This window comes from Pediococcus acidilactici DSM 20284 (genome assembly GCF_000146325.1).
GTDB classification, from domain to species: Bacteria; Bacillota; Bacilli; order Lactobacillales; family Lactobacillaceae; genus Pediococcus; species Pediococcus acidilactici.
The window spans coordinates 1,039,331-1,406,753 of sequence record NZ_GL397067.1; the positions used below are offsets into that span (position 1 = coordinate 1,039,331).

Annotated in this window: 322 protein-coding genes, 1 tRNA gene, 5 pseudogenes and 2 riboswitches (1 of these 330 only partly in view); of the genes and pseudogenes, 120 read left to right on the plus strand and 208 right to left on the minus strand. The window is 42.6% G+C overall.

The genetic code is table 11. From position 1 onward, the window contains the following. From HMPREF0623_RS05200 to HMPREF0623_RS05245, 10 genes are all read right to left on the minus strand, one after another. Positions 1-310, minus strand: the 5' end (the start) of a protein-coding gene (locus HMPREF0623_RS05200; protein WP_004166186.1) for a CDP-glycerol glycerophosphotransferase family protein. It extends 896 nt beyond the left edge of the window; the window shows 310 of its 1,206 coding nt (coding positions 1-310); its start codon is at positions 308-310; its stop codon lies off the left edge, out of view. A 68-nt stretch (positions 311-378) separates the two neighbouring features. Then, positions 379-1,518 carry a serine hydrolase domain-containing protein gene (locus tag HMPREF0623_RS05205; protein WP_004166187.1) on the minus strand — a complete coding sequence of 380 codons (1,140 nt, stop codon included), beginning with the start codon at positions 1,516-1,518 and terminating at the stop codon, positions 379-381. A gap of 424 nt (positions 1,519-1,942) precedes the next feature. Then, positions 1,943-3,337, minus strand: coding sequence for a glycosyltransferase family protein (locus tag HMPREF0623_RS05210; RefSeq protein WP_323051953.1), 1,395 nt, complete (start codon positions 3,335-3,337; stop codon positions 1,943-1,945). 109 nt (positions 3,338-3,446) lie between these two features. After that, positions 3,447-4,418, minus strand: coding sequence for a glycosyltransferase family 2 protein (locus HMPREF0623_RS05215; protein WP_004166190.1), 972 nt, complete (start codon positions 4,416-4,418; stop codon positions 3,447-3,449). A 23-nt stretch (positions 4,419-4,441) separates the two neighbouring features. Next, positions 4,442-6,118 (minus strand): hypothetical protein, encoded by a 1,677-nt coding sequence (locus tag HMPREF0623_RS05220; RefSeq protein ID WP_004166191.1) that lies wholly within the window; start codon positions 6,116-6,118, stop codon positions 4,442-4,444. 24 nt (positions 6,119-6,142) lie between these two features. Further along, on the minus strand, positions 6,143-7,516 hold the full coding sequence (locus HMPREF0623_RS05225; RefSeq protein WP_143121387.1) for a hypothetical protein: 1,374 nt from the start codon (positions 7,514-7,516) through the stop codon (positions 6,143-6,145). Positions 7,517-7,983: 467 nt separating this feature from the next. Beyond that, positions 7,984-12,966: a bifunctional glycosyltransferase/CDP-glycerol:glycerophosphate glycerophosphotransferase gene (locus tag HMPREF0623_RS09260; protein WP_162257381.1), complete on the minus strand. Its 4,983-nt coding sequence runs from the start codon at positions 12,964-12,966 to the stop codon at positions 7,984-7,986. Between the two features lie 19 nt (positions 12,967-12,985). Then, positions 12,986-14,050 carry an ABC transporter ATP-binding protein gene (locus HMPREF0623_RS05235; protein WP_004166194.1) on the minus strand — a complete coding sequence of 355 codons (1,065 nt, stop codon included), beginning with the start codon at positions 14,048-14,050 and terminating at the stop codon, positions 12,986-12,988. 12 nt (positions 14,051-14,062) lie between these two features. After that, positions 14,063-14,872, minus strand: a complete 810-nt coding sequence (locus tag HMPREF0623_RS05240; RefSeq protein ID WP_004166195.1) for an ABC transporter permease — start codon at positions 14,870-14,872, stop codon at positions 14,063-14,065. Between the two features lie 191 nt (positions 14,873-15,063). Next, positions 15,064-15,990: a glycosyltransferase family 2 protein gene (locus HMPREF0623_RS05245; RefSeq protein WP_002829680.1), complete on the minus strand. Its 927-nt coding sequence runs from the start codon at positions 15,988-15,990 to the stop codon at positions 15,064-15,066. A gap of 98 nt (positions 15,991-16,088) precedes the next feature. Here HMPREF0623_RS05245 and HMPREF0623_RS05250 point away from each other — a divergent pair, with 98 nt between their 5' ends. After that, positions 16,089-16,508, plus strand: coding sequence for a GtrA family protein (locus HMPREF0623_RS05250; protein ID WP_004166196.1), 420 nt, complete (start codon positions 16,089-16,091; stop codon positions 16,506-16,508). 10 nt (positions 16,509-16,518) lie between these two features. On the opposite strand, the gene ligA is transcribed toward HMPREF0623_RS05250, so the two are convergent. Both ligA and HMPREF0623_RS05260 read right to left on the minus strand, forming a co-directional pair. Then, positions 16,519-18,546, minus strand: coding sequence for an NAD-dependent DNA ligase LigA (gene ligA / locus HMPREF0623_RS05255; protein WP_004166197.1), 2,028 nt, complete (start codon positions 18,544-18,546; stop codon positions 16,519-16,521). 23 nt (positions 18,547-18,569) lie between these two features. Next, entirely contained in the window at positions 18,570-19,325 is a 756-nt protein-coding gene (locus HMPREF0623_RS05260; protein ID WP_004166198.1) for an exodeoxyribonuclease III, read from the minus strand. 139 nt (positions 19,326-19,464) lie between these two features. Here HMPREF0623_RS05260 and HMPREF0623_RS05265 point away from each other — a divergent pair, with 139 nt between their 5' ends. After that, positions 19,465-19,965, plus strand: coding sequence for a YbhB/YbcL family Raf kinase inhibitor-like protein (locus HMPREF0623_RS05265; RefSeq protein ID WP_004166200.1), 501 nt, complete (start codon positions 19,465-19,467; stop codon positions 19,963-19,965). A gap of 209 nt (positions 19,966-20,174) precedes the next feature. Here the strand turns inward: HMPREF0623_RS05265 and HMPREF0623_RS05270 are convergent, their stop codons facing one another. Next, complete coding sequence (locus tag HMPREF0623_RS05270; protein ID WP_004166201.1) at positions 20,175-22,085, minus strand: endonuclease MutS2; 1,911 nt, start codon at positions 22,083-22,085, stop codon at positions 20,175-20,177. 470 nt (positions 22,086-22,555) lie between these two features. Between HMPREF0623_RS05270 and HMPREF0623_RS05275 the strand changes: the two are divergent. Continuing rightward, a pseudogene (locus tag HMPREF0623_RS05275) lies at positions 22,556-22,914 on the plus strand (type II toxin-antitoxin system RelE/ParE family toxin). Positions 22,915-22,929: 15 nt separating this feature from the next. Continuing rightward, entirely contained in the window at positions 22,930-23,205 is a 276-nt protein-coding gene (locus HMPREF0623_RS05280) for a helix-turn-helix domain-containing protein (RefSeq protein WP_002829673.1), read from the plus strand. Between the two features lie 392 nt (positions 23,206-23,597). On the opposite strand, the gene HMPREF0623_RS05285 is transcribed toward HMPREF0623_RS05280, so the two are convergent. The 3 genes from HMPREF0623_RS05285 to HMPREF0623_RS05295 form a co-directional block, all read right to left on the minus strand. Next, positions 23,598-24,569, minus strand: a complete 972-nt coding sequence (locus HMPREF0623_RS05285) for an AEC family transporter (RefSeq protein ID WP_002829672.1) — start codon at positions 24,567-24,569, stop codon at positions 23,598-23,600. A 225-nt stretch (positions 24,570-24,794) separates the two neighbouring features. Next, positions 24,795-26,177 (minus strand): class II fumarate hydratase, encoded by a 1,383-nt coding sequence (locus tag HMPREF0623_RS05290; protein ID WP_004166206.1) that lies wholly within the window; start codon positions 26,175-26,177, stop codon positions 24,795-24,797. A gap of 18 nt (positions 26,178-26,195) precedes the next feature. Continuing rightward, complete coding sequence (locus HMPREF0623_RS05295) at positions 26,196-27,839, minus strand: malolactic enzyme (protein WP_080542505.1); 1,644 nt, start codon at positions 27,837-27,839, stop codon at positions 26,196-26,198. Between the two features lie 121 nt (positions 27,840-27,960). Between HMPREF0623_RS05295 and HMPREF0623_RS05300 the strand changes: the two genes are divergently transcribed. Then, entirely contained in the window at positions 27,961-28,833 is an 873-nt protein-coding gene (locus tag HMPREF0623_RS05300) for a LysR family transcriptional regulator (protein ID WP_002829669.1), read from the plus strand. Positions 28,834-29,105: 272 nt separating this feature from the next. Here HMPREF0623_RS05300 and HMPREF0623_RS05305 read toward each other — a convergent pair whose 3' ends face one another. Both HMPREF0623_RS05305 and HMPREF0623_RS05310 read right to left on the minus strand, forming a co-directional pair. Further along, complete coding sequence (locus tag HMPREF0623_RS05305) at positions 29,106-30,020, minus strand: aldo/keto reductase (RefSeq protein WP_002832459.1); 915 nt, start codon at positions 30,018-30,020, stop codon at positions 29,106-29,108. 264 nt (positions 30,021-30,284) lie between these two features. After that, complete coding sequence (locus tag HMPREF0623_RS05310; protein ID WP_036671300.1) at positions 30,285-31,799, minus strand: ClC family H(+)/Cl(-) exchange transporter; 1,515 nt, start codon at positions 31,797-31,799, stop codon at positions 30,285-30,287. Between the two features lie 134 nt (positions 31,800-31,933). On the opposite strand from HMPREF0623_RS05310, the gene HMPREF0623_RS05315 reads away from it, so the two are divergent. The 4 genes from HMPREF0623_RS05315 (at position 31,934) to HMPREF0623_RS05330 (ending at position 36,921) form a co-directional block, all read left to right on the plus strand. After that, positions 31,934-32,563, plus strand: a complete 630-nt coding sequence (locus HMPREF0623_RS05315) for an HAD-IA family hydrolase (RefSeq protein ID WP_004166209.1) — start codon at positions 31,934-31,936, stop codon at positions 32,561-32,563. 266 nt (positions 32,564-32,829) lie between these two features. Beyond that, positions 32,830-34,344, plus strand: a complete 1,515-nt coding sequence (gene glpK, locus HMPREF0623_RS05320; protein ID WP_002832463.1) for a glycerol kinase GlpK — start codon at positions 32,830-32,832, stop codon at positions 34,342-34,344. Positions 34,345-34,363: 19 nt separating this feature from the next. Further along, the gene (gene glpO, locus HMPREF0623_RS05325) at positions 34,364-36,187 is read left to right on the plus strand and encodes a type 1 glycerol-3-phosphate oxidase (RefSeq protein ID WP_004166210.1); all 1,824 of its coding nucleotides are present in this window, start codon (positions 34,364-34,366) and stop codon (positions 36,185-36,187) included. A gap of 14 nt (positions 36,188-36,201) precedes the next feature. Beyond that, positions 36,202-36,921 (plus strand): MIP/aquaporin family protein, encoded by a 720-nt coding sequence (locus HMPREF0623_RS05330; RefSeq protein WP_002829656.1) that lies wholly within the window; start codon positions 36,202-36,204, stop codon positions 36,919-36,921. Between the two features lie 232 nt (positions 36,922-37,153). Here the strand turns inward: HMPREF0623_RS05330 and HMPREF0623_RS05335 are convergent, their stop codons facing one another. Continuing rightward, positions 37,154-39,298, minus strand: coding sequence for a BspA family leucine-rich repeat surface protein (locus HMPREF0623_RS05335; protein WP_004166211.1), 2,145 nt, complete (start codon positions 39,296-39,298; stop codon positions 37,154-37,156). A 287-nt stretch (positions 39,299-39,585) separates the two neighbouring features. On the opposite strand from HMPREF0623_RS05335, the gene HMPREF0623_RS05340 reads away from it, so the two are divergent. The 8 genes from HMPREF0623_RS05340 (at position 39,586) to HMPREF0623_RS05375 (ending at position 47,030) form a co-directional block, all read left to right on the plus strand. Further along, complete coding sequence (locus HMPREF0623_RS05340; protein WP_002829653.1) at positions 39,586-40,329, plus strand: hypothetical protein; 744 nt, start codon at positions 39,586-39,588, stop codon at positions 40,327-40,329. A 16-nt stretch (positions 40,330-40,345) separates the two neighbouring features. Continuing rightward, the gene (locus HMPREF0623_RS05345) at positions 40,346-41,200 is read left to right on the plus strand and encodes a hypothetical protein (RefSeq protein ID WP_004166212.1); all 855 of its coding nucleotides are present in this window, start codon (positions 40,346-40,348) and stop codon (positions 41,198-41,200) included. Positions 41,201-41,231: 31 nt separating this feature from the next. Then, positions 41,232-42,083 (plus strand): hypothetical protein, encoded by an 852-nt coding sequence (locus HMPREF0623_RS05350; protein ID WP_002829651.1) that lies wholly within the window; start codon positions 41,232-41,234, stop codon positions 42,081-42,083. A gap of 51 nt (positions 42,084-42,134) precedes the next feature. Next, positions 42,135-42,869: a hypothetical protein gene (locus HMPREF0623_RS05355; protein WP_002829650.1), complete on the plus strand. Its 735-nt coding sequence runs from the start codon at positions 42,135-42,137 to the stop codon at positions 42,867-42,869. A 12-nt stretch (positions 42,870-42,881) separates the two neighbouring features. After that, on the plus strand, positions 42,882-43,739 hold the full coding sequence (locus HMPREF0623_RS05360) for a hypothetical protein (protein ID WP_002829649.1): 858 nt from the start codon (positions 42,882-42,884) through the stop codon (positions 43,737-43,739). Between the two features lie 819 nt (positions 43,740-44,558). After that, entirely contained in the window at positions 44,559-45,320 is a 762-nt protein-coding gene (locus HMPREF0623_RS05365) for a hypothetical protein (RefSeq protein ID WP_229785776.1), read from the plus strand. 143 nt (positions 45,321-45,463) lie between these two features. Continuing rightward, positions 45,464-46,195, plus strand: coding sequence for a hypothetical protein (locus HMPREF0623_RS05370; RefSeq protein ID WP_002832470.1), 732 nt, complete (start codon positions 45,464-45,466; stop codon positions 46,193-46,195). A gap of 13 nt (positions 46,196-46,208) precedes the next feature. Then, a complete protein-coding gene (locus tag HMPREF0623_RS05375) occupies positions 46,209-47,030 on the plus strand; it encodes a hypothetical protein (RefSeq protein ID WP_036671304.1) in 822 nt (273 codons plus the stop codon). Positions 47,031-47,344: 314 nt separating this feature from the next. On the opposite strand, the gene HMPREF0623_RS05380 is transcribed toward HMPREF0623_RS05375, so the two are convergent. Then, on the minus strand, positions 47,345-49,345 hold the full coding sequence (locus tag HMPREF0623_RS05380) for a BspA family leucine-rich repeat surface protein (RefSeq protein WP_004166216.1): 2,001 nt from the start codon (positions 49,343-49,345) through the stop codon (positions 47,345-47,347). A 268-nt stretch (positions 49,346-49,613) separates the two neighbouring features. Here HMPREF0623_RS05380 and HMPREF0623_RS05385 point away from each other — a divergent pair, with 268 nt between their 5' ends. The 3 genes from HMPREF0623_RS05385 (at position 49,614) to HMPREF0623_RS05395 (ending at position 52,200) form a co-directional block, all read left to right on the plus strand. Beyond that, positions 49,614-50,348, plus strand: a complete 735-nt coding sequence (locus HMPREF0623_RS05385; protein WP_004166217.1) for a hypothetical protein — start codon at positions 49,614-49,616, stop codon at positions 50,346-50,348. 14 nt (positions 50,349-50,362) lie between these two features. After that, entirely contained in the window at positions 50,363-51,229 is an 867-nt protein-coding gene (locus HMPREF0623_RS05390) for a hypothetical protein (RefSeq protein WP_002829643.1), read from the plus strand. 119 nt (positions 51,230-51,348) lie between these two features. Continuing rightward, complete coding sequence (locus HMPREF0623_RS05395) at positions 51,349-52,200, plus strand: hypothetical protein (protein ID WP_002829642.1); 852 nt, start codon at positions 51,349-51,351, stop codon at positions 52,198-52,200. 200 nt (positions 52,201-52,400) lie between these two features. Here the strand turns inward: HMPREF0623_RS05395 and HMPREF0623_RS05400 are convergent, their stop codons facing one another. From HMPREF0623_RS05400 to HMPREF0623_RS05415, 4 genes are all read right to left on the minus strand, one after another. Next, positions 52,401-54,626, minus strand: coding sequence for a BspA family leucine-rich repeat surface protein (locus HMPREF0623_RS05400; protein WP_004166218.1), 2,226 nt, complete (start codon positions 54,624-54,626; stop codon positions 52,401-52,403). 237 nt (positions 54,627-54,863) lie between these two features. Continuing rightward, positions 54,864-56,666 carry an oligoendopeptidase F gene (gene pepF, locus HMPREF0623_RS05405; RefSeq protein WP_004166219.1) on the minus strand — a complete coding sequence of 601 codons (1,803 nt, stop codon included), beginning with the start codon at positions 56,664-56,666 and terminating at the stop codon, positions 54,864-54,866. Between the two features lie 335 nt (positions 56,667-57,001). Continuing rightward, complete coding sequence (locus HMPREF0623_RS05410; protein WP_004166220.1) at positions 57,002-57,556, minus strand: hypothetical protein; 555 nt, start codon at positions 57,554-57,556, stop codon at positions 57,002-57,004. A gap of 143 nt (positions 57,557-57,699) precedes the next feature. Further along, positions 57,700-60,195: a glycoside hydrolase family 31 protein gene (locus HMPREF0623_RS05415; RefSeq protein WP_004166221.1), complete on the minus strand. Its 2,496-nt coding sequence runs from the start codon at positions 60,193-60,195 to the stop codon at positions 57,700-57,702. Between the two features lie 284 nt (positions 60,196-60,479). Between HMPREF0623_RS05415 and HMPREF0623_RS05420 the strand changes: the two genes are divergently transcribed. Further along, a complete protein-coding gene (locus tag HMPREF0623_RS05420; protein ID WP_004166222.1) occupies positions 60,480-61,907 on the plus strand; it encodes an MFS transporter in 1,428 nt (475 codons plus the stop codon). Positions 61,908-62,322: 415 nt separating this feature from the next. On the opposite strand, the gene HMPREF0623_RS05425 is transcribed toward HMPREF0623_RS05420, so the two are convergent. The 5 genes from HMPREF0623_RS05425 to HMPREF0623_RS05445 form a co-directional block, all read right to left on the minus strand. After that, complete coding sequence (locus HMPREF0623_RS05425; RefSeq protein WP_004166223.1) at positions 62,323-63,519, minus strand: MFS transporter; 1,197 nt, start codon at positions 63,517-63,519, stop codon at positions 62,323-62,325. 172 nt (positions 63,520-63,691) lie between these two features. After that, entirely contained in the window at positions 63,692-64,165 is a 474-nt protein-coding gene (locus HMPREF0623_RS05430; protein WP_002829634.1) for an S-ribosylhomocysteine lyase, read from the minus strand. A 71-nt stretch (positions 64,166-64,236) separates the two neighbouring features. Further along, the gene (locus HMPREF0623_RS05435; RefSeq protein WP_004166226.1) at positions 64,237-65,802 is read right to left on the minus strand and encodes a BCCT family transporter; all 1,566 of its coding nucleotides are present in this window, start codon (positions 65,800-65,802) and stop codon (positions 64,237-64,239) included. A 204-nt stretch (positions 65,803-66,006) separates the two neighbouring features. After that, complete coding sequence (locus HMPREF0623_RS05440; RefSeq protein WP_004166227.1) at positions 66,007-66,561, minus strand: sugar O-acetyltransferase; 555 nt, start codon at positions 66,559-66,561, stop codon at positions 66,007-66,009. A gap of 29 nt (positions 66,562-66,590) precedes the next feature. Next, on the minus strand, positions 66,591-67,937 hold the full coding sequence (locus HMPREF0623_RS05445; protein ID WP_004166228.1) for an FAD-dependent oxidoreductase: 1,347 nt from the start codon (positions 67,935-67,937) through the stop codon (positions 66,591-66,593). A gap of 175 nt (positions 67,938-68,112) precedes the next feature. On the opposite strand from HMPREF0623_RS05445, the gene HMPREF0623_RS05450 reads away from it, so the two are divergent. Then, on the plus strand, positions 68,113-68,793 hold the full coding sequence (locus HMPREF0623_RS05450; RefSeq protein ID WP_002829630.1) for an EAL domain-containing protein: 681 nt from the start codon (positions 68,113-68,115) through the stop codon (positions 68,791-68,793). A 317-nt stretch (positions 68,794-69,110) separates the two neighbouring features. Here HMPREF0623_RS05450 and HMPREF0623_RS05455 read toward each other — a convergent pair whose 3' ends face one another. The 13 genes from HMPREF0623_RS05455 to HMPREF0623_RS05515 form a co-directional block, all read right to left on the minus strand. After that, positions 69,111-69,533: an Hsp20/alpha crystallin family protein gene (locus tag HMPREF0623_RS05455; RefSeq protein ID WP_002829629.1), complete on the minus strand. Its 423-nt coding sequence runs from the start codon at positions 69,531-69,533 to the stop codon at positions 69,111-69,113. Positions 69,534-70,056: 523 nt separating this feature from the next. Next, positions 70,057-70,482 (minus strand): nucleoside-diphosphate kinase, encoded by a 426-nt coding sequence (gene ndk, locus HMPREF0623_RS05460; RefSeq protein ID WP_002829628.1) that lies wholly within the window; start codon positions 70,480-70,482, stop codon positions 70,057-70,059. Between the two features lie 388 nt (positions 70,483-70,870). After that, entirely contained in the window at positions 70,871-71,782 is a 912-nt protein-coding gene (locus HMPREF0623_RS05465; RefSeq protein ID WP_002832484.1) for a DMT family transporter, read from the minus strand. 135 nt (positions 71,783-71,917) lie between these two features. After that, on the minus strand, positions 71,918-72,364 hold the full coding sequence (locus tag HMPREF0623_RS05470) for a MarR family winged helix-turn-helix transcriptional regulator (protein WP_002829626.1): 447 nt from the start codon (positions 72,362-72,364) through the stop codon (positions 71,918-71,920). A gap of 153 nt (positions 72,365-72,517) precedes the next feature. Beyond that, complete coding sequence (locus tag HMPREF0623_RS05475; protein WP_002832485.1) at positions 72,518-74,149, minus strand: ABC-F family ATP-binding cassette domain-containing protein; 1,632 nt, start codon at positions 74,147-74,149, stop codon at positions 72,518-72,520. 289 nt (positions 74,150-74,438) lie between these two features. After that, positions 74,439-75,764, minus strand: a complete 1,326-nt coding sequence (locus tag HMPREF0623_RS05480) for a uracil-xanthine permease family protein (RefSeq protein WP_004166234.1) — start codon at positions 75,762-75,764, stop codon at positions 74,439-74,441. A 22-nt stretch (positions 75,765-75,786) separates the two neighbouring features. Continuing rightward, on the minus strand, positions 75,787-77,130 hold the full coding sequence (locus HMPREF0623_RS05485; protein WP_004166236.1) for an amidohydrolase family protein: 1,344 nt from the start codon (positions 77,128-77,130) through the stop codon (positions 75,787-75,789). A gap of 157 nt (positions 77,131-77,287) precedes the next feature. Further along, entirely contained in the window at positions 77,288-79,225 is a 1,938-nt protein-coding gene (locus HMPREF0623_RS05490; RefSeq protein WP_004166237.1) for an ABC transporter ATP-binding protein/permease, read from the minus strand. A gap of 32 nt (positions 79,226-79,257) precedes the next feature. Then, the gene (locus HMPREF0623_RS05495; protein WP_004166238.1) at positions 79,258-81,963 is read right to left on the minus strand and encodes an HAD-IC family P-type ATPase; all 2,706 of its coding nucleotides are present in this window, start codon (positions 81,961-81,963) and stop codon (positions 79,258-79,260) included. A 275-nt stretch (positions 81,964-82,238) separates the two neighbouring features. Then, positions 82,239-82,892 (minus strand): ABC transporter permease, encoded by a 654-nt coding sequence (locus HMPREF0623_RS05500; RefSeq protein WP_002829614.1) that lies wholly within the window; start codon positions 82,890-82,892, stop codon positions 82,239-82,241. Then, on the minus strand, positions 82,892-83,818 hold the full coding sequence (locus tag HMPREF0623_RS05505; protein ID WP_002832492.1) for an osmoprotectant ABC transporter substrate-binding protein: 927 nt from the start codon (positions 83,816-83,818) through the stop codon (positions 82,892-82,894). The genes HMPREF0623_RS05500 and HMPREF0623_RS05505 overlap by 1 nt, the downstream gene beginning before the upstream one ends. Further along, positions 83,819-84,454, minus strand: a complete 636-nt coding sequence (locus HMPREF0623_RS05510; protein WP_002829611.1) for an ABC transporter permease — start codon at positions 84,452-84,454, stop codon at positions 83,819-83,821. After that, positions 84,454-85,644, minus strand: a complete 1,191-nt coding sequence (locus HMPREF0623_RS05515; protein ID WP_002829609.1) for a betaine/proline/choline family ABC transporter ATP-binding protein — start codon at positions 85,642-85,644, stop codon at positions 84,454-84,456. The genes HMPREF0623_RS05510 and HMPREF0623_RS05515 overlap by 1 nt, the downstream gene beginning before the upstream one ends. Before the next feature lie 230 nt (positions 85,645-85,874). Between HMPREF0623_RS05515 and pepT the strand changes: the two genes are divergently transcribed. Together pepT and HMPREF0623_RS05525 are read left to right on the plus strand one after the other, a co-directional pair. Then, positions 85,875-87,119, plus strand: a complete 1,245-nt coding sequence (pepT, locus tag HMPREF0623_RS05520; RefSeq protein ID WP_002829607.1) for a peptidase T — start codon at positions 85,875-85,877, stop codon at positions 87,117-87,119. A 120-nt stretch (positions 87,120-87,239) separates the two neighbouring features. Next, entirely contained in the window at positions 87,240-88,280 is a 1,041-nt protein-coding gene (locus tag HMPREF0623_RS05525; protein ID WP_004166240.1) for an oxidoreductase, read from the plus strand. 341 nt (positions 88,281-88,621) lie between these two features. Here HMPREF0623_RS05525 and HMPREF0623_RS05530 read toward each other — a convergent pair whose 3' ends face one another. The 5 genes from HMPREF0623_RS05530 to dhaK form a co-directional block, all read right to left on the minus strand. After that, a complete protein-coding gene (locus HMPREF0623_RS05530) occupies positions 88,622-90,400 on the minus strand; it encodes an ABC transporter ATP-binding protein (RefSeq protein WP_036671497.1) in 1,779 nt (592 codons plus the stop codon). Between the two features lie 2 nt (positions 90,401-90,402). Then, on the minus strand, positions 90,403-91,002 hold the full coding sequence (locus HMPREF0623_RS05535; RefSeq protein WP_004166243.1) for a MarR family winged helix-turn-helix transcriptional regulator: 600 nt from the start codon (positions 91,000-91,002) through the stop codon (positions 90,403-90,405). Positions 91,003-91,197: 195 nt separating this feature from the next. After that, the gene (gene dhaM / locus HMPREF0623_RS05540) at positions 91,198-91,566 is read right to left on the minus strand and encodes a dihydroxyacetone kinase phosphoryl donor subunit DhaM (RefSeq protein WP_004166244.1); all 369 of its coding nucleotides are present in this window, start codon (positions 91,564-91,566) and stop codon (positions 91,198-91,200) included. After that, entirely contained in the window at positions 91,566-92,132 is a 567-nt protein-coding gene (dhaL, locus tag HMPREF0623_RS05545; protein ID WP_004166245.1) for a dihydroxyacetone kinase subunit DhaL, read from the minus strand. The genes dhaM and dhaL overlap by 1 nt, the downstream gene beginning before the upstream one ends. A gap of 19 nt (positions 92,133-92,151) precedes the next feature. Continuing rightward, positions 92,152-93,144 carry a dihydroxyacetone kinase subunit DhaK gene (dhaK, locus tag HMPREF0623_RS05550; protein ID WP_002832498.1) on the minus strand — a complete coding sequence of 331 codons (993 nt, stop codon included), beginning with the start codon at positions 93,142-93,144 and terminating at the stop codon, positions 92,152-92,154. 152 nt (positions 93,145-93,296) lie between these two features. On the opposite strand from dhaK, the gene HMPREF0623_RS05555 reads away from it, so the two are divergent. From HMPREF0623_RS05555 to HMPREF0623_RS09650, 4 genes are read left to right on the plus strand one after another with little or no spacing between them, the layout of a single operon-like run. Beyond that, positions 93,297-94,007 carry a GTP pyrophosphokinase gene (locus HMPREF0623_RS05555; protein WP_004166246.1) on the plus strand — a complete coding sequence of 237 codons (711 nt, stop codon included), beginning with the start codon at positions 93,297-93,299 and terminating at the stop codon, positions 94,005-94,007. Beyond that, positions 93,997-94,305, plus strand: a complete 309-nt coding sequence (locus HMPREF0623_RS05560) for a DUF7671 family protein (RefSeq protein WP_002829592.1) — start codon at positions 93,997-93,999, stop codon at positions 94,303-94,305. Before HMPREF0623_RS05555 ends, HMPREF0623_RS05560 begins: the two co-directional genes overlap by 11 nt. A gap of 2 nt (positions 94,306-94,307) precedes the next feature. Next, positions 94,308-94,991 (plus strand): NAD(P)H-dependent oxidoreductase, encoded by a 684-nt coding sequence (locus HMPREF0623_RS05565; protein WP_004166247.1) that lies wholly within the window; start codon positions 94,308-94,310, stop codon positions 94,989-94,991. Further along, complete coding sequence (locus HMPREF0623_RS09650) at positions 94,991-95,164, plus strand: hypothetical protein (protein ID WP_002832503.1); 174 nt, start codon at positions 94,991-94,993, stop codon at positions 95,162-95,164. Before HMPREF0623_RS05565 ends, HMPREF0623_RS09650 begins: the two co-directional genes overlap by 1 nt. A 62-nt stretch (positions 95,165-95,226) precedes the next feature. On the opposite strand, the gene HMPREF0623_RS05570 is transcribed toward HMPREF0623_RS09650, so the two are convergent. The 9 genes from HMPREF0623_RS05570 to HMPREF0623_RS09785 all read right to left on the minus strand — a co-directional run bounded on the left by HMPREF0623_RS05570 (position 95,227) and on the right by HMPREF0623_RS09785 (position 99,071). Then, positions 95,227-95,661 carry an Asp23/Gls24 family envelope stress response protein gene (locus HMPREF0623_RS05570; RefSeq protein ID WP_002829589.1) on the minus strand — a complete coding sequence of 145 codons (435 nt, stop codon included), beginning with the start codon at positions 95,659-95,661 and terminating at the stop codon, positions 95,227-95,229. 27 nt (positions 95,662-95,688) lie between these two features. Then, positions 95,689-96,105: an Asp23/Gls24 family envelope stress response protein gene (locus tag HMPREF0623_RS05575; protein WP_002832504.1), complete on the minus strand. Its 417-nt coding sequence runs from the start codon at positions 96,103-96,105 to the stop codon at positions 95,689-95,691. Beyond that, entirely contained in the window at positions 96,098-96,220 is a 123-nt protein-coding gene (locus tag HMPREF0623_RS09780; RefSeq protein ID WP_002832505.1) for a hypothetical protein, read from the minus strand. The genes HMPREF0623_RS05575 and HMPREF0623_RS09780 overlap by 8 nt, the downstream gene beginning before the upstream one ends. A gap of 13 nt (positions 96,221-96,233) precedes the next feature. Then, positions 96,234-96,431, minus strand: a complete 198-nt coding sequence (locus HMPREF0623_RS05580; protein WP_002829587.1) for a DUF2273 domain-containing protein — start codon at positions 96,429-96,431, stop codon at positions 96,234-96,236. 16 nt (positions 96,432-96,447) lie between these two features. Continuing rightward, a complete protein-coding gene (amaP, locus tag HMPREF0623_RS05585; RefSeq protein WP_002829585.1) occupies positions 96,448-96,993 on the minus strand; it encodes an alkaline shock response membrane anchor protein AmaP in 546 nt (181 codons plus the stop codon). Positions 96,994-97,003: 10 nt separating this feature from the next. Further along, a complete protein-coding gene (locus tag HMPREF0623_RS05590) occupies positions 97,004-97,258 on the minus strand; it encodes a GlsB/YeaQ/YmgE family stress response membrane protein (protein WP_002829584.1) in 255 nt (84 codons plus the stop codon). Positions 97,259-97,755: 497 nt separating this feature from the next. After that, entirely contained in the window at positions 97,756-98,451 is a 696-nt protein-coding gene (locus HMPREF0623_RS05595; RefSeq protein WP_004166250.1) for an aldo/keto reductase, read from the minus strand. Further along, positions 98,435-98,713, minus strand: coding sequence for a hypothetical protein (locus HMPREF0623_RS09715; RefSeq protein ID WP_004166251.1), 279 nt, complete (start codon positions 98,711-98,713; stop codon positions 98,435-98,437). The genes HMPREF0623_RS05595 and HMPREF0623_RS09715 overlap by 17 nt, the downstream gene beginning before the upstream one ends. 232 nt (positions 98,714-98,945) lie before the next feature. Beyond that, positions 98,946-99,071 carry a hypothetical protein gene (locus HMPREF0623_RS09785; protein ID WP_004166252.1) on the minus strand — a complete coding sequence of 42 codons (126 nt, stop codon included), beginning with the start codon at positions 99,069-99,071 and terminating at the stop codon, positions 98,946-98,948. Between the two features lie 119 nt (positions 99,072-99,190). Between HMPREF0623_RS09785 and HMPREF0623_RS05600 the strand changes: the two genes are divergently transcribed. After that, positions 99,191-100,000, plus strand: a complete 810-nt coding sequence (locus tag HMPREF0623_RS05600) for an HAD-IIB family hydrolase (protein WP_004166253.1) — start codon at positions 99,191-99,193, stop codon at positions 99,998-100,000. Positions 100,001-100,299: 299 nt separating this feature from the next. On the opposite strand, the gene pyrF is transcribed toward HMPREF0623_RS05600, so the two are convergent. Next, the gene (pyrF, locus tag HMPREF0623_RS05605; RefSeq protein ID WP_004166254.1) at positions 100,300-101,013 is read right to left on the minus strand and encodes an orotidine-5'-phosphate decarboxylase; all 714 of its coding nucleotides are present in this window, start codon (positions 101,011-101,013) and stop codon (positions 100,300-100,302) included. 213 nt (positions 101,014-101,226) lie between these two features. Between pyrF and HMPREF0623_RS05610 the strand changes: the two genes are divergently transcribed. Further along, positions 101,227-101,637 carry a peptide deformylase gene (locus HMPREF0623_RS05610; RefSeq protein ID WP_004166255.1) on the plus strand — a complete coding sequence of 137 codons (411 nt, stop codon included), beginning with the start codon at positions 101,227-101,229 and terminating at the stop codon, positions 101,635-101,637. Here the strand turns inward: HMPREF0623_RS05610 and HMPREF0623_RS05615 are convergent. The 3 genes from HMPREF0623_RS05615 to HMPREF0623_RS09790 are packed head-to-tail and all read right to left on the minus strand — an operon-like array spanning position 101,634 to position 102,777. Beyond that, complete coding sequence (locus HMPREF0623_RS05615) at positions 101,634-102,167, minus strand: GNAT family N-acetyltransferase (RefSeq protein ID WP_004166256.1); 534 nt, start codon at positions 102,165-102,167, stop codon at positions 101,634-101,636. The genes HMPREF0623_RS05610 and HMPREF0623_RS05615 overlap by 4 nt on opposite strands. Before the next feature lie 11 nt (positions 102,168-102,178). Then, positions 102,179-102,631 carry a MarR family winged helix-turn-helix transcriptional regulator gene (locus HMPREF0623_RS05620; RefSeq protein ID WP_002829576.1) on the minus strand — a complete coding sequence of 151 codons (453 nt, stop codon included), beginning with the start codon at positions 102,629-102,631 and terminating at the stop codon, positions 102,179-102,181. Between the two features lie 23 nt (positions 102,632-102,654). Then, positions 102,655-102,777: a hypothetical protein gene (locus tag HMPREF0623_RS09790; RefSeq protein WP_004166258.1), complete on the minus strand. Its 123-nt coding sequence runs from the start codon at positions 102,775-102,777 to the stop codon at positions 102,655-102,657. 539 nt (positions 102,778-103,316) lie between these two features. Here HMPREF0623_RS09790 and HMPREF0623_RS05625 point away from each other — a divergent pair. Beyond that, entirely contained in the window at positions 103,317-104,021 is a 705-nt protein-coding gene (locus tag HMPREF0623_RS05625; RefSeq protein WP_004166260.1) for a MerR family transcriptional regulator, read from the plus strand. A 244-nt stretch (positions 104,022-104,265) separates the two neighbouring features. Here the strand turns inward: HMPREF0623_RS05625 and HMPREF0623_RS05630 are convergent, their stop codons facing one another. From HMPREF0623_RS05630 to HMPREF0623_RS09725, 15 genes and pseudogenes are all read right to left on the minus strand, one after another. Then, positions 104,266-104,583 carry a carboxymuconolactone decarboxylase family protein gene (locus HMPREF0623_RS05630; RefSeq protein WP_002829574.1) on the minus strand — a complete coding sequence of 106 codons (318 nt, stop codon included), beginning with the start codon at positions 104,581-104,583 and terminating at the stop codon, positions 104,266-104,268. A 1-nt stretch (position 104,584) separates the two neighbouring features. After that, entirely contained in the window at positions 104,585-105,001 is a 417-nt protein-coding gene (locus HMPREF0623_RS05635; RefSeq protein ID WP_002829573.1) for a cupin domain-containing protein, read from the minus strand. Between the two features lie 13 nt (positions 105,002-105,014). Next, positions 105,015-105,524, minus strand: a complete 510-nt coding sequence (locus HMPREF0623_RS05640) for a flavodoxin (protein ID WP_004166262.1) — start codon at positions 105,522-105,524, stop codon at positions 105,015-105,017. Positions 105,525-105,613: 89 nt separating this feature from the next. Continuing rightward, the gene (locus HMPREF0623_RS05645; RefSeq protein WP_004166263.1) at positions 105,614-106,498 is read right to left on the minus strand and encodes a LysR family transcriptional regulator; all 885 of its coding nucleotides are present in this window, start codon (positions 106,496-106,498) and stop codon (positions 105,614-105,616) included. 290 nt (positions 106,499-106,788) lie between these two features. Next, positions 106,789-107,952 (minus strand): NADH-dependent flavin oxidoreductase, encoded by a 1,164-nt coding sequence (locus tag HMPREF0623_RS05650; protein ID WP_004166264.1) that lies wholly within the window; start codon positions 107,950-107,952, stop codon positions 106,789-106,791. Between the two features lie 208 nt (positions 107,953-108,160). Continuing rightward, positions 108,161-109,045, minus strand: a complete 885-nt coding sequence (gene rbsU / locus HMPREF0623_RS05655) for a ribose/proton symporter RbsU (RefSeq protein ID WP_004166265.1) — start codon at positions 109,043-109,045, stop codon at positions 108,161-108,163. Between the two features lie 166 nt (positions 109,046-109,211). Further along, on the minus strand, positions 109,212-109,607 hold the full coding sequence (rbsD, locus tag HMPREF0623_RS05660) for a D-ribose pyranase (RefSeq protein ID WP_002829567.1): 396 nt from the start codon (positions 109,605-109,607) through the stop codon (positions 109,212-109,214). A gap of 17 nt (positions 109,608-109,624) precedes the next feature. Then, positions 109,625-110,530, minus strand: coding sequence for a ribokinase (gene rbsK / locus HMPREF0623_RS05665; RefSeq protein ID WP_002829566.1), 906 nt, complete (start codon positions 110,528-110,530; stop codon positions 109,625-109,627). Between the two features lie 131 nt (positions 110,531-110,661). Next, positions 110,662-111,660, minus strand: coding sequence for a ribose utilization transcriptional repressor RbsR (rbsR, locus tag HMPREF0623_RS05670; RefSeq protein ID WP_004166271.1), 999 nt, complete (start codon positions 111,658-111,660; stop codon positions 110,662-110,664). A gap of 281 nt (positions 111,661-111,941) precedes the next feature. Continuing rightward, on the minus strand, positions 111,942-113,285 hold the full coding sequence (locus HMPREF0623_RS05675) for an Nramp family divalent metal transporter (protein ID WP_002829564.1): 1,344 nt from the start codon (positions 113,283-113,285) through the stop codon (positions 111,942-111,944). A gap of 229 nt (positions 113,286-113,514) precedes the next feature. After that, entirely contained in the window at positions 113,515-113,682 is a 168-nt protein-coding gene (locus HMPREF0623_RS09655) for a hypothetical protein (RefSeq protein ID WP_002832515.1), read from the minus strand. Between the two features lie 82 nt (positions 113,683-113,764). Further along, positions 113,765-115,620, minus strand: a pseudogene (locus tag HMPREF0623_RS05685) (ABC transporter permease). A gap of 30 nt (positions 115,621-115,650) precedes the next feature. Next, the gene (locus HMPREF0623_RS05690; protein ID WP_004166276.1) at positions 115,651-117,615 is read right to left on the minus strand and encodes a glycosyltransferase family 2 protein; all 1,965 of its coding nucleotides are present in this window, start codon (positions 117,613-117,615) and stop codon (positions 115,651-115,653) included. Then, positions 117,615-118,694 carry a bifunctional glycosyltransferase family 2/GtrA family protein gene (locus HMPREF0623_RS05695; RefSeq protein ID WP_004166277.1) on the minus strand — a complete coding sequence of 360 codons (1,080 nt, stop codon included), beginning with the start codon at positions 118,692-118,694 and terminating at the stop codon, positions 117,615-117,617. The genes HMPREF0623_RS05690 and HMPREF0623_RS05695 overlap by 1 nt, the downstream gene beginning before the upstream one ends. A gap of 338 nt (positions 118,695-119,032) precedes the next feature. Further along, on the minus strand, positions 119,033-119,284 hold the full coding sequence (locus HMPREF0623_RS09725) for a hypothetical protein (RefSeq protein ID WP_232362407.1): 252 nt from the start codon (positions 119,282-119,284) through the stop codon (positions 119,033-119,035). Between the two features lie 15 nt (positions 119,285-119,299). Here HMPREF0623_RS09725 and HMPREF0623_RS05700 point away from each other — a divergent pair, with 15 nt between their 5' ends. Together HMPREF0623_RS05700 and HMPREF0623_RS05705 are read left to right on the plus strand one after the other, a co-directional pair. Then, positions 119,300-120,889 (plus strand): ABC transporter permease, encoded by a 1,590-nt coding sequence (locus HMPREF0623_RS05700; protein ID WP_229785779.1) that lies wholly within the window; start codon positions 119,300-119,302, stop codon positions 120,887-120,889. Positions 120,890-120,969: 80 nt separating this feature from the next. After that, positions 120,970-121,572 (plus strand): histidine phosphatase family protein, encoded by a 603-nt coding sequence (locus HMPREF0623_RS05705; RefSeq protein WP_002829559.1) that lies wholly within the window; start codon positions 120,970-120,972, stop codon positions 121,570-121,572. Positions 121,573-121,682: 110 nt separating this feature from the next. On the opposite strand, the gene HMPREF0623_RS05710 is transcribed toward HMPREF0623_RS05705, so the two are convergent. Beyond that, on the minus strand, positions 121,683-122,537 hold the full coding sequence (locus HMPREF0623_RS05710; RefSeq protein ID WP_002832520.1) for an SDR family oxidoreductase: 855 nt from the start codon (positions 122,535-122,537) through the stop codon (positions 121,683-121,685). A 118-nt stretch (positions 122,538-122,655) separates the two neighbouring features. Between HMPREF0623_RS05710 and HMPREF0623_RS05715 the strand changes: the two genes are divergently transcribed. Further along, on the plus strand, positions 122,656-123,132 hold the full coding sequence (locus HMPREF0623_RS05715; RefSeq protein ID WP_002832521.1) for an Rrf2 family transcriptional regulator: 477 nt from the start codon (positions 122,656-122,658) through the stop codon (positions 123,130-123,132). Positions 123,133-123,288: 156 nt separating this feature from the next. Here the strand turns inward: HMPREF0623_RS05715 and HMPREF0623_RS05720 are convergent, their stop codons facing one another. From HMPREF0623_RS05720 to HMPREF0623_RS05745, 6 genes are all read right to left on the minus strand, one after another. Continuing rightward, positions 123,289-124,458 carry a MalY/PatB family protein gene (locus HMPREF0623_RS05720; protein WP_002832522.1) on the minus strand — a complete coding sequence of 390 codons (1,170 nt, stop codon included), beginning with the start codon at positions 124,456-124,458 and terminating at the stop codon, positions 123,289-123,291. 2 nt (positions 124,459-124,460) lie between these two features. Next, positions 124,461-125,324 carry a DUF3737 family protein gene (locus HMPREF0623_RS05725; protein ID WP_002829554.1) on the minus strand — a complete coding sequence of 288 codons (864 nt, stop codon included), beginning with the start codon at positions 125,322-125,324 and terminating at the stop codon, positions 124,461-124,463. Positions 125,325-125,601: 277 nt separating this feature from the next. Beyond that, the gene (locus HMPREF0623_RS05730; RefSeq protein WP_002832524.1) at positions 125,602-126,291 is read right to left on the minus strand and encodes a B3/B4 domain-containing protein; all 690 of its coding nucleotides are present in this window, start codon (positions 126,289-126,291) and stop codon (positions 125,602-125,604) included. Positions 126,292-126,429: 138 nt separating this feature from the next. Beyond that, entirely contained in the window at positions 126,430-127,119 is a 690-nt protein-coding gene (locus HMPREF0623_RS05735) for a 2,3-diphosphoglycerate-dependent phosphoglycerate mutase (RefSeq protein ID WP_002829547.1), read from the minus strand. 94 nt (positions 127,120-127,213) lie between these two features. Next, complete coding sequence (gene eno, locus HMPREF0623_RS05740) at positions 127,214-128,500, minus strand: phosphopyruvate hydratase (RefSeq protein WP_004166282.1); 1,287 nt, start codon at positions 128,498-128,500, stop codon at positions 127,214-127,216. Between the two features lie 56 nt (positions 128,501-128,556). Continuing rightward, positions 128,557-128,623, minus strand: a riboswitch (Fluoride riboswitch). Between the two features lie 87 nt (positions 128,624-128,710). Next, positions 128,711-129,601 carry a hypothetical protein gene (locus tag HMPREF0623_RS05745; protein WP_036671309.1) on the minus strand — a complete coding sequence of 297 codons (891 nt, stop codon included), beginning with the start codon at positions 129,599-129,601 and terminating at the stop codon, positions 128,711-128,713. Between the two features lie 154 nt (positions 129,602-129,755). Here HMPREF0623_RS05745 and HMPREF0623_RS05750 point away from each other — a divergent pair, with 154 nt between their 5' ends. Both HMPREF0623_RS05750 and HMPREF0623_RS05755 read left to right on the plus strand, forming a co-directional pair. Beyond that, entirely contained in the window at positions 129,756-130,931 is a 1,176-nt protein-coding gene (locus tag HMPREF0623_RS05750; protein WP_004166286.1) for an SAM-dependent methyltransferase, read from the plus strand. A 420-nt stretch (positions 130,932-131,351) separates the two neighbouring features. Further along, on the plus strand, positions 131,352-131,795 hold the full coding sequence (locus HMPREF0623_RS05755) for a GNAT family N-acetyltransferase (RefSeq protein WP_002832527.1): 444 nt from the start codon (positions 131,352-131,354) through the stop codon (positions 131,793-131,795). A 127-nt stretch (positions 131,796-131,922) separates the two neighbouring features. Here HMPREF0623_RS05755 and HMPREF0623_RS05760 read toward each other — a convergent pair whose 3' ends face one another. The 9 genes from HMPREF0623_RS05760 to ychF form a co-directional block, all read right to left on the minus strand. Then, the gene (locus tag HMPREF0623_RS05760; RefSeq protein WP_002829535.1) at positions 131,923-132,255 is read right to left on the minus strand and encodes an AzlD domain-containing protein; all 333 of its coding nucleotides are present in this window, start codon (positions 132,253-132,255) and stop codon (positions 131,923-131,925) included. Between the two features lie 21 nt (positions 132,256-132,276). After that, a complete protein-coding gene (locus tag HMPREF0623_RS05765) occupies positions 132,277-133,065 on the minus strand; it encodes an AzlC family ABC transporter permease (protein WP_002829534.1) in 789 nt (262 codons plus the stop codon). Between the two features lie 217 nt (positions 133,066-133,282). Next, positions 133,283-134,530, minus strand: a complete 1,248-nt coding sequence (locus tag HMPREF0623_RS05770) for a serine hydrolase (RefSeq protein ID WP_004166288.1) — start codon at positions 134,528-134,530, stop codon at positions 133,283-133,285. 312 nt (positions 134,531-134,842) lie between these two features. Continuing rightward, positions 134,843-135,991 (minus strand): sensor histidine kinase, encoded by a 1,149-nt coding sequence (locus HMPREF0623_RS05775; protein ID WP_002829532.1) that lies wholly within the window; start codon positions 135,989-135,991, stop codon positions 134,843-134,845. A 19-nt stretch (positions 135,992-136,010) separates the two neighbouring features. Further along, positions 136,011-136,700 carry a response regulator transcription factor CroR gene (gene croR, locus HMPREF0623_RS05780; RefSeq protein ID WP_004166290.1) on the minus strand — a complete coding sequence of 230 codons (690 nt, stop codon included), beginning with the start codon at positions 136,698-136,700 and terminating at the stop codon, positions 136,011-136,013. A gap of 116 nt (positions 136,701-136,816) precedes the next feature. Further along, on the minus strand, positions 136,817-137,311 hold the full coding sequence (locus HMPREF0623_RS05785) for a methylated-DNA--[protein]-cysteine S-methyltransferase (RefSeq protein WP_004166293.1): 495 nt from the start codon (positions 137,309-137,311) through the stop codon (positions 136,817-136,819). A 243-nt stretch (positions 137,312-137,554) separates the two neighbouring features. Next, entirely contained in the window at positions 137,555-138,697 is a 1,143-nt protein-coding gene (guaB, locus tag HMPREF0623_RS05790; RefSeq protein WP_002832530.1) for an IMP dehydrogenase, read from the minus strand. A 26-nt stretch (positions 138,698-138,723) separates the two neighbouring features. Further along, positions 138,724-139,422 carry a DUF1129 domain-containing protein gene (locus HMPREF0623_RS05795; protein ID WP_002832531.1) on the minus strand — a complete coding sequence of 233 codons (699 nt, stop codon included), beginning with the start codon at positions 139,420-139,422 and terminating at the stop codon, positions 138,724-138,726. Between the two features lie 26 nt (positions 139,423-139,448). Then, entirely contained in the window at positions 139,449-140,555 is a 1,107-nt protein-coding gene (gene ychF / locus HMPREF0623_RS05800) for a redox-regulated ATPase YchF (RefSeq protein ID WP_004166295.1), read from the minus strand. Between the two features lie 463 nt (positions 140,556-141,018). Between ychF and HMPREF0623_RS05805 the strand changes: the two genes are divergently transcribed. After that, complete coding sequence (locus HMPREF0623_RS05805; protein WP_002832533.1) at positions 141,019-141,711, plus strand: CPBP family intramembrane glutamic endopeptidase; 693 nt, start codon at positions 141,019-141,021, stop codon at positions 141,709-141,711. Positions 141,712-141,938: 227 nt separating this feature from the next. On the opposite strand, the gene HMPREF0623_RS05815 is transcribed toward HMPREF0623_RS05805, so the two are convergent. Genes HMPREF0623_RS05815 through rsmG form a run of 3 tightly spaced genes read right to left on the minus strand, consistent with a single transcriptional unit; the run spans position 141,939 to position 143,735 of the window. Beyond that, positions 141,939-142,133: a DUF951 domain-containing protein gene (locus HMPREF0623_RS05815; protein WP_002832534.1), complete on the minus strand. Its 195-nt coding sequence runs from the start codon at positions 142,131-142,133 to the stop codon at positions 141,939-141,941. 12 nt (positions 142,134-142,145) lie between these two features. Then, entirely contained in the window at positions 142,146-142,994 is an 849-nt protein-coding gene (locus HMPREF0623_RS05820) for a ParB/RepB/Spo0J family partition protein (protein WP_002832535.1), read from the minus strand. Between the two features lie 9 nt (positions 142,995-143,003). After that, positions 143,004-143,735 (minus strand): 16S rRNA (guanine(527)-N(7))-methyltransferase RsmG, encoded by a 732-nt coding sequence (rsmG, locus tag HMPREF0623_RS05825; RefSeq protein WP_004166297.1) that lies wholly within the window; start codon positions 143,733-143,735, stop codon positions 143,004-143,006. Positions 143,736-143,842: 107 nt separating this feature from the next. Here rsmG and HMPREF0623_RS05830 point away from each other — a divergent pair, with 107 nt between their 5' ends. Further along, a complete protein-coding gene (locus HMPREF0623_RS05830; protein WP_004166298.1) occupies positions 143,843-144,316 on the plus strand; it encodes a GNAT family N-acetyltransferase in 474 nt (157 codons plus the stop codon). Positions 144,317-144,423: 107 nt separating this feature from the next. Here the strand turns inward: HMPREF0623_RS05830 and rihC are convergent, their stop codons facing one another. From rihC to HMPREF0623_RS05845, 3 genes are all read right to left on the minus strand, one after another. Continuing rightward, positions 144,424-145,338 (minus strand): ribonucleoside hydrolase RihC, encoded by a 915-nt coding sequence (rihC, locus tag HMPREF0623_RS05835; protein WP_002832538.1) that lies wholly within the window; start codon positions 145,336-145,338, stop codon positions 144,424-144,426. Between the two features lie 98 nt (positions 145,339-145,436). After that, the gene (locus HMPREF0623_RS05840) at positions 145,437-146,708 is read right to left on the minus strand and encodes a NupC/NupG family nucleoside CNT transporter (protein WP_002829516.1); all 1,272 of its coding nucleotides are present in this window, start codon (positions 146,706-146,708) and stop codon (positions 145,437-145,439) included. A gap of 164 nt (positions 146,709-146,872) precedes the next feature. After that, the gene (locus HMPREF0623_RS05845; RefSeq protein WP_004166301.1) at positions 146,873-149,224 is read right to left on the minus strand and encodes an ATP-dependent DNA helicase; all 2,352 of its coding nucleotides are present in this window, start codon (positions 149,222-149,224) and stop codon (positions 146,873-146,875) included. Positions 149,225-149,309: 85 nt separating this feature from the next. Here HMPREF0623_RS05845 and HMPREF0623_RS05850 point away from each other — a divergent pair, with 85 nt between their 5' ends. Beyond that, positions 149,310-149,870, plus strand: a complete 561-nt coding sequence (locus HMPREF0623_RS05850; RefSeq protein ID WP_004166304.1) for a C40 family peptidase — start codon at positions 149,310-149,312, stop codon at positions 149,868-149,870. Positions 149,871-150,076: 206 nt separating this feature from the next. Here HMPREF0623_RS05850 and HMPREF0623_RS05855 read toward each other — a convergent pair whose 3' ends face one another. After that, the gene (locus HMPREF0623_RS05855) at positions 150,077-150,613 is read right to left on the minus strand and encodes a MerR family transcriptional regulator (RefSeq protein ID WP_002829510.1); all 537 of its coding nucleotides are present in this window, start codon (positions 150,611-150,613) and stop codon (positions 150,077-150,079) included. A gap of 206 nt (positions 150,614-150,819) precedes the next feature. Here HMPREF0623_RS05855 and rlmD point away from each other — a divergent pair, with 206 nt between their 5' ends. Then, positions 150,820-152,292, plus strand: a complete 1,473-nt coding sequence (rlmD, locus tag HMPREF0623_RS05860) for a 23S rRNA (uracil(1939)-C(5))-methyltransferase RlmD (RefSeq protein WP_004166305.1) — start codon at positions 150,820-150,822, stop codon at positions 152,290-152,292. A 196-nt stretch (positions 152,293-152,488) separates the two neighbouring features. On the opposite strand, the gene HMPREF0623_RS05865 is transcribed toward rlmD, so the two are convergent. Genes HMPREF0623_RS05865 through HMPREF0623_RS05880 form a run of 4 tightly spaced genes read right to left on the minus strand, consistent with a single transcriptional unit; the run spans position 152,489 to position 155,823 of the window. Beyond that, complete coding sequence (locus HMPREF0623_RS05865) at positions 152,489-153,094, minus strand: response regulator transcription factor (protein ID WP_004166307.1); 606 nt, start codon at positions 153,092-153,094, stop codon at positions 152,489-152,491. A 3-nt stretch (positions 153,095-153,097) separates the two neighbouring features. Beyond that, positions 153,098-154,198 carry a sensor histidine kinase gene (locus HMPREF0623_RS05870; protein ID WP_004166308.1) on the minus strand — a complete coding sequence of 367 codons (1,101 nt, stop codon included), beginning with the start codon at positions 154,196-154,198 and terminating at the stop codon, positions 153,098-153,100. Continuing rightward, complete coding sequence (locus HMPREF0623_RS05875; RefSeq protein WP_004166311.1) at positions 154,191-154,949, minus strand: ABC transporter permease; 759 nt, start codon at positions 154,947-154,949, stop codon at positions 154,191-154,193. The genes HMPREF0623_RS05870 and HMPREF0623_RS05875 overlap by 8 nt, the downstream gene beginning before the upstream one ends. Beyond that, positions 154,942-155,823 (minus strand): ATP-binding cassette domain-containing protein, encoded by an 882-nt coding sequence (locus HMPREF0623_RS05880; protein WP_229785780.1) that lies wholly within the window; start codon positions 155,821-155,823, stop codon positions 154,942-154,944. Before HMPREF0623_RS05880 ends, HMPREF0623_RS05875 begins: the two co-directional genes overlap by 8 nt. A gap of 193 nt (positions 155,824-156,016) precedes the next feature. Here HMPREF0623_RS05880 and HMPREF0623_RS05885 point away from each other — a divergent pair, with 193 nt between their 5' ends. From HMPREF0623_RS05885 to HMPREF0623_RS05895, 3 genes are all read left to right on the plus strand, one after another. Then, positions 156,017-156,634: a DedA family protein gene (locus tag HMPREF0623_RS05885; protein ID WP_002829504.1), complete on the plus strand. Its 618-nt coding sequence runs from the start codon at positions 156,017-156,019 to the stop codon at positions 156,632-156,634. 64 nt (positions 156,635-156,698) lie between these two features. After that, positions 156,699-156,908: a PLDc N-terminal domain-containing protein gene (locus HMPREF0623_RS05890; RefSeq protein ID WP_002829503.1), complete on the plus strand. Its 210-nt coding sequence runs from the start codon at positions 156,699-156,701 to the stop codon at positions 156,906-156,908. Positions 156,909-156,930: 22 nt separating this feature from the next. Then, positions 156,931-157,653 (plus strand): hypothetical protein, encoded by a 723-nt coding sequence (locus HMPREF0623_RS05895; protein ID WP_004166313.1) that lies wholly within the window; start codon positions 156,931-156,933, stop codon positions 157,651-157,653. A gap of 316 nt (positions 157,654-157,969) precedes the next feature. Here HMPREF0623_RS05895 and HMPREF0623_RS05900 read toward each other — a convergent pair whose 3' ends face one another. Further along, positions 157,970-159,895 carry an acyltransferase family protein gene (locus HMPREF0623_RS05900; protein WP_002832549.1) on the minus strand — a complete coding sequence of 642 codons (1,926 nt, stop codon included), beginning with the start codon at positions 159,893-159,895 and terminating at the stop codon, positions 157,970-157,972. A 304-nt stretch (positions 159,896-160,199) separates the two neighbouring features. Between HMPREF0623_RS05900 and HMPREF0623_RS05905 the strand changes: the two genes are divergently transcribed. Further along, complete coding sequence (locus tag HMPREF0623_RS05905) at positions 160,200-160,763, plus strand: LOG family protein (protein ID WP_036671312.1); 564 nt, start codon at positions 160,200-160,202, stop codon at positions 160,761-160,763. Here the strand turns inward: HMPREF0623_RS05905 and HMPREF0623_RS05910 are convergent. Then, positions 160,760-161,050 carry a hypothetical protein gene (locus HMPREF0623_RS05910; protein ID WP_002829498.1) on the minus strand — a complete coding sequence of 97 codons (291 nt, stop codon included), beginning with the start codon at positions 161,048-161,050 and terminating at the stop codon, positions 160,760-160,762. The genes HMPREF0623_RS05905 and HMPREF0623_RS05910 overlap by 4 nt on opposite strands. Positions 161,051-161,216: 166 nt before the next feature. Here HMPREF0623_RS05910 and HMPREF0623_RS05915 point away from each other — a divergent pair, with 166 nt between their 5' ends. Both HMPREF0623_RS05915 and HMPREF0623_RS05920 read left to right on the plus strand, forming a co-directional pair. Beyond that, complete coding sequence (locus HMPREF0623_RS05915) at positions 161,217-161,975, plus strand: ABC transporter ATP-binding protein (protein WP_002832552.1); 759 nt, start codon at positions 161,217-161,219, stop codon at positions 161,973-161,975. Between the two features lie 12 nt (positions 161,976-161,987). Continuing rightward, complete coding sequence (locus HMPREF0623_RS05920; RefSeq protein ID WP_002832553.1) at positions 161,988-163,793, plus strand: FtsX-like permease family protein; 1,806 nt, start codon at positions 161,988-161,990, stop codon at positions 163,791-163,793. Between the two features lie 89 nt (positions 163,794-163,882). Here HMPREF0623_RS05920 and HMPREF0623_RS05925 read toward each other — a convergent pair whose 3' ends face one another. Beyond that, a complete protein-coding gene (locus HMPREF0623_RS05925) occupies positions 163,883-164,512 on the minus strand; it encodes an endonuclease III domain-containing protein (protein WP_004166321.1) in 630 nt (209 codons plus the stop codon). Between the two features lie 95 nt (positions 164,513-164,607). Between HMPREF0623_RS05925 and HMPREF0623_RS05930 the strand changes: the two genes are divergently transcribed. Continuing rightward, positions 164,608-166,026, plus strand: coding sequence for a C69 family dipeptidase (locus HMPREF0623_RS05930; RefSeq protein ID WP_004166322.1), 1,419 nt, complete (start codon positions 164,608-164,610; stop codon positions 166,024-166,026). Positions 166,027-166,219: 193 nt separating this feature from the next. Here the strand turns inward: HMPREF0623_RS05930 and HMPREF0623_RS05935 are convergent, their stop codons facing one another. From HMPREF0623_RS05935 to xylA, 8 genes are all read right to left on the minus strand, one after another. Beyond that, on the minus strand, positions 166,220-166,948 hold the full coding sequence (locus tag HMPREF0623_RS05935; RefSeq protein ID WP_002832556.1) for an EAL domain-containing protein: 729 nt from the start codon (positions 166,946-166,948) through the stop codon (positions 166,220-166,222). A gap of 11 nt (positions 166,949-166,959) precedes the next feature. Further along, entirely contained in the window at positions 166,960-168,162 is a 1,203-nt protein-coding gene (locus HMPREF0623_RS05940) for a GGDEF domain-containing protein (protein ID WP_002832557.1), read from the minus strand. A 445-nt stretch (positions 168,163-168,607) separates the two neighbouring features. Further along, positions 168,608-168,820, minus strand: a complete 213-nt coding sequence (locus HMPREF0623_RS05945) for a P8 family protein (protein WP_002829482.1) — start codon at positions 168,818-168,820, stop codon at positions 168,608-168,610. A gap of 230 nt (positions 168,821-169,050) precedes the next feature. Beyond that, positions 169,051-170,667 carry a glycoside hydrolase family 43 protein gene (locus HMPREF0623_RS05950; RefSeq protein ID WP_004166323.1) on the minus strand — a complete coding sequence of 539 codons (1,617 nt, stop codon included), beginning with the start codon at positions 170,665-170,667 and terminating at the stop codon, positions 169,051-169,053. A 28-nt stretch (positions 170,668-170,695) separates the two neighbouring features. Next, positions 170,696-172,156, minus strand: coding sequence for an MFS transporter (locus tag HMPREF0623_RS05955; protein ID WP_004166324.1), 1,461 nt, complete (start codon positions 172,154-172,156; stop codon positions 170,696-170,698). A 102-nt stretch (positions 172,157-172,258) separates the two neighbouring features. Beyond that, entirely contained in the window at positions 172,259-173,170 is a 912-nt protein-coding gene (locus HMPREF0623_RS05960) for an AraC family transcriptional regulator (RefSeq protein ID WP_004166325.1), read from the minus strand. A 99-nt stretch (positions 173,171-173,269) separates the two neighbouring features. After that, positions 173,270-174,775 carry a xylulokinase gene (xylB, locus tag HMPREF0623_RS05965; RefSeq protein WP_036671315.1) on the minus strand — a complete coding sequence of 502 codons (1,506 nt, stop codon included), beginning with the start codon at positions 174,773-174,775 and terminating at the stop codon, positions 173,270-173,272. A gap of 64 nt (positions 174,776-174,839) precedes the next feature. Further along, positions 174,840-176,180, minus strand: a complete 1,341-nt coding sequence (gene xylA, locus HMPREF0623_RS05970) for a xylose isomerase (protein WP_004166327.1) — start codon at positions 176,178-176,180, stop codon at positions 174,840-174,842. A gap of 260 nt (positions 176,181-176,440) precedes the next feature. On the opposite strand from xylA, the gene HMPREF0623_RS05975 reads away from it, so the two are divergent. From HMPREF0623_RS05975 to HMPREF0623_RS05985, 3 genes are all read left to right on the plus strand, one after another. Further along, positions 176,441-177,601 carry an ROK family protein gene (locus HMPREF0623_RS05975; protein WP_002829471.1) on the plus strand — a complete coding sequence of 387 codons (1,161 nt, stop codon included), beginning with the start codon at positions 176,441-176,443 and terminating at the stop codon, positions 177,599-177,601. A gap of 130 nt (positions 177,602-177,731) precedes the next feature. Next, positions 177,732-179,087, plus strand: a complete 1,356-nt coding sequence (locus tag HMPREF0623_RS05980; protein ID WP_004166330.1) for a sugar porter family MFS transporter — start codon at positions 177,732-177,734, stop codon at positions 179,085-179,087. Between the two features lie 10 nt (positions 179,088-179,097). Next, entirely contained in the window at positions 179,098-180,138 is a 1,041-nt protein-coding gene (locus HMPREF0623_RS05985) for an aldose epimerase family protein (protein WP_002832562.1), read from the plus strand. A 134-nt stretch (positions 180,139-180,272) separates the two neighbouring features. Here the strand turns inward: HMPREF0623_RS05985 and HMPREF0623_RS05990 are convergent, their stop codons facing one another. From HMPREF0623_RS05990 to HMPREF0623_RS06035, 10 genes are all read right to left on the minus strand, one after another. Beyond that, complete coding sequence (locus tag HMPREF0623_RS05990; RefSeq protein WP_002829466.1) at positions 180,273-180,500, minus strand: DUF2922 domain-containing protein; 228 nt, start codon at positions 180,498-180,500, stop codon at positions 180,273-180,275. Positions 180,501-180,555: 55 nt separating this feature from the next. Continuing rightward, on the minus strand, positions 180,556-180,762 hold the full coding sequence (locus tag HMPREF0623_RS05995) for a DUF1659 domain-containing protein (RefSeq protein ID WP_002832563.1): 207 nt from the start codon (positions 180,760-180,762) through the stop codon (positions 180,556-180,558). Positions 180,763-181,357: 595 nt separating this feature from the next. Further along, the gene (gene nagA, locus HMPREF0623_RS06000) at positions 181,358-182,503 is read right to left on the minus strand and encodes an N-acetylglucosamine-6-phosphate deacetylase (RefSeq protein WP_004166331.1); all 1,146 of its coding nucleotides are present in this window, start codon (positions 182,501-182,503) and stop codon (positions 181,358-181,360) included. A gap of 10 nt (positions 182,504-182,513) precedes the next feature. Beyond that, positions 182,514-183,689, minus strand: coding sequence for an SIS domain-containing protein (locus tag HMPREF0623_RS06005; protein WP_002832565.1), 1,176 nt, complete (start codon positions 183,687-183,689; stop codon positions 182,514-182,516). A gap of 23 nt (positions 183,690-183,712) precedes the next feature. Further along, positions 183,713-184,447 carry a GntR family transcriptional regulator gene (locus tag HMPREF0623_RS06010; protein ID WP_002829461.1) on the minus strand — a complete coding sequence of 245 codons (735 nt, stop codon included), beginning with the start codon at positions 184,445-184,447 and terminating at the stop codon, positions 183,713-183,715. A gap of 83 nt (positions 184,448-184,530) precedes the next feature. Then, positions 184,531-185,361, minus strand: coding sequence for a PTS system mannose/fructose/sorbose family transporter subunit IID (locus tag HMPREF0623_RS06015; protein WP_002832566.1), 831 nt, complete (start codon positions 185,359-185,361; stop codon positions 184,531-184,533). After that, positions 185,345-186,262 carry a PTS mannose/fructose/sorbose/N-acetylgalactosamine transporter subunit IIC gene (locus tag HMPREF0623_RS06020; protein ID WP_002829457.1) on the minus strand — a complete coding sequence of 306 codons (918 nt, stop codon included), beginning with the start codon at positions 186,260-186,262 and terminating at the stop codon, positions 185,345-185,347. Before HMPREF0623_RS06020 ends, HMPREF0623_RS06015 begins: the two co-directional genes overlap by 17 nt. Positions 186,263-186,282: 20 nt before the next feature. Further along, positions 186,283-186,777 carry a PTS system mannose/fructose/N-acetylgalactosamine-transporter subunit IIB gene (locus HMPREF0623_RS06025; RefSeq protein ID WP_002832567.1) on the minus strand — a complete coding sequence of 165 codons (495 nt, stop codon included), beginning with the start codon at positions 186,775-186,777 and terminating at the stop codon, positions 186,283-186,285. A 20-nt stretch (positions 186,778-186,797) separates the two neighbouring features. Beyond that, a complete protein-coding gene (locus HMPREF0623_RS06030; protein ID WP_004166334.1) occupies positions 186,798-188,825 on the minus strand; it encodes a hypothetical protein in 2,028 nt (675 codons plus the stop codon). Between the two features lie 5 nt (positions 188,826-188,830). Continuing rightward, positions 188,831-189,226, minus strand: coding sequence for a PTS sugar transporter subunit IIA (locus HMPREF0623_RS06035; RefSeq protein ID WP_002829452.1), 396 nt, complete (start codon positions 189,224-189,226; stop codon positions 188,831-188,833). Between the two features lie 514 nt (positions 189,227-189,740). On the opposite strand from HMPREF0623_RS06035, the gene HMPREF0623_RS06040 reads away from it, so the two are divergent. Then, positions 189,741-190,031, plus strand: coding sequence for a HesB/YadR/YfhF family protein (locus HMPREF0623_RS06040; RefSeq protein ID WP_004166336.1), 291 nt, complete (start codon positions 189,741-189,743; stop codon positions 190,029-190,031). Between the two features lie 271 nt (positions 190,032-190,302). On the opposite strand, the gene HMPREF0623_RS06045 is transcribed toward HMPREF0623_RS06040, so the two are convergent. Both HMPREF0623_RS06045 and HMPREF0623_RS06050 read right to left on the minus strand, forming a co-directional pair. After that, positions 190,303-191,811: a sialate O-acetylesterase gene (locus tag HMPREF0623_RS06045; RefSeq protein ID WP_002829449.1), complete on the minus strand. Its 1,509-nt coding sequence runs from the start codon at positions 191,809-191,811 to the stop codon at positions 190,303-190,305. A gap of 75 nt (positions 191,812-191,886) precedes the next feature. Continuing rightward, a complete protein-coding gene (locus HMPREF0623_RS06050) occupies positions 191,887-192,765 on the minus strand; it encodes an aldose 1-epimerase family protein (protein WP_004166337.1) in 879 nt (292 codons plus the stop codon). A 253-nt stretch (positions 192,766-193,018) separates the two neighbouring features. Between HMPREF0623_RS06050 and HMPREF0623_RS06055 the strand changes: the two genes are divergently transcribed. Next, complete coding sequence (locus HMPREF0623_RS06055) at positions 193,019-193,522, plus strand: QueT transporter family protein (protein ID WP_002832571.1); 504 nt, start codon at positions 193,019-193,021, stop codon at positions 193,520-193,522. Between the two features lie 322 nt (positions 193,523-193,844). Here the strand turns inward: HMPREF0623_RS06055 and HMPREF0623_RS06065 are convergent, their stop codons facing one another. The 8 genes from HMPREF0623_RS06065 to HMPREF0623_RS06100 all read right to left on the minus strand — a co-directional run bounded on the left by HMPREF0623_RS06065 (position 193,845) and on the right by HMPREF0623_RS06100 (position 204,133). Continuing rightward, on the minus strand, positions 193,845-194,870 hold the full coding sequence (locus tag HMPREF0623_RS06065) for a zinc-binding alcohol dehydrogenase family protein (protein WP_004166340.1): 1,026 nt from the start codon (positions 194,868-194,870) through the stop codon (positions 193,845-193,847). A 172-nt stretch (positions 194,871-195,042) separates the two neighbouring features. Continuing rightward, a complete protein-coding gene (lpdA, locus tag HMPREF0623_RS06070; RefSeq protein WP_002829442.1) occupies positions 195,043-196,449 on the minus strand; it encodes a dihydrolipoyl dehydrogenase in 1,407 nt (468 codons plus the stop codon). A 2-nt stretch (positions 196,450-196,451) separates the two neighbouring features. After that, entirely contained in the window at positions 196,452-198,074 is a 1,623-nt protein-coding gene (locus tag HMPREF0623_RS06075) for a 2-oxo acid dehydrogenase subunit E2 (RefSeq protein WP_004166341.1), read from the minus strand. Continuing rightward, a complete protein-coding gene (locus HMPREF0623_RS06080) occupies positions 198,067-199,047 on the minus strand; it encodes an alpha-ketoacid dehydrogenase subunit beta (RefSeq protein ID WP_002829439.1) in 981 nt (326 codons plus the stop codon). The genes HMPREF0623_RS06075 and HMPREF0623_RS06080 overlap by 8 nt, the downstream gene beginning before the upstream one ends. Positions 199,048-199,049: 2 nt before the next feature. Continuing rightward, positions 199,050-200,168 (minus strand): thiamine pyrophosphate-dependent dehydrogenase E1 component subunit alpha, encoded by a 1,119-nt coding sequence (locus HMPREF0623_RS06085; protein WP_002829438.1) that lies wholly within the window; start codon positions 200,166-200,168, stop codon positions 199,050-199,052. Positions 200,169-200,179: 11 nt separating this feature from the next. Continuing rightward, positions 200,180-201,166, minus strand: coding sequence for a lipoate--protein ligase (locus HMPREF0623_RS06090; protein ID WP_002829437.1), 987 nt, complete (start codon positions 201,164-201,166; stop codon positions 200,180-200,182). Positions 201,167-201,388: 222 nt separating this feature from the next. Next, complete coding sequence (locus HMPREF0623_RS06095) at positions 201,389-202,735, minus strand: PTS sugar transporter subunit IIC (protein WP_002832577.1); 1,347 nt, start codon at positions 202,733-202,735, stop codon at positions 201,389-201,391. Between the two features lie 24 nt (positions 202,736-202,759). Further along, entirely contained in the window at positions 202,760-204,133 is a 1,374-nt protein-coding gene (locus tag HMPREF0623_RS06100; RefSeq protein WP_036671319.1) for a glycoside hydrolase family 1 protein, read from the minus strand. 154 nt (positions 204,134-204,287) lie between these two features. Between HMPREF0623_RS06100 and HMPREF0623_RS06105 the strand changes: the two genes are divergently transcribed. Further along, positions 204,288-205,001, plus strand: coding sequence for a GntR family transcriptional regulator (locus HMPREF0623_RS06105; RefSeq protein WP_002832579.1), 714 nt, complete (start codon positions 204,288-204,290; stop codon positions 204,999-205,001). 104 nt (positions 205,002-205,105) lie between these two features. On the opposite strand, the gene HMPREF0623_RS06110 is transcribed toward HMPREF0623_RS06105, so the two are convergent. The 3 genes from HMPREF0623_RS06110 to HMPREF0623_RS06120 form a co-directional block, all read right to left on the minus strand. Further along, positions 205,106-205,750, minus strand: coding sequence for a DUF4767 domain-containing protein (locus HMPREF0623_RS06110; protein WP_004166343.1), 645 nt, complete (start codon positions 205,748-205,750; stop codon positions 205,106-205,108). 132 nt (positions 205,751-205,882) lie between these two features. Then, positions 205,883-209,080, minus strand: a complete 3,198-nt coding sequence (locus HMPREF0623_RS06115; protein ID WP_004166347.1) for a YhgE/Pip domain-containing protein — start codon at positions 209,078-209,080, stop codon at positions 205,883-205,885. 69 nt (positions 209,081-209,149) lie between these two features. After that, positions 209,150-209,470 (minus strand): ArsR/SmtB family transcription factor, encoded by a 321-nt coding sequence (locus tag HMPREF0623_RS06120; protein WP_002829430.1) that lies wholly within the window; start codon positions 209,468-209,470, stop codon positions 209,150-209,152. A 186-nt stretch (positions 209,471-209,656) separates the two neighbouring features. Between HMPREF0623_RS06120 and HMPREF0623_RS06125 the strand changes: the two genes are divergently transcribed. Further along, positions 209,657-210,499: a methyltransferase domain-containing protein gene (locus HMPREF0623_RS06125; protein ID WP_004166349.1), complete on the plus strand. Its 843-nt coding sequence runs from the start codon at positions 209,657-209,659 to the stop codon at positions 210,497-210,499. A 54-nt stretch (positions 210,500-210,553) separates the two neighbouring features. On the opposite strand, the gene HMPREF0623_RS06130 is transcribed toward HMPREF0623_RS06125, so the two are convergent. From HMPREF0623_RS06130 to gnd, 3 genes are all read right to left on the minus strand, one after another. Then, positions 210,554-210,739 carry a hypothetical protein gene (locus tag HMPREF0623_RS06130; protein ID WP_004166350.1) on the minus strand — a complete coding sequence of 62 codons (186 nt, stop codon included), beginning with the start codon at positions 210,737-210,739 and terminating at the stop codon, positions 210,554-210,556. 231 nt (positions 210,740-210,970) lie between these two features. After that, positions 210,971-212,767 (minus strand): toxin Cry1Ac domain D-VI-related protein, encoded by a 1,797-nt coding sequence (locus HMPREF0623_RS06135; RefSeq protein WP_210726746.1) that lies wholly within the window; start codon positions 212,765-212,767, stop codon positions 210,971-210,973. A gap of 350 nt (positions 212,768-213,117) precedes the next feature. Further along, positions 213,118-214,017 (minus strand): phosphogluconate dehydrogenase (NAD(+)-dependent, decarboxylating), encoded by a 900-nt coding sequence (gnd, locus tag HMPREF0623_RS06140; protein ID WP_004166352.1) that lies wholly within the window; start codon positions 214,015-214,017, stop codon positions 213,118-213,120. Between the two features lie 173 nt (positions 214,018-214,190). Between gnd and HMPREF0623_RS06145 the strand changes: the two genes are divergently transcribed. Continuing rightward, complete coding sequence (locus HMPREF0623_RS06145) at positions 214,191-215,207, plus strand: LacI family DNA-binding transcriptional regulator (RefSeq protein ID WP_004166353.1); 1,017 nt, start codon at positions 214,191-214,193, stop codon at positions 215,205-215,207. Between the two features lie 246 nt (positions 215,208-215,453). Here HMPREF0623_RS06145 and HMPREF0623_RS06150 read toward each other — a convergent pair whose 3' ends face one another. The 27 genes from HMPREF0623_RS06150 to yycF all read right to left on the minus strand — a co-directional run bounded on the left by HMPREF0623_RS06150 (position 215,454) and on the right by yycF (position 246,342). After that, entirely contained in the window at positions 215,454-216,998 is a 1,545-nt protein-coding gene (locus HMPREF0623_RS06150; protein ID WP_004166354.1) for a gluconokinase, read from the minus strand. A gap of 19 nt (positions 216,999-217,017) precedes the next feature. Next, positions 217,018-218,007 carry a D-isomer specific 2-hydroxyacid dehydrogenase family protein gene (locus HMPREF0623_RS06155; RefSeq protein ID WP_004166355.1) on the minus strand — a complete coding sequence of 330 codons (990 nt, stop codon included), beginning with the start codon at positions 218,005-218,007 and terminating at the stop codon, positions 217,018-217,020. A gap of 17 nt (positions 218,008-218,024) precedes the next feature. Then, positions 218,025-219,644: a mannitol dehydrogenase family protein gene (locus HMPREF0623_RS06160; protein WP_002829408.1), complete on the minus strand. Its 1,620-nt coding sequence runs from the start codon at positions 219,642-219,644 to the stop codon at positions 218,025-218,027. 24 nt (positions 219,645-219,668) lie between these two features. Next, positions 219,669-221,087 (minus strand): glucuronate isomerase, encoded by a 1,419-nt coding sequence (gene uxaC, locus HMPREF0623_RS06165; protein ID WP_002832595.1) that lies wholly within the window; start codon positions 221,085-221,087, stop codon positions 219,669-219,671. A 23-nt stretch (positions 221,088-221,110) separates the two neighbouring features. Then, positions 221,111-222,664: a tagaturonate epimerase family protein gene (locus HMPREF0623_RS06170; RefSeq protein ID WP_004166356.1), complete on the minus strand. Its 1,554-nt coding sequence runs from the start codon at positions 222,662-222,664 to the stop codon at positions 221,111-221,113. Positions 222,665-222,685: 21 nt separating this feature from the next. After that, complete coding sequence (locus HMPREF0623_RS06175; RefSeq protein ID WP_036671322.1) at positions 222,686-224,107, minus strand: glycoside-pentoside-hexuronide (GPH):cation symporter; 1,422 nt, start codon at positions 224,105-224,107, stop codon at positions 222,686-222,688. Positions 224,108-224,473: 366 nt separating this feature from the next. After that, positions 224,474-225,955 carry an Ig-like domain-containing protein gene (locus HMPREF0623_RS06180; RefSeq protein WP_004166358.1) on the minus strand — a complete coding sequence of 494 codons (1,482 nt, stop codon included), beginning with the start codon at positions 225,953-225,955 and terminating at the stop codon, positions 224,474-224,476. Between the two features lie 303 nt (positions 225,956-226,258). After that, complete coding sequence (locus tag HMPREF0623_RS06185; protein WP_004166359.1) at positions 226,259-227,215, minus strand: lipopolysaccharide biosynthesis protein; 957 nt, start codon at positions 227,213-227,215, stop codon at positions 226,259-226,261. Positions 227,216-227,217: 2 nt separating this feature from the next. Beyond that, positions 227,218-227,751 carry a lipopolysaccharide biosynthesis protein gene (locus tag HMPREF0623_RS06190; RefSeq protein ID WP_036671326.1) on the minus strand — a complete coding sequence of 178 codons (534 nt, stop codon included), beginning with the start codon at positions 227,749-227,751 and terminating at the stop codon, positions 227,218-227,220. 12 nt (positions 227,752-227,763) lie between these two features. Continuing rightward, a complete protein-coding gene (locus HMPREF0623_RS06195) occupies positions 227,764-228,219 on the minus strand; it encodes an acyltransferase (RefSeq protein WP_226887976.1) in 456 nt (151 codons plus the stop codon). A gap of 71 nt (positions 228,220-228,290) precedes the next feature. Further along, a complete protein-coding gene (locus tag HMPREF0623_RS06200; protein ID WP_004166366.1) occupies positions 228,291-229,355 on the minus strand; it encodes a glycosyltransferase family 4 protein in 1,065 nt (354 codons plus the stop codon). Between the two features lie 29 nt (positions 229,356-229,384). Further along, positions 229,385-230,371 (minus strand): acyltransferase family protein, encoded by a 987-nt coding sequence (locus HMPREF0623_RS06205; protein WP_004166367.1) that lies wholly within the window; start codon positions 230,369-230,371, stop codon positions 229,385-229,387. 24 nt (positions 230,372-230,395) lie between these two features. Continuing rightward, positions 230,396-231,343 carry an acyltransferase family protein gene (locus tag HMPREF0623_RS06210; protein WP_126130536.1) on the minus strand — a complete coding sequence of 316 codons (948 nt, stop codon included), beginning with the start codon at positions 231,341-231,343 and terminating at the stop codon, positions 230,396-230,398. Next, on the minus strand, positions 231,336-232,643 hold the full coding sequence (locus HMPREF0623_RS06215; RefSeq protein WP_004166369.1) for an O-antigen ligase family protein: 1,308 nt from the start codon (positions 232,641-232,643) through the stop codon (positions 231,336-231,338). Before HMPREF0623_RS06215 ends, HMPREF0623_RS06210 begins: the two co-directional genes overlap by 8 nt. Then, positions 232,643-233,308, minus strand: coding sequence for a YveK family protein (locus tag HMPREF0623_RS06220; protein ID WP_002832606.1), 666 nt, complete (start codon positions 233,306-233,308; stop codon positions 232,643-232,645). Before HMPREF0623_RS06220 ends, HMPREF0623_RS06215 begins: the two co-directional genes overlap by 1 nt. Then, positions 233,305-233,844, minus strand: a complete 540-nt coding sequence (locus HMPREF0623_RS06225) for a hypothetical protein (RefSeq protein ID WP_004166370.1) — start codon at positions 233,842-233,844, stop codon at positions 233,305-233,307. The genes HMPREF0623_RS06220 and HMPREF0623_RS06225 overlap by 4 nt, the downstream gene beginning before the upstream one ends. Further along, positions 233,826-234,572: a WecB/TagA/CpsF family glycosyltransferase gene (locus HMPREF0623_RS06230; RefSeq protein ID WP_002832608.1), complete on the minus strand. Its 747-nt coding sequence runs from the start codon at positions 234,570-234,572 to the stop codon at positions 233,826-233,828. Before HMPREF0623_RS06230 ends, HMPREF0623_RS06225 begins: the two co-directional genes overlap by 19 nt. A 2-nt stretch (positions 234,573-234,574) precedes the next feature. Then, entirely contained in the window at positions 234,575-235,210 is a 636-nt protein-coding gene (locus tag HMPREF0623_RS06235; RefSeq protein ID WP_002832609.1) for a sugar transferase, read from the minus strand. Positions 235,211-235,225: 15 nt separating this feature from the next. After that, positions 235,226-236,140, minus strand: a complete 915-nt coding sequence (locus HMPREF0623_RS06240; RefSeq protein ID WP_126130524.1) for a hypothetical protein — start codon at positions 236,138-236,140, stop codon at positions 235,226-235,228. Positions 236,141-236,397: 257 nt separating this feature from the next. Further along, the gene (locus tag HMPREF0623_RS06245; protein WP_002832611.1) at positions 236,398-237,009 is read right to left on the minus strand and encodes a recombinase family protein; all 612 of its coding nucleotides are present in this window, start codon (positions 237,007-237,009) and stop codon (positions 236,398-236,400) included. A 103-nt stretch (positions 237,010-237,112) separates the two neighbouring features. After that, positions 237,113-238,222, minus strand: coding sequence for a non-hydrolyzing UDP-N-acetylglucosamine 2-epimerase (gene wecB, locus HMPREF0623_RS06250; protein WP_036671346.1), 1,110 nt, complete (start codon positions 238,220-238,222; stop codon positions 237,113-237,115). 696 nt (positions 238,223-238,918) lie between these two features. Next, positions 238,919-240,142, minus strand: coding sequence for a S1C family serine protease (locus tag HMPREF0623_RS06255; protein ID WP_002829400.1), 1,224 nt, complete (start codon positions 240,140-240,142; stop codon positions 238,919-238,921). A gap of 117 nt (positions 240,143-240,259) precedes the next feature. Beyond that, entirely contained in the window at positions 240,260-241,063 is an 804-nt protein-coding gene (locus tag HMPREF0623_RS06260) for an MBL fold metallo-hydrolase (RefSeq protein ID WP_002829398.1), read from the minus strand. A 42-nt stretch (positions 241,064-241,105) separates the two neighbouring features. Next, positions 241,106-242,020: a two-component system regulatory protein YycI gene (locus HMPREF0623_RS06265; RefSeq protein WP_004166373.1), complete on the minus strand. Its 915-nt coding sequence runs from the start codon at positions 242,018-242,020 to the stop codon at positions 241,106-241,108. A gap of 11 nt (positions 242,021-242,031) precedes the next feature. Then, positions 242,032-243,327 (minus strand): YycH family regulatory protein, encoded by a 1,296-nt coding sequence (locus HMPREF0623_RS06270; RefSeq protein ID WP_002832615.1) that lies wholly within the window; start codon positions 243,325-243,327, stop codon positions 242,032-242,034. Further along, the gene (gene walK, locus HMPREF0623_RS06275; protein ID WP_002829395.1) at positions 243,327-245,174 is read right to left on the minus strand and encodes a cell wall metabolism sensor histidine kinase WalK; all 1,848 of its coding nucleotides are present in this window, start codon (positions 245,172-245,174) and stop codon (positions 243,327-243,329) included. Before walK ends, HMPREF0623_RS06270 begins: the two co-directional genes overlap by 1 nt. A 466-nt stretch (positions 245,175-245,640) precedes the next feature. Continuing rightward, on the minus strand, positions 245,641-246,342 hold the full coding sequence (gene yycF, locus HMPREF0623_RS06280; RefSeq protein ID WP_002829394.1) for a response regulator YycF: 702 nt from the start codon (positions 246,340-246,342) through the stop codon (positions 245,641-245,643). A gap of 395 nt (positions 246,343-246,737) precedes the next feature. Here yycF and HMPREF0623_RS06285 point away from each other — a divergent pair. Further along, a tRNA-Lys gene (locus HMPREF0623_RS06285) sits at positions 246,738-246,810 on the plus strand. A gap of 111 nt (positions 246,811-246,921) precedes the next feature. Continuing rightward, complete coding sequence (locus HMPREF0623_RS06290) at positions 246,922-247,941, plus strand: hypothetical protein (protein ID WP_036671348.1); 1,020 nt, start codon at positions 246,922-246,924, stop codon at positions 247,939-247,941. A 33-nt stretch (positions 247,942-247,974) separates the two neighbouring features. On the opposite strand, the gene HMPREF0623_RS09435 is transcribed toward HMPREF0623_RS06290, so the two are convergent. From HMPREF0623_RS09435 to HMPREF0623_RS06310, 5 genes and pseudogenes are all read right to left on the minus strand, one after another. Further along, complete coding sequence (locus HMPREF0623_RS09435; RefSeq protein ID WP_004166376.1) at positions 247,975-248,115, minus strand: helix-turn-helix transcriptional regulator; 141 nt, start codon at positions 248,113-248,115, stop codon at positions 247,975-247,977. Positions 248,116-248,203: 88 nt separating this feature from the next. Next, entirely contained in the window at positions 248,204-248,437 is a 234-nt protein-coding gene (locus HMPREF0623_RS09440) for a zinc-binding dehydrogenase (RefSeq protein ID WP_081219226.1), read from the minus strand. Between the two features lie 5 nt (positions 248,438-248,442). Continuing rightward, a pseudogene (locus tag HMPREF0623_RS06300) lies at positions 248,443-248,688 on the minus strand (YbaK/EbsC family protein); the annotation flags it as partial. A 39-nt stretch (positions 248,689-248,727) separates the two neighbouring features. Next, positions 248,728-249,276, minus strand: coding sequence for a GrpB family protein (locus HMPREF0623_RS06305; RefSeq protein ID WP_036671350.1), 549 nt, complete (start codon positions 249,274-249,276; stop codon positions 248,728-248,730). Continuing rightward, a complete protein-coding gene (locus HMPREF0623_RS06310; protein ID WP_004166380.1) occupies positions 249,269-249,979 on the minus strand; it encodes a hypothetical protein in 711 nt (236 codons plus the stop codon). The genes HMPREF0623_RS06305 and HMPREF0623_RS06310 overlap by 8 nt, the downstream gene beginning before the upstream one ends. A 413-nt stretch (positions 249,980-250,392) precedes the next feature. Between HMPREF0623_RS06310 and HMPREF0623_RS06315 the strand changes: the two genes are divergently transcribed. Together HMPREF0623_RS06315 and HMPREF0623_RS06320 are read left to right on the plus strand one after the other, a co-directional pair. After that, positions 250,393-250,698 carry a hypothetical protein gene (locus HMPREF0623_RS06315; protein ID WP_002829385.1) on the plus strand — a complete coding sequence of 102 codons (306 nt, stop codon included), beginning with the start codon at positions 250,393-250,395 and terminating at the stop codon, positions 250,696-250,698. 74 nt (positions 250,699-250,772) lie between these two features. Further along, entirely contained in the window at positions 250,773-251,150 is a 378-nt protein-coding gene (locus HMPREF0623_RS06320; RefSeq protein ID WP_004166382.1) for a DUF805 domain-containing protein, read from the plus strand. Positions 251,151-251,230: 80 nt separating this feature from the next. Here HMPREF0623_RS06320 and HMPREF0623_RS06325 read toward each other — a convergent pair whose 3' ends face one another. The 6 genes from HMPREF0623_RS06325 to HMPREF0623_RS06350 form a co-directional block, all read right to left on the minus strand. Continuing rightward, positions 251,231-252,463, minus strand: coding sequence for an alpha-L-fucosidase (locus HMPREF0623_RS06325; protein WP_004166383.1), 1,233 nt, complete (start codon positions 252,461-252,463; stop codon positions 251,231-251,233). 212 nt (positions 252,464-252,675) lie between these two features. Then, a complete protein-coding gene (locus tag HMPREF0623_RS06330; protein ID WP_004166384.1) occupies positions 252,676-253,011 on the minus strand; it encodes a PTS lactose/cellobiose transporter subunit IIA in 336 nt (111 codons plus the stop codon). Positions 253,012-253,031: 20 nt separating this feature from the next. Beyond that, positions 253,032-254,126 (minus strand): DUF871 domain-containing protein, encoded by a 1,095-nt coding sequence (locus HMPREF0623_RS06335; protein ID WP_036671351.1) that lies wholly within the window; start codon positions 254,124-254,126, stop codon positions 253,032-253,034. Between the two features lie 3 nt (positions 254,127-254,129). Continuing rightward, positions 254,130-255,389 (minus strand): PTS sugar transporter subunit IIC, encoded by a 1,260-nt coding sequence (locus HMPREF0623_RS06340; protein WP_004166386.1) that lies wholly within the window; start codon positions 255,387-255,389, stop codon positions 254,130-254,132. Beyond that, positions 255,379-255,696 (minus strand): PTS sugar transporter subunit IIB, encoded by a 318-nt coding sequence (locus tag HMPREF0623_RS06345; RefSeq protein ID WP_002829377.1) that lies wholly within the window; start codon positions 255,694-255,696, stop codon positions 255,379-255,381. The genes HMPREF0623_RS06340 and HMPREF0623_RS06345 overlap by 11 nt, the downstream gene beginning before the upstream one ends. A 207-nt stretch (positions 255,697-255,903) precedes the next feature. Beyond that, the gene (locus HMPREF0623_RS06350; protein ID WP_004166388.1) at positions 255,904-256,875 is read right to left on the minus strand and encodes a LacI family DNA-binding transcriptional regulator; all 972 of its coding nucleotides are present in this window, start codon (positions 256,873-256,875) and stop codon (positions 255,904-255,906) included. Positions 256,876-257,118: 243 nt separating this feature from the next. Between HMPREF0623_RS06350 and HMPREF0623_RS06355 the strand changes: the two genes are divergently transcribed. The 5 genes from HMPREF0623_RS06355 to HMPREF0623_RS06380 all read left to right on the plus strand — a co-directional run bounded on the left by HMPREF0623_RS06355 (position 257,119) and on the right by HMPREF0623_RS06380 (position 262,602). Next, complete coding sequence (locus tag HMPREF0623_RS06355) at positions 257,119-257,439, plus strand: DMT family transporter (RefSeq protein WP_002829375.1); 321 nt, start codon at positions 257,119-257,121, stop codon at positions 257,437-257,439. A 431-nt stretch (positions 257,440-257,870) separates the two neighbouring features. After that, a complete protein-coding gene (gene mscL / locus HMPREF0623_RS06360) occupies positions 257,871-258,293 on the plus strand; it encodes a large-conductance mechanosensitive channel protein MscL (protein ID WP_004166389.1) in 423 nt (140 codons plus the stop codon). Positions 258,294-258,598: 305 nt separating this feature from the next. Then, a complete protein-coding gene (locus tag HMPREF0623_RS06365) occupies positions 258,599-259,969 on the plus strand; it encodes an NAD-dependent succinate-semialdehyde dehydrogenase (protein ID WP_004166390.1) in 1,371 nt (456 codons plus the stop codon). An 82-nt stretch (positions 259,970-260,051) separates the two neighbouring features. After that, positions 260,052-261,239 (plus strand): acetate/propionate family kinase, encoded by a 1,188-nt coding sequence (locus HMPREF0623_RS06370; RefSeq protein ID WP_004166392.1) that lies wholly within the window; start codon positions 260,052-260,054, stop codon positions 261,237-261,239. Positions 261,240-261,885: 646 nt separating this feature from the next. Beyond that, positions 261,886-262,602: an ABC transporter permease family protein gene (locus HMPREF0623_RS06380; protein ID WP_002832636.1), complete on the plus strand. Its 717-nt coding sequence runs from the start codon at positions 261,886-261,888 to the stop codon at positions 262,600-262,602. Positions 262,603-262,807: 205 nt separating this feature from the next. On the opposite strand, the gene HMPREF0623_RS06385 is transcribed toward HMPREF0623_RS06380, so the two are convergent. Beyond that, on the minus strand, positions 262,808-263,197 hold the full coding sequence (locus HMPREF0623_RS06385; protein ID WP_229056247.1) for a GNAT family N-acetyltransferase: 390 nt from the start codon (positions 263,195-263,197) through the stop codon (positions 262,808-262,810). A gap of 169 nt (positions 263,198-263,366) precedes the next feature. Here HMPREF0623_RS06385 and HMPREF0623_RS06390 point away from each other — a divergent pair, with 169 nt between their 5' ends. Both HMPREF0623_RS06390 and HMPREF0623_RS06395 read left to right on the plus strand, forming a co-directional pair. Beyond that, positions 263,367-263,594, plus strand: coding sequence for a DUF454 family protein (locus HMPREF0623_RS06390; protein ID WP_002829364.1), 228 nt, complete (start codon positions 263,367-263,369; stop codon positions 263,592-263,594). Positions 263,595-263,758: 164 nt separating this feature from the next. Beyond that, the gene (locus HMPREF0623_RS06395; RefSeq protein ID WP_004166395.1) at positions 263,759-264,016 is read left to right on the plus strand and encodes a hypothetical protein; all 258 of its coding nucleotides are present in this window, start codon (positions 263,759-263,761) and stop codon (positions 264,014-264,016) included. A gap of 187 nt (positions 264,017-264,203) precedes the next feature. On the opposite strand, the gene rlmH is transcribed toward HMPREF0623_RS06395, so the two are convergent. The 4 genes from rlmH to HMPREF0623_RS06415 all read right to left on the minus strand — a co-directional run bounded on the left by rlmH (position 264,204) and on the right by HMPREF0623_RS06415 (position 273,029). Then, the gene (rlmH, locus tag HMPREF0623_RS06400) at positions 264,204-264,683 is read right to left on the minus strand and encodes a 23S rRNA (pseudouridine(1915)-N(3))-methyltransferase RlmH (RefSeq protein WP_004166396.1); all 480 of its coding nucleotides are present in this window, start codon (positions 264,681-264,683) and stop codon (positions 264,204-264,206) included. Positions 264,684-265,219: 536 nt separating this feature from the next. Beyond that, positions 265,220-268,936 (minus strand): helicase-exonuclease AddAB subunit AddA, encoded by a 3,717-nt coding sequence (addA, locus tag HMPREF0623_RS06405; RefSeq protein ID WP_004166398.1) that lies wholly within the window; start codon positions 268,934-268,936, stop codon positions 265,220-265,222. Next, positions 268,926-272,489, minus strand: a complete 3,564-nt coding sequence (locus HMPREF0623_RS06410) for a PD-(D/E)XK nuclease family protein (protein WP_004166399.1) — start codon at positions 272,487-272,489, stop codon at positions 268,926-268,928. The genes addA and HMPREF0623_RS06410 overlap by 11 nt, the downstream gene beginning before the upstream one ends. A 9-nt stretch (positions 272,490-272,498) precedes the next feature. Further along, a complete protein-coding gene (locus HMPREF0623_RS06415) occupies positions 272,499-273,029 on the minus strand; it encodes an NAD(P)H-binding protein (protein WP_004166400.1) in 531 nt (176 codons plus the stop codon). Positions 273,030-273,169: 140 nt separating this feature from the next. Next, positions 273,170-273,267: riboswitch (purine riboswitch) on the plus strand. A 224-nt stretch (positions 273,268-273,491) separates the two neighbouring features. Here HMPREF0623_RS06415 and HMPREF0623_RS06420 point away from each other — a divergent pair. From HMPREF0623_RS06420 to HMPREF0623_RS06430, 3 genes are all read left to right on the plus strand, one after another. Further along, positions 273,492-274,814 (plus strand): nucleobase:cation symporter-2 family protein, encoded by a 1,323-nt coding sequence (locus HMPREF0623_RS06420; RefSeq protein WP_004166402.1) that lies wholly within the window; start codon positions 273,492-273,494, stop codon positions 274,812-274,814. 152 nt (positions 274,815-274,966) lie between these two features. Beyond that, positions 274,967-275,533 carry a DNA-3-methyladenine glycosylase I gene (locus HMPREF0623_RS06425; protein WP_002832643.1) on the plus strand — a complete coding sequence of 189 codons (567 nt, stop codon included), beginning with the start codon at positions 274,967-274,969 and terminating at the stop codon, positions 275,531-275,533. 14 nt (positions 275,534-275,547) lie between these two features. Then, the gene (locus tag HMPREF0623_RS06430; protein WP_004166403.1) at positions 275,548-276,513 is read left to right on the plus strand and encodes an SGNH/GDSL hydrolase family protein; all 966 of its coding nucleotides are present in this window, start codon (positions 275,548-275,550) and stop codon (positions 276,511-276,513) included. On the opposite strand, the gene nhaC is transcribed toward HMPREF0623_RS06430, so the two are convergent. From nhaC to rpmH, 15 genes are all read right to left on the minus strand, one after another. Then, complete coding sequence (nhaC, locus tag HMPREF0623_RS06435; protein ID WP_002829349.1) at positions 276,510-277,889, minus strand: Na+/H+ antiporter NhaC; 1,380 nt, start codon at positions 277,887-277,889, stop codon at positions 276,510-276,512. The genes HMPREF0623_RS06430 and nhaC overlap by 4 nt on opposite strands. 316 nt (positions 277,890-278,205) lie before the next feature. Further along, entirely contained in the window at positions 278,206-279,672 is a 1,467-nt protein-coding gene (gene cls, locus HMPREF0623_RS06440) for a cardiolipin synthase (RefSeq protein ID WP_004166404.1), read from the minus strand. 361 nt (positions 279,673-280,033) lie between these two features. Then, positions 280,034-280,432 (minus strand): HIT family protein, encoded by a 399-nt coding sequence (locus tag HMPREF0623_RS06445; RefSeq protein WP_002832647.1) that lies wholly within the window; start codon positions 280,430-280,432, stop codon positions 280,034-280,036. A 71-nt stretch (positions 280,433-280,503) separates the two neighbouring features. Beyond that, the gene (gene lepB, locus HMPREF0623_RS06450; protein ID WP_002829343.1) at positions 280,504-281,082 is read right to left on the minus strand and encodes a signal peptidase I; all 579 of its coding nucleotides are present in this window, start codon (positions 281,080-281,082) and stop codon (positions 280,504-280,506) included. A 198-nt stretch (positions 281,083-281,280) separates the two neighbouring features. Beyond that, the gene (locus HMPREF0623_RS06455) at positions 281,281-282,594 is read right to left on the minus strand and encodes a PTS sugar transporter subunit IIC (protein ID WP_004166405.1); all 1,314 of its coding nucleotides are present in this window, start codon (positions 282,592-282,594) and stop codon (positions 281,281-281,283) included. A 28-nt stretch (positions 282,595-282,622) separates the two neighbouring features. Next, positions 282,623-283,147, minus strand: coding sequence for a GrdB-related putative oxidoreductase (locus HMPREF0623_RS06460; RefSeq protein ID WP_002829340.1), 525 nt, complete (start codon positions 283,145-283,147; stop codon positions 282,623-282,625). 18 nt (positions 283,148-283,165) lie between these two features. Continuing rightward, positions 283,166-284,122, minus strand: a complete 957-nt coding sequence (locus HMPREF0623_RS06465; protein WP_002829338.1) for a N(4)-(beta-N-acetylglucosaminyl)-L-asparaginase — start codon at positions 284,120-284,122, stop codon at positions 283,166-283,168. Then, the gene (locus HMPREF0623_RS06470) at positions 284,119-285,444 is read right to left on the minus strand and encodes a Sapep family Mn(2+)-dependent dipeptidase (protein ID WP_004166406.1); all 1,326 of its coding nucleotides are present in this window, start codon (positions 285,442-285,444) and stop codon (positions 284,119-284,121) included. The genes HMPREF0623_RS06465 and HMPREF0623_RS06470 overlap by 4 nt, the downstream gene beginning before the upstream one ends. Further along, a complete protein-coding gene (locus HMPREF0623_RS06475) occupies positions 285,444-286,184 on the minus strand; it encodes a GntR family transcriptional regulator, LSA1692 subfamily (protein ID WP_002829336.1) in 741 nt (246 codons plus the stop codon). Before HMPREF0623_RS06475 ends, HMPREF0623_RS06470 begins: the two co-directional genes overlap by 1 nt. A gap of 184 nt (positions 286,185-286,368) precedes the next feature. Beyond that, positions 286,369-287,115, minus strand: a complete 747-nt coding sequence (gene yaaA / locus HMPREF0623_RS06480) for a peroxide stress protein YaaA (protein WP_036671353.1) — start codon at positions 287,113-287,115, stop codon at positions 286,369-286,371. Positions 287,116-287,513: 398 nt separating this feature from the next. Then, positions 287,514-289,421 carry a tRNA uridine-5-carboxymethylaminomethyl(34) synthesis enzyme MnmG gene (gene mnmG / locus HMPREF0623_RS06485; RefSeq protein WP_002829334.1) on the minus strand — a complete coding sequence of 636 codons (1,908 nt, stop codon included), beginning with the start codon at positions 289,419-289,421 and terminating at the stop codon, positions 287,514-287,516. Between the two features lie 15 nt (positions 289,422-289,436). Next, positions 289,437-290,831 (minus strand): tRNA uridine-5-carboxymethylaminomethyl(34) synthesis GTPase MnmE, encoded by a 1,395-nt coding sequence (gene mnmE / locus HMPREF0623_RS06490; protein ID WP_002829332.1) that lies wholly within the window; start codon positions 290,829-290,831, stop codon positions 289,437-289,439. Between the two features lie 256 nt (positions 290,832-291,087). Further along, positions 291,088-291,927, minus strand: coding sequence for a membrane protein insertase YidC (gene yidC, locus HMPREF0623_RS06495; RefSeq protein ID WP_004166410.1), 840 nt, complete (start codon positions 291,925-291,927; stop codon positions 291,088-291,090). After that, entirely contained in the window at positions 291,927-292,286 is a 360-nt protein-coding gene (rnpA, locus tag HMPREF0623_RS06500; protein WP_002829328.1) for a ribonuclease P protein component, read from the minus strand. Before rnpA ends, yidC begins: the two co-directional genes overlap by 1 nt. Before the next feature lie 103 nt (positions 292,287-292,389). Next, positions 292,390-292,524 carry a 50S ribosomal protein L34 gene (gene rpmH / locus HMPREF0623_RS06505; protein WP_002829327.1) on the minus strand — a complete coding sequence of 45 codons (135 nt, stop codon included), beginning with the start codon at positions 292,522-292,524 and terminating at the stop codon, positions 292,390-292,392. Between the two features lie 518 nt (positions 292,525-293,042). Between rpmH and dnaA the strand changes: the two genes are divergently transcribed. The 13 genes from dnaA (at position 293,043) to HMPREF0623_RS06570 (ending at position 308,886) form a co-directional block, all read left to right on the plus strand. After that, positions 293,043-294,383, plus strand: coding sequence for a chromosomal replication initiator protein DnaA (gene dnaA, locus HMPREF0623_RS06510; protein WP_002829324.1), 1,341 nt, complete (start codon positions 293,043-293,045; stop codon positions 294,381-294,383). A 175-nt stretch (positions 294,384-294,558) separates the two neighbouring features. Next, complete coding sequence (gene dnaN / locus HMPREF0623_RS06515) at positions 294,559-295,698, plus strand: DNA polymerase III subunit beta (RefSeq protein WP_002829323.1); 1,140 nt, start codon at positions 294,559-294,561, stop codon at positions 295,696-295,698. Between the two features lie 606 nt (positions 295,699-296,304). Beyond that, positions 296,305-296,532 (plus strand): S4 domain-containing protein YaaA, encoded by a 228-nt coding sequence (yaaA, locus tag HMPREF0623_RS06520; RefSeq protein ID WP_002829322.1) that lies wholly within the window; start codon positions 296,305-296,307, stop codon positions 296,530-296,532. Beyond that, a complete protein-coding gene (gene recF, locus HMPREF0623_RS06525) occupies positions 296,533-297,657 on the plus strand; it encodes a DNA replication/repair protein RecF (protein WP_002830764.1) in 1,125 nt (374 codons plus the stop codon). A 3-nt stretch (positions 297,658-297,660) separates the two neighbouring features. Then, positions 297,661-299,607 carry a DNA topoisomerase (ATP-hydrolyzing) subunit B gene (gene gyrB, locus HMPREF0623_RS06530; RefSeq protein ID WP_002830765.1) on the plus strand — a complete coding sequence of 649 codons (1,947 nt, stop codon included), beginning with the start codon at positions 297,661-297,663 and terminating at the stop codon, positions 299,605-299,607. Positions 299,608-299,665: 58 nt separating this feature from the next. Then, positions 299,666-302,185 carry a DNA gyrase subunit A gene (gene gyrA, locus HMPREF0623_RS06535; RefSeq protein ID WP_126130526.1) on the plus strand — a complete coding sequence of 840 codons (2,520 nt, stop codon included), beginning with the start codon at positions 299,666-299,668 and terminating at the stop codon, positions 302,183-302,185. 185 nt (positions 302,186-302,370) lie between these two features. Beyond that, a complete protein-coding gene (gene rpsF, locus HMPREF0623_RS06540; RefSeq protein WP_002829317.1) occupies positions 302,371-302,658 on the plus strand; it encodes a 30S ribosomal protein S6 in 288 nt (95 codons plus the stop codon). Between the two features lie 36 nt (positions 302,659-302,694). Next, entirely contained in the window at positions 302,695-303,216 is a 522-nt protein-coding gene (gene ssb / locus HMPREF0623_RS06545; protein ID WP_002829316.1) for a single-stranded DNA-binding protein, read from the plus strand. A 29-nt stretch (positions 303,217-303,245) separates the two neighbouring features. After that, positions 303,246-303,482, plus strand: coding sequence for a 30S ribosomal protein S18 (rpsR, locus tag HMPREF0623_RS06550; RefSeq protein WP_002829315.1), 237 nt, complete (start codon positions 303,246-303,248; stop codon positions 303,480-303,482). Between the two features lie 212 nt (positions 303,483-303,694). Continuing rightward, complete coding sequence (locus HMPREF0623_RS06555; RefSeq protein ID WP_002830767.1) at positions 303,695-305,692, plus strand: DHH family phosphoesterase; 1,998 nt, start codon at positions 303,695-303,697, stop codon at positions 305,690-305,692. 5 nt (positions 305,693-305,697) lie between these two features. Then, on the plus strand, positions 305,698-306,150 hold the full coding sequence (gene rplI / locus HMPREF0623_RS06560) for a 50S ribosomal protein L9 (RefSeq protein ID WP_002830768.1): 453 nt from the start codon (positions 305,698-305,700) through the stop codon (positions 306,148-306,150). 49 nt (positions 306,151-306,199) lie between these two features. After that, positions 306,200-307,597, plus strand: a complete 1,398-nt coding sequence (gene dnaB, locus HMPREF0623_RS06565) for a replicative DNA helicase (RefSeq protein WP_002829312.1) — start codon at positions 306,200-306,202, stop codon at positions 307,595-307,597. Between the two features lie 92 nt (positions 307,598-307,689). Next, positions 307,690-308,886 (plus strand): MDR family MFS transporter, encoded by a 1,197-nt coding sequence (locus tag HMPREF0623_RS06570; protein ID WP_002829311.1) that lies wholly within the window; start codon positions 307,690-307,692, stop codon positions 308,884-308,886. Positions 308,887-309,159: 273 nt separating this feature from the next. Here the strand turns inward: HMPREF0623_RS06570 and HMPREF0623_RS06575 are convergent, their stop codons facing one another. Next, positions 309,160-309,528, minus strand: coding sequence for a DUF1304 domain-containing protein (locus HMPREF0623_RS06575; protein ID WP_004166413.1), 369 nt, complete (start codon positions 309,526-309,528; stop codon positions 309,160-309,162). 257 nt (positions 309,529-309,785) lie between these two features. On the opposite strand from HMPREF0623_RS06575, the gene HMPREF0623_RS06580 reads away from it, so the two are divergent. The 11 genes and pseudogenes from HMPREF0623_RS06580 (at position 309,786) to HMPREF0623_RS06620 (ending at position 319,452) form a co-directional block, all read left to right on the plus strand. After that, positions 309,786-310,517 (plus strand): sulfite exporter TauE/SafE family protein, encoded by a 732-nt coding sequence (locus tag HMPREF0623_RS06580; protein WP_004166416.1) that lies wholly within the window; start codon positions 309,786-309,788, stop codon positions 310,515-310,517. Positions 310,518-310,870: 353 nt separating this feature from the next. After that, positions 310,871-312,361, plus strand: a pseudogene (gene abc-f, locus HMPREF0623_RS06585) (ribosomal protection-like ABC-F family protein). Positions 312,362-312,454: 93 nt separating this feature from the next. Then, positions 312,455-312,940 (plus strand): TetR/AcrR family transcriptional regulator, encoded by a 486-nt coding sequence (locus HMPREF0623_RS06590; protein WP_232362408.1) that lies wholly within the window; start codon positions 312,455-312,457, stop codon positions 312,938-312,940. 2 nt (positions 312,941-312,942) lie between these two features. Further along, complete coding sequence (locus HMPREF0623_RS06595) at positions 312,943-314,001, plus strand: ABC transporter permease (protein ID WP_002829306.1); 1,059 nt, start codon at positions 312,943-312,945, stop codon at positions 313,999-314,001. 4 nt (positions 314,002-314,005) lie between these two features. Next, a complete protein-coding gene (locus HMPREF0623_RS06600; RefSeq protein WP_002829305.1) occupies positions 314,006-314,683 on the plus strand; it encodes an ABC transporter ATP-binding protein in 678 nt (225 codons plus the stop codon). Positions 314,684-315,044: 361 nt separating this feature from the next. Next, positions 315,045-315,635: a helix-turn-helix domain-containing protein gene (locus HMPREF0623_RS06605; RefSeq protein WP_004166423.1), complete on the plus strand. Its 591-nt coding sequence runs from the start codon at positions 315,045-315,047 to the stop codon at positions 315,633-315,635. 294 nt (positions 315,636-315,929) lie between these two features. After that, positions 315,930-316,973: a PTS sugar transporter subunit IIC gene (locus HMPREF0623_RS06610; RefSeq protein ID WP_004166425.1), complete on the plus strand. Its 1,044-nt coding sequence runs from the start codon at positions 315,930-315,932 to the stop codon at positions 316,971-316,973. After that, positions 316,958-317,161, plus strand: coding sequence for a PTS sugar transporter subunit IIC (locus HMPREF0623_RS09730; protein WP_004166427.1), 204 nt, complete (start codon positions 316,958-316,960; stop codon positions 317,159-317,161). The genes HMPREF0623_RS06610 and HMPREF0623_RS09730 overlap by 16 nt, the downstream gene beginning before the upstream one ends. 2 nt (positions 317,162-317,163) lie before the next feature. Then, complete coding sequence (locus HMPREF0623_RS09660) at positions 317,164-317,334, plus strand: hypothetical protein (protein ID WP_004166428.1); 171 nt, start codon at positions 317,164-317,166, stop codon at positions 317,332-317,334. Positions 317,335-317,355: 21 nt separating this feature from the next. After that, complete coding sequence (locus HMPREF0623_RS06615; protein WP_004166429.1) at positions 317,356-318,540, plus strand: GNAT family N-acetyltransferase; 1,185 nt, start codon at positions 317,356-317,358, stop codon at positions 318,538-318,540. Between the two features lie 363 nt (positions 318,541-318,903). After that, the gene (locus tag HMPREF0623_RS06620; RefSeq protein ID WP_004166430.1) at positions 318,904-319,452 is read left to right on the plus strand and encodes an NADPH-dependent FMN reductase; all 549 of its coding nucleotides are present in this window, start codon (positions 318,904-318,906) and stop codon (positions 319,450-319,452) included. 240 nt (positions 319,453-319,692) lie between these two features. Here the strand turns inward: HMPREF0623_RS06620 and HMPREF0623_RS06625 are convergent, their stop codons facing one another. Beyond that, entirely contained in the window at positions 319,693-320,541 is an 849-nt protein-coding gene (locus tag HMPREF0623_RS06625; protein WP_004166432.1) for a DNA-binding domain-containing protein, read from the minus strand. A gap of 312 nt (positions 320,542-320,853) precedes the next feature. Here HMPREF0623_RS06625 and argF point away from each other — a divergent pair, with 312 nt between their 5' ends. The 11 genes from argF (at position 320,854) to HMPREF0623_RS06680 (ending at position 333,102) form a co-directional block, all read left to right on the plus strand. Further along, the gene (gene argF / locus HMPREF0623_RS06630) at positions 320,854-321,855 is read left to right on the plus strand and encodes an ornithine carbamoyltransferase (protein WP_002829299.1); all 1,002 of its coding nucleotides are present in this window, start codon (positions 320,854-320,856) and stop codon (positions 321,853-321,855) included. A gap of 12 nt (positions 321,856-321,867) precedes the next feature. Further along, positions 321,868-322,797, plus strand: a complete 930-nt coding sequence (arcC, locus tag HMPREF0623_RS06635) for a carbamate kinase (protein WP_002829297.1) — start codon at positions 321,868-321,870, stop codon at positions 322,795-322,797. Positions 322,798-322,849: 52 nt separating this feature from the next. Further along, complete coding sequence (gene arcA / locus HMPREF0623_RS06640; protein WP_002829296.1) at positions 322,850-324,076, plus strand: arginine deiminase; 1,227 nt, start codon at positions 322,850-322,852, stop codon at positions 324,074-324,076. A 99-nt stretch (positions 324,077-324,175) separates the two neighbouring features. Then, a complete protein-coding gene (locus HMPREF0623_RS06645) occupies positions 324,176-325,594 on the plus strand; it encodes a basic amino acid/polyamine antiporter (RefSeq protein WP_002829295.1) in 1,419 nt (472 codons plus the stop codon). Between the two features lie 183 nt (positions 325,595-325,777). After that, on the plus strand, positions 325,778-327,022 hold the full coding sequence (locus HMPREF0623_RS06650; RefSeq protein WP_002830779.1) for a LysM peptidoglycan-binding domain-containing protein: 1,245 nt from the start codon (positions 325,778-325,780) through the stop codon (positions 327,020-327,022). A 24-nt stretch (positions 327,023-327,046) separates the two neighbouring features. Further along, positions 327,047-327,517 (plus strand): hypothetical protein, encoded by a 471-nt coding sequence (locus HMPREF0623_RS06655; protein ID WP_002830780.1) that lies wholly within the window; start codon positions 327,047-327,049, stop codon positions 327,515-327,517. Positions 327,518-327,755: 238 nt separating this feature from the next. Next, complete coding sequence (locus HMPREF0623_RS06660) at positions 327,756-328,817, plus strand: Ig-like domain-containing protein (protein WP_002830781.1); 1,062 nt, start codon at positions 327,756-327,758, stop codon at positions 328,815-328,817. A 58-nt stretch (positions 328,818-328,875) separates the two neighbouring features. Beyond that, a complete protein-coding gene (locus HMPREF0623_RS06665; protein WP_002830782.1) occupies positions 328,876-329,886 on the plus strand; it encodes an Ig-like domain-containing protein in 1,011 nt (336 codons plus the stop codon). A gap of 279 nt (positions 329,887-330,165) precedes the next feature. After that, positions 330,166-331,812 carry an aryl-sulfate sulfotransferase gene (locus tag HMPREF0623_RS06670; protein ID WP_004166434.1) on the plus strand — a complete coding sequence of 549 codons (1,647 nt, stop codon included), beginning with the start codon at positions 330,166-330,168 and terminating at the stop codon, positions 331,810-331,812. Positions 331,813-331,877: 65 nt separating this feature from the next. Continuing rightward, positions 331,878-332,633 (plus strand): MerR family transcriptional regulator, encoded by a 756-nt coding sequence (locus tag HMPREF0623_RS06675; protein ID WP_004166435.1) that lies wholly within the window; start codon positions 331,878-331,880, stop codon positions 332,631-332,633. Between the two features lie 148 nt (positions 332,634-332,781). Beyond that, positions 332,782-333,102 carry a DMT family transporter gene (locus tag HMPREF0623_RS06680; protein WP_004166436.1) on the plus strand — a complete coding sequence of 107 codons (321 nt, stop codon included), beginning with the start codon at positions 332,782-332,784 and terminating at the stop codon, positions 333,100-333,102. Positions 333,103-333,283: 181 nt separating this feature from the next. On the opposite strand, the gene HMPREF0623_RS06685 is transcribed toward HMPREF0623_RS06680, so the two are convergent. Beyond that, positions 333,284-333,736 (minus strand): DUF1836 domain-containing protein, encoded by a 453-nt coding sequence (locus HMPREF0623_RS06685; protein ID WP_004166438.1) that lies wholly within the window; start codon positions 333,734-333,736, stop codon positions 333,284-333,286. 123 nt (positions 333,737-333,859) lie between these two features. On the opposite strand from HMPREF0623_RS06685, the gene trhA reads away from it, so the two are divergent. The 7 genes and pseudogenes from trhA (at position 333,860) to HMPREF0623_RS06720 (ending at position 351,995) form a co-directional block, all read left to right on the plus strand. Beyond that, on the plus strand, positions 333,860-334,498 hold the full coding sequence (gene trhA, locus HMPREF0623_RS06690; RefSeq protein ID WP_004166439.1) for a PAQR family membrane homeostasis protein TrhA: 639 nt from the start codon (positions 333,860-333,862) through the stop codon (positions 334,496-334,498). 421 nt (positions 334,499-334,919) lie between these two features. After that, positions 334,920-339,251 (plus strand): Ig-like domain-containing protein, encoded by a 4,332-nt coding sequence (locus HMPREF0623_RS06695; RefSeq protein WP_036671363.1) that lies wholly within the window; start codon positions 334,920-334,922, stop codon positions 339,249-339,251. A 321-nt stretch (positions 339,252-339,572) separates the two neighbouring features. Then, positions 339,573-340,415 carry a lipid-binding SYLF domain-containing protein gene (locus HMPREF0623_RS06700; protein WP_004166440.1) on the plus strand — a complete coding sequence of 281 codons (843 nt, stop codon included), beginning with the start codon at positions 339,573-339,575 and terminating at the stop codon, positions 340,413-340,415. 13 nt (positions 340,416-340,428) lie between these two features. Further along, a complete protein-coding gene (locus HMPREF0623_RS06705; RefSeq protein WP_004166441.1) occupies positions 340,429-341,220 on the plus strand; it encodes an Ig-like domain-containing protein in 792 nt (263 codons plus the stop codon). 838 nt (positions 341,221-342,058) lie between these two features. Beyond that, positions 342,059-351,151 (plus strand): KxYKxGKxW signal peptide domain-containing protein, encoded by a 9,093-nt coding sequence (locus HMPREF0623_RS06710; protein WP_004166443.1) that lies wholly within the window; start codon positions 342,059-342,061, stop codon positions 351,149-351,151. A gap of 317 nt (positions 351,152-351,468) precedes the next feature. After that, positions 351,469-351,710 (plus strand): annotated as a pseudogene (locus tag HMPREF0623_RS06715) (type II toxin-antitoxin system RelE/ParE family toxin); the annotation flags it as partial. Continuing rightward, entirely contained in the window at positions 351,711-351,995 is a 285-nt protein-coding gene (locus HMPREF0623_RS06720; RefSeq protein WP_004166445.1) for a helix-turn-helix domain-containing protein, read from the plus strand. It abuts the pseudogene before it with no gap. A 195-nt stretch (positions 351,996-352,190) separates the two neighbouring features. Here the strand turns inward: HMPREF0623_RS06720 and HMPREF0623_RS06725 are convergent, their stop codons facing one another. Next, positions 352,191-352,724: a GNAT family N-acetyltransferase gene (locus HMPREF0623_RS06725; protein WP_002829277.1), complete on the minus strand. Its 534-nt coding sequence runs from the start codon at positions 352,722-352,724 to the stop codon at positions 352,191-352,193. 187 nt (positions 352,725-352,911) lie between these two features. On the opposite strand from HMPREF0623_RS06725, the gene HMPREF0623_RS06730 reads away from it, so the two are divergent. After that, positions 352,912-354,183 carry a cation:dicarboxylate symporter family transporter gene (locus HMPREF0623_RS06730; protein WP_036671370.1) on the plus strand — a complete coding sequence of 424 codons (1,272 nt, stop codon included), beginning with the start codon at positions 352,912-352,914 and terminating at the stop codon, positions 354,181-354,183. Positions 354,184-354,551: 368 nt separating this feature from the next. Here HMPREF0623_RS06730 and HMPREF0623_RS06735 read toward each other — a convergent pair whose 3' ends face one another. The 3 genes from HMPREF0623_RS06735 to HMPREF0623_RS06745 form a co-directional block, all read right to left on the minus strand. Beyond that, the gene (locus tag HMPREF0623_RS06735) at positions 354,552-356,342 is read right to left on the minus strand and encodes a glycerophosphoryl diester phosphodiesterase membrane domain-containing protein (protein WP_002830797.1); all 1,791 of its coding nucleotides are present in this window, start codon (positions 356,340-356,342) and stop codon (positions 354,552-354,554) included. Positions 356,343-356,688: 346 nt separating this feature from the next. Beyond that, positions 356,689-356,922, minus strand: coding sequence for a hypothetical protein (locus HMPREF0623_RS06740; protein WP_002829274.1), 234 nt, complete (start codon positions 356,920-356,922; stop codon positions 356,689-356,691). 17 nt (positions 356,923-356,939) lie between these two features. Further along, positions 356,940-357,467, minus strand: a complete 528-nt coding sequence (locus tag HMPREF0623_RS06745; RefSeq protein ID WP_002829273.1) for a CvpA family protein — start codon at positions 357,465-357,467, stop codon at positions 356,940-356,942. A gap of 396 nt (positions 357,468-357,863) precedes the next feature. Here HMPREF0623_RS06745 and HMPREF0623_RS06750 point away from each other — a divergent pair, with 396 nt between their 5' ends. From HMPREF0623_RS06750 to HMPREF0623_RS06770, 5 genes are all read left to right on the plus strand, one after another. Then, positions 357,864-358,553: a VIT1/CCC1 transporter family protein gene (locus HMPREF0623_RS06750; protein ID WP_002829272.1), complete on the plus strand. Its 690-nt coding sequence runs from the start codon at positions 357,864-357,866 to the stop codon at positions 358,551-358,553. Positions 358,554-358,567: 14 nt separating this feature from the next. Then, positions 358,568-359,248, plus strand: a complete 681-nt coding sequence (locus tag HMPREF0623_RS06755) for a VIT1/CCC1 transporter family protein (RefSeq protein WP_036671375.1) — start codon at positions 358,568-358,570, stop codon at positions 359,246-359,248. 147 nt (positions 359,249-359,395) lie between these two features. Next, complete coding sequence (locus HMPREF0623_RS06760) at positions 359,396-360,988, plus strand: Nramp family divalent metal transporter (RefSeq protein WP_002829270.1); 1,593 nt, start codon at positions 359,396-359,398, stop codon at positions 360,986-360,988. Next, positions 360,988-361,419, plus strand: a complete 432-nt coding sequence (locus tag HMPREF0623_RS06765) for a universal stress protein (protein ID WP_002829269.1) — start codon at positions 360,988-360,990, stop codon at positions 361,417-361,419. Before HMPREF0623_RS06760 ends, HMPREF0623_RS06765 begins: the two co-directional genes overlap by 1 nt. Before the next feature lie 74 nt (positions 361,420-361,493). Beyond that, a complete protein-coding gene (locus HMPREF0623_RS06770) occupies positions 361,494-362,063 on the plus strand; it encodes a cadmium resistance transporter (protein WP_002829267.1) in 570 nt (189 codons plus the stop codon). 317 nt (positions 362,064-362,380) lie between these two features. On the opposite strand, the gene HMPREF0623_RS06775 is transcribed toward HMPREF0623_RS06770, so the two are convergent. Then, complete coding sequence (locus HMPREF0623_RS06775) at positions 362,381-362,611, minus strand: hypothetical protein (RefSeq protein WP_002830799.1); 231 nt, start codon at positions 362,609-362,611, stop codon at positions 362,381-362,383. A 54-nt stretch (positions 362,612-362,665) separates the two neighbouring features. After that, a complete protein-coding gene (locus HMPREF0623_RS06780) occupies positions 362,666-363,553 on the minus strand; it encodes a LysR family transcriptional regulator (protein WP_002829266.1) in 888 nt (295 codons plus the stop codon). A gap of 124 nt (positions 363,554-363,677) precedes the next feature. On the opposite strand from HMPREF0623_RS06780, the gene HMPREF0623_RS06785 reads away from it, so the two are divergent. From HMPREF0623_RS06785 to HMPREF0623_RS06795, 3 genes are read left to right on the plus strand one after another with little or no spacing between them, the layout of a single operon-like run. Then, a complete protein-coding gene (locus HMPREF0623_RS06785) occupies positions 363,678-364,214 on the plus strand; it encodes a DapH/DapD/GlmU-related protein (RefSeq protein ID WP_002829265.1) in 537 nt (178 codons plus the stop codon). 13 nt (positions 364,215-364,227) lie between these two features. Beyond that, positions 364,228-364,977: an SDR family oxidoreductase gene (locus tag HMPREF0623_RS06790; RefSeq protein WP_004166453.1), complete on the plus strand. Its 750-nt coding sequence runs from the start codon at positions 364,228-364,230 to the stop codon at positions 364,975-364,977. A 13-nt stretch (positions 364,978-364,990) separates the two neighbouring features. Continuing rightward, complete coding sequence (locus HMPREF0623_RS06795) at positions 364,991-365,863, plus strand: aldo/keto reductase (RefSeq protein ID WP_004166454.1); 873 nt, start codon at positions 364,991-364,993, stop codon at positions 365,861-365,863. A 96-nt stretch (positions 365,864-365,959) separates the two neighbouring features. Here the strand turns inward: HMPREF0623_RS06795 and HMPREF0623_RS06800 are convergent, their stop codons facing one another. Both HMPREF0623_RS06800 and HMPREF0623_RS06805 read right to left on the minus strand, forming a co-directional pair. Further along, positions 365,960-366,718 (minus strand): hypothetical protein, encoded by a 759-nt coding sequence (locus tag HMPREF0623_RS06800; protein ID WP_004166455.1) that lies wholly within the window; start codon positions 366,716-366,718, stop codon positions 365,960-365,962. Next, positions 366,711-367,423 (minus strand): ATP-binding cassette domain-containing protein (locus tag HMPREF0623_RS06805; RefSeq protein WP_004166456.1); only part of this gene is annotated, 713 nt, incomplete at its 5' end. The genes HMPREF0623_RS06800 and HMPREF0623_RS06805, both read right to left, overlap by 8 nt.

The following is a 367,423-nucleotide window of genomic DNA, read 5'->3' on the forward strand; positions in this document are numbered from 1 at the left end:
CATTTTCAACCCAGACGTGCGCTTTTTCAATCGTACGCACCCATTTAAAAGATCCCCGAATCACGTAATCGTAACGTTCTCCATTCGGAAAACCTTCTTCAACTAGTTGCTTATTTACCACCCAGATTAACCGATAATCGGGATGTTCTTTTTTCATTTCTTTATAAATTGCTAACGGCGAGTCACTAATTTGTCGCCCGCCAAAGCTTTCAAAAATAACGGTGGGCCGCTTTGCAGGCCGGTAGTTAATTTTGAAGGCGTAGGTTAGGAGGCGGCGTTTGACTTTTTCAATGAACGTATCAAGTTTCATGCGTTTCCCCTCCTTTTAAACATTTTTATTTATTACTAGGATATATTTTATGCACCTAAAATAGTACACTATTTTCCAACATTAAAGTACTGATTAGTTAATTTATCCACCACTTGCCTCAATGAAGGCTGTTTTGAGCGATTACCTTGAAGATTGCTAAATACTACGAAAGCTTTTTTGCCATCCGGACTAATCCGTACATGGTCCTCAAAACCATATCCGTAACCGTTAGCTCCGTAAAAAGATTGCTTCTCTGTATAAAGGCCACCATGATACCTAACTTGAGCAAAGTTAATTGGTCGATATAACGATTGCGTAGTTTGCTTGCCCAACAAATCCCCATTTAGTAATTTAGACAATACTTTATAATAATCCGGTGCAGACATATACACTTGTCCAGTGCCTAACTCTGATTCAACCGTGGCCATATTAGGCTGTTGCAAGACTTGTTTAACCATATTGCCCTGTTTTTTTAGGCGGTATCCTCTAGCAACGTCAATTCCAGTAGTATCAGTTGCAAATACGGTTTGTTGTAACTTCAATTTGCCCGTGTAGCGTTCCGCGAATAATTGTTGGTAATTATCTCCCGTCACCTTTTCCAAAATCATCGATAATAATACATAGTTAACGGGTTGGTAATTCCACTTACCGTATTTTTGTGGTTGAAATTTAACGTTCCTTCTAAGAATTTTTAAGTACTGGGTTCTAGGCAGACTGTCGCCCTTATAACTGAGCTTAGGCAATGATAATCCCGAAGTCATGTCCAGCAGTTGACGAATGGTAACCTCTGCAGAGCCCGGAATTCCCGTTATGTACTGATTAAGGTGATCCGTAAGCGCGATTTCATGCCTATTAACCAAAGTCATTACTAGTCCAGCCGTGAGTGATTTTTGCAAAGAATCAATTTCATAAGCAGTAGTTAGCCGATTATTTTTACCACTCTCATTATCCTCCACTCCCGCTGTGTAACTATCAACAATTTGGTTGTTCTCTACTAAAATTGCTGAGCCGCTAAACCCGGTCGGTGAGAGTGCCCGTCGAAGCCGCCCTTTCTCCGCGGAGTGAGCTGCCTGCGTAATTGCAGGATAACTATGCTTTTCTGTATTTGCTGGCCTTCTTAAATATACACTTGCTTGGCCCCAGATTAGTACTAGTGCAAGGATAATTAGTCCTCCAACAATTAATTTATTGATCAATTTTCTTGACATTTTCTATTTCTCCCCCAAATAAATTTACCAGATATAGTTTTACACTAATTGACGAGAAAGAACTAGCTTAAGCAGAAAAATTAAGTATAAGTTTAAGCATTACCAACCAATACTTTAATAAAATGACTTTTAAAATAGTTAAATAAGTCAATTTGGTTTGCTAATTGGTATCGTTTGCATTTGTCCAATAAATAGGGTATTTTCCTTATCTTAGGACCAAATTGTGTCCTCTACACCCAAAAATGATTTAGCCATTATTAAATTCAATAAAATAAAACTCCTAACTAGATAGACAGAAATTTCACTTATTTCTGTGCCTACTAAATTAGGAGTATAGTTTAAAAAATGTTTTACCTTTTTTGCACTCTATTTCTATTAAGGTTAATTATCATCCGGGCTTCCAAATTAAACCCTTCAGAAAATTTCATTCGTCTAAATTTGTTGCCAATTGGTTGTTTTTCCGCACGTACTTGCTTATAAAATTATCAAAGCCAAAACTAGCTAACAAAATTATAAAAGGTAAAAATTGAATAACATACCTACTCCTTCCTCCTTCAAAAAGAAGCAGGAAGAAAAAGAATCCTATCACCGTATATTTTAGCAGTTGAACCATCCATTCCTCATTAAAACAAGTGAACACCATAAATAGCAAAGTCAATAGCCAAATCACTTGCATTACAACAGAGAAACTATTGGTCCGGCTAGCTCGATTTTTAACCGTAAATAACCTTCTAGGTAACGTTTTGCTTAAACTCTTATCTACCATCGTCGTGTCAGCTTCATTTCCCCACGTAAACGTTCCGTCTTCCGTATTGTAGATCTGCTTATTCATCAAAAAACGCTCGTAAGCCGTTGGCCCCATTTTGTTGAAACGTTTTTTTAAGACCCTTAAGTCCCGATTCTTACGATTTTCATAATTTTTAATCGACTTATCTTTAAAAGTATCTTGAGGATTATAACCTCCACGTCCAGAAATTCCCATTGCCGCAAAGTGAAATAGCGAAAACGACTTGTTTTCATCAACAGAAACCAAGTTAGTATTTTTCTTGTAAAAACTAAATGCCGCAAAAAACGCAACTATTAATATTACAAATAAAGATACCACCCTAATGCTCATTCTACGTTCGCCCTTTACAAACTGCAAAAGAGAAATTATCAACAGAGCGATATAAAAAATAACTAAAGTGGGCTTTAAAAAATAACTAACTACTAGCAACAAGCTTAAAAATCCAGTTAAAATGCTTGTTTTAAGTTTAGTGTTTTCCTGATGAGTTAACAGTAGAACAATGCTCATGTTCAAAGAGCTTACGCAAAATGCCCATATATCACTATAGGGGATTGTTATCCATGGCGAACAGCCGATCAATAACAAACTGGCTAAAATATAGAAATTAGATAAACGTTTGCCATAGTTATTTCGCAAAATCCTTCCCAAAAACAAAATCGAGGAATCCAATAAAAAGATGTTCAAAAAACCAAGTTCTTTTGTGAAAAGTACTAACTCCGGTTTACCAAAAATAAGCCATAAAAAATGCTCTGCACTTAAAAGGAAAAGATTGTTAGGATAAATAGAAAAATAGTTGCGATCCCAAATAGGATGTCCAATTGCCTTATATAAAATGAGCGTCGGATCCCACTTAGTTATCGAAGTCATTGTCATCACTATCCAGCATTGCCAAATAAATAATGCCGTTAACGCCAGTAGGTAGGTAACTTTATTATCCAAACGTTTAAAGTCTTTCCTTAGCGGAATTATTAAGACTATGCCGATGATCGCAATATCAATAGCTAGTACCATCTTACCCGATAATTCAGACAAATCATTTCGTAATAAGCTAGCGGCACCCAAAATGCTCAGTATACCTAGAAACACAAAAAATATATTAATAAATTTATTGCTTAGGCCTTGTATATTGAATTTCAAAATCCTACATTCCTTTGTCTACAAATTTTTTTGTGTATTCATCCTTCTCAATCGTAAAACGTGGACGGTGCTTAACTTCCGAGAAAATTTTCCCAATATATTCACCAATTACGCTAAGGGAAACTAACTGTACGCCCCCTAGTAACCAGATGGAAATCATTAATGAAGTCCATCCAGAAACTACGTGCCCAACTATTTTTTCAATTAGCGCATAGATCATTAATACAATACTGATCAAAACGATTACCGTTCCCATCCCGAAGATTAAATGAATTGGGGCGTCGGAAAATGAGGTAATTCCATCCATCGCAAAGCGCACCATCTTTTTTAATGGATACTTCGATGTACCGGCAAACCGTTCTTTACGCGCGTAATAAACTTTATCCGATGGATACCCCACTAGTGGCACGATTCCCCTTAAGAAAAGGTTTCGCTCTTTAAATTGAAGCAGATCCCGTACAGCTCGTTTACTCATCAACCGGTAATCAGCCGAATTAGGGATGAGTTTAACCCCGATTTTTTCCATTACTCGATAAAACAACATTGCTGTATCACGTTTAAAAGCTGTATCAGTATCACGATTATTACGAACACCGTAAACTACGTCATTGCCTGCATGATACTTTTTAACCATTTCAGGGATTGCATTTACGTCATCTTGTAAATCAGCATCAATCGTGATAATCATATCTGAAAATTCAACAGCCGTGGACATCCCCGCAATTAGCGCATTTTGGTGACCATAATTTCGGCTAAATTTGATCCCAGTTATATCGTCAAATTTTTTAGTGTACTCTTCAATTAGCGACCATGTTTGATCTTTGCTGCCATCATCAACGAACAAAACTTTACTCTCGGAGTGAATTAATTTTTGCTTTTTTAAATTTATTAAAATATTTTCTAACTCTTTGTGCGTTTCCGGTAGCACTTCTTCTTCATTAAAACACGGAACAACTATTGTTAATAAATCCTTCATCTGATAAACAACCTTCCTAGGGATTATCTATTTATTTGAAACACATACTTAACTTTTAGTTCGTTATGCCCCTTTTTACAGTAAACCTTGGTACTTCCCATCTTACCCAACTTTACTTTATTGGTGCTTAAACTATGTCCATTAAGTACGTAGCGCGTACCTTGGTAGCGCACTACTGGTACCGTAACGTAGGCGCTTTTTCTTTGATTCCACTTAATGTTAATCCAACCGTCCTTTACAGAACGAGAAAAATTATTTTCATTTAAATAGAGGCCTTCAATCCCTTTAAACATTTGATATAAATTATTATTTCTGCATTTTAAAGAACCTGGTTTATTTAACTTCTCCATTTGCCGGGTAGCAGGCAAGTAATCGGGAATTGGTTTAGCTAAAATTTTCCACGGAGCATTTAAGTTTCGACTGCTAAATGCTTCTTGAACCGCGTAATTCTTCTGCCCTCGATATGTTATGTAACCAACCGCTCCAAAAGGTTTAGCAGAAACATTCCATCTGTTCAGTGCATCTGAAAAACGACTGACGGTGTCCATCGCGCTTACACAAGTCAAACCCATTAAAATAATAGCCAGCACTTTAAAATTATGATTTAGCTGTTGACCATTTTGTAAAACAGATAGCATTCCATAAATAACCAATAGAATACCAATCGGAGCTATCCGGAAAGGAAATTGTAAAATATACATTGCAGGAAGTATTTTAAAAAGATCATTCCACGGAAAAATCCCACTTGCCAGCAGTAAATAACCAATACCTACCCATTCTAGAAATTGTTGATCCCTATTCATGGCATCCCTATGTAAAATAGCAATTCCAACCGCAAATGCCAATGTCAACGCAATTGCTGGAGGCAAAACCGCATTTCCAATAGTATCCCCCCACTTTAATACACTTGCTTGCGGGTTTGCATACGGGTAAGGAGTCATTAATTTATCTTGCGAATTTAAGATCAGGTAAACGCCCCAAACGTTCACCGTGCCAATCAATGTAATTGCTGCCGAAATCACACTATCTCGTACTATTAATAACCGCTTTCCTTTCTGAACGGTCATGGCATAAATAAAGGTTACGCAGATTAATGACAAACCGATTATTGAGGATAAAATATGTAACTGCATCAACACAATCATCGTTAATGCCATTTCAGCTATATTAACGTTTTTGCTCCGTTTTCCATCAACCATCCGGATGGCGACAGCAACTGCTAATGGTAATACGCTTGCTCCCACTCCTAAAAACTCGTTATCAATAACCCAAGAAGTAATTGCAAAACTTGTAGCGTAAATGGTAGGACCAATAAGCAAAAGCTTTTTATCCTTTATCCCGCCAACTTTTAGCATATAGTACGTTGTCGAAACTGACGTAAACACAACTATAAAATTAAGCACTAGCTGTAAACGGTAATATGATTTAAGAATCCATAATAAGAACCCACATACATAAGCAAAGATTGGTCCATAAAGTACATTGATGTATCGACCAACTCCTCCAAACCCATACATCATGATGAAAGGCTGAAAATTATGTTCCCTTATTTGCATATACGTATCATAAAACCTATTCAGATGAAAGATTGTATCTGCAGAAATGATGATGCTGTTATGAAAAAATATTTGGGGAGAAACAATGAATAAAGAAATCAAAAAAAGTTTTCCTACCACCACGAGCTGTTTTTTATTAGGCATTAACCTGCTCTCCTTATGATCAACTTAAATTACTAAAACAAAAATAATGCATAATACCCAAACCACCGCAACTAACCATAAACTATATTTTGAAATTAAGGATGATTTATAAGCCAGCCGTAACTCATTTTTTCCCTTACGACTGCTAATAACTGGGGTACCAATTTTCGTTAATTTAATGGTGTCATTACTTAACCTTGTTCCATTCAAAGAAACCTGTGAATTTTTGTATACTGTAACTGGCACCATTGTTTTTTCAGCATTTTTATTACTGTGCCAACGCACGGTCAAAGTATTACCCTTAACGCTCTTATGAAATCCTTTTTGATTAAAAATGATTTCTTCTGCGTAAATACCGTAAGGATTGTTGTTAGCAAATAAGTTTTTACTCGAGGTTGGTAAATAATCTGGATAACCCTTTGTAACCAGCTTTAGCCCTCTTTTGAGATCTGCACTCTTCATCTCGTTACGAAATTCTGCTGCAGTAAACTGTTTAGTTTTAATAATGGGAGTCTTCGTTGAGATTGGCCAATTAGAATACCACACTAAGGCTGCATTTTGAATCCCATTAAACGTTCCCATTGTAATAAAAATAGCTCCAATAATTGCTGCAAGTTCGACTGGAACAAAGCTAGACTTGGAAGAACGTTTCATTTCACTTAAACTCATTGCGAAACCAGCAATCAATAATACTGATGCGATGGTTAGGAAACGGTATGGAAATTGAAGTAAACTTTCAATTTTACCAAAATAAGTACCGATTGTTCTCCAAGGGACCACGTTAGATGCTAGAAGTAAAAACATTCCGCCAATTAACGTGACCACTTTATTCGTAAAGTCAACAACCTTCCACTTGTACAATACATACCCAATTTGGACTAAATAAATAATACTTACTACTAACCCCAATTCGTAAATAGATGTATTTCCTACGGATAAATTAACGGTTTCCTTAGACATGTTTGCAACGGGAAATGGTGTAACTATGCTATTAGTACTAAAGACTTCTAACATTGCGCCCCAAACATTAAAAGTTAATACTAAACATAAAATTCCGGCTTCCGCCGTTTTCCAAAATAATTTAATCCGCTCCTTAGCCTTAACTAAGCCAATTACAAAGAAAATTAAAAATGCCACGACCGTAAAGAGTGCACTAAGCACGTGAACTTGAATTACTAAAGCCACAACCAGTGCTAATTTAACTGCCGAAAATTTACGCGGATCAAATTTTATCATGTCAATACCCACCATTATTTCAAGTGGCATTAACATCGTTCCCCAAGCCATAAAGGATTCCACCGTTACCCATGATTGGATCCAGTAACTAGACATGAAAATTACCGCCCCAATGGTGGCAAACTTTTTCTCGGCTCCTAATTTAGTTGCCAATTTATACATTAAATAACCGCTAATCACAAATATAGCGAAAGACGTTACAACCTGAAATTTCAACCAGCTTCTTACAAAGAATAATATTAATCCTAAAAAATAGGCAAATCCGGGCCCGTATAATGCATTTATAATTCTTCCACTTTGATTAAAGCCGTAATCCATTTGAAAGAAGTTAAAGTTATGGGTCTTTAATTGCATGTAAACATCATAAACACGGTTGAAATGAAAGGGCACATCGGCTCCAAAGATGATGCTTTTATTAAGAATCTGTGGGGAAACAAACAGTAATCCCACAAGTAGTATTACCAATCCTGGATAATATTTTTTTATTTTTGGCATAATCTTAACTGACATTTATCTACTCTCCTAAATAATAAAAATACTGTGAATAACTTAACAGCTAAAACAACTATTCTAAGTCAATCACAGTATTTATATAATAATTGTTTACGCCACACTAAAGTATAGCATAGCTATTCTGCTGAATGCTCAGATACCCAAACAAACTTATCGGCTATTTTTATTTTAAAGAACTTTGCGCCAACTAACGTTTTGTTGATAGGATCTTCTAATACTCGTGTTTCTAAAACTGTAAAAGTTACGGCATCAGCTTGAGCTATATCAAAATTACCGAGGAACTGGGTATCCTTTTGCCCATATACACCGCTCCATAGTAAGGTTGCATCCTTTAATTTAATGCTTTCAACTGGATTACTAATCTTTTCTACACTATAACAGCTGCGATTAAACACGTAATTCATTGCTTTTTGGGCACTTCTACCATCGTTCCATGAGTTATATTCTTGATTAAATTTTTCGACCTTTCGTTGATAATCTCGCCATTTCGGATCTGCGCTTATCCATGAATTGATAGCTTCTAACAATTCGGCAGTTGATCTTACAACCGGCCCTGGAACAAACTCTTCATAATCCTCTACGTAAAGTCCCCGAACATAATCTTGGTACTCTTCTAGGTCTGGAGCCATAAAGATCATTGGCTTATTAGTAACGGCAAAATCAAATAATACTGATGAATAGTCAGTTACCAACAAATCTGCTACTGCAAGAAGTTCAACGTTAGATTGCCAATCAGAAACATCGATAATATTATCCAATTTCTTAAATTTAGGTCTACCACTCGTAATTAGAGGGTGGAACTTAACAAGTACTACCACATCTTTAGGTAGTGAGCGGCTTAATTTTTCAAAATCAACTTTACTTTCCATTCCATACTGGTCTACATAAACAATCTCATCGTCTCTCCAAGTTGGTTCATACAAGATCACCCGTTTAGTAGCAGTAATTCCCAATTCTTGACGAATTTTTTCTCGTTTAGTAGAGTCCATATCTAATAACTGGTCAATTCTTGGCAGCCCACTCATAACGATTTGGTTATCACCAAGTCTGAACGCATTCTTCTGCAAATCAGCAGCAGTTGCGTTCCCAGCTAAAAGATAATCCCACTTGCGGCCTTCAATCACTTGATTTTTTTGGTATTGGTAGATTGACTGTCCCGGAATAAAGTCCGAACTTAAATCCGTCCCGACTTTTTTCAACGGGCTCCCGTTCCCAGTTTGAATTACCTTCATCCCCCGAGGCTTTTTCCAATTTACCGCCACCTCAGAATTAGTTATATAAAAACTGGCTCTTGCACGGGCAACAATCCCCTTTAACGATTTTTTGATCACATAAGGCAAGGCTGCAGAACGGAAACGTTCGGTTTGATCAGCACTCGCCAACCACAATAATTTATAACCATTAGGATGGGCTTTAAGATATTCATACAAGGCACGAGGATCACTATCAGTAGCGCGCCCGCCATTATTTTCAAAAACTATTAACTTGCTTCGCTTTAAAAATTGGCCAAATAAGTTAAGTGCACCCATTTCGAGACTTGTTACTCCTAATGCACGAGCTAGTTTACTAGTGAAGAAGCCCTTTTCTCCGTTATCCCTAGTAATATTATTATTAATAACTTGTTCCACAGTATTCTTTGAAGCATCACCATCTCTACCATAGGTACAAAATTCATTATAGAACCATTCCAATTTACTACCGTACTCGGCTTCTAATTTATCCGGTTTTTGTAAATAGTGGATGATTTGTTCAGTACTTCGGGCAATTGGCCCTGGTACGGTTTTAACGTAGTCCAAGTAAACACCACGGTTAGAATCATCAAGGTACCAATCCAAGTCATAAGCAAAGAAAATCATTGGACGTTTTAAATATCCGTAGTCAAACATTACGGAGCTGTAATCAGTAATTAAGACATCAGCAATTAGATACAGATCCGCAATGTTAGGATACGCTGATAAATCATAGGCAAATCCTTCAAATTCATGAATATCAATCGCGTTTGCTACTAAATGATGGAGCCGCACTAAAACCACGTAGTCATCTGCTAGTTTATCCTGCATTACCTTAAGATCCATCTCAAAATCAAGTTTCCCGGCTTGACGATATGTTGGGGCATACAAAACCACTTTCTTATCAAGAGGGATTCCAATATTCAACTTTAAGTTTTTGATGAACTCAGGGTTATTATTGTTAATTAATTCATCATTTCTTGGAAAGCCCACGCTAAGTACTTCATTTTTGAAATCAAATGCGTTCGCACCCACTCGGTCCATGTAAGCTGATGGCGAAATCAAATAATCCCACCGTCGATTTCGTTTCATGAAATTGCGTTGCCCTTTGGCTGTGCTATTTCTCATGGAAGGCTCTTCTAGACCCATCTTTTTCATGAATGTACCATGAAGCGTTTCTACTTCCACTTGTCCTCGTCTCTTGACGTAGGAGTTAGGAAAGTTGGTATTTTGTATAAAGTATTTTGCTGTAGCTAAATAATACCAGTACTTAAAGCTTCCTCGGCGAATAACTTTTCCCTGTCCACTGACTTTAGTTGATAAATCAGTTACCGGCCAAATAAATTTGTATTCAGGATGGGCCTTTTGCCAATATTCGTAGATTGCCCGAGGATTGTCATCAAATGACCTACCCCAAAAACTTTCTAGCACTACCGTCTTAGAGCTTAACGGTAGCAGTCTCATCAGTGGGTAAGCGATGTAGTAAGCCACTTTTCTTTTACGTACTGAATTGTCAATCCAGTCCCACTGCTGCAATAGTCCAATTTGGAACCTTCCTACGTCATTAACTTGTAGTTTTAATTTTAGATTCTTAAAACGGCTAATTTGTAAAATATTCCGTGACTGGTAATCTGCCATTAAAATAGGAATTCTGACATTGTTCTCATCACCAGCAATATCCACAAAAAAGTTATAGTATCCACTCTTAAAAAGTGGTTTTTTACCATCGCTGAACTTAATATTAACTTCAAAGCGATCATTAGTAAGCGGGTTAACCTCAAAAGCATCATAAGATTCTTTTGCATCAGTACTGATCATCAAGAACTGCACTTTACTAGTTAAATCATTTATTAATTTTGAGCTTACTGAAAAGGTTAGCTGAAGTACCCCATTAACAAGTGTATAGTTTTCAACCTTCGCACTATTTTTTTCAAATATAAGGTGTACTCCCCTTAACGATGAGGAAACATCTACGCGGGCTTTACAGCTACCATTCGTTAAGGTGAATACTTGTTCATTTAAAGAGAACCTAAACTGATATCTTCCCATGTTAGTGGCGTTATATAAGTAAAGCCGACCACTAGTGATCCCATTTTCTAGGTCATTACAGTCAAACGAAATGCGATACTTGAAGCAATCTCGTTCTTCTTGAATTAACTCAACTCGTGAAGCGTAACGCTCATCCTTCCCATAACTGAACATAAATAATGGATCTATCAGGTTTTTATCCGTCAAAAAATCAAATGTCAAAATATTTTTATCGGTAAGCTTAAAATCCTTCACCAACGGAAGGTTGCCGGCTAGAATATGATTCTGCATTTTAGGTTGAACGTCAAAAAACAAATTCCAGGCACGATTAAAATCATTATTGATAACGTATTCTTCAGTGCCACTGGCAATTCTTTCGGGTGTCAAAAGAGCGTTTCGTCGCCTAACCGGACTACCGACCGGGGTTGTAATCGTTAAATCGAGATCCGTTGCAATTAAATCAATCACCCAACGTCCAGCTCCAATTTGGGCCAGAACATCTTTTACATTGATTGCTAATTTAAAGGCGTAGTATGTAGTTCCCCAAAAAATACGCCGTCGCTTGGTTTTCTTTTTATCAATTACTTCGATATTAGTACTTTGGTGACTGTGGGTGTTTCGGATATGAGCGTCAAACGCGAAATTAGACTTTTCAAACTTTGCAATTTGACTAATGAAACAACGCCCCTCAACGATTGCTTGATCGTTTTCCCAATAAACACGGTCAACCTTCGACTTACCTTCAACCGCGCCCTTTGTCAATTCAATTTTTTCGGCTAGTTCCGGACGTAAAGCCTTATTAATGTAACGATACCGACCGTGATCACCAACAATTTCACCAATTTTTTTATATTGGTATCCGTAACGTTTAAAGTCTGGAAAATCACCATTCAATAGCGCGTAGTATTGAATTTGTTTTCTAATGGAAAGTTCTTTAATTACACTTAAATCATAGTTCCTTAAAAATTTAACTAAGTCCCGTTGAAACTTAAAGAGGGTTTCTTCGCTAGCGTTTTGGAATCCGTTTAAGTAAAGTGGAATATCCATGTCTAAAACCTTGAAGTTAAAGGCTTCCTTTAATTCTGGACTTCCTCCCAACTCTAAAATAGATTTTCTTGCCATTTCTAAAGTCTGCATCCGATCCCAAAACAACTGGAAATTAGCCCTTTGCTGAGTAATGGATTGGTTAGCTCCCTCTCGAACACGCCAATGATAAGTATCTTCAGCGATAACATCAACAGATTTAGCTAAAAGATGGTACCGCATTGACACCGGGATATCTTCATAGGTCAATCCTTCTGGATATCTTAAGCCGTTTCCTATAAAAATTTCAGCTTTATAGACTTTATTCCAAGCCGTAGTATCGTAAACTAAATTAGTGTTTACGTTAATATTAGTTTGAAGTAAAGTTTCTGGAATTGCTTTTTCATGCAAAACCGAAGGGTATACTTTTTTAGAATTAAACCTATTTACAAATCCCGAAGCGAGATCCGAACCCGTTTGTAATAGGGAACCTACTAATTTTTCATACGCATTTTTGGGAACTACATCATCCGAGTCAACAAATGCAAGAAATTCCCCAGTAACATAATCCAATCCTGCATTTCGCGCCGCACTCAACCCACCGTTAGGAGTGTGAACGGCAGTAAATGTCGGATATTTACTATCGTATTCATCAAGAATTGCTCCTGTATTATCTGGGGATCCATCATCTACCATGATGACTTCGATATCTTTATATGTTTGGTTTGCTAACGAATCCAAACATTCTTTGATATAATCCTCGACTTTATAACAAGGCACGATAATGCTTAGTTTTCCTCTTACAAACTCTCTCTTCACCGCTATTCTCCTCACAAAATTATAATAATGCTATGAAGCCCGCCGCTAATTTATGAAAAATTCGAGCCGGATTTTCTAACAAACTAAAAAATGAATACCCCATAATATGTGAAAAACCAATTCCCAGCATTAACAATACAAGAATCACAACTGCTAATCTTGTCATCAAGGTCATTTTTTCTGGTAGCACTTGCTTGTAAAGTACATTATGCACTGACTTTTTAGCTTCAGCAGGTTTACTACCCTGAGCTATCTTTTCTTCTACTAATTCTTTTTGGTACGCCTCAACATCAAAATCAAGTTGTTCCGCCTTTTTTGTTGCTTGATACTCTTTTTTCTCCTTAGCGGACATTGCCTTAAAATCCGCATAAAAAGCGCGGTATTCGGCAATTACCTTTTCAGCTGGACCGACGTCTTTTAACTCACCGTAATGCATCCAAGCAACTGTATCACAAATCTTTTCTACCTGTCCTAAAGCATGACTCACAAATACAATTGTTTTTCCTTGCTTTTTAAATTCCATAATTTTGTCAACGCACTTTTGGTAAAAAGTTGCGTCTCCAACAGACAATGCTTCGTCAATAATAATGATATCTGGGTTAATGTGCACCGCGATGGCAAAGCCCAGACGGGAGCGCATCCCAGTTGAGTAATCTTTTACAGGCTGGTTAATAAAACTTCCGATGTCAGCAAAATCAATGATATCCTGACGAATATCATTAATTTCTTTGATTGATAGGCCTTGCATCAACCCTTTTAGTCGAATATTTTCAAGTCCCGTCAAGTTCCATTTAAGTCCTGCACCGATAGAAATAATCGAGGTATCCCCTTTAACATCTACCATTCCAGTGGTTTGGGGGATAATTCCCGAAATGATGTTTGAGATGGTTGATTTTCCCGAACCATTCACTCCAATAATCCCGAGAGTTTCACCTTGCTTAACGTCCAACGAGACTCCCTTAAGTGACCAAAAATGCGGTACGTCTGTTTTTTTAATATTAAAAAAGTTTTTTAACCGATCGCTTTTACTTTTGTATAAATCATACTCTTTAGTTACATTTTTAACTTGAATTTTATAATCCATATATCAATTCTCCTAAATCAAATCCACAAAATCTGATCTGAATTTATTGTGTAAATAAGACCCAAAAATACCTATCAAGATAATAAAACACCAGAAAAATAAAGTAAGTGCAGGATCTTGTAACATGGTCCCGGTAGAAAACATCGAGAGGCGCATCCCGTTTATTACGTAATAGAAGGGATTTAACTCTAGCAATCGGATCAATGGTCGTGGAAAGTTAGAGGTTACGAAATTAAATAACACCCCACTCATGTAAAACAAAACCCTTAAAACAGACTGCAACGTAATGTGCCAATCTCGGATTAAGACACTAACGGTTGAATTAAAAATACCCAACGCAAACATTAAAACAATCATGCAAAAGAAGTAGTAAATGAATTGAAAGCTTAATAGCGTTAAACCAATATGACTAGCAAAGGTTAAAAACAGACCAAAAGCAATCATAGTCCAAAAACTATATAGATTTCCGTATATCTTGATCGAAGGTAAAACATTAATCGGAAATTTCATCTTTGAAACCAAGCCAACTTGTTGATACACACTTTTTGAAGCATCTAAAGTAGTTTTGTTCATGTATAACCACGGAGCAATACCGGCAACCATCCAAGGTAGATAAGGAACACCCGGCTCTGGATCTCCATGTTTCAAAGCTACTCCGAATACTAAATAGTAAATTCCAATTTGAATTAGCGGATTTAGAAATTCCCACGTTAAACCTAGATAATGACTTTGATATGTAGCACGATCATCGTATTTTGCCATACGACGAATTATTTTAAAATTCAAAAATTGATCGCGAACTATTTGAAACAATGTGTTCATAAAAATATTCCTTCCATAGTTGAATATATTTTTTATTAAAAAAGTTGATTACATCAGATTAATGCAAACCAACATTACCGCAAATTATTAAGTATAATTTAAGGCACTTTTATATTTTACTCCGAATCTATTTTTAAAACCGCCACATTATTAAATTCTTTATAAATAGCAAGCGGAAGCTACTTTGTAGCCTACTTCTCCTCCCGAACAATATAAACCGGCCGGTCCTTGACTTCCAAGTAAACCTCGGCAATGTAACGACCGATAATGCCCAAGCTTAGTAGTTGCACTCCGCTAAAGAAGAGGATGATCACTACTAAAGAAGGCCAGCCAAACGCAGAGGTGTGCGGAAAAATAATCGCCCGAACAATTACCGCCAAAGCTCCTAGCACGGCTAACACACAGGTAGCGATCCCAGCGGACGTCACAAACGATAACGGTGCCGTTGAGAAGGATACGAACCCTTCAATCGCGTACTTCATTAATCCCCAGAAGGACCATGAAGTTTTACCAGCGGCCCGTTCGCGGTTCTCATAAGAAATATAGTAAGTGTTAAAGCCGACCCAGTTAAAGAGTCCCTTACTGAACCGTTCCCGTTCCCGCATAGAAAGCACGCTATCCACCATTTGGCGGGTCATTACGCGGAAATCGCGGGCTCCGTCCACGAGTTCCAAGGAGCTTACCTTATTGATCCACTTGTAAAATTGTCGCGCAAAGAAAGAACGCACGCGGCTTTCTCCATCACGGTCTTTGCGCCGCGTAGCCACTGAATCATACTCGCCCTCTTCGATCATTTTGACCATTTGGGGTAATAATTCCGGTGGATCTTGTAAATCAATATCCATCACCGCTACTAGTTCTCCGCTCGCTTTTTGTAAGCCGGCGTACAACGCTGCCTCCTTACCAAAGTTCCGTGAGAAACTAATGTAGTGGATTTCCTCATGTAATTTTTGAAGTTTTTTAATTTCGACTAAGGTCTTGTCTTTTGATCCGTCGTCGACAAAAATCAATTCGGGCTCGACGTCCATTTGGGTTTCCACCTTCGCAAAGGCGTCGTAAAACAGCTCGACGGTTTCCTCTTCATTATAAGCTGGTACAATCACTGATAACTTTTTCAAATTAGTTCACCTGTCTAAAATTTATGTCTAAACTTTTCTTTTCTTAAGTTTCATGTTTTACTTAAAAGGTTAACTCTAAAGAACTTGGAGATGAAACCTTGATTAAGCAACTTTTTAAAAAATATAAATCCCTTATATCATACCTCTTCTGGGGCGTGATCACCACGTTGGTTAATATCGTGGTCTTTGCTGTGTTAGTAGACCAATTACATATATTCTACCAATTCAGTAACTTAATTGCTTGGTTCGTGTCGGTTTTGGTCGCTTACGTCAGTAACAAACTGTGGGTATTCAATTCCCACACTTCAACCGCCAGCGATTTATTTGCCGAAGCGCTCCGCTTTTTCTTAATGCGGGCCGCCACGTTAGTGTTAGATATCGTCATCCTCTACGTAGGAATTTCCCTGCTCCACGGAAACGACATCTTCGTTAAAATCATTGATAACGTCGTCGTCATCATTTCTAACTATGCTTTTAGTAAATTAGTCGTTTTTCGGACGAAGAAAAAATGGGAGTAATCCCATTTTTTTATTGCTCTAATTTTTCTAAAGCCGTGGCTTCGTCAATCACTTCTACACCCAGGTCTTGCGCCTTAGTTAACTTGCTCCCGGCATCGGCGCCCGCAATCAACACGTCCGTTTTTTTCGAAACCGAACCGGCCACGTCTGCACCTAAGTTCAACAGCTTTTCTTTCAACTCGTTACGGGTAAAATGCTCTAATTTACCAGTTAAAACCACCTTTTTACCGTTAAAGTAGTTTTCTGGTGCTTCGCTTGGTTGTGCGCCGAGGTATTCCATATTCACGTCCACAGCCTTCAACTCGTCGATCATGTTACGCGCCGCTTCACTTTGGAAGAAGGTCGCCAAATTATTGGCCAGCGTTTCACCGACCGTATCTACCGCGTCAAATTCTTCCACGGACGCTTCCATTAACCGATCCATTGAACCAAACGCTTCGGCAAGGGTCCGAGCCATCTTGGTTCCTACGCCCTGAATCCCAAGCCCATTAACCAAGCGTTCCAAAGAATTTTGCCGGCTACTGTCAATGGCTTCTAGCAAGTTATTGACCCGTTTTTCCTTAAACCCGTCTAATTGGCTTAGTTGGTCGGCAGTTAATTTGTATAGGTCGTCAAAATGGTGAATAAATCCCTTTGCATAAAGTTGCTGAATCTGTTTAGGCCCCAACCCCATAATGTTCATTGCATTGCGGGATCCAAAGTGTTCCAAACGTGCCACAATTTGTGCGGGGCAATCTGGGTTAATGCATCGTAAGGCTACTTCACCATTTAAATGTACTAATTCTTTACCGCAAGAAGGGCATTGATTGGGAATGGTCAAGTCCGCCACGTCTGCCGGACGCTTGTCCAAGACGACCCGGGTGATTTCTGGAATAATATCTCCTGCCTTATGCAATAGCACCGTGTCGCCAATCCGAACGTCCTTAGCAGTAAGCTGATCCACGTTATTCAAGGTTGCCCGACTCACCGTGGTTCCAGCTAGTTGCACCGGATCCATGACCGCCGTCGGAGTAACTACCCCCGTCCGGCCCACTGACCATTCAATGTCACGCACCACGGTTGCTTCTTCTTCTGGAGGAAACTTGTACGCAATTTCCCAACGCGGCACCTTAACCGTGTGCCCCAATTCCGCTTGTAGCCCTAAGTCATTAACTTTTAAAACAATTCCGTCAATTCCATAAGGCAAATCGTCGCGTTGACCTTCATAACGTTCAATATAATCCCAAACTTCCTCTAAACTGTGGCAAACCGTCTGGGTGGGATTAGTGTTGAATCCTAACTCTGCCATTGCCTGAATGGCCTCGTGCTGGGTTTGTACCCCCAAAACTTCGGGTTCCACTAGCGTATAGATAAACGTGTCGAGCTCGCGTGCTTTGGTAATTTGCGTATTTAGTTGCCGCAAACTACCGGCCGCCGCGTTCCGTGGGTTAGCAAAAACGGATTTCCCCGCTGCCGATTGCTGTTCGTTTAACTTCGCAAATGCCGCCTTCGGCATGTAGCATTCTCCCCGGACTTCCAAAGAAAGTGGCCGACTAAGGGTCTGGGGAACCGATTTAATGGTCTTTAAATTCTTGGTAATGTCTTCACCAATGTTACCGTCTCCCCGGGTGGAACCCTGCACTAGCTTACCGTCTTCATACACTAATGAAATCGCTAATCCGTCAATTTTAAGCTCCACGTTGTAATCAACTGGATGGCCCACATTTTTCTGAATGCGCTGGTCAAACTCCGCCAACTCTTCCTTAGAGAAAACGTCGCCCATCGACAGCATCGGTTCGGTGTGGGTAACCTTGGTAAATCCGGCAAGCACTTCGCCCCCCACGCGTTGAGTGATTGAATCTGGCGAAGCAATTTCTGGAAATGCTTGTTCTAAAGCTTGCAAGTCCGCATAATTTTCATCATAAACGTAATCTTCGACTTCGGGAGCATCCTTGGTGTAGTACAACTCACTCCAGCGGTCGAGCTTTTCACGGAGTTGTTCCGCAAGTTCGTTAGCTTCCGTTAGGTTCATTTTTTCAATTGGCTTCGGTAAACTCATCTTTTCTCTCCTATATCATGTTTCTATAAATTCAGGTCAAGTTCGATTGGACAGTGGTCTGAACCAAAAATCTCCGTATGAATTTTAGCATCCGCGAGTTGCTTGTCCAATGCTTGGGAGGTCACAAAATAATCGATTCGCCAACCCGCATTGTTGGCTCGCGCGTTAAACCGGTAGCTCCACCACGAGTAAACGCCCTCTTTATCAGGATAGAAGTAGCGGTAAGTATCCGTAAACCCACTTTGCAGCAACTCGGTAAACTTTTGCCGTTCTTCGTCAGTAAACCCGGCATTATGGTGGTTAGTGCGGTCGTTTTTCAAATCGATTTCCTCGTGAGCTACGTTTAGATCCCCACAAAAAATTACCGGCTTAGTGTCGGCAAGTTGTTTTACGTAAGCTCGGAAGGCGTCGTCCCAGTTCATTCGGTAATCCAAACGACGTAATTCCGGCTGTGAATTAGGAGTGTAGCAGGTAACCAAGAAAAACTTCTCGTACTCTAGGGTAATTACCCGTCCCTCTTGATCGAATTCAGGAATTCCTAAACCGTAAGAGACCGCCACCGGTTCCCGTTTAGTGAAGACGGCCGTTCCCGAATACCCCTTCTTTTCTGCATAATTCCAGTACTGGTGGTACCCCGGCAAATCCAGGTCAATTTGTCCTTCCTGTAGCTTGGTTTCTTGGACACAAAATATATCCGCATCCAACTCGTTGAAAACGTCCAAAAAGCCGTGCTTTACTGCCGCACGCAAACCATTCACATTCCACGAAATTAATTTCAAAACCGTGCCCCCATTTCTAATTATCTCTTTTAATTATCGCACAACTTGACGGAAAATTATTAAAGTTTGTCTAGCAAACTAGGTTGTTTACCACTTACGAAACTTTACGGTTATAATCAAACTAGGAAGGTGATGAATTATGAAAATTAACGTTGCATTATCTAACGGGTACTTACCCGATCGTTTTGGCAAATATGCTCCCGCAGCCGACAAGCTTCACGATTTGCCAATTCGGTCTTTTCCCATTGAAATTAGTGAGTTGCCTACTGACACAGCAGCCTTAGCACTAACTTTAATTGATTACGACGCCGTTCCCGTTGCTGGCTTTCCGTGGATTCATTGGATCGCGACCGACATTGCCGTGACCAATCTGATTCCTGAAAACGCTAGTGCTTTGGAAAACGGGATGACCCAGGGAAAGAATAGTTACGTTTCTAAGTTTTTAGACGTGGATGATCCCGCAATTTTCGAACACTATTCGGGACCTAAGCCGCCTACCGACCACGAATATACGTTGACCGTTTACGCGCTCAAGGAACCTACTAACCTGCCTAGGGGATTTTATCTAAACGACTTAATGCGTAAAACCGAAGCATTAGCCTTAGATTCAGCGCAGATCAAGATTCTATCCCGCGGTTAAGTTTAGATCCTGATTGCTTACTATAGGGTAGAGTTACTGAAAAACGCTTTTTAAGAATTGAATTCTCAAAAAGCGTTTTTTGGTTGATTTTCTAATGTAATGCGACGGGTGCCAGCTCCCTAACTAAAAATCGGTAACGATGCCTAAACTAGACATAATTACCGATTCCTAGCTAATATTTACAGCCTGCGCAATTTTTAGTTCATTTCTTAATTTTTGTTTCGCCTTGCCCGGGCCATTTTATCCAACTGCTTCTGAGCTTTTTTAGAGCCCCGTTCTAAATCTTTACGCATTTTTCGTTGGTGAAAATCAGTAAAGAGGCTCTCCAAGTCATAATCCACGGGATACAATTTGTCGGCGGCCATTTTTAATCGCGTTCGTTTTCGTAAAACATTCTGAAAACCGTGTTCTACAAAGACTGCTACCGTGTCATCGCCGTGATCTTCGTAAACTAGTCCCACCTTTTTGAGTTCCGTTAAATAAACCTGATCGCCTTTTTGGTATCTCAATTCGTTTTCGGCTTTATCGGGCAGCTGATCAGTCTTCGCCAACTTCGGAAACTGTATTTTTTTGGTTGCATATTTCGCCTGATTGGTAATATATTTACCTGCCCGCTGAATCAATGCTTTGGGCAACCTCATTTTTTGGGCAATCCAAAGCGCCTGACTGTCGCCAACTTCACCAACTTGCAGTACGTACTTAGGAGTTAGTGTTTCACGATCAAATTTCATTGCGGCCGGCGTAAAATCCGCATGCTTTTTAGTGAAATTCTTAATCTCTCCATAATGGGTCGTAGCAACGATCAATGCTCCCTTTCGATACAAATCTTCCAGAATCGCAATCGCCAATCCGGCCCCTTCGTTAGGATCAGTTCCGCTGCCCAACTCATCTAATAAAACCAGTGTATTACGACCGGCCTTTTGAACAATCTTTGCAATATTTTTCATGTGGGCAGAAAAGGTACTGAGTTGATTTTCAATATTCTGCTCATCGCCGATATCCACAAATAGTTGGTCAAAAACTGCTAATTCAGTCCCTGCTTGGGCAGGAACTTGTAATCCAGCCATCGCCATCAAGGTTAACAATCCCACTGTTTTCATGACGATTGTCTTACCACCGGCGTTAGCACCTGTAATAATCAACCCTCGGTAGTCCTTTCCTAATTGAAAGTCTAACGGCACGGGGGTACCAACCAAGAACGGGTGCCGCCCTTGAATTATATTAATGCGCTCCGCTTGGTTGATTTGCGGAGTAATTCCATCGTATTCCCGGCTATACTTCGCCCTTGCAAAGATAATGTCAAACATTGTCACAGCGTCAATAGCATTTAAAATACTTGTTCTTTGTTCGCTTAATTCGCCCGTTAATTCAGCTAAAATCTGATAGCTTTCAGATTCGATAACTGCCTTTTGAAACGCGAGTTTTTCGTTAAGCTTAGCGACTAAATCTAGCTCAATATAAACGGTTTGACCGTTACTTGATTGATCCACAATCGTACCAGGAACCTTAAATTTATAGGATGCTTTAATTGGGACGGTTATCGAGCCTTGCTTTTCAACTATCAAAACGTCCTGGATCATCGGCTTGTTTTTAGGACTTCGCAAAAACTTCATTAGTTTATCTTGAATTTCGTCCTTGATGGTTTTAAATTGTCTCCGCGCCTTCCGAAGATCTCGAGAAGCATCATCTAGTACTTCATAATCATCAACCTTTTGGTAAATGTGCTCTTCGGTAGTCGTGAATTTAGATAACGCCTGGCTGTACTTATACAGGGTTGGCGTCTGGTACCGGTTCTTTTCAAAGAATTTTTTTAACATCCGGTTACTACGCAAGAAATCTGCAAATTCAATTAGCTCCGCGGGTGTCAGAATCACGCCTTTATCAATTTTATTCATTAACCGGTTAATCTGTTTCAAGCCTAGTAATGGAATATATTGACCACTTTCAATAATTATTCGTGCTTCTTTAGTTTCTTGTTGTTTAACCCTGATACTTGCTAAATTACTTTCAATTGGCATATTTTCAAGTTTTTCTTTACTAAAATCACCAACTGCTTTAGCAATAACTCCCCTTTTTACTCGGTCAAATTGTAACTTTTTAAATAATGATTGATCAAACATCTCTTTTTCCTCTCATAAAAGAGACACCTATCCGATAAAACCTAATTAAAACAAAAAAGACCACAGTGATCCTCTGTCGTCTTCAAACTAAACTTAAAATTTATTTTGACAGGTATCGCTTGTAAAAGCATGCCAAAAAAAACCGTCTTCCCCGGTTCAATTAGCGCCAATATTTACATTTAGATACTTGCCACACTCATCAAAATTTCCCCATTCGCGTTTAGATAGGTTTTATCAACAAGTAAATTAACAAATTTTAACGAACTCGTCAAATCTTTGCTTTTTAAGTCCTCATTACCAATCAGAATTCTTTAAATCATTATTTTAAAGTTGCGTATTTAAATTTAGGGAGGTTACCCGCCATTCCAGCTTTGTACGTTGGTAAATATACAATTATGCCTCCACAATTAAATTCAATTGAAATTATATAACAAATTTATTATATTTCTAAGTATTAAAGAGGTTGATTTATGTACGAAATTGATTTTTATTTTGACAGCAATGGAAAAAGCCCAGTATCTGATTATATTGTGGCTCTTTCTAAAAGCCACCAAAAAAATGATCGAGCTATTCTAAAAAAATTATTCACCAGCTTGATTTGTTACAAGATTTAGGACCGCTCTTAAAAGAACCTCAGGTCAAATTTATAAAGGGCTATAAACATCCCCTGATGGAGCTAAGACCACAACCCGAAAGAATTTTTTACGCCTCTTGGAATAAGAATCGTTATATTCTGCTCCATCATTACTCTAAGAAAAAAAATCGAACCGATCCACGGGAAGTTCACATCGCGATTAACAGATTAGACGACTGGTTACAACGACATTAGAAAGGATTAGTTGACATGGCTACTTGGAACGAACTCAGAAAAAAAGTCACTAAGAATATTCCAACTGAAGAGTTAAACCTTATTGAAACTCTTACTTATCTACAAGAGCGTCGAATCAAGCTAAACATTACGCAAAAAGAGTTGGGTAAAAGAATTGGCATGGCACAATCTCGCATCGCTAAAATTGAAAGTCTTGACTCCACCCCTTCTCTAGAAACTCTAAATCGTTATGCACACGGTTTAGGATTGGAAATTAAACTAACTTTAAAACCATTCCTTCATAATCAGTAGTCATTCTTTTCAATATAGACACTGCTCTAACTATAGTTCGTAGATTCTATGTATAAAACTCGTATTTAAAATAAAACAGAGGGCGAAATTCACAACTGAATTCCGTCCTCTGTTAATTTTTAACCATTTTCTTGAACCGTCCTTCTCCCCATGAAGAATGCTTCAAGTCTTTTCTCTCTTTAATTTTTGCTAGCTTTTTAACCAGTCATATATTCTTGGCTGCGATCGCTAAACCACTTCTCCGTAAAACCACATTTTCCATATTCTAATACCGCTATGCCGAAACGGGCTCCGAAACCCACTTCCCTCCGATTAATCAAATTAGGACATCAATCGCTCAAACCGCGATTAATGCCCTAATTAAGTTAGTCCTCGAGACCTAATCGGGTCCTCTAGATAAATTGAATCAACGTCATCACAATTGGTACGACTACGATGAATAGGATCGTACTTGTCGTTACCAAGTTGGTTGCGTATTTTACGTCACCATGTGATTCGTTTGCTAGGATTGGCATAACCGCTAATCCTGGTGCTGCTGCTTGCACAATCAATGTTTGCATTTCCATCGTTGGCAATACGTGTCCGGTGTGTGCACCAAGCAAAATCAAACCGGTAATTACCAATGGTGACAATACGAAACGTCCAAGTAATGCAAAGACCGTATCACGGTCGAAGTGGATACTCTTCAATCCGGCGTCGTAAAGCACAATCCCAATGTAAATTAATGACAATGGGGTTACCAAATTACCCACGTAACTCAAGGTGTTGCCTGCCCAACTTGGCACTGGCAACCCGAGTACCAACCAGATGATGGCAACGATAAAACCAAGAAGTGGTGGTGGAAGAAGCTTCTTCCAGTTCACTTTACGTTCTGTACCTTGGTCACCCTTTTGCTTAGTTGGGTCGTCGTTAGCAATCAAGAATACCCCGAACGCCCACGTCGAAACCGTGTTAGTTACGTAGTAAACTAAGAAGTATGCCAAACTTTGCGAACCAAACAGCGCAATGTTCAGTGGCAATCCAATGAAAATGGTGTTTGCGTTAACTACGGTATTCATAAAGAGTCCGCGGCGTCCTGGTCGAACCTTTAATAACTTAACCGTAATCCATGCGATGATATATCCAATAATTACTCCACCAAACGAATAAATCAATCCGCTTGATAAACTAACTAGTTTTGGTAACGTTAAATACTTCATTACCGATACAAAAATTGAAGCTGGTAGAGCTACGTTCATAATTAATTTTGAAATACTACCACTAAAATGGTCGTCAAACCATCCCATTCCTCGTAGACCAAAGCCAAGGGCCATCATCAACAGAATGGTAATAATACTTTCAACGGACGTAATAAATGCCGCCATCTTACCCACTCTCTCTTTCTCTTTATAACGAGCTTTTGGAAAATCTTCTTAATTCCTGTACTTCTCTGCTGCACAGTCAAAGATTACCCGAATTCACTCACTCTCTCTTTTTTGAAATGAGTTCCCGAATTCAATCTCCTCCGGTTAACCAAATTATGCCATCAATCGCCAAACCCGCGATTAATGTCCTAATTTTCTTAATCCTCAAAGATTACCCGAATTCACTCACTCTCTTTTGTTATTCGTCATTTTCAACGGATCGACCCACCGGTCAAAGTCCGCTTCGTTCACCAAACCGCTCTTTAATGCAGCTTGCTTGAGGCTCAATCCTTTTCGACTTGCTAGTTGGGCAATCTCTGCCGCTTGATGATAACCAATATGTGGCGAAAGCGCCGTCACGGTCATTAGTGATTGTTCCACCAAGTCCAGCATCCGGTCGGCGTTAATTTCAATTCCCGCGACCATCTTTTCGGTAAACTGAGCCACTACCCCGCTTAACAAATTGACGGAATCTAAAAAGTTGAAGATAATTACCGGTTTATAAACGTTCATCTCAAAGTTTCCTTGGCTAGCAGCAACGTTAATCGTTACGTCATTACCCATTACCTGAGTTGCTGCCATGGTCAATGCTTCCGCTTGGGTTGGATTAACCTTACCAGGCATGATTGAAGACCCGGGTTCGTTAGCCGGAATCGTCAATTCCCCATAACCAGCCCGCGGACCGCTTGCTAGGAAACGGATGTCATTAGCGATTTTTAACAAATCGGCTGCCAAAGTTTTCACCGCGCCGTGCACAGCTCCAATTCCAGAATGTGCACTAAGCCCGAAGAACTTATTTTGGGTCATAAATCGTAAGTCGTACACCTTACTCAATTCGTTGACCATTTCTAAGTCATAACCGGCAGGAGCGTTCAATCCCGTTCCCACTGCGGTTCCCCCAATCGGTAGCTCTAATAACGTATCTTTGAGCTTTGCCAAGTAATCTAAATCATGTTCTAACGTACTTACCCAACCGCTAATTTCTTGGCCGAAAGTCAAGGGCGTTGCATCTTGTAGATGGGTTCGCCCGATTTTAACCACGTCCCAATACTGTCTTTGTTTTTCCGCTAATGTGGTAATCAAGTTTTTAATCACAGGTAGAAGGTGGTTAATTGCTTGACTCGCCGCAATGTTCATTGCCGTAGGAAAGTCGTCGTTAGAACTTTGCGATTTGTTGACGTCGTCGTTAGGTAAAAGCGCCAAATCAGAATCAATTTGTTGGGCAACGTGCACAATCACTTCGTTGACGTTCATGTTCGTCTGGGTTCCCGAACCAGTTTGGAAAACGCGCAGGGGGAAATCCTGCATTAAAGTTGCATCATCTAAGGCCAATAATTGGTCACTCGCCTTTTGAATTAACCGCGTTTTTTCGGTAGGTAATAATCCAAACCGATTGTTTACCCCCGCAGCCGCCTTTTTGACGTTAATTAATGCTCGAATTACTTCAACTGGCATCAACGGTCCCGTCGCAAAATTATGCCGACTGCGTTCAGTTTGTGCGCCCCATAAAGCCTGTTGAGGCACCTTTACCTTTCCTAATGTATCTTCTTCAATTCGATAGTCCGCCATCGTTATCGCTCCTAATTTTTAGTATTCAGGAGTCCACCGGGTATCTGCCACCGCTTTTTTCACATCGGTGATGGTTTCTTTTGTCAATCCTTGATCAACTGCACTCTGGGCAATGCCTTCCGCAACCGTTTGTGAGAATTCAATCAACTTGGAAACTGGTGGCAATACCGCTGCTCCTGGTTTGCTTACGTCTACGATACCGCCCAATGAATGAGCAGCCTTAGAAATCATTGTATCATTTAATACTTTAGCAGTTGAGGCAATGACCCCTAAACCTAAACCAGGGTAAACCAACGCGTTGTTAGCTTGACCAATTTGGTAAGTAACGCCGTTGTATTCAATATCGTCAACCGGGATTCCGGTAGCAATCAAGGCGCGACCATCCGTCCATTTCAACAAGTCTTCCGCCTTTGCTTCAGCTAACTTAGTTGGGTTAGACAATGGGAAGATAATTGGGCGTTCCGTATGAGCAGCCATTTCACGAACCACTTCTTCGGTGAAGGCACCAGGTTTTGTAGAAGTACCCACCATGATAGTTGGGTGAACTGCCTTCACTACGGATAGCAAGTCGGTCAATTCTTCTGGGTTTTCAAATTCGCTGCGCTTACGTGCAAATGGCTTTTGTTCCGGCGTCAACGTTTCGTCATCATCAAACAAAAGACCTTGCTTGTCGACCATGTAGAAGTGTTTTTTAGCTTCTTCTTCGGACAAGCCGTTTTCAACCATTTCTGCGTAAATCCGGCTCAAGATTCCGGCACCTGCAGTTCCAGCACCGAAGCTTAGGTAAACTTGATCCGTAATCTTTTGCTTAGAAATGTTTAGGGCACCTAAAATACCAGCCAAAGTAATAATTCCGGTACCTTGAATGTCATCGTTGAAAATTACGTAACGATCCTTGTACTTGTTCAAAATCTTTGCCGCGTGGTCACGTCCAAAGTCTTCAAAGTGCAGGTACATATTTGGGAATAAGTTTTCTGCAGTTTGAACAAATTGGTCCACAAATTCAAAGTAACGGTCGCCCTTGATCCGTTCGTGACGGTTACCAAGGTACATTGGGTCCTTCAATAATTTTTCGTTGTTGGTTCCTACATCCAATACAACTGGAAGAACTTGGCTTGGGTCAATTCCAGCAGCAGCGGTATAAACCATCAACTTACCAACCGAAATGTCGACACCGTTAGTTCCCCAGTCACCGATTCCTAAAATACCTTCTGCATCAGTAACTACGATTAAACGAATGTCTCGTCCATCAGCCGCGTTCTTCAACGCCGTTTCCATGTTATCTGGATCATCAATGGAAAGGAAAGTTGCGTTTTGTGATTGAACATAAAGCTCACTGTAGTTTTCGATCGTATCCGCAATGGTAGGATCGTAAACAATTGGCATAAATTCAACAACGTGTTCACTGAACAACTTGTAGAATAGTACCCGGTTTTCGTTGAAAATTTGCATCAAGAATAACCGTTTTTCTAAATCATTAGCCTTAGTTTGAAATTGAGCGTAAGTTTGTGCTACCTGTTCATCCAAAGTCTGGATGTATGGTGGAATCAAACCGTTAAGCCCTAACTGATCGCGTTCTGCTTTTGTAAATGCAGTTCCCTTATTTAAATAAGGATTGTTCAAAATACTCATTGCTTTTTCAGTCATTTTGCTTTCCTCCAATTTTTTATTACGCGGTAAGTTTAAGACTCCTTGGTTGCTATAGTCAAATTATTAGCATATTATAAATTATTTTTATATTTAAACGAAAAAGCTTGATATAATAGGATTATGGAGGAACGTTATGAACACTAAAGATTTAAAATATTTTCATTCGCTAGTAAAAAATAAAAATTTTTCTACGGTTGCTGAAGAATTTAACGTTAGCCAACCCACTATCAGCATGGCTATCCGACGCTTAGAAGATACTTTTCAAACCACGCTGTTCACCCGGGATCAAGGCCGACACCATTTGTCCGTCACCCTAAGCGGTCAACAACTCGACGAACACGTGCAGGCCATCTTGGACCACTTAACCGTCGCCCAAAATAGCATTAAAAATATCAATACGAAAAAATTAATCTTGGGTCTGCCACCCATTATGACCAAGTACTTTTTCCCGCGGATTGCCAAACGCCTTACCGAACAAAATTTGTTAAAGGCCATCGTGCCCGTGGAAAAAGGGTCGGCTGAGCTAGAGGAAATGCTACTTGCTGGGACCCTCGACATGTCCCTAATGGGGGCCATCGAAAAGCAATTCAACGAAAATCTAGCTTACCAACATTTGGGCAACGACCATTTTGTCGCAATTGTCGGTAGCCAATCGCCCTTCTTTTCTCGCGACAAAATCTGGTTTTCCGAATTAAAAAACGAGTCGTTTATCACCTTTGATAGCAATTTTGTTCACGCGGAAGCTCTGCGTAATTTCAGCAACATTACCAATTTTCGACCTAACGTGGTTTACCAAAGCAATGATTCCCAAGTAATTCAAGAAATGGTGGCCCAAAACGTAGGGGTGGGTTTTATCGTCAATTCTGCGGTAATTAAACGCCCGGACGTTCGGGTTCTGCCCTTTTTCGATGAAGAGCAACCCTTGTTTTACATGAACCTGGTCCAACGTAAAGACCGGATCTTAAGTCCTTACCAACAAAGAATTGCCGATTTGATTCGAGAGTAGTCAATAAAAGTCGAATAGTTAGTGCGTGCTAATATAAAAAGCGGTTATTATGCCAATTCCAGACATAATAACCGCTTTTGGGATTAAGCAATCTTCCTCGAATTTTGTTAACCACTCACGCTGAAAATTCTCGTGCTTCTTTGTGGAATAGCCAAAATGGACTCCAGTGTCCAATCTCTTCCGGTTAACCAAAATGCGGAACCAATCGCCTAAACCGCGATTAATTCCGCATTTCCGTTAATCCTCAAGAGCTACCCGGGTTACTCCGCCCTCTAGTTTTTAAACCATTCGTCAATTTCCTTATATTCTTGTTCGCTAAGTTCAATTTCCGTTGCCTTTGCGTTGCTTTCCACTTGTTCCGGTTTGCGTGCCCCTGGAATTACCACGCTGATGGCCGGGTTCTTCAAGTACCACGCCAAGATCACTTGCGCCACGGTCGCTTGTTTTGCTTCCGCAATTTGGCGCACCTTTTCAGTCGCTTCAATTATCTGATTAAATTGAGCTTCTGAGTACTGGTCAAAGCGTTCATGATCCTTCTTCGTATATTTCCCCGTAAGAATTCCGGACGCCAATGGGAAGTATGGTACAAAAGAAATTTGGTGTTCTGCGAGATATGGGAACAATTCCTTTTCCGCATCCCGGTGCACTAAACTATAATCATCTTCGACAACGTCGATCACGTCTTCTACGTTAGCTTCCTTAATTTGTGCTAAGGAGAAATTAGAAACCCCAATGGCTTTAATTTTTCCTTCTTTACGTGCCTTAACTAACGCGTTGATTGCCTCGTATTTGTTAGTAGTTTCGTCTGGAAAATGAATGTAAAAAATATCAATATAGTCCGTTTTCAACCGTCGCAAAGCTGCGTCGATTTGCAACGTTAAAAATTCTGGATCGTTGTTGGGTTGGTAATCGTGCAGCGGATCTTGGGCCGCCTTAGTTGCCAAAACCACTTTAGAGCGGTCGTAATCTTGCAAAACGTCGCCAATAATCTCTTCTGAACGGCCCTTCCCATAAATAAAGGCGGTATCTAGCAATTGAATTCCTTCATCCAACGCCTTCCGCACAACCGCATAACCATCTTCATCCTTTAAATTTGGGAACAAATTATGCCCGCCAACTTTATTAGTTCCTAATCCTAACGCCGTAGTTTCTACGTCACTTTTACCAATTCGAACTAAATTTGCCATACGATTACCTCCAGTTATATTTTCGTGATTAGCATAACAGATAATCGAAAAAAAGGGACCCCTTTAGTTTTAATAGTTCTGTCAGTAAACATTTGACGTAGCAAGTTTTTGCCATCGGATCATCAGGAAAAGGACCGTGTTTTCCTGCCGCATAGCCGAAATAGGGCTCCGTAACCCAGCTCTCTCCGGTTAACCAAAATGCGGAACCAATCGCCTAACCGCGATTAATTCCGCATTTTCATTAATCCTCAAGAGCTACCCGGGTTACTCCGCCCTCTGTTTTATGTATTCCTCTACGTATTTTCGATTTCCGTGCTGTAACGTTACTACCAGCGTATCGCCCGCCTTAATTACCGTATCTCCAGACGGAACAATTGCGCGCGGGCCCCTCTGAATACTAATCAATAAACTATGTGCGGGCCATTGCGCGTTGCGGACTGCCGCCCCATCAAATTGGGAGCCTTCCTTTACAAATACTTCCACCCGTTCTTGTCGGCCTTGCGGTTCCGCTAAAATATCCGGTACCAACTGGTGGAGCAACGATTCGTAAATTGGTTCGCCGCCCAATAAATCCAACACAATGTAGGCCACTAGCGCCACCACCGCTAACGGCATTAAATGCTGCAACGACCCCACCATTTCGGTAATCAATAGAATGGCCGTAAACGGCGCCTTCCCAATTGAGGCAAAGTATCCCGCCATGGCGTAAATCACAAAGTTAGGTAAGTAACGGGCGTCGATCAACCCCCAGTGTGCCATTATGCTTACGTAAAGGGCGCCACTTACCGCTCCAAGCGTTAGTATAGGAAGAAAAATCCCACCTGGTAGCCCTGAACCATACGAAACCATGGAGAAAACAAACCGAATCACTAGCAAAATCAAGAGCGTCACAAACACGGGGTTTTGCGCCGCAATCGTGGTAATCAGCGTGTTTCCCCCGCCAAGGTAGGACGGCCATCCCCAGCCTACCGGAATAATTAAGATAAAGGGCACTAAACTATCCAACCATCGTGGCAAAAATTTGATTTTGCCATACCAAGTCTTTAATTTCAGCGTGCAGATTTGATACAACCGGCCAAAAAGCCCCAGTAAAATTCCTAATACCAACAAGTGCCAGTATAAATTAAGCGGCAGCGCGTGGGGGTAAACAATTGCTAACACGGGGGTTAGCCCAAAAAAGGTCAGCGAAATGAAGTTTGCCACCACCGCACTCGTCAGCGCACTAATCCACACTAACGTGGAAAAGTTGTGGTAAATTTCTTCTAGCACGAACAGGGTGCTCGCAATCGGAGCATTAAACGCGGCGGATAGACCGGCAGCTGCTCCTCCGGCAATTAACACCCGGCGTTGCGAACCGCGATACCGTAAAGTTTCGCTCCATCCTTGTCCTACGGCTGCTCCTAGCTGAATCGAAGGGCCTTCTCGTCCTAACATTAGTCCCGAACCAATTGCTAAAATACCCCCGACAAACTTTTTCCACAATACCGGCCACCATTGTTCCTCGTATTCTCCCGATAGCTGTCCTTCAATTTGGGGAATCCCAGATCCCGAAATATCTGGCGTCGTTTTAACTAACCAGCCTACTCCGACTGCTAAAATAAGATTTAACAGGACAATCCACTGCCAATCGGTGGAAAAATTTTGGTATAGCTGTTGGAAAAAGATTAGCAGCTTTTCAATCGCCAGTCGAAAAATACTAACAATTAATCCGATTAAACCGCCCACCACCACTGAATTCAACAGGGTTGATAGACGGGTGTCTTCAATTTTTAAATGCATCAGCATTCCACCTCGTTCAAAAGATTAACCTTACTTATGTTAGCATAACTAAAACTCTCGCCAAGTTTTGAATTTAGGATTTGCTAGAAACCTGTATAATGGATTGGTAAGAATAATTGAGGATGGTGTTATAAATGAAAAAAGTAGTTAGCTTTGCAGGGTTCGATACCTTGTTTAACGTGCAACCCTTTTACGAAGCGGTTGGACGGATTGGCAACCGCTACGATATTGACGAAAAGAAGGTTCGGGATACTTACCGCCAAAAAGAACGGGCTTTAATGCAACAAGGTGAATTTATGAAGTACTCTAAACTAATGGAAGTGGCTCTAAACGAAACTGCGGAAGAACTAAATTTCACCATTGACCCAAGTGATTTTAGTGACGTTTTAATTGCCCACACGGTAATGGAGCCGTTTCCCGACGCACCAACTGCACTATATAACATTAAGGAAAAGGGCTACGAGACCGTCTTACTGACCAACCACTCTAAAGACTTAATTCAAGCTAACGTAGTTAAACTAGAACACAATTTTGATCAAATCATCACCGCCGAAGACGTCCAGGCTTACAAACCTAGCGCACGATTCTTCGCATACGTTGCCCAACAGTTAGGTGACGTTGACGAACACGTTCACATCGCGGTCGACCCTACTAAGGATATCCAACCGGCTCAAGCAGCAGGCTGGCAAGTAATCCAAATTGACCGCCAGGACGACAACGCTAAGGTAGCTTCCTTAATGGACGCCGTAGATCAATTGGGCTAAAACGATTAGCTTAGTCATTAAATTGAAAGCTTTCAGATTTTTTCTGAAAGCTTTTTTTATTGCAACCAATTTCCATGCTGAGTTCTCTTCTAAGCTACCAGCATTTAAACATCCTGCAACTCCCGCAGTTATATCAAATTCTTGTGGTCGTTCTCGACAAAACTTTCTATTTCTAAATTACTTACAAATAGTTTATAATTATTTTGAAGTTACGAAAGCGCTTTCTTAAACTTCAATCATTCTTAAATATTTATGGAGGTACAGACATGGCAGATAAATACATTCTGGCCATCGACGAAGGGACCACGAGCACGCGTGCGATCATATTCGATCATGCTGGGCGTAAAGTTGCCGATGCACAACGCGAATTTACGCAATATTTCCCTAAGCCGGGGTGGGTAGAACACAATGCCAACGAAATTTGGAATGCCGTTTCGTCTACGATTGCTAATGCTTTTATTGACTCAGGCATCAAACCCAGCCAAATTAGCGGAATTGGGATTACCAACCAACGGGAAACGACCGTCATTTGGGATAAGAAAACTGGTTTGCCAATTTATAACGCAATCGTATGGCAATCGCGGCAAACTGCTGATATTGCCGATCAACTAATTAAAGACGGCTATGGCGACCTGATTCACCAAAAAACCGGCTTGGTAACCGACGCCTACTTCTCCGCGACTAAAATTCGCTGGATTCTCGACCATATTAACGGTGCTCAAGAACGTGCCGAACGCGGTGAACTCCTTTTTGGCACCATCGACACGTGGCTAGTTTGGAAACTAACCGATGGTGCTGTTCATGTGACTGACTACTCCAACGCTAGCCGGACCATGCTTTACAACATTCACGAGTTGAAATGGGACTCCGAGATTTTGCAATTATTAAACATTCCTGAAGCTATCCTGCCAGAAGTTAAGCCAAATTCGATGGTTTACGGTAAGACCAAGGATTACCACTTCTATGGTAGCGAAGTTCCGATTGCTGGAATGGCCGGTGACCAACAGGCGGCCCTCTTCGGCCAACTCGCGTTTGAACCCGGCATGGTCAAGAATACTTACGGGACCGGCGCCTTTACCGTAATGAACATTGGTGAGCAACCGCAATTATCCGATAATAATTTATTAACCACCATTGGTTACGGGGTTAATGGCAAGGTTTACTATGCTTTAGAAGGAAGCATTTTTGTGGCTGGTTCGGCAATCCAGTGGCTGCGGGACGGAATGCAGCTCTTCAAAAAGGCTTCCGATTCAGAAGCCGCCGCGTTGGCTTCACAAAATGAAAACGAAGTCTACGTGGTTCCCGCCTTCACTGGTCTAGGTGCGCCTTACTGGGATTCCGACGCCCGGGGGGCCGTATTCGGGATTACCCGCGGAACTACCAAAGAAGACTTTATCAAGGCAACCCTGCAATCCCTTGCATACCAATCCCGGGACGTTCTTGACACGATGAAACGTGATTCGGGAATTGATATCCCGGCAATGCGGGTGGACGGCGGCGCCTCCAATAACAATTACCTAATGCAATTCCAAGCTGATATTTTGGGAATTGAAATACACCGGGCCCATGATTTAGAAACTACCGCGCTGGGAGCAGCCTTCCTAGCCGGCCTGGCCGTTGGTTATTGGCAAGATCTCGACGAGTTGAAAGCCGAATACCAACCTGGAAAAATCTTCAAACCACAGATGGGTGAAGAAGAACGCCGTGATCTTTACCAAGGTTGGCAAGAAGCCGTCGCCGCAACCCGAAATTTTAAGCACCAACCGCGTAAAGCAAATTAACTCTTAGGAGGATTATCACATGTCATTTTCATTATTAAGTAGAAGACAAGATATTGAACGTCTAAAAAATGAAACACTCGACTTACTGACCATCGGCGGTGGAATTACCGGTGCAGGAGTAGCCATTCAGGCTAGCGCCATGGGGATGAATAACGGCTTAATTGAAATGCAAGATTTTGCGGAAGGAACCTCTTCGCGATCGACTAAATTAGTCCACGGAGGAATTCGCTACCTCAAAAACTTCGACGTTGAAGTAGTTTCTGACACCGTTAAGGAACGGGCGGTCGTCCAAGGGATTGCGCCCCACATCCCCCGGCCTGATCCAATGCTGTTGCCAATTTACGACGAGCCGGGATCCACTTTTAACATGTTCTCCGTCAAGGTTGCGATGAACCTATACGACCAACTAGCCGGGGTTACGGATCCTAAATACACTAATTACACGATTTCTAAGGAAGAGGTTCTCCAACGCGAACCCCAACTTAACCCCGACAAATTGATGGGTGGCGGTGTTTACCTGGATTACCGGAATAACGACGCCCGCCTCGTAATTGAAAACATCAAAAAAGCTCACGAAAACGGGGGCTTGATGGTTAGTCACGTAAAGGCCCAACACATTTTGCACGACGAAAACGGCAACGTCAACGGGGTCAACGTAAAGGACCTCTTAACTGGCGAAGAATTTGACATCCACGCTCGTCTCGTAATCAACACCACTGGGCCGTGGTCCGACTTTATCCGCGAAATGGACGACCAGCTCGAAGTAACTCCGCAAATGCGGCCTACCAAGGGGGTTCATTTAGTAGTCGATCGTTCCCGGCTCAACGTACCTCAACCAACCTACTTCGACTCTGGACAACAAGACGGTCGGATGGTCTTTGCGATTCCGCGGGAAGGTAAAACCTACTTTGGAACCACCGATACCGACTACCAGGGCGACTTCCTTCACCCGCGGGTTGAACAAGCTGACGTGGATTACCTTTTGAAGACGATCAACGACCGCTATCCAGAAGCAGAAATCACCATTGACGACGTGGAAGCTAGCTGGGCAGGTTTACGGCCACTAATTGCTTCTAACGGCAGCTCCGATTACAACGGTGGCAATTCCGGTAAAATTACCGCGCAAAGTTTCGACGAAGTAATTGCGATTGTGGATAAATACGAAAAACAATTAGTTAGTCGCGAAGACGTAGAAGACGTGCTTAATCACTTAGAAAGCACCCTTTCCGAAAATAAACCAAACCCTTCTGCGGTTTCCCGGGGTAGTTCATTAGATGTGGCTCAGGACGGCCTAATCACCCTTGCTGGCGGTAAAATCACCGATTACCGGAAGATGGCCGCGGGGGCGATTGCCTTAATCGCTAAATTGCTTAAGCAACGCTTCAACCGGAACTTCAATTCGATCGACTCCAAGCATCTCCAAGTTTCCGGTGGGGATATCGACCCGCAGAACGTGGACGCCACCTTGTCATTCTTTGCTAAGCAAGGTATCGAAAGCGGCCTTTCCAAACCCGAAGCGGAAAAGATCGCCAACCTCTTCGGATCCAACGCGGCCCGGGTCTTTAGTCAAATCGGTCGTTTGCCGGCTGCACCTGGCTTAAGCCTCGCGGAAACCATCAGTCTGCACTACTCAATGGAAGAAGAAATGACCTTGACCCCCGTAGATTACTTGCTCCGGCGGACTAACCACCTCCTCTTCCACCACGACGCCATCGCCGACCTTCAACAAGGAGTGGTTGACGAAATGGCCCGCTACTTCAATTGGAGTGCGGAACAAAAACAACAACATAGTCAAGAACTTCAAGACGTAATCGCTGAAGCCCACCTAGATTATCTGAGATAGGAGTAAGTTTAGATATGGAAACTAGTTTATGGATGCAGTTAGTCGGCGAATTTGTCGGCACATTCATCTTAATTTTACTTGGGGACGGTGTCGTTGCTGGCGTAACTCTGAAGAAATCAAAAGCAGAGGGCGCGGGGTGGATCGCAATCTCGCTTGGTTGGGGATTGGCAGTTACCTTAGGGGTGTACACCTCCGCCTTTCTAAGCCCAGCCCACTTGAACCCAGCCGTAACCCTAGGAATGGCAATGGCCGGCAAATTCGCCTGGGCCAACGTGATTCCTTACTGCGTTGCCCAAACTTTGGGTGGCATCCTTGGCGGAGTATGCGTTTGGATCCATTACTATCCCCACTGGCAAGTTACTAAGAACGCTGACGACATTCGAGGAATCTTTGCTACCGGACCGGCAATCCGTAATTACGCGATGAACTTTATCAGTGAAGTAATTGGAACTTTCGTTTTAGTGTTCGCTCTGTTAGCTTTCACCCGGGGCAACTTCACCGATGGTTTGAATCCGATCGTGGTCGGCATTTTAATCACCGCCATTGGATTATCCCTTGGAGGAACGACCGGTTATGCAATTAACCCGGCGCGGGATTTAGGTCCACGGATCGCCCATGCCATCCTTCCAATCGCCAATAAAGGCAATTCCGACTGGGCGTATAGTTGGGTTCCCGTATTTGGTCCGATGATCGGCGGCGCGCTAGGAGCTTTATTATTTAACGTGTTACCGTAGTTTATAACTGCGTACTCATTAAGACGTATGCGAACAAACTAAGAAATCTTTTTCAAGGCTGAAAATTTTTTTGAAATCATTTTGGCGCGTTGACTTTAATAGCGTCCAAAACCATTTTATTTCGTCTAACCCGAAATCGATCACTGTGCCCAATCCAGGCTCAATGATCGATTTTTAGTTAATACTCATAAATTACCAAACTTTTGTTCTATACTTTTCTTTTATTTATATTTCATTTTTCTATTGCTCGATCAACCTTTTTAGTAAAGTTAGTAATCTTCGTTTCGGGTTGTGGGTTTTCAAAATTATGATTTGCTAAAATTAATTTAATTGCATTGACATCATTTTTAGTAATTACTTTTTGAGTGTAAGGATAATAATCATTGCTGGATCCGTACACCAAAAGGGCGTTCATCACGTCGTCATCAATTGCAAAACGGTATCCATCAGGCATACCATAGTACTGCCCATTAGAAGAGTGTTCTAATCCCAAACTATGTCCTAATTCATGCCTCATAGTAATAAATAACAAATTAATTTCATAATTTTTAGAATTAGGGTCTAAAGCATGCTCAACTAATTTTGAGTCAATTCCCGTGTTACCACTCAGTGTTTGACTACCTGCCCCTGCAGCGTTTGCTCCCACCCTAAGACTAACCCTTTCATTTGTTGTAGACGACTTAACTAAAATTGTGGCTCCTATCGCATCATTCCAACTCTTAGCTGCTCTATCTAAATTATCATTAAAGGCCTTTAATGCTTTATTTTGATCATCCTCGGTAGTAAAATCACTTTCTTTCGCAAAACTTTTATAAATAATCTTACCCTCAGAATTGAATGCGTTATCAATCATTTGTGAATTTACTCTGTCACTAGAGCCCCCAAAACCAAAAGTGGCCGTTGAACCTAAAAAAATATCGTCAAGTAAGGCAGCTCCCTCGCCATTTACTTTAGGATACTGGGACTTCAAATCTAAATTCAAAGCATGTTGGTCTACCCAATACCATTTTTCACCGTCAAAGCTAACTTTTACGTATTTAGTTTTTTCACCGTCTCGGTCCCCTTCAGTATATTGTACGGGCATTTCTGCCTGATTATATACAGTAGCCCCAGTTCGATCACCTAAGTCGGCTTGATTTTCGTTTTCGGATTGCCCATCTTCCACCTTAGTATAAAAATGATAACTATTATTTAAAACTACGTTATACCGATAAGGCCTTAACGGTTTTGAAGCGGTAGAAACATATTTAGTCAGCATTTCATCAGTAGCGTAATCACTAACTGTTCCGGTATTAATTTTGGAAGATGCCCTTTTTTGCCAAATAAAGGTGTCATTTCCCATCGTTACGGCATCAAAGTTTTTTAATAGTTCTGCCGAAGTCCAGATATGGTCCCCCATTGGCTCATCGACTGTCCCTACACCCACATTTTGCCAATGACCAGTATACATTCCTGTAGAAGGGACCTCCGGTAGTTGCATATCGGAACTCAACTGAGATTTCTTCCCCAGTTTAAGTTGTTTTAGATTCCTTGCATTACTAAACATTTTGGTAGTTTCAATTTGTTCAATTTTGAAAGAAGACAAGTCTAATTTAGTCAATGCCGCCCCAGAAAACATTTCATACATTGAAGTCACTTTAGTGGTATCAAAGGAGGTTACATTAACTGAATCTAAGTTCCGACAATTATAAAACATTTGAATCATACTGGTGACATTACTAGTATTCCATCCCGATAAATCTAATTCTACAATTCCTGAACCATAGAATAGATAGTCCATGCTGTTAACTTTGCCTGTATCAAAATTACTAACATTCAAAGTCCGTAAATTTGAAGTACCGTTAAACATCCCATAAAGGCTAGTCACATTACTAGTATTAAAGCTCTGGAGATCTAAGTTTTCAAACCCTGCTCCCCAGAACATATAAGTCATATTGGTGATTTTACTAGTGTTAAATTTGTTAAAATCGACTGACCTAATTGCTGAATCTCCTCGGAACATCTGCGCTGCATTACCTGAATAAGCTAATTTATCTAGCCCTTCGATACTCTGTAAATTAGGTAAATGGCCAAACATCCCTACAATTGAATTGGCACTAGTCGGTTTTGTAAACTCAATGCTCTTCACCGTTTTAGGATCAATTCCATTATCTTCTAAAACCTTGTTTAATGCCGGAGCATGTCCAATTTCACCGTTAGCTAAAATAAGTTCTCCACTATTGGCTAGCGTCCAATAAGAATCCCCCCAAGTTATAGCATTTCCTCGCACATTAGAATCAGCGGCCGCCCTTGCTGAGGTAGTAAAGAATAAAATAAATATAATTGCAAAAAATATTAATACAAAACTTTCAACTATCACACTGCTTTTCTGCTTCATTTAAATCATCCCCTTCATCAAAAATGTGAATCACTTCTCATATATGATTATATAGAAAGGGCTATCATTTCAGCAAAATTAATGCTTCACTTCATCGTTACATAGTGAATTTTAAACATCTTTCTTACTTAGCTAGTATGAAGCTTTCAGATTTCTAAATTATTTAATAGTTTTTAATAAAACACTAAAAAATTGACACACACACATTTCGATAACGTTTATAATTTATAGGGAGTCCTAATTAACAAATTATTAATTATCCGCAAAAATATACGGAGGAATTTTAAATGCAAGTTGAACCAAACGTGGTGATTAGCGAGTTTTTTACCCAAATGGATGATTTGCTTCATCATGAAGATACTAGTGACATCGACATTTCTAGCAAGGTAGCCAAACAAACTGAATCACTAGCTCGTTTCCAAGTTCCATACTATGTCTTAACCAATGAACCTAGCCAAGAAAAAAAGGGCAACTTAAATATTATCCACGTTGATTTAGATAATATTTATCGAAGCTACCCCGATATGACCTTGTACTTTTATCGAATTTTTATGGCCTTTTATTTCTTGCAAGCTCACCCAGAAATCGAAAAAGCCGTTCTAACTGATGCAGGGGACGTAACCATGTTGAATTACCCCTTTGACAATATTAAAGACAACACTCTATATATGGGGGACGAAACAACCTTCTTATTTTATTCCTGGCTAGTCATTAATGACGAAAATCCTCAATATATTAAAGATTTTATTTTTGAAAACGCTAATTCTTTGCCAACTCTGAACCTTGGTGTGATGGCAGGAACGCGAGCAACATTAATTGAATATTTAGGGATTATGGTCAAATTAATTACCGAAGCTAAATTAAAGTTTAAAAAAGGAAATAAAGACTATCAGATTGGACATTATGAAATGGCTATTTCAAACTACGTTGCTTACAAATATTTTAGTGATCGCTTAGTCCATGGCAGGGAAGTTAGTTCCCTTTTCTTTGGCTACCAAAAACATAGTAGCGCATGGTTTAAGCACAAGTAAAAATGGAGAAAACAGAATGTTAGATAAAGCTCAAGTATATCAATTAGTTCGAAATCGTATTTGGATCTTACAATATCGAAAATCTAAATTTAATCAGCCAGTCCTTTTAACCCTAATTGGAAATAAAGAATTATCAGATGAAATTTTCTTCTGCATTATCTTTCACGAAAACGGACGACTAGAAGTTCCTACTACTGTTGGTTTCGTACCGGCAGAATATGGTAGCTGGGATTTTGACGAAAAAACACAGGAAATTCTTTTTATTAGTAAGGATGGACAATTTCAAACGGTAGCTAGCTTACCTGAATCACTACCTTATGGAGATAAGCTCGTTGCCATGCAGATCAAAACTCCGTTGCCAAACGATGCTCGTATAAGAATGTTCGTTAATGATCCCCATCTAGACCACTTTGCAATCACTAAAAGGTCAGTCGAAAATCATCAAACATACTTTATTCCGCGAGAAAATTTTGAATACTCACTTTTTGGTAAGTTACGTTGGCTCGGATTTAATGTCAAAATTATTGATCATGGTGAAAAGTTACTAAACTTTTTTAACGAGATTTATGAATATTTAATTCGTCATCCTCAAATTGAGGATATCGTGATATCCAGTAATAATGTCTCTGAAACTATTTTCACTGCTGAACGAACGCTAGCATTTCGAAAGGAACACAATCAGGCTGCTTTCGACTATCTTTCTGGAAAACGTACGGCCATCATAGAATTTTTAGTTATGGTTTTATCCGAGAATAACTTACGCCTATTTAACGATAATGTTCAACATGACGACGTAACAATGTTGCAAAACCTTCTCACCACCAAATTTGAAGATCGCTATAAATTAATTGATATTCCAAATTTTAATTAAGAAGAATAATTGAAGGTGAGGATAGAACATCGTGGTAAACAAAATACAAGCATACCAATTAATTCGAAACCGACTTTGGATTCTGCAGCATCGTGCACATAAATCTGCTGCTCCAGAAGTTATTACATTTGCTAAGGAAGAAGACGACTCTTTCGTGGGTTTCTTTTCCGTCATTTTCCACGAAAATGGTGAATTAGAGGTTCCCACTAACGTTGGATTTGTCCCTAAAGAATATGGAAAATGGGATTTTGATGAAACTTCTCAAAAAATAATTTTTGTTGGTACAGATGGCAAACCAAAAATCCGAGCAAGTTTACCCGAAAAATTGCCTTACGGATCAGATACTAGTGCCCTTAAATTACAACTTTCATCTTCAGATAATGATAGTGAAAATATGTTTATTAACGATCCACATCTAGATCATTTCGCCATCACTAAAAGAACAAATAAAACATATCGGACATTCTTTATTCCACGAACAGCTTTTGATTACCCTCTTTTTGGTTTATTACGTTGGAATGGTTTTAATGTCAAAATCATTGATCACGCTAAAAAAACACTAGATTTTTTTAATGGGGTTTACGAATATCTAGTTCTTCATCCCCAAATTGAAGACGTCGTGATCTCCCGCCAAAACATACCTAAAACGGCTTTTAGCACCGAACATAAGTTAGCGTTCCAAAGTAAACAAAACCAAGTTTCATTTGACTATCTTTCTGGAAAACGTGCTGCCATCATAGAATTTCTAGTTATGGTTTTATCCGAAGACAACTTACGTCAATTTGGTGTTGGGGATCAACGCGATGACGAGACGATGCTATACAACGTTATAAACACTTACTTCTCAGGCCGTTACGACTTAATAGAATTATCTAATCTATAATTTCTTGATCATTTCTCAATAAAAAAATTTAATGTAAATGGAGGTACCAATATGCAAGTTGAACCTAACGTAGTGATAACTGAATTTATTATTAACATGGATAACGTTTATCATGATTATGATAATACCAATCTCGATGTTTCCGAAAGAGTAAAAGAACAGGCCCAATCATTAGCCGAGCATGACGTCCCTTTTTATGTTCTAACAAACAGTCCAGACCAAGCAGTAGATAAAGATAAATTCCATATAGTCAATATAGAACTTTTTCAACATTATTCTGGAATATCAATATTTTTCTACCGCCTCCTTATGGCATACGACTTTTTACAGGCCCATCCTGAAATTGAAAAAGCTGCCTTAACGGATGCTAGCGATGTAACTATGTTGAATTATCCGTTCGACAACATCCAAGACGACACCTTATATATGGGTGACGAATGGGGGCTTTTAGGCGATACTTGGATAATAAATACTAACAATTCGCCATACTTTATAAAAAAATTCATTGCTGAACATCAAATGCTGCCTACCGTTAACATGGGCCTTATCATCGGTACTCGCGCAATTTTGCTAGAATTTCTGGGAATCATTCTCAAGCTTATTACTGAAAGTTCATTAAAAATCCAACAGGGTGACGAATCTGCAGCATTAGGTAAATATGATATGGAAATTGGTAATTACGTTGCCTACCGTTATTTCGCAGATCGGTTGGTTCACGGACGGGAAGTTAGCACCATCTTGCAAGGATTTCAATCCACAAGCAGTGCCTGGTTTAAACATAAATAAGGAGTAATTATTATGATTTTAGACAAAAATGAAGTGAAGGATTTGATTTGTAATCGCCTATGGTTTTTCCAATTCGTACTCAAAGAAAAACTCTATGACATTCATGCAGGCATTTTATCTTTAAAAATAGATCCTGATGATGAATTTAGTTATCTCACCCTTAAGTTTGGCGAAAATGGAAAAATCGATTTCCCTACCAGATTGGGTTTTATTCCTAGTGATTACTATAAATGGGACTTCGACGTCGACACACAAGAAGTTGTTATTCTAAGTAAAGACGGACAAGCCGAAAAAAGATTACAACTACCTCAAAAAGAATTTTATTATAACGTTGACACCATGGTTTTCAATAAGGATGATAAGGGCAACTCTAAAAATGTTGAATTCCTTTTAAATTTCCCACACTATGATGCTTTTGAAATTCGTAACCCTACGATAGCTGGTCAAACTATGATCTTTATTCCTCGCGATCATTTCAAACAGGGTGTAACTCAGCATTTTGCAAGGCGAGGCTATCCAGTTTATCCAGTTGACCATCAAAATGATTTAACAGAATTTCTGCAAGAAATTATGGAGTGCCTCATGGATCAACCCCGTTTAACTAATGTTATAATTTCTCGCAACGCTACCTCAGAACTCGACATCAATTTACCAAAAGAGCTTAATCACGTGTTATTAGCCTCTTCTGAAATAACAACTGCTTTTGACTATTGTGCAGGAAGTCGTGCAGTAGTAATGGAATTACTTACCACGGTAATTACTGAGAATAATAAACGTCAATTATCTCCTGATGATAATCGTACGGTTAATGAATTACTAGGTGAGGTTTTACATAATAAATTCATTAATCGTTGCGAATACCTTCAATAATAGGAGCTAACCAATTTCTAATTCGTTTATGCTAAATAAATTAATCTAACAGAATGTAGATTAAAGCTATTGAGGAGATTATTTCGTTTAACGACGGATTAGTTTCCTTTTTGTTTTAAAGACAGATTGAATTAAAGATGTGATTTCTCAAGTATTGCCACCTTTTTGACCATAATTTAGTACATTTAAACCTTTAACTATATAAATGATTATTCCGGTTAGCTTAGCATGCTTTCTCAGGCTACTTTGAAAAATAATCGAGCGAGATCTACTTTTCTTAAAAGAATTTCTTATCTATGTAAAAAATGTTTGACTTCCCGTTAGCTGGCATCAATGCCATTAAACATATAATAGCTACAATAAATTTTTTCTATAGAAAAGCAATCAAACAATCTTTATATCCAACACAGCGGCTCACAAAATTATTAAGTACGATATTGTATTCTATGCCAAACCAAAGGTCGTTATCGAAACTAAATCAAACTACATTACCACGTAGCTTTGTTTCATTTGACTACACAATAACTTTAAAAGATTTCTTCATTTCGTAGACACGACGAAGGATAACCACTATACTAAACATGGTATAACTTTTACTATGATTATATTTTCTTGTGGTAGCGATTAAGGGGATTGAAGGCACCCTTACACCACTGGTTTTGCGGGTGGTTACTCTTAATTTATATTTAAAACTATCCGACAACTACAAGAATTCCTCGTATCATTACACAATAACTGATTAATCATTACCGTCATAAGGAGTGCACCGCATTGTTAACTAAAAGAGAATTAAAAAAAATAATTTGTAATCGCTTTTGGATGTATAACATCGTAACCGATAATAATGATTTCGTTCTAGTTTTTATTGGAAGAGGTCCTACGGACGGCTTTTTAGCCATCCAGTTTGAGCCAGACGGAAGAATTACTTTTCCTAACAATTTAGCATTTGTTCCACAGGAGTACGCACACTGGGATTTTGATGAAGAAAAGCAAGAAATTTTATTAATTGGAACTAATGGGCAAATTAGCGCACGTGGGAAACTCCCCGTTAATTGGTTAAATGATAGTCTTAAAATCCAATTATTTGACGGAAAAGACGGTATTTTTATTAGTGATACGCGAATTGATGCGCAACAAACAACTAGCCGAGTACTTGGTGGGAAAAATATGTATTTTACCCCTCGCCAATCATTTAATATGGAATTGTTCCACGATATCAGTCGTGAAAATTTTAACCTTAAAGTACTTGATTATCAGGGATCAATTTTAAATTTTTTCGATAAAATTTATGAATACCTTGCCCAACATCCCCAGTTAGAAAAAGTGGTAATTGCTAAGGATGGACAACCGGTAGTTAAACTTCCAGAAGAAAACCAGCTCGTATTCCTTGAAGATGACCAACGCCCTTCGTTTACCTACTTTGCCGGCAATCGGGCTCGCATCATGGAATTATTAATCTTAATATTGTCAGAAAATAATAAGCGTTTGCTTAACCTTGACGATCACCGCACTGAAGATGAACTATTATTAGACACTTTGAATAAGCAATACCAAGATCGCTTTACACTAGCGCATATTTGATAGCCTCTTGCGTAAATCATTATGTGGGTTAAGTTGTCATTGCATGGTCACCCTTATGACGCTACGCCTTTAAGTGCTATGGCAGATGCGGGCACCATAATGAACACCTGGGTCCATTACCCACAGTAATAAAGGAGTTTTATATGAAAGTAGAAAAAAATATCGTGATCAGTGAATTCATTGTTAATATGTACGATCCTCATTACGGGCAGGATAATAGTCATGTAGATATTCCCGCTAAAACTAAAACCCAAGCAGAATCCTTATCACAATTTCACGTGCCATATTACGTGCTGACTAACTCAGAAAGCCAAGAGTCCGATACAGGAGCTCATATTGTTCATATGGATCTGTTTTCTCACTACCCTAATCTAACTTTGTACTTTCACCGAATTTTAATGGCCTTTGAATTTTTACAAAAACATCCCGAAATTGAAAAAGCTGCGTTAACAGATGCGGGAGACGTCACAATGCTTAATTATCCGTTTGATAAAGTTGAAGAGGGAATTTTATATATGGGAGACGAAAGTTTTTATATCTTTGCCACTCCTGTAATCACTTGGCATAAAGACCTTCAGTGTATTGAAGACTTTATCAGAGAAAACGGACTGCTCCCGACTTTAAACCTGGGCGTTATGGTTGGTACCCGTGCAGTATTAATCGAATATTTAGGAATCATGGTCAAAATAATTACCGATGCCCAATTAAAAATTAGCCAGGGGAACGATGCTTATCAATTAAGTGACGTTGAAATGGCAATTTCTAATTACGTTGCTTACAAGTATTTTGGCGAACGTTTAATCCATGGCCGAGAGGTTACTACGATAATGGATGGTTATCAAGAGCCAAGTAGCGCATGGTTTAAGCACAAATAAGGAGTTTTTAACAATGTTAAATAAAGAAGAAGTAAAAGATCTAATTTGTGATCGTTTTTGGAAATATCGTGAAATTACCCCTAAAAAAACTTTTACTACCCTATTCATTGGCACTAAGGCTGGCTCGGGCATGTTAGCACTTTGCTTTCGGCGGAATGGGAGAATCACCTTTCCTACTAACGTAGCTTTTGAACCCGACGAATACCGATACTGGGATTTTGATGAAGATACTCAAGAAATCGTATTCCTAAACAACCAGAACCAAATTAGCAGACGTGCAAAGCTTCCTGTCCGTTGGTTTGGTGGTGGGTTTAAAATGCAACTAATTTCAGATAAAAATGAAGTTTTCTCTCATGAACCTCACGTTGATAAATATGCAATAAAAAAACGCATCATTGGGGGAACCCACATGTTTTTTTGTCCACGTAGCGTTTATGAATTTGAACTATTCCAAGACTTAGCTTTTCTAAATTTTGATATTAAACTAATTAATGCTAAAAATTCTATAATTGATTTCTTTAACGAAGTATATCGGTACCTAATTGTTCACCCTCAATTAGAAGAAGTAGTAATTTCTCAGGTAGGTCAACCCATAGTTGAATTGTCGGAAGAAGAGAAGATACTTTTCGCTAATAAAGATAATCAACCATCGTACAAATATTTTTCGGGTGAACGTGCATTGGTTCTTGAATTATTAACGGTCGTTTTATCCGAGAATAATAAACGGCTATTAAATCGAGACGACTATCGAAATGAAGAGGAAATGCTTCAAGATATTATTCTTAACAAATTTGCTAATCGATATGAAATCGCAGAAGTATTTGCACCCAAATAAAAATCACAAACATCATTAAATTTTCTTCTAAGCGGCGATTATTATCCTTGGATGATCTCTTTGATCACTTTTTTAGGCAGTCGTCGGTTACGTATGGAATCATTACTTTCAATTCCTTCTGAAAAAATATGTTACTCAACATCAAGAGTCATCAAAGTGCAGAGAAAATGCTTCAAGTAGTACTACTTAAAAGCTTTAATACCCGCTACGAAACGGTGGACCTGCCAGAACTCTAAATAATCATACACAAACGGAGACCAAAATCTATGCACCTTGGTCTCCGTTCTTTTTAATATCAATGTTGTTTTTTGTTCTTAGGGTTTGGAAACCGCTCGATCAATCTGCTTGGTAGTTACTACCTTCTTAGTTTGCGGTTGTGGGTTTTCAAAATTGTGGTTGGATAAGATTAATTTAATCGCACTCACGTCTTCTTTGGTGATCGTTTTTTGAGTATTTGGATGACCATTCTCGTAATGGTGCAAAATAGCATTCATTACGTCATCATCAATGCTGAATTGATATCCATCTGGCATACCGTAGTATTGTCCGTTAGAAGTATGATCTAGCCCCAAGCTATGTCCTAGTTCGTGACGCATTGTAATAAATAACAAGTTAATTTCATAATATTGATCATTAGGATCTAACGCCCATTTTACCAAGCCAGCGTCAATCCCCGTGTTCCCGCTTAACGTTGCACTACCTGCATCTTTTGGATTAGCAATCACCTTCAAAGTAACCTTTTTGTTGGTATCCGTGGCCTTAATAAGTACTGACTGCCCCAAAGCATCATTCCAACTCTTCGCTGCCCGATCTAAATTGTCGTTAAATGCTTTTAAAGCCTGAGTAGGATCTTTTTCTGCCGTAAAATCACTTTCTTTGGCGAAGCTTTGGTAAATGATTTGGCCATCAGGATTATACGCATTATCAATCATTTGCGAATTAACATCCATATCATAGTTGCCATACGTATTAGTAGATCCTAAAAATTGATCGCCGATTAGACCTACTCCTTGTTTATTTACCGCTGGATAACGTGATTTCAGATCCAAGTTAAGCGCGTGCTGGTCAACCCAGTACCATTGGTTGCCATCAAAGCTTACCTTAATAAATTTAGTCGCTTGTCCAGCTCGTTTACCAGTTGCGTAGGTATAAGTAGCAGGCATTTCAGCTTGACTATAAACCGTGGTTCCCGACTTATCTCCTAGATTGGCGACATTGTCCTTTTTCGTCTGACCATCTTCTACTTTGGTGTAAAAAGGATAATCGTTGTTTAGAACTACGTTGTAACGATATGGGTGCAACGGATCCACTGCCGTGGGGACATACTTGCTCAGGACTGGATCGTTTTTATAATCGGTAGTTTCACCAATATTAATTGTTGCCGGCTTTCGTTGCCATACGAAGGTGTCGTCGCCCATCGTTGGAGCATCAAAATTAGACATTAATTCTGTTGAAGTCCAAACGTGACTGCCGGCAGGGTCATCAACGGTGCCGTTACCCACGTTTTGCCAGTGACCTGTGTAACCGTCACTGGTAGGAACATCAGGGATATTCATATTTTCCCTTAACTGACTCTTTTTTCCTAAGGTCAGTTGCCTCAGCATTCTAGCATTTGTAAACATATCGGAAGTATCTGTATTATTAATGTCAAATGAAGATAAATCTAATTCCTTAACTCCTGCGCCAAAAAACATGTACTTCATGGAAGTATTCTTTGAAGTATCAAACCCTGTTAGATCCAATGTAGTAAGGCTCTGAGTGTTGTCAAACATTCCTTCCGTGCTTTTAACATTACTAGTGTCAAAAGAAGATAAATCCAATTCTTTAAGTCCTGAATTCAAAAACATATAACCCATATCGAAAATTTCACTTGTATCAAAGTTGTTAAAATTTATGCTTTCAAGAGATGTATCATCACGAAACATGCCCCCTGCCGTCCCCGAATACTTGAGTTTATCTAACCCTATAATTTTCTGTAAGTTAGGTAAATATCCAAACATATTAAAAGTACCAATTGCACTAGTAGGTTGTGTAAATTCAATACTTTTTATCGTTTTCGGATCAATCCCATTACTATTTAGCACGTCATGTAAAGCTGGAGAGCTATCAATGTCTCCACTAGCAACTATTAGTTCCCCGTCGTTTGCTAAAACTACTTCGGCTTTTCCCCAAACAAACGAATTTGCTTTCACATTCTTCGTAGCTAAGTTGGTTTCCGCAGCTTTTGATAAATGCGTCAAAAATAACAGTCCGCTAAAGAATGAAACAATAATTACAAAACAAACTTTCCAAATAAATATTCTTTTACAAGTCATTAAAAACTCCTCCCGAAATTATTTAATTCAATATATTTTTACCCTATAAAATATATTATACACAAAAAAGTAAACGCTAACAAAAATTTGGAAATATTCCCAATTTATAATCCCCCACTTAAACTAATTTTTTAACATTTATTAAAAATAATGATACGCATATAATTCGTTAACGTATACAATTGAACATGGAGATAAAGTATCCGCGCAAATATCAATACAGCTTAATAAATAATTTTCTATATATCCCTATACTGGAGGAACCAAAATGCAAGTTGAACCTAACGTAGTAATTACAGAATTCATTATAAATATGGATAATGTCTATCACAATTTCGATAATACTAATTTGGATGTTGCAAAACAGGTTAGTGAGCAAACAGAATCGTTAGCTAAATTCAACGTACCTTTTTACGTATTAACCAATAGTCCTGATCAAGTAAAAGACGATGGTAACTTTCACATTGTAAACGTAGATTTATTTCAACATTACCCTGGTTTAACCATTTTTTTCCATCGACTTTTAATGGCATTTGATTTTCTTCAAGCCCATCCCGAAATCGAAAAAGCTGTTATAACTGATGCTAGTGACGTAACTATGCTTAACTATCCCTTTGATAATATGAAGGATGGCACACTTTACATGTGCGACCAATGGGACATCATGGGAGATTCTGACGTTTTAAGTTATAACGACTCTCCAAGATTTATCAAAAAATTTATTGCTGAAAATCAGCTTTTACCTACTGTTAATATGGGAATTATCGCCGGAAGTCGTTCAATATTAATTGAATACTTAGGAATTATTTTTAAAATCATTGCTGAAAGTTCACTCAAAGTTCAACAAGGGGACGCTACTGCCGGATTAGGAAAATACGACATGGAGATTGGTAACTATGTTGCTTACCGTTACTTTTCCGATCGTTTGATCCATGGAAGGGAAATCAACACTTTCTTCCAAGGTTTTCAAACCGTTAGCAGTTCATGGATGAAACATAAATAAGGGGGCAGAATACTATGTTAAATCAAGAAACAATTAAAGCATTACTTTGCCATCGATATTGGTTTTTTCGTTTTACGGAAGCGGATGCGCCTTACGAAAGCCGCCCAGGCGTAATGTTTTTAGGCGGTAACATCGATGACCAGTGTAGCTATTTCATTATTGAATTTAGAGAAAATGGTCGAATTAAATTCCCAACTAATCTTGGGTACCATCCTACAGATTATCATAGTTGGATCTTTGACGAAGAGAAACAAGAGATTATCATTATTAGTGAAGATGGCCGCTTGGAAAAACACCTCCAACCTCCTAAAAAGGGGTATTACGGTGGAAACGTAATTACTATTAACCCTGAAGACGCAGGAAATAGTGATAACATCGAATTTTTTATCAACTTGGATCATTACAATGCCTGGAACGTTACACAAAGAACTTTGGGAGGCGAATCTGTAGTTTTTGTTGCGGAAAGCCAATTCAATCGCACTTTAACCCAACATTTCGCTCGGAGAGCTTATTCTGTTCATCTAGTTGAAAACTATACTAATTTAATGGGCTTTCTCAAAGAAGTCTGCGAGTATATCATGGAACATCCTCACGTAAAAAACGTTATTATTGCACCTAATGGTGATGGTAATATACCGATTGAATTTCCAAAAGAAATTGATCATGTCCTATTTGCCAACAATACAAAAAAAAGCACTTCTTTCTCCTTTGATTATTGTGCTGGTAAACGTTCTATCATGGTAGAATTATTACTTACAATTATTGGTGAAGATAGCAAGCGACTACTAAATCCTGACGATCATCGTTCTGAAGAAGATGCTTTACGTAACACCATAACAAACATTTTTGCGAGTCGTTATGAAGTTGGATCAGGTATGTAAATAAAATCTGATTCCATAGACTAATTATCTAATTTTACGTGAAGGGGCACATTTTAAAAAGAATTTTCTAAATATAGGAATATGGCTCATTTGAGGTATGTTTAAGGAGATGTATTGCTATGCTAGACAAAGTACATGTATACAAGCTGATTGAACATCGGATTTGGATGCTAATAACTAGAACAAGTTCCGTTTCCTATCCAATGGCGATAACTTTAGACGGAGGAGATAAGGATTCTATAGAGGCTTTCTTTGCTGTTGTTTTCCACGAAAACGGTCGATTAGAAATTCCTACCAAAGTAGGTTTCATTCCAAATGAGTACGGTAGCTGGGACTTTGATGAAAATACTCAAGAAATTATTTTCGTTAATAGTAAGGATCAGTCAGAAATTCGCGCCTCTTTGCCTGAACCACTACCTTACGGGGATAACGTAATTGCAATTAAATTGAAAAATGGATCTCCTGATTCCACTGCTGAAACACTGTTTGTTAATGCTCCACATTTGAATCATCCCAAAATCACGCATCAGCAAATCAGTAGCCGACAAGTACTCCTTGTCCCCCGGAAAGAATTCTCCTTCTCGTTATATAAAAAATTGCGTTGGTCAGGAATCAGCGTTAAATTAGTAGATTGTGAACAAGGTTTATTATCTTTTCTCCACGAGGCTTACGAATATCTAGCTAACCATCCTAGAATTGAAAACGTCGTAATTTCACGGAAAAATAGACTTTTTATTAAGTTTGCTCAGGGCTATCAACTTGCGTTCTTAAATAATCAAGGATTAGTGTCCTTTGACTATCTTTCTGGCAGTCGCCAAGTAGTCATGGAGTTTTTGATAGTCGTTTTAACTGAAAACAACTTGCGCTTATTTGACGAAGCTAATTCTCGTGATGAAGAAACCATGCTACAGGATATTTTAAACAAACAATTCTACCAACGTTACAAATTGATTGATTTACCTAATCCATAATCCTGTCCAGCTTATAAGGACCCATTTCATTATTTTTAAGGGGTCGGTCCTTTTTCCGCTAAAAATAGGTAGAATTCCACCATTTCAACTATGAATTGGTGAATCTGCTAAAATTATAAATACTTAGACAAAAACGGAGGCCAAAAACTATGCACTTTGGTCTCCGTTCTTTTTAATATCAATTTTGCTGTTTTTTATCCTTAGGTTTTGGAAACTGCCCGGTCAATCTGCTTGGTAGTTACTACCTTCTTAGTTTGCGGTTGTGGGTTTTCAAAATTGTGGTTGGCTATAATTAATTTAACCGCGTCAATGTCTTCAGGGGTAACGGTTTTTTGACTATATGGATAAAAACTATATTTGTCGTAAACTAAAATAGCATTCATTGCATCATCGTCAATATTCATTCTGTAACCATCAGGCATTCCATAATATTGGCCATTAGACGTATGGTTAAGCCCTAAACTGTGCCCTAATTCATGACGCATCGTAATAAATAGTACGTTGATGTCATAATTCTCACCATCAGGATCCAAAGCTCCTTTTTCTACCAGACTAGCATCAATTCCAGTATTTCCGCTTAACGTCGCACTTCCTGCTCCTTGGGGATTAGCAATCACCTTCAAAGTAACCTTTTTGTTGGTATCCGTGGCCTTAATAAGTACTGACTGCCCCAAAGCATCATTCCAACTCTTCGCCGCTCGATCTAAATTGTCGTTAAAAGCTTTTAAAGCCTGGGCAGGATCTTTTTCGTTCGCAAAATCACTTTCTTTGGCGAAGCTTTGGTAAATGATTTGACCGTCCGGGTTATAGGCATTATCAATCATTTGTGAGTTGAAATCGCCGCTAATAATCCCATACGTATTAGTACTACCTAAAAATTGATCGTCGATTAGACTTACTCCTTGTTCGTTCACCGCTGGATAACGTGATTTCAGATCTAGGTTAAGCGCGTGTTGGTCAACCCAATACCATTGGTTGCCATCAAAGCTTACCTTAATAAATTTAGTCGCTTGTCCAGCTCGTTTACCAGTTGCGTAGGTATAAGTAGCAGGCATTTCAGCTTGACTATAAACCGTGGTTCCCGACTTATCTCCTAGGTTGGCGACATTGTCCTTTTTCGTCTGGCCATCTTCGACTTTGGTGTAAAAAGGGTAATCGTTGTTTAGCACCACGTTGTAACGATATGGGTGTAGCGGATCCACTGCCGTGGGGACATACTTGCTCAGGACTGGATCGTTTTTATAATCGGTAGTTTCACCAGTATTGATTGTTGCCGGCTTTCGTTGCCATACAAAGGTGTCGTCGCCCATCGTTGGAGCATCAAAATTAGACATTAACTCTGTTGAAGTCCAAACGTGATTGCCGGCGGGGTCATCAACGGTGCCGTTACCCACGTTTTGCCAGTGGCCAGTATAACCGTCGGTGGTGGGGACGTCGGGAATATTCATGTTTGACTTTAATTGGCTCTTTTTACCTAAGGTCAGTTGCTTTAAGTTACGGCATACTATGAACATATCAGCAGTATCCATGTCATTAGTGATAGTAAAGGATGATAAGTCTAATTTCTCAACACCGGAGTTTGAAAACATGTGGTTCATGTTGGTTACTTTCGAAGTATCCCAATTAGACATATTTACCGTTTTTAAATTCGTTGTGCTAACAAACATTTCATTCATCGAATTAACATTTGATGTGTCAAAATTAGACAAATCCAAATTGGTCAGATTTTTAGTCTCCAAAAACATTTGCATCATATCAGTTACGTTACTAGTGTCAAAAGATGATAAATTCACTTCGGAAACATTTGAATTATAAAACATATATTTCATATTTTTAACATTACTGGTGTCAAAACTACGCAAATCTAATTTTTTTAAGTTGCCCGTACCGTCAAACATTCCTGTCATATTAGTAACTTGACTAGTATCGAAATTACCTAAATCTAACTCGTCGAATGCAGTATTCCAGAACATATAGGTCATATTGTTAATTTTGCTAGTATTAAAGTCTTTAATATCCATTATCTTTAACATTGAATCATCGCGGAACATTTGTTCAGCACTTCCTGAGTAATCCAAATTACCAAGCTTAGTAATTTTCTGTAAATTAGGCAAATTTCCTAACATATCAGTAATATCATGCGCGCTAGTAGCCTTAGTAAATTCAATACTCTTTACCCGCTCCAAATCAATCCCATTGTTGCTTAGAACATCATGCAGTGGTGGCGCTTGTCCAATATCACCGCCGGCCGATTGTAGTTCACCATCATCAGCTAAAAGCCACGTAGAATCTCCCCATTCAATGGCTGTCCCACGCACATTTTTCTGCGCCGCCATCGCTAGTTGGGTAGTGATCAGCAACGTAGCAATAATTGCTCCCGTGATCACCAAACTTTTCTTAATTATGTAACGTAGATTATCAGTCATTACAAACCTCCTTTAACCAAACTGATTGTTCAAAAATTTACAATCTAATTGTATAATCAACGTTATGAAATAAGCAAGCGAAACCCCTCACAAAATTATTCAACTGCAATCATCGTAGATTACCTGCTTCCTGGCACAACGTTCATAGTGCTTTTTTCCACAAAAAAATCTGCCGTTAATAACCGATCTCTTAGTTATCAACAACAGATATTAATTTTTATATGGGATTTTCCACAATTACTTTAATAATTCTTTTAATTCCTTAACCTTGTCCCCAAAATCCACAAACGCTTGGTCAAGATAGTCACGTTTCGTAACGTCAATTCCTGCTCGTTTAACAATTTCCACTGGATAATCACTTGCACCTGCTGACAGGAATTCCTTATAACGTTCGACCGCGCCCGGTTTTTGGTTGATGATGTCGTCTGCCAACGCCGTCGCAATCGCCTTGGAAGTCGCGTATTGGTATACGTAATAGTCATAATAGAAGTGCGGAATTTGTGCCCAAGTATCGTCCTTCCACGGTAAGTCACTAACCGCTGCCCCATTATAGGTTTTGAAGAGCCCGTTAAATTTCTGAGCCATCAAATCGGGGGTGAGGGTCGTTCCTTTAGCATCTTCGGTGTAAATAAAGTGTTCAAACTCTGCAAAGAGGGTTTGCCGGTAAACTGTCCCAATAAAGTTATCCACATCCTGAGTTAAAATAAAGGCTTTGATTTGGGGATCATCGGCATGCTTTTCCAGCATGTAATGATTGAGTAAGCTTTCATTTAACGTAGAGGCAATTTCTGCAATAAAAATCGGGTATTGTGAATACCAGAAAGGTTGCGCTTGATCGGTGTAAACACTTTGTAAAGCATGACCTGATTCATGAGCTAAAGTAGAAGTACTATCATAAATATCGTTCCAGTTTAGCAAAATATACGGATGCACTCCGTAAACATCGTCTTCATAGCCGCCGCTTCGTTTCCCCTTATTTTCCGCAACGTCAATCCAGCGTTGGTCAAATTCAGTTTGCAAATGTGCTTGATAATCCTTGCCTAACGGTGCCAACGCGGCCATCGTTGCTTTTTTGCCTTCTTCAAACGACAAACTCAACTTGGCGTCCGCAACTAACGGAACGTGCCGATCAAATTGATACATATCTTTCAAGCCTAAGAACGACTTCCGGAAAGCATAGTACTCGTGCATCAAATCTAAGTGTTCATGCGTAGTTTCAATTAACGTGTCATAAACCGTTTCAGGAATTTTTTGATCACTTAAATTCATTTCGCGCGCACTCTTAAAGTGGCGAATTTCAGCCATAATGTTCTGTGCGTGCACGTGACTGCGAAGCGTAGCCGCGAAGGTATTCCGCATGGACCGATACGCCTTGGCAACTTGGCGGCTAGCTTTCATCCGCATTTCTTGACTTGGTGAAAGTGCAAATTCACTTGCAGTGGCGTTGGTTAATTGAACCTCTTCCCCATTTTCGTCTTTAATCATCCCGAAATCTAAGTCGGCATCGTCCAACTTAGCAGAAATTTCTGCCGCATCGTCGATCGCTGGTTGTAATTGGGCTAATAACTTTTCTTCGCTTGGCGTTAATGTGTGTGCCGCTTGAGCTTGCACCCGCCGGAGATTAAATTCGTATTGCTTTAGTGCTGGTTCAGTTTTTAGGAACTGGTCGAGTTGTTCAGCAGAAAGGCTTGTAATTGCCGGATCGTAGAATGCAACGGCGGCCTCCCATTTATTTAAAACCAACAGTGCTTGGTTTAAAAGATCGTTGCCATGCGGGTCTGCCGTATCCCCGTCATTGACGCGCGCAGCGTAGCCATAAATTTTTAGGACTGCCTCTTCACTCTCGTAGAGTAATTTAGTAGCCGCAAGTAAATCATGGGCATTTTGTATTCCTTTTTGAGCAAGTTTTTGAATGTCTTCAATTTGAGACTTAATGGCGGTAATTGCGTCGTGAAAGTCTGTTTCCGTAGCAAAAATGTCCGCAACGTTCCAAGTTAGGTCAACGGGAACTTCTGCACGGGTAGGTTGTTTTTTAGCCATGGTGTCCTCCTATATTAATGTAGATTGGGGTTGATGAGGAATATTATACTACATAGAAAGCGGAAGCCCCTGGGCAGCTTCTGAGGACTAACAAAATTCAAGGTTTAATCGCGGGCTCGGCGATTGAAGCTTGAATTGGGTTAGCCGCAGGAAGCTTGGGGGCTGGAGCTTATTTCGACTATCTTGCATAAGAGCGTCGGAATTTGGTTAACCGGAGAAAACTAGGTTTCAGGGCGCGTTTCGACTCCGTAGCAAAGCACCGTCCGTCTAACCCCTACGATTCCCCACACAAAAAGGATCGGGAAGTTTCCCAATCCTAATTTTGCTTGTTTCATTTAAACTCTACTACGTTTTAGACGTACACCAGGAATCCCGGGAATGCCTTGACTGTTTAGATACCCGTTAATTTTTGCTACGTCAAAGCCGTCTATGGTGGCTAAGTCCTCCGTAGCAGGATTGCTAGCTAGATAAATTCCTAAGTTAGTATCGATCGGATGAGTCTGGTAGGGATCTATTTCATCAGACGTTACCAACGTAGAGTCTACTTTATAATCAGCCGCGTCCGGATAATACGACATCACCGTTTCTAGACACGCCTCTAACATCGGCTTATCACCCTGTTGAATTTCCCATTTATCAGCGACTTCCCTTGCCAACTTAGGAACCACCTTATTCATATGCATAGATGGGTAAAACCAAAAGTGTAACGCGCGGGTTCTTAGATACTCGTCGATTTCTTCTGGGTTAACATTTTCTGGAATAAACGTGTCATCGATTCCCCGGGCGATGATTTGCGCTAATCGTAGCTCCACGTTTGGAACCGCATCCATTTCAATTAAAGTGAGCGCCACCTGTTTTAAATCTGCGTAACGGCTAAATTTATTTAACATGAATACTCCTCCAATCTTTTACAGTTCTATTGTATATCTTTTGGCCTTAAAAAGATATTCAGTGGCATAATTTACCCCCTGTTCTACCGTCTACACTCTTATTTGAAAAGGGGCTGGCCAATTCACTTTAAAATTTCGGTACATTAAATTGAAATCAGGTCCTTAACGCTAAAGTTAATCGCTACGCTAAATTTTACAGCGTCAGGATTGGCAAACCGAATCGTCGTCTGTTTAGTTTCCCCACTGTAGTACCAACCCTCCACAGCCGTGGCAAACCGTGCGGCGTTGAGGTATCTCGGTACTTCGTTTCCAGCTATCATCACTGCCACTGGTGCCACCATAGGGCATCCAACTACTAACTCTAGCTCCTTAACTTTGGTTGCATAGCTGCCTTCCCGCTGAAAGTCTAAGGTAACTCCTTGGCTACCCGGCGTCACCTGAATGTGGGTTCTTAGCAAATCCCCCGTCCGGTAATCGTTAGAAATCCCGTCGTCTTCGTACAAAGTAAATTTTCCAGCTTCACTAGGTTCTACCAAAATCCGCAACTTTTCAACCGGTTCGTTATGGATATTATTGAGTCCCGGACTGGTGGGTAAAATACCTCCGCTTCGTAAAAACATCGGAATGCTGTTTAAGTCAACCGGAACCGTGATGGTTTGCCCGCCGTCATAATATTGGTGAGTGTGTAAATCAAACCACCGCGCGCCCTTTGGTAAATAGATTGTCTTGGTTGTTTGTTGCGGTTCGACTACGTTAGCCACTAGAAGTGCTGGCCCCAACATAAACTCAAAGCTTTCTTCAGCTACTTGCGGATCTTCCTGAAATTCATAAACGAGGGGGCGCATGATTGGGGAACCTACCGTAGCCGCTTCGTCGAGTAACGCATAGAAGTACGGGATTAAGGAGTACCGCAATTTAATGGCGTCGCGTACGTAATGGGTATACGCTGGATACGTCCAAGGCTCCGTAACGGTGTTATCCGTATTACAAGAATGAATCGAAAACCGGGGTTGAAAAATTCCGTTTTGGACCCACCGTACGAAAAGCTCGGGTTCTGGAAGCGGGCCGTCAAAGCCACCGATATCACATCCCTGATTAGCTACTCCGGACAATCCCATTCCCAAAATCGTCGGAATATTATATTTCAAATTCGTCCAACTTGTATAGTTGTCGCCAGCCCAAGTTTGCGCGTAACGCTGAATTCCCGCAAAACCAGCCCGGTTAATCAAGTACGGCCGTTGGTCAGGAGCCGCTTCGTTAATCGCTTCTTGTGCCGCCTTAGCCATCATGGTTGACATAACTGGTTTAACTTCGCCAATCGTCCGGTGCAGGCCTTCCGCATCAACCTGCGCTTGGTTATCATTGATTTCATATTCGTTATTATCATTCCAAATTGATGTAATTCCTAAGGAGATTAGTGCTTTTTTCATCTCGGTTTTCCAAGCTGCTCGCCCGTCAGCACTCGTAAAGTCCACAAAATAGGCTGAACCGCCCCAGAATTGGTCGGTTTGGCTTGCTTGACCATCCGCCGTTTTCACGTAGGCCGCCTTCTGTTGAAAATTCTTTGCTAGCGGATGGGTAGTTAACATCCCCGGTTTGATATTAGGTGCTAGTAAAACACCGCGGGCCTTCAATTCGGCAACGAACTTTTGTGGATCAGGAAATCGTTTTTTATTCCAATTGAAAACGTAACGCTTCCCGTCCTTTCCGGAGGTGTAACCCGAAGACAGGAAGAAGCCGTCGCACGGAATGTCATTTTGTTTACAAGTTCCCACAAAGTCAATAATCGCGTCGTCCGCGTGCTCGGCTAGTTCCGTATAAAACATGGTCGAACCCATGTAACCAAAAGAAGCCATCGGCACCATTGCCGATTTCCCGGTCAAATCCGTATAGTGTTCCACCACCTTTTTAATCGTTGGCCCACCAATAAAGAAGACGTCTAAATCACCTCCGTCACATTGAAAATAACTATACCGCAACCAATAATTGCTGTGCTCACAATCCATATCAAAAACCGAATCCCGCGCAGTGTTGTAAAACAAGCCACTCGCGACCTGTTTAGCAGGATCAAAATCAATGTAGAACGGAATCATTTTATAAAGCGGATCCGATTTTTGCGCGTTCCAACCCAGTGAATCGGTATTGTGCATCCGCATCCGTCGTTTAAATTTATTTAATTTACCGGATTTTTCCCCAAACCCATAAAATTTGTTCGTATCACCCATCCGACTATAGTGATATTCACGACCAAAGTCGTCTTCCACAAACGCCCGGTTAGGCAAATCTTGGTGAACTACCCGGCCGTTTTCGTCCACAATTTCAAAGTAAAACGGCTCTTTGAAAATATTTAAAACATACTTTCCGTTAGTTACGCAATAATGATCCGCTAGTTCCGTTACGGTAATGGAAATCGGGGACACCCGCTGCCGCTCATCGCCAAGCAGCTCGTCGGTCGCATCCGCCCACGCTGTCTTTACCAGCGCGTAAGATTGTTCGGGCGCAAAATCATCCGCAAAAGTCCCCTTGATGCGAATAATGTTTTCATCCAATAAATAAATTCGAAAACGTGCTCCATTCGTAATTACGTCCAAAAAATCATTTTGATTATTTATTTCCAATACTTTAGTGCTAGTTTTCATTGCGTGTCACCCCGTCCTCGAAAAATCCATCCGTTATGTAATGTCTCAGTTATGCACTTACTTTATAACCCACTGAAAGCGCTGTCAATATCAAATATTCTACGTGAATAAATTTTACTTTCTCCTTGTTTTGCCCCAAAAATCAATCCTTATCCAAGGCAATCGCATTTTTTGCCAAGTTACATCATTTTATTGAAAACGCTTTCTTTAGGTGCTATTCTTACAGTGTACTTGTGAAGTAGTTTAGCAATTATTCCAACTTAATTTTAAGGATGTGAAGTACATTGGACAAAACCCAAAAAACGGTCACCATCGACGCGGCCCCTTTTAACATTAAGGATAAAGTCGGCTACATGTTTGGTGACATTGGTAATAACTTCTCGTTTAACGTTGTCAATTCCTTCTTAATGATTTTCTACACCAACGTGCTTGGTTTAACTGGTGCCCAAGTGGGAATTCTTTTCTTAATCGCGCGGTTCGTGGACGCGTTCGCCGACATTACCGTGGGCCGGTTGGTCGATAATAGTAAATTACATAAAAGCGGCCGTTTCAAACCTTGGATGTCTCGGATGCAGTACCCGCTCCTCATCTTTTTGGTTCTTCTATTTGTGCCGGTAGTTAAGGACTGGGCGTTACCGATTCGGCTCGTTTTTGTGTTCATTACGTACCTTGGCTGGGGAATCTTTTACTCCTGCGTGAACATCCCCTATGGTTCAATGGCGGCCGCAATTAGTAGCGACCCTAACGACAAGACCTCCCTTTCAACCTTCCGGGCGCTGGGATCTGCGTTAGGAAGTGCGATTACCAGTTACATTATCCCGCTATTTATCTACATTGGCGCTACCCAAAAGATTTCAGGAACCCGGTTCTTCTGGGTGGTCGTGGTATGTGCTTTTCTAGGCTGGGGATGTTATGAATTGACCATTCACCTCACTACCGAACGGATTCGGACCGAAAAAAGTGCAAAAGTTCCGCTTTCTCGGCTGGTTCAGGGAATGTTCGAAAATAAAGCCTTAATTGTTTTAGTTCTAATTGATATCATGATCGTAATTAACCAAAACCTGTCTGGAACCATGATTTCCTACCTTTTTAACGACTACTTTAAGGATAAGGCCGCGATGTCGATTGCGTTGATTTTCAACTTTGCGACCGTAATTTTGCTGGCGCCGTTTAGCAATTTCCTTACCAAACGGTTTGGACGGAAAGAAACTTCCATCGTAGCGCTGCTCTTTGGAGCCTTAATGTACGGCATCCTGCTAGTTGTCCACACCCAAAGCACGAGCTTCTACCTAATTATGCTGTTCTTTGGCTCGTTAGGTGCGGGAATGTTTAACCTGATGGTTTGGGCATTCATTACCGACGTAATTGATAATCATGAAGTACTAACTGGCGTCCGGGAAGATGGGATTGTGTACGGAGTCAACTCCTTCGCCCGGAAAGTTGCCCAAGCAATCGCAGGTGGTTTTGGAGGATTTATGCTGACCTTCATCGGCTATCAATCGTCAACCGGCGGTGGTGCGGAACAAAGTGTCACGGTAATTCACCGGATCTACAACTTGGCGACGGGAATTCCAACGGTATGCTTGTCAGTAGCGGCATTATTGTTACTATTCTTCTACCCGCTAAATAAGAAGCGGGTCACGGAAAATGCAAGGAAGCTGGAAGAATTGCATGAAGAAAATAGAGTGCGGAAGCCTTCGGGTAAGGCTTAAGGATCAACTGGATTAGCCGGCTAATTTGGTTGACCGCAGATCCTTGGAGGCTGGAGCACATTTTGGCTATTAACATAGTAATAAAACCATTAAAAGCTAAGGCACCAATTGCGTAAAATGCGATTGGTGCCTTATTTTGGTTAATCGGAAAAAGTTGGGGTGTGGAGTATGTATCACAATCTCGCATCCCCTCCAAAAAATCTCCAAACAAAAAAGCGTGGGGAAAACTAAAGTAATACTTTTCAAAGATGGAAAGATTCTTAAAAATAGTTTTGGTGTTTCGACTTCCATAGAGCGAAAAGCCAATTTGTTCCGCTTAACCAAAAATTGACCACTAATGCCAAATTTAGGCATAATGGTCAATTTTCAGTTGATGCTTGTAAACTACCAGATCTTTGTCCCACACTCTTTTATTTTAATATTGTGCTTCGTGTTTCATCACGCGTTTAACCGCGAAGGTGATCCCGTAAGAGATGAACAGAATCAACGCTACCAATAGGTATGGAATGTGGGTATTGTAATCCATCAACATTCCGGCTAAAATCGGGCCGATTACGTTTCCAACGCTAGTTAACGACATGTTCAACCCGTTAATTAAGCCCTGGTTATTTTTGCCTTCCTTAGTTAACAAGGTGGTGATTGCCGGCCGCAAAATGTCAAAGGCCGAGAAGACTACCAATGTGGCAATAATTACTTCAATTTGAGTGTGCGCTTGGGTAATCCAAAAGACGAAAATCGCGCCAATGAGGAAGCACGCGCCGATTAAGTTAACTTCGCCCATTTTCCGAACCAGCCAATCAAAAATAAACACCTGTAAAATCAAAGAAAAAATTCCATTAAAGGTTAACACCAACGCAATGGTTCCTAACCCAAAGTTAAACACCTGGTTCACGTAAATACTATAAATACTTTCAAAGCCCTGAAGGCCAAACGCCGCCACGAAAATCATCGTAAACAAGATGATTAGCGGTGCGGTTAAGACGTCGCGGAGCGCGCCCGTCTTTTTAACCGCTTGGGGCTCATCGTCATGTTCTTCATGGGCAATTTCACGAATAACTTCCATTTTCGGCATTACCGCGTAAGTGAAAATTGTCGAAATTAGTCCTAGCGCTGCAGCGGCCCAGAAAGGCGTTTTATAGCTAATGTTTGCCAAAACACCGCCAATTCCGGGTCCAAGGATTAGCCCACCACTAAAGGCCGCCGAGATCCAGCCAATCACTCGGGCACGTTGTGCGGGCGTGGTTACGTCAGCAGCCAACGCCATCGAAGTTGGCACGAATAACGCCGCCGACAATCCCCCAATTACCCGGGATACGTTAAACCAGATCAGCGAATTAGATAACGCAAAAATCACTTCGGACACGGCGTACAAAAATAATCCCGCTACAATCAACGGTTTCCGTCCAATCCGGTCCGAAAGTCGGCCAACTAAAGGAGACGCAATGAATTGCGAAAAGGCAAATAACGACGTCATAATCCCCATTTGAGTTGTGGAATAGTGGTAATAGTTTTTGATGAAGGGGGTTACCGGAATTACCAGCCCGATTCCCAAACAAATCAATAGGTTTCCAGCGATCAGAATCCATAAAGTCTTTTTGTTTTTAGCATCCATTGGCGCTCATCTCCTTTGCTTGTTTTCATATTCTTACATACTACCACGAAATAATTTTCCTGTCTTATCATGCAGAATGGTAATTTTTGGGAAAACCGGCTTTCCCGTTCAAAAAGAGCCGTGACTAAAGTTTGGTCACCGCTCTTTCTTTAAATTGCTATTTAATTAATGATTAAACCACATTTCGTTCAAACGGTTGGTCACTAATGCCATCCGCAAGAATCTTCTTGGCCCATTCCTTTGCGGAAAATAACGAGTGGTCCCGATAATTTCCGCAACTGTAAATGTCAGTTCCCGGAACATCTTCCCACTTAATATCATCTGCGATTGCTTCTAAAGAACCCTTCAACGCTTTAGCCACTTCCGTAGTCGTTGGTGTACCCCAAACGATTAAATGGAAACCTGTCCGGCAACCAAATGGTGAACAATCAATAATTCCGTCCATGCGATCCCGCATTAATCCAGCTAACAGATGTTCAATGGTGTGCAAACCCGCCGTTGGAATTGCGTTTTCGTTTGGTTGAACAAGTCGTAAGTCAAAATTGGAAATTTGGTCACCCTTGCTGCCCTCTTCGACAGCGATCAACCGTACGTAAGGTGCTTTAACCTTGGTATGGTCTAATTCAAAGCTTTCTACTTTTGCCATAGAAACTCATCCCTTCATCAAATATTGGTTACATACCTATTGTAAGCCGAATTTTCCTAAAAGTCTTCCTTTTAGAAATCATCTTGGCCAAGGTTGTGCAAGTAGTGATTGAAGACTAAGCGTTGCATCGGCCGTAAGTGAACAACTGGCAAGTAGCTGGGAACCTTCGCTTGCATTGGCGCGTAGCTGGTAACGTCTTTGTAGATGGAATACAACAGCAACGCACACACGAAAATCAGTGGGAAGCCGGCTACCGTACAAATTGCTTGAACGACTTCGAACCCACCGACGATCACAATTCCCAGTGAGAAGAAGATAAATACAATGACCCACGTCATCCGGTTCCAACGACTAGGCTGCCGTCCGTTAGATAAGTCCAGACTGGTAAAGGACGACACGATAAACGCGGAAGACGAAATCGTAGTTGCCAAAAAGATAAAGCACGAGACGCAGAACAAAATCAGCATCAATTTACTCATTGGCAAGGTGGTAATCAAGGCCGCTTGCACCGCTGCTTGCCCCTGCGTATTTAAAATGTGCACGATGTTCAACGTACCGGATTGTTGTAACCACAATGCGTAGCCCCCGAGGACTGCGTAAAAGGAAAGGCACCCGCCAACTCCGTAAGTCATCATTCCAATGATGATTTGCCGAATCGTTTTTCCGTGCGAAATCCGGGCAATGAACAAGCCCATTACCGGCATGTAAGCTAACCACCAGCCCCAGTAAAAGAGGGTTTGATGTTGGGCAAATCCGTTCGTACCAGCGTTGGCCTTGTTAAAGGATAGTGCCGTGAAGTGTTGCCCCATTAATTTTAGCGTCTGTCCTTCTGAACCTACCAAGAATTTAGTAGGGCCAACCAAAAGGACAATCGCTAAGAAAATGATTGCCAGGTAAATGTGCCAAGCGGATAACTTTTTAATCCCCTTGTTTAACCCAGCGTAAACCGTTAGTGAGAATAAAATCAATAGAATAAAGAACAAAAACAACTTCAGATACAAAGTATCCTTGATACCCACAATGATACTCAAAACGCGGGCAATGACCGGGATTTCCATCCCAATCGACGAACCAATGCCACCCATGATGCCAAACACCACGAGAAAGTCGATTAGTTGCCGCAATACCTTTTTGTACAGCTGGTCGCCGCGCAAAACGGGAATTACGGTACTCAACCGCCGCACCGGAATTTTTTTCACGTACATCGTATAGCCAATCGCGATCGTCGCGGTCCCAAACATCATCCAGGCCATCGGACCCCAATTAAATTCTCCAACTACGTTCGCGTAAGCAAACGCTGCTTTGGATAAGGGCTTGGCACCAAACGCAGGGTGTTGCAGATATTGCAACGGATCCGAGGCACTCAGCATCAAAATGCTGGCATCAATTGCCGTCGCAAACACCATGCTTCCCCATTGAAAACCGCTAAAATCGTGGTCAGGATCAGCTTTGCCAAATCGAATCTTGCCGTATTTACTAAAAATCAAAAACAAGAAGAAAACAAAGTTGATCACATAAATGGAGATATACATCCATTCATATTTGCTGGTAACGAATGACAACAACGCGTTCATTAATTGCTGAACGGCTGGGCCGCCTATGATCAGGATTATGGAAACAATCCCGAATAATACCATCGTTGGTAAAAAGACAGCTCGATCGACATTCTTACTGTGTAAGATAAAAAATTCCTCCCAATAGTTCTAAGACTGCGGTACAAAAAAAGCAACGCGGCTGGCGTATTTAATTTACACCTGCATAGCGTTGCTCGATCGGTTTTACCCGAAGTTCGTCATACCTGTCGTTTATTATGTTACTACTAAATTACAAAAAGTCCAAATTTAGTCGATAGTCTTGATGATCCGGGCCGGATTTCCCGCAATTACCACGTTATCACCAAAGCTTTTGGTGACCACTGAACCAGCACCGACCACGACGTTGTTGCCTAACGTCACCCCGGGCAAGACGGTCACCCGGCCACCAAACCAGCAGCTATCCCCAATCGTAATGGGCGCGCCCATTTCAACGTCGGCGTTCCGCTGGACGGGATCCAAGGGATGGATCGGCGTGTAAAGCCCGACATTGGGACCAAAGTAACAGTGCTCGCCAATTGTGATGGGGCACGTATCTAAGAAGGTCATGTCGTAGTTGCCGTAAAAGTGGTTACCGACGTGAATATTCCATCCGTAATCAAATTTAAAGTCACTTTCAACAAAAAAATCATTGCCCACGTCACCGAGCAGTTTTTTAAATCCTTGATTACGCCGTTCGTTATCAACTTCTTGGTTCAGTTGCTGAATCCGTTGGCGAATGAATTTCCGCCGTTCAATTAATTCCGGATCAAACTGCTGATAGGGTTCTCCCGCCGTCATTTTTGCTCGTTCAGTTTTACTCATCTAACATTCCGCTTCCTCACTCAATTTGTTTAAAGCAGTCCAATTTTACGTAACCCAGCTTGGGCAGCCAAGTTAATAAAGTTAAACGGTCGGTCGTAATACGGCTGGAATAGCATATCCACAAACGCTAAGTCCTTAAGCGTATTCTGGTTTTGAATTGCTAGAGAAATTAGGTTGGCCGACTGTGAAACATCGTGTTTGCTATAGAATTGGGCCCCTAAAATTTGCAAACCCCTTTTTTCATAAACCATTATACTCGTTATTTTGGTGGTCGACGGCATAAATTCTGGACGATAGTTATCTTCAAATAGGACATAATCAGCATCAATACCCGCATTTAACGCCCGTTGATAGGTCAAACCCGTCATCGATAAGGTGTGTCCAAAGAGAGCAATTGCCGAGGTCCCCTGAGCGCCCATTTCCGGCCACTGATTGCCAAAGATGTTGATCCCAGCTAAAGTACCCTGACGGACGGCATTCGTGGCTAAGGGGATGTATTCGGGAGTGTTGGTAGGGTTGTAATGAATAGTTCGTAAGTCACCCGCCACGTAAATGTCGGGATCCGAACTTTGTCCATATTCATTAGTGATGATTGCCCCGCGCCGGTCCATTTTCACTTCCCCACGCAATAAGTCGGTAACCGGAACGAACCCGGTCGACACAACCGCCACGTCGGTAGCAAATTCGCGGCCATCTGCGGTCGTAATCAATAACTCACTGACTTTATCGGTAAATGAGACCACCTTGCTGTTGGTTTCCACCTTCACGTGGTGATCATTCAATAGTTTAATAACTTTAGCACTCAACGGGGTGTCCACGTAATTATTTAAAATATCTTCGTGGCTTTGAAAAAGGGTTACTTCGTGGTTAGTGTCCACCAAACTTTCAGCCAATTCAACGTTAACGTAACCACCACCTACTAAGGCAACTCGCCGCGCATCCTTCACTTTTTCATGTAAAAGTTGTGCTTGTTCATAATTCTTACATAACATTACCCGCGCGTGATTAACTCCCTTGATTGGCGGTAAGGACACCATTGAACCGGTACACATAATGATTTTGTCATACTTTTCCCGCTTAACGGTGAAATCATCCATGTCTTGCACCATTAACTCTTTTTTTTGCCGGTTAATTCGGATCACGTCATGACGCAGATTTACGTGAATGTTTTCAGTACGGATGTCTTCGGCACTATCGTAAAACATATCTTCAAGTTGCTTAACCCGGCCATTTAAATACAAGGCAATCCCGCAGGAAAGAAACGAAATGTTATCATTTCTTTCATAAATATTTACCTCGGTAGTGGGGTCTTGTCTAATAATTTCACGAACCGCAGCGGTTCCGGCATGGGTACATCCGATAATTGCTACTTTCATTTTTCCTCCTAATTAGTCTATACTATAGACAGTTTTAATATTTCCAAAAAATCTATTCCCAAAAGTTATCATTCCATAACAAAACAATTATAATAGTTAATTTACGATACATCAAAAAAGGTGTATCGCGATAATTTTTTGCATCACAATTCAAATTCGAGGAGTATTGTCTTTAATGTTTAGATTCTTCATCCAACCACAATTGAATACCGTTGCTCAATCCGTATTAGGTTACGAACTATTAATTAAGCAGTACCGGGACGGCGCTTGGCGAATGCCCAAATCATTTTCGGCGATTCCCGCCAAAACGATGGCCGATACCCTAATTGCCACGGTAAAAGAACTATCGTTAAAGGTCGGCTCAGTTTCCGTCAATGTTGACCGCCATCAGATTCAAGATCAGCACCTCATCCATGCACTCATTATGGCCCAGGCTGTTTTACGACCAGTTAAGCTAGTTATTGAGTTAATTGAAGATGCAGTAAATCCCGCGGTAACTAACCAAGAACTGATTCCTACGGTACAAAACTTGAATGATTTGGGAATTCAATTCTGCCTTGACGACGTGGGTAGCGGAATTAACACTTGGCCAGAGATAAAATCGCTGTTGCCCTATACTAGTGAACTCAAGTACGCTTTACAAAATTATAAAGAGCACTTGAGTGAAACCAACGCTGAGCACCACGTTGCGTTTTGGCAAAAAATCGCCGCTGAGCATAAGATGCGTTTTATTCTTGAAGGCATCGAGGATGACCAAGACGATGCTTGGGCAGACCGAATGAAGATTGACCTACGCCAAGGCTATTATTATGGCAAACCAGCCTTGATGAAAATTTACGATAGCGACCCTGACTAAAAATATTATCAATTTCGCATAGTTTACTATAATTAGCGAGTTTTTTAACCCATTATGCCTATTAACCTGGGACAGAAGCCGAGCAGCTGGTAAGCATTAACTGAAAAAATAACTATTACGCCTAAATTTGGCATAATGGTCGTTTTTGGGTTACGCGAAACCAACTGACTTTTGGCGTTGTTAAAATTAACATCTTCAAAATAATTTCCCCTTTTTTGTTTAAAAGAACTGATTAAAAAAGGCGCCCACAGTTTTCCAGCTGTAGACGCCTTTTGCTTTAAACTAGTGCGTTTCCCGCACCTTTAACAAACTAACCACTATTCAATTTCAATTCCTGAACTAGAATCGTCATTGGTCTTTGGTAGTGTGATACTCAACACACCGTTATTAACCTTAGCCTTGATATCGCTTGCCTTAACCCCTGGCAAGGAGTAGCTTCTGTGCATGATTCCGTAGTTCCGTTCAGTCATGGTAACGTTGTGTTCCTTGTCTTCATGATCTGCGAAGCTATCTTTCTTAACTTCGACATTCAAAACACCATCTTGGTAGTTTAGCTTAATGTCCTTCTTGTCAATGCCCGGAACATCAATCTTAACATTGTAGTCCTTATCCGATTCACTAACGTCAGTCTTTAAGCTAGTTGGAGTTGCGTTCCAGCTGTCGTTGAAAAATCCACGTGCCAACCGGTCAAAGAATGGATCCCACATATCATTCCTACGATTCATCATTTCATTAGCCATAAAACAAAACCCCTTTCCAAATAACCAAAATGATCGATGAGGTTTTTGTTTACCTCATCTCTTCACTTTCTTATTGTAGTGCATTGGTCAAAGAAAGTCAAACTTTTTATTTGACTTTCTTTGACCAAATTTATTTGGCAAAAAATGCCTTGATTTTGCAAATAAAAAGCACCTGAGAGTCAATTTTTTCCGATTCTACTGCTGCATAGTCGAAACGCGTGAAAGTCATCAATTTTCTTCCGCTCCACTGCTGCATAGTCGAAACGTGTTTTGAAATCCAGCTCTCTCCGGCTAACTAAATTAGGGACCAATTGCTTAACCCGCAATTAGTCCCTAACTTTCTATTGCTATGTAGTCGAAACGCGTGAAAGTCACCAATTTTCTTCCGCTCCACTGCTGTATAGTCGAAACGTGTTTTGAAATCCAGCTCTCTCCGGCTAACTAAATTAGGGACCAATTGCTTAACCCGCAATTAGTCCCTAATTCTGTTAGTCCTCAAGAGCTACCCGGATTTCAAAACACTCTAATTTCTTTCCGGAAACCAAATCTTAATTTCTTTTTCTGCGCTTTCCCTACTATCCGAGCTGTGGACCACATTCTTAATTGGGCCTGGTCCCCACGCCCTTGCAAAGTCGCCCCTGATTGTTCCTGGCATTGCTTCACTTGGATTCGTTGGTCCCGCCATCTTCCGGAAAGTTTCGATGATTTCATCACCCTCCGCAATGATTGCTACCAATGGGCCACTCGTCATAAATTCTTCAATTCCTGGATAATATGGTTTATCCACCAGTTGGGAATAGTGTTGCCGAAGTTGTTCCTTAGTCGCGTTAATCATCTTTAACGCCTTAAGTTCATAACGCCGATTTTCAATTCGGGAAAGCACGTGGCCTACGTGTCCACATTGCACTCCGTCTGGTTTAATTAAAATCAAAGTTCTCTCTTCACTCATATGCGCATCCCCCTTGGATTTTCATACCCTAATTATATACTAGGAAACGTACTCGTTATAAATTTTTCGCTCACCAAACATAATTTTTATGGGTTTATTAAGAAACACTAATTTTAGCACTTTGTGAACTTAGATTGAAGTTGATTTGAACTTCATTTTAAAGCTGTTTTAACTAAAAAATACTTTTCAAGGATGAAAAGGTCCTTAAAAAGTTGTTTTAATGTTTTGGCTTCAATAGAGCCAAAACGTGTGCCAAAAGTTAGTTTTTTCCGCTTAACCAAAAATTGGCCATGATGCCAAATTCAGGCATCATGGCCAATTTCTAGTTAATGCTCGCAAACTATCCGAATTTTGTCCCACGCTTTTCTTAATTTACATTATGCTATCTTCAGGGCTCCGACCGGAACTTTTGAATAATCGTAATCGCTACAATCACTAAGATTGAGCCAATCAATTCGGTGATGTTGAACTTCAAGTTTAAGAACAACAAGCTTAATACAAAGGTCACTACCGGTTGCACAGCGTCCAAAATGCTAACCACTGCCGATGGAGCAAAGTTCAAGCTATGTAACAATGCCCAGAATGGCAAGATGGTTCCGACTAAAATTACGGTAGCCATTGACAATACCAATCGCGTCGTAATTTCAGGAGTGTTAACCCACACTGGTTGGTGAATATTGAACAAAATTCCGCCAATGATTAACGCCCAACCCAAGACGATCATTGGAGAATGGTCTTTGGTGATCGGCTTAGGCAAAACAACGTAAAACGCGGCCGTTACCCCAGAGAGAATCCCCCAGATTAAAGCACTATTTGAAATTGCTAAACTATGAATATTGCCGTGGGTAATCGCCAAGAATACCCCTAACATGGCAATCACGAACGCGATTAAATCACTACGCATCGGCCGTTCGTGTTTGAAAATCAGACTGCCCAAAACAATGAACAGCGGACTTAAGTATTGTAAAATCGTGGCCGCAGACGCGTTTCCTTCCTGCACACTCATGTAGAAGGTTAATAAATTAGCCATTAAACCAAAAATTGCGTAAGCAAATAACCATAACACGGTTCGTAATGATTTAAAAACATCAAAAATGCGCATCCGATACTTGATAAAGCTGATAATGAGTAAGAGAACTCCTGCTCCACTCGTCCGTGCGGACAAAAACCATGAAGCCGGAATACTTTCTCCCTGAGAGATTACCTGCAATACCGTACCAGAAATTCCCCACATACAGGAAGCAATGAGGGCCCAAAAAATTCCTTTTCCCACCTGCTTGTTTGTCAAATTATTCTCCATCTCAGTAACCTCACCAATTTATTAATTTACAATATCACTAAAAATTATATCTAAAAAACCTTCCTTCCGTAAAGAATTAAGGCTTGATAAATAAAAAGACAGGACCTCTGCCCTGCTTCTTACGGTAGCTTTTAATTAGTTATCCATCGTGTCTTTAATAACTTCAACGATCTTATTGATGTGTTCAAGTGTCTTCAAGAAATCGTCTTTACCATAGCGTTTAGCCACGTCGTCTAACATTTCCTTAAAGATCTTATCATTTTTCCAATACATTTCGCGACCACGGTTAGTCAACGTTAAATACTTCTTCCGCCGATCTACCCGATCGCTCTTTTGTTCGATTAAACCTAGGTCAAGTAAAGTCCCTACTTTACGTGAGATTGCACTTTTAGTTACTTCTTGTGTCTCTGCAATTTCACTCAAAGTAATTGGTTCACTACCAGATTGTTCGATTATATGCATGATCATAAACATATCAAAGGATACTTGTGGATCAGAAATTTTACTTTCGAGCAATGTTCCAATCAACTTGATACTCTTATTATATGCTTGAGCAATAAATGAAATATCTGCTTGTTCCATTATTTTTCCTCTTTTCTTTCTAACTCTCCAAAAACCTTAAACACTATTAAATTTTAACACACTAATAATTATAGTCAAGGCAACGCTTAAAATGGTAACACATTAACCCGATGTTTTACAATATATTATGTTAAAAAGGTTTTATAAAACAAACTATTTATCCATATATAGTTGTTGAACTTGTTGTTGGACTACATCATGTTTTAAAAATTCATCGTAAGTGGTATCTGCCCGTTCTACCACTCCACGATCTGAAACTTCAATAATGTGATCGGCCGTCGTTTGAATAAATTCATGATCGTGAGAAGTCATAATAATGGAACTCTTAAACTCGGTTAACCCTTCATTTAGTGCGGTAATTGATTCCAGGTCAAGGTGATTAGTTGGGTCATCTAAAAGCAAAACGTTGGCCTTGCTTAACATCATTTTTGAAATCATGCAGCGAACCTTTTCGCCCCCGGAAAGTTTCGTTACGTTTTTCAACACGTCTTCCCCAGAAAAGAGCATCTTGCCTAAGAAACCACGTAAGAAGGTGTTGTCACTTTCTTCTTTGTCAGCGTACTGCCGCAGCCACTCGAGTATGTCCAAATTTTCGTCAGTAAAATATGGATTAATATCGCGAGGAATGTAACTACGCTCAGTAGTTTGTCCCCATGTAACCGAACCCTCATCCGGTTCAAGTTCTCCTGCTAAGATTTGCATCATCACCGTGGTCGCTAAATCGTTGCGACTTAAGATTGCGGCCTTTTCTCCGGGACGAATTGTAAAGGTAATGTTATCCAAAATCTTTACGCCGTCAATTGATTTACTAACCTTATCAACCCGCACTAAATCATTACCTAACTCACGAGCTGGGTTAAACCGGATAAACGGATATTTACGCGAAGATGGTTTGATGTCGTCCAGCGTAATTTTTTCCAACTGCTTCTTCCGGGCGGTCGCCTGTTTTGATTTCGAGGCGTTTGCGCTGAACCGCGCCACAAATTCTTGTAATTGCTTGATCTGTTCTTCTTTTTTAGCGTTGGCATTTTCTGCTAAACGCTTAGCAAGCGCACTAGATTCCATCCAGAAATCATAGTTTCCCACAAACAATTCAATTTTGCCGTAATCGACGTCGCACATCATCGTGCAGACCGAGTTTAAGAAATGGCGGTCATGGGAAACCACGATCACGATGTTCGGAAAATCTGCCAAAAAGTTTTCTAACCAGCTGATTGATTGCGGATCCAACCCGTTTGTCGGCTCATCTAGGATCAAAATATCCGGCTTGCCAAATAACGCCTGACCGAGTAACACCTTGATGCGTTGACCTTCAGTCAGTTCACTCATCTTGCTGTAATGTAATTCTTCGCCGATTCCGAGCTGTTGCAATAATTGAGAAGCTTCTGCTTCGGCATTCCAGCCGTCCATTTCCGCAAATTCTGCTTCCAATTCCGCAGCCTTCATCCCGTCTTCGTCCGAGAAATCAGGCTTAGCATAGAGTGCGTCCTTTTCCTGCATCACTTGATACAACTTTTGGTGACCTTGAATAACGGTATCCATTACCGTAAACTCTTCGAACGCGTAGTGGTCCTGATTCAAACTCGACATCCGTTCGTTAGGCGAAATGCTAACGTTTCCCGACGTCGGTTGTAATTTTCCTTCTAAAATTTTCAAAAAGGTTGACTTGCCGGCCCCGTTTGCGCCGATAATCCCGTAGCAATTGCCCGGGGTAAATTTTAAATTAACGTCGCTGTACAATTTTCGATCTGAAAATTGCATGCTCATATCCGTTACAGTTATCATTGATTTCCTCCATATACTAACAAAAGGCAAAAATAAAAGAGAGTGGGACAAAAGTCGGTATTTACGAGCATTAACTGAATCCCCCATTAATCGCAATCTAGGCGGTTGATGGGGGATTTGGTTAAGCAGAACAAACTGACTTTTGGCACACGTTCTGGCACTGTTAAAGTTAACAGTCCAAAATGGTTTCCCAGCCTCAATATCCTTCAATCTTTTTAATCTAACATACCTACTATATCCGAGCAACTTTCTTTTACTGAAGCTCTCGCATCGGCTTGGTTAAGCAGGTTTACTTATTTTTTCCGGTGGACACCACCAAATTCAAAATGATTGCCACCATAGCCGCAACCGCGATTGGCGAGCCTAGTAAATATTGTACCATCTGAGGGGCTTCCTTCACCACCGTTGTGGGAATTAATACTAGCGCGAAGGTCAAAACAATCGGAATCCCAATTACGTATATGTCGCCATCTTTTTCTTGGAGGTTACGGATAACTCGCAAGCCGTTTAGCATAATGGTTACGCAGATAATCGCAAACACGCCGCCAATCACTGGGGCCGGAATGGCGGACAGAAACGCCGAAATCTTAGTAAAGAAGCCGAGCACGATGAACCAGATTCCAGCCGAAATGAACACCCGTTTACTGGCCACTCCGGTAATTGAAATAATTCCGGCATTTGTGGAATAGCCCGTTACAGGCGTAGACCCTAATAGAGCAGCAATTAGACAACTAATTCCTTCCCCAATTAAGCCACGGTTCCATTGTTTGTTGGTAATTTGGTGGTTAGTGACCGCCCCCATCGCAAACCAAGTTCCCGTTGTTTCGGTCGTTAGAATCGCGTAAATAATGATAAAAGTTAAAATTGCGGTTGGTGAAAAGGTGATTCCGTAATGAAAGACGGTGCCTTGCGGTAAGCTAAACCACGCCGCTTGTTTAACGGTGCTCCAGTCGAAGCGGCCCATCATGGTTGCCGCAACCGTACCGGCTAATAACGCAATGATGATTGCTCCAGTTCTAAAAATCCTTTGTAAACTAGGAAAGTGAATGCTAATTGAAATCGAAATCAAGAGCGTAACTGCCGTAATTCCAGCCAAAATTATATTTTGGTTGATGTTGCCGCTAGCTTGAAAAATATTACTGTTTAACGCAGTGGGGATCAGCGACAGTCCCACGCAAGTTATGATGGTGCCGCCCACCAGCGCCGGCACCAAAGTTTGAATAATCTTGTAAAAAACACCGGATATTCCCAATAATATAAGCAAAATTGCTCCCACGATGAGCGCTCCCAGCAAGGTAGCCATCCCTTTTTGGAGCCCACCGCTAGCGAGGACAATCCCCGACGCTGCCGTCAGCGGAACAAAAGAAGGTCCCTGAGAAATTGGCATTTTCATGAAAACAGCGGTTTGAATGATGGTCCCGATTCCGGCCGCTAAGAAAGCCACCTGTAAAAGTCCCATTTTTTCGCTAAAGGACATCGACAACATCATTGCTAAAATGACCGGCGGAACGTAGACGTCCATTGCCAAAACGTGCTGTAATCCTAATAAGCTTGCCTCACCATTGCCAATTTTATCGTCGGGCCCGATAAATAAGTTACTATGTTTTTCTTCCATTATTGAAATACTTCTCCTATGCTTACTTTTGACTAACTAAATTTCCGGCAATCAATACTTTTGAAATATCGTCTAGGTTAGTTTGATACATTAACCTTGAAAAAATATCTGTCGGAGCGGTTGAAGAAATCTCCGCCAAGCCGTCCCTTACAATTTGCAAATCAGCGTAACATCCCCGCTTGATCTGACCGGCCGGGATGTGAAGCGCGCGGGCTCCGTTGACCGTTGCCATATAAAATGCTTGCATTGCTGAAATCCGCGAATTAGCTACGCCTCGCTGCTTAGCGGCCACCCGGTTATCTACCCCGTCTTCAAGCATTCTGGCGGAAATAATTGCCTGTTGAATGTTTCGGTAAATGCTAGCAGAAAAGCCACCTGAAATATCCGAACCTAACCCAACCGTTATTTTCTCCAAAATTTTTCTGACCGGGAGTACCGCATTTCCAAAGTAGGCGTTAGAAATCGGACAATGAGCAATTGCGGCGTGAGTCTGTTGGAAAATTGCTAAGTCATCTTCTCCTAATAACGTCCCGTGCGCCATAATCGAGCGGTCGGTGAGCAGATCCATTTCCTGAAGAACTTTTGCATCTGATTTACCAAACCGGTCCATTACATAGCCGTGTTCCCAATCGCTTTCACTACAGTGGGATTGAATCAGCAAATTGCGTTCCCGCGCTAACTTGCCTAACTCCAGTAACGTTTCATCTAAACAACTTGGAATAAATCGTGGGGTGACCACCGGAAAAATTGGTGCTTTTGAAAACTCTTCCTGGATTTTTTCAATAAAATTGACCGTACTATTTATTGCTGTTTTGGTAGAAGCATTGCGGTAGTAGGCTGGGGTTTGCTCAGGGTTATCCATTACTACCTGACCAATAAACGCCCGTTGCCCGAGCTGGTTGCATTCCTCCGCTAAAACTAAGTTTGCTGCTTCATGAATTGTGCCGAAATACAGCGCGGTAGTGGTGCCGTTATTAACTAAATTACGCACTAAGTGGTGATAACTTTTTCTAGCAAAATCTGTATCTTGGTACTTGGCTTCCAACGGAAAAGTATATTCGTCTAGCCATTCGTTCAACGGTTTATCTAACGCCATCCCTGCTTGCGGCCATTGGGGAGCGTGAATATGTAAATCAATAAAGCCTGGCAAGAGGTATTCATCGTCGGCTAATTCGATTAACTTTTTAGCGGTCCGAGCTTTTACTAAAAGATCGCGATATTTGTCCTCTTTGGGCAAGACGATATTATCAATCATTCCCTTTTCGTCAATCACCACTAACGCGTCCTTAACAAAATTAACTTTTTGGGTTGATTCAGCCGAAAAGAAGGAACCCTTAATAATTTTTTTATAGTTAATTATCCCCACTCCCTTTCATTCTTTTTATATTATCACGAAATATATTTAATTAAAAACGGTTTTTATGACCGATTTTAACGAACATTGTTTTCAAAAGCGCACCAAAAAAGGCCAGGAAACAAATTTCCTAGCCTTAAGTCAGCGCCGATTACTTAGACTTTTAATTTTATTCCGTTGCCAAAGCTTCCACCGGATCCAGTTTAGAAGCCTTACGGGACGGCGTAAAGGCCGCCAAGAGGCTAATTACCACGCTGATAATCACTCCAAAAGTAATGTATCCCGGAGTAATTCCGATGATCGCAAAGTCAATGTGTTTCTGTGACAACTGGTTGGCACCCCATTGAGCTAACAAGGCGAGCACCGAACCAAACACACTAGAGAACAAACCGAGGAAAAAGGCTTCGGAAACAAACAAGTTACGGATGTCTTTTCGCCGTGCACCAATTGCCCGAAGAATCCCAATTTCTTTGGTCCGTTCGGCAACGCTAATGTAAAGTACCACGATGATCATGATTGCCGAAACTAGTAGTGAAATTCCCGCAATTCCCGCTAGAACGTAGAAGGCCAGCATAATGTAGGTGTTTAACGAGTCTAGGATTGCTCCTACGCCGGTAATTGCGTAGGTTGCCCGTTGCTTGCCCTTCACCTGATGCTTATAACCCTTAATCTTGTTTTGAACGTCCTTAACGTTCGTAACTTGATCAACGTTAACCGTGAGGAAGTTAGGGCTAAAGGAAAGCTTTTGGTCCGTAAACATTCCCTTTAAAGTGTTGTAGTTAATGGCGCTGGTCCCGGACGTAATTACCCCCGAAACCGTGACTTCTTTTTGCAATTGCACCGGCCGTTTTTGGTCATCAACGGTGGTTACAAAAATGGTCACTTTTTTGCCGACCACGTTTTTGTAATGCTTGTCCAACTTCTTCGCTGACGCCTTATCTAACAAGATTTCATTTGCGTGTGGTAAGTGTCCATACTTAATGTCGTTGACCCGCTCAGTCTTATTCCAAGTCTGTAAAACTTGTAAGGTCGTTGACTTCTTTTCCTTAACCACCTTAGCCGATTGCAGGTAATAACCGCGTTCGACCGACTTGACATGGTCCATCTTCTGGAAGCGGCGGTAATCCGCATCCGCCATCGTGATTCCCTGGCCATCTTGCATTTGTTCAGGAGTAGCATTTTTGCTAACTTGCACCGCGGTCGGGTTAATTTGCGACGAAATCTGGTCGTTCATATACCCAGTCACCCCGTTACCTAATCCCAGCATTAAGATTACCGAAAAGATCCCGATCGAAGCACCGAAAATAATCAACAGGTTGCGTTTTAAATTGTACCCCATGTGTTTGAGTGCCATTTGTAACGCGTCCCCAAAGGTCAAATGCTTGGGCTGGAAGCCTTTTTCTGCCGCAGGAACCGGATAAGGATCCCGCAAGTTAGCTTCACCATGAATCACTCCGTCGTCCAAATGAACCACTCGGGTACCAAAGTCAGCTACTTCTTGAGAATGGGTAACCGCAATTACCAGCTTGCCATCCTTAGCAATCGATGCCAAAATTTCGAGAACCTCTTGGGTATTTTGACTATCTAACGCACCGGTGGGCTCGTCGGCGATAATCACATCCGGATCTCCTGCTAAAGCCCGGGCAATGGCGACCCGTTGCTTTTGGCCCCCTGATAATTGGTTAGGATGTTTCCGCATGTGCTCTTTCAACCCCACCCGGGTCAACAGTTCCTTAGCCCGGGCCACTCGTTGAGCATGGGATAACGAGGTCATTTCCAAGGAAACGAGCACGTTATCTAAAATATTCAGGTGACTAATCAAGTTGAAACTTTGGAAAATAAAGCCAATGTTTTCCCGCCGGTAAGCGTCTAACACCTTCGGCTTTGCGGAATGAAGCGATTGGCCGTTGTAGACCACGTCGCCTTCGTACTGGTGGTCCAAGCCCCCGATAATGTTCATCAAGGTCGATTTTCCGCCACCCGATTCACCTAAAATCGAGACAAATTCTCCACGATCGAATTTCAAGTTAATCCCCTTGAGGACCTTGAATTCTTCATCGCCTAAATAATAAGATTTATGCACGTTTTGGACTTCAAGTAAACTCATATTTTCTCCTCTTATGATCTATATTCTGCAAGTTAGTCTGCATGGACTTGCTTAAAGTGTCCTGGGTGGAAGTACTTATCGACTTCGGTCACCACGAGAACTACAATTCCAGCCACGACCGGAATCAACCATTGCATGCCGCTCATTGCCGCAGTGCTGAAAATCGCTTGCATGAACGGTAAATAAGTTAATCCCAATTGTAACACTAATAGAACCCCGATTATCCAAAAAATATGCCAATTACGGAAAACATCCGTAGAAAGTGCTGGCTTTGGTGTTCGAATATTGAAGAGGTAAAAAATTTTACCAAAGACGATGATGTTTACCGTCACCGTGCTAGCCACTAATTCGCTGATTCCCTGACCACGAAGCCAGTCGAAGCCGACCATTCCTAGTCCGGCAATTAAAATCGAAACGTAAATAATTTGGATTACGTCCGCCCGGTTTAAGAACGCCCTTCCCGCCGGACGCGGTCGCCGTTGCATAATGCCCTCTTCTGCGGGTTCAAACAAGAAAGCAAATTGAATCGTGATCGCCGATACCATGTTGATCCAGAGTAATTGGGTCGGTACCAACGGCAATTCTTGTTGGCTAATAATCGATAGGAGCACGATTAACCCTTCCGCAAAACTAGTCGGCAATAGGAAGCGGATCGTCTTCTTAATGTTGTCGTAAACCCGGCGACCTTCGCGGATCGCTTTGGAAAGGGTCGCAAAGTTATCGTCGGTGAGAATCATATCCGCCGATTCCTTTGCCACGTCAGTCCCCTTAATCCCCATCGCAATTCCGATATCGGCGCGTTTCAAGGCGGGCGCATCATTTACTCCGTCCCCCGTCATCGCGGTAACCAATCCGTTAGCTTGGTAAGCTTCTACAATGCGTAACTTATTATTCGGCGTGGTCCGCGCAAAAACATTGTAATTTTGGATAACTTTCCGCAAGGTTTCATCATCCAAGCGGTCAATTTCTGCACCAGTAATTGCCCTAATTTGGTCGTCCAACCCTAATTTTTGCGCAATTGCCGTGGCTGTTTCCGGATGGTCACCAGTAATCATCTTGACCTTTACTCCGGCATCCCGCATGTCGTGCAACGCCGCAATCGTTTCTTCTCGAGGAGGGTCAATTATCCCCGCCACCCCTAAAAATTGCATTCCATTTTGCAAATCTGCATGGGTTAAAGTGGTTTGCTCTGCCGGAGCTTTCTTATAAGCAACCGCCACCACGCGTTGCCCTTTTTGTGCAATTTGGGAGACCCGGTCGTACCACTCCGTCAAGTTAAAATCGGGATCGTCCTTAACCATTTCAAAAAGTTTATCGGGAGAACCCTTTACGTAAATCAATTTTTCACCAGTTGCACTCTGACTCAACTCCGCGATGTAACGATAGTCTGAATCAAACGGAATCATGTCCACTTCGGTCCACTCAGGAACCCGTTGCTGAAAGGCTTTGTTCGCCAGGGTTAAAAATGCCCCGTCGGTAGGTTCCCCGTTAATTTGCCACTGACCATCAGTTTGCGTTAATTCAGTGTCGTTAGCGTAATAACCAGCCAAGATCAATTTTTGTAAATCCGGGTGTTCGGTCAGTTGCACCGGCTGACCATTCAAACACACCGTGCCTTCCGGTTGGTATCCCGTTCCCGTAACTTCAAATTCGTGTTGTTTAGTAACAACGGATTCCACCGTCATTTCATTTTTAGTCAACGTCCCGGTCTTGTCGGTTGCGATTACGTTCACCGAGCCTAACGTTTCTACCGCCGGCAAAGATTTCACAATTGCGTTTTGCTTGGTCATTTTGTTAATTCCCATAGCCAAAACTACCGAAGTACTTGCGGGCAGTCCTTCTGGCAGGGATCCCACGATCATCGTGATCAACGCAATGACTAAAACAGGTAACGAGTAGATTTTAGTCAGGTAGCCGTAAATTCCCACTAACATGGCTACAATGACAATCCCGTACGAAATGTACTTTCCTAATCCATTAATTTCCCGCATTAACGGGGTAGTTTTACTCTTAACGGTCTTGACGCTGGAACTAATTTGACCAATTTCAGTTTGTTCCGCGGTAGCCACCACGATTCCAAGTCCGCTCCCGTTAGTAACCGCAGTCGAAGCGAACGCCGAGTTAGCCCGATCCCCTAAGGGAGTTTCTTCCTTGAGCGCCGTAGGAGTTTTTAAAACAGAATCTGCTTCACCAGTGAGCGCAGCTTCTTGAATTTTCAAGTTATCCGCGTCCACGATCCGGAGATCTGCCGGCACGTGGTCCCCCGCCTCTAAAAAGACTAGGTCGCCCGCCACTAGATCTTCGGCAGGAACGTCAAGTCGTTGCCCATCGCGGACCACCGTAGCTTCCACTTGCAACAGCTGTTTAATTTTGTCCACCGCACTAGAAGCCTTCACTTCTTGGAAATAACCAATTAGCGCGTTAATAATTACCACCATTCCGATAACGATCGAATCTGAATACTCTCGCAACATAAAGGTGGCAATTGCAGCAACAATCAAAATGTAGATAATGCTGTTGTTGAATTGCTTTAAAAAACGCGTTAAATTGCTGGTCTTCTTTTCGGTCAAAGCGTTGGGCCCGTCCACGGCTAAGCGTCGTTGGGCTTCCGTGGCGGTGAGCCCCGCCTCGGGATCAGTGCGGAGAATTTGAGCGACCTCCGCAGTAGTTAAACGATAAAAATGAGGCGAGGGAGAGTGACCCGCGCCATAGTCATCGGATGTGGATTTAGTGTGCATAAGCGCCTCCTTAGATTTATAGATAGTTTTTGGTAATTAAAGCATAGCAAAGGTGGGTGGGGGAAGGAAAGAAAAAGGCTCAGAGTGTTTTGCACCCCGGGTAGCTCTTGAGGACTAACTGAATCTCGTCATTAATCGCGGGTTTGGCGATTGATGTCGGGATTGGGTTAGCCGAAGAGGGCTGGGGCGCAAAACACGTTTCGGCTACCTCGCAATAGAACACAAAAAAACGAGCCAAGATTTCTCTTAGCTCGTTGATTAAATCCATGTATATTTTAAAGTGTCCGGCGCCGAAGTCGATTTTCTAGTGCACCAAGCACCAAATCAACAATGATCGCCATTAAAGCAGTTGGCAACGCTCCGGCAAGGATAATCGCGCCCCCGTTTGTGGCGTTGGTTCCGCGGATAATAATATCTCCCAGACCACCAGCACCCACGAAGGTTCCGATCGCAGTTATTCCGATCGCCAATACCATGGCGTTTCGAATCCCGGCTAAAATTACCGATAGTGATAGTGGAATTTCAATCATCCAAAGCACTTGGAGTTTGGTCATCCCCATCCCCTTACCGGCGTCGAGGTATGCATCGTTTACGTTCAACATCCCCGTATAAGTGTTTTTAATGATTGGCAGTAAAGCATATAGGAAGACCGTCACGATTACGGTAGATACTCCCAAGCCTAACCCAAGCATTAAAATCGAAAGCATCGCTAGGGATGGGATGGTTTGAATTACGTTTGCCAAACCAATCACCCAATCACTAATCTTTCGGTTTTTCGCGATGAAAATCCCAATAGGAATCCCCACGATTGCCGCTAAAATGACCCCGTAAATGGAAATCAAAAAGTGGCGACTGAATTCCGAAAGCACGTACATTCCATTATGCGAGAAGTAATAGAACAGTTGTTGCCAAATATTCATACTTTGCATTAGTGCTTCCCTCCTTCAAAGTAGTGGTGCGCCTTAAGAAATTCACTAGCTACCACCGATGGTTCTTTCAAATTATTATCAACTTGGTAATTCAATTCTTGCATTGTTTCCAACGAAATTTTCCCGTCTAACTTGTGTAAAACGGGTGCTAATTGCGGATACTTCTTCAACGCCTTGTTATTAACAACGACACTCGCGCTGTACGGCGGGAAGAATTGCCGGTCGTCCTTAAGCAATTTCAAATGGTAGCTGCGTACCCGACCGTCCGTAGAATAACCGAGGACCGCGTCCATCTTGTTGCTTGCTAAAGCATTGTAAAGCAATCCCATTTGCATTGGGTATACGTGTCCAAACTGGAAGCCATAACGTTTCTTGAAGTCTTCGTAACCGTCACCCTTTCGGCTTAACCAAGTTTGGTCGATTCCGACCTTCATTTTAGGAGCAATTTTCTTCAAATCACTGACCGTTTCAATATGGTGTTTCTTCGCAAAGTCCTGCGTTACCATAAATTGGTAAGTGTCCGCGAACCCGTAAGTTGGAAAGTACGTCATATCGTAACGCCGGTTGAATTCCTTGTTTACGTAATCGTTAACTGCTTGCGGCGACTTACCTTGGGGACCGTGCAGAATGGTCTGGTAGTCGGTTCCGCTAAAGCGAATCGAAGTTAAATCAGCTTCGTCACGTTTTTGAGCTTGAAAACTAACCGTTCCCGAGCCCAAGTTGTTGATTACTTCCGCATTTAAATTCGTATCATGTTCAATTAACTGTTGAATCATTGCGCCCATAATTTGCTGTTCAGTAGTATTTTGGGCTGCAATCCGCACCGTATCTCCCGAGGTGCCGTTCAAACCAGGCCAGCCGCAGCTCGAAAGCATTACGGTTAACACGCCTAGCGGTAGGATCAGCTTCAGTAACTTTTTCAACATCTAGCCCACCTCCTGCGTTGTTTTGGGGGTTAGTTTGGCTTCTAGTTTACCTAAAAGGAAATCGGCAACTAATGCCAAGATAATTACCGGAATCGATCCGCCTAAAATCAAGTCGGAACGGTATAAGTTCAAACCGTTGAAAATCAAGTCACCTAAACCGCCCGCCCCAATATAGGAAGCTAACGCCGTCCAGGCAATTACGTAGGTTGCTGATAAACGAACCCCCGCCATAATTACCGGAAGCGCTAATTGGAGTTCAACTTTCCACATCCGTTGGAAACTATTCATGCCCATCCCCTTTGCCGCATCAATTAGCGCAGGGTCTACACTGGTTAATCCCAGATAAGTGTTCCGTAAAATAGGTAATAATGAGTAAATGAATAGCGCCACGATTGCGGGAGTTGATCCAATTCCGAAGATTGGAATCATGATGGCCAACAAAGCAAGCGCTGGGATGGTTTGCATCACGCTGGCAAGTCCAATTACCGCCCCTGAAATTTTAGGAGCCCGCGTAAGCAGCATCCCGAGGGGCACCGCCACGATGATCCCAAGCGCAAGGGCAACCGCTGAAATATAAATGTGTTGTCCAGTCTTGCTAAGAATGTCCGCACCGTACTGATTTAAGAAGTTGATCATTATTGATCACCATCTTTCTTAGTAGACTCCTTTGTGGTTTGACTTGAATTGTTTCCGTCCGCAACGATTGAATCATCGGTAAAGAGTGCGTCATAAACCACGTCTACGAGGGTCGCCCGGGTAACAATTCCGGTTAACCGACCCTTCTTGTCAACTACCGGCACGTTCCGGAAACCACGTTTTAAAATACGATCTACGGTGTCCCGAATAATGGAATCTTCGTTAACGTAAAATACCCGCGGATCCATGATTTCCCCAACGGTTTTGCCAGAATGGTAATATTCGTCAACCTTTTCGATGCTGACAATTCCCTTTAGGCGTTCTTCGGCGTCAGTAACTAATAGCGTATCAACTCGCCGACTGTGCATAATGTCAAGTGCCCGAACTACCGGCTGATCAATCGCAATCGATGCTGGCTTATTCGCCACTTGCCCAACGGTCGTGATACTTGGCTTAGCTTGGATCAAACGATCTTGTCCAATTAAGTTAGCCACGAAATCATTGGCTGGATGACGTAGAATGTTTTCGGGAGTATCTACTTGGACTTGCTTTCCGCCGGTCATGACTACGATCCGGCTGGAAAGGCGTAATGCTTCATCCATATCGTGGGTAACGAAGATGAAAGTCTTACCTAACCGTTCTTGCAAGTCCTTAACGAGGTCTTGTAAATCTTCCCGAGTAATCGGGTCAAGTGCGCCAAACGGTTCGTCCATTAAAATAATGTCTTGATCCGCTGCTAGCGCCCGCACTACCCCGATTCGCTGTTGTTGCCCACCAGAAAGTTGGGATGGATAACGATCCAAATATTCTTCTGGCAAATCAACCAGTTTAATCATTTCTTTAGCCCGCTCATTGCGCTTTTCTTCGGGCCACTTCAATAATTTTGGTACAAGGGTAATATTTTCCCGAATGGTCATGTGGGGCATTAACCCAATATTTTGGATTACATAACCAATCTTACGACGAAGTTTAACCGGATCCATCTTGGCGATATCTTGCCCATTGATTTTAATCGTCCCCGATGTCTGCTTAAGCATCCGGTTAATCATTCTCATTGTGGTGGTTTTTCCCGAACCGGAAGTTCCGATAAAGCAGATAAACTCACCTTTTTCGACGTTTAGATTAAAGTCATCAACGGCCACTTTGTTCCCAGGATAAACCTTTGACAGATGGCTCATTTCAAGTAACATTTGTATTTAAACATCTCCTTATTTGTTCTCTAAAACAACTTGGTTTCCATACATTCGGTCTCAGAGGCATTGGGTGCTACTATAACATATATAACACTTTCTTGTACAATATCGCCAGCGTAAGCCCTCCAGCTGTAACCGAATTCTTTATTGTTTTAATGAGGATTAAAACTTGTTAAAAGAAATAGATGTTGTAAGATAGTACTATAAATTAAAAGGAGCTGAGAAAAATGGCAAAATATGAAACATTGCTTCCCCGTTTTCTAAGATATGTAAAAGTAAATACTCGATCAAACCCTAATTCAAGTACAGTTCCCACTGATCCTAAAGAAGTTGAATTCTTAAAAACTTTAGCAAAAGAATTAGAAGAAGTTGGCGTAGTGGACGTTCACACCCAACCATCTTCCGGTTACGTAGTTGGAACGTTGCCAGCTAACGACGATGGTAACACTCCCGTAATTGGATACATTTCACACGTTGATACAGCTGATTTCAACGCCGAAAATATCCAACCTCAAGTCCACAAAAACTACGACGGTGAATCTGACATTGACTTGAGCGGCGACGGCAAGTGGGTTTTGAAACCTTCCGTCTTTCCAAGTTTGAAGAAGTATGCCGGCCACGACTTAGTTACTACCGACGGACTCACTCTGTTAGGTGCTGACGACAAGTCTGGAGTTGCCGACATCATGACCATGTTGGACTACTATAAGGAACACCCCGAAGTAAAACACGGTGAAATCCGGATTGGATTTGCCCCTGACGAAGAAACCGGTACTGGTGCAGATCATTTCGACGCTAAGGACTTCAACACTAAGTACGCTTACACCGTTGATGGCGGCCCCCTTGGCGAACTTGAATACGAAACTTTCAACGCTGCGCAAGCAACGATTGAAATTCAAGGTAACGAAGTTCACACGGCGGTTGCTAAGGGACTCATGGTCAACGCTTTGCAAGTTGGAATTGACTACCACAACCAATTGCCAGAACATGATCGTCCAGAAGAAACTGAAGACCGCGAAGGCTTCTACCACCTCTTTAAGATGACTGGGACACCTGACCACGCTCAGTTAGTTTATATTATTCGTGATCACGACCGGCAAAAGTTCGAAGAACGTAAGCAAACCATGAAGGATATTGCTGAAAAGATGAACGCCGAATTTGGTGAAGACCGGGTCAACGTGGAAGTTCACGACCAATACTACAACATGCGTGAAATTCTCGAAAAAGACATGACGCCAGTTAACATCGCTAAGAAGGCCATGGAAAACTTGGACATTAAGCCGGATATTTACCCCGTTCGTGGTGGTACAGACGGTTCTAAGATTTCCTTCATGGGAATCCCAACCCCTAACCTCTTTGCGGGTGGCGAAAACATGCACAGCCGTTACGAATACGTTTCGGTTCAAACCATGGAACGTGCGGTTGACTTGCTGTTAGAAATTAACCGTATTAATACAGAAGAAAACAATTAATTTTTAAAGAGTGGGCAAATTCCGTTAGCCAAAAGGACTAGGAATTGGAACCCGATTTGACATTAAGGACTGTGACAACCTCGTTGTCCAGTCCTTTTTTAATAGAAAAGGAGCTTAATTATGTCACTGACAATGGCGATTATTGGATTTGGTAAAAGTGCCAACCGTTACCACATCCCCTACATTAAAGAACGCGACATCAAAATTAAATACATTTACAACCACCAGCGTCACCCGGAAAAAGAGCAAGGATTTTATGATCCTAACACCATCTTTACCGACGACCTTGAGCAGGTTTTAAACGACCCGGAGGTTCAGTTAGTTACGGTTTGTACGCCGCCGGCCACCCACTTTGAATACGGAAAATCTGCGTTAGAACACGGCAAAAATGTTTTAATCGAAAAACCTTTCGTAGCCAACCAAGCCGAGGCTAAAGAACTTTTTGCACTAGCTGATGCCAAAAAATTACTGGCGATGCCTTACCAAAACCGACGTTTCGATAGCGACTACTTGACCCTCAAAAAGGTAATTGAACGCGGCTACGTGGGCCGGCCCTTGTTGCTTGAATCCCATTTTGATAAGTACCGTCCCGATGACAGCCTTCATGAAGGTTCCCAAGTCGATGGCCAATTTTACGGCTTGGGCGTCCACATGCTTGACCAAATTTTGGGGCTTTTTGGCAAACCTCAGACAGTTAACTACGATATCCGGGCAATCCAAAACCCCGCTAGTTCCGTCGATGATTTTTACGAAACGCAGCTATTCTACGATAATTTTAAGGCGACCGTGGTCAGCAATCCGTTAGCCGCGCGTCCCTACCCTCGTTTCTTACTTCACGGAACTAACGGAACCTACGTTAAGTACGACATTGACCAGCAGGAAAACGACTTAAAGCTTGGCATCATGCCAGGCGACGATCATTTTGGAATTGACGCTCCTAGTCAATTTGGGGTGGTCAAGTATAAAAACCAGAATGGCGATTGGATTGAAAAACAAATTCCTACCATTAATGGAGATTATGGTCGGGTTTACGACTCTATCGCCGCTACCCTTACCAACGGCGACCCCAAATTAGTTTCCAACGAGCAAGCCTTATGGAACATGGAAATTTTAGAGGCGGGGATCGCTGAAAAAGGTCCTCATCTTTATCAAATGAAGTAAATTAAAACCGTTAATGGTTAGGGTAAGCTGGAAACTTGCCCGCAACTTAACTGACTTTTCATCTTACTAACCAAAAAGAGCGGGGCCAAAGTCGGATAGTTTATGAACGTTAACTAAAAATCGATCGTGATGAATTTACATCACGATCGATTTTTTAGTTAGGTAGGTTAAACTGTCTTTTGGTACACGTTTTTGACGCCGTTGAAGGCAAACCGCCCCAACAGCTCTTTCTTTAAGAATCTTTTCATCCTTGAAAAGCATTTCTTTAGTTTTTCCGTCTTTTTAATTTTTTCCTCATTAGGCTACTAAAAAGCGCAAAAGTTTTTTACGACCTAATTATTTTACGCAGTAGCTACCTTAAACTGTTCGTTCACATACTTAGCGTACATTGGATGAGAAGCAACTAACTCTTGATGCGTTCCCGAACCCGTAATTTGCCCATTTTCCACAAAGTAAATTTGGTCGCTGTCCACGATTGTCGACAAACGGTGGGCAATTACTAGCGTAGTGCGCCCCTTCATTAAGTTGGCTAAGGCATCTTGCACCTTCATTTCCGATTCTGAATCCAAACTAGCCGTCGCTTCATCAAGCATTAAAATTTTCGGATTCCGGAGAAACGCCCTGGCAATCGCGATCCGTTGTCGCTGTCCGCCAGAAATTTTTACGCCCCGTTCGCCAACTTCGGTATCCAGTTGGCTAGGCATTTCTTCAACAAATTTCCTTGCATACGCTAAATCTAATACATCCCACAGTTGCTCATCCGTAAAGTCGTCGTCCAAACCGTACGTAAGGTTATCACGGATTGTCCCCGCCATCATGGCCGAATCTTGGGATACAAATCCAATCTGTTTACGATAATTAGTTAACCGAATGTCTTGAATATTAGTGTTGTTAAACTTAATTTCCCCGTGCGTTGGTTCATAGAAACGTTCTAACAAGCTAAAGATGGTTGATTTTCCGCCGCCAGAAGGGCCCGCAAACGCAATCACTTGGTTAGGCTTAGCCTCAAATGAAATGTCTTTTATGACTTTTTCTTCAGGAGCATCCGCGTAAGCGAAGTCAACGTGCTCCACCTTTAAATCTTTATCAGCCAAATCTAGCATTTCACCATGATTGAAGTCTTCCGGTACTTCTTCCAACAATTCTTCAACCCTTCTTGTGGAACCAGAAGCCTTGGCCATTTCTGAAAATAGCGTTGCAATAATTGGCAATGCCCCAATCAAATTAAACAGGTACATCAAAAAACTCATTAAGGTACCAATTGACATCACCCCAATTGCAATTCGGTGAATTCCATACGCCAAAAGACCAAAGATCATGCTCATGAAAACCATCATCATAATGGGCTGCATCGCCGCATCAAAAACGGCTTCTTTTTTCCCAATTTTAAACAAGCGGTTAATTTCCTTATCAGCGTGTTCTTGAGCTTGGTTTTCCGCGTTAGAAGTTTTTACCAGCTTAATTTCACTGAGCGTTTCGCTAACGATCCCGTTAAATAGTGCTAGCGCGTCTTGCCGTACGTGGCCGACCTTCGTGCCAAATGCCATTACCGGAATCATTAAAATGACCACCACGGGAACGGCAATTACCATTGCTAAGGTCATGTGCCAATCCATCCGAATCATCATGTAGACGGTCCCTACCACGGTAATAATGCTGGCTAGGGTTTGGGGGAAGGTAACCGCCAAAAGTTGTTTAACCTGGTTGGTGTCGTTAACTAACCGACTCGAAATTTCGCCGGCCTTTACGGTATCAAAATAACTAACTTTTAGGAGGGTCAATCTTTCCCACAACGTTTTCCGTAAATTCTGGATGACGTTTTCCCCAAAGATTCCGAGAATCGTCCCGCCAATCGCCGAAAAAATTGCCGAAGCCACAAAAAGTAAAACCACTTTGGCTAATAACGAGTAATCCACGCCTTTAGTAAAGTTATTAACTAACGTGGAGGCTAGCTTGGGCACGTAGACTTGGACCCCTGAACTAATTGCTAATAAAATTACCCCCAACACTAAAAGCAGGTACTTAGGGCTAGTTTTCTTAATCAACCCGAAAAACTGTCTAAAATTAAATTTAGTACGATCTTTACGGATCGAATCGTTAAAACGTGCGTTTGCTGCCAATTTTAGCGCCGTCCTTTCTTCCAATCTTCAAAACCACCAAAGCCCCTGAAATCGCCGGGACGCATTCTTCCGAAATGGTTATGCCGAAGCATTTGTTCGCGGGCTCTTTCAAAATGCGGGCTCATTTTGCCAAATTGTTCCCAACGGCAATCGTTGCTGAACACTTCACTAAATTTTTCTTTGAATTCATCCCCGTCCATGTTTTCAACCATCCGTTTTAAATAGTCGGCCAAATTGGTTAACTCGTCGTCCGAAAAATCCTCAAACAAGACGTCTTTTAAAGTCCCCCCGATGGATTCGTGAGTTTTTAAGCTTTCGGTTCCTTTATCCGTAATTTTAATGATGGTTACGCGAGAATCACTAGGCGATTTTTCGCGAACCACGGTACCGGCTTGTTCTAATTTTTTAATAATCTGGGTTACGCTGGACGGTTTGATGTCTAAGAATTCTGAGATCCGGCCCGCAGTTACGTTTTCTTCCTTAGCTAGTAGCTTCAAAGTTTCGAACGTGTTATCCGTTTTTTCTTCTATCCGGTTCGCAAAAACCAAAAAAGGTTGGTGAGTGATTTTCATCAAGTTGTCTAAAATTTCATCTTTATGCATTATTAAAGTTCCTCCGTTCAATTTATTTAGTTTACTTTTTATTTAACGAACTAAATAATAAAATCATTTAGTTCGTTTGTCAACATCAAAACTAAATAAATTACGATAAAAAAATCAAAACTCAGCCTTACCGGCAGTTAGCCGATAAAACTCAAGTTTTGATTTCGTTAATAATAGTTCCTAACTGCGGAGCGCCTATTTAATTTTCAAATCTTGGAGTTGTTCCTCCACGTCGTCAATCTTAGTGTTAACTTGTAATAAAGCCGCTGCGGAATACGCACTTTCGACCAAAGCCGTGTCGTACAGTTTAACTTCTTTAGCGGTCATTTCCATGGCCATCTCTAAATTCATCTTCGCACTGCCTAAATCGTAGAACGCGAGCAGCTTGTCTGCCTCATTGTCGTCAAACGCCTGCATGATGCGTTGCATCTCGGTACCCACCTCACCATTAGCGAGTCCGCCAGCGGTTGTTACCGGAACGTCCTGGGCAACTTGTTTGATTAAGCGCTGTACGCCTTGCGCAATTTCGGCGACGTGCGAAACAATCACAATTCCGTATTCCATTATTTCGCCTCCACTGCTAGTAAAGTCTTCAGTAAGTAACCGGTGGAAACGGCTCCCGGATCTAAATGACCTACCGAGCGTTCACCAAGGTAAGACGCCCGGCCCTTCTTGGCAATCATTGGCTTAGTGCTTTCAACCGCCCGGTCAACATCCTCGGCAGTGAACGTAGCCTTTTCTGAAATTGGCTCCCAGACGTCCACCATTGTTTTTTCGCCCAAAATTGCCTTGCCCCGCTTTTGTACTCCAGCGGTGGCGGCCACCAGGAGCTCGTGTACGTCACCGGTATTAGCCTTCGCCATTTCGATGAATGCGGTTCCAAACAAAGGACCAGAGGCTCCGCCAACCTTGCTAATCAAACTCATCGCAATCGTTTTAAAAATTGCTGGCAGATCTGGAAAATCCTTCCCATCCAGGGCTTCCATTACAGCATTCATTCCGCGGGCCATGTTATTTCCATGGTCACCATCCCCGATTGGGGTGTCCAATTCACTTAAATAAGCGTGCTGGGTCTGAATCTCCTGATTAAATTTTTCCATCCACTTTTTTACGTCTTCCACTGTTAACAAATCAATCCGCTCCCTTCAACTACCATGCAATCGTGTGAGTCGCATAATTTAATTTATCGACCCAATCGTCCTTAATTTTAAGAATGGTCAATGAAACTCCGGCCATGTCTAGCGAAGTCATGAGGTTCCCGACTTTACTGAACCGGACGCGCAAACCTTCTTCGGCTAACTGGTCTAGTACATCATTCATAAAAACGTACTGTTCCATAAGCGGGGTTGCCCCCATGCCATTTACCAATACCGCTACGGCGTCGCCCTTCCGAAACCGGAATTCCGACCTTAACTTTTCAATTAGCTCATTTGCCAATTTCTTAGACGGCTGTAATTTTTCCCGCCGGTAACCTGGCTCACCGTGGATCCCCACTCCGTATTCAATTTCGTCGTCTGCCAAGACAAATCCGGGTTTCCCTACTTCGGGAACCGTCGCACCACTTAAAGCAACCGCCACGGTCTTCAAATTAGGCAATACCGCCGTAGCTAAATCCGCAATTTCATCCAAACTAGCCCCTTGGTCGGCTGCCGCGCCCAAAATTTTATGCATTAAAATAGTGCCGGCAACTCCCCGACGACCTTGCGTATAAGTACTATTTTCTACCGCAACGTCGTCATCGACCACGATCGATTTAACGGGGATCTCTTCCATTTCTGCCATATCTTGCGCCATTTCAAAATTCATCACGTCGCCAGAATAGTTTTTAATCACTAAAAATACGCCAGCACCAGAATTTACTTGCTTAATTGCTTCAAAAATTTGGTCGGGAGTCGGAGAAGTAAAGACCTCGCCACAAACCGCTGCACTCAGCATCCCCGCACCGACAAAACCAGCGTGCGCGGGTTCGTGCCCACTTCCGCCACCGCTAACGATGCCGACTTTGCCAGCAATTTTAGCCAAATCCGTGCGGTAAACCACCCCGGTTTCTGGAATGCGTTTTAAATAATCTGGATAACTTTTCACCATCCCCTGAAGCATTTCTTCGACAACTTGCTTCGGGTCGTTAATAATTTTTTTCATCATGCCTCTCCTTTTCGTTTTCTTTCCTCACAATTAGATTCTAGTTGAAAGCGGATACAATCACAAGTAATCTCCCTCTTTGATTTACCTGAATCGATCTTTTCCTTTATAATGTGGGAGATGATGCTAATTTTTAAAAGGAGTTCGCAAAAATGATTTTAGAACGGAACAACATGTTTAACATTCGTCAAATCAACGACGATTTAGAGCGGGTCATCGGGCCCGAGCACGTTACGGAGCTAAGGAACTTAATGCGTTACTACCGGTTATGCCAATCCGCAGTTAACGAAGTGGGAACCAAGCTGGAAAACCTCGACGGCGAATACGAGAATGAGTACAACCATAATCCCATTCATCACATGGAACAACGGATGAAATCGGTCGACTCCCTCTTTAATAAAATGAAAAAGAAGCATCTACCAAAGACGATTGCCGCGGTAGAAAACAATATTTTTGACATCGGGGGCATTCGAGTAATCACCAACTACATCAGCGACGTCTACACCATCAAGGAAAACCTGATTTCCCAAGACGACGTCGCTTTACTCAAAGTGAAAGATTACATTCGGGATCCCAAGCCAAGCGGCTACCGTAGTCTACACCTGGTCGTAAAGGTTCCGGTCTTTTTATCGACCGGTCCCGTGGAAACCCCGGTGGAAATTCAAATCCGCACCGTCGGAATGGATATGTGGGCCAGTTTGGAACACAAGCTGCGTTACAAAACCAACGTTCCTTCCGCAAAGGTGGCGGATTTTGCCGATCGGTTAGTTGACGACGCCAATACGATTTACAAAGTAGAACAAAACTTACAAACTATTTACCGAGAATTATCAGAACCCGGGGTTTTCAAAAATGAAGAATAAGTACCCCGTCACCCGTTATTATGGCGTTCCGTTGGAGCTAGACTCTTCCGGCAATTATCGTTTTAAATCGACCATTAAAATTCACGCTTGGCGAAACGGTAAACATACTCGCGGTCATTTTCAAAAACCTGGCCAATTATTTTTGACCGAAAACAACCAATTAGTGATGATTGTGGCAACGGAAAAGATGAACTTCAGTCAGCGTCATTCGTTAGCACCCATTCAGCGGTTCACCAAGGAGTCGATTGCACCCGACATGCTGGCAACCGCGCAACAAGTTTTCCATGAGGAGGATTAATTATGAAAACCTTAGTGGTGGTCGCCCATCCTAAACTAGCAAGTTCTACCACCCAGCCTTTTTTTAAGGCGGCCGTTGAAGACTTCACCACGGTTACTTGGCATCCGCTCCATGCTGAATTTGACGTAACTCAAGAACAGCAGCTTTTAACCGAACACGATCGGATTATCTTCCAATTTCCGCTCTACTGGTACGGCGCACCGGGCCTTTTAAAAAATTGGCTTGATCAAGTTCTGACCGTGCGTTTTGCCACCGGAAATCGTTATGCGTTAGCTGATAAAGAACTGGGTTTAGTGGTTACCGCAGGCGAAGCAGCTGCTGATTTCCAAGCCGGGGGAGCCGAACAGTATACGATGTCTGAACTAATGCGCCCGTTTGAAGCGCTCGCCCATAAGTTACGGATGCGTTATCTGCCGGTGTTGGCCGTTCATCAATTTCTCTACTTGACTCCAGAAGCCCAACAACGGCTCCTCGTTCGTTACCAACAGTACGTAAACAATCCTAATTTTGAACATTTTGCCGGTCAGGTGGCTTGGTTTAGCGACCAGCTGCGGCACCAAATCGCTAAAGCAGACTCTGCCTCCGCCGCCCTAAACCAAGTCTTAGAGAGCTTAGAAAATCGGCAAAGCGAGCTCGATGACCTGGCGTGGAACCTGTCCATGTTAAAAAAGGAGGAGGATTCCTAATGGACCAAACCGAAACCGCATGGCTATTGGAACAAGCTCGCCAGCTTGCCCAACAAGCAACCACTTACCAACAAAAAGCCTTCTACGTAGCATTGGGCGACCTCATCCGGGAACAACAAAAACGGGCCGACCAACTCGAAAACGAGCTCGACGGCCGGATGTGGGAACACTAATCCACTAAAAAAGACCTAACCGAAATCCCCCCATAGGTTTCAGTTAGGTCTTTTTTAAAATTTTAGTGCTTGTCGTCACGTTGCTGACGATCCTTGTTGTTCTTTTCAGCCCATTCTTCACGGGTTAGCACGTCTTTAACGTTAAGTTTGATTTCTGATACTTCCATGTTGGTGATTTCCTTAACTGCAGAAGTAATCTTATCAATCATCTTGTCAAAGATTGCTTGGGCGTTCTTCCCGTATTCAAGGATGGCATCCATCTTTAAGGAAACGGAATGGTTTTCGTCGTCAACGTCAACGTTAACTCCCGTAGTTGGATCGTCGCCCTTAGAAATTCGATCAGTTACTTTTTCAAAAATATTACCTTCAAGACTTAAAACACCGTCTACTCCGTTAGCAGTTTTGCCAGCAATTTTTGCTAAAACTTCGTCGTCAAACGTTAATTTAGTTTCTGGTTTTGCCATCTTGTTTTCTGATTTTGCGATTTTATTTTCCATGTGTGATTGCTCCCTTCGCGTGAATAGTTACTTAGCTTCTGGACGAGGTGCTAAGTCTGAATTAGGTTTACGATTGTTTTGTTCTTTCCACTCTTTCTTACTTAGTACATCACTTACGTGGAAATTCAATTCAATGACCTTCAAACCGGTCAAACGTTCAACTTCCTCGCTAATTACGTCGCATACTTGAGTGAAAATTTCTCGAATATCGTAACCGTATTCCACCTTAGCATTCATCTCTAGCGATACCTGTTTTTCGCCAACTTCAGCTTTGATTCCTTGAGTTGGATCCACCTTGTTACGAATCTTGTCGGTGATGTTGTCAAAAAATCCACCGTCAAATGAGAGAATCCCATCGACTTTACGAGAAGCTAGTCCCGCAATTTTTTCGATTACCCCTTCGTCAAATGACAAACTAGTTTGCGCGATTCTTGGTTTATCCATGGTTCAACGCCTCCTTAAATTTGCGACGATTCTTCCAAACAAACCATAAGCTTGATACCACCATTAGACCCATTAATGATCTTAATGGTTTATTCTTATCTGTTTTCTTGGCCATTGACAAAACCTCCTTAGCTTTGCTTGCGATCCATGTTCAAGGCTGACATTACTTCTGAAATCAATTGTGATAGCAGGCTTCTGCCGTACTTACCGAGTAAGAACCCGATTAAGGCAAGTAAACCAACTAATACCGCGCTACCAAAGCCAATCGTGACCCAGATAATGCCGAAAATCATTGCGATGATTGCTCCTAAAACTTCACTTTTCATTTGCCGTCCCGCCTTTCTAAACGACCTTCAGTGACTTCTTCGAGTGTTGCCGCGGAATGATTTGGACTTTAACATCGCTCTTCATTCCTAGGTGGCGTTGCACACTCTCTTGTACTGAACGTTGAATATCTCGTGCATTGACCCGGTAGTTGTCATTGGACAAATCTTCCACGCTGACTTTTGCTTGCAAGTGATCCTTGCTGCGAACCCGCACCTTGGTATCAATGTTACCTACGTGATGGTCTTCAGCAACTGCCTTATTAATAATTTGTTCCATGGATTTCTTTGGAACGGTCAAGTTACCATGTCCATCCTGCAACTTCAAATCTTTCTCACTTGTCCGACTCATTAATGCAATTCCGAGCATTACTAACGCAAACAAGGCAACCAGTATGCTAAAGACAATTGCGATAACTTCCATTACCTGTGCGTTAGACGTCCTCAACGTTTCAAAGAAATCGGTTAGATACGGAATGTAAACTTCCGTTGCGATAAACCATAAAGTTAGAAGCAACGTGATTACTGCCATCAAACTCAATAAAGATTTACTGGTTCGATTCATGAAATCACCCCTAACCCTTCTTGCGCATGCCGAAGATTATCGAGACAATCACTACTAAAATTACCGCACCGAGGATTGACGGAATCAATGCCATTCCGGCTAAGGAAGGTCCCCATGAACCTAGTAAGCTTTGTCCTAACCAAGCTCCGACTAAACCAGCAACAATGTTACCAAGCCAGCCTGCTGGTAAATCACGACTTGTAAGTGCCCCGGCGATTGCACCGATGATACCACCAATAATTAATGACCAAATCCATCCCAACATAACAAACACTCCTCTCGTAATCTAAAGATTGACCAACGAACCCGTTGTTCATTGGTTCACCATTAAGATAGCATAGGTGGATACGCTTCAACAAAGAATATGCTTATGGAATTAATTACTTATTCGTAAGGGTGGATAGTAATATAGGAAGACTTCCAGAGGGTGCCTTCATCCAGGAAAGTCTCGCAGATTAGCGAAAATACAGCATTAAGCGCGCGGTTAGGCGGTTGATGCCGGATTTTGGTTAACCGGAAGGCGCTAGATTACTTCACACATTTCGGTAGTCCGTTTAGCAAAACCTGCTACCTAAACGTGGGATAGCGATTGAGGCGCAAAATTGGCTAACTACAAGAAACTGGAACCAAAAAACAAAAAAGCCCCTCAAGAATTTTTAGTTCACTCTTGAGAAGCTTTTAAATTGTTATTCATTCTTAGTCGCACCTAAATGTGTGACGCGGATCGGTTTGCTTCACTTACTTAAGGGTACGCCAACCATCTTAAAATACAAATGGTGAGAAGCCTGAGTAGTGTTCTTCGCCGCTGCGCTCCATCCGGTCGTGGTCGATTGCTCGTGATTGGAAAATTTTGAAAATTCCATAATCTTTAAGCGGTAGCCAATCTTCATTAGACGCATTGTCCAGCCGCTCTAAACGATGCAGATCATTAATCGTAATTTTGTAGTTTTGTTCCAGCGGGTTGTGGGCATGGAGCACCCAAAACTTTTTAATTATTGGCATAATATGTCGTTGGTGCGCATACTGACACATTAACTCGTCGTTTTCCACCCGGTACTTAGAAGCAATTTTGCCCATCGTGGGTAAGTCGACAAAGCTATAATCTAGAAAAGGAAAATCCGCCATTATTTGCAAATGATTTTGTTGACAATAGTCGTAAATGTCGTCATTTAACGACATTGGAAAATACCCTGTCTTAAAAATCATCGGGGCAACCGACGCTTTTTTCCTAAGTTTTTCAACCTGTTCAATACTAAAGTTAGCCACGCCTAGTGCGCCTATACATCCTTTTTCATACAACTTTTCTAAAGAATGCCACAGCTCGGTCATTAACTCATCATCGTTACCAAATACCGCTTGATCAAGCAATAAAGCGTCAAAATAATCAAACTTCATTGTTTGGAAAGCATCTTCAATGGCTTCCTCAAACGAGGGCTTGTCATTAACTTTTTTTCGCAAAATTAACCGTAATATAAAGATTTTTACGTTTTAGTTTAGGTTGTCGGTACATTTTTAAAGTTACCGCAATATCGCCATGCGGTTCCTTAGTCATCGGAAAATGGGCATAAGGGTCCTCATTGTCATCGTCAGTGTCCTTAATCTCTTCATAAAAATGACGGTAACCTGACCAAAGCGCATCATGAAGCCGACTAACCCCTAACGCCGTACTAATTATTTGTTTTGGTAGTTTAGTTCCGTTCACTAGCTCAGTTAATGCCATAAGTGACACCTTCCTCTAATTTGGATGTGATTATTTTATAAACGCGTAAGCGGTTTCTCATTAGAAAACCAGTCAATCTAAAAAGGCGCTATCGAGCACCACCGCCAAATTTAACCACTTTTATATCCACTTTAGCGTTCTTTGACATCATACTAACACTTAATACACTGAATAGCAACATTTAGAATGAACCCCGTTAAATATTTTGTATATTTATATTGGTGCACCGCAATCATTTTCGAGGTTTAGCTAACCCAACTATCCCAGCAGCTAAAATCAAGGCTCCACCAACTAAGTTAAGGGATCCGCCCACGATTTCCAAAACACTGCTAGTTTTAAAAAATTTATTTTTTTTCATATCTTAAACCCCTTTCTGTTACCCAAGCATAACAGTTATAAATCAGCTTTACTATTGCCAAAGAGTTGTTTTAAACTAAGTATATAACTTTTAGAAATTAGGTGACAATCGTGATAAAAATGATTGCGACAGATATGGATCAAACCTTTCTCAATAACCAAAATACTTATAATAAAGACCGGTTTAAAGAACTATTTAATGAAATGCAACGGCAAAAAATTCATTTTGTAGCGGCTAGCGGTTCTCAGCATGAACGTTTGCGGGCCTTATTTACCCCGTACGCCAACCAAATGGATTTTATCTCCCAAAACGGTTCAATTATTTACTCTGGCGACCAACTCTTAGACGTGGAGCAACTTCCCGTCCCGCTAGTTCAACAAACCATTGACACTATTTTTGAAAACTTTAACGATGATGAAGTAATGATCAATGTTTGCGGGTTAACTAGTTCATATATTGATCAAACCACCCCGCAAGAGATCGTCGACTTTTTGCATCAATTTTATAAAGAAATTCGCCTAGTAAAGAATTTACGTAATTTTGCGCAAACCGGCATTACAGACCCCGTTGTGAAAATTGCGGTTAGTTTTGCGGATAGTGCGGATTTGCCAAGTAAAATTCAAAATCTGCGTCAAAAACTAGATCCTCAACTGACTAGCTTAAGTTCGGGGTTCAATACCGAGTTAATCGGATTTAGCCACGTTGATAAAGCGAGCGCTCTAAAGCATCTAATGGCTAATTATCGGGTGACTCCCGCAGAATTAGTTACGTTTGGCGATAACGAAAACGACCTTAAAATGCTTCAAATGACCCCAAATGGTTACGCAATGAAAAGCGGATATCCCATTGTGAAAGAAGTTACCCAACACCAGACTCGTTTTGATAATGACCATGATGGTGTTTTAGACGTGATTGAAAGCTTACTATAAGTTTTCAAGTAGCGTGAAAGCATTGGCTTAAGCGGAGTAAAACACCTTTGAGTGCACCTTACTCTTCTGTATAAAAGCCATAAACCAAATTCTTAAGGTTGCGAACCAACTTGCAAAAGTCAGTTGGTTCCGTTTAACCCAAAATCGACTATTATGCCCAATTTAGACATAATAGTCGATTTTTTAGTTACTGTTTATAAACTACCTGGCTTGTGCTCCCACTCTCATATTTTTATCTACTATTCTTCAATAAATAAGCTGTCCGTAGCCATGCCAGCAGCTTAACCTGCATTTAACGCTTAATCTTGCATGCTTTCCACTATTCTTTGGTAGGCCACCACGGGGTCAGCCGCTTTAGTAATTGGCCTGCCGACTACCAAAGCAGAGCTTCCTGCCTTTTGGGCTTCCGCGGGCGTCATCACCCGCTGCTGGTCATCCTTCTTTGCGTCGGGCATCCTAATTCCTGGAGTGACGTACAAAAAATCTGCCGGGAGGGCCGGTTTTAGTTGGGCAACTTCGTGCGGTGAACAAATCACCCCGTCTGCACCTGCATTTTCAGCAAGTTGGGCTAATTTTTGAACCTGTTCATTCATTTTCAAGGGCACGTTTTGCTCTTCTTGCAACTGGCGCTCCGAAATTGACGTGAGTTCCGTTACCGCTAATAGCTTAGGGACGGGAACCTGTGCTGCCCGAGCGCCTGCCATTAATCCACGCTTAGCCGCCTGAATCATTGGTTTTCCACCTAACGCATGGACCGTAGTGTATTGAATTCCTAACTTTCCTAATTGAAACATGGCTTTTTCCACCGTGTTAGGAATATCATGCAATTTTAAATCTAAAAAAACAGCGTGTCCCTTTTGACGCAGGTTCCGTACAATTTGAGGTCCCTGTCCATAAAACAACTCCATTCCAATTTTCACAGTTAACTTAAGATGTGACGGAAATTGTTTTAAAAAGCTTTGTAATTCTTCTACACTTTCAAAATCCAACGCAATCATTACCGGTGTTTTCATTATGATGGCTCCTTACTGAACCGCTCCACCAAAGGCCAAAGTAGTTAAGGCACCGCTGTACCTTAAATGCACATCTTTATTTTGATGTAAACTTGCTTATCAACCTCACAGAATTGATTTAAAGCGATTCGTTAATTTTTTCTTAATCCTACGAGCTTCCCTCCCTAAAGTCAAGGGTGGTAAAATGGTTAAAACGCTATTTAAGGAGAACTTATGCAGAAAAATATTGTCCGTGATCAAAATTTCTTATCCCAAAAGTCAGTTCCTGCAACTCGGGCTGATTTACCCACGGCTTTGGATCTTGTGGATACTTTAGCAGCCAATGCCGATCGGGCAGTTGGTTTAGCCGCCAACATGATTGGGGTTAAAAAACAAATTATTGCCGTATCCATCGGCGTGATGAATATTGCCATGCTGAATCCTAAATTAACCAAAAAAAGCCATCCTTATCAAGCTAAGGAAGGCTGTCTTTCATTAACTGGCGAACGTTCAACCACTCGTTACAAAGAAATTGAGGTTCAATACCAAGATTTGAACTTCAAAAAACAGACCCAGCATTTTAGTGGCTGGATCGCTGAAATCATCCAACACGAAATCGACCACTGTGCTGGAATTTTAATTTAACCTTCGGAAATATTATTAACCGGCTTCATTAAAATTAAATCGCGTTGTTCCGATTTTCCTAACTGAAAACGGTGGTCCCCAACTTGTTTAAAGCCCTGCATCTGGTAAAAATGCTGGGCTTTTTTATTATTCTCCCAAACTCCTAGCCAAATTTGAGTTTTATGAGCTGCGTAAGCAAGTTGTTCAGCTTGCTTAATTAAGCAAGTGCCTACGCCTCTGCGTTGAAAAGACGGTCGTACATAAATCCGTTCCACTTCCAAAACTTGCGCTCCCATCGGTTCAGATTGTGCATCCCCAACGTTGGTTTTCAAGTATCCGGCAATTTCATCATCAATTTTTGCAAAAAAGAATTGCGATTCTGGATTCAATAATTCCTGACGAAGTTGATCAACATTATACGCTCGTTGATAATGCTGCTGTAAATCTGCTTCCGCATTGTAGGGTCCAAAAGTCGCGCCAAAGGTTTCAATGCTTATCCTGCGTAAGTTGGCTAGATCTCGTTCTCGAATCGGTTGAACTTCAATTGTCATTCAATTTCACCTCAATAATCGCGATGGTTTCCGTTCTTAACGTAATGCCAGTCAGCATTAACGTTTTTTTCCACCCGAAGTAATAAATTACGAACCTGTTTAACTTCTTCTTCAGAGAGACCTTGCAAGGCGGTTGCGTTAGAATACTCGTTTTCCCGCTTGATAATGGGGTAAACAGACCGCCCCTTTTCGGTTGGATAAAGGCGTTTAATTTTTTGGTTATCTGCCGTAAATTGGCGACTAATCAATCCTTGATCTTCTAATTTACGCAACGCTCGCGCTGCCGTAGTCCGGTCAACTCGCAGAAGTTCAGCTAATTCTCCTTGAATAATTCCTGGATTTTCACAAACCCGGGCAAGGTACAAAAATTGCCCCTTGGTAAGGTTGATTTCTTTGAATTCCACGTTAGCAATTGAGTCTAATTCGCGTGCAATTGAACCAATAACTCGCAAAATGTCTTCCATTCCGTATTCCTCTCCACGATGTATTATTTACGTAGTGCCCGCACGATTTGACCTTCAATCAATTTCAAATCATCCGTTTCATTCCCGTTATGAGCAAAGCGTTGTTGTAAAAAGTAAACCGCCAGCTGCCCAATAATCGTCCACACAGTTGAAGCACTCTAATTGTGCCATCCCTTGCAAATAAATCCAGTGCAATCAATCGGGAACTTCGCTTCTCTTTTGCCAGAGCTTGTTGTTAAAGCCATTTTTATAATTTTCAAATACTCTTCCGTACATTTTTATGCCTTCCAATAACGGCGTAGCTCGATAATAATTAACAAAGTCAATACTACTAGAAATTCTAGTAATATACCAAGGTTCTCCACCTAATTTTGGCAAATTGGGCCTGACATCATCCTGGAATCTTAGTAATACTTAAACCCAAGATTACTCGAATATTAATTTCTAAATTACTGTCGTTCAATAATTGTAATTTGCTAAAGCTTTTCACCATTATCGTTTAAGCAACCACTTTTTATAGCATATTATGTAACCAAATATGCATTTTACTGCCAATTTAATACCTTTAACTGTAAAACGCAATCGTATTTAACTTCAATTGAAGTTAAAATATACTTAATAACTAAATACTGCTTGCTAATCCCCTTACGTAATTAGATATAAATAAGCATGGAGGTGAGTTTTAATGGCTAATTATTCCACTGGTGAACTAGCCAAAAAAGTAGGGGTAAGTATCCGCACGATTCAGTATTGCGACCGGCGACAACTGCTTTCCCCTGCTAAACTTTCAGAAGCGGGTCGACGTGTTTACACCGACCATGAATTAGAACAATTAGAATTAATTACTTTCTTGAAATCGCTCGGACTTTCTTTGAATAATATTAAGGAGCTTTTAAACAGCCCGAATTTTGACGAAGTGCTCCAAACTTTGCTTAACCAAGAAGAACTACAATTAAAGCAAAAGATTAAACAACAAGAGGATACTTTAAAAACGATTGGTGAAATTAAACACTGGTTAACTGATCAAATTCCCATCACGCCTAATTCCTTTATTGGCATTGAGGAAAGCATTCGTCGGCGACGTAGTTTAACCAGGAAACGAAGCGCGTTGTTTGTTTTCGGGGGCCTAATTGATATTTTAGAAATATTGGCAATTTGGTATGGCATTTCCAGTAGTAACTGGTGGGGGGTGGCCGCTTTTTGCCCCATTATAGTTGCTGTGGCAATTGCCGTATACGCATACTACCGCTCGGTTGAGTACGTCTGCCCGCAATGCGAAGCATACTTCAAGCCAGCGTTTGGCGAATTTTTCTGGGCAAAACATTCACCAAAGACTCGTTGGCTAGGGTGCCCCAACTGTGACTATGAGGGTTATTGCGTGGAAATATAGCACATTCCGAATCCCGGGTAACTCTCGAGGATCAATTAAAAAAGAACGTTAATCGCGGATTATGCGATTAGCGTTCTTTTTTGGTTAACCAATGGAAACTAGGGGCTGGAGTTTATTTTAGCTGTACCAATCTAGTTTTTGCCTACCAGTAAAAAGCACGTCTCAAGATGGATTAGCATTCTTGAAACGTGATTTTAAATTGATTGTCCTTAATTAGGTTTAAAAATTAATCTACACTACTTTATTAATCAAAAATCTTCTTAACTAGCCCAAATGCTGACCAAGCCTTTGGCCAACCCGCGTAAAATGCGAGGTGGGTAACTAATTCCACCATTTCATCTTTAGTTACGCCATTGGTCTTAGCCATTTTCATATGTGCTTCCAATTGAGGGAATGCTCCTTGAGTTAGTAAACTCGCGCAAGTGATCATACTCCGGTCCCGCGCCGAAAGCTGACTTTCACGCGACCATACTTCCCCAAATAATACGTCATCATTAAGTTCTGCAAATTTTGGTGCTAAGTCGCCTAACTGTTCACGTCCAGCCGTTTGTTTTTTTGCCATTCTATTCATCCTCCTCAACTGCTGCGTACTGTTCATCACTTACGGGTTCCAACCATTCTGGGGTCCCCGCAGTAATTGCAATATGTTCAAACCAACTGTCCTTGGTTGCACCATGCCAATGTTTGATACCATCATGGGTGACCACTACATCGCCTGGTTCAAGATGTTGGGCAGGCGCACCTTCTTCTTGGTACCACCCTTCTCCGCCAGTTACCAATAAGATTTGAAAGCCATTGTGATGGATATGCCAATTATTCCGGCATCCCGGTTCGAAAGTTACGTTACCTACTCCCACGTTAACTGCCGAATCAGCCACCAAATTTTGTAGGTAACTTTGTCCGGTAAAAAATTGAGCATATGCCTCGTTTTTTGCCCCTATGGGAAAAATCACTCCATTTTTGACTTCTTCATTTTTCATTCTTAAATTCCTCCTAAATTAAGTTTAATTGTTTTAACCAATGTGATATCGCCGTCGTTGCCTGTTGCACACGCGACCCACGAATTGCTAATCCAGGTTCTAATTTTGTTAACGGTAAGATTTGACGCAGTTCATTTTCGCTATTGCCCATTCCGCTACCTTCGTTGGTACAAAATGGGTACGTTACTTGGGGCGGATTCTTCAATTGTTGTAAAAAGTTTTTTACTACGTTGGGGATGGTTCCAAACCATATTGGGTATCCAATCAATAACCGATCGTTAACTTCTATTTCATGAGGTTTAGCGATTGCTGGTAACCGCCGCGTCTGCCGTTCCTCCCGTATTTTTTCAACTAATTCTTCATATTCCTGCGGATAAAACTCTTCTGGAACTATCCGAACTGGGCTTTCTCCTAAAACTTGTGCAATTTGTTCTGCTAAAAATTGGGTATTTCCCACATCTTGTTGAACTGGGCGCCCGTTAATCCAGTGCTCACCAACGTGCGAAAAATAGATAACTGTCATCGTCTCCTCCTAAAAAAGCTGTAACTTTATCAACAACGATAATGCTACAGCTATTTTTAATATACGTAAAACGCTTATAATTTATACCACTATGCCTTGAAGGCATCTCTAAAGTAATCAATGAACTGATTGACCACTGGTGAATGCCTTCGTTCTTTTCGCCAAACCAGTACGCAATTGGTTTTTATTTCCGGATCTAATGGCAAAAATTTAATTCCATCAGGATTGGTCTGTGAGATTGCTCCTTCAATTCCAAAAGCATGTCCGACTTGTCGCTTAACTAGTGCTAGAATATTGAAACTTAAATTAAAGTTACCTACAATTCGCAATTGGTTATAAGCAATGCCACTCCATTCAGCAAGCAACTGCTGGACTTCTGGCCGCCTCGCAATGAATAATGGCATCCCCCATAAATCTGTTGGATGAATAGCTTTTTTTCGCGCCAAAAACGAGTCTTTTGCTACGAGAAGCCCCCACCTTTCAGTATGTGGAAGGGTGATTTCGCCATATTTTTCAGTTTCAATTGGTTTCAATAGTATTGCTACGTCTAATAGCCCTTTATCTAATCGTGTAGTGATGTCATCACTAGTACCACTGTAGATGGTGAACGTCACTTGGGGATAATCCTGAACAAAATCTTCTAAAATTAAAGCTAAGGTATCCGAATTATCCGCCTCCACGCACCCAATGGCTACGTGACCACTAAATAACTGTTTCCGTCGATTTTCAAACTCGCGACTAGTTTGTTGGGTTAGTTGCAAAATTTCTTCCGCCCGAGTCTTTAAAAATAGTCCTGCTTCAGTTAATTGTAATTTACGGCGTCCGCGAATAAATAAAGCAGTACCCAGTTCATTTTCTAACTCCCTTAGTTGGCGGCTAAGAGTTGGTTGTGTGATGTGCAGGATTTCTGCAGCCCCAGAAATGGTACCTTCCTCAGCAATTGTCCAAAAATATTTAAGCGTACGAATTTCCATATTCTTCCCCAATCATTTATAAAATTGAAGTTCAACACGTTTATTTTAACTTAATTTAACTTCAATAAGTACTGCCATTTCAACCATAACCAACTAATAAGCCAAGGATAGGTTCAAGCAGAACCTAAAGGTATTGGATACATCGCAGGTGCTTTGCCTGGACTCCAAACGTACATGTTCCGCTTAACCTAAAAGCGACCATCACGCCTAAATTTGGCATAATGGTCGCCTTTCAGTGAGTGTTTATAAACCACCCAACTTTTGACATAATTTCCCCTAGTTCGTGAAATTTAACGGTCAAAAACGACGCTGTCACCTGACTTTTTTTCGCGATCGGCACCAATAAAACGCAAATCTGTCCCAATTTGACCCAAGAAATCCATTAACGCCGGATTTAGACCTAATTCGTCTAGTGCGTCCGGATCCACCTGGTAACGAATGGCGTCTTCATGACCCCGCGCAACTTTTTCAACCCATTGCGGTTCGCGCAGCGATTCACGGCCCAAAGCGACGAAGTCAATCCCCTCGTCCATCACCTTTTCCGCGTCAGCTGGCGTTTCTACCGAACCAACTCCGATGATTGGTAAGCGATTATGCACTTGTTTTTTAATACGCAAAATGGTGGGCCGTTTTTCACTGTCGTCGTTTAATGACTTTCGCCATACGTTTCCCATCGAAACGTGAAGATAATCCAGCGGCTGGTCAGCCAATTCGTCGATAAATTGCAGGGTGTCCGCTAGGCGAATCCCAGGCTCTTCTATCTCTTCTGGTGAAATACGATAGCCTAGCATAAAGTGGTCTCCAGCATATTTGGCAACCGCACGGTGTGCAGCCTGAACGACTGCCAACCCAAAGTTCATCCGTTTTTCTACCGAGCCACCCCAGTGATCCGTGCGCCGGTTGGAATGCGGTGAGAAAAATTGTTGAATCAAATACGTATTGGCACCGTGAATTTCGACCCCGTCGAACCCCGCTTGAATTGCTCGTCGGGTAGCTTCGCCAAAGGCTTTGATAATTTGCTCAATTTCAATTTCTGACAATTCTCGAGGAGTTTCCATTCCTTCTCGCGGAGCAGCTACTGCACTTGCGCTAACCGGTTGAGTGCCCCGTAAAACTTTGCTGTTTGACATCCGTCCGGCATGAAAAATCTGCAGAATTGCCTTAGTGCCGCCCTTTTTCATGGTTGCGGCTAGTTTAGCCAATCCTGGAATGAAGCGGTCGTCCGCAACCGAAAGTTCGCCTTCAAACCCTTTTCCATCACCCGTGACGTTAGCAACTGGACTAATAAACATGCCCACTCCTCCAGCACGCAATCCTGCGTAGAATAGGTCGTCTCGCGAAACCGACCCGTCTTCTAAACTAGATTGGATGGTCATTGGCGGAATCACCACTCGATTTTTGACTTGTGCCCCATTTTTAAACGTGTATGGCTGTAAAAACTTGTAGCTCACCATTTTTTCGCTTCCTTTCTAAAAATCCCTTACACTTACGAGTATACTAGGAAAACGATTCCAATCAACCGAAAAAACTTATCCTACTAAAACTAATTGCTTATACATAAAAAATTACAATCCACCTGACACTACAAAAAAGCTCCTCAAGCATTTTCATCCTTGAGGAGCTTTATCTAAATTAGTTGCACTTTAGCTTAATTTAATTGAATTAAATCATTACCGTAATGGTTGCTGCTACTAGAATTAGTACTAAACCAGCAATCGTAACGGCCATTTCTTTTGGCGTCTTTTTTTGACCTAAGAACCATATTCCGGTTAAGGTTGCCAAAACTACTGATGTTTGTGACAAGATGAAACCAGTTGCCAAACCATTCATGTTTGGTTGTGCCGAAATCAAGTAAGTCAACGCTGCAAAGGCAAAGAAAAAGCCCGAAATGATTTGTTTATAAGAAACTGCTTCAGTTAAGGCCGATTTTTCGCCCTTCATCGAAAGGAAGACGGCGTAGACAACGCCCACAATTACCATCCCAATCGCTTGTGGCAAGAAAGCGTGCATTCCGTCAACTGGAGTTGCTTGAGGCGCTGCCGAATATACCCAGTATCCGATTTCCCCGACTGCTAACCAACCCACTGCTTGGGTAATTAACTTGGAATTTTCCTTTGTTTTGTGTTCCGACCAAACCGTCAAGGAAGCACCAAAAATAATCATGATTAAGGCGATTCCACCAACGATTTTAGCCGTGATTCCTGGCCAGTTTCCTAAGGCGATCACGCCCCATAACGAAGCTCCCAAGAGTTGAAACGCCGTAGTAATTGGCATTGCACGTGATGAACCAATCATTGCAAAACTCTTAAATGTAATAATTTCAGCACTTGCCCAACCAATTCCAGAAGCGATGGTTAAAACTAAGTTCCAACCGGTAGGTAAGCTTAGGCCGTTCACCATTGCGACTATCAACGCAAAAATGAAAGTACCAAAAGCGGTCCCGACAATCTGGTCAACCGGACGACCGCCGATTTTAGATGCTAGGGTAGGAAACAGTCCCCACCCAATCAACGGTCCAAGACCGATTAAAATTGCTGTTGCATTCATACTTTTTCCCCCTTAAATAAAGAGGCTGGGAACATTGCTTCCGCAGCCTCGGTTAATTCCTATGGCGTTGACCAAACATATTAATGATACGCCTTCAATAGGCCAATGGAAATCTTTTATCGTAGTTAATATTGACCATCTAACTGCTCAATCCCCTTAAGGGTAATTAAAATACTACGCCACTTTCCAAAATGATATTTGAATAAGGCGTCATTTCTCCCGTCCGAATGAACGCGCGACAGTTGTTTAAGTCTTGCTTCATTTCTGAGTGTGGAATGAAAGTAACCGGCACGTTAGGCATTATTTCTTGAATGCTTTCCAACATCTTAGGATTTTCGGTCTTGATTTCTTCCGCTAAGTAAATTCGTTGTACTTCTAATTCTTCTAAAACATTCAAAAGTACTTGAGTAAAGCTTGGAATTCCATTATCAACTGCTAAGTCGATTTTTTCGGTTCCTGCTGGTACTGGCATACCCGCGTCACCAATGCTTAACTTATCGAAGTGACCCATTTGGGCAATTACCCGTGAAATATCTGAATTGATTACTTTTGTTTTTTTCATTTTTCCGCACTCCTTCGTTAATTTAATTCTTTCTTATATGGAATCGATGGTTGCGCACCAAAGCGTTGCACCGTCAATGATGACGCCTTATTACCGTAAAGGATTGCGTCTTTAAGATTGCTAAAGTCTGGATTCAAAACCGTGCTCATGGCACCGATGAAAGTATCTCCAGCTGAAGTAGTGTCGACCGCCTTCACCTTAAATGCGGGAACGATCCCGGTTTCACCATTAACACTGTAGAAAGTTCCCTTACTACCAATGGTGATTAACACGGCCTTAATTCCTTGGTCATGCAAAGCTTTAGCAGCCTTCACCATGCTAGCTTCGTCAGTGACTTCAATTCCAGTGAGGATTTCAGTTTCCGTTTCGTTAGGAATAATCATATCCGTTACGGCTAGCAAATCATCCGGAACCTTTTCAATTGCGGGAGCCGGATTCAAAATTGTTTTTACACCCGCTTCGTGAGCGATTTCAAAAGCCTTAGTAGTTGCTTCTAACCCAGTTTCAAATTGAGCAATAACGAAATCACTATTTTTAATCACGTCTGCTTTAGATGCTACGTAATCCGGAGTAAAGGCCATGTTTGCACCGGCATGAAGCATAATTTCATTTTCACCAGCGTCGTCAACCACAATGTATGCTTGACCAGTTGCCTGATTGTCCAAAGTAGTAACTCCACTAAGGTCAATGTCTTCATGTTCTAGTAAATCTAACATTGCCCGGCCAGCATCATCGTTTCCTACTGCACCAATAAAATTGGTTTTTGCTTCGGAACGCTTAGCTGCCACCGCTTGGTTTGCGCCCTTGCCGCCACCAGCGGAGAAGATTTCTTTTGTATGCATCGTTTCTCCAGGTTTGGGCATTTGCTTAACCCGAATTGTGCGATCTAAATTAATACTTCCAATAATCGTTACCGTACTCAACTTGTTTTCCTCCTGAGTTTAAAAAATTGCCGTTTATTTTAGGTAAAACGTTTTACTAAACAAAAAAATAAAAATGTCTTCCGCATGAAAACGTTTTAAAGACATAATAGAAATATAGCACAACACTTAAATTAATTCAAACGGGCAGTGGAAAATCGTTTTACTAATTGAACCGGCAACAACTCTTCTTCCCATTGTTTGTTAGGCTTTTCGATTCGGTCAATTAACATTTTTGCTGTAGTTTGCCCTAATTCAAAAATTGGCTGCGCAATCGTAGTTAACTGGGGGGCCACGTATTCGCACATATCAATGTTATCGTACCCAATTACGCTGTAATCTTCAGGAATCCGGCACCCCTGATCAGCCAGCCCGAGGTATAACCCTAAGGCAATTTGATCGTTTACCGCAAAAATCGCCGTCGCGGGCGAATTAATTACCGCTTGGGCCGCTTTACGTCCGCTCTTTTTGGATAGCTCGGCGTCTACGCGAACAATCTCGTCTTCCCCAAATACCGTTTGGAAGCCGCGAAGTCGGTTTTGAATATTTTCCGTGGCGTTTTCAGGCATTACAACGGCGACTTGCCGGTGACCTAAATCCCATAAATGCTGGGCCGCTTGTTGTCCACCAGAAAAATCGTCGGTGAGGACCGCGTCGCTGATTCCCTCCGACTTTTTTTGGTCTAAAACGATAAAAGGAAATTTTTCGCCGCGCAGAATTTTTTGAATTGCCTCGTTAGAAATTGACGAGCTAGCAATGATAAACCCATCGACTCCCCGGTGGGTAAGTTCCGTCAAATAACGGTCTTCCTTGCCCTGGTCCATATCCGCGTTGCAAAGCATCGTCATGAAATCATATTGGTATAATACGTTTTCAATCCCACGAACTAAGCTGTTGAAAAAGGGATTAGTAATGTCCGGAACCAACACCCCGATCATCTTACTTTTCTTCATAATCATCCGCTGCGCAAAGTAATCTGGTTCGTAACCCAGTTTTTCTTTAGCGCGTTGAATACGTTTGATCGTTCTTGGAGAGAAACGAGAGCCGTTCCCATTTAAAGATTGGGAAACCGTAGTAACAGAAACCCCGGCAGCTTTGGCAACGTCTTTGATCGTAACTTTCTTTTTATTCATTATGTCAACCACACCTAATTGATAAATTATTTTAAGGAATAGTGTACACTAAAAAAAGCAAGCGTGTGCAAATCTCTTTGGAAGATTTTACGGTCTCATAGAATTAATAATTAATTATTCACCCGAAAAATCAGCTGTTCCGTTGGCTTTATCAAGCTGACAAAAGCATTTTTACTGCAAGATTCCTTAGTTACGGAAACTAAAAAAACAGGCTGTCAGAAATTCCTGACAGCCCGCTTATAAAACTAATTTTTAACTTCAATTGAAGTTCAGTTTTAACTTCATTTAACGATTCCTAAAGTTTGTAAGATTAGATAAATGTTCAATAAAATCAATATTATTGTAGCAATCCAAGCACACCACTTCACCCACTGACGGTTAGCAAACTCACCCATCAGTTTTTTACTACTGGTATACATTACCAACGGAATTACCGCAAATGGTAACGCAACACTGAGGAACACTTGGGAGAAAGTCAATAGATTTTCAATCTTGGCTTCGTCACCATGATAGTAAATCGCAAAAATCAAAACCGGTGCCACCGAGAGCAAACGGGTTACCAACCGTTGTACCCACAACGGAACCCTCAGGCGAATGAAACCTTCCATGATAATTTGTCCGGAAAGGGTTCCGGTAATCGTTGAACTTTGTCCAGACGCGAGCAACGCTACCGCAAATAGCATACTCAACATTGGACTAGCAATTGCTCCAACAATTTGATTGTCACTAAGCGCATTGAACAAGTCCACAAATCGACCTAACGAGCTATCGGTTCCGTAAAATAAAGCCGCCCCTAAAATCAAGAGCAAACTGTTGACGATAAACGCCAAAAATAGTTGCATATTAGAGTCAATCGTGGAAAAACGAATTGCTTGAGCCACGTTTTTACGATCCCGGCGGTCAATTTCACGCGTTTGCGAAATCGAAGATCCTAGGTAAAGGTCGTGAGGCATTACGGTTGCCCCCACGATTCCCAATGATAAATATAGCATTGAATTGTTCTGCAAAATTACTGGTGCAGGCACGTAACCTTTAATGATTCCCGAAATACTAGGATCCGAAAGGAAAACTTCGTAAGCAAAAACAATTAAGATCACCATTACCAATGTCGCTACAATCGCCTCAATTTTCCGGAAGCCTAAGCGCATTAGCAACAGCAAAATCAATACGTCCGCTGCGGTAATTAAGATCCCGATAATTAGTGGAATGTGGAATAATAGCTCAAGCGCAATCCCCGAACCAATAATTTCCGCAATGTCGGTCGCCATAATTGCTAATTCAGCAACTACCCACAGCATGAATCCAACTCGTTTACTAGTACGCTCCCGAGTTAACTGCGCTAAATCCTTTCCGGTTACAATTCCTAACCGTGCCGACATCGCTTGTAAAAGCATGGCAATTAAGCTAGAAATCAAAATGACCGACAGCAACGTATATTTAAATTGAGCACCACCCGCGATTGACGTAATCCAGTTCCCTGGGTCCATGTAACCAACCGCGATTAAGATTCCCGGCCCAGTGTAGGCCATTAACGTTTTGAAAAAACCGGCATTCTTTGGCACCTTAATACTACCGTTAATCTCATCTAAGCTCTTATTATCTACTTCATCGAGTTTTTCTGACATTGTAGTCCCTCTTTTCTATTGGTTTAGAAATTCGGTAACTTGAAACAAACTCTCCACGCTAAAAATTGACCCATTTTAATATCAGCGAAATAAAAATGGATCAATTTTTGATATCTTCTTTTTTAAAACGGAGTGCTCTTTTCAAAAACCATAACTACTATACCATAAACCGTTATTTAAATGACCACAATTGCGCTTAATTTTTTTCACAACGTTCCGTGGCCTTTAATTATCGCTTACGGGTTAACACAGCGATTGCAAACATAAGGTTCACTACGACAATAATTCCCCAGTTAAATTGAAACTGATGAGGGAAAAAGTCCGCCACCCACCAGCTCATCCCCGTGGTAATCAGCACAAACAAAAGTATTTCGCGGATTTTACGACGCCAATCCATCAAATTCACCCAACTTATTTTTAATCAATTTAGTCATTTAAGGACCCATTGTCACATTTAAGCATTAAGCCAATTATAGCGCCTATGGTTTAACTTGCCTAACTTTAACTAGTCCCTCGGGCGTCACCCGAAATAATCCGGTACGATAATCTTGGTGATAGGTCTTTTGCAACATTACCGTAAACGTACGGTGCCATTCTGGAAGCGCGATGTATTGGTAACTTTGAACTAATTTTTTAAAGTCGGTTGGCGACATCATGAAATCTTCACGAGCGACCAGGTTGTCCGAAAAGAAATAATATTTTCCAACGTATCCCGCGTAGTAACTTGCTACGTCGTCTTGATGCGGGTCGACTAACAGAACTTTTTGGTGGTTGTACTTGGTGGTCTGCTTGGCGATTTGGGGTAGCTGGACCGGCAGCGCTTCTTGACTATGCGCGTTATTATACTCCACACCATCAATTTCTGAAATCATCAAAATTGTTGAAAAGATCATCAGTGCAAGCGTCGTGAATTGGTAAATGTTTTTAGTAATCAGCGAGCTAAACGAACGAACGCCTCGTTTTTGAATTTCTTGTACAAACATTGCCCGATCCATCGCTATCGCAATTGCTAAAGCAGCTAGGAAGAGGTTTAAAACCACCATGCTAGATAAGTAACTTCTAGTCCATCAAGGTGAATGGCCTCCTTGTACGGCATGGAAACGAGGTACATAGCCAATACACTCACGTAATAAACCACAAAACTAAGGTCAATGGCTAATAGTACTTTTAAAAGCGGAGTGCGCTTATGTAAAACAAGTCCAATCACCACCCAGGCCACGATTAAACCAATGTTAATTAATAAAACGCCCCTCGTAGACAGGGAATTTAACGTTAAAATTTGATGGATGAATTGGTGGCTAATCCGACCCATTACGGCAGAGCTTTCGTGGTTTAGCTGACTTTGATACGCTTGGGCGCTGATCTGATGTTTAGTAACTGCGTGAAACGTGTTGTGCACGTGTTGGTTCCACCAAAAAAAGGGTAAATAACTGAGCCCCATAGTAAGTGCAGTTCGCCATGACGCAAACCGGATCCGTAGCCAATGCTTACCAACGCTATAGTTAGTGGTTAACGAGTACATCAGGTAGCATCCAATCATCACCACGTACATCGTCCCCGAATTTTTAATTAGTAACAGTTCTGCGCTAAAAATCCCAGCAGTTACGCATTGTAACCACGGATGGCGTCGATACGAATAAATTCCCGCGAAAGCTGCGGCCGCCAACACTGGCAAAACAAAGTCAACCAGAAGGTTATTCATCCGAATTGCGATGTTAAAAACGTTACTGATGGCAATGATGAAACACAAAAAGAACGCTGTCATAGTACGACTACGATCCCGTAATGCAGCAAAAAGGGCGTATAGTCCCGCCCAAATCAACAGGAATTGTCCCACTAACATGGCGCCTTCACTAAAACCAACCCAGCTAACAAATTCCGTGATCCATAAAGCCGCGGCCGGTGGATAGGATGTGAAAGAAATTAAGGTTTCGCCTCCGGCTGGTAAGTGCCCTTGAAACAATAAGAACTTAACCATTACGGCCCAGTGAGAATAATTATCGTAGTGAATTAAGGGACTGAAATATAAAGTGCGACCCATCATAATTCCCAAAAACAGCATCCAAAAGTCAAAATAATGGATTCCTTCAAAGGGGAGCTTTCCCCGATTAAAACTGATCAGGCCGACCCGCACAACCAGTCCAATACAGCCCACAATCACAACGGCTTTAAGCCCAAATTCCAAGAAATTTACCATTGCCAGAAAATATAGTGCTAAGGTTTGGACAACCATTGCCGTAATCCACGACATGTATTTATTTACGCCGGTCATCCGAATCAGGCCCGTATATCCCAATTGAGCCATCATAAAAACAACTAAACCAAAGAAAGACATTTTTCCTTACCTACATTTCTAAATTAACTTTTATGAACGGCGCATAAAGCGCGTCGCGGAACGTTCTAACTCCTTCAATCGTAAAATCACGTTTAAATGAAGTTGGTCAAACGGCGTTAGCCAATTATCTTGTTCTTTAGAGAGGAATTTGTTTTCCCCGTCATACGTTAGTTCTAAGTAGTAATCTTGGTCCTTACGATCTTTAATGTTAACGGTCACTCCGTACCATTTTGGTTCGGTATCGACTACCCGGACGACTTTGCTCTTAAAATGAATTGGATAATTTTTGTAATAGATGATTCCCGTCGTTTCCGTGCCCATTTCTAGTTGGTTTTGGTCGTCATCCAATTCAAACGAAAAACCGCCATCCGAAACGTCTCGGGTTTTAAAATCCGCCCATTTTCCATTTGCTAACTGCATACGGCCCTTTGCGTGGCGAATAAATCGTTCGCTACGACGATGAATGTCTCGTTTCATCGAGATAAATAGGCAGAAACTAAGGTTAATGAAGTGCATTACCAGCCAAAATGTAATTACACTTCCCACAATAATTTCTGACCCCCACTTTCCCCAGTTAAATTTAATAATCGCAATTAACGTTAGCGACCATAAAATCAAGTACGGGATGATGTACAATTTGTCTCGCCAAGAAAATTGTACTTTTTTATCCGTTACTTTAAATTTTTTGGCGTGAATACCAATTGATTCCAGTAACACGGGTAAAAATAAGTATGGGGCAAAAAAGGTTTCTTGGATTTCTCCCCACCGTTCATTACGAATATTACTGGAGGCATCTCCCAGTACAAAGTGCAGCAAGAAATATCCCGGTGCCCAGACAATCATTAGCACCCAGAAATTAGCATTAACGACCTGCACTTTAAAAAGGGCATACAAAATCGGGGCTGCAATATAAATTAATCGGCGCAAAAAGGACCACCAGTAAAGCCACGTATTAATCAAAATAATTCGATTAATCAAGTTAATTTTGGGATTCAAAAAGATGTGGAGGTTACGGCAACTTTGAATTACTCCCCGAGCCCAACGCGTCCGTTGCTTGATAACACTCTTCATATCAACCGGAGTAATTCCGCTTGAAACGGGTTCTACCGTTGCCAAACTCTTATAGCCCTCACTGTTAATTTTGGTTCCTAATTCGAAGTCCTCCGTGATCGTATCCGTAGGAAAACCACCCACTTTATCGACCGCTTCCCGTAAGAACACCGCGTTAGACCCGGTAAATAAAGCATGCCCATTGGCGCCGTTTAAAACGTTGACATCCCGCGAGAAAAAGTCTTGTTCGTTAACCACCGCATCTTGTAAAAAGAGGTTGAACTGGAAAATATCTGCGTTATAAAAGCTTTGTGGTGTTTGTACAAACCCTAATGGCACGGTATGGTCGGGATCTTCTTGTAATTCAGCAAAATTTTCCGTAAAAAACGGGACGCTCTCCATTAAAAAGTTGGAGAAAGGTACCATATCCGCGTCAAAAATGGCAAACAACGGCGCATGAAGCTGTTCCAATGCATTGTTAATATTTCCCGCCTTAGCGTGCTTATTTTCTTCCATCGTAACGTAATTAGCATGGTACTCCTTGGCTAACTGGCGGACTTCCGGACGATTCCCATCGTCTGCAAGCACCACGTTAACCAACTTAGGGTCGGGATATTTCATGAATTTGGCCGCATTCACGGTTTTACGCAATAAAGCCACCTCTTCGTTATGGGTGACGATAATCACGTCAATCGCCGGGAGGGGTTGGCGATCATCAAAATCCGGAATTTTAAAATCGACAGGCTTCTTTTGCCGGATTAACCGGAAAACAATCAATACGTAAGCCGTAAAGTTAGAGACAATCTCACTACCAACCAGCATCAACGCAAAAATTAGTGTAAAGAGGTGGGCATGCCACGGGATTGTAAAAAACACCCTCCATAACAGGTACAAAACGGACAAAACAATTGCTAAAATATAACTAATTTTTTTAATTTTTGGCATTAGTCAGCCCCTCGCTTTTCCTTAAAGATCAAATCACGTTGGATTTGATAGCTGATAATAAATAACGTAAAGTCCACCACAATTTTGGCGATTAGCGGTGCAATGCTACCCTGGCTGTGTGGCAACCAGCCCGTAACTAAATCAGTTAGGTATCCGGAAGCAAACATCTGGATGATAAACACCCCCCCGTATTTAATAACGGTTTGACGGCCCTGCTTACCAAATACCACCCGATGGTTCAGCGTGTAATTAACCATCGCAGATAGCAGGCGCGAAACAATTGTAGCCACGATAATTCGTTCCCCAAGTAATTCTTTTCCCATCAAAACAATCATTAATTCAAACAATCCTACATCAACTAGAAAAGAAATCAACCCGCTCATCGCGAATTTCAAAAAACGTGCGTATATTGCGACCGAATCACGAACCACCCGAAAGTGTGAGGACTTATTGCCATCTAAATAAATTGTGGGGATTGGTTGTTCGGTAATCTTAACCTGGAACTTCCGTGCTCGAAGCAACATGTCAAACTCAAATTCAAAACGTTCTCCCGGAAAACTAAGTAATTGCCTCACGTAGCTTCGAGGAATCACCCGTAGACCAGTTTGCGTATCTGAAATATTTTGCCGAGTGAGCATGCGCACTAATTTACGCGTTAATACGTTACCAAACTGGCTCCGCCATGGGATTTGATTTGTAAATTGGCGTGCACCGATAATTAAGTCTTGCGGGTGCTTTTCAAACTGATGAATACAAGCCGCTAATGCATCCACCGGATGTTGTCCATCCGCATCCATGGTAGCAATCCCCTGAATTTGTGGAAAATTTTCTAAAATGTACTTGAAACCAGTTTTCAACGCGGCTCCCTTTCCTCGATTAACCTCGTGATGCAGTATATGAATACGTTCATCTTCCATATCTGCAAGACGTTGGAAAATTGGCTGTGCCTGCTGGTCGCTACCATCGTCAACGACCACGAGTGCCTGTACGGGAACCGAACTTTCTAACAGCTCCTGAATTAAATCGAGTAATTTTTCATCAGGATTTAATGCCGGAATCAAGATGCCGTAAGCTTTCATTGGTTTCCTCCGATATCTATTTTTAATTATGAAAAAACTATGTGTTTTTTGTGGCTTAATGTATTAAAAAACGTATAGTTATGATTATTTTTTTAAGGCTTAAAAATAACATAGTTTTTCAGTTACACCAGCGTCTATCATACTTCAAAACGGGCACCAATTCAATTTAAACTATAAAACATTAAATGAGCTCAATTTTACATTTAGCCTAAAACGAGTAGAATTAAAATGTGAGATTAACTCCCAAAAATACATACTATTTAAACCATTTTACTAAAGAAAACTATTAAACTGATTTGTAATTATTTACTTAAAGAAAGCGGGTAAACGTAATGAACCTATGGGGAGCGCTCTTTTTTGTCCTGAGCCAAATTGGTTTTGCAGGCATCCTGCGCATGGCAGGGATCGATAAATATTTGTCCTGGATCACTTCCATAGTTGTCCAAACCCTCCTTCTCTATATTTTGGCCATGGTTGGCCTGCTTTCCTTCGGGATCCGCTCCGTCGTCTTCGTTGGATGCCTTTTTTTCTTGCTTCGTCTCATCTTTATCGTCCTTCAAATTGGTAAATTGCCTTTCGAAGGAATTCATTATTTTGACGTCTGGATGGTGGTAATCGGGCTCACCATGCTCCACACGCTAAGTCAAAGTATCCTTATTCATTATGACAACTACTCCCACTGGGCCATCATTGTTAAATATCTGCTTACCCAAGGGCATCTTCCAATTGCGGGCGATTCAATCATTTCTTTTACGTCTTATCCGCCTGCGACCGCCCTTTGGATTACCGAATTTATTAGCTGGGTTGGTTTTAACGACGGGACCATGCTGGTTGCCCAATTTTTATTAATCTGGGCTAGTTTGTACGCCCTTTTTGCCGTCCTGCGCGACCGGACCCGTTCAATGAATGGCTTCTTTCTTTGTTTCATTATTGCGATAATAAATGTTTTTAACATCGCAATTCGGATGAATAATTTACTGGTTGATTTTGTCCTTCCCGTAGTTACCGCAGCTGGATTTGCCGGAATTTATGCCGAACGAAAACATCCCCTTTGGCAATGCAGCATCACCGCGCTTTTTAGTGCCGAATTACTATTAGTTAAAAATTCTGGAACCATGTACGTGGTAATGCTGGTTGCTTATTTGCTGTATTCACTTGCAACCAATCGCGAAGGCACGCGCTGGCAACGATGGTTTCGCAGCTTGGCTTTGAGTGCGTTTACCGCAGTAATTGGCTTTCTACCCTTTTTTTGGTGGAATCAACACGTTCACAACACCTTCACGACAATTTCTAAGCACCAAATTAGTGCCCAAGCGTACCAGCAACAGTTGCATCACGAAGGCAATGCCGTTGTTATCAAGATTGGCCATCGCTTTCTCGACCAAATATTAAATTGGCATGCCCTATCGACCCGGGGGGTTTTGCTAATTAACGCTGGTTTATTAATTGGTTGGATTGTAATTACTTTCCTCATGCACCATAAAAATCCATTGCTAAAAACACTATTTGCTATCGACGTTAGTTTTCTAATTTACTACGGTAGCGTATTTGTCATGTACCTCGTTTCCATGCCCTATGCAGAAGCGATTCAACTTGATGGGTTAGAACGTTACCTATCAAGCATGGTGATTTTAAATCTTCTGCTAGGCGCTATGGTATTAGCCGTGGTTATGGACCAAGCGATGTTCGAACAAAGAATTGGTCGGCGGGGGGTTCGTTCCTTTAAAAACGTGTTTACCAAAAATCTTTATCAGCTTACGGCGTTGGTACTAATGATTTTCTCGATCATTTTAATGTTTTCAGAAATAAACGGAATCGAATATAACAACACCTTGGGTAAAGAACAACTCCCAGTTCAACTAAAACAAATTGCCCAACCTTCGATGACTTACAATCACCGCAAAATTTTACTGGTAGACCCGCACACTAACGACGTTAATAACTACTATGCCGGTTACGTTGGCCGTTACTACTTCTTTTCCGATAAAGTCGTTGGTCAAGAGAGCTTCATGATGGATCCGGCTACTTTTAAAAAGACCGTTGCCGCTTACCAATACGTAGCTTTACCAGAATGGCACCGCACATTTACGGTAATGTTGCAAAAGACCTATCATCAAAGTTATAAAACCGGGCTTTACCGCGTTACTTCCCGTGGATTGCGTCGGGTGCAGAAAATAACTCCGGTTAAAAATTAACCAAACGATTTCATTTTCCCTAAATTACTTGTATCATATAAATGTAAGCGCATTACCAGACCATTGAGGAGGATTCACCCATGCTTTTAACCATTGTTCGTCACAGTACTAGTCAAGATAACGGTCGCGGATTAGTTTCCGGAGCCCGGTCCGACGTCGGTTTGTCCCCGGCCGGAATCGAATATGCTAAGGAAGTTAGTCAAAACTACGACTGGCACCAGTTTGACCACGTTTTTTGCAGTCCCATGCTGCGTGCTAAACAAACCGCGAAGATTCTTTTAGGTGATGATGCTGCGCTCACCTATGATCCCCGGATTACTGAGATGGACTTTGGCGATTGGGACGGGGTCTCCGAAAAATTAATTTACGACAAGCATCCCGAAGTTTTTGACCGTCTTGGTATGTTCAACGCCAAGTACGCTGACTATGCGCCCCACTCCGAAAGTTATGCCGCACTGGTTGCGCGGGTAAGCGGGTTTGTCGAAGACCTTAAACAGCAGTTTGCTGATCAATCCGTACTATTAATTTGTCATGGGATGACAACTCGGGCAATTTTTGCAGCCATCTTCAACGTTGACGTAGCTGAATTTGGCATTGTTCAAAACGTAACCCTAAATCAAATTCACCTTGATGAAAAGGACCACTTTAAGCCCCGGTTAAATTGCTATAATAATCGGGTTTAGTTCGGCTAACCCGTAACTTCGACCATTCAACTTTCTGTAAACAAAAAGATGACGGTGCAGAATTTTCTAATTCGATCCGTCATCTTTTTTATTACTCGTGATAAAAACTACTATCCCAAGACTTCTTTAATCGCGTCAACCATTGGGGTTAAAGGCTTTCCGAGGTATTTTTCAAAATCGTCAGGTTGCACTGCTAAAGCACCGCTTTTGACAATTTGTTGAAAGGAAACCAACAGTTCAGCCACGTTTTGTGGTACTCCCGCATTTTCGACGAGGTTTTTTGCAGCGGTAGCTTCATCCGCGCTGATCACTTCCAGGTCTTTACCAGTTGCTCCCCGTAAGGCTGCACCCAAATCTTCGTAAGTGCGAAGTTGACCACCTAATTCTAGGATTTCAGGGAAATCAAATTTTCCGGAAACCGCTCGTGCCGCAACTTCGGCGTATTCGCGACGAAGTGCCCAGCCAGCTTGGCCGTTGCCGCCCGCATAGATGAACTTGCCACCTTTAGCGCCCGCTGCTAAAAAGGCCGCTTCGTTTTCCAAATACCAATTATTCCGTAAGAAAGTATGGGCAATTCCGCTTTCTTCAATAAGCTGCTCGGTAAACCGATGGTCAGCGGCGAGCGGACTAGTTGATTCCGTTGCCTTGCCAAAACTGGTGTACGCAATGTAACTCACTCCCGCTGCCTTGGCCGCCTCGACGACATCCCGATGTTGCGCTTGGCGGTCACCATCCGTTGTACTCGAGACAAAGAGTAGCCGATCGATTCCTTCAAAAGCTTTTTGCAAACTTGCCGAATCAGTATAATCACCAATCCGTACTTTAATCCCCGCTTCCTTTAGCTTAGCACCCTTCTCTTCAGTCCGAGCAAGGCCATATAGATTGTCTTCTGGAACTAAATCCTGTAAAACTTTTAAAGCATATCCCCCAAAGTTACCTGTAGCGCCCGTTACTAAAATATTCATAATCAAATCCTCACTTTCGTTATTAACTGATTAGCTGTACATTTATAAATCACACGTTTATACTAAGGGTAGTAATTCTGATTGTCAAGTGATAAATTCTAGAAGGGAGTTGATGATAATGAAATATTCCATGCGTTTTAGCGATACCATCCACGTGTTGGCTTACATTGCCATTCTGCACGATACGGCCCCGTTGACTAGTCAGGCCATCGCAGCCAGTGTGGAAACCAACCCGTCTAACATCCGCCGAATTATGGCGTCACTTAAAAAAGCTGGGTTGATTAAAACCACCGTGGGCAAGCCCCAACCAGCGCTAACCCGGGCACCAGAACAAATTTCTTTATTAGACATTTTCAACAGTCTTGATGAGGCCGACACGAATTTAATTCAAGTAGACCCCAAAACGAACCCGGACTGCGTGGTAGGCGGCAACATTCAAGATGCTTTAAACGCTCAATACGCTCATTTTCAAAAAGTTGTCCAAGACGAAATGGCTAAAACCACTTTGGCCGACGTCATTCAGGATATTGCAACTAACGAAGTCAAAAAACGGCCCGAAAGTCAGGGATTGTTGGCTAATTATCTAAAATCTTAAGTCTGCACTTTTACTGAAAATTAACTGTCTAGCTAAGAAAAAATAAAGGGACTCTTCGAGAAAATTTCTTTCTCGAAGAGCCCTTTTCTTTTGCAAAATGATTAATTTTAAAACATGATTAACGCTTATTCCACGTTTTTACATACGAAGTTTAGCTTACGCTTGCCAAGCAGTTAGTCCCTTTTTCAACCGTTGCAGTCCGTCTTGCAGGCGTTCTTTTGGACAAGCCACATTCATCCTCAAAAAGTGATTTCCATTGCCACCATAAAAACTTCCGGCCGATAAAATTAACCCAGTTTCTTTTCGAATAAACTTCGCTAGTTTTGCTGAATCATTTGTAACCTGGCTGACGTCTATCCAGATTAGATAAGTAGCTTGTCCCTCAACTAAGGCGATCCGTGGACCCACTTCTTGCGAGATAAAATTGCGAACTAGTTCGCGATTTTCGACCAAGTACTCTTTAAGCTCTTGTAACCAAGGAAGTCCTTTTTCGTAAGCCGCAATCGTGCCCGGAATTGCGACCAAGTTAGGTTCTGCCAATTCTTCGCTATTCAATCCACGGTTAATTTGGGCGCGCAAATTTTTGTTTGGTACCAACACAGTTGCTGCGTGCATTGCTGCCACGTTAAACGTTTTGCTTGGAGAAACCGCCGCCACCAAGTTTTGAATCAATTCTGCTGGTAAGCTAAACATTGGTGTATAACCTGTTTGATTAAAAGTGAGGTCTCCGTGAATCTCATCACTAAAAATTTTCACGTGGTATTGTTGGCAGAGTTGGGCAAGTCGAGTCAACGTCTCCCGTGACCAAATCAATCCAATCGGGTTGTGTGGGTTGCATAAAATCATCATATTCGTTAGTGGATCACTTAATTTTGCTTCCAAATCATCCCAATCCACATGGTAGACGTGTTTGTTTTCGTCATAAAGTAAGTCACTTGAAACCACGTGGCGCCCGTTATTCACGATTGAATTATAAAAAATATTGTAAACAGGTGCTTGCACTAAAACATTATCTCCTACAGCAGTTAGCCGACGAACCGCTGAAGAAAGCGCGGGAACTACTCCGGTTGCAAACGTCATCCATGCGGGATCTGGACGAAAACCATGCACCCGTTCATACCAATTTGCCACTGCATTAAAGTATGCCGGCGGAATTTCTTCATACCCAAAAATTCCATCTCGAACCTTTTCTTGTAATGCTTGAACAATTGCAGGACTCGTTTTAAAGTCCATATCTGCTATCCACATAGGCAGCTCATTTTTAGCAACGTGCCACTTAATGGAATTAGTTTTGGTTCGGTTGATTATCTGATCAAAATCACTCATCGTTACGCTCCTTTCGGCAACCGTGTTGTTGTCTGGGTAATTACGGTATTTTGTGGATCAATTGTTGGATCATCCATAATTATTTCACCAACGGATGCAACTCGAATATTTCCACTGATTGGGTTCTTAATGCTCATTACATCAGTAGTAATTTCTGCGTCAATGTTCCGACAATATTCAAAGGCAAGGTTAGTCCGCAAAACCCGACAATTAATCATTTTTAAATCATCTACATAACAAAGCCCTTGTTCGCTTTCAATTGTACAATTAATTAAAGTTAAATTCTTAGTATTCCACGCTAAATATTCACCACTGATTATGGAATCGTAAATGGTGACATTCTCACAATTCCAAAAGGCATCTTTAGAAACCAGTCGCGAATTGTGCACCTCCACATTTTTAGCCCCGTCGAAACAATAATTACCCACTAAATCCAAATGGTCGATATATAAATTGGTGCTATTCATCCCGAAGTAATCACCATTAGCTTGCACATTTTTCATCGTTACCTGATTGCATTTCCAAAGAGTTTCTTGCGCATCTGAAAAATGAATATTATTTAGCTTAACTTGATTGCACACTCGAAAAAGCTTTGGTGCTTGAAGAGTTGAATCATTAAGTTCAATATCGTTCGTATACCAAATTCCCGAGCGAGCCATCGTCTCTAGAATTATTCTTTCTCCTTTAACGTGCTTTGCATACCAAAGGGGGTACTTCCACTTAAATACGGTATCTATTAATTCAATATTTTGACTCTCTTTTAAAGGCGACTCTCCTTCGCCAAAAGTAGCTTGTTCAATTATTAAATCACGAGCATTAAACAGTGATCGTTCTCCTTCAAAGTAGTTTTCATTTATTTTTTGCATTCTTACATCTCTTTTCATTAAGCTTACTTAACTTCCAATATTCATAGTATATGGCGCCCACCTAACTATGTTAAATATTTATTGGTTATCGTCATTTATAATATTTACTTATCAATTGAACTAATATTGGGAGCCGTACCAAAAAAGGTTTCTCAGAACTTTTACATTCTTGAGAAACCCTTTTAATTTGTTAACTTTCAATTCGAACTCAAAGCACGTGTCAAAAGTCTTTTCACTATAATACTTAACCCGACTTTCTTAGCAAACTTAGCCAAGGTTACTTCTTCAAAACCATACGTTCCGCATCCACGCCTAACTCGGTTTTGATCCGTTGCTGTAATTCTTCAGCAGCTTGTTGTGCACGTTGCGCTTGGTCAGCGTTAACCGCTTCGATAACCAATACCGCATCGGTAGTTTCATCAGTTAGCATGGTGCGTTGAGCCTCACGCCAATTAAAGCAGCGGCAAATAGCCCCAGTTTGGTCGTAATAAATGACTTCCCCTGGCAACGCTGGCTCATCTTCTTCTACTCCAAGGGGCCGGAAACTTTCGCCGCCCTTAGCAACTCCGAGATGCATCGTACCATCCATTTTTTGTAAATCTTCGCTGCCACACGGCACGCCAAATTCGAGCGAAATACTATTATAAATATCGACTAACGGGTTAATTGGACTAAGCGATTTTCCTTGAGAAACTCGTTTGAGCAACGCTTCAATTGACGAACGGGCGCCTTTTTTCTTCTTAAATTTGGTAAACGCATCCCGCCATTCACTAATCACCGGGTTATTCCGAAAAACATCATCAGTAATAAATTTCTGGGCTTCTTTAACGGCATTGTCTAACATTGCTTGATAGTGTTCCGTTTGCATAGCCGCTAGATGGTTATCAATGCCATGTGCTACCAATACTTGAAACTGCGCTTCGGGAAATAATTCCCAGATTTGATCATCAACGATTAATGGTTGCATATTAAACTTCCTCCTCTTAATACTTACAGATTAATTCACAGCCATTATCTAACAAAATAGGTGCAAATGCAACAAAACTACTAAAAAAAGACTGAGGAAAAATTCCCTCAGTCTTTTCGTCAACTCAACTAAATAAAATTAGTTAAGCTTAGTTTTACTTTGAACTTCAAGCTTGTCGTTGAAGTCGTAAACAACTGGTTCTCCAGTTGCCATTTCAAGATTCATGATGTCTTCATCAGAAATGTTTTCGATGTACTTGCTCAAAGCACGGAGTGAGTTACCGTGTGCAGCAATGATAACGTTCTTGTTGTCAAGCAACTTAGGAGCAATTTCATCTTCCCAGAAAGGAATAACCCGTTCAAGAGTTACCTTAAGGTTTTCACCACCAGGGATGATGCGTGGGTCTAAGTTTGCGTAACGACGGTCGTTAGCAGCTGAACCTTCATCGCTAGCATCTAACAATGGAGGAAGTACGTCGTATGAACGGCGCCAAATGTGAACTTGTTCGTCGCCCCATTTTTCAGCAGCCTTAGCCTTGTTTTGGCCTTGCAATGCACCGTAGTGACGTTCGTTCAAACGCCATGTCTTGGTTTCTGGAATCCAAAGTTGGTCAGATTCTTCCAAAGCATAGTGCAAAGTCTTGATGGCACGAGTTAATACTGAAGTGTAAGCTTGGTCAAATTCAAGACCAGCTTCCTTAATTAACTTACCAGCATTTTTTGCTTGTTTAACACCTTCATCACTAAGATCAACGTCAACCCAACCAGTAAATTGGTTTGATAAGTTCCATTCACTTTGACCATGACGAATCAAAACTAATTTTGCCATATCGTTTGAATACCTCTTTCTTCAAATAAATTTCTAACGTTCTAATTTTACAATTTTTAACCGCTAAGCACAAACCTAAAATAAAGAAGTTTTCTTAATCGAGATCAATTTGGTTAGGAAAGTGTGCTAGCCGGGTGCCGGCTTTGCCTAACTCTTCTTCGATCCGCAAAAGCTGGTTATATTTTTCCACCCGTTCTGAACGTGCCGGCGCTCCCGCCTTTAATTGCGCAGCGTTTGTGGCCACGGTAAAGTCCGCAACAAAGGTATCCGCCGTTTCACCAGAACGGTGCGACATCATCGTGGTATAGCCATTTTTGCGGGCTACCCGGATGGCTTCGAGCGTTTCCGTAACCGTCCCAATTTGGTTTAACTTGATTAAAATTGAATTTGCCATCCCTTTTTTGATAGCTTCCCGAATCAAGCGCGGATTCGTGCAGACCGGGTCGTCAGCTACAATTTGGACTCTTTGCCCATATTCACTAGTAAATTTACTAAAGTTGTCCCAATCTTCTTCCCCGTAAGGATCCTCGATGGAAATGATTTCTGGAAACTCGTTTAGCAGCTTGCCGTAATATTCTCCTAGCTCTTGCGGCGTGTACGTCCGACCTTCAAAATCGTAATTCTTGGTCTCTCGATTATAGAAATAAGAGGCTGCCGCATCAAAAGCAATCGCCACTTCTTTCCCAGGAACGTAGCCTGCTTTAACAATCGCTTCGTGTAACATTTTTAAAGCGTCTTCTGAGGAAGGTAAATCCGGCGCAAAGCCGCCTTCGTCCCCCAGTCCAGTGGAATAACCCGCATCGGCAATAATTTTTTTCAATACGTGATAGGTATTGACAATTTTTTCAAACCCCTCTCGGAAACTAGTCCGTTCCACCGGGGTAATCATGAATTCTTGAATATCAATTTGATTATTAGCGTGTTCGCCCCCGTTAATTACGTTATGAAAAGTTTGCGGAAGTTCTAAATCAGTTCCTCCTAAGTACCGGTAGAGGGGGATGTGGAGCGCATTGGCCGCCGCTCTTGCCGTAGCCATGGAAACGCCTAAAATCGCGTTGGCGCCTAATTTACGCTTATTGTTAGTTCCGTCTAAATCAATCATTATTTGGTCAACGTTAGCCTGGTTGAAGGGATCAACCCCCTTTAAAGCCACCGCAATATTGTTATTTACGTTGTCAATCGCCTTTAGCACTCCCTTGCCAGATAACCGTTTACCGCCGTCTCGTAACTCAACAGCTTCCTTTTCTCCAGTAGAAGCTCCCGAAGGTACCGCAGCCCGACCCATGATCCCGTTAGACAGCGTTACGTCAACTTCTACCGTCGGATTTCCCCGTGAATCGAAGATCTCGCGTGCCTTAACATTTTCAATAACTAGTGTCATTACTAAATTCCCCCTCTTAAACAAAAAAGACGCCTATTATCCCCAGGAATTTCCTAGAAATAATAGACGTCATCAAATTAATGTTTAATTATTTTTACGGCGAACGTCATCGCCTATTTAGTTACAGCCATATTGTAGTTCCACTTAGTAATTTTTACAACCCGCTTTTTAAAAATTTGCGCAATTTTATAAATACAACTGCGCAAAAAATTATTTTTGTGAGGACGCGGAAGGACCTTCGACCATGGCGTTTTCAGCTTCTTTTTCAGTCTGAGAAGGTTTACTGCTGCCAGAGCTGCTCGTTTCCGATGAAGAATTAGTTGAATCACCAGAATCTGGCTTATCGCTTGATTCCTTGTTCGAGGGCTTATCCTCAGAAGCGGCTTTAGAAGAACTGTCCTTAGGTTTCTTTTTAGGCGCCGCCGGTTTGGTGGTAGTCGGCCCTTCGTAGCGCGGTTTTACCTTGGGTTTAATAGATTTATTTGCCGCCCCTTGATTATTATCCGGAGTCGTATCACTATTGAAAGCTCCTTGGTCAGCAACGATCCCAGCATTATTAAACCGTTGCAGCGTTAGTGCCTGATCATGGAGGGTTTCATAATATCCCTTATTAAATTCTTCGTTGCTAAGCAGCAAGTCTAACTGCGCATTTGAAGCATAAAAGTCCCACGCCGCGTTCAATTTTTTAGCTTTCTTTAGTTGTTTACTGAATTTTTTAAAATTATCCCTAATTTTTTTGATTAATTTGATCCGCGCCTGACTACGTTCTTTCAACGTCCTAGAGCCGTCTGAAATTTTCAGCACGTTTTGGTAATCTAACCGCGCACTGGTAAATTCATTACTTTTAAATTCAGATTCTGCGCGGGTAAATTGCCGAGTTTGGTCGAGGAGGTTGGTCGCCTCCCGATCGTTTTTCTTCTTTGTGAGGGCCCGTGAAAAATAATTCTTGGCAGCCGCATAATTTTTTTGGGCAATCGCCGTTTGTCCATTGGTGATGTTGCGTTGATATTGCAGTTCATTTTCGTGATAATGAGCAACTGAGTACCCACCAACCACTCCGGCGACCAAAAAAATCAGAACCGCCCAAATCCACTTTTTCATCGGTATTCCTCCCCATTCAGGTGTCTGCTTAATTATACCACGTAAGGCTTCATTACCCATATTAGGGAATTCGTTTTCATTAGCTTCTCATTTGAAATATTTACCCAAACACGTTATAACAGTTGTATAACTATTTTTGGAAAGGACCTGAATCATGCTTGAGAAACAATTTTATAAAACGTTTTTAAAACGTTCATTCAATATCCCAATTAAAGTTAATTATTGGGATGGAAGTTCCGCAGTTTACGGGACGGGAGAACCCCAAGCAACCATTACTTTTAAAAAGGCCATTCCGATTAAAAGCATTACTAAGAATGCTTCAATCGCCCTTGGGGAGGCGTACATGGATGGTACGATTACCGTCGATGGTAATTTACAAAAGTTAATTACTTCTGCTTACGAAAATGCGGACAGCTTTTTCCACAACAAGAAGTTCATCCACTTTCTTCCTAAACAAGGCCACGGCGAAAAGGAAAGTAAAGAAGATGTGCAAAACCACTACGATATTGGAAACGACTTCTATAAATTATGGTTAGATCCAACAATGACTTATTCTTGTGCTTACTTTGAAAGCGACCAAGATAGCTTGGAAACGGCACAAATGAATAAGGTTCGCCACATTATTCAGAAACTAAACCCACAACCTGGAAAAACTCTTTTAGACATCGGTTGTGGTTGGGGAACCCTAATGCTTACTGCCGCTAAAGAATTTAACTTAAAGGTAGTCGGTGTAACCCTTAGCCAAGAACAATACGACTTGGTCAACCAACGTATCCAAGAAGAAGGACTTAGCGGGGTTGCAGAAGTTCGGCTGCAAGATTATCGGGAACTTGGCGACGAGAAGTTTGACTACATTACCAGTGTAGGAATGTTTGAACACGTTGGAAAGGAAAACTTGGGGATCTACTTTGATAACGTAGCTAAGTACTTAAAGGACGATGGGGTCGCATTGATCCACGGAATCACCCGGCAACAAGGCGGGGCTAACAACGGTTGGCTAAATAAATGGATTTTCCCAGGTGGATACGTACCTGGTTTGGTAGAAAATATCGAACACATTGTTAACAGCGGTCTCCAAATTGACGATATGGAACCATTGCGTCGGCATTACCAACGGACTACTGAAATTTGGGACGCTAACTTTAACAAGCATCGTGACGAAGTACGCGAAATGTTCGACGAAAAATTCGTTCGGATGTGGGATTTGTACTTACAAGCATGCGCGGCTTCGTTTGAATCTGGCAACATTGACGTAATCCAATACTTGCTAACTAAGGGAGCAAGTGGCCGGGTCCTTCCAATGACGCGAGATTATATGTATGAAAAATAGAGCATCCTAAAACCTGGGTAGCTCTTGAGGATAACTGAATTAGGGGGCCGACCGCGAATTTAGCGGTTGGTCCCCTAATTTGGTTAACCGGAGAGAGCTGGGTTTTAGAACGCGTTTCAGCTACGCGGTAAAAAACGGAAATTCATGAAATCAATCGCGGTTTTGGCGATTAGTTTTATGATTTTGCTAACCGGAGAAGATTGGTGGCTGGAGTTCGTTTCGACCCTGCTGCAATAGAAGCAAAAAAATTAAGGGATTAAGCGCGTTTTATGCGATTAATCCCTTAATTTGGTTAACCGGAAGAAGTTGGGGGTTAAAGTCTGTTTCAGCTATGCAGCAGTCTTAAAAGCAACATCGACTTTTCGGCAAAAATCCAATAAAATTATCATCAAGTTAATCATTTGAAAGTAGGACGTTAACATGAAAATAGTAGAAGTAAATGCCCCTTCTCCCAAATTAATTCAAGATCTCTTAGTTGTGTGGGAAAGTTCCGTTAAAGCAACGCATTTATTTTTGTCAAACGATGAAATTCAAAAAATAAAGGGTTTCATTCCAGAGGCTTTGACTAGTGTTGCGCGCCTAATCGTTGTTGAAAATGACGATGCACATCCCGTTGGTTTTATGGGCATTAACGATCATTTTTTGGAAATGTTATTTATCTCCGACGACTATCGTGGTAAGGGACTAGGTAAGCAATTATTAGAATATGGAATAACCAATTATGCAGTGAATAAACTTGACGTAAACGAGCAGAATCCCCTTGCAAAGGGATTTTATGAACATATGGGATTTAGGGTTTACCAAAGAAGCGAATTAGATGGCCAAGGCAATCATTACCCCATCTTGCATATGCAAAAAGATTAAACCAAAGGCGCATTATTCAAGTTAACCGCTAATTCATAACCAACAATGTCTGCATGAATAACGACTACCCTAACATCATTGAAATTAAAAAGCCGGGAAAAATTCCCGGCTTTTTGTTTAGTCTTATTTAAATAATCAACGTCAAAATCATTACCGTAACCAATCCAACAATTACGGAAACGGCCATCGAACGCGTCCAGTAGGCAATGATAATTACTACTAGTGCGCCTAAGATTAACGCTAAGTTTCCTGACGTAATCAAAGTATAGTCACTTGAAATAAAGATTCCCTTTACGACGAGCGCCGTAAACAATGAAATTGGCACGTATTTCATCCAATCGTTGAACCAATCGGGAATCTGGCGTTTTGAAAAAAACAGTAGTGGCAAATATCGTGGAGCAAAAGCCACAAAAAAGCCGAGAATTATAATCAATAAATGATCAAACGAACTGTACTCCATAGGTAATTTCTCCTACCAAACTTAAAGAATATCTGATTCTTTCTTATCAATTTTTTCGATAATTGGTCCACCTTTACGTGAGCCAATTGCTTGCAGCCACATACTGGTTGGTCGCTTTTTAACCAATAACTCTTCCGTCAAAAAACCGGTGAAGGAAGCTAGCAGCGTTGAGATTACTAATCCTAAAGTACTCTTAGTAACAATCATGCAAACCGCTGCGAGAACTCCAGAAAAGATGCAGATTACTAATGATAGTCGAGACTTCACTTGCATTACAATCATGTAAATGAAAAGTGCAGTTAACGCAAAATCCACGACGGTCAAATTAATTTTCAAGACGCTCCCGATTAACGAACCAATCACGTTAGCCACGGTCCAAAATAATAACGACCAGTGTTCAACTTGACGGGCGTCGTTGGGGGTCCAATTCTTATCTGTAGCAAATTTCAAATAATTTACCGCGTAATTTTCATCATTTAATGAAAGCGCAAATGTAAATATTGAAGTATGACTTTCTCCCTGTAGATACTTCGACAAACTCGATCCTAGTAAAGCATAACGCAATTCAAGGAAAAAAAGCATTAAAACAATCGTTAGAATCGGTGCATTCACCGTTAACATCTGTGCAATTAAAAATTGGGCTCCTCCGGAAAAGATAACCAAAGAAACTAAACCGGTAAGCAACGTATTGAAACCAGCTGCGTGCAATAAAATACCACATGCTAAGCCAATTGGTGTGTAACTTAAGCAAAGCGGCCACGCAACTTTGAAGGTTTCCTTCCAACGTGCCTTTGTTTCAACTTGTTCCAAAGTTTGTCCTCCCAAAAAAATTAGATCTTTTAAGAATATATTAATTTTTTGCAAAGCATACGAACTAATTTTAACATGCAAGGTTGGTTTTTAATAGTAGCAGCTTGGAAAACCTGCGAACCCCGTTAGAACGACTAAATCACACGCTTGGTGAGCACGATTCACTTGATTTCTCGCCTTAATATTTCAAAAATGAGTCACTATCTTTTCAAATTTCCTAGTGAAACCATCCGGAAATTGTGCGACCTAACCGGACCCACCAACTTGCCTTTTGCACGTCGTGTACCGGTTTTAATTGTACCTTACGCGTAGACTTATTTGGTAGAAAACTTAACGAAGCGCCAGCAAGCCGGCCCGTTGCAATCACCTGATTCTTATCTACGGGGGCTTTAGTTTTTGCGGACTTTAGCTTTACCTGGTCGAGTTTCGGCATTTGGCCGCCCTTTTTAGCTTTCCAATACGCCAACGGTTGTGCCAATTGTAACTTAACCTGTCGCTGCTTAGCCGAATCCATCACTACGGAAGCTTGATTTTTCAGGTTCGTTTTTACCACCGTCAAATTAGTCATCAAAGCTTGCCAAATTGCCTTCGTATCAGTAAAACGCTGGTCCGTTTTCGCTCCTAAAACCACACTAATTATCCGGCGCTGGTTAACTTTTCCGGTTGCTGCGAAGTCTTCCCCCGCCGCTAACGAGGTTCCCGTTTTCAACCCGTCAAGTTGATATTGGTGGTCATACTGCGCTCCACCAGGCAGTAATTCATTATGGTTAATCATCGTGACCTTACCACTGCCGGTGTCAAAGTCTAACTTTTGAATTTTGGTAATCTGCAGAATTTCTGGAAATTCTTTTAAGACGTGTTGGATTACCACTGCCATATCGTTTGCCGACATTTGATTTTCAGCATTTTTAGGTGAATTAGGGTATTTTTCAGCACCAACCTGATTTTCTAGTAAACCAGCTGCATTATATAATTTAGCATCCTTAATTCCCCAGCTTCGAACGGTGGCACGCATTTTGTCGACAAACTTACGCGAACTGCCCGCTTGCGCCTTTCCCAACGCGATGATTGCTGCGTTAGCGGAATAAATTAACGACGCATCCAGCAGATTTTTGACGGTGTACGACTTTCCCGCCGTCAAAGGAACGTTGGTCAACTCACTATTTTCACTAATTTTAGCGATATCAGCGTTGATTTTTACCGGTTGGTCCCACCGCATTTTACCACTTTGTACGCTTTTCATAATTAAGTAGGCCGACAATACTTTCGACATTGAAGCAATCGGTAAGACTTGATCAGCGTGCTTCTCGTACAAAACTTGGCCCGTTTCCGAATCAATTGCTAGCGCAGACTTTGCCGTTATCTCTGGATTCACCAACGACGACGTTTGCGTAGCTGCCGCGGCCGGAGTGACTCCAGTGGCAAATAATAGCAGCGTAGCGATCACTAATAATACTTTTTTCATTTCTACTCCCTTTAATACCTATGTAATTAAAAACGCTAGCTGGCCCATTTTTCACTAACTTAACCACCAATCGAATGGCTGAAAAATTGGAGATCGTTGTCTTTAACAGAGCCAAAACGTGCCCCAAAAGTCAGTTTGTTGCACTTAACCAAATCCCCCACCAATCGCCTAGCCCGCGATTAATTGGGGACTCAATTAATGCCCACAAACTCCCCAGCTTTGGTTTCACACTCCATTAATCGAACGGCCTCCACCATTCCACTTACGTTAATTAGCCCGATTGACCACTAGCGTCTTCGCTATTTTTATTTTTTAATATTTACTAGTTGGCTGTGCCCCCCGCACCGGTTGCTTTAACGGCAACTGGATGATAAAACTAGTGCGTTTATCATTTGAATGGGCCTCGATGGTTCCATTATGCATCTCGACAATGCTTTGCGCAATTGCCAACCCCAGTCCAGTCCCGCCGGTTGCTTTGGATCGCGATTCTTCCACCCGGTAGAAACGGTCAAAGAGCTTACCTAACGCTTGGGCAGGAACCTTCTGTCCGTCATTTGCTACCTCAAAAATAACCGTATCGTTAATTTGGTGCGCGTTTAGGTAAATGTGCTTGCCGCCAGCGCCATATTTCAACGCGTTAGTAATCAAATTATTGAACACTCGGCCAATCTTTTCAGCATCCCCCATCATTTCCAAATCCTCGGGAACGCACGTCGAAGTAATTACAAACCCCTTTTGCTTAGCTTCCAGCTCAAAACTGGCCGCCAGCTGTTGCAACATGGAGTCAACGTGAATCTTATTGTAATTTAACTTCGGATTTGATTGACTAACCTTCGTATATTCAAACAGATCCTCCACAAGCGATTTCATCTGGACCGACTTTAAATACGCCGTGTGCGTGTACTTAAGGATATCATCGGTACTTTGATACTGATGATCCTCAATTAAACGCAGATAGCCGATAATTGACGTCAGCGGCGTCCGTAAATCGTGGGACACGTTGGTAATCAGGTCATCCTTAGACTGCTTGAGAGCCCGTTCTTCTTCCATCGAACTGATTACACTGTCAACTAGCGAATTCACACTGTCCACAACCCGTTGGTGATCCCCGCTCAATTCAAACGGAATCCGGTGGTCAAAGTGTCCGTTAGCAATGTAATGCAATTCTGCAATAATATGCCGCAACTGCATTTGTTTGTAACGTCGTTCTAGTCGCCAATACAGCACGCCTAGATCAGCTAAAAACATTATGGCAATAAAAATATTTTGGTAACTCCAAATTTGGATTCCACCAATGCGGATGGAATTTTTAACTAGGAAAATCGCATTTGACAATGCAGGGTTTGTTTTTAACGCGCCATCAATCAAAATAAAAACTGATAAATTTAGTAACAGCAAAAGGATAATGGTAATGATCCCTTCGCCAAATAATTCGTATTTTTCACGACCCGTTAACTTCATTCACTTGCTCCCCAAAAATCTAGTGTGCCCCCACTTTATAACCAACGCCCCAGACGGTTTCGATTACTTTTTCGCCGCCCGTTGCTTCTTCAATCTTATCTCGTAAGTGACTTACGTGAACCATGACCGTCTTCGCGGAAATGACGCTTTCTTGTTGCCAAACTCGTTCAAAAATTTCGTCCGCAGAGAAAACGCGGTTCGGGTGGCTAGCTAGCAAGTATAAAATTCCAAATTCAAGCGCCGTCAACTGGACCGCTTTGCCCGCCAAAGTCTTAACTTCGTGAGAATCACTATTAATCGTCAACGGACCAATGTCCAAAATTTCGGGAGCGTCATCGGTAACGTCCTTTTCGCTCCGTCGTAATAGTGATTTGACCCGAGCCATAATTTCCAACGGATTGAACGGTTTGGTAACGTAATCGTCCGCTCCGGTCAGCAAGCCCTTAATTTTATCCATATCGTCAGTTTTAGCTGACAACATCAAAATTGGCAATTCCGAATCTTTGCGAACTTCCCGCACAACCTGCATCCCATCCATCTCTGGCATCATGATGTCTAAAATCATTAGCTTGATGTCCGGATCAGTATGCAACTTGGTTAACGCTTCTTTACCATTGTAAGCTGATACGGGTTCGTAACCTTCGTTTTTAATGTAAATATCTAATAATTCAACAATTTCCTTATCATCATCGACTACTAAAATTTTCATGGTTTATCCCCTTTAAAATTTACGCTCATTTACTATAGTCTAGCAAATTTAAAGATAAATGCCCGAATTTAAGCACGTTTTTTTAGTAATCCTTAAAAAACGGCAAAATACTGGCCTTATAAGCAAGCGCCTTCTAATTTAAGCAACCGGTGCTTCATTGGGGAGCCTCCCCGATACTGACCAAGCTGACCGCTTTTTAAAGTCACCCGGTGGCACGGAACCACGATTAAAAGCGGGTTGCGCGCTACCGCCGTTGCCACGGCACGAACGGCCCCGGGGCGGTCAATTTGTTGGGCTAGTTCAGAATAACTAAGCGTGGTTCCCCGCGGAATCTTTAACAATGCTTGCCAGACTGAACGTTGCAAATCCGTTCCATTTTCCATATCCAAAGACAAGTCAAACTGGCGCCGCGTCCCTTGTAAATATTCCGCAAGCGGCTGCTTGGCCGGCAAGTTAGCTGACTCATCCTGGATTAACGTAGCGGTTGAATAAAATTGGTAAATTTCAGTCAACTCAGCATTCGGCGTTCCCACAAAAGCCAATCCCGCTGCCGTAGAGCCAAGATAGTAACGAGCGGTCCCGCTGGTTAGCGATGTGTAGTAAATTTCCATATTTTCCTCCTAGAAATTAAGGTTTGAGTGGATAAAAAGAGCGTGTGCTAGAAGTCGGGTAATTATGCGTATTAACTAAAAATCGACCATTATGCCTAAATTTGAATTTGGCATAATGATCGATTTTAGGTCAAGCGGAGCAAACTGACTTTTGGCTTTCTTAAAACCAACACACCAAAATGATTTTCCAAAAAATTTTATTCCTGAAAAGGAGTTTTCCCCGGCTTCTGAAGAATGTTCAGTTTATTTATGGTAATTAGGAGCTAACTTAGTCATTTGTACGTCGTGCGGGTGCGATTCGACCAACCCAGCATTAGTAATTTGGATGAATTGCGCTTTCTCAGCTAAATCGGGGATAGTGGCAGCCCCTACGTATCCCATTCCGGAACGTAACCCGCCTAACATTTGGAAAATGATTGCGGCAACTGAGCCCTTATATTCTACGCGAGCTTCAATTCCTTCTGGAACCAGTTTGTTAGCTTCGTTAACGCCACCTTGGAAATAACGGTCGGCAGAACCTTTTTCCATTGCGCCAACCGAGCCCATTCCCCGGTATGCTTTGTATTTCTTCCCACCGTCTTCGATGATGGAACCGGGCGTTTCGTCAGTTCCGGAAAGCATGCTACCTAACATTACGGCATTTCCACCAGCAACCAAGGCCTTCACAATGTCCCCAGAAAACTTAATTCCACCATCCGCGATGATTTGCTTGCCGTATTCACGAGCAACGCCTGCCGCGTCGTAAATCGCCGTGATTTGGGGGACCCCGACGCCAGCTACCACGCGGGTGGTACAAATTGAACCAGGTCCGATTCCTACTTTGACTACGTCGACGCCCGCTTCAAAAAGTGCCCGGGTACCTTCTGCAGTAGCCACGTTCCCCGCGATTAAAGTTTGGTCGGGGAAGTGTTCACGAATTTCCGCAATTTTACGTAAAACTCCAGCTGAATGACCATGGGCCGTATCAATTACGATGGCGTCAACGCCCGCTTCAATCAACGCTTCCGCACGTTCAAACGTGTCGCTAGTAACGCCGACAGCGGCAGCAATTAACAACCGGTCCTGGTCGTCGACTGCTGCTTTAGGATTATCGTCAAAATCAACGTCCGCCGCCTTAACTTTTCGTACTTCAGCGGCTTGCTGATCCGCACTCATATTTTTATGGATGACCCCTAAGCCACCTTGACGAGCCATGGCAATGCCCATCGCCGATTCGGTGACCGTATCCATCCCCGCACTAATAATTGGAATATTAAGCTTTAAATTATCTGCTAACTGCGTCGTAATGTCCGCCTCGTTGGGCAACACATGGCTTTCGCCAGGAATTAATAAAACATCGTCAAACGTTAATCCTTGTTTCGTAAACTTATTATTCCAATTACTCATCAATACTCTCCTTTATTTATCCGAAATTATAGTAAACCACCGACAATGTGAAACTTTCGTCTAAGATACCACCGACCGGCGAAGGCTGCAACCGCTAGCACGATGTAACCAGCTAGCGGCAACATCGGGTTGATGACTGGTGGCAGTGCTCCAAAGGCCGTGTAGAAAATAATCCATAAAATTACTGCTAATACGGTAATTCCGGCTTGTTTCCATAAAGATGGCCGCTTTTTACGATTACCAATCAACCGATAAATGTAGGCAATTCCAAACCCACCGACTGCCGAAGTTAAGATGATTGCTAAAATCCCAGCTGGTCCGGGAGCTGCTTGAACTGACTTCGGTTGAATTAACATCATTAACGCATACATTGCCGCAAAAAGGGCCATAAAGATGAGGCCATTATCCGCGGCACGAAGCCAGATGTTATTACTTTGAGCTTCCATTTTAGCCTTCTTAGGGCCTTCCACAATTGCTTTAAACCGGTCAGTTGGGGTCCCAAATAATTGTTTTGCGGTCGTTCCCGTTTTTTGTCCTTCTAACAATTGGGTTTCCGTGTCGATTAACGCAGCTTGGCGTTGTTCGTCACTTAATTTGCTTGCCTGTAATTCCTTACGCAAACGGTGCATAAAATCGGCGTTACGCTTAGTTAGTTCCGTCGATTGTTGATGTTCAGAATGCGGATGCCGCTGTTGTGCACCCGCGTTACGTGGTTCTTCACTCATGTTTAATTGCTCCTCATCCAGTAATTTTATACGTTGAAGCGGAATTCGATAATGTCACCATCTTGAACATGGTAATCCTTACCTTCTAGGCGCAAGCGTCCCGCTTCCCGAACTGCTTGCATGCTGCCATACTTATCCAAGTCGTCAAACGAAACGGTTTCCGCACGGATAAAGCCGCGTTCAAAGTCCGAGTGGATAATTCCCGCAGTTTGCGGTGCCGTCATGCCCTTCTTGAACGTCCAAGCACGGGTTTCCTTACCACCCGCCGTGAAGAAGGTTTGCAAGCCTAATAGGTTGTAAGAAGCTTGAATCAAGCGGTTCAAACCAGGTTCTTCAATTCCCTCTGCTTCAAGGAATTCAGCCTTTTCGTCGTCTTCAAGTTCTGCAATTTCTTGTTCCGTTTCAGCAGAAATCCCTAGAACTTGGGCATCCGGATCCACTTCGGCAACGTAATCCTTAATTTCTTTAAAGTACTTGGAACTTTCTGGATCGGCCATGTCATCTTCGGCAATGTTAGCCACGTAAAGGACTGGTTTAGTGGTCAACAAGAATAAGCCCTTCACAATTTGCATTTCAGCTTCATCGAATTCCACTGCTCGAGCTGGTTTGCCGGCTTCAAGAACTGGATGCAATTTTTCAAGCACTGCCAATTCTGCTAAAGCATCCTTATCACGACCCTTAGCCGCCCGTTGCACCTTAGCTAACCGCTTTTCAACACTTTCTAAGTCTGCCAAACTCAATTCCATATTGATAGTTTCAATATCTTCGATGGGATCGACTTTCCCAGATACCGTTGTGATGTTGTCGTCATCAAAAGCACGAACAACGTGAACAATCGCATCCACTTGCCGAATGTTTTCTAGGAACTTGTTTCCAAGACCTTCTCCCTTACTTGCTCCCTTAACAATTCCCGCAATGTCGGTAAATTCAAAGGTGGTGTGCACAATTTTCTTTGCCGGAATGATTTCTTGAATCCGTGCTAACCGCGCATCGGGAACCTCTACCATCCCCACGTTAGGGTCAATCGTCGCAAACGGATAGTTCGCCATTTCGGCGCCCGCCTTCGTAATTGCGTTAAATAAGGTCGACTTGCCGACGTTGGGCAAGCCCACAATACCAGCTGTTAATGACATGTTAATTACACTTTCCTTTCAAAATTGCGTGTTCTTGTTTCTATGGTATCAAAAAAGTGGTCTAGATAATAGGTGGTGACTAGATTAAAACTTAGAACAGGCATCAAATTTGGTTCACCTAGTTAATCAAGTTATAATGGTAGTAAAATTTTAACGATCAAAGTTGATAATTAAATTAAAAAGGGCGGAGTATGAAACGTTCCCCTAGCTTGTTACTTTGTCTACTAATGCCGATTGTAATCTTGATCCTTAGTAATACGTTGATTAATATTGATTTTTCAACTAGTTTTACCAATTAGCATTCAGTATACTAAGCAATCCTTCTGAAACCAGCATTGTTACCGGATTGATCTATTGCGACATCTTTTTTGCAATTGGCTTAATGGTCTGGTACAAACGGTTGCGTAATTTTTATAAAAAAATATTCCAACGTTCTGTATAACAAACCAAGGAGACCAGTCTTATGAACCGACAACCACTAGTAATCAACAAAAATAAATTAATTATCGCAATTTCAATACCACTTTTAGAATTGATTATTGGTGGCACAGTTGTTAATTTAATCCCTTCCATGTTTGGAAAAATACTGTTCACCGATTTGATTTTCTTCATTGGTTTTCTCGTAGCTATCCTACTTTACAAAGATGTTCTAAAACGGGATTGGCCCCGTTTTAAGCAACACTTATGGCGTAATCTAATCTTTGCTGTTTTGGGAGTAGTTGCGGCACATCTGCTAATCAGTATCACTCGTTCAGGTTTAAATCTCTTTTTATCAGCAAGTCTTAGCCCAGAAACTTTGCTAAGTTTTGCCGTTTCTGCTCCAGCCCTTGGCTTTCTTGGAAGCTTAACTGCTCTAATGGCTCCTTTCACCGAGGAAATTATCTTCCGACACGCTTTGTTTTATCAGTGGAGAAACCGTGGGCTAACTACTTGGCTAATGTTTATTTTATCTTCAGTTTTATTTGGTCTAGTTCACTGGAATAACTTTAATGGCGATTTACTCCAAATGATTCCTTACATGTTTGTCGGAGCAGGATTCGCCTTAATTTACTATAAATCACAAAATATTTGGCAAAACATAATGACCCACTTTTTCTTTGATTTTATCCAAGTACTGGGAGCAGGAGTAGTGCTGATCGTCTCGTTGTTACGGTAGCAATTAAATTAATTAAAACAACCCAAAATGAGAGTAGGCCAAAGTCAGATAGTTTGCGAGCATTAACTGAAAAACGACCATTATACCTGATTTAGGCATAAAGGTCGTTTTTTTAAGCGAAACAAACTGAGTTTTGGCTCTATTGAAGACAAAACACCAAAATAACTTTTTAAGAATCTTTTCATCCTTGAAAAACATTTCTTTAGTTTTTTCCAACTTCTTTTAAATTATTTTGATTCAGTAGCGCTAGCAAGAATTTTCTTTAATTTTCGTTCAAATTCGCGGCGTTTAAGCATCACTATATGGCCACATTTACAACACTTAATTTTAATATCCATTCCTAAGCGAATAATTTCAAACTGATTGGTGCCACACGGATGATTCTTCTTCATTTCCACAATATCATGTAATTTATACTCCATTTTCGGACTCCTTTAATCAATTGAGATATTTAAAATTTCTAAAATACGATCTAAATCTTGCATCGATTCATAATCAATTTCGATTTTACCTTTTTGTTTTGATTTTTCCAAAACGACCGCTTTAGTTCCTAATCTTTCAGCAAGCTGATTCTCAATTTCACGAACAAATGGTGAACGTCGCCTTTGTGGAAGTTTCTTTGCTTTTTTGGTTTTCGCTGCGTTAATTTGATTAACCATCGCCTCGAGTTGGCGTACGGTCAAATTTTCTTTAACAGTACGTTGCGCCATCTGTTCCAATTGACGTTCTTGCTTAAGTCCTAGCAATGTCCGTGCCTGTCCCATCGAAAGTTTTCCGTCTTGCAAAAGCTGTTTAACCATTGTCGGTAAACCCAATAAACGCAAGTAGTTAGCGATATAAGGACGACTTTTCCCCAATCGTTGTGAAACTTGTGCTTGCGTTAATCCTAACTCTTGAATCATCGCTTGATAAGCTTCCGCTTCTTCTAAGGGACTTAAGTCTTCGCGTTGCAAATTTTCCACAATTGCAGCTTCGCGGGTGGTCTCATCCGAAAAATCGCGAATAATTGCCGGAACTTTTGTTAATCCCGCAATGATACTCGCTCGGTAGCGCCGTTCACCCGCGATAATTTCGTAACGCTCAATCGCTGCAATTGGTTGACGTAAAACTAACGGTTGGAAAATTCCCGACTCCCTGATGGAATCTGCCAACTCCGCTAATTTTTTCTTATCAAAAATCCGCCGTGGCTGGAAGGGATTGGGGCGAATCTTATCCACTTCCACCATCTGGTAACTAGCATTTTCTGGAACGTTCAATTGTATTTCTAATTGTTTCTCATTCATGATAACCTTCTATTTCTCGCCAATTGGATCTTTACTTGGAGTTCCCGGTTTCCGCGGATACTTGTTGGGCGTCTCCTTTTTCTTTTCAATTACCACTAAATGCCGTTCGTCGCCGGTCACTGGCAAAGCAAATTGTCGATCTTCTAATAATTTCCCGCCTAAAACCGCGATTGCTTGCCGCCCGGTTGCCAGCTCCTGTTCAGTGTGGGCCGCCTTGAGCGCGATAAAGTGGCCGCCTTGCTTAACTAACGGCAAACATAATTCGCTTAAGACACTCAACCGCGCCACTGCCCGGGCGGTAACTAGTGCAAAACTAGCCCGGTACGCCGATTTTTTAGCGCCAAACGTTTCAGCTCGGTCATGAACCAATTCCACATCAGTTAAACCTAGTTCATCTACCAACGCCTGTAAAAATTTAATTCGTTTATTTAATGAATCGACGATGGTAACTTTCAATTCGGGCAACAAAATTTTCATGGGCAATGATGGAAAACCTGCCCCTGCGCCCACGTCGCATAACGCGATTCCCGGAGTGAAAAATTGTGGCGCCTCTAATAGCGGAGTTACCGAGTCGTAAAAATGCTTGAGGTAAACCTCCTTTTCATCCGTAATTGCGGTTAAATTAACGTGTTCGTTTGTTTCCACTAATCGTTTATAATAGGTATCAAATTGCCACATTTGGTGGTCACTCACTGTCCACCCTCGTTCGGCAAGTGCTTGACGAAATTCTTCTGGATTCATCTTTTCTCTCCTTGTGAAACATTAATTGTTTCATATTCCTAACTCCACTTTACCCAATTCCCCCAGTTTTGGCAATAAGTCAATTTATACTTGAAAGGAAGGATTATATGCAACCAACCATCCGCCCGGTAAGCGCGTTTACCCCGCAACACTACGATCTGTTACTTTTGGCCGATCCCTCCCTGAAAAGCATCGCCAGCTACCTATCTCGTAGTACCACTTTTGAAATGGTCGCAGACCAACGTTTAATTGGTCTCGTGGTGGTACGCCCGCTCGCTAACCAAACTGCTGAAATTATGAATCTGGCCATCACGCCTAAATTTCAGCGACAGCATTTTGCTAGCCAGTTACTGGAATTCGTGATTGAGCACACATCTACGACGGGGGTCCAAAAGCTGCGAATCATGACTGGTTCAACTAGTTTTACTCAGCTATACCTTTACCAAAAATTCGGTTTCCGTTGTGTCAAAGTGCTGACCGATCATTTTGTTAACTCAGGTTACTATTCTGAGCCAATTCACGAAAATAACCTCCGCCTTCGCGACGCAATCGTCTTTGAGCGAGGCTTGCTTTCCGATTAAGGACCCTTTTAACGCAAAAAGCCCGCAACTACATTGTACACGTAGCTGGGGCTTGCTTAATTAATTAGTTAGTAACGTATGGCTTTCCTCACGCCTTGGTAAAAAATTTAGGCACGCATCTTTTTAACTTCCGCAATAAACCACTTATTGAAAGCAGCTGCATCAATATCTACACATACCTCTGCGTTAGTTTTGCCGTCGTGGTAAGCACCGCGGATGTCGGCGACCGTTTCACCAATCGCCGGTCCTTCGGTAACCACGTCAACCCAGTACGCTTCCGTTCGATACATCTCGGGGTTCAAAATATACGCTAACGTATTTACATCGTGCATCGGAAGACCACTTTCGTCACCGTCACAATAGTGGGTGAAAATTGCTCCTAACATTTCCCCTGGCTTGCCTAGATCTTTAATGGTGGCGATGGTTTCTGGCGTAAGCAACGCCTTCATGGTAACGTCTAGGCCGACCATCACTATTGGAATTTCACTTTGGTAGACAATTTCAGCCGCGTGCGGATCCGTAAAGACGTTAAACTCGGCCGCACTGGTCATGTTTCCCATCCCAATTGAGCCGCCCATTGCAACGATTTTCTTGATTTTCCCCTTAACGTCGGGATGTTCCTTCAATAATAAGGCAATGTTAGTGTATGAACCAGTCGGCACTAAAGTGATTGGGTCATCGTTAGCCATAATGGTTTGGTAAAGAACTTCTACCGCGTTGTTAGCCGGTACCTCTGCGGGTTCTTCACCAAAGTCGTAGCCCGGCATCCCAGATTCACCGTGCACCCGAGCCGCATCTTCAAACGGCTTTAAAAGCGGTTGTTCAGCACCACTAGCCACCGGTACGTCCGCATTAAAGAACTTAACTAGTTTTAAAGCATTTTTTGTAGTTTTATCAACCGTTACGTTTCCCGCAACCGTCGTGATTAATTCTAATTCAATTTCAGGATTGTTGATGGCAACCGAAATTGCGGCTGCGTCATCAATTCCTGGATCAGTATCCATAATAATTTTTGTTGTCATTTAATTACCTCCCAAGGTTTTATGAAAGCGTCCTCATTACCATTCTAAAAAAAGATGAACTCCGAGTCCATCTTTTTTCTTTTTATTTTTGAACTAGTTTACCAAACGAATACACCGATGAATCCAGCAGATAGTAAGGAAACTAAAATTCCAGAAAGCAACATGTAACCAACGTTTTTAGAAATTACATCGTTCTTTTCCCGGTCAACTAAGCCCTTGAACGCTCCGATAATCATTCCGGTAGTTGAGAAGTTTGCAAACGAAGTTAAGAAAACGGTGAGGGTTGCCAAGAAATGTGGTGTGAAGTGTTTCAAAATTGGTGAAACCTTACCCATAACCACGAATTCGTTAGTAACTAACTTAGTACCCATGTATTGAGCCATTTGGAAAGCGTGACTCGGATCGAAACCAAGTAGCCAAGCAAATGGGAACATAATTACCCCGAGAATGTTTTCTAGTGAAAGTGCTGGGTTAATCTTGCCTAATAAAGCATCAATCAACGCTGCCAAAGCAACGAAGGCAATTACGTTAGCCGTAATGATTAAGATTAAACGGCCCGCGCCTAAGATTGAATCACCTAAGAACGAGAAGAATGGTTCCCGAGCAGGCTTCTTAGCAACGGTTTCTTCCGCAACTTCTTCTGAACCTGATTCGATGGTTTCCGTAGTTGCTCCAGTATCGGCACTGCTACCGATCTTAGCAATTGTATCTTCTTCTTCCGTTACTGAAACTGGATTGAGCACCGTGGTGACGATAATTGCGTTGATAATGTTAATTGGCACCGCGGCAATTATGTATTGACCAGGCATCATTAATAGGTACGAACCTAAAATTGAAGCCGTAACACAGCTCATCGACATCATTGCGATCGTAACTAACCGCGCCGACTTCATTTGCCGTAATTGTAAACCAGAAACCGCCAAAGCTTCCGTATTACCTAAGAACATCATTTCTACGGCAAAGAATGATTCAAACTTTGGTTGGCGAGTAATGAAGGATAATCCCTTACCAACCCACTTAATAATCCAAGGGAGAACGCCGATGTAGGTCAAAATATCAAATAATGGCACAATCATCAAGATTGGTAGCAACGCACTCGTTACAAAGTTCATTTGCTTTACGTCGACCCAATCAGCAAGTGCAAAGGAAATTCCTTTATACGAAATATCAACTAAACCTTTAAATCCATCCGCGGCAGCCTTAACTGCGTTAATCCCAACGGTAGAGTTAACTAAGAACCAAGCTAACACAATGTTAATTACCACCATGATACCGACTGATTTCCAATCAATATGCTTGCGGTCTTTAGAAAATAGGACGGCAACGCCCAAAAATACGATTATTCCAATCACATTTACTGCTAAATACATACCGAATATCTCCCTCTTACAATCCAATTTATTAACAGATGTTGTAATAATCATAACGGCAAATATTTAGTATGTAAATAAAAAATCTAAAGATTTTGAAAAGATTTTCAAAATCCAATCAATTGCTATTGTGGTCCGTTCCAATTTGTGGTAAATCGTTTTACCTAACGCTGCCAAAAGCCATTAACCGCTTTCTTTAGGTCAAAAATCGAACTGATTTGGCGATAATTGCTCCAATGTTTCGGAAATAGCTTTAAGTACCGATAACCCGCAAAACGTTGATCCATGAGTACCACGTTTCCCCGATCACGTTTTGTCCGGATTAACCGCCCCGCCGCCTGCAAAACATGATTCATTCCCGGCAACTGATAGGCGTATTCGAATCCGTGGCCGTTTTTTTCGTCGAAATAATCTCGCAATAAATTCCGTTCCACGTTTAGTCCAGGCAACCCTACGCTAACAATTCCAACCCCAATCAATTGTTCGTCAGTTAAATCAATTCCTTCCGAAAAGATTCCGCCTAATACAGCAAAGCCTACCAAGGTTGTTGCCGACGGGGTCCGAAATTTATCCAGAAATGCCGTTCGGTCTTCTGGGGACATTTGGTTATTTTGCTGTTCAACCTGCACTTCTGGGCGAAGTACACGAAAGGCACTGGCAATCTGGTCTAAATACGCGTACGACGGGCAAAAAATCAGGTAATTTCCCGCTTTAGCGCTTACTAACATATCAATTGAAGCGACAATTTGCGGCAGACTTTCCTCGCGGTTGGCAAACCGGGTGTCAATGTAATCGGTAATCAAGATATTTTGCTGTCGTTGCTCAAACGGCGAGTCCATCCGCAAGGATAAAGCATCGCTACTACCCAAGGTTTCCTGGTAGTAATCAACCGGACTTAAGGTAGCCGAAAAAAAGACCGCCCCACGTCCCTTCTTGAGTGAAGCATCAAGGTACGGACTGGGATCCAGGATTTGTTCCTGTACGTTAATTCCGACTTCCGTTTTTTTAATGATGATTCGGTAACTTTCGTCATAATATTCAGCAATCTTCAAATAGACGCTGCACGCGAAGAATACCGACAAAATCTGGTCCGTTAAGTCCCCATCCGGCTGCTTAGGCAACCATTCCCGCACCGCTTCGTTGAACTTCAGCATTACGTTTTCCAACGGTCCTAACGGTTGGTAGTCGACTAAGGCTTCTTTATTTTCCTTTTCAAATGTATTTTGAATGATTGTTAGTTCGTTGCCGAGCCGGTTTAACCAGCGCTTAACCGTCGAAGAGTCAACGTCGTGACCACTAGTTTCAAAAAGCTCTTGGGCTTTCACCACTTGGTCAGTGTTAATTTCTGCCGAATACATCTCGCGCGAACGGGATACCAAGTTGTGCGCTTCGTCGATTAAAAAGAAATTCCCCTTATCCACGTTAGAGAAGTAACGTTGCAAATATACCCGAGGATCAAACAGGTAGTTGTAATCTCCAATAATCAGATCACAAAAAAGCGACAAATCTAGCGAGAATTCAAACGGGTCCAACGTATGCTTCTTTGCATACTTTTGGATAACTTCCTTGGTTAATTGATTTTCGTGCTCTAGTACGTCTTGAATCCCATCCTTTACGCGATCATAGTACCCCAGCATGTAGGGATTATTTTCCGGATTAACCCCCACCTCTTCTGGAAAAATAATCTTATCTTTAGCCGTTAACGTAATACTTTTTAACTTCAAGCCACCTTCAGCCATCAGTTCAAGGGCCTCTTCAGCAACGTGCTGGGTGCTTTGTTTAGCAGTTAGGTAAAAGATTCGTTCCATCTTTGCTTCTCCAATTGCCTTGATGCTGGGGAAAAGCGTCGAAATGGTTTTACCAGTTCCGGTCGGTGCCTCCACGAATAGCCGTTGTTCCGTGAGGATGGTTTTATAGACTGCTACCGCCAGCTCCCGTTGTCCAGCCCGATATTCGGAAAACGGGAAAGCTAGTTTTTGGGCAGACTGGTTTCGCACACTTCGCCAATCTCGCTGCCACCGGACCCATTCTTGGTATTCGTTGATCAATTCGTCAAAGAATTCACTCAGTTCCTGACGACTAAACGTTTGTTGTTGTTCCAACACGTCGTCGGTAGGTCGCTGATAATAGGTCAACTGAATCGTCACTTGCTCATAATCTAAGTCCTGACTAAGGATGGCACCATAAACTTTCGCCTGGCTCCAATATAGCGTCTTCGTGTTTTCACTAAGTTCATCGTACGTTGGGTCGGAAGTTTTAATTTCTTCGATAAAAAGTTCATCACCAATCACCACTCCATCAGCCCGTCCTTCGACGGTAAGTTCCGTCCCAGCAACCTCAACGACCCGTTTGACCGCGTATTCTTTTTCGTAGTCTGCGCCCCGCTTTTTTTGCAGCCGTCGGTGAATCTGCGCACCTTTTAACGCCGTATTTTGGCTATTTGCCGTGGGATTTAGGTCCCCGCTTCGCAAAATAAATTCTACTAACTGACGAATCCCGATTTTTGTTGGTACCATTACATTCTCCCGCTAATTTTCTCAAAAAAAATTTTTCGTTCCTCACTAACGTATTTACCTACGAAACCAATTTAGGAGGAATTTTATGAATTACAGATCAATCCTTTTTACTACCGCAATTGCGACGATGGGTGCATTTTCTTTGGGTCACTCCCCAGTTTCTGCACATAGCTTACCAGCTAATTCACCGCTATTAACGGCCTCTATTTCAGAAACTCCGCAGCCCAAAGTCTCCCAGTCATTTTCCGCTGCGTCGGCTGCCCCAGCGGCTTTCAATCAACTCGAAACAGTTTTGAATCAGCACCTCGGACAACCCTTTGCGTGGAGCGCAACCGGTCCGACCGCCTTTGACTGTTCTGGGCTAACTCAATTTGCTTTTCGCCAAGCGCTGGGGCTGAACTTAAACCGGACTGCGGAACAGCAATTCCAACAAGCGCAACGTATTGACGCCACAGCGGTACGTCCCGGCGACTTAGTTTTCTTTTCCTACAACCATGGTCAAACCATTGATCACGTAGGCATCGTGGTTAATGGCAACCATTTGATGATTGACGCCCAAAATCGTGGGGTGATCCGAGAAAGCTATGCCACACCTTGGTGGCAACCGTTTATCGCCGGATACGGGCGCGTTTTAACCAACCAATAAACATTTACAGCACCCTTCGCGGTAATTTAAAGGGACTGGGGAAATAGACATCTTGATCGCCAAGATGCCTAAAAAGTTCCCCAGTCCCTTTGTGCAGTATCGTTAAGTACATCAATTGAAATTCAGAATTCGATCAAAGCGCGTTTGCATGACCCGCTTCTGAGTTAACTTCAACATGTTTTAATATAATGAACCCACCTTAAATTTTAACCAAAGTGGCGTTTCCACCAACCTTTTTTAGGTTGTTCTAAGGCCTTTTGGTTCTTTTCTACTAAGTCATCAATTTTCTTAGCTAACTTAGCGTTTTCTTCGTGATAGCTTTGGTTTTGCTCAACAACTTTGGTTAGCAGTTTTTTAAGGTCTGCCATGTCCTGGCTTTGAGCCGTGATGAAGCGTTTCATCGACTCGTCCATCACCATTGGAACACTATCGCCTTCAACTTGATCCTGTTCATCTTCAACTTCTTCATCGTCCTCGTCGCTAGAAGATGAAACTCCCAAAGTTGCTTGAACAGCTTGTTTAAGGGTGTTTTTTTCACCCAAAAGTTCGTTCATCTTTTCTAAAATCTGAATGTCTTCTTCAGAGTAAATGCGTCGTCCACGACCATCATGTTGGAATTTATGGCCGCTACGTTCCATTTCCTTTGCCCAGTTACCTAACGTGGCAAGGCTTCCGATCCGTTCGATTTTTTCAACGACGTCCGAACCAGTTGCATATTCATCTGCTTCAATATCTTTTGCCATTATTTCACCCACTTTAATGATTAATTTTACTACAAACTGAAGTACAATTCTAGTTCAAATAAGGCGATTTAATCGGGTTTGTTACTTCAGTGAACTTCAAAATTATTGCTTACTTCATTCGACAAACCTATTTTACTCCCGTACTGGTTTCCCAACAATCTATGTTAGAATGACTAATTGAGTGAACACAATAATCGAGGTAATTTATGAATAACAAGAAAAATTTTAAAACATCTAAATCACGTTCGCAATCCCGAACGAATAGCAAACAAAATAATCGTCACTACTACCATAATCCCAAGAGTGCACAACAAATTGCTGAAGGTCAGGTAATTCCGTTGAAGATTAAACGACTTGGTATCAATGGTGAAGGAATCGGTTACTACCAGCGGACAATTTGCTTCATTAAGGGCGCGCTTCCTGGTGAAAAGGTGCTTGCCACCATCACTGAAGTGCATCCACGCTACCTTACCGGTGTCTTACATCAAATTAAAAAGGCGAGTCCCGACCGGGTAACGCCGATCGACGCCTATGCCGATGAAGTCGGCGGCTTCGAACTGGAACACCTTGCTTACCCTGCCCAGCTAGAATTTAAGCGCGACGTCATTCGCCAAGCGCTAACTAAGTTCCGGCCCGCGGGTTATCAAGATTACGAGCTGCGGCCCACCATCGGGATGGACGACCCGGTGGCCTACCGCAACAAAGCGCAGTTCCAAATCCGGCGGCTGGCTGACGGCCGAATTGGTGCAGGACTTTATAAGGAAGGTACCCATGAACTCGTTGACCTCGCAACTTGCAGCGTCCAGCATCCGTTAACCATGAAAATTATTCGGGCGGCGGTCGCCCTATTCACCAAGTACGACGTTGATATTTATGACGAACATCATAACGAGGGTGAATTAAAAACATTGGTGGTGCGGGTTGCCCAAGCTACCCAGGAAACTCAAGTTGTTTTCATCACTAATACAACCCAACTATCACACGCAACGGAAATCATTGACGAGTTAAGTACCCAATTTCCAGAGATTGTTTCCTTCATGCAAAACATCAATCCTGGACGGCAATCTTTAATTTGGGGTGACCAGACCGTAAAGCTTCGCGGACAAGATACGATTCGCGAAGAACTTGACGGATTGTCCTTCAATTTATCTGCACGGGCATTCTTCCAGTTGAATCCCCAACAGACCGTTACTTTATACGATGAAGCTCGAAAAGCGTTATCGATCACTCCAAACTCACGAATTGTGGACGCCTATTCTGGAGTGGGAACAATCGGTTTATCCCTAGCTAGTGAGGCAAAAGAAATTCGGGGGATGGACACGATTGCTGACGCGATTACTGATGCAAACGAAAATGCCCGGCTTAACAGCATTACTAACACTCGTTATGAAGTCGGTTCTGCCGAAAAATTGTTACCTAAATGGTTGAAGGAGGGCTTTCAACCTGATGGAATTGTTGTTGACCCACCCCGCGTTGGTTTAGACCGGCGGTTAATCGACGCCATTTTAAAATCAGCACCCAAACACTTTGCGTACGTTTCCTGCAACCCATCCACTCTGGCACGCGACCTAGTTCCACTAGTGAAGAAGTACCGGGTGGAATATATTCAATCAATCGATATGTTCCCCCAAACTGCTCGAGTAGAGGCAGTTGTAAAGCTAACGTTGCGTAACGCATAATCAAATGAAGCTGGGGAAAACCAAAGAACTGCTTTTCCAGGATGAAAAGATCCTTAAAAAGTTATTTTGGTGTTTGGCCTTCAACAGAACCAAAACGTGCGCCAAAAGACAGTTTGCCCCACTCCCTAAATAAATACGTTAAAAACCCAAGGAATTTTCTAGAGCTTCAACTACTGGCTCAATTCCTTGGGTCTTTTTATATCCATCGATTATTCTGGGCAAGTTCGACTGCTTCAAGCCGATTTCGAACCCCTAGCTTACTAAAAATTGCCGATAAGTAATTACGAATCGTCCCTTCACTCAAAAAAAGCTGTTGAGCAATTTCCTTGGTCGGCATCCCGCTGGCGGCCACCTTTAAAACTTCGGTCTCACGCTTCGTTAGCGGACTTTGTTCCGTAGATAAAACACTTTGCACGAGTGCCGGATCGTAAATGATTTTTCCCGTCATCACTTGATTAATCGCCCCAATTAATTCTTCACTCGGGCTATCCTTTAATAGGTACGCAGCCACTTGGGCTTGAACCGCCTGTTCAAAATACGTTTGCCGAGCAAAGGTGGTTAAAATCACCACGCGCGTGGGCAACTTTTCTTCGTGAATTCGTTGCGCAACTGCTAGTCCAGTTAGCCGCGGCATTTCAATATCTAAAATAGCCACGTCAGGAGATTGTTTTTGAATCATCTCCCAGGCCATCTGCCCGTCACTGGCTGTCCCAACGACTTTTAAATTATCTTCTAAATCTAATAACTGGCTTAGCGCCGAGTTCAGCATGCTTTGATCCTCAGCTAAAAATAGCGTAATCATAATTTACTCCTTTGACAAATGAACTTGGACTAACGTTCCAATGGAATTGCTAAAAATCTGAAATTCACCATTTTGTTCTCGTACCCTTTGCAGCATCCCCGTAATTCCATTAGCATTCTCACGGGTCAACCGCTTGGCATGCCCATTATCCTGAACTTCAAGGTGATAATTTTCGCCAATCTGATTAAATTTAATCCAGACTTGAGAAGCTCGCGAATGCCGAATCACGTTGGTTACGGCTTCTACAATTACCGCCGCTATGCAATTCTGAACTTCAGTCGGCCATTTACTAGCCGCTTCTTCGTGCTCCGTAAACATAAAAATACGTGCTTGAGCCAAGTTTTTACCCTGTTCCAACAAAACTTCGCTCAGGGTTTGCTGGTGCAAGTCGGCAACGATTTGACGAACCAGTTGAAGATTGGCGCGACTAGTTTTAGCAATGTCGCGAAGCTCATCGGGAACTCGTTCCGGGGCCTTCTCCAATAGTTTTTGAGCGAGCTCCGTTTTTACCGTAATCATGGAAAAACTCTGTCCCAAGGTGTCGTGTAAATCTCGGGCGATCCGGTCCCGTTCCCCTCGTCGAATTAAATTTTCCAGCCGGCGATTATTTTGGGACATTTGTTTTCGGATTTGGACTGAACGGGCAAACCCGTACGACATTATTGGAGAAAGCACCGGAAAAATTAATCCTAGCGCATTTATAGTATATTCAACACCAGCTATCGGATTAGTTTGTACACTACGGATAATTCCGAGCCCCAAAAAAACGTAGTACGAAATTAAAAACCAACCAAAATAGCGCCGTGGCATCGTTGAAAGGATGAACGCAACTTGCCAAGCGGTGAAAATAATCATGTAAAAGTTAAATGAAAGTACGGCAAACGAGCCGGTAATTAGCAATTCCAGCGGAATCGTTACCCTCCGCCATTTAGGTACCTCGGTAACCAATATGTAAACAATGAGAAACGCTCCCATCATCATCAGCCAAAAATAGTCCGTCCACGACCGGGCTGGTAAATAGAATGCCGCGCTAAACGGCAAGTACATTAGCCAAATGTAGGTCTCCCACTTAATCTTTTTCAAAGTTTCCTTAAAACTACGCATTAATTGCTGAACTCCTCTTCGTAAATAATTGCGCCACCCCCGCGGTTACCAACGCCATAATTAAAATCCACTCGCTAATTCCCACTACGCTACTCCAGTTAATTTTAGCATGGTTGATCACTTGTCCAATCGTACGATTTAAAAAATACGTGGGCAAATGTCGCCCGATGTTTTGGACCCATTCTGGCATTGTTTCTAGAGGCCACCACAATCCGCTCACAATTGCCAAGGGAAAGGTTACTAAGTTCATTAACATTCCCAACGTTTCTTGGCGCTTAACGTTAGCTAGCAACCCGGCTAACAACATAATTGGAATTTGCCCCACTAAAATTAATCCCAATAAAGTCAGCCATTGTACCGGATCTAAAGTAATTGCATTCAGATACGCCGCGACCGTTCCCAAAATCCCCATTGCCATGAAGTTTTTAAGCGTGTTCCACAATAAAAACGAAGCGTAATAATTGTCTAAGCGGTGGTGATTTAATTTCAAAAATACCGTCAATCCTTCATTACGATCCCGGATTAAAGCAGTAGACATCCCCATAAGCAAGGTAATCAACAAGCTGTACACCATCATACTTCCCAAATAACTACCGGCAAACTCACGGTTATTAGTTGCTGGATTCGTAAATAATTTAGTGAATAGCCAGTAAAAAAAGGCTGGCATTCCCAGCGACATTATTAAAAACGAGGGATTGCGGAATACTAGCCGCTTTCCATCAAATTTCAACTGCTCCCATAATTTATTCATGGCGGTCATCCTCCTTGGTCATCGCGGTAAAAATGTTTTCTAACGAAGCGGCGGTGATTTTTACATTATTTAATTGGTTTAGCCACGGCGCCAAAGCCCGCAGTGTTTGATCACTATCCGTGGTGTCCAGCGTAACTTGCTGGCCCTTTACAAGCACCTGCTTTACGTTCGACAGCCCTTGGAAACGAGCTTTAGGAAGATTGGTTACAAAACTAATTTGACTAGTTAAGTAGCCTCGCTGAAGTTCAGCTAAAGTACCATTGAACTTAATTTTACCTGCTTTTAAAATCAAAATTCGGTCGGCAACTTCCTGAATTTCTGCCAAGTAATGGCTGGTAATTAAAACCGTCTTTCCCTGAACGCGCATTTGTTCAATTTTACGCCCGAATATTTGTCGTGCGTTGACATCCATTCCCACGGTAGGTTCATCTAAAAATAGCAACTGTGCATTGCTAACCAACGTTAATCCAAAGGCTACTTTCCGCAACTGTCCACCCGACAACCGGCTTAAGGGGCGTTTTGCAAACGAGCTTAAGGCCAATTCTTCCATTACGTCAGCTACCGGGCGCGAATTACGATATTGCGCAGCAGTAAGTTGTAATAAATCCCGTACGGTCACCCCCACAAGCTTCAGATTATTTTGAAACATCGTGTTCACTTCTGGTTTAGCCACCTTATTCCACTGAATTGCACCGCTTTGGGAATGCAAGATTCCCAATAACAATTTTAAAAGAGTGGTTTTTCCCGCACCGTTTTCGCCAATCAAGCCAATGATTTCTCCTGTGGGTATGGTTAAATTCACCCCGCGCAAAACCATTTTTGAACTATAATTGAACTTCAATTCGTGGACTTCCACGAGTGTCGTATTTTTCATTAGCAGATCCTCCATACTCCATATTCTAGGGAATTGCTGCCTCCTTATTCAGTACTAGATGTCACTACTTTGCCATGACATTTGTCACGTTTTATAAAAACTGTTTAAGTTTCCCGTTTGCCGGAGGTTTTTCGTCGACTTCTCGCAACCGACCCGGAATAATAGGAGAAAACATCCCAATATGGAGGATTTTATGGAACAACAAATTACGCAGTTCATCAACGACTTTGGTTACCTCGCAATTGTGCTCTTGATTGCCTTGGAAAACCTTTTGCCGCCGATTCCGTCAGAGATTATTTTGACCTTTACGGGATTTATGACCCTCACGTCTAAACTGACCTTGTGGGGAAGCGTAATCGCCGCCACGGTAGGTGCCGTTATTGGTGCTTTGCTTTTATACGTAATTGGTCGCTACTTGAATCCGGAACGCCTACATTGGCTAGTAGCTAGCCGCTTAGGTCGGGGATTGCGCCTAAAAGATAGTGACATTACCAAAGCACAAAGTTTCTTCCAGCGCCACGGCTTCAAAACGATCTTTTTTGGGCGGTTTGTCCCCGTAATTCGGAGTTTAATTTCAATTCCGGCGGGGATGGCTAAAATGCCGGGGCTCCTCTTCGTCTTGTTAACCACGGTTGCCACCTTAATTTGGAACTTAGTCCTCATTCTTTTAGGACGAGCAGCGGGCAGCGCATGGGCAGAGGTTTCCGCAATGGTTGATACGTACGCTTCCGTTGTGGCAATTTTACTAGCTGGAATTCTCCTCATCGGCGGGTTAGTTTATTATTTCAAACGAATTCGCACAAAAGCTTAAACCAAGAAATCGTTTTCATGATAAAATAGGGATAATTATAATTTAGTTGGGGAGGACACTCACAATGACCAAAGAACATTATCTTAATAAGCGCCGCCAACAGGAACTTTTGCCGCTAGTAGCGTTTGAAATCACCGCAACTTTCCTCGCGTATAAAGATATTCTTACCGCAAGTAGTTTCCGACATGGTAACCGCACCCTTTGGTTATTGGTCGCCCTCATCCAGCCAATCGGACCGTGGCTTTACTTTACTTTCGGCCAGAAATCCGAGTAACGTAGAAGGAAGATGACCCTGTTTGAAAATTCAAGATGCCAGAAGAAGGTTCTTTTGGCTGACAATCTCAATTATTATTAATTCCGCAGCAAATGCTCTGACCATTGCCACTGGAATGGGGAGTGCAGTTTGGACGGCTTCCGCGGTTAATATTGCACACTGGGTAACCCATTCCACGGATCCAGCCGTGGCCAATCACGTCATGGGGACCGTGTTAGTGATCTATGGGGTTGCGGTAGCCTTTCTTGCAATGCTACTTACCCAACGAATGGATTGGACTCGTTTTGTTCGCAACATCCTGTTCGTAGTACCTTTTAGCTACCTAGTACAATGGTTTGTGCCGCTTTTTCGGGATTTTTTACGGATTGGTGAACTTCAAGCCAACTTCAGCCACCCCTACCAGCTTGCACTAGATATCATTATTGATATTTTTGGGTTATTTTGGGTCGCCACCGCGGTTTCCTTATACCAGCGGGCCAACCTAATCATGCACCCTAACGACGACCTCTCTTACATTCTTCGTTTTAAGTACCTGCACGGGCGTTCCTCGGCTTCCCAATGGGCAAGTTACGTACCGCCATTAGTAATGACGGTATTGAGCTTGATTGCCAATCATCAAGTCTGGTCGTTTGGTTTTGGCACGGTTTGGGCTTTCGTCACTCAAGGATATGTCCAGGGCTGGGCCGATGAACACGTGGCGCCTTCTTTTAAACACCACTTTGTGTTGCAGAAGCCACGGGGATGAAAGTTTAATAATTAGGCTATCTAAAAAAGAGAGTGGGGCAAAAGTCGGGTAGTTTGCGAGCATTAACTGAAAATTGCCCATTATGCCTGATTTTGGCATGATGGGCAATTTTTGGTTAAGCGGAACAAACTGACTTTTGGCACCCGTTTTGGCTCTATTGAAGTCAAAACGCCAAAATAAAAACGATTCATGAGGAAGTTTCAACTCATGAACCGTTTTTTGTTTAAAGACTTTTGTCACAACCTCTTTTTAAAATTTGGATGACATATTTACTCACGTTAACAAATAATTTTTTCAATCCCTAACTTCAAGCCCTTCATTGCACTGCCTTAATAATTGCCTTTGCTACTAGCGACGCGTATTCTTTCGAGCCCTCTGGATTAGGGTGAACGTGGTCGCCGTAGAACCAACCGGGTTGGTTCTTAGCGGGGCCGTTCCAATCGATAATTTGCAAATTATCATACTTCTTCGTAGCTTTATTCAAGGTTTGGTTAACCGAACCTTCCCAAGTTTGGGTAGGTACGTGGACGTTAACCCAGAAGAGCTTCCGGTGCTTACCGACCACCTTTTCAATAGCGTCGATTTGTTTAGCATTTACCGGGCCATTTGCGCCTAAATTAATTAGCACGTTGTCGCTCAGTTGTCCTTGTTTCTTCATGGAAGTTAGTAATCCCGGTGCTTCATCCACCTGTCGACCAACCTTAGCGGACATAAACGCGGTTGGGAAGATTTCTTGCAAATCGGCTCCCGTATCTTCTAGAACGGAATCGCCTACTCCAGTTAATGGAATTGACTTAGCTGCGCCCATTTCTTGGTCCGTTAGATGATACTTTTGAGCAATTGCCTTTTCTTTCTTAGTTAACTTAACGTGTTTATCCTTAGATTTGGCATGGTCTTTTTGCGCTTCCTTTTGTTTTTTCAGCGCAACAGCATTTTTACGGTCCGTAGCCTTGCTATTTTTGGCCAGCTTAGCCTGTAAATCATCAGTTTTTTGCGAGACTTTTTCTGGAGCAGTGACTGCGCCAAAAATTGCCACGAAGGTAACAAACAAGACGGCTGCCACACCTACGTGACGCCATTTAAATCCTGATTCGATATCGAACATCTCCTTCAAGAAACGGCCTAGATGACGATAATCAAACTGTGCTAACGGAATCTCAACAAACCGGTAGGACAGTTCACTCAACACTAAAATAATTACTAGCGGAGCGATCGTATTTAAAACTGGATGCGCCGCAATGTTGGTAACCTTTTGTTCATAAAACACCATCACCGGTAATTGGTACATGTAAATACCGTACGACCGGCTTCCTAACCATTTGAAAACTGGATTAGTCAACGCTCGATTCCAAATAAAAGCCGGATGGGCAATGATGGCAATCATCAATACTGACAATACCGAAAAAATAAAGATTCCGCCATAGTAAGGCCACGCAGAAGTCCCTGGCATGGTGAAGAATGACGTGATCATTAACGCCATGATGATCAATCCGATAATGTTTGCAACGGCATTTTTATGCAAATCAAGGTTTTTCTTCAACCTAGTAGAAGGCCAAATAAAAGCCAACGCCGCACCAATCAAGAAGGGCGCTACCCGGGTATCCGTACCGTAATAAACACGGTTAACCGTGTCCGGATGGTACAGAATTGCCATGATCATTGCTGAAATCACGCTAAGCGAGAACAGGATCCCCGCTACCTGCACCCGACGATGGGTGTAAATTTTTAACAACACAATTAGTAAAAGCGGCCAAATAAAATAGTATTGTCCGAGTACCGACAAATACCATAAATGGGTAAAGGGTGACTCCCCATTATACCGGTCAAAGTATGACTGCCCGTGACCCACCAGCCACCAGTTGTATACGAAGGTCAGGTTGGTCAAGATTATGCTTCGGATATGCGACAATAAATTATGCGCGAAGATGGTCATATAAGCGGTGCTCGCCACCAACACAACGACTAGGGTCGGATATAACCTCCGCAGCCGGCGTAAATAAAAAGCCCCTAATTTTATTTTCCCCGTACGATCCCATTCCTGAATAAAAATATCCGTGATTAAGTACCCAGATACCGCAAAAAAGATTGGCACCCCGAGATACCCTCCCGGAACCTTATAAGGCATTAGATGGTAGAAAATAACTCCTAAAAGTGCCAACACGCGCAAACCATCAAATCCAGTAATGTAGCGGCGCGCCCCCGTATTTTTGTATTCTAAAGAAACTTCATCAAACTCTTTCATTCACGCTTACCTCTAACATCCAAAATAAACAACTTTTTCTCCCCCATAAACGTTGATTAACTATGTACGCTCAATGATTAATATCATATAATAACCATTCCAAATATCCAACTATATGTGTAAAACATTTTTAATTTTTATCTAATTCCTACATTAATGTAAACAAAAAAGGGAGGTTTGCATACCAAACATCCGCCCATGAAGTACCAGAGATGATTTTACCACCCCATCATCACTTATTAAAATCGTGAATTGGCGTGGTAAGATAGCTATAACTTTGAAATTAAGAAAGGAATTCTCATTCATGAAAAAAATCGCAGTATTTTGTGGCGCTGCCGAAGGTGAATCTCCCCGCTATACCGCAGCTGCTCAACAATTAGGTAAGTACTTAGCAAACCATCAAATGGGGCTAGTATACGGTGGTGGCAAATACGGATTAATGGGGCAAATTGCCACAGCTGTCTTAGAATCCGGCGGCTACGTCGAAGGAATCATCCCTCAGAACCTTGCCGATCGCGGTGCTAGTTACTCAGCAATTTCTAAACTAGAAGTCGTTGAAAACATGCCGGTCCGCAAGCAACGGATGATGGAGCTTGCGGATGGCTTCGTGGCACTCCCCGGAGGACCCGGCACCCTTGAAGAAATTGCAGAAGTGTACTCTTGGTCATTAATTGGTGAAAATGCCAAGCCGTGCGCCCTTTACAACGTTGCCCATTACTACGATGCCTTGCAAGAATTCTATGATCGCATGGTTAAAAATGGATTCTTAGCCAAACCCGCGCGTGAAAAATTACTATTTTCGGATTCATTAGACGAGATTTTTCAATTCATCAATAGTTACACCCCGCCTGCAATCCGGCAATACTAAGCCAGAAGCGACACCACTAATAGGATTGTCACAATCACCCGGACTACAAAATGAGGCCAGTTAATATTGAAAAAAATTAACTGCCCGTTAACTAACGAAACCGGCAACACCAGTATTAATCCGGCTATCCCTAGCCACGGCTGGATAAAATTTAGCAACATTAACGCTCCCACAATGATGTTAGCCGCCATAATCCAGGTTTCTACCTGTGCTTCAATTCGAAGTGCACTATAAATCAAGAAACCTCCGTATAACATAGTTAATATGATTCCAACGGTATGTGTCATTGTGGCCACTCCCCATAATTTATATTGAAGAAATCGTTATCTTTTACTAATTCCATTGTAACAATATTGTGGCAAAAATTAAGAATAAAGTTTACGGTTGACATCTTACTCATTTATTTATATAGTTAGTCACATGAGTAATTAAGTAATTCGGGAGGGACTTTTTATGAACAACCAAAATATTGTTAGTGTTTCGGACTTGCGGAAAACTTATGGGGGAAAAAACGAACGGCAATACGAAGCACTAAAGGGAATTAATTTTGATGTTCAAACAGGGGAATTTGTGGGAATCATGGGAGCATCTGGTTCCGGTAAAACCACCCTATTGAACATGTTGGCAACTTTAGATAAGCCAACTAGTGGACAGGTACTAATTAACCAACAGGACGTTACTCGCCTAAAGGGAAATCAAATCGCTGATTTCCGTTCTAAAGAAATTGGTTTTATTTTCCAAGATTTTAACCTTTTGGAAACTTTGACGGCGGAAGAAAACATCGCTTTACCACTTTCTTTGCAAGGCGTTCGTCGCAGCGCTATTAAACAAGCGGTTCACGCCGTTGCAGAAACTTTGTCGATCCAAGACCTATTGCGAAAGTACCCAACTGAACTTTCTGGTGGGCAAAAGCAACGGGTTGCCGCTGCCCGGGCCATCGTTCATCAACCAGCATTACTATTGGGTGACGAACCAACTGGAGCTTTGGATTCTAATAGTGCACGAGAAATGTTGGAATTATTGACGGATATTAACCAAAAACAAGGCGTTTCCGTCCTCTTAGTTACCCACGATCCGTTCTCAGCAAGCTTCTGTCAACGAATCCTCTTCATTAAAGACGGGGTCATTGGCCAAGAATTGCGGCGCAACGGTACCTCACGTTCTGAGTTCTATCAAGAAATTCTTGAAAAACTCGGTACGTTTGAACAGTAGGAGGTTTGCATAATGTTACTCAGACTAGCTCTATCTAATATTAAAAACCACCTGCGTGACTACGTAGTTTTACTAACCGGTTTAGTGATGTCTTCGGCAATTTTCTACATGTTTGCCAACTTGGCAACTAACGAAGGATTTATCAAGGCAAATGCTACTTTTAAGTATGCTAGCCCCGTCTTTATATTTGGGGAAGTTTTATTGGTAATTATCACGTTTGTTTACGTAATGTACGCTAATTCGTTCCTATTAAATATGCGCCTTCATGATTATGGATTATTCATGATGCTAGGCGCAAAAAAACGGCGCGTTGGTAGTTTGATGGTTTTCGAAACCATGACCGTCGGAATTATTGCTACCGTCTTAGGTTTACTGCTAGGTGTGGGATTAACTGGTGGGATTTCACAATTGCTATTCCACCGCTTCGGGTTAGAAATTCACAACTTCAACCCCATTTACTTCAAGGCAATTCTGGTAACAGTCTTGTTGTACTTGATTTTGTTCTTCATTGCTGCGCTGTTTAACTTACAATCTTTAGTCCGGAAACCAGTCTTAAAGCTTCTTAAGCAAACTGACACCGTCGACCGGATTAAAATTAATCCAATTGGTCTACTCTTTTCTGGCGTTGCCGGGATTGTTCTTGTAGGGATTGGTTATTACGCACTCGCTAAAATTGTAGACCTTCAGCTTTCTGCAATTCCGATTGCTTTAGTTACCATCGTAGTTGGTAGTTTCTTGATTTTCCGCTCTAGCATGACGCTGATTATTCATTGGCTAAAGAATTCAGGATTTGCTCAACGCAAACTAAATACCTTTACCTTATCGCAAATCATGTTTCGAATTCGAGATTATAACAAGATTCTAACGATCACTTCGTTACTATTTGCTTTGGCATTAGGGGCTATCACCGTTGGGGCTGCTTTCAATCGTGAAATTGATTCCACGGCTCAATTACAAAGCTCCTTTACGCTTGCTTTAAATAACCCCACTGCCAAAGAAAAACGGTTAGTTAAGCAACTGAAGAATGCTGAAGTCGTTAGTTATGATCAAAAATTTGCTAACTCACACGTTTACTATAATGAAGACCAATTTGAACAACATCCATTTTATACCATAAAATACAACCCCAGCACGGATCACCCTGCTGATGCCAAACGGGTTAAAATTTCATTGAGTGATTTAAAAAATGATGCTAGCCGGAGTATCGACTTTATTGGCTTAGGTGGCTCAAAAATTGATACTACGCCACAATTTTACTCTACTAGTGAATTTAACCAGCTTAACGGCGAAAAGGGTACCGTCAGCGTTATCACCGTCAAAGACATCGGTATAAACCGCGATGTTCTACAAAAACTTAATGATTTGCAAACTAAGGCTCATCCACAACCTGAAGAATTCACCATGGGTGTAGGTGCTTTTAAAGCTTACTTGCTAGCTAGCGGCATATACGGTGGGCTTGAATTCATTGGTTACTTCTTGGGAATTGCGTTCTTAGCAATGTTAGCAAGCTGCTTAATGTTCAAGATTCTTTCTGGAACGCGTCAAGATACTGTTCGCTACAACCTTCTAAACAAAATTGGAACTCGGCGCTCCTTGATGAAGAAAAGCATTAACCGCGAAATCTTTATCTTGTTTGCTCTTCCAGGAATTTTAGGAATCATTGACGTTTGGTTTGGACTTCAAATGTTCAAGCCACTCTTACACGACCCGTACTACAACATTCAATATCTAACCATCTTTTTTGTAGTAGTATACTTGGCTTACTATCTTTTAACCACTTGGATTTACAAGCTAATCGTGTTACCGAAGAAGAAATAAAAACACAATAGTAGCAAACGTGGCTGAAAAAAGCCGTGGTAAAAGTCAGTTTGTTCTGTACTAACTAAAAAATGGTCATTATGTCTGTCCTAGACATAATGACCATTTTCTTCTGCTCTCTTTTTCCCATCATTCACAATCATCGCATGAAAATTCTTCCATTGCTCCGAAGTTAAGTCCAATTCTTTCTCCACCATTTTTTTCGCCGCTTCATACCCCTTAGGTAACGGGCAGCCCATTCTTTCAAAAAGTCTTCTACTGTATTTATCGGCGATGAATCCTGCGTGCTCAAACGCGTACATCATTACGTAATCCGCCGTTTCTGGGCCAACCCCGTGTAATGCAAGCAACTCCGCTCGAAGTTGGCTTGAAGTCAAATTCTGAATCCGTAAAACCGAAAAATCGTAGCCCTTCGCCCATTGTAAAATATTTTTAATGGCGGCCGCCTTTCGCGTATAAAACCCACTCGGACGGACGTTTTGCTGCAATTCTTCGTCACTTAGTTCTAAAATTAACTTCGGATTGAAGTTAAAATTTAGTTTCAAGCTGTTTAAACTAGGGACCACGTTTCGCCAACTAGTATTTTGTACTAAAATTCCTCCGTACACGACTTCCCAGGGTGTTTCCTGCCATTCTTCCAGCCAAGGTTGCTTCCCCATTCGAGCGTACATCGTTTGATAAATTGTTTTAACCTGCACCGTTGCCACCTCCGTCCCCATTATATCGGCGAATTTTAAAAAAATTATTATAAAAGGCCTAAAATTATTAGATTTGCGTTAGAATAGAAGATAATTAATATAAAGGAGTCCTGAATTTGACTGAAAAAGCCTGCACAACCGTTTTAGTTGGTAAGAAAGCCTCAATCGATGGTTCGACCATGGTCGCTCGTAACGACGACACTTTCTTGCCGCTCGCACCGCACCGTTTCTACATGCATCCCGCTGAAAGTGGCGTAGACGAAACCATCGTCTCCTCACAAAACGGGTTTACAGCAAAATTACCTGCTAATGGCTACCGTCATAGCGCCGTTCCTAACATCGATCCTGATCGTGATGGAATCTATGACGAAAGTGGTTTTAACGAAAAGAACGTTGCTATGAGTGCCACCGAGAGTGTCTACGGAAACCCTAAGACCCTGGCGTACGACCCGCTCGTTCCTAATGGGCTTGCTGAAGACACTATGCCAACCATGGTACTTCCTTACATTGATTCCGCGCGAATGGGCGTAGAATACTTAGGTAAGTTAATTGCTAAGTACGGTTCTCCTGAAGGTAACGGCGTCATCTTTAGTGACAAGGATGACGTATGGTACATGGAAATCGTCACGGGGCACCACTGGGTTGCTCAGCGCATCCCTGATGATTCCTATGCCGTAGCTGCTAACCAAGTGGCAATTCAACAAGTTGACTTCAACGATCCTGACAACTTTATGTGGTCAGACGGTATTCAAGAATTCGTTGAAAAATACCATTTGAATCCTGACCATGAAGGCTGGAACTTCCGTCACATCTTCGGTACCGACACCGAAAAGGACCGGCATTACAATACTCCGCGGGTTTGGTATGGACAACTTTACCTTAACCCAGAAATCGAACAGGACCCGCAATCTTCAGAATTACCGTTCATTCGTCAAGCAAGCCGTAAAATTACGGTTGAAGACGTGGGCAACATTTTGAGTTCGCACTACAATGAAACTAAATACGATCCATTTGGCCATGGTGATGACAAGGATCGCTTGAAGTTCCGGCCAATTTCAATGAACCGGACCCAAAATTCGCACGTTTTGCAAATTCGTAACGACGTGCCTGAAGATCGTTCCGCAATTTTCTGGCTTAACTTCGGGGTCCCAGCATTTAGTCCGTACGTGCCGTTCTTTAACAACGCTACGGATACTGATCCTAGCTACAGTGCTACTAAGCAAACCATGAATTTGGACGATGCTTACTGGATGTACCGCGCGGTTGGTTCCGTTGTGGAAGGCCACTATAGCCAATTCATCCAAAAGAACGTGGACTACGTAACTGCTTCTAAAGAATTCTTGCGTGGCCGGGTTGCTGAAATTGATCGTCAAGCCGCTGAATTGTCTGGTGAAGAATTAACCAAGTTCTTAACCGAAGCCAACCATCAAACCGTGGCTGCGATGAAGGAGCGCACAATGAAGCACTTTAACGATCTGCTCGCTACTGGATTAACGCTTTCGAAATTGACGTTTAATATGGATAAAAATCTTTAATATGGAAAAGAGACTGATAAAAATATTCTCAGTCTCTTTTTTTAGGAAAATCTGCTTCTCAGCTGCCTAGTCAAAACATGTTCCAGCCACCATTTTTTTCCGGTTAACAACATTACGGCCCCTAATCGCCTAAAACGCGACTAGGGGCCGTAACATCGTTAAATCCTCGAGTCTTACCCGGGTGCTCCGTGCTCTAATTCTTTTCAATCGCCCGCGGTCTTCCCCAATAGTATCCCTGTTGTAGCTTAATACTATTGTCTACTAACCAGTCACTTACCGAGAGATTATCGATTCCTTCAATAATCAAGTCAATCTGGTTATCAATTGCCATTGAGCGCCACAACATCACCGTTTCTTGCACTAGGTCTTTACTTACGTTGCGTAATTGCAACAATGACAACTTGATCCGGTCGATATATTTACCATACTCACGAACAATATTAAAACTGTTCATTCCGCTAGAAACATCATCGATTGCAATTCGGAATCCTAAATCATGCACCTGCTTAATCGGCTCAATCATCGAATTATTGTAATACTGGTCGAAATACCGTTTACTTGGGATTGCTTCCGTGATTTCCACCATCAAGGTCTTTTGGTATGGAATTAAAGCCTTCAAAGCCTCGATAGTGCTTGGATACAATAATTGTTGCGGGTCAATGTTAAAACTAAAATATTGGTTTGGCTTATTTTTTACCAACTCTTTTAATTCATTGGCCATCCAATTACAGAAAATTCGATTACTCTCGTTATTCCGAATATATTCTTTAAAGAGGGCTGCTGGAAACTTATTGTCCTCTCCAGCTTCACGTAATAATAATTCATACTCTTGGAGCTTTCCTTCGGTGTCTTCGTTATCCACCGCAAAGATTGGTTGTTCATAAAAACACAACTTAACCACCGCAGCTTCTAATTCAGCCAACCTATCCTTCTCTAACTTAATGACGAAACATCCCCCTCTACAGACATACTATTCCTAAAATTATTTTTAGCTTGATATAAATATTTGTCAACTCGTTTATAAAAATCCTTGGCACTTTGATCACTTTTCTTAAGGTCAGTGACCCCAATCGATACTGTAACACGGACGTTGAGGTCGTCTTTAACTTCAAAAGTCTTTTCAACTAGAATATCACGGATCGTCTTCACAATTGGAGCAGCTTCGGCGGACGTCCGGTTCCGGAAAATAATCGTGAACTCTTCTCCACCAACCCGAAAAAGTTGCGCGTTAGTTTTACGTTCAAATAATTCATCCGAAAATAGCTGAGCAACGTATTTCAAAACATTGTCACCCACTTGATGTCCGTACTGATCATTAAATAGCTTGAAATGATCGATATCAAACATCACCATGGCAACTGGTAAATCATTATTAGAGTAAACTTCAAAAACTTCATTGACCACTTCGTTAAAGGTTCGCCGATTGCGGACCCCGGTTAAGAAATCATAACCGTTATCCTTTTCTAACTTCATGTATCGCTTGACCATAGCCCGAATTTCAATATTACCAAAATGAACAATTGTCATCATCATCATAAATTCAAAAGTTAGCAAAAGTACTTGGCTAACTGTCATAGTACGGATGCCTTTCAAAATCGACCACCAAGCAACCCCAAATAAAAACTGGGTTCCATAATACCAGGCACTATCAATCAACCAATCACTGTTGCGATAAATGACCCAAATCACCCCGATTAAAAGCAGCATCGCCAACAAATTTAAAATATTAAACTGCGTTTGATGCCGAATAATTGCCAATCCATAAATATAAATCGGCAACCCCATGTTGAACCAGAGTACCGTTTTGCGATGCACAATGTATAAACAATAAAACAAGATAATAAACTGGGCATTTGAGTATTGCCAGCCCAATTGACTACTATCAATGTCCGCATGGAGGGCCACAAAAGTTGCCTGTAAAAAGAGCATCGCAATCGCCAAGCTGACAAACCAACTAATCTCTTCATAAACTACTGTGTTAGTTTCATATCGACTAAAAAAGCGGTCAATCCCGTACGAAACCAACGTTAAAATGCATAAAACACCAATCGTAATTGCAGCAATAATCAACGTATTAAAACTAAAAAAACGCGCAAACCATTGTCCAATTGGACTTACAACCATACTAAAAGGCATTTTAATTTCTCCTATTCTTTTGCTATTTTAATTAAGGCGTCCACGTAGTCGTTAACAACAAAATAACCGGTATCCTTCGTTTAGCGCAAGAAAATTATACATAATCTCCCCTACCCACACTAAATGCAAAGGTTTATTTCTAACATTCCACATTGCCGAAATCAAAACTTAATCTTCCAATAAAAACTAATCTTTGCAATAATCTATTTTGCCGTCAATTTCATGGCGCTAAAAGTGCATAATTCCACGATACCGACGACTAAATCACTGTCCTTAAGTATACGATTTTTATTAGATATTTTGCAAGTTAATATTATTAAAAATTAACTTGTCAAAGTATTATTTTCAGTGTGCAACTTTTGCGCATAAAAAATACCCTTGAAGCTACGAGATATCGCTGCTTCAAGGGTATTTTTATCTGTCCGAGACAGTGGTGCTTAGGTGCTTACTTTAACATATCTTCGGCGGTCTTCTTTAGGTCAGCATCGCTCATGCTTTCCCACTTCTTGGCTTCCGCGATTGTCTTAACCGTGTTGTGACCGTTCGAATCCATAACGTGGTTCCACATTGCATCACGTACTGGAGTTGAATCGTCACTCCAATCAAATACTTCCTTCATTTGTTTATCCAAAAGTTGTGTCTTCAATGTTTCTGCCATAATAAAAGCCTCCAATAAACTGGGTGACCATGGTTAAAATCTAACCATGCCGTTCATTTTATTATTGCACCCCACGACTCTGTTATAACACTGGTTGGGCAATTTGTTAATATAGAAAATCGGTTTGTTTTGGTTGTGTATTTGTCGGGTATGATAACGGTTTATCGGCTCCTAAAACCCAAAGAAGTGGAAACCACCGTTAAATCGTTCCCACTTCTTGAACTTAACCGTTATTTTTCCTGATAATCAAAATACCCAAATTGTGCTGGTACTTCATAACCGGAATAATCCACGGCAGCTAGTCCAACGAAGGCCCCGGTAAAGAATCCGCCGTAAGTTTGTAAAACATAGTCATCTGATAACACGGCCGCATCTAACTCAACCGGAATCCGGTGCCATTCCTGACCATCAAAAGAGTACTCATAATAGTAAGTTTGTTTTTCCACTTGCGTTCTCAGCCAAACTTCATCAATATCGTCAGGAAGCTTAACGGCGTGGTCCTTCAAATAGGAAGTGTAGTTCCCATGATTATTCTCAGCCACTTCGATAACTTTTCCACGATTTTCATCGTGCGTAAGGAAGACCCATGACCAATGTTTATCATTATAGAAGTTAGTTAGCCCGGCCATCTGCTGGTAACTAAACGGATCAAATTTAACCTTAGTTTCCGCAGTAAAATTGAACGCCTGCCAGCGTTGGGCAATCATCGAAACGTCAAAATTACTTGCTAATGATCCGCGACCAACCAGCTCTAGATAACCCTTCCCGGTATGGCCCATTTTAGCCGTGAACGGTACTCGAAGCGTATTCCAATCTAAATCCAATGCTGGTTGGTCAAACTCGTCGTGGCGGGAATGGTCAGCCGAACCCGCGGACAAAATCGCATCCTTAGGGGCTTCTACTTCAACCTGGCCGCCATGGCCGCCCACAACTCTTGGCCATCCTTGGTCATCCCATTCTACTTTTTGAATGGCGGTCTCCCGGCCTAAAGTACTCCACCCCCGGGGATCGTGACGGGATTCGTTCGCGTGATTCCATGGCCGCGCACATAGTGATGCGTAATACCATTCTCCACTAGGTGTGTTAACTAGTGCTCCATGACCCTGCTTTTGTATTTCCATATCGGGCGTGTCAAAATTAGTGATGAAAGGTCCGTCTGGTTCAGTTTCAAAAGAGTTTTCGTCTAAGGTTTTAGAACGGGCAACCACCTCTTGGTGAGTAAATACCGTACCCCCTTCAGCTGCAAATAGATAATAGTAGCCGTCTTTTTGGTATAAATGTGGACCTTCAACCAGCTTAACTTCCGTACCGCGATAAATGGTTCGCGCGGTCTCTGGCTTTAATTTCATGGTTGTTACGTCAAGTTCCGTCAACGTGATCCCATCAAACGGGTGATGATATTCTCGATGATCCCAAGTTTGTTGAACCAAATATTTACGTCCATCTTGATCATGGAACAGTGAAGCATCAAAGCCCACCCCGTTTAATTTAATAGGATCGCTCCATGGTCCTCGAATATCCGTTGCCGTCGTTAGGTAATTGGTCATGTCTTTAAATGCACCTTCGGTTACCTTCACGTCGGTGTAAACCAGCCAGAATTTACCATCTGCATACGACAAATCAGGCGCCCAGATCCCCCCAGAAGCAGGGTTTCCTTTCATATCTAAAAGAGTCGTTGTGGATAATGGTGATGGCAAGAGTTGCCAATGCACCATATCTTTTGACTCGTGAAGTCGCACGCCAGGAAACCATTCGAACGTGGAGTTTGCAATGTAATAAGTGTCACCAACTCTGATCATGCTAGGGTCAGCATTAAAACCTGGTAATACTGGATTAACTATTTTCATTTTTACTTATCCTTTCTATATAAACGATTTATAATTCGCCTTGCGTCTTACGTTGGTCAATTTCTAAATTGATTTGCTTTACGTCAAGATCACTCAACGGATACCTACTCATAATCCACATTGCTACTACTGCCAATCCAACCGGAATCCAGATCATTGACCATTGGATCCCCATTAGTGAAGAGGAATTTTGGACTGCCTTAGTACCATCAAAATGGAAGAACGCGTTAATGTAGCCCGGAATAATTCCACCCAAGGCTAATCCAATCTTGAAGAAAAGACCCATAATTGCATTAATAATTCCCGCAACCCGTTTTTTAGATTGGTATTCACCATATGAAACTACTTCAGGAACCAACGACCACATGTAACCAGTTGCTGAGGTAATCCCCCATTGTTGTAGGAAGCGTCCAAGGTAACCTAACGCAGTAGCGTTCCTAAATTGCGGCATTTGCCAAACCCATAAAATAATTTGACCGACAATAAACAACGTTAAGAAAATGTAGAAAAACTGTTTTTTACCGATTTTACGCCGGACGATTGGCCACAAGAATACAAGGAAAATGCCAGGAATTGAACCAATCAAGTTAATTGAAGCCATCCATTCTGGGTGTCCAACGTTATATTGCATATAAAAAGGCCAAACCGTGTTTCCAAAAAACATAAACGTAAAACCAATTAAAAAGAACATTCCCAATACTTGAAGCGGCTTGTTACGTTTAATTTCAGCAAACAAGTCGGAATATTTAACGGCGTCGGTTTCTTCCTGGGTTGGCAAAACCCGTTCTTTAACCCCAAAATAAGTGCATAATAGTAACGCAAACCCAATAATCATGTAAATTGCCATTACGGAAAAGTATGCGCCGCCCGCATGTGGTGAAGTGTAATCCCCCAAATTCAATTTAATTCCAAATAATCCGATATCTTTAAGTTGCTTGTCTGGCGAAGCCAGTTGGATAAATAACGGCAAGAACGTGTAAACCATTAAATTACCAATGTTGGCTTCGGTCATCCGAACCGTAGTCACGGCAGAAACCTCATCGTTGTCCCGAGTTAACGATGCATTTAATGCGCCGTACGGGATGTTAACAAACGAATAGATTAAAGCCGTTGCCAAGTACGATCCAAACGCATAGATTACGTTTCCCCGCACTGCTTCAATTGGGAAAAATAGTAACGCTGCACAAATCGTCAGTGGAATCCCAAAATATAGGATGAACGGCCGGTACTTGCCTTTTTTAAAATGACTACGGTCAACCACTGCTCCCACCCAGGGATCCCAAAAAACATTTACCCACCGGACAATCAGGAAGATGGTTGCTCCCACCGTCGCTGAAATTCCAAATACCGTTGTCAGGTAAAATAACAGCATCGAGCCAACCGTCCCAAAAATCAGGTTTTGGGCTAGGTCGCCGGCACCGTAACTCACCCGCTCCTTCCAAGATAATTTAGCGAACTCATCTTTCGCCACGTCGTTGTTACTCGCCATCTTATCAGCCTCCTAAAAGCTAAATTGTTTTACAGCATCATTGTATTCGCTTACAAATTGCCATAATAGAAGGCTTTGTACCCATTTTTTGTCAAAATCTGACTATTCAAAATAACCCGAATCTTTAAGAGAACGCACTACCCGCTTCTTTCCTAATTGCTTGCGATAATCTCGTGGAGTTTGTCCACTCCATTTTTTAAAGCTCTTACTAAACATTGATGAATTGGTCACTCCCACCATTTCAGCAACATCTTCAACCGAATAATCTAGGTAACTGAGCAAAAGTTTAGCCTTCCGATAACGCTGCTTTTCTACATAATGAAGCGGCGTCATCCCGTAAACCTTCTTGAACGTTCGGTAACCATAACCATCACTAATTTTGATTTCATTACAAATATCTTGGAAGGTATTAAATTTCTCCGGATTGCCGATGTTATTTTCAATTAAAATTGCAATCTGACGGGCAACCTCTGCTTCCCGTTCGGAGAACCGGTTACTGCAATGCACCGGGTGATTTTCGATGAATTTGCTTAGATCATAGAGGTAATTCAGCATGAACAGCTGAATCTTGATGTTAACTTCATCTTTGCCTAATTCTCCCTGTTTTCCTAGTTCGCTATATCGAACAATTTCTTTAGCCGTTTTGAGCGACTCCTGTGCCAATTTTGACTTAGCATAAATCACCGTGTTGGCTAAATTACGAATAATTTCTGACTCTAACCGAATATTTTCAAAACTAAAATGAAAGGTAATGTAAGTTAAATCGTTAAATTGATTAGCATTCCAATTCTTATGCAACGTTCCCGGTGCAATGATAATGACGTCTCCTGGACCGTAGCTATACGAAACAGATTGATTAATTTCGGTGGTTTGATACCCATCGATCACACACATCAACTCAAACGCCTGATGTTTTTGTTCAAAAAATGACCATCCTCCGGGAACCGTCCGCATGTGCCCGCCAAAAACGTATAAACTTGCGTCAACAACTGGAATTGGGATAAATTTCTCCATTATTTTCACTCCCGTCTGGTAAAAATTATTTTAAAAAAGAGCGGAAATCTGGGTAAAACGCCCCTTTCTCCGCTCCTTATTCGTGGTTATTTACTTTGCTTACAACATTTCACGCCGGTAATTCATTAATCCGTGACTAATTTCCGCCGTTTGTCCGTAAACTTTTTTATACAGGTTATACAGCTCATCGTACTTTTTAACGTTTTGGGCGTTAGGTATGTACGTCTGGTCGTACGCAACAAATCTTTCGGCACATTCATTTAAAGAACCAAACCATCCCACACCTACAGCTGCAATCATTGCTGCACCGAGCCCGGGGCCTTGTTCATTTTTCAAGGTAACCACCTTTTTATTAAAGATATCTGCCTGAATTTGTAGCCATAGAGCACTTTTAGCACCCCCGCCGATGGAAACAACCGTATCGAAATTACTGCCCTTCTCCGCAAAGATCCGCATGATGTCCCTGAAGGAGAAAACAATCCCTTCTAATACTGCTCTTGTGAAGTCCTCTTTGCGATGGGTGCCGTCGATTCCGATAAAACTCCCCCGGATGTCGCCGTCCGGGTATGGAGTCCGTTCTCCAACGATGTACGGCGTAAATAGTAAGCCGTTCGCGCCCACGGTGGATTTTTTAGCCGCATTAACAAAATCAGTAAAACTATTGTCGTTGCTAAACCGTTTCTTAAACCAACTCAGACTATATCCAGCTGCCAAGGTAACCCCCATGGTGTAATACTTATTAGGAATTGCGTGATTAAAGAAATGCAACGCTCCTTGGTAATCAACTTTCGCATTATCTTCGTACTTTAAAACTACCCCAGAGGTTCCGATTGAGGATAGCACTTGGCTAGTATTAAGGATTCCCGCACCAATCGCGCCAGCCGCATTATCAGCTGCTCCACCAAAAACCTGAGTGTCCGTACTTAATCCTGAAAACGATGCGTAGGTTTCGCTAATTTTTCCTGCAAACCCGATCGATTCGATTAATGGAGGGAAAATTTCCATCGGTAGTTGGAATGCTTCCGCAATTTGGGAGCTCCATTTTCGATTTTCTTCGTCCAACATTACCGTGCCGGCTGCGTCAGAATATTCCATCGCAATCTTGCCGGTCATGCGATAACGAACGTAATCTTTGGGTAAAAGGAACGTAGCTGCTTCCTCAAAAATCTGAGGTTCGTGTTCTTTGACCCACAGTAATTTCGGCAAAGTAAATCCTTCGAGTGGCACGTTACGAGTGATCTTAATAAAGTCTTTTCCCATTACATCCAAAATTTCTTTGCATTGTTGAGTAGTCCGCGTATCGTTCCATAAAATTGCCGGACGTAAAACCTGGTGATGATCATCCAGGAGGACCAATCCGTGCATCTGTCCTGAATAACTGATCCCCTTGATATCCGTTGGCTTAATTTTGTCTACCTCAATCAACCGTTTAATTGCAACGGTCGTCCCCATTACCCAGTCTTCCGGATTTTGTTCACTATATCCCGGCTCGGGCTGGCTCAAGGGATATTCCTTACTTTGTTGGGCGACAATTTTGCCCGCTTGGTCAACTGCCGAAACCTTAACCGCACTGGTTCCTAAATCAACCCCTAAAACTACTTGCATGATATCCACCTCTCCTGATAATAAAAGGGCGGCCCACGCCACCCTCTTAGTGTTTAATTAATGTTTATTTTCCTAACACAGTGAACATGTAGTTATTGATGGTTGCTTTCAACTGTTCTAGATGGCCAGACTTGGTTGCGGCAATTAATTCTGATTGTGGTTTGTCGATGATATAGTTTTCAAAATCAGTAAAGTCGACTTTGCCATTTTCAAAGTCTGCACCAATCCCGGACTTGAAGGAGCTATAACGATCTTCAATTACGGAATCCAAAACGTGATCTTCAAGTAACTTAGCAGCTACCCGCAAACCTGCGGCATAGGTATCCATCCCTGCAGTGTGTGCTAAGAATAAATCCTCCATAGTAAATGATTGCCGTCTTGGTTTAGCATCAAAGTTCAACCCACCAGTTGGTAAACCACCATTCTTAAGCATTTCATACATAACTAAGGTAGCTTCCATTACATCGTTAGGAAATTCATCAATATCCCAGCCAATCAATTTATCACCCATATTGGCATCTAAGGAACCTAACAATCCTGCGTCACGAGCTACTCGAACTTCATGTTCATAGGTATGGCCTGCTAGATAAGCGTGGTTACCTTCAAGGTTTAGCTTAAAGTCTTTATCTAAACCGTACGTCTTCAAGAAGGCAATCGTGGTTGCGGCGTCCGTATCGTATTGATGTGAAGTTGGTTCCTTTGGTTTAGGTTCCAATAAAAATTGACCAGTGTAGCCAATTTCATTAGCGTAATCTTTAGCCATCCGGAAGAATTTCGCAATGTGATCTTGTTCCAACTTCATATCAGTATTTAATAATGATTCGTAACCTTCACGACCGCCCCAGAAGACGTAGTTGCGTGAGTTTACCCGTTTAGCAATTTCCAACGAGTGTTTAATCTGGGCCGCGGAATATGCCAAAATGTCAGCAAATGGTGCGGTTGCGCCACCAGCCACGAAACGCGGGTTGGTAAATAAGCTGGACGTATTCCAAAGAACTTTCTTACCCGTTTCTTTCATTTTTTCAACAATCTTATCCACTACCTTGTCCAAATTGGCGTTAGTTTCCCGAAGGGTTTCACCTTCCGGAGCCAAATCCCGATCATGAAACGCAAAGTATTCGATGTTCATCTTATCTAAGAAGTCAAACATGTAATCAACCTTAGCCAAGGCCTGTTCCATTGGATCTTTAATGTTGTCCCATGGGCGTTGAGCCGTTCCGTCTCCAAATGGGTCAACTAAACGTTGATCCATTGTGTGCCAATATGCTACGGAGAACTTCAACCACTCGCTCATTTTCTTTCCGTGAATTACTTCGTCAGGATTATAGTAGTGAAATCCATTTCCTGCTTTTAAACCTGCTTGGTTACCCACATATTCCATTTTTTTGCGATCAAATAATGACATTTGTACATCCTTCTTTCATAAAATCCAGTTGGTTTTCTCAAACAACTAACCTGCACGATTAATGTAAACCCTTTCTTTTTAAATTGCAAGTCCTTTTTAATCAATTGCCTTTTTTACTTTTCTGATAAGATACTAGTTGTATCATCGCTTATTTCGGCTTATTCAGCCTTCTAAGGGTTTTTGAGCGCCTCTTGAGGTGTTTTTTGGGTAGGAAACCGAACCCGGTGCTACAATTTTTAAAAACAGGAGATATACAACATATGGCTAAATCAATTAACCAAGATGCGATGCGTGATTTAAATCTTAAATTAATGCTTCAATTTCTTTTTAATCACCCGAAAACTTCGCGCATTGAAATTGCAAATAATTTAAAGCTAAATAAATCAACCATTTCGTCCCTATACGCGACTCTGAACCGGATGGGTTATGTGCGAGAAATTGGACACGGCGATAGTTCTAGAAGCGGGGGACGGCGCCCTATTCTAATTAAATTTAATCGTCATTATGGTTACACCGTGAGTTTCGAACTCGGACACCATCATTTACGGATGATGACCAACTGGTTGACCGGGGAGAAGATTTCTTTTTATTCCATCCCGGTAATCGATAAAGATATTTATGAAATTGTCGAAATCATGAAGGAGCGGATTCGTTCAATTTCAATTCCAACTGCTGAACACCAATTAATGGGAATTTCAGTTGCCATTAATGGCATTGTTGACCATAACCAAATCATTGATTCGCCCTTTATCGACATGCAAAATGTGGACTTAGCACAGAGCCTTACAGAATTCCACGTTCCAGTTTTTATCGAAAATGAAGCTAATCTAGCGGCCATCGCTACCCGGGACTACATGACTGATCACAAGTTTAAAAACCTAATTGCACTAGATGTCCACAATGGGATCGGCGCTGGAATTATTATTAACGACCGCCTTTACCACGGCCAATTAGGGCGAGCAGGTGAAATTGGTCGTTCCCTATTTTTCCCTGGCTTTGCTTCTAGTCCAACGATGAAAATCGAAAAATTATATAGTGAAGACGCAATCATTAAAAAATTTGGGCAGCTAAAACGAACCCCTTACGTTGATCGCCAGCAATTCCTTGAATACTATCGGGCCGATGATCAGGTAGCCATTAAAATCATGAACGAGTTCACCGAAGCCGTGGTTTACCTGCTTTTCAACGTCAGTCAAATCTTCAGCCCCGAACTAGTTAGTTTACAGTCGCGAATTATCGGTGAAATTCCGCAGTTGATGACTAAAATAATTAGGAAATATGAGGAGCTCGCTGGGGCTAATTCGCCAACTAAAATACAGCTTTCACAGATGATTGAAGACGCTCCATTATATGGAGGTGCATCGTTGCTAACTCACCATCTACTGGGGCTTGAGCACTACCACCTGCAGATGAAAATTTAAATTATTCGAAAATTATTTTTTGGAACCGCTTGCATTTTTAGAAATATATGTTTTAATTAATGTGTTTACAATTTACATTAGTTTTCTCAGACAACTAACTGCCAATATATTTAGGAATGAGGAATAACTAATGAAAAAAGTATCCGCAAGTTTCATATATTTCTTCGGTGCTTTAGGTGGTTTACTGTTTGGTTATGATACCGGGGTAATCTCCGGCGCCATACTATTCATTGAAAAACAAATGCACTTGGACGCCTGGCAACAAGGCTGGGTCGTTAGTGCCGTCCTCCTAGGCGCCATGTTAGGTTCGGTAATTATTGGGCCCTCTTCAGACCGCTTTGGTCGTAAGAAGTTACTACTATTGTCTGCAATTATTTTCTTCTTAGGTTCAATCGGCTCAGCTTTTGCTGCTGGGTTCTGGACGTTAATTTTATCGCGAATCATTTTAGGGATGGCCGTTGGGGCAGCTTCCGCATTAATTCCAACCTACTTAGCGGAATTAGCGCCAGCAGAAAAACGGGGAACTGTCTCCAGCCTCTTCCAATTAATGGTAATGACCGGAATTTTGATCGCCTACATTACCAACTACACATTCTCTGGGATGTACACTGGTTGGCGCTGGATGCTTGGTTTTGCCGCCATCCCTTCCGCATTGCTCTTCCTTGGAGGATTAGTTTTACCAGAAAGTCCCCGTTTCTTAGTTAAAACGGGTGATACCAAAGAAGCTAAGCATGTTTTAGGACAGATGAATAACCATAATCAAGCGGTCGTTGATAAAGAACTCGTCCAAATTCAAGAACAGGCTACACTTGAAAAGGGTGGGTTAAAAGAATTATTTAGTCAGTTCGTTCGACCAGCGTTAATCATTGCGATTGGCTTAACCATTTTCCAACAGGTAATGGGATGCAATACCGTACTTTACTACGCACCAACCATTTTCACTGACGCTGGATTTGGGGTTAATGCTGCGTTGATTGCACATATTGGAATTGGAATCTTTAACGTAATCGTTACCGCCGTGGCAGTAGCAATTATGGATAAAATTGATCGCCGAAAGATGCTTTTCTGGGGTGGTTTCTTTATGGGGATTTCGTTGCTAGTAATGAGTTACGGACTTAAATACTCCCACAGCTCGTTTACTGCAGCGGTAATTGCCGTAGTCGCCATGACCGTTTATATTGCGGTCTTCTCTGCAACTTGGGGACCTGTAATGTGGGTAATGATCGGTGAAATCTTCCCGCTAAATATTCGGGGATTAGGAAATTCATTTGGTAGTTTTGTTAACTGGACTGCGAATGCGGTCGTTTCGTTAACCTTCCCATCATTGCTAAACATGTTTGGAAAAGGCAGCCTCTTTATTGGTTATGCCGCCCTCTGTTTCTTAGCAATGTGGTTTGTTTACGCTAAAGTCTTTGAAACCCGTAACCGCTCGCTAGAAGATATTGAAGCAGAATTGCGGAAGAACGACAAACGGGTTGAGGATTAGGAGCAAAATCATGAAAGTAAATATTGATGATTTTGACGAATACCAAGGCAAGTCGGTAAAAAAGATTACGCTAGCTAACGACCGTCAAGTCCAAATCTCGCTATTATCGCAAGGTGCATTGTGGCACGAATTCTTAGTTCCTAGTTCAGCTACTTGCAGTAATGACAATTTAATCTTAAATTTTGCCCATACTGCTGACTATTATCAAAACCCATTTTACTTAGGAATGAGTATTGGTCGGACAGGCGGACGGATTAGTAAAGGGAGCTTTACGCAAGGTGAACAGCTAATTCAACTGCCGCAAAACGAGGGAGCAAACAATTTACATGGTGGACCTCGTGGTTTTCATAGTTATAACTGGAGCTTCGATACCCAGACCAAAACTGATTCCGCAAGCGTAACGTTTGAAAATTCTATTAAAGCTGAAAGTGACGGTTATCCTGGTGACTTAAAGGTGGCAATCACCTACACGTTGAATAATCTCAATCAGGTAATTATCCAGTATCACGGTCAGGCATTCGACCAACCCGTGTTATTCAACCCTACTAACCACGTTTATTTTAATTTGACGGGAAATGCTGATATTTTAGATCATGAGCTCCAGTTAAATAGCCACGAACGGTTAGCGGTTAATCAGCAAAAATTACCTACGGGAGAATTCAAGGCAACGGTTGGTACTCCGTTTGACTTCAGCCATTTTAAACCCTTAGCTAGCTGTATCAACGGCTTACAAGATACTACTGAAAAGGGGTTGGACGATGTCTACGTAGTCGATAATGAGGTGCCTGCTCCCGCAGCGGTACTCCGAGCACCAACGGCTAATCGTCAAGTTAAAATTTATTCTGCACGAAAGGGTCTGGTAGTTTTCACTGCTAATTCGTTCACCGCGGATATGCCCCTAACAAACGGAGCCGGCCATCCTTATCAAGGGATTGCCTTAGAAACCCAAACGCTCCCAGACAGCGTTCACCATACTAACTTTGGTAATATAGTGCTTCCAGCACATCAAGTGGTGGATTATCAGACGGTTTATCAGTACTCAGAAATTTAAATATTCCCTTTATTTCTAATAAAATAACTTGGTACATTTTGTTAATGTGCCAAGCCAGAAGCGTTTTATACGCATTCTACAAAAAAGCGGTTAGAAAGGACCATCTGGTTCTTCCTAACCGCTTTGCTTATTTTCTATAGTTTATTGTCATCGAAAATTGGTTCATGCAAGGTTTCCACGTATTGGGCTGCTTTGGGGGTCACATAAAGCAATTGGCCTTCTTTTTGGAAAAGCTTAGTGTCAATCATCTTTTCCATTGCTAAACGTACCGTACCCTCGTCGAGGTCTTGTTTTGCATACTTTAACTTCAAGTGTTGCGTCTTTCCCGCAGCGTTCAAAAATTCTAAATCTAGTTGTTTCATCAAATGAACCTCCCATTTATTTTTATGCGATATATAAATCAACGTTCTGATTATTTTAATTTAAAGTTACTTGCTCCGTGGTGACGACTTGTGCTTCCGTCACTTCATCATCCAAAAGCATTTCGAGCGCCCGTGCTAATTCTTCCACTTGTACGGCGCTGACGTCTTTATCCACGTTGGCAAAGGAACGGCGCACCTTCTTATCGTGTCCTGCTCCTTCCATTGTGAAGTTGATTCCCGTCTTTAACCAAGTTTTTTGCATTTCACTGTCCTCTTTTCTTAAATATTGAATTAGTAAGTGTCGCGACGCCTTACATTTACTAATAACAATCGAGCAGCAAAAAAGTAAACCTGTTTTCTAAAATTTATCACTGTTTTTTTGGGGGTTATTTATACAGCTAAACTCGCCAGTTCGATTACCGCATAAAAATAAAACCCCGTCAATCAAACAAAATCCCGTTATTTAAAGAAAAACTTATCGTATCATAATAAGAAAATAATTAATAAAAACATAAATAAAATCTATTGACAACGTTTTTACAACACGCTATATTATTAGTTGTACAGAGAGCCCGTTCCCTGTACTGAGTGTTTAAGTTATATCATTTTTTCCTGTAGCTGATTCTTCTACCCAAGGAGTTGGCTACTTCATCTCCTTTTTTTACTTTCTTTCAATAAGACTTCTTCAAACTGAAGTCCTGTCTCGTACTGGGACAACGCTAAAGAGGTTGGTACTATAACATACCAACCTCTTTTTATTGATCAAAAGGTCCTCATTAATGCAGCACCAAAAAGGCTAGGAGCCCCTTACAGGAGTTTCCTAGCCTTCGTTTCATGTGATTAAGGTAGTTAGTTTGTTAACCAAATACTTTAACCCCGTCTAAATACGTCTTGTTCAAGTTCAATTCGTGGTCAAGTACGATGAAGTCGGCATCCCGACCTGGTAAAATATGGCCACATTGATCGCCAACGCCTGCACTATCGGCAGCATTAGCTGAAGCCATGGTAATTACCTGTTCAGGTGTGGCTACGTTCCAATCCACCACGTTCTTAACCGCGTCCTTCAACAATAGAATGCTACCAGCCAAACTATCGCTGCCATCCGTTAGCCGGGCCGTCCCGTTGGCTACTTTAACTGGGAATTCTCCCAAAATATAGTCGCCGTCTGGCATTAAACCTGCCTTCATACAGTCGGTTACCAAAGCAACGTTTTGGTAAGTCTTGGTTTGCATCAAGATTTTAACGACGTATGGGTTAACGTGGTGCCCGTCACAAATTAATTCATCGGTCACCCCATCTAAACTCATTGCCGCGCCGGCCATCCCTGGCTCGCGGTGATTAAGTCCACTCATTCCATTAAAGGTATGGGTAAACATCGTCGCGCCCGCCTCTACACAGGCTTTGGCTTGGTCAAAGGTCGCATCGCTGTGCCCTAAGGCAACCACCACGCCTTCGGAACTAATCTTAGCGGTAAATTCTACCGCCCCGTCTCGTTCAGGAGCAATCGAAATTTTCCGGATCATCCCTTGGGCGGCGCTTTGCCAAGCATGAAATTCGTCAACACTCGGATTTTCAAAATACTTTGGATTTTGGGCACCCTTGTGTTTTTCGGTGTAGTAAGGTCCTTCAAAATGGATCCCTTGAACCTTGGCACCTTCAAAGTCGTCCACGTGGTCACTAATCGTTTGGACCACCTGCTTCAATTGGTCTGAACTAGCAGTTAAAGTAGTCGGTAGCCACGAAGTTACCCCGCATTCCAACAATCCCTTAGACATGGCGTCGATCCCTTCAGCATCGGCATCCATCACATCATGGTTCAACAACCCATGGATGTGCGTATCAACCAATCCGGGAGCTATCCATTGATCACCGTAGTCCACAATTTTGCCGGTAGGCTTTTCCTTTTGGTAACGCCCAAACTTACCGTCAATTACTGGCAAGTAGCCGCCCATTTCGACGTTGCTGCCTAAGAAAAATTTTGCTGCGTGAATATAGTATTCCAAAATATCGCTCCTAACCTTTAAAATCGTGGATGGTTACGCCCTTAACTACTCGGTTAACTGTTCCAGTTGCCGAAGGAGTGTCTGGGGTGTTATTAACTTTAATCGATGACAATAGCGCAACCGTTTGTCCAAACATTACGTCAGGGAAGGCCATGTAGCCATCTGGAATTTGATCGTTTCCGTTAGCAAAGGTGAAGTTTGCACCGGCAAAATTATTGTCAGATTTCACTCCAACTCCCATCACTACTGGCGCAATTTCGTCTCCGGCCACTTCGTCTAAAATGTCAACGTCGTATTGACGAGTGTAAGCTTCGTTGCTAACAAAATCAAAGAGGAGGGTCTTTTCATTAACAAATGATTTGGGACCGTGACGGAAGCCCATCGAAGTATCGAAGACGGTAGCCTTTTGACCAGCCGTGAGTTCCAAAACTTTTAGTTGGGTTTCTCGAGTCAATCCGCCAAGGGCTCCCGAACCTAGGTAAACAATTCTTTCAAAATCAGTATCGACAATCTTTTGAATTTCGTCCACCCGGTCAATTACTTCATGCCCCATCTTACTAATGGCCTTCACGTAGCTTTCCTTTTGGTCGTCCGTATGTTTTACATCAAAGACTAATAAAGCAGTCAGCAACATGCAGCTAAAACTCCCGGTCATGGCAAAACCCTTGTCGTTTGAGCGCGCAGGCTGCATTAAAACTAAGTTATTTTCGTCACTTTGTGCGTGTTGAGCCAATTTACCTTCTGGTGCGCAAGTAATCGTTAATTGGTAAAGGTGACGAACGTACTTTTCAGCAATATCCACCGTTGCAACACTTTCAGGACTGTTTCCACTCCGGGCAAAGGAAACTAACAAAGTCGGAGTATCTTTTTCAAGGTATTGTTTAGGCGTCGACACAATTTTGGTTGTGTCAATCGCTTCAAAACGGAAACGTTTCCGGTCACCATTTTCGGTTAGGTATGGTGCCGCCGTATCCCCAACGTAGGCCGAGGAACCCGCACCGGTAAAGATCACCCGGACCGGTTCGTTGAATTCGTTTTCAATCTTTTCTAAAAATTCCGTAATGGTCGCTTTTGTAGCTTGATAGTTTTGCCAAGCTTCTTCCCACAATTCCGGTTCTTGTTGAATCTCCCGAGTGGTAATTACCGCTCCCATCTTGGTTAGATCATCATCTGTTTTGTTAAACATAAAGTAATTCTCCTCTCAATCCTTCAGTGTCGATACTTGATATTGTAGACAAACTGGTCGCCCCGCGCACTGCTAATGGTGTACTCGATGATTTCGTTCTTATGATTGTACGTCGTTCGCCGCGCCAAAAATCCGGCAGTGTTAGAAGCAACGTTCAGTAGTTTAGCATCCTCATCACTGATAATTCCCACTGACAAACGTTCATCAGCAACTTTTACTTTTTCACCGTAATCCTCCAAAAAGATTGCGTACAGTGAACGTTGCTTAAGTTCTAAATCATCCCGACTTAAATTAGGAAACTTAGCCTGCGGAAGGTAGGTTCGGTCAATCATAATCGGCTGTCCGTCTGCCAAACGCAAACGTTTCAGCTTAATCAAACAAGTCCCCACCGGAACCTTTAGTTTTTGACTAAAGTACTCGTCCGCATCCCGCTGATACATTTCCAAAATTCGAGTCTCGGGCTTGCGTCCCATTGACTTCATTTGCTCGGTAAAGCTATATTCGTCGCCAATTTTCTGCGTGTAATCAATCATGTTGGCTACGAAGGTTCCCTTGCCGCGCTGTCGATAAATGTAGCCGATGTTTTCTAATTCAGACAACGCTCCCCGGACCGTGTTGCGACTAACCGCATACTTACGCATGATTTCGCGCTCAGACAACAGCTTATCGTTTGGTTGATAATTATTTTTGATTTCTTTTCGCAAAACGTCCACGAGTTGACTGTACACGGGACGTTTTTCGTTATATTTAAATTCCATAACCATTCCGCTCTTTCTAAACCGGTTTCATAATGACAATATGATACACCAGATTCAGGAAAGTCGGATACTAAAATTGCAAATTAAGCTGCTTTTCCGATTACACCTAGTGCAGATAGTACAACTGCCACGATAATTACGATAAAGATTGCCTTGGTAGAAGTCATCCGTTTCTTACCGAGCATCCAGTAGATTGCACCAACAATTAATGCAGGAACTAACTTCGGCATGATCATGTCGATCTTATCTTGGAAGTTAACCGTCATCTTTCCTAAGTGCGCCACGAGGGTAACTTGGGTGTTAACCATGGTAGCTGCTAAGGCACCCACAACGTAAACCCCTAGAAGGGTTGCTGCGTCAGTCAATGCGTTTAATTGGCCTTGCATTTCGTTAACTAAGCTAACCCCTTGTTTATAAGCAAACTTCAATTGGATCCACCGGAACCACATGATGACGAAGTTAACCAGCATCCATAAGATTGCTCCAAAGGCATTTCCTTGAACCGCCATATTCGCGGCGATCGCACCCATAATTGCGGGAACGAGGGCTGCGAAAATCGAGTCCCCAATTGCGGCGAACGGCCCCATTAAACCAGCCTTGATACCAGCAACGGTTTCGAGCGAGTCGACCCCTTCTTTTTCTTCCAAAGCCATATCGATCCCTTCGATAATGGTGTTGAAGAAGTTACTGGTGTTGAAGAATTGGTTTTGCATCTTCATCATTTTTTTCAATTCGGGAGTATGGTCACCATACATCTTCCGCAATTGCGGCAAGATTAGGTACAGGTATGATGAACCTTGCATCCGTTCGTAGTTCCAGCCAACTTGGTTGAAAAGAATGTTCCGGATGTTCATTTGTTTGAAGTCTTTATCGTTTAGTTTATAAGTTACTTTATTTTTAGAGTTCGTCGCCATGAATCTCACCATCCTGTTCATCTAAATCTGTCGCGTTATCAGCTGACTTCGGTGCTGCAGCAACCATATTTTGTTCCTTTACCGAACGGTTGTATTGCATTGCTGCAAGTGCAAATCCAATCAAGGCAATTCCCAACATTGGCAAGTTTGCAAATACGGTAGTGAACTTAGCATTCATGCCCGCAATGGTCGTTCCCAAAGTAGAAATGTTGGCGTAAAGCGTTGAAAGCATTGCAGTAATTACGAAACCTAAAATGAGGTATGGCCAATGTTTCTTAACTGGTAGGTAACGAAGCAAGATTGCGAAACCAACTGCTGGAAGTAATGCTCCGGCGGTTGCCAAACCGTTACTTAACCATGAAAGGTTGGTGTTCATGTAATCTACGGCTGTCCGTACGAACGGGCCACCAAATGCGAGTGCTAAGAATACTGGAATACCACGTGATAACGTCCATGGAAGGTAACCATAGAGGAAGTTACGTTCAATCCCCTTATAGTTTTCTTCGTCGATCATCTTATCAATTCTGTGCTGGAAGAAGGTGTTCGCAAACCGTGCGAGAATATCGGTTTGAATCATCAAACTAGCTACCGGAACCCCTAAAGCTGCTACGGCAACTTCCGCTTTCATCCCAGTACCAATCGCAAACGCGGTTGCTAAAACAGTTCCGGAGTTGGCGTCAATCTTGGAAGCGCCACCAAAAGTTCCGACACCTAAAACGGTTAATTGTAAACTACCACCGATTAACAAACCAGTTTTTAAATCGCCCATTACTAAACCAGCGACGATCCCAGCCCAAATTGGTTGGCTCAAACTGGTTTGAACGGTCAATTCATCCATGATTTGCCACATTGAATAAATTGTTAATATAATAACTTGCCAAATTGCAATACCTGAACCCATGAGAATCCCTCCTTATTTAATTAGTTTTTTGGTTTAAATTTCTTGAGAATTTCCATAAAGTCGTTTGCTTGGTCACCAGGAACCATTTGTTGAGTAAGCTTAATCCCCTTTTCGTGCAACGCGTTAAATGCGTCTACGTCTTCTTGCACAACGTTAATGGAGTTAGTCAATTGGGTCGTTTCGTCAGTTTGGGACATATTACCCACGTTAATGGCTTCAAGCTTTACCCCATCGTTAACTAAATCTAACAAGATTTGTGGGCGCTTAACCACGATAAATACCTTTTGGGAATCGTAGCCGCCCCGGTTAATATGGTCAGCCGCCACCTTTTCAGGAAGCACACTTAAATCTACTCCTGCAGGACGGGCTAATTTTAATCCCGCCTTTTCAATGTCACTAGCTGCAACTTGATCGTCAATTACCATAATCCGTGTAACGCCTAATTTGGTAGTCCACAAGTTTGCAACTTGGCCGTGAATTAAACGTCCGTCAATTCGTACTGCTGTAATTGCCATCCTACTCACTCCTTCGTTTTTTAAAACTCCGCTAATAAAATTACTGTTTCTAAGCCCTTGAGGCGGTACGGAATGGTCAACATCCCGTTTGAATCCGGTGAGGCAGTAACCTCCATACTCTGTAACTGCGCACCTTCGTGGAAATAGAGCTTCCAGTGTTGGTTCGCCTTTGCTTTAGTAAGGTGTAACTGAATTTGCGCTTGGTCATCGATCGTAAAGTTTGATAAAACCATTTGGTCGGCAACGGCCGTTAGTTTCGTCCCTGGCATCTCAATGACGTAATCCAAGTTCGTGATCTGATTTAAAATCCGTTTGAATAATTTCTCTTTAATTGAATAATATTGCGATTCCCAACCATATTTTGGATCAGTGTTCATTGGTAAAATTAGGGTCCGTTGGTTCACTAACGCCATCACCGGCCCTAATTTCTTGGCGTTTTCGTTGTACGCGTTTGAAATTATTTGCACCGACGCAGCTGGTTCATAACCAACTTGATAGTAGTCCCCAGTGTGCTGGAGCATCGTTACCCGCGGATTTTGAATTCCGTCGATGGTCATCCCATCAATTTGCTCGTACGATTGATAACCGGTTCGTGCTTTTTTCAGTTCCACTTGGTTGGCGCAAACTAATTTACCTAGCCCCCGATCAATTAAGATCTGGACGCTTGGACCATCAATTAGCACCACGTTGTTTTCGAGTAATTCGGTAATTTGCCGGTCAGTTAAATTGTTGAAGAACTGTCCGCTAACGGCCAGCACCTCATCCGTAAAATGACTTTGTAACGTCCACTTTTCGGGTTTGCAAGCAATCCCTAACGTTCCCAAAAGTTCCAACCAAGAATATTCTTGGGGTAGTAATTCTTCAGGGTCCTTCCCGACCGTGGTTTTAAGGTTAAAGACCGCGTCCGGAGAAAAGAGGACCTTTACTCCTGCTAAATGGTTTTGCTTCAAGCGATGTTGCATACCTAAATTCATTAAGGGTTTGGATTCCGCTAAAAGACGCGCGTAATCATACGTTTCATCGATCCCGTTACCCATCATGTCAAACAAGTTCAGTAAAATTCCGGAAGCCCCCACCATTTGAGTACTTTCGAGTTGCAGTTTTGTAAACGCTTTAGATTTCACGAACGGGGAATACATGTAACTTTCCAATTCGGGGTAAATATCGGAATTTTCGCCAACCAATTCGGTGGTAACTCGGGTAAATCGTTCAAATGCTCGCGAATATTTCAAGGGAGAGATTTCATTATACGCTGGCAAATGCGGACGACTTACTCGTGGATGTCCATCGGCAAGGTTGTCTAATAAGCCGTCCCAATCTCGTCCTTCCACGGCGTGCCATTCCGGAAACGAGCTCATTAAACCAAGACGAGTAGCTGGAGAAACTTGGTGAACTGCCGCCGCGATTTTGGCAGCCACCCGTTTCATTTCAGCACGCGCTACGCTAAGATAAACAATTCGTTCAGGAGTGGGTTCGCCAGGTTGCAACATTTTTGCGACAAAAGCTTCTCGACTAATGGGCTTTTCCAACATCTCGCTGTAAAGCGCCATGTGTCGGTCACAAAAACACGCTAACTTAATTGGCGTGTGGTTGTAATGACGAAAATCATCTTCTAGCCACAACTCTTTAGGCTTTAGCTTCGCATACTCCGCATAGATCGCGGTGATATAATTCACCCAACGGTCATCTTGCGGACACGCAATCGAAGCTGAGGCGTGCCCCAAGTAGTCGACCATCGTATCAAAGCCGAGCTCTGGAGGGACGCGGTGGCCCCGATCACTGTGCATCAAAGTCGTCCAAGGATTTAGACTGGTCGTGATGCCCATTTTCGCCAAACGTTCCGCAACTGACTTAATCGTTGGCAACCAATGTTCCCGCACTTGGGCGAGCGTTGGATGTCCTTGGTTAAGTTCTTCAGGGTTAATGAAAAACACCACGTTATCAATTTGCCCCTGTTTACAAAAATCAATTAATTTCGCTTCTTTTACGGTGTCCCAATTGTAGGGATCAATCGCAAATCTTAATGAATATTGGTATGTTTTTGCCATTAGCTTTATCCATTCAATTTAGCATTTACGTCAACAACGCCGTTCTGTGCCTCACTAATCAATGATTGTTTGTCAACATCCATTCCCATCATTACTTGGTTTGCAAAACCAATCACCATTGGTAGATTCAATCCGCTAACCACTTCTAAATCTGGGTACTTAGCCATCAAACGTACCACGACGTTTGATGGAGTTCCGCCGAGCAAATCAACCGCAACCATGGTCTTGTCTTGATTAGGGTTGTCATTGATAAACTCTTCGGCAGCCTTTTGTAAATCTTCCGGACCTTGGTTAGGTTGTAAACCAATCGCCTTCATGTTATCAATATGGCCTAAAATCATTTCTGCGCTTTTCAGCGTTTCGATTGCCATATTTCCGTGACTCATCAACAGTAATCTCATAAAACGTTCCTCCACATCCTCGAAATTTGTAACCGTTTGCTGTATCCGCTTACAAAATTCGGTAAAATAAATGGCTGAATTCCTCAGCTCCAATTCATATTATGACTGGTTGGTACCAGTATGTCAAACATTATCCGACCCGGGCAAACCTTGATATCAAGGCATTTTATACGGGTGAGAGCTTTGGTATAGTCCACGATTTAGCGAAATTAGCCCGATATTACGGCTTCTGTTCTCTAAATCAAAAAAAGCGGTTTTAAAACGTTTTACCATCAATTTTTTCTTTAAAAGACAACAAAATTTATCCTAAAAGTAAATTAAATTAGGTGCATTTAACATATATTCGCTCAGTCGCGCGATGATTTTTAAATTTAGGAGTTTATTTTGACCCAAGAAAATTCGCAATTACTTTTTGTAAACGATTTCTTTATGATAGGATTAGTGTTGGAAGGGTTTTATATGTTTTGAAACTAAGACGTGCATAATCAACAATTAAGAAGGAGAGCAAATCAACATGAAATTTTCCGTAACTAGTGAGGCAGCCCAGTGGTTTATCAAGGAATTGGATTTAAAACCAGGTGGCGCAGTCAAGATATTCACCAAAATTTACGGGGGCATCCCGACGGTTTATCCAAGCTTTTTCTTAGGGATTGCACCCGGAAATAAAGACGATGAATCAACCGCCAAGACCGTCGTAGATGACATCACCTTTTATATTGAATCGGGAAACGAATGGATTGTCGACAATCACGACTTGACCGTGGAATATAACGGCCAGGATGTCGACTACCGTTTTTCAGATTAAGTATGCGCGAGCCCATTTTTCGGACCGCTACTCGAACTAACGAAAGTGGAACAAAACTAAAGAAATGCTTTTCAAGGATGAAGGTCCTTAAAAAGTTGTTTTAGTATTTTGGCTTTAATAGAGCCAAAACGTGTGCCAAAAGCCAGCTTGCTCCGCTTAACCAAAAATTGACCATCATGCCAAATTCAGGCATAATGGTCAATTTTCAGTTAATGCTCGCAAACTACCCGACTTTTGTCCCACTCTCTTTTAATCAATTTGTTTTGAAATATTAAATCAGCTCTTGCGTAGTTAAATCTACGACAAACGGGCTGACTGGGTCACCTATTTCATTAAACAGCGTCAAAGTCGGCGCGTTACTATACCCGTAGCGAGCTTGGGTAGTTCCTAGTGGAAAATGAACTCTTAGGTCAGTTCCTTTAATTTCTGCTGGGACCGCCTGCCATTTTTGCTGAACATACCCTTCGATTAAAGGTGGCTGGGTGGCATGTAACTCCTTAACATACCAAAAGTGAAAACAGGTTTGTTCCGCTTCTAAGCTCAGCCAGCCTAGTTGCGGAGTTGCTTGATAGTCCCTTCCCGCTAAGATACGACCTATTCGTTGGCCCGCCGCCATTTTAGCCGTGGGATGGGGATTATAATACTCCCCCGTATCCGCAATTGAAATCAAGTAAGTATCGGCAAGCCTTTGTGCCACTTTAAGTTGCTGCTGGCGGATTTTTGCCCACGCGTGACGTTTTACGTCCGCATATTTTGGCAGTTGCACTACGTATACCGGTAAAGAAACGTCCGCCAAAGTTGCCCGCCAATCGTTAATTAAGGTCTGCAAGAGTCGATCGTAAATTTCAGGTTGATCTGCATCAGTTTCGCCTTGGTACCAGACCAGCTGGCTGAACCGGAAATGCCGAATCTTTCTTACCATTGCGTTAAACAGCGCCCCGGGTCGCAAATAGCTGTCCGGCGTCTTTGGCGGCGGCCAGGGCGTCTGCCCCACAATGTTCAGCGCTTCGCCAATCGGAACCTCCGGATTGCTTTTCATAAAGTTATACATTAATCGATTATGCCGTTTAACGGTTTGGTGATAACGTTCGATGTCTGCCTTAAAGTCCGCATCCGTAATCTTTTCAATGTGGCTTAAGAAAGGCTCCACCACCCGCTTTGCCAATAGCTTGTCTTTGCGTAAAGATGTTTCCGACACCCAGGTTCCTGCTGAAGCACCGTCCCTGGTACAACAAACGATCCCTACCGGCATTTTCGGGTCTTGTCGGGCCATTTCTTGGGCAGCGTAATAACCCACCGCCGAAACGTGTCCCAGGTTAGATTTCTTTACTTGGTGCCAATGGGTGGCACGGGATTGATACTCCTTAACCTCCCCATCTTCGTAAACAAAAGCCGGTTGAGGGACGTTGTAATAGGTGATGGGGGTTGCGGGAATTGACGTTTGGGCTTCCGTAAAATTTTGGTCTTGCGACATGCGAAAGCCCACGTTAGATTGTCCGGCAATCAGCAAAACTTGACCAAACCGAACGTTTTCTAACTTCAATTGATGATTTTGAACTTCAATTTTAACTTCAAATGAAGTTCGATAATTGGTAAAAGGTCTAAATTGACAATCCCACGTGCCATCTTTTCTAACAATCGCCCGCGCAACTTGAGTACCGATGGTGGTTTTAACCGTCGCTCCTGCAGTAGCTAATCCACTAATTTGAAATGGTTTGCCAAAGGGCAGAATCATATTATCAGAAAATATTTGATCTACTTGTAACTGATAATCCTGCATGTAAAATCCTCACTTAACTATTTTTTAGCAAGGTAAAGGGCGCTGGCGTTGTTACCATTGCCGCGCCCCTCCTCGCTATTTAAACTCAATTGAATACGTGAATGTCTGGGTTTCCTGCGGTTCTAGGAGATTGTTACCCTTTTTATTCTTCCAGTCGGTAGGCTCTTCAGCAGCTTGATCCGGCAAGCCCGCAAACGGTTCAATGCATAAAAATGGCTCCGCACGGTTCTCCATTGTCCATAAGGTAAGGTATGGGAAGTCTTTGAAGTTCAATTTAACTTCATGCGCAGTTTGCGTTGAACCTAAAGTGACGCTATCAATTTTCTTCCCATCTAAAATAATTAAACCGTCGTTAAATATTTCATGATTTAAAGCTAATTCGCTGTTTTTGATAGCTTCCCAAGGGGCTTTCTTTCCGTCGCGGAATGGTACTGGGTTAACCCCTAAACGCTGAATTCGTTTTTGGTGCGGACTAAAAGTTAAATGGTAGTTTTCAAAAATACCGTCGTTATCAATTGGAACGTTAAATGCGGGATGTGAGCCTAAAGCGTAAGGCATCCGCCGTTCGTCATGATTAATAACGTAGTAAGTAGTTAACAGTTGGTGATCCTTTAACTCGTATTCTACTTGAAGCGTAAAATCAAACGGAAACATTCGTTTTGTTTGTTCATTGGCCTTCAATTCTAATTTTGCTGTCGTTTCACTTTGCGAAACCTTTTGCCAATCAAAATCCCGGGCAAAGCCATGTTGCGGCATTGAGTAGGTTTGTCCTTCCAATGCATAACTATCTTGGTTAGACTTACCAATTGCTGGAAACAGAATCGGGGCATGACGTTGCCAAGCTTGACCATTCCAAATGTAGTCGTATCCACTCGGTTGGTCAATCACGTGCGTCAGCTGCGCACCCATGTTATCAATTTCGACCGTTAAGTAGCGGTTCTTCAATTTAATCATCTAATTTACTCCCTTTCTTTTGGTTTCCTCCACTATTAGCATGATTCATTTTCAAGTAAATGTAAAGGCTTTCTTGATTATTAAATCAACTATTTTAACGAATGGTTACCTAATACCTAACCTTTAGAAATGCCTGGGAAACTGGTATGATAGAAACGTTGGAAATTTTTCCACCGATGGCACTTCCCCGGTACTCCGGGTTCCTTTGGTCATCGTCATTTAGTAACTAATTAAGTTATAAAGGAGAATATTTATGTCAACTAAAATGAACGTCCGTGAGATTGTAATATCAGCAATCGTAGCTGCTCTATACGTCGCCATTACCTTTGTTTTTTCAGCAGTTAGTTTCGGCCCACTTCAATTTCGGGTTGCTGAGATTTTAAATTGTTTGGTGGTTTATGATCGCCGTTATATTTGGGGAGTTTCTTTGGGAGTTTTAATTGCTAACCTACAATCTTCTCTAGGAATTATTGACATTACGTGGGGAACTTTAACCACCCTCATCACCCTGAGCGTTGTAATCATCGCCATCCGGAAATTAACTGACAACCGAGTTAAGTTGGCCCTTACCGTTATCATTACGACCATTTTAATGGGCTTCTTAGTTGCCTTAGAACTCACCTATATTTTAAAAGTTCCCTTTTTCTACACTTGGGCAACGGTTAGTTTAGGTGAATTTGGGGTAATGTTCATTGGGGCCTTTGTGATGTACGCCCTAGGAAAAAGTATTGATCTTTCACTTAATAAACGTAGCTAATTAAAAATTTAGGTAATAAAAAAGCGAAGTGTCCTCGGTTCAGGATCCTTCGTTTTTTTGTTGTTAGATTGGTGGGTAACGGCAGAGCTAAGGCAATCGAAACGGGTTCTGTAACCCAACTCCCTCCGGCTAACCAAATTAAGGCACTAATCGCAAAAAACACGATTAATGCCTTAATTCTTACAATTCTCTGCAGCATGGACCAAACGAGCTCCAGCCGCCAATCTTCTCCGGTTAATCAAATTTGGGCCTCAATCGCTTAAACCGCGATTAAGGCCCAAATCCAATTAATCCTCAAAAATTACCCGGCGGCTTCCGCTCTCTACTTAACTACCACCTTACCCATCATTTTTTGGCTTTCTACCAATTGGTGGGCCTTCTTTATGTTTTCTACGTTCATTGGGTGGAGTTCCTTTGTCATCGTTGACTTTAATTTTCCTTCATCCAACAGTTTAGCAATCTTTTCTAGATTTTCATGCTGGGACACGAGGTCTTCCGTTCCATAGTAGGATTTCGCAAACATCCATTCCCACGCGAAAGTTACGCTTTTCCTCTTTAAATCGGTTAAGTTTACCGGCTTTTTCGTTGAAGTAATCGAAGCGATTCGACCACCTGGCTTAATCAATTCCACCATTGCTTCCCACTGTGCGTCAATGTTATGCAATTCCAAAATGTAATCCACGTGCTGAACCCCTAAATTACGAACTTCCGTAACCAAATCTTTGCGATGGTTGACCGTTTGATCCGCACCGTGATCCAAGCACCACTGAATCGTTTCTGGACGTGATGCCGACGCAATCACGCGTAAACCGGCCAAATGTGCAAGCTGTGTTGCCACTGAACCTACACCGCCCGCGCCATTAATGATCAAGAGGGTTTTTCCCGCATTTTTCTTTGGGTCCTCTGGATCAATCTGAAGTTGTTCAAACAACGCTTCCCACGCCGTCAGGGACGTAAGTGGCATAGCTGCTGCATGAACATCATCCATTTGTTGGGGAGCGTGCCCGACAATTCGTTCATCGACCAATTGATACTCGCTATCACTACCCGCTCGTTTAAACGAACCAGCATAAAAAACTCGGTCGCCATTTTCAAACAAAGTGACTTCCTTGCCTTTGGATACCACCGTACCAACCGCATCAAAACCTAATACCCGCGGTTCCTGCAACGGTTCGGATTGACCCTTTCGTACTGCTATATCGATAGGGTTTACCGAAACAGCACTTACCTTAACCAATAGATCATGCCCGCTTGGTTCAGGACGGTCAGTGGTAAACTCTACCAAACTATCCGCTTCCTCAATTGGTAGCGATTCTTTAAAGCCGATTGCCCACATCTTTTCATTCATAAAGCTCAGCCTCCTCTTTTTAAGTAGAATATATGCTTATTTGGTTTAAAAGTAAATAAATTGTTCTCCCTTAAGCTAACCACTAAAAAACCGTCCCCTTCGCCCTACTTTGGGCTCTGAGAAACGGTTTAATCAGATTGGTATTTGTCCCCTTAGGACATTTTTAGCTTAACTAAATGTGAATTGGCAAACCAGCAGCCACTTCAGCAGCATCCATGATTTCTTCACCAAGGGTTGGATGTGGGTGAATCGTCAATTCGATATCTCGAATGGTGATCCCATTTTCAATCGCTAAGGTTAATTCAGAAATCAAGTCTGATGCTTCTGGACCAACAATTTGGGCACCAATAATCGCACCAGTAGGGTTGTCAGTAACTAAACGAATGAAACCTTCCGTCTGGTCCATCGTCATTGCCCGACCACTTGCGGCAAATGGGAACTTGCTAGATTTAGCATCCAGTTTCTTTTCCGCAACCGTTTGTGGGGTTTCCCCAACCGTCGCTACTTCGATATTAGTGTACGCAACCGCAGGAATCACGTAATGCTTGTCGTGTGCGTCTTCACCGCTCATTGCTGCTGCAGCAACTTTTGCTTCATAACTAGCTTTATGCGCCAACGCAGGCCCCGCAACTACGTCTCCAATTGCGTAAATGTGTTTTACTGAAGTTTGCATAGAGTCGCTAACTTCAATCAAACCACGTTTGTCCAGCTTAACGTCCGTATTATTCAAGCCGATTTGGTCAGTGTTTGGCCGGCGTCCAACTGATACCAGGCAGTAATCTCCGGTAACTTTCTTAGTAGTTCCGTCAACTTCGTAAGTAACGGTAACGTCTTTATCAGTTTGGTTAGCTTCCACTGCAGTCGCTTCCGTGATAATGTCTACGCCGTTCTTCTTGAAGTTGTTCAAAACTGGTTGAATCAACTCGCCATCGAAACCATTCAAAATGTGGTCAAGACCTTCAATAATGGTGATCTTAGAACCGAGGTTCATGTATGCGCCAGCTAATTCTGCACCGATTACCCCACCACCAATGATGATGAGATGTTCGGGAACGCTCTTCAAGTTTAATGCACCTGTCGAATCAATAACCCGACCACTAAACTTAAAGTGTGGAATTTCTACTGGGCGTGAGCCAGTTGCAATCAAGGCTTTCTTGAAGCGATAGATGTGCGAATCGTCTCCGTCAATCACGTTAACCGTTTCGTTATCGTTGAAGTACGCTTCCCCACGCACAATTTCTACCTTGTGCTTCTTTAACAACATTTCCACCCCACCAGTTAGTTTTTCAACTACTTGGTGTTGTTTCCAGTCTTGAGTTTTTGCAAAATCGAGCTTAGATTCACCCACGGTAACCCCGAACGGATTGCCGTGTTGCAAAGTTGCGTATAAATGTCCCGCTTGAATCAAAGCTTTTGATGGGATACAACCCACGTTTAAGCAAATTCCGCCAATAAAGTCGCGTTCCACAATGACTACTTTTTGGCCTAATTCAGCTGCCCGAATTGCGGCAACGTAACCACCAGGGCCTGAACCAATAATTAACGTATCAACATCGATTGCTTGTGTGCCAACAACCATGACTACACCTCCATAAGCATGTAGGCAGGGTTACCTAAGAGTGCCTTCAGCTCGTTCATAATTTTTTGTGCTAGAGCACCGTCGATTAAACGGTGGTCGAAACTAAGTGATAGTTTCAAGGTATTACCAACTGCTAATTCACCATCTTCGTTAACAATTGGGGTCTTGCGAATACGGCCAATTCCAAGAATTGAGCTTTCACCTGGGTTAGTGATTGGGGTAAAGAAGCCGCTGCCGCTTTCAGAACCAATGTTAGAAATTGTAACGGTTCCGCCTTGTAATTCAGCAGGCTTCAATTTGCCATCCCGGCCCCGGATTGCCAAGTCATCAATTTCTTGGGCAACTTGCATAATTGACTTCGAAGCAGTGTTTTTAACGTTTGGTACGAAAAGTCCTTGATCAGTATCTACAGCAAAGCCCACGTTAGTTTCTTCGTAGTAGACGATTTCTTGGGTTTCGTCATCAATTGTTGCACTCAATTCTGGGTACTTACGTGCTGCTGCCGCCAATGCTTTGGCAACAAATGGCATGTAAGTTAGCTTGTAACCCTTCGCCTTAGTTTGTTCCTTGAATTGATCACGGAGTTCCATTAACTTGGATACTTCAACTTCGTCCATAATCGTTACATGTGGAACAGTTTGAACGCGTTGGGTTAAGTTCCGTGAAATTGCCTTACGGATTGGTGAAAGTGGTACTCGACCAGCCTTAACTGAGGCTGGTTTTGCAGGAGCTGGTTTTGGAGCTTCTGCAGCTGGAGCAGCACTAGGAGATGGTGCGGCACTTTCAGCAGCCTTTGGAGCAGATGGGGCAGTACCGCCGCCACTAAAGTTCTTCACGTCTGCCATGGTAATGTGACCATGACGACCCGTTGCAGGAACTTGCATTAAGTCAATGTCGTGTTTCCGAGCGTATTCACGAACCGAAGGCATTGCCAAAACTTGGCCATTAGAAGCCACTGCCGTTCCAACTTTAGTAGGTTCATCATTATTAGCTGGTGCGGCATTTTCCTTAGCAGGAGCTGCACTTGCTGCTGGAGCAGCGTTTCCACTACCAGCACCGCTACCGTCACCGTTAAATTCGATGAGTGGTTCGCCAACCTTAACCACGGTTCCCGCGTCAACGAATAACTTAGTAACCTTTCCAGAATATGGTGAAAGGATTTCTTGCATTAACTTGTCGTTTTGTACTTCGGCAACTGGATCGTCTTCCTTAACTTCGTCGCCAACTTTAACTAACCAGTTCGCAATTTCGCCTTCTGCCATACCTTCACCAATGTCGGGCATATTGAAGATTTCTGCATCGCCACTAGGGGCATTATCACTGCCCTTGTCAGCTGCTGGGGCGGCATCGGCAGCGTTATCCTTGCTGTCATCACCGCCGCCAGTTCCATCGCCATCAAATTCGATGAGCGGTTCGCCAACCTTAACTACGGTTCCGGCGTCTACAAATAGTTTAGTAACCTTTCCGGAATATGGTGAAAGGATTTCTTGCAATAATTTATCGTTTTGAACTTCAGCCACCGCGTCGTCGGCTTTGACATCATCGCCTACTTTTACCAACCAGTTGGCAATTTCGCCTTCTGCCATACCTTCGCCGATGTCTGGCATTTTAAATATTTCAGTCAAAGTTTACGACCTCCTTGATCTTATCAATTACATCGTCTTCTTTTGGTAACCATTCGTTTTCAGCTAGCGCAAATGGGTAAACTGAATCCGGAGCGGCTACCCGACCAATTGGAGCATCTAAACTCATAATGAAACGTTCACTAATTTCACTCATTACCATTGCTCCAATACCAGCTTGACGTTGTGCTTCTTGAGCAACTACCACCCGGCCAGTCTTTTCGATACTCTTGCCAATTGTGTCAAGGTCGAGTGGGCTTACGGTCCGTAGGTCGATTACTTCAACGTCAATACCTTCTTTAGCAAGGTCTTCTGCAGCTGCTAAACTGGTGTGGACCATGCCGCCGTAGGTCACAACGGTAACGTCTTTACCTTCACGTACTACGTTTGCTTTATCGAGAGGAGTGGTGTAGTAACCTTCTGGAACTTCGCCACGAATTGAACGGTACAAACGTAAGTTTTCGAGGAAGATTACCGGATCGTCGCTTTCAATTGAAGAAAGCAATAATCCCTTCGCATCTGCTGGGGTTGCCGGCATAACTACTCGTAATCCAGGAGTTTGTGCCATTAATCCTTCTAGAGAATCCGCATGCATTTCAGGGGTCTTAGTTCCACCACCATATGGCGAGCGAACTACGATTGGGAATTTACGAGTGCCGTGGAAACGGAACCGTCCCCGAGCCATTTGTCCAGCAATGGAGTCCATTACTTCGTAAACGAACCCGAAGAATTGGATTTCCATGATGGGACGGTAATCTTGGGTGGTCAATCCAATTGCTAAACCACCAATTCCACTTTCTGCTAATGGAGTGTTGAATACTCGATCTTCACCGTACTTTTCTTGAAGACCATCGGTAGCTCTAAATACACCACCATTTTTACCAACATCTTCACCAAAAATTATAACGTTTTCATCATTAGCAAGCGCCAAGTCTTGAGCTTCTGTAATCGCTTGGATATATGTTTTTTTAGCCATGATTACTTGCCCTCCCCTCTAAATTTGTTGATCTGATCTTGCGCTGCTTGTCCCGGAACTTCTAAGGTTTGTTCAATGAAGTCTGAGATCTTTTGCTTAGCAATGCCATCAGCTTGTTTTACTGCGTCATCAATTTGTGAGTTAACAATGTCTGCCCAGTCGTTTTCAATATCTTCTGACCATAAGTCACGATCAGTAAGGTACTTACGGAAACGAATCAATGGTTCACGCTTAGTCCAGTTATCAATGTCTTCTTGAGTCCGGTAACGGAGTGGATCATCACCTGACATTGAGTGCGGTCCTAAACGGTTAGTGATGGTTTCAATGAAGACTGGTCCATTGCCATCTACAGCCCACTTACGAGCTTCTTTAGCGGCAAGGTACATCGCAATTGGGTCCATTCCATCAACTACGAAACTTGGCAAACCAGCTGCCCAGCCTTTAGCTGCAAGGTGTGGTGCTTTAGTTTGTACGCTACGTGGGGTGGAGATTGCGTATCCATTATTTTGTGCGAAGAAAACTGCTGGAGCGTGGTAAGCGCCGGCAAAGTTCATTCCTTCATAGAAGTCACCTTGTGAAGTACCACCATCACCAGTATATGCGTAAGCAACGTTTGGTTTATTACGTTTCTTCAAACCTAAAGCTGCGCCGGCTGCTTCAACATATTGGGCACCAATAATGATTTGTGGGAACCATCCATTAACGTCTTCGAATTCGTTACCTTCGAAGTGACCACGAGACCACAAGAATGCTTTATAAATTGGCCAGCCCTTCATAATCAGTTGTGGAATGTCACGGTAACCAGGGAATAACCAGTCACCCTTTTCAAAGGCATAGTTTGAAGCGATTTGGGAAGCTTCTTCACCAATGGTTGGTGCATAGAAACCTAACCGTCCTTGCTTGGATAATTTTGATGAACGTTCGTGCAAGATCCGGCTGAATACCATTTGCTTCATGAGTTCAACCATTTGGTCATCACTTAATCCCGCTCTCTTAAGGGCGTCTTCATCTACGATTTCGCCATCGTTGTTCAAGACTTGGAGCATTGGAAAGCTTTGGTCTTGATCTTCCATTTGAAGGTCGAAATCTAAAATCTTTTTATTGTCATCTTTTATAGCCATAACTACCCCTCCTAGGCTTCAAATAATTGTGTTAATTCATCGACGCTGATGGTACCAAAGTACTGCTGATCCTGGTTTTTCTCAAAGACCGGTCTGATTTGATCCGCTTCAAACGGCAAGCCAATGAACTGATCTTTGATGTCCCGCCAGTCACGCAGCATCAAGAAATCTCCGGTAAAGTTAATATCTTGAATGACACCACCCTCAACTTGAACCTGGACTTCAATGATCCCGCCATCGTACTTCGCGTGATTCTTAAAATTAAAGTTCGGCGATTGACCATAGTTCCAGTCCCAAGTTGAGAATTGATCTGCAGTCAACCGAATAATTTCTTGTTTTTGCTCAGGAGTCAACAGAATCTCGGAATCGCGTCCGTGATCGGTCAGCTCGTATTGTACGGCTTCCCAGAAGTCTTGCAACGTCAACCCTTCTGGTGCGGCTTCCTTAATCATCCCGACACGGCTGCGTACTGACTTAGCAGCTTTCGAGATGAATTTTTCATCCGCCACGTTCAGTGCCCGCACCATCGTGTCGACATTGCTATCGAATAGTAACGTTCCGTGGTGCATTAAGTAGCCCTTTGCGTAACGCTGGGCCACGCCTGAAATCTTCTTGCCATTAACTACTAAGTCGTTGCGTCCTGTAGCTTCTGCTGGAATTCCCAAGTTATGTAACGCCTTCAAAACTGGCTCAGAAAATTGCTTAAAGTCCGTATTAGCTGATGAATCTAGTGGTACAAATAATGTAAAGTTTAGATTACCTAAATCGTGATAAACTGCCCCACCTCCAGTAACTCGCCGAACAACTTCAATTTGATGTTGATCGATAAATTCTTGGTTAACTTCACCAAATGTATTTTGGTTTTTTCCTACAATGACAGCATTATTATTTTGCCAAAGCGCGAATATTGGTTCATCTGCATGAAGGTTATTCAAGATCCATGTATCAGTTGCGATATTCGTGTAAGCATCTGTCCCCAAATATGTGACATAGCGCACAATGTAAACCCCCTCGTATCGGCTTTGTAAGCGGTTTCTGCTACAACCTCATAATAACACACATTCGCTATTTTGTGGACGATTTTTCCGAATTAAAATGTTTAAACAGCAAGCTTTGTCCCATGAATTTAACTTTTTAAAGTGTACAAATGGCAATTGGTATATACACTATTGCGATAAAAAATACCTAGGATTCACTAACTCAATCCTAGGTCGAGGGTCTTAATCGCGGTTTTCTTCTGCTTGGATTCTTGCCACTTGTTCACTGATTTTCAAGAATGGTAGGTATAAGAAAACGCCAATAATAATCACAATTAATTGCAGGATAACCGAACGCCAATCTCCGGCAGTCGATAAATAAGGACCGATTAACGGTGGAGTAGTCCAAGGCACTAACACGACCGTCCGACTTACCCAACCCCATAAGGTTGCAAAATATCCAATCAAACTACCAATGGTGGGGAACAACACGAACGGAACGATCATTGGAAGGTTGAAAACGATTGGAAATCCAAAGATCATCGGTTCGTTGATGTTAAAAATCCCGGGTGCCAACGACAATCCGGCAATTTGCCGTGATGATTTCACTTTACTGAAAATTAGAATTGCAATAATCAATGCAATGGTGCTTCCCGAACCACCGACTAAAGTATAGTTGCTAACAAAAGAAGTGGTGATGATGTTGGGAATCTCTTGATGATGCGCATAAGCCGTCATGTTTTCGTTCATATTAACCAACACCAACGGATCCAATAAGGTTCCTGAGAGAACGGTTTGGTGAATTCCTAAACCAAACAGGAAGTTAGCTAAGGTGTAGATCACACAATATCCGACAATGCTGGTGTTAAAGCCCCGCAATGGTTCTTGAATCCAAGTTTTAATTAAATTAATTAGGTCAGCATTGAAAAATCCAGCTAGCAGTGCAGCGATAATTGCAAAAAATGACATCAATAAAATTGCTGGAAGTAAAACGCTGAATGACGCCGCTACTGCTGGGGGCACGTTTTCGCCTAAATGAATCTGAAGCCGTTTAACTGACGCTAGCTTAATGAAAATTCCCGTTGCAATTAAACCAACGAAAATTCCGCCAAACATTCCCTGGGTCCCGGTATTTAAGTAACTCAATCCACCGGTAACGGTTGCCATTTTCGCACCGCCCGACGCTACCGTCCCCAGTTGAATGCTGTTCGGCATTAGGATAAAAATGCTGGCTAACGACATGGCTGCCGCAGCAATTGGATTATTGAAACCTTTATTTTTAGCCAGCATATAGCCAATCATCGGGGCAACTAAAATTCCAGCTACGTTTAAAGTTCCGTTAACAATCGCGTTACCGACAACTTGGAACTTCGCTAGCAGGTCTCCCTTCAAAAACCAAGTAAACACTACGTTATTTAGCAAAACTCCGATGCCGGCCACGATAAACATTGGCAGAATAACTGCGAAAGCATCCCGCAAGGACCGTAAGTAAACCCAATTGCCGACCTTTACCGAAATTTCCGTAAATTTGGCAATGAACTTTGAATTCTGCATTCGATCATTAATTGATCCGCTTTTCGAATCGCCCATAAAAATTCCTCCCGTTAAAAATTTCTAATCTAAATCAGCACCATTAGACTTGATAACTTTTGCAAACCAGTAGTAACTCTTTTTAGGCACGCGTTTAAGGTCGCGGAGCTCGTGATTGCCCCGGTTAACGTAAACCATTCCGTAACGTTTTTCCATATTGCCTGCCGAACTGGGGATATCGATCAATCCCCATCCCAGATACCCTAGCACCGCTACTCCATCGTCATTTACCGCCGCCATTAGCGCTCGTAAATGATCACGGTGATAGGCAATTCGGTAATCGTCTTGAATCATTTGTCCATGAAATTCTTCCCGATGCCCGATTCCATTTTCAATCGGAAACATCGGTATCCCGTAGGCGTTATAAGTCTTCGTCAAAACGTCGTGGAAGCCTAGCGGGTCGATATTCCAGCCCCATTCCGTTGCTGTGAGATGGGGATTTGCTACCGCGCCGTAATCTAAGTACTGGTTGGGCATGGTGCCTGCTGGAATCTTGGTTGCATCCACCACGTTACTTGCGTAGTAGCTGAAGGCAATGAAGTCGCTCTTTAATTTGGCGAATTCTTGCCGATCTTGATCCGTAAAATCAATATCGAAATGGTGCCGTTCAATATAGGTGGATACTTCCGTTGAATAGTGGCCGTTAACCCAAACGTCCAATAAATTGCGATTCAAATATTCATCAATTTGCCGCGCAGCAAAGACGTCTTCCGGCAAACTGCTGTTTGGGTAAGTCTCCACGAACGCCAGCATTCCGCCAATTTTAGCGTCACTGTGTTCGTGCAGGTAATTTGCAACCTGAACATGAGCCGTCATTACGTGATGCGCAATCCTTTGCAATTCCTCATCGGTGCGGTCGCCATTTAAATAACCAGCAATCCGAAAGGCCTCCGTTTGCGAATATAGGTTCTGCTCATTAAACGTAATCCATAACTTAACCCGGTCGCTGAACCGGTCAACCATTTCCTTACCAAAGCGAACAAAAGCATCCACCACGTGGCGACTCAAAAAGCCGTTATATTGTTTTGCCAAGTGCAACGGCATGTCAAAATGATACAGACAGATCATCGGCTGAATGCCCCGTTTTAACAACGCGTTGATTAAATTATCATAATAACGAATCCCCTCTTCATTGAATTCTCCGTCGCCTTGCGGGTTTACCCGGCTCCAAGAGATCTGAAAACGATAGCAGTTCATCCCCTGCTGAGCCATCAAATCCAAATCTTCTTCATAATGATGGTAATTATCAATTGCCACGTCCCAATCCGAAGTTTCTGCGGTTGCTTTATACGTGTCGTAAACGGACGGTCCCTTACCGCCCTCATGTGCACCTCCTTCCGTCTGCATACTGGATGTTGAATTTCCCCATAAAAAACCATCGGGTAACTTTGCTTGCACAATTATGACCACCTTTCTTTTGTATCCGTTTTCATTATAATCACCATTTTTATAAAAGTAAATTCTTTTATGGCAAAAGTATATACTTTTATTAATTTGTGAATACCATTAAGATGGGCTAAAATTAACGGTGATTAAGGATGGTGTCAGATAAATGTATAAATACGAGAAAATTTCGCAAACTTTGCGCAAAAAAATTATGAACCACGAATTGCAGCCGGGAGTCATGTTGCCAGACCAAAATCAATTGGCAAAAGAATTTAACACCACCCGCATCACGATTAGCAAAGCAATTCAGATTTTAATCATTGAAGGACTAGTTTATAGTAAGCGCGGGGCGGGGACGTTCGTTCGAAAAGACGTGCAATTTAACAATGATTTCAATACAGACGTTGACAAGCCGTTGGGAACGACCATGACCCACCCTAATAAAAAGGTCACTAGCAAACACATTCATTTAACCGCCCGGATCGCTACCAAGGATGAGCAGGAACATTTACTGCTGGAAGACGGGGAGACCGTCTACGTAATTAAGCGAACCCGATTGATTGATGGCAAACCGTTCAGCTACGAACAAACGATTATGCCAACTAAAATTGCGACCATCACTAAGGAAATTCTTCAAAAATCGGTTTACGAATATTTACAAAAAGAACATCATTTAGAGTTTGCCGGATCCCATCGCCAAATCATGGCTCGTAAGGTTTCGGATGAAGACGTTCATTTTCTAGGTGAAAAGAAAGGGGACCCCATTTTAGTAATTAGCCAGGTCAACTATTTAGTTGACGGCACCCCTTTTGAATACTCCGAATCACATTTTCCGTACCAAAATAGCGTGGTGTCGGCGGACATAAAATTAGAACACTAATAAGTTTTAGGTCAGCGCAACTCTGTTTCTGCAAACAATTTTCGTTTAGAACCAAAAATGGGAGCTTTCAGAATTTTGATCTGAAAGCTCCCATTTTTAATATTCTATTGTTGCGATGAATTCGTTGATTCCCTTTGTCCATTAACAATGTTTTGAAAACCGTTAACTAATTGCGCATTTTCCGTCACCTTAAAGTTAACTCCGTCGCTAGCTGCTTGAGAGGTAACTAACACTTCTGGAGTTTGTTGGTGGAAAGTAAACAAGTATAGGTATTGAGTGCCGGCATAAGCTGCGACCACTTGATAATCGCTGCCGTCTTTTTTGTTAGTCGTCCATTTCATCGTCACCGGTTGTTGGTTTACGTAAACCGTCCCCGTCGATAAATAATCGGGAAGCGTGACGCCTTGGAAGGTTACCGAGCTACCTGAATTAGTTCCGGTATACGATTGCCCCATCGTCTGTTGCCAATCACTAATGAACGCCGCCAATTTTGCATCCTGTTTCTTTGTCCAAAGCTTATCTTTGCTTGATTTATGTTTATGTTTTTTTGTCGTTGCCTTTTTAGCGGACGACGAGCCTTCTTCAACGTCAATCACCTTAGTACTGCTAGATTGCCGTGCCGTGGTGTGTTCAGGTTCCACGTGGCTAGGATAGAAAAATTTATATCCGCCTAAAATGACCAATAGTGCCACAATGACCCACACAACCGGATTGACCGGCCAACGGGAGCCCTTTTTCATGTGTTTCATCTAATCACCTCATTTCCATTTATTATACAGGAAGCTAGCCTTTCGTGGGAGACCACGCCTAAAATACTCTTTAAATTGGTGCTATGTATACAAAAAGGGGGCGGAAATTTCCGGCCCCTCTCTGCGATTAAATTATCTTTCAACTTCTTGAAGCTTTTGGTTATCATCTAATTGCGACTTGTTTTCCAAATGATGCTTTTGCAATTGATTCATACTGAACCATAGCAATGCCAAAGCAATCACTGCAAACAAGAGCAACGCGCCCATTGCTTGTTCAAAGGTACCGTCACCGAGACCAGACGTAATTGCCTGACGGAACGATAGGATTGAGTAAGTCAATGGCAAGAACGGATGAATTACGTTGTAGAAGTGGTTAGTTACTTCCATTGGGAAGGTACCACCTGATCCACCTAATTGAAGCATCAGGAGAATCATCGCTACAAACCGTCCTGGGTTGTCGAAGGCCATCGACAAGAACATGACGATGTACATCGACGCTAACGAGATCATAATCGCGGTCATGTAGAATTGACCAACGTGATCTACGTGAATACCAGCAATCATCATGATTGTGGTTTCAACCAACGCCATTCCTAGAGCTACTACCGTACCAACGGAAACCTTACTCAAGAACCATTGAGTTGGAGTACCACCGCGTTCGGAAACCTTCCGAATTGGGTAAGCAAAGTTAAAGACGATTGCTCCAACGTAAAGTGCTAGTGAAAGCACGTATGGTGCTAACGCATGTCCGTAGTTTGGTACGTAACTGTAATTAGTGTGTTTCAATTTAGTTGGTGCGGCAAACATGTTAGCCGTCTTGTCGGTAAGCGGCACGCTGTTAACTTGTTTTGCACCGTCAGCTAACTTGCTTGATAATTCGCCATTGCCGTCGCTAATTTGCTTAGTAGCGTCTAACAAGGCACCTGAGTTAGCGTCTAATTCAGCAGCTCCAGTGTTCAACTGGTTAACGCCGTTGATTAGCGTTCCAGTACTGCTGTTAAGAGTTTGGATACCAGTGTTCAATTGGTGACCACCATTATCAAGTTGCGCAACGCCAGAAACTAACGCTGGTACTTGACCATTCAAGGTGTTCAACCCGCCAGTAACTTGAGAAGAACCGGCTGCCAATTGATTACCACCGTTAGCAAGTAGGCTAACGCCGCTTACTAAGGTTGGCATTTGTGAACTTGCGGCGCTAATACCGTTGCTTAATTGGTTAATTCCACCAGCTAAAGCACCCGTACCAGCACTGATTTGGTTGCTACCAGCAGCTAACTGACCAATCTTGGATTGGAGAGTTGGGGTTTGCTTGTCTAGCATTGCCAAGCTTGAGCTCAATTCTTGAGAACCGCTAACTAGTTTCTTAACGTCCTTCGAATTCTTGTTAGTTTGACTTGCAAGGCTCTTAGCACCACTGTCTAATTGAGCAACTCCCTTAGTCAAATCAGAAGCTGAACCGGCAAATTCGCCGACCTTACCAGCTACCGTGTTTGAACCAGATGAAAGAGCTTGTAAGTTAGTTGTGACTTCTTGTGAACCAGCAGCTAATTTTTTCAAAGTTGCTGCCAACTGCTTCATGTCGTCACTGTTGCCAGTTAATTCATTTGCGCCAGCTGCCAACTTCTGGAAGGAAGCTGTTAACGACGTCACTTGCTTATTGATTTCAGCTTGTTTGTTAGCTAAATCATTCAACTTCGTTACTTGACCTTGAACGTCAGTAATCTTCTTTTGAATTGATGCAATCTTATTTGTATCTACAGTTTGCGAAGTAGTCTTATTTTGGCTACCGTTAGCAACGCCAGCTAAGGCACTCTTCGCTTTAGCTGCATCTTCTGCACTTAATCCTGCACCGTCAATTTTAGAATTAATGGTTGCTTGAGAAACGCCACCGCTAGTGCTTGTCGTAGTTTTACTTGAGTTTGCCAAGCTTCCTACTTCAGACTTAATCTCTGAAAGTTGATTATTGATGGATTGTGCGGCATTGCCACCATTTGTTTGTCCAGCAGTTGCCTTATTCAACGCAACTAATTGTGTTTGAATAGAAGCCATTTGTTGCTTCAAAGCAGCCGCTTGCTTACTAATATCGTTTGCACTTACTTGATCAGCAACCTGGCCAAGGCCGGTTGAAATCTTGCCGTTTGCATCTGCTAATTGTTTTGAGCTCTTCGCAATGTCTGCAATTCCGTTGTGCAAAGCGTTGATACTACTTGGCATATCCTTAGTGTCGTTAGCTAATTTAGCTACGCCACCTTGCAATTGGCCTGCACCATCCGATACACCGTCTGTATATTGCTTAACTCCAGCACTTAAAGCACCAGCACCACTTGACAATTGCTTGATGCCGCCAACTAATTGACCAGTTTTTGCGTTAAGTTCTTGTACACCATCGTTAAGTTGGTAAACACCGTTAACGTATTGGGGAACCTTAACCTTCAACTGTAAAGCACCGTTGTTTAGTTGTGAAACTCCGGTAACGAGCGCACCGCTCTTTTGTTGCAACTCGTTCAATCCCTTACTCAAGGCAACCGCACCGGTGGTTACTTGACCAGAACCATTTGCCAATTGGGAAACTCCTGAAGACAATGCCCCAGTTTTTCCGTTCAATTGATCTAAACCATTGGTCAATTGGCTAGAACCATCTGCTAATTGCGCAACGCCCGCTTGCAATGGTTTAACTGAAACGGCCATCGTAGCAATCCCGTCGTGTAGTTGAGAAACTCCTGCCGTGTAAGTCTTGGTACCGTCATTTAATTGAACCGCACCATCCTTAAGTTTCTTCGCTCCGTCAGAAGCTTGCTTGAAACCTTTTCCGGCAGTCTTAACTTGGTCAAACATTGCCGTAGCATAGGACTTCGTAACTTGTTCCCGAACTTCGGAATTAAGCTTTTCAGTACCCACGTCACTGATAACTTTACCAATATAGTTCAACGAAGCGTTCGTTGAATACTTCAACTGCATCTTCTTAGGATTTTTATCCGTAACCGTTGCGGCGTTAGCTGAGAAGTCCTTTGGGATCGTAACCACCGTGTAGTACTTTTTATCCTTCATTCCTTCTTTAGCCTTTTTAGCCGATACAAAGTGCCATCCCAACTGATGGTTATGCTTTAAGTTATCGACCATTTCATCACCGACCGCAAGTCGTTGGCCTTGGTACTTAACGGGTTGATCTAAGTTAACGACTGCGACTGGTAAATTTTTCGTATCCCCATATGGATCCCATACCGATTTCAAGAAGAAAATACTATATAGGAAAGGAATGAAAATAATTGCCAGCACGGAGATTAAAATTAACTTATTATTTCTAATAAATTTCCACTCTTTGCGAACCATGCTTTTCCCCTTCTCAACAATAATTTTTTAATATTCGATCCAATGAATGAACAATCAGACAATCCCGACTTAATTAAATAACTTCTTATCGTTCCGCAAAATATCAACCAACTTTTGCACTTGATCGAGAGCCTGTCCGATCGTTAATTGATAGATGTTGCTAGTACCCTTTTTTCTAACCGAAACTAACTTTAAATCTTTTAATTGCTTCAAATGATGCGATACTGCGGGCTGGGAAAGACCAATAATCTTCGTCAATTCCCCAACCGTCAAGCCTTTTTCACTTTCCCCTAAAGTAATCATAATTTGCTGGCGCCGCTCGTCGGAAAGCGCGTCTAGCAAGGGGATATTCTTCTTAAAAGCTGCGAGTGCCTTGCTATGCTCCACCATCAGGTCGTCCTCCATTCAAACATTCGAATATTTAAATACAGGAGGTATTTTACCGCGAATTATATTTTAATTCAACCTTTAAGTTCAATTCAATTTTTCTTCAATTTTAGTTGTTCTAAAATACCATTGGCCTTCCTTAAAGCCGTGGTAGAATTAACTTAATTACGAGAACAACGAGGTCATATTTTGAACAAAATCGAATTAACCAGTCAATTTATCCAACAACATTTAAATCAATTTCAGTGTCCCGTTTGCCAGGGAGCTTTTGCATCCGCGGAAACTGGTACCGTCGCTTGCGAAAATCAACATACTTTTAACGTGGCGAAAAAAGGAAACCTCTTTTTCCTTAGTCATCCCGTCAAAACCGAATATACTGACGAAATGCTACGCTATCGCCACCAATTCTTAACGGCCGGTTTTTTCGATCCGATGCTTGAACAGGTTCGGAAATTGCTTGCTGGCGGTCTTATTTTAGATGCCGGCTGTGGCGAAGGCACCACCACCAAATGGCTTGCTGACCATTCGAGGGGAAACTTAGTCGGCCTGGATATTTCCAAACCAGCCATTAACATTGCTAGCGCAGGGGTGGCACTGGAAAATCAACCGCTCTTCATGGTAGGTGACTTAGCTCGTTTGCCATTTGCCGACCATCGTTTAGACGCCATCGTCAACATTTTGTCACCCGCTAATTACCAAGAGTTTGACCGTACCTTAGCCCCAGACGGCGTGCTGGTTAAGGTCATTCCCGGCAACCATTATTTGCAGGAGCTTCGTCACTTAGTTTATCCGGAAGGACCACACGCTACCTATAATAATACGCCAGTTAAGAAACACTTTATCGAACACTATCCCCAAGCGAAATTCTCGACCATTAGGTATGAATTTCTGCTTGACCAACCGCTTTTTACGGCCTTGTTCAACATGACGCCCTTAACTTGGCAAGCACAAGAAAACCGGGAGCAGCTCCTCCAACGTCCATTAAATTCCATTACCGCGGAGTTTGAGATTGCCGTGGTACATCATTTTTAAACGTTCAATTGCGACCAACCAAACCTCAGTCATTGCATAAACCGACTGGGGTTTTTATTTAGCAGTTGGAGTATTGATCCACCACGTGCAAACAGAGTCTAAAACCACAAACGTTAATAGCGTTGTCAAAAATTGCCACCCTTCATGAACGTGCATAAAATCGACCTTACTAACCAAAAACATAGTCACCACGGTGCCCCCAAATGCTACCAAATCGCCACGCGTAATCCATTTACGCAAATCATCACTCTCCTTTCGAGATAATACGCTATTCACTAATTAATATACCCAGTTAAATTATACTCTTTGAGCACAATTATATACATCCCGTAAACTAATATAGAATAGAATCCCATATATAAAAACAGTTTCAACCAAATGACAATTGTTGAAACTGTTTCTTGATATTTTATATGTTAATCCATTAGTGATAATTAAAATCTCAGTTACGATAATGGATTTTTTCGTAAACTAATTTAATAGTTCAAGTGCTTTAGCACAGAGATTGTAAAGAATCATCGTATTCCGGTTGTCAAAAGTAAGGTACTTAGCAATCATACTTTTGGCTTCGTTTATCTTATCCCGGTCTACTTCTGCAGCCAACTTGGTATGGGTACCGTCTGTGAAAAGCGCGTTAACCGCATCAATCACTGCTTGTTCTTCTTTACTTGCAGCTGGACGAATATCATTTGAACTTTCTAACAAACGCTCTGCTTTTTGGTATAACTTATATAGAACCGTGAAGTTACTGTTACCTGGTTTAACATATTTTACAAACAATGCGTTAGCTTCTTTGAGCATTGCACTGTTAGCCTTGTCAGATAATTTTGTGTATGTGTCATCACTAAATAGCGCCTTAATTGCATCAATTGCTTCTTGTTCGCCTTCACTACTTGCTGGACGAATTGTTCCTGATGCTTCTAGCAAACGTTCTGCTTTCAAACATAGGTTCCACAGCCTACTAAAGTTAGGATTAGCTACACTTACATTTTTTGCAACCAAGTCCTTCGCAGCCTCGACTTTAGCACTATTAGTGCTATCTGCCACACTACTTAGCGATGAATCAGCAAATAGCGCATAAACCGCTTCCTCTGCTTCACGGATTTTATCTTCGGTATTAGCGTTATCGAGCAAATTTTTTGCCTTACGACATAAGGTCATTAACATTTGATAATTGTTATTACTTTGTGACACATTTTTTTCAACTAACTTTTGGGCTGCTTCGATTTTTTCAGTAGTAACACCCTTCGCTAATTTAGTATGTGCTTCATCTGAAAAGAGTGCGAAAACTGCTTTTTCCGCTTCTTTTACCGCTGGGTCATTATTTTCTGCAAGAAGCTTTTTAGCTTTTTGGCAAAGATCATTTAATCTTTGATAATTTTCGTTGTTAGTTGGAATTTTATCAACTAATTTTTGGGCTGCTTCAATTTTTTCCGCAGTAACATTCTTCGCTAATTTAGTATGGCTACTGTCTGCAAACAATGCAGTAACTGCCTTAGTCGCTACTTTAACGTCGTTTTTAATTGCTGTGTTTAACAAGTTTTTAGCTTTGGTGCATAAATTACGTAACTCAACGTAGTTAGGGTTTGATGTTGGAATTTTATCAACTAATTTTTGAGCTGCTTCAATTTTTTCTGTAGTAACGCCCTTCGCTAATTTAGTATGACTACCATCTGCAAACAATGCATTAACAGCATCTGTCGCTTTTTGGATATCGTTTTTAGTATTGGAGTCGTTATTAGATGCGCGTGAGAAGGATTTTGCCCGATCACATAACGACATAAGCCGTTGGTAATTACTATTACTATGCGGCACATTTTTTTCGATTGTTTTTACGGCAGCTTCAATTTTTTCAGCAGTAACTCCCGTTGCTAACTTAGCGTGGGTCCGATCCGTAAATAATGCGTCAACTACCTTTTCGGCCGCTTTAATAGCAGAAGCATCATCCGAGCTATCACTTAATTTGTGCCTTGCACTATTACACAAACTTAACAATAGTTGTGAATCTCTGTAAGTTAATACGGACTTATGTACTAAAGCTTCTGCTGCATCAACCTTTGCACTAGTTACTCCGCTTGCTAATTTGGTGTATTCTTTATTAGCAAACAAGGCGTGCACTGCATCAGTTGCTTTTTTAGCATTTGCCTCTTGTGAGTTAGCTGCCGATACAGCATGCTGGTTAGTATGTGCTGCATGTGTAACTTTAGCACCCACAGTTCCTAGTGTTAGTGCGGACATTGCTAAGACTGTATATTTGGTATACCTCATTATAAATAAACCCCTTTTTATTTTTATTTTAACCACTGTATATGGTGTACACCAATTATGCCCTACAAAGTGATTTTCGGCAACACTTTTTTAAATTTTTTCTGCCGGTAAATAAAAAAGGGTAGCTCCGCTCGTTAAATCGTTACCACCCCTAATTTCACTAAATTTTAGATTAAGAAAAAATTCACTTTATAAAGTATTGATTATCATGATTTACCTATAATAAGCCTTAGTTATATTTAGTAAGCTTAATTCATAAGACTCAGAAAGCGCTTAGTCGCAGAAGTTAATAAGTTGCTGACTAGCTGAACTAAACGCAAATTCTTCAACTATTATCTCACCATGAGGAACTACTTTTTATCAACTGCGTGCCCGCCAAATTCATTTCGCAGAGCCGCCACCACCTTGCCGGTGAAAGTATCGTCTTGCATCGAACGATAACGCTCCGCAACCGCTGCATAAATTACTGGGGTAGGGACGTGGCGGTCCATAGCTTCTTCCACCGTCCATTGACCCTCGCCGTTGGAATGCATTCGTCCCGCAATTTCAGCTAGGTGCGGATCCTTACTGAAAGCGTCCTGAGCAAGTTCAATCAGCCAGCTCCGAACTACCGAGCCATGGTTCCACAATTTGGCGACCGCTTCGTTATCATAATCAAACTGGGAGGCTTCCAATACTTCAAAACCTTCCCCAATTGCAGCCATCATCCCATACTCAATGCCATTGTGAACCATTTTAAGGTAGTGTCCTGAACCAGCCTTACCAGTGTAGAGATAACCATCTTCCTGGGAAATATCTTCAAATAATGGGCGGATGGTTTCAAAGGCTGCGGCGTCATCGCCCCCAATCATGAAATTCCCGCCATTAAGTGCTCCGCGCCAACCACCTGACGAACCAGCATCAAAATAATGGATCCCTTTTTCCGAAATCAGCCGGTTATGCCGCAAACTATCCTTCCAGAAGGTGTTTCCGCCGTCGATTAGGTAATCACCCGCTTCTAGCAGGTCGCCTAGCTGCGCAATTGTTACATCGGTCGGCTTGTTCGCCGGCACCATTACCCAGACCACCCGGGGAGCCGTCATTTTTTGCACCATTTCAGCTAACGAAGCCGCTCCAGTTGCTCCATAACCGATCGCTTTTTCAACTAACGCGTTATTCAAATCAAATCCGACCACTTTATGCTGGTGACGCAACATGTTTTGGGCTAAATTAATGCCCATTTTTCCCAAACCAACTAATCCGATTTCCATTATCGTTACCCCGCTTAATGTTTGATTAAATTGCAAATGTTCACGTGAAACCTTACAATTAAATTATAGCACGGTCCCCATTTTGTACAACCGTTTTCATGAATTATTATTAATTCTCATTTTTGTTGTATAATTGGAGCTGCTACGCTTGAGTAATTTAAAAGGAGCATCCTATGACAAATAATTCTTCAAAACGGACCACGATTATTGATATTGCCAGTCACCTTGGTATTTCACACACCACCGTTTCTCGGGCGTTAAACGGGAGTCCTAAGGTGAAGGAAACTACCCGACGGAAAATTGTGGAGGCCGCCCATCAACTAGGCTACGTCCCCAACCAAAACGCACGCGGACTTAACCAAGGACGGACCTACACGATCGGCCTGTTTTTTACCGATCTACAAAACGGGACTTCGGGGCTCTTTTTAACCAGCATTATTTTAAATATCCGGGAACAGTTACCCGAAAATTACGTCCTCTCAATCAATTCCATTAACGACCATGACCGCCTTAGCTTTTTCGACGGCGTAGTGGTGGTTAGTCAATCCGTGAAGGACGAAGAATTCATTAATAATTTAGTTCAAATGAAAATTCCCGTCGTGGTGCTCAACCGCAAAACGCAAATTCAGCCCGTTTATAACTATTGGCTGGACAATTATTCAGCGGCTCGCGAAATGACCACCCACGCGCTACAAGCTGGGCACCGTAATGTAGCCTTAATTCGCGGCTCCCTGGATTACGCTTCAACGCAGGAACGTTCGCAGGGTTACTTTGCCGCAATTCAAGAATGGGACGCAGCTCACCCGACCAAGTTATTCGCCCATCCCCCAATCGAGGGTGAATATACCGCTAAGGGTGGCTGCCGGGCAATGGAAGAACTGTTGGCACGGCCTAACTTTCCGGATTACGTTTTCATCGAAAATGACGACATGGCAATTGGGGCCCTTCGCGCGATCAACACGCATCCTAATCTAAAGCATCCGGTCAGTGTTTCCGGATTTGATGACATGGACATTGCCACCTACACTTCACCATCCTTAACTACCGTCCATAGCCCGATCACCGAAATGACCGCGTTAGGGATTGCGACTTTGAAACATTTACTAACTAACGATGAACTCGACGACGACATCCCGTTTAAAAAATGCTTTAAAATGCCGATTATTTACCGGGAATCGTTGCGCAAATAAAATTAGAAATGCTGCCAACTTGGTTAAAACCGATTGGCGGCATTTTTTTGTTTCTTCCAGTTAACCAAATCAAGGGAACCAATCGCAAAGTTCGCGATTAATTCCCTTGCGCTCCTGCTGTTTTGCTGAAACGTGTTCCAGCCCTCAAAGCTCTCCGATTAACCAAATAAGAGCACTAATCGCCAAATCCGCGATCAGTGCTCTTATTCTGTTAATTCTCGATCTTTACCCGAGGCCTTCCACACTCTAATGCGTTCTCTGATACTCCGCTATACTATCGTATTCACCTGCCAACTCTCTCGACAACCTAATATAGATTGGCATCAAATCACGGTACGCCTTAAAGTTTGCTGGGTTTGGTTCATACTTATTTACCGCATCCTTTACCAAAAAGTCTTCGACCTTCGTCAAATCCTTTGCCAAACCTAAGCTGATTTGGGCGATTACCATCGCACCCATGCAGCCACCCTCAACCGACTTAGGGACCTTCACCGGTTCCTCAAATACGTCGGCCAAAATATGCTTCCATAATTCTGAATGCGCAAAGCCACCGGTCGCCAAAATTTGTCGGTCACCTTTCGGCATGACTTCTTCCAACGCCAAGTTAACCGTGAATAAATTATAGACAATTCCTTCCAAAATGGCCCGCAACATGTGCGCTCGCGTATGGGTCTGCGTCAATCCAAAGAAGGATCCCCGCGCATTTCCAGACCAAATCGGGGCCCGTTCACCACCTAGGAAAGGATGGAATAGCAAGCCTTTGGACCCGGCCGGTGCCTCGCCCGCAATCTTCGTCAACAGGTCGTACGGATCTTGGTTGAGGAGCTCCGCGGTACTTTTTTCGGCGTTGAAAAACTGGTCGCGAGCCCAGCGAAGCACTACTCCACCATTATTAATCGGCCCGCCAATAATCCATTTGCCCGGTAAAACTGGATAGCAGTAAATCCGACCTTTTGGATCAAATTGGGGCTCGTCCACCATGGTCCGTACCGCGGCCGAAGTTCCAATATCAATTGCGATCTGACCCTTCCGCACCGCGCCAACCCCAATGGTGGTCGCCACGCCATCCGAAGATCCCATTACAAACGGGGTTTCCGCAGGGATCCCAATTTGTTTTGCTAATTGCGGATTTAAACCATGGACCTGGTGCGTGGCTTCCACCACTTGAGGTAATTGGGAGGCTTGCAATCCTAGTTGTTGCAGAGCTGCCACGTCCCACTGCATTTCCCGGGTGTTAAATAATCCCGTGGCCGCCGCCATCGGTTGCTCTTCCAAAAATTGACCAAAGTATTTCCAAATAATGTACGATTTAATTCCTAGCCAGTACTTAGCTTGTTTAAACCGCGCGGGTGCTTCATGTTTATACCATTGTAATTTGTAGTAAGGCGCCATGGGGTGGGTGGGCACGCCCGTCCGTTGGTACAGTGTCAGTCCCGAACCGTCCCGTTTGGCTTGGTCGGCATACTTTTCAGCCCGGTTATCCGCCCAAATTGCGAGTTTAGTCACCGGGTTAAATTCGTCATCAACCCCCATGATGGAATGTTGCTGTGCACTTAACGAAATTGCCAAAAGCTGATCTTGCGCGGCGTCAAAATGGGCGGCTTGGATAACCTGCTGTAAAACGGCCACCGTCGCGTCGTAAATCACGTTCGGGTCTTCCTCGGCGGAGTCCACATTTTCGCGAATGATTGGATAAAGTTGGTGGGCAACTTGCACAATCCGACCCTTTAGGTCAAACAGTACCGCCTTCGTACTGGTGGTTCCAATATCCATTCCAATGATATATTTCATGATTAATACTACCCTTCAATTAAAGTTTTGCCGTTAATTCCCGTACCAATGGGCGTTCGTTGACGATGTTTTGCACATCGGATACGCATTTTTCACCCATCCCGTGCAAGCATTCGTAAGTGTAAGCAGAGGTGTGCGGCGTAATCAAAAAGTGTTCGTTCTTCAAGAACGGATGATCCGCCCGCACTGGTTCAACTTCCATGGTGTCGGCTGCGTAACCACCAACTTGACCCGCTTCTACCGCGGCTAACATGGCATTTTCGTCAATCAGCGCACCCCGCGCGTGGTTAACAAAGTAAACGCCCTTTTTGACCTTCTTTAAAGCGGCTGCGTCAATTAGGTGATAATCGTCATCGTTCAAGGAGGCGTTCAACGAAATGTAGTCGGCCCGTTCCAAAAGTTCATCTAGGCTCACCCTTTGTACGTTATTGTTTTCTAGCCAACCTTCGGGAGCCTTCGGGTCGGGGTCGTTAATTAAAACGGGTCCGCCAAAAATCCCAAATAGTTCCGCTACCCGGCTACCAATGTTTCCGGCGCCAATTACACCGAAAGTTTTGCCGGAGAATTGATTACCCATAAAACGGGCCCGGTCTTCATAATGGTCGGCCTTAATTGCATCCCCAGCCGGAACCGCCTGCCGAACCAGCGCCATCAGGTTTGCCAATGCATTTTCCGCGACGGCATTTCGTTCTACCAATGGGGAAACGATGGTGACCTTCGTGCCGTGCGCCTTCGCTGCTGCTAAATCAACGTTGTTATAGCCAATTCCATGACGTGAAATTAACAATAGTTCATCCTTATTATCAAAGAATTCCTGATTGAAATTTGGGGTTACGCTAGCGACCACCACGTTGAAACCCTGTAGCTTTTCTGCCAATGATTTACCATCGATATCCGTCGGCAGCATAAACCGTTTAACTTCCCCAATCTTTTCGAGGGCTTGCCAATGTTCTTTGAAAACTTGTCCAAAACTACTTGAGTTGACGACCGCAATCCGATATTTTGCCATTTCTCATTCTCCTCTGTTTAATTTACTTGATTTAATTTTTGATGTAGGGTTTGTGCAACCGCGCCCGGTCCCTGTAGCATTTCCGCTAGGTCGGCTTCAATTAGTTCTGCCAAACCAGATTCTACCAGGTCCACGCCGAATAGCTTCTGGTTAGCCAAAATCGGTTTGATTTGGGCTTGGAGGTTTGCATTTTCACCTAGTTGAATTCCCTGAAGCTGTTCTTTTAGGTAGTCCATTAACGGATCTGGACTAGGTTCAAACGCCTGCCCCTTATCATCAAGCGCTAATAGATAACGTAGCCACGCGGCGATCGTTAACGGGATAAATTTCAAGTCGGTAACCTTCAACGTTGGATCTGCCAAATAGTGTTGAATAGTTACGCCATAGCGCACCGCCATTTTTTGCGATGTGTCGGTCGCAATGCGTTGCGGAGTGTCGGGAATGTATGGATTAGGCAGCCGTTTTTCAACCACTTCGTCAATGAAGGCTTTCGGGTTAATTACCTTCGGATCCTTCACCACTGGCAAACCTTCCACGTAACCAATTTGCTTAATTAAGTCCACCAAGTCGGCATTCTTCATTTCTTCGGAAATCGAGTGATAATCCAGCAATGAACCAAAAATTGCTAAGGCTGTGTGCAACGGGTTCAAGCAGGTTGTAACCTTCATTTCATCAACATCGTTAACCGTCGCCCGGTCCGTCACGATCACCCCAGCCTTTTCAAGTGCCGGACGACCGTTTGGAAAGGCGTCTTCGACTACCAAGTAATGAGCTTCTTCCGTGTTAGCAAAGGAAGCTAGCATTGCGCCGTACGAGGCTTTAAACGGGGTCATATTTTCCACGCCCTGGGCCTCTAAGCTTTCCCCTACTGCTTTGGCAGGGTTCGGGGTGATCCGATCGATCATGGACAATGGGAAACTAACCTTGTCCGGGTTTTGCAAATAATCTAAGAATTCGTCTTCGACCAACTGATTCGCCGCCCAGCCTTTAGCAATCGTTAAGACCGACTTCTTCAACCGGTCCCCATTTTGAGAAAAGTTGTCGGTACTTAGTAATGCCAACGGTAGCTGGCCGTGATTGAAGCGGTCGTAAAGTAAACTAGTAAGGCGGGCAATGTTATTTACCGGATTTTCAGGACCCGCCGCGACGTCCTCTGCCACGCTAGCGGTTAAGTTACCTTCCCCATCCGTTAATGCATAGCCCTTTTCAGTAATTGAAAACGTAACTAGTTGCAACGACTGGTTTTCAAATGCTTTGCGTAATTCTTGGCTAGGCGCCTCTGCAGAATCAAAAACTGCGTCTGCAACCGAACCAAAGACCGCGGATTCCAACGTGCCATCCGCTTTGGTAACGACCCGCAAGACTTGGTTGTGATTATCGTGGTAAACCCTTTCAACAACTTCCTTACTAAAGGTATCGACTACTAATAAACCAGCGTCTAACTCCCCTTGTTCAATCAACTCATCCGCAATAGCCGCGTGAAACGCCCGGAAAAGGTTGCCTCCTCCGAAGTGAATCCAACGGGGTTGGGTGACCCCTTTTTGCGCAACGGCATCGTGGTCGTAAGTGGGAACCTTAATTCCGGCCTTTTCAAACTCGGCCCGGTGGGTAATGTAATTATCAGATAGCTTAACCATTTCTATTTTTCACCTCAAATTGATTTAATCGAAGAAACCAAAGTATTCGTGTGCGTTGTTATAAGCAATGTTTTGAACTACCTTGCCCAAAATCTCGGCATCGTCAGGAACCCGGCCCTGCGCTACCAAGCGGCCAAAGAAGTTGCACAATACCCGCCGGAAGTATTCATGCCGCGGATATGATAAGAAACTCCGGGAATCGGTCAACATCCCGACGAAGTTTGGTAAAAGACTTTGTTGGGCAAAGACCCGGAGCTGTTCGTCCATCCCTTCGGCAGTGTCGTTAAACCACCAGGCCGCTCCAAGTTGAATCCGTTGTTTGGTTTGCCCTTGGAAGGATTGCATGAGCGTTGCCAATTCCATCCAATCGTTTGGGTTAAGGGAGTAGAAAATCATCTTAGGAACCACGCCCTCTGCCGACATCTTGGTCATTAATTTTTGAATGCCGTCGACGATGTCTGGCTGAGTCCCCATTGAGTCAAAACCGGTATCCGGACCTAATTTTTCGTACATTGGTTTGTTGGCGTCCCGCAACGAATTGATGTGGAATTGCATTACCCAGTCAAATTCGTTGTTGAGTTTCATTAAAACTTCTAACAACGCGGTTGTATAACCGTCGCGTTCACGTTCTGTCAAAGTTGCTCCATCGGCCGCCTTGGTTAAAATCTGGTCTAGTTCTGCTTCAGATAGCTCCACAAAGTGGTAGGATGGCAACGAGTGGTCGGATAAACGGCTTCCCATGTCCTTAAAGAATTCAAAACGCTGCCGTAACGCCTTCGCCAAATCTTGGAAGGAATTGATGGTTACCCCAGCGGCCTTTGCGAGGGTTTGCAAATATTCGCCAAATCCAGGTTTTTCAATCTGCATTAGTTTATCCGGCCGCATTGCGGGAACCGTCTTGAAGCCGGATTCCGCTTCTTCGTCTTGCAAAAGTTTGTGATAGTGCAAATCCGAAGCCGGATCGTCAGTTGTCGCTACTAGCTTAACGTTGGAATTTTTAATCAAGTTGCGGGGCTTGAAATCATCGGTCGCTAATAATTGGTTGGCCTTCTCCCAAATTTGGGGAGCGGATTTAACGGTAAGTGGTTCATCGATGCCAAAGAACCGCCGTAATTCCAAGTGGGTCCATTCGTAAAGTGGGTTACCATACGCATGTTCAATGGTATCCGCCCATGCCAGAAATTTTTGGTATTCGTCACCGTCGCCGGTAATTAAATCCTCGCTAACCCCGTTGGCCCGCATTAAGCGCCACTTGTAGTGGTCTCCGTAGGTGCCTTCGTTTAGCCAGATTCGGCTAATGTTGGGATAGTTTTTATTTTCGTAAATTGCTTGGGGGCTTAAATGACAGTGATAATCAATAATCGGCATCTTTTCTGCGTAATCGTGGAAAAGGGTCTTCGCCATTTCGTTTTCCAGCAAAAAGTCTTTATCAAGTAATTTCATGACTGCTACCTTCCTTTATTGATTTAGTCTTGGGGTTCGTATTTATCTAAAACAGCTTGTTTCGTGGTTTCGATTCCTTGTAATAGGTCAACGTGTTCCGCCATGTGCAAGCTCAAGTACTTGTCGTATTCGTCAGCGTGGTGAAGCAAAATATCAAACAAACGGTCCCGGTATACATATTGGTAGTTCTCGGTGTACCCGAGGATCGAACCGTACATCGTGTGCAAAACTTGCCGTGCGTCGTCATCCACGAGCAGCATGTTGACGTCTTTTTCGGTGAGGTCTTCAGGTTTGGGCGCCTTGCCATCGGTTTGCGCATTGAAGACGTAGAAGTCCTTTACGTCATCGAGGTTGTCATAGCTAAACTTGTAAAGTTCCAGCATGAATTGGGGATCTTCGTGAGCAACCACCCGGAGCGCCTCAAGCCAGTTGGTTCCCGCCGTCTTAACGTGCCAACCGTGCTGGTTAGCTAAGCGCGCAATTACTGGATAGGCCGAAAGTTTATCGGATCCGGAATGTACGCTAAGTTTGTAGCCAAACTTCTCGGCAATCGCTTCGTGTTCGCCAAAGTCTTTTTCAAACCGGTCAAGGTCGCCAATGTAGTCGATCGCCTTTTGGAATTCCCCGTAGAAACGGGGAGCCAAGGTTTCGAGAGTGATTCCGGCATCGGCCAATTCGTTGGCAAAGAAGTAGTGTTGTGCCGGAGTTGTAGAAACCGGCGTCTCGTCAACCGAAACTTCAAAATCCAAAGCGTATGGTTTAACAAATTTTTCGTTGACCCATTCTGCGAAGAGGACGCCTTCGTTAAAGGCCAACACCGCTTCCTTCAAGTCCCGTGGGCTAAATTCGACCACGTCGCCGTTGCCTAACTCAAAGCGGTGGTTGAGGTACTTCTTTTCAAATTTTTCGCGAATTTCAGGGGCTAATTCGTTATACTTCGCGTCCAAGTCTTCATCTGAATAAGCTAAGTATTCGGTATGGGTCTTTTCGGTGAGGTCTAAAGTAATCATCGTTGCGCCCGAACGTACCGCGTAGTCAATTTCGTACGCATTTTTAACATGGTCGCCATCTGCACCCCAGCCGTCGCGGTAGCCTTCTTCAAAAACTGACCACGATGCTGCTTCAATTACGTCGGTGAAGGTCCGGTTACTCAATAACAGTTCCCGAATTGATTGTTGGGCGAGGACGGGGAAAATGCCGCGACCCTTTAACAATTTCAAATGGGCGTTAGACGCAATTCCGAGCCGGTCGCCTAAGCCAAGCGTGTATTTGTGACCGTGCCGGGAAGACGGTTTAATCCAGGCAAACCGTTTTGCCAGTGCTTGGTTATTGAAGAAGTTCAGCGGGCCCTTCAATAAAACGTAGTCGTCATCAACTAAGGTCTCGTCAGCTTGGAAATCGCGAGCTTTGCGGGCATCTTCGTAAACTATCAGGCTCTTCTTAATTCCTTCACGATAGATAAAGTAAACGTTGCGCCGGTCAATTTGTACTGAAGGGCGGTAAATTCCCTCGTCAACGTCCGCATCCGGATTTTCAATCAATTTTTTAACATCCAATAGTAAATTTTCTAAAGCCATTCCAATTACCTCTTTCTTAAATTACAAAGTGCCCTTTTCCCAACGGCCATGGTCTAGGTCATTAGAAATCCGGTTAAACTTATCGTCATCCAACTTAAACAAGAACAGTAAAATCACCCCAGCCAGTGCCAAACAAATTGCCGGATATAAAGTCATCGCAATCTTGATTCCGTTGAGCGCAGAACCAGTTTGCGTGTGGTTAGCCACGTAACCGGTAATTGCCAACAATCCCGAAGAAACTAACGCCGCAATTGATTGGGCGATTTTCCGTGAGAAGTTAAACGCGGCGTACGTAATTCCTTCTTTACGGGTTCCACTATGCCATTCACCATAATCGATGACGTTAGAAACCATTGCCCAAGTAATTCCGTTCGGGATCGCTAACGCTACGTAACCAATCGTCACGAATAGGATGAAGGTGTACAAATTCGTCGGCAAGAAGAAATTGATTGCGTTAGCCACTGCCCCGATAAATAAGCTCACGATGGCAGTTTTCTTTTGCCCGAAATGTTTGGTTAAGTACGGAACCATGAAGACCCCGGCAACCGAACTGCCCATCATGATGAAGTTAATTACTGGTTGCAAACCGATGTTGCCCAGGTTGTACTGTGCGTAAAAGACCATCATTTGGTTATTAGTGTTCATTGCCGAAATCGTAAACAGCGTCATTAAAACTAACGCGCCCAACGGTCCGTTAGTAAAAACCACCTTAAAGTAGTCCTTCATGCCTTCCTTTTTGGCATCCTCGTCGCGTTTGATATGCAGGTTTTCGCGCGTGCCCAAGAAGCATACTAAGAAACCCAGTACCCCCATTACGCCAAAGATGGCAGCGGAAATGGTATAGCCGTGTAGCGGGTGACCACCGCTAGTCAATTGCATTAATGGGATAAAAGCCACCCCAGCAATTAATTGGGCCGCTACCGAACCAATTTGCCGAGTGGTGGACATGAAACTCCGGTCCTCCAAGTTCCGGCTCATTACCGAAGCTAGCGATCCATAGGGGTCGTTAGTTAGGGAGTAAAAGACGCCCCAAATCATGTACGTTACTAAAGCATAGGTGATCTTTTGCGTCATGGTTAACCCGCTTGGCATGGTAAAGGTGACCACCGTCATAATTGCTAAAATTACTGCCGATCCCATCATGATCGGCCGGAATTTACCGTGCTTACCACGCTTACGGTTGTCAATTGCCGCACCCACGATGGGATCCATCACCGCGTCAAAAATCTTAGTAAACGCAAAAATTGCCCCGACGACTCCGGCCGCAATGCCGGTTCCATCGATCCAAAACTTAGTTAAATAAGCTTGCCCAAGGTCAAACATGAAGCCGTTCCCCATGTCACCAAATCCGTAAGCAATTTGCTGTGATTTAGGGATTCGCTTGGTGGAGTCGTTGAGTAAAACCTCGTGGTCCGGCGCGCTTGAATGTACACTGTCCGCCATATTTTTTACCTCCGTAATTAGTTGTCTTCCAAAAATGTTCGCGTGAACATTTTTGCGCAACCACTACTATTAATTTAAAAATCAAACCCGTATCCTAGATCAACCAAGAAAGTTATGTAGTCCAAATTCACGTGAAAATTAGCTGACTTTCTTACACGGTTATGTTAACACAACCACTATGAAAGCGCTACCTTTTTCTGGCGATAAAAATTATTTGAAACCCTTTTTGCTAAATTAGTATAGCAACTCATAATTTCTTTCCAGACGTGACTTATTTTAGTATTTATTAATTAGCGGAGCTAATCTTAACTTCCCCACTAAAAAACGTTCTCGGATTTCTCCAAGAACGCCCTTGATAAAAATTTTCTAAGCGACAACTTCTAGATTCTTTGAGTCTAATACATTTCCGGAAGCGTCTAACAAGTTGACCGTGACATTTTGACCTGGGGTTGATACCAAGTTAGCGATGTAGTACTTGAATTGACCATTGCCAGGTACTAAAGGTACGGTGCTCCCTTTAACCCCGTCAACCACTACGTTAACTTGGGCTGCTGCTGACCCAGTGTAGGTGCCGTGAATGTAACCGTCATTGTTACTAATTGAGTATTTATCCAAACCGGTGATCTTACCATCTTTGGATTCTCCTTCGTGCACGGTAACTTCCGTAGCCGGGCTAGTTTCGGTTCCATTTGTTTCCACCACGTGCAAGATTGTGTACGCGTCTTGTGCTGGAATGTCTACGCTAAACGACTTGTCTGATTGTACCAGACCCCTGCCTAATTCCTTACCGTTGGAATCCGTAACGATAATGGTATTACCAGCTTCGTAACCAGTCCCCTTAACTTGCGTGTCGCTGCTAGTTACGGGTTCGTTCACCGTTGGTTTTGGAATGCTTTCTTCTTTATGTTTAACTACCGTCGTGATTGGATCACTCCAGCCTACCCCGGTATTTTGTGAGATCGTCAGGGTTACTCCCTTAGATTGTTTAGGAATTTTTACTTCGTAAATGCCATTTTCGTCTACTGTGCCAGTTCCAATTACTTCGTCTCCAACTTTGACCTGGACTTTGGCTCCCGGCACTCCTTTACCAGTGACTACTTCGTCACTATCATAAACGTCTTCAACGGTTGGTTTTTCATTAATTAGTGTCCAACCAGGATCTAATTGGTGGGTCGGTAAAGTATAACCTGCATTGTAATTACCAATTAAGTCCCAATCAATCACGTCGCCCTTTTTAATTAAGCCAGCGTTGAAATAATAGCTTGAATTATTTTCAGCATCAGGGATTCTAATGCCCGTATCCGTTACTAATTGACCTAAATCGATATTTAACTTAACGTCAAAGTTTGCTCCGATGAACCAACTTTCAGTTGGGTTGATCACTCTAATGGTCGCACCATTATCTTCAACCCGAATGTCGTGGGGATCGTAAGTATGTTCCGAACCGTTATTAAATTTAAAAATTCCGGTTACATAATTATTGAAGTTAGGGGAGTTAACCACTTCTTGTAATTCTTTAGGTACAGAGAATACAATTTCGGTTTGTTCGTCAATCCCGATCCCAAGAGATTTTCCAATGTAATGTAAATCAAGAGTACCCGTGGTAACCGTATTATTACCTTGTAGCTTCAACCCGTTAGCACCTGTACCAGAGATATTTAATTCTCCCTTAGTAACAATTCCAATATCACGTGGAGCTTTTTGATCGTTATGTGCTGACTTATTAACCTGTTTAGTGACGGTTGCTTGTCCATTATCCTTACTTGCCGCGAAGGCGGTTTGTTCTACCAAAATACTTGTACACACCAAGCTAGTAACTAACCCAGCGGTAATCAGACCTTTTTTCATAGTATACAACTCCCTTACTTTTTATTAATTAAAGCTAACTAACTCATTAACTTGGTTTTTATGATAGCGATTTCTACTAAAAGTGTCAATTAATAACCCTTGTGATGAACAAACATGCGCACAAGCACCCGCGTACAGCTAATAGCGCATCACACTTAACTAATTATGTTTATAATATGACTTCAAAATGAACAGTTTGATAATTAATATGCAATTTATATTTTTTTAAATTATTACTATAAAATCCCGTTTTAAAGCCGATGTCTAAAAAAGGGCCCAATTATTCATTAACTAGGTCCTCATTTATTTAAATTTATTAGTAATTAAAGTAAACATCCTCTGTCTTTGTTGTTCGGTTAAATCAACCCAAATAAATAAAATTAGATATGTCAAAGTGTATAATACGCCATAGATCAAAAATGTAAGTACGTTATTAATGGGATGAAAATACATCACTGCTTCTAGCAACAGGATGCTACCCCCTGGAACTACCGAAACTCTCATAATCCTCCGCCAAAAGCGTGGCATATCCAATGCTACCACCCTCGTATAGTAAATATTAATGTAGAGTCCGTTTCCTAAAATCATGGTAATAAAAGTACCTAACACCGCTCCCACTAGGCCAAATAGTTGGGTAAAGATCACGCTGATGAGCACGTTAATTAATGCTAACGTTAGGTAAACGTAGGATACTCGTTTATATAAGTCCTTCATTCTGATAATTTCCATTCCTACGTTTTGAATTAACGGCGTCAACAATGGAATGATTAATAAAATACCCACTATGTAAGCTTGTTCATATCCTTTTCCTACCCATAATTGGATGAAGTACGTCCCAAAAACAATGAAGCCACCAAAAATATAGCAAACGGCTAGATACTGATAATTCCCCAGCTTAACCACCAAATCATTGAGTTTTTTAGTGCTTTCCTTCTCCTTATTAATTTGGTAAATGTGGGGAATGTAAATTGTTGAAATTGCGGTAGAAATGCTGATAAAAACATTTTTAATCTGGTTAGCCACCCCATAAATTGAAACGTCGCGGGGACCCGAAAAAATTCCGAGTACTACGTTAGGCAGGTTCCAGTTGACCATGTCGACAGCTTCATTAATGAAAATAAATCCTGAGAAGACAAAAATTGCCTTAAAAAGGGATAATTTTAGTTTGTTAAACCAGAAACGCATCCCTAATTTAACGTACGCAAAGTAGATGTTCCACAACAAAAATATCGTGGTAATCACCACCTGAATGGCTACCACAATTACCGTATTACTAGTAAAAAAAGAAATGGTACCGTAACTAGCGGTACCGCTAAATTCAATAAAATTTCTCGCGATTTTAAAAAGGTAAATTCTTCCTTCGCAGAAATATAACAATCAAAAACTACCGAAGGAAAGGTTAAGCTAACATTAATAATCAACAATGTCATCAGGTGTTTCATCGTTAGTAATTCAGCACCATTAAAGGTCCGCCCAAAAATTAATGCTACGTTTTTTTGGAGGATCATCCCGAGAATGATGGATAAAATTCCCAGTGAGAAAAAGATCACCATGTAAATGCCATTCAAACGTTTAATTCCGTCTTCGTCTTCTTTGGAATAAAACTTTATGTATGCTGCTGAAAACCCCAAGTGCAACGTAAATAACATTGTCATTATCGAAGTGGTCATTTGGTACAAACCATAATTAGTTTGTCCTAAGCTTCGTATTAGAAAGGGAGTATATAGCACCGTCGATAAATTCTTAACCACAATGTTGACGTAGGACAGAAATACACCAATTTTTCTTTGTGACATGGTTACCCCCACCTACGTTCTTTCTTTAATAACTTTTGCCGGATTACCGCCAATCACACTGTACGGAGGGTAGGTTTTTCCCACCACTACCGATCCTGCTGCAACTACGCTGCCTTTTTGGATAACTGCTCCAGGCAAAATAATCACCCTTCCACCAATCCAAACGTCGTCTTCAATAATTACCCGTTTTTTGACGGCTTTGCCATTTAACAGTAACGTATCCCGATCCGTAATCTTATGGTTTTGGGTCCAGATTGCAACTTCAGGTCCCATCATTACGTTATCTCCGATAATTACTGAATCGGCCGCAACAATCATACTACGATCACCAATGCTAGATTCCTTACCCAAGGAAATATTGCTTAAGTACGAAAGCCGAACGTGGGGCCGGATATTAGCATTATCCCCTACAAACGCGAACAAATGCCTTGCAACGGCATTTTTTAGCTTCCGAAATTTTCTTTCCAACCTCTTTAGACGATAAGGCACGAACAATTTATTTACTATTAAAAATAAAACTGTATAGACTGCTCTCATTTTTAGTTCCCGTCAAATTTCTTAATTTCTGCAATTAATTTTTTATTTACCAAATTACTATCATACTTTTGGGCCGTTGCCATGGCGTTTTCTCCCATAGCCTTTTGCTGCGCGGCATCTAAAGCATAAAATTTCTTAATCTTATTTTCTAAGTCAGATTGACTGCCCGGTTTGAAGAGCAAGCCGTTATAACCATCTCTAGTATACGTCTTAATCCCACCAAAATCGCTTCCAATTACCGGAGTTCCACAAGCCATGGCCTCTAATCCAACCAACCCTAAACTTTCTCCAGCCCTTGTGCTAGGAAAAACGAATACGTTTAGCTTATTGTAAATTTTTACTAGTTCCGCTTGGCTGAGCATTTGAATTTTTTCGACATCTTGTTTAATTCCCAGATCTTTAATTAATTGCACGGCATCGGCATCTTGCGCGCCGCCACCCACCATAACTAATTTAGCGTTGGGAATCTCTGCTTTTACCTTTTTAAAAGCCTTCAAAAAGATATCCCAACCCTTTTCTGCGTCAATACGGCTAACGTAGCCAATGTAGAAATGGTCGGTACTTTTTTCAACTTCCTGTTTCTTAAAGAGGTTACGGTTTACCCCAGAAGACGGCGAAACAAAAATAGGAATCTTCCCGTACTTATTTTCAACTACTTCTTTGAAGTAGGCAGAGGGCACTACCGTTAGATCTGCCTTCTTAACTATTTTTTTGGTCAAAAAATTAGTCTTTTCTTCCAACCTTTTTTCAGGAGTGACGTCGCTGCCATGAACGTTAACGATCAAAGGAACCTTCCGATTGAAGAACTTTCCTAAAAGAATCGGTGGCACGTTGTATCCAGCGTAGTGTACGTAAACTAAACTATACTTTCCCGAAACGTAATTGAAGAAAACCCGCAGATAAAAAATCAGGTAGCCTAATCCCTTTAAAAACTTACTTTGTTTTTTCTTTAAAGCGACCACTTTCACTTCTTGTGTTTGCGATAATTCTTGCACGAAATTTTTTACGAAAACCCCATAATTAGGGAATTCCCTTGAAGGATACATATTTGAAACTACTAATATCAATTTAGGTTCTCCTTTAATAATTCAAGTAACTATTTGAATAATCTGTTTAAAGCACTAGCGTTTTTAAACTTAATCCAGATGTAAGTCAGCACTAAACTACTGCCGACCAAAAATAAGTAACGAGTTTCCCACCATCGGTTTAAGTACGGTACCCGGTTGACTACCCGAATTGCAAAAATGTGAACGTAGTAAATAGTTAATGAATTTTTGGACAGCCAGATTAGCCATTTCGGATTAACTTTTTCAAAATATTTATTCACTATGGTAGTAACCGTGAAAAGCAACAACGAAATCCCTGCTCCATAGGCTACGTATTGCAGTTCAGGCGGAAACTTGAAGGTCTCCACTCCAAAATCGCTACGCAAGTAACCCAGCATTATATAAACAAGAAGAAACACACCAGTTAGCACCAAATTTTGCTTTTTAGACTGTTTTAAGGCGACCATGCCTAAATACGCCAATAATCCGTACGCCACAATCCCCAAAACTACGCTTACGAAAGTGCTAAAGAAAGTGGAACTATACTGGTCATATAACCAACTTAGTAGCGTAATTAACACTACTCCACCTACCATAAATTTTTTACTTTGCTTTTTTTCAAACATCTTTTTTAAAAATGGTAAAAAGATTGCTACTTCAAAGAAAATCAAGAAAATCCAAGTATACCCAATCCCGTGGTTTGTTGACATCAAGAAAGACGCCATCATTTTTGAAAACGAGTAAGGAAAACCGTCTTTCGTAACCAAAGTAAACAACCAGATACTAATGAAATATAGAATTAAAAAACCCCAAGTTGGGATAATTAACCGCCTAAAACGTTTTAACAAATAGGTTCCGTAGCGTTCGTCCGAGTGTCTGCTAGATGATATAAAATAACTTGACCCCATAAGAATCGTCATTAGGGGTACGTCAAACGCTCTAGCTTGGAAAACCAAGTTTGACGGATCAATATGCGCCAATATAATGAGCAAAATTGCTAATGCCCTCAAAAAATCTATTCGTAAGTCTCTTTGCATCCTGCTTCTCCATCTGATAAATAGTTAACTACCAAATAATATCTTGTTAATTTTTAACTTCTGAGCAACCATGTAGACCAGGAGCGGCATTACCAGCCCCGCCAATATTCCTACTAGCACGTTAATACCAACGTTTTGAATATTGAGTTTCAACAATACTATTCGCGTAGGCGCCGTAAAAAAGACGTGCAACAGGTATATCGGCATTGTTCTTTGTCCCAAATATTGTAGCCACCCCATATGTGGAACCTGCATAAATAATTTAATGAAGAAAAATGCGCTGGTGATTCCTGCTAATGGAATTAATAATGACGTCGCCAACTCGTAGTTCATTTCCAAACAGTAGCTATAAACGGCATATAACGGAAGCGCCATGAGGGCGAGCCTTAGCAAACTGTCCCTTTGAATTTGGTCTTTTATTTCTTTAAAATAGGTTCCCACGTAAAAAGCAATGAAGTATGGAAAAAAGTTGTTTAGAATCCAAAAGTTGGGAAAAACCAATCCCAAAATAAAACCACTCCCGATAACCAGCATTTGCGTTCGTTGTCTTAATTTTTGAATAGCTGCAAAGAAAACAAAGTACCAAAACAGATAATACAAAAACCAAAAATGCCATTTAGGAGAAACTAAAATTGTGTATATGAACGAAAAATCAGCCCGATGATTAACATAGGAACTTCCCAAGATGTTCAATAAACCATACACAATTGACCAAATAAAGTACGGTACCAGCAAAGCTTTCACCTTTAATAGAAACTTTTTTTCTTTTTTAAGCCAGGAATTAGCAAATAGTCCGCTTGCCAAGAAGAACGCTGAAAGAGCGACTCCTTTAGTAAGGGTTGTGATTAAAACGTAAATAAAGCCACTATAATGCGCTTCGTAATGCATTCCGTCCATAACGTGGAACGCCACCACGCTAATTACACTAAAAGCTTTTAGATAATCAATCCAATCAATTCTCTTTTTAATCATCATTTTCTCCAAATTTATTATCAGTAAAGTATGCTAACGCAACTGCCAAAATCGTGGTGGTCATTGCGTTAAAGATTACGTGTCCAGCAATTAAGCTATACACTATGAATACAACTAGCATTATTTTTACGGGATTTTTCTTACTATTAAGTATATTAAATAAACTTTCCTTGAAGTAGGTGATGTAGGCTACTATCCCAACTAAACCGTAAGAAAAATACAAATCAAACCAGTCCATCTCGGTGACCCGGCGTCCGGCTCCAAAGAAAGGCTTATCTAATCTAATGTAGTAGCCGCCCCCAAAAAGATGTAAAAAGAGGGAGTTATCTGCCCTATTGATTGATTTAAATGTTTTTTCAAGAAAAACTGATCGGCTGCTCGTAATGAATTTCAGCAGATTTCCGTCAAACAAATCAAAAAAGTACTGATTCCGCTGAATAAATAATGTAACTTCTTTAGCGAATCCTTGATAAATAAATGGTGAAAGTACCACAATTAGCACCGACAACAGTTCGGCTAGTATTCGACGCTGTTTTTTAGTAATTACTTTCCGTAAAACGAAAAATGAACGAGGCAAAAAATAAATTAGGTAAATCACCCCTACCACGATTCCCGTTTTCGTCGTGGTTATAATCTCTGCCATGACCAAGCTTAGTAATATTAGTACGAACTGCACCCCATTTTTTAAGTTACCTTTTTTAAAAAAGGCCAAAGCACGTTGTCCAGTGTAAAAAGTAAATATAACCAAAATTCCCACTAGCGAATTAATTTCAACGAAGAAGCCTTTGCTCCCGACCCCAGTGCCGTGCCCTACCATTACGAATCCTGTCCCTTGGTAATCATATGTTATATACCCTGTATGAAACAAAGTTGGTGTAATAATTAGCACCGCATATAAGATTGCATATGTTGTCAACAGTTTGACTAATTCAGCTTTTCTAATATCCTTTCGGACAAGTGCTACGTAAAAATACGCGTAGTATAAAGGGGTGATAATTATTCTAGTCGTTGTCTTTAAATCACTTTTAAAAGCCGTAATATCTCCATGAAAAAAAATAAATTGAAACATGGTCAACCCAATGTATAGTAGCAATAGGAATAGTAATTCAAAGCTTTGCTTGTGCAGGTACTTACCCGTGCAAAAAATGTACACCAAAATTAATAAACCCAACCCAGCACGATATATATCGGAAATGTGATGCCCCAACAGAAGACCATTCAAACTTTCCACGATTGGCATGATAACTAGGAGAAATAAGATGACCTTATTCAAAGAAATTGTGCTTTTTGAATCGACCATTATTTCACCTTATAAATTGTTTTGGCCTCTAAAATATCGGAAATCTGTTCCTTGAAATAGATTTTTTTGCCAAAAATTACGTAAAAAATAACTAGCAGGTAATAAAGCACAAAAAAGATTGTAAATAAGGAGATTAGATACACTTTTTTATTGATTTTGACTACCCGATTTGTTTTGTTGGCGACTGAAACTAAGGTCAATTTATTTGTGTCTAAGATCTTAGGAATGTATTTTACCGACTCTTTAGCTAACGCATTAACTAATTTAATACTGTCTTCTGGATTAGATGCAGAAGCTTGAATAACAATTACTTGAGAATCCTTTCCAATACTAACTGACAAATGATTTTTTAATTTATCGGTAGTAATTTTCTCCTTGCCGTGATATTTACTCTTAACTTTTTCTAAGAAACTGTTTGAAGACATTAACTGGCTATAAGTATTTGCATATTTCATGGTGAAAGTTTCTGAATTTCCCCTTTTAGGAGTTACCAGAACTTGGCTTTCGGCCATATAATTTTCAGGAACTAACTTGCTATAAAACTTCAATCCTACCAAACAAGTTAGCGCAGTTAAGATAACCACTGGGATTAAAAATTTGGCTAAGACAACTTTAAGTGTTTTTCTTGTAGTTTTGATACCTCCGAACTCCTTCCCATCAATCAAAAAAGTACTGGAGCTAAAAACTCTAGCTCATTCTTTTTACTCTCTTCATCAATATTTCGTATGATTTTTTTAGCCATTCCCTTAGTGTGGATTGCCACTACGGCCCGTTTTTGTTTTTTTAATAAATATGGTGCCTGCTCAAAGATGTTATCCCGATATTTAACTAGAACGACGTCAAAGTCGGTATATTGTGTGATGGAATTTTTCTCACTGCTGATCAGTATTTTGGTAAACTCCTTCGGGTTGTCGGCTACCTCAGTCGCCTTAACATAGTCAATCGACTCCCACTGGTATCCTGGAGCATCCAAATTATCCTCGCGCGACGTTTTTCCAAAATTCCAATCAATAATTAGTATTTTTTCAAATTCTTTTCGGAAGCATTCCGCAACCAAACCAACAAACTGGTCATATCTTTCAACTTGACCTACTGGTACCATGCTAATAACGTTTTGGTTTTCTTCGTAAACTATATTTGTATTTGCAATTACGTCGTCAACTAGATCATTAGCAATGGTTCTTAAACTTGTTTTTGCCACTTAAATTTCTCCCTAAACATCGAAATTAAGAATTTTACATTCCCAAAAAAGTATCGCTTAAATAAGCGTTTGGGTTCTTGTAAAAAGCGATACATCCATTCCATATTTGTTTTTCTAACCCATTTTGGAGCCCTTTTAATATAGCCAGACAAAACATCAAAGCTTCCACCGACTCCCATGAAAATAGCGTTATTGCCTTGTTTCATGAAGTAATCAATTAAGTACTCCTTAGTTGGAGAACTAATCCCGATAAATACCAAATCCGGATGAGCTTCTTTCAGCTCGTTTGAAATATTTTGCCATTCATCCTTACCAAAATATCCGTCCCGATACCCCACTATTTGTAACTGAGGATATTTTCCCTTCATCCTGTCTACTAAAGTGCTTACCACTGCATGTTTAGCACCCAGAAAGTATACGGAAAAACCATATTTTTCTGCCATTTCCAGTAGATCTTGCATGAGGTCGATGCCCGCAACCCGTTCGGGGATTGATTTATTCAAAAACTTGGCCGCCATAATCAAAGAAACTCCATCGGCGTTAATAATATCGGCATTTTTAACGATCTCATCATATTGCTTATCTTTTCCTAAGCCGTTAACTTTATCCGCATTCATTCCTAAAAGGTGGGTAGGGACCTTATTAACTATTTTTTCCCGCACCAATTCCACCGTTTGTTTAGTGGTTAGTGGGTCAACGCTAATCCCAAATAAATTTACACGCTTCATTCTTAGTACGCCCCCTTAGGAAAAATCATCTGAACCACCGTTTTCCAGATGATTTCCAAATCAAAAAGTATGCTTCTTTTTTGGATGTACTCCAGGTCTAAGTCCACCATTTCGTCAAAATCCAACTCGTTTCGCCCGCTAATTTGCCATAAACCCGAGCATCCCGGACGAACGCGAAGTCGCTGAAGATCTCGTTTTGAATATGCCGCAACTTCGTTTACTAACGGGGGCCGCGGACCAATCAGGCTCATGTCCCCAATTAAAACGTTGTACAGTTGGGGGAGTTCATCCAAGCTGCGTTTTCTAATGAAATGACCCACTCGGGTAACGCGGGGGTCGTTTTTTAACTTAAACATGGCACCTTTAACGTCATTTTGGCTTTTCAACTTTGCTAGCTCTTCCTCAGCATTAACTCGCATGGAACGGAACTTGTATATTTTGAAATACTTGCCATTCTTCCCTACTCGCACTTGAGTGAAAATTATTGGACCGCGGGGATCCTCTAATTTAATAGCGATGGCAATGATTAGAAATACTGGCGATAAGATAGCCATCCCTAAACCAGCGCCGATAACATCCGAGAGACGCTTTACCACGCTATACAAGCTCAAATCTGCAACTTCCATTTTCATGTTCATAAAGGTTCACCGTCCTTACACGTTATACGGGCTTGAATTAGTAAAACTATATGAACCTTTAAGCCAGAAAACATCGCCAGCCTCGACCATTAAACTAGTGTCATATAGCAAGCGGAAGTACGTTTTGTTCACGGGAGCTTCCACGACTTGAATCATCTCTACCCCATCAGCTAGAGACATTTTTTTATAGCCATCCAAGCTAACCACCAGCCAATCTGAAGATTCTTCCTTATTCAGCATAATTTGGCTACTTAGGCCATATTGTTCATGAGCACCACTCCGGTAAGTTTGCGTACCAATTGGTTGCCATCCCTCGATTTCAGAATTAGGAATCGAAAACTGATCGTAGTATTGTCCGTTAGTCTGTAGCCCACTATATTCAATAATGTATGCGGGTTCTTTAACTTGAAATTCGACCTTCACCTTTATTTCAGATCCCTTAACGACGTACGTGACCTTCTCTTCCACAATTTTTCGTGGATAACTTATGTGGGTATTGCTAGCTTCCACTAGATTAGTTGTCACTAATGTAATGGGTTTATCAACGACCATGTTGCTGAGGTCATTTTTAATCGGTGTATTACCAATAAAGACATCTAATCTTACAAATTCAGCGGTTGGATCGCCCTCCCCATTGTTAGTCCCATGGTTACCACCCGTTAATTTATTTCCATTGTTAGGGATGTCGATATCGTTTTTGGCAACTATCCAATATGGGGAAATCCAATCCGTGATTGGTGAGATAATTTGGTTTTCGGCCGTCAAATCACTTTCTTGAATTTCAACCAAACTTTTAGGTACGATATAAACCTCTGCTAATGAAAAAATCTGGTTTATTCCGAATCTCTGAAAGGCAAAGCCAATTGAACTGCCCTCACCATATTCACCGTAAATCGTGACTTGTTCCTCTTTAAACGTGACTTTATTCAAAATTCCACCTGCTATCCTTTTTATAAACGCCGCTATGTACAACACAAAACGAACGTTTTACGGATAATCAAAAACATAAAAAAAAGAACCATTTTTTAGAGAAATTTCTCTAAAAAATGGTTCTGATGGCGGTCTTTTGCCGTTTTTTAAGAACTACGTAAAACGTTCATTTTATGTATAAAACACCTCAAAAAATTTACGGCGTTAATTTGATACCATTATGTTATTACAGATACGATAAAAAGTAAACACGAGATCTAACGACTTCTCCGCCTTTTTACATCCGATTCCCGCAGAGTATTGTATACAGACGTGGTGCCCACACTACACAATTCCGCTATTTTAATCACGGTTAAATCAGTCTCTTTGTATAGCTTCAATATTTTTTCCTTAACTTCCTCGCTAAGGGGTGGACGACCCAATCTCTTCCCATTCAACCTTGCCTGCGCTAAGCCTTCTTTGGTCCGTTGCCTAATACTGTTCAGCTCAAACTCGGCAAAAGACGCCAGTATCTGGTATTGTAGCACTCCAACTGGAGTGGAAGTGTCAAACTGCTCCTTAATGCTAACTACTTCAATACCGTTGCTATTTAAATTTTCAATGATTTGGATGGCTTTACTTGAATGCCGTCCCAATCGGTCTAATTTATAAATATAAAAACGGACTTTAAATTTTTTTGCCACGTATCTTTTAGAACTTTCAATTGCTTTTAGCATTTGGTCGCGGTCATCCTTGCTTCCACTGACTTCCTCGTAAAATACCTTATCACATCCCGCCTCTTTTAATGCCCTAATTTGAAGTTCAAGACCTAAAACCTGGCGTTCGACAGTCGAAACCCTTGCATATCCAATATTTATTTCCTTCTTCATGGATATCTTTTCCCCCAACACTTAGTAACATCTAGCTTTTTAAGAATGTGATATTTACATACCTTAAAAGCGTACTCACAGAAATATTAATAACCTAGAAAATCTATTTAATTGTTTTGGTAATTGCATCTAAAATCCGAGTTGCTGCGTGACCATCGCCGTACGGATTTTGGGCTTGGGCCATTTCTGCGTATTTTGCCGGATCATTTAAGAGGTCACTCATTTGCTTCTTAACTGCTTGTGGATCAGTTCCCACTAATTTCAATGTTCCGGCCGCAACCCCTTCTGGCCGCTCCGTCGTGTCCCGTAGTACTAGAACCGGTTTACCTAGTGAAGGAGCCTCTTCTTGAACACCACCCGAGTCCGTCATGATTAAATAACTGCGGGCCGCAATATTATGAAAATCAAGGACATCTAACGGCGCGACCAACTTAATCCGGGGATCATTGCCCAATTCGGCTTCCGCCATTTGTTGTACCTTAGGGTTCAGGTGGACTGGGAAAATAACCTCTACGTCGGGGGTTTCATCCACTACCTGCCGGATGGCTTTGAAAACTCGTTGCATAGGCACCCCTTGGTTTTCACGACGATGCATGGTTACCAAAATAATTCGGCGATTCTCACTAATTTCTTCTAAAATTTCGTTATGGTAATCTTCGCTAACGGTGTCCTTAAGGGCATCAATTGCGGTATTTCCGGTGACAAAAATTTGATTTTCGGGGTGATTTTCTCGGAGTAAATTATCCCGACTAGTTGTGGTTGGCGCGAAGTAAAGGTCCGTCAGCACGTCCGTCATCTGGCGGTTTAATTCTTCAGGGAATGGCGAGTACTTATTCCAAGTTCTCAATCCCGCTTCTACATGGCCTACCGGAATTTGGTGATAAAAAGCACTTAGTCCCGCAGAAAATGTAGTGGTGGTGTCCCCGTGTACCAAAATCAAATCAGGGCGGTCCTCCTGCAAAATTTTATCCATCCCCAAAAGAACCTTGCTAGTGATGCTACTTAGAGTTTGGTCCTTTTGCATAATGTTCAAATCATAATCTGGCTTAATTTTAAAAATCTGCAAGACTTGATCCAGCATTTCTCGGTGTTGTCCGGTAACTACCGTAATCGGAGCGAACCGCTCATCGTGTGTCATCGCTTTAACTACGGGAGCCATTTTAATCGCTTCTGGACGAGTCCCGAAAATGCTCATCACTTTGATTTTCTTCATAAATTTTTCCTCCTTGTTTACCAAACTTTATTATCCATCGCGAATCCCGTTCGAATACCTCGAAATGCTATATAAAAAAGCCACCAATCTAAATTAGTTAGCGGTTTCATCACAGTATTAAGAGGCAAAAAAGTACAGCCGAGATTGCTTTTAGCATAGTAGCATGACTTATAGCTTTTTACAAACATAACTATAACGCGATTTTTAGTACAAAAAATGAATGATATTAAACAAATTCATTGGTAAGTGTTTTACTCACTTAATTTACACCAAAAACCTGCTCGTGAACGTTAAACTTTATTATTTTTTGAAATTTAGAAATTTTTTTAGTTTTAATTTCCCTTTGCTATAAAATAAAACTAATGCAATTAATTGTTATTAATTAATGTGAACTCTCATAAAATAATAAAAATAAATTTCTGCCTCTTTTTAATTACTCTCTCCGTATTCCTAATAATTCAGCTGTTGTATTAAAACAAGATAATTTTTCACTCTGCTTTAACACTCTATAAAGATCCTAGAATACAAATTAACTAAGTTAACTTGAATAATTATTTAAGTAGTAAATGTGCGCTATTATTTTCCAGCCAAAACATTTGTTATAGATACTTTCTTAAAGAGATTAATTTCTAATAGTTCAAAAAACAATAAAAAAGGAGAATACTCAAAAAAGCATTCTCCGTTCATCAATTTTATCTAATTAGTACTTGCTGTTTTAGTTAATTTAACGTCCGTAGTCTTGTATTTTCCGCTATGGTAGTAACCGATCTTAACGGTATCGCCAACCTTATGCTTGTATAGCGCTTCGCGAAGTTCGGCCGTATCCTTGATTGATTTTCCATCAACCTTCGTCACCACATCGTACTTCTTCAAGCCCGCAGTCTTTGCCGGACCTGAATCTACCGACATGATTACCGATCCGCCCGTTACGCTGCTAGGCAATTTTAAAATTGATTTTTGTTGATCTGAAGAGATTGCCGTTAAATCTACCAACGTTACTCCTAGCGCCGGACGATTAATTTTACCGTTCTTCACTAATTCGTCGATTACAGAAACCACTTCGTTAGATGGAATGGCGAAGCCCATCCCCTCTACCGAAGTTGAGCTACCGCTTGAAGAAAGCTTCATCGAATTAATTCCAATGACTTGACCCGCCAAGTTAATTAACGGACCACCAGAGTTACCAGCGTTAATTGCAGCGTCAGTTTGAATAACCGTTGCTTCGCCAGTACCTTGGCCATTGCTATTTGACGTTTCAATGGTCCGCTTCTTCGCTGAAATGATTCCTTGCGTCAAGGAAGTTGCGTATTCCGAACCTAGTGGTGAACCAATTGCCAACGCAGTCTCTCCGACTTTAATGTTGTCAGAATCACCAAAACTTGCCACGGTGGTTACCGGAGCAGAGTTAATCTTGAGGACTGCTAGGTCGGTTACGCTATCAGTTCCCACAATTTTAGCGGGTAGCTTCTTTCCATTGCTCATGATAACTTCAAGCGAATTTGAACCGCTGACCACGTGGTTATTCGTAACGATGTACGCGGTGTCGCCACTCTTCTTATAAATTACCCCAGACCCTTCCGAAGCCGTTTGAAGCTTATCAGAAGAAGACTTGCTTGACGAGGACTCACTGCCCCCAAAAATTGAGTTTAAAATATTGTCGGTGTCGCCCGTATTTTCTTTTTGCAAATTAATTACGGAAACTACGGAATCCTTTACCGTAGAAAATGCTTTTGAAGATTGACTGCTAACGTTAACCTTCACGTTGCTTGTCTGGGTTTCCCCTGATTTATTTGAACCAGTTGGAACCGCCGTAGTGGTGGCTTCCATTCGATTTTGTACAAAGCTCGCCCCACCATACGCAACTCCACCGCCAAGCAAACCTGCAATGGCAGCCGTGATAATAATTTTATTATTTTTCATAACACGTCGCGGATTCCCGCTCCCTCCTCATACAATATTCCCGTTACGGCCTATTATAGCCTGTAATTTATGTTATTTGTATGAATTTACTCGATAAATTTCCTAAAAGGTTAAAAATTAGATTAAAGCCAGCGGGTCCGCTTTTTCATGGTCCGTATCTAGAATTTCAAAATCGTGGCCAACTGCTAAATCATGGTTTTGCATCATGGAACTCACCGTTAAATGGGCCAACTCCTTCATGTTGTTATGCAAACTCAAGTGACCTAAGTAAATTTTCTTAGTACGGTTGCCAATTACATCCATGAGCGCGTTGGCACCGTCTTCGTTGGATAAATGACCGTGATCGCCCATGATTCGTTGCTTAAGGGGCCACGGGTACCCGCCCATCCGCAACATTTCCGTATCGTGATTTACTTCAAACAAGTAGCCGTCGGCATTGCGAATTGTGCCCGCAACCCGGTCCGACACGTATCCCGTATCCGTTAATATCACGAACGATTTTCCCGCGTGATGAAATTCGTAAAATTGCGGTTCGGCAGCGTCATGTGACACCGCAAAACTTTCAATATCCAAGTCATCCAAAGACTTAGTCGTATTGGGATCAAAAATGTACTTTTGTTCGGTAGGAATTTTACCGACCTTATTTTTAATGGCATCCCAAGTTCCCCGGTTTGCGTAAACGTTGATCCCGTACTTTCGAGCTAACACCCCGACACTTTGAATGTGATCAGAATGTTCGTGAGTGACAAATAAGGAGTCCACCTCATGAATATCCCGACCGACACTTTCCATTAACCCGGCAATTTTCTTGCCGCTCAAGCCTGCATCTACCAGCACCTTATGTTCGGGTGTTTCAATGTAGGTAACGTTTCCGGTGCTTCCACTGGAAAGCACGCTAACTTTCAAACCCTCTTCGCTCATCTTGTGACCTTCCTACTTAAAATTTAATCCATTAACAATAATTTATGCGTTCGTACTATTTGTTGATGCAGTACCGTCCTCTGCAGATCCAGTACTCATGCCGCTCGCATCCGCAGCTGCTGCTTTATCCGTGGTTTTAGCCTTCTTTACTGGGGTTTGTCCGTCTTTTTTGATCAACACTCCCGAAAAGGCATTAATTCGTTTAACTTCAATATTAGCACTATTTTTGTTTTTGATCCCAATTACCCAAGTAGGCACGTAAACTGCACCTTCATCAGTGCTTAGCAACCTCGTGTATCCCAAATTAGCCCACTCAATTTTGGAACTATTTGGAATTTCGTTGTATTGGTAAAGCAGGGTGACCGCCCGCGATTGGCTAATCAATTCGCTTTCTTCACGAAGCTGTTTTTTAGCTACCAAATGACCTTGCACGTAGCCGGTAACTTGATTACTGGTATTTACGTAAAAAATAAGCTGGCCGTCCTTAGAATATACCGGGCGCTGGTCAATCATCTGCGTGTAAACCACTTGCGTATCGCTGCTTAAGTTCGCATTATACTGATACTGCGTGCCAGCAATTACGTTTTCCCGATCCTTTAAAAAGCGGTCTAAAGCCTTCTGGGGATCTTGGGGATCGATGGTAAATGGATCGGTGATCGTGCTATACAACTTATTATCAACCACGCGCGCATTTTGCCCAGTAAGGTGCTTAATGTCGCCCTTGAGGGAAGTGTCCACTTTGCTTTGGGCGTAATACCCTTCCTTTTTCTTGTTAGAAAGTGGCATATACGTGATCTGGTCGTTACGCATCTCTTTTAAAATGGACGTGCTCGCACTAGTATTTGACGACGTAACCGTGCCCGATTCCATTTGGTATTGCCAGTAGGAACCGAATAAATAGGCGTTTAAGATGGCAAAAACCACGATGAAGATTACTTCAATTCTCTTAAAATCCATTTCGTTCCTCCTTAGCTAGCCAAATTTTGGTAGGCCGTCCATTCACCACGATAATTAACGTACCACGTTGGTTCCAGTTCTATCGTCGTGTTGGCTGCTACTTTACCTGCCCATTGATACCCAATTTCAATGTCTTTGATATCTTTAGGGTTAATTCCTTGGTAACTAAGCTGATTTAGTACTTCTTCAGTCGTAGGCAGCTGTTTGGTACCTCCCTTAGAAGGAACTGGCACCTGTAAGTTGTAAATTGAAAAGGACGTTGTCAGTTCGTTGGATTGTCGGGCAACCTTAATCGTGCCTAAACCATCTTCATTGAAAATCGGGAACCCGGCGACGTAATCGCGGAATTCCGCCTGCCGTTTAGCCAATTGGAAATCAAAGTAACGCACGTTGGTATCAGCTTGCACTCCCAGTTGTTTCATCTGCAAGAAACTCTTCTCGATATTATCATTCAGGCTATTTCCGCCACCATTTCCGCCCGCATTATTAAAGGTTACCTGACCATTATTACGGACAAGGAGGCGTTTTGTGTTGTCGTTAGTCACGTACACCACTCCGTCCTTGGTCTTTTTGGTATCAATTGAGTCAGCATCCGTGTTGGTCAATAAGTTGGCCGTAAATACGCTGCTGCTTTCCTCGTTAATCAAAAAGCTGTTGTATGGTACCGCAGGGGCCTTATAGTAATCGTTGATCAGCCGATGATTCATGACCGTTTCTTTAACTGCATAAACCTGGTCATTTCCCTGCACTAGTTGTCGTAAATTCTTTAAGTTCTGCCTGCTGACTTTAATTTGATAAACGTCGTAAGTTTTATCATTAAGCAAGAAAAACTCGTTTCGTTTATCTAGATTAATCACCACTTGGCTAATTTCATAATTGGAATTTAACTTCTGATCGTAAACTCCATTGAAAATTTGCGTGGTAATGTTGCTAGGATATTTCAGCATTACGCTACGATCCATGGTGGCGTAATCCATAAACCGTTCCTTATTGCCACGTGATACTCGCGTGGAACTTTCCAAACGCCATTTACTAATCTCGGCCACGGTCATTTTTGGTAAATTTTTCTTAGAATTATTAATTAATTGTTGTTTGTCACGATTGGTGTAAATAATTTGAGTAGGCAAAATTACGTCGCTCATGTCCCGTTTAACTTGGTTGGACTGAACTTTTTCGTTTGCAATATGGTGTGAGCCACCGTAACGAGCCGGATTCGTCCAAATTAACCACGAAAGGCTAATGCTCATAATCGCTAAAATTGCTAAAAGCGCGTGGCGAATAATGCGCCGGGTCTTCGTATCCTTCATTATTCCCAAGCATCCCCTTCCTCAAACGGTTCGTACGGTAGCGAAATGTAGAAGGTCGAACCTTCACCTTCACGACTTTCTACCCAAATCCGGCCACCGTGCATTTGGACCACTTCCTTGGAAATTGCTAGACCTAGTCCAGTACCGCCTTGCGCTCTAGACCGTGCTTTATCAACCCGATAAAAACGGTCAAAGACGTGACTAATCGCTTCTTTTGGAATTCCAAGTCCTTGGTCAGTAATGCTCATGATTACGTGGTTATGGGTCTCAACCAGCCGACAAGTGATTACCCCGCCATCCGGAGAATACTTGATGGCGTTATTCATAATGTTATCCAGCACTTGTTGAATTTTATCCGTATCCACTTCAACCCAGATATCGCGCCGGGTGAAATCCCGTTTGATGGTGTAATTTTTCTCCGATTTTTCCCCATTCTTCAAAATCATATCAAAACGATCCAGAATATGGTTAAACAACTCGTTTAAATTAACGTATTCTTTATCTAACCGCGCCGTCCCCAAGTCCATTCGGGACAGATTTAGCAGGTCGTTAATCATCCGCATCATCCGGTCGGTTTCTTCTTGGGTAACTTTCAAGAAGTTTGGCGCGACGTTCGGATCCTTCCAAGCCCCATCGACAAGTGCTTCAATGTAGCTCTTCATGCTGGTCAGCGGAGTCCGTAACTCATGTGAAACGTTAGATACGAAACGTTTCCGGTCTTGGTCAATTTTTTGTTGTTCAGTAACGTCATGAAGCACGCAAACTAACCCGCTAATAAACCCGGATTCCCGTTGAATCAGGGCAAAGGAGGCGTGCAAAATCAAATCCTGTTCATCGTTAGACAAATCTAACACTTCGGGATCTTGATTTTCCAGTAAATCACGCAGCGTTACCGAACCACGTAAGTCTAAAATGTCTAAAATTGACTTGCCCACAATTTGGTCGTTTTCCAAATTCAAAAAGTCCGTTGCCATTTCGTTGACGATCGTTATTCGGCCCCGTCGATCCGTCGCCAGCACCCCGTCGGTCATATAACCCAAGACCGAGTCTAACCGCCGTCGTTCTGATTCAGTTAATTCTTGCGATTCTTCAACCCGAACCGACAAGTCGTTAACGGCCGCGGCAAGTTGGCCAAGTTCATCGTCACCGTAAATCTGAACTTGTCCGGAGTAATCTCCCCGGGCAATTTGCATGGTCCGTTGCCGCATCTCTTCAATTGGTCGCGTAATCGCCCGCGCAATTAAAACCGCAAGGAAAAGGCCAATCGTAATCGCAATTAGAGCCGCCACCACGAAAATAAGCGTAATGTTATTCACGTTTTGGTAAACCGACTCTAAGTTGGCCCGAATGTAAACAACACCCGTCAAATTATTGGTGGCTCCCGACGTGTTAATGAGGGGAACAACCGAAATAAAGTAACGCGTGTTATTCGTTTTATTATAAGAAATTTGTTGGTAACTGCGGGTGTTATAAATAACGTCCTTGACGTTCCGGTCGGTAGTTTTTTGTCCGACCATGCTTCGATCGGCATTATTACTAGTCCCGCGAATAACTCCCTTAGCATCAATTACCCGAATTTCCGTAATATTCTGGTTATTAATATTGCCAATAATGTCCGCGATTTGGTCATTCGCCTTTTTCGTGTTGCTGCGCTCAAGCTGCGCACTAATTTCATTTTCCACGTACGGTTGGAGTTGGACTTGCGACTTGAACTGGCTTAAGTTTTGCGTCTCTAATTGACGCACAAAAATAACTCCAACGACTTCCAACGTTACCACCAGCAACATTGCAAACACTAGAGCTATTTTAAAATTGATTGATCTAAAAAAATTTGTTCGCTTATTCATTTAAACTCCCCGAGTTCTAACTAATTGATTAGTTAAGGAAACAAATCGGCAATTGCGTGCCTAAAAGAGGCCAGCCTGCTTAGCCATGGGGATTCTTACCGAACTCCGGTAACTAAGTTTTACTGGTCAAATGTTATTAATCGTGATGTGCGTTAGCAACCGTTTAGTTGGCGTTTGAGTCGTTCGCTGAGTCAGGTCAGGCATCATAACTCGTTCCATAGTTAAATGGGCGCTACTTCCACTTACATTGCGATGGTGCAGCGACCGATATTTTTCTGTTAAATTAGTTGAAATGAGTTTTGCAACCCGATTTCTTGCGGTTAACTAAATTTCGCTGCTGCATAGCCGAAACATGTTCAAGTCTCCCAGCCTTCTGCAGTTAACCAAATTTTAGACCCAATCGCTGGTCGCGATTAAGTCTAAAATCCAGTTAATCCTCAAAGACTACCCGGGAGAATTGAACACTCTAGTCTGTTTCCGGATTCCTCAAGTAATATCCTACTCCTCGGCGCGTTACCAAAATTTGCGGATTACTTGGTGTTTCCTCAATCTTTTCGCGCAGCCGCCGCACCGTTACGTCAACCGTCCGCACGTCGCCAAAGTAATCATAGCCCCACACCGTTTGTAAGAGATGTTCCCGGGTCATCACTTGGTCCGTATGTTGTGCCAAATAATGTAGCAATTCAAATTCCCGGTGCGTCAAATCTAATTGCGCACCGTCCCGAGTTACCGAATACGAATCCGAATTAATTACTAGTGGACCAATCTTAATATTATTTTTTACTTCTTCATTGCTTTGTTGGAATTGATCCTGCCGACGCAAGTTAGCTTTTACCCGCGCTACCAGTTCCCGATTGGAGAACGGCTTGGTAACGTAGTCATCCGCACCAAGTTCCAATCCAACAACCTTATCCAATTCCGAATCCTTAGCGGTTACCATAATGATTGGGATGTTATGTTTGGCCCGCACTTGGCGAGCAACTTCTAACCCATCAATTTTTGGCAACATTAAGTCTAATAGGATTAGGTCCGGTTCCTCGGATTCTACTTTTTCTAGCGCTTCTTCGCCGTCATAAGCAGTTACCACATCGTAACCTTCCTTATCTAAATTAAACTTGACGATGTCGGAAATTGGTTTTTCATCATCTACTACTAAAATTTTTGGCATGTTTGCCCTCCTCAGAAGATATATCTGCCATTAGTTGTAAGAAGTTGGGACAGACACTTAATTAATTTTCAAACGTTTGGTCACCGGCTTAGTGCTTCAATTTCACATTAAGCTACCGTCAACCAAATTTACTAATCCGATTTTGTCCATATAAATACAAATTCAAAAAAAGTTGCGGATTTTTTTGCCATTTTTTAGGCAAAGGTCTATCCCATTCGTTTCTGTCAATTATACCACATGCGCTCAAATTTGAATGATAACGCTCTCGTAGCCCCTTATTAGCTAAAATTTCACTTTTTTTAACTTTTTTTGAAAAAAATTCAAAAAAAGTGTTGTCATGATTTTTTTTTCATGCTACTATATTTAAGTCGAGTTGATGAGGACATCAATCACATGGGTGGTTAGCTCAGCTGGCAGAGCAACGGACTCTTAATCCGTGGGTCCAGGGTTCGATCCCCTGACCACCCATTACATAGACACACTAATCAGCAATCACGCTGCGTCAGGCCGTGGTTGCTGATTTTTTTGTTACCAACAATATTATCTTTTCTTAATTATTTGTGTGGGGTTGATTGCGTTTTGAGTAACCGAGAGATTTCAATTACTATTTTAGTAGGCTTATCAATTATTTACATGCTTTGTTCTAAAAACCTGAGAGCACCCTTTAGTAGCCTGTGTAAAGCCGTTATACTTGTAATTAAAGAACCAGCATTTAGGTTACTTTTTTGCTATCAAGTTATTTGTCTGTGTATTTTATCTTTTGTTTTACTCAAAAAGAACCTTGACTTGTGGATGATTAAAGATTACATCCTCATTGTAGTCTTTTCTATAATACCGACAGTTGTAAAAATAAATAGTGTAGAAAATCAATCAATCATTAAGCATTATTTGCTTAGTTCTTTTACATTAACCGGAATACTAGCATTCATAACTGATACCTATAATTTTTCGATTATAGGAGAATTAATATTGAACATCACTTTAATCTTATTAGTAATATTTCAAGTGGTATCCGAAGAACAAGATATAACTAGTGTCAAAGCTTTTTGTAACTTTTGCCTTTTTATTTTGTTATTGTTTACTATCACCCATTCATTCTTGGAGCTAATTAAGGATTTGGATTCAAGAGACACTTTTTTAATTTTACTAGATTATTTTTCTGATTTTATATTTTGGACGTTGAATATCCCCCTCCTCTTTGCATGGCAGTATATTGGTCAATTTGATGTTATGGAAAATTTCCTTTCCACAAAGAAAACAGCTCGTTCTCTTTTTAAACATTTCATTGAGCTATTCTTCAAAAAGATCAAGTACTCTTCGTTAAGTTTTGACAAACATATCATCACTAATATTCAGATAGGTGGTTTAGGTAAAAGATGCTACTTAATTACTGTTAATAATAGTTTTCAAAAAAAAGATATTAACACCATGCTTTTACTATTCAAAATTGGAAGTGTTGATGCATGTATATATAGAAAAAACCACGTTCCTAAGGTACTACCTTACAAGATAGAAATAATCGATGCAGAAAAAAGAAATACCATAAATTCCTGGGTTATACCCAATATTGATGATGATTTTTCAGAACTTATTTACTAACTATTATTAACCTCGCAGTCAGCTAATTAAAAATCACCCTTCTAAATTAGGATAACTTAATCCATTCTCCCACCGCAAAACCGTCTGTCGCGTGACAAATAACCGGTCCGCTAAAGCCTGTTGAGTAATTTGGAGTTCTTTTCTACGTTTTTTCAACACCTTCGAAAATTCCATCACGTCCTCATTTATTTCCAGATTAATAAAAAAAGCGCCAAATGTAACGCGATTATCGTGTTACATCCGCCGCTTCTAACCCTAATTACTATTTTTCCTTGCTTAAATCCTGATTAATATCAATGACAATTTTTCCCCGTGCATGCCCTTTTCTAGAATAATCTAAAGCCGCTTGAATCTGGTTAAAGGTAAAAGTTGAGTCAATAATGGGTTTCAATTTGTTTTCTTCAACTAACTGGGTGATTTGGGCTAACATTTTGCCATCCGGGCGCATAAACCAAAAGCTGTAATCTGCCTTCGCCTGGCGCGCTAGTTTAGTTATTTTGGTAGACGTTTTTCATCCACGATTTCCGCAAACTTATGCATGTCTAAGTGCTTTTGATCGTCCACAATTAATAAATAGTACGCGGATTTCCGGCGATTAGTTAAAAACATTGATTTCGTGCGAACTCCCGAAATCTCCTTAATATAACTATCCGCTTCTGCGGTAGTCGTTGCCGGCGGATGATTGACAATTTCAAACGGAATGTTGAGTTCGGTTAACTTTGCTTGAACTGGCTGACTTGTTTTCATTGATAGACCTCTTATTTTAACCTAAAACTAAATAGCTTCTTAAACTTTGCCCCTTCTAGCTAGTTGCGTGTACTTCTTTACAAACTCGGTCTTGGCGGCCGTATAGCCATCACGATCGTATTCATAAGGCTTCCAAAGCGCCAGTTTTAATTCTTCATACTGGTGGGCAATTTCGGGATGATTATTTAGGTAATCCCGAAAATATATTTCATCATTATCTCCAGGCACCCGCAAATGAAGGTGAAAAACTCGCTCGGCAAAACCTTGGGGCAGGTATCCCTTATTAAAATCACTCCGGTTTTCCCGTTGCGCCATGCAAATGTAGTCGTTTTGTTCCAAAATTTCTTTAATCGTTGCATGATTGGCGTGAGGAGCTTCCACTAAAATATCGACAATGGGTTTGGCCCAAATATTAGCAATTGCCGTACTTCCTACGTGGCTAATTGCCGCGTTGGCCGGGAGCAGGTGCTTTAAACGCCGTTCTTCTTCTGCGTACCAAGTTTGCCATTTTGGTCGAGGAGCAACCAGCTGGATTGGAAAAAGTTGCCACAGTTCTTCTAACGACAAATCGGATAGTGAATTACTCATCGCCATCACCCTCTTGTACTTGCATGTAATGCGTCAACTGCTTGGGCATGTGCCGCGGTCCCCGCACCGTGGTGACCCCGTACTGTTTTAAAACGGGGAGCGCAAATTGGGTTTTGTCATATTTCCTTATCAAATGAATCCGCATCGCCTTATTCATTTTAATATTGGCATCCCGGTAATTTTGCGGAATGTTAACTTCCACAGCCAAACACTTGTACCTAATCGCCGAAATCGGCGACGTGACGTAAAGGTACACCAGGTCGTTCACCTTAATATTACTGGTCTGTTTCCAAATAATGGTGCTATTTTCACGAAACGCCTTATCCACATCAAAATATTTAGGGTTTGCAGGGACAATCCACTTTTGACCTACGTGCGCATGATCATCAAACGTGAAACATTGGTCAGCAATTGATTTTAAAAGTGCTACATAGGTTTCACGAACCTTACCCGCAAATTCTCCAGCCACGTATTTTGCTCGGAAATTGGTGTATTCATCGCCAAATGCTAAATCAAAAATGTGCCCCGTAACTTGTCCAGTGGGGGCTATGCTAATTTTCACCGAAAAATCACCGTTAATAATTTTCTTAGTAAAAACTAGTTGACCGTCTTTTTCTTGAAAACCATACTTTAGCAACCGTTGCTTAACCGGTTTCAAGTTTCCTAAAATCTCATCTTCGATTTCCAAAGATTTTTCCTCCATACATTTTTGCTGTTCTTCAAGTCCAATTTAACACAAACCGCTCGAAATAATAGAGCTCACCTAAATAATTAGGTATGGTTACTTACTTAACCAAAAATTTGCCAAGCACCACTCCCCTGATTGACACTTCCTTAGGCTTCTCCAGCCATCTATTTTCTTCAAAATGCTTTTCTAGATCAAAGAAATCGTCGTTACTTTATTAAAACTTTCATCACTAATTCTTTCGGGATATTTATAGCTACTAATCGTTACAAGCATAAAAATCGCTATTAAAACTCGTACCCCTTATAATTAAGAAAACTCCAGCATTATCATATTTCTTTAAGATTGGTAAAAATAGTGCAATAATTAATTGTTGGTGTTTTTTGAACTTCAATTGTACTTAATAATTAAGTTAAATTAAGGAGAAGCTTATGCCATTATTTGCGTGTTTTCTGGATTTTTTAGCTCTCGGAACTTACTTCATCCAGTTAAATCATCCTAGTAACCCAATTTACGTAGTGGGAACCGTCATTCAAATAATTATTACGATTGGCTTATTATTAATTGCAATCGGCTATCGGGGTCCCCGCTTTACCGCTTGGCGACCGGCAGGCTATAGTTACCTAACGATTCGCTATGGCATTATTATCATGTCGCTGGTGATCAATGGATTAGTTTTATTTCTATACGGATTAAATTTATCTGGAATTAATTCCGTTATTTTCACCGACTTTTAAACAACGATGTCCAACGAACTGAAGACTTAAAAAGCTGGTATTAATTTTAAATTTACTTAGAGAGGAAACATTTTATGGTAACTGCATACAAGAAATTCTGGAATAATTTATTTGATTTTTCTGGTACTGCAAAACGTGCCGAATATTGGTGGCCAGTAATTATTAACTACATCATCGGCGGTTTAGCAGTTAGTATCATCACAAAATTAATGGGGCATCCCATCGATGATATTTATAACTGGCGGGATCTAAGCACTAACGTAGTGGTACAAATCGTTACCTTGATCGTTTGGGTGGGAACCTTATCACTTAAGTTCCGTCGTTTACACGACACGGATCGTTCAGGGTGGTGGGTCCTAATTGACCTCATTCCGCTAATTGGAACAATCTGGTTCTTTATTTTAATGATCTTACCATCTAGGCCTAACCGTTGGGATGGGCAACGCGCTTAATTGAACTTCAGTATTCTATTTTAAAAACGAGACTTAGGGGAATTTTTCCCTAAGTCTCGTTTTAGTTTGTTGAATATAGCTTAATCTACAAAAGTGATTTGGGCTACCCGTACTACTAGGTGCGTGCCGTATCGGAAACTGTCAGCAAGTATTTTTAGCTCATCTGAACTTTGTTGGAAATCCACGGATTGCCCATTATCCAACCAAACAATTCGCTTAATTTTTCGTTGGGGCATCTGCCCTTGAAAGATAATTTCCTGTGCCTGTTCGCCACCCAGCACCACGTTATGGTTCCCTATGTTCTGCAGACCAGTAACAAACAAATAATCACCTTTAATGAAGTTTTTATCGTTATTCTCAGCGATATACGTTGGGTGAGTTTCGTTAGCGGTGGCTGTGATTGCCGTTCCGTTAACTCGCATCCATTTGCCGACCAATTCAAGAAGCGCTTGACTTGGTAAATCAATTGAACCATCGAATTGAGGCCCGATATTAATTAGTAAGTTGGCTCCTACTTTACGAGATTGACAAATTTGTTCAATTAATTGGCGAGCAGCCACGTAATCTAAATCATTTTCTGCGTTACCCCAATGGCGATTAAGCGTCATCGAAGTTTCTGCAGCAAAGTACCGACCGTGCTGCTCATGTTTAATATTTTGTGGATTACCGCGCTCAAAGGTTAGGACATCCACAGCCTCACCTTGGTTAACTCCTTGCTGTTCTAGGCCCGTGTTATTGGTGATCATTGCTTGAGGTTGAAGTTGGCGAATCTCGCTGTATAACTGGTCCGTCTGCCAATCTGCATTCGGTTTGTCCCAATTACCGTCAAACCAAAAACCACCAATTTCTCCGTAATTCGTTGCCAAAAGTCGGATTAGCTGCCTTAACTCTGCAAGGTATCCCGGAAAGTCCGCAGTATATTTAGGATTATGCCAATCATAGGTGGCAAAGTACAAAAACGGAGCGATTCCTTGTTGGTGGCATTCATCAACAAAGATCTTAATGACATCTGCTTTAAAAGGCGTGTGCATGCTGTCAAATTCAGAAATTCCCTTAGTGTCAAACAGACAAAAACCGTCGTGATGCTTAGCCGTTAACACGATGTACTTAAAACCATTTTGTTTTGCCAGGGTAACCCACTGTCGAATTTTCTTAGGATCGGGATTGAAATGTGTAAAGGCTTGCGAGTAATTTGGAACCTCTAAAATATTTTGCGCCCATTCACCTTCCGCAAAGTGCGCGTAGAGACCCCAGTGAATAAATAACCCTAAACCCATCTTTTCAAAATTTAAAATCTTGTCTTCTACCATCATTAAATTTACCTCAATAAAAATTCCCGTTCCAGCTGTCTTGATAGATTAACCGGCTTAAAAATGTCCTTATAGTTTAGTTAATCGTTAAAAGCGAGAACGGGAACGTATTTTTATTAGCTTATTGAATAACTGCGTTAAATTCATTTTTAAACTGATTCTGAAGTTCAATTGAACCTCAAATCCAACCTAAAACAACCTCAATTGCAGTTATCTTAAAGCTGTTGCTTTATTTCTTGGAGTTCCTTATTAGTAGTAATCAGTTCACTAAGTAAGTCCAGGAAGATTTCTGCTGACATCATCTGGTCTTCCGCGTGGATATATAGCGGATTAACCGCGTCTCCTTGCCCCGATTGTGCAAAGTCGGATAACACCTTCAAATGCGCTTTTTGAGCAACCTTCAACTCGTCTCGAGCATCTTTTAGCATCGTTTCAATTGCCGAATAGTCTGGATGTTCCGCTCGCGAATCGGTCACCGCTTCCATCAGTAAGCCCTTCGACTGGCCCGAGTGACTAATTATTTCAAAACAAATTTCTTCTAAACCTTCCAAATCAAATTCCCCGTTTCCATTTAAAACTTGTCCGCATCGATAAACTTAAACTTGTCCCAAGGCTGGATGAAGTCAATCAACGCTTGATTATTCGGTACGATTGTAGCAACCACATTTTTAAGCTCATCAGCATTTTCCATCGGTTGCTTAACAATGTTCACCTCTGCCTTATACTGTCCAAAATCATCGTTACCAATCGTTACCATTCCTCGGGTCAGTTGATGCTTCGCGTTATTAACCGGAATATTGACCTGACGATACTTCAACTTAACAAAGGTCGACCGAATTGCGTAGCTGTTAATATCTCCGCGGTTGAAATGTAAATTATTCAAAATAATTTGTTTTTCTAACTCCGTAGTCCCTGGAGTAAATTGAATCAAGAACTCGGGCAACTGTTGATTTAGCTTTGCCACTTGGGCAAGTTCTTCATCACTAGCACAAGCATTGCCAATAATTACATCATCAATTAATTTAGTACTGATTAAATATTGCACTTGTTCGACAATTGGCCGCCCCCGATGAATTTCTAGAGTTGGCAGCCCCGCATTGTAGGGATGGGGACCTTGCGTGGCAACGTTGGATGAAACAAATGCTGCCGTTCGTAAGCCCATTTCTTTATACTTCTGGGTTGTTTGCAAAAAGTATTCGGTATCTAATCCGGTATAACGTTGCGGGTAAAAGTTATGGCACCCAATAATTTTTGATTTTAGTGGTCGGTAAGTCAAAATGTTCGCGACGTTGCCAGTATCATTACTGATATTTACTTCAATCGTAAGGTCGTGCTCATCATAGGTCATCAATGATTCCGGCATCCCGTCAAAACTCATGTCTAATCGTAAAATATCGGCTCCTAGGTCTTTAAAAAAGGACAAATCATCGTAGCTAACGTTCAATTTTTGAAACAAACTTGGATTTACGTCTAAGCTCACCCACATCTTTCGTTGCTTAGCGTGATGAATCACCGTTTTAAAACGAGCAATGGTTTCCTCTGGATCGCCTTCCAATTCAATTAAGCTCGTAAATAGACGCTGATAACCTAAATCAGCCGCTTTATCAATGTACGTGACGCATTCTGCTGTGCTTTGTTTACTTGGGTAAACTGATATGCCAAACATCACCTAGTCATCTACTTTCTCTAATTTAAGTTGGTTTTTATCGTATGCCTTAAAGAATGGCCAATAAATCACCATCGAAATCAAAATATTCACTATACATAAAACGATTGCTCGCCAGTCAAATCCGGTCGCCATCCACGCTCCGATTGGGCCTGGTAACGTCCACGGTGCCACTGCGGTCGTGTACGCGACCATGTGCAATTTCATTGCTAAATAGGTAACTGCCGCCATTGCCGTTGGTGCAAGTACGAACGGTACCGCAAAATAAGGGTTCATAATGATAGGAATCCCAAAAATCAACGGTTCGTTGATGTTAAAAATGGCCGGAATGATGGTGACCGCCCCCATCGTTTTACTAAACTTGGCCTTACTGAAAAATGCCAGTAGAATCGCTAAGGAAAGGGTGGCTCCGGCTCCACCAACCCAAACAAACCATTGGAAAAATTGTTCCGTCATAAAGTGAACTGGTGCGCCGCCGTGTGCGATTGCATCAGTGTTGGCATTGAGGTTAGCGTACCAATATGGATACAGAATTGGGGTGGCAATAACCATTCCGTGCACCCCGAAGAGCCAAATAATGGTAATCAAGAATACCGGGATTACCGCAGAAAGGAAGGTGTCGTGACCAAAGTAGCCGATCGGCGAGAAAATCCAGGTCAAAATTCCATTAACGTCCAGCTTCAAAATTTCTTTTAGAACGAACGACACCACGATAATTACTACCCCAGGCATTAATGCGCTAAACGATTTCCCCACCGCACTTGGTACGCCCTCTGGCATTTTGATAATTAAATTCTTTTTATAGAAGAACCGCACTACTTCTACTGAAAAAATGGCACACAGGATTGCGGTAAACAGTCCTTGAGCTCCCATATTTGCCAATGGAAGGTAAGTTCCTGGCTCCATTCCGGCTGTCTTAGCATTTAAAACGTTTGGAACAATTGCTAAAATAAAAAATGACATTTCAGCTAAGACGGATGTAGAAACTGGGTCTAAATCATAAAATTTACATAAACTAGAAGTAATCGAGAATACACAATAGACCGCCATCAAACTGATGGAATAGTACATTGGAATTGACAACATGGATGCATAGGGTTGAATAAATGCTTTCCAAGCATCGATTGGTAAATTCAATAAAATTGTAAAGAACGAACCAATAATTGAAACGGGAATAATTACAGCCATCCCATCCCGGATTGCGGTTAAGTAGCGGTTGTTGGCCACCGCTCCCATTTTCTCGGAAATTGTATCAAAGTTCATGGTCAGCCTCCTTATTAACTAGTTGAAACAGTTCCTTTGCCTTTGCAGGAGTGTACATCGTCATTGGAATCAGCACTAATTTAGCACCCTTTTCTTCAGCTAATCCGGCGATGTATTTTTTCCTAAACGAAACTTGGGGCGCGAGGAGGACAATTTGATAATCCTTTTCTTGTAAGTCGTCTTCGACACGGTCAATACTAGACTCGTTAACTTCCCAAGTAACTCCGTTGTTTTGGGCTTCCTTGCTCAAAGCTTCCGCCAAAATTGACGAACTCATCCCACCACCACACGCTAATAAAATGTTCATGATAAATTCCTCCTTTAAATTTGAAACGTTTCATTTTTAGGGTGAAAATAAAATTTCCTGCTAAACACCACCTTCTTTTGAATCGTTTCATTTTCACCGAAATAATAACACGCCCCTCCAAATAACGCAAGCGCTTTCAAAAAACATTTTGCAAACTTAATTGCCTACTTTTATTTGCCAATCCGTCCTTAAAGCCATCAGCGCTGTCTAAGTACGTAGGCTATTTTTACAATAAATAGTTTCATAATTGCCTTCCTTACCCTTTACCAAACGTTCGATCAATAGTCGTCCCGCCGTTTTTCCAATCGTGGCGACCGGTTGTTCAATCGAGCTAATTGATGGGTAAAAAATATCGTTAACAAAAAAGTGGTCAAACACTAGCATTTCAACGTGTCTTTTTGAAAAATTTTGTCTTAAGGCCTTTAACGCACCTAATGACATATAATAATTGATCACGAAAAGCGCCTCAATTTCCGGGTGCTTAGTAAGTAAGCGGGTTGTCCCCTCCACTCCTGATTGAATGGTATAGTTTCCTTGCCAAATATACTGCTGATTAATGGGTAAGTCGTGTTCTCTTAGAGCATCTTCATAACCGCCCTGGCGTTCTCGGGAAATGTAATTCCGAGGCTGCCCTGAGATAATGCCAATTTTTTGGTAACCGCGGTTAATTAAATCCACCACGCCTTCCCGCGATGACTCATAATTATTAACTAAAACCACGTCGGATTGAATCCCATGAATCGGTGCGTCAATTGCTACAATCGGTACGGCTTGCTCCACCACTTTTTCCAACATGGGAGAACTTTCGTCTTGGTGAAAGACCACAATTGCGTCAATCGAGCGGTTTAACAGGAACTCGATCTTTTCTTCAAAACGTTGTTTATCTTCTCGGCAATCACAGATAATAATGCTATAGCCATAATTTTCTACGTAATTTTCAATTTCGGATACAATCGACATTGAAAAAAAGTCGGTTAAACTATTTACTACGATCCCGATCGACATACTTTTGTTCTTCTTTAACCCACTTGCAATAATATTTTGATGATAATCGAGTTCATCCATGGCTTTTTTGATTCGACTAGCAGTCTTGGGCTTTAATCTTTTACCATTCAAATAATTTGAAACTGAACCCAATGAGACTCCTGCCCGTAACGCCACATCTTTAACCGTCGCCATTTCAATCCTCCTAAATCATCTCGTACTGTGATGTTTTTAAGTTGATTGTATCAAACTACCACCCGCTTTGAGATAGATTTGTTGAATTGTCTTTTAGAACTTTGTTAGTTTTCAACAGCTTCGCTTCAATTTACTAATCACCAACCCGCATAAAATTTCACCCGCTAAATTTTTATAACTAACATTTTATTTAATAATTTCTGTTATGATGAAGGGGTTAAATCCGAATTAGAGGTCAAAGATATGGGGTATATGTATTTATCATTTGCCATCGTTGGTGAATTAATTGGAGATAATTTATTAAAGGCGTCGGCCGGTTTTACGCGTCCCGTTTACGGCATTTCTGCGTTGCTTTCGTATGGAATTTGCTTTTACTTTTTCTCGCTTTCGCTAAAAACGATTAACCTAAACATTGCGTATGCAGTGTGGGCAGGTATTGGCATTTTGCTAACTGCCGTGATTGCCTTCCTTTTTTGGAAGGAACCGATCAACCTAGGCAATATTTTAGGAATCTTCTTCATCATTGTGGGGGTCGTGATTCTTAGTTTTTACGGTGAAAATTAAGATTAAATAGAAAGACTCGCTTAATTTACTAGCTTCAAAGGGCGACAGGTTCCGCTTAATTCAAAGAGGGTGTGACCAAAGTCGGATAGTTTGCGAGCAATTGACCATGATGCCTGAATTTGGCATGATGGTCAATTTTTGGTTAAGTGGAACCAACTGACTTTTGGCTTTATTGAAGGCAAAACACCAAAACGACTTTTTAAGAATCTTTTCATCCATGAAAAGCATTTCTTTAGTTTTTTTCAGCCTCTTTTTTGATTTGCCACTTTAATCCTTACTAAATTGGTAAAATTCGTCCGCCACTTAAATTATGGCTGACCATGTTAAACTAGAAGTGGTAATTAACGAAGGAAATTATCCAAAGTTAAAATTATTGCCGGCCGATTAAAGCAAAGTGCCGGCACCATCTAAAAATAGGGAGTGTACTACATATGCTTAAGGAGTTTAAAGAATTTGTTTCACGTGGAAACGTCCTTGATTTAGCCGTTGGGGTTATCATCGGTGGTGCTTTTACTTCAATCGTCAAAGCGTTGGTCAACTATTTAATTAACCCATTAATTGGCCTATTCGTCGGAGGAATTGATTTTTCAGACTGGTCATTCAAGGTGGCCGGCGCTACCTTTAAATTTGGGAGCTTCATCAACGCCGTCATTAACTTTTTAATTATCGCCTTTGTAGTCTTTATTATCGTAAAAACCGTTAATAAATTTGTACCTACGAAAGCTGAAGAGGAAGAAAATACTGATGAAGTTGATAATAGCGAAATTTATTTAAAAGAAATCCGTGATGCGTTGGTCAAGGACCCCGGCTTACTTGAACAAGTTCGTGAACAGTCTAATACCAGTGAAAAGTAGTCGATTGCTAACTTAATTTAACCTTCAAAACGAGACTCTGGAAATTACAGGGTCTCGTTTTATATTACCGTCAATTCAGGAATGCTGAACTTAAATTTAAGTTCATTTAACTAACTGAAAGCGACCTTAAAAGAGGTCGAAAAATGAAGAACCTCAGTCGGGTTTTTGGGATATACCAAAAACCACACTTTTCCCTCCACGTAAAAGAGCTTAAATTTATTTTTTACCAAATAAGCGATATTACTTGAATGTAAGCGCATTCTTTTGCACAATAGAACCATAACGAAAAAGGAGCTGATTTTTTTATGGCATACCAATCTGTAAATCCATATACTGGAAAATTAATTCAAACATATCCAAGCACCACTGATCAAGAGGTCGAAGTTGCTTTAAAAAATGCCGATGAATTTTACCAACTTGCCAAAACTCAACCTATCGAAAAACGAGCTGAGAAACTACAATTAATTGCGGACACCTTCCGGGAAAATCTCGATGACTACGCCCGTTTAATCACTACCAACATGGGAATGCTTTTCACCGAAGCACAAGCAGAGGTTAAAAAAACTATTGAGTTTGCGGAATACTACGCCCAAAACGCCGCTAAACTATTGGAAGATATCCCCTACAATGACGTTCCGGGCGTTCGCGCTCACGTTAAATACCAATCCATTGGGGCAATTTTATTAGTTGAGCCTTGGAACTTCCCGTACACCCAAATCATGCGCGTATTTGCTCCTAATTTCATGGTGGGAAACCCCGTTTTATTGAAGGATCCTAGCATAATTCCGGATTGTTCCGATGCCTTTGCCACGGTTACCCAAAAAGCCGGTATCCCTACCGGAGCTTTCAAAAACTTATTGATCAACTATGACCAAGTCAACACCATCATTGCTGATCCACGTGTTCAAGGAGTCGCTTTAACTGGTTCGGAAGGCGCCGGAAAGAAGATTGCGGCCGAAGCTGGCGCGAACCTAAAGAAATCAACCATGGAGCTAGGCGGAACCGACGTGTTCATCGTTACGGAAGATGCCGATCTTGACCAGGCAATTAAAGTTGGCGCGAAAGCCCGGTTAACTAACGCTGGACAAGTCTGCACTTCCGCTAAACGATTCATTATCAATTCAAAAGTTTACGACCAGTTCTTAGACGGACTAATCGCAGAGTTTGCTAAACGAAAAATTGGTGATCCCCAAGATCCGAAAACGACTCTTGCGCCACTTTCTTCCAAGTCTGCCCAAGAAAAACTACAAAAACAAGTTGATATGGCCATCGCCGGCGGTGCTGAATTGCTTTGGGGCGACAATACGCCGTTTGAAGGGCCTGGCGCTAGTTTCCACCCGTTGATTCTTAGTGGCATGCAACCCGACAATCCGATGTATGATCAAGAGCTCTTTGGTCCAGTTGCACAAGTTTATAAAGTCGACAGTGACGAAGAAGCAATTGAGCTCGCAAACGCCTCACAACACGGACTAGGCGGTACCGTCTTTGCTGGCGATTTAGACCGTGCTGAAAAGCTCGCTTCCCAAATCGAAACTGGTCAAGTCGCCATTAACCAAATGCTAACTTCACACGCAAGCCTTCCGTTTGGGGGCGTAAAACTTTCAGGCTACGGACGGGAATTAAGTGACCTGGGAATTCGCGAATTTGTTAACGCTAAGACGATTATTGATGGATAAAAATCGTTAAATCGTTTATTATTAAAATGTAAGCGGATTCATCAGTTCGTTTAAAATTGTCGGAGTTAGTGAGGAATGACGTATGTTAAAAGAATTAGTTATTAATGCTGGTAGTTCAACTTTGAAATGGAAATTATTCTCCATGCCTGATGAGCAAATCTTAGCGAGCGGATTGGTTGATCGAATTGATTTGCCTGCCTCCGTTTTTACTGCTCAACAACCCGGGCAAGAAAAGTACCGCATTACCCAAGATAATATTACCTACGATTTAGCAGCTACCATGGTGCTTTCGTACCTAAAAGATCAAGGGGCCGTGGAACATCTTCACGAAATTAGCGGAATTGGTCATCGCGTTGTCGCTGGGGGTGAGTATTTTAAAGATTCTGTCTTAGTAGACAATGAAGTTTTGGCTCAGATTAAGGAACTCTCCCAGTACGCCCCGCTGCACAACCCCATTGAGGCGCGCTATATTGAGATTTTCATGCAGCTATTGCCTAAAGCGCGACAAGTAGCCGTTTTCGACACTTCATTGTACGCAGAAATGCCAAAAGTAAACTACCTTTACCCCATTCCTTACGAGTATTACACCGAGTACGGTGTGCGGAAATATGGTGCGCACGGAACTAGCCACCGTTACGTTGCCCAACGGGCTGCCGAAATGCTCGGTCGGCCGTTAGAAGACCTAAAATTAATCACCTGCCATTTGGGATCCGGTTCGTCAATCACCGCCTTCGACCAGGGTCAGGTTATCGACACTTCGATGGGCTTCACTCCGCTAGGCGGGGTAATGATGGCGACTCGAGCAGGCGATTTGGATGCTTCCCTCGTGGCTTTCCTAGCTGAGAAATTAGAAATTAGCGTAGAAGAAGTCGTTGACATTCTCAACCAAAAATCAGGTTTATTAGGCATCTCCCAGCTTTCTCCCGACCAACGGGATCTGGAAGAAGCTGCACCTACCAACCCCCAAGCGCAACTGGCTTTAGATATGTTCATTAATCGAGTTGTCCGTTTTATCGGAAGCTACGTTGCAGAACTTGGCGGTTTAGACGCAATTGTCTTCACCGCAGGCTGCGGAGAGAATGCGATTGAAGTACGCCAAAAAATTGCTGACCAACTTAGTTACTTTGGTTTGGCAGTCGACGCCTCCCGCAATGACGTCCGAGGCAAAGAACGGAAAATCAGCCCTGACAATGCCGCGGTAGACGTGTTAGTCGTTCCTACTAACGAAGAATTAATGATTGTACGAGACGTTCAACGTTTGGCAAATTAATCTCCCTAAAGTGTGCCGGCAGAAGCGCTGGATTGGTTTTTGTTACTTCATTTATTAAAATTTAAGCCTAAAGAATCGGAAAAACTAAAAAAATTCTTTTCCCCAAAGAAACTTTTTTGGAAAAATAATTTTGGCTTTAATAGCGTCAAGACGTGCGCCAAAAGTTAGTTTATTCCGTTCAATCCCAAATCGATCATTATGCCCAATTCAGGCATAGTGGTCGATTTTTAGTTACGCCGTAAACTTGTTCCACGCTCTTTTGGTTTTGTCTAATTAACATTCCTTTGATATTTCCTATTGACTTTAAATAGAGATAACTGTGATCTAACCCCGCCCAATTAGCTCAAATTACCGCGGTACAGATGGTTTTAGTTAGTTCATTAGGAACTTTGATAGGCTATTTTTTGGCCCTTCCCTTAGCTCAAGAAATGTACCACCTCATTCAAAACGAAGCGGGAAAAACTTACATTCCTTCCGTTGTAATCAATTACCAGTTAAATTCGTTCTGCGCAGTTTGGGGACTCACCTCAATCATCACCTACGTTTCAAGCTTTCTTTATAGTTACCGCACTTTAATGAAAATGAAAAATACCAAGCAACACCGCTTTTTGAAAATTCTGAAAACTGTTTTTTCGGCATCGTGGTTGTGCTAACCATCTCAGGGATCCTTTGGGAGTACTACCAAATCTACTTTGCTACCAACGATATTAAACCTACCGATACTTTTCAGCTACTGTTGTTCCTTACCGCCACTTTGGTTTGGCTAGTTGGCAATCACTTAATCAAGCTCAGTCTCCGTTTAATTTACTATGGAGTGCGTAAACTAGGTACGCGGACGCTAAATACCGCGTTTTATCGAGTTAACCGCCATTCCTCACGATTAACTACCCTAATTGAACCTTTTTTAATCGCATTGCTGCTTCTTTCAGGGATTCTTCATCTAGTTTTGGAATTGCTTAACATGCAACGCGTCCGGAGCCTTACTGGGGTGTTCCTCGTGTTACTGATTTATCTGGGCCCCACCTTAATTATCGTCGCCGGCAATATGATTTCCTTAACCATTATGGAAAGAAACATTGCAAATCAAGATTTCACGCAATTGAGAATTTTAGGTTACTCTCCCGGTGATATTTTATTGGAACAAATTCAAGAAGGAGCTCTGTATAGCTTGACGGTTGGCTTTTTGATGGCAATTTTTAACTTGCTATTCTTTGCCGCCATCCGTTTTGTGAAAAACCGGGTGTTTGACGTTGCCTATTTTTCCCTTGATTGGGTTTCCGTTTTATACTGGCCAATCTTAGCTAGTACGGCATGTTTCATCCTGGTCTTCTTACTTGGTAGTGTCCGAGTAAAAGCTGCTTGATCCTAAGCTAAGAAGTGCTAAAAGTTAGTACTTAGCACGCTTAATAAAAAGGAAACGGGACAAAATCCGGAAAATTTGTAAGCATTAACTAAAAATCGACCATTATGCTAATTATTGGCATAATAGTCGATTTGGGGTTTAAGGGGGACAAATTGACCTTTGGCGCACGTTTTGAACCTACTTAAATTCAACACCACGAAACCTTTTAGAGTCCTTGACGCCATTGCATTATTAATTCTGGTTGTTGCGCTGCTTCATCAATTTGCCGCTTAATAGTTTGAAAATTATGACTCAAATAGAATCGAATTGCCGCCGGATTTTGATCATATACTGCCAAACTAAGTTCAGAGTAATCGTGTTGGAGCTGCGTCACTAACCGGCCGCCAATTCCTTGTCCTTGCACATCAGCAGACACAAAAATCCCCGCCAGATAGTTTTCTTGTAGCCCCGCAAAGCCACGAATGCAGCGCTCGTCCTCAGCAACGTAAACCGTTGCCTGTCGCATTGCCGCCTCCACTGCCCCTTGATTTTGCTTCCAGTATTGGGGATCCACAAAATGGTGCGCAGATAAATTTCCGTCCAACCAAATTGCCATAATTTGGTTCAATTGAACTTCAGTAATGTTTTTTAACCGATGAATTTTAATTTAGATCGACCTTCTTTCAGAAAATTTAAAAGTAATTAAGGAATGCTAAATAATTCAGCCTTTTGCTCGTATTTGTTAACTGAAGGTGCTATTTTTAGAGTCGAAGGAGTTGATTTAGATGACATTTGCAATTTCGCGCTTTTTTTGGGTCGCGGCCACCATTTTTAACGTAATTTTAGGCGCTATTGGCGCGGTGTTGCCAATCATGCCCGGCACTCCATTTTTCATTTTAGCATTCTTTTGCTTAAAAAAAGCCTCTCCCGAGCTGCATCAACGAATCGTACATACTAAACTAATGGTATGGTTAGAAACTAAGTTTCCGCTTTTAGAGCACTGGTTGCACTAAATAGCCGATTTGGTCAGCTTAAATTAACTTAAATTGAACTTCAGAATTTGTTTAAATGACTTGATTTAATTTAAAAAGCCGCTTCTAGGAATAGTACTAGGAGCGGTTCTTTTTTCAAAATTACCACGGTTGGCGGAGCCATCCAACGCCACCACCATCAATCCATGGGCGTTAAATATAATCAGTTCTTCTACCCTGGCGACGACGAACGTGAACAAAAAATTGTTTATGCAATCTTACGTTCGGTAACTTCCTGGTTCATCGCCAGCTGCTTTATTTTATTCCTTTCCCTACTGTTCATTCCGCTTTTCACTCTCAGTGCTAAAACCACCATCGCCTTTATTGGTACGGGACTCGCCGTAATTTTTTTAACGGCGAATGCAATCTACTACTTTTTATGGTTTAAATACGACCCGCAATAAGTAAATTAAGCACTGATAACAAAAGCCGGATAATTTATGGGCACCAATTAAAAAACGACTATTATGCCAAATTCAGGCTTAATAGTCGTTTTTGAATTAAGTAAAATAAACTGCCTTTTGGGCGCGCGTTTTGGTCCCCTTAAAGACAACGTACCAAGGATTTTTTCTCTGCCTCTTAATTTATTATTTACTTATGGTACGGGCTCCCCGATTGAATCATGAAGGCTCGGTAAATTTGTTCCGTCAGCACCAACCGCATCAGCTGGTGTGGCAGGGTGAAACGTCCAAATGAAATTGCCGTGTCAGCTCGTTTCATTACTGCTGGGCTTAAACCCAGCGAACCGCCAATAACGAAGGTGATGTCTGAATGTCCATACGTGGTTAATTTCGCGATCTCTTCGGCCAGCTCTTCTGAAGAACGCTCCTTACCCTTACTCTCTAGGGTAAAGACGTATTCACGGTCCTTAATCTTAGCTAAAATGCGTTTGCCTTCCTTTTCCTTAACCATTTCCATCTGGGCGTCACTTAAACTTTCGGGCGCTTTTTCATCCGGGACTTCAATAATTTGAAATTTGCAGAATTTAGAAAGTCGTTTGGCGTATTCTGCAACCCCCTGTTTCAGATATTTCTCCTTTAACTTTCCCACACCAATAATTTTGATATTCACCGTTTATCCACATCCAATCCTCAAGTTATCCACAAAGTTTTCCACAGGCGTTTTGAAATACTCACAATATATTGGGCCGAATTTATGTTCGCCACCACATTTATTTCTTTGGATTTGTCAACAGTATTTTTACTTATCCACAGTTTTCCACCTTCATTTTTAAAATTTTGTTACCGCTACAAACGTTGTCATAGCGGCGTTTTTCACCTTAAAATTCACTTTTTAATTTTTTTATCCACATTTTCCACCGCAACCTGTGGAAAACTTTTCTACAAGTCCGAAGGTCGGTTTAATCAGTTTTGTGCACAACTTTATTTCCTCTTCCAAAGTTATGAACAAAGTTATCCACAGTTTTCCACACGGAACTACAACTGTACTTCAATTGTCCTTCCGCCTAAATCGTTATCATTAATTTTTGAACTAACTTTGAATTCACCAAAACTAATTTACGTTCTTGCCCACCTTTTACTGCCGTATAGAAAACTGGGTTCCGCCACCAAATATTTTTGGCAGAATCCAGTTTGCAAGCTAACTACTTATTGAATTTCTACTAGCTTCCCAATTGACAATAAATACAGGTACTTTTCGTTAACTGGTTTACCCAGAATATTACTTAACGCTTGCGCATATAGGTTAACCTGACCCTGGTACCGATCAATCACTTTTTGAATCCCTTGCTGCGGGCTGCCTGGGAGTACAAAGTCAGTTTTGTAATCCAGCAGAATTACTCGGCCATCTAATTCGAAGTACGCATCGATAATTCCGTGAATTAAAACGTCCTGATTGCCAACTACATTAGGAAATAGCCCTTTTGCTGGCAACAGCAATGAGAACGCCTCTTCACGGTGCACTTGTTCGGGATGTGCCAACATTAATTGTCCTAGTTCACTTTCAAAGAAGTCTAAGATGCTGTTGATTCGTATTCGCTTCGCTACGGCTTCTTCTAACACCCGATTCATCACTAACTCACGAATTTTATCCTTGATTACTGCCTCAGTAACCGGTTCTCGCAAATCAAGCTGCTGCAAAATCAAGTGGGTCGCCGTTCCGATCTCAGTTGGTTTAGGTTGGCTAACTTCGCTCATAAAGCGGGGCGTCATCAGTTGATCGGTGACAAACCGTTTCTGCGGACGAATTTTTTGGTCACGGTCGACCGCACTAAAGTCCATCTCTAATTTGTCCGGATCATCAAAAACCCGTTTAATTTCCGATACAGACTGATAAGCCGTCGTTTGGGTTGCTTCAATATCATGATATTTGAAGTTCAGAATCGCCCGAATTTGGTCTGCATCATTAATGTCGCTATTCACGTCCACTTTTTCTAACGTTGGTGGTGGTCCTTGCTCAATTCCCGTGTCAGAACGCTGCCCAGCCAGTAAATCAGCGCGGTTAACGACCTTCAATTTAACTTCAACTCCAGCGGCAGATTCCAAATTTCTTGAACTAACTTCGGGATAGTCTTCCGTAACGGATGGTACTCGCATAATCGCCATTCCAATCCAATCGAGAAAGTTTTTCGCCTTTCCTCGCTCAGCTTCTGGCAACAGCAGCTCACCCGTGTCAGCTGCCTGGGCCCACTTTTCTAGCGTTGGGGTAGCAGCCTTTAGCGCTCCGGTAATGATTAACTTTTGTTGTGCACGAGTTAGCGCAACGTAGAGCACCCGGAGCTCTTCGGCGAGCATTTTACGTTGCCGTACGTCAATAATCCAGTTTTTCTGCATTGTGTCGACTTCTAAGCGGTGCACAAAGTCCTTCACGGTAATTCCCATCCCCGCATCACGGTCTAACACGTAGCGGCCCTTAGTGTCGCTATTATTAAACCCGTGATCCGCATCGATCAGGAACACGATTGGAAACTCTAATCCCTTACTACTATGGATGGTCATTAATTTTACGGCTTCCGTATCGGTAACTACCGGATTTTCTGCCAAATCTTTATTCTTTTCGCGCATTTTTTCTACAAAACGCACGAATTGAAATAACCCTTTAAAACTGGACTCTTCATAGCTTTGGGCCCGGTCATATAAAGCATGGAGGTTATTTTGTCGTTGCGGTCCATCCGGCATTCCGCCGACGTAATCCAAATACCCGGTCTCTTGGTAAATCTCCCAAAGTAAATCTACCAGCGTGCATTGTTGGGAAAGCTTCCGAAAATGCTGTAATTGGGCTAAGAACTGGTCAATTTTACGTTTTAAGTTGGCTTGAAATTCATTTTGGTAATCAATTTTAAACTCATTTTGGAAATACAATACCGACTCAAAATAATGCCCGTTCTTCTTAGAAATTCGCAAAAAGGCCAGCTCGTTTTCATCAAGGCCAACAATTGGCGAACGTAAAACGGCAGCTAATGGGATGTCCTGGTACGGATTATCAATAATCTTCAAGAGGGCCATCATGATCGAAACTTCGGTCGTTTGGAAATAGTCTTGGGCATTGCTAACTTCAATTGGGATTCCGTACTTTTTGAAGGTGTCCACGATGTTAAGATTGTTATTCCCCGTCGAATGCAGCAATGCAATATCACTATATTTCAAAGGCCGCATTTCCTGCGTATCCCGATCGAAAACTTCGGTTTGATCCGCAAATAGCCGCTTAATACGTTGCGCAATCATTTGCAACTGTCCGTCGTTTTTATCGGTGATTATCGCTCCAGGTTCTTGGTCAGCCGTATTTTCGTTTTGCTGATCGTCAAATAATAGAACTTCCGTGTCATTCTGAACTTCAGCGGGGTAATATTTCGCACCGAACTTCAGCTGTGCATCCGCGTCGTAGGCAATTTCTCCCACCGCCTGGTCCATGATTTGGTTAAAAATCAAGTTGGTAAAATCATCAACGTTTTGCATGGAACGGAAATTTTCCGCCAGAATAATCCGTTCGTCTGGTTGCCCAGATTGTTTAAATCGCCGGCTTTTACTAATGAATAAGCTGGGGTCTGCCATTCGGAAGGCGTAAATTGACTGTTTAACGTCCCCCACCATGAACATGTTTCCAGGATCTTCACGAGCCACCGCCGTCAAAATGGTCTCCTGAAGCGGGTTAATATCTTGGTATTCATCGACAATTACTTCGTTAAATTTCTCCTGGAAATTCCGCCGAACTGCCTGACCCTCTTCGGACTGGTTCTGCAAAATTTGTAACGCAAAGTGCTCTAGGTCACTAAAATCCAGGGAACGCCGCGTTAGCTTTTCTTGTAAAAAGCGGTCGGAAAATTGCTGCTGAACTTCAATTAACTTCAGCATTAACTCCCGCGCGTCCTTAAAAATGGCGATTAACTGGTCATTTTTTAGTTTAAAGTACCGCTCCACTAATCCGTTAAATTCAGCTTTAAATTCGTTGCGTAACGGCTTAGCTTCTAAATTAAACTCTTGAACTTCAGGCTTTTTCCCACGCGGTAACTGGGCAAACTTAAAGTTAACCATTGCCTGTTGCAAGGCATCCCAGTTAGGCTGATCAAACTGATCAATCACGGTTTTTAAACCGGCTACTTCCGTTTGGAAATTAGCGGCCGCTTTTTGCAAAGGCTCGCCGCCGTTAATTGCACGTTCGGTAAGGTTAAGGTCCGTTTGATAAATTTGAATCAGCTGCGTTTTTATCTTTGCGAGGATTTGTTTCACAAAATCCATTTCCATTACCTGATCAGTTTGTACTTCATAATTATTGGCAATCTTAGTTAGCCACGCTTCAGGATCCGGGTTGGCGTTTGCAAATTCGAACAAGTCCAACATTAATTCCTGTAAACCAGCATCCGAACGGTCGTTAGAAAAATTACGCGTTAAACGGGCAAATTGACCATCCTCATCACTTTCGTACAGTTCCTCCCGTAAGTCGGCCCACACCTGTTCCTTCAATAACTCGCTTTCCGTAGGATCCATGATGCGAAAGGCTGGATCTAGGTCAATTACGTAGTAGTAGTTGCGGATCACTGCCATACAGAAAGCGTGCAAAGTACTGATATTAGCGTTATTTAATTTGCCGAGCTGTAGCGAAAGGTGGTTTTGTAAGTCAGCATCCTTAACCTCACTAATCTTTTTCATAATTGCCGCTCGGATCCGCTCCTTCATTTCAGCAGCGGCTGCTTCAGTGAAGGTCACGACCAGGAGACGATCCACGTCTTCTCCGTTGATAATCTTTTGAATTACCCGTTCAACTAAAACCGAGGTCTTTCCCGATCCAGCGGAGGCCGAAACTAAAATATTATGCCCCGAACTATCAATTGCTTGTTGTTGACTAGGCGTGTAAGTTCTAGTTGCCATTCTTCTTGCGTTCCTCCTCAATCTTCCTTAAGACCGTTTCTTTATCGAGTTTTTCTAAGACTCGGTAATTATTTTCCGGTAGCATTGCGTCAAATTGCATAATTTCTTTATATGGTGAATATTCCAGCGCGGTCGTCCGGTCTGGCCATTGTACCGGGTTCAAATCGACTTCACCACTAAAGATTCGTTTTCCAGCTTCAATGACCTTCTCTTCGGCATGTTTAATCAAATCCTGAAGTTCAGTTTCACTGACGACGTTGTTTAAGCTAGCCTTGGTTAGGCTACCGCTCTTAGTGAAATCAAACGGGTACACTGCCGATTTACCAGTTTCAGCGACCGTTTTATCAATTTCCTTCAACAGTTCTTCGTTGTTCAACACGAACCCGTTTAAAGAAAACTTTTTGAAGAGTGCCTGTTGCAATTGATCTTCATCTTGCACCTTCAAATCGGTAGCCTTTAACAGCGGATCTTGGAAAATCATGTATAGCGCGCTTGATAGTCGTGCTTGTTCGTGAGGATCAATCCGTTGTCGATTTTGCTGCACAACGTCTAAATATAACAACATCTGCATTGCCAGCCCGTAATAAGCATCGGCAAAGTCGAACTTACGCGTGCTCGACTTGTAATCGACCACTCCTAAATATGGTTGACCTTCAATATTAATTTTGTCGATGCGGTCGATTTTACCGCGGACGTTAACTTCCTGTTTTCCATTAACTTTGAAGTTCAGCGCAGGTAAGCCTTCCTTCAAGCCAATTTGGCCAAACATTTGCTCTGAAGCAATTGGCCGCATTCTGGTCTGAGCTAATTGTTTAAAAATCGCCGTAACCATCGTTTCCACCGTACGATCTAACTGATTTCTCAAGTATCCCATTCGGTAGGTGCTATTAAATTGATCAAACTGCGAGTCTTGGCGCATGTTTTCTAAAACTCGTTTGGTAACCTGTTTTATCTGTGTTTGATTAACTTCATTGAAGTTCAGATCCGCTTGAGTAATTACTTTTACTAGGTTATCCATCGCAGCGTGGAAGTACTGCCCGGTATCCGCCGGGCTTAAATCCGCCGTTTCCCGTTCTTGCAGTTTCAAACCGTACTTCAAGAAGTATGAATATTCATTGCGGAAAAATTCCTCGAGTTTCGAAACCGAAGCGTAAATTTTATCACCATATAACTGCGTGACGATGTCCGGTTTTAACTTGCGAGGGACGTTCTTATAACTTAAACTCCCCATCAGTCGTTCGGTTAAATCATGCCAGCGGCCAGCCTCTAAGATGCTGTAAATTAAATTCCACCGTACGTCAGCCGGTTGCTTACTTTCCTTCATGGAACGAGCGTACTGAACTAAATGACTTAGCGTACTCCGTTTTGAACCGATAAACGGTTGAATAAGCGGTTGATCCACAGCCGGACGACTAGGCAAACATTGAACTTCAATTTCAAAGTAAGCCTTAATTCGTTCCACGTAAGGCGACAATTTAAAGTCAGTTCCGTCATTGCCCCGTTTTGGATAGGTAAAGATTAACCTTTGAGAACCAATCATAAAGGTTAGGTAGTTTAAATAAGGTTCCTGACGCATTTGTCGCTCGTTACTCATCTTAAGGAATTGGTCATCTGCAAGCTGGTCACTAACTTGCGCTTTACCTTCCTGACTCAAAAAATCATTATCCTGAATTTGTTCCGGCATGGCCCGGTCGGTTGCGCCAATGATGAAGACCACCTTCCGATCCATCATTTGCACCATGCCGCTTTCTGAAATAAGCACCTGATCCAAAGTGGATGGGATTTGAGAGTAGGTCGCATTTTCAAAGCCAGCATTTAATAAACCGATGAAATTGTTGGAATCAAATGGCTGGTCACCTAAAATGTCCACAAATTCATCCAGCATCGTCACAAACGTTTCCCAAGTCTGCTCTGGTTCAGCAGCCTTGGCCAAGTTACCGTCTTCAATCCATTGGTCGCGCCAGGCCAGCAACCGCTGGTCCACGTGGTTACGAATTAAAAACTGGTACAGTGCCTTGGCCGCCTCCGCGCCATTTTCAGCTACCGCCAACTGGTTGAAAAACGGGTTGACCGTTTTAACTACGTAATCCTTAATTTCGTTAATCCGTCGGTTAATTTCACGTTCCTCGTCAGTTTGCTGCTCCATATCAACGTCATTGAAACGTTGGTATTGCCACGGAGCTTTTTGCAGCCACTTACTGCCGTAAATTCCCTGACGCAGCACGTAGTTTTCCGTAATTTGGACGCTTTTGACAAAATCCTTCCCGTCCGGGTCGGCGTCATTTTCAGGACGGAGAAGGCCAGTTTTCAGCAAGCGCATTACGTCTTCGTAACGAAAATGCCGCTTTTGAACGTCGAACAACGCGTTAATCAATTCTAGTAGGGGATGATTTTTCATCGCCACTTGCATATCGTAAAAAATCGGAATATCAAACTGATCGAAAATTGGTTTAATAATTGTGTCATAGTCGCTCAAATGGCGGGTTAACACTGAAAAATCGGAGAAATTTAGCCGGTCATCCTTCGTCATCATTTGTCGAATTGCCGTGGCTACGTGCTCTACTTCGGCATACCGACTGTTAAATTCGAGCACCTCCACACTGTTATTTTGTTCATGCCCATTCTGACCAAGCTGTCCCTGCGTAGATGCAACCCAGTAGCGCTCTAGTTTTCTTAGATCGTCATTTACCCGTTTTTTGGTTACCACTCGTGGAGAAACCACTTGAATCCTGTTTTCACGAGCCCATTCATTTATTCTGAAAAATAATTTTTCATTTTCAAAAAACAAGCTATTTTCTGAAAGTTTTTCATTTAGTGGATTACGCTCCATTACTAAGTCAATTACGACGGTCGCGTTAGCCTTAATCAACGTCTGAATTAAATTAAGCTCTTCCGCAGTAAAATTAGAAAAACCGCTAATCACAAAGCTTTGTGCATGTAAATCCATTTTGGCTAACTGGTCGGTTAATGCACGCAAGATATCACTGCTATCGACAAATTTTTGTTGAATTGCTTCGTCATAAGCCGTATAGATGATATTTAAATCATGCAACTTAGCCATCAAGTCTAACTGGGGATCTTCATTTTCGGCTAGTTGATCAATGATTTGACTTAAATTTTCAGGGCTTACGTTTCCTTGTTTAAATTCTGCCAATTGGCTAGTGATTTCTTGAATTAAACCAAGTTGTGCATCAATGTTATGGAATAATAATAGTTCATCCTGATGCTCCACGATAATTCGGTAGAGTAACATACTGGTACTTGAATTAGTCAAACGGGGATATTGGTAAATGCTACTATTACGTAAGAAAAACCACGCTAACCGGCTAATCGATAAAATTTGAATATCCTTTTGCGCAAAAACCGGGCCCGCTGAATCGCTTTTTTCGCGGAGTTTTTGCAACAATTGAATTTCAGATTGGAACTTAATGTGATTAGGTACCAAATAGTAAATTTTACGTTGCTTTTGTTGTTGCTGAAGTTCAATTATTGTTTCAGCAACCGCATCTAAATGGTCGACACTGGCCGGCCCGTACATAAATTTAAGTGGCATAGTTCCTCCTTAATTGGGATTTGAGATCCCTACGGATTGATTTTGGTATTCTTCTGTTAAAATTACTTGCTTAACGAGCTTGATAACTGCCCGCTCACTAACTACGGCAGTGGGAATCGGTTGTCCTTCCGGAGTAATTTCAGCACCTTGATTTTGAACTTCAGATTTAACTTCAACTGGTCGAATGATGGTGTACGGCAGCTCTGTTTCATCAACTAGCTTAGCCACGTACTTGACCTCCAGCATTAGTTCCTTTACGTCCTGAACTTCAATCCAAGTGGGATCAATTTCGTTATCCATTCCAGCAGTTGCTAAAAAAACAATTTTATTAACTTGTAATTGTTGTTCTTCTAGCCGGTCCACCACCGTTTCAAACTCCTCGTCCATCCCCAAATGAAGCAGGTCTACGTATAATACGTCGTAGCTGCCCATCGCCTCTTGAACTTCAGCGATAGTCACCTTTACTTCTGGCAAAGCATTTAGCTCCGCCGCCACTACATCAGAGACCGGACGATCCATCCCGATTGCTAATATCTTCATTGTATTCTCCTTTAAAACGTCTTTTTACCATTATAGAACGGATTCATTCTTTCTCCAATTTTATCGATTATTGAAGCCTTTGTACGCTCCCCGCGTGATCGTGAGTTGTTGAAATATTTTTTATGTGTTAAAATTTCAGACAAATTAAATGGACCCAAGCCTATATAATGTCTTAATCTGGTTGACAGTTTCTACCCAACGCCGTAAATGTTGGACTATAGGAATTTTTAACTTACATATTCATCAAAATGGCTGGAGAATGAGCTAGTCCGTTTGCTTTGTCGTGCCAATAATCGGGCCACTTCTAAGATACGGTGGGGAACGATAGACCTTGGTGACGGTGTGGTAAACTTCTAACCCTCATGTCCCAGCTTTTTTTAATTGTAGTTTGGCGCCTTCCAGACTATTTATAGGCTCGCTTTCATAACTTTTGAAAATATATGAAAACGAGGAATGTACTTTATGAAAACTAATGATTCGTATGCTGACGCACCAATTACCGAAATCACCCCGCAACTAACCGAGGGTAAAGCAGCGGTACTTGGTTTTCAGCACCTCTTGGCGATGTATTCCGGTGACGTAATCGTCCCCCTCCTTATCGGGGGCTTTTTACATTTTACCGCCGCCCAAATGACCTATTTGGTGTCCATCGACATTTTCATGTGTGGCATTGCCACCCTTTTACAAATTAGAACCACGCCGCTCACCGGAATTGGCCTACCTGTAGTGCTAGGTTGCGCAATTCAATCGGTCCAACCTCTAGAGCGGATTGGCGGTGGACTAGGGATTACGGCAATGTATGGGGCAATTATCGCGTCGGGACTCTTTGTTATTTTGGTTGCCGGACTCTTTTCTAAAATTAGGGGACTTTTTCCGCCAATCGTAACTGGTTCCATCATCACCGTAATTGGGTTTACCTTAATTCCCGTGGCATTTGAAGACATCGGGGGTGGAAATCCCGCTGCGCAATCATACGGCGACCCCAAAAATCTATTAGTCGGTTTGGTTACCGTTGCAGTAATCGTCTTCATCAACGTTTGGGCGCGCGGTTTCATGCGTTCCATTGCCGTGTTAATTGGGATTCTCGTTGGAACCGGCATCGCCGCTTTGTTAGGAATGGTATCATTTACCCCCGTTTTACAAGCAAGCTGGTTTCATTTTCCCCGCCCCTTTTACTTTGGGGTGCCGACTTTTAACCTCTCAGCGATTTTAACGATGATTATGGTGACCCTCACCACGATGATTGAATCCACCGGGGTCTTCTTCGCCCTCGGGGATTTAGTTGGTAAAGAAATCACCCAAACCGATTTAAAACGGGGATACCGTGCGGAAGGCGTTGCTGCCATTTTAGGCGGAATTTTCAATACCTTCCCGTATTCTACCTTTTCTGAAAACGTAGGGGTTTTGCAACTTTCCGGTGTTAAAAGTCGCAAACCGCTTTATTACGCTGCTGGATTTCTAATCCTCTTAGGACTCCTCCCAAAGGCCGGCGCCATGGCCACCATTATTCCTTCTAGCGTCCTGGGAGGCGCTATGCTAGTAATGTTCGGCATTGTCGGCATCCAAGGCGTCCGAATTCTCCAAAAGGTGAACTTCAATCAAACTAAAGATATCTTAATCAGTGCATTATCCATTGGAATGGGGTTGGGGTCAACCGTAGATCCGCAAATCTACCGAGCCCTCCCTCAAGCCTGCCAGATGCTCTTAACTAACGGCATCGTGGTGGCTAGCATCACCGCCGTGGTCCTTAACCTATTATTCAACGGCTACGATTCTTCTCGTTAATTGTTCCATCAGTAACTGTGCTAAAATTAAGTTAAATGAAGTTAATGTCAGTGAATGAAACGACCGACCCGCCTACTTTAATGGCGCATCGACCTTCGCTTTTGCGATGTCGCTTCGTTCTTGGCATTTTTCTTTTAGGATGGAGATTTATGATGGAAAATAATTTTATTTGTACATGGGCTCGGAACGCTTCCCCACTGATGCAAGCTTACCACGCTAACGAATGGGGCCAAGTTTCTCACGACGACCGTTACATGTTTGAAATGCTCTCACTAGAAGGCTATCAAGCTGGGCTCAGTTGGAATACAATCCTTAATAAACGGGCTGCCTTCAAAGAATCCTTCGCTAACTTTGAGGTCGCTAAGGTTGCCCAAATGACGGATGCTGACGTGGAAAAGCTTATGCAAAATCCAGCTATTTTACGGCATCGCGGTAAATTAAAAGCCACCATTACGAACGCTCAGGCCTTTATGCAGGTCCAGGCGGAGTTTGGCAGCTTTGATAAATATATTTGGCAATTTGTTAATGGCCGGCAAATCAACGACCACATCCGCATTCCGGAAGAAATCCACGCGCAAACCCCGCTTTCAGCAAAAATTTCTGCAGATTTAAAACAGCGCGGGTTTAAATTTGTGGGGCCGGTAATCATTTACTCATTCATGCAAGCAATCGGCTTGATCAACGATCATGAAATTGAATGCATGTATAACCCCGGCTAAGGAGGGCTCTGCTAATGGAAAGACTAATCCCCACGTCCGCAAACGGCACCATTCCCAATCTTTATTTTATTGGCCGGTGGGTTCCTAAAAAGTTTGCAAATCGTTCGGTGATGTACACCACCAACTTGGGTGCTCAAGTGACCTTTGAAGTTCAAAATGCTGCGAGCGTGATTTTGGAATGGATACTTCCGGACCTCACCATCCCGCAAACCGTCACGATTTTTGTTGACGATCAGCCTCGACTGATTGAACTTAACGAACCCTGCTTTGAACTTCAATTAAGTTCAAAATCCCGACACGTCGTGCACCTTTATTTCACTGGTAATACCGACCAAGACGAGGTTTGGACTTCTTCAGCAGGTTTAGCGCTTGCCGATGTCCATCCTTCTGCGGGTGGTCAAATGCACGCAGTTAAACCTGCTGGGCCCTTGGTTGCTTGGATTGGCGATTCCATCACGGCGGGATGTTGGGTACGTGAAAAAGTTCCTTCTCGCGGATACGGCGCCGACCTCAACTACGCAGCGCTAGTTTCCCGTAAATTAAATTGGGAAGACTATCGGGTCGCTTACAGTGCAGCCGGAATTATTCGTTATGGCACGGGCGGAGTTCCTGCCGCGCCCCGTTTTATTAACTACGTAGATTACGAAACTCCGGCACCTGATTTCCAACCTAAATTTGTTTTTATTAACTTAGGCACCAACGACTGGCAATTCGATACTTCAGTATTTGAAATGTACTTCACCGCCTTTATGAAGGAAGTTCAATTTAAGTTCAATGAAGCTCAAATTTTCGTGATGATTCCGTTAAACCAGAGCCATGCTAAAACAATCAAAGCCATCGCACAAACGTTTAATTTCACCGTAATTCCGACCGCTACTTGGAAATATTCCACTACGGATGAAGTTCATCCCGACGTGGCCGGATCGCAAGTTCTCAGTCGCCAACTGTTGGACTGGCTACAGATTCACGGCTGGGTTTAATCAGAGCTTGCCTTACTTCGTTTTAACCCAATCCCGGTGAAACCACTCAAGATTGAGAAAACGGGCGACAAAAGGCTAAAAAAGGCAAATGGCAAGTAGTCTAACGTGGCTACGTGGAACGTATTTGCCGCAAACGTCGCCGCCACGCCCCAAGGTACTAGGTAGTTAATGACAGTTCCCCCGTCTTCCAAAGCCCGGCTTAGCGCTACGTTTGCTAAGCCGGCTTTTTTAAAGGTCGCTTTGAAGGCTTTTCCTGGCAGAATTACCGATAAAAACTGCTCTCCAATCAAGAGGTTGGCTCCCATCGCACTAAGAACCACTGCTAAAATCAATTTGCCGTCGCTATTTAGTACTCGCGCAATTGGTTCCATGACCTGGTTGATCAATCCTAAATGAACGAGCACGCCGCCTAGTGACAAGGTCACCACAATCAAGGAGACGGTGGTCATCATGCTGGCAATTCCGCCCCGACTTAGTAATTGATCCACCTCTAGGTTACCAGTGTGAGCAACGTAGCCAGTTTCAATAATTTTAGCTAAGTGCTGCACGGAAGTAGCCGGATGTTCGAGCCAAATTAAACCTACCGACACCCCAATGTTGATGAACAGGGTGGGAACTGCCGGAACTCGGCGCCAAGCGCAAACAAACATTAAAATAATTGGAATCAAAACCCACCAGCCGGTTGCAAAATGGGCCTGTAAAACTGATTCAGTATGCTGAATTTTGCTAATGTCAGCATTTTGGGCGTCCCCTGCACCAAAAATAGCAAACAAGATTAACGCTCCCACAAAGGCTGGCAACGTTGACCACATCAAGTTGCGAATATGATCAAATAAATCGGCATCGACCACCGCCGCGGAGAGGTTAGTTGATTCAGAAAGCGGCGAGCACTTGTCGCCAAAAACCGCTCCGGAAATGATTGCTCCAGCAACTAACGCTGGGTTAATGCCCATCGTCATCCCCATTCCAAAAAACGCAATCCCCACGGTCGACATCACCGTAAACGCCGATCCGACGGCAGTCCCCACCAATGCGCAGACTACGAAGACGGAAGGGATGAACCAATTTACACTGATCATTTTAAAACCTACGAGCATCAACGTTGGGATGATGCCGGCCGCAATCCAAACGCTGATTAACGCTCCTACAAGGATAAAGATGAAAATCGGGATAATCCCGGTTTCGATCCCCGATTTAATTCCATCGTTAATCGCTTGCCAGCTAAACCCCCGTATTTTAGCCCAAATCGTTAATAATCCTAATACTAAGAGTACCGGTGTTTGGGGTGACAACCCCCACTTAATCACGCCGGTTCCTAAAATTGCCAACATGACAATCAAAACTAAACTTGCTTCCCGTGTCCTTACCTTTTGCATCCTCTTCCTCCTTAATTTAGCTAATAAAAAATCCCGGTTGTATTTAAAATACAACCGGGACGAATTAACCGTGGTACCACCCAAATTAGACCCTCCCTAGGGGACAGTCTCACTCACTAGATGATAACGGTTCTAGTTATTAGCCGTTCTTAACAAAACTATTCCACGGTATTTCGCCGCAATAATCCTGATCGGTTCGCAGCAACCACCGACTTCCTGACACCCAGATTATCCGCTACTTAATGTGAAAGTTATTGCGCTTTAATTTATTGTAGCTAGCCTATCATGTCCATTTTCAAACGTCAAATCCCAACCTTTATAAAATCGGCGACAAGAGCCGTGAAAAAGTTTGTTTGAACTTCAGCCAGCGTGATTGGCGGTTAAAGATACCCACCGTTTGCAAACTAGAATTTTCAATGTCGTTCAAGAATATTTCTTCTAATTGGTGAGCAATATTTTCGTCGTACATGAAGGCGTTAACTTCAAAATTAAGTTTAAAACTTCGAAAATCTAAATTTGCGGAGCCCACTGACGATACCTTTCCATCAACCACCATCGTTTTCGCGTGTAGGAAACCGTTATTGTAGTAATAAACCTTGATCCCCCACTTTGCGCATTGCCAAGCGTAGTACTGGGTCGCGCGGTACACAAAGACGTGGTCAGGTTTGCACGGCACCATAATGCGCACGTCAATTCCCGAATTTGCCGCCAATCGCAAGGCATCCAATACGCTATCATCCGGGATTAAGTATGGCGATTGAATCCAAATCGACTTCTTCGCCGCGTTAATCATCTTCAAGTAACCCATCTTAATCTTTTCAATGTCTGAATCCGGCCCGCTAGACACAATTTGTAAACTGGTATGCCCCTTAACCTCCGCAACGGGGAAGTAAACCGATCCTGGTTTAAATTCTTCACTTATCGGATGCACGCGGTCGGTAGCGTTCCAATCTAAAATAAAGCGAGATTGTAGACTATAAACTCCCGAACCGACAATTTTCAAATGGGTGTCCCGCCAGTAACCAAATTTTTCTTTACGTCCTAAATACTGGTCGCCAACGTTAAAGCCACCGACATAGCCGATTTTGCCGTCAATCACCACAATTTTGCGGTGATCTCTGAAGTTCAATCGAAAGTCGGTTAACGCCGAACGCGTTCCCAAAAAGGGAAAAGCCTGTCCGCCAAGCTCGTTTAACTTCTTAAAGAAACTCCGCTTGGTACCCATCGAACCCCACGAGTCCCAAAGCACCTTTACTTCCACGCCTTCTTTAGCCTTTTGTTCTAACAACTTTCGCAAATCATTTCCGATTTGGTCGTCATAAATTGTATAAAACTCAACGTGAATATGCTTTTGGGCTTTTTTAATTTCCGCAAACATGTCCTCAAATAACGCGTGTCCGTCAGTAATGATTTTGACGTTATTACGGCGCGTCAAAAACGCGTAATCCGTCCGTGAAAAGAACTGTACCATTCCTGCTGACTCTTTAACCACTTGATCAGCAGCTGTTAAAGTCGTTTCCTTTAACTCCTTACGTTGATGTTCCATAATTTGGTCTAATTCCAAGCGTGTTTTGCTTTTTAACGGAAATAATTTATTTTCCGGCAGCTTGCGACCGACAAAGGCGTAAATAACGAATCCAAATAATGGCAAAAAACATAGTACCAATAGCCAGGCCCAAGTCGCGGCAATATCCCGACGTTGTCTAAAAACCGTATATAAAGCTCCCGCCACGTTTAGTATTAAAATCCCATCAACAATCCATTTTAAAATCTGCAATGCCATCCCCCCATATTAATCCTATGCCTTATCATACTATCTCCTTTGGAAAATAAAAGTGATTTTTTATATTACCCCATTGATTATTTCATATGTAATCAAATATCCGACAAAATGTAATCTCGTAGCAATCAAAAATTCACAATTTCTTCACATTTTACTTCTATAGTACTAAGCATAGATAACTTTTTCATTTACTCCCCCCATAAGGTGAATGAAGGGTCTCAAGACCAGTTACTTATTACCTGTATGCGTCTCCTTAGTGAGACGCTTTTTTTGTGTTTAAAAAACAGGCAGACCAAATTTTGCGTAGTTCTCTAGCAACTGGTCTGCCTATTTTTATTTATACTGATTAATCTTTTGGCAGTTAATCCATTCCTTTAAATTGGGGGCGTTTATTAGGAATTAAATACTGCGCTGGTACCGGCTTACGCTGCGGATCTTCGCTCCAATACCGGGGGATTAAATGAATATGACAATGAAAAACACTTTGTCCCGCGGCCGCTCCGGAATTAATAGTCACGTTGTAGCCGTCCGGGTGGTATTTCTCATCTAGAATCGCTTTGTTTTGTTCAATTAAATCCCAGATGGCCTTCCGCTCTTCGGCAGTGACATCCCAAATTTGACGGACGTGCCGTTTTGGAATGATCAACGTGTGGCCCTTACTTACTGGGTAAAAATCCAGAAAGGAAGCAGCCAGTTCATTTTCCACAATGTAATCTGCCTCCGTTTTTTGGCAAAATACACAGTTTGGGTCGGTTTTCATATGCGGTCCCTCCATTCAGTCCCATTGTACACAAAAAGCAGGTTAAAAGGGGACTTTCAACCTGCTTTAAGTTATTCAACAGCTAAATCGTTGATATTCTTTTTCGCTTTTTCATCATGACTCCAGAACGGCACCTTCACGACGCCCATCACCTTCGACTTCTTTACAAATCCCCAATAACGGCTGTCGTTAGAAACGCTACGGTGGTCACCTAAAACAAAGTAGGAATCCTTTGGAACCTTTACCGGATTCTTTGCCCAACCATATTTATTAGCAATCGAGCTGAGCGTCCAATTTCCCGTTCCGGTTGTGCGTTGTTCCTCGTCAATAAACTTTTGCGGAACTTCTTTATCATTTACGTAAAGCTTACCGTCTTTATAACTGATCGTGTCGCCTGGAACCCCAATCACCCGCTTCACGTAATCAACTGGTTGAGTAGCCGCCGGATCCTCTCCGTGGGCGTCAAACACAATTACGCTCATGCGTTTAATTTTGGCTTGTTTCCAAACTAGCACCCGTTCGCTATCCTGTAAGTTAGGTTGCATTGACGAACCGTCAACCTTTACGATTTGGAACAAGTAAGTTTTAACAAGAAAAGCAATTAATAAACCAACTACGATCGGTAAAACCCAATCCCTTAAAAACCTCATTAACTCTCCTCCAGACTATCTCATACGACTTAATAATTTTAATTGTAGCCCAAAGTATCCTGGTTGTCTTAAGATTTTTAGTTTTGAAACCAAATTTTGATATTTCTATATCTTTTTGAAATATAACTGTTATATTCGGGTATTTTTAACTTAAATTGAAGTTCAGAATTTGCTTAAACAGTTAAATCTGAACTTCAATCACACTTCGTCAAAGTCAATGTCTAAGTCCTGCCCTAACGCGATATCCTCTTCCTTTAGGTACTGGTGATCCAGCATTTTCACGAATGGGTAATAGATAATAATCCCTAAAATAATCTCCACTAGTTGTAGTAGGGACCCGGTCCAGCTTCCGGTAGCGAGCCAGCCCGAAATAATTGGCGGTGTCGTCCATGGCAGTAAAACCCCGTTAGTCCGTGGCACCCATCCGAGGGTGAATACCACTCCCGAGATGAAGGTGTTCAATACCGGCACGATGATAAATGGAATTGCGATAATCGGATTTAAAACTACTGGCAGACCAAAAATAATCGGTTCGTTAATTCCAAACACTCCTGGTAGAATCGCCAATTTGCCTAACTCCCGAATCCGTTTAGAACGGCAAACCGCAAACATAACGATCAAAAGCGACAAGGTGCTTCCGCCGCCTCCGTAGGTCGTAAAAATATCAATAAAGGGTTGCGTATAAATGTGTGGGAGCGGAAGGTGGTTTTGGAAAGCCTTCAAGTTGTCCTGGGTAAGGACAAAGAAAATCGGTGACCAAACCGAATTAGTAATGGTTGGTCCGTTAATCCCAAACACCCAAAGCAAACTCGCTAAGAAGTTGTATAGCAATACTGATGGCAACGAGTTTCCTACGTGCTTAAGCGGTGCTTGTAACAAGGTATAAATAAAATTATATGCGGTATCGAAACTAGAAATACTAAAGCCGATCCGAATTAAGAAAAATAGCAAAATTACTAACGCACTCGGAATTAACGCATCAAACGATTGACTTACTGCTGGTGGAACACCCTCAGGCATTTTAATTGTCCAGTGGTGCTTCACGGCAAACCGGTAAACTTCCACACTGACAATTGAAATGAAAATCCCTAGGAAAATTCCGTTAGGTCCTACGTACATGGTTTGTACCGCGCTTACCGCCGTTTTACCAACCGTAAACGAAGTCGGGGTCAAAATGAGGAATGAAACTAAGGCAACTACCGCAGAATGGATGGCCTCGAGCCCCCGGTTCTTTCCATAAGCGTAACCAATGCCCATACAGGATAAAATTCCGGTGAAACTAAATACCGAATTGGAAACCGCACTAAACCATTCCGTCCAGTGTCCGCCTAAAATCCCTGTCCAAAAACTTTCCCAGCCTGGAATGGGAAAGTTGCCGATTAGCAGGAAAATGGAGGTAACGATGATTAATGGCGTGATGATTAAGAATCCATCCCGCAAAGACTTTAAAACCACGTTGTTTCCCAACTTAGATGCTAACGGCATTAATACTTGTTCAAATTTCTTCTGCATATCTTCCAAGCCCCCTTTGCTTTTAAATTTAGTAACAGTACTGGTTCTTAAAGGCGGTTAAATCTTCACGATTAGCCGCCAGTACGCACCCTTCTACAAGGTGATCAATTGCTACCGACAATCCCGTACCACCCTTTTTAGGCATTTTCACGATTAGCAAGTGATCCTTATACTGCTCAATAATGGCCGCGTTCTTTTCCAATGCCGTCGCTTGTAGTGCGGGAATTGTAGTATCCTTTTGAAACGCCGCGGTCAATTCGCAAGCCATTTGCGAAAATTCTGGGTAATCGTAAGTCGGTCCAATTATAACCACATCGGCGGCCATCTTAGCGGCCATTTTGGTGAACTTTTCCTGAACTAGTTCCGGATGTTCCCGGTAATAATCCGTTCCACAATAGAAAGTACCGATGACTTCTCCGTCTACCTTTGCCAAAGCTTTCGCGGTGGTTTCTGCGCTTCCCAACGCAACTTTTTTGCCGCCTAATGGGGTGTCAGCGCGTTCCTTACCACCTAGTCCCGCTTGAATTTGGTCTAAAATAATGATGACTTTCAAAAAATCCCCTCCTTTGATTTATTTAATGGGTGCCTTAATTCGTTTTTCATAAGCGTCCAACCATTCCTGCGTAATGGGTTCAATCCGGGTCGTTTGGTTTTCGGCAGGGTGGGCAATTAGAATTTGGGGCGCACTAGTTGCCGTAGCTACGCTGAAGGTAAATTCGACGTTGGTAGCTACTCCCCACTCGCCGTTCTTATTCAACGCAACTAATGAGAATTCACCCGCCTTGCCATAACGGCGCTTTAGTTTTTCAACGAACGGGTACACCGCGTGATCACAGGCGTCCTGTGGCGTTTCGCCTTCTGCCATTCGTCGAACGATTTCATAGGATATGCATCCCTTCATGATGTCTTCACCCAATCCAGTTGCTGCAGCACCACCGATTTCACTGTCAACGTAAAAACCGGACCCCGAAAGCGGTGAATCGCCAACCCGTCCCGCTTTTTTCATAAATAACCCGGACGTGGAAGTGGCTGCCGCCATGGAACCACTTTGCGCAAGCGTGAGGGCGCCAATCGTATCGTGCCCGTCGTATGGGCTAATTTGGGCCTCTTGAATTTCCTTTAAACGTTTTTGCCAACGAAGCTTCGCCCGGTCGGTCAGCATGTTACGCATTTCAAACCCGTTCACCAATGCATACTTTGTGGCGCCCTCACCGACCCGAAAGCTATTGAAGTGTTCGTGACTTAGTTGCCGAGCCACCGAAACCGCGTGGAGGACGTGGCGAATGCCTCCTACCGCGCCCTGAGCGAGGGTGTCGCCATCCATAAAGGCGGCGTCCATTTCGACCACTCCTTCTTCGTTTGGCAACCCGCCGTAGCCCACCGATTTATAGTAGGGATATTCTTCGACTACGTTGATTAAACTTTCAACGGCATCTCCCGCACTTGCATTTTCTTTCAGCATTTCACTGGCTTTCAAAACTCCGTCGTGTGCCATTCGCCAGGTGGCAATCGTTGCCCAATTTGTCATTTCTTTTCCTCCATTTTTGCTAAACCTACCATGGCATTCATGTAAATCTCCATGTTTAACTTCAAATCATGATTGGTCATCCACTCGTCTTGTTTATGTGCAATCCCTTTTTGCCCGGGGAACGATGGCCCAAAAGCAATAATGTTAGGTACCGCCCGGGCGTAGGTCGCTCCCGTCGTGGTTACGGGAGTTCCATCTTGCCCGGTAACCATTGCGTAAACTGCCGATAGTTGTTTTATCCGCGGATCATTTTTATCATGCATAGTTCCGGGTATCCGCCGAACTACCCGAAGCTCACTTCCCGGAAGAATCGCTTTTTTAAGTCCCGCGGTAACCTGTTCTTCGGTAACGGTCACCGGATAACGGATCGCAATACTTAACTTCAAGCCACCTTCAACTTTTTGGAGGAGGTAGGGCGTGACCATCAATTTGCCACTATCTTCGTCTTGAAAATCTATCCCTAGCCCCTCGCCAAAGTAACGTTGGTCAAAACTATCGAGAAGCCAATCAAAGTAAGTAACCAGTTCGGGGGCTAGTTCAGCCCGCTTCTTGATCGCCTTGGCTAGGAGCATGATGGCGTTCACCCCCAGCTCTGGAGCGTTAGAAGGGCTGCGTTTCCCCTGAACTTCAATCAATTGATTTTGAACTTCAATTGTAAGTTGGTCGGGGACGTGATCTTTAGCTTGGTCACCCGTGATGGTCGAAATTTGCTGTAATGCTGCCAACTTAATTTGGGTATCGATTTCATAATTAACAATTCCACGCTCCCCATAGACTGCTGGAAATTTACAATCAGGAGTAAATCCAAATTCGGGTGCTGGTTGTTCCTTTAGATAAAGGGGGATGTCCGCACTCCCGCTTTCCTCATCGCTACCAAAAATGATTCGCAAGGTTTTCCGGGGATAAAATCCGCGTTCTTTAAGTAAATGCATCCCAAACAGCACCGCCATGATGGGCCCTTTATTATCTAAGACACCCCGGCCATACAAGGTGTCCTCCCGAATATTTAACTTAAAGGGATCGCTCTGCCAACCTTCACCAGCTGCGACCACATCCAGGTGGCCAACGATTACTATGTAGTCGCTTGTGTCGGGACCCCACTGTGCTACCGCAACGGCATCATTGACAATGCTTGTTTTAAACCCGTACTGGTCAGCTAACTTCACGGCCACAGTTAATACTTGGCGAGGACCTTTCCCAAAGGGTGCGTGAAGTTCAGCTGGCCCACGGACACTTTGAACTTCAATCACCTTTGCTAAATCACGTAAAAATTCATCGTAATGTGCTTCAATCAGTGCTTTAAACTCTTGGTTAACCACCATTATTTTCCTCCTTGTTCCAAACGAGTCAGGGTCGTTTTAAAGGTGTACTTATCGGCCCGGTAATAAGACGTGTCGTAGAAAATTGGTTGCCCATCTGCCGTGTAGGTAAGCGAGTGAACGCATAGAATGGGATCTCCCTCCTGAACATGCAGTAACTTCGCTAGCTTTTCGTCGACCTTAATGGCTTCGATTTCTTGGTTGGAATAGGCAATTTCAACCGTTTCTGCCAAGATCTGAAACAATGAATGTTTAAAATCGTTTTTTTGATGGTTGGCTACGTACTTATGTAAAATTACGATATCTTCGATAGTCATCGGATCATCATCCCAAAAACGTCGGCGCACTAGTTCATCAACTTCAGGTTGCGGATTATTACGTAAGTTTAATTTTTCTTCCACCCGCTGGTCTGGTTGAATCAACGGTTGGTAATCAAGGACCTGCGTTCGACTTTGTTTGCCATAAGTTTCGGCAGCTTCCGTAAAGCTTTGTAGACCCATCCGGCCGCTTTCAACCTTATTGGACGAATTCGTCGACATAATGTAAGTTCCCTTTCCAGGATCCTTCACCAAAATTTTGGCGGTCACCAGCCGTTCAATTGCCTTCCGCACCGTCAGTCGGCTCACCCCGTATTCGTCGGCAAGTTGATATTCTGAAGGTAACCGCTGCATATTAGAATAAATTCCCTGCTGAATCCGTTCCACAAGGCTTTGCGCTACTTTTTCAAACTTTGTTTTTGGCATTCTTTTGCTCCTCATCGCAAATCATCCGTTTTGATTTACGGTATATACTACATTGTGTTTATCATATTTGCAAGCGCTTTCTGAAAATTGGTATATTTATTTCCTGTATTATTTTTCATTCTCCACACAAAAAAACGGCTTACTTAACCATTAAATTTCTTCATTGGTTAAGAAGCCGTGGAACTTAATTTGAACTTAAAAATACCAGTTGCCGACCACTAGATAATTCTTCGCAGAATTGGTAGCCTCGCTGCGCAAACTGCTTTAGTTGCGCAACCTTTTGAACTTCATTTTCTGCCATAAATCGCACCATTTCACCACGTGCAATTTTAGCTTTGGTAGCTTTTTGCCTTACTTTACCATTCACTAGTTCGCCAAAGACGCAGGTTACCATCTGTTGGTCTGCTTGTAAATAGGGCTCTATTACCCGAGCATATTCTTTAGATGCTAAGTTGATCACCACTTCGGTCTCTTTAAATAATTGGTGATAGATTTGGGCGCCCCAGAAGTCGTATAAATTTTGCTGACCTGCAATTTGTAAGCGGGCCTGCATTTCCAACCGGTAGGGCACAATTCCGTCAAACGGACGCAAAATTCCATAGAGTCCTGAGAGAATCCGCAAATGATCCTGTAAATAGTTAAGCTGCGGACTAGTCATTAAGTCGGCACCCAAGCTTTGATATTGGATACCAGTATACGCAAGCACGGCGGGCGTTTGGTTGCGTAACAAATCAAGTCGGCGCGTATTTTCGTAGTTGATTACAGCTAGCCGATCACTGCATTTCCAAAGCTGCTGAAGTTCATTTAAGCTCATTTTTTTCAATCGATTAACAATTTGTTGGGCCTGGCTTAGAAAACGCGGTTGGTTAAGGACGGCAAAGGAATCCGTATCCACCTGCATTTGCTTAGCTGGCGCAATGATTATTTTTATGATATTTATTCACCACTCTTTAGTTCATTCTAACAAATTCGACGCGTTTGTTTCACGTGGAACTGTAAAACAAAAAGAATGTGTGCCAAAAATCGGGTAGTTTGCGAGCATTAACTGAAAATTGACCATTGTGCCTGATTTTGGCATGATGGTCAATTTTTGGTTAAGCGGAATAAACTGACTTTTGGAACACGTTTTGGCTCTATTGAAGTCAAAACGCCAAAATAAAAACGATTCATGAGGAATTTTTACCTCATGAACCGTTTTTTGTTTAAAGACTTTTGGCACAACCCCAATTTTAGGTTAAGCGGAATAAACTGATTTTTGATGCACGTTTTAACCATAATTAAAGTCAAAGCGCCCAAGTGTTTTTTAGTTTTTCTCAGCCTTTTATTTAATTAAATCTTCGCAATTTTTCCTTGCTGAATATAAACGCTCAAGATTGCGATATCCGCAGGAGTTACTCCGCTGATCCGAGAAGCTTGCGCAATCGTGGTTGGCCGAATTTTTTCTAACTTTTGCCGTCCTTCAGTTGCTAACCCGCTAATCGCGTTATAGTCGATTCGATCAGGAATTACCTTAGCTTCCATCTTCTTCAACCGGTCAACTCGTTCTTGGGCTTTCTTGATATAGCCGGCGTACTTAATTTCAATTTCCACCTGTTCAACAACCCGGCGATCGAGCTGCTTTTCTGAAGCTGGAATGAACTTCAGCAAATCTGCGTAGGTAACTTCCGGACGCCGCAAGAATTCGGCTGCCAGAACACCATCCTTTAAGCCATGGGAACCTTTAGACTCCAAAAATTCCTTTACTTGACCAGGCTTAATGCGAATTTGTTCCAAACGGTGAAGTTCATCTTGAATATCCGCCTTCTTTTGTAAGAATGCCGCATATTCTTCTTCACTAACCAAACCAAGGTCGTGACCCATTTCAGTTAACCGTAAATCGGCGTTATCATGCCGCAAAATTAACCGGTATTCTGCCCGACTAGTTAACAAGCGGTACGGTTCCTTAGTTCCCTTAGTAACCAAATCGTCAATCATTACTCCGATATAAGCATCGCTGCGTTTTAGCGTAAAGGGTTCCTGTCCGAGTGCCCGACGACCTGCGTTAATTCCCGCAATTAAACCTTGTCCGGCTGCTTCTTCATAACCAGAAGTTCCGTTAGTTTGACCCGCGGTGTAAAGGTTCTTAATTAACTTCGTTTCCAAAGTGTTCTTTAATTGATAAGGAGCCACCACGTCGTATTCAATAGCGTAACCAGGGCGCATCATTTCTGCGTCCTCTAACCCCTTGATGGAGTGCAAAATTTGTTGCTGCACTTCTTCTGGCATCGACGTCGAAAGCCCTTGAACGTACCATTCGTCGGTCTTCCGGCCTTCAGGTTCAAGGAAGAGTTGGTGGCGGTCCTTGTCCGCGAAGCGTACGATTTTATCTTCAATTGAAGGACAATAACGTGGTCCCACGCCCTCAATTACTCCGGAAAACATGGGTGCTCGACTGAGGTTTTCCCGGATAATTTCGTGCGTCTTCTCGTTGGTGTAGGTTAACCAACACGACAATTGATTCTTTAATTCCAAATACTTACTATCCGGAGTTTGGAAACTAAAATGGTTGGGTTCCTCATCACCAGGTTGTTCTTCGGTTTCGGCATAATGGATCGTTCCGCCATCAACCCGGGGTGGGGTCCCCGTCTTAAACCGTTCTAATTCAAAATGATACTTTTCAGTTAAATTCTTCGTCAACTCTAAAGCTGCTTGGGAGTTGTTTGGTCCCGAAGAGTATTGTAATTCCCCAATGATAATTTTACCGCGTGCGGCGGTTCCAAGAGTTAGCACAACGCTTTTTGCGTGGTAGCGCGCCCCGGTATTGGTAATTACTCCCTTGCAGACCCCGTCTTCAACAATTAAATCATCTACAATGCCTTGACGTAACGTTAAGTTAGGTTCCGCTTCAATCGTCTTTTTCATTTCGGCGTGGTAGGCATGCTTATCAGCTTGGGCACGCAATGCCCGCACTGCTGGGCCTTTCCCGGTATTTAACATCCGCATTTGAACGTAAGTTTTATCGATATTGCGACCCATTTCACCGCCTAAAGCGTCAATTTCCCGCACGACAATTCCCTTTGCGGGTCCTCCAATCGACGGGTTACATGGCATAAAGGCCACCATATCAAGGTTAATCGTCATTAAAAGGGTCTTGTTGCCCATCCGGGCCGCTGCTAAAGCCGCTTCGGATCCCGCATGGCCGGCCCCTACTACAATCACATCGTAATCGCGGCCGTCATATTGTTTTACTTCCAACATTCTTCAACTCCAAATTTATTTTCCTAAACAAAATTGACTAAATAATTGGTCTAGCAACTCATCTTGATAACTATCACCGGTAATTTCACCGAGTAGGTCCCAGGCCCGGGTCATATCAATTTGAACTAAATCAACGGGCATGCCTGCTTCAATCCCGTCTAGTACGGAATCTAAAGCAGTCACGGTTTGTTGTAACAACCCAATGTGCCGGGCGTTAGTAACCATTACGTTATTTGAACTATTTTCGATACTGCCCGCAAAGAATAACTTCGCAATTCGATCTTCCAAATCCTTGGTTCCCAAAGGTGCTACCGCCGAAGACTTGATGATTTCTGCTTCGCTAGCATATTTCTGAAGTTCATTTAAGTTAATTTTAGTTGGTAAATCAGTCTTATTTAAAACTACAATCCGCTGCATGTTTGCAGTTTGATCAAGTAACTGCCGATCTTCATCGCGCAATGGTACGCTACTATCTAACACCAAAATTACTAGGTCTGCCTGTTGTAAGGCTTTCCGGCTACGATCAACCCCGATTTTTTCGACCTTGTCTTCAGTTTCATGAATTCCAGCTGTATCAACTAACTTAAGGGGAACCCCTTGAACATTCACGTATTCTTCAATTACGTCCCGGGTAGTTCCGGCCACGTCGGTAACGATTGCCTTATCTTCATGCAAGAGGTGGTTCAATATACTTGATTTACCCACGTTAGGATGGCCAATGATTGCCGTTGCTAAACCATCACGCAACACCTTACCTTGCTTAGCCGTTGCTAAAAGCTGGTTGACCTTGGCTTTAACTTCAATCGCCTTTTCTTTTAACAATCGCGTGGTCATCGTTTCAACATCATCGTATTCAGGATAATCAATATTAACTTCAACTTGAGCTAAAACATCTAAAATGTCTTGCCGCAAATTTTTAATTAAATGGGAAAGATTTCCGTCGAGTTGGTCTAAAGCCACCTTCATCGACTGATCGGTTTTAGCACGAATTAAATCCATAACCGCTTCTGCTTGGGACAGGTCAATTCGTCCGTTTAAAAAGGCCCGTTCGGTAAATTCGCCCGGTTTAGCCAATCGGGCATCTAATCCAAGAATTAATTGTAAAATACGGTTCGTTGCCACAATCCCGCCGTGACAATTAATTTCGACTACGTCCTCTTTGGTATAGGTGTGTGGAGCACGCATTACCGAAACCATAACTTCGTCAATTTCTTCGTCAGTAGCGGGATCCACAACGTGCCCGTAGTTAATCGTATGACTAGCTACTTTGGCGAGGTCCTTGCCCCGGTAAATTTGACTAGCCACTTTTAACGCGTTAACTCCGCTAATCCGAATGATCGAAATCCCGCCTTCCCCAGGAGGCGTCGAAATTGCCGCAATTGTATCAAATTCCGTTGAAACACTTGGCATCGCTAATATCGTCCTTTCTATTTCCAATAAAAAAAGCGCAATTCCACCTAAATAAATAATCGTCAATAGACGACGTCAGATGGACAAAGCACTTTCACTACTTCATCATATTCAATTCATACGCATATATCATAAAAGTTTCGTTTTTGTTTGTCAATTACTTTATTTTACGCTTGCTAATAAAAAACGCCAACTCACCGACACCGGTAAATTGACGTTCAACTCAGCTTTTGTAACTACAATTGAAGTTCACGAACTATTTCCGTTTACTCTTCATTGCCTTACGTTTAGCCTTTTCAATTGCTTTTCGTTTTGCTTTTTCGGCTTGTAACTTAGCTTGCCGTTCTTTTTGAATCTTAAATGGATTTTGAATTACCAACGTTTGCCCCACTTGGAAGAGGTTCGTAACTACCCAGTACAATGTAATCGCAGCTGGGAAGTTTAGTGCCGTAATCAAAATAATCAATGGCATCCCAAAGGTCATTGCCGAAGTCATTCCATTTTGTGCGCCCGCTGGTTGGGCCTTCATTGAAAGCCAGGTACTTAAGAAGGTAAAGATCGCCGCCAAAATTGGCAAGATATAGTAAGGATCCTTATCGTTAAGTTGCAACCATAGGAAGGTTCCTTCTTTTAATACCTGTGTTCGGCTTACCGCCGCGTACAAAGCGTACATTACGGGCAACTGAATGATTAATGGCAAACACCCCGCCATTGGGTTAACGCCTGCTTCAGCATAGAGTTTTTGTTGTTCTTCACGAAGCTTTTGTTGGGTTTCAACATCGCGTGAAGAGTACTTCTGTTGAAGCTCTTTTAACTTGGGTTGAAGTTCAGCCGTCTTCATTGAAGTCTTCGTTTGGTAAATCATCAGCGGTAAAATGATGATCCGGATTAAGACGGTGAACACGATGATTCCCCAACCATAGTTATTTCCGCAAATTTTCGAAAGATAAATGATAAATTTCGAAAAATTGTAAACAATTACGCCGTCCCAAAAACCGGTACTGTGACTGGTAATTGGTGCGGTGCTACATGCCGTTAATATGAAAGAGAGCGCTACCACACTCAGCAAAGCCAAATTTCGTTTTAAATGTTTCACTATTCTTCCTCACTTTGTTTCGAAGCAAACAGCCCAGCTAATTTAAAAACGTGTTCCAACTGGCGTTTAACTTCTTTCATTGGTAAACCTGAAGCTTGTGGGCGAGCAATTACTAAAAAATCAACGTCCGAACGCAAAAGGGGCTTGAATTCCAAGATACTTTGCCGAATTCGGCGCTTCATATAATTACGCATTACCGCATTACCGATTTTTTTACCTACGGAAATCCCCACCCGAAAATGTGGTTGCCCAGGTTTGTCCATTACGTAAACAACGAACTTCTTATTTGCAAATGAATTTCGGGTTTCAAAAACTTCTTGAAACTCTTTTTCTTTCTTTATTCGATATGACTTTCGCATAATTCCTCACCACAATCTCATTCACTATCACATATTATATGTAAAAACCGTTAGCTTGTCTCTAGAAAATAAAAATAAAAGACCACTGGGATCAGTGGCCTTATTATGCAGATAATACTTTTCTACCTTTTTGACGCCGACGTGCTAAAACTTTACGGCCGTTGCTCGTGCTCATGCGTTTGCGGAAGCCGTGAACGCGTTGACGATGACGTTTCTTTGGTTGATATGTTCGTTTCATTATGGTCCACCTCCTGAACGAAAATACACATACTGAATTTTTATATCTTAAGTTGATTCTCGATAAATCAGTTTATGTCCTTTAAAACAATTACCTTAACATAATAGCACATTTGCCATAGAAAGCAAACCACCAAATAAAACCTAACGGAAAAAAATTATCCACAAACAGAGCGTTAGTTTGTCGATTAAATTGTGGATAACCATTTTAGTTATTTTCGATTTTACACAGGCTTTTTCGCAGCGATTTTCACAAATCACAACCTGTTTATAGAGTTATCCACAGCCTTGTGGAAATCTGTGGATATGTCCAATTAACGCCGTTATTACAGCATCTTTTATCCACAAGTTGGTGTTCACAACTCTACTTTTGGTTTTAAGAATGCGTCATTTCCCCAGCCTGTGGAAAACCCAACTCACAGCCTGTTATTTTACACCATTTAGTTTTCCACACCCCTGTGGAAAACCGATTTTTTTTATGATAAACTGAATGAGCTAAAAATTTTGGAGGAATAAAAAGTGCCTAACTATATTGACCTTTGGAACCATATCAAAAATAGTTTCGAAAATGATGACTCAATGTCGAAAGCTAGTTTTGGTGCTTGGGTGGACACGGCCGAACCAATTTCATTAGATAACCACGTAATGAAAATTAAGGTTCTATCTAATTTGCATCGTGACTACTGGACGAAACATTTAATGGAAAAATTTGTCGAATACGCCTACCAGTTCACGGATCAGGACATTACGCCCGAATTCGTGACGGAAGACGAGTTTAAAGCTCAACAGGCGCAAAAGCCCCAGAGCACTGACAAATCTTCGTCCTTCTCCACCGAAGACACCCAGCTTAATAGTCGTTACACTTTCGATACCTTTGTTATCGGAAGTGGTAACCAGATGGCGCACGCAGCTGCAATGGCGGTTTCCGACGAACCCGGCGTTCTTTACAACCCGCTCTTCTTCTACGGGGGCGTGGGGCTTGGAAAAACCCATTTAATGCACGCGATTGGCCATCAGCTTTTAGAAAACGACCCTCAGACGCGGGTCAAGTACGTTACTAGTGAAGCCTTCACAAACGACTTCATTAATTCCATTCAGAAAAACACCACGGAAGAATTCCACGAAAAGTATCGCAACGTGGACCTTTTGTTAGTGGACGACGTACAGTTTTTCGCGGACAAGGAAGCTACTCAAGAAGAGTTCTTCCATACTTTTGAGGCGTTGTACAACGCGCAAAAACAAATTGTGCTAACGTCCGACCGGTTGCCTAACGAAATTCCTAAATTGCAAGAGCGGTTGGTTTCCCGGTTTAAATGGGGGTTGTCCGTTGACATTACGCCTCCGGATCTCGAAACCCGGATCGCTATTTTGCGGGAAAAGGCGCAGGCTGACAACGTGGAAATTCCAGATGAGACTCTGGACTTCATCGCTAACCGGATTGATTCCAACATTCGGGAATTGGAAGGGGCAATGGCGCGCATTCAAGCTTACGCCCAATTGCAAAATGCCGCGATTACTACCGATTTGGCAGCTGACGCGCTGCGGAGCTTGAACTTTGGCAGCAACCTTAGTCACGTCACCATCCCCATCATTCAGGATAAGGTGGCTAAGTACTTCCACGTTTCGGTTGCTGATTTAAAAGGGAAGAAGCGTTTGAAATCAATCGTTATTCCCCGGCAAATCGCGATGTACCTTTCGCGAGAGCTGACCGATAACTCGTTGCCTAAGATTGGAACTGAATTTGGTGGCAAGGACCACACCACCGTCATCCATTCTTGCGACAAAATTAAAGCGGCCTTGGAAACTAACAGTGATTTAGCTCGTCAAATTGACGATTTAAAGAGCGAGTTAAAACCGTAAATTGTGGATAAGTGTGGATAACTCAAAAAGTTTTCCACAAGTACTCCACAGTAAGATTTGGATTTCTCCCGCTTCGTTTTGAGTTATCCACAGTGCTAACAGCCCTTATTACTATTACTATTTTTTTAGTATTAATTAATATATACATGCCACGTGTAAAAAGGAGTTTTAAAACATGAAATTTACCATCGCACGAAATACGTTCATTAAAAAATTAAACGCAGTTCAACGCGCAATTTCTTCAAAAACCACGATTCCAATTTTGACCGGTTTGAAAATTAAAGCCGAAGCAGACCAACTAGTGTTAACGGGTAGCAATACGGATATTTCGATTGAAACAACCATTTCCGTTAACGATCCGGATGCGGAATTAGACATCGAACAAACGGGTGACATTGTGTTAACTGCCCGGTTCTTCAGTGACATCGTTAAAAAATTACCGGACAACAAAATGTTAGTTGAGGTTTCGGACGGGTTCCAAACCACGATTACTTCGGGAGCATCCGAATTTAAAATTAACGGTTTAGATGCCAACAACTTCCCACATTTACCAGAAGTGGACAGTCAAACCACGATTACGTTACAAGCCGATGTATTTAGCGAAATGATCAATGAAACGGTTATTGCGGTTTCCAACCAAGAAAGTCGGCCAATTTTGACCGGAATTCATTTCACGATTGAAAACAATAAGTTAACTGCGGTCGCTACGGATAGTCACCGCCTTAGCCAGCGGATCATCAACTTACCCGAAGCCGTAAAAATGCCGGAAGACATTATCATCCCCGGAAAGAGTTTGTTAGAACTTTCACGGATGTTAGACGAAGAAATTGACACGATTACGTTGCAAATTTCAGAAAATCAAGCTTTGTTTACGTTTGATGAAACCTTGTTCTACACGCGTTTATTAGAAGGATTGTACCCAGATACTTCCCGGTTAATTCCAAAAGAAAGTACGACGGCGATGGAATTTGAAGCACCCGAACTTTTAGCTTCAATCGAACGGGCTTCGTTACTTTCTCATGCTGGACGCAATAACGTGGTTAAATTAACCATCAATGCGGCCGCAAAGAAAGCGATTATTACGGGGGATTCTCCCGAAGTCGGAAACGTTGAAGAGGTAGTGGTTACTAAGGATATCCAAGGTGAGGATTTGGAAATTTCATTTAACCCCGATTACTTGAAAGATGCGCTACGCTCATTCGGACATACGGCAATTAAAATGGAATTCACTTCACCATTGCGACCATTTACGTTGGTCCCAACGGAAGATCAAGAAAACTTTATTCAATTAATTACGCCAGTACGGACTTTTTAGGGATTAAAAAAGTAACCTAACGCTCTGTATGGTAAAAAAATTAAAAAAAACAGGTTCGGCAGCTAAGGCTCCGGACCTGTTTTTTTGTGGGATAAATTCTAATTGGGGGATCAATAATTAAAAGCAACGCGGAGGAGTTATTATTTTATGGTCGTTTTATTGAAACGAAGCGCCCGGATTAAGCCCGCGCGCTTTCCTGCAATGAAGGCGAAACGTGCGCCCAGCCCCAGTTTCTTCCGGTTAACCACGGATTAGCCTCAACCTCCTAACCCGTGGTTAAGACTAATCCTCAGTTAATCCTTGTGCTCCGCTGCATCATGGTCGAAACGTGCATTGAAACCCAGTCTTCTGCGGCTAACCAAGCTAAGGGCTCAATCACCAAATTCGTGATTAAGCCCTTAACTCAGTTAGTCCTCAAAGCCTACCCAGGTTTCAATGCACTCTTTTATAATCCCCCTCATTTTAATTTTAAGAAAAATTACCCTTCTTAAGGCAAAAATGATTCAAAGGGGGTAAATTCGCTGAAAAGCCTTTTGAGCGCCTGATTCGATTGTTTTTTGTCCAAAATAAGGGTATAATATATAAGAAGATATGTGGGGTGATGTCATGCAAAAAGAAATTGAAATCAATACACCGTTCATTACGCTAGGCCAGCTTTTAAAAGAAGAGGGCATTATCGGAACCGGTGGACAAGCAAAGTGGTATTTACGAGAACACACTGTTTTAGTTAACGAAGAACCAGACGATCGGCGGGGACGGAAACTCTACGCTAATGATGTCATCGAAGTTCCTGACGAAGGTTCCTTCAAGATTACGACGAAATCTGGGAAGTAAATGTATTTAAAAACACTTGAGTTGCATAATTTTCGGAATTATGCGGACCTTAGCGTGGAATTCGGTTCGGGGATCAACGTTTTGCTAGGCGAAAATGCCCAAGGCAAAACCAATCTTTTAGAATCGATTTATTTTTTAGCGTTAACACGCAGTCACCGAACCAGCAACGATCGCGACTTAATTGGCTGGAAAGCTAAGGAAGCCCGGGTATTGGGGACCATTCAAAAAGAACATACGCAAACCCCGGTGGAAATCGACATTTCTTCTAAGGGGAAAAATGCCAAAGTTAATCATATTGAGCAAGGCCGGTTATCACAGTATGTTGGCCAACTCAATGTGATTTTGTTTGCTCCAGAGGACCTTTCGATTGTAAAAGGTTCCCCAGCAGTTCGCCGACGGTTTATTGATATGGAATTTGGGCAGATGAGTTCTAAATACCTGTACAATTCTGCGCAATACCGCTCGGTGCTCAAGCAGCGTAACCAGTATCTTAAGCAGCTGCAAATCGATCCTAAGGGAGACCAAGTTTATCTGGACGTTTTGAGTGATCAGCTAGCGGCATATGGCGCCGAAATCATTTTTCAACGGATTCAGTTTTTAAAAAAGCTGGAAGAGTGGTCGCAAGCCGTACACGAAGAAATCTCGCAAGGTTTGGAAAAATTAACGTTTCAATACGTGTCTCCGCTCAAAAAGGATGAGACTACGTCGACCGAAACCATCTATACAGCGCTCCAGGAGCTGTTGAAAAAGCATCGTCAACGAGAGTTACAACAGGGCAAAACTTTGGTGGGACCGCATTTAGACGACGTTAAGTTTATCGTCAACGGAAAAAATGTCTCCACCTTTGGCTCCCAAGGACAACAACGCACCACGGCGTTAAGCGTGAAGCTTGCGGAAATTGACTTGATGAAAGAAGAAACTGGAGAGTATCCGGTTCTGTTACTCGACGACGTGCTTTCCGAATTAGATGATAGTCGGCAAACGCACCTGTTGACCGCGATTCAAAATAAGGTCCAGACCTTTATCACGACCACTAGTTTAAGTGGCGTGGCGCAACAATTAATCAACGAACCCCACGTCTTTAACATTGACCACGGAGTTTTAACGCAAAACGAGGAGGAATAGCTTTTGGCAGACGAAAAAGAGACGAAAGCAGAATTAGCCAAAGAATACGATGCGAGTCAAATTCAGGTCTTAGAGGGCCTGGAAGCAGTTCGTAAACGACCAGGGATGTACATTGGTTCAACCAGTTCCCAAGGTCTTCATCACTTGGTTTGGGAAATTATCGATAACGGGATTGATGAAGCCTTAGCCGGATTTGCAAATAAGATCGACGTGGTCGTGGAAAAAGATAACAGCATTACCGTTAGTGATAACGGACGGGGTATTCCAGTAGACATTCAAAAGAAGACCGGAAAACCCGCGCTGGAAACTGTTTATACCGTTTTACATGCCGGTGGTAAATTTGGCGGCGGCGGTTACAAGGTTTCCGGAGGACTCCACGGGGTGGGGGCTTCAGTTGTTAATGCCTTGTCGACCGAATTAGACGCACGTGTTATGCGCGATGGTAAGATTTACTATATTGACTTTGAACAAGGAAAAGTAAAAACCCCAATGAAGGTTCTCGGGCCTACCAAGAATCCTGACGATCACGGAACCATCGTGCACTTTGTTCCGGATCCAGACATTTTCCAAGAAACTACGGTCTTTGATATCAACATCCTCCGGACCCGGATTCGCGAGTTAGCCTTCTTGAACAAGGGCTTGCGGATTACCCTCCGGGATATGCGACCAGAAAATCCTACCGAAGACGACTTCTTGTACGAAGGCGGAATTCGGCATTATGTAGAATACTTGAACAAAGGCAAAGAAGTGATCTTCCCTGAACCAATTTACGTGGAAGGCATCACTAAGGGAATCACGGTTGAAGTTGCGATGCAATACATTGAAGGTTACCAAAGCAAGTTGTTGACCTTCACTAACAACATTCACACCTACGAAGGAGGAACCCACGAAGAAGGGTTTAAACGGGCGTTAACGCGGGTAATTAATGATTACGCGAAAAATAACGGAATTTTGAAAGAAAACGACGACAAACTTTCTGGGGATGATGTGCGCGAAGGTTTAACGGCAGTAGTTAGCGTTAAGCATCCGGATCCCCAATTTGAAGGGCAAACCAAGACCAAATTAGGGAACTCCGATGCTCGGACCGCGGTTAACGAAGTGTTTGCGGAAACTTTCAGCAAGTTCTTATTGGAAAATCCAAAAGTTGCTCGGCAGATTGTGGATAAGGGTACGCTAGCTGCTAAGGCACGGATTGCTGCTAAGCGTGCGCGGGAAGTTACGCGGAAGAAGAGCGGGTTGGAATTAAACAACCTGCCTGGTAAATTAGCCGACAATACCTCTAAGGATCCTGAAATTAGTGAATTGTTTATCGTCGAAGGGGACTCGGCCGGTGGTAGCGCGAAAGCCGGTCGTTCACGCCTCACGCAAGCAATTTTACCGATTCGCGGGAAGATTTTGAACGTTGAAAAAGCAACGTTGGACCGGGTGTTGGCTAACGAAGAAATTCGGTCGCTATTTACTGCTTTGGGAACTGGCTTTGGGGAAGATTTTGACGTAACCAAGGCTAACTACCATAAGTTAATCATCATGACCGATGCCGATGTCGACGGAGCCCACATTCGGACCTTGCTCTTAACGTTGTTCTACCGCTACATGCGGCCAATGATCGATGCAGGCTACGTTTACATCGCTCAGCCGCCTCTGTACCAAGTTCGGCAAGGTAAGATGATCAAGTACATCGATTCCGACGAAGAATTAGAAGCAGTGCTCGGTCAGCTTTCACCATCGCCAAAACCAGTTATCCAACGGTACAAGGGGCTTGGTGAAATGGATGCTGAACAGCTCTGGGAAACGACCATGAATCCGGAAAACCGGCGCTTATTGCGGGTTTCAGCTGATGATTTGGACGCTGCCAACGGGGACTTTGAAATGCTGATGGGTGACAAAGTCGAACCCCGGCGCAAATTCATTGAAGACAACGCGGTCTTCGTTGAAAACTTGGATATTTAAACTTAAATAATTTAAAACAGCCCAGAAAATTAAGGGGGAAAATGAATTGCCAGAAGATATGTCAGGACGCATTACGGACGTTAACTTAAGCAACCAAATGCGCACATCATTCTTGGACTATGCCATGAGTGTTATCGTTGCGCGGGCCTTACCTGACGTGCGTGATGGTTTGAAACCCGTTCATCGCCGGATTTTATACGGGATGAACGAGTTGGGGGTTACCCCCGAAAAACCATATAAGAAATCGGCCAGAATCGTTGGGGACGTAATGGGAAAGTACCATCCCCACGGTGATTCAGCGATTTACGAATCCATGGTTCGGATGGCACAAGACTTTAGTTACCGCTACATGTTGGTTGATGGGCACGGTAACTTTGGTTCGGTCGACGGCGACGGTGCCGCAGCGATGCGGTATACCGAAGCTCGGATGAGTAAGATTACTTTGGAAATGTTGCGGGATATCAACAAGAATACCGTTGATTTCCAAGAAAACTACGATGGTACCGAACGCGAACCGTCCGTTTTACCGTCCCGTTTCCCAAACCTCTTGGTTAACGGAGCGACCGGGATCGCGGTGGGGATGACCACTAACATTCCGCCGCACAACCTTTCTGAGGTAATCGCTGCGATTCATATTTTGATGAACAACGAAGATGCTACGACGGCCGATCTTATGGAAGCTTTACCGGGACCTGATTTCCCAACTGGCGGAATTGTCATGGGTAAATCCGGAATTCGCAAAGCTTACGAAACTGGTCGCGGAACGATCATTTTGCGCGCAAAAGTGGACATTGAAACTGAAAAGAATGGTCGCGAACGGATTGTAGCTACGGAATTGCCATACATGGTCAACAAGGCGAAGTTGATTGAACGAATCGCTGAGTTAGCTCGTGATAAGCGGATCGAAGGAATTACGGACGTTAATGACGAGTCTGACCGGGATGGTTTGCGGGTGGTTATCGACGTCCGGCGTGACGTCAGCGCTTCAGTAGTGTTGAACAACCTTTACAAGATGACCTTGATGCAAACGACCTTCGGATTCAACATGTTAGCCATCGTTAACGGTGCGCCAAAGGTATTGAGCCTCAAGCAAATCTTGCAATACTACTTGCAACACCAAGAAGAAGTGGTTCGTCGGCGGACTGAATTCGACTTGAAGAAGGCCGAAGCGCGGGCACACATTTTAGAAGGTTTGCGGATTGCGCTGGATCACATCGACGAAATCATCGCCATTATCCGCGGATCCCAAACGGCTGAAGTGGCTAAAGACCAGTTGATGAACAACTACTCGCTTTCCAGTAAACAAGCACAAGCCATCCTGGACATGCGGTTGGTGCGCTTGACCGGATTGGAACGGGAAAAGGTTGAAGACGAGTATCGGAAAGTTATGGCAGCCATTGCCGACTACCGTGATATCTTGGCTCATACCGAACGGATCCACGAAATCATTTATAACGAATTGCTTGAAATTCAAGAAAAATTCGGGGATGAACGGCGTACGGAACTGATGGTCGGTGAAGTCCTCAGCCTTGAAGACGAAGACTTGATCGAAGAAGAAGACGTCATGGTTACTTTGACCCATAACGGCTACATCAAGCGGATGCCAACTTCCGAATTTAAGACCCAAAATCGGGGTGGTCGGGGAATTCAAGGAATGGGCGTTCACGAAGACGACTTCATCGAACACCTGGTTTCTACCTCGACTCACGACGTGTTACTCTTCTTTACGAATGCCGGAAAAGTTTACCGGATGAAGGGTTACGAAATTCCTGAATATAGCCGTACCGCAAAGGGAATTCCGGTAATTAACTTGTTGGGAATCGACAGTGGGGAAAGCATCCAAGCAGTAATTAACATCGGCCGTGGTAACGGGGATGAAGATAACGAACATCGTTACCTCTTCTTCACCACTTTACAAGGGGTGGCAAAACGGACGCCGGTTGCGGAATTTATGAACATCCGCAGCAACGGACTTAAAGCCATTAACCTCAAGGATGGCGACGAAGTAATTAACGTGGTAATTACTGACGGACACCAAAATATCATTATCGGTACCCACAACGGTTACGCAATTAGCTTTAAGGAAGGCGAAGTGCGTTCAATGGGTCGCTCGGCAACTGGGGTTCGCGGAATTCGGTTACGGGAGAATGATTACGTAGTTGGTTCTGCGGTGCTTGCTCCCGAAAGCAAGGTAATGGTCATTACTGAAAAGGGTTATGGTAAGCAAACGCCTGCCGAAGAATACCCAATTAAAGGCCGTGGCGGTAAGGGAATCAAGACTGCCAACATCACCGAAAAGAACGGTCCGTTGGCTGGCTTAGTCACCGTAGAAGGTAACGAAGACGTTATGTTAATTACCGACCGCGGAGTGATGATCCGGTTTAACGTGGATAATGTTTCGACAACCGGTCGATCCACCCTTGGAGTGCACGTGATTAAGACGGATGAAAATTCTAAGGTAGCTACGATGGCGATTGTTGAAGAGGAAAAGGACGACGAATCCGAAGACTCTGCCGACACTAGCACCGCTACCCATGAAGCTCCATCGGCTTCCACAGAAACTCAATCTGAAGAATAAAAAATAAAAGCCTGATTTTCGAAGTACTTTATAAGTGTATATCGTTGATCAGGCTTTTTGTTATTGCGTCTAACTACGTTGAATGTTATAATCTTTATTTGTGAGTTGCCAGCGTTTTTTGGCAGACTCTCCTTGCTTTCTACAGTTGATAGAAGGCCATAAGTCCAAGAGGAGGTGTATATCAAATGGAAAAAAATTACGAAATCACATACATCATTGCTCCAAACCTTGACGATGCAGCTAAGACAGCTTTAGTTGAACGTTTCGACAAGATTTTGACTGACAATGGTGCTGAAATCGTTGATTCAAAAGACTGGTCAAAACGTCGTTTCGCATACGAAATTGGTGGTTTTAACGAAGGTATCTACCACGTAGTTAACATCAAAGCTAGCGATGACAAGGCGTTGAACGAATTCGACCGTCTTTCAAAGATTGCTGACGGAATTCTTCGTCACATGATCGTTGTACGTTAATAATAATCGTTAAAAATTAAGGAAGGAGTGGATATTATGATTAATCGTGCCGTACTAGTTGGACGTTTAACAAGAGATCCTGAACTACGATATACAAGTAGTGGCGCTGCCGTAGTTAGTTTTACCGTGGCGGTTAACCGTCAGTTTACTAACTCACAGGGTGAACGCGAAGCGGATTTCATCAACTGTGTAATGTGGCGGAAAGCGGCGGAAAACTTCGCCAACTTCACGCGCAAGGGCTCTCTAGTAGGTATCGACGGTCGGATCCAAACCCGTTCGTACGAAAACCAACAAGGACAACGAGTATACGTTACCGAAGTTGTTGCGGATAACTTCTCACTTCTTGAATCCCGTTCGGCTTCCGAACGCCGTCAAGAAAATGAAGGCTTCAACAACGGTCAATCTGCCCCTTCACAATCATCTGCTGGAAATCCTTTTGACAGTGGTCAAGCGAATAACAATGGTGCTGCATCGCAGCCTAACAATTCGAACCCGAACGATCCGTTTGCAAATGGCGGACAGTCAATTGATATTTCTGACGATGATTTACCGTTCTAAAATCAAATTATAGAGGAGGGCAATCACTAATGGCATATCAAAAACGTGGCGGCCGTCGTCGTCGTAAAGTCGACTACATTGCTGCAAACCACATTGAATACATCGATTACAAAGATACTGAATTGTTAAAACGATTCATCTCAGAACGCGGTAAGATTTTACCTCGTCGGGTTAGTGGAACAAGTGCTAAGAACCAACGCCGTTTGACAATCGCAATCAAGCGCGCACGGATCATGGGCTTGCTACCATTCGTTGCTGAAGACTAAGCTTCGGTAAAGTAATCAAAGTAAGCGAACATAGAGACTAGAAAAACGAATTAGTTTTTCTGGTCTCTTTTTCTTGTGGCTGAGCTAAGCGCAAACCGCTAAATATAGGGGATTTTTTGACGACGAACTTTCCAATCTAAACGGCTGTTTTATGTCAAGCCAAGTATGGTAAAATCAAAGATAGTTAGACACATTTTTTTAGGAGAAGTGTTATGAAATTAGTCGATCGTCTACCAGCGTTTATCCGTAATCCGCGAGTAGGAATCGTTGCTGTGGTAATTACGGTGCTTTCGTTGATTGGACTGGGATTAGCGTTTTATATTAATCCGGTTATTGGCGTGATAATGTTAGGCTTGGTTATCGTGACGGGGGTTTTCAGCGTACGGACGTTGAATTTAATTAGTGACGAAACCAGTAAATACATTGCAGAGCTATCTTTTCGGGTTGATCAAGCTGAAGAAGATGCAATGCTATCCATGCCGATCGGAATTTTAATCTATAGTGATCAAAAACGGGTCGAGTGGGTCAATCCCAAGTTGCAACATTACTTTGGTGATCAAAAGGTACTTGGGCATTTGCTGACCGAAGTTGACGAAGACTTGGCGGAAGTCATTGACCGGCATCAAGACCAAGAAGGGCTTAACCGGGTCGAATGGAAGGACCGGACTTTTGACGTACTGGTGCAAAAAGATGAGCGAGTGGCGTACTTTGTGGACGTTACTAACTACGCACAAATGGAAAATCGTTTTGAAAATCGCCAGGTGGTAATTGGACAAATTTTCATCGATAATTATGATGAAATCACCCAAGCCATGACGGACTCGGACGTTTCCAACTTGAATAACTTCGTCACCAACCAGATTTCTAGTTGGGCGCAGTCGTTTGGAATTTACCTGCGGCGCGTGGATGACGACCACTTTTTTGTAATTATGTATAACGAAACCTTACAAAAGGTTGAAGAAGATAGTTTCAAACTGTTGGATACGATCCGAGAAGCCACTTCGAAGCAAAATTCACCGGTTACCTTGAGTATCGGGATTGCTTACGGGGATGACAACCTTAATAAACTGGCTGACGTGTCACAAAGCAATCTGGACCTTGCTTTAGGGCGGGGCGGTGACCAAGTAGTGGTCAAGGCTGAAGATGAACCTGCGCGTTTCTACGGGGGAAAGACGAACCCGATGGAAAAACGAACCCGGGTACGGGCGCGGATGATTGGACAAGCCATCCAAGAATTAATGAATCAAGCCGACCAAGTCTTTGTTATGGGACATACTCGAACTGACCTTGATTCGTTAGGTTCGGCGCTGGGAATTCGGCGGATTGCCCAGATGAACAAAAAGGAAGCTTGGATTGTTCTTGATCAAGAAGGCGTCCATTCCGATGTGAAACGGTTGATCGATAAGTTAGACGAACACGAAGACATTCGGGATTCAATTATTGACGCCGACCAAGCTTTGGAATTGGCTAATAGTCAGAGTTTACTGGTGATGGTCGACCATTCGAAACCATCGATGACTACTTCAAAGGAGCTATTCGAGAAGTTAAGCGACCGGACGATTATCATTGACCACCATCGCCGCGGTACCGAATTTCCGGAAAACCCCGTACTGGTGTACATCGAGCCTTACGCATCTTCAACGGGTGAGCTGATTACGGAGATGTTCGAATATCAATCACATGATGGCGAACCAATCCAGCCTATCGAAGCTACCGCAATTTTGGCCGGAATCGAAGTGGATACGAAGTCGTTTACCGAACGGACCGGAACCCGGACGTTTGACGCGGCAAGTTACCTACGTTCGGTAGGGGCCGATGAAGACTTGATTCGGTACTTGCTGAAGGAAAACGTGGAAAGCTATATGCAACGCAACCACCTGATCGACACGGTCCAATTTGTCGACGTGAAGTACGCGATTTGTGTTGGGGAAGAGGATCGGGAATACGATCCAGTTATTGCAGCCCAAGCGGCTGATTCCCTCCTAAACATTTCGGGCGTGGAGGCTTCATTTGTCATTACCCGACGATCTGATGATGTCGTGGGAATTTCAGCGCGCAGTGCCGGTACGGAAAACGTCCAAATTATCATGGAAGAACTGGGCGGTGGCGGTCATTTAGCGATGGCAGCGACCCAAATGAAGGACGTTACGGTAGCCGACGCGAAGGATCAACTAATTGCACTTTTGCAAAAAGATGAAGAAGAGGAGTGATTCTGATGAAAGTTATTTTTATGGAAGACGTAAAGGGTAAGGGTAAACGCGGAGAGGTTAAAAACGTTCCCGACGGATACGCGCAAAACTTCTTAATCAAAAATGGTAAAGCGAAGGCGGCTACTAAAGCGGCCATGAGCGAATTAAAGGGACAAAAAAAGGCTGAAGAAAAGCATGAAGCCGAAGTGTTAGCAGAAGCCCAAAAGTTAAAACAAGTTTTGGAAGCTGACGCAACGGTTGTGGAAATCAAGGCCAAGGCGGGTAAGGACGGCCGGTTATTCGGTTCGATTCCTAGCAAACAAATTGCCACGGCATTGGAACAACAGTTTGATATTAAGATTGATAAACGGAAAATTGAGTTGAACGAGCCAATTCGGAGCATGGGTTACACTAACGTTCCCGTTAAGCTTCACCAACAAGTTACGGCTAAAATTCGGGTACACGTTTCTGAAAAATAGGTCGCCGAAAATAGCTTTCAACTCTAGATTTTGAGCATGGGAGAGTATCATGGATAACGGGATTTTAGAAAATCAAACGCCCCCTCAAAATATTGAGGCCGAAAAGGCGGTTTTGGGAGCTGTTTTTTTAAATTCAGATGCGTTGATTGACGCAATGGAATTCGTCACGGCGGACGACTTCTACAAACACGCCCATCAAGTCATTTTTAAGACGATGGTCGAGCTAAACGATGCTGACGAAGCAATTGATGCGTTAACGGTCAATAATGCCTTAGAAGAGCACCACCAGCTTGAAGATGCGGGCGGCATTACGTACATTGCCGAACTAGCAGGTTCCGTGCCCACGGCCGCCAACGTAGGCTACTACGCGAAAATTGTGCAAGAAAAGGCACTGTTGCGAAAATTGATTAAAACGGCGACCTCGATTGCCACCATGGGCTACACCCAGGAAAATGACGTTTCGGAAATTCTTGACGAAGCCGAGCGCGAAATCATGGACGTGGCTGAAAACCGCAACCAGACTGGGTTTAAGCCCATTACGGACGTGTTGACTTCCTCAATGGAGGAAATTGACCGCCTGTACCAAAATGATGATGAAATTACAGGATTGCCGACAGGATTTAAGGAATTGGATAAAATTACGACGGGCTTGCACGCGGACGAATTAATTATTTTAGCTGCGCGTCCGGCGGTTGGTAAAACGGCCTTTGCGTTAAATATCGCGCAAAACGTGGGAACCAAAACGGATAAAGCTGTCGCAATTTTTAGTCTGGAAATGGGTGCAGAACAACTGGTCAACCGGATGTTGTGTGCCGAAGGAAGTATTGATGCAAATCATTTGAGAACCGGTCAGTTAAATGAAGAAGAGTGGCAGAATTTAGTGGTGGCAATGGGTTCGTTAGCAAAGACCAACATTTATATTGACGATACTCCCGGCATTAAGATGTCGGAAATTCGGGCGAAATGTCGGCGCTTGGCTAAGGAACAAGGAAACTTAGGGTTAGTAGTGGTTGATTACCTCCAGCTAATCGAAGGTTCCGGTGAAAACCGGCAACAAGAAGTTTCTGCAATTTCCCGTCAGCTAAAGAAACTTGCTAAGGAGTTGGGAATTCCAGTTATTGCGCTTTCCCAGCTTTCTCGGGGAGTTGAACAACGCCAAGATAAACGGCCCGTCATGTCGGATATTCGTGAATCGGGATCGATTGAACAAGATGCCGATATTGTTGCCTTCCTATATCGGGAGGACTACTACGAACGAGACGACGGGACTAATCAGCAGGATCAGGACCAAGACCCCCGCGACGAAGAAGACCAAAACGTGGGTCCGGTGGAAGTCATTATTGAAAAAAACCGGAGTGGTGCCCGAGGGACGGTCAACCTGCTGTTTATTAAGTCATACAATAAATTTTCTTCATTAGCATACATGCCCGAAGCCGGAGCGCACTAGGGCGATTAGGAGGAGACTTCTTTTCAAAGACTGGTTTCAGACCATTTCGCCTGAGTCAGTCTTTTACTTTATAAAAAAATTGGGAGGGAATTATGCGCGAATTAAAGTTAAAGTGGTTATTGTTAGGGGTTTTGATTGATAGTATTGCGATGAGCTCGGTGTGGCCCCTAACGACAATTTATATGAATCAAGAGCTTGGCCATTCCTTGGTGGCAGCCGGAGTAGTTTTGTTTTTGAATTCAGTAGCGAGTATTTTAGGATCATTTGTTGCCGGGAAACTGTACGACAAATACGATAGCTATTATTTAATTCTGGGTGGGATCGTGTTCACCTGGATTTCATTTTTCACGCTAATTTTCTTCAATGGTTGGCCCACATACCCAATTTTCCTCGTGTTAATCGGGTTTGGGACCGGTTGGATCGTTGCTTTGAATAATTCCATGGGAACCTCAATCAAGAGCAAGGACGGACGCTACGTCTTTAACATGCTATACTTCGTACAAAATTTGGGAGTAATGCTTGGAACGGCGATCGTGGGAATTCTCTTCAAACACAGCGTTGCGCCGCTTTTCACGATTGCGACGGTCATGTTTACCGTATTCTTCGTGGTGGCCTTCTTCACTTATCGAATCCCAAAGGAAGACCAATCAGTACAATCAGTGCAACAAACTCAAGACATTCAATCCAAAATGCCTAAGGTTAACTTTACGATTATTATGTCGTTTTTCGTTAGTTTGGTAATTATGTGGATCTTTTACCAACAATGGAACAGTACCGTTTCAATTTACATGTTGAAACTGCACATTCCGCTTCGTTTATACAGTTTCCTTTGGACGGTTAACGGATTATTTATTTTGATTGTGCAAGGCCTCTTAAGTTCACGAGGCGGCCGTTTGTTAAAGGACCCGTATCACCAGGTTTATCTCGGAATCGCGTTCTTTATGGCCTCTTTTGGAATTTTGGCCGTGGCACACCAGTACTACCACTTTGTAATTGCGATGATCGTTTTGACCGTGGGTGAAGCAATCGCCTTCCCATCGATCCCAGCGATTGTTAATAGCCTTTCGCCATACGACCAAAAGGGTAAATACCAAGGTTTGGCGAGTGCCTTTCCGTCAGCTGGTCGGGCAATGGGACCGTTAGTCGGTAGTATGATTATTGAGTCGACTTCCTTCGTTTTCTTGTATAGTCTCGGGTTATTTACCATTTTAGTAGTGCTGGTAGTAATCGCGTTGATTATTGAAAGTACGAAGCGAAAGGCGACCTTGTACGATAATAATCAGGAATAAGCCGAAATTTGGGCTGGCAGAAACCAGTTGGTAGTACTCACTTCCACGATGCAGGGCGGAAGTGTTCGCAATAATTAGCTGCATAATAAAAATGGTAGTTTTCAGATAATTAATGCTGAAAGCTACCATTTTTTGTTATAAGGCTACGGAAGTAATAAATAAATTGACCAGATTAGGTATATGACTATTAGAACTGCGTTAACCCCCACGGGAAAGTGGGTGAGATGGACTCAATAAAAAACGCCCTGCAACGGGCGCCTTACTTAAATCATATTATAAAAAGAACATTGCCAGCACCATTGTAATTAGCGCGGGTGCTCCCTGGATCCACAGAATCCGTTTAGCTACCGTGAGGGCGCCATAAGCAGCAATGATGAAAATGCCGGCTAGCAAGCCAATTGCCATTCCGCGAAGCAGGGTCCCTCCGGGAATGAAGATGATTAAGAATAAGGACAAGGCGACAAAGCCGTTGTAAAGTCCCTGATTGGCAAGCGCCGTTCGTAAATGAGGCCGTTCGACTTCGGCAAGCGGTAAGTTAAAACTATTCGCAATTAGCCGGTCGCTGCCTAAAAGTTCCAGTCCCATGATGCCAACGTGTTCTAATCCGATTAAAATAATTAGTACAATGGTAAATGTATGCAAAATATTCAACTCCTTGGAACTATCTTATAACGAATGGCCGCAAACGCCAAATATTTATCGCAAATGAAGTTAAATTTAAGTTATTGAAGCTAAAATTGAAGTTAAATCCTAATTATTAAGCTAGAATTGAAGTTCATTTTAAAAAATGAAGTACAAAATTACCCGCTTAATTGCGTTTTCGGGCATTTGGCGCTGGTGCAAAACGTGATTACCATATAAAATGGTAACTTAATAAGAAGGAAAACGAGGAAGCTATTTTGATCATTCTGGGAGTTTTGCTGATTGCGTGGTTAGGGGCGTTAGTTCGGACGGTGTTTGGCTTTGGGGAAGCCCTAGTATCAATGCCCTTATTGGCGTTACTGGGATACGATTTGAAAACGAGTACGGCGTTGATTGGCGCGGTAGGATTATTGGTGGCGCTACCGGCAACGATTCGGGAGTGGCACCGGATTGATTTCCGGGCCGTTCGCCGGTTAGTGACCGGCTCTTTAATCGGGGTGCCCCTGGGAATTCTCCTTGTAAAAACGTTACCGGCAAGCGTGGTGCTACATGGCTTAGGACTATTTTTGATTGTTTATGGCGGCTACAGTTTGTGGCGAAGTCATTCGGGGCGCATAGGGAAACCGCGTTTGGTAGCAAAAGGCTACGATTATTTGGCAGGAATGGTTTCGGGAGCGCTAGGGAGCGCCTATAACAGTCACGGGGTGCCGGTGGCGGTCTATGGAATGTTGAAGCAATGGCCGGCTGCCCATCTCCGAGCAATTCTCCAAGCACATTTCCTTTGCGTGGGTGTTTTAGTGGTGATTAGTCACGTTGCGGCTGGATTTTGGTCGCTTGAAGCGGTAAAAGTGCTCCTAATGGTAATCCCTGGGCTAGTTTTAACGGTTCCCTTAGGCAACTGGATTGTTGATCGAATGGCACCGGCCCGAGCAATTAAGTTTGTTTACGGGGCTTTAATTATTTTCGGGCTATTACTCATGTTGAAATAATTTTTACCGTTACAAATATTTCTAAATAATTGGTTAATATGTTTTATTTTTTACAGTATGTTACAAAATGGGCTAATTGCTTGAAAAAATTTAACGGGCTTGTTACCATAAGCGTATATTCAATGGAAGGGATGTTGATGGGATTGAAGATTACAGACTAATTTTCGAAGATTAAGAAATGACGATTTCTTTGTTTTTCGGAGTAGTCTGCGGTTTTTGATCCAGTCAGGGTGCCTATCCAAAATAAGTTATATTGGTATTTTGCACTTTTGTACTGCGCTAGGGACTGCACACCTAGTGCTTTTTTTGTGTCTTAAACCGTCGGCTCCCGAAAAAAATGGGAGGCGAGCTAATTGGGAATTATTCAAATTAAAAACTTAAGTTATAGTTATGATCAACAAGTATCCCCGCTGTTTGAGAAGGTCAATTTAGAAATTGACGCCCGATGGAAATTGGGCTTAATTGGCCGAAACGGCCGGGGAAAAACGACCTTATTAAAAATTCTACGGGGACAGGTGCCTTATCAAGGGCAGGTAAATACCGATTTGCAGTTCAATTATTTTCCAGCAAAGGTCCCCAATCCTCAAGCGCCTTTGGAAAAGGTGTTGATGGAAATCACGCAACGGGATTACTCTAATTTTTGGGAAGTCGAACGGGAAATGGAGCGGATCGGCTTGCCCAACGAGCTTCTTGCGCGACCGTATGACGAACTGAGCCCCGGACAACGTACCAAAGCGCAATTAGCGGCGATGTTCGCGAATGCGGGGGCTTTCCAACTAATTGATGAGCCGACCAACCACTTGGACGATGAAGGCCGGCAACGGTTGGCGGATTATTTAAAGCGAAAACAGGGTTTTATCGTGGTTAGCCACGACCGCGATTTTTTAAATCAGGTAATCGACCACGTCATCGCAATTGACCGGGCTCAAATTACGAGCTTGCATGGCAATTACACGACTTGGGCAACCGAACGCCAACGCGAAGACGAGCGGGAGCGACGAACCAAAGAAACCTTGCAGAAGGAAGTTAAGCAATTATCCAAGGCCGCCCACCAGAAACAAAATTGGTCAATGGCGACCGAACGGGAAAAGGCGGGCGCGCCCGATAAGGGTTTTGTCGGGCATAAAGCTGCCAAAATTATGAAGCGGGCAACCGCGATGCAAGCCCGCGCGGAAGCAAAAGTAGCGGATAAACAACGATTATTGAAAAATATCGAGATCGAAGCTGAACTTCAATTGAACTACAATCCTCCCCGACTTCCGGTAAATGCGAGCCTTTTAACGGTTGACCAACTGGTGGTAAGTCGCGGAAAGGTACCGTTAAACCAACCCATCAGTTTTACTCTCAAGGCTGGCGAACGGATCGTGCTTCAGGGACCCAACGGGGTGGGAAAATCGACCTTAATTGCGGCAATTTTAGGAAGTTCGGAGCTTCGAACGACCGGATCCGTTAATTTACGAAATGGGCTGAAGGTTTCCTACCTTCCCCAGGCATTTGATGCACTAAGCGGGGATTTAGCAAGCTTCGCGCAAGCAAAGGGCGTAGAGCTGTAGGACTTGTTAGCCACCTTGCGAAAATTAGGGTTTGAACGGGAAATGTTCACCCAACGAATTGAACAGATGAGCATGGGGCAAAAACGGAAAGTGGCTTTGGCCCGCGCGCTTTGTGAACCCGCCCACCTCTATATCTGGGACGAACCCTTGAACTACTTAGACGTAATTACCCGGGAACAAATCCAACAGTTAATTCTACGAGTGCGGCCGCCCATGCTGCTTATTGATCACGATCAGGAATTTATTCGGCAGGTAAATACTAAACTTTTGGAAGTTAAAACGAGGTTTTAAAATTGACACCGTGTCAGAATGTGGTATTCTAACCATATTGACACGGTGTCATTTTTGATTAAGGAGGTGGCAAGGTTGCCCTCAGAGACGCTGGTGAAGTTAAAGCCAACTAAAAAAGCGGCGATTGAAACAGCCCTTTTGACGGAATTTTCGCGTTACCCAGTTGCCGAGGCACAGGTCGCTCGGATTGTTAAGGATGCGGGCATTTCGCGGGGAGCTTTTTACAATTATTTTGCTGATTTAATTGACGCTTACCGTTACATTTACCAAGTAGCCATGCACGACATTCACCAATCTTTGCACGTCCCGGCCGCCCGAGGCCCTGCTTTAGTGACCACGGTCCGTGATTTTGTGGAGAATGCGCATTCTAGTAAATACTACGAGTTATTGCAAATGCACTTTCGCCACAACGAAGCGTACGTGGCCCATTGGATTGCCCCGGTCCATCCCGGCGGTGAACGGCAATGGGCCCAACAAACCTTGGTACACGACACGCTGCGCGGAGCGATTGTGGAACCGGAGACTGCGGAAGCTCGTTTAGCACAACTAACTAAGATCCTAAAAATTCTGGAGGAATAGATATGTTTTTAGCTTTGAAGGAGATTAAACGCGAAAAGTTGCGGTATTCGCTAATTATCGGCATGATTGTCTTGATTAGCTACCTAATCTTTATTTTGACTAGTTTAGCCCTGGGGTTAGCCCACCAAAATACCGACGCCATCAACTCCTGGAAGATTAATTCGGTAGTTTTGAATCAGGACGCAAACGTTAACCTTAGCCAATCCTTAATTACGGATCAGCAGGTCAAGGACCAAAAATTGACCAAAAATGACGCCCTGATCGGCCAGATTTCGGTAGTGGCTAAGGAAGGCAAGCACGAAAAAATTTCGTCTTCCTTCGTGGGGATTCAAAATGACCAATTTATTGCCAAACAATTGAAATTAACCAGTGGCCACAAAATTAAACACGATCATGAAGTGGTGGTTGACGATAAGTTTGAGCAAAGCGGTTATAAAATCGGCGACAAATTGAAGTTAAACGACGCGGACCAAACCTTTAAAATTGTCGGGTTCACCCATAACGCGAAGTTAAACATTGCGCCGGTAATTTATGGAACGTTGGATGACTGGCGGGATTTAAAACGGGCAATGCCCCAAACCAAGGCCAGCGCAATTGTTTCAAAGACAAACGATTTAAAGGTGAAAAAGCCCCTGAAGACTTACACTAAAAAAGCCTTTATCCAAAAACTGCCGGGATATTCCGCACAAAACATGACCTTTGCTTTGATGATCGGCTTCCTGATGGCAATATCATTAATTGTGATCGCAATCTTCTTGTACATTTTGACGATCCAGAAGCTACCTAACTATGCGGTACTTCGCGCCCAAGGAATTCCGAGTCGGGTAATTGCGTGGAGCACAATCGCGCAATCATTGGTACTGGTAGTTAGCGGAATTATTATCGGTACGTTGTTGACGATTGCGACGGCGGCGGTATTACCACCAGCGGTTCCAATGGCCTTTGACGTGCCAATGTTATCCGCAGTGGGCGTTGGATTAGTAATTACGGCGCTCTTAGGTGCGTTAGTTCCGATTCGAAGTGTCATCAAACTAGACCCGGTAAGTGTGATTGGAGGATAAAACCATGGCAGCAATTGAAATGAACGGCATTAACCAGATTTACGGGAAGGGGATTGCCGAAGTGCACGTGCTTCACGACATTGATTTCAAGGCGGAAGCGGGAACCCTAAGCTTAATTATTGGGCCAAGTGGTTCCGGAAAGAGTACTTTCTTGACGATTGCCGGCGGTTTGCGGACCCCGACGAGCGGTAAGGTCAAGGTCAACGGTCATGACTATCAGGATAGTTCCCGGAAGGCGTTGGAAAAATTACGGCTCAATGAAATTGGGTTTGTGTTGCAAAACTATCATTTGTTACCCTTCCTGACCGTTAAGGACCAATTCAAGTTAGTTGATAAGGTCAAAAAGGACCATAATTTATCGCAAGCAGAATTAAACGACTTGCTCACCCAACTGGGGGTCGAAGATTTGGTAGATAAATATCCTACCGAACTCTCGGGCGGACAACAACAACGGGTGGCAATTGCCCGGGCCTTGTATCCGGATCCGTCGATTATTCTAGCGGATGAACCAACGGCAGCTTTAGATAGTTCGCGGGTAAAGGAAGTCGGCAAGATGTTTGCTCGACTAGCGCACGAACATAATAAGGCGGTCGTGATCGTTACCCACGACATGCGCTTAAAGGACTACGCGGATCAAATGTTTAAGATTAACGACGGAGTTTTGAGCGCGGAAACCCTCTAATAGATTTGTTGGTACGAAGAAAAACTCGTTAATTCCCAAAAGGAGAGTGGGACAAAAGTTGGGTAGTTTACGAGCATTAACTGAAAATTGACCATGATGCCTGAATTTGGCATGATGGTCAATTTTTGGTTAAGCGGAACAAACTGACTTTTGTCACACGTTTTGGCTCTATTGAAGTCAAAACACCAAAACAACTTTTTCACCTTTGAAAAGTATTTTTTAGTTTTTTCCTGGCCTTTTTTCGCTGAACTTCACTTTAACTTCAATGAAGTTTAACGTAAAATGAATTGAAGTTAAATAAACCGCGGTATCGGGGCGTGCAACAGGGTTGTTGCTTGGCAAAACTGCGGAATATGGCAGAATGAAGCCAGAAGGAGTTGATCAAATGTCAATCGGACCGGCATTACAAAAGGTACGACAAGATCGTCACTTAACCCAAGCGGAGGTGGCAAGTCAGCTGTACGTGACGCGGCAAACCATTTCGCGTTGGGAGCAGGGGAAGACGATTCCTAACATCTATGCGTTAAAGGACTTAGCGGAACTTTATGGCGTGTCGATTGACGAATTGACCAATACATCCCTTCTTAATCCAGTTCAGGAAGAAGGAGATCCAATGAAGCAGGTTAATTGGATGGCATTATTCGGTATCTTGTGGTTTAACGTTTTGTTCACGGCGGGAGCGGTCGTCGCGGTCATCGGCACTTTAGTAGGGTTATGGGTTACTATGGTAGCCTTTATTGGGGCACCGCTGTTACTATTTGTGGAATGGCTAGCGGTAATGGCGTACCACCTTCCGTGGCCCGAAAGTTTGACGTGGTATGAAGTGCCGTTATCGTTAATTTTTTGCGGAATCGGCATTTCAATGTGGCTGATGGCAAAGAACACGACATTTTACTTGGCCAACTTTTTTAAAAAATACGTGCGGTACAACCTCAAAGCAATTTATCGCTAGGCAACTTAGATCGGCAATGGCGCATTTCAGGAGTGCAATTTGATGGACTTTGAAATGTAGCTAAGCCGGTCTTTTTATTTGCCACGATAACCCAACCAGCAGGTTCCAACCTATCATAATAGGTATATACCAGTCTGAAAAATAACTTTTTTAGCGTACGTTTACGGGAAAACCAAGCAAAAATATCTAATTATTTCTTTGTAAGGGTTTACATTTATCAAAAATATTTCTATACTTAGTCTGTTGGTTGAGTTGAATTTTTGGGTAGGTTACCGTAGTTAGGAGGAACCGTAGATGAATAATTTTATGAACTGGGTGCAATCCAGTTTGATGCCCCCGCTAGCAAAGGCGGGAAATAATAAATACTTAGTTTCAATCCGGAACGGTCTGGTATTGACCTTACCGGCCGTAATTAGCGGATCGATTTTCTTGATTATCGCGAACATCCCGATCCCCGCATGGACGAACTTTATGAAGCCATACATGGGGGCGATGGGGGTCGCGGTTAACGGCTCGTTTGGGATTATTTCCCTGTTAGCCACGATTGGAATTGGGTACGAGTTGGCAAAGGCGCTCGATTTAGATGCAATTAACGGCGCGGGTTTGTCGACCATGGCGTTCATCGTCACTTCGTTTAATAGCAAACTGACGCTGGATACTGATAATTTTGCTTCTTCTGGTTTGTTTACTGCAATTGTTTGTTCATTTATTTCAGTTTCAATTTTACGTTTATTCGTGAAGAAGGATTGGATTATCAAGTTGCCTAAGGGCGTTCCTGCGGCGGTTAGTCAGTCGTTTGCTTCCTTAACTCCCGCATTTTTGATTTTGCTATTTTTCTGGGGATTGCGGGTCCCGCTTCATTTTGATATTAATCACTTTATTCAAAGTATTTTCCACCCGTTGCTGTTTGCGATGAACAGTTTGCCGGGAATCATGTTCTACACCCTTTTGGTTAGCATTTTATGGGTTGCCGGAATTCACGGGGACATGACGCTTCAAGGAATTTCGGACCCGATTTTCTTACAATTTTTGGCTGCTAACGGGGTTGCGTACGCGCACCACCAAACTATCCCATACATAACCTCTCTCGGATTTTCGAGTCTGTTCGTTAACGTTGGAGGAACCGGAGCAACGATCATGTTAGTTTTCTGGATGCTGTCCTCCAAGAGTAAGGCCTATCGGGAGTTAGGGAAGGTAGCCTTCCCAAGTGCCTTATTTGAAATTAATGAGCCGGTAATCTTTGGTTTTCCGGTGGTAATGAATCCAATCACCTTAATTCCGTTTATCGTGATTCCACAAGTGTTGACGATCACGACGTACTTATGGCTGTGCACCTAATTCGGCCGGCCGTAATGATGGTGCCGTGGACGATGCCGCCGATTATCGGTCCGCTGATGGCCACCGGTTGGGATTGGCGTGCTGGAGTATGGTCGGCAATTGAACTAGTGATTGCGGGCGTACTCTACTACCCATTCTTCAAAGTTGCTGAAAAACAAATGGTGCAACAAGAACTTAAAGAGGGATAATAATGGTTAAGATGTTAATTAAATATGGGGCAGCGGGCGCGTTCCTAATTATGGCGAGCGCGATCATTTTAACAAAGCTGCCCTTAAGTAGTTGGACCGTCGACCGGGCCATGTTGGCGATTAGTTTGCTGATTTTTCTGGGACTCGGCGTTGCGCTGAAAAAACACGCTTAAGCTAAAGTAGAGGGATTGAAAATGGATAAATTGGAACGGTTAACGAAAACAGATTTAAATGATTTCTATCAACTATACTTGTACGCATTTACCAATCCGGATAGCGCGGAACGACGGGCGTTTTTCGACCATCGTTACCAGCATTCGGAGAAGTACGGGATTAAGTACGATGGTCGATTGGGAAGTGGAATGTTAAGCATCCCCTTCCAAGTCAACTTTCACGGCGTGAAGTATAAGATGAACGGGATTGGCGACGTCATGAGTTATCCTGAATATGGCGGCCACGGAGCGATTACTAAGTTAATGCGCCAGGCCTTTCAAGATATGCTCGCAAATAAGGTTGCGTTGTCTTATTTGGCGCCATTCTCGTATAAATTTTACCGTCGGTTTGGTTACGAAGAAGTGTTTGACCAGACGATCTATCGGGTGAAAAATACCGATTTGCCACGCATTCGGGTGGATTCGCAAGCAGGTTCGATGGAACGTTTGTCGCTCAAGGATGCGATTCCGTACATTAAAGAACTCTACAATAATAACCCGGATAGCCACAATGCCGGATTGGTGCGGGCGGACTGGTGGTGGGATTACCTCGTCCTTAAGCATCCGCATTGGCAAGTGGGCGTCTATTTTGACGACCTTCATTCCGCGACTGGATACGTGATTTACGAAGGGATCAACACCACCTTTTACATTCAAGAAATCATGTACACCAATTGGGAAAGCTACCAATACTTGGCGCGGTTCATTTGCCAGCACGAATCGATGTACTTCAACTTTGAGTACGTAAGTGGTGATCCGGTCGGTCGTCCGGATATTTTGCAAGAACCCGATACGCTCAAGGTGGAAATTAAACCGTACATGATGGCCCGAATTATTAATTTGGCGACCTTCGTCCAAGATTATCCGTTTTTAGGTAAGGTTAAAAGTATCCGGCTGGCGGTCACCGACCAAATGATTCCAGAAAATAACGGGATTTGGCGGCTGATGATTAACAGTAACGGGACGAGTTTTGAAAAGATTAGTGACAACGAAACCAACATGGCGGACATTCGCCTTTCAATTCAAGAGTTAACCAAGGCGTTTCTCGGCTACCGTTCTTTGGGACATTTAAACCGGGTCGGTGCGATTCGCGGATCGTACGCGGCCATTGCAGGTTTAGATAACGTTTTGCGCAAAGAATCACCGATGCTGTGGGACTACTTTTAAAATGAAAAGCCTCACGTGAAGTTCCAAGGATTAACAAAATTAGATGGTTAATCGTGAACGGAACGATTGAGCAGGGGAACCGGCACCAAATTTAAAAATAAGCCGTTAATTTAAGCAGACTTCTCGAGAATCTTAGTTTCTTGGGGAGTCTTTTTTGGTAGAAACATGACTAGGCTAAGGCTAAATTTCTGCACGAAAAGCCCGGGAGTGATGTGAAGAAAGATGGCGCTTTTGGTAAACTAAGCAGCCGTTAAAAAAGCTTTCGCAAACAATGCACATTGCTTACCTTTTAGAAGTAAATACGCTTATACTATACGTGAACTAAGTTGTTACATTTTTTGGTTAGAAGGAGGAATTATTATCATGACTTTGAAAATTGGTATTATGGTTGGTAGTTTACGAAAGGGCTCCTTTAACCGATTAGTAGCCCAAACCTTTGAAAAGTTACTTCCGCACGAAGTAGAACCAGTTTGGATTGAAGTTGGCGATTTACCGTTGTACAACGAGGATTTGGATACCGACAATCCGCCGATGGCCTGGCAAAATTTACGGCGGGCGGTGCAAAGTGTTGATGGAGTGATGTTCTTTACTCCCGAGTACAACCGTTCGGTTCCCGCGGCGCTGAAGAACGCGATTGACGTAGGATCCCAGCCCATGGGACAAAACGTTTGGGATGGCAAACCAGCCCTCGTGGTAACCGTGTCACCTGGTGGAATTGGCGGATTTGGCGCAAACCACCACTTACGGCAATCGTTGACTTTCGTTAACATGCCGGTATTGCAACAACCGGAAGCCTACATTGGCAACATTACACAACACATGGACGGCGACCAAATTGATGAAGCAACCCAAAAGTTCTTCAAGCAAATTGTGGGTGCGTACCTAACCTTTTTACAAAGGTTTACTAATTAATCGATAACCAACGCTTTAAAACGAGTATAAAATCGCAATGCTTTTCGAGAATTTTGCATTCTGGAGAAGCATTTTTATTTTGTGCGTTTTTATGAATGATGAAGTTTTGCGAGTTACTAAAGCGGGGCGTAAGTTAAACGAATTAAATGAGCGGGGTACATATTGAAGCGGGTTTAATATTCCACAAAAATAAAACATCGCGTAACGATGTTTAGAGAGTTTCTACTATTATATAGGCATTTAAATGGAAAGTTTTCCGTGGCTTTCTTGTAGTAAGCCATCAAAGAAATGTTGGAGCGAGATTTGGCCGTTAGGAACGTCTTCGTGGCGCATCTTCTGAATTTCAATGTAGACGTTTTGGTATTCAAAAAGTGCGTTAGCATATTCTAGTAAAATTTCGTTTTCGGAGTACTCGCTGCACATGCCGGCTAAGTTGGTAATCCCCACCCGCAGCGCGCGGCGAATTCGTTGGTAAACGATTTTCTTTTCGTGTTCGTCAAGACCCAAGTCGCGCTGAAAGTCGATGCTCGAAAAGGAAATGTTTTGGTCGACCATAATCCGAATGATTTTCAAGATTTCTTTATTGCCGGTTTCGGAGGCGATGCCTAAGAAGCGCAGAATCGCGTTAACCCGGTCCATTTGCAAACGGTGCTCGGATTGGGGCCGGTTAAAAGGCGTTACCACCTGTGACGTGATGTTGTAAATCTCGGAAAGTTTACTAATCTGTTGGCAATAGGAGGCCACTAACCGAGTCACGTGTTTAAACTCGACGGGACTGACCGGATGTTCTAAGAAGAAGTCAATTCCAGCGTGGTAGGCGGCTTCCTTAGTCGCGACGTCCTCGGCGGAGCTAATCATAATGTAGTGCGGTTTGATTTGAACTTGTTCGAGCCGTTTGATTAGTTGAATCCCGACTTCCGGGTCGTTACTACTAATAATCATGATATCGACGCGCAATTGCAACAAGTCGTCGTAGGCTTGGGCAGGGGAAACTCCGATTCCCACGAGGTTATTGTTGAAATCAGCTTCGATAAGATCCCGAATGGCAGTGGTGTGACGGGAATCGTTTTCAAATAAATAAAAGTTCATGGCTAAATGGCCTCCTAGTATTGAAAAATCGTGATGTTTCGTGAAGCAATACGAAACTAAACGTTTTATACAATGTTTATACATTAAGACTATATAATAATGGATTTTTTTTCAAATCAAACGATCATTTTATCCAAATTATACACTTTGCAACCGAAATTTATACACGGAAAATGTGCCCCATGTCAAGTAAGTACGCGAATTAAAACGATTTCATGGAATTTAAGGTTAAATCCTAAAGTGTCGTGAAACCGCTTACTATCATTATAAGTGTAATAAAGATATTTAGTCACCTTAAGGAGGATGTTTTCAATGGCATTTAATTTACGTAATCGGAGTTTCTTAACTCTTGCAGATTTCAATACTCGCGAAATGGAATACATGCTTAATTTAGCAGAAGATCTTAAAAAGGCAAAGTACGCAGGTACTGAAGGTAAGCGGCTTGCTGGCAAGAACATTGCTTTAATCTTTGAAAAGAGTTCAACTCGGACACGTTGTGCTTTCGAAGTTGGAGCAAAGGATGAAGGAGCTCACGTAACATACCTCGGCCCTTCTGGATCACACATTGGTTACAAGGAATCAGTTAAAGATACTGCTCGCGTATTAGGCGGTATGTTTGATGGAATCGAATACCGTGGTTTCTCTCAACGTTCAGCAGAAACGTTAGCAGAATACTCAGGTGTTCCAGTTTGGAATGGTTTGACTGATGAAGACCACCCAACTCAAGTACTTGCAGACTTCTTAACTGCTAAAGAAGTACTTAAGAAGGAATACAAGGACATTAAATTTGCCTTTGTTGGTGACGGACAAGATAACGTATCAAATGCTTTGATGCTTGGTGCTGCGGTTATGGGTATGGAATATCACGTAGTAACTCCTAAAGAACTTGAACCTACTAAGGAAGTTCTCGACCAAGCAAACGAAATTGCTGCTAAGACTGGTGCTAAGATCGTGGTTACAAACGACATTAACAGTGGTGTTAAAGGCATGGACGTAATTTACACTGACGTTTGGGTATCCATGGGTGAACCAGATGAAATGTGGCAAAAACGGATCGACTTGTTGAAGCCATACCAAGTTAACAAAGCGGTTATGGACGCAACTGAAAATCCAAACGCAATCTTCGAACACTGCTTACCTGCATTCCACAATACAGATACTGAAGTTGGTAAGAAGATTCAAGAAAAATTCGGTCTTTCTGAAATGGAAGTTACTGACGAAGTCTTTGAAAGCGACCACTCAGTAGTATTCCAAGAAGCTGAAAACCGGATGCACACCATCAAAGCAATTATGGTTGCTACATTAGGTGACTAGGAGGTTATCGTAATGACAAAAATGGTAGTTGCCCTCGGTGGCAATGCGCTCGGGAAGAGTCCTGAAGAGCAATTGAAGCTGGTAAAGAACACCGCTTCATCATTAATTGGGCTGATGAATGGCGATAACCAAGTTGTCATTAGTCACGGAAATGGTCCACAAGTTGGTCAGATTAACCTAGGAATGAACTACGCAGCCGAACACGGCAAAACCGCAGCATTCCCATTCCCCGAATGCGGGGCAATGAGTCAGGGTTACATTGGTTACCACTTACAACAAAGTTTGCAAAATGAAATTCACCATCGGGGGATGCAAAAAAACGTGGTAACTGCAATCACCCAAATTGCCGTAGACAAAGACGACCCGGCTTTTGAAAAGCCAACTAAGCCAGTCGGCGATTTCTACAGCAAGGAACAAGCTGACCAAATTGCTAGCGAAAAGGGTTATACTTTTGTGGAAGATGCTGGGCGCGGCTATCGTCAAGTAGTTGCTTCACCACTTCCAAAGAAAATTATTGAATTAAATAGTATCAAGACGTTGATCGAAAGCGGCGACCTAGTGATCGCTGGTGGCGGTGGCGGGGTTCCCGTTATCGAAACTGACGAAGGCTTAAAAGGGGTTCCGGCCGTAATTGACAAGGACCGCTCGAGCGCGCTTTTAGCTGACAACATTGATGCTGACCAATTAATCATCTTGACGGCGGTAGACTACGTTTACGTAAACTACAACCAACCGGATGAAAAGGCCCTAACATCGTTGAGCGTGGCTGAAGCTCAACAATATATGGATGACGATCAATTTGCCGCTGGAAGCATGTTGCCAAAGATTCAAGCATGCTTGTCCTTTGTAAAGGGTCATCCCGAACGCAAAGCTATCATCACTTCGCTAAGCGGATTGAACGATGCTTTAGCAGGCAAACTCGGAACGGTTATTCACGAATAAAAGCGCGTTTAACTTGTTAAATACAGATTTTACAGATAAGGAGTGAATCAACATGACACAAGCAATTCATGTAACCTCAGAAATTGGTAAACTCAAAACGGTTATGTTGCATCGTCCAGGACGTGAAATTGAAAACATCACGCCGGACTATATGGAACGGCTGTTATTTGATGACATTCCATATTTACCAATTGCTCAAGAAGAACATGATTTCTTTGCAAAGACTTTGCGCGACCAAGGAATTGAAGTACTTTACTTCTCTAAATTGGCTGCCGAAGCTTTAGCTGATGAAGGTGTTCGTCATGAATTTCTCGAACGCATGATTGCAGAATCCGGCTATGTAGCTGGTGCAACTCACGACGGATTGATGGAATACTTGTCAGCAATGGATCCTCAAACCATGGTGGACCGCATTATTGAAGGTGTTCGGGCATCCGACATCAACATTGCGCAACCAGACTTGCAATCGGTTTCGGAAAATACGGATTGGCCATTCTTGATGGATCCAATGCCAAATGCTTACTTTACTCGTGACCCACAAGCATCGATTGGCGAAGGAATTTCCATTAACAAGATGACCTTTGCCGCTCGGAAACGTGAATCATTGATTACTGAATACATTATCAAGTACCACCCACGCTTCGCTGGCAAAGTTGAAGTATGGCGTGATCGGAACCATGAAACTCACATTGAAGGTGGGGACGAATTGGTACTTAGTGATCACGTATTAGCAATTGGAGTTTCCCAACGGACGACGGCGGACGCCATTGAAGACATCACTCGTCAACTCTTTAAGGATTCCAATTACGATACGGTGATTGCGATTGGTATTCCACACAATCACGCAATGATGCACTTGGATACCGTATTCACCATGATCAACCATGACCAATTTACAGTACATCCAGCAATCCTTGATGGTGACGGCCATGTTGACAACTGGGTATTGCATCCAGATCAAAACGGCGGCATTACGATGGAACATCATACTGATATCAAAGAAGTTTTGAAGAAAGCTTTGAACAAGTCTGAAATTGATTTAATTCCAACTGGAAATGGTGATCCAATCGTTGCTCCTCGTGAACAATGGAACGATGGTTCTAACACATTGGCAATTGCTCCAGGTGAGGTTGTAACTTACGACCGGAATTATGTATCAAATGATTTGCTACGCAAACATGGCATCTTAGTTCATGAAGTTCGTTCAAGTGAATTATCACGCGGTCGTGGCGGCCCACGGTGCATGTCCTGCCCAATTGTTCGTGAAGATGTAAAGTAAAATTTAGACGCTAAATGGCAGAAGTGAACTGTGGTATGAATAGCAAAGCAGTTTGCTTTTGCCTTTTTGATTACTAAATCCAGGAATGGAGTGAATAATATGGAGAATAAAAACGGAATTGGCCGCCTGGGCCTGACCGCGCTGATCGTTAGTTCATGTATTGGGACCGGGATCTTCGGGATTACCAATACGGTTGCGGCAGCGGCGGCTCCCGGACCCGCCTTACTATCGTGGGTTTTTGTCGGTATCGGCTTTTTGCTACTGGTATTGTCGTTAAATAATTTATCTGAAAAACGTCCGGACCTCGAAGCCGGGATCTTCAGTTACGCGGGTGCTGGATTCGGTCCGCTAGGAGAATTCATCTCCGGCTGGGCCTACTGGTTATCAGCTTGGCTCGGAAACGTGGCCTTCGCGACCATGTTAATGAGTGCGATCGGAACGTTCATTCCGACCTTTAAAGGCGGACAAAATATGCCGTCGATCATTTTAGCAATTATCTTTTGTTGGGCACTGACCCTCCTAGTTAACCGCGGAGTGGAAAGTGCGTCGTTTGTGAACACCATCGGGACCTTCTTCAAGGTCATCCCGTTGTTCTTGTTCATCATTATTACGATTATCTTCTTTAAAGGACACATGTTTACCACCGACTTCTGGGGAAATGTAGCCAACAACTTCTCCAAGGGTACGGTAACTGGCTCAGTTTTCGACCAGCTTAAAGGAACCCTTTCAACCTTGATTTGGGTATTTATCGGGGTTGAAGGTGCGTCCGTTATGGGCCACCGGGCTAAAACCCGTAGTCAAGCGCAACAAGCAACTATCATTGGATTTATCATGTTGCTAGCAATTTACGTAATGATTTCAATCATCCCTTACGGAACCTTGACCCGGGCCCAACTAGCTTCAGCTAGCCAACCGGCGTTAGGAAACGACCTCGAATTAATCGTCGGTCATTGGGGAGCGATGATCATCAACGTTGGTTTGATTATTTCGACCGTAATTTCGTGGTTGTCTTGGACCATGTTGCCAGCAGAAACCACCATGTTGATCGCTAAAGATAAGGTAATGCCTTCGCTTTGGGGCCGGTTGAACGAGAAAAACGCGCCAACTGCTTCCCTTTACATTACCGCGATCTTACAAACGATCTTCTTGTTCTCCTTGCTGTTTACTTCGGAAGCTTACAACTTTGCTTACTCGTTAGCTTCGGCTGCAATCCTCTTCTCGTACCTCTTCGTAGGTTTGTACCAAATGAAGTACAGTCACAAACACCAAGAATGGGGACAATTCACGATTGGTTTGCTTTCCGCACTCTTCATGCTTGCCTGCATGTTCCTGTCCGGATGGCAACAAATGCTATTAGTCTCAATTAGTTTCATCCCGGGCTTCATCATTTACTACCAAGCCGTTCGCGAAGACCATCGCGAACTGGGTGGCCAAGAAAAAGCAGTGATGGGATTAATCCTCCTTTTGAGTGTAGTAGCTATTTATCTCGTAGCTAACGGAACCATCGTAGTTGCGTAAAAAATAACATACTAAGAACTAAAAAATAATTTATTTTACAGTCAACTCAACGAATGCAGGGCGTAAATGCCGTTGCATTCGTTTTTTTTGGTGTGTTTATTAATATATGCATTGAAAACGTATTTATGAAGAGGTAGTATTAAAATGTAGCTTAAACACTGTAACGCAAATGGAGGATTTTTAATGAATAAGAAAAGAGTTGCGGGTGCTGCTTTAGCAAGTGCCTTATTATTTGCCCCACTGACACTGCAATCAGCCACCGCGCTAGCTGATAGCTTTTACACTAGCCAAACCAACGCGGAACGGGCCGACATTACTAACTGGGTGGCTAACACTTCCCAAGAGATTAGCAACAACCTCAGTTCACAACATATCGACGTGAATAATTTACACGGCGACCAATACGTGATCCAATGGGGGGACACTCTTTCAGGAATTTCCAACGCCACGGGAATTTCGGTAGCTAAGTTAGCTTACGACAACCGGATCCAAAACATCGACCTGATTTATGCGGGCGACGTTCTGGTATTGAACCGGGATGGCGAAGTACCTAGCGACTGGAGTTATGAAGGTGACGGAAACTACGTTGCCAAGACCAAGGTAACCATCAATAACTTTACCGATAATAGCGACCACTCGGTAAATATCGACGTTTCGCCGGTATCCAACAAACACATTGATAATAGCGATAACAGCGTGAAGAACGAATACGAATCGCCAAAGGATCCGCAATCAGACGCTGATGACAAATCAGCATCCGCTTCTGCGGATAATGCTGCTAAAGAATCTAGTGAAGACGCGGACCAATTGGACGAAACCGACTTTTCGGATGCTATCCAAGACGAAATTAAGGATAAATTGAACTTGGATGACGACCAGTTGACCGTTGACTTCACGGGTAAGGATGCCGACGATGAAAGTGACGACACGGATTCTGCCTACGAAGATGTAGATTCGGATACCGACACGGATTCTGATACCGATACCGACACCCTTTACGACGATGACCAAAGCGTCTCCACCGGTAGCGACCAATTAACCGAAAAGAACGCTAAGAAGTTGGCCGACAAGATTGTTAAACAATTAAAGGAAGACGACAAGGATAAGGACGTTACCGACGCCGACGAAATCGAATTAACGATCACGGCTGACGATGACGACTTCACCTTTAACTTAAGTTTGACGTCCGATGATGATTCGGACAGCGATGACACTGCCGATAGCGACGAAGACAGTAGCGATACGGACAGTGAATCATCCGATGATGAAGATACTGCTAGTTCCGAAGACGAAGATCGCAATGCCGACGAAGATGCGGATACCGATAGCGATGAAGACAGCGATTCGCAAGACAACGAAAGTGACGATGAAGACGGTGACCAAGCAGTCGACACCAATGCGGACGTTGAAGACGATGACGTTGAATAATTAACGAGAGGGATTGTTGATTAAATGAAGAAGAAAAAGTGGACCATTGTGGGCGTGATCATTGCCGTGCTGGTAATTATCGGTGGAGGAGTCTACTGGAACATGAGCCACGCCGTAGCTAAGAAGGTTCCTGGAAACACTTATATTTATCAGGGCTTATCAAAGGATAAGTCAGTGTACTTAACTTTTGCGGAAAGCGGCGATCACGTGGTGGTCAGTTCGAACAAGGCCGATGCTGCTAAAGCTAAACAAAGCGCAAGCAGTTTTGACCGCCAGTACAAAGCCCAATCTAAGAACGCGACTTGGAGCTATAAAGCGGAAGGCGGTACCTTAACCCTGGCGGAAGAAACCAAGGACGGCCAAGTTTCCCAATGGCAATATAACCACATTCTGGCAACGAATAAGAAGTTCACCGCCCGGAGCTTTACTTACCAAATCGCTAAGGCGGGCCAGGGTCAGGTTAAACGTAAGGTGGTTTTCGAAAAAGTTTCGTAATGCCGAGCGAGGATAACGGAAATCGTAAGTTAAAATAAACACCTATATAATAGAAGCTTTTAGCTAAAATGCTGAAGGTTTCTATTTTTTTTTTTGCCTTCCAAAGGGCTTAATTAACATAAATCTTTAAATTAGACCTTCTCGAGTGTAATCGCTTGCATGTTGAGTACTAATTGGTTATATTGTGAACAAGATACAAAATTAATGTTTTTATATACTTATTTTAGGGGGAGCTATTATGAAAAGAGGTAATAGAAGTAATTTACAGGTAAATGCAGAACTACTTAAGGATCGTAAAGTCCGGCAACGGTGGTTATTGGCTTCGGCAGTTGCATTATCAATGCTGGGAGCGGGTACGGTCGTTAATATGGAAAATGCGAGTGCAGCCACAGTCGGAAATAATTCCACGACTACCGCCATTTCACAGAGTTCGAAAGTTACGTCAGCGACTGCACTTGCTGCAGTAAGCACCAGCAAGGCGGCAAATAAAGAAAGTGCGAAAAATGCCGAAGCAGATACGGACGTAGCTGCGCCCGTGGTGTATCAACCGTATGCGGGAGATCGGACCATCACCGGGACGGGAACTCCAGGCAATACCATTATTGTTCGTGATGATTTAAAGAATGAAATTGGGCGTAGTGTGGTTGATCAAGATGGTAATTATAGCGTAGAGATTAAAGCGGAATATGAATTATTTGTTGGTGAGACCATCTCGGTTGTGCAAGTAGACGCAAATGGAAACGAAAGCAGCCCAGTAAATATGAAAATTGCCGAAAGGGTGCCTGCTCCAATCCTTGAACAGCCTTACGAAGGAGATCGGACGGTAACCGGAAGGGGTGTTCCGGGGTACACGGTTAATATTTATGATGATTTAAAAAATAAGATTGGCTCGGGAAAGGTGGACGCCTATGGAACCTTTAGAGCTGACATTTGGTTTGGCTACAATCTATATCAAGGAGAAACGATTACTGCTGTACAGCAAGATTTACAAGGTAATGAAAGTTCACCAGTAAAAATCAAGGTTAAAACAAAAGAGGATACGGTCCCTAAACCATATGTTAACCAACCTTACGTTGGAGATCGAACCATTGAAGGAATTGGCGAAGTGGGTTGCACAGTGGAGATCACCAATGAACATGGAGATTATTTTGGTAGCGATATAGTCGACGGTAACAATAGATTCAGCGTAACCATCCCAGCAGAATATGAATTATACGAAGGTGAACAAATTAAGGCAGTTCAGATTAATGCTAATGGTGATAAGAGCGAGGAAACTACCATAGCCGTGTTGACTAGGTAAAGAAGACAACCTAATACCCTAGCAATGTTTTTATATAATTATTTTAGGGGGAGTAATTATGAAAAGAGGTAATGAAAGTAATTTACAGGTAAATGCAGAACTACTTAAGGATTATAAAATCCAGCAACGGTGGTTATTGGCGTCGGCAGTGGCGTTATCAATGTTAGGCGCGGGTGCAATGGTCAATGTGGGAAATGCGAGCGCGGATACGGTTGGGAATAACACCCCAACTACGCAAATTGCGCAAAGTTCTAAAATGACGGCATCAAGTAAGAAAGCCGATGTTAAAACCGACGTAGCTGCACCAGTGGTAAACCAACCTTACGCAGGAGACCGGATAGTTACTGGAAGGGGTACGGCAGGGAACACCATTGTGGTCTATGATGACCTGAAAAATGAAATCGGTCGTGCTATAGTCGGCGAAGATGGTGAGTATAGCGTAGAAATTAAGGCGGAATACGAATTGTTTGCTGGGGAAAAGATTTCGGTTGTCCAAATCGATGCGGATGGTAAAGAAAGTAGTCCAGTAAATATGGTTATCCAAGACCGAGTACCAAGTCCCGTAATTGATCAACCTTACGAGGGAGATCGAACGGTAATTGGAATAGGCACTCCCGGATATACGGTGATTATCTATGACGACTTAAAAAATGAAATCGGCCGGGCGACGGTTGACCAATATGGTATTTTTAGGGCTGATATCCATATTGGATACCAGCTATATGCGGGAGAAACCATCACTGCCATCCAACGAGATGCAAATGGTAAAGAAAGCGAACCAGTGAGTATTACGGTTAAAGTATTAGTTCCAAAGCCTGGAATTAGTCAGCCTTATGTGGGGGATAAAGTTATTAAGGGGAATGCAAGTCTAGGTTACACTGTGGAAGTTTTCAATGGACATGGAGATCGATTTGGCAGTGCTAAGGTTGATGAATTCGGCTCTTTTAGTGTTCCTGTTCCGCCAGAATATAGTCTATATGAAGGAGAAGAGATTAGTGCAGTTAATATAGACGAAAACGGCAATAGGAGTGACAAAACAAAGGTAATTGTTAAAGCTAGAGAAGGATAGCAGTAACCATTAAATAGTAAAGCAATAATAATACGGCCACGTCTTACAAAAAAGATGGAGGCCGTATTTTTGATGGTTAAATGAAAAACAAGCCTCCTCAAACTGAAAAGCAAAGTCGGCTTTCAATACTTTACGAAAATTATATGAACGATAAACCGCTTTCCGTTAACGGAATTCATAAAAATATTCAAAAAAGCTCCTACCTTTTTCATTTTCAAAACACATTTCCCCGATAAACTACAGCAATGTTGATATCGATATTAAAGGAGATGGGATGTAATGAAAAAAGTTCGGGGATGGCTCATTTTTGCCGCAGCTTTAATGGTTGCGCTGGTAGCGGTCGCGGGGTGGGAATACACCGCGCACTCTAAAACCGACCTACTATCCGAAGAGCAAATTATTCAGAATCTGGGAACGAAGTTAGTTACCGAAAATAGCACCACCGCCTTAACCAAAAAGTACGCTAAAATTGTTAAAGATGGCAACTATGATTTAAAAAATCCATACATAAAGGTGAATCCCTATAAGACTTCACCATTAACGGCGTTGGTATACTTTAAAACGCCGAAAAAAGCACAGGTTAGTTACACGATTGAAGGAAAATCGGATAAGACTTCGATCACTAATTCGGCGAAGGGGTACCAAACTAAGCACCAGTTACCGATTGTCGGCTTATACGCGGACTACGAAAATACCGTAAAAATCACCGTGAAGTACCAATCTGGTAAGAAAGAAACTAAAACAATTAAAATCAAGACCGGCAAGTTACCGAAGTACCTCGACCAAAATGACGTCAAGGTGACGAAGAATGATAAGTCGAAGATGCAAATTGGTGATAACGAGCTAACCTTAGTCGACCGGACCGCTAAGCAAGTTTACGCAATGGACGCCGACGGCCAAATTCGCTGGTATTCCACCAACTGGAATCAGCACATGTTCGAACAGCTCAAGAACGGCCATATCATGGTCTTAAATAAGAGTTCCGAAAATGGAAAATATAACCTCCTCACGGAAACCGACTATTTAGGCCGAATTTACCGGCAATATTCCTTTGACGGCACCCTCGGCGGCAACCTTAGTCACGAGGTAACCGTAATTCACCACGACATCGCTGAATTGCCAAACGGGAATTTGTTGCTGACGGTTTCGGATGGAAGCAAATACACCGAAGATACGGTCGTGGAACTGAACCGGAAGACTGGTAAAATTGTGCGGGTGCTCGACTTTAAGCAAATCTTGCCGGCTTCAATGTACCAAGATAGCAAGCAAAAGGCTAGCGACGGCAACATTGGGACCGACTGGCTGCACATCAACGCGCTGGACTATAATTCCAAGACGGGTAAACTGCTGGTTTCGGCGCGAAACCAAGATTTAGTCATGCAATTGGACTACGCAACTGGTAAAATTGAGTGGATTTTTTCAGGAAAGGACAAGAATAGCTGGCCGGCAAAATATCGTGACAAGGTTCTGAGTCCGACCGGCAATACCAAGGTTACCGGCGGGCAGCACGGTGTCTACCTCTTGAGTCAAAAGGGGAATCAAGAAACCATCATGCTGTACGACAATAACATTGCCGTAAAAAATGGCGACCAGAAGACGTCCGGAAAGTATTCCGCAGCGACGGTTTACCAAATTGACCAGCAAAAGAAGACCGTCACCCAGCAATGGTCGTACGGAAAATCACTGGGGCAGGCCAACTTTACGCCGATCATTGGTTATGCGCAGCGATTAGCTAACGGAAATACCTTGATTAATTTTGGCTACAAAAACGACGGAAAAGAATCGAACGTGATCGAAGTTGATGCCGATGGGAACCAGGTCTTCAACGCGACCTTGAGCAACAATCCGGCGGACAAGACCTACGCATACCGCGCCTACCGAATTCAGTTCTACCCGGAAAACTATCATTTTGACGTAACCAAATAATTTATCAAAAGGACTTGAAGTTGACGCTACGGCAACCCATATAATGATTTTGAGGAGGTGAGGGGATGTATTCCATCCAAGATTTGGCGAAGCTGGCGGGGATTAGTTCGCGAACGTTGCGGTATTACGACCAGATTGGGCTGCTAGTTCCGGCGCGGCGTACGGAGTCGGGCACCCGGTGGTACGCGAAAGCCCAGGTCGATGATTTACAACGGATTCTGTTCTTTAAAACATTGGGCGTTTCGTTGGCAACCATTCGGGAAATCATGGCGCAACCGTTGACGACACAAATTGCGGCTTTGGAAGCCCAACGCGTCCGGATTGCGGAAAAGCAGCGCCGGCTCCAAGATGTAGACGTGGCAATCGCCTCCTCCATCAAAATGTTAAGGGGAGTGGGCAAGATGAGTGACAGTGAAAAGTTTAATAGTTTAAAGGCTCAAAGACTGGCAGAAAACGAGAGTCAATTTGGCCAAGAGATTCGGCAAAAATATGGCAAAGAGACGGTGAAAGTCGCCAACCAACACTACTTGGCGCTTTCGGAAGCCCAATTACAAAGGGCAGATGCACTTGAAAAAGAGTTGGGCACCTTGTTGCGGGAGGCGATGACGCAAAATAGCGACACGACCAAGGCAGCGATCTTTACCGCCCATCAGGAATGGCTGAAAATCATGGTTGGTAAGCAGTATTCACCAGCTTATCACCAAAATTTAGCGCAAATGTACCAAGCTGACGAACGTTTCCAAAAGCACTACGATGAGTTGGCGGGGCAAAAGGGCGCTGGTCAATTGTTGAGTGAAGTGATTTTAGCAAAGCTGCGGTAACTGGCAAAGTTGCCAATGGTTTTGAAAGTTGTTATGATATCCTTAACTTAAAAAATAAGAAATCACCACCGGGTGGTTGGCATGTGTAAAGCTCATTAGGTCTGAGAAGAGCTTTACAGATGCCTTTTTTGTTTAGGAGGAGATTTTGATGACGTGGATATATTTGGTGGTTGCTGGGATTTTGGAAGTGGTGTGGGCCACGGCGCTGAAAATGAGCCAGGGGTTCAGCCAACTCGGGGCGAGCATAGTGACGGTGGTCGGGATGATCCTCAGTTTTGCCTTTTTGGGCTTGGCGGTAAAACACTTGCCATTAAGTTTGGCGTACCCGATTTGGACGGGAATTGGGGCAGTGGGCTCAATTCTAGTAGGGGTAATCTGCTTTAGGGACCGCCTCCCAGCAATTACGTGGCTGTTTGTAGCATTGCTAGTGATCGGGATTGTTGGAATAAAGGTGACGAGTGGAAAATAAAAGAGTGCGACAAAGTCCGGGTAACTCTTGAGGACTAACGGAATTGGGGGATTAATCGTGGTTTGGACGATTGATCCCCCAATTTGGTTAGCCGCAGAGAGTTGGACTTTTTCGCGCGTTTCGGCTACGGCAGCAGTAGAACCACTCACTCCCATGTACCAAAAAAAGCACAAACCGGCATTCAGCTCAGCTTGCGCTCCAAAATTAATTTATAAAGTACCGCGCGGATTGCCATCTCTAAAGGTGAGAAAGATTGGACGGCTTCGTCGAGGTGTTCGATTTCGTGATTGAAAATGCGGACGAATTCGTTGAAGTGGTCTTCGACCTCGTCGGTTGCCAGTAGCGATTTGATGGTGTCCAAACTAAAGCTGGTTTTCAAAACGCTGATCATCATAATCAACGCAAGGTGCTCCGCGGTATATTTTTTCTTGAGCGGGTGGGGCACTAAGCCCATCTTGACGTAGCTGTTGATCATGGTTTTGGTGACTTCGGCGTGTAAAATGGGCGTTAGGTAGCGGTTGGTTTCTTGGATGACCTGGTCCATGTAGAGTGCTAGGTCGGGAAATTGGTGGTAATCCGGTAAGCGAAGTTGCTTAAAATCAGCCAACCACTGCTGGTATTTTTCTGTATTCATTGCACAAACCTCCAAACATATCATAACATAAACCAACCTCAAATAGATAATCACTACGCTTTACGTAGAATGCAATTCTATGTATAATGAAGTCATCCAAGGTAGGTAAATGGGGGACTAAAAATGCAAAAAGTTCAAAGAAGCCAAGTAATTTATGAAATTTGGAATGCGATTACCCACGGGGTCGCGTTCGTTGCGAGCCTCGGGCTGGTCGCTTTGTTAATTATGAAATCGATTTCGAACGGGCTGCCGACGCGGGACACCGTCAGCCTCGTCATTTATGGCGCAACGCTTCTAGCGTTGTACCTAGCATCGACGCTGTTCCACTGCCTCGCGTTCACGAAGGCCAAGCGAATTTTTCAAATTATTGACCACAGTAATATCTTCTTGCTGATTGCGGGTACTTATACACCTTATTGCATAATATTTTTAGACCGGCGCAGCGGGATCATCATGTTAAGCGCAATCTGGACGATGGCAATTGCCGGAATTATCACCCATATTTTAAGTAAGGGTCGTTTCCAAAAAGTAGAAACGACCATCTACGTGGTGATGGGGTGGTTGTGTTTGCTGGCCGGGAAGACCCTTTACGCTAACTTGTCGCCGCTAGGTTTTTGGCTACTGGTTGCCGGCGGGGTGACCTTCACCGTCGGGGCAATCATCTATAGCTTTCCTAAAATTCCCGGGTTGCATTTGATTTGGCACTTCTTCGTAATGGCGGGAACCACGTTGATGTTTATTTCGATTTACGTAAACATTTAAAAATGGTGAATATTTATTCTACACTAAAAAGAAAACGGAACTGGTTAAAATAACGGTTCCGTTTTTGTTTACGCTTTCGTTACAAATTACCAAAAGGGGTAGGTTGTTTTAATTTGATGTGCCTCATTAATAGAGTGTGAGGGTGAACTGTTAAAACGTTTTACCTAAAACAGACTAAAATATTTTTTTGAAAATTTTCGTCACCGTGAACCCTTGGTATGACGGCTTTTATACGTGATTCTTTTGTGAAATAAGGTACTTTTTTATAAAAAATTCAATCTTACCGTTTGACAATGAACCCCATGTAGAATATTATGTAGACATTAACTGATGGGGTAACTAATACATAGCATTAACTAGTTATAATGATAATGTAATGTCTCCATAAGTTAAAATTAATGAAAAATGGGGGGATTCAAAGATGAATAAGAATCCAAAGAACCACCGTGACGTGGTAGATAGTAAAATTGGGAACTACAAGATGTACAAGGTAAATAAGCACTGGGTTTTCGCTTCCGCATTGATGTTGTCAATGCTGGGAGCGGGAATGATGCAGACCGACACCGCTGCTCATGCGGATACAGTTAACGAACCGCAAACTGAAATGGTGCACAAGGTTGCCGAAGCTAAAGAGGCGCAAAGTGCTGTGGTGACACCGGCTAAGGAAGCTACATCAGCAAGTAGTGCAGCTCCAAAAGCAGCGACACCAGCCAAAGAAGCGCAGTCTACAACGCAAAATGGTAGCGCTGTCAAGAAAGAACAAAGTGCAGCACCAAGCTCAGCAGCCAGCAGTGCAGCTCCAACCAAGGCGGCAAATTCAGCAGCAGACAAGTCCGCAACAAGCGCTGCAGCAAAAACTGATTCAGCAACTAAAGCTGAACAAAAGAAAGCCGACGCATCAAACAGCGCAGCGAAAGCTGAACAAAAGAACGATGCTTCAGCAAGCAAAAATGAACAAAAAACTGCAAAGGCAGATAGCGCAGCACCATCTTCAGCAGCTAAGCCAGCAGCAGATACTAAAGCACAAACAAATAACTCTTCAGCAGCTAAACCAGCGGACAACTCTTCTGCTTCTAACTCTGACGCTTCAGTTAAAAAAGAAGGCGTGTCCACAGACGAAATTGGAGCTTCAGGGTTAGATACAAATGACCAAAACGACATCAATAATGATGCTGCAGCTAAGGCAAAGGCCGATGTTGATGCAAAAACTGACGCTAAAGATGTCGATAAGAACCAAAAAGTTGATAAGGATAAGACGGCTAAAGATCGTAATGTACGTGCCGGCGGTTCCGCTTTAGAAGATGGAAATTTAGACATTAGCGGTTCTGCAGTAGGCGGCTTAATTGACAATGGCGATGGTACTTACAGCGGAAACCTTGAGCTCACTTACCATGGTTCAGCTTTGGTAGCTCAATTAGGCGAACAATCTAACATTGGAATTAAAGTTCCGGCAGAACTAGTTGATCTCTTTAATAGGATTAATGCAACGGGGGATTGGACTAAATATCTTACTGGAAATATTAAGTTCACAATTGACTACGTCTTTAACATCACGCGTAACTACACCAATGATGATATTTCATTTGATGGAACAAATTTGGTATTTAAGAATCCAGCAATCACGGACTTGGGAGTAAAGGATACCTTAGCTAACTTTAACTTTAATATTGGCCAAGCGGTTACTGATTTCGACTTAGATATCCCGGATTCTAGCGATAATTATTTATTCGAGGCAGCGTTGGTTGAACCGTCCAATATTATTGATTGGCATGCAATTGGGGATTACGCAGGAAGAGCTTCACTACACACCAATCATTTAATGCCACACACGGATGTGTTAGAAGCGCCGTTCGTTGAGCAACCCGTCTATGATAACCAAACAACGGTAACCGGTACTGCAAGACCAAATGCAGAAATTACCATCACTCTAGAAAATGGTAGTACAATTACTGACTATGCGGATAGAAACGGTAACTACAGCATTGAGATTCCAGCTCAAAAAGCCGGTGGCCAAATTAGCGTTATCCAAACTGTTAATGGCAAAGAAAGTCCCGCAACAATCGTAACAATTACCGAGGCTCCAGAAGTAATTGACAACCCAACTATCAATGCACCACACGCAGGTAGTCGGACGATCACTGGTACTGGGGTAGCTGGTGACAGTATTCAAGTTTATGCTCCAGGTGCAGACGGAAATTATGAGTTGATTGGTACAACCCTTGTATTAGCAGATGGCACTTGGTCAATGGGAATTGGAAGTCAATTTAACTTAGTTGAAGGTGAACAAATTTACGCTGTCCAATCTAAGGGTAATGGCAAGAGTGACAAAGTTTATGCGACTGTTTTACCTGAAGTAGTTGTCGATGCACCAGTCATTCACGACGTAACCGAAGGCGACAAAGTAATCACCGGTACCGGAAAAGTAGGCGCAGAAGTAGTGGTTCGCTTTGGTAATGGTAGCCATACTGAAATTGGCCGGGCAATAGTCGGAGCCGACGGAACTTGGACAGTCGATGCTAGTCATTCAGTATTAAATGCTGGTGATTTGATCACCGCTACTCAAACTTACGATGACGTAACTAGTGATGAAGCTACGGTAGCTGTAAAAGCCCAAGAAGTAGTTGACGCACCAGTTATCAATGACATTACGGAGGGTGATAAAGTTATTACCGGAAAGGGTGAAGCTGGCGACGAAATTAGAGTATACTTCGAAGACGGCGACGTTCAAATAGGTAAAACCGTAATCGTACGCGCTGACGGAACTTGGTCGGTAGATGCTAGTCACTATAACTTGACCGAGGGTACGGTTGTATACGCCGTTCAAACTCGTAATAACGTCGATAGTGAACCTGTTTACAGCACCGTAAAGGGTCGCGAAGAAGTTGCTAAACCAGCCATCAACCCAATCACAGAAGGTGACAAAGTCATTACCGGAACTGGTGTAGCTGGTGACGAAATTAGAGTATACTTCCAGAATGGCGATGCTCAAATTGGTCAAACTGTAACTGTTAAAGCTGATGGAACTTGGGAAGTTGACGCAAGCCTCTATAACTTAACGGAAGGTACGATCGTTTATGCAATCCAAAGTCGTGGTGGAATGGACAGTGACAAGGCTTATCAAACAGTACTTCCTAAGCCAGAAGAAATCCCGGCACCAACGTTTGATAACGTACGGGAAGGTGCCAGCACCATCACAGGCCGAGGCGAAGCGGGCGACACAGTGTATGTCTACGTGAAGGGCACGAACGGCGGCGATGACATCTTGGTTGGCCACGCAACAGTTAGAGCCGATGGAACTTGGTCGGTAGCCACGGGACGAGTTAACGTCTACGAAGGTGACCAACTCTACGCTTACCAAACCAATGGCGACCAACAAAGTTCAAATGGTACGACTACGGTACTTCCTAAGCAAGAAGAGATTCCAGCACCAACCTTTGATGAAGTAAGAGAAGGCGCTTCTACCATCACTGGTCGAGGCGAAGCGGGTGACACAGTGTATGTCTACGTGAAGGGCACGAACGGCGGCGATGACATCTTGGTTGGCCACGCAACAGTTAAGGCCGATGGAACTTGGTCATTAGCTACGGGCCGGGTTAACCTCTTCGAGGGCGATCAACTCTACGCTTACCAAACCAATGGCGACCAACAAAGTACAAACGGTACGACTACGGTGCTTCCTAAACCGGAAGAATTGCCAGCTCCAACCTTCGATGGAGTAAAGGAAGGCGACACCACCATTACTGGAAAGGGTGAAGCCGGTGACACGGTCTACGTTTACGTCAAAGGCACGAACGGTAGCGATGACATCTTAATCGGTCATACCACGGTAGGCGACGACGGAACTTGGTCCTTAGCAACCGGCCGGGTTAACCTTTACGAAGGTGATCAATTGTACGCTTACCAAACCAATGGCGACCAACAAAGTCCAAACGGCACGACCACGGTCCTGCCTAGACCAGAAGAAGTTCCGGCCCCAACGTTTAACGACGTAAAGGAAGGCGATACTACCATTAAGGGACAAGGCGAAGCCGGTGATACCGTCTATGTCTACGTCAAAGGAACGAACGGCGCTGACGATATCGTAATTGGTCATACCACGGTTGACAGCGATGGTAACTGGACGCTTAGTACTGGACGAGTAAGCTTGTTTGCTGGTGATGAGCTCCGTGCTTACCAAGTCAGAGGTGATCAGCAGGGTCCGGAAGGTAGTACAATCGTAAAGGCTAAGGAAACCGTAAAGGCGCCCGGAATGAACGACGTCACGGAAGGTGATCCGGCAATTACTGGAACTGGTGAACCAGGCGCCACGGTTAACGTAACCGTTGGTGGACAACCCCTTCCACCAGTGACGGTTGGCGACGACGGAAAATGGTCAGTTGACACCAGCGGAGTAACCTTAACACCAGGTGACGAAGTTTCGGCAACCCAGACCGTAGACGGAAACACTAGTGATGCGACTACCACGACTGTGCAACCCAAGAAGGCAGATATTCCGGCACCTGGAGTGAACCCAATTAAGCCGGGCGCTAAAGTTATCAAGGGTAGTGGAAAAGAGGGCAACACCGTAACGGTCGTTAAAGTGGATGCGAACGGGAAGACTACCCCAATTGGAACGGCGACGGTTGACAAATATGGAGACTGGACGGTTAACGTCCCAGATGACGTTGTTTTAGCTGCTGGTGATACGGTGCAAGCAGTACAAACTACACCGGATGGTGATTCAAGCGATCCAGCAGAAGTTATTGTGGGTTAAGCAATGAGAAAGTTATAACGAACGAATAAGTTTTATGGGGGAGTAAGGAAGCTAGGAAACGATTTCCACAGGAAATCGGTTTCCTAGCTTTTTTGTGTTCGAATAATTATGTTGAATCGTTTGGGCGAGGGACTTGCACCTCCGGCAAACTAATTGTGAAAAATAAAACTATATTGATTTGATTTATCTCATATCAGTTGACAAGTAACCCCATAAAGATTATTATGAAAGCGGTAACAAGTGTTGAAAACGATGCACGCGGTAGATTTTGACTAACGAATGATTTCGATAACTTTAAACTGTTGAATAGGAGGGTTCCCAATGCATATGGGTTTTAAAAAGTACTTTAGCAACGGAACGGATCGTAAAGCTGATAATTATCCGATGGTTAAGCGGAATAGGCGCTGGATTCTGGCTTCCGCATTAATGCTAGCAATGTTTGGGGCGGGGGTGGTGCAATCCCATGCTTCAGCAAAGGCAGCGACGATTAACGCACCCCGCACCGAAACTACGACCAAGGCCGCAGAGTATACTAAGGCACCACGACAAGGTCGAAGTCGGGGGATCGCGATTTTCCAAAATCTTGATAAAACAAAAACCGTCGCAACGCAGAAAACCAACTTAACTAATGCTTTAGAAAAAGGTAATTTAAACATTACTGGCGGCGCTTATTACGGATTACTTAAAAATGGAGACGGTACATATAGTGGGGGGCTACAATTTAATTATTCGGGAAGCGGCTCGAACAAATTTGACTTTGCCAACTTAGTAATTCGCGTTCCGGAACCACTTCGCGGCTTGTTTAAGAAAATTAATGAATCGGGCCGTTGGACAAAATATTTTAATGGAAATGGCAGTATTAATAATGGTCCGCTTGGTATGATGTGGACCTACACGAATGAAGATTTTTCATATGATGGTACTAATTTAATTTTGAATGTTGGTGATGCGAGTCTGGAATATGGAAGTAAAACCACAACGGCGTTCCTTAACTTCAATCTTGGACAAGCAGTCACAGACTTTGAGGAAGAGATTCCTGACACGACTGATTACTACCTATTTAAAATGGCGCTAGTTGATCCGGAAAGTCCAATTAATTGGGATTTGATTGGTGATTATGCAGGAAGTGATGAATTAGGGACAAACCATATAATGTATCGCTAATAAGGAGCTACAAATGGGGTTAAATTTTAAAGATCACTCTGGAATATGGAACAATAAAAAAGTGAAAAAGTCCGGGATTGGAGCTTTGACCGTGGGAATCGCGCTGCTGGGTTTAAGCATCGGTCAAGCACAGGCGTCAATAAGGGCGGCTCCCGAGCATGGGTGGCGTCCCGAAATGGCGCATCAAGTTTCCAAAATTGGATCCATGGGGGGACAAACCAGTTTAGCGCAAAATAGCAGTTCGCTTAACGCGACTATCCAAGATGAAGTTGCGGATCCGACCTTTAACGTGGTTCGAGAAGGAGATCCTGTAATTACCGGGACTGGCGAGCCGGGTACGGAAATCAATGTTCTTAAAGATACTCCGGCTGGTGAACCGCCGCTCTTGATTGGTAACACAACGGTGGACTTCCTCGGCAGATGGCTGATAGATGCTAGTCAACAGGATTTGTGCGAGGGGGACGTACTTTTTGCCTACCAAGGGGAAGGCGCTCAAGTCAAGGGCACACAAACTACGGTAGAAGCTAAACAAGCAGAGGTGCCGCGCCCCGCTGTAAATGCGGTTAAAGCAGGTACGCAAAGTATCACTGGGCAAGGTGAACCCGGTAAGATAATTAAGATCTATCTAAAGGAAGCTGACGGAAGTAACCGGCCGCTGGGAACTGGGCCGGTCGATCAATTTGGAAATTGGGTAGTCCTCGTGCCAATCAACGTTGAGCTAGAAGCTAACGACGTACTTGAGGTTTACCAGAGCACGCTGGACGATGTGTTAAGTGAGCCTGTCCAAGTTACGGTAACCGAGTAATGAAAAAGTTATAACGAACGGAATGTTTTATGGGGGTAAAGAGCTAGGGAGCGATTTCGATTAAGAAATCGACTTCCTAGCTCTTTTTGTGTGTCTTACCCTTATTTGTGTCGACATTTAACTAAATAAAGAAAAAAGTGAGAATAAAAAGCAACGTTAACGGTGTACCTTAAAGCTAAGTATAAAAATTAATAGGGTTTACTTTAAAGGACGGTGATGGTTAATTTACTGTTTTTTTGTTAATTATCGTTGGATAAAGATCACTATCGGTAGGATCCGTGCAAAAAGAATCTGTAAAATAATCCCTGATTAGTTGGCAACATAGAATTAGCGAGTGACAGGAACCGCAGTGGTGTCAAAAAAGTGGAAGGATTTTACACGATGTTATATCCCGTTGATATTTCAGTCTATCGATTTTTAAAAAACGTACCTTGTTTGATAAAAATTGGGAAACTAAGATGACTAGTTCCGTTTACACTTTGAGGTGAGGCAAATGGCCTACTTATAAATACGGAAAGGAGTGGCTTTAGATGTCCGAGACGGTAATTACCGAGAAATTGCGAATAATGACGAAATTTTTAAACGATTTTTGCCGTCGAGGAACCTTCGCGTCCGGTCCCGGGATTGTAAGGACGGGATTTGGTTGAGTTTTGGTAACGGTAAAGGTTATTTTTCTAAGTGATTCAATAATAGGCAAGTACAGTTTTAAGTAGGTTAAGTAGTGGTCAGAACTAACAGAAAGTGACCAATGGTAGTGACAAAGGCGAAAACGATTTCCTGATTTAAGTTACATACGAGATGAAAAAGGGAATTGCCTAATTAATAATGGAGGAAGTTAATGTCTAAGAGAAAAATATGGAATGTTAATGAGAAAAAGCATTACAAAATGTACAAAAACGGTAAACAGTGGTTCTTTGCCGGAATGGGAATTGTAGCCGGCCTTTTTGGTGCGGGATCCACCACGATCGCTAGTGCGGATGAAACCCCTAGGGGGGCGAACCTTGATCTCAGTAAATCGAAGAACCTCCTCGCAACCAAGACCAGTGCGACGATTCCGGGTTCGACGAGTGCTGCAAACTCGCAAAGTACTAACTCAACGCACAATAGTGTAACCAATTCAACTTCAGCCGCTAAACAAAATGCACAAACCAGTGCCAGTCAAGCAGCTAGCAAGGCTGGCTCAGCTAGTTTAAGTGCATCCTTAAAGGCGGCTCAGGACGCTAGTGCGAGTCAACAAAAGGCTAGCCAAAGTCAAGCAGCAGCCAAGGCAGCGAGCCAACAAAAAGCTAGCGAAAAGACTGTTAAACAATCAACCACTTCGTCAACAAAAGCGAAGTCAGCTAGCCAAACGAGCACTAAGGGCTCCCAAGCTGCTTCAACAACTAAACAAGATACAGCTAGTGCTAACCAAGCTAAGAACGCTAGTCAAGGATCCCAGTCAAAAACGGATCCCCAAAGTAAAGCTTCTACGGACGCAAGCAACAACCAAAGTTCCCAAAGTTTATCAGCCGTTAAATCAGCTACGGATTCAGCGAAGCAAAGTCGCTCGTTAGAGGCCGCAAAGCAGTCGCTGTCGATTAGTCAGAGTATGGTAGATTCGTTGTCCCGTTCTGCGGAAAAAATCGACTCAAAGCGTACATCGGATACACCTATCGAACACCATACGGTATATTGGGACGAAGATACTGGTGAGCAAATTTTTGCCGATGACACTGACTATCGTGATCTTGAAGACGCCATCATGATTACCGCTCCTCGTACCGACGCACACTATGTGCTAGATCTGGGCCTGACGGCAATATCAATAGCTATGGACGGCGACGCTTCTGGACAGCCTTTAACGGATTTTAAAGTTGCTTTTTTAGAATATGCGAAAACTGCTACTAGTATCGACGATCTTAACAATTGGATCAGGAACAGTGATTTTTATAAGGAACATATCGTCGGTAATACGACTATCACGGCAGTTCAAATACAGTGGTTCTATAAGCATCAAGATGACCAAACCAAATTAGTTGGTCAGGATATCACTACAGTCGTAGGCAACCCGGTTGATATAAGCAAAGGGGTCGCAGAATTCACTGACGCTAACGGAAACCCTGGTGACGTTGGGAACCTAAAGTGGGACATGTATGACGAGAACTGGAATAAGGGTGGCGTCTATCCCGTAACGATTACTTACTACGATCCTGCTACGTTACAAACGAAAACAGTTGATATTACTGTTACCGTTGTTTCACACATTAATATCACAGGTAAAGATAATAGTACGTACGAAGGTCATCCTTTAGATATTGGTGATTTTGTAGACAGTCTTACTAATGGTGCAGGAAAAACTGATCTTCATCCTGGTGATCCTAATGTTGGAGTTTATTGGGATTCGAGTAAGATTAATTGGAACAAAGCAGGCGTTTATGAAAATATTGAGATCATATATAAAGATTTAACAACTGGTGAAACAACCTCGACTACTGTAACGGTCACTGTTTTACGTAACCAGGAAGAGATTCATGGTGATAATGCCACCTACACGGTTGGACAAGGCCCACACCTAACAGTTGATGATTTAAATCCCTCAGGAAAGAACGCTGACGGATCCGGAGCATCAGGTTTTGAAGCAGATTTTAGTCATGTTGACTGGGATCATGCGGGGGTATACTCAGTTGAAATCTCATTTACGGATAAACTAACCGGAGACAAGGTATCAACTACGGTTACGGTTACAGTTGATGATAACTACGGTAGTATGAGTACGAGTGCTTCGATGTCGAATAAGAACGATGATGACTCACGTTCAGCGTCAATCTCGGATAAGAACGATAGCGAATCGAAGTCAACGTCGAACAAGAATGATGATGATTCACGTTCGATATCAACCTCAACGTCGGATAAGCAAGACAGTGAATCGACGTCAACGTCGAACAAGAATGATGATGATTCACGCTCAATATCAACATCGACGTCGGATAAGAACGATAGCGAATCGGCGTCAACGTCGAACAAGAATGATGATGATTCACGCTCGATATCAACATCGATCTCAGATAAGGATGATAGCGAATCGACGTCAACGTCGAACAAGAATGATGATGATTCACGCTCAATATCAACTTCTACGTCGGATAAGAATGACAATGACTCGCGTTCAGTATCAACATCTACGTCGGATAAAAACGACAATGACTCGCGTTCAGTATCAGCCTCAACGTCAGATAAGAACGATGATGACTCGCGTTCGAGGTCAGAATCCGATAAGAATAACAGCGAATCGAAGTCAGAATCTGACAAGCACGATAGTGAATCTCGTTCCGCTTCGAAGTCAGATAGCCAAGATTCCCGTGATAGTCAAAGCCGTTCGACATCACAATCAGACAAAGATAACAGTGAATCGAAGTCAGCTTCCCAATCTGACAAGGATGACAGTGAATCGAAGTCGACGTCTGACAAGCACGACAGTGAGTCGAAATCAGAATCCGATAAACACGAAAGTGAATCGAAGTCGGATTCGGATAAACACGAAAGTGAATCTCGTTCGATTTCGCAATCAGACAAAGATGACAGTGAATCGAAGTCAACCTCTGATAAGCAAGAAAGCGAATCGAAGTCAGCTTCGAACTCGGACAACCAAGACTCCCGAGACAGCGAATCGCGTTCGATCTCACAATCGGATAAACACGATAGCGAATCGAAGTCAGCCTCGACTTCTGATCATCAAGACTCACAAGACAGTGAATCGCGTTCGATTTCGCAATCAGATAAAGAAGAAAGTGAATCGAAGTCGACGTCTGACAAGCACGATAGTGAATCGAAGTCAGAATCCGATAAGCATGATAGTGAATCGCGTTCTGCTTCGAAGTCAGATAGCCAAGATTCCCGTGATAGTCAAAGTCGTTCAACATCGACCTCAGACAAGCAAGACAGTGAATCGAAATCAGCCTCGACCTCAGACAAGCAAGAAAGTGAATCGAAATCCACTTCCGATAAGCAAGAAAGTGAATCAAAATCAGAATCCGACAAGCATGAAAGTGAGTCGAAGTCAGCGTCAGATTCGGATAAGCACGACAGCGAAAGCCGTTCTGCATCAACATCCGACAACCAAAATTCACAAGATAGTGAATCGCGTTCAATTTCGCAATCGGATAAGGACGACAGTGAATCGAAGTCAACTTCCGACAAGCAAGAAAGTGAATCGAAGTCAGCCTCGACCTCTGATCACCAAGACTCACAAGACAGTGAATCTCGTTCAATTTCGCAATCTGATAAAGAAGAAAGTGAATCGAAGTCGACATCCGATAAGCATGAAAGTGAATCAATTTCGGCTTCGAACTCGGACAACCAAAATTCACAAGATAGCGAATCCCGTTCGATTTCGCAATCGGATAAGGAAGAAAGTGAATCGAAGTCGACGTCTGATAAACAAGATAGTGAATCCCGTTCCGCTTCGAAGTCAGATAGCCAAGATTCTCGTGATAGTCAAAGTCGTTCAACATCGGCCTCCGACAAGCAAGACAGTGAATCGAAGTCAGCCTCGACCTCAGATAAGCAAGAAAGTGAATCGAAATCCACTTCCGATAAGCAAGAAAGTGAATCAAAATCAGAATCCGATAAGGTAGAAAGTGAATCGAAGTCAGCCTCAACTTCTGACAAACAAGATAGCGATTCTAAGTCAGCTTCGAACTCTGACAATCAAGATTCCCGAGATAGTGAATCGCGCTCGATTTCGCAATCGGATAAGGACGACAGTGAATCGAAGTCAGCATCAACATCAGACAACCAAGACTCCCGGGATAGCGAATCCCGCTCGATTTCGCAATCGGATAAGGAAGATAGTGAATCGAAGTCGACATCTGATAAACAAGACAGTGAATCGAAGTCAGAATCTAACAAACATGATAGCGAATCACGTTCAGCATCAACGTCTGATCATCAAGACTCACAAGATAGCGAATCACGTTCAATTTCGCAATCGGATAAGGATGATAGCGAATCCCGTTCGACATCCGATAAGCATGAAAGTGAATCAATCTCGGCATCCGAATCGGATAACCAAAACTCCCGGGATAGTGAATCTCGTTCGACATCACAATCGGATAAGAACGATAGTGATTCGAAGTCAGCATCAACGTCTGACAATCAAGACTCCCGGGATAGCGAATCGCGTTCAATTTCGCAATCTGATAAGAATGACAGTGACTCACGTTCCGCTTCGACCTCCGATAACCAAGACTCCCGTGATAGCGAAAGTCGTTCGATTTCCCAATCGGATAAGGATGATAGCGAATCCCGTTCGACATCCGATAAGCATGAAAGTGAATCAATCTCGGCATCCGAATCGGATAACCAAAACTCCCGGGATAGTGAATCGCGCTCGATTTCGCAATCAGATAAGAACGATAGTGATTCGAAGTCAGCATCAACATCCGACAATCAAGACTCCCGGGATAGTGAATCTCGTTCGACTTCACAATCGGATAAGAATGACAGTGATTCGAAGTCAACATCAACCTCAGATAAGCAAGACAGCGATTCTCGTTCGATCTCGCAATCTGACAAGAATGATAGTGACTCACGTTCCGCTTCGACATCCGATAACCAAGACTCCCGTGATAGTGAAAGTCGTTCGATTTCGCAATCGGATAAGGATGATAGCGAATCGAAGTCGACATCTGACAAGCATGAAAGTGAATCAATTTCAGCTTCGAACTCGGATAATCAAAATTCACGAGACAGCGAATCGCGTTCAATTTCGCAATCGGATAAGGATGACAGTGATTCGAAGTCAACATCTGACAAGCAGGATAGTGAATCGAAATCAACTTCAGATAAGTTAGATAGTGAATCCCGTTCGGCTTCAACGTCCGATAATCAAGACTCTCGTGATAGCGAAAGTCGTTCGATTTCACAATCTGACAAGGATGACAGCGAATCGAAGTCAGCATCTGACAAGCAGGATAGTGAATCGAAGTCGACATCTGACAAGCAGGATAGCGAAAGCCGTTCGGCCTCAACATCCGATAATCAAGATTCTCAAGATAGTGAATCTCGTTCGATTTCACAATCTGATAAGGAAGACAGTGAATCACGCTCAACCTCCGATAAGCACGAAAGTGAATCAATTTCGGCATCGAACTCAGATAATCAAAATTCACGCGATAGCGAAAGCCGCTCCGCATCACAATCCGATAAGGAAGAAAGTGAAAGTCGTTCGGCCTCAACATCCGATAATCAAGATTCTCGTGATAGCGAGTCTCGTTCGGCATCACAATCTGACAAGGATGATAGTGAATCGAAGTCAACTTCCGATAAGCACGAAAGCGAATCAATTTCGGCATCTGAATCTGACAACCAAAATTCACGCGATAGCGAAAGCCGCTCCGCATCACAATCTGACAAAGAAGAAAGTGAAAGTCGTTCGGCCTCAACATCCGATAATCAAGATTCTCGTGATAGCGAATCCCGTTCGATTTCACAATCGGATAAGGACGATAGTGAATCGAAGTCGACATCTGATAAGCATGATAGTGAATCAATCTCGGCATCCGATAAGGAAGACAGCGAATCCCGTTCGACATCTGATAAGAACGATAGTGACTCACGTTCCGCTTCGACATCCGATAACCAAGACTCCCGTGATAGCGAAAGTCGTTCGATTTCACAATCAGATAAGGATGATAGCGAATCGAAGTCGACATCTGATAAGCACGAAAGCGAATCAATTTCGGCATCTGAATCTGACAACCAAGATTCCCGGGATAGCGAATCCCGTTCGATTTCACAATCGGATAAGGATGACAGTGAATCGAAGTCAACATCTGACAAACAAGAGAGTGAATCGCGTTCAGCATCGACATCCGATAATCAAGATTCCCGGGATAGCGAATCCCGCTCGATTTCACAATCGGATAAGGATGATAGCGAATCGAAGTCAACATCTGACAAACAAGAAAGTGAATCCCGTTCGGCATCAACATCCGATAACCAAGATTCCCGGGATAGCGAATCCCGCTCGATTTCACAATCGGATAAGGACGACAGTGAATCGAAGTCAACATCTGATAAGCATGATAGTGAATCAATTTCGGCATCTGATAAGGAAGATAGTGAAAGCCGTTCGACCTCAGACAAGCAGGATAGTGAATCACGTTCAGCTTCAACGTCAGATAATCAAGATTCTCGTGATAGCGAATCCCGCTCGATTTCACAATCTGATAAAGAAGATAGCGAAAGCCGTTCCGCATCCGACAAACAAGATAGTGAATCGAAGTCAACTTCCGATAAGCATGAAAGTGAATCGATTTCGGCATCTGAATCGGATAACCAAAACTCACGTGATAGTGAATCCCGCTCAATCTCGCAATCTGATAAGGAAGACAGCGAAAGCCGTTCAACCTCAGATAAGCAAGACAGCGAATCGATTTCAGCATCTGATAAACAAGATAGTGAATCGCGTTCGACATCTGATAAGAACGATAGTGACTCCCGTTCCGCTTCAACATCTGACAATCAGGACTCACGCGATAGTGTAAGTCGTTCGATTTCACAATCTGATAAGGAAGACAGCGAAAGCCGTTCAACCTCAGATAAACAAGAGAGTGAATCGATTTCAGCTTCCGAATCTGACAATCAAAACTCACGCGACAGTGAATCTCGCTCGATTTCACAATCGGATAAAGACGACAGTCGTTCGGTTTCTGAATCAGATAAAGAAGACAGTGAATCTCGTTCAGACTCAGATAAGCATGAAAGTGAATCGATTTCAGCATCTGAATCGGATAACCAAAATTCACGGGACAGCGAATCCCGTTCGATTTCACAATCCGACAAGGAAGATAGCGAAAGCCGTTCAGACTCAGATAAGCACGAAAGTGAATCAATTTCGGCTTCTGAATCAGACAACCAAAACTCCCGTGATAGTGAATCTCGTTCGATTTCGCAATCGGATAAGGATGATAGTGATTCACGTTCGGCTTCAACATCCGATAACCAAGATTCTCGTGATAGCGAATCCCGCTCGATTTCACAATCGGATAAGGAAGACAGCGAATCGCGTTCAACATCTGATAAGCAAGATAGTCGTTCAGTTTCTGAATCCGACAAGGAAGATAGCGAATCGCGTTCCGCATCTGATAAGTTAGACAGCGAATCTCGCTCAGCATCTGATAAGATTGACAGTGACTCGCGTTCGGCTTCAATATCAGACAACCAAAACTCCCGTGATAGTGAATCTCGTTCGATTTCACAATCGGATAAGGAAGACAGCGAAAGCCGTTCAGACTCAGATAAGCACGAAAGTGAATCGATCTCGGCTTCAACATCCGATAACCAAAACTCACGTGATAGTGAATCTCGTTCGATTTCACAATCGGATAAGGAAGACAGTGAATCTCGTTCCGCATCTGATAAGTTAGATAGCGAATCTCGCTCAACATCTGATAAGAACGACAGTGACTCACGTTCGGCTTCAACATCTGACAACCAAGATTCTCGCGATAGCGAATCCCGTTCGATTTCACAATCGGATAAGGAAGACAGTGAATCTCGTTCGACATCCGATAAGCAAGATAGTCGTTCAGTTTCAGAATCTGATAAGGAAGACAGCGAATCACGCTCAACCTCCGATAAGCATGAAAGTGAATCAATCTCGGCTTCGATTTCTGACAACCAGAACTCACGCGATAGTGAATCCCGTTCGATTTCACAATCGGATAAAGAAGATAGTGATTCACGTTCAGCATCAACATCAGATAACCAAGACTCACGTGATAGCGACTCTCGTTCAATTTCACAATCAGATAAAGAAGATAGCGATTCTCGTTCAACTTCAATCTCTGATAAACAAGATAGTGAATCACGCTCGGCATCTGATAAGGATGATAGTGAATCCCGTTCCGCTTCAGATAAACAAGATAGTGAATCGCGTTCCGCATCTGATAAGAACGATAGCGAATCCCGCTCAGCATCGGACAAGCATGATAGCGATTCTGGTTCCGACTCGAACAACGGCGGTTCAAACAACGGCTCAGGCTCTGACTCGAACAACGGTGGTTCAAACAACGGATCTGATTCCGACTCGAACAACGGTGGCTCGAATAACGGATCTGATTCCGACTCGAACAACGGTGGCTCGAATAACGGATCTGATTCCGACTCGAACAACGGTGGTTCAAACAACGGCTCAGGCTCTGACTCGAACAACGGTGGCTCGAATAACGGATCTGATTCCGACTCGAACAACGGTGGTTCAAACAACGGCTCAGGCTCTGACTCGAACAACGGTGGTTCAGATAATGGCTCAGGTTCTGACTCGAACAACGATGGCTCGAATAACGGATCTGATTCCGACTCGAACAACGGTGGTTCAGATAATGGCTCAGGCTCTGACTCGAACAACGATGGCTCGAATAACGGATCCGATTCCGACTCGAACAACGATGGCTCTAACAACGGTTCCGGCTCTGACTCCGATAACGGCGGCTCGAACAATGGCTCAGGTTCTGATTCGAACAACGGCGGCTCCAACAATGGCGCTGGCGACAACTCGAATAACGGTTCTGGAAATAATAACGGAACTGACCAAGGCAATGGTTCGAATGGCTCAGGTGATGGAACATGGAATGGTGGTGCTGGCAACGGCACAGGTAACGGTACTAACGGCGGCAATGGCAATACCGGCAACGGCGGAGCTGGCCTAGTAGATACCGGATATCAACCAGGCAACGGCCAAGGTGACGGCAGTGTCGACCTTGCACAAGATAATGGTGGCAGCGGCGCAAATAGTTCTAATGGCGGAACAAATAGTGCAGAACGCTTACCACAAACTGGTGAGGAAGATAACGCTAGTGCTCGTGCAGCTGGTACAGTTGGATTAGTTGGTGGATTACTTGGACTCTTCGGTCTTGGTAAGAAGCGTAAACGTCACGATGAAGAATAATCGTCGACTTTAAAGCTAGAAACTAAGTTAAGAAAAGCTCTTTAATCAACGATTAAGAGACATCTCTAAGATTTAAAAAATACCTGTGGTTAGTGGTAGGTGATACCTATCGCTAGCGGCAGGTATTTTTTGTTGCACTGAAAGTGTAAATTCAAGATGAAAAATTGTCGACAAACAGTTCTTTTACTGTTCATCTACACTTGTTATTCTAGAGCCAAAGTAATCAAGGAAACTTAAAACTTGGAGGTGCTTTTTTGGTTTGTGATAGCATGTACGCTATCATAAAAACATGAAAAGGATAGAGTTTGACTACTATGATTGAAACGTATGGACTACACGTAGCAGAGAGGCAAAAATGGACAAAAAAATTGGAAAAAATTTATATGAGATCCGCTCCAAATGGGCTTCTAATATCCAACGGGCAATTTACTTTCAATTCAAAGATAATAAATACATCATTACAAATGGGTTTATCAAAAAGTCACAAAAGACACCAGCTAGTGAGAAAAAAATTGCTAGAGATAGAAGGACACTTTATTTTAAAAAGGAGGAATCATAGATGAGTAAAATTGATGAATATATCGAAAAAAGAAGTGCACAAGACGCTGATTTTGCTAAGCAAGTTGAACAAGAAGACATTAATTTGGAAGTAGCGATAAAGGTGCGTTCTTTAAGGGAAGATATGGGGTTAACACAACGAGAATTTGCCCAGGTGATTGGAAAACCACAATCTACTGTTGCAAGAATTGAGAACGGTAATATGAATGCTTCAACCAAGATGCTTTCAGACATTGCAAAGGCAACCAAGCAAAGACTGACTATCCAGTTTGAGCCTGTCCATTAAGAATAAAAGTCATTAAAAGAGCCTATCACTACAGATACGGACATTTACTTCTTGCTGAAAATCTTCGTCATGGTTGATTTTTTGGGGGGAGTCAAAAAGAGGGCTTTATATAATAGGAAGAAAAGTGTTTGGAAATGCAATACAAAAAACGTCGATCGGCCCGTTTGGACTAATCGACGCTTTTTAAATATTATTCTATTTTAAATACAATTGGTAGGCAAAGCGTTTATTATCAACTTCGTTTTCGTCAATGAAGTCAATAATCCCACGATACTCAAATCCATTGTTGGTAATAACTTTTTGCATCCCCTTGTTAAGCGGGTGGGTATCGACGCGAACTTCGTCGTAACCAAGTAAAGAACTAATGGTGAAGAGACCTTGCATCATCTTCTCAGATAGACGTTGACCGCGGAACTTCGATGAAATCGCAATCCGGTGAATTGACATATATTTGTCATCAGGGTTGCCCCGCCAACTACCTTCCTGGATATCGTCGTAGTTAACATCGTTATCTGGCCACAATGCGGCCGTACCAGCAATCTGTCCATCGACCATTAATACATAACTAATTTGTTGCTCAATATCTTTCTCAATGTCTTGGTTAGTAGGGTAGCCAGCCTGCCACTGGTTGATTCCCTGTTCCTTCAAATAAGCCTTAGCTTCATTAATAATTGTTAAAATGGCTGGTAAATCAGCCTTAGTTGCTCTACGCAAATAAGATGTTGTCATAATTCCCGTCTCCATTTTCTTTTTCTGAAAAAATAATTCTAACCCAATTTCGCAGAGATGTCACCCTAAAATTTTTGGTGAAAACGAATTCATTTAATATATTTCCTATTTGGGAAAATTCAAGGCTAATATTAACCCATTAAATATGCTAATATATGTAGATAGTAAAGAATTTAGGGGTGGTAGCATGAAGAAAGTTCGGAACTGGAGATTAACCCTCGGTTGGCAAATCCTCATTGGTCTAATCTTGGGAGTCGTTTTAGGCGCTAGTTTTTACCATAATCAAGTTGCTATCACGGTCATGCAAAATCTAGGAACCATGTTCATCCACATGATTCAAATGATTGTTTTGCCGATCGTGGTATCTTGTCTGACCGTTGGAATCGCCGGAATGGGTGACGTTAGTGAACTTGGCCGCGTCGGGTTGAAGACTTTGATATACTTCGAAGTTTTGACCACGATTGCGTTAATTGTCGGAATGATTTTTGCTAACGTTTTTCATCCGGGAACGTATATCGACATTCACAGCCTGCAAAGTACGGATATCAGTTCTTACGTGGAGACGGCTAAAGCAGCCAAATCCAACAGTGGAATTTGGGCCACGTTGATGAACATTATCCCGACGAATATTTTTTCATCGCTGGCTGAAGGAAACATGATGCCGGTCATCTTCTTCTCCGTGCTTTTTGGCTTAGGATTAACGGCCATTGGCAAGCAGGGGCAGATTTTGATTGATGCACTTACCGCTGTGCAAGAAGTTATGTTTAAAGTTACCAACTGGATCATGCACTTTTCACCAATTGGGGTCTGCGCGTTGATTGGCGTGACGATTGCCCAAATGGGAATTGATGCCCTAAAGCCGTTGGGACTGTTCGTTTTAATTACTTACGTGGCAATGCTTTTCTTTGTGCTTGTGGTACTTGGCTTAGTTGCGAAGTTCCACAACATCAACTTCTTTGAACTCCTGAAAGTTATTAAAAACGAGTTGATTTTGGCGTTTTCGACGGCTAGTTCGGAAGCAGCCTTACCAAAAATGATTGATAAAATGCAAAAATACGGGGTGAGCCAAGGAATCGTTTCTTTCGTAATCCCCACAGGGTACACATTTAACCTCGACGGCTCGGCAATTTACCAGGCGGTCGGTGCGCTGTTCTTAGCACAGGCGTACGGAATTCATTTGACGCTCGGTCACCAGATTACGTTGTTGGTAGTCTTGATGATTACTTCGAAGGGAATGGCCGGGGTACCCGGGGCGTCCTTCGTAGTGCTTCTAGCAACCGTAGCAACGATTGGCGTACCGATGAGCGGGTTGACCTTCATCGCTGGTGTGGACCGGATCATCGATATGGGCCGGACGGCAGTAAACGTAGTAGGAAATTCGTTGGCAGCCATCATAATGGGCAAGTCCGAAGGCGAATTTGACGAAGAAAAACACCGGAAGTATGTGGGAAATCTGTAGAGAGCGGAAGCCCCTGGGCAGCTTTTGAGGATTAACGGAAATAGGGAACTAATCGCGATTTAGGCGATTGGTTCCCTATTTTGGTTAACCGGAAGAAGCTAGGGGCTGGAGCTCATTTTGACTACGCAGCAGAGAAGCGTAACGGAATTGAGGTACAATGCGATTTAGGCGATTGACGGCGGGATTTTATTAACCGGAAGAAGTTGGGTTTCGGAGCACGTTTCGGCTATGCAGCATAGCCAATTAAACCAAGAGCAGGAAGGCCCCTTTAGTTTGCTTTCAATGATTCAAAATGGAAATATACTTCCATTTTGAATCTAACGACTAGAACAAAAAAGGTTGAGGAATTTTTCCTCAACCTTTTTTATTTAACCTAATTCAACCGTGAAGTTCAGCAGTCGACTAACGTAGTTCGGGTGGTGATTAAGTTGTTGAATCGTGCGCTGAAGGGTTTCTAAATTATCAGTAATAATCCCGTTAACGCCCATGAAGGTCAGTTTGGCCATGACGTCGCGGTCGTTAACCGTCCAAGCGTAAACTTTGCGACCGGTGAGCTGGGCGGTAATTAAGAAGGAGTTATTCAAGGTGGAATGCTCCATCGTATAAAAATCGGCTTTAGATTGCGGCACGCCGATAAAGTTAAATGGCAGGATGTAGCCAACTTGGAGCTTAGGGTTCAAGGTTTTTAACTTTTCGACGGCATCGTAATCTAGGCTGTGGACCTCGTCGTGGTTGGCCACCAGGCGTTTACCGTAGCGCTTATTAAAGGTGGTAATGGAATTGGAAGAATCCCGTTTCGTAGTCTTAAGTTCCACTAGTAAGCGCTGGTGCAAACGTTCGGCGGTTGCTAAGTAGTCGTCAAAACTGGCAACCTTCGCGGAAGTCCCGTTTTCCCGGGCAGTTAAGCGGGTAATTTGCCGAAGCGTCAAGTCATGCGGCCGTTTATTAACGCCGGTCAATTGTTTCAAGTTCTCGTCATGCATTACCACAAACTGGTGGTCCTTAGTTTCATGCAGGTCCATTTCAATGAAATCGGGATGCAACCGGCTGGTGTTAATTAGCGCTGGAATGGTGTTTTGCACCCCATTTTTCGCGTTAACTCCGCGGTGAGAAATGGTTAACGGCGTGGAAGTGAAAAAGCCGTTCAGATAAAGGGCGTTAAAGCCGAGGATCCCCAAGAACAAAACCCCCGCCAAGGCCTTAAACCACCAATGTTTGCCTGATTGATAACTAAGTCGTTGGAGCTGATTACTGAGCTTCCGACTACTGATAACGAAGCTAGCTTGATTTTTGAGCTGGTCAGCCATGATCATCAGTGAACCAGTTCCTAAGGCGATGCTCATTAACAGGAGTACCAGCTCAATCAAGAGCAGGTTGATGGAGGCTGCCCAATAGTCCCAGGAAGCCGGAAGATGATGGTCAGCCAGAGCCTGAAGCGCTAAAATAAGCGCCTGTCCCAAAATTGACAGACCGACGTTGACCACGATTAACAATCCCAGTTGCTTAACAATGGTTTTGAAGTTCAATTTGGTTAACCGCCAGCTTTTCTGGACGGCTTGGCGGCCCGTACTGCGTCCCAGGATAATCAGCGGAAGGGCCAAGAAGAACCGAATCCCTAAGTAAAAGGTAACTAAGTAAAGTAAAATCAGCACTAAAAGCAGGGGCCGATTTTCGTATAGAAAATAGTTAATAATGAAGTCGGGCACTCGCACTTTGTTCAATAGCGGAGTCGAGATGCCCAGCCCCCCAAACGGCAGAATAATTAAACAATAAATTAATAAGTAACCGACCGCACGGCCAAAAGTGTGCCGCACCCGTTGGAAAGAAAGGGTGATTAGCGAATTTAAGGCTAATTTTTTACCTTGGTTAATCTGCATAATGCCTAGAAATAAGAAGGTCACCTGCCAGTAAATGGCGACGATCACGGCGAGAATCAGGAGTAGGCAACCGATGTCCAAAAACGGATGGTTGGTGACCACCTCAACGAAATTGGTGTTGGAAAGGTAGCGCACCCCCGCCAAACGCAACATGATGCTGCCAATCAAGGTGAAAAGCGGGATAATGCCCGCGTAAATCACCACGATACTGGTAATGAATAGGCTGAGATAGCTAAGTAAATGTTTAAAAATAAAACGATACGTTTTGGTGATGCTCGCCATAAAGGGCCTCCTAGATAACTGTTCTTCTTGTTATTCTAGCAGAGAAAGTGCGGTATTTAAAACGCCAGGAGGGTAGCAAACGGCGAAAAGGCAGGTGGTTTACGCGGTTGACGGCCTTTTGTTAATTAAGGCCTCGGCGTTGTTTAAGCTAAGCCACGGATTTTCGGCTACTAAGGTCGCTAGGTATTTTGCCTTCAATGGTGCCTAAACGTGTATCAAAAGCCAGTTTGTTCCGCTTAACCAAAAATTGACCATTACGCCTGAATTTGGCATAATGGTCAATTTTTGGTTAATGCTCGCAAACTACCCAACTTTCGTCCCACTCTCGTATCGAATGGATTAAATTTTATAGTTCTTGCGTAGTAAATGCTTTCTTCGCTGCATCATATTGGTGAAGGTAACGGTGCTCATCGAACTCTTCGAAGAAGGCGTTTTTATCCTCCGGATTAGGGTAGAAGAAAGTTTCCTCATCGCCCTTAACCACTTTGATTCCTACTCGCGGGGTGTTGACCGTAGTCAAACGGGTGGTCGGTGAGGATAGGTAAGTGGCGATGTATTTTTTAATAATCGTGAGGTCCATATTCGTAACTCCTTAATTTAAAGTACGTCACGCGTCTGTGGCGTATCCAGAATGTAATTGTTAATTACCTTGGAAGAAATCGCCGGCGTCTTTGCCAAAATCGATTGCGCGACAATTGATTGGGACAGTTGTTCTTGATAAAAATCATTGGGCACGAACTGACTAATGCTTAAAACAATGAAGGTGATCAGGTAACTGATTACGAATCCAGCGACGGCGCCTGCCAAGCCGTTGACTTGATGAATGATGGGTAACCAGGTAATCATTTGTGAAAACCGGACGATTAAGCGAATCGCAATCCAGCCCACAAGCATCAAAAAGATGAAGGAAACTGCGTTCATCGTGGTTAAATTAGTCAAGGGGTCGTGGTTCCCGTTCCCAAAAGTACGGGAGAGAAATTCGGCAAAGGGCGCGGTGAAGTTTTTGGCTGCCGCAAACACAATTAAATAACCCACTAGATAAATGATTTCGGCAACTAGTCCGCGCCGGTAGCCAGAAAAAAAGGCCGAAATCAAGATTAAGATTAAAATTAACGATAGTAGCATTAAAAGCTCCTTGTTGAATTTAATTGGTTAACTAACCATAATTGGGGTTAGTCAGACACAGATATTAGAGTTCCTAACGTCATTACTCGTTAGTGAGTGTTCAATATTGACGAGGAAAACTGGGTGTTCAGCAGATGAGACACCTTATATAAATAACCACTATAGAGGAAAAAACGTTGCTATTCAAGTTCAATTAACCTGTTTGAAGTTCAATTTAAGTTAAAAATGAAGTTCAAATTTAACTTAAAGACCTTGTGAAATAGCGGATTTCGGCAATGCTTGCTCTAATATCGGCTTCTTGAGAAAAGCGTCTTTACAAATCTGTTAGTGAAGAAGTAAAATTGATAAGTAATTTAAAATGATTCTAAATTAGGGAACGGAATGGGGAGAAATTGGATGAGTAAAAAGGCGAAGCAAAATACGTTAGCACAAAAAATTAACGTAATTCGGGCCAGTGTAATGGGTGCCAACGACGGGATCCTATCGGTAGCCGGAATTGTGTTGGGAGTTGCGGGGGCGACAACCAATAGCTTTGCAATTTTTATTTCCGGAATTTCGGGAATGTTAGCCGGAACGGTTTCCATGGCGATGGGCGAATACGTTTCTGTAAATTCTCAAAAGGATTCGCAGGAAAACGCGGTTAACCACCAACGGCAAGCACTTGAAGATGACTACCAAAAGGAACTTGATTTTGTTGCCGAAAAGTACGCAAAAACTGGCATTCCTGAGGACTTAGCTCAAAAAGCGGCCCGGGAAATGATGGAAAAAGATGCGCTACTAACGACCGTGCGCGAACGTTACGGTTTTGATATGCATAACTTTACCAGCCCTTACCAAGCGGCGATTGCTTCCATGATCGCCTTTTCGTTGGGTTCGTTATTACCACTACTGACGATTACCTTTGCTAAACATAGTATTCGGGTGCCGCTAACCGTCGTTTCCGTAGTGGTTGCCCTCGCTATTACCGGTTACGCCGCGGCGGCGATCGGCAAAGCAGTGCGACGGCGGGCGGTTGTCCGCAACGTGATTGCCGGACTATTAACGATGGGCGCGACCTACCTGATTGGCTCACTTTTCGCGCGGTAAGGGGATGAATGATCATGAAAAAGAAAACTAAAATGAGTATGGATAACAAATTAAATATGCTACGGGCCGGCGTATTGGGTGCCAACGACGGAATTTTAACGGTAGTCGGGGTTCTTTTTAGTGTGGTTGCGGCGACTACCAACCCGTTCATCATCTTTATTGCCGGCTTGTCCGACCTTTTGTCATGCGCCTTTTCGATGTCGGCGGGCGAATATGCTTCGGTAAGTTCCCAGCGCGATACTGAAAAAGCGGCCGTAGGGGAAGAGAAGCTCCGGTTAAAAGCTGACCCGGAAGCCGAATATGAATTGGTGGCGAATTTTTACGTGGAAAAAGGGGTTACGGAAGAGACCGCGCACCAAATTGCTCGATCACTAATGGATACCGCACCGTTAAAAACGGCAGTTGATGTTCGTTACGACATGGATTTGGACGAGTACCTAACTCCGTGGGGCGCCGCAATTTCGTCATTATTTTCTGCCGCGTTAGGCGGGGTCTTTCCCTTAGTGGCGATGACGCTGGCGCCAAGTGATTTTAAAATGCAGGCAACTATCATTGCGACGGTGATTTCCGTAGCGTTAACCGGCTTCTTAAGTTCTGAATTGGGAAACGGTTTGCCCAAGAAAGCGGTCATCCGCAACGTGATCGTCGGAATCATTACGATGTTCATCCATTACTACATTGGAAAATTATTTTAATAAAACTTCAAAAACGCTTCCAAACTCGATTGCTAAAGTGAACCTAGCTAATAAATGCCCGTCTAAAGGCATTTTGCGGGGTTGTCAAACAAATCGAATATGATATGATGTCTGTGGTTCAAGATTGAGAAAAGGAAGGAATTTAAAATGAGTAACGAGATCAAGAACCCTAAGAAGCGGCGAAAATTAATTTCGTACGCAAACGGCCGTTCGTTGGAGGAAATCAACGGGACGGTTAAGGTTCCTAAAAATATTGGTTTTTGGAAAACTTTGTTTATGTATTCGGGGCCAGGCGCATTAGTTGCGGTAGGTTATATGGACCCTGGTAATTGGTCAACATCAATCACTGGGGGGCAAAACTTCCAGTACATGTTAATGTCGATTATCTTGATTTCGAGTTTAATCGCGATGTTGTTACAATACATGGCGGCTAAACTGGGAATTGTGAGTCAGATGGACCTCGCCCAAGCAATTCGGGCGCGGACTAGTAGAGCACTGGGAATCGTCTTGTGGATATTAACGGAGTTGGCGATCATGGCGACCGATATCGCAGAAGTTATCGGGGCGGCAATCGCGCTTTATTTGTTATTCCATATTCCGCTAGTGGTGGCGGTATTCATTACCGTATTTGACGTATTATTGCTATTATTGTTAACCAAGATCGGTTTCCGGAAAATTGAAGCCATCGTGGTTTGTTTAATCATGGTAATTTTGGTCGTCTTCGTCTACCAAGTAGCCCTTTCAAATCCGAGCTGGGGCGCGGTATTTGGCGGATTGATTCCAACGACCAAGGCATTTGCGACAACCCCAACGGTGGGCGGCATGACCCCGTTGAGCGGTTCGCTAGGAATCATCGGAGCTACCGTAATGCCCCATAATTTGTACTTGCATTCGGCAGTTTCGCAAACTCGGAAGATCAACCACGATGATGAAGAAGACGTAGCACGCACCGTGCGGTTTTCCACTTGGGATTCCAACATTCAGTTATCGTTTGCCTTCGTGGTTAACGCACTGTTGTTGGTAATGGGTGTGGCCGTATTTAAGACCGGCGCCGTGCAAGACCCGTCCTTCTTCGGGCTGTTCCACGCGCTAAACGACACTTCGACGTTAAGTAACGGAATTTTGATTGGGGTCGCTAAGACCGGAATTCTATCGACCCTCTTTGCGGTAGCCCTCTTGGCTTCGGGTCAAAATTCTACCATTACCGGAACGTTGACCGGACAAGTAATCATGGAAGGTTTCGTGCACATGCGGATGCCGTTATGGGCACGGCGCTTGATTACCCGGCTGATCTCGGTAGTGCCAGTATTAATTTGTGTAATGTTAACTAGTGGGAAGGGCAGCATTCAAGAACACGAAGCCCTCAATAACTTGATGAACAATTCGCAGGTCTTCTTGGCCTTCGCGTTACCATTCTCGATGGTACCGTTGCTGATGATGACCGATAGTCGCGTGGAAATGGGCGACCGGTTTAAAAACAGCTGGATTGTCCGAATTTTAGGCTGGATTTCGGTAATCTTCTTAACTTACTTGAACCTAACTGGATTACCAGATTCAATCGCGGCCTTCTTCGGCGAAAATGCCAGTGCAGCGGAAATTAGCATGGCTCACGACATTGCCTACGTGTTAATTGTGGCGGTTTTGGCCCTACTGGCGTGGACGGTAATTGAATTGTACAAGGGAAATAAACGTTACGAAATTGAACTTGCAGAAAAAGCTAACGCAAAGGAGGCGGCATAATGGCCTTCGATGTGAAAAGAATTTTAGTTGGAGTGGACGACTCTAAAGACGCTTTGTTGGCTCTTGACTACGCAATTAATTTAGCGAAAGATGCGAACCGCGAATTGGTGATTGTTTCGGTGCTGGAAAACGACGAAATGAATGTGTTCCAAGCCCTCGACAAGGACTACATTCATGGGGAACGAGCTGAATTGGAACAACACATTTTGACCTACCAAAAGCAGGCGCAAGATGCTGGCGTTACCAATGTCCGTTGCGTGGTGACGGAAGGCGATCCCGGTGAGACAATCGTTGAAGAAGTAATTCCCGCGGTTAAACCAGATTTGTTGGTAGTTGGCGCGGAATCGAAAAAGGGCATTGCCCGTCGTTTTGGGAGTCAAGCCGCATACATGGCAAAATATGCTCCGATTACGGTAACGGTAGTGCGGTAGTTTAATCTTTAATAAACCTAGGAGGACGGCAAACCAATTGGCACCGTCCTCTTTTTTATGAACGGGGGAGCAAAGTGAATTTTGTGATTATTGGACTAACTTTTCTTAGCGTCAATTTAGATTTCTTTTTTATGCTGTTGTTTTTGGTTCGCAAATATAGGCTATCCGCGGTCTTAAGTGGTTATTTGCTGGGCACGTTGCTGTTGGTGACGGCGAGTTATTTAATTGGCCAAACCCTCTCCGCTTTTTTGCCGGAATGGTTACTGGGAGTGCTCGGGTTCTTGCCGATTTACCTAGCAATTAAGGATGACGATGACGAAGTTAACGCGACCCAGTCCGGTGCTTCGGCGGTCGGGACGGTTTTGGTGACCTACCTTTCCGTGTGCACGGGATGCAACCTGGCAATCTTTTTGCCAGTTTTAATGCACGCCCAGCTTGCTGAATTTTTCGTTGCCCTGTTATTAATCTTGGGATTGAGCGCGGTGGCCGTCCTCGTGATTAATTTACTTAGCAAAAATTCGCTCGTCAGCCAAGTGATGGAAAAATATGGCGAGAAACTTATGAAGGTTTGCTACGTGTTGATCGGGCTGTACGTTTTTTGGGACAGCGGCTTAGTGGCCCATTTAATCCGGTTGGTTGGATAATTGATAAGGAAAGTAAAATCGAATGATACACCCGCATAGCGCAAAAAAAGACCCCGACTACTGACACTAGTCGGGGTCTTGGTGATTCTATGCTTGCCACATGATTGCATCTAGAGTATAACACAATCATTTGATGACTTGCTACAATTTTAAGTAGGATATTTAATATGTTTTGAAAAAATAATTCCGGCTAAAAACGATTCGTATTGAATCGTTTTTTTTAGTTTCTAAGGAAGACAAAAATCCCCGCTATTATCGCGAATAGCGAAGATTTTGGAGCCTGTGGTGACTGCACAAGATCTGGATGACTACCCAAATTAAACAAAGTTAACTTGGAAAGTTTCCCGGCGGGTAACCCCGTCAGTGCGAACTTGTAGGTGATCTTGCTGGGCAGTCCGGGTCACGGCAAAACTTGGGTGGTAGTTACCATAAAAATGAAAATAGAATTTATTTTCTGAATCTGGTTTCGCGGTGACCAAGCAGGCTGAATGATCGGAAGCCCGTACAACTTGGTTAGCAACGTTGGTACGACAATTAATTTGAACCATAAACCTCGCCTCCGCCTCTAGCTTAACACTATTAAAGGTTAATGGCGCAAGCTGCTAATCATTATTAGCAATTTCTTTTTGCAAAGTATCTAAGAATAGGCGATTTAAGTTAGGTAACTGGTGATTTTTACTCCACACCAGAGTGTTAGGTTCTGTAATCTCGGGTGCCAGTGGCCGAAAAACTAGACCATTTTTAGTGGTGTAGTTATCGATTAGTTTATCGTAGGTGAGGGCTATGACAGCGCCCGTTTTCACTAATAAACTACCATTAAAAATAAGGTTATAAGTGCCGACAAAATTAAGCTGGTCAAAAAGGTCTCCACTCCAAATCTGAAAAGTCCCCCTTTGGGCAGCTTGTCGAGAGGTGATTAGCGGACGGCCAACCAAGTCGATTGGCTGGATCACGTCCTTTTCAGCAAGTTGGGCATCCGCTCGCATTAGCACTCCCCACCGATTTTCTTCGGGAAGCTGGAGGGTGTTGTAATTATTGAGGTTATGATAGCCCATGAGAACGCCGAATTCCAAAAGCCCGGCATCTAGCCCGGCTAAAATGTCCTCATAATCGCCACTCCGCAAATTCACCCGAACTTCCGGATATTGGCGCATGATTTGGTGGAGAGTTTCCATAAGGGGTGTGATTCCACTGCTTTCCCCGGCGCCGATTTCAATCGTGCCACTGATCACATCTTGTTTTTGGAGGTGATAGGTAGTCTTATTAACCAACCCCACAATCTGTTGGGCACGGCCCAGAAGATAGTGACCTTCCTGAGTTAAGGCCAAATGGCGGTGCTCCCGGCGAAAAAGTTTAACCCCGAGTTCGTCTTCCAAGTCAGCAATTTGTCGTGAAAGCGCGGGTTGGGAAACGTTGAGTAACTCGGCAGCCCGGGACATGTTTAACTCTTGAGCGATGGTGACGAAGTAGCGTAATACGCGAATATCCATGATGGTTAGCTCCTAACTATAATAAAATGTTATCAAAAATCATGTTTAATAAGTATTTAACATTACTATAAAACCCCGCTAAACTATAGTCAATCAGTTATTTGAGTAGCAAGGGGATGAGCATTTGGAATCTAAATTGGATTTAGGTACCGCCGCTTATAGTCAAGTTGACGAAGTAGTAAAAACTAATCAACGACTTTTACAACAGTTAAATACTCAGGAGCATTCGGTTGCTGAAATCCGTCAGCTGGTCAGTCAAATCACTAACGAACGAATTGACGACAGCACCGAAATTCGGTTACCATTTCGCACGGATTTTGGCCGGAACCTTCATATTGGAAAAGATGTTTTCATTAATAGCGGGGCCATGTTTGTTGACCTAGGCGGAATTTACTTGGGCGACCACGTTTTAATTGGGCCTAACGTAACCATCGCTTCGGTTAACCACCGGATGGAACCGCAGGAACGACGGCATTTGAACCTGAAGTCGGTATACATTCACCAAAATGCCTGGCTAGGGGCTAACGTGACGGTGACTCCCGGGGTAGTAATTGGCGAAAACGCAGTGGTGGCCGCGGGTGCCGTGGTAACCCGAAATGTACCGAAAAATACCGTAGTAGCGGGAGTACCTGCCCGCATAATCAAGAAGATTAAGGATTAGGAGGAATTTTGAGATGAGTTTGCAAGATAAAGTAGTAGTGATTATGGGAGCTTCAAGTGGAATTGGCGCGGCAACTGCCCGGCTTTTAGCAGAACGCGGCGCTAAACTAACCCTAGCTGCGCGGCGACTAGCACGATTGGAAGAAATTAAATCAGCATATCCAGAGGCCTTAATCGAAACCGTGGAAGCTGACGTAACCGACATGGCTGCAGTACAATCAGTAATTGATCATACTGTGGCAAAATTTGGCCGGGTTGACGTACTTTTTAACAATGCCGGGATCATGCCGGTTAACAATTTGAGTGAGCTTGCTCACCAAGAATGGCAACAAATGCTCGATATCAATGTTAAGGGTGTTCTTAACGGAATCGCGGCTGCTTTACCAGTGATGCGCAAGCAAAAATTCGGTCACGTAATTTCGACCTCTTCAGTACTAGGTTACGAAGTGTTGCCGGGTTATGCGGCATATTCAGGAACCAAATTTGCGGTACGCGCAATCATGGAAGGCTTACGTGAAGAAGAACGCCAAAATGGTATTAAGACGACCGTAATTGCTCCGGGATCGGTAAAAACAGAATTGTTTGATTCAATTAATAATCAAGAAGTTCGTGAAAGTTTAAAGGCGGCTCAAAAACAGCCGGGTGCGGAAATGATGGCATTGGAACCAGAAGAAATCGCCCAAGCAGTAGCCTTTGTGATTGACACGCCTAAGAATATGGCGGTTAATGAAATGGTAATTCGGCCTACGGGTCAAGAAATTTAGGAGGAATTTTGAAATGAATATTTTTGAAGAAAGTTTTACGTTAAATAATGGAGTAAAGATTCCCAAGCTAGCACTAGGTACTTGGGAAATTCCGGATGATCAGGTTGCCGAAGCGGTGCGGCAAGCCGTTAAAATCGGCTACCGGCACATTGATACCGCACAAGCATATGGTAACGAACGCGGGGTTGGTGAAGGTGTTCGAACCGCTGGCATAAAACGCGAAGACCTTTTCGTGAACTCGAAAGTGGCTGCAGAAATTAAAGACTACGAAGGCGCGAAGAAGTCGATTGACGAAACCTTAGCGAAAATGAAGTTAGACTACTTGGACATGATGATTATTCATAATCCGCAACCATGGGTCGAAGTTAACCAATCTAACGACCGCCATTTTGCGGGCAATGTGGAAGTTTGGCGTGCTCTAGAGGATGCCATGCATGCAGGCAAGTTACGAGCAATCGGGGTTTCCAGTTTTGAAAAGGAAGATCTTGATAACCTTATGGCGCACAGTGATACCAAACCAATGGTTAACCAAATTTTGACTCACATTGGTGCGACCCCAGAAGAATTAATTAATTACTCACAAGCTAACGACATTGTGGTTGAAGCCTTCTCGCCAATTGCTCATGGTGCCGCAATGCATAACGAAGCCATTAAACAAATGGCCGACAAGTACAAGGTTAGCGTACCGCAATTATCAATTCGCTACGCATGGCAATTAGGATTGGTTGTTTTACCAAAGACCGCTAATCCAGACCATATGCGTGCTAACGCAGAGCTAGATTTTGAAATTAGTGACGCTGATATGGCAACCTTAAAGCAAATGCACGGAATGGATTACGGAGATGCCGACATCTTCCCAGTATTTGGCGGTAAGATGAAGGGTTAAAAACTACCATATAATATGATAAAAAACAGCGGGGTTCAGAAATTCGTAATGAATTTCTGAACCCCGCTATTTATTGAGAAAATTTAAATTACCAAACTAGTTATTCTTCGGTTTAGCTTCAACCCAACTAGATAGCAAGTAGATGTTGATTGCAGAAAAAATCAGCAAAGTTATTAGCACGTAGACTGGGCTCAAGTAAAATTGAAGGTCGGCATTAGCGTTAAGCAAAGCAGTATGATGTTGGGCAATCAGTATAAGTACGTTGCTTATTAACTCCACGATGCGTCCAAAAATATACAAAATGACGACTACCAAGATAATTTTTGAAATCCGTTGGCCAGCCCTTGGCAAGAAATTACTAATCATCTCGGTGAGTAGATGAACTAAAGTAATCAGGGCCCAGAAGTTTAGTACTGCGAAGATAAGGGTCAGAATGATTGAAACGGTTAGCATAAAGGTTGAACCTGAAAAACCATCTACAAAGGCTTTAATCGTCATGTGCCAGTGAAAAATCAACGCAAAGATGACAATGCATAATCCAAAGTAGGCAAAACTAAGGAAAGTAGTGATCAGATTTGCCCAGTATAATTTTCCATTCGAAACCGGGATTAATCGGTATGTACTAGCAGTGTAGACGCGTTCGTTACGAACGGTTAATAAAATGTAAAGAAGCATACTAGCTAATCCCAAAACGGATTCAAAGGTAGCAAAGAGTGCGCCAGGGGCTGCGGCTATGCGGACCATTTCGTACAGCGTAATGACGACCGCAGCTAATGCGCTGAATCCTAGTACTTGGTTAGCAAGGCGGAATTTTTCTTGGAACAGTGCCTTGGATAAATCAAAAAATTTAGTCATATTCGACATCCTCCTTGTAGAAATCTTCGTAGTAGGACTCAATATCCTTACCGAGCGTCTCGCGAATTGTATCGGCCCGTTCTTGGGCAATCACGCGTTGGTCTCGCACGATGACGACTTCGTCAAGTAGGTTGGCGATGTCGGAAACGTGGTGATCGCTAATGATTATTGTGGCATTTTCTGGTTTCCAGCCGATGATGCTACTAATAATTTTTTTACGACTCATTCCATCAATTCCGTCAAACGGCTCGTCCAGCAAATATAGGTCGGTTTGGCGTGCGAGGGTGATGGCAATTACAAATTTACGCTGGTTCCCTTTGGATAACTGGTTAAGTCGGGCGTCTAGTTTTAAATTGAGGGTGTCTAACAAATGGTTAAAACGGGATAAATCAAAATCGGGATAGATTTGTTGGTAAAATTCCGCAATTTTAAATAACCTTTGGTTGTTTGAAAGGCTGCTAACCTGTTCGGTAAAACTGACAGATTTTTTACGAATTACTACCTGAGCATTACCGTTAATCATGATGGAACCTTGGCGAGGGATGTAACTACCGGCAATTAAGCGCATCAGGGTGGTTTTCCCCGCCCCGTTAGCGCCAAGCAATCCCACAATTTCGCCTTGAGGAAGTTCGAGATTGAGGTCTTTTAAGATTGAATGCAGGTTACGTTGGTAGCTTAAGTTTTTAATGTTCAGTAGATTTTCCA

What these genes read in the sequence shown, in the direction of transcription:
- HMPREF0623_RS05315 (WP_004166209.1), top strand. Translation starts at nt 31,934, where the DNA reads ATGAAAAAAGTAGTTAGCTTTGCAGGGTTCGATACCTTGTTTAACGTG.
- HMPREF0623_RS06655 (WP_002830780.1), top strand. Translation starts at nt 327,047, where the DNA reads ATGAAGAAGAAAAAGTGGACCATTGTGGGCGTGATCATTGCCGTGCTG.
- HMPREF0623_RS05735 (WP_002829547.1), bottom strand. Translation starts at nt 127,119, where the DNA reads ATGGCAAAATTAGTTTTGATTCGTCATGGTCAAAGTGAATGGAACTTA.
- HMPREF0623_RS05720 (WP_002832522.1), bottom strand. Translation starts at nt 124,458, where the DNA reads ATGAGTGATTTTGATCAGATAATCAACCGAACCAAAACTAATTCCATT.
- HMPREF0623_RS06265 (WP_004166373.1), bottom strand. Translation starts at nt 242,020, where the DNA reads ATGGATTTTAAGAGAATTGAAGTAATCTTCATCGTGGTTTTTGCCATC.
- HMPREF0623_RS05865 (WP_004166307.1), bottom strand. Translation starts at nt 153,094, where the DNA reads ATGATTACGCTATTTTTAGCTGAGGATCAAAGCATGCTGAACTCGGCG.
- HMPREF0623_RS05440 (WP_004166227.1), bottom strand. Translation starts at nt 66,561, where the DNA reads ATGAGTAAAACTGAACGAGCAAAAATGACGGCGGGAGAACCCTATCAG.
- HMPREF0623_RS06610 (WP_004166425.1), top strand. Translation starts at nt 315,930, where the DNA reads ATGAATAATTTTATGAACTGGGTGCAATCCAGTTTGATGCCCCCGCTA.
- HMPREF0623_RS05795 (WP_002832531.1), bottom strand. Translation starts at nt 139,422, where the DNA reads ATGAGTGAAGAACCACGTAACGCGGGTGCACAACAGCGGCATCCGCAT.
- HMPREF0623_RS05645 (WP_004166263.1), bottom strand. Translation starts at nt 106,498, where the DNA reads ATGGAAATTCGTACGCTTAAATATTTTTGGACAATTGCTGAGGAAGGT.
- ychF (WP_004166295.1), bottom strand. Translation starts at nt 140,555, where the DNA reads ATGTCATTAACAGCTGGTATTGTGGGCTTGCCCAACGTCGGCAAGTCG.
- HMPREF0623_RS06660 (WP_002830781.1), top strand. Translation starts at nt 327,756, where the DNA reads ATGAAAAGAGGTAATAGAAGTAATTTACAGGTAAATGCAGAACTACTT.
- HMPREF0623_RS06270 (WP_002832615.1), bottom strand. Translation starts at nt 243,327, where the DNA reads ATGAAGGATACGAAGACCCGGCGCATTATTCGCCACGCGCTTTTAGCA.
- HMPREF0623_RS05390 (WP_002829643.1), top strand. Translation starts at nt 50,363, where the DNA reads ATGTTAAATCAAGAAACAATTAAAGCATTACTTTGCCATCGATATTGG.
- HMPREF0623_RS05575 (WP_002832504.1), bottom strand. Translation starts at nt 96,105, where the DNA reads ATGGATAAACCAAGAATCGCGCAAACTAGTTTGTCATTTGACGAAGGG.
- HMPREF0623_RS06795 (WP_004166454.1), top strand. Translation starts at nt 364,991, where the DNA reads ATGAATATTTTTGAAGAAAGTTTTACGTTAAATAATGGAGTAAAGATT.
- dhaM (WP_004166244.1), bottom strand. Translation starts at nt 91,566, where the DNA reads ATGGAATACGGAATTGTGATTGTTTCGCACGTCGCCGAAATTGCGCAA.
- HMPREF0623_RS05840 (WP_002829516.1), bottom strand. Translation starts at nt 146,708, where the DNA reads ATGTATTTAGCAGTAAATGTGATTGGAATAATCGTATTTTTGGGCGTT.
- HMPREF0623_RS05215 (WP_004166190.1), bottom strand. Translation starts at nt 4,418, where the DNA reads ATGAAGGATTTATTAACAATAGTTGTTCCGTGTTTTAATGAAGAAGAA.
- HMPREF0623_RS05225 (WP_143121387.1), bottom strand. Translation starts at nt 7,516, where the DNA reads ATGTATAAATTGGCAACTAAATTAGGAGCCGAGAAAAAGTTTGCCACC.
- HMPREF0623_RS09715 (WP_004166251.1), bottom strand. Translation starts at nt 98,713, where the DNA reads ATGGCATTAACTGAGCTAGTGAACGGAACTAAACTACCAAAACAAATA.
- HMPREF0623_RS06335 (WP_036671351.1), bottom strand. Translation starts at nt 254,126, where the DNA reads ATGTTTGGCATATCAGTTTACCCAAGTAAACAAAGCACAGCAGAATGC.
- HMPREF0623_RS06455 (WP_004166405.1), bottom strand. Translation starts at nt 282,594, where the DNA reads ATGCAGAAGAAATTTGAACAAGTATTAATGCCGTTAGCATCTAAGTTG.
- HMPREF0623_RS06230 (WP_002832608.1), bottom strand. Translation starts at nt 234,572, where the DNA reads ATGAAGCGTGTAAATTTATTTGGGATTAGCGTTGACCCACTAACCACT.
- HMPREF0623_RS06800 (WP_004166455.1), bottom strand. Translation starts at nt 366,718, where the DNA reads ATGACTAAATTTTTTGATTTATCCAAGGCACTGTTCCAAGAAAAATTC.
- addA (WP_004166398.1), bottom strand. Translation starts at nt 268,936, where the DNA reads ATGGCAACTAGAACTTACACGCCTAGTCAACAACAAGCAATTGATAGT.
- HMPREF0623_RS05345 (WP_004166212.1), top strand. Translation starts at nt 40,346, where the DNA reads ATGTTAGATAAAGCTCAAGTATATCAATTAGTTCGAAATCGTATTTGG.
- HMPREF0623_RS05480 (WP_004166234.1), bottom strand. Translation starts at nt 75,764, where the DNA reads ATGGAAGAAAAACATAGTAACTTATTTATCGGGCCCGACGATAAAATT.
- HMPREF0623_RS05490 (WP_004166237.1), bottom strand. Translation starts at nt 79,225, where the DNA reads ATGAGTTTACTTGAAGTCCAAAACGTGCATAAATCTTATTATTTAGGC.
- HMPREF0623_RS05270 (WP_004166201.1), bottom strand. Translation starts at nt 22,085, where the DNA reads ATGTTTGATCAATCATTATTTAAAAAGTTACAATTTGACCGAGTAAAA.
- rpsF (WP_002829317.1), top strand. Translation starts at nt 302,371, where the DNA reads ATGGAAAAAAATTACGAAATCACATACATCATTGCTCCAAACCTTGAC.
- yycF (WP_002829394.1), bottom strand. Translation starts at nt 246,342, where the DNA reads ATGCCAAAAATTTTAGTAGTAGATGATGAAAAACCAATTTCCGACATC.
- HMPREF0623_RS06370 (WP_004166392.1), top strand. Translation starts at nt 260,052, where the DNA reads ATGTTAAAAGAATTAGTTATTAATGCTGGTAGTTCAACTTTGAAATGG.
- rlmD (WP_004166305.1), top strand. Translation starts at nt 150,820, where the DNA reads ATGAATAACAAGAAAAATTTTAAAACATCTAAATCACGTTCGCAATCC.
- HMPREF0623_RS06155 (WP_004166355.1), bottom strand. Translation starts at nt 218,007, where the DNA reads ATGGCAAAATATCGGATTGCGGTCGTCAACTCAAGTAGTTTTGGACAA.
- HMPREF0623_RS05885 (WP_002829504.1), top strand. Translation starts at nt 156,017, where the DNA reads ATGGAACAACAAATTACGCAGTTCATCAACGACTTTGGTTACCTCGCA.
- HMPREF0623_RS05435 (WP_004166226.1), bottom strand. Translation starts at nt 65,802, where the DNA reads ATGGTATTATTCGGGATTGTTTCCATAATCCTGATCATAGGCGGCCCA.
- HMPREF0623_RS05380 (WP_004166216.1), bottom strand. Translation starts at nt 49,345, where the DNA reads ATGACTTGTAAAAGAATATTTATTTGGAAAGTTTGTTTTGTAATTATT.
- amaP (WP_002829585.1), bottom strand. Translation starts at nt 96,993, where the DNA reads ATGAATCGAACCAGTAAATCTTTATTGAGTTTGATGGCAGTAATCACG.
- trhA (WP_004166439.1), top strand. Translation starts at nt 333,860, where the DNA reads ATGCAAAAAGTTCAAAGAAGCCAAGTAATTTATGAAATTTGGAATGCG.
- HMPREF0623_RS06325 (WP_004166383.1), bottom strand. Translation starts at nt 252,463, where the DNA reads ATGATGGTAGAAGACAAGATTTTAAATTTTGAAAAGATGGGTTTAGGG.
- HMPREF0623_RS06725 (WP_002829277.1), bottom strand. Translation starts at nt 352,724, where the DNA reads ATGACAACATCTTATTTGCGTAGAGCAACTAAGGCTGATTTACCAGCC.
- HMPREF0623_RS06695 (WP_036671363.1), top strand. Translation starts at nt 334,920, where the DNA reads ATGAATAAGAATCCAAAGAACCACCGTGACGTGGTAGATAGTAAAATT.
- HMPREF0623_RS05635 (WP_002829573.1), bottom strand. Translation starts at nt 105,001, where the DNA reads ATGAAAAATGAAGAAGTCAAAAATGGAGTGATTTTTCCCATAGGGGCA.
- HMPREF0623_RS06095 (WP_002832577.1), bottom strand. Translation starts at nt 202,735, where the DNA reads ATGGGCGATTCGAAAAGCGGATCAATTAATGATCGAATGCAGAATTCA.
- HMPREF0623_RS06260 (WP_002829398.1), bottom strand. Translation starts at nt 241,063, where the DNA reads ATGAGCGAAGAGGGTTTGAAAGTTAGCGTGCTTTCCAGTGGAAGCACC.
- HMPREF0623_RS05650 (WP_004166264.1), bottom strand. Translation starts at nt 107,952, where the DNA reads ATGGTGAGCTACAAGTTTTTACAGCCATACACGTTTAAAAATGGGGCA.
- HMPREF0623_RS05610 (WP_004166255.1), top strand. Translation starts at nt 101,227, where the DNA reads ATGCAGAAAAATATTGTCCGTGATCAAAATTTCTTATCCCAAAAGTCA.
- HMPREF0623_RS05805 (WP_002832533.1), top strand. Translation starts at nt 141,019, where the DNA reads ATGAACCGACAACCACTAGTAATCAACAAAAATAAATTAATTATCGCA.
- HMPREF0623_RS05940 (WP_002832557.1), bottom strand. Translation starts at nt 168,162, where the DNA reads ATGCCTTTTAGTATGGTTGTAAGTCCAATTGGACAATGGTTTGCGCGT.
- HMPREF0623_RS05910 (WP_002829498.1), bottom strand. Translation starts at nt 161,050, where the DNA reads ATGACACATACCGTTGGAATCATATTAACTATGTTATACGGAGGTTTC.
- HMPREF0623_RS05620 (WP_002829576.1), bottom strand. Translation starts at nt 102,631, where the DNA reads ATGGAAGACATTTTGCGAGTTATTGGTTCAATTGCACGCGAATTAGAC.
- HMPREF0623_RS06615 (WP_004166429.1), top strand. Translation starts at nt 317,356, where the DNA reads ATGGATAAATTGGAACGGTTAACGAAAACAGATTTAAATGATTTCTAT.
- HMPREF0623_RS06765 (WP_002829269.1), top strand. Translation starts at nt 360,988, where the DNA reads ATGGCCTTCGATGTGAAAAGAATTTTAGTTGGAGTGGACGACTCTAAA.
- HMPREF0623_RS06175 (WP_036671322.1), bottom strand. Translation starts at nt 224,107, where the DNA reads ATGGCGGACAGTGTACATTCAAGCGCGCCGGACCACGAGGTTTTACTC.
- HMPREF0623_RS05240 (WP_004166195.1), bottom strand. Translation starts at nt 14,872, where the DNA reads ATGAACACATTGTTTCAAATAGTTCGCGATCAATTTTTGAATTTTAAA.
- HMPREF0623_RS06390 (WP_002829364.1), top strand. Translation starts at nt 263,367, where the DNA reads ATGACATTTGCAATTTCGCGCTTTTTTTGGGTCGCGGCCACCATTTTT.
- gyrA (WP_126130526.1), top strand. Translation starts at nt 299,666, where the DNA reads ATGTCAGGACGCATTACGGACGTTAACTTAAGCAACCAAATGCGCACA.
- HMPREF0623_RS06210 (WP_126130536.1), bottom strand. Translation starts at nt 231,343, where the DNA reads ATGATTAAAAAGAGAATTGATTGGATTGATTATCTAAAAGCTTTTAGT.
- eno (WP_004166282.1), bottom strand. Translation starts at nt 128,500, where the DNA reads ATGACACTAGTTATTGAAAATGTTAAGGCACGCGAGATCTTCGATTCA.
- HMPREF0623_RS05985 (WP_002832562.1), top strand. Translation starts at nt 179,098, where the DNA reads ATGAAAGTAAATATTGATGATTTTGACGAATACCAAGGCAAGTCGGTA.
- HMPREF0623_RS05845 (WP_004166301.1), bottom strand. Translation starts at nt 149,224, where the DNA reads ATGGTACCAACAAAAATCGGGATTCGTCAGTTAGTAGAATTTATTTTG.
- HMPREF0623_RS06665 (WP_002830782.1), top strand. Translation starts at nt 328,876, where the DNA reads ATGAAAAGAGGTAATGAAAGTAATTTACAGGTAAATGCAGAACTACTT.
- HMPREF0623_RS05775 (WP_002829532.1), bottom strand. Translation starts at nt 135,991, where the DNA reads ATGAAGTTAACGGGTCGTGAAAAATACGAATTATTTGGCGAAGGGATC.
- HMPREF0623_RS05770 (WP_004166288.1), bottom strand. Translation starts at nt 134,530, where the DNA reads ATGAAAAAAGTATTATTAGTGATCGCTACGCTGCTATTATTTGCCACT.
- rplI (WP_002830768.1), top strand. Translation starts at nt 305,698, where the DNA reads ATGAAAGTTATTTTTATGGAAGACGTAAAGGGTAAGGGTAAACGCGGA.
- HMPREF0623_RS06430 (WP_004166403.1), top strand. Translation starts at nt 275,548, where the DNA reads ATGGAAAGACTAATCCCCACGTCCGCAAACGGCACCATTCCCAATCTT.
- HMPREF0623_RS06740 (WP_002829274.1), bottom strand. Translation starts at nt 356,922, where the DNA reads ATGGACCTCACGATTATTAAAAAATACATCGCCACTTACCTATCCTCA.
- dhaK (WP_002832498.1), bottom strand. Translation starts at nt 93,144, where the DNA reads ATGAAAAAAATTATTAACGACCCGAAGCAAGTTGTCGAAGAAATGCTT.
- HMPREF0623_RS06645 (WP_002829295.1), top strand. Translation starts at nt 324,176, where the DNA reads ATGGAGAATAAAAACGGAATTGGCCGCCTGGGCCTGACCGCGCTGATC.
- HMPREF0623_RS06650 (WP_002830779.1), top strand. Translation starts at nt 325,778, where the DNA reads ATGAATAAGAAAAGAGTTGCGGGTGCTGCTTTAGCAAGTGCCTTATTA.
- HMPREF0623_RS05905 (WP_036671312.1), top strand. Translation starts at nt 160,200, where the DNA reads ATGAAAAAAATCGCAGTATTTTGTGGCGCTGCCGAAGGTGAATCTCCC.
- HMPREF0623_RS06470 (WP_004166406.1), bottom strand. Translation starts at nt 285,444, where the DNA reads ATGGTGGTTAACCAAGAGTTTAAAGCACTGATTGAAGCACATTACGAT.
- HMPREF0623_RS05370 (WP_002832470.1), top strand. Translation starts at nt 45,464, where the DNA reads ATGAAAGTAGAAAAAAATATCGTGATCAGTGAATTCATTGTTAATATG.
- rbsD (WP_002829567.1), bottom strand. Translation starts at nt 109,607, where the DNA reads ATGAAAAAAACAAAAGTAATCAATTCAGATATTTCACGGGTAATTGCC.
- HMPREF0623_RS06005 (WP_002832565.1), bottom strand. Translation starts at nt 183,689, where the DNA reads ATGTTTAACAAAACAGATGATGATCTAACCAAGATGGGAGCGGTAATT.
- HMPREF0623_RS09435 (WP_004166376.1), bottom strand. Translation starts at nt 248,115, where the DNA reads ATGGAATTTTCGAAGGTGTTGAAAAAACGTAGAAAAGAACTCCAAATT.
- HMPREF0623_RS09650 (WP_002832503.1), top strand. Translation starts at nt 94,991, where the DNA reads ATGGACCAAACCGAAACCGCATGGCTATTGGAACAAGCTCGCCAGCTT.
- HMPREF0623_RS09655 (WP_002832515.1), bottom strand. Translation starts at nt 113,682, where the DNA reads ATGGATTGGCGTCGTAAAATCCGCGAAATACTTTTGTTTGTGCTGATT.
- HMPREF0623_RS05600 (WP_004166253.1), top strand. Translation starts at nt 99,191, where the DNA reads ATGATTGCGACAGATATGGATCAAACCTTTCTCAATAACCAAAATACT.
- HMPREF0623_RS06755 (WP_036671375.1), top strand. Translation starts at nt 358,568, where the DNA reads ATGAAAAAGAAAACTAAAATGAGTATGGATAACAAATTAAATATGCTA.
- HMPREF0623_RS06760 (WP_002829270.1), top strand. Translation starts at nt 359,396, where the DNA reads ATGAGTAACGAGATCAAGAACCCTAAGAAGCGGCGAAAATTAATTTCG.
- pepT (WP_002829607.1), top strand. Translation starts at nt 85,875, where the DNA reads ATGGCAAAATATGAAACATTGCTTCCCCGTTTTCTAAGATATGTAAAA.
- HMPREF0623_RS06040 (WP_004166336.1), top strand. Translation starts at nt 189,741, where the DNA reads ATGAAATTTTCCGTAACTAGTGAGGCAGCCCAGTGGTTTATCAAGGAA.
- ssb (WP_002829316.1), top strand. Translation starts at nt 302,695, where the DNA reads ATGATTAATCGTGCCGTACTAGTTGGACGTTTAACAAGAGATCCTGAA.
- HMPREF0623_RS05495 (WP_004166238.1), bottom strand. Translation starts at nt 81,963, where the DNA reads ATGCACACTAAATCCACATCCGATGACTATGGCGCGGGTCACTCTCCC.
- recF (WP_002830764.1), top strand. Translation starts at nt 296,533, where the DNA reads ATGTATTTAAAAACACTTGAGTTGCATAATTTTCGGAATTATGCGGAC.
- HMPREF0623_RS09660 (WP_004166428.1), top strand. Translation starts at nt 317,164, where the DNA reads ATGGTTAAGATGTTAATTAAATATGGGGCAGCGGGCGCGTTCCTAATT.
- lpdA (WP_002829442.1), bottom strand. Translation starts at nt 196,449, where the DNA reads ATGGTTGTTGGCACACAAGCAATCGATGTTGATACGTTAATTATTGGT.
- HMPREF0623_RS05995 (WP_002832563.1), bottom strand. Translation starts at nt 180,762, where the DNA reads ATGCAAAAAACTTGGTTAAAGACGGGAATCAACTTCACAATGGAAGGA.
- pyrF (WP_004166254.1), bottom strand. Translation starts at nt 101,013, where the DNA reads ATGAAAACACCGGTAATGATTGCGTTGGATTTTGAAAGTGTAGAAGAA.
- HMPREF0623_RS05690 (WP_004166276.1), bottom strand. Translation starts at nt 117,615, where the DNA reads ATGCCAAAAATTAAAAAAATTAGTTATATTTTAGCAATTGTTTTGTCC.
- HMPREF0623_RS05335 (WP_004166211.1), bottom strand. Translation starts at nt 39,298, where the DNA reads ATGAAGCAGAAAAGCAGTGTGATAGTTGAAAGTTTTGTATTAATATTT.
- rsmG (WP_004166297.1), bottom strand. Translation starts at nt 143,735, where the DNA reads ATGAATCCAGAAGAATTTCGTCAAGCACTTGCCGAACGAGGGTGGACA.
- rnpA (WP_002829328.1), bottom strand. Translation starts at nt 292,286, where the DNA reads ATGCGAAAGTCATATCGAATAAAGAAAGAAAAAGAGTTTCAAGAAGTT.
- HMPREF0623_RS06310 (WP_004166380.1), bottom strand. Translation starts at nt 249,979, where the DNA reads ATGGAGGAAAAATCTTTGGAAATCGAAGATGAGATTTTAGGAAACTTG.
- HMPREF0623_RS05890 (WP_002829503.1), top strand. Translation starts at nt 156,699, where the DNA reads ATGACCAAAGAACATTATCTTAATAAGCGCCGCCAACAGGAACTTTTG.
- HMPREF0623_RS06035 (WP_002829452.1), bottom strand. Translation starts at nt 189,226, where the DNA reads ATGAGATTACTGTTGATGAGTCACGGAAATATGGCAATCGAAACGCTG.
- HMPREF0623_RS06710 (WP_004166443.1), top strand. Translation starts at nt 342,059, where the DNA reads ATGTCTAAGAGAAAAATATGGAATGTTAATGAGAAAAAGCATTACAAA.
- HMPREF0623_RS06150 (WP_004166354.1), bottom strand. Translation starts at nt 216,998, where the DNA reads ATGAAATATATCATTGGAATGGATATTGGAACCACCAGTACGAAGGCG.
- HMPREF0623_RS06105 (WP_002832579.1), top strand. Translation starts at nt 204,288, where the DNA reads ATGTATAAATACGAGAAAATTTCGCAAACTTTGCGCAAAAAAATTATG.
- HMPREF0623_RS05580 (WP_002829587.1), bottom strand. Translation starts at nt 96,431, where the DNA reads ATGAAAAGTGAAGTTTTAGGAGCAATCATCGCAATGATTTTCGGCATT.
- HMPREF0623_RS05705 (WP_002829559.1), top strand. Translation starts at nt 120,970, where the DNA reads ATGCTTTTAACCATTGTTCGTCACAGTACTAGTCAAGATAACGGTCGC.
- HMPREF0623_RS06110 (WP_004166343.1), bottom strand. Translation starts at nt 205,750, where the DNA reads ATGAAACACATGAAAAAGGGCTCCCGTTGGCCGGTCAATCCGGTTGTG.
- rpmH (WP_002829327.1), bottom strand. Translation starts at nt 292,524, where the DNA reads ATGAAACGAACATATCAACCAAAGAAACGTCATCGTCAACGCGTTCAC.
- rihC (WP_002832538.1), bottom strand. Translation starts at nt 145,338, where the DNA reads ATGACAACAAAAATTATTATGGATACTGATCCAGGAATTGATGACGCA.
- HMPREF0623_RS06465 (WP_002829338.1), bottom strand. Translation starts at nt 284,122, where the DNA reads ATGACAAATTGGGCAACGATTGCCACCTGGCGAATGGCACACGACGGA.
- HMPREF0623_RS05815 (WP_002832534.1), bottom strand. Translation starts at nt 142,133, where the DNA reads ATGGAGTATAAATTACATGATATTGTGGAAATGAAGAAGAATCATCCG.
- HMPREF0623_RS06705 (WP_004166441.1), top strand. Translation starts at nt 340,429, where the DNA reads ATGGGGTTAAATTTTAAAGATCACTCTGGAATATGGAACAATAAAAAA.
- HMPREF0623_RS06780 (WP_002829266.1), bottom strand. Translation starts at nt 363,553, where the DNA reads ATGGATATTCGCGTATTACGCTACTTCGTCACCATCGCTCAAGAGTTA.
- glpO (WP_004166210.1), top strand. Translation starts at nt 34,364, where the DNA reads ATGTCATTTTCATTATTAAGTAGAAGACAAGATATTGAACGTCTAAAA.
- HMPREF0623_RS06595 (WP_002829306.1), top strand. Translation starts at nt 312,943, where the DNA reads ATGTTTTTAGCTTTGAAGGAGATTAAACGCGAAAAGTTGCGGTATTCG.
- HMPREF0623_RS06120 (WP_002829430.1), bottom strand. Translation starts at nt 209,470, where the DNA reads ATGGTGGAGCATAGCAAGGCACTCGCAGCTTTTAAGAAGAATATCCCC.
- lepB (WP_002829343.1), bottom strand. Translation starts at nt 281,082, where the DNA reads ATGAGGTTTTTAAGGGATTGGGTTTTACCGATCGTAGTTGGTTTATTA.
- HMPREF0623_RS06365 (WP_004166390.1), top strand. Translation starts at nt 258,599, where the DNA reads ATGGCATACCAATCTGTAAATCCATATACTGGAAAATTAATTCAAACA.
- HMPREF0623_RS05410 (WP_004166220.1), bottom strand. Translation starts at nt 57,556, where the DNA reads ATGTTAAATAAATTTAGCCGTTACGCAGATTTAAAACAGGTGGCGCTC.
- HMPREF0623_RS05355 (WP_002829650.1), top strand. Translation starts at nt 42,135, where the DNA reads ATGCAAGTTGAACCTAACGTAGTGATAACTGAATTTATTATTAACATG.
- HMPREF0623_RS05330 (WP_002829656.1), top strand. Translation starts at nt 36,202, where the DNA reads ATGGAAACTAGTTTATGGATGCAGTTAGTCGGCGAATTTGTCGGCACA.
- pepF (WP_004166219.1), bottom strand. Translation starts at nt 56,666, where the DNA reads ATGGCTAAAAAACAACCTACCCGTGCAGAAGTTCCCGTTGACCTAACT.
- uxaC (WP_002832595.1), bottom strand. Translation starts at nt 221,087, where the DNA reads ATGAAATTACTTGATAAAGACTTTTTGCTGGAAAACGAAATGGCGAAG.
- HMPREF0623_RS05290 (WP_004166206.1), bottom strand. Translation starts at nt 26,177, where the DNA reads ATGGCGGACTATCGAATTGAAGAAGATACATTAGGAAAGGTAAAGGTG.
- HMPREF0623_RS05745 (WP_036671309.1), bottom strand. Translation starts at nt 129,601, where the DNA reads ATGAAAAAGTGGATTTGGGCGGTTCTGATTTTTTTGGTCGCCGGAGTG.
- HMPREF0623_RS05700 (WP_229785779.1), top strand. Translation starts at nt 119,300, where the DNA reads ATGGTGGTAATCGGGCTCACCATGCTCCACACGCTAAGTCAAAGTATC.
- HMPREF0623_RS05470 (WP_002829626.1), bottom strand. Translation starts at nt 72,364, where the DNA reads ATGGAACAAGCAGATATTTCATTTATTGCTCAAGCATATAATAAGAGT.
- HMPREF0623_RS05430 (WP_002829634.1), bottom strand. Translation starts at nt 64,165, where the DNA reads ATGGCAAAAGTAGAAAGCTTTGAATTAGACCATACCAAGGTTAAAGCA.
- HMPREF0623_RS05855 (WP_002829510.1), bottom strand. Translation starts at nt 150,613, where the DNA reads ATGGCAAAAGATATTGAAGCAGATGAATATGCAACTGGTTCGGACGTC.
- HMPREF0623_RS06685 (WP_004166438.1), bottom strand. Translation starts at nt 333,736, where the DNA reads ATGAATACAGAAAAATACCAGCAGTGGTTGGCTGATTTTAAGCAACTT.
- HMPREF0623_RS05675 (WP_002829564.1), bottom strand. Translation starts at nt 113,285, where the DNA reads ATGTCAGAAAAACTCGATGAAGTAGATAATAAGAGCTTAGATGAGATT.
- HMPREF0623_RS05880 (WP_229785780.1), bottom strand. Translation starts at nt 155,823, where the DNA reads ATGAAAAATACGACACTCGTGGAAGTCCACGAATTGAAGTTCAATTAT.
- ligA (WP_004166197.1), bottom strand. Translation starts at nt 18,546, where the DNA reads ATGAGTTTACCGAAGCCAATTGAAAAAATGAACCTAACGGAAGCTAAC.
- HMPREF0623_RS06675 (WP_004166435.1), top strand. Translation starts at nt 331,878, where the DNA reads ATGTATTCCATCCAAGATTTGGCGAAGCTGGCGGGGATTAGTTCGCGA.
- HMPREF0623_RS06065 (WP_004166340.1), bottom strand. Translation starts at nt 194,870, where the DNA reads ATGAATGAAAAGATGTGGGCAATCGGCTTTAAAGAATCGCTACCAATT.
- HMPREF0623_RS05415 (WP_004166221.1), bottom strand. Translation starts at nt 60,195, where the DNA reads ATGAAAACTAGCACTAAAGTATTGGAAATAAATAATCAAAATGATTTT.
- HMPREF0623_RS05220 (WP_004166191.1), bottom strand. Translation starts at nt 6,118, where the DNA reads ATGCCTAATAAAAAACAGCTCGTGGTGGTAGGAAAACTTTTTTTGATT.
- HMPREF0623_RS05715 (WP_002832521.1), top strand. Translation starts at nt 122,656, where the DNA reads ATGAAATATTCCATGCGTTTTAGCGATACCATCCACGTGTTGGCTTAC.
- HMPREF0623_RS06305 (WP_036671350.1), bottom strand. Translation starts at nt 249,276, where the DNA reads ATGAGTAATTCACTATCCGATTTGTCGTTAGAAGAACTGTGGCAACTT.
- HMPREF0623_RS05950 (WP_004166323.1), bottom strand. Translation starts at nt 170,667, where the DNA reads ATGAAAATAGTTAATCCAGTATTACCAGGTTTTAATGCTGACCCTAGC.
- HMPREF0623_RS06415 (WP_004166400.1), bottom strand. Translation starts at nt 273,029, where the DNA reads ATGAAGATATTAGCAATCGGGATGGATCGTCCGGTCTCTGATGTAGTG.
- HMPREF0623_RS05695 (WP_004166277.1), bottom strand. Translation starts at nt 118,694, where the DNA reads ATGAAAGCTTACGGCATCTTGATTCCGGCATTAAATCCTGATGAAAAA.
- HMPREF0623_RS06680 (WP_004166436.1), top strand. Translation starts at nt 332,782, where the DNA reads ATGACGTGGATATATTTGGTGGTTGCTGGGATTTTGGAAGTGGTGTGG.
- HMPREF0623_RS06750 (WP_002829272.1), top strand. Translation starts at nt 357,864, where the DNA reads ATGAGTAAAAAGGCGAAGCAAAATACGTTAGCACAAAAAATTAACGTA.
- HMPREF0623_RS06425 (WP_002832643.1), top strand. Translation starts at nt 274,967, where the DNA reads ATGGAAAATAATTTTATTTGTACATGGGCTCGGAACGCTTCCCCACTG.
- HMPREF0623_RS06385 (WP_229056247.1), bottom strand. Translation starts at nt 263,197, where the DNA reads ATGGCAATTTGGTTGGACGGAAATTTATCTGCGCACCATTTTGTGGAT.
- HMPREF0623_RS05375 (WP_036671304.1), top strand. Translation starts at nt 46,209, where the DNA reads ATGTTAAATAAAGAAGAAGTAAAAGATCTAATTTGTGATCGTTTTTGG.
- yaaA (WP_002829322.1), top strand. Translation starts at nt 296,305, where the DNA reads ATGCAAAAAGAAATTGAAATCAATACACCGTTCATTACGCTAGGCCAG.
- mnmG (WP_002829334.1), bottom strand. Translation starts at nt 289,421, where the DNA reads ATGTTGGAAGTAAAACAATATGACGGCCGCGATTACGATGTGATTGTA.
- HMPREF0623_RS06050 (WP_004166337.1), bottom strand. Translation starts at nt 192,765, where the DNA reads ATGATTAAATTGAAGAACCGCTACTTAACGGTCGAAATTGATAACATG.
- HMPREF0623_RS06700 (WP_004166440.1), top strand. Translation starts at nt 339,573, where the DNA reads ATGCATATGGGTTTTAAAAAGTACTTTAGCAACGGAACGGATCGTAAA.
- HMPREF0623_RS06345 (WP_002829377.1), bottom strand. Translation starts at nt 255,696, where the DNA reads ATGAACATTTTATTAGCGTGTGGTGGTGGGATGAGTTCGTCAATTTTG.
- HMPREF0623_RS05570 (WP_002829589.1), bottom strand. Translation starts at nt 95,661, where the DNA reads ATGGAAAATAAAATCGCAAAATCAGAAAACAAGATGGCAAAACCAGAA.
- HMPREF0623_RS05755 (WP_002832527.1), top strand. Translation starts at nt 131,352, where the DNA reads ATGAAAATAGTAGAAGTAAATGCCCCTTCTCCCAAATTAATTCAAGAT.
- HMPREF0623_RS05450 (WP_002829630.1), top strand. Translation starts at nt 68,113, where the DNA reads ATGTTTAGATTCTTCATCCAACCACAATTGAATACCGTTGCTCAATCC.
- HMPREF0623_RS05395 (WP_002829642.1), top strand. Translation starts at nt 51,349, where the DNA reads ATGCTAGACAAAGTACATGTATACAAGCTGATTGAACATCGGATTTGG.
- HMPREF0623_RS06045 (WP_002829449.1), bottom strand. Translation starts at nt 191,811, where the DNA reads ATGCAGGATTATCAGTTACAAGTAGATCAAATATTTTCTGATAATATG.
- HMPREF0623_RS05640 (WP_004166262.1), bottom strand. Translation starts at nt 105,524, where the DNA reads ATGACAGTTATCTATTTTTCGCACGTTGGTGAGCACTGGATTAACGGG.
- HMPREF0623_RS05235 (WP_004166194.1), bottom strand. Translation starts at nt 14,050, where the DNA reads ATGGATTATAAAATTCAAGTTAAAAATGTAACTAAAGAGTATGATTTA.
- glpK (WP_002832463.1), top strand. Translation starts at nt 32,830, where the DNA reads ATGGCAGATAAATACATTCTGGCCATCGACGAAGGGACCACGAGCACG.
- HMPREF0623_RS05630 (WP_002829574.1), bottom strand. Translation starts at nt 104,583, where the DNA reads ATGGCAAAAAAACAAACGGCTGGACGTGAACAGTTAGGCGACTTAGCA.
- HMPREF0623_RS06055 (WP_002832571.1), top strand. Translation starts at nt 193,019, where the DNA reads ATGTCAACTAAAATGAACGTCCGTGAGATTGTAATATCAGCAATCGTA.
- HMPREF0623_RS06605 (WP_004166423.1), top strand. Translation starts at nt 315,045, where the DNA reads ATGAAGCCAGAAGGAGTTGATCAAATGTCAATCGGACCGGCATTACAA.
- walK (WP_002829395.1), bottom strand. Translation starts at nt 245,174, where the DNA reads ATGAATAAGCGAACAAATTTTTTTAGATCAATCAATTTTAAAATAGCT.
- HMPREF0623_RS06235 (WP_002832609.1), bottom strand. Translation starts at nt 235,210, where the DNA reads ATGAACATGAAAATGGAAGTTGCAGATTTGAGCTTGTATAGCGTGGTA.
- HMPREF0623_RS05565 (WP_004166247.1), top strand. Translation starts at nt 94,308, where the DNA reads ATGAAAACCTTAGTGGTGGTCGCCCATCCTAAACTAGCAAGTTCTACC.
- HMPREF0623_RS05340 (WP_002829653.1), top strand. Translation starts at nt 39,586, where the DNA reads ATGCAAGTTGAACCAAACGTGGTGATTAGCGAGTTTTTTACCCAAATG.
- HMPREF0623_RS06625 (WP_004166432.1), bottom strand. Translation starts at nt 320,541, where the DNA reads ATGAACTTTTATTTATTTGAAAACGATTCCCGTCACACCACTGCCATT.
- HMPREF0623_RS06340 (WP_004166386.1), bottom strand. Translation starts at nt 255,389, where the DNA reads ATGAACTTTGATACAATTTCCGAGAAAATGGGAGCGGTGGCCAACAAC.
- HMPREF0623_RS05360 (WP_002829649.1), top strand. Translation starts at nt 42,882, where the DNA reads ATGATTTTAGACAAAAATGAAGTGAAGGATTTGATTTGTAATCGCCTA.
- HMPREF0623_RS05305 (WP_002832459.1), bottom strand. Translation starts at nt 30,020, where the DNA reads ATGGCAAATTTAGTTCGAATTGGTAAAAGTGACGTAGAAACTACGGCG.
- HMPREF0623_RS05445 (WP_004166228.1), bottom strand. Translation starts at nt 67,937, where the DNA reads ATGAAAGTAGCAATTATCGGATGTACCCATGCCGGAACCGCTGCGGTT.
- HMPREF0623_RS09725 (WP_232362407.1), bottom strand. Translation starts at nt 119,284, where the DNA reads ATGAATTCCTTCGAAAGGCAATTTACCAATTTGAAGGACGATAAAGAT.
- HMPREF0623_RS06085 (WP_002829438.1), bottom strand. Translation starts at nt 200,168, where the DNA reads ATGGCTATAAAAGATGACAATAAAAAGATTTTAGATTTCGACCTTCAA.
- HMPREF0623_RS05955 (WP_004166324.1), bottom strand. Translation starts at nt 172,156, where the DNA reads ATGGCGAGTAACAACGACGTGGCGAAAGATGAGTTCGCTAAATTATCT.
- HMPREF0623_RS05785 (WP_004166293.1), bottom strand. Translation starts at nt 137,311, where the DNA reads ATGGAAATTTACTACACATCGCTAACCAGCGGGACCGCTCGTTACTAT.
- HMPREF0623_RS06410 (WP_004166399.1), bottom strand. Translation starts at nt 272,489, where the DNA reads ATGCCACTTAAATTTATGTACGGGCCGGCCAGTGTCGACCATTTAGAT.
- dnaN (WP_002829323.1), top strand. Translation starts at nt 294,559, where the DNA reads ATGAAATTTACCATCGCACGAAATACGTTCATTAAAAAATTAAACGCA.
- HMPREF0623_RS05830 (WP_004166298.1), top strand. Translation starts at nt 143,843, where the DNA reads ATGCAACCAACCATCCGCCCGGTAAGCGCGTTTACCCCGCAACACTAC.
- HMPREF0623_RS06475 (WP_002829336.1), bottom strand. Translation starts at nt 286,184, where the DNA reads ATGCCAAAAACAAAGTTTGAAAAAGTAGCGCAAAGCCTTGTGGAACGG.
- HMPREF0623_RS09730 (WP_004166427.1), top strand. Translation starts at nt 316,958, where the DNA reads ATGGCTGTGCACCTAATTCGGCCGGCCGTAATGATGGTGCCGTGGACG.
- arcA (WP_002829296.1), top strand. Translation starts at nt 322,850, where the DNA reads ATGACACAAGCAATTCATGTAACCTCAGAAATTGGTAAACTCAAAACG.
- HMPREF0623_RS05535 (WP_004166243.1), bottom strand. Translation starts at nt 91,002, where the DNA reads ATGCATAAAGATGAAATTTTAGACAACTTGATGAAAATCACTCACCAA.
- HMPREF0623_RS05365 (WP_229785776.1), top strand. Translation starts at nt 44,559, where the DNA reads ATGTATAACATCGTAACCGATAATAATGATTTCGTTCTAGTTTTTATT.
- mnmE (WP_002829332.1), bottom strand. Translation starts at nt 290,831, where the DNA reads ATGCCAAGTGTTTCAACGGAATTTGATACAATTGCGGCAATTTCGACG.
- HMPREF0623_RS05300 (WP_002829669.1), top strand. Translation starts at nt 27,961, where the DNA reads ATGAACACTAAAGATTTAAAATATTTTCATTCGCTAGTAAAAAATAAA.
- HMPREF0623_RS06170 (WP_004166356.1), bottom strand. Translation starts at nt 222,664, where the DNA reads ATGGCTTTAGAAAATTTACTATTGGATGTTAAAAAATTGATTGAAAAT.
- arcC (WP_002829297.1), top strand. Translation starts at nt 321,868, where the DNA reads ATGACAAAAATGGTAGTTGCCCTCGGTGGCAATGCGCTCGGGAAGAGT.
- mscL (WP_004166389.1), top strand. Translation starts at nt 257,871, where the DNA reads ATGCTTAAGGAGTTTAAAGAATTTGTTTCACGTGGAAACGTCCTTGAT.
- HMPREF0623_RS05975 (WP_002829471.1), top strand. Translation starts at nt 176,441, where the DNA reads ATGGCTAAATCAATTAACCAAGATGCGATGCGTGATTTAAATCTTAAA.
- HMPREF0623_RS06015 (WP_002832566.1), bottom strand. Translation starts at nt 185,361, where the DNA reads ATGGCGACGAACTCTAAAAATAAAGTAACTTATAAACTAAACGATAAA.
- HMPREF0623_RS05400 (WP_004166218.1), bottom strand. Translation starts at nt 54,626, where the DNA reads ATGACTGATAATCTACGTTACATAATTAAGAAAAGTTTGGTGATCACG.
- HMPREF0623_RS06790 (WP_004166453.1), top strand. Translation starts at nt 364,228, where the DNA reads ATGAGTTTGCAAGATAAAGTAGTAGTGATTATGGGAGCTTCAAGTGGA.
- HMPREF0623_RS05915 (WP_002832552.1), top strand. Translation starts at nt 161,217, where the DNA reads ATGAACAACCAAAATATTGTTAGTGTTTCGGACTTGCGGAAAACTTAT.
- HMPREF0623_RS05280 (WP_002829673.1), top strand. Translation starts at nt 22,930, where the DNA reads ATGGCTACTTGGAACGAACTCAGAAAAAAAGTCACTAAGAATATTCCA.
- HMPREF0623_RS05750 (WP_004166286.1), top strand. Translation starts at nt 129,756, where the DNA reads ATGCTTGAGAAACAATTTTATAAAACGTTTTTAAAACGTTCATTCAAT.
- HMPREF0623_RS05870 (WP_004166308.1), bottom strand. Translation starts at nt 154,198, where the DNA reads ATGCGTAGTTTTAAGGAAACTTTGAAAAAGATTAAGTGGGAGACCTAC.
- HMPREF0623_RS06020 (WP_002829457.1), bottom strand. Translation starts at nt 186,262, where the DNA reads ATGGGTTCAGGTATTGCAATTTGGCAAGTTATTATATTAACAATTTAT.
- croR (WP_004166290.1), bottom strand. Translation starts at nt 136,700, where the DNA reads ATGAAAATTTTAGTAGTCGATGATGATAAGGAAATTGTTGAATTATTA.
- HMPREF0623_RS05560 (WP_002829592.1), top strand. Translation starts at nt 93,997, where the DNA reads ATGAAGAATAAGTACCCCGTCACCCGTTATTATGGCGTTCCGTTGGAG.
- HMPREF0623_RS06160 (WP_002829408.1), bottom strand. Translation starts at nt 219,644, where the DNA reads ATGGTTAAGCTATCTGATAATTACATTACCCACCGGGCCGAGTTTGAA.
- HMPREF0623_RS05850 (WP_004166304.1), top strand. Translation starts at nt 149,310, where the DNA reads ATGAATTACAGATCAATCCTTTTTACTACCGCAATTGCGACGATGGGT.
- HMPREF0623_RS05285 (WP_002829672.1), bottom strand. Translation starts at nt 24,569, where the DNA reads ATGGCGGCATTTATTACGTCCGTTGAAAGTATTATTACCATTCTGTTG.
- HMPREF0623_RS06245 (WP_002832611.1), bottom strand. Translation starts at nt 237,009, where the DNA reads ATGAAGAAGGAAATAAATATTGGATATGCAAGGGTTTCGACTGTCGAA.
- HMPREF0623_RS05960 (WP_004166325.1), bottom strand. Translation starts at nt 173,170, where the DNA reads ATGGAGAAATTTATCCCAATTCCAGTTGTTGACGCAAGTTTATACGTT.
- HMPREF0623_RS05500 (WP_002829614.1), bottom strand. Translation starts at nt 82,892, where the DNA reads ATGCAAAGTATGAATATTTGGCAACAACTGTTCTATTACTTCTCGCAT.
- HMPREF0623_RS06730 (WP_036671370.1), top strand. Translation starts at nt 352,912, where the DNA reads ATGAAGAAAGTTCGGAACTGGAGATTAACCCTCGGTTGGCAAATCCTC.
- HMPREF0623_RS06600 (WP_002829305.1), top strand. Translation starts at nt 314,006, where the DNA reads ATGGCAGCAATTGAAATGAACGGCATTAACCAGATTTACGGGAAGGGG.
- gnd (WP_004166352.1), bottom strand. Translation starts at nt 214,017, where the DNA reads ATGGAAATCGGATTAGTTGGTTTGGGAAAAATGGGCATTAATTTAGCC.
- cls (WP_004166404.1), bottom strand. Translation starts at nt 279,672, where the DNA reads ATGGCATTGCAGATTTTAAAATGGATTGTTGATGGGATTTTAATACTA.
- HMPREF0623_RS05625 (WP_004166260.1), top strand. Translation starts at nt 103,317, where the DNA reads ATGGCTAATTATTCCACTGGTGAACTAGCCAAAAAAGTAGGGGTAAGT.
- HMPREF0623_RS06080 (WP_002829439.1), bottom strand. Translation starts at nt 199,047, where the DNA reads ATGGCTAAAAAAACATATATCCAAGCGATTACAGAAGCTCAAGACTTG.
- HMPREF0623_RS06745 (WP_002829273.1), bottom strand. Translation starts at nt 357,467, where the DNA reads ATGCTACTATCGTTAATTTTAATCTTAATCTTGATTTCGGCCTTTTTT.
- HMPREF0623_RS05515 (WP_002829609.1), bottom strand. Translation starts at nt 85,644, where the DNA reads ATGTTACTTGAAATGAGCCATCTGTCAAAGGTTTATCCTGGGAACAAA.
- rbsR (WP_004166271.1), bottom strand. Translation starts at nt 111,660, where the DNA reads ATGAATAAAAAGAAAGTTACGATCAAAGACGTTGCCAAAGCTGCCGGG.
- HMPREF0623_RS05725 (WP_002829554.1), bottom strand. Translation starts at nt 125,324, where the DNA reads ATGCAAAAAATAAATGAAAACTACTTTGAAGGAGAACGATCACTGTTT.
- HMPREF0623_RS06010 (WP_002829461.1), bottom strand. Translation starts at nt 184,447, where the DNA reads ATGGAATTTAAATATAACGAAAAACGTCCCGTGTACAGTCAACTCGTG.
- HMPREF0623_RS05555 (WP_004166246.1), top strand. Translation starts at nt 93,297, where the DNA reads ATGATTTTAGAACGGAACAACATGTTTAACATTCGTCAAATCAACGAC.
- HMPREF0623_RS06180 (WP_004166358.1), bottom strand. Translation starts at nt 225,955, where the DNA reads ATGAAAAAAGGTCTGATTACCGCTGGGTTAGTTACTAGCTTGGTGTGT.
- HMPREF0623_RS05385 (WP_004166217.1), top strand. Translation starts at nt 49,614, where the DNA reads ATGCAAGTTGAACCTAACGTAGTAATTACAGAATTCATTATAAATATG.
- HMPREF0623_RS06620 (WP_004166430.1), top strand. Translation starts at nt 318,904, where the DNA reads ATGACTTTGAAAATTGGTATTATGGTTGGTAGTTTACGAAAGGGCTCC.
- HMPREF0623_RS06570 (WP_002829311.1), top strand. Translation starts at nt 307,690, where the DNA reads ATGCGCGAATTAAAGTTAAAGTGGTTATTGTTAGGGGTTTTGATTGAT.
- HMPREF0623_RS05455 (WP_002829629.1), bottom strand. Translation starts at nt 69,533, where the DNA reads ATGGCTAATGAAATGATGAATCGTAGGAATGATATGTGGGATCCATTC.
- HMPREF0623_RS06355 (WP_002829375.1), top strand. Translation starts at nt 257,119, where the DNA reads ATGGGGTATATGTATTTATCATTTGCCATCGTTGGTGAATTAATTGGA.
- HMPREF0623_RS05925 (WP_004166321.1), bottom strand. Translation starts at nt 164,512, where the DNA reads ATGGGGACGGAGGTGGCAACGGTGCAGGTTAAAACAATTTATCAAACG.
- HMPREF0623_RS05820 (WP_002832535.1), bottom strand. Translation starts at nt 142,994, where the DNA reads ATGAATGAGAAACAATTAGAAATACAATTGAACGTTCCAGAAAATGCT.
- HMPREF0623_RS05615 (WP_004166256.1), bottom strand. Translation starts at nt 102,167, where the DNA reads ATGACAATTGAAGTTCAACCGATTCGAGAACGAGATCTAGCCAACTTA.
- HMPREF0623_RS06775 (WP_002830799.1), bottom strand. Translation starts at nt 362,611, where the DNA reads ATGGTTCAAATTAATTGTCGTACCAACGTTGCTAACCAAGTTGTACGG.
- HMPREF0623_RS05945 (WP_002829482.1), bottom strand. Translation starts at nt 168,820, where the DNA reads ATGGCAGAAACATTGAAGACACAACTTTTGGATAAACAAATGAAGGAA.
- guaB (WP_002832530.1), bottom strand. Translation starts at nt 138,697, where the DNA reads ATGAGTAATTGGAATAATAAGTTTACGAAACAAGGATTAACGTTTGAC.
- HMPREF0623_RS05205 (WP_004166187.1), bottom strand. Translation starts at nt 1,518, where the DNA reads ATGTCAAGAAAATTGATCAATAAATTAATTGTTGGAGGACTAATTATC.
- xylA (WP_004166327.1), bottom strand. Translation starts at nt 176,180, where the DNA reads ATGTCATTATTTGATCGCAAAAAAATGGAATATGTGGGTAACCAAGCA.
- HMPREF0623_RS06255 (WP_002829400.1), bottom strand. Translation starts at nt 240,142, where the DNA reads ATGAAAAATAATAAAATTATTATCACGGCTGCCATTGCAGGTTTGCTT.
- HMPREF0623_RS06135 (WP_210726746.1), bottom strand. Translation starts at nt 212,767, where the DNA reads ATGAGGTATACCAAATATACAGTCTTAGCAATGTCCGCACTAACACTA.
- HMPREF0623_RS05525 (WP_004166240.1), top strand. Translation starts at nt 87,240, where the DNA reads ATGTCACTGACAATGGCGATTATTGGATTTGGTAAAAGTGCCAACCGT.
- HMPREF0623_RS06315 (WP_002829385.1), top strand. Translation starts at nt 250,393, where the DNA reads ATGCCATTATTTGCGTGTTTTCTGGATTTTTTAGCTCTCGGAACTTAC.
- HMPREF0623_RS06720 (WP_004166445.1), top strand. Translation starts at nt 351,711, where the DNA reads ATGAGTAAAATTGATGAATATATCGAAAAAAGAAGTGCACAAGACGCT.
- HMPREF0623_RS06115 (WP_004166347.1), bottom strand. Translation starts at nt 209,080, where the DNA reads ATGGTTCGCAAAGAGTGGAAATTTATTAGAAATAATAAGTTAATTTTA.
- HMPREF0623_RS06215 (WP_004166369.1), bottom strand. Translation starts at nt 232,643, where the DNA reads ATGGTCGATTCAAAAAGCACAATTTCTTTGAATAAGGTCATCTTATTT.
- HMPREF0623_RS05510 (WP_002829611.1), bottom strand. Translation starts at nt 84,454, where the DNA reads ATGATCAACTTCTTAAATCAGTACGGTGCGGACATTCTTAGCAAGACT.
- HMPREF0623_RS05265 (WP_004166200.1), top strand. Translation starts at nt 19,465, where the DNA reads ATGAAAATTAACGTTGCATTATCTAACGGGTACTTACCCGATCGTTTT.
- HMPREF0623_RS06670 (WP_004166434.1), top strand. Translation starts at nt 330,166, where the DNA reads ATGAAAAAAGTTCGGGGATGGCTCATTTTTGCCGCAGCTTTAATGGTT.
- HMPREF0623_RS05590 (WP_002829584.1), bottom strand. Translation starts at nt 97,258, where the DNA reads ATGTTGGGATGGATTTGGTCATTAATTATTGGTGGTATCATCGGTGCA.
- HMPREF0623_RS06445 (WP_002832647.1), bottom strand. Translation starts at nt 280,432, where the DNA reads ATGAAAACCGACCCAAACTGTGTATTTTGCCAAAAAACGGAGGCAGAT.
- HMPREF0623_RS06025 (WP_002832567.1), bottom strand. Translation starts at nt 186,777, where the DNA reads ATGGCAATTACAGCAGTACGAATTGACGGACGTTTAATTCACGGCCAA.
- HMPREF0623_RS09785 (WP_004166252.1), bottom strand. Translation starts at nt 99,071, where the DNA reads ATGAAAAAAAATAAATTTTTTAAAACTAGCAGTGTTTTGGAAATCGTG.
- HMPREF0623_RS05990 (WP_002829466.1), bottom strand. Translation starts at nt 180,500, where the DNA reads ATGAAACAACTAGATTTAGAATTTTTGAACGCTGCGGGAAAGACGCAA.
- HMPREF0623_RS05730 (WP_002832524.1), bottom strand. Translation starts at nt 126,291, where the DNA reads ATGCAACCATTAATCGTTGATGATCAAATCTGGGAATTATTTCCCGAA.
- HMPREF0623_RS05760 (WP_002829535.1), bottom strand. Translation starts at nt 132,255, where the DNA reads ATGGAGTACAGTTCGTTTGATCATTTATTGATTATAATTCTCGGCTTT.
- dnaB (WP_002829312.1), top strand. Translation starts at nt 306,200, where the DNA reads ATGGATAACGGGATTTTAGAAAATCAAACGCCCCCTCAAAATATTGAG.
- HMPREF0623_RS05505 (WP_002832492.1), bottom strand. Translation starts at nt 83,818, where the DNA reads ATGTTGAAAAAGTTACTGAAGCTGATCCTACCGCTAGGCGTGTTAACC.
- HMPREF0623_RS05425 (WP_004166223.1), bottom strand. Translation starts at nt 63,519, where the DNA reads ATGGATGCTAAAAACAAAAAGACTTTATGGATTCTGATCGCTGGAAAC.
- HMPREF0623_RS06205 (WP_004166367.1), bottom strand. Translation starts at nt 230,371, where the DNA reads ATGCAAAGAGACTTACGAATAGATTTTTTGAGGGCATTAGCAATTTTG.
- HMPREF0623_RS06350 (WP_004166388.1), bottom strand. Translation starts at nt 256,875, where the DNA reads ATGGCGACGGTTAAAGATGTGGCGTTACGGGCAGGAGTCTCATTGGGT.
- HMPREF0623_RS05980 (WP_004166330.1), top strand. Translation starts at nt 177,732, where the DNA reads ATGAAAAAAGTATCCGCAAGTTTCATATATTTCTTCGGTGCTTTAGGT.
- HMPREF0623_RS06420 (WP_004166402.1), top strand. Translation starts at nt 273,492, where the DNA reads ATGAAAACTAATGATTCGTATGCTGACGCACCAATTACCGAAATCACC.
- wecB (WP_036671346.1), bottom strand. Translation starts at nt 238,222, where the DNA reads ATGAAGAAAATCAAAGTGATGAGCATTTTCGGGACTCGTCCAGAAGCG.
- HMPREF0623_RS05475 (WP_002832485.1), bottom strand. Translation starts at nt 74,149, where the DNA reads ATGATAACTGTAACGGATATGAGCATGCAATTTTCAGATCGAAAATTG.
- HMPREF0623_RS09780 (WP_002832505.1), bottom strand. Translation starts at nt 96,220, where the DNA reads ATGGCCAAGAAAACAGATAAGAATAAACCATTAAGATCATTAATGGGT.
- HMPREF0623_RS05875 (WP_004166311.1), bottom strand. Translation starts at nt 154,949, where the DNA reads ATGAATAAATTATGGGAGCAGTTGAAATTTGATGGAAAGCGGCTAGTA.
- HMPREF0623_RS06320 (WP_004166382.1), top strand. Translation starts at nt 250,773, where the DNA reads ATGGTAACTGCATACAAGAAATTCTGGAATAATTTATTTGATTTTTCT.
- HMPREF0623_RS06190 (WP_036671326.1), bottom strand. Translation starts at nt 227,751, where the DNA reads ATGTCACAAAGAAAAATTGGTGTATTTCTGTCCTACGTCAACATTGTG.
- HMPREF0623_RS06555 (WP_002830767.1), top strand. Translation starts at nt 303,695, where the DNA reads ATGAAATTAGTCGATCGTCTACCAGCGTTTATCCGTAATCCGCGAGTA.
- HMPREF0623_RS06735 (WP_002830797.1), bottom strand. Translation starts at nt 356,342, where the DNA reads ATGGCGAGCATCACCAAAACGTATCGTTTTATTTTTAAACATTTACTT.
- HMPREF0623_RS06395 (WP_004166395.1), top strand. Translation starts at nt 263,759, where the DNA reads ATGGGCGTTAAATATAATCAGTTCTTCTACCCTGGCGACGACGAACGT.
- ndk (WP_002829628.1), bottom strand. Translation starts at nt 70,482, where the DNA reads ATGAGTGAAGAGAGAACTTTGATTTTAATTAAACCAGACGGAGTGCAA.
- HMPREF0623_RS06030 (WP_004166334.1), bottom strand. Translation starts at nt 188,825, where the DNA reads ATGGCAAAAACATACCAATATTCATTAAGATTTGCGATTGATCCCTAC.
- HMPREF0623_RS06145 (WP_004166353.1), top strand. Translation starts at nt 214,191, where the DNA reads ATGACAAATAATTCTTCAAAACGGACCACGATTATTGATATTGCCAGT.
- nhaC (WP_002829349.1), bottom strand. Translation starts at nt 277,889, where the DNA reads ATGCAAAAGGTAAGGACACGGGAAGCAAGTTTAGTTTTGATTGTCATG.
- rpsR (WP_002829315.1), top strand. Translation starts at nt 303,246, where the DNA reads ATGGCATATCAAAAACGTGGCGGCCGTCGTCGTCGTAAAGTCGACTAC.
- HMPREF0623_RS05310 (WP_036671300.1), bottom strand. Translation starts at nt 31,799, where the DNA reads ATGCATTTAAAAATTGAAGACACCCGTCTATCAACCCTGTTGAATTCA.
- HMPREF0623_RS05920 (WP_002832553.1), top strand. Translation starts at nt 161,988, where the DNA reads ATGTTACTCAGACTAGCTCTATCTAATATTAAAAACCACCTGCGTGAC.
- HMPREF0623_RS05465 (WP_002832484.1), bottom strand. Translation starts at nt 71,782, where the DNA reads ATGGAGAATAATTTGACAAACAAGCAGGTGGGAAAAGGAATTTTTTGG.
- argF (WP_002829299.1), top strand. Translation starts at nt 320,854, where the DNA reads ATGGCATTTAATTTACGTAATCGGAGTTTCTTAACTCTTGCAGATTTC.
- HMPREF0623_RS05900 (WP_002832549.1), bottom strand. Translation starts at nt 159,895, where the DNA reads ATGAAAGAGTTTGATGAAGTTTCTTTAGAATACAAAAATACGGGGGCG.
- xylB (WP_036671315.1), bottom strand. Translation starts at nt 174,775, where the DNA reads ATGCAAGTAGTTTTAGGGGTTGATTTAGGAACCAGTGCGGTTAAGGTT.
- HMPREF0623_RS05710 (WP_002832520.1), bottom strand. Translation starts at nt 122,537, where the DNA reads ATGAATATTTTAGTAACGGGCGCTACAGGTAACTTTGGGGGATATGCT.
- rbsU (WP_004166265.1), bottom strand. Translation starts at nt 109,045, where the DNA reads ATGAATGCAACAGCAATTTTAATCGGTCTTGGACCGTTGATTGGGTGG.